Genomic DNA, 454961 nt, shown 5'->3' on the forward strand with positions numbered 1-454961 from the left:
GTTGCTGGCGGAGGCGGATCTGCTGCTCAGCATCGGCACGCACTTCCGATCCAACGAAACCAAGCACTACCACCTGGCGTTGCCCGCGCCCCATATCCAAATAGACATCGACGCCGACGCCATCGGCCGCGTCTATCCCGCCGATGTTGGGCTGCTTGGTGACGCGCGGAGCATCCTGGCCGCCATCAACGGGCAGCTGGGCGCCCGGCGGGGCCCGCTTCAGTCCGACGCCGATCCGGCCGCAGGGTCCTGGCCGAAAAGGGTCCGCCAGGTCCGCTACTCCGTCCGGGAACAGCTCTCCCGTTACATCGGTGGATACGCCGAGGTCTGCGAAAGCATCCGTCAAAGGTTCCACCGCGAATCGGTCATCGCCAGGGACGTGACGATTCCTTCCAGCCAGTGGGGCAATCGGCTGCTTCCGATCTACGCAAGGGAAACCAACGTCTTTCCCGTTGGTGGTGGCATCGGCCAAGGCCTGGCCATGGGCATCGGCGCAGCTTGCGCGCGGCCGGAGGTCCCCACTGCAGTAATGGTGGGCGACGGCGGCCTGGCCGTCCACCTTGGAGAGCTCGCTTCCTTGGCCGGTTCAGGCGCATGGTGTGTGGTGCTGGTGTTCAACGACGGCGGTTACGGTGTGCTCCGAAACCTCCAGGAGGCCAATGGATTTGCGCGGGCGGGAGTGGATCTCAGAACTCCCGACTTCGAGCTGTTGTCGCGTTCGCTCAGCCTGCCGTTTTGGCGCGTAGAGTCACCGGGGACCTTCGACCAAGCCTTGGTTGAGGCATTGGACGTCCGCGGACCGGCCGTCATCGAAGTTGACGTCACAGCGCTGGTCCCCCAGCCGGGACCTTTTGTTCCTCCCGTCCACATCCCGCAGCCCGGGCACGAGGAGGCCTGAATGGAAACTTTGAATTTCAGCGACCCTGGCCTCGGCCGTGTCATGGACACAGATTCCCCGGATGGGCTGTCCATGCCCAAGTACCCCGTTGTCTGCCTGGGTGGTTCCGGCACTACGGACTCTTGGTTCTCTTTCCAGCGTGATGACTTAGGCGCTCGGGTGTGGGCCGAGGAGCAGGCTTCCGCTGCTGCTGGGAGCGCCCAGGGCTGGGCAGAGTCTGCTGCTGTTGCCTTGAAGAAAGCGTGGAAGGGTCCGGTACACATCGTGGCAACCGGCCCGGATGTCCTGGGCGCCGTCATTCTGGGATCAACCCATCCCGGGCTGGTGATGAGCCTCATCCTGGGTGACCCGGAGGTTGACCCCCAGGATCTCAAGCTGGCCGGAGTGATGTCCGAGGTACAAGCTCCCACGCTGGTGATTGCAGCAGCACCAACGCTCGATACGGACATCTCAAAAGCCCAGAGCGTGGCCGGAGGCATCCGGAACGGGGTCTTCGTCATCATCGACCATTGCGGGATCCCCGCTCACCGGAACCGTCCCGGTTCCTTCAATGAGTGGGCCACATCGTTCATCAAGATCGCAGAAGGCCTGCACGCCTTCGCCCGACCCGAAAAGGATGGAAATGCCTGAACTGTATCTGGATCCAGCCCAGTCGCGCCTGGGGAAACCCCTTGGTCCCTACGAGAAGAAGCTGTCAGGAGCGTTGGCAGAGATCTTTGGCGGGGGGACGCATGACTTGGAAGGAGTCATTGCGGGACTCAACACCCTCGGCTTGCACGCACCGAACGGCGAGCCCTGGAACGAAGAAAGCTTCCGTGCCGAAATGCGACGACTAGGAGAATAGCCCATGACCATCACAACAGCTCCGGCCTCCGGACAAGCAGGCGCCCCGGTATCACGACCAGTCGGAAAGAAGAAGTACGCAGTGGGCGTACGCCATCACATGGACGCCGCCGAATTGGCCGCCAGTGGCCTTCGCGACCGCTGGTACCCCATCATCCCCTCGCGGTTCGTCGGTGCGGGAGCCATGGTCAAGGTCAAAAGGCTGAACATCGACTGGCTGCTGTTCCGTGACGCCCGGGGACAGGTCCGCATGCTCGAGGACCGGTGCCCTCACCGTAGTGCACCGTTGTCTGTTGGCCAGCACCTGGGAGACAGGATTGCGTGCAAGTACCACGGCGTCCAAGTGGATGGGACCGGAAAAGTGGTCTCCGTTCCAGGGATGCCCGGCTGTGCCTTGGAAGGCAAGACTGCCACGGTGTCGCTTTCCGTTGTAGAAGCAGCAGACACGATCTTTGCGTTCATGCCGCTCACGGAGGATTCCGAGGTACCGGAATTCAAGGTCCCGGACCGGCTGGCTGATCCCGCCGTCGCCTGGTTTTCCAACTATGCCGAGTGGAGGGGTCCTTGGCGCTTCTACATGGACAACGTCCTGGACCCCATGCATGGCGCCTTCCTGCACCGTGAATCACATTCAATGTCCGGCGGCGATACCAGTGCGCGGTTCCGGATCCGTGAGACGGAACGGGGATTCTTCTTCGAGAAAACAGATCAGCGCGGCGTCAATTTCGACTGGGTTGAGTTCTGCCGCGAGGGCATGGACTACGTTGACCTGGAAATTCCGTACGCCCGATCGGCGGGACCAGGCGGCGTTTTCGGAATCGTGGGAATGTCGACGCCGATCGACCAGGAGACGTCCGCCGTCTTCCACTGGCGTACCCGGCGTGTATCCGGCTGGGAACGGGATGTGTGGAGGTTCATGTACAAGGCAACCCTGGAGGAAAAACACTGGGTGGTCCTGGAACAGGACCGCGAGGTTCTTGAGGCCCTGGCAGCTGACGCAGACAGGGAAGAAAATCTATACCAGCACGATCTCGGCGTAGCGAGGATCCGCAGAATCCATCAGGCCGATGCACGCGAGCAAGCCGCCAAACTGGAAGCCCTGTAGCTTCAGGACCCGGTTGTCGCTTGAGGTATCGCGGTCACACACAAGTACGCCCGGAGCCTGCCAGTAGGCTCCGGGCGTACTTGGTTGCCGACTCGTACTACCGGGTTACCCCGTGCATTTCGGAGGACGGCGGGTAGAAAGGAATCTCCGGCTTCCTGGAGCCGATAATGACGCAGATCAATGCGTCTTCGTCGCTGACCGTCCGAAGGCTCCTGGGTACACCGGCAGGTACACGGATCAAATCGCGGTAACCCAGAACCCGGCTCGCCTTCTTGGTCCCGTCTTCGACATCGTGAACGCTGAATTCAACCTGTCCCTCAAGAACGAAGAACACTTCTTCCACGTCGGGATGAGTATGTTCCGGACCTACGCATCCCGCCGGGAGAACCATGTTGGAGAAGGTGAAATGCTCCGCTTGGAGGACATTGGTATCACCGGAATGGTCCCCCGTGGCGCCTGAACCGATGTAACGGACCTGACCACGACGGAACTTGGCGCCGGCCTTCGTTTGGAACTTCAGGGTGTCGAAATCGACCTGCCGCGTGTCCCTTGAAGCGATGGACGAATCAATCATCGCTTCAAGTTCGGGCGTGGTCTCCGTTGCTGCAACAGCTTCACTCATGATGGACCTCTCTCGTTGCTACTGCCTTGTTGCGGACGTCTTCGATGACGCCGCCTTCAACTATCTCCTTGGATCTAGTTATCTCAACTCTAAGATAACCAGATCTGAGTGACAAGCAGGACAAACCCAATGGACTCACGCACCAATCTTCCTCGTACTGAGAAAGTCAGTGCTAAGTTATTTATGAAAAGGGCAACCACGATGAGAATGGACCACCATGGGTAAGCAACCGGACACCAGCGACACAGTGGACAGCATCCTCGAGGATTGGGCCCGGGAGAAGCCCGGACTGGACGCCGGTACCATCGGCGTCTTCGGGCGCTTGGCCCAGATCATCATCAAACAGCGCGTCATTGAAAACTCAGTTTTCGAAAAATACGGACTCACGCTGGCCTCCTTTGACGTGCTGGCAAACCTGCGCCGCTCCGGTGAACCACACCGGAAGACAGCCGGCGAGCTGGCAAGTTCGTCAATGCTTACCACTGGCGGGATCACGTTCAGGCTGGACCGCATGGAGGAACAAAACCTCATCGAGCGGGTGCGCACGCGTACCGACCGACGCGTCGTCTACGCGCAATTGACCCCGCACGGCAAAGACGTCATCGACTCCATTTTCGAGGAGCACCTCGCCACACAGCGCCAGATGCTGGCCGGGCTGAACGCCAAGGAAATCACCCAGCTCAGCGGGCTCCTCAGGAAGGTGTCCGCTTCCATCGACCAATTCGAGGACGGACAGTCAGTACCCACCGCTGACGCCGGAAAGTGAAACAGGAATGACGTCCCACCGCATAGGAATCATCGGCTACGGAGCCATCGGCGCGCGCGTCGCCGAGGACATCTCCCTGGGCAAGGTGGTGGGCGCAGAACTAGCCGGCATCATCAGCCGCACCGACAACGGAACCGGGCGTCCCGCCGTCGAACGCCCCTTCCCTTCGCTGACCTTGGAAGCGGCCCTGGAGTGCTGCGAGCTGATCGTGGAATGCGCGGGGCAGTCCGCCGTGACTGAATACGCTGAAAAGATCCTGGGCGCGGGCGTGGATTTCCTGATCACCTCCATCGGCGCCCTTGCCGACCAGGGGCTGGCAGCACGCTTGAACGCGTGCGGTCCCGGGAGGTTGTTCATGACGTCGGGCGCTGTGGGCGGGCTCGACCTCCTTGAAGCCGGCGCAAGGGAAGCCGCCTACGATTCCGTGGTGGTCTCCACCACTAAACTTCCTGAAACGCTGGTCCAACCTTGGATGGAACAGGAGCAAGCCGATGGGATCCGAGCGACCACAGAACCGCTGGAGGTCTTCCTCGGCTCAGCCCAGGAAGCGGCACGGCTGTTTCCGCGCTCACTCAACGTCGCAGCGGCCGTGGCTGAGGCCGTCGGGGATTGGGACGGCGTGCAGGTGCGGCTGACGGCCGACCCGAAGGCCTCACTGACCAGCCACGTCATTGAAGCCTCGGGCCCCTCCGGCGAATACCGCTTCGAGATCCGCAACAACCCCAGTCCGCAGAACCCGAGGACCAGCGGGATAGTCCCCTTTGCCGTCCTCCGGTCCTTGGAAGCGGCGATCGGCGAACGCGGAGGGCTGGTCTAGCTAAGCCTGCTCCAGCTGCATTGATCCGGGGATCAGCGGTCCTCCGCCGGCCGCGGCCGCCACACGACAACTGCCTGGGAACGACCACGTGGCCTCTGCCCGCGGGCAAGGCTGACGACGTCGCCGGCAGCTCCCGCCGCGAAGATGCGCGCATCCATCCGCGTGCGGCGCCGTGACAGTTCCTCGGTCAGTTCAGCCACCCGGTACTGCAGCGCGGCCACCTGGTTCTCAAGGTCAAGGATGCGCTTGATGCCCTCGAGGGAGACGCCGGACTGCGAAAGGCGCTGGACCTCCCGCAGTTTATTGACGTCGTTCTGGGAGTAGCGGCGGGACTTGCCGGGGGCGCGGCTGGGCGAGACGATGCCCAGACGGTCGTACTGGCGCAACGTCTGCGGATGCATGTCAGCGAGCTCCGCAGCGACGGAGATGACAAAGATCGGCTGGTTGACGTCGATTGCCATGACCTGCCTCCTTACAACCGGGCCTTCGCGGCCAGGTCGCGACGCGGGTTCGCGTCAGTGGTGGCAGCAGCGAACGCCTTGACAGCTTCCTCCGCTTCTTTGTTCAGGTTTTGGGGAACCGCGACGTCGATGGTCACCAGGAGATCGCCGGTCGCCTTGGACGTCTTCACGCCACGGCCCTTGACCCTCAAGGTACGGCCAGAGGGTGTGCCCGCCGGTACACGCAACTTGACGGTGTCGCCGTCGAGCGTTGGAACCTCAATGGTGGCGCCGAGCGCCGCTTCCGCGAACGTGACAGGCACGTGGATGCGGATGTTGTCGCCGTCGCGCTGGAAGAAATCGTGGGGCTTCACGCTCACGGTGATGATGAGATCACCGTTGCCGGCAGGGCCGACATTGCCCTTGCCACGCTGACGGACCTTCTGCCCGTCCTTGATCCCGGCTGGAATCTTGACGTCGATCACGTTGCCGTTGCTTTCGCGCAGGCTCACCGTGGTGCCTTTGATGGAGCCGGCGAAGGAAATGGTGGTGGTCGCCGTGCGGTCCGAACCTTTCTGCGGAGCCCGCTGGAAACCGGTCTGGCCGGCACCGCCGAATCCGCCGCCGAACAAGTCGGCAAACTCCGGAGGGATGCCTCCGCCCGCAGGCTGACGGGCGCCTGGTCCGCCGCCGAACAGGCCGCCAAAGAGGTCCTCGAACCCACCGTTGGCACCCGCACCGCCACGCCCGGCTCCCGGAGCAAACCGGGCCCCGCCACCCATGGCACGGATGGCGTCATACTGCTGCCGGTCCTCAGGACTCGACAACACCGAGTAAGCCTCGGAAATGTCCTTGAACTTCTTCTCCGCAGCAGCATCCCCGGAATTCGTATCCGGATGGTACTGCCGGGCTAGCTTGCGGTAAGCCTTCTTGATATCCGCGTCGGACGCGTCCTTGGCGATACCAAGGATCGCGTAAAAATCCTTTTCAACCCAGTCCTGGCTGGCCAAGAGCGTTTCCTTTCAAATCTGTCGTTACGTTGCGCTACGCGGAATATGGGCCCCCGCCCCTACGCGTGGCGGCTCAGTCCTAACGGACTTGAGCCGCCACGCTCCGGCAGGCCCGATGCCACTCCCGGGGCCCATATTCCACTTCGCGCTGCGGTCAACTCACCTTAAGCCGGAACCGCGACAATCACTTGGGCTGCACGCAGGACACGCTCGCCTGAGCGGTATCCGGAGCGCAGCACCTGGCTGACGGTGTCAACCTGGATGTCCTCGCCGGGCTGCTGGATGAGTGCTTCGTGGATGGTGGGGTCGAATTCGACTCCCGTGTCCGCGATGCGTTCCAGTCCGTACGTCTTCAGTGCGTTCTCCAGTTTGGTGGCGATCGCGGCGAAGGGGCCGTCCTCGAGGTCACCGTGCTGGCGTGCGGCGTCGACGTCGTCCAGCACCGGGAGCAGGGAGTTCAGGACGCCGATGACGGCCATCTCCCCTGCTACGGCGCGGTCGCGTTCGACGCGCTTGCGGTAGTTGACGTACTCAGCCTGGAGGCGAAGGAGATCGTTGCGGAGCTCCGCTGCCTGGGCTTCAGCTGCGGCACCGGAGGCTACCGACTCTTCAGCCGGCACCTCTACCCCGTTGAGGATTTCCTCAGCCTGGGAGAGCGCATCGCCGTCCGAGGGAGCGGCGTTGCCTTCGCTGTGAGCCGTGGCTTCGCCTTCAGGGTGGCGGGCTGCCCCGGTTTCCGGGTCAACCTTGCGGTTGTCCCGAATAACCGGCTTGCGCGGCTCGTTCCCTTCTGAGTGCTCTGCTTCGTTGCCGTGATGAGGCATGGCTACTTCTTCGCTTCGTCTTCGTCGATGATTTCGGCGTCAACGATGTCTTCGTCGTTGGCTGCCTTGTCACCGGCAGGTGCGCCTTCAGCGCCGGCTCCCGGAGCATCAGCTGCGGCGGCCTGCGAGTAGATGGCTTCGCCGAGCTTGGTCTGGGAGGCCTGGAGCTTCTCGAACGCGGTCTTGACGGCGGCGTCGTCGGTGCCTTCCAGTGCGGACTTGAGGGCGTCGACGTCGGCCTTGACCTCGGTCTTGACCTCTTCCGGCAGCTTGTCGTCGTTGTCGGCGATCAGCTTGTCCACCGAGTAGGCGAGCTGCTCTGCGGAGTTACGGGTGTCCGTAGCTTCGCGGCGTGCCTTGTCCTCTGCAGCGTGCTCTTCGGCTTCACGGACCATGCGGTCGATGTCGTCCTTGGAGAGCGCGGTGCCACCGGTGATGGTCATGGACTGTTCCTTGCCCGTGCCCTTGTCCTTGGCGGACACGTGGACGATGCCGTTGGCGTCGATGTCGAAGGTGACCTCGACCTGCGGGACGCCACGCGGTGCCGGAGCGATGCCGGTCAGTTCGAACGTGCCCAGCGGCTTGTTGTCGCGGGTGAATTCACGCTCGCCCTGGAAGACCTGGATGGCCACGGACGGCTGGTTGTCGTCAGCGGTGGTGAAGGTCTCGGAACGCTTGGTGGGGATGGCCGTGTTGCGCTCGATGAGGTGCGTCATGACACCACCCTTGGTTTCGATGCCGAGGGACAGCGGGGTGACGTCGATGAGGAGGACGTCCTTGCGCTCGCCCTTCAGGACACCGGCCTGCAGTGCGGCACCAACGGCCACGACTTCGTCCGGGTTGACGCCCTTGTTGGGCTCCTTGCCGCCGGCGAGTTCCTTGACGAGCTCGGAGACAGCAGGCATACGGGTGGAGCCACCGACGAGGACGATGTGGTCGATGTCGGAAACCTTGATGCCGGCTTCGGCGATGACGTCGTGGAACGGCTTCTTGGTGCGGTCCAGCAGGTCCTTGGTGAGGTCCTGGAACTTGGCACGGGTCAGCTGCTCATCCAGGTGGACCGGGCCGTCAGGGGTGACGGAGAGGTACTGGAGGGAGATGTTGGTGCTGGTGGAGGAGGACAGTTCCTTCTTGGCCTGCTCTGCAGCTTCGCGGAGACGCTGGAGGGCGATCTTGTCCTTGGAGAGGTCGATGCCCTTGACCTTGAGCTGGCTCAGGAGCCACTCGACGACGCGGTTGTCCCAGTCGTCGCCACCGAGGCGGTTGTCACCGGCGGTTGCGCGGACCTGGATGGTGGAGAAGTTGTCTTCGTCCTTGCCAACCTCGAGGAGGGAGACGTCGAAGGTACCGCCACCGAGGTCGAAGACCAGGATGAGTTCGTCTTCCTTGCCCTTGTCCAGACCGTAAGCCAGTGCAGCCGCGGTGGGCTCGTTGACAATACGGAGGACGTTGAGGCCAGCGATCTCGCCGGCTTCCTTGGTGGACTGGCGCTCGGCATCGTTGAAGTATGCCGGAACGGTGATCACAGCGTCGGTGACCTTTTCGCCCAAGTAGCTCTCGGCGTCGTTCTTGAGCTTCATGAGGATACGCGCGGAAATTTCCTGCGGGGTGTACTTCTTGTCATCGATTGCGACGCTCCAGTCGGTGCCCATGTGGCGCTTGACGGAGGCGATGGTGCGGTCGATGTTGTTGACGGCCTGGCGCTTGGCGATTTCGCCGACCAGGACTTCGCCGGACTTGGAGAACGCAACGACGGACGGCGTGGTGCGGCCGCCTTCTGCGTTGGCGATGACGGTGGGCTCGCCACCTTCGAGAACAGAGACCACGGAGTTGGTGGTTCCGAGGTCGATACCTACTGCACGTGACATATCTTGTTTCCTTTCAATGGCCGATGTTGGAGATTGCACCTGGCAGTGGTCCGCTGGGCGGTTGACCTGTCGGGAGCCTGCTCAACAATCGGCTAGTTGAGCGTTCTGCACTCAACTGTACTCAGCCCTGGATTTAAGTCAATCCAAAGTTGAGTCTAGTGCGCTCAACTTTCTGTAAGACCACCCTCAAACCCCCGGAATCACGCGGCAAAAAGGGGTTGTTTCGCCTACGGTGAACTGGCGGTGAAGCCTCACGACGCGCACAATGCACAGCGCCACTCACCCGGAGCGATGACACCCACATCCGGGTGTCACTAGTGAATTTGGGTGGCGCCAGCCGTTTGGGTGGCGTCAGCGGCGTCGAGCGGTTCCGGTTTGTAGACCCACGCCACCAGCACCACGGAAATGATCATCAGCAGGAACCACGCCAGGAGTTTGTCGATGGAAACCGCCTGCCATCCGTTCAGCTGGTTCGGATACAGCCACGCACGCGACCACGTGCCGATGTTCTCGGCGAACCAGATGAACAGCGCCACCAGCAGGAACGACACCAGAATCGGCATCTTGAAGCGGCGGCGGAACACCCGGAAGTGCATCACGCACCGCCCGTAGGCAAGCACGACGGCGGCAAGCAGCACCCAGCGAAGGTCAAGGATGTAGTGGTGCGAGAAGAAGTTGACGTAAATCCCCGCCGCAACAAGGGCCGTGATCCACCGCCGCGGGTAGCGGTCGAAGCGGAGGTCGAACAGCCGGAAAACCCGCACCATGTACGAACCCACGGCCGCATACATGAACCCGCTGAACAGCGGCACCGCGCCGATCCGCAGGACACCCTCGGCCTCATACGCCCAGGAGCCCACGTCCGTCTTGAACAGTTCCATCACCGTCCCCACCACATGGAAAAGCAGGATCACCCGCAACTCCCGCAACGTCTCCAGCTTGAAGCTGATCATGAGCACTTGGATGACGATCGCGGCAATGGTGAGGAAGTCGTTGCGCGCCAGTCCGGCGTCGGCGGGATACCAGAGGCGGGCCGCGATGATCACCGCAAGCAGCGCGGCCCCGAACACACACGCCCACGCCTGCTTCAGCCCGAAAACCACAAACTCCGTGAGCCGGCCACGCAGCCGTCCGCCGTCCGCACGGTCAAGGTAACGGTGGGCAGCCCGGTCAATGGACTCTTCAACGGAGGTGGGATTACGCATTGGGTGCCTTGGCATCGACGGCGAGTTGCTTCAAGTAGTAGTCCCGCGGCCAGTGCCGGATCCGCTCCGGCAGCCTGGGGTAGACCCGGCCCAGACCCTTCATGGTCCGGTCGAACCGTCGGGCGTGGCCGGGGCTCCATGGGAAACCAAAAGCTTCCCGGACAGGCGCGGGCAGGAGCCCGGCCGTGAGGAAACGGGCCAGCGGCATGGCCAGGCGCAGCAAGCGCGGACCGCCGGATGGATAGAGCAGTTCCCTGGCGACTTTGAGCGCCTTTGCGTCCGGCCGCAACGCCTCAACCTGAGCCTGCCAGTACTCGGCGAAGGCAGACCGGTCGCGTGGCCACCTTCCGGGCGGAAGCTGGAGTGCCGTACCGATCCGGGCATAGTCGCGGTAGATGCTGTCGGCGGTCTCGTCGTCTAGCTGTCCGTGGACCTTTTCGTACACGGTGACGGCGGTGTCGTAGAGGGTGGCGACCACCCAGAGCTGGGACTCGGCGTCGAACGCGCTGTAGCCCGCGGAGGTGGCATCGGGGCTCCGCCGGACCGGCGCGTGCGCCCTGTTGACGGCGCGTCGGACGGCCTTGAGCTGTTCCTCGGAACCATAGATCACCGCGTACACGTAGGTCATGGTGGCCCGGAGCCTGTCCATGGGGCGCTCTGCGAAGTTGCTGTGCTCGGCTACGCCGTGGCCGACGCGCGGATTGGCGATCTGCAGGAGAATGGCGCGGCCGGCACCGGCCAGCAGGACGCCCTCCGCACCGATATCCGCCAGTCCTCGAGCCATCCGAATACTCTAGCGCCCCAACCTTAGAGCCCGGCCACACCCTGAAGGACGGACAACTGGTGCTCGAACAACTCGTCGCGTGCCTTGAAGGTGTCCTGGCCGTACTGACCGAAAACCTCAAAACTGATCGCCCCGAAAACGGACGTCCACACCAGCACACCGCGCGCCAGGGACGGATCCGACACGGAGAGCTTCAGTTCCGAGCGGATGGCTTCCAAGTCTGCCGCCAACGCCGGAGGAATCACGACGGCGGGACCCACCCGGGCGTCCAGGACGCCCGCCCGCTGGGCGCAATCGAAGATGCCCACCAAGCGGAAGATGACGCGGGTTCCAGGGACGGTGGTGCGCTCCCCCGGGGCTTGGTATCCGGGCACCGGACTGCCGAAGAGGAGGGCGTAGCTGGCGGGTTCCCGGAGAGCCCAGTGCCGGACCGCGCGGCCCAGGGCCTTGAATTGCCCGGCAAAGTCACCGTCCGGAACTGCTGCCACGGCCGTGTCCACTTCGTCGCCGAGCTCGTTGTAGCCGTCGATGAGCAGGAGTGTAAGGAGTTCGTCCCGGTTCTGGACGTAGCGGTAGACCGCAGAGGATACGACTCCGAGGTCCCGGGCCACGGCACGCAGGGAAAGGGCAGCGGCCCCATGGACCGCCAAGTGCTCGCGTCCGATGCGCACGATGTCGACCAGGGTTTGGGCGCGGGCACGTTCGCGCGGAGTAGCTGGTTTGCTTTTGGGCGTTCCGGTGGACGGCATGAGTCCAGCTTGCCATAAGAGAGAGCGTCGCCAACAAATGAGAGCACTGCTCTTGACATTGATTGAAAGGGCCGTCATTCTGGATTCAGAGAGCAGCGCTCTCGCTTTTGACCAGGCCATCTGCCGCTATCCCGAAAGAAGAACCCCATGTACGTTGTGACCGGAGCAGGACCCGTTGGATACACCGTCGCCGAACAGCTCGCGGAGCAAGGCCACCAAGTCCGCATCCTGACCCGATCAGGCAGTGGCCCGGAGCACCCGCTGGTGGAAAGGATGCGTGTAGATGCCTCCGACCCCGGTCAGGTCTCCCATGCATTCCAAGGCGCCCATGCGGTGTTCCACTGCATCCACGGAAGCGCCTACCGTGCCGCGGCCTGGGCAGCCGAACTTCCCCAGGCCGAGCAGACCGTGATGGATGCAGCGGCAGCCGTGGGCGCCGTCGTCGTGTTCCCTGAAAGCCTGTACTCCTACAGCGAGCCCGACCGGATCATGACCGAAGCCGGGCCTCGTGCGGCGGACGGCGGCAAACGCGGCATCCGCACCGCGCTGCTGAAGGCACGGCAGGCACATGCGGCCAATACCGTCAGCGTCGTGGCCGGCGACTTCTTCGGGCCGCGCGTGAAAATGGCCCACGCCGGCGAGCGCATGGTGAAGCCCATCCTGGCAGGCAAGGTAGTGCAGGTCATCGGGAGCACCCGCCAGCCGCACTCCTTTACCTATGTACCGGACCTCGCAGCCGCCATGATCGCTGCGGCGCATAAGCCGGAACTCTGGAACCGTGTGCTGCATGCCCCCACCGGTGCCGCCGTGACCCAGCGGGAAATAGCCGAAGCGCATGCGGCTGCCGCCGGTGTTGCTGCACCCAAAGTGAGCGCCGTGCCCGGATGGGTGCTGCGGGTGGCGGGCCTTTTCTCTACGGACATGCGCGAACTGGCCGAGTTGTTGTACCAGTTCGAGCGGCCGTTCGTGATGGATTCCTCGGAAAGCCAGCGGCTCCTGGGGCTCGACCCCACCCCTCTGGCCGAAGCCACGGCGGCCACGGTTGCGTGGTGGCGCGGCGCGGTCCAGCAGCCCAAGTAGAGGTGCCGCACGGCTGCGGCTCAGAGGCCGTCGTCGTAATTCCAGTGCTCCTGCCAGCGCCAGTCGATAGGTTCGCTCAACCGCTGATAACGGATATCCGTGGACAGCCGCATGGTGCCTCCGCGGTCCATGTTGTCCAAGGCAGCGTGCACAATGTGAGCCGAGTGGACCACGATGTCCCCAACCTCGTAATCGGCCACCAGCCATCGTGCGTTACGTTCGTCCGCCAACCCCGGAAGGTCGGCGGTAATGGACGCAGCGGGAAGTTTCAGGGTCCCCTCGCGCTCGTCTGCCATCACCCAGTGGTGGCTGCCCTCAAGGTAGGTCAAACCGCCTCGCTCACGGGGGCAATCGCCCAGCGGAATCCACATGGAGAGCACGCGATCGCTGCCCTCGCGGAGGTAGACGAGATCGTAGTGTGCCTGGGTTGCCGTGCCGATGCCGCTCTCACCGGGCTTGGTGTGGCGAATGATCTTGCGCCGGTGCAGATGGACGTCATCGGCGAGAAACCAGGCAAACCAATCGGCAATTCCCTCCGCCGTGCACAGCGCCTGGTACTCCGGGCCCGGGACAATGCGATCAAACAGGCCCCGGCGCAAGGCGGCCCTGTCCGCGTCGCCCTCAGAGGCGATACCGTCACGGGGATCGGTGCCGGGTGCGAAGACATTCGCCTCGGCCAATGAAGCAAAGTAGAACTCCCTGAAATCCAGGAGCTTGTCCGGTTTCAACTGACCCTTCAAGTAGAGGTATCCGTCCCGGCGAAGCCGTGCCCACAACGCGTCGCGATCACCACGTTCGGAGGAGGGCACCGGTTCAAGCTCGGCCAAGCGGGTTTCCGATTCGTCCAGGACGTAGCCATTCGAGGTCAACATAGTCACCACCTTGGCACCGGCGCCCGGGGAAGTGAATGGACTCCCGTTGGCGATCACTTGGACTTTTGCGAGCGTTGTCTTTCTTGTTCAAGCAAGGGCAACATTGGAGGCCATGGACAATTGGTCGAGCTATCGGCAACCCGCCCACCCGCTACGGGACCTGGGCTTGGCGTGCCTGGGCGCCGGTGAGCAAAGCGGTGTTCTGCCCTCCTTTTCCGAGAGGACATTGAGCAGCCACGCCATGGTGCTGGTCTCCGAGGGGTCCGGTCATTTCACGATGGATGGCGCCCGGTTCGAAGTCCAGGCTCCCGCTGTCATCTGGCTCTTTCCGGGGGTAAGCCACGGCTACGGGCCAGGACCCCTTGGGTGGAAAGAGCACTGGCTCCTCTTTTCCGGGCCCATGGCACGGGCGATGGAGGAGCTGGGGTGCTTCGCCCGCACCCGGCCCTTGGTCCGAATTGACGGCCACGCAGATAAGGCGGGACTTGGACTTTTTCCCCAGCTGCGGGCCGCCCTCTCAACCGCTGGGCGGCATGGAGACCTTGAGGCCTCAGTGCTCTGCCAAAGAATCCTCGTCGAAAGCGGCCGACGCACCATGGACCCCGGCCTTCCGGGCCGGGACGACAAGCTCCTCACCGCGCTGCACGAACTGGCCCATCTGCCACTCAGCCTGTCCCAACTGGCCGCATCAATGGAGGTTTCCGTCCCCGACCTCAGGCGTACAGTCCGGGCTGCTACCGGGACAGGCCCCAAGGAGCTCGTTCTGCAGCTGCGCATATCCCGTGCCCAGTCGCTCCTTGCCGATACGACCCTGTCCGTTCAACGGGTCGCTACGCTCACCGGCTACGACGACCCCGCCTACTTCAGCCGGCTCTTCACCAAGAAGACCGGCCACTCCCCGATCCAGTTCCGCCGTTTACACCACAGGGATACGCCTCTGCCATGACGGTGCCCCGACAGTTGAACACCTGCAAGGACTTGGCACCACCCAATGTCTGAAAATGTTCGAATCATGGATTTCCCGTTCTGCGGCTGAAACCCTGAGTGAAGTGCACAGAGCGGATCCGGACCGCTCCAAGCGCCATGAATCCACCCCCACGGGATACTCAATGAGGAGAACTTTCCATGTCCACCTTCGCCATCAATCGTCGTCAATTGCTGCAGACCGGGGGCATCGGCGGACTCGCCGTAGCGCTGTCAGCAATGTCCCCCGGCGCCGCAGAGGCCGCCCGTCCGCTCAACACTTGGGCGCCTCAGATCACGGACCTTGGACCCGCCGTCGTCCAGTTTTCGCTCATGAGTTCGCTGCTTGTGGGCGACACGGTCTATATCGGGTCCCGCAACCTGAACCCGGTAAGGGTGATTGGATACCACCTCCCCACAGGCACCATCACGTCACGGACGGACCTCGGCTCGGGGTACAGCATCCAGGCTTTGGCCGCCGACTCCACCGGCCGCTACCTGTACGCAGGTGTGCTGCGCGATGGAATCGATGGAAAGCCGAACCTGTACCGCTGGGACCTCCGCACGCCCAACGTGCCCGCAGTGGGCGTGGGCGAAACCGGCGACCGTGACATCCGGGCGCTGTCCGTGGCTCCTGACGGAAAGGTCTACCTTGCCGGCGGCGGGCTAACCACCAATGCCCCCTCCCTGTGGGAATTCGATCCTGCCACGAATGCCATGACCAGCTGGGGCATACCGGACCCTGGAGCCACCATTGCCCAAGCTGTGGCCGCCACTGCCAGCCACGTGTACTTCGGCACAGGCAGCACACTGGGCGGCGGCAATGGCTCCAGCCCGGCGCGTCTGTTTGCGTTCGATCGCACGACGAAGAATTCCACGAACATCCTTCCTGCCGAAGTAGCCACCGGAGTCTCCGTCACGTCGTTGAGCGTGTTGAACGGCCAGCTCGGTGTGGGCGTCAAAGGCCCGGGCAAATCCGTGCTGATCAATCTGGCAAACCATGCCCAGTACACCGTGATCGCGAAGACCGGCGTGATGTTCCGGCAGTTGGGCAACGACGTCTTCTTCGTCAAGGAGCCGGGCGTCTGGTCCTACAACATGGTCAGCAAGAAGATCACCCAGATCCTCACAGAGGATGTTGGCGCCATGTGGGGTCTGGACGTCTACGGCAATAAGGCGCTCACTGTTTCCTCTTACGACGTCATTGAAGTCGATCCTGTAGCGAAGACCGCCGTCAAGCATGACCTCACACAGGCTGGAGCACCGGGCGGGCCGCAGCTTTGCATGGGCCTCGCCGCGGGCGCCGGGGACGTTTACGTGGGCGGCACGGGAACCATTGCGCGTCACCAGTTGGCGTCAAACCAGGTTTCCTACCTCCGCGCGACGGGCGAGGCCAAGGACGCCGTAGTGGTGGGCGGAATCCTGTTCACGGGCCAGTACAACTCCAGGGGCATCTACTCCTACGATCCCTCTACCGGGCAGCTCCCCTATCAAGTGGCGGCCCTCCCTGCCGGGCAAAACCGCCCCTTGGATGTCTGTTGGGACGCCGTCAACGGGCTGGTCATTGCCGGCGCGCAGAACGATACCGGCGGTGGCGGCTGCTTCGCCGCCTACAACCCGGTGACAACGCAGGTCATCACCAAGGTCAATCCAATCGATGCCCTCCAGATGGTCCGGGCAGTGGCCACAAAGGACGGAGTGGCCTACCTGGGCGGGGACAACATCTACGCCACCGGCCCCCGAAGCACCGTGGTTGCCTGGGATCCGTTAGCAAACCAGGAGCTTTGGCGCCTTGACCCGGGACAGAGCCAAGGCATCGCCGCAATGGCCATCCACGGCAAGTTCCTCTATGGCATGTCTCGGAAGGCCGCGGGCTTGTTCGTCATTGACCTGGACACCCGCCAGGTGGTCCACCGGGGCGACCTGAGCGCGGTGTGCACCGACTTCGGCGCCTTCCAGGTAAGTCGGGGAATTGTCTATGGTGTCTCCGACACCACGGTGTTCCGAATCGACCCTGCCACGTTTGCGGTCTCGGTTGTTGTGCCAGGCATCAATGGCGGCTGGTACAGCGGTCCGCACATCACAGCGGACGAAGACGGCCTGCTCTACACGCTTCAAGGCCCCAACCTGGTCCGGATCGATGACTTATCGCTGGAGGGGAAGTTGAAGAAGGACAAGAAGGACAAAAAGCCTTCGAAAGAAAAGTAGGACCCTCCAGAAAGCAAAGGAATCCCATGGCAGAAGTCATTATCGTCCGCGACCAAGCAGAGGCAGGAAGCGTAGCCGCGTCGATCTTCGCGCAGCAGATCCAGGACAACCCAGCCACCGTGCTGGGGCTGGCCACAGGTTCGACCCCGCTAACCACGTACGCAGCATTAGCCAAGGCGGTCAGGGAAGAAGGCATCGATGTTTCCCGCGTACGCGGCTTCGCGTTGGATGAGTATCTCGGTGTCCCGCCAGGGCATCGTGAGAGCTACCGCTCCGTCATCACCCGCGAAGTCGTGGAGCCCCTGGGATTGAACCCGGATCACGTGTTCACTCCGAGGGGCACCGGCCCTGACATCACCCAGGCCGGAGCAGAGTATGAAGCCATGATCGCCGAGGCCGGAGGCATCGACCTCCAGATACTAGGCATCGGGTCCAACGGCCATGTGGGGTTCAACGAGCCGGGTTCTTCCTTGGCTTCGTCAACCCGGATCAAGGCGTTGGCCGAACAAACGCGCCGGGACAATGCCAGGTTCTTCGCCTCGCCGGAACAGGTCCCGACGCACTGCATCACCCAAGGCCTGGGCACGATCCTCCGGGCCAGGCAGTTGGTGCTCCTGGCCTTCGGAGCCAACAAAGCGCAGGCTGTGGCAGCCGCGCTTGAAGGTCCTGTGTCCGCGGCCGTGCCAGGCTCTGTCATCCAACAGCACCCGCGGACCAAGGTGATTATTGACGAAGATGCCGCTGTAAACCTGGCACATGCCGACTACTACCGGCACGCCAGGCGATCGGCTGGGGAACTGCACGAAGTAGTAGGTTTTTAGCGGGGGGGCGAGTGCAACCCGAGTTCCGAAAAAAGGGGCAGTAAATGGGGAAGGAAGCACGCATCTCCGGTTGGAAGGCTTTCTGGGATCGAGGAGGCTGGTGGCGGGCCGTCCTGCTGGCGGTTCTCTACATGGCGATCTACCTCGGCGCCGGCCAAGTGATCGGCGCCTTTGCACGCGACCAGGTGGATGCAGAGGATCTCCTCCGCACCCCGCAGAGCGTCTTCGTCGGCCTGACCCTGTCATTGCTCGTTGGCAGCCTCGTGCTGGCTGCCTTTGTCTATTCGGTGAAATGGTTTAAACCACTCTTCGCGCAGCAACCCGTCAAGGGAAGCTGGTGGATGTGGGCCGCGCCGTTCTTCCTGGTTGCTGCCATTGTGCTGCGCTTCCTGGGAATCAACTACAGCAGCTACCAGGCATCCGTCGTAGTGATCACACTGGTTACCGGACTCCTGATCGGCTTCGCGGAGGAAATCCTCACACGAGGCATCGTGGTGAAAATGCTCCGCGATTCGGGGAAGTCCGAGTGGGTGGTCATGGTGCTTTCATCACTGTTATTCGCGCTCCTGCACTCGGCCAATGCCCTGTCAGGCATGCCGATCATCACCGTCCTGGTGACCATACTGTTCACGTTCGGCTTCGGCATTTGCATGTATCTGACCCTGCGGGTCACCGGTAACCTGATCTGGCCCATGATTCTGCACGCCCTCTATGACCCCACGCTCTTCCTGTCCACCGGCGGCATCGACCAAGCCGCTGCCGGACCACAGAGCCCGCTCCTGCAACTGGCAGGCCCGGCCAACATGATCTACATCCTGATCGCCCTCGTAGCCCTGATTGTGGTGCGGGGTCGGGCTCAACGCACCCCGGTCGCAGCTCCGGCGGCACTGTAGGGCGGGCAGCAAAGAGACTATTCTTACGCGCATGGCCCAGGCAAGGTCGCCCGCACGTGCGTGGATGGGGACGTTCCTCTTCCTCTTCCTCGCCCCTGGTATCGTCGCGGGCCTCATCCCCTGCCCCGGCGGCTCCCACGGAGGCGCTGGTGGTGACGGGGGCCTACCGCCATGTGCGCAACCCCATGTACCTCGCAGTGCTGGGCATCATTCTCGGCCAGTCACTGCTGTTCGGCAGTTGGGGGCTGGTGGCCTACGCAGTCACAGTCCTGGTTGCAGTGGTCGCCTTCGTGAAAGGCTACGAGGAACCAACACTCACGGAGACCTACGGCAGGCAATACCTCAATTACCGGCGCAATGTCCCGGGCTGGTGGCCCCGGGTCACTCCGTGGCGGGGGTGATCGAAACCAAGCCCTACTCCGCATCCTCCCCGAACGCCGTGGACTCCCGGATGATCAGCTTGGGGGCGAGGCTTACGCGGCGGAGGGCAGGCGAAACTGCAGCCCCGGGCTTTCCTGCCAGGCGTTCCATACACATGGTCACCGCGGCGTGGCCGACGTCCCGTTTGGGCGGTGCGATGGACGTCAGCGGCACCGGAGCGAGGTCGGCCACTTCGTCGTCATACGCCACGATGGCGAGGTCTTCGGGCACACTGACTCCGGATTCCTCAGCAAGGTTGATCAGCGTGATGGCTTCCTCGTCGGGAAGGACCAGCGCAGCGTGGGTTCCGGTGCGGCGGCAATCTTTCAGGAACTTCTTGAACTCTTTTTGGTTGTTGCCCGCGCCCACCACTGAACGGTCATACTCCATGACGGGTGCATCCGTTTCCAGACCCAGCTTGGCCACCATCCGCTCATGGCTTTCACGGAGCCAGGGGGCCGTAGCGCTGGTGGCAACAGCCAGCCCGATCCTGCGGTGTCCCAGAGACGCGAGGTGCTCCATGGCCAGTTCAGCGCCATAGCCGTGATCCGACATCACTGACTCGAATACCCGGCTGGAGCGCTCCACCAGCACCACGGGGATCCGCACGCCGGACAGCAGGTCAAACGTCGGCGAACCAGGCTCGAGGGGGCCCGCGGTCGCCAGGAGGATCCCGTCCACGGAGTTGGCCACCATGCGCTGGAGCTGGCGAAGCTCGTCCTCCGCGGAGTAGTTGCTGACGCCTAGGATGAGGCGTGCGTTCAGGGCCCTGGCCGCAGCTTCTGCGCCACGAATGACTTCAGGGAAGTAGTAGCCGGTGGTTGGGACTATGAGTCCGAGGGTAGCCAGCGGCTGGCGTGCGCGCCTGTGGACCGTGTCCCCCGGCCGCTCCACCACCATGCGGACCGCACCACCGTGGACCCGGCGCAGGAGGCCCTGAGCCGCGAGCTGAGTAAGGTCCCGGCGGATGGTCATGGTGGACTGGCCGCTTTTTTCGGCGAAGTCGTTCACGGTCAGGGTCCCGCGAAGCTCCAGTTCACGGAGTATCTTCTCGTGGCGTTCCCCGCTGAGCATGCCAGTCCTCTTCCGGAATCCAAATGTTCAAACAAGCATAAACGAACGTTGTGGGGCCCGCTCTGCGCGTAAAACACTCGCCAGAGCGCGCAGAGCGGGCCCCACAACGCCATCCACTACCGCCGCGGGTGGTCGTCGATCCGTACGACGTTCCGGCCACGCATCGTGTAGAGGTACCCGTCTTCGTCGTTGGTGATGTGGGAGCCGCTGTACCAGCCGCCGTCGATGCCTGCCACCACTGTGGCCACCTCGAAGGTCTTGGGATCAAAGCGGAACACATCCGTGTCCGAGACACCGTAAACAGCGCCTCGGTTGGTTACCAGCGCGGCGAACCCGGTGCAGACCGGACTGATGTCCGCTTGGTGGATCAGCTTGCGCTTTGGCAGGTCAATGACGAAAACACGTCCCGTGCGAACGATCCCGTAAAGGTACCTGCCTTGCACCGCCAGTGCAGACACGCCGGCACCCAATCCGGGATCGAGCCGCCATAGTTCCTTGCCCGTTACGGGATTCAACGCCACAACGGTACCTGGACCTTCAGTACCGGGCCGTCCCCCGCCAAGGTAGGCGACGCCGTCGCGCGCTGTTACTGCGCGCACCAACTGCACTGAGTCCACGGGGTTGAGGAAGAATCCCGACTTCCCGGTGGCGGGATTGTAGGTCCACAACGAGCCACCACCCTCGGTGTCAGCCTGGGCGCACGCCAGGACCAGCTTGTTGACCTCGTCCCAATGGACATCCAGGGGCCGGTTCTGTTCGGCGGAGAACTTTGCCACCTGGCTGATCGGTTGACCGCTGCGGGGGTCATAGCTCCAGATGCCCTGGGAGCTGTACTGGCCGGTGTAAAGCACCCGGTCCACCACCACGGCATCCTTGGCTTCACCCGGGACCGTCATGTTGGTGACCTGTCCGGTCTTCAACGATCGGCGTGAGATGACCCCGTTGCCGCCCACGTAGACCAGGCCGCCCCCGGCTGCCACTCCCATGGCTTCCTGCGCGTCCGACGGCGCCCCGGCCTCGCCTAGGTCGGTGGTCTTGTACGACCCGGTTGCGGGGTCGATCTCGGCTACGAATCCGAACGCGGAGGTCACCAGAACCTTGCTGTTCAGGGCGTCAACGCCCCAAATCTCGCCCAGGAACGGCCCCTGGTAGGAGACGGCGGATACCGAATTGGCGGACAGTGAGTAGACCAGGAGCCCGGCTTCGTTGGCGAAATAGACCTTGTCACCGATTGCTGCGAAGTTCTTGGCGGTCTTTCGCTCGGATGCAGCCAAGGCATAGGAGGACGGATTGGTGACGCTCACGGCCGCGATCTTGGACGTGGACGTCGAGGCCGCCGAGCTGACCATGACCTTGTCTCCGACGATCGCGAGGTCGCGGATGCTGGGGTCTGCGACCATCTCCGCCGGGGTGACGTTGGCGAACGTTTTGGCGGCATGGTTGTACGCGTAGAGGCAAGCGCGGCTGGCGCTGCCTCCTCCGTTCAAGGTGCTGCCGGCGCCGAAGAAGATAGTGGAATCGGTGGCCGCGACAGCGCGGGCCAAGGTGGCGCCTGCATCCGGAACGCCCAGGTTGGTGACTGCTCCTGTGGCGGGATCGTATTCCCATAAGGCCGGGGCCGTGCCGCTTCCGCCACCCACCGCGTAGAGGCGTCCGTTGGGGGCCACGCTGAGATCACGTACGTCGCGGTCACCGATGCGTCCGATCGGGGTGGCTCTCACACCCGGGGTGGAAAGGTCCCAACGGAACAGGTTCGGCTTGGGACCTGCAGCGTTCTGCAACACGCCTGCATACAGGTACCGTCCGGAGGCGTCGGCAGCGAGAGTTTGGATGGCATAGCCGTTTTCCAGTTCGGTCACGCCGGAGACTTTGCCGCTGGGTACATGGAAGGCCACGATCCGCACCGGATCGAGGTTTCGCGAACCTATGTACAGCGTCTCGCCCACCAGCAGCCCGCTCATGAGGGAGAACTGTACGACGCCGGGACCCAGGTCCAGGACTTCGGTCGCCTTTGGCTTGGATCCCAGGAGGGCGGACGCCGACGCCGGCTGGCCGGCTGCCAGCCCGATGGCCGCGGCGAGCGACGCTGCTCCCCCAACTTGAAGGACTGACCGTCTGCTGATGTTCGATTTCTCCATGGGAATCCCTGTTCTTGGGTAGTGGCTTTTGAGTAGCCGCCGTTCGGGTGTCCAGACTTCATAGCAGCGAGGAGTCAGCACAGTCCAGCATTTCTGTTCGTTCAAACAAGAATGCCATTGGCGTTTGCTGGCAATTCCTCTGCCTTTCGGCAAGACTGCGGGCATCAAATGTTTGAATTTGTTTGAAACGTTGAAGATGTTCGAACTTGCGGATTACATGGATCTATCGCCGTGTGGCCTCCACCACATGCCCCCTTCGCATCGCAAGTCTTCAAAGGAGAACACCATGAAGCGTCGTCACCTGTTCGCAGGGATGGCCGGCCTGGCCGCCAGTACCCTGCTGCTCACGGCCTGCGGCACCGGCCCCAGCACATCAGCCGCTCCCACACCTGCAGACGATCCCTCCGGATCCATCACTTTCTGGTCGTCCCTGGCCGGTATGGACAAGGTGGCTGAAGCGTTCAACGCCAGCCAGGACAAGATCAAAGTCAGTTTCGAAACGATACCCAACGGCGCCAACGGCGGGTACGCCAAGCTCTCCACCGCCATCACAGCGGGCAACGGCCCGGACGTGGCCACCATCGAATATCCGCAATTGCCCCAGTTCGTCAGCAACAGCCAGGTCATTGCCCTCGACGGCCTGATCAACAAGGCCGAAACCGTGGACAAGCTCACGGACGAAACCAAGGCCCTGGTCCAGTTCGGTGAGAAGACCTACGCCCTTCCGTACGACGCAGCCCCCATGCTCATGTGGTACCGCAAAGACATGCTGGACAAGGCCGGCGTCGAGGTCCCCAAGACCTGGGATGACTTCGAACAGGCCGGCAAAAAGCTCAAGGCCGTTGCGCCCGACTCCTATCTGGCCACTTTCAACCCCAACGAGGTAGCGGCGAGCGCGGGACTGGCCTGGCAGGCCGGCGCCAAGTGGTTCGGCACCGAAGGCGACAGCTGGAAGGTGGGCGTCAACGACGAGGCCACGCAGAAGGTGGCGGGCTACTGGCAGAAGCTGATTGACGAGAAGATCGTGAAGGTCAGCCAGGCCTACAGCGACGAGTGGAGCTTGGACCTGGCCAACAGCACGGTGGTTGGTGTGCTGGGCGGCAACTGGAGCGCCACAGGCATCCAGAAGCGCACCGAAGCCAGCGGCCAGAAGGGCCAGTGGATCGCAGCCGAACTCCCCACCTGGGGCAATGAATCCGGAGCCTTCTATGGCGGATCCAGCTTCAACGTCACAAAGAGCAGCAAAAATCCGGCAGCCGCCGCAAAATTCGTGGAGTTCCTCACCACCAACCAGGACGCCATCAAGGCGCGCGGCAACACAGGTTCAGCGTTCCTCGCCTTCCCGGGCCTGACGCCGGTTGCGCAGAAGGCCTACGACTCCAGCTACTTCGGCAACGACATCTACGAGGTCTTCAACAAGGCGTACGGAAACATCACCCCGGGCTGGCAGTGGGGTCCCAACTGGGACATCACCAACACGGCGCTTAAAGACGCCTACGGAAAACTCACCACCGGCGGCACCATCGACGACGCCATCGACACCGCCCAGGACGCCACCGTGGCGAGCCTGAAACAAGCCGGCCTGTCCGTCAAAGAGTAGTCCGGCGGCGTTCGGCAGCTCTCTACAAAGAAGCCACACCGGCAGGGGGCCTCCGCGGAGGCCCCCTCCAAGCTAGGAGAATCCCATGGCCACCCAGGCCCTTACCACCACAGTGCGCCGCCAAGGCCGCGCACTGGCAGGAACCGGCGGGCGGACTGCCGCACTGTTCCTGGTCCCCTTCTTTGCGGTCTTTGTGATCGCCATGATCGCACCGGTGATCTATTCCCTCGTGCTGAGTTTCCACTCGCAGCAGAAGTCCGGGCTGGGGTTCGGGGAAGCCAAGACCGTCTTTGTAGGACTCGAGAACTATGTGCAGGTCTTCCAGTCCGAGACTTTCATGGAGGGCATCGCCAGGCTGGGCTTGTACTGCCTGATCTACATTCCCTGCATGGTAGGCGGAGCCGTTGTTTTTGCCCTCCTTCTCGATGCAACGGTGGCCAAGGCGCGGAAGCTTTTCCAACTCCTGGTATTCCTGCCGCACGCGGTTCCCGGCGTCATCGCTGCCCTGATCTGGGCTTACCTTTACACCCCGGGCATCAGCCCGCTGGTCCAGGCACTCCAGGGCGGCGGGATCCAGATCAACTTCCTGGACTCCCACATGGTGCTTCCGTCCATTGTGAACATCGGCGTCTGGGAGTGGACCGGCTACAACGTGATCATCCTGTTCACCGCTTTGCAGGCCGTTCCCCGGGAGATCCTGGAAGCCGCCAGGGTGGACGGGGCCGGCGAAATCCGAGCCGCGGTGAGCATCAAGTTCCCACTGATCCTTCCGGCCTTGAGCGTCATCATGCTGTTCACCATCATCGGCACCTTGCAGCTGTTCACGGAGCCGAACATCATCTCCAAGGCGACAGCGTCTGTGACAAGCACGTGGGTTCCCAACCTGTGGGCCTATGACGCAGCCTTCATCCGCCACAACCTCAACCAGGCGGCAGCTGCCTCCATCATCATTGCCGGGTTGGCCGCAATCCTGTCCCTGGCCGTCACCCGCCTCAGCTCCAGGATGAACAAATCATGAGCACCCCAACACTCTCCCGCCCCCGCAGCACCTCTCCTTCACAGCAGGGCCACCGCCGTGGAGGCCCCGCATTCACCAGGGGTATGTCCAACCGTGGCGGAGGATTCGCCAGCAAGCTCACAGTCAACGGGCTCCTGCTCATTGGCTCCGCCTACATGGTGGTCCCGGTCCTGTGGCTGGTGTTCGCCTCCACCAAGAACGCCGCAGACCTCTACGGCACCAGCGCCTACGCCCTGGGGAACTTCTCCTTGTTCGAGAACATCGCCAACGTGGCCCAGCAGGACGGCGGCCTGTTCTTCCGGTGGCTGGGCAACTCTGTGATGTATGCCGGTGTTGGAGCGGTCCTCGGCAGCCTGATTTCCGTCATGGCCGGTTATGCGTTCGACAAGTTCCAATTCCGTTGGAAGGACTCGCTGTTCGGTTTCGTCCTGGTGGGTGTCCTGATCCCCAACACCGCCACTGTGCTGCCCATGTATCTGCTGGCCTCCCTGGTGGGCATGACAAATACCGTCTGGGCTGTCCTCATCCCCGTTCTGTGCAACCCCTTCGGCGTGTACCTGGCCCGGGTCTACTCGGCCAGCTACGTTCCCGCCGAAACACTGGAGGCGGCGCGTATGGACGGCGCCGGTCCCATCAGGTCCTTCTTCTCCCTCGGGCTGCCCATGATGATGCCCGGCTACATCACCATCGCCCTGTTCCAGTTCGTGGGCGTATGGAACAACTTCATGCTCCCCCTGGTGATGCTCCAGGACCAGCAGCTGCTCCCCGTCAGCGTCGGTATCTCGATCTGGCAGGGCTATTCGGTACCGCAGCCCGAGTTCACGCCCATGGTCATTACAGGCTCGCTTCTTTCGATCATTCCGCTGCTCGTTGCCTTCATCTTGCTGCAACGCTTCTGGAAGTCCGGACTTACTGCCGGGAGCGTCAAGTGACCACCACCGAACTGAATGTCGCGCTCGCCATGGGTCCCGGCGTCGTGAACCGGGTGTTCCCGGCCCGGCGGCTGGACTCCATGGGGCCCGGGCTGAAGCTCCTCAGCCCGGCGCCCATGGGTGATTTCACCTCGCAGCGTTCCCTGGAAATTCTGGGTGCCACGGACATACTCATCACGGGGTGGGGCTGCCCGAAACTTGATGCCGCGGCCTTGGGCGCTGCCCCGCGCCTGAGCCACATTCTCCACGCCGGAGGCACAGTCAAACACCATGTGGGTGATGAGTGCTGGGAGCGGGGTATCCACGTCAGCACGGCTGCCGATGCCAACTCCATTCCGGTTGCCGAATACACGGTGGCCATGATCCTACTGGCCAACAAGCGCGTCCTGCAGATCGCCCGCAAGCTCCACACAGAGAGGGTGGAAATCGAGCCCGACCACGTGTTTCCGGACATGGGCAACTTCGGCAAGCGCGTGGGCATCATCGGGGCCTCGAGGATCGGCAGGCACGTGATCCGCCTCCTGAAGGCCTACGACCTTCAGGTCGCGGTGGCCGACCCTTTCCTCGACGACGCCGAGGCGGCCGCCCTCGGCGTCGAACGCCTCAGCCTGGAAGAGCTGGTGGCCGGTTGCGATGTCGTCAGCCTCCACGCGCCGTCGCTCCCGTCCACCCGCAATCTGGTTCACGAAGGGCTGGTCGCCGGCCTCAAGCCCGGGGCCACGTTCATCAACACGGCCCGCGGCGAGCTGGTGGACCAGGACGCGCTGCTTCGGCGCGTTGAGCAAGGAGACCTGTACGCCATCCTGGACGTCACCACACCTTGGGTACTCCCGGCTGACTCCAGCTTCTACACGCATCCCAACGTGCTGCTGACACCGCATCTGGCGGGTTCACTGGGGACGGAGTTGGAGCGGATGGCGGTGAGCACCATCGAAGAGGCCCGCCGGGTGGCGCGCGGCGAACCGCTCCTCCACAGGCTGCACGCGCGGGACCTCGCCTTCACCGCCTGACGACTGGCATACTCAATCCCATCCACGGACTGTCTCAAATCCTTGGACCGACTCAACAACGGGGGCATGAGTGCCGGAAAACGAGAAGGCTGAACCAGGGGCGGCCGTCCGGCTCGTCGGATCTGCCGTTCAGGGACTAAGCACTGCGGAGGTTGCCGAGAGGGTCGCCGCCGGGCAAACCAACGCCTTCGTGCAGGACACCAGCCGCAGCGTGTGGAGCATCGTCCGCGCCAACGTGCTCACCTTGTTCAACGGCATTATCCTGGCCTGCTTCATTGTCCTTTTCGCGATCGGCCGCTGGCAGGATGCCCTGTTCGGTTTCAGTGCCATCGCCAACGCGGTGATCGGAAGCGTCCAGGAGTACCGGGCAAAACGCGCTTTGGACCGGCTGGCCCTGTTGAACGCCCCGCACGCCCGGGTGATGCGGGACGGATCTGAAGCAGAAATAGCCTTGGACGACGTGGTCCTGGACGACACCCTCGTCCTCCGGGCCGGCGACCAAGTGCCCGCGGACGGGGTAGTCGCAGCTTCCCGCGGGCTTCAGGTGGACGAATCCATGCTGACCGGCGAATCCGATGCCGTGGAAAAGACGGAGGATGACCGCGTGTTGTCCGGATCCGTCGTCGTTGCCGGAGAAGGGACCGCCGTGGTGGACCGGGTGGGCGCCGATTCCTTCGCCAACTCTCTGGCTGCCGAGGCCAAGAGGTTCTCCCTGGTGGCTTCGGAGCTGCGGTCCTCCATTGACCGGGTCCTCAAATGGGTCACCTGGTTTGTCGGGCCGGTGGCTTTGTTGGTTCTGAACGCGCAAATGCTTGCCCAGGGCGGGTGGGCCGCAGCCTCGGCGAGTGGAGCGTGGCGGGACGCGGCGACGGCGACCATTGCCGCCGTCGTCGCCATGGTCCCTCTGGGTCTGGTGCTGATGACCAGCATCACCTTCGCGGTAGGGGCTGTGAAGCTGGCAAGGCAGCAGGTGCTGGTGCAGGAGCTGCCCGCCGTCGAGGGGCTGGCTCGCGTCGACATCATCTGCCTCGACAAAACCGGCACGCTCACGCAAGGTGACATCGTTTTCGATGCCGCGAGGCCGCTGGCCGCGGTGCCCGGCTGGGAGAGCGTCCTGGCCTGGTACGGCGTCCAGAAAGACGCCAACGCCACGGCCCGCAGTCTCGCCGGCCACTTCACCGAACTGCCCGCCGATCAGCCAAGCGACCGTGTGCCGTTCTCCTCTGCGCGGAAGTGGAGTGCGGTTATTTTCGACGACGGCATGTGGATCCTGGGCGGCCCCGAGATGGTCTTCCCGGAGCGCGGTTCCGACGACGCCGGGCAACAGCAGCTGGCCTCCCAGGCTGCTGAGCTGGCCGCGACGGGGCGCCGCACACTGGTCCTGGCGCACGGGACGCCCACGCATGATGAAACCGTGCCGGCCGATGCCGTTCCCGTGGCCCTGCTGACTTTCAAGGAAAATATCCGACCCGATGCTGCCGAGACCTTCACTTACTTCGCGGCGCAGGACGTGGACGTGAGGATCATTTCCGGTGACAACCCAAGGACGGTGGCGGCCATCGCACGGGAAGTCGGATTGGATGCGCCCCACGGTTTTGATGCCCGTGAGCTGCCGGACGATGACCAGGAGTTCCTGGAAGTCATCAACAACAATGTGGTGTTCGGGCGCGTTTCCCCTGACCAGAAGAAACGGATCGTCCTGGCGTTGAAAGCCGCGGGACGCACAGTGGCGATGACCGGCGACGGGGTCAATGATGCCCTGGCCATCAAAGAAGCCGACATCGGCGTGGCCATGAACTCCGGTGCGGCCGCCACCAAAGCAGTGGCGCGGCTGGTCCTGCTGGACGGTAAGTTCTCGCACCTGCCCAGCGTGGTGGCTGAAGGCCGTCAGGTGATTGCCAACATCGAGCGGGTTTCCATGCTCTTCCTCACCAAGACCGCTTATGCCACCTTCCTGGCGATCGCGTTCGGCATCCTCCTGTTGCCGTTCCCGTTCCTGCCACGCCAGCTCTCGGTCACTGACGGGCTGACCATCGGCATTCCTGGGTTCTTCCTGGCATTGCTGCCCAACGCCCAGCGCTACATCCCGGGGTTCCTGCGGCGATCGCTCACTTTCGCCGTGCCGGCGGGAGTATCCGTGACACTGGGGCTCGCAGCGTACGCCAAGCTCGCGGCCAACCTGTCCATACCGGAAGCTGAAATCAGGACGGGATCGACCCTCATCCTGGCGATCATCGGTATCTGGATCCTGGTGGTGCTTTCGAGGCCCGTCACCCGTTTCAAAGGGCTTGTCATCGGGGCCATGATGGTCGGGCTCGTCCTGGTGTACTCCGTCCGGTTCGCCCGCGATTTCCTGCAGTTCACCGACCCCACGCTCCCCACGGCACTGCTGGTTCTTGCAACGTCGGTTGCCTGCATTGCGCTGATTGAAATCGTGAGGTTCGTGCACCGCCGCGTTGCCTACCGGGACGCTGAAGAGTCCCGTCAGCGGCTCTCGAAGTAGCGGCGTCCCCGGCCTACCCACAGCGGCACAACTACCAGCACAGTTGCGATGGACTGCGAAATGACGGCGGACCAGTCCCCGTCAGCGGCCACAATCAGGTCGACCACAGCGAAGGCCAAGCCAAGGAACATCACCGCCGTTGCCCCGCTTCGGGCCGCCGAGCTTCCGCGGGCCACGCCTGAGGCGAGCCCGATCACCAGCAAACCGAACAGGACCATTCCTGCCCCAAGCAAGGTCACAGGCAGGGCAACACCGCCGGACTGGGCTTCCGGCGTATACCGCAGGAAGATCGTCAGCACTCCCAGGACAATCTGCGCGATGCCGCCGATGTACATCAGCACCACAGAGAAAGTCACCACACCGGGCCGTCTAGGGCGCTCCCCCGTCATCATGATTTGAGCATAGACGAGCCAGCACCGGGGCAGGAACAACAATTAACCACGCATTCACGCTGTCCTTGAACCCAGTCCACCCGGTCTTCCTAGGGTCGGTGGCATGGAAAGCATCTCTCGCAGGTCCCTCATCTCAGCCGGCCTTGGAGCCGGGCTCGTCGCCGGTGTGTCGGCAGCGTTGCCGCAGGCCGCCGTCGCGGTTTCGACGGCGGACGACGCCGGTCTCCGCACCGACCCGTTCACGCTGGGTATCGCCTCCGGCGAGCCGTGGCCGGACGGTTTCGTCCTATGGACGCGGCTGGCAGTGAACCCCGTCGCAGAGGACGGCCTGGGCGGCATGCCCTCCCGCAACGTCGCCGTCGCCTGGGAGGTTGCCGAAGATCCTGCCATGCGCCGGACAGTAGCCCGCGGCGTCGAACATGCTCGGATTGAAACCGCGCACTCGGTGCACGTCGAGGTGAAGGGCCTCAAGCCCGGCCGTGAGTACTTCTACCGCTTCCGCTCCGGCCGGCACCTTAGCCAAGTGGGCCGCACCCTGACCAGTCCCGCCCCCGGTGAGACTCCCGCCGCACTGGCCATGGCGTTCGCCAGCTGTGCCCAGTACGAACACGGGTACTTCACCGCCTACAAGCGGCTGGCTGAAGACCACCCGGACCTGGTGCTGCACCTCGGCGACTACGTCTACGAATACAAGAAGGACAGCTACGTGATCGGTGGCGGCAATCCCCGTGATCATGAGGGGCCGGAGACGGTCAGCCTCGCCGGCTACCGGCAGCGCCACGCCCAGTACAAGGCCGACGCCGATCTGCAGGCCGCGCACGCGATCGCGCCGTGGCTGGTGGTTTGGGATGACCACGAGGTAGACAACAACTGGGCCGATGACATTCCCGAGAACACGGACGCGGGCCAGCTCAACGACACCACCGAGCACTTCCGGCAGCGCCGCGCTGCAGCATTCCAGGCCTACTACGAGAACATGCCGCTGCGTGCATCCTCCGTTCCGGCCGGTTTCGACATGAAGATCTACCGCACCATCCAGTGGGGCCGGCTGGCCAACTTCCACATGATGGATACCCGGCAATACCGTGATGACCAGCTGGCAGGCGACGGTTGGCAGAAGAACGTGGCCGGACGGCTGGAGGAGAACCGCACCATCACCGGAGCGGAGCAGGAAAAGTGGCTCCTGGACGGCTTCCGGAACTCCACCCAGCGCTGGGACATCCTGGGCCAGCAGGTGTTCTTCGCCGAACGGGACCGCGACAAGTCGCCCGCGATCGACGACGTCTCCATGGACGGCTGGGACGGGTACGCCGCCTCCCGCCGCCGCATCACCCAGGGCTGGGTGGACGCGAAGGTGCGCAACGCCGTCGTGCTGACCGGCGACGTCCACCGCCACTGGGCGACAGACCTCAAGGTGGACTACAAGGATCCGGAGTCCCGGGTGGTGGGCTCCGAACTGGTGTGCTCGTCCATCACGTCCACAGGCAACGGCACGGGCTCCACCACCGACCCCACCATGGCCTGGAACCCGCACCTGAAGTTCTACAACGACAACCGCGGGTACGTGAACACGCGGATCACGAAGGACTCGATGACCGCCGACTTCCGGGTGCTCGACTACGTGACCACGCCGGGCGCCCCGGTCCGCACCATGAAGTCCTTCACCATCAACGACGGCGTGCCCGGCCTGGCCTGAATCCCCGCGTAAACCCAAGCAGTTGGGTTAACCGCCGAGAATCAGCTCCGCGGCCTTTTCGCCGATCATGATGGACGGGGCATTGGTGTTGCCGCTCGGCACGAACGGAATAATGGACGCATCTGCCACACGGACTCCCTCGATTCCCCGGACGCGGAGCTGCGGATCCACCACGGAGAGGTCGTCCACGCCCATCTTGCAGGTGCCAACCTGGTGGTGATAGGTCCCGGCCACTTGACGGGCGAACCCGCGCACCTGGTCGCGGGTCTGAACGCCTGGACCAGGCGTGAACTCGTCCTTTCGGAAAGGCGCAAAGGCCTCCTGCCGGCCGATCTCCCGGCACAGAATGATCGCGTCCACCAAGGCCTCAACGTCGTACTCGTCGGCCAGGATGTTCGGATCCACCAAAGGCGCCGCAGCCGGGTCCGCTGAGGCCAGCCGCAGCGTACCGCGGGAGCGGGGCCGGACAATCCCGGGTGCGATGGTGTAGCCGTGTTCGGGCGCGGCGCCGCCGTCCGTGGGGTATGGAAGGTGCAGGAACAGCGGTTGCAGGTCCGGCGCTTCTTCGTCCGTCTGGTTGCTGTGGGCGTAGAGCTGGCTTTCCAACAGGTTGTGCCGGCCGGCCACCAACGGTTCCTTCGCCTCATAGATATTTCCCGCCAGCAGGTGGTCGTGGAGATTCTCGCCCACCCCGGGCAGATCCACCCGGGACTCAATCCCCAGCGCCTTCAGCTGCCCTGCCGGACCGATGCCGGAAAGCAGCAGGATCTTCGGAGAGCCAATGGCGCCTGCGCTGATGATGACTTCGGCACCCGCTTCCGCACGAAGCACCTCACCGTCGAGTCGATATTCGACGCCGGTGGCACGGCCGCCGTCGACGACTATCCGCGTCACCAACGCGTCCGTGGTGACCTTAAGGCCGGGGTGTTCCAGCACCGGAGCCACAAAGCTCTGCCACGCGCTGGCGCGCTTGCCGTCCTTGGTGGTGGTGTGATTGAACCCGACGCCGGTCATCTGGATTCCGTTGAAGTCTTCCGTTTCCGTGTGGCCCAGCGCCTTGGCAGCGTCTACGAAAGCTTGGGCAACCGGGTGCCGCTCAGCGATCCGTTCAACATGGAGCGGCCCGCCCTTGCCGTGGAATTCACTGGCGCCGTCCTGGTGGTCTTCGGACTTCTTGAACAACGGCAGGACCTCGTCCCAGGACCACCCCTCCGCTCCGTTGGCGGCCCAGGAGTCGTAGTCATTCTTGTGGTCGCGGATGTAGATCATGCCGTTGAGGGAGCTGCTGCCGCCGAGGACCCTGCCGCGTGGCCAGTAGAGGCTGCGGTTATGGGCATGTTTCTGCGGCGTAGTCATCACTGCCCAGTCGTTGGCTCCGGTCAGCAGCAGCGGCCAACCTTGCGGGCTGTGGATGTTGGGGTCGGTGTCCACGGATCCGGCCTCGATATCGTGGACCGTGTGTCCGGCGTCGAGCAAGCGCCGCGCAACAACGCTGCCTGCCGAGCCTGCGCCAACTACTACGTAGTCAGCGCTGTGGGTTGGGTTTCCAGCCATGGGGTTCCTCCTTGAACGGGCGTGAAAGTGAGCTTCTCCAGCAGTCTGCCGGGGCCGCCGTCGGGAATCTTGACCCGGCGCGCACAGCACTGCGCACCATCCGCACGCTTGTGATCCGGATCACGGCGTAGCCCGCAATCGTGGGACACTAAAGAGGCCGCCACCAAGTCCCGCAGCGTCATTTCAAAGGAGAGCCGACGTGACCGGTGCCATCGCAAAGCAACCACGAGAAGAATTCAGCACCACGGCCCTCGCCAGGACCGATCGCTTTGATGCCTGGAACCAAGCGGTCAACAGCGCGTTCGTGCCGCTCTCCGTGGCGGCCCGTGAGCCGGAACAGTTCGACGGCGGACTTATCAACCAGACAGTCGGCCCGGTGTTCCTCAGCGCGGTCTCGGGTACGGCGAGCCATGTCAGCCGGGGCCGGAAGGAGATCCAGGCCAACGACCCCGGACTGGTCAAACTTGGCCTGCAGCTGCGCGGCTACTCGGTGGTGGCCCAGGACGGACGGGAAGCCGCGCTCACACCCGGGGACTTCGCCATCTACGACACCACACGCCCCTACGATCTCTATTTCGACGACGCCTTCCGGATGATGGTGGTCATGTTCCCGCCGGAAGCCCTCCACCTGAACCGCGAAAGCATCGCCACGCTCACGGCATCAAGGGTGTCCGGACGCCAGGGGCTGGGCTCTCTGACATCGGCCTTGCTCGGCGCCGTGGCCAAGCAACTGCACGAAGGATCCGTTGCCGAGGCCGCTACCGTTTCGGATGCCTTGATGAACCTGGTCTCCGCTGTCTTTGCCGAGCGGGTGCCGCCGTCGTCGCCGTTATCCCAAGAGCGGCTCGCGCTCATGGAACGGATCGAAGCGTTCGTGGCGGCGCGCCTGGGCGACCCGGAACTGACCGTCGGGCACATCGCCGCCGCACACAACGTCTCCGTCCGTTACCTCCAAAAGCTGTTCGAAGAGCGCAACGACACCGTGAGCTCCTGGCTTCGCCGGCAACGATTGGAGAAGTGCCGGACAGATCTCGTGGACCCGCGCCTGCAGACGCGGCCGGTGTCCGCCGTCGGAATGCATTGGGGCTTCACCGACGCATCCAGCTTCTCCCGCGCCTTCAAGAGTGCCTTCGGCTATTCGCCGTCGGAGTACCGGTACTCCTACCGCCCGGTGTGACGGGCGCCCGATCGATGGGAGTTACCCCTTGTTCCCAGTGACTACGGGGATTTGCGGGAGTAGCCTAGTTCCAGTTGCAATTCTGGATTTCTGTCCGGCTGGGATTCTGCCGTGGGCCTTGTTCGTTCGTCGTTGTCTGAGCTTCTAGGGGTGCTCTCGGAAGCCGTCGCTCCTCACCATGTCAGGTTCGACGACGGGTCCCCCGTTGCCGTTGTCCCGCCGCCGGAGGCTCCGGTCACCGTCCGGGCGGTAACACTCACCCGGGTGGGCAGGTCCCATCATGAGAGCCCCGCCCTGGACCTTGAACTGAGGGTGGCTGTTGAATGCCACGGGCCGGAACAGCTGGACATCATGGAAGAGCTGCTTTTGGCAGTGGAAATCCACAGCGAGTTCTCCGTGGTGTCCCGCGACGAACTCCGGGCGGAAGAGTATTCCGATGCCATCGAAGAGGGGCTGGGGTTCCTGGTGCGTGTTCCGGTGTCCCTTCGCTTCGAGGAGCCTTCCGACCCGCCCAAGCAACCTGTCACGGGCAACGGGGAGGCGGTCCGCAGAATCCGGGGACGACTGGTGGACGCCCATAACAAGGGCATCCCCGACGCCTATATCCATGCCCATTCATCTGCCACAGCAGTGGTCAGTGACGCAACCGGGCATTTCGAAGTCCTGACCTCCGCCGATGAACTTCAGCACTTTGCCGTAGCGGTGGACGGGACCGAAAGGGAAGTTTCGGCAAGCACCAAGCGTCTTCCCGTCACCATCCGCTGGTCCTGATACCGGACCTGTTTGCCCACCATGGCCTGCGCCATGAAAAGATCAACCATGCGTCCGATGCAGCACTCCAGCAAACTCCAGAACGTCCGCTACGAACTCCGCGGTCCCATCCTTCAGGCAGCCAAGGCCATGGAGGCCGAAGGGCACCGTATCCTCAAGATGAATCTTGGGGACACCGCGCCGTTCGGACTGGAAGCTCCCGAGTCCGTGGTGGTGGACATGATCCACCATCTGCGCGGTGCGCAAGGCTACAGCGACTCCAAGGGCATCTTCTCTGCCCGCACAGCGATCTCGCAGTATTACCAAACGCGCGGGCTCATGAACATCGGCGTCGAGGATGTCTTCATCGGCAACGGCGTCAGCGAGCTGATCTCCATGACACTCCAGGCATTCATGGAAAACGGGGACGAGATCCTCATCCCGGCACCGGACTACCCGTTGTGGACCGCTGCCGTGACGCTTACAGGCGGCAACCCGGTCCACTATCTATGTGACGAGGACGAAAACTGGTGGCCGGACATGGCCGACGTCGAAGCGAAGATCACCCCCCGCACCAAAGGCATCGTGATCATCAACCCGAACAACCCCACCGGGGCCGTCTACCCGCGGCACATCCTGGAGCAGTTCGCGGCACTGGCCAGGAAGCACGATCTTGTCCTGTTCTCCGACGAGATCTACGAGAAAATCCGCTACGTTGACGCCCCTCACATCCACACAGCTGCCGTCGCCGAGGACATCTGCGTGCTGACCTTCAGTGGGCTGTCAAAGGCGTACCGCATGCCGGGTTACCGGGCCGGCTGGGTTGCCGTGACCGGGCCTTTGACGGCGACCGCCGCGTACCGGGAGTCCCTGGAATTGCTGGCATCGCTCCGCCTGTGCGCCAACGTCCCGGCGCAGCACGCCATCCAAACCTGCCTTGGCGGTTACCAGAGCATCGAAGCCCTCATTCGTCCCGGCGGCCGGCTCCGCGAGCAACGGGACCTGGCGTGGAAGCTGTTGACGGCCATCCCCGGTGTTTCCTGTGTCCCCGCAGCTGGTGCGATGTATCTGTTCCCGCGGCTGGACCCGGAGATCTACCCCATTGCCTCGGACGAGAAGTTCGTCCTTCAACTCCTGCAGGAACAGAAGATCCTGGTCTCGCACGGCACCGCCTTCAACTGGCCCACCCCGGACCACTTCCGGTTCGTGATCCTGCCTGCCGTGGAGGACATCGAGGAAGCCGTGCGCCGGATCTCGCATTTTCTGGCGGCGTACCGGAACCGCCCGACTGACGCCCCGAACTAGGGGCGTACTTACAGCGCCGGGTCCACCATGGTCATGCCTGCCGGGTTGGCCTTGTCGAAGCCGGGCAACAGTGCCGCAGCATCTTCCAGCCCGATAGTGCGTTCGATCAGCAACTGCGGCTGGAGCGCACCCTGTTCAATGAGCGCCATCATTCCGGGATAGTCCACCGCGGCCATGCCGTGGCTGCCCAAGAGATCAAGTTCCCAGCCGATCACGCGGGCCATGGGCACCTGCGGGTTGCCGTCGATGGAAGGCAACAGTCCGATCTGGACGTGCCGTCCCCGCCTGCGAAGGCTGAGGATTGCGTCGGCGCAGGTTTGTTCACTTCCGACGGCGTCTACCGCCACGTGGCTGCCTCCGCCGGAGAGGACGTTGACCGCGGCGGGGATGTCCGCGCCGTCGGCAAGGACTGTGTGGTCGGCGCCCAAGCGTGCGGCCACGGACAGGGCCTCAGGGTTCCGATCCACGGCAATGACCTTGGCTCCCATAGCCTTGGCGATCATCACGGCACTCAGTCCGACGCCTCCCGCGCCTACCACGGTCACCCATTCGCCGGCCTTCACGTTGGCACGGGCTGCCAGGGCACGGTATGCCGTGGCGAAGCGGCAGCCGAGGCTTGCCGCCGTCGTAAATTCGATGCTCTCCGGGATGGCAACCACGTTGCTGTCGGCGGCGTGCAGGGCCACGTATTCAGCGAATGATCCCCAGTGGGTGAAGCCGGGCTGCTGCTGCTCGGGGCAGACCTGCGCGTCGCCGGCCAGGCACCATTCACAGGCGCCGCAACCGCAAACGAAGGGGACGGTGACGCGATCGCCGACCTTCCAGCGCTGGACGCCTTCCCCGACAGAGTCGATCACGCCGGCGAGCTCGTGGCCCGGAACGTGGGGCATCTCAATGTCATCGTGGCCGGCCCAGGCGTGCCAGTCGCTGCGGCACATTCCTGTGGCCAGGACTTTCACCACCACACCCCCAATCGGGGCTACTGGCTTGGCGACCTCCCTGACATCGGGCTGGGTCCGGACTTCGTCGAAAACTACTGCGCGCACGGATTGACTCTAACAACTGTCACACTTCCGGCGCCGCTTCCGACATCCCTCATGTAAGGCATCAACTCTGAAAGGAAGTCAGCATGACCCGCATCAACATCGGCCGCAGCAACAAACTCGGCTACGCTGCCGTCATTGGCCTGGAAGGTTACGCCCGCACGTCGGTCGATCCCGATCTGTACGAGCTGATCAAGCTCCGCGCCTCCATCCTCAACGGCTGCGGTTTCTGCGTGGACATGCACGCAACGGACGGCAGGAAGCGCGGCATCCCGTCCCGGAAACTGCACGCGGTGGCAGCCTGGCAGCACTCCAAGGTGTTCTTCGATGCCCGTGAGCAGGCTGTGCTCGCCCTGACCGACGCCTTGACTCAACTGGGGCCGGACACGGTGACGGACGAGATCTGGAACGCCGCCGCCACCCATTTCGACGACGGCCAGATGGGTGGCCTGATCCTGGCAATCTCCACCATCAACGTGTGGAACCGGATTGCCATCAGCACACAGATGGAGCCGCCGGTGGATGAGAAGAATCCGCTGGTCTGAAAGGTAACGTGGGCAGCATGACCCTTGCAGTCTCCGCCACGGCGGCGTGGCAAAGCGAACGGAACCGCCTGTTGGGGATTGCGTACCGGATGCTGGGCGACTTCGGCCACGCCGAAGACGTGGTCTCCGAGGTGGCGATCGAGGCGGTGCGCCAGGAACGGAACACCGCTTCTGGCCGCGTGGACTCCTGGCCGGCGTGGCTGACGACGGTGTGCGTGCGCCGCTCCATCGACCGGGTGCGCCAGCTCGCCGCGGTGCGGGAGGACTACACCGGGCCCTGGTTGCCCGAGCCCGTGGACAACGCTCAACTGCCCGAGGAGACGGTGGCCAACAGGGAATTGTTGTCCTTGACCCTGTTGCACCTGGCGGAGCAGCTGGCACCGGAGGCCCGGGCAGCGTTGGTACTGCACCGCGCCTTCGGGATGCCCGCTCCGGAAATCGCGGCCATCCTGGACAAGACACCCGCTGCCGTGCGCCAGATGATTTCGCGTGCAGAACGCCGCCTGGACATCGACCCCAATGCGCCCGCACCCCGGGCCAAGGACCGTGCCGTCCTGGAGAAGCTCGTGGAAGCCATCGAACAGGGCGAGATCGACACGGTTGTGGCGATGCTCCACCAGGACGCGGTGCTGTGGGCCGACGGCGGCGGCAAGGTCAAGAGCGCCATGAACCCCTTGTTCGGGTCGGCGAGGATCGCACGCTTTTTTGCGGGCATCCTGGGCAAAGCGATTGCTTTCGATCCCGTGGAGCCTGTCCGGGCATGGGTCATTGGGATCAACGGCGGAGCGGCTTTGGTGCTCAGGCACCACGGCCGTTCCGACGTCGTCGAAGTGGACGCGGGTCCCGACGGGAGCATCCGCGGGCTGCGGCAACTGTCCAATCCGGACAAGCTGACCCGGCTTTCGCAGCTTACGTAGCCCGGCTCACGATTTCACCATGCTGCGGCAGGAGGCGCCTCGACGGCCTTCGCCCGGCCAGGAACGCCGCGGCCCCCAGCCCTGCCGGTACCAGCAGCGCCCATCCGCTGAAGAGCAGAACCACAAGCATCACGACGGCGGCCACCACCACGCCGTACCAGGCTGCGGTCCGTCGCGGCAACAGCCGTACGCCCGCCGCCAGCCCGAACGCGGTGACGGCGGTGAAGCATGCGGATGCTGCTCCGATCTGGAACTCAATGCTGAGCCATCCAAGAGCAGCCAAGGCGAAGGAGATCGACGTCATCACCGCCAGCGAGCACAGGCTCACTGCCGGCACTTGGCCCGGGTCGACGCCGCGCGCAAGAGCCCGCGGCAGCACGCCGTCGGACGCCAATCTGGCACCGAGCTTACTGGCGCCTGCCACGAAAGTACTGAGCGGACCAAACGTGAGGACCGCAGCCGCGACAGCGGTCAAGGGTGCCGCCGCGGGACCGAGTCCTTTCGCCAGCAGTTCGGCCACCGGGACGCTGCTGTCCGCGAGCGCGGGCCCCAGAACGGCGACGCATGCAGCCACCAGTCCGATGTACACCACTCCAACCACCACCAAGGTCAGCCAGGTGGCGCGTTTGAGGTCCCGCTCGGGGTTGCAGAACTCCCCAGCCAAGTGAGTCACTGCCTCCCACCCCGCAAAGCAGAAAAACAGCAGACTGGCCGCCCCGCCCACAGCCCAGAAGCCGTGCGGAGCAAAGGGAGTGAAGTTCTCCGCGCGGGCAAAGGGCGCGGCCACGGCAACTGCAAAGGCGAGCAACGCAACGAGCAGAACCATCAGGAGGAGTTGCAGCTTGCTCGAGACCCGGATCCCCACCGCGTTGCTCAGGAAGCCCGCAGCCAGGATCACCCCAGCCGCGATCAGCGCAGTCTCCCTGCCGCCTCCCATGGCATGGGCAATGTACTCCCCACCTATCACCGCGGTAGCCGGCGCCCCGAACGGAATTGCGAAGTAGAACAGGTAGCCGGCCACCACTGAGGCCCGCTGTCCGAAAGCCCTCGTGACGAACGTTGCGATGCCCCCGGCGTCGGGCTGCTGCCTGGACATTTCGGCGAAGCTGAACGCCACCGGCGTGCAGAACACCAGGAGCAAGGCCCACGCCAGGATCGACGCCGGGCCCGCCACTTGGGCGGCGATGGCCGGCAGAACCAGGACTCCCGATCCCAAGATGGCACCTACATAAATCCCGGTCGCCCTGAACAGCCCAAGGCCCGAATTACTCACAGCTCTGCTCACCTGTTCACTGAACCGTGTTCGGGGTGGGTGCAGGAAGCAGGGAAACTGCCTGCTAGGGCCAATATCCTGCCGAATTTTCGTGAGCTCGTCGCTTCCTGACCTTCTTTTTGCCCTGGAGCGACGGAAAATCAGCCTTTTAGGGTTGGGGTTCCGTGCTTCTGGCGGCAAAGAGGGTCAGGACGCTACAGCCGCTCGACGCCTCAGGCGCGCCACCAGCGTGGCGGCGAGCAACGCCGTCGTGATTTCCAGTCCGATGACCAGCAGCAGTTGCGCTGCGCCGGACGTATCAACAGCGTTCGACGACGGCCTGCCGCCGTGGGCGTGTCCGGCACCGCCCGCTCCCAGCAGCAGGACGGCGTGCAGTCCCACCATGGCGAGGGCGGAGATGGTCACTTGATGGAGCGCGCCCACCCTGCTGTGGCGCCAAATGTGGACTGTGCACGGAATGCAGACAGCGGCCAGGGCGATCATGAGGATGCCCAGCCAGGCGTCGTGGTGCCCCGAAGCCGCGAGCCAGAGATGCACGGCGCAGGAGACAGCTGTCAGTGCCGCGCAGAGGCGGGGATGGAAGACGGGCCCGGCTGACCGGACCCGTCCTGCCGTCGTTGTCATGGCTTCGCGGCCCTTTAGTGGCAGTGACCGGCAGGCTCGCCGGAATCACCGGCTGCGCTGTGGCAGCTTGAGCCTGAGGTGTTGGCCGGCACGTCCAGGACTGGGCTGCGGTCGAAGAAGCCCTCGGGCCGAAGCTTGAAGCCAACGGTGTCCACAGGCATGATGGGCCAGTCCTCCACGCGCGGGAAGTGCGTGAGGCCGAAGGTGTGCCAGAGGACGATGTCCTGGCCGTCGATGTCACGGTCCTGGGCGACGTAGGCCGGGAGGCCGGCGCCACCGGCGTGCTGGTTCACGAAATCGCCCGTGGGGTAGCGCTCCTCATCGGCGTAGCGGGTGACCCATACGTCCTTGGTGGCGAAGGCCGCGCGCTTGGCGATGGAGGAGCCGGGATCGGCCAGCAACGTGGGCTGGTTCTCGGAGTGGAGCTTGTAGCCGACCGGTTCACCGAGACGGTTCTTGGACTCCGGGTTGGAGATGATCCAGGTGCGGCCACTGCGGGCATCGGCTTCCCGGACGGCCTGCGATTCTTTGGTCAGGAGCGTGCGCTTGCGGGAGAACGCGTTGCCGCGCTCGTTGCCTTCGCCCATGGCCTGGCGGACCACGTCTTCTTCTTCCACACGGTTGGTGAAGCCGTCGATGGCCATGTCCAGGCGGGCGCTGAAGAGGTGCTGGTGGAACGGTGCGCCGAGGCCGGGGGCCAGTTGCGAGATGTTGTCAGAGCCGCCTTCCGGGAAGGCACTGGTGAACACGACGCCGGTCGCCTTCGCCTCGAACTCGATGGTGCCGTCCAGGTAGAGGTACCAGTAGAAACCGTAGTCGTAGTTGCCGATGGTGGTGAAGAAGGAGATCACCAAGCGCCGGTTGCGGCGGGTGTAGTTGATGCCGGTCCAGAGGTCGGAGTGCTTGGACAGGATGCCCCAGTCTTCCTCGTGCATGCAGATGCCGTTGCGGATCTCGCGGGGGTTGCCGAAGGCGTCACTGATGACCGGGCTGAGATAGGTAATGTCACCCAGGCAGTCACAGCCCAGTTCCAGCGAGTTGGCGTACTGGCCCACCAGGTATTCGCCGGTGTCGAAGTAGTTCTGCCACGACCGGATAGGCGAAGGGTCACCGTAGGGAACCACCATCTCGGCGATGGAACCGCGATTGATGATGGGGCGCTTCTTCTCGCCGTCCTGGAAGGCAAGGTTGTGGAGGACCACTCCTTCGCGGACATCGAAGCCGACGTCCACGCTCCACTTTTCCCACTCGACATGGTTACCGCCGGTGACCGTGAAGCTCGGGCCTTCGGGCTGGGTGATGCTGATGGGTTTCTGCGTTTCCCTCAGCGGGCCTGTCAGTTCAGGATCCGTGTAGTTTCCGTGTTCTGCCGGGATGGGCATGGCTCCGAGGTCGATGACCTGGGTGACTTCCTTGTTCACGACATCGACGTACGCAACCAGCCCATCGACGGGGTGGGCCCAGGCGCTGTCCTCGGGGAAGTCCTGTACGAAGGCCAGGCCGCGGAGGATGCGGCGGCCTTTCTCTTCCGCGTACTCAAAAACACCCGCGGACAACGGAGCGACGCGAACCTTTTCCACGTCCAGGTCCCGGGCGGCGAGGGCTGCCAGCCAGCGCTCATCTGTGGCGAGGAGCGTTTCCACTACCTCAAACTCTTCCTCCAGCACGGGAAGTTCGCCGGAGACCTTGGTGTCCAGTTCCTTGGCAATGAGGATTTCGCCGCGTGTCACCGAAACCAGGACGTCCGTGGGTGCTCCGCCGGAGATGTCGTGGATGAACACGCGGAACCGGCGGTCTGCCTCTGCCTGCCCACGGGAAGGATCCACCAGTCCCAGGTAGGCGATCCGCTTTTCGGAACCAAGGTGTCCGGCGGCCCGCAGGATTGCCTGGACCTCGGAGATCTCGGCACCCGTGGCCAGGCGGTACTGGGTGGCTGTCTCAGTTGCTGTGGGCGTCATGGCTGCCTCTTGTCCGGGACCTATGATGGGTCGGGATTTATTTTCTATAGGTGTAGAGAATAACCAAAACGTAAGATGGGTCACAAGACCTTTCCGCCAATTATTTTTCCGGGAGCCCAGCCAGTGCCAAAGATTGTGGACCACGATCAACGACGCCTCGAACTGGTGGATGCAACATGGCGGATCATCGCAAGGCTCGGCATGGAAGGCGCCACCATGCGGGAAATAGCAGAGGAAGCAGGCTTCGCCAACGGCGCCCTCAAGCCCTACTTCCCCACCAAGGACCTGCTGCTGACATCCGCTTTCGGACACGTTTTCAACCGCACCAACCAACGCATCGCCACCATGACCGAGGGACTCTCAGGGGTGGCGGCCCTCCGCGCATTCTGCGCCGAAGTCCTGCCCCTGGACGAGGAACGCGTCAACGAAGCCCGCATCGTCATCCCGTTTTGGCAGAAGGCACTCAACGACGCCGACATGGCCGCCCTCCACAGCGAGTCCATGAGCCAGTGGCACACCACCATCACGGCCCACTGTGCAGCAGCCCGGGCGGCCGGTGAGATCGCTACCCCCATCGGGGACGCCGCCGTCGCCGATCACCTGCTGAACATGATGCTGGGCGCGCAGATCGTGGCCGCGTTATCGCCGGACGAACACTTCTCGCAGGACCTTGAGGGGCAGTTGGACAATTACCTGGCGCTGCTTGCCGCGTAGGCAGCAGGCGGCGCCGCTAGCTCGTGGCGCCCGACGCCACCACGCCGACTCCCAGCCCGGCGATCACGCCGCTGCTGACACGCTCGACGACGGTGCTCACCTTGGGCCGCTTAAGCCACCGCATCGCTTTGAACGCCACAACGGCGATCATCGAGAGATACGCGAAGGCGATGACGGCCACCACCACGCCCAAAATGAGCGACGTGCCCATGGTGTCGCCGCCATGCGGGATGAACTGGGGAACTACCGCCAAGTAGAAGAGGCCAACCTTCGGATTGAGGAGCGTCGACAAGGCTCCGGCGCCCAAAGCCGAGAGACGACTGTACGGGAGTGGCTCGTTGGCACCCTCCCCGGCGGCAGCTGATTTGGCGGCCTTCCGCGACTTGATGAACGACGACACCCCCAGGTACAGCAAGTACAAGCCGCCTGCGATCTTGACCCAGCGGAACAGTTCCGCTGACTGCTCCAGGATGGCGGCCAAACCCACGCCCACCAAGGCAGCCCAGGCAATCGCGCCCATGGCGGATCCAGCCGCTGCCGCAATGCCTGCGCTGGGCCTGTTCAATGCGATGCGCAGGACAAGGAAGGTGTCCGGGCCGGGCGTTACGGACAGGACCAGGCAGAGACCGGCGAAGGCTGCGAGGGAAGCAAGAGTCACAAGCACGATTATCAGCCACTCGGCAGCACGGGCAAAGCGTTCACTTCCCGTCAAGGGCTGTTCGTGCAAAGACAAGGCCGCGTCGCGTGATGCCAACCACACTGGAAACATCGCCGCGTGCCTCACTGGCCGCCAAGACTTACTACCCGAGCGGAGTACCAATGGAGACTTACGACGCCCTGCTGGCCTCGATTACCCCGGCCCCCGGCCAAGACCGCCGCACCATTTTCGACCCTGCGACGGGCGAGGCTGTCGGCGATGCGCCCGTTCACACCGTCGAGGACCTCCAGCATGCGGTTGATGCCGCCGCTGCCGCCCAACCTGCCTGGGCTGCCTTGGGCGACGACGCCAGGTCAGCTGCGCTCATGAAGGCAGCCGACGCCGTCGAGCGTTCCGCTGAAGAACTCGCCCAGCTGCTCTCCCGCGAGCAGGGCAAGCCGCTGAACGGCCCGAACGCCCGCTTCGAAGTCGGTGCCTGCGCCGCTTGGCTCCGCGCCACGGCCGCGACGCCGCTGGATCCCGAGACAGTAGTGGACGACGGCGAGACCCGCGCCGAGCTGCACTACCGTCCCATCGGCGTCGTGGGTGCCATTGGCCCGTGGAACTGGCCCATGATGATCACCGTGTGGCAGATCGCCCCGGCCCTGCGCATGGGCAATGCCGTGGTGGTCAAGCCTTCCGAATACACTCCGCTGTCTGTGCTGGCGTTGGCCTCCATCATCAATCAGGAAGTGCCTGAAGGACTGCTGTCCGTGGTCTCCGGCGGCCGCGACGTCGGCGAAGCGCTGGCCTCGCACGACGCCATCGGCAAGGTCATGTTCACCGGCTCCACCGCCACGGGCAAGGCGATCATCCGTTCGTCGGCCGATACCGTCAAGCGGCTCACGCTGGAACTCGGCGGCAACGACGCCGGTATCGTCCTGCCGGACTCCGACCCCAAGGCCATCGCTGAAGGGCTGTTCTGGGGGGCTTTCATCAACACCGGCCAGACCTGCGCCGCCCTGAAGCGCCTGTACGTGCACGAGTCCCAGTACGAAGCCGTCTGCTCAGAGCTTGCAGCTGTTGCTGCTGCCATGCCGATGGGCAACGGTCTGGATGAGAACAACGTCCTGGGCCCGCTGCAGAACCGGCAGCAGTACGACATCGTGGCCCGCCTGGTTGAAGCCGCCCGCGATTCCGGTGCGCGCGTGTTGATCGGCGGCAACCCCGACGCCGACCAGCCCGGCAACTTCTACCCGACCACCCTGGTGGCGGACATCGATAACGACAACCCGCTGGTGGCTGAAGAACAGTTCGGACCCGCGCTGCCGATCATCAAGTACAGCACCGTTGACGAGGCCGTCGCCAAGGCGAACGCGCTCGACGTCGGACTGGGCGCCTCCGTCTGGTCATCCGACTTGGGTGCCGCCCGGGAAGTCGCCTCACGGATCCAGGCCGGCACTGTATGGATCAACAAGCACGGCGCCGTAGACCCACGCATCCCGTTCGGCGGTGCGAAGCAGTCCGGCTACGGCCTGGAATTCGGCGCCGAAGGCCTCAAGGCCCTGGGAGTGCCCCAGATCATCAACGGCTGACTCCACCGGCCGGGGCAGGCCCCGCTGCGCATGTCGACGGTAGCTCGACAAACGCAGCGGCCTGCCCGCGCTGGGTGCGCAGCGCCTGGGGATTCAGTTCAGTGCACCACGGTGGATAGACCCGGAAGCCGCGTTTGCCCTGACTCGGGCCGGAACTGACATAGCCCAGTGAGATCAACTGTTCAGGGGTGAACCGGAATACTCCGAAACGCTCACCGTCCTCCACGAAGACGAGCAGGCCTGACAACGACTCCGCCGCGGTGAACGGGCGGGTTGAACCACTGACGTCCCGCTTCCACACCGCCACAAAAGCACCCGGTTTCGTCGGCGTGATCCGCGCAGTCCGTATGCGCCACTGCTGTCCGGCGATCAACGCAACTCCGGATTCATAGTCGCTGTTCTGCTCTTCCGCGTGGACAATGCCGCTGGAATCATCAGGAACCGGCTGCCGGGCTACGAAGCGCTCAAAGGCGTGGAAGTTCACCTGTCGAACCCTACAGGCCACGAAAGCTGTTCCTCGCCCCCGCTTGTCCAGTCACAGGTTGGACGCGGTTGGGTCGCCGGACGCTCACCGTGTAACCATGAGCAGCATGGCCCAAAAGATTGCGTACCAAGGCGAGCCCGGAGCCAATTCGGATCTCGCATGTAAGGAAATGTTCCCCGAGCTTGAAAGCGTCCCATGCGCCAGCTTTGAGGACGCGTTTGAACTGGTCTCCAATGGAGACGTCGATCTGGCCATGATCCCCATCGAGAACTCCATCGCTGGACGAGTGGCCGACATCCACGTGCTGCTCCCCCAGTCGAAACTCCAGATCGTCGGCGAGTACTTCCTGCCGATCCACTTTGACCTGATGGGAATCCCAGGCAGCACCATTGAGGACGCCACCGAGGTCCACAGCCACATCCATGCGCTGGGTCAGTGCCGCAGGATTATCCGCGAAGCCGGGCTCAAGCCTGTCATTGCCGGGGACACAGCGGGATCAGCCCGCGAAGTCAGCGAGTGGAATGATCCGCGCAAACTGTCGCTGGCTCCGCCGCTTGCCGCCAAACTGTACGGACTGGACGTGCTTGCCTCCGGCGTCGAAGACAACCCAAGCAACACCACCCGCTTTGTTGTCCTGGCCCGGGAACGCGAACTTCCCACCAAGGAAGAACTCCCCGGTCCCGCAATCACCAGCTTCGTCTTCCGGGTACGCAACGTTCCCTCAGCCCTCTACAAGGCATTGGGTGGATTCGCGACCAACGGCCTCAACATGACCCGTTTGGAAAGCTATATGGTGGGCGACGAGTTCGCGGCAACCATGTTCCTGTCCGACGTGGAGGGGCACCCCGAGGACGCCCGCCTGCGCCGTGCGCTGGAGGAATTGGAGTTCTTCACCACGGAAGTGCGCGTCCTCGGCGTCTACGCAGCAGATGCCTACAGGGAACGGAACACGGTCAGCGCCTGAACCGGTTGATGGCCGCAGCGGCTAGGCTCCGGAACGACCGTGGGCCAGCCCGGTCGGAATGCCGATGAGCACCGGCTCCGGAGCGGAGCAGCAACTGTTGGAATCATCCTCCGCAGATGCAGCGGCAACAGCAGGAACGTCACAACTGGTGCCGGCATCGGACGAACACACGCCGGTTTCCGGTAGTTCCAAGTGCACGGTGTCGGCTGCCACTCGATCCCCTGCCAGCGCCGCCGCCACGGAGCGGACCTGCTCGTAGCCGGTAGCCAACAGGAATGTGGGAGCACGGCCGTAGGACTTCATGCCCACAATGTAGAAGTCCTTCTCCGGGTGCGAAAGAACCTTGGCGCCGTGCGGCGGAACAGTGCCGCAGGAATGGAACTCGGGATCGATGAGCGGCCCCAGTTCAGTAGGCGCCTCAACAGCCGGGTCCAGATCCAGGCGCAGCTCACGGAGCATATCCAGGTCCGGGCGGAATCCAGTACAAGGCACGACGACGTCTGCCACCAGGTCGCGTCCGTCGCCGGACTTTACGGTCACGCCGTGCTCGGCATCGGTCAGCGAGCTGATGCCAAAGCCCATGTGGAGTTCTATCGTTCCGGCGTCGACCAAGCGGCGAAGACGGGAGCCAAGTTGTCCGCGCGCGGGCAGTCCATCGGCATGTCCGCCACCGTAGGCTTTCTCTGCCGAGGCTCCCCGGACAGCCCAAAGAATACGTGTCCCCGGTTCTTCCTTGGCCAGTTCCGCAAGGTTGATCAAAGTATTCGCCGCGGAGTGCCCCGCACCGACCACCAGGACCCGGCGTCCAGCGAAGGAATGCCGGTCCCGCCCTGAGACGTCGGGAAGGGATGATGAAATCCTGTCAGAGGCGCGGTCCTCACCGATGGCAGGCAGGCCCGACATCCCCAGCGGGTTACGCCTTGACCATGTGCCTGAGGCATCGATGACCGCCGAAACGGCGTAGTCGTGTACCTCCCCCGCGGTATCTAGAACGCGCACAACAAAGGGGGTCGTGTCGCGGTTGCGCCCTTGGGTCTTGTCCAGGCCGCTACGGGTGACGGCGAGAACCCGGGCTCCCGTCCGGAGCCGGGAAGCGATCGCCGGGATGGCGGACAACGGGGCAAGGTAGTTGTCGATGAGTTCGCCGCCGTAGGGAAGCGCAGTCAGCCGCGGTGATTCCCAACCCGTGGGTTCAAGCAGGCGGACGGCCGCGGCGTCGAGGTTGAATCGCCATGGCGAGAACAACCGGATGTGGCGCCATTGTTCAATGGCCGCACCTGCCGTTGCTCCGGCTTCGAAGATCAGCGGGTCCAGGCCGCGCTCGAGCAGGTGGGCTGCTGCAGCCAATCCGACGGGACCCGCACCGATTACGGCGACGGGAAGGTTTTCAACCATGAGTGACTCATACCTCCATTGGTATTGCTCAGAAGTGGGTTGGCTCTTCGACCAGTGCTGTTGCGATGCTGTCCGCATCATCCAGGGCGGCCAGGTACCGTTCGGCGTCCAAGGCAGCCGCGCAGCCCGTGCCGGCCGCTGTGATGGCTTGCCGATAGCGGTGATCCACCGCGTCGCCGCATGCGAAGACACCCGACAAGTTGGTCAGCGTGGTGGGCGACTCCACCTTGATGTAGCCCTCCTCGTCGAGGTCCACCTGGCCCGCGACGAGCTCGGTGCGCGGCAGGTGGCCAATGGCAACGAAGATGCCTGTAGCCCCCTGCTCCCGGGTTTCGCCGGTACGGGTGTCCGTGAGGGTCACGCCAGTTACTTTGCTGTCGCCGTGGATCTTGGTGATGGCCGAGTTCCAGGCGAACGTGATTTTCGGATTGTCCTTGGCGCGCTGGGCCATGATGCGGGATGCCCGCAATTCACCCTTCCGGACCACCACTGTCACGGACTTGCCGAAGCGCGTGAGGAACGTGGCCTCCTCCATGGCTGAGTCCCCGCCACCAACCACGATGATGTCCTGTTCGCGGAAGAAGAAGCCGTCACAGGTGGCACACCAGGACACACCGTGTCCGCTGAGCTTCTTCTCCTCCGGGAGGCCCAGCTCCTTGTACGCGGAACCGGTGGCAAGGATGACGGCCGGAGCCTCGTGGGTCTCACCCGCCCCGGTGACCACCCGCTTCAGGTGACCTCTGAGTTCAACTTCCGTGACGTCGTCGAACACTATGCGGGCGCCGAACTTTTCGGCCTGTTCCTGGAGACCGTCCATGAGCTCGGGACCTTGGATGCCTGCCGGGAAACCGGGGAAGTTCTCCACTTCGGTGGTGTTCATCAGGGCGCCGCCGGCCGTAACTGAACCTGCCAGGACCAGGGGGTTCAGGCCTGCCCGGGCGGCATAAATGGCGGCCGTGTACCCCGCGGGGCCGGACCCGATGATGATCAATTGTTCGTTGCTCACGGGTGTCTCTCCTGTTTCTCGGGGTTTACTTGCTGCAGGGATCAATGAGGCGATCAGGTCCTCGATACGTGTCTTGATTTCGTCGCGGATCGGGCGGACTGCGTCCAGGCCTTGGCCTGCGGGGTCTTCCAAAACCCAGTCCTCGTAGCGCTTTCCTGGAAAATACGGGCACTCGTCGCCGCATCCCATGGTGATGACGACGTCGGACTCCTTGACCGCCTCCGTGGTGAGGACCTTTGGTATCTCGGCGGACATATCGATGCCAAGTTCAGACATGGCTTCGACGGCAGCAGGGTTGACTTTGTCCGCGGGCTGCGAACCGGCGGAGCGGACTTCGATGGCTCCGTCGGAGAGCGTCGTGAGGAATGCTGCGGCCATCTGGGAGCGTCCCGCGTTATGGACGCAGACGAACAGGACTGAAGGCTTCTTGGCGTTTTCGGTGGTCATGGTTTCCTCGAAGGTCAGGCAGCGATGGTGGTGGAAGGAAAATAGCGCTCGCGCGCCCAGAGGGCTACATACACAAGTGCAACAAGGACGGGTACTTCAATCAAGGGCCCGACGACGCCGGCGAGGGCTTGGCCCGAGGTTACGCCAAAGGTTCCGATCGCTACGGCGATGGCGAGTTCGAAGTTGTTGCCGGCGGCCGTGAAAGCGAGGGTGGTGGATTTGGCGTAGCCGAGGTTCAGCAGGCGGCCTGTCAGCATCCCGGCGCCGAACACCACCAGGAAGTAGACCAGCAACGGCAAAGCAATGCGGAGAACATCCATCGGCCGGGACATGATGGTGCCGCCCTGGAGCGCGAACAGAAGTGTGATGGTGAAAAGGAGGCCGTAGAGCGCCCACGGACCAATCCTGGGCAAGAGGACGTCCTCGTACCAGATGCGTCCTTTGGCCTTCTCGCCAATGACCCGGGTGAGGAAGCCGGCGAGCAGCGGTATACCAAGGAAGACGAGAACTGAGAGCGTGATGGCCCAGAAGGAGAAATCGGCAGCGGTGGTGGGAAGACCAAGAAGGGAGGGCAGCCACTGGAGGTAGAACCAGCCAAGGCCCCCGAATGCGACCACTTGGAAGACTGAGTTGATGAAGACAAGAACGGCAGCGGATTCACGGTCTCCGCACGCGAGGTCGTTCCAGATCATCACCATGGCGATGCAGCGTGCCAAACCCACAATGATCAAGCCCGTCCGGTATTCCGGCAGATCGGGGATGAACAACCACGCGAGCGCAAACATGAAGGCAGGGGCCAGAACCCAGTTGATCACCAGCGAGGTGACCATCAACTTGCGGTCGGCCAGCACCCGGTGTGCCTGGTCGTAGCGGACTTTGGCGAGAACCGGGTACATCATCACCAGCAGGCCCAGGGCGATAGGCAACGAGACTTCGCCGATCTTCACGCCCTCCAGGGCAGTATTCAGCCCCGGAATGAGACCGCCCAGAAGCAAGCCCAGGACCATGGCGGCGATTATCCAGAGGGGGAGGAAACGGTCAACGGCCGAAAGCTTTCCCACGACGGCGGCGCCCTGGTTCACCTCACGGGCTGCGGTTTTCGTCGGGGTGCTCACGTGGCTCCTGATCTCGATGCCCGCTATCGACGGGGCAGAACATTGATGAACTTCGATATTGAGTATGTCCGGCTATATCGATGCTTGTCAATGTATGGCACCATGGGTGTATGAAGTCCGGGCCTGTTCTTGAGTTGACACAAGTAGAAGCGGAAGAGTGCTGCGAGCCGTCGGGGCCGTCGTCCATCGACGAATACGAGGCTCAACTCCGGGCATCGGTATTCAAAGCCCTTGCGGACCCCAACCGCTTGCGCCTTTTGTCCATCGTCAAGGGTTCGGAAGGAGGCGAAGCCTGCGTGTGCGACCTCACCGGGCCACTGAGCCTCGGCCAGCCCACAGTGTCCCACCACCTTAGAATCCTCGTGGATGCGGGCCTCCTCCACCGCGAGAAGCGCGGCACCTGGGCTTATTACTCCATGGTCCCCGGCGCAATGGAACGGACCAGCAGCCTCCTGGAAAGCCTGTGACTTTCCCGGTCACCGCCGGCGCACACTCCAGCGACGGCGCACGGCTAGTTATACGTCCGATGACGGGACAGGATTGGCCTGGAGTGAGGGAGATCTTCACAGCCGGAATCGAGTCCGGGCACGCCACCTTCGAAGCCAACGCTCCGGAATGGGAGCAATTCGACGCTTCGCGTTTGAAGGAACACCGGCTGGTTGCTGATGTGGACGGCGTGGTGCTGGGCTGGGCCGCGGTTTCGGCGGTGTCGTCCCGGGCCGCTTACGCCGGCGTCGTGGAGCATTCCATCTACGTTGCCCGGGAAGCCAGGGGCTTGGGCGTTGGGAAGAACCTCCTCCGGGCACTGATCGTCTCCACGGAGAGTGCCGGCATCTGGACCATCCAAGCCAGCGTGTTCCCCGAGAACGAAGCCAGCCTTCGGCTCCACACAGCCGAAGGCTTCGTCGTTGTCGGACGCCGGGAGCGCATCGCCCGCATGCCTGGAGGTCCCCGCGTCGGTCAGTGGCGTGACACCGTCCTGATTGAGCGCCGGTCGCGGCAGGTGTAACTACCTCCCCACCGGCGCTTCTTCCTCTTCACGGGCCCCGGCCGAAGGTGCCGAAGATTCACGGGCCAGCTTGCCCGGCCACCAGATCCTGCTGCCGATGTCATAGGCGAGCGCGGGCACCAGCAGCGAGCGGACCAGCACGGTATCCAGCAGCACGCCGAAGGCCACGATAAATGCCAGCTGCACCAGGAACATGATGGGGATGACGCCCAATGCCGCGAACGTAGCTGCCAGAACCACACCGGCGGAAGTGATGACCCCGCCAGTAACGCCCAAGCCGCGGAGGATGCCTGGGCGGGTTCCGTGCTTCAACGACTCTTCGCGGACCCGGCTCATCAGGAAGATGTTGTAGTCCACACCCAAGGCAACAAGGAACACGAAGCCGAACAGCGGCACGGTGGCATCGGCTCCGGAGAATCCGAAGAACCCGTTGAACACCCACGCCGAGACGCCCATCGCGGCACCGTAGGAGAGCACCACGGAGAGCACCAGCAGCACAGGTGCTACCACGGAGCGCAGAAGGAGCATCAGGATGAAGAGGATGACCACCAGGACGATCGGAATGATGACCACGAGGTCGCGCTGGGCAGTGGTGTTGGTGTCCAGCGCTGTGGCTGTCACCCCGCCCACCAATGCCCCGGAGTCAACCTCGCGTACTGATGACCGCAATTCCTTCACGGCGTTTTCGGCTTCGATGGAGTCCGCCGCTGAGTCCAGGGTGGCGTTGATGAGGACCCGGCCGTCGCGGACGGCGGGATCGGAAGGAGTTCCCGGCGCTCCGGTAATGGGGACGTTTCCTTCGGCCAAAAGGTAGGCGTCACCAACTCCGTTGGCTGCTTTGACCTTGTCCAGGACCTGCTGCGCGGAACTTTGCGAGGCGACGACGACGGCGGGGCTGCCGCTGCCGGCGTCGAAATGGCGCGCCAAAGCTTCCTGGCCGTCGACGGCGTCGGACTTGGCCAAAATGACGTCCGTCTGCGGCACACCGTTTGCCTTCAGCTGCAACACACCTGTGGCAGCGACCAGGAGCAGCAACACCGACGCCACCCAGACAACGCGGGGACGTCGTGAAACCAGACGGCCCGTGGCGCGCCACAGACCCTTTTGCCCCTCAAGTCCGGTGACAATCTCAGGTTCGCGTTCGTCGTCGGGCAGGAGCTTGGGGCGGAAGGGCCAGAAGGCGGCGCGGCCCAGCAGCGCCATCAAGGCGGGCAGGAGCGTGAGCGCGGCGAACAATGAGCAGAGAATGCCTGCCGCCGCTACGGGACCGAGTGCTTTGTTGGAATTCAGGTCTGAGAAGAGCAGGCAGAGCAGGGCGATGATCACTGTGGCACCCGATGCGAGGATCGGCTCGAAGGACGCCTTCCAAGCTGTCAGGACTGCCTGCGTCCGGTTGCTGGTGTGGGTCAGGGCCTCACGGAAGCGGGCCACGAACAGCAGCGCGTAGTCGGTGGCCGCGCCGATCACCAGGATGGACAGGATGCCCTGGCTTTGCCCGTTGAGCTGGATCCAGCCCATCTTGGCCATGGCGAAGACCAGCAGTATTGCGGCGCATAAGGCGAACACCGAGGTGAAGAGTACTGCCAGCGGGAGCACCACCGAGCGGTAGACCAGAAGCAGGATCACGAACACGGCGCCCAAGGCGACCAACAGCAGGATGCCGTCAATGCCGCCGAATGCGTTGACCAGGTCGGCGGTCAATCCGGCAGGGCCTGTGACGAAGGCCTTCATTCCGTCCGGGGCGCCCGGCTGCACGACGTCGCGCAGTTCCTTCACCACGTCCCGTATTTCATCGGTGGAAGCGATCGGAACGATGTACTGGACGGCTTTTCCGTCTTCAGACGGAATAGGCCCGACGACGGCGCTCCCCAGCTTGAGTGCCTCGATGTCGGTTTTCAGTTTGGCTGCTTCGCCCAGTTGGGCCGGGGTGAACGCTGCATCGTTTTCGAGGATGACCACCGCGGGGATCTCTTCGGAGTCGCGGAACTTGGCCTGCCAGTCGCCGGCTTCGGTAGCTTCGGCCCCGGCCGGGAGGAAGGAAGCCTGGTCGTTCGATGAGACCTCGTCCAAACGCCCGAAGGTAGGGCCGCCGACTCCTGCAATGCCCAGCCAGGTGATGACCAGCACCACGGGCACCAGCCAGCGTAGCCAGAACGGTACTTTCTTCGGGTTCATGAGTCCTTCTTCTGTGGGGATGCCAGTGCGGGTCTTTATTCCACCATAGATTATCTCCATGATGGAACTATTCCAAGGCCTCAAGGAAAGGAATGCCGGATTCGGGGACTGCGAGGAGTAATATCCGGAAGGCAGCAAACACGAGACGACGCTGGCAGGAGGGCGGACATGTCGGACTCATCAGTCCCGCGCCCCGACGCACGCCCAGGAGCGGATTCCCAAACCGCGGCGCCCCAGGAACTCGTGCGGATCCTCCAGGACTTCACCCTGGAGGCCAACCATTACGTGGACGCAGCCGGCGGGCAGAACGACATGCACCGGACCGACATGAATGCGCTGGCCGTCATCATGCGCCACTCCGCGGCCGGTAAGGTGGTCACGCCCGGCGTGCTCCGTGCCGAACTCCGGCTCAGTTCCCCCGCCACCACCGCCTTGATCGATCGCCTGCACGCCTCCGGACATGTTGTCCGTGAACGCCTGGGAACAGACCGCCGCCAGGTCCAGCTCCACATGACACCCAAGGCGTACCGCGACGGCAGCGCAATGTTCATGCCGCTCGCCATCCGGATGGGCAAGGCGATGGCCGCGTACAGCACCGAAGAACTGGAGCTGGTCCAGCGCTTCATGACCGACATGGTGGAGGCAACCGTCGAAGCCCGCCAACAGGCAACGCACCCGGAACCGAAGTAGCGGCAGTTCAGGCCGTTCCACCAAAACCGGCATGGGTGGTTGTAGCGTTTCCCTATGAACGCGCAGCAGCCTGAAGATGTCTATACCCACGGACACCACGAGTCGGTTGTCCGGGCCCACGCCTCACGGACGGTCGAAAATTCGGCCGCGTTTGTCATCCCGCATCTCACCACCGGGATATCGGTCCTCGACGTCGGCTGCGGACCTGGCAGCATAACGTGCGATTTCGCGGGGCTGGTTGCGCCCGGGCAAGTAATAGGCCTGGACCGGTCTGCCGATATTGTGGCTCAGGCAACCGCACTCGCCGCCGAGCGCGGCGTGGACAACGTGACCTTCCAGACGGGCAACATCTACGATCTCGACTTCGAAGACGAATCCTTCGACCTCGTCCACGCCCACCAGGTCCTCCAGCACCTCACCGACCCCGTCGCCGCGCTGCGCGAGATGCGCCGGGTGGCCAAGCCCGGCGCTATCGTTGCCGTGCGGGACGCCGATTTCCATGGCATGAGCTGGTACCCGGAAGTCCCTGAACTTGATCACTGGATGGAGCTCTACCAGAAGATCGCGCGCCGCAACGGAGCAGAACCCGACGCCGGCCGACGCCTGGTCTCGTGGGCGCAGCAGGCAGGTTTCACACAGGTGGCGCCCACCAGCAGCAACTGGCTCTACGCCACGGCCCAACAGCGCGCCTGGCAATCCCGGGTGTGGAGTGAACGGGTACTGCACTCCGCTTTTGCCGAGCAGGCCTTGGAGTACGGCTTCGCCAACGAGGCCGACCTCGCCCGGATCGCAGCCGGATGGCACCGCTGGGGCGCTACCGAAGACGGCTTTTTCCTCATTCCCAACGGAGAGGTCATCGCCAGGGCCTAGAAAGTTTTGGGACCCATGTAGAAAAGTCCGCCGCTGTTCCGACCCATGGGTGAAGCGCCCACACAGGGCGCCACGTCAAAGGAGTTTGAGATGAAATACATGATCATGATGTTCGGATCGGCCGAGGGCATGATGGAGACCGCCGATCCGGAATGGATCCGGGAAATGATCGGCTTCATGATCCAGATCGACAAGGACCTGACCGAATCCGGCGAACTCGTCTTCAACGCGGGCCTGGCCGACGGCAGCACGGCCAAGCTCGTCAAACAAACCCCGGATGGCGTGATCACCACCGACGGACCCTACGCCGAGGCCAAGGAGTCCTTGGTGGGCTACTGGGTGGTGGATGTTGCCAGTGAGGAACGCGCCGTGGAGATCTGCTCAAGCATTGTGAAATACGCGCAGGTCGTGGAGCTTCGTGCCATCCCGGACGGACCACCGGAGGTCTAGCTGGACTCTGACCGGGACATGCACATCGAGGACCTGCTGCGCACCCTCGCGCCGCAGGTCCTCGGCGTGCTGGCACGCAAGAACGGCCAGTTCGATGCATGCGAAGACGCCGTCCAGGAAGCCCTGCTGGAGGCCGCACTTCAGTGGCCCCATGACATGCCACGTGATCCGAAGGCCTGGCTGACGGCCGTCGCAAACCGAAGGCTTGTGGATATGTGGCGGAGCGAAAGCGCCCGGCGTGCCCGCGAAGAACGTGTGTCGGCCTTGGACGCCGATCACTCCTACCAGTCAGCTCCGGAAGCAGACGACACCCTTACTCTCATGTTCCTTTGCTGCCACCCCGCCTTATCGGCACCGTCGCAACTCGCCCTTACCTTGCGGGCAGTTGGAGGACTCACGACGGCGGAAATCGCCTCGGCTTTCCTGGTCCCCGAAGCGACCATGGGACAACGCATCAGCCGTGCGAAACAGGGGATCCAAAAGGCGGGAGCGACGTTCAGCATGCCGCCGCCTGCCGAGCGGAAGGCGAGGCTCGGCGTCGTACTTCACGTCCTGTACTTGATCTTCAACGAAGGCTACGCAGCGAGTTCGGGTTCGTCGCTGCAGCGCGAGGACCTCACCACGGAGGCCATCCGGCTGACCCGGTTGCTGGTGGCCGCTGTGCCGTCGGAGCCTGAGGCGACCGGGCTGCTGGCGCTTATGCTGCTGACCGATTCCCGTCGCCCGGCACGTGCCATGGCCGATGGAACACCGGTTCCGCTGGCTGAGCAGGACCGGAGCCTGTGGAACCGCGGGCAGATCGATGAGGGCATTGCGTTGTTGTCTTCAGTGCTGGGACGGCGCGCGGCCGGGCCGTACCAACTGCAGGCGGCGATTGCTGCTGTGCACTCCGAAGCGTCCTCGCATGACCAAACCGACTGGCCTCAGATCCTGGCCCTCTACACGGTGCTGGAGGCCGTGGCTCCCAGCCCCGTCGTGACGCTGAACCGTGCGGTTGCGGTGGCGATGGTGAACGGGCCGGCCGCCGGTTTGGAGTTGCTCGCCGGCTTGGATGATGCACTCGGTCGGTCACACCGCCTGGACGCGGTCAGGGCCCATCTGCACGAGATGGCGGGCTCCTTTCCCGAGGCCCGCGCAGCGTTTCTGGACGCAGCAAGGAAAACCCGCAGCCTCCAGGAGCGGCGATACCTGTTGGGCAAAGTCGCAAAGCTGGACTCCACCGGCCCCTGACCCCATATAGTCGGAACCATGGAACAGCGCATACTTGGCAGGACCGGCCGATCCGTTTCAACCGTCGGGCTGGGAACATGGCAACTCGGAGCCGACTGGGGTTCCGTCACTGAAGCGGACGCCTTTGCCGTGCTGGAAGCCTCAGTGGAGCATGGCGTCACGTTCTTCGACACCGCGGACGTCTACGGCGATGGGCGCAGCGAGCAGTTCATTGGACGCTTCCTCAGTGCCCACCCGGAACTGAATGTCACCGTAGCCACCAAAATGGGGCGCAGGGTGGATCAGGTCCCCGAAAATTACACCCTCAAGAACTTCCGCGAATGGACCGATCGTTCGCGCCGCAACCTGCAGCAGGACACCCTGGACCTCGTCCAGCTGCACTGCCCGCCCACCTCTGTTTACAGCAACGATGAAGTGTACGACGCCCTGGATACGCTGGTCAGTGAGGGCGCCATCCGCAACTATGGCGTCAGCGTGGAACGGACAGACGAGGCACTGGAAGCCATCAAGCGCGGCAACACCGCATCCGTGCAGATCATCCTGAACGCCTTCCGCTTGAAGCCGCTTGACGACGTTCTTCCCGCAGCCAAGGAAGCCGGCGTGGGCATCATCGCCCGCGTGCCGCTCGCCTCGGGCCTGCTCTCCGGAAAATACACGCCGGAAACGGAATTCCCTGCCGACGACCACCGGAACTACAACCGCTCCGGCGCTGCTTTCGATGTCGGCGAGACTTTCTCCGGCGTCGATTTCGCCACCGGCGTCAAGGCCGCGCAGGAGTTCAGCGCACTGGTTCCCGACGGCGTCACCACCCCCCAAGCGGCCCTCGCGTGGGTCGTAGCCCAGGACGGCGTCACGTCAGTGATTCCGGGAGCCCGCTCCGCCCAGCAGGCTGCTGCCAACGCGGAAGCCGGAGAGATGAAGGTTGTCGGTGCGGGTCTCGGCGATGGGGTTCGGGATATCTACGACCGTTACTTCCGCGAAGCGATTCACCCGCGCTGGTAGGCGGCAGGCCGGCGTCGCTTGCTGTGAATCGTGTCCGCTGCGATGACCGCGATAAACCCCAATATCAGTGGGGAAATGCCCCCATCAACAAATGCCATGGCCAAGAGACTCGTCCTTGTCGTGTGAACGGTTTCATAAAACAGCAGAGACAGAACCGACGCCAATACCAAGGTGCCAAACACGAGCATCTTTAGACGCCTGTCGACTGCAAGTCTTCGATAGGCAACCGAGGCAGCGAAGCACGCCAGCACGGTGGCGACCTGAAGCTCCCACGGAAAGCGTTTGGCAATTGAGGTGGCCGGGGTGCCGGAGAGATCGAACAAGTACCCACTAAGCATGCCCTCCGTTTGAAGAGCGAGGTAGCCGATCACCAGTACCACCAACACTGAGCCGATGGGCATCACCACTGCTGCGAGTTTTGGTTTTTTCATGTGAACGACTGCTTCAAAGCAAAGAGCAAATTGGAAAAAGTAAATTTGACGGGCGTTGCATCCACATCCGAGGACAGCAGGTAAATGGTGACGGAGCGGCCGCCACACCTGGCGTTTGCGTCCTTATCCAAAACTCGACCACTGACGGTATCAACGGCAATATTCATTCTTGATGATGCAATTTGCATTTCTCTCCATCCCCATTACGGGACCCCCGGTTAGAGAATAATACTGAAGCGCAAAGCGATCAACTATAGTCACCGGCAATTTTCGAAGCCCAAGACATGCTGGACAAACATGGAGATGCACTTAGAACGTGAACCATCAATTCGTGACGCGAATTGTGAAACTATTTATTGAATCTTAGCTGTCAGGTCCGCGCCGATAGGCGGCAGGCCGGCGTCGGGCGTTACCAACCGCTGCGCGTTGGCGTGTGGCCCTTCCGGGCTTCCTCGGGCATGGCCATTTTTGCCCGCAATCCGAGTAATCGGATGGGGCGGTCGGGCTCGATCTTGGCGGTGAGGCCGAGGGCCTGGGCCAGGACTTCGTCGCGGTCGTAGGTCTCGGGAATTTTCCTGGCATAGGTCTTGGTGAAGAACGGCTTGTACCTGACCTTGAGCGTCAACCCAACCACGGGGCGACCTTCGGCGGCGACGTCTTCCAGGACCCGGGCCGTCAGCTCCTTGAGGGCGTCCTCGATCTGGCCAGGTTCCGTCAGGTCCTGTTGGAACGTGGTTTCGCGGCCGTGGGCCCGGGCAACCCAAGGGGTGTCGTCCACTTCCGCGGCACCCGCGCCACGGCCCAGTTGCGCGTACCACGGGCCCATTTTCGGGCCGAATTCCGGGACCAAGTCCTGCGGATCAGCGGCAGCGAGGTCGTTGACTGTGGTGATCCCGTGGGTGGCCAGCCGCTTGGAAATCTTCGGCCCGACGCCCCACAGCTCAATGGTGGGCTTGTCCCCCATGACCTCCAGCCAGTTGTCCTTCGTCAGGCGGAAGATGCCGGCGGGTTTGCCGAAATCAGTTGCGTTCTTGGCGCGGACCAGCGTGTCACCGATACCCACGCTGCAATGGAGCCGGGTGGTTTCGAGCACGGCTTCCTGGATCTGCTGTGCGTAAGCTACCGGGTCCTCGGTTTCCACTCCGACAAAGGCCTCGTCCCAGCCCAGCACTTGCACCGTTGCGCCGGGTTGCTCACGCAGGGTGGCCATCACGGTTTCCGAGGCCGCCAGATAGGCTTCCTGATCGACCGGCAGGATGATGGCGTCCGGCACTTTCCGCGCTGCGATGCGCAGCGGCATGCCCGAGCCCACGCCGAACGCCCTGGCCTCGTAGGACGCCGTCGAAACGACTGCCCGTTCGGTGGGGTCTCCGCGGCCGCCGACAATGATCGGCTTACCGGCCAGCTCGGGCCGCCTCAGTACCTCGACCGCCGCTATGAACTGGTCGAGATCAACGTGCAGCACCCAGGGAGTTCCGCTCACGGGATCAGTCTGCCTCATTGCCGGGGGCCTTGGCTGTACCTTCACGACCCTCTTTCAACTCACAGCAGCGCTAAATCAACCTATTCCGGGTGCATTCCGTGGCTGCAGCGGCTAAACAAGGTCGGGAAGCAACGCGTCCCGGGCACCCGCCGCCCCCGCATAAGCTGAGATGGTGCAGTTTTCACTTTGGCTGGCCCTGGTAGGCGCCGGCACCCTCATCAGTTTCACTCCCGGCGCCGGCGCGATCTTCACCATGAGCAACTCGCTGAACTCAGGCTTCCGACGCTCCATCTGGGGCATCCTCGGCCAACAGGTGGCGTTGATCATCCACATCCTGATCGTCGCTCTCGGTGTGGGTGTCCTGGTTTCCAATTCGCCGGTCATCTTCAACGTCATCCGATACGCTGGCGCCGCGTACCTGGTCTACCTTGGTATCCGCCAGTTCCTGCGCAAGCCTGACTTGGACAAAGAGCAGGTCGATGACAAGAAGAACGAGCCCGCACTGTCCATGTTCCAGCGGGGTGTCTGGGTCAACCTGCTGAACCCAAAGGCAATTGTTTTCTTCCTGGCCTTCATGCCGCAGTTCATCCGCCCGGACCAGCCCCTGGTACAGCAATATGTAGTGCTGACCGCAACAGTCCTCGCTATCGACATCATTGTCATGTGGTTCTTCTTCGCCTTGGCAGCACGTTCATTCCAACGCTTTACCCATGACCAGAAGGGCCAAAAGGTCCTCAACCGCGTGTTCGGTTGCCTATTTGTGCTGGTCGGCATCCTGCTGGCGGTCATTCACTAACCCCGGTACGTCATGGCCGAATGCTACGGTCGGAGGCATGGAAGCTGACTGGATCGAGCACCGGCGTGCGGATGGCGGCGAGCATGTGGGGTGGATGAAGCCCGTGGATGAGGGATTCGTCGCCATCGACATGCTGGGACGCCCGCGCACGGACGTTGTGGATTGGTTCACCGCCGAGGAAACGCTCAATGACCTCGGCCTGCGGTACCTGGCCGACCCCCATGAATTACGGCTCGACGACGGCGGCTGGCTGCGCGTGCGGATCGCGGAGGTCACGCCCTCCGCAGTTCGGGTGAAGAAGGACGACTGGGGCGACATGACCGCTCCGCAGATCTACTTCACAGTTTCGCTGCCTGTCACAGAGGAACAGCTCCGCCCGTTGAAGCGATAGCCGGCCGGAGCTATGTAGACCGGTTCTACGCCGTAGATCCGCGCACCACCAGGGAGCTCTCCAGCGTCACATGCGGCTCCTTGAGAGCCACACCCTCCATCAGCCCGCGGAGCTGCTCCCCAGCTCTGCGGCCCAGCGGTCTCGCGGGCAGGTGCACAGTGGTGAGGCTGGGATTGCTGGTGGCCGAGTAGGGCAGATCATCGAAGCCCGCCACGGCCAGCTTTCCCGGAATGGCGATGCCCTCCACCCGCGCTTCCTGCAGTACGCCGTAGGCGTGCGTATCCGTACCGCAGACGACGGCGGTCACCCCCTCGCGCTCCCACGCGGGCCAGGCGTCGGCGAAAGCAGCGGCGGCAGCACCGACGTCGATCGCTGTACTGATGACATGCCCGGCGTCGACCACCAGCCCGCAGGCGGCGGCTTCTTCCAGGAAGGCTTCACGGCGCAGCTGGAACGTCGCGGTTCCGGTGATGCCGTCGACGTAGGCGGCACGGGTGTGTCCGGATGCAGCCAGGTGCCGGGCCAGTTCGCGGGCTCCTTGGGCGACGTCGAGGTTCACGGACGGCGCGTACGACTCCAGCCCGGGAGCGTCCAGCAGCACCATTGGACCGGCTGCGGAAAGGTCTTCCAGGAACTCTGCGCTCGGGGCACCCACCAGCAAACCTGCCGGGCGGAGGGCCAACAACTTCTGCACGTCGGAAGCCTGGGGCGATTCGCCGGCGTCGGTCACTGAGAGGAGCAGCTGGTACTCCGCACCCAAGGATTCCCGCACCCCGGCGATGACGTTGGCGAAGAACGGGTTGGACACGTCAGGGGTGACCAGGATGACGATGGAGCTGACTCCGCGGGCCAGCGAGCTGCCGATACTGTCCACCACGTAGCCCAGTTCGGCGATCGCAGTGCGGACGCGGGAGATGTTGTCGTCGGATACCCGGCCTTGGGTTTTGCCGTTGGCCACCAGGGAGACCGTGGCTGTGGAAACACCGGCCCGGGCGGCCACCATGGCAGCCGTCACCCTGGGCGTGCGATGAGCACGGCTGCTGCGCCGATCCAGGGATTCCATGCATCGATCGTAGCGTTGTTCCGCTGCTCTGACCTGCGCCAAGGCATCAAGCGCTTGACGCACTCTACGTTAAGCGTTTGACGTTCTGGCCGGTCGGATGCCAGAATCGCCCTGAATGCTTATCGCCCTGCCCGGGCAAGTTCCCGGCAGGCCCCAATGACGTGGAGACAAACGTGGACCCCAACACACGCAAGAAGATTATTCTTGACTGCGACCCCGGCCATGACGACGCAGTGGCAATGCTGCTGGCGCACGGCAACCCGGACATCGAATTGCTCGCTGTGACCACCGTGGTGGGCAACCAGACCCTTGAGAAAGTCACCCGTAACGCCCTCTCGGTAGCCACCATCGCAGGCATCACCGGAGTTCCGTTCGCCGCCGGCTGCGACCGCCCCTTGGTCCGCACCATCGAAACGGCCCCCAGCATCCACGGCGACTCCGGCATGGACGGCCCGGAACAGCCCGAGTCCGCCATCGAGCTCGACCCGCGCCACGCCGTCGACCTCATCATTGAAACCGTCATGGCGCACGAGCCGGGCACCGTCACGCTGGTTCCCACCGCCGGACTCACCAACATCGCGATGGCCGCGCGCAAGGAACCGCGCATCGTGGAGCGTGTGAAGGAAGTCGTCCTCATGGGCGGCGGCTACCACGTGGGCAACTGGAGCGCGGTGGCCGAGTTCAACATCATCATCGACCCCGAGGCCGCACACATCGTCTTCAACGAAAAGTGGCCCGTGGTGATGGTCGGCCTCGACCTCACGCACCAGGCACTGGCCACGGACGAGGTGGTCAACAACATCGCGGTCATCGGCACCAAGCCGGCCAAGTTCGTCCTGGAACTCATGGAATTCTTCAAGAAGACCTACAAGGACGCCCAGGGCTTCGACTTCCCGCCGGTCCACGATCCGTGCGCCGTGGCCTACGTCATCGATCCCACCGTCATGACCACCCGCAAGGTGCCCGTGGACATCGAACTCCAGGGCAAGCTCACCCTCGGCATGACCGTAGCCGACTTCCGCGCGCCCGCGCCGGAGGACTGCCACACCTCGGTGGCCGTCGACCTCGACCACAAGAAGTTCTGGGACCTGGTCACCGATGCGATCCAACGGATCGGCGAACCAACGCACGACGGCGGCGCTGACGCCACCGTGATTGCCGAAACGGTCCTGGCAGGAGAGTCCAACTAATGTCCACGCTCACCGAAACAAAGTCCGCGCGCGGCAACGTCACCGCGCTCATGGTTGCCCTGCTGGCAGCCTGCGTGGCCTTCCAGCTCAACGCCTCCATGCTCAGCCCTGCCCTGGTCACCATGGGCAACGAACTCAACACGGATCAAGCCACCATCGGCCTGTCCCAGACCTGGTTCTTCACCGCTGCCGCCCTGTTCTCGCTCTTCCTTCCGCGCCTGAGCGACATCGTTGGCCGCAAGAAGATCCTGGTGGGCATGATGCTCCTCATGGCCGTCGGATCCGTCATCGCCGCGATGGCCCCTGACGTGACGTGGCTCTTCGTGGGCCGCATCATCCAGGGCGTCAGCGGACCGACCGTCCCGCTGTGCCTGATCATGCTTCGCTCCGCCGTCAGCAACCCGCGCAAGTACGGCACGCTCATGGGCCTCATCACGGCCGTCAACGGCGGCGTGGCCGGCGTGGACTCTTTTGTCGGAGGCTACTTCGCTGAGAACTTCGGCTTCCGCAGCATCTTCTGGCTCATGGTGGCCCTCGCCGTGGTGGCCACGGTCCTTATCGCCGTCCTGGCCGGCGAGAGCAAGCCCGCCGCCGGCACCACCATGGACTGGCTGGGCGTCTTCTTCATCGTGATCGCCGTGGGCGCACTGCTGACGGCACTGAACGAAGGCTCCAAACTGGCCACCGCCTTCGATTCCGGCACGTTGACCCTTGCCATCAGCCTGACGGTGATTGCCGCCGTCGCCTTCTTTGCGTTCTGGACTGTCGAGAAGCGCGCCAAGCAGCCCATGGTGGAAACCGTGCATCTGCGCCAGCGCTCCACGTGGGCACCACTGCTGACCACCACCCTCACCATGACCGGTATCTTCGCGGTCATCAACGGCATCGTCCCGGCCTACGTCCAGGCTGCCGATCCGGGCTTCGGCGTCGGCCCCACGGAGATGTCGCTGATCATCCTGACGCCGTACGCGCTGCTCGGTTGGATCTTCGGCCCGATCAGTGGCCGCCTCGCACCGATTCTGGGCTACACCAAGGTCCTGCGCATCGGCCTGGTCGGCAGCCTCGTGGCACTGGCCATCATTGCGTTCTTCGGCCTCAACAACCTGCCCATGATGATCCTGGGCACGGCCCTGCTGGGCATCATGTACGCCGGCACCGTCAACATCATGCTGAACGGACTTGGCGTGGTCCTTTCGCCGCAGGGCAACCCCGGCTTCCTCCCGGGCATGAACGCCGGCGCTTTCAACCTCGGTGCCGGGTTGAGCTTCCTGGTCCTTCCCGCGGTCCTCGTCGCAACGGCCTCCTTGAATGACGCCAAGGCGTCGTACCTGACCGTTGTGGTAGTGGGCCTCGCGATCACCTTCGCCGCGTTTGCCGCTTCGCTGCTGATCCCCAAGCCGGTGGACGCAGAAGTGGCCGAGGCCGGGACGGTGGCCGCATGAGCAACGGCAGCAACGCGCCCAAAGCGGGGATCGTCGTCGTCGGCTCCCTCAACGCCGACCTCACCATCTACACCGACCGCCTCCCCAACCCAGGCGAGACGGTCCATGGCAACGGGTTCGCGGTGAACCCCGGGGGCAAGAGCGCCAACCAGGCGGTGGCTGCCAGCAAGCTCGGCGGCAAGGTCAGCCTGATTGGCGCGGTGGGCGAGGACCCCAACGGCACCATGCTCCTGGACTCGACCGCCAGCGCCGGAGTGGACGTGTCCCGCGTCCGACGCTCCGATGCAGCTACCGGAGTCGCGGTCATTTCCGTCGATGCGCGCGGCGAGAACAGCATCATCATCTCCGCCGGAGCCAACGGGACGCTGCGGCCAGCGGACGTGGAGGCTGCTGCTTTCGCCGACGCTGCCGTCGTCTGCCTGTGCCTGGAAGTGGGGATGGATACCGTGGTGGCCGCCGCGCAGGCAGGGCACGACGCCGGAGCCACGGTTCTGCTGAACCTCTCACCGTACGCTGAGGTGCCCGAGGTTCTGGCCGGCCTGAGCGACGTTCTGTTGGTGAATGCGCACGAGGCCGCGATGTTCCTCGGCTCGGAGGCCGACATTCCCGATGCCGACGCCGAAGCTGAGGAATGGGAGCCGGTCCGGGCCCAGTTCGCGGACCGTGGACTGCAGCGTGTGCTCGTGACGCTGGGCGCGCAGGGCTCCGTGGTCTTGGACTCGCTCGCCCGTGGAGCGGAGGACCAGATCACGCGCATCTCCCCCACCAGGGTGGACGCCGTGGACACGACGGGCGCCGGAGATGCGTTCACGGGTGCTGTTGCTGCCCGGCTGGCCGCAGGTGATTCGCTGGCCGACGCGGCCGCGTTTGCCTCGGTGGCCGCCGCCCTGGCCGCAACGAAGAAGGGCACGCAGGCCGCGTATGCGAGCCGCGAAGAAGTCGAGGCTGCACGGGCGTCCTAAGCGGCACGGCACCCAACCAGGGGACAGCACGCGCTCTCATGAGCCTTCATTGGAGCGTGCACTGTCCCCTCTTTGGGTTAAGAGGACATACGGGCTGCCTTGGGTTAAGCGGACTTGCGGGCTGAGCGCTGGGCTGCGCGCTCCACGGCTTTGCGGGACAGCGCTCCGTGGCCGGCCATGAGGCGCGGCACCACGAGATAGACGGCTGTGGGGACAACGAATGCGGTCAGCACGAGCGCGCGCAGAACGGGATGCCAAGGCTCCATGATCGGCCCGAGCAGCAGCATTCCTACAGATACAAGCGGAAATATGGCGATCCAGGTAATGAGCGTCCGCATGTGAACGGAGGGCCCCTGTGGGCGGGCTGCGGCCGGGGCCACGGGGGCAGTTGTTTCGGCGGCGACTTCGGTCGTCATCAGATTCTCCAACCAGATAGTTGCAATTGACTTGAGATCACAATAGCCCGACCTTGGAACAATTACAACTACTTAGTTGGAAACTGCTAATATGACCCTATGGCATGGGACACGGAACGAACCAAGGCACTGCTGCTGGAAGCGGCAACCACCGAGTTCTGCACACGTGGACTGGCGGGCGCCCGCATCGACAGGATCGCGTCCGAGGCCGGCGTCAACAAAGAACGGATCTACCAGTACTTCGGGAACAAGAACGGGCTGTTCGACGCCGTGATTGTCGCGGCGCTCAGCTCCCTCATGGACGAAGTACCCATCGAGGGCAACGGCCCCGAAGCCATGGCGGACTATGCGGGCCGGCTCTTCGACCATCACCAGGAAGACGCAACGGCCCCCCGTTTGCTGTTCTGGGAAGGCCTGGAACGGGGGTCCGACGTGGTTGGCCTGCCCAAACGCATGGCCAACTGCGCATCGAAGGTAAACAGCACCATCGCAGCCCTGCCCGGAATCTCCCGGGAAGACGCGGGAGACCTCCTCATCACCATCGTGAGCCTCTGCGATTCCGCACCGGTGTTGCCGGCCTTGGACGGGCTCATGGCCGGCAATGACCCCGGCCGCATCCAAAGGCGACGCGCCGCCGTCATGCGCACCGTCCACCTGGCCGCAGCAGCGCTGGCCGCCGAAGCCACAGCAGCCGCCACCGCCTGATCGAAGCGGTGCAGAACCTCCCCCTGTGACAGCTTTGACAGCAAAAGTGACTCACTTGTGAAGTTGCCCCTAGCCAAGAGGGGGTGCCATCAACCATGCTTGCTGCATGTACTCAACGACGAGCCCATACCGCATCATCACGGTCTGCACCGGAAACATCTGCCGCTCGCCCATGGCAGCGCTCATGCTGGCCGAAGCCTTCACTGCGGAAGGGCTCGGCGAGCTTGTAGTGGTGGATTCAGCGGGCACTACGGGCTACGAGGTCGGCCACCCCATCGACCCACGCGCCGCCCGCGTCCTGACAGCCCAGCACATCGCCTCCGAGGACCACGTGGCCCGGGAATGGCGGCACGAATGGTTCGCCGGGCGGGACCTGATCCTGGCCCTGGACGTTGACCACTTCGGCTGGCTCCAGGAAGGCGCCCCTGACCGCGCCTCACTGGAAAAGGTCCGCATGCTGCGAAGCTTCGACCCCCAAGTGGCCGACCGCAGCTCCCTGGACCTTGGCATCGAGGACCCCTGGTACGGCGGGCACACGGACTTCGACAGCACCTGGACGCTCATCAAATCGGCCATCCCGGGAATCGTGGAACACGCCAAAGCAGCCATCGCCTCCGGAGACACCGAAGCAGGCCAGGAGCACCAGCAGGTAACCTCTATGACATGACCCCTGCACCCGTGATCATCGCTGTTGACGGCAGGTCCGGCGCAGGCAAAACCACACTGGCCGTCGAGCTGGCGGCCCGGCTTCGGCAACACCATAAAGTTTCGCTCTTCCACCTCGAGGACATCTATCCGGGGTGGAACGGCCTGCGTACCGGCATCGAGCGTTACGTGGCCACCGTGCTCACCCCGCTCAGCCAGGGAACGGCCGCAGAATGGGTCAGCTGGGACTGGGAACGGCACTACGACGGCGGGCTGAACGTCACGCTGCCCGCGGAAATCGTCATCGTGGAGGGCGTGGGATCCGCCGCCGACGCCGCCCGTCCCATGCTGGACGCCGTGGTGTGGGTGGAAGCGCCGGGTGACGATCGCCGTCGTCGAGCCCTGACGCGCGACGGAAGTACCTACGAACCCTACTGGGACACCTGGGCTGCGCAGGAAGAAGAGTGGCTCTCGGACGACTCCGTCATCGCCGAAGCCGACATCCACGTCCAAAATCCCGCCAACGGCAGCGCGCCGGACCACGTTCTCCAGGCACTCATGTACCTGCCGGCGCTGGCAGCCATCCTCTCCCCCGAACTGAGCGCACGGCGCGGGCTGCAGTTGCGGTCCGAGCGCCTGGAGGCGACGCCGGACGCCGCACGCCTTTTCGAAACCCTCTACGGGCAGTCGCGGAACGCCGTGTGGCTCGACTCGTCCAACGCGGCCGCAGTGGCCGGCCGCTCCCAAGCCGCGGCCCGCAGCCGCTTCAGCATCCTGGCCGACGACGGCGGCACTTTCGGCCAGACGGTGTCGCACCGTTCCGGGGTCACCACCGTCACGGCGGGGTCAGCCTCTGTGACGACATCCGGCCCCTTCTTCCGGTGGCTGGACTCGGTCTGGGGCAGACGGGCGGTCCGCGCGCCCCGCGGATACGACGGCCAATTCACGCTCGGCTGGCTGGGATACCTGGGCTACGAACTCAAGCGCGAAACCGGCGGCAACGATGTCCGTTCCGACACCCCGGACGCCGCACTCCTCTTCGCGGGCCGGGCCGTGGTGCTGGACCACCGCGAACAGACAGTATGGCTGCTGGCCCTGGACGCCCCCGACGCGGACGAGTGGCTGCGCGAGGCGCGGGCCGCCGTCGTCGGGTCTTCCGGTGCCGCTTCTCCAGGCGCGGATGCCGCCCCCACGGCAACCGTCCCCGAGTTCGTCAGCCGCGATTCCGCCACCGACTACAAACGCAAAATCGCCGACTCCCAGCACCAAATCGGCGAGGGCAACTCCTACGAAATCTGCCTGACCACCACGCTGGAAGCACCCGCGGGGGACTTCGACGCGTGGACCAGTTACCTTGCACTGCGACGCCGGAACCCGGCCCCGTTCGCCAGTTACCTGCGGTTCGGGGAGCTGGAGGTCGCCAGCACCTCACCTGAGCGGTTCCTGCGGATCCTGTCCGACGGCGGCATGCGCGCCGAGCCGATCAAGGGCACCAGGGGCCGGTCTGCCGACCCTGACGCGGACGCAGCCCTGCGGCAGGACCTTGAGACCTCACTGAAGGACCGCGCCGAGAACATCATGATCGTGGACCTCCTGCGCAACGACCTCAGCCACTTCGCCATCCCCGGTTCGGTGACGGTGAGCAGGCTGTGCGCCATCGAAAGCTACGCGACCGTCCACCAGATGGTGAGCACCGTGGACGCACACCTGAGGCCAGGCGCTCCTCGGGCAGAAGCAGTAGCCGCCGCGTTCCCGGCAGGATCCATGACCGGGGCGCCCAAGATCAGCACCATGGACATCCTCGACCAACTCGAAGCAGGGCCGCGCGGCATCTACTCCGGCGCCATCGGCTACTTCTCCCTGAACGCCGCCACCGACCTCGCGGTGGTTATCCGCACCCTGGTGGCCAATCCCGACGGCGGCAGGGGGCGTACCCTCACGCTCGGCGTGGGCGGCGCCATCACCTCGGATTCCGTGGCCGACGACGAGTACGAGGAAATACGGGCCAAGGCCTTCGGGGTGCTCTCAACCCTCGGCGCCGGCTTCCCCGACTGAATCCCCGGTGAGGACTACTGGAGCGTTGCCGTCAATCTGGCCACGTTATCCACATACTTGGCCAACGGGGGCCGGTCCATCCAGTCGTCCAGCATAAGCTCACGGGATACCTCGCGGTACGTGGATTCCACGGCCCGCATGAGGTTCACGGTCTCGGAGCCCAGCAGCATCACCGAGACCTCCATGTTGAGGGAGAAGGAGCGCATGTCCATGTTGCTGGAACCAAGAACCGCCACCTCGTCATCAATGGTGAAATGCTTGGCGTGGAGGACGTATGGCGCGCGGTAGAGATAGATGCGCACCCCTGCATTCAGCAGTGCCTCGTAGTAGGAGCGCTGGGCGTGGTGCACCAGGAACTGGTCGCCCTTCTCCGAGACGAACAACTCCACGTCCACCCCCCGCTGGGCGGCAGTGGTGATGGCGTACAGCAAGGAATCATCGGGGACGAAGTACGGGCTGCAGATTGAAATCCGGTGCTGCGCCGAGTAGATCAACGTGTTGAAGAGCCGCAGGTTGTTCTCTGTCGCGAACCCCGGGCCGCTGGGCACAACCTGTGCGGTGACCTGGCCGGGGGACGGCAACGCCGGCAGGCGCAGCTGGTCCTCCAGGGACTCGTCCGTTTCGCTGAGCCAGTCCGTCGCGAAGACCACGTTGAGGGTGGGGACGATCGGGCCTTCAAGCCTGGACATGAGCTCAACCCATTTGCGTCCCACCTTGTGGTGCTTGGGGTTGTTGTAGGACGGCTCAATGAGGTTCTGCGAACCGGTGAATGCCACCTGGCCGTCGATCACCATGATTTTGCGGTGGTTCCTCAAGTCCGGACGCCGCCATTGGCCGTGGATGGGCAGCAGGGGCAGCATGCGCTTCCACTGGATCTTGCCCGCTTTGAGCCTGCGGATCAGGCGGCGGTAGCCCTTGACGCGCAACGTTCCAATGTGGTCGAAGAGGAGCCGCACAGTGACGCCCCGCTCAGCCGCTTTCTCCAGCTCAGTCAGGAGCTCATCAGTCACGGAGTCACTGCTCATGATGTAGAACTCGGCGTTGATGTAGTTCTTGGCGTCCCTGACGGCCTCGGCCATGGCCTTAATGGACTCGTGGTAGCCGGGGATCAGCTCCACCTTGTTGCCATCCACCATGGGCAGCGAGCCCAGCCTGTGGTTAAGCTCCCCGGCCGACTTCACCCACTCGGGTCCGGAGTAGACGCTCACCGGATCCGAAAGATCGGAGGTCACGGCACGGACGCGGCGGTTGACTTCTTCCTGCTGCTCCCGCCTGCGCTTGGAAAGTTTGAAATTGCCAAACAACAGGAACAGGACGAAGCCCACGGATGGGATGAGGAACACAGCCAAAAGCCATGCCATGGCCGTCGTGGGACGGCGATTGCCGGGAATGATACCCAGCAGGACGATCCGCATGATGACTTCCGCGATGGCCCACGCACCCAGCAACCAGGTCCACTCCTGGCCAAACGGAAAAGGAAAGAGCACCTGACAAACCCCCACGGTTCATGGACAACAGTGACCACAGCCTATCCGGCAAAGTCATCAGCGGTGGCCCCGCACTAAGCTGGGACCATGACTTCAGCAGCCCCCACGGTCCTCGTTTTCCTGGACCCCGCCTTCGAAAACGGCCGAATTGCCGATTCCAGCCAACCGCAGCTCATGGCCACGGACCTGGGAGCTACACGCGGAGATGGCGTATTCGAATCACTCCTGGCTGTCCAAGGCCGGCCCCGGAAAGTCCAGGCACACCTGAACAGGCTGGCCGGTTCTGCAGCAGCTTTGGACCTGACGCTGCCCGATCAGGACGCCTGGCGGCGGGCCATCGAAACGGCCATCACGGAATTCCGCAGCACCCACCCTGCGCCCACGCCTGAGGAGGACGAGGTTGTGGTCAAACTCATCGTCACCCGCGGTGTTGAAGGTGCGGCGAGCCCCACATGCTGGGTACAGGCTTCGCCCTCACCCGCGGGCAGTCGCCGGCAGCGCGAGACGGGCATCGACGTCGTGCTTCTGGACCGCGGCTTCGACACCGAAGCCGGCGAGCGCGCACCATGGCTGTTGCTCGGTGCCAAAACACTTTCCTATGCCGTCAACATGGCCGCACTGCGCTACGCGCATAAGCAAGGCGCCGACGACGCGATCTTCACCTCGACCGACGGCCGCGTCCTGGAAGGACCGACGTCCACCGTGCTGCTGGCGCACCTTGAAGAAGTGGACGACGGCGCGGGTTCCGTCAGGACTGTTCGCCGCCTGATTACACCGCAGCTGGACAGCGGCATCCTTCCGGGAACCTCGCAGGGTGCGCTGTTCGCGGCAGCCAAGGCCGCCGGCTGGGAACTTGGCTACGGTCCGCTGGAGCCGCAAGACTTGTTCGACGCCGACGCCGTGTGGCTCATCTCGAGTATTCGCTTGATCGCTCCGGTGAACCACATCAACGGCAAGGAAGTCGGCACACCCGCCATCCGAAAGCAGCTCACAGCCGAGCTGAACGAATTGTTCGCGGGTATCGAATAGAGGTCCGCCCTGGGGCGTCTGCCAAGGATGCTCCGCTTGGAACCTAGCAGGTCGCAAGTAGAGTAATTGCTCGCATGACTCAATGATAAGGAACTCTTGGCCTCAGCCATGAGCAAATTGTGCGTCCAATCGCATTTCTTATCCTCCTTGAAATGGTCATTCGTCATGTGATGAATCTTGTTCTCGTGTTAGTTGGATCACGTCCGACTGCCACTACTTCAGACTTTGCTGGCTAACTTCCCGGAGGGAATATGGGACTCAGCTCCCCCACAAAAGCCGAAGCATCGGCAACCGAGGCGCAGTCCGCAACTGCCGCCTCACCATCAGGACTCCGCCGGTCCATGGAGGCCCGGCACCTGGTCATGATCGCCATGGGCGGTGTCATCGGTTCAGGCCTCTTCGTCAGTTCCGGCTACACCATCGCCACCGCCGGCCCCCTGGGCGCGGTGCTTGCCTTCCTGATCGGCGCCGTCGTGGTGTATCTCGTGATGGCCTGCCTCGGGGAACTCGCTGTTGCGTTCCCCGTCTCGGGCGCATTCCACATCTATGCCGCCCGCACCATCGGACCCGCCACGGGCTTCGCCACGGCGTGGCTGTACTGGCTCTGCTGGGCTGTGGCCCTTGGTTCGGAATTCACCGCGGCCGGGCTGCTCATGCAACGGTGGTTCCCGGGCGTGGATGTCTGGATCTGGTGTTTCGTTTTCGCAACTGTCCTCTTCACCCTGAACGCCATTTCATCGCGCGTCTTTGGGGAATCGGAGTTCTGGTTCGCGCTCATCAAGGTCGCCGCCGTCGTCGGCCTCATCATCCTGGGCGGCGCCGCGCTTACCGGTTTCCACCCCCTTGCAACGGGCGACTACCCCACGTTTGGCGAGAACTTCAGCACCCCTGACGGGCTCTTCCCGAACGGCTTCACGGGAGTCTTTGTCACGTGCCTGGCCGTCTTCTATGCCTTCTCCGGTTCCGAACTGATCGGTGTTGCCGCTGGTGAGACCGCCAACCCCGGCGCGAACATCCCCAAGGCAATGCGTACCACGGTGATCCGCCTAATGATCTTCTTCGTTGGTGCCATCACGGTGATTGCGGCAACCATCCCGTACGAAAAAGTCAGCGTCGACGAGAGCCCGTTCGTTACCGTCTTCTCCATGCTCGGCATCCCGTACGCGGCGGACATCATGAACTTCGTGATCATCACGGCGTTGCTTTCGGCCGGAAACTGCGGCCTCTTCTCCTGTGCCCGCATGCTGTTCTCGCTGGCCGACGAAGGCCACGCACCCCAGGTCTTCAAGAAGCTCACCAAGCGCGGCATCCCGCTGGTTGCCCTCTGCGTGAGCATGCTCGGCGGTCTCGCCTCGCTGATCAGCAGCGTCGTTGCGCCGGCTACCGTTTACCTGGTGCTCGTTTCCGTGGCCGGCTTTGCGACGGTAGGTGTGTGGATGTCGATCGTGGCTTCACACTTCATCTACCGGAGGACGTTCGTGAGGAACGGTGGCGACGTCAACACTCTGCCGTACAAAGCGCCGCTGTTCCCGCTGGTGCCGATCCTCGCATTCGCCTTGTGCGTTGTGTCGTTGATCGGCATCGCGTTCGATCCCAACCAAGTGGCGGCCCTCCTGTTCGGAGTGCCCTTCGTGGGTGCCTGCTACGCGTTCTTCTACTTCAAGTACGGACGCCGCCGCTCGCTTAAAAAGGCCGTCAACTCCTAGCGCCGCGGATTCCTGACCCTGTTGGGATGCAGATCAGCCCTTGGACAACTCTTTCGGTTGCCCAGGGGCTGATCTGTTGTGGAAGGTCGACGGCGGACCTCACCCCGCCTGCGCACAATCACTCTCCGCGGCTGATGGCCTTGGGTCTACTTCTTGTTTGCCCGCACCGGGTGCTCGCTCAGAATTGACAGCCTGTTGAAAGCGTTGATTCCAATCGCCGCCATGCAGAGGACACTGATCTGTTCGTCACTGTAGTGCTGACGCGCCACGGCAAACAGTTCCGGGCTGGGACGGGAGGTACTCATGCGGGTAATCTGCTCCGCGATCTCCATGGCGACGACCTCGCTGGGTTCGAACAACTGCACTTCCTTGTACACAGCCACCAATGACAGGCGCTGCTCCGTCTCGCCGTACTTCAGTGCCCGACGGTGGTGGAGATCCAAACAGAACGCGCACCCGTTGATCTGCGAACACAGGTAATTGATTAGTTCGAGGGTCCGGCGCGGGATCCCGAGCCGGTCAGCTTCGTCAACGAGTTGCTGCGAATAGTGGCTGAGCGTCGCGTAGAGGACCGGTTGCTGCTTATCGAGATAACCGGCCAGCCGCGGTTTTGTTTCCTGTTCAGGCATGTTTGGAGCTTAACGCACCGCGCTCGGAGAGCTTAAGTGAGCAAGCGTCACCACCGAGCAGGCGGAACGTGAGGGAGGGTCACAGCCAAGCACGCGGGATGTGAGCAAGCGTCACAGCCAAGCACGCGGAACGTGAGGGAGGGTCACAGCCAAGCACGCGGAACGTGAGCGAGCGTCACCGGCAAGCACGCGGGATGTGAGGGAGGGTCACTCCGGGGTGTCGGCGGCCAGGCGGATGCCGTTCTCGGCCAGCCATACGGGATTGAAGGCCTTGCTCAGGTAGTTGGTGCCGGCGTCGGGCGCTATGGCTACCACCACCGAACCGTGAGGCGCGGCGCGGGCCACGCGCACTGCTGCCGCGACAGCGAGACCGGACGACGGCCCCAGCGCGAGCCCTTCTTCGTCAAGAAGCCGATGGACCGTGCTGTAGACCTCGTCGTTGGGGATCCGGAGGAAGCGGTCAACGATGGAGCGGTCGAAGATCTTGGGCCACTCTGACTGCGGCCAGGAGTTGCCGACGCCGTCCACCAGGATTTCGCCGGGATGACCCCCGCTGTACGCGGATCCGTAGGGGTCTGCACCTACCACTTCAACGTGCCCGCCCGGCCTTGAGGCTGCCACCTGTTCCTTCAAGTAACGCCCGTTGCCGCTGATGGTGCCGCCCGTACCGATGCCGGCCACGAAATGCGTCACCAGCCCACCCGTCTGTTCCCAGATCTCCGGCCCCGTGGTCTCGTAATGTGCCAAAGGATTGGCCGGATTGTCGAACTGCATGGGCCGCCAGGCGCCGGGTGTTTCGGCGGTAATCCGGGCGGCCACGGCTCGCGCGTTCTCCGGAGACTCGGACGGCGCGTTCCAATCCGTCAGGATCACCCGCGCGCCATAGTTGTGCAGCGCAGCGAGTTTTTCCTCGGAAATGGTGTCGCCCGTGACCACCACCACCGGGTGGCCCGTGAGGTGCCCGATCAGCGCCAGCCCAATCCCGGTGTTACCGGACGTGCTCTCCACAATGGTGGCCCCCGGCCTCAGCTCCCCCGAGCGCTCGGCCGCCCGCACCATACTTAGTGCCGTGCGGTCCTTGATGGAACCACCGGGGTTCTCGGACTCCAGCTTGACGTGGATGACACTGCCGAGCCCGCGGCTGAAGTTCTCCAGCTTGACCAGCGGAGTGTTCCCCACCTTTTCCAGGACCGAGGCGTCGAGACCATCAAGACCCCCGGGCAGTGCATGCAACCCATGCTTACGGGTGGCCGTGCTCATGGCGTCGCCTCCTCTGTTTCAGTGAAAAGCTGATCCACGGCTTCGCGCAGCACCGTCCGCGAGCGCTCCACCAGGTCCGGCGCCGGCGGCCGGTCCGCCAACACATCAGCAAGCCGGCCCGCCACCAGCCCGGTCCCGTTGCCGAGCGGCTGTGCAGCTTCGGCTTCCAGCAGGAGGTAGGAAGCCGTGAGGGACTCGATGGCCAGGAGCTTCTCCGCGGCATCAATCGACTTCTCCAGCTGTTGCAAGGCCAGCGGAGCAAGCGTCGAGTGGTCCTCGATGTCGGCTGAGAGCGTGGGCGCGCCGAGGGTTGCCGGCGCTGCCAGGAATTTGAGTTCGGCCAACAGTCCGGCCGCGGAATACCAGAGCAGCCCGGGCAGCTCCTCCTGGATCAAGGCAGACGCCGCACCGGGCGCGGAGGACGCCGCTGCCAGGTGCCTCGCCCGGATGGCCCGCTGCGGTGGATACAGCTTGGCGATCCGCCGCTCGCTGGAAATCCCCACGTGCGCCAATCCCAACCGCAGGCTTTCGAAGGACAACGCCAGCTGCATGGGTTGGAAGTTCCCGCCGGACACCATCGTTCCCGACTCCACATCGACCAACGGGTTGTCTCCCCGGCCGTTCAGCTCCACTTCCAGGCCCGAACGCAACTGCGCCACCAAGAACCGGAACGCCCCGTGGGTCTGCGGTGCAGCCCGGAAGGACAACGCGTCCTGTACCGACGCTTCCCTGCGGACATCCTCCAGCCAGCCACCGCTGAGAAGCCGTCGAACAGCGGCGGCCGAGTCCCGCTGGCCGTCAACCGCCTTGGCCCTCTGGATGGCCGGCGAAAAGGGACTGAGGTTTCCGCCGCCGTCGTACCTTGCGATCGCCTCCAGCGACAATGAAAGCGCGACGTCGGCGAGCCGGGCCAGGTGCTGCAGGCGCACCAAGGCGAGGGCTCCCGCGCCCACGGAGTAGGCATTGGCGCTCACCAGGGCCAAGGCCTCTCCGGCAGCAGGTTGCAGGGCTTGCAGGCCGGCGTCCGCGAGGGCTTTGGCGCCGGGCACCAGCATGCCGGAGGCATCGAACGCTTCCCCCTCGCCCAGGGCTACGGCAGCGACGGCGGCCAGCTGGGTCAGGTCGGAGGAACCCACGGACCCTTCGCGCGGGATGGCGGGGTAGACGCCGCGGTTGAGCAGTTCGGCGTAGAACCCTGCGGTCCCGACACGCACTCCGGAGCCGCCCCGGCTGAACCCGACAAGCCGGGCCAGGATCACTGCGCGCGCTGCGGCACGATCCAGATACGGGCCTACGCCGCTGTTGTGATACCTGATGACCTGCACCTGGTAGGCGAGGAGGGACTTCTCCTCCACAGCAGTGTCCCGGCCTGACCCTAGAAGGGTATTCAAACCGTAGATCCGTTGGCCGGAGGCGGCCGCCTCCTCCACGATGTCCCTTCCCCGTCCGATCAAATTCAACGCTTCTTGGTTGAGTTCCACGTGAAATGTCGGATCCGCAGCCGCTTCCGCCACAGCCAACGCGGAAACGGGGCCCGTCCCGATGGTGAAAATGCCCATTAGAAATCCAGCAGGTTTTGGCGGAATCCGCCGTTGCCGTAACTCTTCCTCAACAGGCCGCGGCGGCGGAGTTCCGGGGTCAGCTTGTCCAGCACACCGTGCACGGTCACCGGATCAACGAAGCCGGAGAACAGGAAGCCGTCGCCCCCTACCGCCGCGCCGGTCTCCTCCAGATAATCCGCAATTTCTCCCACCGTGCCGATGATCGAATCCCCGGCACCACCGCTGCGTGCCTGCAGGATTTCACGCAGAGTGGACCCGGGAGGGGCAGCCTTGGCGAAGTGCTCCAAGGTGCCCTGGTTGCTGTTGGTGCTCAACTCCGGAAGCGGGGCATCGAGGTCGAACTTTTTGAAGTCGATCACGGACAGGTAGGAGATGGAGTTGAGCTGGCTGTCGATGTCGCGCTGCGTCAATTCCCGGCGCTGCGCCCGCAACTCCTCGGCCTCGGCTGTGGAACCCACCACGGTGGGCTTCAGCACGAAAAGCACCTTCACGTCGTCGGGATTCCGGCCGGCTTTCGCCGCCTCGGCCCGGATCGAATCCCGGTAGGCCTTCATACCGTCAACGCCGCGGGCGAGCGCAATTGCCACATCCGCGTGACCGCCGGCAAACGCTTTGCCCCGCGGAGAGGCGCCCGCTTGGACAAGCACGGGTTCCTCGGGCAACGGTGCCGTGTTCAACGGCCCACGGACCTTGAAGAAGTCCCCGTCGTGGTTGATCGGGTGCACTTTGGTATGGTCCGCAAACACCCCGGCTGAAACGTCCTCAAGTACAGCGTCGGCCTCCCAGCTACGCCAAAGCCGCCTGACGACGTCGACGAATTCCTCCGCTTTTTCGTACCGGAGGTCGTGTTCGATCTGCTGGTCCAAGCCGTAGTTCTGCGCGGCGAGATCGCTGCCCGAGGTGACCACATTCCATCCGAGCTGCCCCTCGGAGAAGTGCTGCAGGGTAGCGAGGAGCCGGGCCGCGGTGAAGGGCGGGTAGAAGGAAGCGCTGACCGTGGGAACGATCCCCAGGTGCTCCGTGGCGGAAAGCAAGTACGGGACCAACGCCAAAGGATCGTGTTTCGGCGCAAAGGAAGCATGGGCCAGCGAAACCTCGGCAGTACCACCATAGGTGTCCGGGACGGTCAGGGAATCCTCGATGATGAACAGGTCCAGCCCGGACAGCTCGAACGCGCGCACGGCCTCCTGGTACAGGGCGGGCTTCTTCCAGTCGTACCCCAGGCTGTAGCCCGGAGTGCCCCAGCCCTGCACCCCGAAACCGTGCCCAACGAACCAACCAAAATGCAGCATGGGCTTGAGTGTAGAACTGCTCTGTCCGTTCACCGCGACCTGATTTCATACGAAGTTACAGGGGGTCGTACTGCGTCAATTATGCTCCCGGGACGTCTTAATTGGACCCGTACTCCAGTACCGCCCGGTTACGCAACATGACGACGGCCGCCGTGCGGGCCGTCGTCGTGAATGCTACGTTTTTCTTGAGTAATGAGAACCAGCGCAAAGCCCTGACTTGCTGGTCGGCAACCCTCTCTCCGGCGGGGTGCCTCAGGTGACTACTCGGCGTATCGACAACTCGAACTGCAAGCGTGACTGAGGAGCACCAGCAATGCCTGAACCCACTGAAGAAAAACTCTCTTACCGCCTGATAACAGGCCCGGATACCCGCGACTTTTGTGAGCGGATCACCAACGCCCTGGCGGATGGGTACGTACTGCACGGCAGCCCCGCCGCCACGTTCAACGGAACCGACGTGATCGTCGCGCAGGCCGTCGTCCTGCCCGCCGCGATTGCCAGCGCCGATGCCGCAGTCGCCAACGCCGTTGATGAACTGGATACCGACGACGAAGAAGCATTCGAGGGCCACGCATGAGCTACGCAGGTGACCTGACCCCGCAGGACGCGTGGGCCAAGCTTGAACAGGGCGCCATCCTGGTGGACGTCCGCACCGAGGGCGAATGGGCCCACATCGGAATCCCCGACACGAAAGCCACCGAGAACGATCCCCTGTTCATTCAGTGGAACCTCGCCGGCGGCATCCCGAACTCCCGCTTCATCGAGGACCTGCAACAACAGGCACCCGAGGACGACGGCGTGGAGCTCGTCTTCATCTGCCGCTCCGGCCAGCGCTCCATCGCCGCCGCCATCGCCGCCACGCAGGCAGGCTTCACCGCCTACAACGTCCTTGAAGGCTTTGAGGGCGAACCCGACCGTTACGGCGAACGCACCGTCAATGGTTGGAAGAACCGTGGCCTGCCAACGAATCTGGGGACCGAGTAAGTGACTTTCAATCCTGACGCCGCCGGCTGGAGCCCCGACACCCAGGCCGTTCGCGGTGGACTTGACCGTACCAACTTCCAGGAAACGGCCGAACCCGTCTTCCTGAACTCCGGCTTCGTTTACGAATCCGCCGCCGCGGCAGAACGCGCCTTCACCGGCGAGGACGAACGCTTCGTCTACTCCCGCTACGGCAACCCGTCCGTGGCCACCTTCCAGGAGCGGCTGCGCCTCCTCGAAGGTACCGAGGCTTGCTTCGCGACGGCGTCCGGCATGTCCGCCGTGTTCACCGCACTGGGTGCCCTGCTGGCTGCCGGCGACCGCGTGGTTGCCGCCCGTTCCCTCTTCGGCTCCTGCTTCGTGATCCTCAACGAAATCCTTCCGCGCTGGGGCGTGGAGACCGTGTTTGTTGACGGACCGGACCTTGACCAGTGGCGTGAGGCTCTCTCCGAGCCGACCACTGCGGTCTTCTTCGAGTCACCGTCCAACCCGATGCAGGAAATCGTGGACATCCAGGCCGTCAGCGAACTGGCGCATGCCGCTGGGGCGACTGTCGTCGTCGACAACGTCTTTGCCACTCCCCTGCTGCAGCGCTGTGGCGAGCTGGGCGCCGACGTGATTGTGTACTCAGGCACCAAGCACATCGACGGCCAGGGACGCGTCCTCGGTGGCGCGATCCTGGGCACCAAGGAGTTCATCGATGGACCGGTGAAGCAGCTCATGCGCCACACGGGGCCATCGCTTTCGGCTTTCAACGCCTGGGTGTTGACCAAGGGCCTGGAAACCATCGGGCTCCGAGTCAACCACAGCTCGGCATCGGCCCTGAAGATCGCGGAATGGTTGGAGCAGCAACCCGCCATCAGCTGGGTCAAGTACCCCTTGCTGAAGTCGCACCCGCAGTACGAGCTCGCCGCGAAGCAGATGAAAGCCGGCGGCACAGTGCTCACGTTCGAGCTCTCGCCGTCCACTGGCCGCTCCGCGAAAGAAGCCGCGTTCGCGCTGCTTGATGGATTGCGTGTCATCGACATCTCCAACAACCTTGGTGACTCCAAGTCGCTGATCACCCACCCTGCCACCACCACCCACCGGGCCATGGGTCCGGAGGGCCGGGCGGCGATCGGGCTGTCCGATGGCGTGGTGCGCTTGTCGGTGGGGCTGGAGGACGTGGACGATCTCATCCTGGATCTGGAGAAGGCCCTCAAACAGGTCTAACCTTGCTGGCATGAGGCATCCATACCGCCGGGCGGGGGCTGTCATCGTTGCGGGATCGGTGGTGTGGTTGGCCGGGATTTCACCGGGATCCCGCGTGTACCTCATGCACGACCCCGCAGAGCGCCTGCGTTTGCTGCTTGCCAGCGAGCGCGGATGGGTGATCGGCCACCACGCGGCCGCTGCAGGAACCGCCGCAGTCCCGGTGGGCTTCCTGGCGTTCTCGAAAGCACAACCGGCAGGGACCTCCAAAGCGTGGGCGTCCGCGGCAGCAACAGCGCTGCTCGCGGGCGCACCATTCTTCATCTACAGCTTGTCGCGGCGGGCCTCGGACCTTGAGCGTTTCGCTTATTTTCGGGGATCCAATGCACCGTTCCTCGCCTACTCATGGCTGCATGTGCTGGGCTTGGCTGCCATGGGCGGCAGCCTGCTGAAGTCCCCCGCCAAACGATGGGCGGGGATGACGGCAGCAGGGATGGCCGTGGTTTCCGGGACCGTCCTGGCGACCACCAAGGACATCCCGCCCCTGGTTTTCTACCTCACCGAAGGAGCCGTCGGAGCGTACCTGATGGCGTGGCCGGAACCCGGGGACATCGGGGATAGCGAGAACATCGGAGACATCGAGGGCTAAGGCCGCCGCACTCTGGTCAGCAGCGGGACCGGGTCCTTGAACGCGCCCGTCGCGGTGCCACGAACAGTCACCTTCGCAGCGTGCGAGACCACGGTGGCAAGGGCTTCGGAGCCGGGCGGATTCCCGCCGTCACGATGCCTGGCGCTGTACCGTGCCGCTGCGTCCCGTTGTTCGAGCGCTCCGTTGCCGCGTCCCAGAATTTCGGCAATGCCCGCCTTGACCAGCGCCAATTCACCTTGGTCATCCAGTACCGGGCTGAGATAGTCAACCAACGCCCACACGACATCAGCGGCAGGCTGGGGCCGGAAATCGCCGAAGTCCAGGAGGTCTCCCCGCAAACCGGAATTACTGGCCCGCCAACCCGCCATCCGCAGCAGGGCGGTCGGCACCGGGGTGGGATCAACGCCGTCGAGCATTTCCAAGGAGGCCGTCTCCACCAAAGCCCGCACCAGCACCGCGATCAGCGCCGCGTCCTCTGCGCGGAGGCAGACGTCGGCGACCCGGACCTCTACGGTGGGCTGGTTCCTGGCGATCCGGGCATCGAAGTAGATCATCCCCTCATCCAGGACTACACCGGTATCAAGCAAGCGCTGCACCACGCGTCGATAAGCCGTGAGCGAGCCAAAAAGCGATGACGGCCCGGACGTGGGCCACCGGTTCCATGCCTGCGTGCGGTAGCTGTCGAACCCGGTCGGAAGCCCGCGCCAGTAGGGCGAATTGGCCGAGAGCGCGGTGAGTACCGCGAGTTTGTCCCGGATGTGGTCCAGCACCACCACGCCTTCCTCCGGGGACTCCACTGAAGTGTGCACGTGGAACCCGCACGTCAACTGCTCGGTGGCGATGATGCCGAAGTGGTCCAGCATCGCGGCGTACCGGGGATCCGGGGTGGTGTGCGTGTTCGAGGCCAATGGTGAAGTGGCGATCGCTGCAACCCTTGCCCCGTGCCGCCGGGCAGCTTCATCGGCCATGGCGCGACCCCGGCGAATCTGCTGCAGGAGTTCGGCATAGCTGTGACACGGCCGCGTTTGGGTTTCGATTTGCTCCAGCTTGAGCTCCTGGCTCAGTCCGGTCTCCGTGGCAGGTTCCTCGTAGCCGGCCAGAAGCGCGTCCGCGAGAGCCAAGGGCATGCCCGTCACCGGATCAACGATGAGCAGTTCTTCCTCGACCCCGAAAGTCCGCATGCTCCATTCTGCGTCACGGGTGGCCTTCAGAACACAGGGTGGGACTGGCAGTTTGGCCTGCGGCAAACAGATTCTGCTGGATCATCGTCCGTGGAAACGGAGAGGACCCGCGGATTAGCCGGCCAAGCAAGCTGGCCGGGGCCGATGATCCAGCAGATTTGTCCACATACGCGAAGTTTCCGGGCCGGGGAGGGACCAGTCCGTGGCTGACTGAAGGCATGAACGCATTCGAATTCTTGTCGTCAGTAGGTGGAGTAGCCAAGGTAGGGCTGCTTAAGGCCCACGGGCACACCCCGGCGGACCTAAGGAAGCTCGAGGGGGCCTATCAACCGCGGCACGGCATATGGGCTCTGCCCTCCGCAGATACGGAGTTTGTCTCTGCCCTCGTAAACAACGGACTTCTGACATGCGCAAGCGCAGCTGTCCGCTATGGCCTCTGGCTTAAAGACAAACCGGGAAGACTGCATCTGGCAACCAAGCACAACAGAGGCCGGGGGTTTATCCGGCACGGAGGTCTCAGGCTGGGCTCGGAGTCCTACGTTCCAGTTGCCTCGCTGGAAGACACTGTCATTCACGCTCTCACGTGCCTGCCGGACGTTGACGCCATTGCCGTGGCCCAGTCCGCTATGAAAAACCGTGGAGTTCCCCGTGACGTCCTGGAGGGCGAGCTGCGGGCCAACTACTTCGGGAATGCGAGGAAACGACTGCGCCAGGCCGACGGTTTGTCTGAATCCGTCCCGGAGATCAGTGCCCGCCTGCTTTTTGAGGCGGCGGGACTCTCCTTTGAACGGCAGGTCCAAATCCCAGGAGTGGGCCGGGTGGACACCCTGATTGACGGCTGGCTGATTGTGGAGGTCAATGGCTATCAGTTCCACAGTTCACGGGAGGCCTGGAGAAAGGACATGGGCAGGTTGAACGCGGCGCAGGCAATGGGTTACCGCGTCCTGAGCTTCTCCCCCGAGCAAATCTGGAACTCGCCGGAGCTGGTCTTGGGCCAGATCCGGGCGTGCCTTGGGCTCGGAAGGCCGCGGGATGGGCGATGACAGAGTATTTGCTGGATCATCGCCCGAAGCAGCAGCCGGAAGGCCCGAAGTTCCGGGCTTTTCCGTTGCTGCGAGCTCCGATGATCCAGCAAAAATACGTCAGCATCAGTCCTGGAAGTACTCCACCTTCGCGCCGATGGTGTTCAGCCGCTCGGCCAGGTCCTCGTAACCTCGCTCAATCACGTAGATGTTGCGCAGCTCGGAAGTACCCCTGGCCGCAAGCATCGCCAGGAGAAGGCAGGCGGCGGGGCGCAGGGCCGGAGGGCAACCAACTTCTGCCGCACGCCACTTCGTTGGTCCGTTGACGTAGATCCGGTGCGGGTCCAGGAGCTGAACCTGGGCGCCGAGCTTGTTGAGTTCTGTCAGGTAGATGGCCCGGTTTTCGTAGACCCAGTCATGGATCATGGTCTGTCCTTCGGCGTTGCCGGCAATCACGGCGAAGAAGGGCAGGTTGTCGATGTTCAGGCCCGGGAACGGCATGGGGTGGATCTTGTCCTGCGGCGCATGCAGCTCCGAGGGCTTGGTTGTCACGTCCACCAGGCGCGTGCGGCCGTTGCGGGCCATGTATTCGCCGGAGATCTCGAGCTTCTGGCCCATCTGCTCCAGCGTAGCTAGTTCGATCTCCATGAACTCGATGGGAACCCGGCGGATGGTGACTTCCGAGTTGGTCACGATTCCGGCAGTGATCAGGCTCATGGCTTCGATGGGATCTTCGGACGGGAAGTATTCAATGTCCACGTCGATGGCCGGCCGCCCGGTGATCTTCAACGTGGTGGTGCCCACACCCTGGATATCCACGCCAAGGCCCTGCAGATAGAAGCAGAGGTCCTGGACCATGTAGTTGGGGCTGGCGTTGCGGATGACCGTGGTGCCTTCGCGGTGCGCGGCTGCCATGATGGCGTTCTCCGTGACGGTGTCGCCGCGTTCGGTCAGCACGAACGAACGGTGGTGTCCGTCGGCGGCGGGCGCCGTGACGGAGTAGAAACCGGACTTCGCCTCAACCTCGAGGCCGAACTGGCGCAGCGCCTGCATGTGGGGCTCAACGGTGCGGGTTCCGAGATCGCATCCGCCGGCGTAGGGAAGAAGGTATTCACTGGTCTCGTCAAGGAGCGGTCCCAGCAGCATGATCACGCTGCGGGTCCGGCGGGCGGCGTCCACATCCATTGATTCGAGGTCAAGGACCTCGGGCCTGCGGATGCGCAGATCGCTTCCGTTAAGCCAGGTGCATTCCACGCCGATGGATGTCAGCACTTCGACGATCCTGTTGACCTCTTCGATACGTGCCAGGCGGCGCAGCGTGGTGGTTCCGCGGTTGATCAGGCTCGCGCACAGCAGGGCCACACCGGCGTTCTTGCTGCTGTTGACGTCCACCTCTCCGGAGAGCGTACGGCCGCCTTCCACCCGCAGGTGGGTCATTTGGGGCTTGCCCACCTTGACGATGGAACGGCCGAAGATCGCTTCGAGGCGTTCGATCATCCGGAGGCTCAGGTTCTGCTTGCCCTGTTCCATCCGGGCGATAGCGCTCTGGCTGGTTCCCAGCTCAGTAGCCAGCTGCCCCTGCGTCCAGCCCTTTTCGCCGCGGGCGTTGCGGAGCAGGAGGCCTACGTGTTCTGCGGTCGGTTGCGTCATAACCAAGAAATATCACAAGTGAGTTAGAAGTAGCTAGCAAAACACCGTTTAGGCGGTAAACGTCACACCCTACCCGTATTGTGCGATATATAGCCCGACGCCGGCACTCGCCTCATCGGGGCCGCTCACTGCGGCGGTGGGTTCAGTTCCCTATGCCCGCCAGTACCCCAACGCGTCAATCCGATGCTTATCCACCCCGAGTTCCTTCTTCAGGTGCTTCACGATGGCACGGGTGCTGGACGCCTCGCATGCGACCCAGAAGAAGTCATCCGTCGCTGACACAGCCTGTGGTGCCAGCCCCGCGCAGACTTCCTCAACCAGTGAGGCGCCGTCTCGTTTGCGCGGAATCCAGGTGACTACGTCGTCGCCGGAGGTCCGGACGGCGAGCGTGGTGTCGGCGTCGTGCTGGTATTCGAGCCAGGCGGTGACCGGTGTGCCGTGCGGTCCCCGCGCGTCCAGGAGCGAGTTGATGGCCGGAAGTGAGGCAGGATCGCCGACCACCCAGATGCGGCGCGGCGCGGGCTGCGGGAACGCGAAGGAGCTGCCTTGGACTGTGGCGTCGATGGTGTCGCCGGCCTGGACGGTGCGGGCCCAATCAGCTGCCACCCCGCGGTGCATGGCGAAGTCCATGCTGAACGTACCGGCCTCCGGATCCGCGTTGACCAGGGTGTAGGCGCGCTGGTGGGCCTTGCCGGAGTCGTTGAACCAGAGGCGGATCCACATGGTCGGGTGCAGGCCGCTGGCCTTGAGGAGCCCGCCGTCGCGCACGTGCATGCGAAGGAAGTCGGGGGTGATTTCTTCACGGGCGGTGACCTGCAGGGTGAAATCCTTGGCGCCCATGACTTTCAGGACGACACCTTCCCAATTGCGCTTCAAGCAGCACTCCTTCACGAATGGCCCACGATTTGTGCCCGGGGCCAAAGCCATTTATCTTGAACTTAAGTAAGCCTAACCTAAGCTCGAAAGCGGCCTGACATCATGACGCCTGCCCCGACGCAACAATCCGCCCCGGCAGGCGGCACCGGAACCTACCGCGACACCTGGGGAATCCCGCACCTGTGGGCTGACTCCGCGGACGAACTCGCCTTCCTCCAAGGCCGGAACGCCGCGACGGACCGGTCCTGGCAGATCGAACTGGAGCACTGGCGTTCAGAAGGCCGAGTCGCCGAAGTACTGGGGCCCGACGCCGTGGTCTGGGACCGGTTCGCCCGGCAGGCCCGGCTCAATGACACCGCGCGCCGCTGCTTCGACAAACTCCCCCACGAAACGCAACGCTGGTGCGGACAGTACGTTGCCGGCATCAACCAGGCCCTCGCCGACGGCCTTCGTGGCGGTCCCGAGTTCGACGAAGCCCGCTGCGCCCCTGAGCCTTGGCTTCCGTGGACACCGCTGGGAGTCTTCCTGGTGCACCACATCCTCTTCTCCACCTTTCCCAACAAGTTGTTCCGAGCCCACGTCGCGCGGACGCTCGGGGAAGATGCAGTGGACCTGTTCAGCATCGAAGCTCCAATCTGGTCCGGCAGCAACGCCTGGGCCGCCCACGGTTCCACGACTGCGAGCGGCCTGCCCTTGATCGCCGGAGACCCGCACCGCCTTATGGAACTGCCCGGCGTGTACCAGCAGGTGCGGCTGGCCTGCCCCGAATTCGACGTCGCAGGCTTCGCATTTCCCGGAGTTCCGGGCCTGCCGCACTTCGCCCACACAGGCCACACCGCCTGGGCCGTCACGAATGCCATGGCCGACTACCAGGACCTCTACGTGGAAGAACTCCGCCGGATCACCGATAGCAATGGCGAACGCATCGAGGCGCACGGAGCGGAAGGTTGGGAACCCGCCGTCGTCAGTACCGAGACCATCAGCGTCCGCGGTGGCGACGCGGTGACCGTTGAGGTGATCGAGACTGCCCGCGGCCCCGTCATTTCGGAAATGCCCGACGACGGTGCGCTGAGTCTGCGTTTTCCCGCGCGGGTTGAGGAGCGGCTGGGTTTTGAGGCCCTCCTGCCGCTGTTGAGGAGCCGGAGCGTCGCTGACGTTGAAGCTGCATTCGATGCCTGGGTGGAGCCCGTCAACAGTGTGGTGGCGGCGGATTCATCCGGGGCCGTGAGGCATTTCGTCGCCGGACTGGTTCCGCAGCGCAACCCGGCGAACCGTCGGCTGCCCACACCGGCCTTGTCACCACGCCATGCCTGGGAAGGACCTTATGTTGCGCTGCCCCGCACCGAGGTCCGGCAGTTTGCCGTCAGCGCGAACGATCGGGCAGCCGGTGGTGGGGACGCCGTGGCTATGGAATTCGCCCCCTCATACCGGGCGCTGCGCATCCAACAATTGCTGGAGTCCGCGCCGGCAGGGACGCTGTCCGGCGACACCATGCAGGGAATCCATACCGACACGTTGCTCGGTCCGTGGCCGTTCTTCCGGAAGATCCTGGCTGCACTGGAGACAACCGGGCTGTCCGACGAGGCTAGGAAACTACGATCACAGTTGTTGGCGTGGGATGGCCGGATGGACGCCGGCAGCCATCCCGCGGCCGTTTTCGCTGACTGGCGCGGTGCATTGGTCCAGCGCCTCGGACGGCACGCCGCTCTTGCTCCCCTGAACACCCCGAGCGGCTATTCCCCATTGTTTGGCCCGTGGTTGTCCGTGGCATCGCGCATCGGCTTCGCACTGGAGACCCTGCTGGTCCGCGGCTCCGAACTTGGCATCGCCGTCTCCGTGGAGGCAGCGGCGGCGTTGGAAGCCACGGCATTGGAAGAAGCATTGCTGGACGGCGGGTCCTGGGGTGACCGGCACACGCTGCTGGCAATCCATGTGCTCCCCGAAACCCTTGCCGCTGCGGCGCCCACGGCCGCCCTCAGTGGAGACACCGGCTGCGTGCTGAGCACCGAAAGCCTCCCTGGAGTGGACGACCGAAGCTTCCGCGGACCTGTGGCCCGTTACGTCTGGGACCTGGACTGCCGGGAGAACAGCCGGTGGATTGTGCCTTTCGGCGCAGCCGGACCGCCCGGCCACAGCCACTTCGGGGACCAGCTCCCGCTCTGGAGCGAAGGCCGGATGGTCCCTGTAACCACGGACTGGTCCGCCCTGGCCAAAGACCCGAACTGACACCAGACACCCGCCTACCGAAGGAACACATGAGCACCGCCACCCAGGACTTCTCCGTCCGCACCACCGTCTACTCCGAGAACCTCGAAGGCTGGGGTGAATTGCGCCTTGTCCCGCTGGTCCCCAGCGAAGACATCGGGCTCATCTTCGAATGGGTCAAGCAACCCCGCGCCAGGTTCTGGGGCATGACGGAGAAGTCCCAAGAGGAAGTGCTGGAAATCTACGGGTTCCTTGACTCACTGGACACGCACCACGCTTTCCTGGCCCTCCTCGACGGCGAGCCCCTGGCCCTGTTCCAGACATACGAACCACTGCACGATCCCGTGGGCGAGGCCTACCCCGCCCGCGAGGCGGACATCGGGATGCATCTGCTGCTGGCACCGGCAACGCGCCCCATTCCGCACTTCACCCCCAGGCTCGGCACCTCCCTTATCAGGTACATGTTCTCGCTCCCGGGCAAGGACCGGATCATCGTGGAGCCAGACTCACGCAACGCCAAAGCCCTGCGCCGGCTTGAAGCGACGTGCTTCGAACTCGGCCCGATCATCCAGCTCGAGGAGAAGGAGGCCCAGCTCGGCTTCCTCACCCGCGCAGATTTCGACGAAATCCAGGAGCTACCGGCCCGCTAACGCCACACGAAGCTCCACGTTCCGGCGCCCAAAGCCGTGAGGACGGCGCCTCCGGCTATGGCCACGCCGCCAAGTACCACCCAGACGTCCATCAGCGAGTACGTGGACTCACGCGCCCACGTCCGTTGTCCCCCGCCGAAACCGCGGGCTTCCATGGTCACGGCCAACCGCGAAGCCCGCCGGACGGCCTGGACCAGCAGCCCGAAGCTCTGTCCGAGCGTCGCTTTGAGGCGCTGGATCGGGCTTCCCTGCGAGCCGACACCGCGGGCGCGCCGGGCCATGCCGATGGTCTGCCACTCCTCCGCCATGAGGCCCACCAGCCGCATGGCGGCAAGGGAACCGAGGACAAATCGGTGCGGCAGCTTTGCCTTCTGCGCAAGTGCATCCGCCAGGTCCGTCGGGTCGGTGCAGGACATCAGCAGGATCGCGGGGAGGGCGATCGCCAAACCGCGCAGCATGAAGCCGAGCCCCAGCTCAAGGGAACCTTCACTGATGGACCAGAGTCCGACGTCGAGCAGTACCGCGCCGCTGTCAGCGGCCACAATCGCGGTGCTCCAGCCCCCTATCGCCGCCGCTATGATCAGCGGCCAGGCGCGCTGCCAGAGAAGGCGGAGTGTGAGGCCGGCCAAGGGGAAGAGCGCCAATTCCGCGATGAGAGCCGTGGACGCGGAAACCCAGTCGATGGACAGGGCCAGCACCAGGGAGATAAGGAAGACGGCCACGAACTTCGCCAACGGGTTTGCCCGGGTCAGGAGTGCGTGGTTGCCGCGCAGGCTCAATGCGTCCCTCATGCCGCACCCGCTTCCTGGGGCGCCGTCTCACCTTGGGACACCGGCCCGAGCCGCAGTTCCGTCCCGCCCAGTACGGCACTGAATTCCTGGTCGTGGGTCACGGAAACCACGGCGGTACCGGCGTCCAGCAACTCCGAGAGGAACGAGGCCAGCTCGGCCCAGGTATTGGCGTCCTGTCCGAAGGTGGGCTCATCGAGGACAAGTACCTTCGGGTGCGCCGCCAACACCGTAGCCACTGAAAGCCTGCGTTTCTCACCGCCGGACAGTGTATAGGGATTGGCATCCACCAGATGGGAGAGCCTCAGCCGCTCCACCAATTCGTCCACGCGTTCCCCGCCGTGGCCCAGGTGCCTGGGGCCGAACATGAGCTCATCCAGGACCTTGCCCGTGACGAACTGGTGCTCCGGTTCCTGGAAGACCGTGCCGATCCTGGAGATGAGCTGATCGGCCTTCCATTTGTACGGGTCGATGCCCGCTCCCTCCGATAGCCCGACGCCGGCGCTCACCATGCCGTCCACCGGCGCCAGAAGGCCGGCCAACGTCAGCGCAAAAGTGGACTTCCCGGCACCATTGGGCCCGGTAATGGTCAACGCCTGGCCAGCACGGACCTGGGCGGTGATGTCCCTCTGCACCGGAACCGGAGGGATGGTTCGGAAGCGCTTCCGCCTGGGCTTTTCCCGGGACACGGCCAGGTCCTGCGCTGCAAGGAGGAGTTCGTTTGTCCCGGTCGTCCGGGCGCGCGCCCTTGTGGCGGGAACGTAGCCGGGAACCCATACGCCCGCCGTCATCAGCATGGAGCGCGCCTGGGTGAGGACCTGCTCCGGCGGACCATCCAGGAGGACTCCCGGGGTGCCTGATTGCGGGCCTGCGGTACCGGGCTGCAGGACCACGATCCTGTCCACCAGGTCCTTCCACACGGACACCCTGTGCTCCACCACCACCAGCGTGGCGCCGGTCTTGTCCAGGCAGCGGGCCACGGCGTCGCGGACCTCGAGGACCCCTGCAGGATCGAGGTTGGCCGTGGGTTCGTCCAGCAGGATCAAGCCTGGCCGCATCGCCAAAATGCCGGCCAGCGCGAGGCGCTGCTTCTGTCCCCCGGAAAGTGCCGCCGTCGGGTGGTCCAATGCCAAACCGCCGCCTGATGCGGTACGCAAGCCGACGTCGTCGAGCGCTTCATGCACCCGGGACCAGATCTCCTCGCGCGGCACGGCAAGGTTCTCCGCGCCGAAGGCAACGTCGTCGCCCACCCGGGAGAGAACCACCTGCGTTTCGGGATCCTGCTGCATCAGCCCGGCGCGGCCACGCTGCTCGCGGGCAGTGACGCCGTCGATCAGCAGCGAACCGGTCTCATCAGAGTCGTCTTCCTCGTCACCCAGCACCCCGGCGAGGGCGTGCAGGAGCGTGGACTTGCCGGCCCCCGAAGGGCCCAGCAACAGGACGCGTTCCCCCGGTTCAATGCGGAGGTCAAGGCCCTGGATGGCAGGCTGGGCCCGGCCGGCATGCCGCCATCCCCACCCCTCGGCGGAGATGGCGGCAGGCCGGACCGTGCCGCTGTGTGTGGCAGGCATCAGTTGAAGACTGGCTCCGAAGCGGCCTTCCGCGACGCGAAGGAACTCAGGACACCCGTCGTGGCCAGACCGCGGGTGGCGATCCAGGACAGGCCGCCGGCGATCACTGCACCGGAGATGGTGGTGAAAGTGATGTACGTCAGCTTGTCGATGGCCTCGTAGGCGATATTCCAGCCCCAGGGCAGGAACGAATCGTTCAGGCCACAGAAGAGGCCCGCGCCTGCGCCCGCGAGGAGTGCGGTGGGCAGGTTGAACTTCTTGTAGCGGAACGCGGCGAAGATGAGCTCGGCGCCAAGGCCTTGGAGGATGCCGGAGATGAGCACCGTGGTGCCGTACTGCGAACCCATGATGAGCTCACCCGTGGCTGCGACGGCCTCGCAGAAAAGAGCTGCGCCGGGCTTTCGGATAATGAGCATGCCCAGGACTGCGGGGATCATCCAGCCACCGGCGATCAGGCCGGTAAGGGGCGGGTACGCCGCATTCATGGGGATGGATACCAGTGCCGCGCCCTGGGACCAGGCCCAGAAAATCACGCCGCCGGCGATGGCGATGAGGGCCGCCACCACGATGTCTACAACACGCCAGCTATAACTGGTCTTCTTCACGTTTACCGTGGTCATTTTTCTGCCTCCTGAGGTTACAGGAGGGGAAAGTGCTCCCCGGAATCCGCCTGGCTTGCGCCGTCCGGCTCCGGACACTCTGAGAAGCTCGACTCCCTTGCGCCGGTACTAACCGGATCAGGTTCGAGGGTCTGCGGCTGTCCGCACTCTCAGCGCCCTCGCGTCTCCTGCATCGCTGCAAGGTCCGACGGCGGCGCTCCCCTGTCGTTATCAAATCTGCCCTGATGGGCGGGTTCAGTTTACACCTCCGCGTACGGCCCGCTCTGGGCCGCGGTCACAATCCTGTTGCGAGGCCCACTCTGCGCCCTATCCCCACGCCTAAACACGCACAGCAGGCCCCACAACAAACGGGAGTACGTTGCGAGGCCCACTCAGCACCCCATCCCCACGCCATAGCACGCACACCAGGCCCCACAACAAACGAGGGTGCGTTGCGAGGCCCACTCTGCGCCCTATCCCCACACCTAAACACGCACACCAGGCCCCACAACAATCGAGGGTGCGTTGCGAGGCCCACTCTGCGCCCCATCCCCACGCCTAAACACGCACACCAGGCCCCACAACAACAGGAGTGCATTGCGAGGCCCACTCTGCGCCCTATCCCCGCGCCTAAACACGCACAGCAGGCCCCACAACGCACCTGCAAGAATGGCCTGATGACGGATCGTCCAGGCTCCCACGCACCCGTGGCCGAGCCACGCCTCGCTGCCAGCGTGATTCTGCTCCGCGACGCCACCTCGGGGCTAGAGGCATTTGTCCAGCACAGAGTCAGCACCATGGACTTCGCGGCAGGAATGGTGGTCTTTCCGGGCGGCCGGGTGGACGCTGTGGATCAGTCCGGCTGGGACTACCCCGGGGAACTGCTGCGCAGCCATGCGTTGTCCTGGGCGCAGAGTTCGATTTCCGCGGACACAGCGTTGGCGGAGAGGAACGCGGGAATGGTGCTCACGGCAGCAATCCGCGAAGTCCAGGAAGAAGCCGGGCTGGGCATCGAGCCCGGAGACCTGCGCCCCTGGGCCAACTGGATCACGCCCATAGACATGCCCAAGCGCTTCGACACCTACTTCTATGTGGCCAAGCCGGCACCGGAAGCGCAGCCCCGGCATCAAACCACGGAGGCTTGGCAGTCGCTGTGGATGCCGGTGTCCGGAATCCTGGAAGCGGAAGCCGCAGGGCACTTGAAGCTGATGCCACCCACCTACTATCTGCTGAAGGAAATCGCTGTCCTCGATTCCGTAGAGGCAGTGTGGTCCGCCGAGCACCCGGTCGTCCCGGTTCTGGCTCCGGTCGGGTCCTTGGCAGCGTTTCTCAAGGAGCGGGAAAACCGCGGGTAGCCGTGCCGTGCAGCTAGGCTGGTGCCATGAACCTCTTTTTCAAGCTGCTGGGCGCCGGGGTAAGCCTCGGTGCAGGCTTTGTCGGTACCAAACTCGTCAACAAAGGCTGGGAAAAGGCCACGGGCAACAAGCCGCCCACAGGCAACGATGACATGGAGACGAGCCTCCGCTCGGCTCTGACCTTCGCGCTGATTTCCGCTTTCGTGAGCACGCTGATCCAGGTCCTTGCCAGCCGCGGCACCCAGCGGGCGATTGCCCGCTTCGCGAAGTCCCAGGACATCGTCTAAGCATCACCCAACAAGCAACGCGGGGTCACTTATGGCCCATCCCCATGGGGGTAATGGGCCATAAGTGACCCCGCGTTGCTTTAAGGTTCCGCGTTGCTTTAAGGTTCGGAGGGCTCCTGGCCGGCGGCGGCCCTTTGGACCACGGCTTCGAGTTCGTCCTTGGTGAGCTTCTCGCGGTGCCCGTGTTTGGTCCGGTACGCGGAGCGCCCCACCATGTGGGCGGACACCGGCGCGGTGAGAAGCTGGAAAATCCATGCCACCAGCAGGACGGGCCACACCCACCAAGTACGCATCTGCAGGCCGATCGCTGCGAGCATCAGGAACAAGCCCAACACCTGCGGCTTGGTGGCTGCGTGCATGCGGCTCATGAGGTCCGGGAACCTCAGCAGGCCGATCGCGGCACCCAGAGACATCAGGGCGCCCACTATGAGGAACACCGCGGTCACCATGTCGATGACCAGGTCCACTCCGGTGGCGTCAGGACTCATTGCTTTGCTCCCTTCGCTCGGCCACGAACCGGGCAACCGTCACTGAGCCGATGAAACCGATCACCGCGAGGGCCACCAGCAGCATCAGGTTGTTGAGGTGTTGGTTCACGGCCATGTCGATGGCGAGGGCAGCACCAAGGATGGCCAGCAGGACATCGGAAGCAAGGACGCGGTCCAGCAAAGATGGCCCAATCGCGATGCGCACGATCGCACCTGCAGCGGCGAGGCTGAGGATCACCGCCGTGGCCACCAGAACAAATTCCTTCACAGCGTTGCCCCTTCCATGCCGGGCCGGGCTTCTGCCTTCAGGGCCTCGACTTCTTCCCGCGTTCCCATGATGCGGATCAGCCCTGCCTCAATGTTCTGCGTCTCCCGGCGGATCTTGTCGATGTCCGCTTCTTCGTAGATGTTCAGCGCGTGCAGGTAGAGCGTGGAGGTGGAGCGGTCCACCTCCACCACCAGCGAGCCGGGGATCAGCGAGATGACATGCCCTGTAGCCGTCACCATAAGGTCAGAGTGGCTTCGCAACGGAACAGCGACGACGGCGCTGCGCACCTTGGGTCCCTTGACCACCGCCAGGTACAGCACCAGGAAGCTTGCTGCCACCACTTTCGCGACGAACATCAGGGCGAACGGAACAGCACGCAGGACATTGAACCTGCCGCTGAGCTCCACAGGCGGGAGGTAGAAAAACTTGGCCACCAGCACGGCGATCAACGCGCCAAAAAGCAGGTTGCCCGGGCTGAAGTCACGCCACAGCGCACCCCATACGATGACCAGCCAGATGAGCAGCGGCAGTTCCGTGCGGAACGAGATCGGCTTGCGGCTCATTTCGTACCGCCATTCTGCGCCAGCGGGGGCACCTCGACAGAGTCACCCAGTACCGAGTGGATGTAGGCCGAGCGGTCCAGCATGATCTCTGCGGAACCGTCCGCGACCTGGAAGAGCGGACCAGCGAACACCGTCAGCGCCACCCCGAACACCACCAGCGCCGCAGTGGAACCTACCATGGTCCGCGGCAGTACTCCGACGTTGCCGGGGGTCATCAACACGGGATCCGGGTATTCGGCATCCTCGGGTTTGCGCCAGAACGCCCTGTTCCACACACGGGCTATTGCCAGCAACGTCAGCAGGCTGGTGACCACGCCGCCCACTACCAGCACGATCGCCAGTGGGGTTCCGAGCTCCACGCCGGCCTGCAGAAGACCCAGCTTCCCAAGGAAGCCTGAGAACGGAGGAATGCCCGCCAGGTTCATGGCCGGTACGAAGAACAGCAACGCCAGCAACGGCGACAGCTTGGCCAGGCCGCCCAAGCGGTCAATGGAGGAGCTGCCACCCCGGCGTTCTATGAGTCCGGTGACCAGGAACAAGCTGGTCTGCACGGTGATGTGGTGGGCAACGTAGAACACTGCCGCACCCAGGCCCGCTACGGAGCTCATGGCCAGCCCGAACACCATATACCCGATGTGGCTGACCAACGTGAAGGACAGGAGACGTTTGATGTCGCTCTGGGCAAGGGCACCCAGAATACCGACAACCATGGTCAGTAGCGCCACCACCATCAGGGGAACGTTGAGGGTATCCCCGGGGAACAACAGGGTCTCCGTCCGCACCATGGCGTAGACGCCCACTTTGGTCAGCAACCCGGCGAACACCGCAGTGACGGGGGCCGGTGCCGTGGGATAGGAGTCCGGAAGCCAGAAGGACAGGGGGAACACGGCGGCCTTGATCCCAAAGGCGACCAGGAGCATCACATGCAGCAGGTTCTGCGTACCTTGGTCCAGCTCTGCCAGTTTGATGGCCAGATCCGCCATGGTGATGGTGCCGGTGGCCCCGTAAATCATGGCGATGGCGATAAGGAACAGGACAGATGACACTACGGAGACCACCACATACGTGACGCCGGCACGGATACGCGGACCCGTCCCGCCGAGGGTCATGAGCACGTAGCTTGCTGTCAGCAGGATCTCGAAGCCGACGTAGAGGTTGAAAAGGTCCCCGGTGAGGAAGGCGTTGGAGACTCCCGCCACCAGGATCAGGTACGTGGGGTGGAAGATCGACACGGGAGCTTCGTGGTCGCCGTCGGCCATGCCCTGGCCTGTGGCGTAGACCAGAACCGCCAGGCTCACCACTGTGGACACCACCAGCATGAGCGAGGAGAACTGGTCCACCACCAGGACCACACCCCATGGCGGCAGCCAACCGCCCAGGGTGACGGAGGTTGTGCCCCCGGACCAGACGGAGAAGAGGAGGAGGCATTCCAGCAGCAACGTGGTGCTGAGGATGCCGATGCTGACCAACCGTTGGGCGCTCTGGTGCCGGATCAGGAGGAACGCCAGCGCGGCGCCCAGGATGGGGAGGAGGACAGCCAGCGGCGACAGGTTTGCGAGGTTCACGCGCTGCCTCCTTCCTGCGTTGATGAAGTGTTGGGGGTTTCTGTGGCTTCCGGGTGGTTCCTGTCCGAGGTGCTGGACGGGGTGACCGCGAACTCCGAGGTTTCCAAGGGCACGATTGCGTCGTCCTCGGCGTCGAAGCTGGGGGTCTTTGCCACGCGGACGTCTTCGAGGTCGTCCTGGATTTCGTCCTGGCGGGCCAGCACCCAGGTGCGGTAGATGATGCCGAGCATGAATGCCGTGACCGCGAACGAAATGACAATCGAGGTCAGGATCAGTGCCTGCGGAAGCGGATCACTGTAGGAATCCGGATTGGTTTCCTTAGTGAAGAAGGGCGCCAGGCCGGCATACCCTCCGGTGCTCAGGATCAGGATGTTGGTGGCGTTGGCCAACAGCATCAGCCCGAGCAGCACGCGGGTGAGGCTGCGTTCCAGGATCAGGTAGATTCCGCAGGCGTACAGGACGCCCATGACGATCAGCAGGGTCAGGTTGATGCTCATGCCGTACCTTTCCCGGACGCGACGGATTGGGCAGCTTCCTGGGCCAGCCCGGCTTCCTGCGACACCCCGGCCTGCTCGGCTGCCTCTTCCTCGGTGAGGGGCGCGCCCTTGCCTTCAAAATGTTCGTCGATCTCGGCACCAAGGCTGCGGAGGACGTCCAACGCCAATCCCACCACCACGATGTACACGCCGATATCGAAAATGGTGGACGTGACGAACTTGACGTCTCCGAAGACGGGCAGCCAGAACTCGATGATCGCGCTCTGGAAGACCTGTCCGCCCAGGAACAACGGGACAAAACCGGACGCTGCCGCCGTCGCAAGTCCCGTTCCCAAAAGTGTTCCGGCGCTGACTGTCGCAGCTTCGCTCAACTCGAACCGTCCGCCGGCCAGGTAGCGGATGGTCAGAGCGAGCCCGGCGGTCAGGCCGCCGGCGAACCCGCCGCCCGGCAGGTTGTGTCCTGCGAGGAGGAGGTAGATCGAGAAGACAATCATCGAGTGGAAGATGAGCCTGGTGACGACTTCGAAAATGATCGAACGCCGCTCGGGGGCCAGGGTACGGCCCGCCACGAGCCAGGCGTCGCGGGTAACATCCGTGAACTTCTTGGCGACGGCGAGCGTGGCGCCGGCCCGGGAATCACGTTCGACGCCGGTACGGCGCCCCACGCTGCCTTCCGGTACGGCCTCGGAGGTCTTGATGCGGTCACCGCGGCTCCGGACAAAGATCAAGCTCGCCACACCCGTGGCGGCGATCGCCAAGACCGAGATTTCGCCGAAGGTATCCCAGGCGCGGATGTCCACGAGGGTCACGTTGACCACGTTCAGCCCGCCGCCGCCTTCGTAGGCCAGGCGCGGGAAGTCCAGGGAAACCGGAGTAGCAACGCGGGCCCCCATCGCGTAGATGGCAACGAAGATCATGGTGATGCCAAAAGCCGCGCCGATGATCACGCGGATCACCCTGAGCCGGCCGCCTGTCCTGTCACGCAATTCCGCAGGAAGGCTCCGCATCGCGAGCACGAAGGCCACCAGCACGATGGTCTCCACCAGCATCTGCGTCAAAGCCAGATCGGGGGCACCCTGAAGGGCAAACATGAGGGCGATGCCGTAACCGGTGACCGACACCATGAGCACGGCGAGGAAGCGCTTGTTGGCCCGAACTGCGGCCAGCGCCCCCACGACGATTCCGGCTCCTGCCACCAGCTGCAGGGGTGAGTTGGGGTCGATGAAGTAGATGCCGTCAGGCAGCGGTTTGTTGGCCATGAGCATGGCAGTCAAGGGAACCGCGAAGGCGACAGTCAGGATTACCGCCAGGTAGAAGTACAGCGAACCACGTTGCGTGCGGCCCGTGACCCAGACGGCCACATCGTCCAAGGCACCAATGGTGTTTTGGTACGCGCGATCGCCATCCACCCAGTCGGGCACCAGGCCCTGGGCGCGGGCAACGAGGTTCCGTCCGTAGAACATGGCCGCACCCAGCACGAAAGTGACCGCGGTCAGGCCCAAAGCAGGCGTCAACCCGTGCCACAAAGCCAGGTGTCCGGCGTCGACGGCGTCCGGTCCGCCGGCGAACAGCGCGGCGTAGGGCTGGATCCAGGTGTCCACCGGCGCGGGCCACAGCCCGTACACGATGGTGAGCAGGCTCAGAATGGCGGGGGCGGCGAGGAAGGCGGGCTTGATCGGTTTGAACGGGGTGGGCTCCACGCCGGGCTTGACGGCGAAGGCTCCCCACATGAACCGGGCGCTGTAGGCGAAGGTGAGGATCGAGCCGATGACAAGACCCACCAGGATCCAGATCCCCCAGGCAGGGGCATCGTGGCCGGTTCCGTAGTGAACGAACGCTTCGAAGACCGACTCTTTCGCGACGAAACCTGCCAGCGGAGGAACACCGGCCATGGATGCGGCGGCGATCGCTGCAACCACGCCCAGGGCGCGGGACGAGCGGAAGACGCCGGAGAGCTTGCGGATGTCGCGCGTTCCGGATTGGTGGTCGATGATGCCCACCACCAGGAACAACGCAGCCTTGAACAGGCCGTGCGCCAGCAGCAGCCCCAAACCGGCCAGCGCGGCGTCGGGCCGGCCCAGCCCCACCACCATGGTCAGGAAACCGAGCTGGCTGACGGTGCCGTAAGCAAGGATGAGTTTGATGTCGGTCTGCCGCAGCGCGCGGTAGCCGCCAACAAGCATGGTGGCCAAACCAAGTCCCAGCACCACCGGCAGCCAGAATTCCGAGGCAGCAAAACCCGGAGCGAGCCTGGCGACGATGTAGATACCGGCCTTCACCATGGCCGCCGCATGCAGGTAGGCGCTGACCGGCGTCGGAGCCGCCATCGCGCCGGGGAGCCAGAAGTGGAACGGGACCAGTGCGGATTTGGTGATGGCACCCACCAGAATCAGTACGACGGCGGTGGTCACGGCGCCCTGCATGGGTCCGCTCATGAGCGTCCCGGCTTGGTCCAGGATGGCGGAAATGCGGTAGGTGCCTGCAGCCTGGCCCACGATGATCAGGCCTACGAGCATCGCCAGGCCACCAGCGGTGGTGACCATCAGCGCTTGAAGGGCTGACCGGCGGGCTGCCAAACGGGTGCGGGCGTAGCCGATGAGCAGGTAGGACAGGATGGTGGTGAGTTCCCAGAAGATGAACAGCATCAGCAGGTCATCGGAGGTCACAAGGCCAAACATGGCGCCGGCAAAGGCCAGGAGCTGGGCACCAAAACCGCCCAGTCCAGGATCCTTGTTCTTGAAATAGCGGGCACAGTAAACCAGCACCAGCGAACCGACACCCAGAATCAGCAGGGACATGACCCACGCCAAGGGATCCATGCGGAAGGCGAGCTCAAGCTGCAGACTCGGAATCCACGGCAGGATTTCCTCTATGCCGCCACCGGAATATACGGGGCCGTACTGGAGGACCAACCAGACGAAAGCGGCTGCGGGGACGGCGGCCAGCACGTAGAACGCATTTCGTCCAAGTGAGCGGAAGATCAAGGGCGCCACAGTTGCCGCTGCAAAGGTGATGGCGAGAACTGTGATCACTGTTTTCTCCGCAAAGTCAGGAACGAATTGTCAAAAGTTGGAGCAGGCGGTCATACGTTGGGTTCGGTTTACCTAGTTTATCAAGGGGCCAGGACAGTTTTTGGCCACTATCCCGCTCCGCCCGCTGTTCACCCGGGGTTGTTCACAACGCGGTCTGTCATCCGCGCGCAGCGTTCCCTGCAGCTATAGCATTCACACTATGAACGCGGCCGCAGTCCCCGAAGCCTCCCACCCGACATCCGAGCTCGCCACGGGTCCCGTCGCCTCAAAAAAGGGGCAAATCCTGGCGTGGGCTTCCTGGGACTGGGGTTCGGCTGCCTTTAACGCAGTCATGACGACGTTTGTTTTCACGGTTTACCTCACGTCCAATGCGTTCGGCGGAGAAGACGCCGCATCTGCCGCTTTGGGTGCCGCGCTGGCCATTGCCGGCCTGGCCATCGCGTTACTGGCACCGGTCACCGGACAGCGTTCCGACGCCGGGGGCAGGCGGAAACTCTGGCTCGGAGTCAACACTGCCGCAACGGCGCTGCTCACGGGACTGTGCTTCTTCGTCTTCCCGCGGCCGGAATTCCTGCTCCTGGGTGTCTGCTTGATCGCCCTGGGCAATGTGTTCTTCGAGTTTGCCGGCGTGAACTACAACGCCATGTTGGCCCAGATCTCAACACCCCGGAACATTGGCAAGGTCAGCGGCTTCGGCTGGGGCATGGGTTACCTCGGCGGAATCGTGGCGCTTCTGCTGGTCCTGCAGCTCTTTGTCCAGCCTTCCTTCGACTGGTTCGGAGCCTCCACCCAGGACTCGCTCAACATACGGTTGGTCGCCGTTTTCTCAGCCCTGTGGTTCTTTATCTTCGCCCTGCCCGTGATGTTTGCCGTCCCTGAGGTATCCGTGAAGAAGGACACCTCATCCTTGGGCTTCTTCGCCTCCTACAGATTGCTGATCCGGCGTATCGGGGCCATCTACAAGACCAGTCCGCACACCATCTACTTCCTTCTGTCCAGCGCCATCTTCCGCGACGGGCTGGCCGCCGTGTTCACCTTTGGCGGCGTCATCGCGGCGGGAACCTTTGGTTTCGAACTCAAGGAAGTCATCTTCTTCGCCATCTTCGGCAACGTAGTGGCGGCTGTTGGCGCTGTGATCGGCGGCTTCCTGGACGACAGGATCGGCCCCAAGGCTGTCATCATCCTGTCCCTGATAGGGCTGCTGACCGCGGGAACCTTCATCCTGGTCCTCGGCAACGAAGACTATGTCTTCTTCGGCAACCCATGGCCCGGTTCTGCAACGTTCTGGGTCTTCGGGCTTCTGCTCTGCCTTTTCGTAGGTCCCGCCCAGTCCTCTTCCAGGGCCTACCTTGCCAGGCTTGCCCCGGCTGGAGAATCGGGCGAATTGTTCGGCCTGTACGCCACAACGGGAAGGGCCGTCAGTTTCCTCGCCCCCACCCTGTTCACGCTGTGCATCACCATCGCCTCGCCGCTCGTTGCCGCCGGGGAGGCACAACGCTGGGGCATCCTCGGGATCATGGTTGTGCTCCTGGCCGGTCTCCTGGTGATCCTGCCCGTGAAGCCACCGGCCAAAGTGGAAATAGCCGTAGTACCAGAGCGTTAACTACATAGGGCCGGTTGGGCGTCAACAACGTACCGGACCGGTTCAACAGAGTTTAGGGTGGAGCTATGAACGTGGATGAGACCGAACTTCCAGGCCTTGGCATCCGGAAGGACTTCGTGACGGCCTCCGGTCGCCGTATTGGCGTGGTGGAACTGCGCGAGGGCGAAACCGAGCTTTTCGTCTCGACGTGGGATGACCCGGATACGTGCCAGGCCTCCATCCCGTTGACGGCCGACGAAGCTTCAACACTGGGAAACCTCCTGGGTGGACAGCACATTGCCATGCGCCTGGCCGAGGCGCACCGCGAGGTCCCCGGTATCGTCACACGACAGTTTTCCATTACGGCTGATTCTCCATTCGTGAACCAGGCCATGGGCAAGGCCCAAATCCGCACACGCAGTGGCGTCTCCATCGTGGCGATCATGCGCGAAGGTGAGGTCGTCCCCTCGCCGGCGCCCGACGTCGTACTTCACACCGGTGATCTGCTCGTAGCGGTCGGCACCCAGGAAGGACTTGACTCGGCAGCCGACATCCTCCGCAACGGCTGACGGGTATGGATCCGCTCGCACTAGCCCTCATTGAACTGGGGGCCGTCGTGTTCTGCCTCGGCCTCCTGGCTCGGTTAGCGGGCAAAATCGGCATGTCCCCCATTCCCCTCTATCTCGTGGGTGGCCTGGCCTTCGGTGCCGGGGGCTTGGTCAAGCTGGATGGCATGCACGAGTTCGCGCATCTCTCAGGCGAGATGGGCGTCATCCTACTGCTGCTTATGCTCGGCTTGGAATACACCGCCTCAGAGCTGGTGACCGGCCTTCGCCGGTCCTGGCAAGCAGGGGTCATGGACTTCGTGCTCAACTTCTTACCGGGCGCAGGCCTTGCCGTCCTGCTGGGGTGGGGTCTTGTAGGAGCCATCGTCATGGGCGGCGTCACCTACATTTCGTCTTCCGGCATCGCCGCGAAGGTCATTACCGACCTGGGCCGAATCGGTAACCGCGAAACGCCTGTGGTGCTTTCCATCCTGGTTTTCGAAGACCTCGCGATGGCCATCTACCTGCCCATTCTCACCGCCATCCTTGCCGGCGTCGGGTTCCTGGGCGGACTGCAGACGGTGGGGATTGCACTGGCAGTGGTCACGGTAGTGCTGGTGATCGCCCTCAAACACGGGCATCGGGTCTCGCAGGCTATCCACAGCGAAAACTCCGAGGTCTTCCTGCTCAATGTCCTGGGACTCGCCCTGTTGGTGGCCGGAATCGCATCGGCCCTTCAGGTATCCGCAGCCGTGGGAGCGTTCATGTTGGGCATCGCCATATCCGGCGCTACCGCCCACAACGCCACCCGCATCCTTGAACCATTGCGCGACCTTTTCGCTGCGATCTTCTTTGTGGCGTTCGGCCTCAACACCGACCCCACCTCAATTCCCCCTGTGCTGGGCTGGGCCCTCCTCCTGGCGGTGCTGACTGCCGCCACCAAGATGCTCACGGGGATCTGGGCCGCCAAAAGGGCCGGTATCGCGATGCCCGGCCGGTTCCGTGCGGGCGCTGCGCTTATTGCCCGTGGTGAGTTCTCCATCGTCATCGCCGGCTTGGCCGTCGCCTCCGGCGCGGTTCCTGGAGAACTCGCCGCACTGGCCACGGCCTACGTCCTCATCATGGCCATCGTAGGTCCGCTGGCCGCCCGCTTCGTGGAACCCGTCGTCAAGGCCATCCGCAGAACCCCGAAAGCTCCACCCCGGACCACGGACCGCGCACCGGCGTAACGTCGCCACCCCAAAACCCTCACCGAGGGGCGACATCCCACGCCAAAACCCCCACCGAGGGGCGACATCCCACCCCAAAACCCTCTGGGAAAGCCTCGAGAGCTACCTCCTCGATGCCCACCCACCCTTTATGAGAGCCTCCCGAATAAGACGGGCAACTCCGTCATAGCCGTGCTCTTGGACATGACTGGCAGTAATGACGACAGAGATCCATCCGTTTGCAGCGAGTGCCGCCTCCCTCCGTAAGTCGGATTCCTGTTGGGCGGCGCTGAGGTGATGCACGCCGTCGTAATTCACCGCAACCTTGTATTCCGGAAAGGCGAGATCCGGCCACGCAACCTCGCGGCCCCACGCATCCAAAACCACGTAACTCAACGTCGGTTCCGGCAGGAAATTGCGGCCCATCGCCAGGCGGAGACGCGTCTCCGGGGCTGAATCTGCGCCAACGCGCGCGAGTTCCAGCGCGGCCCGGGCCTTCCGGATGCCTCGTGCGCCCGCATGTCTGCCTACTTGATTCCTCAGATCCTGTATTGAGCAGAATGGAAGCCGATTGTGTCCAAAGCTTCTGGTCTGGCTGCAGATGAAATGGTCGGCCGCTGCCACCAGGTCTTCGAACGGCAACACGGCGGCGAGATCCAGCCATGTCCGGGAAGGACTCGTCAGCGGAATGCCGTCCATGAATGCGACGTCGAATTCGCCCAGCACCATCCGATGGCCACGAACACCCTTTCGCTGCGGCCTGAAGGCGCCGTCCGTGCGGGTCAGATGAATCAGGAAATCCTGCTGCCGATCCCACGGCAGCGGGCACCCCCACAGCATCGCGGCCGTTTCATGGCAGCAAATCGCGCCATCGCTCACTGCTGTCAGGAGCCGCGCGGTGTGTGCGGGGTCTTGCTCCTCGCCCCAGGGAACACGGATGCCCCTGCTGGCGACCTGGAGATCGCTGTTCCAGGCACGATGATCCGGAAGGCCGGCCGCACGTTACTCGGCCAGGGTGAACGAGCGACCTTGGAGATGGGGCGGAAGCGGCGGAGACAACCTCATCAGCCATTGTTTGCACGCCTTGGGATGCCTTGGTCGTCCTTTGGGCGGTTACCCACAGTGTGGAGGAATAGTGCCGCACTCAGCGCGCGCCGAGGAGCAAGATCTCAACCGAAAACGCCCCTCCCAAGAGCCGAAAGCTCACCCCTCAGCGCAAAAGGGAGCCACCCAAAGAGCCGAAAGCTCACCCCTCAGCGCAAAAGGGAGCCACCCAAAGAGCCCAAAGCTCACCCCTCAGCGCAAAAGGGGGCACCCAAAGAGCCCAAAGCTCACCCCTCGGCGCAACAGGGGGCCTCACAAAGAGCCGAAAGCTCACCCCTCAGCGCAACAGGGGGCCTAGATGGACGTCCGGTGGAAGTTCTGGTGGCTGCGGCTGGCGGTCGGGCCGCGCTGTCCTTGGTAGCGGTTGCCGTATTCGCCGGAGCCGTAAGGGTGCTCAGCCGAGGAAGTGAGGCGGAAGAAGCACAGCTGGCCAATCTTCATGCCCGGCCAGAGCTTGATGGGGAGCGTGGCCACGTTGGAGAGCTCCAGCGTCACGTGTCCGGAGAATCCCGGATCGATGAACCCTGCCGTCGAGTGCGTCAGCAAGCCGAGGCGCCCGAGGGAGGACTTGCCTTCCAGGCGTGCGGCAATGTCATCGGCCAGGCTGACGGTCTCGTAGGTCGAACCCAGGACGAATTCTCCAGGGTGCAGGATGAAGGGTTCGTCACCTTCCACCTCCACGAGCCTGGTCAGCTCGGGCTGCTCCTCGGCGGGATCGATGTGCGCGTATTTGTGGTTGTCGAAGAGCCGGAAGAACCGGTCGATACGCACGTCCACGGAAGACGGCTGCACCATCGCGGGATCGTACGGCTCAAGAACAATCCGTTGGGAGTCTATTTCGGCACGTATGTCGCGGTCAGAGATCAGCACGTCATCAAAAATACCCCAAATACCGAACGCATTGTCCGGACAGCCTCATGGGACTATAGTTCCCGGACAGGTAAAGCCGCGCCCGTACTTGGGGGCAACGAGCATCCGCGGGGTAATTGTGAACAAACTGGCAGCGCCTGCCGCCATTGTGCTGGCTGGCGCGCTGGCGCTTTGCATGGCCGCATCAAGCCAGATCCTGCCGGCAACGGAGGCGGTTCCCGGCGCAAGCACCACAGCATCGTCCAGTGTCCCGTCCGGGTTGTCGGCACCTGAGGAAAGCCCGACGGCGGCTCCCGCACCTGCAGTGGCGACCCCCGCCGTCGATGGGTCCTCCAGTTCCGCAAAGCCTGCAGCGCCAGCAACGCTGACACCTCCTCCCGCGCGGGATCCTGCCTCGGATGGCGGGCCGATCGCCGTCGATCCGGTTTTTGAAACACCGCCTCCCGTGCCGGAAATCGGACCGTCATGGGGACCGGACAATCCCTCGGATCCCAGCCCGAGCGCCACTGGTACCACGACCCCGCCGATCGAAACGCAGCCGACGTCGGAAGAGACGGCAGACAGTGGCGCCGCCGCAACGACGCCGACGGCCGAGGCCGCAGGGCCCTCGCCAACAACTGTGCCCTCGCCAACAGCCGCGCCGACACCAACAGCCACGCCAACGCCGACACCATCGTCAACGCCAACGCAAACCCCCTCGGCCGATCCCGGCGCGACCCCCGCCACCGGCTCCCCCAGCCCGTTCCCCGGCAAGGCTCCGGGCCACGACCCCAATCTCCAAGACGGCGCTTTGGCGCTCCTCCCCGACAACAACAGCGCAGCGATCCTCACGGTGTTCAATGCGATCAACAGCTACCGCGCATCGTTGGGCCTCGCTCCGGTGAAGTACCACGCCACGGTTGCCAACCTGGCGCAGGAGTGGTCAAACAACATCGCTACCCGTGAGGTGATCCAGCACCGGCCCAACTTCTGGACGGACCCGCGGGCGATGAATCCGAACAATGGAGCGGGGGAGGTCATTGCAGTCCGCTGGGACCGCGACGCGGCGCAACTTGTGGAGTGGTGGAAGGGCTCCCCGGGCCACGATGCTTTGCTGCGGGACCCCAGGTTCAATGTGATGGGTATCGGCATCACCTACACGGACGGCAACTGGCAGACGACGCCCAACCGGTACACGCTGTGGGGCGTGGTCAACTTCTTCGGCTACACAACGTTGCCCGCCGGAACCACCACCAGCCCGGGTGGAACGGTGACACCACCCACTGACCCTGTGGCGGTGTGCGAACCAGGGTCCAAGCACCAACCCCCAACGGTCGATTTGAGTGCCGCGGCAATCAGCAGTGCTGCCGACCTGGTGTCCATCGCCGCCGACGGTTCCGTCGTTGCGTACCCGTCCTGGGGTAACGGCAGATTTGGCCTGGGCAAGCGGATTGGTTCCGGATTCGTGGGCCTCAAGGAGCTGTTTGTGGTGGACTGGGACCGCGATGGGGTCTTCGACCTGCTCTATCAACGGCTGGACGGGGCGCTCCTGGTGTATCCGGGCCTTCAAACGGGCGGTTTCAAGGATCCGGTGGTCTTGGGCCAGGGCTGGGGAACCTTGAACATTTCGGTGGGCACGTGGTGCGCCAACAACCGGCTTCCCCAGATCGTCGCCATGGACCAGGGCGGCAACCTGTATCTGTACAAGAACACGGGCTTGGCCTACATCCGCAGCCAGTCTGCGATTGGCACCGGCAACCCGTCTGTCCGGGTGACCATGGTGGATTACAACGCCGATGGCTTCCAGGACCTGCTCAGCACCGAGCCGAACGGCACCTTGCGCCTGTACCGGGGCAGCGGCCTGGGTACACCGAAGCAGGAATCACGCCCCGTTGTGGGCAGCGCGTGGACGGATTACACAGGGTTGCGGGCTTTGAGTGGCCTCACGGGAGCGGGCTCGGTAGGCGTGGCGGGCCTGGACCGCAATGGCATGGTGGAGTACTGGGACCTGACCTCGGGACGCCTCACTACCCCTGTGACGATTGGCAATGGTTGGGCCGGGCTGAGGTTCGCCAGCTAGGAGCTGGATTCGATCGCGGCCTTCAGCCGTTCCAACTGGCCGACTTCAATCTCCAGGGCCTTCTGGATCATCCCGTTCATGAGCTTGCGCAGACCTTTGGGATGGTATTCAAGGGCAAAGCGCAGCCGGGTGGTATCGCCTTCGGTGCTGAGGTAGTAGCCGCCGGTTGGCCGGGCGGGTCCCGCTACGACGGCGTACCGGACTTCCGCGCCGGGGCGGGCCTCGGTGATGGTGAAATCGGCTGCGATGGGCCGGCCACCAGGTCCGGCGACGGTCTGCTGGTACAACGCACCCTTTTGGCCGCGAACGCCTGATCGAAGCGCGATGCTTCGCACGTCTGAACGCCAGAGTGAGTTGTTCATCCCGTCCATGAGGAAACCGTAAACGGTCATGGCGTCCCGACTGATCACCACTTCATTGGCTGCGAATGCCACGGAAAACCTCTCTCGGCCTACGGTTCAAATGTCGTAGCCGGGTTCCCCATACGCAGCAGCTAACAAGTTCAGAATAGTCAGCCCGGTGCGGTGACGACACACGACTTCCGAGCCTTGACCGAATGGTTACCTGCCGATTTTTTCCCGCGCACTGCTGACACGCCTTCCATGGCCGGGTAGAGTGCCAGCCGCTGGACAATTCCACTGGGGGGCGTCATGCAGGTTCAAGACCGACCGGGAACACCAAGAAACACCCGACGCCGGGTGGCGGCTTGCGCTGTATTCCTCGCCCTGGTGCTGGCGGCCGCCCTCGCTCCCGCGTACGCCGCGGCAGCCCCGGCCAGCGCGGCACCCACGGCTCAGGCGACCCGGTACGTTTCCGAAGCCGGACTCACGGCCCACCGCGCCGCCGTCGTGAACGCCGCCGCCGTCGTGAACGCCGCCGCCGTAAAAGCCCAGGTGCCTTCGACCGCCAATCCGCTGCCTGGCCTCGATCCCGCGGGTGATCCTGCCAACTTGTCCGTCCTTGTGAACAAGTCCCGCCCCCTGAACCCTGCCACCTATGCCCCGGCAGATCTGGTGAACGCGCGTGGCTCGGGACAGTATCTCCGGGCCGAAGCTGCAGCGTGGCTCAATGGGCTTTTCCAGGGTGCGGCGGATGCCGGGACCGGCGGGCTGGCGGTCGTGAGTGGCTATCGTTCTTACGCCCAGCAACAACAGGTGTACTCGTCCTATGTGAACCTTTACGGCCAGGCGCAGGCGGACCTGATCTCGGCAAGGCCGGGCTACAGTGAGCACCAAACCGGTCTTGCCGTCGATGTCGGAAATGCCAACGGTTCGTGTGGGCTCAGCACCTGTTTTGGTGACACTGCCGCCGGCATGTGGGTGGCAGCGAACGCGTACAAATACGGTTTCATCGTCCGGTACCCCAACGGCTACACCAACATCACCGGGTACAGCTACGAACCGTGGCACCTGCGCTACGTCGGAGTGGATCTGGCGACGGATATGAAGCGCCGTGGCTTTGCCACTTTGGAACAATATTTCTCCGGCAACCCCAGCGTCCATGCCAGCATCACCTCGGGCGCGGACCTGGTGGCCGCGGACGCTGCCGGGCGGCTGCTTCGCTACCCCGCGCTGCCGAGCGGTGGCTACGGCGTTCCTGTACAGATTGGCTCCAACTGGACGGGACTGAAGCAGGCGTTCGTGGTGGATTGGGATTCGGACGGCGTCTATGACCTTCTGGCGCAATGGAACAACGGCACCCTGGGCCTGTTCAAGGGATGGCCCGGCGGCGCTTTCTCGACCCAGATCGTGGTGGGCACGGGAGACTGGGACGCTATGACCATCACTGTGGGCAAGTGGTCCAGCGACCAGGGTTACCCGGGCGTCGTGGGGTATTTCCCCGACGGCGGCCTGCGCTACTACCCCAACACCTCCGGCCGGGCGTTGACTTACCGGGTGGACATCGGAACCGGCTGGGCGGGACTGGGGCTGACCATGGCCGATTGGGACGCGGACGGCGCCAACGACATCCTGGCCACCACATCCTCCGGACTTCTGCTCAGTTACCCAGGCAATGGAGTTGGCGGCTTCAAAGGTCAGCCAAGCATCATCGGCTCGGGGTGGGGAACCATGAAGGCCTTGGTGCCTGGCTTCGGCTTGTCAGGTCCAGGTACACGCAGCATTACCGCCCAGACAGTGGACGGGTATTTGGTGGACTACGGATTGGGACTCGGAGTCTGGGGTCCGCAACGCCAAGTGGGCAACGGCTGGGGCTCAATGAAGCTGTTCAAATGAGGACCTGCCGGGGCACGTTAGGCCGGACGGAGTGGCTGTCCTGGGCGGCGCCGCAACTGCGCTAAGCTAGGACTCGCCCGATTGATTTCCGTCGGGCAGCGCGGGCGTAGCTCAATGGTAGAGCGCTAGCTTCCCAAGCTCGATACGCGGGTTCGATTCCCGTCGCCCGCTCAGCGAACCCCGGATCCTTCTGGATCCGGGGTTCTTTTTTCGTGACAATAAGGCCCGACGGCGGCTCCCGCCGCAGCGCGCCCGTGCGGGCAGCGCCGGGGCACCGGAACCCGGGTAGGTGTATCGTCAGGAGTCAGGAGCCATTTCGGTTCCGCTCTAGGGAGCAATCATGGGCGACAAATCACCGCGCCAAACCGCATCAAAGAAATCCAGTAAATCCATCAAGGAAAAACGTGCGGACAAGAGGGCTTCCGAGTCCTCCACCACCGAGGCCGCAAAGCCTTCCACCGGCAACAAGAAGTGACCGCGGCCAACGGCCAGCTGAGCATAGGCGTCCTCGCTACCTCGCTGAAGCCGAACGAGCGGCGCCTCCCCATCCACCCGCAGCATTTGGAGCGCATAGCCCCGGAAGTGCGCCGGCAACTCCGTTTCGAACATGGCTACGGCGAGCGTTTCGGTGTCCCGGACAGCAAGCTCGAGTCGTTGGTGGGCGGACTCGGCACTCGCCAGGAACTGCTCGCCAACAGCGACGTCATCCTCCTGCCCAAGCCGCAGGCCCAGGATCTCGCTGAACTTCGCGACGGCCAGACGCTCTGGGGTTGGCCCCACTGCGTGCAGGACCGGGCCATCACTCAATTGGCCATCGACAAGAAGCTCACACTCATCGCCTTCGAGGCCATGAACCATTGGGCCGGCGATGGCGGTTTTGGCCTGCACGTTTTCCACAAGAACAACGAGCTCGCCGGGTACTGCTCGGTACTGCATGCATTGGCTTTGACCGGTTCAACCGGAGACTATGGCCGCCGGCTCAGCGCTGTCGTGATCGGTTTCGGTGCCACTGCCCGCGGTGCTGTCACGGCCCTGAATGCCCACGGCGTCCATGACGTCCAGGTTCTGACCAACCGGGGCGTTGCCGCCGTCGGGTCCCCCATCCATTCGGTGCGGATCGTGCAGTTCGACCACGACAGCAAGGCTCCGTTCCTCAGCGAGGTCATCACGGACAACGGGCGCAAGCCCTTGGCTCCGTTCCTGGCCGCGGCGGACATCGTGGTCAATTGCACCCTGCAGGACCCGAACGCTCCACTGACGTACTTGCGGACCGAAGACCTGACGGAGTTCCAGCCGGACAGTCTGATCGTCGACGTTTCCTGCGATGAAGGCATGGGATTCAGCTGGGCGCGGACCACCACGTTCGACGAGCCGATGTTCCGCGTCGGCGGTCACGTCAACTACTACGCGGTGGACCACAGCCCGTCCTATCTTTGGAACTCGGCCAGCTGGGAGATCAGCGAGGCCTTGTTGCCCTTCCTGGACACTGTGGTGGCGGGCCCGGACGGGTGGGATGCCAACGAGACCATCTCGCGTGCCATCGAAATCCGCGACGGCGTCATCCGCAATCCGGACATCCTTGAGTTCCAGGGCCGCTCCCCGGAGTACCCGCACCTGCCGGTGGCCCAGCTTCTGGCACGATAGCCCCACGCAGATGAAGCGCCCCCGGTTGCCGGGGGCGCTTCATCTACTTAAGCCGTCTTCTTAGGCCGTCTGCGGTTCCTGCACGATCCGGAGGACCCGCCGCCTGTCGCGCAAGTCCACCTTGATGTGCAGGGAGGACTTCCTGGCAAGTACGACGGCGACCACAGCCGCTGCGATGGCCGGAACCCCGCCGGAGACGAGGATGGCCAGATGCGGGCCGAGGTGCTCGGCGAGCCAGCCCATCATGGGACCACCGATGGCCTGCCCGCCGATGAGCACCACGAGGTATAGGCTCATGACGCGGCCCCGGATGCTCATGTTGGAGCTGGTCTGCACCATTTGGTTGGCAGCGGTGAGGAACATGAGGCACCAGAATCCTGCGAAGACCATGGTGACGCTGAACCACACCATGGACGGCATGAGCGAGGACACGCAAAGCATCAGTCCGTACAACCCGGCGGAGGTCACCACCGAGCGCAACCGCAGCTGCCTCCGACGGGTGGATGCCACCGCGCCTGTCAGTGCACCAAGCGCAACCATGGCGTTCAGCAAGCCGTAGCCTCCGGCACCGGCGTCGTACACGTGGTCCGCGAAGGCGGCCAGAAGCACTGGCAGGCTCATGGCGAAAACCGCTACGAAACCGGCCATCAACCACGGCCAGTAGATGGTGGGTTTGCTGAGCGCATAGTTGAGGCCTTCGCGCAGCATGCCCTTCTTGCGCGGCGTGGGCCGGCTCAGATGCAGCTGGTCCTTGCGCAGCAACAGCAACATGGTCACGGTGGAGCAGCAGGCCACAGCATTGGCAGCGAAGGCCCAACCGGCGCCCACGGCAGTGAGCAGCACTCCCGCCAGCGCCGGGCCGATCAAGCCGCCGAGCTGGAAGGTCGTGGAGTTCACGCTGATGGCGTTCCGCAGGTACTTGGGTCCGACGAGTTCGTTGACGAACACCTGGCGGGCCGGCTGGTCAAGGACCGTGACGAAGCCAAGCGCCAGTGCGATGACGTAGACGTGCCAGACCTCGACGCGCTGGCTCAGCGAAAGTACGGCCAGCAGGGCCGCCAGGACCGCTGCTGCCGACTGGCAGATGATGAGGATCTTCCGTTTGGCGAAGCGGTCGGCAATCATGCCGCCCCACGGGCCAAGGAAAAGTGAAGGCATGAACTGCAGGGCCACAGTGATACCGACGGCGGTGACGGACCCGGAAAGCTGGAGCACCATCCAGTCCTGCGCGATGCGTTGCATCCAGATGGCGATCACCGCGATGAAGTGGCCGATCGCGAAGATCCTGAAGTTGGGGACCTTCAAGGAGATGAAGGTATGCCGCCAGGGCAGCTTCTCACTCACGACGGCGAGTGGCTGGGTGACGGTGTCCGGCTGGGTTGCGTCCGGCGAGGGACGAGCGGACAGGGAATCGATGACGGGCTGGCTGACATTTGCCGCTGAAGGCGGTGGGGGTGCCAAAAGTAGTCCTCGGATGGGAGTTTCGGTGGGATGCGTTTAACGCTATGGTTGCCAGCAGCAATTATGGAAGCGTATTGCGCCTATAACTAGCATTGCGGAACGCAATGAGCTGCTTGCAGTGCCAGCGAAAACGGCGCGATACTCCGGCCCGGCGCTGACCTGCGCTTAGAGGAGTTCCGTGTTCGATCCCGTCCAGCTCCGCTCCTTTTTGGCTGTCGCAGAGACCCTGAGTTTCACCAAGGCCGCAGAACGGCTTGGGCTTGCCCAACCGACGGTGAGCCAGCACGTCCGCAAGCTGGAAGCCGCCGCCAAGCGTGTCCTCGTAGCCCGCGACACCCGCGAAGTGAGACTCACTGACAACGGTGATGCGATGGCCGGGTTTGCCCGCAGCATCCTTGCGGCCCACGATTCCGCTGCGCGCTACTTTTCCGGCTCGGCCATGCGTGGGCGTCTCCGCTTCGGCACTGCCGACGACCTCGCCATCACCGGCCTGCCCCGGATCCTTCGCGAATTCCGGCAGCTGTACCCGCAGATCAACCTCGAACTCACTGTCAGCCAAAGCGATCAGCTCTATAAACGCCTCAACGCCGGGCAACTGGACCTGGTGTTCGTCAAATGGGTGGCTGGGGCGAAGGAAGGCACCGTCGTCCGGCATGACAACTTCGCCTGGGTCGGCGTGGAGCAGACTGTCCTTGAACCGGGCGCCCCGGTCCCCCTCATCGCCTATCCGGCACCGAGCCTCAGCCGGAAACTTGCCATCGACGCCCTGGAGGCCGAAGGCCGTACCTGGCGGATCACGTGCAGCACCAAGCAGATCAGTGGCGTACTGGCGGCAGTCAGGGCAGGAATCGGCGTTGCCGTGATGCCGGCGTCGCTGGTTCCGGAAGACCTGAAAGTCATCACCCAACGCTTCGGCCTGCCACAGGTTGGCGACGTCGACTTCACTCTGATCCGCAACCCGCTCGCCAACGCGGAGGTCATCGACGCCCTCACCCAGGCGATCATGGGGCGGACGTTGAGCAAATCGAACTAGTGGCCGGACCGGTTCGCCCGGCTCCGGCCCCGGCGCCCGTTCCACCACCCCACTACCCTCAGGTCGTCCAGTCCGAAGCGGCCTTCCGGCACGGCAGCCCGGATGCGTTCGTCGTCGAAGGGAAGCCTGGGACGCAGCTCCACGGGAAGCCACGGTGCGTACGGTGAGGGCTCACTGACCCCCTCGGCGAGCATCTGCGCCTGGGCTTTTGCCACGAGTGGTACCACCATGATCCACTCGGTCAGTTGCGCCAGAGCGCGGATCGACCAGATCGGGGCGCGGACGTAGACGGGGTAGCCACCGGCCACCCGGGCGATCCTGCGGACAGCTGCGCCAAGCTCAAGCTCTTCGGCTCCGACGACGGCGACGGTCGGGGTGGGCACGCGACCTTCAAGCGCCGCGATCAGGGTATCGACAGCCTCTTCCACAGGGAGGGGCCGGACAGCCCGCTCCCGGAAGCCGACCGTTGCGAAGACAGGAAAGCTGCGTACAGCACGCGTTACATGGTCAACCATGTGGTCGCCGTTGCCGTATATCATCCCTGCCTTGATGATCGTGTAGTCGATGCCCGACTGCCGCAGGAGCTCCTCGGCAGCCCATTTGGTCTCGTGGTAGGCCGACCCACAATCCGGACGGGCCCGGAGGAAGCTCAGCATGACGATTCTTTGGACGCCCGTCCTCCGGGCGGCTTCAATGACTGCCTTGGTTCCTTCAATGTGGACACGCTGAAAGGTCTGGTCACCTATTTCCCGGTTGATCCCCGCGCAGTGGGCCACGACGTCGCACCCCGCGAAGGCCTCTGCCAAAGCATCGACGTCAGTAATTGCGGTCCCCGTCCGCCGCGAAATGATGACGGTGTCCGGCCTGTCGAGCCGCTCCGCGAGGTGACGCCCCACAAAGCCGGTACCGCCGGTAATGGCCACACGCATATTCTTGCTCCTTCGCTTATTAGCAATGAAGCTAAACTGTATATAGCTATTGTGCTATATTGCAAACATGGCAGATGCAGCATCGGATATCTTCGCAGCCTTGGCACACCCCACCAGGCGGCAGATCCTTCAAGACCTCAAGGACGGCGAGTTGGCCGCCGGCGAGATCGCTGCGCGGTTCAACGCCACAGGACCCACCATCTCCCGGCATTTGAGCGTGCTGCGCCAGGCCGGACTGGTCACGGAACGGCGGGATGCCAACCGCATTCTCTACTCGCTCGTGGGCGAGCGCCTCGCACTGTCAGTGGGAGACTTCCTTTCCACGGTCTGCCCCGAGCAGATCGTGCTGCGGGAGGTCCGGAAACGGAACCCTGCCCGCCCCTCGACCAGGACGCCGAAAGGGGCCACGACCTCCGAGGCCTGAACTCCGGCCGTAGTACGCTCACCCAATGACCCACGCCAAGCTCACTCAGCCGTCATCAAGCTTCCACGCCTCCTGGCTGGAAAGTTACGACGAGTGGGGAACCCTCGACCAGGACGGTTCTGCAGCATTCCTGGCCGCACGGTACGACCTCGACCTCCGCGAAGAGGGCCATTTCTCGCAGTGGGTGGACCTGCTCCATCAAATGCCCAGGGCGGATTTTTCACCGCCCGAAGGGCTGGCAAACCAGAGCACCATTTGGGTCACCGACAATACGGACTATTTGGGCGCTGCCAGCCTGAGGCACTCCCTGGCCAGCGAATACCTGACAGAAGTCGGCGGGCACATTGGGTATGGCATCAGGCCAAGCGCAAGGGGGCGTGGCTTGGCCAGGATTGCCCTTGCCGGAGCCATGGACGAGGGTCGAACCCTCGGACTTGAGCGGGTGCTGGTGACCTGCAAGCAACCCAACGTGGCCTCGGCGCGCACCATCGAGGCATGCGGCGGAGTTTTGGAGAGTGTCCGCCCTCCCGAGAGCTTCGCCCCCGAACTTGCTGTTACGGAACCGATCCGGCGTTATTGGCTGCATTTGTGAGGGACGGCCCGGCTCTCAACACGCGACAATGCTTACCGGGTAAGCGCATTCCCGGTATCGTGGAGCCATGACCAACCACCCCATACTGGCTGACCTCACGCCTGGCATCTGTTCCGTGACCCTGCGATCCCTCGGGATCGACGAGGTAGTCCGGATTTCCGCAAAGGCGGGCTTGGCCGGCATCGAGTGGGGCACTGACGTACATGTCAGCGACACCGGGTCGGCACTGCACGCCAAGGCCGCAACAGAAACGGCGGGCATGACGGTCCTGTCGCTTGGCTCTTACTATCGATGCGGCGCCTTTGGGGATTTCGGGTCCATTCTCGACCTCGCCGATGCCGCAGGCGCTCCGCGGGTCCGGGTCTGGGCCGGGGAAATCGGCTCTGCTGGTGCCGGCCGGGAGCACTGGGACTCGGTAGTCCGCGACACGCAGCGCATTGCCGACCTCGCCGCGAAACGCGGTGTCACCATCGCTTTCGAATACCACGGCAACACCCTCACGGACTCTCCCGCCACCACCTTGGCGCTGCTGAAGCGTGTGGACCACGCCAACGTCGGCACTTACTGGCAACCCGCCGTCGGACTTTCCGACGAGCAGGCGCTGGAGTCCCTCCACGAAGTCCTCCCCCACGTCGTGGGCGTGCACTGCTTCTCCTGGGGCCCGGCGGCCGAACGCTTTCCGTTGCGGAAACGGTCGCTGCTCTGGCGATCGGTCGCCGACATCCTGCGCGGCAACGGCAAAGACCTGGACATCATGCTTGAGTTCGTCGTCGACGATCTGCCTGACAACGTGCTCAGCGACGCCGCGACCCTGCACACCATCACCCTGGCCGAAGACTAGCCGTCGCTAGGTAAGCCATTCCAGACGCCGGAGCCAGTCAGCGCAGAGTCCGGTCCATTGCCCGGCGCCGGGCGCCCCATCCGCCAGGCCCAGCCCATGGGCGCCACTGGGGAATACATGGAGTTCCACCGGAACACCGGCACGTCCAAGCGCAGCCGCGTAGGAGAGGCTGTGACTGAGCGGTACGACGTCGTCGTCGGCAGTGTGCCAAAGGAAAGCGGGCGGAGTGGCGGCGTCGACGCCCAGTTCCGCTGACAACGCACGCCGGGCATCGACGTCCGCGCCCGTTCCGGCGAGGTTGTCCACGGACCCCTGGTGCGCCGCGTCCACAAAGGAAATCACGGGATAGCAGAGAATGCTGAGGTCAGGTACAGCAGCGGAAGCGTCCACCGCAGGATCGCCGGTAGCCACCTGCACCGACAAAGTGGCAGCAAGGTGGCCGCCGGCCGAAAAACCCAGAACTCCTACCCGGCCAGGATCCACCTCCAGCCCATGCGCCCCCTCACGAATCCACGTCATGGCCTGTTTGGCGGCCAAGAGCGGGGCCGGATGCCGGTGCGGCGCGACCGGATAGCGCAGCACAAAGGCATGGATCCCCAGGGAGGCCAGCCATTCGGCCACGGGTTCGGCTTCATGGTCGGCCTGCCTCGCGTAGCCGCCTCCCGGCAGCACCAGAACGGCAGGCGCAGGCGGGCCGGAATGCCCGGCAACTCCGGAACGCCCGACGGCGGGAGTCACCGTCAGCGCGGCGGGCACCTGTTCCGCTGGAACCGTCATGGTTGGGATTCCACCGGGGTTTCCGTACTCCGGCGAAGTTTCACCGTGCCGGAGATGGGAGCTGTATCGGGATCTCCGGCTGCGAGGCGGCCAATATCCTCCAGCGGAAGATGGACCGTGGACAAGGCCGGCCGGAAGTCCCGCAGCGTTTCAATGTCATCGAAGCCGGCAACCGTGGCATCTCGGGGAATCCATACCCCTTCAGGCCGCAGGGCCGCGGTAACCCCAATGGCCATGACGTCATTCACGGCGAAGATGCAGAGCCTCTCCAGGGACCCTTTGATTCGTTCCGCAAGCGCCTGCCCGGCCTCGAACCCGCCGGCACGGTTGAAGCCGGTGCGGATGACCTCGGCAGCCGGCCGTCCGGCGTCGGCCAGTCCGCGCTGGAATCCGCGCACACGGTCATCGGAGGTGTAGAGCCCCGCAGGACCCGCAATGATCACGAAACCGCCGTCGTGGGTGGCGGCCAGTTGTCCGGCCAGGCCGGCAGCGAGTTCCTCGTTGGGAACTTCCACTACGTGGTACCCCTCGGCCGCGCTGGCTCCGACCACAGGATGGCCCACTACCCCAACGTGCCCACCGTTGCGGCAGTACCGGTCCAGCTCAGCGGCGAGTTCGGCATTGCCCTGTTTGTCTTCCGCACGCTCCGAGCGTGAACCGGCAATCACGATTGAGTCGGCGCGGCGGGCGGCAAATGCGGCCACCGCTTCTTTTTCCTCCGCGGGAGTCCCCGAGGTGCTGGCCAGCAACACCATACGGTTCTGTCGGCGCGCAGCTTCCTGGACGCCGCGCGCGATGGCCGAGAAGTAGGGGTCGGCAATGTCGTGCACCACCAGGCCGATCAGCCCTGAGCTCGACTTGGCGAGGCCCTGGGCCTGGGCGTTGGGAACATAACCGAGTTTGTCGGCGGCTTCCCGCACACGCTCCGCAATATCCTCGGCAGGCTTGCGCGAGGACCCGTTGAGGACCCGGGAGGCCGTTGCCAGGGAAACCCCGGCCAATCGGGCGACTTCGCTGAGTGTGCTGGCGGCCACGGGGAGACTCCTCTTCGTCAAGCGCCGGACTGGCGCTAAGGAAATTATGGCAGTTCTTCACAGAAAGCGGGAAAGCGCTTGCCAAACCTCCGTGCGTTGGTGCATGATCGATGGCAACGGGAATGCGCTTTCCCATCATATCGAGCAAGCACCGGCTTCCACACAGCGACCGGCACACAAGGCACTGGAGAAAACATGGGTTTCGAAACAAAGACGATCCGCATCGCCATGAACGGCATCACTGGACGCATGGGCTACCGCCAGCACCTGCTGCGCTCCATCCTCCCCATCCGTGACGCAGGCGGCTTCACCCTGGAGGACGGCACCAAAGTCCAGGTCGAACCCATCCTGGTAGGCCGCAACGAGGCCAAGATCCGCGAGCTGGCCGAACTCCACAAGGTTTCCGAATGGACCACGGACCTTGACGCCGTGATCGCCGATCCCACCGTTGACATCATCTTTGACGCCTCCATGACCAGCCTCCGCGCCGCCACCCTGAAGAAGGCCATGCGCGCCGGCAAGCACATCTTCACCGAGAAGCCCACGGCGGAGACCCTCCAGGAAGCCATCGAACTTGCACAGATCGGCAAGGAAGCCGGAGTCACCGCCGGCGTCGTTCACGACAAGCTGTACCTCCCCGGCCTGGTGAAGCTCCGCCGCTTGGTCGATGAAGGCTTCTTCGGCCGTATCCTCTCCATCCGGGGCGAATTCGGCTACTGGGTCTTCGAAGGCGACGTGCAGGCTGCCCAGCGACCGTCCTGGAACTACCGCAAGGAGGACGGCGGTGGAATGACCACGGACATGTTCTGCCACTGGAACTACGTCCTTGAAGGCATCATCGGCAAGGTCAAGAGCGTCAACGCCAAGACCGCCACGCACATCCCCGCCCGCTGGGACGAAGCCGGCAAGGAATACAAGGCAACCGCTGACGACGCTTCCTACGGCATCTTCGAGCTCGAAACCCCGGGTGGCGACGACGTCATCGGACAGATCAACTCCTCGTGGGCCGTCCGCGTCTACCGCGACGAACTGGTGGAGTTCCAGATCGACGGTACGCACGGTTCCGCCGTCGCCGGTTTGAACAAGTGCGTTGCGCAGCAGCGCGCCCACACCCCCAAGCCCGTCTGGAACCCGGACCTTCCCGTCACCGAATCGTTCCGCAGCCAATGGCAGGAAGTCCCCGCCAACGCTGAGCTGGACAACGGCTTCAAGCTGCAGTGGGAAGAATTCCTGCGCGACGTCGTCGCAGGCCGCGAGCACCGTTTCGGTTTGCTCTCCGCCGCCCGCGGCGTGCAGCTTGCCGAGCTCGGCCTGCAGTCCTCGGCTGAGCGCCGCACCATCGACATCCCGGAGATCACCCTCTAATGACGTCACTGATTCTTCCCACTAACGACGGCGGAACCCGCGAGTACCGCCTCCAGCCCGCCACGGCGTGGGTCAAGCCGACCGCGCCGTTGACTGCCCGCCGCGCCTACGCCGCAGCGCACGTCATCCCCGAGGTAGCTGCAGACAACACCCCCGGCGCTCCAGCGCAGCTCGACTGGGATGCCACCCTGGCTTACCGCCACGAGCTGTGGAGCTATGGCCTGGGCGTCGCCGATGCCATGGACACCGCGCAGCGCGGCATGGGCCTCGACTGGGCCGCAACCCAGCAGCTCATCAAGCGCACGGGCGCCGAGGCCGCTTCCGTAGTGGCAGCCGGTGACGCAGCCATCGCCGGCAAGTCCGTCCGCGACCTCGTCTCCTGCGGTGCGGGCACCGACCAGCTGGACATCGCTGCACTCCCCGAAGGCGCAGCAGGAATCCAGGCCGTCATCGACGCCTACCGCGAGCAGATCGCCGTCGTCAGTGAAGCCGGCCCCAAGGTCATCCTCATGGCGTCCCGCGCGCTGGCCAAGGTTGCCAACGGCGCCGACGACTACCTGCACGTCTACTCGACGCTGCTCCAGGAAGTCGATCAGCCGGTCATCCTGCACTGGCTCGGCACCATGTTCGATCCCGCATTGGCCGGTTACTGGGGTTCCGACGACGTCTCTGTTGCCACCGAGACGTTCCTCAGCCTGATCCGCGAGCACTCGGACAAGGTTGACGGCGTCAAGGTTTCGCTGCTGGACGCTTCCCATGAAGTCGCCCTCCGCGCCGCCCTGCCTTCCGGTGTGCGCTTGTACACCGGCGACGACTTCAACTACCCGGAACTGATCGACGGCGACCAGACGCACCACTCGGACGCACTGCTGGGCATCTTCGCGGCCATCTACCCTGCCGCTTCAGTCGCCTTGCAGAAGTACGACGCCGGCCAAGGTGCTGAAGGGCGCGCGATCATGGACTCCACCCGTGAGCTCGGGAAGCACATCTTCAGCGCACCGACGTTCTACTACAAGACAGGCATCGCCTTCATGTCGTGGCTCAACGGCAAGCAGCCCGGCTTCCAGATGGTCGGCGGCCTGCACTCGGGCCGTTCGGTCCTGCATCTGGCCAAGACCTTCGAACTGGCCGACCAGGCGGGGCTGTTGAAGGACCCCTCGCTGGCCGCATTCCGGATGTCCGACTTCCTGCGGATCAACGGGGTGGGCGCATGAGCGACTTCTCACGGCTATCCCTGAACAGTGCAACCACCAAGAAGTGGACCCTGGCCGAAGCTGTGGATGGTTGCGCCCGCGCCGGCATCCCCGCGATCGGTCCGTGGCGTGACCGCGTGGCCGAGGCTGGCTTGGACAAGGCTGCCAAGCTCATCAAGGACGCCGGCCTCCGGGTGTCCTCGTTGTGCCGGGGTGGTTTCCTGACCGCTGCCGACCCCGAGGGCCAGGCAGCCGCACTGGCTGACAACTTCGAGGCCGTCCGGGAGGCCGTTGCCCTGGACACCCAGGAGTTGTTCCTGGTGGTTGGCGGACTCGCTCCCGGCGAGAAGGACGTCGTCGCTGCCCGCCAGCGCGTCGCCGACCGCCTTGAGGAACTGGTTCCTTTCGCCTCCGAAAACGGTGTCCGTTTGGTGCTGGAACCCCTGCACCCGATGTACGCCGCTGACCGCGCACTCATCTCCACCCTTGGCCAGGCACTGGACCTCGCCACGCCGTACGACGCGAAAGCGGTCGGCGTCGCCGTCGACACCTTCCACGTCTGGTGGGATCCGGAACTGAAGGCGCAGATCGACCGCGCCGGGCGCGAAAGCCGCATCGCCTCTTACCAGGTGTGCGACTTCAACCTGCCGATCGCTGCGGATGCGCTGTTGTCCCGCGGCATGATGGGCGACGGCGTCATCGACTTCGCCACCATCGGCACCTGGGTCAGGGACGCCGGCTACAAGGGCGACATCGAAGTCGAGATCTTCAACCAGGAAATCTGGGATGCCGATGGGGACAGCGTCCTGGAAACCATGAAGCAGCGCTACGCGGAGCTCGTCCTCCCCTACGCGTAACCACGTGATCCTCCCGCGGATGCCCTAAGCTCCGCGGGAGGACCACTCCAAAAACGAGCGGGCTCCTGCCAAGGTCACGGCAGGGACCCGCTTTTTTGCACGGCAGGGTGGTGAAGGCCGGCGGAAAAAGCCCGATCCCTCAACCGGTTTCCACGCGGGTCTTCCGCAACCCGATCAAGGTGACCGAACCGCCGTCGTGCCCCTGCAGTTCGAGCCTGATGTTCGGCGAATCCTCCTGCGGTTCCACTGTGCTGACCTGGAAGACTTCACCGCCGATCCGCAACCGGTCGCCGCTCTTGACGGCCTTGAGCTTCTTGTCCTTGCCCGGGGTCATGGCCGCTCCCACTATTTGTCTTTCCTGGCGTCATCGCCGTGGGTTTCGCGGAGCTCCTCGCCGCGGCGCACCACTTCCTCTTCCTTTTCCTGCTGCTTGTCGCTGCGCTTGGTATCACGCGGAGGCAGCTGGAGGCTTTCCTCTGCTTCAATGCCGCCTTGGAGTTGGCGGCCGCGTTCCATTTCGGCATCGAACTCGGCGCCGAACAGCAACGACATGTTCAGGATCCACAGCCACAGCAGCATGATGATGACGCCGGCCAAGGCGCCGTAGGTCTTGTTGTAGTTGCTGAAGTTGGCCACGTAGAAACCGAAGCCCAGCGATGCCAGGGCGAAAATGACCAGCGCGATGAGCGAACCCATGCTCATCCAGCGGAACTTGGGTTGCTTGACGTTGGGGGTGAAGTAGTAGAGGACAGCAATGATGGCCACCACGATCACGATGAGTACCGGCCACTTGGCAATGTTCCACACGGTCAGGAAAGCCTCGGACAAGCCGATTGCCCCACCGATGGCCTCCGCCACCGGGCCGCTGAGGACTAGCATGGCAGCCACCAGCGCAGCGCCCAACACAGCCACGATGGTGACGGCGAGCATGGTGCCGCGCAACTTCACGAAACCGCGGCCTTCGTCCACTTCATAGACGCGGTTCATTGCCCGGCTGAAGGCCGTGGTGTATCCGGAGGCGGACCAGAGGGCCACCAGGATGCCGAAGACCAGGGCGAAACCTGCTGCGTTGGAGCGGGTGAGCTCCTCAATGGGCTGGCGCATGGCGTCGACACCCGGACCCGGCGCGAATTGCTGGACGATATCAAGGATGGCCGAGGTGGTCTTGCCGGCATCGCCAAAGAGCCCCAGCAGGGAAACCAACGCCAGGAGCGCGGGGAAGAGGGAGAGCACAGCGTAGTAGGTCAGGCCGGCAGCCGCGTCCGGGCACTGGTCCTTGCTGAACTCCCGCAGAGTGCGCTTGGCGATGTAGGTCCACGTGGGCTTGGCGAGGTCGTTGGGACTGTCCGGCTTCCGCGAGTCTTCCGGGGAGGGCGCGGTCCTCGCTTTGGTGGTGCTGGTGTGGGCTGAGTCTTGTGTGGTCATGGGGCACTCGTCCGTGGGTAGTTTGCGCGAACAGCTGACCCATCAATAGTAAGCATACTGATGATTACTATGGAAGAACCCCGCCGGACTTACCGGCGATTCAGGCCAGTTTGCTCGCCAGCAGGAACTCGAAAGGTGACTCTATGACAGAGCGGATAACTTGGCCCGCGGCCCCAAGGAGTGTCCCGGAGTGCTCCAAACGGGAGACCGTCAGGTTCTCCGGAGCCAGCAACCCCGGCGCGTAGCGCTCCAGGCTTTCCAGCAGTGACGGCCGGATCCACTCCCCCAGTACGGCGAAATGCCCGCCAAGGACCACAGCTTCAATGTCCATCAACCTCGAGGCCGAGGCGAGGGCGACGCCCAGGGAGCGACCGGCGTCGTGAACCGCCTTTTCGGCCGCGGGTTCCTGCGCAGCCAGAGCCGCCAGCAGCAGCCCGGTCCGCTCGCCCAGTGTGCCTTCGGCGACGCCCGCGGCCTCGAATATGGCCTCCTGGCCCGCGAACGTTTCCAGACAACCCCACCCACCACAGGAGCAGTGAGGGCCTTCCGGATGCACCACGATATGGCCCAGCTCGCCGGCAGACCCACCTGGGCCCGTATACAGCTCAGATCCGATGATGATGCCGCCACCGACGCCCACCTCACCTGAAACGTAGAGGAAGTCGGGCCGCCCGCCGCCATACCAAAGCTCACCGAGGGCAGCACTGTTGGCCTCATTGGACAGCTTGACGCCAAGCGGCGCACCCTCCAGCAGCGATTGCGGATGCAGCTGCTCGTCCTCCCAATGAAGGTTGGGGGCGGACAGCACTGTATCCCCCTTCCCGTTCACCAGCCCGGGCACGGCCAGGCCACCGCCCAGGATGGCAATGTCCTCTGCCGCCGCCGCGGCCTTCGCTTCGGCAGCCAAGCCTGCAAGCTGTTTCATGACCTGCGCTGGCGGCATCCCGCGGTTCCGGGACTCGACGGCCGAATGGAAACGCAGGTTTCCGGCAAGGTCCACCAGGCCCACAGCAAGGTAATCAACGTTGATCTCCATGCCCACAACGCCGCGTCGGGAGTTAAGCTCCAGGCCCTGGCCGGGCCGCCCCCGCTCCCCGTCGCGGTACAGACCTACCTCGGATACCAAGCCGGACTCCACGAGGTCGGCCACCAGGCTGGATACCGCGGCCTTGGTGAGCCCGGTGCCGGCGGCGAGCTGCGCGCGGCTGGGCTTGGTGTCGACGGTTTTGGCGATCGAATCCAGCACCAATGAGAGGTTTCGACGGCGGACGTCACCCACGCGTCCGGGCGCGGTTGGCTCATTCATCAGCAGGGACCTCCTCGCAGATTCAAAAATTCTTGTGGACTTCCATTGACCATGATCCATCATGGCCCATATAGTTCAGATTGAAAACTAATTGGAATGTCTTTTTCCACCTCATTCCCATTGCCTTGCAAAGGAGCAATCATGACCCCGCAGCCCACCCCTGCAGACAAGTTCACCTTCGGCCTCTGGACCGTCGGTTGGACCGGCGCCGATCCCTTCGGCGTGGCAACCCGCCAGGCTCTGGATCCCGTGGAAGCCGTTCACAAGCTCAGCGAACTCGGCGCCTACGGCATCACTTTCCACGACAACGACCTCATTCCTTTCGATGCGAGCGCCTCCGAGCGCGATCTCATCCTTAAGAACTTCAAGGCAGCCCTGGCCGAGACCGGCCTGAAGACGCCCATGGTTACCACCAACCTCTTCAGCCACCCGGTCTTCAAGGACGGCGGCTTCACCTCCAACGACCGCTCCATCCGTCGCTTCGCCCTGAGCAAGATCCTCCGCAACATCGACCTCGCCGCTGAACTTGGCGCAGAGACCTTCGTGATGTGGGGCGGCCGCGAAGGCAGCGAATATGACGGCTCCAAGGACCTCTCCGCAGCGCTGGACCGCATGAAGGAAGGCGTGGATACCGCCGCCGGGTACATCAAGGAGAAGGGTTACGGCCTGCGGATCGCCCTGGAACCGAAGCCGAACGAACCCCGCGGTGACATCTTCCTCCCCACCGTCGGCCACGGCCTGGCGTTCATCGCGCAGTTGGAACACGGCGACATCGTGGGCCTCAACCCGGAAACGGGCCACGAGCAGATGGCCGGGCTGAACTTCACCCACGGCATCGCCCAGGCACTGTGGGCTGACAAGCTCTTCCACATCGACCTCAACGGCCAGCGCGGCATCAAGTACGACCAGGACCTCGTCTTCGGACACGGCGATCTCACCAGCGCGTTCTTCACCGTCGATCTCCTGGAGAACGGCTTCCCCAACGGCGGACCGAAGTACACCGGCCCCCGCCACTTCGACTACAAGCCTTCCCGCACCGACGGCTACGACGGTGTCTGGGAATCGGCCAAGTCCAACATGTCCATGTACCTGCTGCTGAAGGAACGCGCATTGGCCTTCCGCGCAGACCCCGAAGTCCAGGAAGCACTGACAACCTCGGGCGTGTTCGAACTCGGCGAAAGCACGCTGGGCGCCGGCGAAAGCACTGCGGACCTGCTTGCTGACGCCAGCGCATTCGACACGTTCGACGCCGACAAGGCCGCCGAACGCTCGTTCGCTTTCGTCCGCCTCAACCAGCTGGCCATCGAGCACCTCCTCGGCGCCCGCTAAACCTCTCCAACCCACCGCAACCCCGCCGCCGGGCTTGTTCCAGGATTTCCTGGGCAAGCCCGGCGCGGTTCGCCAAAGGAACAACGCATGCCTCTCGTAGCCGGGATCGACAGCTCCACCCAGTCCTGCAAAGTGGTCATCCGGGACTCAGCCACCGGAGCCCTGGTCCGCCAGGGCCGGGCTTCCCACCCTGACGGCACCGAGGTCCACCCGGATCATTGGTGGACAGCCCTGCAGGAAGCCATCGCGGCGGCAGGCGGCCTGGACGACGTCGATGCCGTCTCCGTTGGCGGACAGCAGCACGGCATGGTGTGCCTGGACGAAACCGGAGAGGTGGTCCGTCCCGCACTGTTGTGGAACGATACCCGCTCCGCGCGGGATGCCGAGGAGCTGATTCTCGACGCCGGACAGGGCGATCCGGCTGCCGGATCCGCGTACTGGGCCAGCAGCACGGGGACAGTTCCGGTGGCATCCCTGACCGCCACCAAGCTGCGTTGGCTGGCACGGAATGAACCCGAAAATGCCCGGCGGACGGCTGCGGTGTGCCTTCCCCATGACTGGCTGTCCTGGCGCCTGGCCCGTCATGGTCCGGGAACGGGACCGGAATCCTTGGAACTCCTGCGCACCGATCGCTCCGATGCATCGGGCACCGGGTATTACTCCGCAACCAACGGCGGGTATCTTCCGGAGGTCCTGGAGAGCACCCTGGGGCATCTGCCAATCCTGCCAGGGGTGGTCGGCCCGTTGGAGGCGGCCGGCAAGACCCCGTCCGGCGCCCTGATTGGTCCGGGAGCGGGCGACAACGCGGCGGCGGGACTCGGCGTGAGCGCCGCCGTCGGGGATGTTGTTATTTCGATCGGAACATCCGGCACTGTCTTCGCGGTTTCGGATGTCCCGTCCCAGGATGCCAGCGGATTGGTGGCCGGCTTCGCCGACGCCACAGGGAACTTCCTTCCGCTGGCCTGCACGCTCAATGCCACGCGGATCTTCGATGCCACAGCGGCGCTGCTGGGCGTGAGCCTGACAGAGCTCGGCGAACTTGCACTGTCCGCCCCGGAGGGCGCCGACGGATTGACGCTCATCCCCTATTTCGAGGGCGAACGGACTCCAAACCTTCCTGACGCCACCGGTTCGCTCCACGGCCTCACCCTGTCCAATTACAAGCCCGCCAACCTTGCCCGGGCTGCGGTGGAAGGCGTTATCTGTTCATTGGCTGACGGTCTGTCCGCACTTCAGGCCCAGGGCGTTGAGGCCCGGCGCATCATCCTTGTAGGTGGCGGCGCCCAGTCCGAAGCCGTCCAACAGGTGGCGGCCTCGGCCTTCGGCCTGCCCGTGTTTGTTCCCCGGCCCGGTGAATACGTGGCCGACGGCGCTGCACGGCAAGCCGCGGGTGTCCTCACGGGCCAGCTGCCCGAATGGCCCTTGGACGGCCTGACCGTGAACCGCGGCGATAGCGCTGGCGTGGCCCCCTTCCTGGAAAGGTACCGCCATTACGCCACCAAGGCTGCCATCGGCTGATCACGGTTGCCGGTGCTCTATCGTGACAGGGTGAGCTCTGAACAATCTGCATCAGCCCGCCCGCCTGTCATGGAGGACGTCGCCCGCGTGGCCGGGGTTTCCCACCAGACTGTCTCCCGCGTCCTGAACAACCACCCCAATGTGAGTTCAAAGACGCGCGAACGCGTGGAGCAAGCCATCACCGAGCTCGGCTACCGGCGCAACACGGCAGCCCGCAGCCTGGTGACCCGGCGGTCCCAAACCATTGGAGTCCTGGGCAGCGAGCTGGCGCAGTACGGGCCGTCCCACACCCTCCTGGGCGTGCAGCAGGCGGCAAGGGACGCCGGCTATTTCGTCAGCGTGGCCGGTTTGCGGGAGGTCACACCGGAGACCATCAAGGACGCCATTGCGCATTTCATGGACCAAGGCGTGGATGGCATCGTGGTGACGGTCCCCCACCCCGGCACGTTCGACGTCCTCCGGGACATCACCGCCCAGGTCCCACTGGTGGCCGTGGGGTCGATCGGGGACGAGCACCTCAGTGGGGCAACCGTTGACCAGCGCCAAGGGGCACAGCTGGCCGTTCAACACCTGCTGGAACTTGGACACCAGGAGATCGGCCACTTGTCCGGGCCGGTGGACTGGATTGACGCTGCCGCACGCATCGAGGGCTGGCAGGATGCCCTGGCCCAGGCAGGACTTGAGCCCGCCGCACTGATCGAGGGCGATTGGAGCGCCGAATGCGGGTACAGGGAAGGCCTGAAGATCTCCGCCGACCGTTCCATGACGGCCCTCTTCGTAGCCAATGACCAGATGGCGCTCGGCGTGCTCCGCGCCTTCAACGAAACCGGCGTACGGGTACCGGATGACATCAGCGTGGTGGGCTTTGATGACCAACCGGAGTCGGCCTATTTCATCCCGCCGCTGACCACCGTTGCCCAGGATTTCGAAGAGCTCGGCCAACGATGCATTGATCTGCTGCTGGATCGCATCGAAGGCGGAGCCACCGGAATGGCAGCTACGGTAGCTCCCCGCCTCGTGGTTCGGTCCACCACGGCTGCACTCCGCAACTAGCGCAGACAGGGTCAGCCGGCCCCTCTCCTGAAGACCCAAAGCGCACTTACCGGTCCCCGCTTTGGCTTGCTCTTGACATCAATGTTGTGAGCGCTAACAATTGCATCAGACCTTCTTCACTTTCCACCCCGACCCCCGGCAATGAGGCCCTGGCCAGCCGGATGGAGACCCCCATGAATACCTCTGAAAACCGTCCGCTCGATGAGCAGTTCGTCATCGGCGTGGACTACGGCACCCTGTCCGGCCGCGCCGTTGTGGTGCGCGTATCGGATGGCGCCGAGCTCGGAAACGGCGTGTTCGAATACCCGCACGCCGTCGTGACGGAAAACCTTCCCGGCAGCGGCCGCCGCCTGCCCGCCGACTGGGCTCTCCAGGTCCCCAACGACTACCGCGACGTCCTGCGCAACGCCGTACCGGCCGCCGTCGCCGATGCCGGCATCAACCCGGACAACGTGGTGGGCATAGCCACTGACTTCACCGCCTGCACCATGGTTCCGACGACGGCGGACGGCACCCCGCTGAACGAACTGGAACGCTTCGCGGACCGCCCCCACGCGTTCGTGAAACTGTGGCGGCACCACGCCGCGCAGCCGCAGGCGGACCGCATCAACGAACTCGCCGAAGAGCGTGGCGAGGCCTGGCTTCCGCGTTATGGCGGCCTGATCTCCTCCGAGTGGGAATTCGCCAAGGGCCTGCAGCTCCTTGAGGAAGACCCCGATGTCTACGGCGCCATGGACCACTGGGTGGAGGCGGCCGACTGGATCGTCTGGCAGCTCTGCGGCAACTACGTCCGTAACGCCTGCACCGCCGGATACAAGGGCATCTTCCAGGACGGCAAGTACCCCTCCGAGGATTTCCTGGCAGCGCTGAACCCCGACTTCAAGGACTTTGTCAGCAGCAAACTGGAGCACACCATCGGTCGCTTGGGAGATGCCGCGGGCTACCTCACCGAAGAAGCCGCGGGATGGACCGGGCTGCCGGCAGGAATCGCGGTGGCCGTGGGCAACGTCGATGCCCACGTCAGCGCCCCGGCTGCCAACGCCGTTGAACCCGGCCAGCTCGTCGCCATCATGGGCACCTCGACCTGCCATGTGATGAACGGCGACGTGCTGCGCGAGGTCCCCGGCATGTGTGGCGTGGTTGACGGCGGCATCGTGGACGGACTGTGGGGATACGAGGCAGGCCAATCCGGAGTCGGCGACATCTTTGGCTGGTTCACCAAGAACGGTGTTCCCCCCGAGTACCACCAGGCCGCAGCAGAGAAAGGCCTGGGGATCCACGAGTACCTCACTGAGTTGGCAGAGAAGCAGGCCATCGGCGAGCACGGCCTGATCGCCTTGGACTGGCACTCGGGAAACCGCTCCGTGCTGGTGGACCATGAGCTTTCCGGCGTGGTGGTGGGCCAGACCCTGGCCACCAAGCCGGAGGACAGCTACCGGGCCTTGCTGGAGGCCACCGCTTTCGGCACAAGGACCATCGTGGACGCCTTCCGCGATTCCGGTGTGCCGGTCAAGGAGTTCATCGTGGCCGGCGGCCTCTTGAAGAACAAATTCCTGATGCAGGTCTACGCCGACATCACTGGCCTGCAGCTCTCCACCATCGGATCCGAACAGGGTCCAGCGCTTGGCTCAGCAATCCACGCGGCAGTGGCAGCCGGCAAGTACAAGGACATCCGCGAAGCAGCCGCTTACATGGCCGCCGCTCCCGGCGCTGTCTACACGCCCATCCCGGAGAACGTCGCCGCGTACGAGGTGCTCTTCCAGGAGTACAAGACCCTCCACGACTACTTCGGCCGGGGAAGCAACAACGTCATGCACCGTCTCAAGGCGATCCAACGCCAGGCGCAGGGCACCGGTGAGGTGGCCGAACCGGCGTCGAACTCCTCCTCCGATGCCGCAGAGCGGGTGTCCGCATGAGCAACCTCCTTGACACCATCGCCAAAGTCCGCGAGGAAGTCTGCGGGCTCCATGCCGAACTGACCCGCTACGAACTGGTGGTCTGGACCGCCGGCAACGTCTCCGGCCGCATCCCCGGGCACGACCTGATGGTCATCAAGCCGTCGGGCGTTTCCTACGATGACCTCAGGCCGGAGCTCATGGTGGTCACCGATCTTTTCGGCACGCCCGTCCGGGGCATGAACACCGGCAGCGGCGGGACAGTTGACTGGGGCAACCCGGACCTTTCACCGTCCTCGGATACCGCTGCGCACGCCTACGTTTACCGGCACATGCCCGAGGTCGGCGGCGTGGTGCACACCCACTCCACCTATGCCACGGCCTGGGCCGCCAGGGGTGAGGAAATCCCTTGCGTGCTCACCATGATGGGCGACGAATTCGGCGGACCGATCCCTGTCGGACCGTTCGCGCTGATCGGCGACGACTCCATCGGCCAGGGCATCGTTGAGACGCTGAAGAACTCCAACTCACCGGCAGTGCTGATGCAGAACCATGGCCCGTTCACCATCGGCAAATCCGCCCGCGAGGCCGTCAAAGCCGCTGTGATGTGCGAGGAAGTGGCCAGGACCGTCCACATTTCGCGCCAGCTCGGGGAGCCGCTGCCCATTGACCAGGCCAAGATCGAGTCCCTGTACGACCGCTACCAGAACGTTTACGGCCGCTGAGGCGGCCCAGCCAACAAGCCCACGCTTACGTCAAAGCCACCCAGGAGCCCACGAAATGCCCACCGCCAACAACGCCTCCGCCAACTCCACATCGCTTGACCGGTACGAGGTCTGGTTCCTCACCGGCAGCCAGCACCTCTACGGTGAGGACGTCCTCAAGCAGGTCGCGGCGCAGTCGCAGGAGATTGCCAACGTCCTGAACGCTGCCGGCGATGTCCCCGTGAAGCTCGTCTGGAAGCCGGTCCTCACGGACAGCGATGCCATCCGCCGCACCGCACTGGAAGCAAACTCGAATGACTCCGTGATCGGCGTGACCGCCTGGATGCACACCTTCAGCCCTGCCAAGATGTGGATCCAGGGCCTGGACGCACTCCGCAAGCCGTTGCTGCACCTGCACACCCAGGCCAACCGCGACCTCCCCTGGGCGGACATCGATTTCGACTTCATGAACCTCAACCAGGCAGCCCACGGCGACCGCGAGTTCGGGTACATCCAGTCGCGCCTCGGCGTGCCGCGGAAGACCGTCGTCGGGCATGTCAGCAACCCTGAGGTCGCCCGCCAAGTGGGTGCGTGGCAGCGCGCCTCGGCGGGCTGGGCCGCCGTCCGCACGCTGAAGCTGACCCGCTTTGGCGACAACATGCGCAATGTCGCCGTCACCGAAGGCGACAAGACCGAAGCCGAGCTGCGCTTCGGCGTCTCGGTCAACACCTGGTCCGTCAACGAGCTCGTCGATGCCGTCCACGGCGCTGAAGAGTCCGACGTCGACGCCCTGGTTGCGGAGTATGAGCGCCTTTATGAGGTGGTTGACGAGCTGAAGGCAGGCGGCGCCCGCCACGAGTCCCTGCGGTACAGCGCCCGCATCGAACTGGGGTTGCGCAGCTTCCTCGAAGCCAACGGTTCCGCAGCGTTCACCACCTCGTTCGAGGACCTCGGCGAGCTGCGCCAGCTCCCCGGCATGGCTGTCCAGCGCCTCATGGCTGACGGCTACGGCTTCGGCGCAGAGGGCGACTGGAAAACCGCCATCCTGGTGCGAGCTGCCAAAGTCATGGGCGGCGAGCTGCCCGGCGGCGCCTCGCTCATGGAGGACTACACCTACCACCTGGAGCCCGGCTCGGAGAAGATCCTGGGCGCCCACATGCTGGAGGTTTGCCCTTCACTGACCGCCAGGAAGCCGCGCGTCGAGATCCACCCGCTGGGCATCGGCGGCAAGGAAGATCCCGTCCGCATGGTCTTCGACACCGACGCCGGACCCGGCGTCGTGGTAGCGCTGTCCGATATGCGCGACCGGTTCCGCTTGGTCGCGAACGTGGTGGACGTCGTCGACCTTGACCAGCCGCTGCCCAACCTTCCGGTGGCCCGCGCGCTCTGGGAGCCGAAGCCCGACTTCGCTACCTCGGCCGCCGCGTGGCTGACTGCCGGCGCTGCGCACCACACGGTATTGTCCACGCAGGTGGGCCTGGACGTGTTCGAGGACTTCGCCGAAATCGCAAAGACCGAACTTCTCACCATTGACGAGGACACCACCATCAAGCAGTTCAAGAAGGAACTCGCCTGGAACGCCGCCTACTACAAACTGGCCGGCGGCCTGTGAGCGCTGAATACACGCTGACCGCCGGCGGTTACACGGCTGTTGTGGCCGCCCGCGCCGCAGCGTTGCGTGTCCTGCAGTTCGAGGGTCGGGACCTGGTGGTTCCCTTCCCGGAAGGCGGCCCGATCCCGGACTACCGTGGCATCATCGCCGCGCCGTGGCCCAACAGGATCGCTGATGGCAAGTACAGTTTCGACGGCGTCGAGCATCAGTTGCCGGTTAACGAACCCGAGCGGGAAACAGCGCTGCATGGCCTCGCCTTTGTGCTCGATTGGGCCCTGTTGGAGTCCGACGCCGCTTCGCTCACCCTCACCTGCACCGTGGGACCAAGCGAGGGCTACCCGTTCGTACTGGAGCTCGCGGCACGATATGAGCTGGACGGGAAGGGCCTGCGCACCACCGTGAACGCACGCAACGTGGCCGACGTCGCTGCACCCCACGGCGTCTGCCCCCACCCGTACCTGGTGGCAGGTCCGTCGCCACTGGATGAATGGGTGCTTGAGTTCGCCGCAGACTCGTTCCTCGAGGTGACACCTGACAGGCTCCTGCCGGTGGGTCTTGCCCCCACGGAGGGCCACGCTTTCGATTTCCGCACCGCCCGGGCCATCGGCAGCACAGAGATCGATCATGCCTTCACGGACCTCTCGTTCGACGGCGGGCTGGCGCGGCTGTCACTGCGCGACCCGGCGGGCACCGGAGTCGGTATGTCCGGTGTTGGTATGTCATGGGACGAAAGCTGCAAGTGGCTGCAGATCCATACCGCCGACAAGCCAGACCCCCTGCCCAACCGGCTGGGCCTGGCGGCGGAGCCCATGACGTGTCCACCCGATGCCTTCAACAGCGGCACGGACCTGGTCCGGCTTGAACCCGGCGCCGAACACACGGCGTCCTGGAGCATCTACGCGCTATAGCTGCAACGAGCCCGGCCCCGCACGGAAACACTCCGTGCGGGCCGGGCTCTTTCGTCGACCAACCGGGAAGGACTCCGGCTTCGCTACCGGACCGAGGGGACGTGTTGCAGGAGCCGCACGTCCGCGTAACCGTCCTCGACGTCGATGCTTGGCTCGTCGAAGACCCGCACCTGGTGGTCACCGGCGTCCCAGGGTGTCCACCCCGGCTGGCCATCCCGGATGAAGGCCACCGCCGCTCCGTGCACGTCCGCAGCCAAAGCCGCGGGCGGTTCGTCGCCGGCTATCGCGGCCACACGTTCGGCAGAGGTCACATCAAAGAAGAACGGGATGTCGAAGCAATGGCCGGCATCCCCGGTGACCGGTGACCGCCAAGCAAAGCGGTAAACCCACGTGGGTGCCGCCGAGCCGGCACGGGCCTCGGCAACGTTCAGGGTAGGCGTGCGGAAAATCCTGTCGGAAACATATTGGCCAGCCAAGACCTCGCTCGGAAGCCCCCGGTGGCTTGCCAAGTAGGCTTCGGCTATCTCCGGCGAGGCACCCAACCTTTCCAGCAGGGCCGCGTCCGGTTCCTTGGGCAACAACGGGCCGGCACCCGCCGTCGACATGTTGAACTCATGGTCAGTGCAGCCCACCAACAGAGCCTTGTCCGAACCGTTCCCCAGGCGCATGGCCTCAACCGTTGGCCCCGGAATCAGAACGCCGTCAACCACCGGTCCAAACACCAGGCCGTCCCGCATGAGGTCAGCGAGCGACGCGATGGGGTCTGCATGTTGGGGCGTCCCACCCATCCCCGCTACTTCAGCCTGCAGTTCAAGGACGCGTTCCTCGGAAAGTGCCGACAAGCCGGCGCGCGTCGCTTCGACTCCCCCCAACTGGGCCAGGCGGCGGCCGGCGGCCTCCGCCTGGCCCAGCGTCCTCTCGGTGGGGACTCCGGAGAGTGAAATGACCCTCTCGAACAGTGCCTGGGCACGAGACACCGTGAGTAAAGTCATCACTGCTCCCCCTCCAGCGGACTGACCCGCAATCGTCACGCGGGAGGGGTCCCCACCGAAAGCTTCAATGTTGTCGCGAACCCATTCAAGGGCGAGGATCCAGTCCAGAACGCCCCTGTTGTTGGGTGCGTCCGGAATCCAGCCGAATCCGTCGAATCCCAGGCGATAGGAGATGCTGACGGTCACCACACCGTCCCGGTTGAACGAAACACCGTCGTACCAGGGGCTCGCCGGCGAGCCGGCGATGAAGCCGCCACCATGGATCCAGACCAGCACAGGGAGGCCACCGTCCGGGTTCCTGGAAGGGCTTGGGGTGAAGACGTTCAGGTTGAGGATGGAGTCGCCGGGAATGGAGGGCTCCGGAGTAATGATCAGCTCCGAGTCCGGAAGTTTCCGCTGCGGCGTGGCTCCATAGTCGAGGGCATCCCTGACGCCCTCCCATGGCCGGTGCGGCACGGGCTCAGCGAAACGAAGGTCGCCAATGGGTGGTTCGGCATACGGTATTCCGAGGAAGGCTGCGGAGCCTTCCCGCCAGCGGCCACGTACGGCTCCTGCCGTCGTCGGGACTTCTGCGAACTCCTGGGAAAGTGACGGGGTCATGCGGTGGGGCTCCTATCGGACGCTTTTGATGGGGACAAGCACGACGGCGGCGATCGCCACCGCTGCCATGCCGAAAATGAAGAGGGCGGGGTATCCGCCAAAAGAACTGATCAGCACGCTGGCAACGACCGGACTCATTGCCTGCGGGATGTTGGTGGCGATGTTGAGAATTCCGAGATCCTTTGCGGCGGCAGTACCGCCACCGGGGAGGACTTCGGTCATCAGGGCCGTGTCGCAGGCCATGTAGAGTCCGAAGCCGAATCCGTTGACGACGCCCATGGCGATCATGCCGGTGATGTCCGGCATGATCACCGGCATCAACAGCCCCAGCACCATCAATGCGGACGCTACGTAGACGAACACCTTGCGCTTGCCGATGCGGTCACTCCACCAGCCACCCAGCGAAACGGAGATCAGGGTGCTGCCGAGGCCGGCCAGGCTCAGCAGGCCAATGCTGGCGTTGGCTTCTGCAAGCGCCAGGCCGACGTAGTCCGTCAGGATGTACAGCTGGAAAGTGAAGACCACGAAGTAGCCAAGGGTGAAGAGGAAACGGGCCGCGAAGGCCCACGCGAAGTCGGGGTGCTGCCGGGGGCTGATGACGAATCCTGCGAGGAACTGCTTCCACTGGAATGGGGGATGCGTCACGTTCCTGCTGGGGAAGTCGCGGTGCAGCAGGACAAACAGCAGCGCGGCCACGAGGACTGCAATGCCGAACACCGTATAGCCCAGGCCTACATTGCCGGCGAGGTTGCCTGCCAGGATCACACCGGCAGTGGAGCCGGCCATCGTGCCCACACCGACCATGGACGAGGCGATCCCCCGGCGTTCCCGGGGAAACCTGTCCGGGACAATCGCAGAGAACGGGCCCTGCAAAGCATTCAGCGACACCTGGATGATCACCCAAAAGCACACTATCCAGAAGATCGATTCGAGGCCGCCGAGTCCCATGAGGAACACCGCGCCAATCGCGGCTCCAATAAGCATCCAGGGCGCCCGCCTGCCGAGCCTGCTCCGTGTCCGGTCACTCAGCGCCCCCACAACGGGTTGGGCGAATAGCGTGAAGAAGAACGAGACCGTGGAAATGGTGGCGAAGTTGGCTACCTTGTTGGCCTCGTCGATGGCGGCCACCTGGTTTGGCAGAAGCACTGCGATGAGTCCGGAGTAGGTGGCGAACAGGACCATGGAGGTGATGGCCAGCGACGGCAACAGGCCCCTGCCGGCCGGCCGGCTTGTTGCTGTTGCGGGCGAAGGTTCTTCGCTGATCTGAGCGAACGGGGAGAGCTGCGCGGAGCCGGTGACCTGCGCGGACCCGGTGACCTGCGCAGGCTCTGCAACCTGCGCAGACGGGGGCATGGAATTGATCTCAGGCAGGGGTGTGGACACGGCTCTCCTCATCGAGAAAGTTACGGCGGGATCATCGAAAACCGATGATCACTTGGGATTGAGTATGCGCCGCATCCATAAATAATTCAAGGGTTAAATTAAACGCACCTCGAGCGGCTCCCGGAGCAACCGTTTTCTCGATTCCCGGATGGCTCCGAGGAGCGTCGCCTCGTTCTCCAGTTGCCCGGCCCGGATAGTGGGCAGGTAGCTGTCCGGCGAAGGAGAGATCGGTGCGTGCTCGGCGAAGGAGCGGGCTATCCGGTCAGCCAGCACGGACCAATATCCGCCCAGCACCACCGTCTGGGGGTCGAGGGTACGGCTGATGACGTGAAGGGCCCAGGCAACCCAGTCCGCCGCGGCGTCGAAAGCCTCGACTGCGCGCGCGTCGCCGCGTGCAATCCGTTCGGTCAGCTCCCCTAAGGCACTGCCCAGGCCCAAGGATTCCAGTTCTTCGCCCAGCCCGGCAGATTTCAGGACAACGTCAGGTCCGGCGACCAGGACCAGGCAACCGCGTTGCCCGCAGACACAGCGTTCCCCTTGATGGTCCATGGGAAGGTGTCCGAAGCCGCCCGCCAGGCTATGGGCTCCCGTGAGGAGCCGGCCGTCGAGAATGACCGCCCCTCCGATTCCTGAATTGCTCTTCAGATAGACCATGTCCTTGACGCCGGGGAGCAGATCGAATTCAGCCATGGCCGCGAATCCGGCGTCCGAATGCAGGGAGAGGCTCTCCGGTAATCCAGGGACCCGCTTTCGAAGCCCATCAAGGACATCCACTTCGCCCCAGCCCATGTCCGAATCGCCGAAGACCATGGGCGGATTACCAAGCACCGGTGCAAAGACCACCACCGTCACATCCACCACGCGGCGGCCCATTCCCCCGGCCGCTGCCACAGCACGCTCCAGCACTGCCGCCAAGACGTCCAACACAGGCTCCGGGTCCCCCATGGGCCGTCCGTGATGTTCCGAATGGCGGAACAAGACGTCTCCGGCCAAGGAGGCAAGCACTGCGGTGGCCTCATCGGCGTCCAGTTGAAGGGCCACCAGGGCTACGTCATCGGCGGCCAATTCCAGGAGTGTCTGCGGCCGGCCTTTTCCGCCCGCAGAGACCGGTTCAACTTCCCGGATAGTCCCGGCCTCCACCAGCAACCTGGTCAACGCTGTCACTGCGCCACGCGTCAACCCCGTGCCGTCGGCAATCTGGCTGCGGGAACTGGGACCGTGCTCCACGAGGTGTCCAGCCACCAGTTCGAGGTTATGTCGGCGCACGTCACCGCTGACGAGCGAACTGGCGGATTCAAGCCCCGGCGCCCCGGAGCCACGTACGTGGTTGACCATGACGCTAGCCTGTCACACGAACGGCAAGCTCCGCCCGGCACAATCGGCTGGCAACAGATGCCGCCCTGAACGTTCAAAACGGCATCTGCTGCGACCTGCCTGGGTGGTCAGGCGATCAGCCGTGCCGCCCCGGTGTTGATGGAAGATGCGGGGAAGCCGTTGTTGACCACGATCTTCTCCAGGCTGCCGTCCTTCCGCAGCCCGTCAACATAAGCGTTCAGGGCTGCCAGTAGTCCTGCGTTGTCCTTGGTGACCGGGAGGCAGGTCTGGGGAGGTTCGAGGGAGGCCTTGATGGCACTGTCCGGCTCCATGACCTCGACCTTCAGGCCATTGCTGTTGTTGTGGGCCTCACCGAATCCATCAATCCCAACATCGATCCGGCCGGACTTCAGGTCCTGGAACAGGTCCACAGGGGCCTTGTAGAGCTGGAGGTCGCCACCCAGGTAGTTCTTGGCATCGTCCACCCAGACATTGCCATTGACCGTGCCGACCTTCTTGCCCTTCAGGTCAGAGGCCTTTGTCAGGCCATCCTTGGAAATCAGGACCATCTGGTCGGTGTAGATGGGGTCCGTCAGAGCCAGGATTTCCGCGCGTGCCGCCGAACGCCACCAACCACCGGTTGCGATGTCGGCGCGTCCGCCCTGGACCGTCGGAATGACGGCTGCCGCGGCAGCAGAAACCGTGGCGATGTCCAGGCACTCCTTCTTGGCGAAGCCCATGAGGATATCGCCGTCTACCCCGCCGAGTTCATTGCCCTTGAAAGTCACATACGGCGGCGCCTCATACACGGCCACCGTCAGGGTTCCCTTCTTCATGGTGTTGAACTGGGAGGCCGGCTTGCAGTCGGCGGCGGTCTTGGATCCTGCGGCTTCGCTGCCGCCGCCACAGCCGCTGAGAGCAGCGGCCAGCGTCACGGCGGCCACGGCCGACGCGATCATACGTAGTTTCATGGTGGTTCCTTTGCCTAATCGGCGCGTCAACGGTGACGCGCCAAACGATGCTCAACGAAATTGCTCAGGGAACTCGCGGGAATGGTGATCAGGGCGTACATCAGGCCCGCGAGGGTAAGGATGCTCAGGTAGCGGAAAGTGATGGAGCCGATGGAGTAGGCCTGGCTCATCAATTCCGGCATGGCAATGGTGTAGGCCAGGGAGGTTGCCTGGAACACCATGATCGCGAATCCCATGAGCGGCGGGATGGCGATTCTGACTCCTTGTGGAATCACAACAAAACGCAGGATGTCGCGCCGGGCCATTCCCAGTGCATGCGCTGCTTCCACCTCGCCGCCGGGAACAGCCTGCAGGCCCCCGCGAAGGATCTCGCTGGTGTAAGCGGCCGTAGTGAATGCCAGCGCCAACGATGCAGCCACGAAGGACGTCAGCGTCATGCCGGCACTGGGAAGGCCGAAGTAGAACAACTGCAGCACCACCAGGGCGGGTGTTCCACGGCCTATTTCGATCACAGTGATGGTGATCATCCGTAGGACTTTGTTCCGGGAACCGGCACCCAGGGCCAGGAGCAATCCGGCGGGCAGTCCGATCAGCAAAGTGACGAGTGTGAGTTGGAGGCTGACGCCCAGCCCGCCAAGCAGGTCCGGGAAATAGTCCACCCAATCGTTGAAGAATGTCATCGCGCAACCCGCTTCCGGAGCCTGCTGTCCAGCTGCCGGGTGGCCCAAGCGCAGGGAATGGTCATGGCGACATACAGTCCGGCCGCGTAGAGGAACGGAACAATGGCGTCACCACTGACCGTGGACTCATGGCTGGCCCAGTAGATGGTGTCCTGCACCCCGATGACTGATGCCACGGAGGAGTCCTTCAACAAACCAATGGCGAAGGTGGCAGCCGCCGGGATCGAAACGCGAAGGACCTGCGGCCCGATAACGGTGGCCAATGTCGCGCCCCGGGAGAGTCCCAATGCGTCACTGGCTTCCCACTGGCCTTCATGGATGGCGGTCAGGCCGCCGCGGTAGATCTCCGCCATGTAGGCCGAAGCCACCAGCCCGAAACCTATGACGGCAGCGGCGAAGGAGCTCAGTTCGATCACACCGGTTCCGATGCCGAAGTAGATGATGAACAACCACGCCAGCGGAGGGATGCCCCTCAGCAACTCGATGACGGCGCGGGAAATGAACCGGACCGCTGGTATCCGGGACCGGCGGGCAAGCGCCAAGGGAATTCCTCCGATGGCTCCCAGCAGGAATGATGAGAGGGTCAGCAGGAGGGTCATGGTGACGCCCTGCGAAACCACTGCCAAGGCCTCCACCTCAGCGCTCCAGGACGGCGCGGAGGAACTTCCGCGTTCGGTCCATGGTGGGGGCCGTGAAGACGACGGCGGGATCGCCTTCCTCGAGGATGGCGCCTTCGGCCATGACCACCACCCTGTCGGAGACATCCTTGGCGAACTGCATCTCGTGGGTGACCACCACCATGGTCATCCCTTCGGCAGCAAGCTCACGCATGACGGCAAGGACTTCGAGCCCCACCTCGGGGTCCAGTGCCGACGTGGGCTCGTCGAAGAGCATCACCCGGGGGTCCAGGGCCAATGCCCGTGCAATGGCGATCCGCTGTTGCTGTCCGCCCGAGCACCGGCTGGGATACTGCCGGGCTTTGTCCGCGAGCCCCACCCGCTCAAGCAGTGCCAGCGAGCGCGCGTCGGCGTCCTTGGTGTTGCGGCCGAGGACGCGTTCCTGTGGAAGCGAGATGTTCCGCAGCACGGTCATGTGCGGGAACAGGTTGAACGACTGGAACACCATGCCCACATTGCGGCGCAGGCGGACCAGGTCCTTGTGGCTGATCTGGTGTCCGGCGTCCACGTGGTTTCCTTCCACCGTGATCCTGCCGCTGTCCGGAACCTCCAGCAGGTTGATGCATCGCAGCAGCGTGCTCTTGCCGGCTCCGCTGGGTCCGATGATGGCGATCACCTCGCCCTCCCGCACGGACAATGACACGTCGTTGATCACCGTATGGTCCCCATACCGCTTGGTGACGGACTCAAGCGATATGGCGATCGGGTCCTGCGGGGCGGCTTCTTGCATGACTGACTCGTTCCTGACTTGTGTCATCGGCTCATAGCCGGGCCGACAGGCGCCGGAGCCTCGCCGACGTCGAAACCCTTGCCAAGGGCGTTCAGCGCGAAGGAGGCAATGTCGAGGATGGGCACACTGGTGTATTTGCGGATTTCCTGGCGGAATTCGGGCAGCAGGGTGCATTCAAGGACCAGCACGCCGATGTTCTCCAAGCGCCCTCCCGGCCCGAACTCCCGCTTCACTACGGACGCAACGCCTTCCTTGAGCATCTCCTGGTCCCAGCCATTGCCCAGTGCGTGGTCGTTGGTCAGCATGGTTGCCCAGCCCGGTTCGCTTTCCATGCCGGCAATGACAATCCGCGGTGACAACGCGTGGTCGGCCAGCAACTTGGCGGCCAGAGTTTCCGAGACAGTCAGCACACCGATGTCTTTGCTGCTGAGCACCGAGGCGATGGGCAGCAGGTCCAGGCCGCTGGTGATCACGTTGGCCGTCCGGCGCGTGTCCTTGCGGGCGTAGAAGAAGAAGCCGCAGTCGGTGATGACCAGCGGACAGTGGGCCAGCTTTTCGCTGGCGGCCCAAAAAGCGTCGATGGCTTCCGGCTCTCCGGCAACCAAGGGCTCAACCCGGGCTCCGCGCGCCACGGCGTAGGCCACGGGGAGGCCCTGCCAGCTGGCGGGATTCTCGAAGAAACCCACGGGGTTGTTTCTGATGCCTGGCGCATCCGGGGTGAGGCATTCGATGTAGTCCACGGGGTAGGAATCGAGGTCGCACAGGATGACGCCAAGTTGGGGCTTGATGTCAGGCATTGGGTGACTCCCCCGCAACCGGAACGTCGAGCGTTGCTTGGGTGCCGTCGTCGAACGCTTCCATGCGTGTGGCGGCACTGCCGACGATGGCGACGGCATTGACCTCCACGCGGATGCCGGGCAGGTTCAGTTCCTCGCCGATGAGGATGCCCGTTGCCGTAGGGCCGGGGGCCGGGAAGTAGCTGAAACGGATGTCATAGGTCCGCTGCCATTCTTCGTAGCTGAGCTCGCCGGCGTAGAAGGTATTGAACTGGACGACGTCGCCCATGGTGCCGCCGAGGCTTTCGATGACCCGCTTCAGGGACTCCATGACGTTCTTGCACTGGGCAACGATGTCGCCGGGGTTGTTGACGTTTCCGTCCGCGTCGAGGTCTTCCTGGCCGCCCACGTAAATCATGTCGCCCACGCGGATGCCGTGGCTGTGGTTGATCTTGAAGTGGCCCGGCACCTGCCAGTGTCCGGGAACCTCTGCGAAGCGTCGTTCGAGGGTGGTCATTTTTTCGTTCTCCTTTGTGGTGATCGTCACTGATCACTTCAAGCATGGAACGAAAAACAGGGGCCGGGACGGCCCGCAGAACGACGTTTGCTGGCGCTGGCCCAAGAGATTCTTGGACTGCCGTCCAGGGCCCGACGGCGGTACGCGGCTCAGGCGGCTGCGGCACCCAGGAGGCTGTGGATTTCGTCCAGGACAGCCTTGACGATGGGCCGCCTGGCATCACTGCTGCGCGTCACTGTCAGGACGCGCCTTTGGATGTGCGGCTTGTCGAACGCATGGATTCCCACGGGCGCCACAGTGCTGTCCACGGAGAGCGGAGGGAGCAGGGAGATGCCCCGGCCCCGGGAAATGGACTCCACCAGCAGCAGCAGATCGTCCACTACCCAGCGGATGTTGGGCTCGAAGCCCTCATTCCGGCAGGCGTAGCGGACTGCCTGGCCGCATGCTCCCGCGTCCGGGGTCAGCACCCAGGCCTCATTCCTGAGGTCCGACAACTTGAGCCTGGGCGGGACCTCGTAGTCCGGCGGCGTGACCAGCACCAGCGGCTCGCTGAGCACTTCCCTGGTGACCAGATAGTCCGGAAATGCCATGGGCACGTTGTCGTAGAGGTCGACAATCGCGATGTCCAGGGCGCCGTTCAGCAACTGCTCGATGCTGTCGACCGGTTCAACCACGTTGACGGTCAGTTCGACGTCGGGAACGGTCACCTCGAGTTTCTCGGCGACCGGCAGGAGCACTGTCCGGGCGAGGGAGGGAATGGAACCGATGCGGACCCTGCCCGAAAGATCGCCACTGAGTTGGTCCATTTCGGCGCGGGTTGCTTCCAGAAGGCGAACCACGGCCCGGGCGTGCTCCACCAGGATTTCACCGGCACCGGTCAGCCCGACGCCCCGCGATGAACGGTCGAGGAGCTGGACCCCGGTTTCCCGTTCGAGAATGCTGATCTGCTGCGAAACGGCCGAAGACGTGATGCCCAGGACACGTGCCGCACCGGCCAGGGACCCTTGCCGGGCCACCTCGTTGAGAAGGCGCAGCCGGGGCACGTCCGGAAGAGGTTTTTCGGTCATGAAACATTCTTGCACGATTAGCTATTCTTAAGGCAGATCTGGATGTATCTTAAGTTAAACCACGAGCCGCCGAGTGGACGACGACGTCCGCAGCAGGCCCCCATCCCCCGAAAGGACGCCACGTGGACATCATGGAGACGTACCCGTCCAAACTCACGCTTACCGGCATACTCGGCGCCCCCGAATCCGCTGCACGAAGCATCACCAACACCATCGAGGACCTTGGCACGGACCTTCGCGAGCTCAGCCACGGAATCCACGGCATCGCAGAGGTGGGCTTCGAAGAGCGCCTCTCGGTCGCTTTCGCCGCCGAATTCCTCAGGTATCGGGGCTATCCCGTACAGGTGGGCCGATACGGCCTCCGCACCTCACTTCGGGCCGAGGCGGGATCCGGATCCCCGAAAGTGGCTGTCCTGGCCGAATACGATGCCCTTCCCGGCGTTGGCCATGGCTGCGGACACAACGTCATCTGCGCTGCCGCTGTCGGAGCGTTCCTCGGAGTTGCCGCCCAGGTGGAAAAGCTCGGCGGCTCAGTGGTGCTCCTCGGCACGCCTGCCGAAGAAAACGGAAACGGCAAGGAACTCATGGCCCGGGCGGGCGCCTTCGACGACATTGACGCGGTGGTGATGCTGCACCCGTTCACCGGCGAGTACGAGGTCGCCTCGTTTGCCTCCCTGGCGGTCCGCGACGTGGAGGTCACCTTCCATGGCGTTGCGGCCCACGCTTCGTCGGCTCCGCACATGGGCCGCAATGCCCTCGATGCCGTCGTGGCCGCCTACCAAGGCATCGCAGCACTCAGGCAACACATCCCCGCCACGGACCGCCTCCACTGCATCATCACGGAGGGCGGATCAGCGGTGAACGTCGTCCCCCACCTGGCGGGCGCCGTCGTCGAAATCCGCTCCCTGGACCCGGCCGGGCTTGTGGACATTTCGCGGAAAGTGCAGGACATCCTGGAGGGCGCAGCACAGATGACCGGCACGCGGCTGGAGACCACCTGGGACCCGTTCCCCGCCTACCTCCCCGTCCGCAGCAATGACGCCTTGGCCGCGCGCTACCACGGGCACATGGCTGCGCGCGGCCGGGCCATCACCCTTGAGACCGAACTGGTGGGCGGCGGCTGGTCCACCGACCTGGGGAACCTGAGCCTGCGGATCCCCTCGATCCATCCCACGGTGAGCATTTCCCGCGAAACTGCGGTCATGCACACGGTGGAGTTCGGCCAGCATTCCATCAGCCCCGCCGGTGATGCGGCCGTCGTGGACGGCGCAGTGGGGCTGGCGCTGACTGCGGCCGACTATCTGGCCGACGCGCGGCTCCGGGAGCAGGTCCGCCTGGACTTCGAAGCGGCCGGCGGCGCCGTGGACGTGGAGCGGCTGCTCACGCCGCCTGCAGGGAAGTAGCACGGCCATGCTGAATCCCGTCCATTTGCGCACCCTCACTGTGGTGCTCAGAACAGGCTCCTTCGCTGACGCCGCGCGCGAGATCGGCTACACCGGGTCAGCCGTTTCGCAGCAGGTGGCGGCTTTGGAACGCGCAGTGCAGGCACCCTTGGTGGAGCGTGACGCCCAAAGCATCCGACCCACCGAGGCGGCAAAGTTCCTGGCAGCCCGGGCACATGACATCATCAACGCCCTGGGCAACCTGGAAGACGACATGAAGGGTTTCAGCAAGGGCGACTACGGCCTCATGCGCCTGGGCAGCTTCAGCACAGCAAGCCAACGGCTCCTCCCCGACGGCCTGGCCTCGTACCTGCGCAGGCATCCCAACTCCAGCGTGGACCTGGAAGAGGGCGGTCCCGCCGAGCTCGCGGGCATGGTCCGGGACTCCACGCTCGATGTCGCCGTGGTGTTCCATTACGACCTCGTCCCCCAGCAATGGCCGTCGAACGTGGCGGCAACACCACTCCTTGCGGAGGAACTGCTGCTTCTGCTCCCTGAGTCCCATCGCCTGGCCGGCGCGGAGAACATCACCCTGCAGGACCTTGAGCGGGAACTTTGGGTCTCGACAAAAGAGGACTCATCCGGCGACGCCTGCCTCAGGCACCTGTGCGCAAGCGGCGGATTCACACCGCGCATTCCGGTGCGCAGCAACAACTACGACGCCCTCCGCGGCATGGTCCGCTCCGGGCTGGGCATAGCGCTGGTTCCGGCCATGGACCACGTACCCACGGACCGGATCGTGGCGACGGGCATCTCCGGCTGTACGGCCCGGCGCCACATCTCAGCACTCAGGCAGAAGTCGCAGGCCGGCGTTTCCATCACGAGTTTCCTGCAGTGCCTGGGCCGTGCTGCGGACAAGCTGGCCGCGTCCCATAGCGGCATCGTCCGTCAGACGAAGCAGCCCGACGCGGTGGCGCCGATGGGCTACCTTGCCGGGCTCCGCGCGTCGTAATCCTGCCAGCTGAACCCTAGTTGGGCGAGCCGGCCGTACTCTGGCGCACTACGAGCTCAGGGGTGAACACGACGGCGCGATGCTTGGTTCCACCGTTTTCCTGCTCTTCGGCGAGGAGCTCGATCGCTGTCCGCCCCAGGGCTTCGGTGGGCTGTCGGATGGAGGACAAAGGAACGACGGCGGAAATGGCGAAATCGATGTCGTCGTACCCGATCAGGGCAATGTCATCCGGGATGCGGACGGTGCGGAGCATGGTCAACGACTGCATGACGCCGAGGGCCAGGAGATCGTTGGAGCAGAAGACGGCCTCGGGCCTGCCAGCGGGATCGCGCTCCACCAACGCGTTTCCCACTTGCCGGCCGGCCAGGACAGTTTGCCCCGCGGAGTCGAGTACCTCCATGGTCGCCTCCGGGACTTCCGCCACAGCACGCTGCGCGCCCTCAAGCCTGCTGGATACCTGGCGGATGGAGGGGCTTCCAACGAAGGCCAGACGACGGCGACCCAGGTCCAGCAAGTGCCGGGCCGCGAGATAGCCGCCTTCCTGGTCGTCCACGGAGACTGAGCTGCAGCGTTCCGTGTCGGCGAGCTGATCCACCAGGACCGTGGGGACTCCGCGCTCCCTGAGGGTATCGATCCGCGCTTCGACGTCCCCGACAGGTGACAGGAGCAGGCCCTGGACACGCTGCTCCTGGAAGAGATCCATGTAATGCGCTTCGCGGGTAGCGTCCTGGCCACTGTCGCCCACCAGCACCACGCTGCCCAGCGCGGTTGCGGCATCTTCGGCGGCACGGGCCACGGAAGAGAAGAAGGGGTTTCCGACGTCGAGGACGATAAGCCCGATGGTCCGGCTTTGACCGGCGCGGAGTTGGCGGGCGGCGTCGTTGCGCACGAAGCCAAGTTCGGCGATGGATTTGAGGACTCGTTCTTTGGTCTTTTGGGAAACCCTGTCCGGATAATTCAGCACATTGGAGACAGTTCCCACGGCAACTTGTGCGTGGTTGGCGACGTCCTTGATGCTCGCTGTTTGGGACATGCTTTCCGTTCTCGCTGGTCGAAAATCAAGGACGCTGGAAACGCCTTGACACCCCCTGCTTGCCGAGGGTAATTTGAATCGTAACAAATGAAACGATTCAAAGACGAGTAACCCGGAGAACCGCATGAGGGTATGTTTCCGCTCTTCCGTCCAAGCGGAACTGATGGACGAATACAAGCGCCGCCACGCCGCCGTCTGGCCTGAGATGTTGACGGCCTTGAAGGACGCAGGGTGGAACAACTACTCGCTGTTCCTGGCACCCGACGGTCAATTGATCGGTTACCTGGAATGCGAAGACTACGCGGCAGCACAGGCCCGTATGGCCCTCACGGACGTCAATAACCGCTGGCAAGCGGAAATGGCCGCCCTGTTCGCGAACAGCAACCTCCCTCCGGACCAGGGTTTCGAAGTCATCGAAGAAGTTTTCAACCTTGAAGACCAACTGGCCGACGCCGGCAACGTCACAAACGGGGCCACGCCAGTACATACAGACACCACCATCGGACACCAGAAGGAACAATCATGAACACCACAGAATCGGCCCTGGGCCGCCTGGGAGAACTGGCCATTGAAGTGCCGTCCTGGGCTTACGGCAATTCCGGGACCCGGTTCAAGGTCTTCGGCACCCCGGGCACGCCGCGCACCGTGCAGGAAAAGATCGCCGACGCCGCGAAGGTCCACGAGCTCACCGGCCTGGCCCCCACCGTGGCGCTGCACATTCCGTGGGACAAGGTTGACGACTACGCTGCCCTGCGCGGGTACGCCGAGGGCCTCGGGGTGGGGCTGGGCACCATCAACTCCAACACGTTCCAGGATGACGAGTACAAGTTCGGCTCCCTGACCTCGTCCAACGAGTCCGTCCGCCGCCGCGCGATTGACCACCATCTGGAGTGCATCGAGATCATGCACGCCACGGGTTCGCGCGATCTGAAGATCTGGCTCGCCGATGGCACCAACTACCCGGGCCAGGACGATATCCGCGGCCGCCAGGACCGCCTGGCTGAGTCCCTCCAGGAAATCTACGCGGGCCTGGGCGATGAGCAGCGCCTGGTCCTTGAGTACAAGTTCTTCGAGCCGGCTTTCTATCACACCGATGTTCCGGACTGGGGCACGTCCTACGCGCAGACCCTTGCCCTGGGCGAGAAGGCCTTTGTCTGCCTGGACACCGGCCACCACGCCCCGGGCACCAACATCGAGTTCATCGTGATGCAGCTCCTTCGCCTGGGCAAGCTGGGTTCCTTCGACTTCAACTCCCGCTTCTACGCCGATGACGACCTGATTGTGGGCGCGGCGGATCCGTTCCAGCTGTTCCGTATCATGCACGAGGTCATTCGTGGCGGCGGTTTCGGAAAAGAATCCGGCGTCGCCCTGATGTTGGACCAGTGCCACAACCTGGAAGAGAAGATCCCGGGCCAGATCCGCTCGGTGCTGAACGTCCAGGAAATGACGGCCCGCGCCCTGCTGGTGGACACCGCCGCACTCAGCGAAGCCCAGCGCGCCGGGGACGTCCTGGCGGCAAACGGCATCTTCAACGATGCCTTCTACACCGATGTCCGCCCGGTCCTGGCCGAGTGGCGCGAATCCCGCGGCCTGCCCGCCGACCCAATGGCCGCTTACAAGGCCAGCGGATACCAGAAGAAGATCAACGAGGACCGCGCAGGCGGCCAGCAAGCCGGATGGGGCGCCTAAGCATGACTACCAACACCACTGTTGAAGAACTGATCTCCCGTTCCAACCGCCTCGGTGCGGACAAGCGGAACACCAACTTCGCCGGCGGCAACACCTCCGCCAAGGGCACAGAGAAGGACCCCGTCACGGGTCAGGACGTAGAGCTTCTTTGGGTCAAGGGCTCCGGCGGCGACCTCGGCACCCTGAAAGCGGAGAACCTCGCAGTACTCCGGCTGGACCGGCTGCAGGCACTGAAGTCCGTTTACCCCGGCGTCGAGCGCGAAGACGAAATGGTGGCCGCCTTCGATTACTGCCTCCACGGCAAGGGCGGCGCCGCGCCGTCGATCGATACCGCCATGCACGGCCTGGTGGACGCCGCCCACGTTGACCACCTTCACCCGGACTCGGGCATCGCGATCGCAACCGCCGTTGACGGCGAAGCCCTGACCTCCAAGGTCTTTGGCGACAAGGTGGTGTGGGTGCCGTGGCGTCGTCCCGGTTTCCAGCTGGGCCTGGACATTGCCGCGATCAAGGAAGCCAACCCGCAGGCCATCGGCACCATCCTGGGCGGCCACGGCATCACCGCCTGGGGTGCCACCAGCGAAGAGGCCGAGGCCAACTCGTTGTGGATCATCGACCAGGCAGAGAACTACATCAAGGACAACGGCAAGGCCGAGCCCTTCGGTGCCCCGCTCCCCGGCTACGGCGCCCTCCCCGAAGCTGAGCGCAGGGCCAAGGCTGCGGCCCTCGCTCCGGTGATCCGCGGCCTGGCCTCCACTGACAAACCGCAGCTGGGGCACTTCAGCGATGACGCCGTCGTGCTTGAATTCCTTGCCTCGGGTGAGCACCCGCGCCTGGGCGCGCTGGGCACCTCCTGCCCGGACCACTTCCTCCGCACCAAGGTCAAGCCGCTGGTGCTGGACCTGCCGGCCGATGCCTCGATCGAAGACTCCGTGGCGCGCCTCAAGGAACTGCACGCCGCCTACCGCGAGGACTACCAGGCGTACTACGACCGGCACGCTGACGCTGATTCACCGGCGCTCCGTGGCGCGGACCCGGCGATCGTACTGGTCCCGGGCGTGGGTATGTTCTCCTTTGGCAAGGACAAGCAGACCGCACGCGTCGCCGGCGAGTTCTACATCAACGCCATCAACGTGATGCGCGGCGCCGAGGCCATCTCCACCTACGCCCCGATCGAGGAATCCGAGAAATTCCGCATCGAGTACTGGGCCCTGGAGGAAGCCAAGCTCGCCAGGATGCCCAAGCCCAAGTCCCACGCCACCCGCATCGCGCTGGTGACCGGTGCGGCGTCGGGCATCGGCAAGGCGATCGCCACCCGCTTGGCGTCCGACGGCGCGTGCGTGGTGATTGCCGACCTGAACCTTGAGAACGCGCAAAAGGTCGCCGAGGAACTGGGCGGTCCGGACGTCGCCATCGGCGTCCAGGCCGACGTGACCGACGAAGCCCAGATCGCTGCCGCGATCCAGGAAGCCGTGCTCGCGTTCGGCGGCCTGGACCTGGTGGTCAACAACGCCGGCCTTTCCATTTCCAAGCCGCTGCTGGAAACCACCGAGAAGGACTGGGACCTCCAGCACAACGTCATGGCCAAGGGCTCGTTCCTGGTGTCCAAGGCCGCGGCAAAGGTCATGATCGACCAAGGCATGGGCGGGGACATCATCTACATCTCCTCCAAGAACTCCGTGTTCGCCGGCCCGAACAACATCGCGTACTCCGCCACCAAGGCAGACCAAGCCCACCAGGTCCGCCTGCTCGCCGCCGAACTGGGCGATCACGGTATCCGCGTCAACGGCATCAACCCCGACGGCGTGGTCCGGGGCTCCGGCATCTTCGCCGGCGGCTGGGGCGCAAAGCGAGCAGCCGTGTACGGCGTGGACGAGCAGGAACTGGGCAAGTACTACGCCCAACGCACGCTCCTCAAGCGCGAAGTCCTGCCCGAACACGTCGCCAACGCCGCGTCCGTGCTCACCAGCAACGAGCTCTCCCACACCACCGGCCTGCACATTCCCGTGGACGCCGGCGTGGCAGCAGCCTTCCTCCGCTAGGAGCACCAGTGACCACCGGAACCACCACGGACACCGCCCCGGCACACGCCGGGGCGGTGTCCTCACCGCAGACAGACCAGGTTTTCGCAGCCATCGACATCGGCGCTTCCTCCGGCCGCGTCATGCTGGGCCGCGTCTCCCCCGCCACAGGTGTCTCCCTTGAGACGATCCACCGCTTCCCCAACGGAGTCATAGAGCTCGACGGCGGCCTCCGCTGGGATTTCGACGCCCTCTTCGCTGAGGTGCTCAATGGGCTGGCAGCGGCGGCGACCGTGGCGCGGGGGCACGGCGAGCGCATCGTGAGCATCGGCATCGACACCTGGGCCGTTGACTACGGCTTGGTGAACAAAGCCGGCGAACTGACCGCGCAGCCCTACAGCTACCGCGACGAACGCAGCCGGGCCGCTGTGGAGCGCGTCCATGCGGCCGTTTCCCCGGAAAAGCTCTATGCCGCCACGGGATTGCAGTACTTGCAGTTCAACACCGTGTATCAACTGGCCGCGGAGCCGAACCTTGAAGGGCTGCAAGCTCTCCTGATCCCCGATCTGATTGCTTTCCTGCTGACGGGTGAGCGCCGGACGGAAGCCACCAATGCCTCCACCACCGGGCTCTTCGACGCCATCACCGGAGAGTGGGCCACGGAATTCCAGGACGCCCTCGGCCTGCCCCGCAACGTCTTCCCTCCGCTGATCCAACCCGGCGAAACGGTGGGAACGCTCTTGCCGGAGATCCTTGACCGGACGGGCCTTCCGGCGGACACGAAAGTGGTGGCCGTCGGTTCGCACGACACCGCATCCGCCGTCGCCGCAGTTCCCGCTGCGGACCAGGATTTCGCCTACATCTCCTCGGGCACGTGGTCCTTGGTAGGCGTCGAGCTCCCCCAGCCGGTCCTCAACGAAACCAGCCGGAAAGCCAACTTCACCAACGAACGCGGCGTGGACGGCACCATCCGGTACCTCCGCAACGTCGGTGGCCTGTGGCTGCTCAGCGAATGCCAAAGGGCATGGGCCGCCGAGGGCCACACGCAAGCGCTCACCGCCTTGCTGGATTCCGCGGCGGCACTGCCTGCCGGTGGGCCCCGGATCAACGCCGACGACCCCCGCTTCACAGCACCGGACAACATGCCGGACCGGATCCGCGCAGCCGTGCGCAACACCGGCGCGGTACTCCCGGACCGGCCTGCCGCCGTCGTGCGTTGCATCATGGACAGCCTCGCTGCCGGTTACGCCCGCACGCTGGCCGACGCAGAGCGGCTCACGGGGCGAAGCACCAGCGTGGTGCATATTGTGGGCGGCGGCTCGCAGAACCGGCTCCTGTGCCGGCTCACTGCTGACGCAACGGGCAAACAGGTGGTCGCGGGGCCGGTCGAAGCAACAGCGCTGGGCAATGTGCTGGTGCAGGCGAGGGCCGCAGGCTTGGTCAAGGGTGGGTTGGGTGAGCTGCGCGTACTCGTGGCCGCAGGGACGGAACTGCTGCGATACGAGCCGGCCGGCGCCTTGCAGTCCAGCCGGTCCTGACCCTCTTTGAACCGGATGCGGCCGCGGATCAACCAAGTGAGTTTGATCCGCGGCCATCCTGCATTTGAACAAGGTCAGGAAGCAACAGGCCCCGGTCTCGTGGTTGTGAATCTCCCGCTCCACGGCAGGCTCCGAGTCTGGTACGTCACAGCGCCGGGTGAGGGTCCCGCGCTAAACTGGTCCCACTATGATCCGCACAATGTTCAAGTCCAAGATCCACCGTGCAACGGTGACCCATGCCGACCTCCACTACGTCGGTTCGGTCACTGTCGACCTGGACCTGCTGGATGCGGCCGACATCCTTCCCGGCGAACTCGTGTCCATTGTTGACGTCACCAACGGCGCCCGGCTGGAGACTTACACCATCGCCGGCGAGCGCGGGTCCGGCGTGATCGGCATCAACGGCGCGGCCGCGCACATGGTCCACGTCGGCGATACCGTCATTCTCATCACCTATGCGGAAATGACCACGGAAGAGGCCCGGGCCTACGAACCCAGGGTGGTTCATGTCGGCAAGGACAACAAAATCCTGCAGCTTGGCAACGACCCCGCCGAGGGCCACACCCCCGGGCTCATGCGCCCGCCGCACGCGCTCAGCAACGCAGCGCACCTCAGTTAGGTTCCCACAGCAACGCCCGACGCCGGCACTCACCAGGGTGCCGGCGTCGTGCGCGTTCAGGGTCCAAATATCGGGACGGTCGCCTGAAAACGCTTACTCACGCGGCTGTTCTGGCTAGGCTGTAGTTCGTGATCCAACAAATCCCCGCCGGCACGCCGTCATGATCGGCGTCCTGTCCGGGTTTTTCGTTGTCTGGGCCATCATCCTGGTGGGCATGTTCGTTGGCCGTCGCGGCATCCTCGGTGACAACGCCCGCTCCGTGTTAAGTTCCCTGACGTTCTTCGTGGCTAGCCCCGCGCTCCTCTTCGAGACCTTGAGCAAGGCGAAACTGCATGATGTTTTCGCCGCTCCGTTGTTGGTCACGGCCGTCGGCGCCGTCATCACCGGCCTGCTGTTCTTCCTGATCGTAAAGCTCTGGTTGAAGCGCAGCATGCCCGAAGCGCTCATGTCTTCCATGAGTGCGTCGCTGGCCAATTCAGCCAACCTGGGGATCCCCATCGCCGTGTTCGTCCTGGGCGATGCGAGCTATGTGGCACCGCTGTTGATCTTCCAGTTGGCGTTTTTCACCCCCATGTACCTGATGGCCCTCGATGCCAGTACCAGTTCACATCGGACCACCCCCCTGCGCTTCGTCCTGATGATCGTGCGGAACCCCATGATCGTGGGCTCAGCATTGGGCCTTCTGGTGGCGGGCACCGGTTTCCAGGTGCCAACGCTTATTCTCGAGCCGATCCACCTCATTGGCGGGGCCGCGATTCCTGCGATGCTGATGGCGTTCGGGATGAGCCTGAACGGTTCCAGGCCCCTGCAGAAGTCCGCAGGACGCCGGCTCGACACCCTGTTGGCCAGCGGCTTCAAACTGGTCGTGCACCCGTTGGTGGCTTATCTTTTCGCCCGCTTCGCCCTCGGGATGGACGGCCATGCGCTGTTCGCGGTGGTGGTGACCGCGGCGCTGCCCACAGCCCAGAACGTGTTCGTGGCCGCCAACCGTTACCAGGCGGGAATTACCGTCGCCAAGGACACCGTGCTCATCACCACGATCGTGGCAGTGCCGGCGATGATCGCCGTCGCACTGCTGCTTACCTGACCCAACCAGCGTTACTCCACGTCGGCGCTGGCCAGGTAGTGGTCCAGGAGCTGCGCGCAGCGGATGAAGCCGAGGTGTGAGTAGGCCTGGGGATGGTTGCCGAGGTGCGTTTCCGTGCCCGGATCATACTCCTCGGGCAGCAGCCCGGTGGGACCGAACAGGGCCACCAACTGGTTGAACAGTTCCAGCGCATCGTCCAGTCGCCCCACCGCGAGGTACGCCTCAATCAGCCAGGTGGTGCAAATGTGGAAGCCGCCCTCCAGACCCGGCAAACCGTCGTCGTACCTGTACCGGAAGACGGTAGGGCCGACGCGCAGCTCCCGCTCCACCGCAGTCACGGTATCCAGGAACCGCTGGTCCTGGACGTCCAAGAGGCCGGACAATCCGACGTGGAGAACTGCGGCGTCGAGGTCCGGGCTGTCGTAGGCCACGGTGTAGGACCGCGCCGACGAATCCCAGCCCTCGCGAAGGACTTCCTCACGGATCGTCGCCGCCGTGGGTGCCCAGTCCGCGTGCGGCGTCCGGCCGTGCAGGGCAGCAGCACGCAGCGCCCGGTCCAGCGTGACCCAGCACATGACCTTGGTATAGACGTGGTGGCGAGGCGGGCGGCGCGCTTCCCAGATCCCGTGGTCGGGCTCATGCCAGCGGGCCAGCACCGCATGCGCCATTTGCTCCATCAGGAACCAGTGCTCGTCCGGCAGGAATCCGCGCCGCTCCGACAGATCATGGATCAGCTCGGCGATGGGGCCGAACACGTCCAGTTGCACCTGGTGGTCCGCTGCGTTCCCGATCCGTACAGGCCTGGACCCCGCGTACCCCGGCAGGCTCTCCACGATGGCCTCCGTAGACAACGGTGAGCCAGTCACCGAGTAAAGGGGGTGCAGCCATTCCGGGCCGGGGGCGTTGTCCAGGATACGGCCCAGCCACCGCAGGAACCCGTCCGCTTCCTCCGTGGATCCCAAGGACACCAGCGAGTTCACGGTCATGGATCCGTCGCGCAGCCAGCAGTACCGGTAATCCCAGTTCCGGGTTCCGCCGATTCCTTCCGGAAGGGACGTGGTGGGCGCAGCCAGGACGGCACCGGTGGGCTCGTGGACCAGCGACTTGAGGACCAGCGCGGAGCGCCGCACCAGCGAAGTTTTGATGGTGGGCAGCTGCAGTGCTTTGACCCACTCACGCGCAACCTGCCCGACGGCGGCACGACGGTGGGGCTCGCCGGCCGGGTCCGGGAGCGGCGGCTCGGTATCCCCACAGCGCATATTGAGGACCACAGGCCCGTCGCTGAGGGCGACTTCAGCTGTAGCAGTGGCGTAGCGGCCGTCGCTGGTGATGGAGAAGGCAACCCCGGGAGCGGACAGGATGATCGGATCCGAGGTGCCAAGGATATGGACCTCGTCGCCGCGGATTTCCATGCTGAACGGTGCGTTGGCGTAGTCGGGCCGCGGAGCGAAGACCACGCGGGCCGACCCCGTTCCGGACAACACCCGGACCAGGCTGGTGATCCCCTCCGGGGCGGGTTCCAGGTAGTCCGTCACGGTAACGTCTGCCCAACGGGTTTCCACGATCATGGTGTTGTCCACGTAGCGCTGGGCCAGCACCTGCGACGGTTTCGCCGGTTCGATACTGAAGTGGCCGGCAGGGTCGCCACCGAGGATATGGGCGAACAGAGAGCCCGAATCGGGCAACGGGTGGCTCATCCAGCAGACCTTGGCATCCGGCGTAAGCAAGGCCGTGGAGCTTCCGTTGCCGATCATCGAGTGTCGTTCCAGGCCCACTGCGTCTTCGCCGAAGAGCCATGCCCGCCGCAGCTCGAACAGCAAGGCCAGCACGTGCGCAAAGGCTTCCGGATCCGGAAGGGTGTGTGCCGCCGTCGTGCTTCCGGGCCCCACATGCAAACCGAGGTCCGGCCCCCGCAAAGTGGCCAGCGCTTTTTCGTCGCTCTCGGCATCGCCCGCATACAGTGCCGCGCTGACGCCCAACCGGGCGCGGAGCTGCTCCAGGGCTTGGCCCTTCGCCGGCTCCTCCACCGTGAGGTCCAGCACCGTTCCGTCGATGATGAAGTAGAGGCCGAATTCGATCGCGATCTTCTGCGAGGCGTACACCGCCCGGTCCACAACCTCGGGCGTGGCCGGCCGGGTGTGGACAGCAACGCCTACGGGCTTTCGGACAACGCTGATGCCCTTCTCGAATCCCACGGCCTCGGTCAACGCCGTAGCTACCTGTTGGAGCAACTGCTCCGTGGCGAGGGAAAGCGTGTAGGCGTAGCCCATGTCGAACTCCACCCCGTGGGAACCCACCAAATGGACCTCGGCCGGAAGCCGGGACACTGCTGCCAGGTCCCGCAAAGACCTGCCGGAAATGATGGCTGCGTGGGTGTTCGGGAGGGCTGCGAGAGCCCGGAGCGCCACCGCTGCGCTGTCCAAGGGCAGCGTCTCGGTGGATACTCCCTCCGCCGAGCAGAGCGTCCCGCCGTAGTTGCAGGCCACCAGGAGGCCGGGAACCCTGGCCAGGACCTTAAGCTCCGCGAACAGCTCAGGGGTGATGCCGTTGTGCGCGTCGGATTGAAGGACCGTCCGGAGGAGGCCAAGCGGGAGCGATTTCATCAGCAGCGCGGAGTCGGCGACTGATTGATTCAAGTGCGTGGGCATGGCGGATCCTTCCGAAGCGGATAACTACAGTCTCCGCCCGGACGGTTTCGCTTGACTACCTAGTAGATTGCAAACGAGTAAAGCTTTTCCTTGGATTTATGCGGGTGTTTACGCCGGTACCAGGCCAGCTACCTCGGCAAGCAGCTCCACGGACCGCAAACGCTCCGCAGTGCCGATGCTCTGGTGGGCCACGATCAATTCGTCTGCGTCTGCGAACCGGGCGAACTCATCCAGGTACTCGCGGACAACGTCCTTGGTGCCTACGGCCGAGAACTTCATCATCTGGGCGATGTGCTGGCCCTGCGGGGAGTCGAGGACCATATCCGCTTCGTCATCCGTGAACTCGCGTCCGCCACCGAAGAACAGGGAGACCCGTGCACGCTTCACTGCCAGGTTGATGGCCTGCGCCTCGGCATTGGTGTCCGCCGCCGTGACGTTCACTCCCGCGATCACGTACGGCTCAGACAACTGTTCCGAGGGCTTGAACTCACGCCGGTAAACAGCCACGGCGTCCTGCAGCGCGGCCGGGGCGAAGTGTGAAGCGAAGGCGTACGGCAAACCCAGCTGGGCGGCCAGCTGCGCGCCGAAGAGCGAGGAACCCAGAATGTACAGCGGCACGTTGGTGCCCTTGCCTGGCGTCGCTTCGACACCCTGGATGCGGGTGGGGCCTGTGAGGTAGCCCTGCAGTTCCAGGACGTCCTGCGGGAACCTGTCGGAGGATGTGTGGTCACGGCGCAGCGCACGCATGGTGTTCTGGTCGCTGCCGGGGGCACGTCCCAAACCGAGGTCGATGCGTCCCGGGTGGAGCGTCTCCAAGGTGCCGAACTGTTCGGCGATGGTCAACGGCGAGTGGTTGGGCAGCATCACACCGCCGGCGCCCAGGCGGATGGTGTTGGTGTGCGCGGCGACGTGGGCGATCAGCACGCTCGTGGCCGACGACGCGATGGCGGACATGTTGTGGTGCTCGGCGTACCAGACCCGACGGTAGCCAAGCTCTTCGGCCTTCTGCGCCATGGCGACACTGCCCGCAAGGCTCTCCGCCACCGTCTGGCCCTTCCCGATGGTTGCCAGGTCGAGGATGGAAAGAGGAACAGTCACGGTGAAGCCTTTCGGTACGTTTCGCGGCGCCCGCTTCTGCTTTCCGGGCACTCTAGCGACAACGACGGCGGCACCCGGCTTATTTCTGTGAGTTGCGTCGCGTGCTGTTCGGGCCCGGCCTTTGTGACCCTGTTCGACGCCTGATTAACTGCCGTGAACCCCTGTATCCCAGGGTTTCGGAGCGCTTTGACCACCCTCGCGGGCCTGCCGGATAGTTGCAGCCACGACTACGCATCAGAGCCCTTCGAGGAGAACCCATGGCACGTTTTACCGCCGCATCCGGCATCACCGCGGCGCTGGCCGCCACCGCACTGCTGGGGTTGACGGCATGCTCGGATCCAGGAGCCACGGCAGCCGCGTCAGCGCCGGCGTCGAACGCTTCATCCAGCGCAACCAAACAATTCAACCTGACCCCGCAGCAGGACCGCATCAAAGTGGCCGTGGATTCCGCTGCGGCAGCCTTGGTCCCCGACGCCATCAAAGCCGACGGCAAACTGACCGTGGTGACCACAGGCGGCACTCCCCCGTTGAGCACGTTCGCCACTGACAACAAGACGCTGATCGGCAGCGAAGTGGATATCGCCTACGCTGTGGGCGAGACCCTGGGATTGCAGGTCGAGGTGCTGCCGGTTGCGTGGGCCGACTGGCCGCTGGGTGTCGAATCCGGAAAGTACGAGGCCGTCCTCTCCAACGTCACGGTCACCGAGGCCCGTAAGGAAAAGTTCGACTTCGCCACCTACCGCAACGACCTCCTGGGCTTCTACGCCAAGGCCGACTCCGACATCTCAACAGTGAAGGAACCCAAGGACGTCGCAGGCAAGCGCATCATCGTCGGCTCGGGCACCAACCAGGAAGCAATCCTGGTGCGCTGGGACGAGGAGAACAAGAAGAACGGGCTGAAGCCGGTTGAGTTCCAGTATTACGACGACGACTCCGCCTCCCAGCTCGCCCTCCAGTCCGGACGTGCGGACCTGACGTTCGGACCCAACGCCTCCGCCGCGTACAAGGCTGCCAAGGACGGCAAAACCAAGGAGGTGGGCACCCTTGAGGGAGGCTGGCCCCTGAAGGCCGAAATTGCTTTCACCACCCAGAAGGGCAACGGCTTGGCCGTCGCCGCGCAAGCTGCCCTCAATACCCTCATCAAGGACGGCAACTACGGCAAGATCCTGGACCGCTGGGGACTGTCCTCCGAGGCCATCCCGGCGTCCGAGCTGAACCCGGCAGGCCTGCCCAAGAAGTAGTACCCCACCCCAAGCAGGGGACAGCACATGTCGCGATGACCGCTCGAAGGAGCGTTTGCTGTCCCCTGCTTTGGTGCGCCTAGAAGTGGGCGGGGTCCGTGTTGGCGCCGCAGAGAACAACCGCCACGGTCTCGCCGTCGTTCGGTGTGTACGCCCCTGACAGCAGGGCCGCGTAGGCCGCGGCAGCGCCGTGTTCCACCACGATCCTGTGCTTCTCCCACAAGGCACGCCGGGCGTCGACGATGTCCTGGTCCGTGACCAGGACGCTCTCTACCCCGGTCCGGCGGGCGACCCCGAAACCGATCTCGCCGATCCGCCGGGCACCCAGGGAATCGGCGGCAATGCCGGAGACGGCCACATCAACCGGTTCGCCCTGGGCCAGCGCGGTGTGCAGCGTGGGAACCGTCTCCGGTTCGACGCCCACCACATGGGCCCTCCCCTCAACGGCTGCGGCAATGCCGCCCATCAACCCGCCTCCACCTACGGCAACCAGGATGGTATCGACGTCGGGCAGTTCATCCAGCAGCTCAAGGCCGACGCCACCGGCACCCGCCACGATCTCCGGCTGGTCGTACGCGTGGCAATAGACAGCGCCTTTTTCCTCCGCGAACTTCACGGCGGCGGCGTAGGCCTCGGCGTACTCGGCACCGCCTTGGACTACTGTGGCCCCAACGGCGTACAGCTTGTGGACCTTGTTCGCCGGAGCCGATTCGGGGACGAACACGGTGGCGGGAACGCCGAGCTTCGCTGCCGCAAATGCGTTCGCCAGGCCGGCGTTTCCACCGGAAGCCACCACGATGCCGACTCCGGGATCCAATTCACCGTTCTCCCTGGCGGTGAGCAGCCGGTTGAAGGCACCGCGGGCCTTGAACGAGCCTGTGTGCTGCATGTACTCGCACTTGAACCACAAGTGGTACGGCTCCTGGTTCCCGCTTTCAGCAAGGGGCGTGTGCCGCACCCAGCCCGATGTCCGGGCGTATGCTGCTTCTACTTCTTCGCGTGTGACCATTGTGGCTGCACCTTTCGTCAGCTTTCATCCTATGGTTCGGCCGTCCCGCATAGGCTTGATCCATGCCTGACTTTGTCCTCCGCCCCGCCGTAGCCACCGATGCCGCCTGGATTGCCGAGCTTCGCGCCGTGGTGATGCGGCCGGACCTGGAACGCCTCGGACGCTTCGACCCCGCGCGCGTCCGCGAGCGCTTCCTTGCCGCCTTCGAGCCGGAGCAAACCTACGTCATCCATAGCGACGGCGTCGACGCCGGAGTGATCGCGGTCAGGCCCGAAGCGGACGCCCGGTGGATAGAACATTTCTTCATCGCCCCGGCACATCAGGGCAAGGGTCTTGGCGGGGCCGTTCTCCGGCATGTGATGGGCGCATCGGTGGACGAACGCCCCTTCCGCCTGGACGTGCTCCAGGGAAGCCCGGCCCGGCGTCTTTACGAACGGCACGGCTTCGTCCTGGAATCCGAGGACCCCGTCGACGTGTTCATGGTGGCCCCGGGCAACAGCTGACCACGCCTCCCCGGAATGCGGTAACCTCAGCACACACCACGCGGCCATGACGCGATACTTTCCGGGGGGAAAATGGGGAACTTTCGAGCGCGCTTGTTGATTCGATCGCGTCTGCTAAGACGTGCAACCACTACTGCAATGGCAACGGGCCTCCTGGCATCCGGGCTGGTGGGCGCCGGACCTGCCCTTGCCGACTACCAGCCAACTCCGTACATCGACGGCGTTCCGTACGTTGGGTCCGAGATGCGCCGCCAGTACAACTACGACTACTGGGGTTGCAGGAACCCCGACGGTTCCAGCGACGGCATCACCCTGGAGTGGCTGCGCGACGGTGAGACCCTACCCCAGGAACGCCAAGGCGAAACCCTGAAGGTCCTGCCCGAAGACCAGGGCTCCAGGATCTCGTTGCGTGTCCATCCGTTGACTCCCGGCGAGCCCGGCTGCCCCACAGGCACGCAATTGAGTGCGGAAACCGCGCCGATCAAAGCGTCCAACCGGGCAATGGGCTGGACAGGCAGGGGCAACTTCGAACCCCTGGCCCGGACCCCCGACGGCCGGCTGATCCTGTACCCGCGGACCTACACGTATTACAAGGGCGCCTGCGAGGGACCCTGCCCCGCGTACTGGGGAACATGGGACGAACCCCGGCAGGTAGGGGCGGGCTGGAACATGTTCAACATTGTCTTCTCGCCCGGCGACTTTGACGGCGACGGATTCAATGACCTCCTTGCCAGGAACTCAGCGGGCCAGCTGTTCCTCTACCCGGGTGACGGCGACGGCGGCTGGCTTCCTGCCCGCCAGGTGGGCGCCGGTTGGAACATCTTCGACTCGATCGTGGGTCCCGGGGACTTCAACGGCGACGGCTACAACGATGTCCTTGCCCGGAATCCCGCGGGCGATCTGTTCCTGTACCCGGGAGATGGCGAGGGCGGGTGGCTGGCGCCCGGCAAGGTGGGCTGGGGCTGGCAGGTCATGAACAAGATCATCACCAGCGGCGACATGAACGGCGACGGCACAGTGGAGATCTTCGGCCGCGACCACAGCGGCGGCCTCCAGCTGTACCCCACCGACGGCCAGGGCGGCTGGGGTGTTCCCGCGTTCATGGGCAGCGGCTGGAACACGTTCCGGGATGTGTCGGGCCTGGGCAGCTTCGCTCATCAGAAGTACAACAACCTGGTTGCCATCAACCAGAACGGCGATCTTGTCCTGTACTCCACAGGCGCTGCCACCACAGGGCTTTATGGTCCGTACGGCCCGGTCGGCAACGGCTGGGACGTGTTCCGGGAACTGCTCTAGCGGTCCATTAGAGGGACTGCCCCCACACCGTCAGCTGGAGCTTCACCGTCGAACGGGCATCATCCCCGCCCTCCGATGCGGAATTCTGCTGGATCATTGCCAGGAGCAGGCGGAACGGCCCCCGCGTTTCCGGGGTTTTTCGCCGGCGCCAACGGAATGATCCAGCAGAATCTGCACGCTTCATCAGGAACGCACGGGCGTTTCCAGGCCCAGGTTTTCGCGGAGCGTGGTGCCCCGGTACTCCGTGGGGTACACGCCCCGGTCCTGGAGTTCGGGCACGAGGTGGTTCACGATCTCGTCCAGGCCGGTGGGGATGAGCCATGGCGAAATGTTGAAGCCGTCCACGGCACCAACCCTGGCGTATTCGGCGAGGTGGTCGGCGACGGCGGTGTAGGAACCGGTAAAGGTAGCATCGATGCGTGCTGTCTTTGAGGTGACGAACTGCCGGATGCTCAAGCCCTTGTCCTTGGCCTCGGCCCTCCACTGATCGGCAAGCTGCCGTGCCTTGGCACCGTGGAATCCGCTGCCACGGGTTTCGGACGTTTCCTCCACCACGGGATCGATCTCCGGGAGGGGGCCATCGGGATCGTAGGAGGAAAGCTCGCGGCCCCAGAACTGTTCCAGGTAGGCAATCGCCTGCTGGGGTCCGATCTGCAGGCTACGGACCCAGGCCTTCTTCTCCTGGGCTTCCTGGTCCGTGGCGGCAAGGATGAATTCGCTGGCAGGCATGATCTGCACCGCGTTCGCACCCCGTCCAGCGGCTACGGAACGGGAAACGATGTCGCGCCGGAACTCGACGGCGTCATCGAACTTGGGGTGCGCGGAGAAGATGACGTCCGCTTGTCGGGCAGCGAAGTCGCGGCCCTCGGGTGAGTCGCCGGCCTGGAACAGCACGGGCCGGTACTGGGCACTGCGGGGCAAGCGCGGGGTGACATCCACGGTGTAGTGCTGCCCTTGGTGCACTACCCGGCGTGCAGGGCCGGTGGGCGTGTCCCAGGAGTCCCAGATCCGCTTGGCGGTTTCGACGAAAGCCTCGGCGTGCTTGTAGCGATCGGCGTGGTCAAGGTAACCGCCGCGGCGGAAGTTTGCGCCGGTCCAGGCGTTGTCCGTCGTCACCACGTTCCAGGCTGCCCGCCCGCCGGAGATGAGGTCCAGCGAGGACAAACGATGTGCAAGGTCTGCGGGGTCGTTGTAGGTAGTGTTCTGCGTAGCCACCAGGCCGATGTTCTTCGTCACGGACGCCAAAGCAGCGAGCATGGTCTGGGCATCGGGCCGTCCGGCGACATCCAGGGCATGCGGGCGCCCGAGGTGTTCGCGGAGCCGCAGCCCTTCCCCCAGGAAGAACGCGGCGAACTTGCCACGCTCAGCCGTTTGCACGATGTGGCGGAACGATTCGAAGTCGGTCTGCGAACCGGATTCGGCCGCTTTCCAGATGGTGCCGGAGTTGACGCCCTGGAAGAAGATACCGAACTGGATCCGGCCGCTCGGCTGGAAGATATCGCGTGTCATGCTGGTCCCTGCTTTCCTGCGGCGACGGCCGCGGCAGATGTCGAATAGCGGCTCTGGGGGCGCTCCAGGCCGAGTACATCGCGGAACGTCCCATCCAGGACGGGCGGCCGCAATGAACCGCGGCGCCGGAGCTCCGGGAGGACCAGCCGTGACAGTTCCTCCAGTTCCACCTCCAGGGCCGCGGGGTGGAGGCGGACTCCGTCGGCCTCGGCGAGCAGCACCTCAAGGAGCTCGATGAGTCCATCGGCGGGGCCGGTGTAACGCGCCCGTTCGCTGTCGGACAGGGCCGCCTCGGGTGAGGCCACCGGGCGTGAGGCCGCGCTTTGCCCGCGTGCGTCCAGGATGACGTCGAGCTCCGCCACAATCGCCACCGAGCCGCCCAGCCGTGCGCGGACATCCCGGATTTCGGCAGTCAGCAGCTCGGGCGTCGGCGCGGACACCAGGACAGCGTCCACCGCCTCAACCGGAACCTGGCCTTCGCCCACCAGCTTCGCAGCTGCCAGCACGGGCAACTGGCCTTGCAGGGGCCTGGGGATGATGGACGGTCCCTTCACGGAATACGGCGTGCCACTGAAGTCAGCCGGGGTTTCAAAATCCACGTAGTGAAGCTTGTCGACGTCCAGGTAGCGCCCCGTGGCGACATCGCGGATCACGGCGTCGTCTTCCCAGGAATCCCAGAGCCGGCGGCCTGCTTCGATCGAGGCGGCAGCTTCCTGTGCAAGAGCGTTACCCGTGACAAAGGAACGTCCGACGGCGGCAGCGGCCTCGGGCGACTCCGCCGCCGTGGCAATCCACCCGGCCCTGCCGCCGGACACGTAGTCCAGGCTGGCAAGCTGTGTGGAAATGTGGAACGGCTCCGTATATACAGTGTCTACCTCGGGGACCACGGCGATGGTCCGTGTGATTGGTCCGGCAAAGGCCGCCCGTTGCAGGGCGTTCGCGCGACCGGCGTCCGGGGTGTCCTTGAAGGTTGCCGCGTGGAAGCCCGCGGACTCGGCGTCGAGGACGGCGCGGGCAAGGTTTGCGTACCCGGCACCATCGAGTTCAATGGCCAGGAACCCGGCCTTCTTGGCAATGCTCACTTCTGGTCCTGACGTTCGTAGGGAATCTTCTCGCCGGCTTCAATGGCCACCGGGAGCCGGTTTTCGGCGGGAGGCAGCGGGCAGGTCGCAAGGTCTGTGTAGGCGCACGGCAGGTTCACTGCCCGGTTGAAATCGAGCCGCACCGAGCCATCGGCGGCCGGAACCACGGACAGCGAGCGGTTGGCCGCGTACGTGGTCTTGCCGGAGGTCTGGTCGGTGAACAGCACGGACAGGGAACCCGGGGCATGCCCGTTGAAGGCTGTCAGCGCGAGTTCCTCGCCGGCCAGCTTGAAGCGGATCTCGCCCGGGGCTTCGTACACGTGCTGGATGCCTTCGACGGCGGCACCCACCGTGGTGGGCCGCGGGACCTCGAAAGGGACAAAGGTACCGGCCACGGCGAAGGCAGCATTGGGCGTGTACGCCGGAGTGCCCTGGTACTGACGCAGGAGCGCGTTTTCCGGGTTTCGGGGACGCACGATGTACTCGCCGCCGCGCTTGGCAACCTCGATCACGGTGTCTCCGGATACCAGGTTGATGCCGCCGCGTTCCTCAATGGGTCCCAGCTCGAGGACCGTCCCGTTGTTCAGCTCGACACCGTCCTGCTGCAGGCTTTCGCCCGGTTCCAGGACAACACGCACGACGTCGGCGTCCACACTCCAGGTGCCGGGGGCACCTTCCAGCCGGGTCGCGTCGCCGGTCAGCCAGTGCAGGTGGGTCACGGCGAGGAAGCCGTGCGGGTGGGCACGGTGACGCTCATGGGCGTCGTGCCATTCCTGCCATTCCTCGTCAAAGGCTTCGAGGCCGGAGGCGGTGTTCGTGGCGCTGTCAGTTTGCGTAGACATGGGCGTTGTCCGTCCTGTTGAAGGCGTGGTCTGCGGTTACGGTTGCTGCGGCGTCCGGTTCGGTGGCGCCGGCGAATTCCGGGCGGCCGCCGAAGGGATCGTCGGATTCCCACAGGGTTGTCGGTGCGGACGCCCGGACTGCGGGAATGACGTCCAGGGCGAAGCGTTCCAGTATCTCCAGCTGCTGTTCGAACGGCAGTGTGGTGGGCAGGGAGATCGACTGGAGATCGTGGTTGTACAGCGAGTGGTAGCTGAGGATCTTGTCGATTACCTGCTCCGGGCTGCCTACCAGGGCCGGTCCCTCTGCCACGGCGTGGTGGATGTCCCGGAACGGTGTGTTGTTGCCCGGAACGTTGCGCCCGGCAGTGAGCCCTTCGTAAACCGGGCCGTATTGCCGGATGGCTTCCTGGGTGGTGTCCGCGATGAACACACCGCCGGCACCGCTGCCCGAGCCGAGGTACTGATGCCGGGGATCGTGCCCGTGGCGCTCGTACTCTTCGCGGTAATGGTCGATCAGGACCTTGTAGTTCCCGCGCGGCTGGATGGCGTTGGCCGTGAACAGGGGATCGCCCCATTTGGCGGCGAGCGCAGCGGACGTCAGGGTTGTAGCCGAGCCGTGCCAAATCCGGGGCGACCCCGCGAAGGGACGGGGCGTCGTCGTGGTTGGCTCGGTCAGCGCGGGCCGGAAGCGCCCCGACCACGTGACGCTTTCCTTGCGCCACAGCGTACGCAGCAGCGCGTACTTTTCCGCGAGCAGGTCCCACTGGTCATCGAGGGACAGCCCGAACAGCGGGTACTGCAGGACCTCGTTGCCCTTGCCGATCACGAGCTCCAGGCGTCCGCGGCTCAGTTGGTCGATGGTGGCGTAGTCTTCCGCCACCCGCACGGGATCCAACACGGAGAGTACGGTGACGCCGGTCTGGAGACGGATCCGGGTGGTGACGGCGGCAATCGCGGCGAGGACCGTCGTCGGGGATGACGAGACGAACTCGCCGGCGTGGCGCTCTCCCACGGAGAAGCTGTCGAAACCGAGTTCCTCCGCGCGGCGAGCCGTCTCCACCACCTGGTTGAGCCGATCAGCAGTGGAGACGATCTCCCCCGTCACCGGATTCTTCAGGTGCGAGATGATGTCGAGGACTTGGAACTTCACTTTCCCGTCCCAAAAGTGGCTTCCGTGACGGTCTTGGACTCCGGCACGGCTTCTTCGGAAAGTCCCCAGCGTTCCAGGACCTTGCCGTACGAGCCGTCCTTGATGGTGGAGTTCAGGGCTTCGGTGATGGCCGGAGCCAGGCCGTTGCCCTTGAGGGTGGTGGCTGCCACCAACGTTTCGGAGGGCCATCCGGCGTTGACCTTGCCAACCACTTTGAGGTCGTCGCGGGTGTTCTCGCGATAGGTCACCGAGGGGTACGGAGCGAGGTTCAGGTCGGTGCGGCCGGACGACAACGCCAGGATGGTGTCGGCGTCGGAGGAGTAGTACTGAAGGGTGGCGGGAGCCTTGCCCTTCGCTTCGAGCTCCTTGTTCCAAGCCAGCAGGATCTTCTCCTGGTTGGTGCCGGAGCCCACGGAGATCTTCAGGCCGGAGATGTCATCCGAGCCCTTGATGTCGTAGCTGGAGCTCTTCTTCGCTTCGAAGCCCATGAACGCGGCACGGTACGTGGAGAAGTCGAACAGCTTCACGCGGGCGGCGTTGATGCCCACGTTGGAGAAGACGGCCTCGAAGTCACCGGACTGGGTCTTGAGCGGCCAGTTCTCCCACGACGTCACCTGCAGGTCCAGGTCCAGGCCGAGCTTGTCGGCGACGAGCTGGGCGATATCCACTTCCACGCCGATCGGCGTTTTGTCGTCGGTGGCGTGGAAGGACAGCGGTATGGAGCCGGCTGTGGTGGCAACGGTCAGCTTGCCATCCTTCGCGATGGCTGCGGGTACCGCTGCGGCCGCCGTCGTGTCCTTCTCACCCCGGATCCGGTTCTGGTCCACGGAGGTGTTGTAGACGATTCCGTTCTTGGCGGCTTCGGATTCGGGCTTTGCTGCCGACGCTCCAGGATCGGAGCACCCCGCCAGCGCAGGAAGCACGACGGCGGGAAGTACAGCAAGTGCCAGGAGCCGGCTTTTGGTTGAGCGCGGTTTTGTTTCATGAGCGGCGAAGCCGTGGGCGGTGCGAAGCATGGAGGGTGTCCTAGATGTTGAAAGCTGGTTCGATGACTTTGGAGAAGAAGCTCCGGGTGCGTTCCTCGCGGGGGTTGGCGAAGATGTCCTGGGGTGTGCCGGACTCGACGATCAGGCCGTCGTCCATGAACACCACGGTGTCCGCGACGTCCCGGGCGAAGCCCATCTCGTGGGTCACGACGATGAGCGTGGTTCCGGACGTGGCGAGTTCCCGGATAACGTCGAGGACCTCGTTGACCAGCTCCGGGTCCAACGCGGACGTCGGCTCGTCGAAGAGCAGGATCTTGGGATCGAGTGCCAACGCCCGGGCGATGGCAACGCGCTGCTGCTGGCCGCCGGAGAGCTGGCGGGGGTAGGCGTCGGCGCGGTCTTTCAAGCCCACCCGGTCCAGGAGCTCCAAACCGCGCTTCCGGGCCTCGGCCTTGGAACGCTTCTGGGCCACGATCGGCGCTTCGATGACGTTCTCCAGTGCCGTGAGGTGCGGGAAGAGGTTGAAGCTCTGGAACACCATGCCGATGTTGGTGCGCTGCTTGAGGATGTCCTTCTCACGGAGCTCATGGAGCTTGTTGCCGCGGACCTCATAACCCACCAGTTCGCCATCGATGGTGATGTAGCCGCCGTCCACCTTTTCCAGGTGGTTGATGGTCCGGAGCAGGGTGGACTTGCCCGAACCGGAGGGGCCCACGATCACCGCGACGCCGCCCGGCGGAACCGACAGTGACACGCCTTTGAGGACCTCGGTGGCGCCGAAGGACTTACGGACGTTGGTGATATCCACCTGTCCGCGGGTCGCTTGCCGGTCAGCAGAGGCGGGCCGGGCCGCCGTCGTGCCAGCTGACGCGGCAGCCGAAGTTTCAGCCGGAGCCTCGTCCGCGGCCTGTGCTGTCGTCTTGGATTCTTTGCGTGCGGCGATGGTGCTCATCGGGCGTCCTTCGTGGGAGAGGCAGCAACATGGGTAGCGAAGAATTTCCGCGCTTTCTGCAGTGGGGTAAGCGGCAGGTTCCGGACGGCACCCTTGGAGAAGTGGCGTTCGATGTAGTACTGGAAAACGCTCAGCACCGAGGTGATCACGACGTACCAGAGCGTCGCCACGAGGAGCAGCGGCAGCACCTGCTGGGTCCGGTTGTAGATGACCTGGACTGTGTAGAACAGCTCGGAGTAGGCCAGGACGTAAACGATCGACGTGCCCTTGACCAGGCCGATGATCTCGTTGAAGGCGTTGGGCAGGATGGCACGCATGGCTTGCGGCAGCACGATCCTGGTGTTCCGCTGCCACGCGGGAATGCCCAGCGCGGAGGCCGCTTCCAGCTGGCCCTGGTCCACGGAGAGGATGCCGCCGCGGATGATCTCCGCGGAGTAGGCGGCCTGGTTCAAGGTGAGCCCCAGGACTGCTGCAGCGAACTGGCTGATCAGTGTAGTGGTCTGGGCCTCGAAGAAGCGGACGTCAGTGAACGGGATGCCCAGGCTGATCTTCTCGTAAAGATAGCCAAGGTTGTACCAGAGCAGCAGTTGGACCAGCAGCGGAGTCGACCTGAAGATCCACGAAAAGGTCCACGAGACAGAAACCAACAGCGGGGACGCCGACAACCGCATCAGGGCCAGGATGAACCCTAGGACGAATCCCAGGACGCCTGAGATGGCCGTGAGCTTGAGGGTTTCCACCAGGCCGTTGACTACGGATTGTGCCGTGAACCATTCGGCCACCACCCCCCACTCCCAGCGGGGGTTGGTCACAAGGGACCATGCGATGGCGGCCACGCCGGCAGCCACCACCACTGTGCCCACCCAACGCCAGGGATGACGGGCAGGAACCAGCTTGTACTCGGAATAATCCGGGGTGGGCGGTGCAGTGTCCGCCGTGGCAGGCGGTGCGATTGCACTCATGCGCCACCTCATTTCAGATCGGTTGTTGTCTATCGGATGGCTGCCAATCTATGGGCGTGCGAAACCCCGCAGCAAGGCGGGAATTTGCACTTCTTCACTGGACTTCGCGGGGCTTCGCCGGGGTTCTCACGGCGTCACAATCATCGTCATGCAGGGCCATATGAGTCGCTTCGTTGCGTGGGTTGACGGTGCATGACGCATGGTGAACGGCGGTTACCGGCGCCTCGACCCATGCACCCAAAGCTCCTTAGATTGGGCATCACCAACCACTGCATTCCAGGAGATCCCATGCCGTCACGAGTTCCCGCCATCGCCTTCATTGGCGGCGGCCCGCGCACGGCCGGCGTCCTGGAACGGTTGGCCGCCAACCGGCCCGGCCTGTTCGAGGGTCCCCTTCACATCCACGTCATTGAGCCCTACCAGCCAGGCTCCGGGCGGATCTGGCGCTATGACCAGAGTCCGGGGTTGCTGCTGAACTCCACCGCAGCCGATGTCACCATGTTCACTGACGAGTCCGTGACGTGCGAGGGGCCGTCCGTACAAGGACCGGGACTGTCCGCCTGGGCCGCCGGAGTACTTGATGGCAGCATCCGTGATGTTCCTCCTTTGGAACCGCACCTGCTCGCCCAGCTGCGGTCGCTGACCCCGGCGTCTTTCCCCACCCGGCAGCTCCAGAGTAAATATCTGGAGTGGTTCTTCGGCCGCGCCGTCAGCGCACTGGGCCCCGAAACAACGGTGACGGTGCACCGCGACACCGCCACCGGCGTCGAACGTTCCGGCGCTGACAGGCACAGCGTGCGGCTGGCCTCCGGCGGCGAGGTTGTTGCCGACGTCGTGGTGTATTCGCTGGGCCACACGGATTCCCTTGTTGACCGCGAGTCCGCCCGCCACAGCGACTTCGCTGCCCGGCACGGCGGCTTCCACGCCCCGCCGTCGTACACCACGGATGTCGACTACTCCGGGATCGAGGCCGGTCAGGACGTGATCGTCTCCGGCATGGGGCTGGCGTTCGTGGACCTGCTGGTGCTGCTGTTCGAGGGCCGCGGGGGCCGCTTTGAAGAACGGCCCGACGGCGAACTCGAGTACGTGCCTTCCGGCGCCGAACCGCGGCTCTGGGCGGGGTCGCGACGCGGCGTGCCCTACCACTCCAAGATCTCCTCGACCCTGCGCAGTCCTGTGGAGCGTCCGCGGTACTTCACCGCCGAAGCCATCGGCGCCCTGCTGGCCGGGCATCACGAGCTGGATTTCCGTACCCAGCTGTGGCCGCTGATCGCCAAGGACGCAGGTTACGCCTACTACCGCGAGCTCTTCACCGGCTACCCTGAGCGGGTCCTGGGCACCTGGGCCGCCTTTGAAGCCCGGTTCGATGCTCTGGACTGGTACAGCCCGCAGCGCGAAGAACTGGTGGCGGTCTCCGTGCGGGACGCTGCCCTGCACCTCGACTTCGAAAAACTGGACCACCCGCTCAGTGGCTGCGCGTTCGCCGATCACGACTCGGTACAGCGTTCAGTCGCCGCCTATATCCAGCGGGACCTGGACCTTCGGACCGGCCCGGACCATTCCGAGACCCTGGCCCTGTTCACCGCATTATTGTTCGTCTACATGGACCTTGGCCGGCTGGTCCCGCAGGAGCGGCTGAACGCACGGTCCCAGCAGTCCATCCATGGGTGGTGGCACGGCTTCTTCAGCTTCGTGGACTCAGGGCCGCCGTCGCACCGGCTCCGGGAGATGCTCGCCCTGCACAGGGCCGGGTACTTGAAATTCCTGGGCCCCGGCATGTGGGTACGGGCCGATGATTCCGTGGGCCGCTTCGTGGCGGGGTCCTTCCAGTCGCCCGTGGTGGTGGATGCATCCGCCTACATCGAGGCGCGCCTGCCTTCCGCTTCCGTGGAACGTTCGGCGAATCCCGCTTTGGCGGACCTGCACGACGCCGGATGGGGCACCGAGCAGCGGCTGCTCACTTCCGAGGGCCCACACTCCACCGGGAAACTCCTGATCTCCGGGAATTACGAGGTATTGTCCCCTGTTGGTACACCACAGAATGGTTTGTTTGCCGTGGGGCCGCGGACCTCGGGCTGGGGTGCCGGAGCCTTTGCACGCCCCAACACCAACGCAGCCCCGTTCCGGGAGAACGACGCCCTCGCGCGCAGGATCCTGGCCACGGTTGCTGCCACGTTGGAGGGAGCCGGCGCGAGTGCCCCGGCCTCGGTTCCAGCGCCCCATCCCAACTAGGGGACAGCAAGCGTCGCACTGAACCGCCATGACAGCAGTTGCTGTCCCCCACTCGGGTTCCACCTACGAAAGGCCAGACATGACAACAACGCCAACCCTGCCGACGTCGGGCCTTACCGTCCTCAGCCTGCCCATGCGCGATCCCCGCGTCCGCCCGCTCCTGGACGAGCTCGCCGTCGAATACAACACCCGATACGGTGACCTGTTCAGCAGCGAGGGCGCGGCCGAGGAATTGAACCGCTACCCCGCCGAGGAATTCGCGCCGCCGCACGGAGCGCTCATCATCATCCAGGAAAACGGTGAATCCGTGGCCGGTGGCGCCTTCCGCCGCTACGACGAGCACACGGCCGAGCTCAAGCGGATCTGGACCCACTCCGCCCACCGCAGGCGCGGTCTGGCTCGCCTGGTCCTGGCCGAACTCGAAAACGAAGCCCGTCGGCGCGGCTACCGGAAGCTGTACCTGACCACCGGTCCACGCCAGCCCGAGGCGAAGAATCTGTACCTCGCCACGGGGTACAAAGCCCTGTTCGACCTCGCCGCGGACCCCGAAGACATCAAGCATTTGGCCTTCAGCAAGGATCTTGCCAAGCCCAGCTAAGCTATGCGCATGGCCAACGAACCCAAAGCAACAACTGCTGAAAAACTCGCCACCATCCAGCAGGGGTACACCCTGCAAGGTGCCACCATCGAGCTGGGTGCCGCGATCGTGGACGGTGAAGTCCACAAGGAAGCCCAGGTCCGCCTGCCCCTCGCCATGATGAACCGCCACGGCCTTGTGGCAGGCGCCACCGGCACCGGCAAGACGGTGACGCTGCACATGATCGCCGAACAACTCTCAACGGCGGGCGTCCCGGTTTTCCTCGCAGACATCAAGGGTGATCTGTCCGGATTGGCGACGCCGGCCACCGGCAGTGAAAAGCTGACGGCACGTACGTCCTCGCTCGGCCAGGACTGGCAGGCCAAAAACTTCCCGGTCGAGTTCCTTTCGCTCGGCGGAGACGGCAACGGCATTCCGGTCCGGGCCACCATTACCTCGTTCGGGCCCATCCTGCTTTCCCGCATCATGGACCTCAACGACACCCAGGAGTCCAGCCTCCAGCTGATCTTCCACTTCGCGGACCAGAAGAACCTTGAACTGATCGACCTCAAGGACCTCCGCGCCGTGATCCAGTTCCTGACCTCGGACGAAGGAAAGGCCGAACTCGCCGAACTGGGCGGGTTGTCGAAGGCCACCGCCGGTGTCATCCTCCGCGAGCTGGTCGGCTTGGAAGCGCAGGGCATGGAGAAGTTCTTCGGCGAACCCGAGTTCGACACCGCCGAACTGCTCCGCACAGCACCCGACGGCCGCGGTGTCATCAGCTGCCTGGAACTGCCCACGCTCCAGACCAAGCCCCTCCTGTTTTCCACGTTCCTCATGTGGCTCTTGGCGGACCTGTTCGAGGACCTCCCCGAAGCCGGCGACCTCGACAAACCCAAGCTCGTGTTCTTCCTGGACGAGGCCCACCTGCTGTTCAACGACGCTTCCAAAGCCTTCCTCGACGCCATCACCACCACCGTGCGGCTGATCCGTTCCAAGGGCGTGGGTATCTTCTTCGTCACCCAGACCCCCAAGGATGTCCCGGCCGATGTCCTGGGCCAGCTGGCCAACCGCGTGCAGCACGCCCTGCGCGCCTTCACCCCCGAGGACGCCAAAGCCTTGAAGGCCACCGTGTCCACCTTCCCTGTCAGTGACTACGACCTCGAAGAGACCCTGACGTCAGCCGGCATCGGCGAGGCCGTCATCACCGTCATGAACGAAAAGGGCGCCCCCACGCCTGTGGCGCTGACCCGGCTCCGTGCCCCCGAGTCGGTCATGGGCCCCAGCGCCGACGATCTCATCAAGAGCACCGTCGCCGCGTCCCCGCTCCTGGCGAAGTACGGGACAGCTGTGGACAACCTCTCGGCCTACGAGAAACTCAATGGCCGGGCAGCCGCACCGACAGGCGATGCCGCACCGGGGCTGCCGCCCGTGCCGTCTTCCGGTACGCCCGTTGGAACATCCCAAGCGGACATAGACGCCGAAGCCCGCCGCATCGAGGAAGAGATCCTGGGACGGCCCAGTTCACGGCCGTCCACTTCAACCACCGACTCCTTCCCGGCGCCTCCCGCTCCCCAGCCGGTCCCCCAGCAAGCACCACCACAGGACAGCGGCATGTTCGGCGACATCGCCGGAGCCCTTGGCGGCGCACTGGGCGGTGGCCTCAAGAGCATGGTCCGATCCATGGGAACGCAGCTGGGCCGGGACCTCATGCGCGGAGTTTTTGGCACGTCCTCACGTCGCCGGCGCTAGCTTCGCCAGCCTGGTTGAATCACGACGCCGGGTGGCAGCGACGCCTGCTGCCGCCCGCCGTCGGGCTTCTCCAGACGGCTGATAAAACGTCATAACGGGTACCTCCTGCACGGCGTGGGCTGTTGCGGCAGGTAACGTAAAGGGCGTGCAGTTGAGTCAAGCGTTCGTCAAGACCGCAGCCGGATGGCTGCTCGGTCTGATGCTTGCTGTCGTCGGCGCGATCGTCTGCATCAACCTGGTGGGCTCTTCCGTGGCCAGTCCGCAGCAGCCCGTCAAGGAGTATCTGCAAGCGCTCCAGGACGGCAAAGGCGAAGAAGCCCTGGGCCTCCTGCGGGCCAAAGTGCCCAGCGCCAACGCGGCCATGCTCGACGGCACGGCCCTCCAAACCGCCGCTTCCAAGTTGTCGGACGTCCATGTGGGGAATCCCGAGTCCCGCAGTGCAAACCGGGTAGCCGTTCCCGTGGACTACACCTTGGACGGCAGCCGGCTCCACACGGAATTCCTCATGGAACGAACCGGTACGCAGTGGCTGTTCTTCGGGAAGTGGGCGTTCGTGCCCACCACCCTGCCCACCATTGATGTGACCGTGGTGAACTCCAGCGAAGCCACCCTCAACGGCGTTCCCGTCAACATGCCCAACGGCCGCAACACGTTTGCCGTGTTCTTCCCGGGCAAGTACGAGGCCAGCCTTAACGGTACTTATTTCGAAGCTCCCGCAACCTCCGCGCTCGTCACAACGCGCGACGGCGGACAGGCACCCCTGAACCTGCAGACCCGGTCCACCAAAGCCATGAACGATGCCGTGGCTGGGAAAGTGCGCGAATTCCTGGACACCTGCGCAGCCCAGGCCACCGAACAGCAGCGCCTGCAGCCCGACTGCCCGTTCTACCACGTCAGCAATGCCCGGGTAGTGGACGGCACCATCAAGTGGGCCATCACGGAGTATCCCAAGATCACCATTGAACCGTTCAGCGGCAAATGGGTTGTTGCTCCGTTGAACGGCAAGGCTACGCTGACCGCCCGGGAGGTCAACCTGTTCACGGGACTCGTGAACGACCTCAACGTGGAGCACGACTTCAGCTTCACCACCCAGTTGGATGTCAGCGGCGACACTGTGACGGTTACACCCCTGCTGACGTTCTAGCCTGCGGGAAAAACCCGGCGGTTTTGTAGTGCTTTTTGGTACTGCAGGGCTGGTTTTTGGTACTGCAGGGCTGGCGCCGCCAGCGTAGTGGCACGCGGCCTTTGGGGATCGGGTCCCGGTGAAAAGCAGAACGGCCCGCCTCCTGCCCGGTGTGGGAGGAGACGGGCCAGCTGCGTGGGGTTTAGTCCATGCCGCGGAGGTCCAGCACGAGCTCAGACTCCCCGTCGGCCTGCAGGACCACCGGAATGCCCCAATCCTGCTGGTACAGGTGGCAAGCGGCGTGGTCCGGGATTTCGCCGTCTTCGGTTTCCGGTCCATCACAGGCGGCCGCGCGGGCCGTGATGTGCAGGATTCCTTCGGGGACATCCGCCGACAATTCAAGCGTGCGCAGGAGACCCACCGAGGTCCCGCCTCCGGAAACCAGGAGCTCGGGCGGTGTGGAGGAAATCTTCATCTGGGTGGGATCGCCCCAGCGGTCATCAAGCTTTTGACCGGTGGGAGCCTTGAAGCGAACGGCCAGCTCAAGGGTTCCGGGCGTGACCGGGCTCTTGGGGCGGTGCGTCTGCGATGCGCCCTCGTCCACCTGTTGGGCTTCCTTGGGGATCGGTACCAGGACCAGCTGGTGCTTATTCGATTCCACCACTACCAGCAACGGATCGCTGCCTTCCACCTGGACCACCACGACGTCGCTCGGCTCAGCGAGGCCCCGGGCCAGGGTGGAGACGGACTTGGTGGCGGGGTCGTAGCGGCGCACAGCCCCGTTGTAGGTATCGGCGATGGCCACGGAGTTGTCCGGAAGCACAGTCACGCCCAAAGGGTGCTGCAAGCGGGCTTCCGCGGCTTCACCATCACGGAAGCCGAAATCGAACAGGCCCTTGCCTACTGCGGTTTCCACGGTCACGCCGGAATCGCTGACCACCAGGCGGCGCAAGGACGATGTCTCCGAGTCAGCTACCCAGATGTTGTCTTCGCCGTCGATTGCCAGGCCGGAGGATTGTGCGAACCAGGCTTCCTCGGCTTTGCCGTCCAGCAAACCTTCAAGACCGGAGCCGGCCAGGATGGAGACCTCATTGGCCAGGGGGTCGAAAGCGAAAATCTGGTGTGTGCCGGCCATGGCGATGACCACCTTCTGCAGCTTTTCGCTCCAGACCACATCCCACGGCGAGGAAAGGGACACTTCCGTGCCGCGCCCGAGCGCTCCAACATCCAGGGCGTCCCCGGCGAAGTCAGCCGGACCGTCGTCGTGGTGTTCAGACCAGGTACCGGCGCCGGAGTCGGTGACACGGGCGGGGCCGGTGTCCAGGAGCCGCTGCACGCCGTTGCCTGCGATCGTCTGGACGTATCCCGAGCTGAGGGTCACGCCTCGGAGGCGGTGGTTGACGGTGTCGGCCACCACGGCGTCGTAGCCGAGCTTCCAGGCCAACTCCGACGGCAAAAGGGTGACGCCCTGGGGTTCGTTGAACCGGGCAATTTCCGATTGCCCGTCCAGGTAGCCCTTGGTGCCGGACCCGATGATCCGCTCCACGGTCTCCAGATCCGGGCGCAACTCCACCAAACGGTGATGGCCGGAATCCACCACCAGGTAGTTTCCGTTGGCGAGCTGGGTTGCCTTACCGGGGAACCGCAGAGTGCCCGACGTCGGCACAGGGGCTACGTACGGACCGTCACCGCGGTGGAGGGTCCCCTTGGCTTCATGTTCAGCGACGAGTTCTTCGAGCAGGACGGCGAGGCCGTCTGCGTGGCCCTCGCCGGAAAGGTGGGCCACAATGTAGCCCTCGGGGTCCACTACCACCAGCGTGGGCCAGGCACGGGCGGTGTACGCCTTCCAGGTGGCCAGTTCGGGGTCATCCAGCACAGGGTGGTGGATTTCGTAGCGTTCGACGGCTGATGCCAAAGCGACAGGATCTGCTTCGTGCTCGAACTTGGGCGAATGCACGCCAACGGTCACCAGGACGTCCGAGTACTTTTCTTCCAACGGACGCAGCTCGTCGAGAACGTGCAGGCAGTTGATGCAGCAGAAGGTCCAGAAGTCGAGAAGCACGATCTTGCCGCGCAGGGACTCGAGGTCCAAGGACTTCCCACCGGTGTTGAGCCAGCCGCGGCCCTCGAGTTCGGAGGCCCGGACCCGGTGTTGGGTACGTACGGTTTCGCTCATCAGCGTCCTTCCAGCTTGGTGTTCGGGTCGGTGTGCCCGGAATTGTCGTTCGTGGGGCGCTCGGCCGGGGCTGTTGTGGTTGCCCTGGCAGTGCGGCTTGCAAGCTTGGCATCACGCTCTGCCAGCCGGGCAAACATATCGTTGTAAGCACTGAGATCGGCGTCGTTATTCCTGTCGGCCGCACGATCCACCCGGCGCTTCTCCCGTTCGTCGGACCGGGACCACATCACTGCCACGCCGATGGCCACCAGCAGCGTGGGGATTTCGCCGATGCCCCAGGCAACGGCGCCGCCCAATTGTTGGTCTCCCAAGGCCGAGGGGCCCCAGGCGCGGCCGAGGTTGCCGAAGTAGTCCGCAGCGAGCAGGCCGGTGCCACCCATGATGGATACGCCAAAGAACGCGTGGAAGCCCATGGTTGCCAGAAGGAGCAGCAGCCGCATCGGATACGGTGCACGGCGTGGCAAAGGATCGCTGCCGATCATGCTCAGGACAAAGATGTACCCGGTCAGCAGGAAGTGGAGGTTCATCAACTCATGGCCCACGTGCTCACGCATGGCCAGACCAAAAAGGTCCGAGTAGTAGAACAAGACGATGGAACCCGCGAAGTTTGCCGCCGCGAACAGGGGGTGCGTGACCACTTGGGAGAACCTGGAGTGTACAAACAGGAGCAGCCATTCCCGGAGGCCACGGGAGCCATGGGTACCTTCACCCCGGGACGGCAGGGCCCGAAGGGCCAGCGTCACCGGAGCGCCGAGAACCAGGAAGATGGGAGCCACCATAGTGAGGGCCATATGGTCCACCATGTGCGCAGAGAACAACACCCGGCCGTAGACAGCGGGCGGGCCGGACGTGATGTAGGTCAGGACCACCAGGCCGATCATCCAGTTCACCGTCCGGAAAACGGACCACTGGTCGCCACGGCGCCGGACCTTGACGATGCCCATGATGTAGGAGACGGCGCCAAACAACGCCACGCCTACCCACAGCCAGTCAAAGCGCCATTCGGTCAGCCAGCGCGAAGGGGTGAGTTCCGGCGGCAGCTCGTATCCGGAAAGGATGAACGACGGCGACGCGTCCGGGGCGTAGGTGGTGGGCTGCGGCGGAGCCGAGCGACCCAACGCGACGGCGAGTCCCGACGTCGCGCCCATCACCAGCAGCTCAACCAGAACCAGCTGCCACAGCACCCGGCGCGCAGACATGGAGCCGTTCTTGCCGAGCTGCGGGATAACCCATTGGCGGTGCATGAAGCCGATACCGCCCAGCACCAACGTTGCGAGGGCCTTGGCCACAATGAGTTGACCGTAAGATGAGCCGAAGAGGTCGGCCGGGTTGGTGACCCGGATGGCAGCGTTGATGACACCGGAAGCGAACACCAGGACGAAAGCGAAACCTGCCAGGGACGAGAATCGCCGAAGGGTCTGCTCCGTAATGTCCGGGGTCCCCTTCGTCCGGGAACCGGTGAGGATTCCGGACAGGACCGCCAGCATGATGATGCCGCCAACCCAGGTGGAGACGCCCACCAGGTGGAGGCCAAGGGAGTTGATGGCGCCCTCGTGATCGCTTGAACTGGAGGAGTGGCCGATGAGCGCCGTTGGAATCAGCCCGATCAGCGCGAGCACAAGCGTGAACGCCAGGCCCGTCAGGGACCGGACCCCGAACAGGGCTGTAGTGACCACGGCGGCAATAATGGTGACGGCCAGCCAGGCTTTGCCGGTTTCGATGTCCGTCATGAAGTAGACCAGCGAACGGGTGAACTCCGCGTCCCCGGAAAGCGGCTGTCCGGCGACGTCCGAATAGGTCAGGACCAGGACGGCGACTGCGGACAGTGTCCACGCAGCGCCAGCGGCGGCGGCAACCGCGAGGGCCCGGGCAAATGCCGGATGCTCGACGGCGTCGGCGTCTTTCTCGCGGGACCGGGAGCCGCCGAGGTTCTTCGGCAGGATGCCCACGGCAAAGATCAGGCCGCCAATCACCGTGGCCACCGACACGTTGTGGATGGCTTTGGCAAACGGAAGGCCCCACCTGACCAGAGCGCCGGGATCTGAAACCTGGCGGGCCGCCGACGCGCCGGAGAAGATCAATGCCCCCGCAAGGGCGACGATCAGGACCGCCAGGCCCGCCAATTGCCAAGGAAGGGAAATCCCCGCGACTGTGGACCCTCCACGCGCTCCCGCCTTGGGAGGAGTCGAAGGGACAGTTGCGGAATTTCTTGCTGATGGCACTTATCCATTGTCCGCTACCTGTCGCCGGGCTGCGAATCGACAGGGCGCTATGTGCATTAACCCAAAGAAGAAGGGGCGGCAACCATCAGGTTGCCGCCCCTTCAAGGCCTATGCCGAAGAAGTTACTTCTTCTTGGCGACAGCTGCCTTCAGCTTGGAGCCAGCGGTCAGCTTGACGCTGTGGCCGGCTGCGATCTGGATGGTTTCGCCGGTCTGCGGGTTGCGGCCGGTGCGAGCTGCACGGTCGGTGCGCTCAACGGCGAGCCAGCCCGGGATGGTGATCTTCTCGCCGGCGGCGACAGAAGTCTCGAAAACTTCGAACAGTGCATCGAGCACGGAGTTGACTGCTGCCTGGCTGGTGCCAGCCTTGCCTGCTACCTCTGCAACGAGTTCACTACGGTTCTTAGCCATTTACGTCCTCCTGGACTCATACGTTTTTGAGCTTTCAAGCGGAATGCGAGCAAGCCACTGTTCGAAAACTTACCAGCTTGCGATGCCATGGCCAGCAAATTCCGCGTGTTTCCGCGCCTTTTTGACCAAAATCACCGGAATTTCGGGGTTTTTTGGAGCCATTTAAGCCCTTGGCGTACTCTGCGTCCTTGCCGCTGCTCCTGCGCCGTGCCGGTCAGAACAGGATGCGCTGGAACAAAACGTGGTCCTGCCACTCGCCAGCGATCTGAAGGTAGGACGGCGCTAGGCCGATCCTGTCAAAGCCGCAGCGCCCCAGGACAGCCTGCGACGGGGCGTTGTGGAGCAGGGTTGCGGCCTGGATCCTGTGGAGGTCAAGTTCCTGTGTGGCCATATCGACGACGGCGGCTACCGCACCTGACGCGGCGCCCCTGCCTGTACAGTCCTGGTCGATCCAATAGCCAAGGTTGGCATTCCGGAAGGGACCTCGGACGATGCCGGTCAATGTAATCATCCCGTAAACGCCCCGGTCGCCGGTGATGACCCAGGGCACTTCGCTGCCGGCCGCGTACTGGTCGATCTTGGCGCGAATGACGGCTTCCTGGCCATGCTCGGTGAAGAATCCGTCGTCGCGGGTGGGCTCCCAAGGCGCCAGATGTCCGCGATTACGCAGGTACGCGCCAGCCAAATCCACGGCGTCTGAAAGCTCAAGTGGGCGAAGAAGCAACTGGTCACCACCATGGCCCTCGCTGATGGGCACACTTCGCACGAGATTCATCCCCAGACTCTACCGCCGTCTCCTTGGCCAATTGCGCAGGTGGCCGCAGAGTGATAGCTTTCGGGTGATCGTGAACAATCGGCAGGAGGTGAGACCCATGTACGCAGTATCCACCGTGGGCGCTCCCTGCATTCCACGATCCCGCGACTAAGCTGGTCGCTATCAGGAGCGCCCGTCACGCACATCGCGAAAGGCGTTCACTTGAACACTTCCTCATCTTCACCTTTTAACAACAGTTCGACGGCGGCATCCGGCCGCGCGGGCACCGTCCAGTCCCAGGTTGAGTCCGGCTCCGCCGTCCAGCAACCGTCCACCAGGCAGCGGGCATTGGTCCTTGGCGGCGGCGGCTCTACAGGCAACGCATGGCTCATCGGCGTCGTCGCTGGCCTTTTCTACGCCGGACTGGATGTCGCCACCCCCGAGCTCACCATTGGCACATCAGCGGGGTCCACCGCGGCGGCCCAACTGGCCGGCGCCAGCCCTGTCGAGCTCTTTGAAGCCATCCTCAGTTCGGTCCCACAGAAACCCGCAGGCGCTGATAAGTCCGCACCCCGCCAAGCTGCCGCCGTGCCCGTTCGTTCCGTGCCCGGACCAAATATGGAAACGGGACGCACTGCCACAAGACCCGTGGTGGATCACATGGAGCGAACCGGCAATATCATGAAGGCCTCCTCTGACATGGCGGACATGCGCCGGCGGCTTGGAGCGGCCGCCGTAGAGATCGCCGCTTCCATGGAAGGTGCCAGCGCGCGCTGGCGGGACACAGTGGCAACCCGCTTGCCGCAAGCCCAGTGGCCGGAAAGAGCGATACTCCTGACAGCCGTCAATGCCCGGACGGGTGAACCGGTGGTGTTCGACCGGGAGAGCGGCGTGGATCTCGTGGACGCAGTGGCAGCCAGCTGCGCCAGCGGTTTCGCCTACAGCATCGGCGACGAGCAATACATCGACGGCGGCTACCGTACCAACGCCGAGAATGCGGACCTGGCGGTCGGATACGGAAGCGTGCTGGTGTTGTCACCCTTCGGTGGGCGAACCCGGACTCCTGCTGAATGGGGCATGCATCTCGCTTGCCAAGTGGACGCCCTGCGCGCCGGCGGCAGCCAGGTGGAAACAGTCATCCCGGACAGCGAAGCCGAGCATATGTTCGGCGTCAATGCGATGGACTTTTCCCTAAGGCCGGCCGCCGCTCGTGTCGGCTTTGAACAGGGCCGGGTCCTGGCTTCCCGGTTGGCCGGCTTCTGGGCTGCGCGTTAGCGTTACGTGCTTTGTTAAATGGAAGAGCCCCAACCGTGGTTGGGGCTCTTCGTTAATGGTTGTCCGGCGGTGTCCTACTCTCCCACACCCTCCCGGGTGCAGTACCATCGGCGCTGTGGGTCTTAGCTTCCGGGTTCGGAATGGGACCGGGCGTTTCCCCCACGCTATGACCGCCGTAACTCTGTTACCCGTCCCGACCCCGTTTGGTGTGGGGGTGGGTGGGAAGCTTTGTGGTTACAACTGTGGTGTTATGTAGTTGTTGTTGTTGTTGGTTCCTGGAACGGTTGTTGTTCGGGAACCACATAGTGGACGCGTGCAGTGTTTTGTGTGTGGTGTAAGTTGTTGGCCTATTAGTACCGGTCAGCTTCACGAGTCTTTAGTCCTCGCTTCCACATCCGGCCTATCAACCCAGTGGTCTGGCTGGGGGCCTCTCACACATAATGTGTATGGAAATCTCATCTTGAAGCGAGCTTCCCGCTTAGATGCTTTCAGCGGTTATCCCATCCGAACGTAGCTAATCAGCGATGCACTTGGCAGTACAACTGACACACCAGAGGTTCGTCCGTCCCGGTCCTCTCGTACTAAGGACAGCCCTTCTCAAATTTCCTGCGCGCGCAGCGGATAGGGACCGAACTGTCTCACGACGTTCTAAACCCAGCTCGCGTACCGCTTTAATGGGCGAACAGCCCAACCCTTGGGACCTACTCCAGCCCCAGGATGCGACGAGCCGACATCGAGGTGCCAAACCATGCCGTCGATATGGACTCTTGGGCAAGATCAGCCTGTTATCCCCGAGGTACCTTTTATCCGTTGAGCGACGGCCATTCCACAATGTACCGCCGGATCACTAGTCCCGACTTTCGTCCCTGCTCGAGATGTCTCTCTCACAGTCAAGCTCCCTTGTGCACTTACACTCGACACCTGATTGCCAACCAGGCTGAGGGAACCTTTGGGCGCCTCCGTTACTTTTTAGGAGGCAACCGCCCCAGTTAAACTACCCATCAGGCACTGTCCCTGACCCGGATCACGGGCCGAAGTTAGATGTCCAAAGTGACCAGAGTGGTATTTCAACGATGACTCCACCCGAACTGGCGTCCGGGTTTCAACGTCTCCCACCTATCCTACACAAGCCACTCCGAACACCAATACCAAACTATAGTAAAGGTCTCGGGGTCTTTCCGTCCTGCTGCGCGTAACGAGCATCTTTACTCGTACTGCAATTTCGCCGAGTTTATGGTTGAGACAGCGGGGAAGTCGTTACTCCATTCGTGCAGGTCGGAACTTACCCGACAAGGAATTTCGCTACCTTAGGATGGTTATAGTTACCACCGCCGTTTACTGGGGCTTAAATTCTCAGCTTCGCCACAAGTGGCTAACCGGTCCTCTTAACCTTCCAGCACCGGGCAGGAGTCAGTCCGTATACATCGTCTTGCGACTTCGCACGGACCTGTGTTTTTAGTAAACAGTCGCTTCCCCCTGGTCTCTGCGGCCCACACCCGCTCACGGAGAGCAAGTCTCCATCACGGGGCAGGCCCCCCTTCTCCCGAAGTTACGGGGGCATTTTGCCGAGTTCCTTAACCATAATTCTCTCGATCGCCTTGGTATTCTCTACCTGATCACCTGTGTCGGTTTGGGGTACGGGCGGCTAAAACCTCGCGTCGATGCTTTTCTTGGCAGCATAGGATCACCGGATCCCCCCTTACGGGAGTCCCATCAGATCTCAGGAACGTGCTCGAAGCACACAGGAACGGATTTGCCTATCCCTGACCCTACATCCTTAGACCGGGGCAACCATCGCCCGGCCCGGCTACCTTCCTGCGTCACACCTGTTAATACGCTTACCTCCCGGGATCAGGTCCCGCGCTCGGCCAAAACCCACAACACCACAAGGGTGAGCGGGCAGGCTCCGGGCGGTTAGTATCCCCCGCTTGGCATGGGCGGTTTTTCGCCGGTACGGGAATATCAACCCGTTGTCCATCGACTACGCCTGTCGGCCTCGCCTTAGGTCCCGACTTACCCAGGGCAGATTAGCTTGACCCTGGAACCCTTGATCATTCGGCGGACGGGTTTCTCACCCGTCTTTCGCTACTCATGCCTGCATTCTCACTCGTGTAGGCTCCACCGCTGGTTTCCACCGCGACTTCACTGCCCACACGACGCTCCCCTACCACTCCACACCCCTGAACCACGAAGGCTAGGGTACTGTGTGAAATCCACAACTTCGGCGGTGTACTTGAGCCCCGCTACATTGTCGGCGCGGAATCACTTGACCAGTGAGCTATTACGCACTCTTTCAAGGATGGCTGCTTCTAAGCCAACCTCCTGGTTGTCTTCGCAACTCCACATCCTTTCCCACTTAGCACACGCTTAGGGGCCTTAGTTGGTGGTCTGGGCTGTTTCCCTCTCGACTATGAAGCTTATCCCCCACAGTCTCACTGCTGCGCTCTGACTTACCGGCATTCGGAGTTTGGCTGACGTCAGTAACCTTGTAGGGCCCATCGGCCATCCAGTAGCTCTACCTCCGGCAAGAAACACGCAACGCTGCACCTAAATGCATTTCGGGGAGAACCAGCTATCACGGAGTTTGATTGGCCTTTCACCCCTACCCACAGCTCATCCCCTCCATTTTCAACTGAAGTGGGTTCGGTCCTCCACGACGTCTTACCGTCGCTTCAACCTGGCCATGGGTAGATCACTCCGCTTCGGGTCTAGATCACGCCACTACACTCGCCCTATTCAGACTCGCTTTCGCTACGGCTACCCCACACGGGTTAACCTCGCGACGTAACACTAACTCGCAGGCTCATTCTTCAAAGGCACGCCGTCACAGTAACAAGACTGCTCCGACGGATTGTAAGCACACGGTTTCAGGTACTGTTTCACTCCCCTCCCGGGGTACTTTTCACCTTTCCCTCACGGTACTGGTCCGCTATCGGTCATTAGGAAGTATTTAGGCTTATCAGGTGGTCCTGACAGATTCGCACGGGATTTCTCGGGCCCCGTGCTACTTGGGATACTCTCCAGGCGGCACACAACATTACGGTTACGGGGCTCACACCCTCTCTGGCCGGCCTTTCAAGACCGTTCACCTATGCACGCACTCTCACCTCACTGGCCCGGCAGAACCAGAACGGAAAGTCCCACAACCCCGCCCATGCAACGCCCGCCGGCTATCACACATGGAAACGGTTTAGCCTGATCCGCGTTCGCTCGCCACTACTAACGGAATCACTCTTGTTTTCTCTTCCTGCGGGTACTGAGATGTTTCACTTCCCCGCGTTCCCCCCACGCACCCTATGTGTTCAGATGCGGGTCACACAATCACCATGACAGCGTTGTGCGGGGTTTCCCCATTCGGACATCCTGGGATCAACGCTCGGTTATCAACTCCCCCAGGCTTATCGCAGATTCCTACGTCCTTCTTCGGCTCCTAATGCCAAGGCATCCACCGTGTGCCCTTAAAAACTTGACCACACAAACATGATCAAAAACTTACTCGAGAGAACCACGAGCCACTACGGCCCAAGGTTCATTCATAAGAAATTGCTGTATGGAACACACACACCAAAGCGTGTATGTCCCAGATGCTCGCGTCCACTATGTAGTTCTCAAACAACAACCCCATCAACCAACCCCCCAACCCGCCACAACCCACACACGCAGGCCGCAACACAAAGACCGGAGGAACCGGCTGCAGGAACAAAAGAAACACCAGAAGTGCCCCCCTGCATTGCTGCAAAAAGGTCCTGTTGCCTCAGGACCCAACAGTGCGCCAAACACAACCCCCACCAGCCGCACCCCGGACACGTTCCCAACAACCCACACCCCCACACAAAGCAGGAGCACGAACCGCCGTACTAGCACCAGGACACAACCACGAAAGCCATGCCAAAAAAATGATTCGTTGATATTCCACCCATGAGCACCCACCGCAGAACAAACGCCTGCGCAATGGGCAACACTGACAACAACCAGACACCCCATGCAGGGCACCAGCCATTGCAAGCAGCTCCTTAGAAAGGAGGTGATCCAGCCGCACCTTCCGGTACGGCTACCTTGTTACGACTTAGTCCCAATCGCCGGTCCCACCTTCGACGGCTCCCCCCACAAGGGTTAGGCCACCGGCTTCGGGTGTTACCAACTTTCGTGACTTGACGGGCGGTGTGTACAAGGCCCGGGAACGTATTCACCGCAGCGTTGCTGATCTGCGATTACTAGCGACTCCGACTTCATGGGGTCGAGTTGCAGACCCCAATCCGAACTGAGACCGGCTTTTTGGGATTAGCTCCACCTCACAGTATCGCAACCCTTTGTACCGGCCATTGTAGCATGCGTGAAGCCCAAGACATAAGGGGCATGATGATTTGACGTCGTCCCCACCTTCCTCCGAGTTGACCCCGGCAGTCTCCTATGAGTCCCCGGCCGAACCGCTGGCAACATAGAACGAGGGTTGCGCTCGTTGCGGGACTTAACCAACATCTCACGACACGAGCTGACGACAACCATGCACCACCTGTAAACCGACCGCAAGCGGGGCACCTGTTTCCAGGTCTTTCCGGTTCATGTCAAGCCTTGGTAAGGTTCTTCGCGTTGCATCGAATTAATCCGCATGCTCCGCCGCTTGTGCGGGCCCCCGTCAATTCCTTTGAGTTTTAGCCTTGCGGCCGTACTCCCCAGGCGGGGCACTTAATGCGTTAGCTACGGCGCGGAAAACGTGGAATGTCCCCCACACCTAGTGCCCAACGTTTACGGCATGGACTACCAGGGTATCTAATCCTGTTCGCTCCCCATGCTTTCGCTCCTCAGCGTCAGTTACAGCCCAGAGACCTGCCTTCGCCATCGGTGTTCCTCCTGATATCTGCGCATTTCACCGCTACACCAGGAATTCCAGTCTCCCCTACTGCACTCTAGTCTGCCCGTACCCACTGCAGAACCGGAGTTGAGCCCCGGTCTTTCACAGCAGACGCGACAAACCGCCTACGAGCTCTTTACGCCCAATAATTCCGGATAACGCTTGCGCCCTACGTATTACCGCGGCTGCTGGCACGTAGTTAGCCGGCGCTTCTTCTGCAGGTACCGTCACTTACGCTTCTTCCCTACTGAAAGAGGTTTACAACCCGAAGGCCGTCATCCCTCACGCGGCGTCGCTGCATCAGGCTTGCGCCCATTGTGCAATATTCCCCACTGCTGCCTCCCGTAGGAGTCTGGGCCGTGTCTCAGTCCCAGTGTGGCCGGTCACCCTCTCAGGCCGGCTACCCGTCGTCGCCTTGGTAGGCCATTACCCCACCAACAAGCTGATAGGCCGCGAGTCCATCCAAAACCACAAAAGCTTTCCACCCCCCACCATGCGATGAGGAGTCATATCCGGTATTAGACCCAGTTTCCCAGGCTTATCCCAGAGTCAAGGGCAGGTTACTCACGTGTTACTCACCCGTTCGCCACTAATCCCCCAGCAAGCTGGGATCATCGTTCGACTTGCATGTGTTAAGCACGCCGCCAGCGTTCATCCTGAGCCAGGATCAAACTCTCCGTTGAAGTAAAACAAAATCAAACAGACACAACCACACCCACCGGAAATAACGGCAAAACGCGGCTGCACAAAATTCGAAACCAGCTGAAAACCAGACCACCACACACGGGGGTGCGCAGCAACCTGGCAAAATTTCAACCAATCAATAAAACAATCGGTATCAACAAACTTGGCACACTATTGAGTTCTCAAACAACAGACACTACCGGCACCACCCACACCCCACAGGGTCCAGGATCGCTCCGGAGCAACTTTCCAAACTTACCCGAACCACCCGATCTTGGCAAATCGCGTTCCCGTGATTCTCCGATCAAGCATCCGGCCCCACCCACACAGCACGCTCAAAAGCGAACCATTTCTCAGGCTGTTATCAAGGGGGTCGGCCCCCGCAGTTCTCAGCTCCAGGCTGTCTCACTCGCGGCGACTCAGAAGACATTACACGCCCACAAGCCCCCACACAAATCCACCACCAGACCACCCAAAAACCCCGCAAACACAACCCAAACAACCCCACCAACCCAACAAACCACCCCCAAACCCACCAAAACAACCACCGTGAACCCCATCACAACCCCCGGACACCCTCGCACCCAACCCAACAACCGCCGTCGAACCCCATCCCAGCGGAACGCGACCAAGCGACCGGCCCAAACCCTCGGAGAGTGAGCAAGCGTCACGCTCAAACCCTCGGGAAGTGAGCGAGCGTCCGATTCAAGCCCTAGGGATGTGAGCGAGCGTCGGAAAGAGGGGGCGGTTATCCGGCAGCGCGCGTCCAAGGGAGGAACGACCGAGCGCGCAGAGGATGACCGCCCCCTCCCCGCCGGCCACCCCTCCCCGACAGCCACCCTTCCGAGACCGCCGCCTCCGCGCCGGCCACCCCTTCGCGTCAGGCGCTTCCCTCATGCAACAACCCGCGCTTAAACACAAAAAGGGCCGGCAACCATAACGGTCGCCGGCCCTTTCAGAGCTTCGTGATTACCAGGAAGACTTGGTGATGCCCGGGAGCTCACCGCGGTGAGCCATGTCGCGGAAGCGAACACGGGAGATACCGAACTTCTGGAGCGTGCCGCGGGGACGGCCGTCGATCTGGTCGCGGTTACGCAGACGGATCGGGGAGGCGTTGCGGGGCAGCTTCTGCAGGCCGAGGCGTGCAGCTTCGCGTGCTTCGTCAGTCGCGTTGGGGTCAACCAGGGTCTTCTTCAGTTCGAGACGCTTGGCAGCGTAACGCTCAACAATGACCTTGCGCTGCTCGTTGCGAGCAATCTTGGACTTCTTTGCCATGTGTTTAGCGCTCCTCTCGGAATTCGACGTGCTGGCGGATCTTGGGGTCGTACTTCTTCAGGACCAGGCGGTCCGGGTCGTTACGACGGTTCTTGCGGGTTACGTAGGTGTAACCGGTGCCCGCAGTGGACTTCAGCTTGATGATCGGACGTACGTCCTTGTCCTTTGCCATTAGAGCTTTACTCCTCGTGCCAGGATGTCGGCGACGACTGAGTCGATGCCGCGTACGTCGATGGTCTTGATGCCACGGGCTGACAGGGTCAGCGTGACATTACGGCGCAGGGACGGAACCCAGTAGCGCTTCTTCTGAATGTTCGGGTCGAACCGGCGCTTGTTGCGACGGTGCGAGTGCGAAATGCTGTGTCCAAAGCCCGGCTCGGCTCCGGTCACTTGGCAGTGTGCTGCCATGACTCTCCTCCAAAGATTGAATGTAACGGCGTGCAGATGTTCCTGCGTTGCCGTGCGACAGGCAGTGTTCGCATCCGGGTCCACACCATTTCGGTAGTTTCCGCAGCAAGTGCGGCGAAGAAGGCTGGCCTCAGGACCGCAATGATTCAGGTCCTGGGATACCGGGCGAATACAGGAATGCACGCAACTTGAGCCCCTAACTACCGGCCAACGGGATGTCAGTCAGACTGACTTCACCACCAACCGGAGCAATTGCACACGATCCGCACTACCTAGCGCCTAACTATTCTACGGGCCAGGCCAAATTAAGACCAATCCGGCATCATACGCCCTCAAAAGCTCTTTCACAGCAGAATGAAAGGAAGCCGGGCGAGTCTTGGGATATGACCTCGTTACTGGCCCCTGATTCTCCGGTGGACAACCCGTCGTCGCCCGGCCCGCGGACAGCACCTGCCGCCGTCGAGCGCTTCCGTCCGCAAGCACGACGGCGGCTGGCCCGGGCCGATGTCCTGGCTTTCGTCGGGTGGTTGTCGCCGGTTGCGGCGGTGACGCTGTGGCTTGCTGACGGCGGTGCCAGCGGGTTCTCGTCGTTCGCGGCCACCATGACATCGCTGGGGATCGTAGCCGGCTTGATCGGCATGGACCTGGTGTTGTTGATGCTGTTGCTCGCGGCCAGGATCCCGTTCGTGGACCACACAATCGGCCATGACCGCGCCTTGGAGGTGCACAAGAAGCTGGGCAAACCGGCTCTTTACCTGCTGCTGGCGCATGGTCTCCTGCTCGCGATCGGCTACGGAGCGGCGGAGGGCCTGGATCCGGTCAGTGAGTCGGTCTCGCTGTGGGTCAACGTCCCGGACATGTGGCTCGCATTCGTCTCCTTGGCACTGTTCGTTGCCGTGGTGGTGACGTCGCTGGTGGCCGTCCGCCGGAAGTTCCCGTACGAATTCTGGTACGCGATCCACTTGCTGACCTATGTGGCCGTTGGCACCGCCATCCCGCACCAGTTCAGTGTGGGCGGGTTGTTCGCGGAAGGGACGTGGCAACGCTGGTACTGGCTGGCTATTTGCATTGCGACCGGTGCCGCACTTCTCCTCTACAGGGTGTACCTGCCGTTGGCAGCGACATTCCGGCACCAGCTCACCGTCAGCCGCGTGGTCCGGGTCGCGCCGGACGTTTTCAGCATCGAAATGACGGGCCTTCAGCTGGAACGCCTGGCCGGTGCCGGGGGCCGTTTCTTCTTCTGGCGGTTCCTCGCTCCGGGACACTGGTGGCAGCCGCACCCGTTCAGCTTGTCGGCGGAACCCGTGTCCGGCGTCGGAAGCAAACCAGGGAGCTTGCGCATCACGGTGCGAAACCTGGGTGAAGGCTCTGCCCGGCTTGCCCGGATCAAGCCCGGCACCAAGGTCGCCCTTGAGGGCCCCTACGGCATGTTCAGCACGGCGGCACGCACCCGGAACAACGTGGTGATGATCGGCGCGGGGATCGGCATCACGCCGTTGCGGTCGCTCCTGGAATCCACCCCTTTCGAACCCGGCCAGGCCACGGTCCTGCTGCGGGGACACGATGAGTCGGAGCTTTTCCTCGGCAAGGAAATCATGGCGTTGTGCCAGGCACGAGGCGCCACCCTCTTCCACCTCACGGGGCCCCGCTCGGCCGGCGTCCGCTCCTGGCTCCCCCAATCCGCGACGACTGCCGGGTTCACCATCGCCTCCTACGCACCCGGCATCGCATACGCCGACGTTTACGTTTGCGGCCCCACCCCCTGGGCCGCCTCCGTGATCAGGGAAGTACGCGCAGCGGGTGTCCCCGATGAACAAGTCCACTACGAAAGGTTTGACTGGTGAGAATTCGAGCAGCCATGGCAACCGCGCTGGCGTCGGCGGGCATCCTGTTGGCGGGCTGGCAGTCGGGCGCGCACATCGCCGACACCGGCACGGCAACCACCACAAGCCTGGGAAGCAGCGCCAGTTCCGCCGGCGGCACCACCACGGGCACCAGCGGAAGCAGCAGCGCCACCAGCAGCGGAACCAAGACAACAACGACGGCGGCAACGTACGATGGCACGGCCGTCCAGACCCGCTTCGGTACAGTCCAGGTCCGTGTAACCATCCAGGGCGGCAAGATCACCGAAGTCACGGCCCTCCAGCTCACTGACGCCGAACGCAAGTCGGCCCAGATCAGCAGCCGGGCAGCACCCGTGTTGCGGTCCGAGGTCCTCCAGGCGCAATCCGCGGACGTGCAAACCGTCGGCGGCGCAACGGTCACCAGCGACGCCTACCTCACCTCACTCCAGGCAGCCCTCGATGCCGCACACTTCTAGCACCACGCAGCTGCGGGCCCGGACATTCCGCACCATGGGCACCGTAGTGAGCCTGACGGTGGCGAGCGGACACTACGCCCAAACAGCCGTTGACGAGCTCGAGTCAGCAGCCGCCGTCGTCGAGGATAAGTTCTCTGAACTGGACCTTGGCTTCAGCCTGTACCGGAACGGCTCCGAAGCGAGCAGGCTGGCCCGCGGTGAGCTGACCCTGGCCTACGCCTCCGAGTCCATGCAGGACCTGTACGCAGAAGCGTCCGAATGGCGGTTGGCAACCGGCGGGGCTTTCACGGCTGAGCGGCCGGATGGCACGTTGGATCTTTCCGGGATCGTGAAAGCACACGCGGTGCGTGAGGCAGCGTTGTCCCTCGAAGCCCTGGGTTTGCGGGACTGGTGCCTGAACGCCGGCGGCGATGTCCTGGTGAGCGGGTCCCCCGAACCGGGGACGGAGGAGCCGTGGCTCGCCGGCATCGTTGATCCGCAGGACCGGCAAGCCTTGCTGGGCGCGTATCCGATGTCGGCCCTGCGGGCACTCGCGACGTCGGGCACGGCTGAACGCGGCCAGCACATTTGGGCCATTGGAGGTGCGGCAACGGAGTTCGACCAGGTTTCCGTGGCCGCCGCCGACATCGTTACCGCCGACGTCCTTGCAACCGCCATCGTCGCCGGCGGGACAAGGACCCTCGATCAGGCTGTTGAAAAATGGAAGGTGGAAGTCCTCGCGGTACGTCGCGACGGGACGCTGCTGGCTACCGCCGGGTTCAGGAAACCGGCCTGATCAGTTCTGCGTACTTGGGACTGAGGCCATCGCCGGAAGACACGCCCCGGAGACGACGGGACACCCACGGCGCTGCCGACTCCCGGAGCCAGCGCGCGTTTGCCTTCAGGGCCTCCACCCTCCCCAAAAGCCGCGCGGGCGCGAGCTCGGGAACGTCGATCACATGCTCGTGTTCCAGGACGTCCAGGACGCGCTTGGCCATGTTGATGTGGCCGGCTGTGGACATGTGCATCCGGTCCTCGCCCCAAAGCCGCCAGTCGTCGTATTCGTCGAAGCGCCAGTAATCCACCAGCAAGGCGCCATGGTCCTCGGCGATCTCCCGCACGAGTTCGTTGTAGATCGCAGTGCGGCCACGCATCGCGCTGAACACTTTCGAGCCCTTCGCATCGAAGCCCGTGAAGAGGAGGACCGTGGCACCGGTCGCACTCAACTTGGCGATGCCGGCGTCGTACTCCTCCAACAGCGAGTCGATGTCGATCTTGGGCCGCAGGATGTCGTTCGCCCCGGCGTAAAGGGTCACCAGGGTGGGTTTCATTGCGACGGCGGCATCCACCTGCTCGGCCATGATCTGGCGGAGTTTCCGGCCACGGATGGCCAGGTTGGCGTAGCCGAAACCGGGATTGCTTTGGGCCAATTGCCCTGCCACGATGTCAGCCCAGCCGCGCACCCCGTTAGGGCGGGTGGGATCGTCGTCGCCGACGCCCTCAGTGAACGAATCCCCCAGGGCAACATATCGGGCAGAAAAATCCATGCCGCCAGTCTGCCACTTCAGCGCTCACAGCCACAAAGCCGCTGTTCTGCGCCGGAGAAAGCACTAGGAATCGCGGAGAATCCAGTGGTTGTTGTCCAACCGGGCAACGATTTTCTCGCCGATCCGTGCGAGGTCGGCGACGTCGTCGGGGCTGAGCGAGTCGAGCATCAGCGTCCGCACCGACTCCACATGGGCTGGCGCCAGGGAAACAATGGTGGACATGCCGGCGTCGGTCAGGTGCGCCACCGTGACGCGGGCGTCGCCGGGGTGGGCCTGCCGTTCCACCCAGCCGCGTTTCTGCAGTTTGGTGACCACGTGCGAAAGCCGTGACAGGGAGGCGCTTGTCCGGGCAGCGAGCTCGCTCATGGGCAGGTACCGGCCCTCCGTTTCGGAGAGCATGGCGAGCACGTTGTAGTCGAACAGGGACAGTTTCCCGGCCGCCTGAAGCTGGGTGTCCAACGCCGAGGGGAGCAAAGTATTGATGCTCAGCAGGGCAAGCCAGGCACGGCGTTCGTCGGCGTTCAGCCACCGGGGTTGATTCATGGGTCCATCTTATGAGAATCCGTCGGCTTCCCGGGTCCAGGCCTGCTGCCCTGGCGATAGGCTGGCTGCATGTTCGTAGTCTCTTTGACCTACAAAGTTCCGGACGAAATCGTCGACTTTCACCGCCCGGGCCATATGGCCTGGCTCAAGGACGCGTTCGACGGCGGGATCTTCCTTGCGTCCGGACGTCGCGTCCCGGCCACTGGAGGCGTGCTGCTGTCCAAAGTGGACAGGGCAACGTTGGATGCCTCGCTGGCCGAGGATCCGTTCTACAGCAACGGGGTGGCCGACTTCGAAATCATCGAATTCACCGCCACCAGCGTGGCCGAAGGCTACGAAAACCTGCTGGACAGCTGAGCTTTCACGGTTTTCGCCGTGCCGGTTCCGAGCCGTTCGGGCAGCACCACCGGCATGAGTTCCGGCCAGCGGGCACCCAGGTGGTCACCGCTCGAAACGCCGCGGACCCGGCGTGAAAACCAAGGTCCGACGTCGCGCCTCAGCCAGGCGACGTCGTCGGCGATGTTTTCGGTGAGGGACTTCGAACGCCACGGCGCCATGACCGGCTCAGAGAGCGAATGGGGCGCTCCCAGGACCTCCAGGACTTTCCTGGCCATGTACCTGTGGCCCGGCGTGGACATGTGCAGCCGGTCGGAAGCCCACATGCGGGGGTCCTGGAACTTTTCAAAGCACCAATAATCCACCAGGAGCGTCTGGTACTTCGCGGCAATCCGCCGGATGTGGCGGTTGTAAATGGCAGTACGGACCTTCAAGGGCTCCAGCAAGGAAGACAACGGGACGTTGTAGCCGGTGAAGAGCACGATCGTGGCACCGCTGGCTTTGAGGCGCATCACGGCATTTTCGTAATCCCTCATGAGCCGGCCCAGGTTGAGCCGGGCCATGAGGAGGTCGTTGCCGCCGGCGTAGAAGCTGATGAGTGTGGGATTCAGGGCCAGTGCGGGTTCGAGCTGCTCGTCAACGATCCTTTGGAGGCGGCGGCCCCGAACGGCCAGGTTGGCGTAGAGCGTGCGGTCATCGTGCCGGGCGAACTCCTCGGCCACACGGTCAGCCCAGCCACGGCAGTTGTTGGGTAGCCTGCGGTCAACGTCTCCCACGCCCTCAGTGAAGGAGTCTCCCAACGCGACGAATCTCCGCGGCATGGTCATTGTGCTGCCTCCCGGTTTTCCATGAGCTTCTTCAAACCACCCTTGCGGGGGACTTTGACCGGATGCGGCCAGCGGGGTTGCAGCGAATCGCCCAGGGTGACACCGCGCAGTTTGCGCCCGAACAACGGCACCACCCAGTCGTTGACCCAGCGGCGTTGGCGGCGCTCCCATTCACGCAGGGTCAACCGGGTAGGCGGTTCCCATTCCTTGGCCGGGATCTTGTGCGGGACATTGAGATGGTCCAGGACCTGTCCGGCCAAGTACTTGTGGCCGGCCTTGGACATGTGAAGCCGGTCCGGGGACCACATCCGCGGGTCCTTGTAAGCATCGAAGCACCAATAATCCACCAGAACGGCGCCGTACTTGACCGCTATCTCCCGGACTCTGTGGTTGTACAGGGTATTGCGTTTCTTGAACGGCTCCAGGACAGCGGAAACCTTGACGTCGAACCCCGTGAAGAGCACCACCGTGGCCCCGGTTCCACTCAGCCGCGCAACCAGGAGTTCGTAATCGGCAAGAAGGGCCTCCATGTCCGTGCCGAAGTCCAGGATGTCATTGCCGCCGGCATACAGCGTGATGAGCGTGGGCTCCATGGCGAGCGCGGGTTCGAGCTGTTCATCGATGATGTGCCGGAGCCTTTTGCTGCGAACTGCCAGATTGGCGTACTCCCACCCCGGTTGCGCCTTCGCCAGCCTTTCGGCCACCCGGTCGGCCCAGCCTCGCACCCCGTTCGGCAGGACCTTGCTCGGGTCCCCGACACCCTCGGTGAAGGAATCCCCGATGGCGACATACCGCCGTCGAGCGCTGTTTCCGTCACCGAAGTCGTCCCGCACCCCACCGAAGCTACCCGCCCCCGGTTAAGGCCGAGCCAACCCCAAGTGAACAAGCGTCCGGACCCAAGCACGCGGGAAGTGAGCAAGCGTCCGACCCAAGCACGCGGGATGTGAGCAAGCGTCGGAAGGTGACGCGGGCACGAGCCGCAGCGGCGGTTTTGCGAAGGAGCGCATCGCGGCCCATCGTGGCGAGGAGGTCGCTTAGCGACCGGAACGCCACCTATGGGTTGTGTCTAAGCGACGGCAAAACCGGCGCTTCGGCGGACTCAACGATGCAGCAGGGGCTTAGCCTTCCGCCTTGCCGCGACGCCAGTAGCCCATGAACGCAACCTGCTTGCGGTCAATGCCAACGTCCCGCACCAGGTAGCGCCGCATTTCCTTGATCACGAACGCTTCGCCGGCAATCCAGGCGTAGAACGGCAAGGCGCCTGCGGGCAGTGTCGGGTTCTTGGTGGCTTCGATGGCTGCCGCGTCCATGCGCTGCGGGGTTTCCCAAAGAATGTCCTGGTCCACGTTGACGTCTTCGGGCTCAGGACCTGCTGCGGTTCCGGAACCCTTGATGCCCACCCAACCCGGGACGGGAACTGCCTTGGCCACGGCTTCCTTGAGGAGTTCGCCGTGGGGACGGGAGCGTCCGATGGCTGCGCCGCGGGCAAGCCAGGTGATTTCGATGTCGGCGGCGGTGCTGATGTCCTGGAAATCGCCGGCTTCGGGCACCTCGAGGAAGGCATGTCCGGTCATGTCGGCGGGCAGGCTTTCCAGGATGGCGCTGATGGCGGGCACTGCGGTTTCGTCGCCGGCCAGGAGTACGCGCTGCGCCAGCCCCGGCCGCCATTCAATGCCACCGTAGGCGCCGGCGGTGGCGCACTGTGCAGCCCTGTTGTTGGGACCGATGATGGTCAGTGCGTCGCCCGGTTTCGCAGCAAGCGCCCAGTTGGCCGCAGGTCCGCCGTGCCCGGCGTCGTCGAAGTGCATGACGAAGTCGATGTCGATTTCGGGGTACACGGCGTCGAGCCGTTCGGAGCGGACGGTGTAAGTCCGCATGTCCCCACGGACGGACGGGTCCATCGCCAGCCATTCCTGGTACCAGCCGGCCTCTTCCATTTTGAAGGGGGGCAACGGAATGACATTGCCGTCTGCGTCAAAGGACGGAATCATCAGCTTCACGCGCAGGTCCAGGGTGTCGCCCGCAACGCCGAAGTCGCGCAGCGAGTAGCCGCCGAACGTGATCCGGCGGAAATTGGGGCTCAGTTCCTGCACTGCCGTCACGGTGACGTCGAAGGCGAGGGTCATGGGCTCCACGGCGGCGCTTGCTTTGGCCTGTGTCGGTTGTGCACTCATGAGGCGATCTCCAATTCGTTGCTTACAGCGGGGCTTGCGTGGTGCCGTCCAATGGGAACGATCAGTGGTGTGCCTGAGATGGGGTCCGGAACCACCCGGGACTCCAGGCCGAAAACGTTGAAGACGAGTTCTTCTGTGACCACATCGATGGCGGGCCCTTCAGCCACGATGCACCCGCCCTTCATGGCGATGACGTGGTCTGCGTAGCGCGCTGCCAGGTTCAAGTCGTGAAGCACGATCGCCACAGTGGTCGCGCGACGGCGGTTGAGGTCCGTGATGAGGTCGAGGACTTCCACCTGATGCGCGAGGTCCAGGTACGTGGTGGGCTCGTCCAGCAGCAGGACGTCGGTTTCCTGCGCCAAGGCCATGGCAATCCAGACCCGCTGGCGCTGGCCGCCGGACAGTTCGTCGATGCTCCACTCAGCGAGTCCAAAGGTGTCGGTGGCTTCGAGCGCGCGCTGCACCGCGGCGTCGTCGGCGGCGCTCCAGCTGCGGAAGAAACCTTGGTGCGGGTAGCGGCCGCGGCCCACGAGGTCGCGCACGGTGATGCCGTCCGGAGCGGCAGGGTGCTGCGGCAGGAGGCCCAGCGTGCGGGCCAGTTCGCGGGCAGGACGGGAGTGGATGTCCTTGCCGTCCAGCGTCACTGCACCGCCGGCCGGCTTGAGCAACCGCGACAAGCCGCGCAGGAGCGTGGATTTGCCGCAGGCGTTGGCGCCGACGATCATGGTCACTTTGCCCTCGGGAATCTCGGTGGAGAGCCCCTCCACCACCTTGCGCTGCTCGTACTGGAGCGTGAGGTCCTTGGCATTAAGGATGGCCATGTCAGGCTTCCTTTCGGTTGGACGTGACCAGAAGCCACAGCAGGAAGGGTGCACCGAGCGCACCGGTGATGACGCCGACCGGGAGGACGGTTCCGTCCAGGACGACCGGAGCAATGTTGGAGGCGAAGAAGTCGGCCAGCAGCACGATCAGCGCGCCAGTGAGGGCCGACGCCGGAAGGCTGGGTTTGCGCACGATGCGGCGGGCGATCGGCCCGGCGAGGAACGCGACGAAAGCTACCGGTCCGGCGGCGGCAGTGGCGACGGCGGCAAGTCCGACGGCGGTCAGCACGAGTCCCAGCCGCGCGGCGTTGACCCTGATTCCCAGGCCGGCGGCAGCGTCGTCGCCCAGTTCAAGGATGCGCAACGGTCCGGCGAGGACCGCGACGGCCGGCAGCAAGACAAGCAAGGAGACCCCCAGAACACCGGCCCGGTCCCAGGTGGCTGAGTTCAGCGAGCCGTTGAGCCAGATGAGGGCGTCTGCGGCAGTCCGGATATCCGCACGGGTCATGAGGAAGTTGACCACCGCGTGGAGTGCTGCGGCGATGCCCACGCCGGCCAGGATGAGGCGGTTTCCTGCAGCGTTGCCCCGGCTGCCCCCGCCCGCGCCGGAGCCGGTGCCGCGGGATATCGCGTAGATGATGGCCGCTACACCCAGTGCGCCGCCGAGGGCCGCCCCGGAAACGACAGCCCCGGATGCGCCGAAGATCACGATGGCCGTCACTGCCGCGGCGCTGGCACCGTAGCTGATGCCGATGATGTCTGGGCTGGCCAGCGGGTTGCGCAGCATGGTCTGGAACAGCGCGCCGGCGAGCCCGAAAGCGAGGCCGATCATCGTTCCCACCACAGCGCGGGGCAGTTTGTGTTCCATCACGATGAAGCTGGCGCCCGGGATCTTCTCGCCGCCGGTCAGGTTGTTGATGACGATGGTGAAGAAGTCGGGGATGGTCACGGTGTAGCTGCCCAGGAGCACGTACACGGCGAACATCACCAGCAGCGCGAGGCCCAGGAAGAAGGTGGGGCTCAGCACGCGCCGAAGTGGCAGATGATGAGGGTGTTTGGGGGAATTATTGGCATTAAGTGCCGTCTCGGGCGCGGATTTTAGGACCGTCACAGTCCGGCCCCCTTTCCACGGCGAATCAGCCAAACGAACACCGGCGCTCCAACGATCGCGGTCATGATGCCTGCCGGAACTTCGCCCGGGAGGAGGATCACGCGGCCGATGATGTCGGCGGTGATGAGCAGGATGGGAGCCGAGACCAGGGAAAACGGCAGGATCCACCGGTAATCCGGGCCGGTCAGCAACCGGACGGCGTGGGGGATCACCAGGCCAAGGAAGCCGATGGGGCCGGCCAACGCAGTCGCCGAACCACACAACAGCACGATGCCCAGTGCCGTGATCCCGCGTGCCAGTCCGACGTTCTGGCCCAGGCCGCGGGCAATGTCATCGCCCAGGGCCAGGCTGTTCAGGACGCGCCCGCCGCCCAGGACGATGACCGCGCCAACAGCCAGGAACGGCAGCGCAGGCAGCAGCACGGACCAGTCCCGCCCGCCGATGCTGCCCACCTGCCAGAAACGGAAACGGTCCAGGGTGTCCTGGCTGGAGACAAGAATGACGTTCATCAGGGAGAACAGACCCGCGCTCAGCGCCGCACCCGCCAAGGCGAGCTTGACCGGCGTCGCACCGTCGCGCCCCCGGGACGCTATGGCATAAACGACGACGGCGGCTGCCGCGGCTCCGATGAAAGCGAACCAGATGTAGCCGGTCAGTGAGCCGATGCCGAAGACGTAGATGCCAACAACCACGGACAAGGCCGCGCCGGCGTTGAGACCAAGGATCCCCGGGTCGGCCAGCGGGTTGCGGGCGACGCCCTGCATGGCAGCCCCGGCGAGGCCAAGTGCAGCGCCGGCGAGGAGGCCCAGGACGGTGCGGGGAATCCGGGCGATCACCACAGCGTGGTTGCCGTCAGCCGGATTGAAGTTGGTGAGGGCCTCCCACACCGTGGTGAGGGGAAGGCCGCGCGCGCCGATCGCCAACGATGCGGCACTTACTGCGGCGAGTACGACGACGGCCAGCAGCAGCCAGGCGGTGCGCTTGCCTGCTGCGCTCCGGGCCCCGGTTCCCCTACCGGATGCCGAAGCGTCAGGGGAGATGCCTCCCGGGCCAGCCGGCACCATGCTGCCGCTGCCCCGCCCCTGGACGGCCGTCGTCGTACTCAGTTTCATTGCAGTTACTTGCCTGCGGCTTCTGCGGCCTTACCCAGCTGCGGCAGGAACGTATCCAGTGCCCACGGCAGGCTCAGCGGCGAGGAAGCGGAGATGGAGAGCGTCAGGGTCTGGTCCGAATCGGCAACCAGTGCGCCCTTCTTGATGGCCGGGATCTGGCCCAGCAGCGGGTCGGCCTTGATGGCGTCGGCCGTTGCAGCCTCGGGAACCCAGGTCACGAAGATGTCGGATTCAAGCTCGTTGGCCTTTTCCGCGGACCACGGGATGAAGAATTCCGTGTTCGACTTGGTGTTTTCCGTAACGACGGGGGCCAGCTTCATGCCGATTTCGGAGAGGAACCGGGGGCGGTTGTCGATGGCGGTGTAGACGTTGGCGCCGTCACCCTTGGCGGGCTCGAGGTTGCCGTAAATGAAGGTCTTGTCTTTGATCTGCGGGTACTTGGAAACCTTGTCCTTGATGGTGGCTTCGGTGTCTTCGACCAGCTTCTTGGCTTCGGCTTCCTTGCCCAGCGCCTTGCCGATGATGGTGGTGCTTTCCTGCCACGGCGTACCGTAGGCCAGTTCCGGCTGCGCCACGACGGGGGCGATTTCGCTGAGCTTCTTGTAGTCAGCCTCTTCCAGGCCCGAGTAGGCAGCCAGGATGACGTCCGGGTTGAGCTTGGCGATCTCGGTGAAGTTGATGCCGTCTGCCTCGGAGTACTGCACGGGAGCCTTGTCGGTGCCGAAGCCGGCGCCGAGCTTCTCCAGCGCTGCGTCCTTCCACGGGGTGGAGCCCTTGTCGTTGTTGCCCCACTCGTTCTTGGGAACGCCAACCGGAACAACACCCAGGGCGAGTGCGACGTCGTCGTTGACCCACGAGACGGTGACTACGCGCTTGGGCTGTTCCTTGATGGTGGTCTCACCGAAGACGTTCTTGATGGTCACGGGGAACGCGGCGGACTCGGCCTGCTCGGTTGCCGGCGTCGACGTGGCCGGTCCTGTGGAGCAGCCAGTGAGGGAAAGGGCGACGGCGGCCAGGGCGGCCGTCGCGGTTCCTGCTGTTTTCAGCAGGGCGCGGCGTGGGAGAAGGGATGCCACGGTACTCCTTAGGTAAGTGATGCGAACCTAAGTAAGGCTAGCCTACCCTCCCGATAATTACGAAACGTTTGCGTCACCTAATCTCCACGCCTGGGCAATGCGGGCTGCTTTTGATTGGGGTTAGGATGGTCGATGGCGGAACACCGCTTCCTGGAAAACGACGAGGGGATGAGCGTGCGCACTGTTTCAGTTGCTGCAGCCATGGTTGGCGAGGTGGCCGTTTTGGCCTGCTTGGCACTCCCCTGCACGTCGGCATCTCTCTAGGTTTCCGGGCACAGCAAAACCCGGCCGCAGGGCACTTTCCTTGCCTTGCCATTTCCTCGTTTGGTGACCGACGACTCCTGCCACCCCGCAACACTGCCCGTGGCCGTGCCGGCAGAGGCACGCCCAGGCACGCGGACGTCGACCACTTTTCGAAAGAAGCTTTGCCATGCAGAAAATCACTGCCCAACAGATCCGTTCATCCTTCATCAACGCCAGCCGCTCCGAGGCAGCAAAGGCCAATCTTCCCCGCGATTTCGACACCATCGACTGGGACAACCTTGAATTCCTGGGGTGGCGCGATGAGAAGATGCCCCAGCGCGGGTACCTGGTGGTCCCCCACCGGGGCAAACTCACGGGGGTCATGCTCCGCGCCCCCGAGGGAGGCTCCGGCAAGAAGCGTGTGGTGCTGTGCGAACTGTGCCGGGACGTCTTCTCCAAGGACGACGTCTACCTCTGGGTTGCCAAGAAGGCCGGACAGTCCGGCAAGGACGGGAACACCGTGGGCACTCTGATCTGCGCCGATTTCGGTTGCAGCGCCAACGTGCGCAAGGAACCACCGGCCAATGAGATCAACCCGGACCCGGCCGTCGTCGTGGTCCGGCAAATCGCAGGCCTGGAGTCCCGGACGGAACAATTCCTGGACCGGGTCCGCGACGTGTCAAAGTAGCGCCTTGGAGCAACGCGGGGTCACTTTTGGCCCATAAAGGGCCTCCCAAAGGGCCATAAGTGACCCCGCGTTGCTTTCTAGCGCAGGACGATGTCCACCGGGTTGGCTTCGGATCGCCATGCGCCGGGTTCGCCCGGCCCTGCGATAACGGGAGCCGTGAGGACGCCCGAGCGGTTGGTCCGCTTGTCCCGCAGGATCTCCGTGACGGAGCCGAGGTGCCGTGACAGGTCAATGACGTTTTCGGGCGCGGCCAGCAACAGCTGGAAGCCGAATTCGTGGAGTGCCTTGATGCCCGCACCCGCGAACTCCTCCGAGGCCAGCACGAACGCTTCGTCCATCATCACGGTGCCGTAGGTGGTGAAGCCCTGCTCGGCGATGCCCAACTGGTAGCTCAATGCAGCAGCCATGATGAAGGCCGTGAACCGTTGGCGCTCACCGCCCGACATGGAGCCTGTGTCGGCGTGCATGAAGACTTCGGTTTTCTTCTTGCCGGTTTTGGATGCGCCGGCCTTCCCTTGCTTTGCCACCTCGCGGTGTTCCTTGCACTGGATGAAGACGTGTCCACGGACGTCCAGCACTTCGGCACGCCAACGTCGATCCTCCGGCGTTTGCGATCCGAGCCGCTTCACCAGCGTTTCCAGCGATTTATACCGTGCGGTGAGCTCGGCGTCGTCGTCCGTTTCGGCGGAACCAGCGGCCGAAGCGCCGCGCGAGGGCCGTGTGTGTTTGGTTTTCAAAGCGTTCTGGATGGCGTCCTTGAAGACCTTGGCCGTTGCCGGCAGCGTCTGCTTGATGTCCAGTTCCAGGAAGCTTCCCTCGTGGAAATTGACCTCGGACAAGATGCCGTTGAGGGGGAGGATGCGGCTGGTGATGCTGCGCCGTTCCTCATCGAGAAGGTGCAGGAGCGTACTGAACGACTCGTGCGTGCGTTGGTTGAAGAACAGCCTGAACTCGGCTTCCTGTGCGGGCAGGCCGTCGCTCACGATCGCGTGGTAGCGGGCTTCGAAGTCGCCTGCGGCACCGATTGAGGTGCCGTGGTCGGCGCTGATGGCGCTCCCCCAGTCGCGGACGAACGCTTCGAACATGCGCGTCAGGCGTTCGGCTGTCGCCTGGCTCCGGGATTCGGCCGCGTGCAACTCGTCCAGGAGTTTGTTCCGGACGCTGTTGGCCAGGTTGTCCAGCTCATACAGTTCGGAGACGTCCGCGACGCCGTCGAAGTACGGTTCCAGCGCGGTGACGGTAGAGGCCGACGGCGGTGACTGCTCAAGCTTGAGCCTCGCCGCATCCAGCAGCCCGTCAGCCGTGGTCATCTTGTGGTCGAGCGCTTTGTATTCGCTCTGCAGCACAGCCGCCACCCCTGTGGAGGACTGGTGCTTTTCCCTGACGGCTTCGATGTTGGCACGCAACGGCTCGAGGTCCGCCTGGGCGGCCAAAGCATCCACCAGCCGTTGCTCTATCCGTGCCAGCTCGTCCGCGGCAACGGCAGCCGAAACCTGCTCCCACGGCCGCTCGTCTTCAGCCACACGCCGCAGGGCTTCCAGTTGGCGGGCCATGCCTTGGTGCGAATCCTCACGGCTTTGGGCCAGTTCGGCAGCCTTGGCCAGCTCATTCTCCAGCTCGCCCACGCGGGCAGCGACGAGTTCAAGCTTGGAAGCGTTATCGAAGCCGAGGACGTAATCCTGCCGGCTGGTGAACCGGTCGTCCTTCTCAACGGTGTGCCGGTTCCGCTTCACCACGCCGCCCAGGCTCAGGCCCTTGTCCATCGAGGCAAGCTCGTCCGGGTCCTCGACACACGGATACGCAAAGTCCAAGGCGATCCGCTCACGGATCCATTCCCCGGCGTCGGCGTTTGCGCCCGAGGTGAGGATGCTCAACTTCGTCAAGAGGTCGCCGTCGGACACGTCCTCCACAGCCAGCGCCCCACCGGCAAGCGGCTTGGAGACGTCCACCGCGCGCAGCGCGCCCCGAACAGTGTTGTCGTTCAGGTATCGCGTGACGGCAGCAAAGTGCTCCCCCGGAACCAGCAAGGTGGTGGCCAGGTTGCGCAGGGCCCGCTCCGCCGCGGGCCGCCACTGGTCCTGCCCCTCGGCGAGGTCGATCAGCTCGCCGCCAAACGGCATCCGCTCTTCCGGTACGCCCGTCGCGGCCGCGATGGCGGCCCGGTTTTCAATGCTCGACGGCGGCAGCAGGGACTTGCGCGACCGCAGCGACAACAGTTCCTGCTGGGCCGCAGCCAGCTCACGCTTCTTGGTCGCGTGGCCATCGAACGCCTCGAAACGGAGTTCTTTCAAGGCCTCCGAATCGTCTTTCAACTCGATCGAACGGGCGGCGGCCTGCTCGTGCGCCTGGTCCCAGCCCTCGGCGGACCATTCCAGGTTCAACCCGGCGTCGGCCAGCGCCTTCCTGGCCGAGTCCTCAACCTGCTGGCGCAGCTTCAGGCCAACCTTGGCGTTCTCCAACGACTGCTCAATGGCCGAAATGGCGTTGCCACCGCGGTTGTTGTAGTCCAGCTCAAGGTCGCGCAACTCCTTGGCCAGGGCATCGCGGACCACACGCTCGGCGGCGAGTTCCTGCGCCTTGGACTGTGCCAACTCCTTGAAGCGGGCCAACGTCTTGGCGTGCACCGTGACAGCGAGCTGCTGCTTGTAAGCTTCAAACTCTTCGCCGGCCAACTCACGGAGGCGGTTGGCGTCCAGCAAGGCCTGGGCGTATTCCTTGTTCAGGCCCGGCACCGGAGCCAATTGGTCGCGCTGCAGCCGGACATCCTCCAGCCGCTGCCGGATCGACATCAGGTTGCTGAATTCCTCCACGACGTCGTCCGCCGCAGCCAGCGTGGCCGGGGCATCCAGCACCTGGTCCCGGAAGAACGTGTTGACGCTGCCGCCCAAGCCCTTGCCGGCCTGGATAACGCGCAGCAGCGGAAGCGCCTGGTCCGAGTTGATTCCCAGGAGCCGCCGGAACCGCTCGGCGAACGCCTTGTGGACGTCGAACACCTGACCGTCCGGGAAGATCGACTCCAAGGCACTCCTGGTAAACCGCTTCTGCGCGATCCCCTCGATCGCTTCGAGGTCCAGGGGCTTGCTGTCGATCACATAGAAACGCCCAACGCTCGACTCCGTGCCGTTTTTCGGCAGGTCGAACAGCGCCGACACCGTCACTTTCGTGCCGGCTGCGTTATCAAACGTCAGCGCGACGGCGGACCAGGTGGCACCGGGGCGCTGGAAAGCGCTGGCCGAGCTATCCCCGACCGCCTTGTCACCGACCTTGCCGCGCATGTAGGTGAACGTGGTCCTCTTGTCCTCCACAGCCCCGCCGGACCGCTGGGCAGCAGCCTCGTTCGACCGCGGGCGGGCATCGAAAACGCGGAGCATGGCATCAAAGAGCGTGGACTTGCCGACACCGGAATTGCCGGTCAGCAGCGTGCCCTTGCGGTCCACGTGCATGGTGTGGGCGCCATGGAAGGTGCCCCAGTTGACCACCTGGACGAGGGCCAAACGCATCTGGCCCGGATTCGTGAGCTCGCCGAGCGGGAGCATGCTTGCGATGGTCACTTGGCTGCCTCCTCTGCTGCTGGGTCACTGTCCGCGGCGGTACCGGCGTCGTCGTCCCCGTCTTCGGAAGTGGGGCTGGAGTCAGCTTCCATATCCAGCAAAGGCTCCGTGCCGGATTCGTCCGCTGCTACTGCCACGAGGGCTTCTATGTGGGCCGGGATGTCGCCGATGTTTTCGAACGGGAGGGCCAATGGCAGGGCGTTGCTGATGGTGTACGTGTCATCCAGCGGGGTGGGGAGGAGAAGTTGCCGGGCGAGGAGTTTGGTGATGGTGCGGGTGACCACGTCGGAGTCGCGCAGGGCATCCTGTTGGCCGGCGGGGGTGTAGTTCGCTACGAGGTCGGAGATCTCTTCGCGGGTGATCGTGGGGTCGGTCTGGGCTGTGACGTGGCGGTCCAGGAGGAGGCGCAGCCGGAGCAGCACGATGGTTTCAACGCGGCTCAAAGCACGCTGCTGGCGGAGGATGCTGGAGCGGGAGCTCGCCCCGATGATTTCCGGATCAACGGGTCGCAGGACAGCGATCTTGCGGTCGTGGTCCAACTGGAGCGTCAGGAAGAGTTCCGAGAGGCGGCTTCGGAGAATCAGCTGGTTGTCCAGGAGGGTCGTCCACAGCTTCTCGTCGCGGGCACCGTCAACGTAGGGACCTTTAAGGAGCTTCACCAGGGCATGGCGGACTTTCATCGGGAGCACGCCGGTGTCGCCGGGGAAGAGCGCAGCACCGTCCACGAAAGTGTCCCGCGGCGTGATCCGGAACGGGTCCGGGTGCTGGGCGGTCTCATCTGGCACCTCAACGGTGTCCTGCTCAGCTTCGGTGTCCTGCTCAGCTTCGGTGTCCCGCTCAGCTTCGGTGACGTCCTCCGCTTCGGTGATGTCCGTCGTCGTGATGTCCTCAGTCATTGGAATCCTCATTCAGCGTGACGACAGGCAGGTACGCGGTGCGGATGCTGCCGTCGATTTGTTCGAAGTCGATGTGTTCCCACGCGGCGCGGTCGAAAGCCGCGCCGGTCTGCAATGCCATGGACAGGAGGGTCCGGACGCTGTTGATGTGCCGTTCCTCCGCGGGCAGGTTTTCCCAGGCCTCACCCAACGTGGCCGAGCCCGCCATGGCCGCCCGCACAACATCGGGGCGCGCTTTGCCGGTGCGGGCCGAACGGACCCTGTCCGAGTCGCTGAACGCTATGGGGTCGGCCAGCCGCGGGGGCGTGGCGAACTCGTCCGGGTCGAACAGCTTGACCATGGCCAAGGACTCGAAACCGGCGTTGAAGAGCACAGGTCCAGGCACCAGGCCGGGCCGGTCGCGTTCGTAGGGCAGGGAACGGATGGCCTGTTCGGCTTCGGCCAGCACTTTGCGGAGACTAACCGACTGCCGGACGTCGTCGCTCTGGATATAGGTGTTGAGGCTTTCCGAGAGCTTTCCGTAAATCCGCTGGATCTGGCTGTGCTGGTACCGCAGTTCCGCGACGAGGTTTTTCAGCGTTTCGCGGTCCTCGTGGGAGAGATCGTCCGCAAACTGCCTGCTCAGCACCTCGCCGATGGCCGAGCGGAAACGCAGCTGCTGTTGCGGATCCTCAAGGAAGGCGGTGAAGGAGCGGAAAGTACGTCCTTCGGGGCTTTGCCGAAGCCTTTTGTCGGCCTCCAGAACCTGGGCCATGGTTGCGCCCTTGCTCAACGACTCTTCGATGATCTGGTTGCGGAGCTCCCCCACCAGTTCCTCGATACGGTCACGCATTTTCTTGTAGTCCGCGGGCAGGCTTGCGGCGAGGTCAAGGATGTTACCGGCAGCTTCAACGGCTTCTTCGTCGTCAAGGAGGCCGTCGAATTCGCCGGAACTGATGTCCTCCACCAGCTGCTGGCGCTCGTGGATTTCCTCTTCCAGGGCCTCCAGGCGCGCGCTCTGGTCCGGGTTTGTTTCGTTGGCCAGCTTCTCCACATCGCCGAGCAGCGTGCCGAGCCTCGAACCGTTCAGTGTGGAACGTTCGCTGGAGAGGCTGTCGAGGAAAGCGAGCACACGCGCTGCGGGCTCGGTGACCTCGTACACGATCCGGCCCGACTGGTTGCGTCGCGTCAGGAACTGCTTGCGCGTCCATTCGTCACCGAACAACTTGCCGTTCTGCTGGCCGCCAAGCGCAGGATCCTGGCGCCGGAGCTGCTCAAGGAAAGCGTCGACGTCGGCATGGAACTCTTCGAGCGGAAGCTGCGGCCTGGTGCGGGTAAAGGAGGCCTGGAGGACGGCGATGACCCACGGCGCCGAGCGGGTCAGGGCCCACGCGGGACCCTTGGTCAGCTGTTCGAGGTCGCGGAGCCTCGCGCCGATTGCGTCGGCGGAGGACATGGCTGAACGGGACAACTACTCTCCTTCAGCTGCTGCGAAACCTGGCTGGCAGCGGAAACTGCCCCGTACAAGGTTAACGCAGAGCGTCGCGGAGGCGTCGAGCGGGCCGGAAGTACCGCCGTCGGGGGCTTCAACGCAGGCCGGCCGCAATCATTCCGTGACTTACGCGCCGGTACGGTTTCGATCGCATATCAACGCCGCAATGACGCGCGTCAGCACTGGCCGGAAAGCACCCCCGCCCCTAATGTCAGATCATCGACGCCGCCACGCCGCGTCGACTCACGCAATGTCGCTCCGGGGGGAACCATGGATTTCGATTTCACTGCGCTGGAAACAGGCACATACGTAGTTATTGGAACGCTGTTCTTCGCTGTAATCCTGGCCGCATTCATTGCGGCCGCAGCAATGGCAACGATCGTCCTGATCGGAGCCATGGGGACGGCCTGGTACATCGTCAAAGCCGTCCTTGGTGGCCTTGTCCACGGCATTAATTTTGCCTGGGACAGCCTGGTCCACCACGCCGGACAGGTGGAAATTCCGGCGGAATTCCAGCCCCAGGTTTCCTCTGGCACGGGTAGCTACCCGCGGGTAGCATTGAGGGACAGCTGAAGGGTTCCCACCCACGGCGGACCCTGGCTCCATCCGGCACAACCGGCTAGAGGAGTTTTCCCATGACGTCCGCTACAGACAGCAGTCTCACCGCCGCAAGCGTCAATGCCACAGCAGAGGAAGCCCGCGCCGTCGCCGAGGCTGCCCGCGAAACTGAATGGAACCGGCCAAGCTTCGCCAAAGGCCTGTATCTGGGCAGCTTCGACCTCAGCCTGATCCACCCCTGGCCACAAGCCAAAGCGGACGACGTGAAACGGGGCGAGGAGTTCATGGCCCGGTTGCTGGCGTTTGCCAAAACAATGTCCGGCCGGCAGATCGAACGCGACGCCAGGATTCCGGACGAGTATCTGGCCGGGCTCGCTGAGCTTGGCGTGTTCGGCATGAAGATCCCACGCGAATACGGCGGACTGGGCCTTTCCCTGGTGTACTACGGCCGGGCCCTCGCCCTCCTGGGTTCAGTCCATCCGAGCCTGGGTGCGCTGATTTCCGCCCACCAATCAATCGGCGTCCCCGAGCCCGTCAAGGAGTTCGGCACGCCGGAGCAGAAGAAGGAATACCTGCCGCGCTGCGCCGCCGGCGCCATCACGGCGTTCCTCCTGACAGAACCCGACGTCGGCAGCGACCCCGCGCGCATGGGCGCCACTGCCGTACTTTCCGACGACGGCGGTTCTTACCTTCTGGACGGCGTGAAACTCTGGACCACCAACGGCGTGATCGCTGAACTCGTTGTGGTCATGGCCAGGGTCCCGGCCCACACCGATCCTGATGGAACCGAGCACAAGGGCGGCATTTCCGCTTTTGTGGTGGAGATGGACTCGCCCGGCATCACGGTGGAGAACCGGAACGCCTTCATGGGCCTGCGTGGCATCGAGAATGGCGTGACGCGCTTCCACCAGGTGCGGGTTCCTGTAGCCAACCGGCTCGGGCGCGAGGGGCAGGGGCTCAAGATCGCCCTCACCACCCTCAACACGGGGCGGCTTTCCATCCCCGGCCTCTGCGTCGCTGCTGGAAAGTGGAGCCTGAAGATTTCCCGGGAGTGGTCCAACGCCCGGACGCAGTGGGGCCGCCCAGTGGGCAAGCACGAGGCCGTTGGCAAGAAGATCGCCTTCATCGCAGCCACCACTTTTGCGCTGGAGGCCGTGTTTGAGCTCTCCGCCGAGATGGCCGACGCCGGCCAAAAAGACGTCCGCATCGAGGCCGCGCTGGCCAAACTGTGGTCCACCGAACTGAGCTGCAGGATCGCCGATGAACTGGTGCAGATCCGTGGCGGCCGCGGCTTCGAAACCGCCGATTCCCTGGAAGCCCGCGGGGAACGGGCAGTGCCGGCCGAACAACTCCTTCGGGATCTTCGCATCAACAGGATCTTCGAGGGTTCCAGCGAAATCATGAAACTCCTGATCGCGCGCGAGGCAGTGGACGCACACCTCGCCGCCGCCGGCGACCTCGCATCGGCGGACGCAAGCCTGCAGGACAAGGCGAAGGCCGCCGTCGGGGCCTCCGGCTTCTACGCCCGCTGGTTGCCCAAACTGGTTGCGGGCGCCGGGATGGACCCTCGGTCGTACGCCGAATTCGGGCGGCTCGCCAAGCAGTTGCGCTTTGTTGAACGCTCCTCGCGCCGCCTCGCCCGGCAGACCTTCTACGGGATGGGACGCTGGCAGGCCAAGCTTGAGCACAAGCAGGCGTTCCTGGGCAGGATCGTGGACATCGGGGCCGAGCTGTTCGCCATGGCCGCGTGCTGTTCACGCGCCGAGTCGCTGTTGCGGACCCGCCCGGAACAAGGCGCGGCTGCCTTCGAGCTGGCTGAAGCCTTCTGCGAACAGGCCCGTGTTCGGGTGGATGAGTACTTCGACCAGCTTTGGCGCAACACCGACGACGGCGACCACGACCTCTCGCGGAAAGTCCTCGACGGCGACTACGCCTGGCTGGAGGCCGGAATCCTGGACCAATCCGAAGGAACAGGCCCCTGGATCGGCGACGCCTCCCCCGGCCCCTCGACCAAGGAAACCCTCCACCGCAAATACCGGTGAGCTATTGGAGCACGTCCCCGTCCACGTAGTACCAACGCTTGCCTTCCCGCACGAACCGGGAGAGTTCGCGCTGGACGCCGCGTTCGCCGTCGGACCTGTAGTGGGCCGCGAACTCAACGGTGCCCGCCGAGTCGAGCGGGCCGCCGTTGCTCGTGGAAAGGATGTCCAACCTGCGCCACTGCAGGTCCGGGTCCAGGTCCATGGAATCCGGTCGGGTAGAGGCGTGCCATGTCCGCAACAGATACCCGGGCTCAAGGACCACGAAGGCCGAATACCGGGACCGCATGAGTTGCTCTGCGGTGGGCGCCTCGGCCTCCCCGCGATGGAACCGGCCGCAGCACTCGTCGTACTGCTCGCCGGAAAGGCAGGGGCAGGCACCGTTGCGGAGCCGGGTGTGGTCAGGGGTCACGACGCGCCAATCTGGGCTGTAAATGAGAGCTGGGCAACATATTTTCGCATGCGAGATAACAGGTTCGAAACAACCCTGCCGGAGTGGGCTGCGGCGCGTGATTCCGTCGGTGCGGGACCTTACGCTAGATAAGCAAGCTGGGTGGGCAATGCGCGCATCACAAAACGACAGCCAGGGGAGGCTACGTGGAGGATCCGACAACACTCGCCATCAACCTGACGTATTTGGGGACGCTGGGCCTGGCTCTGCTGATGTTCCTCGGCCTCGGGTTGATTGTCATCATCACTCTGGTGGTTGCCGGAGTGGGACGGCTGGTATCTGTCATCCTCCTGGCGTTGATTGGCGTCTTCCCCAAGAAGGACACCACTCCCATCGTGCACCTTCCCGCTCGGCCCGGATACGTGCCGGACCCGGTCGTCGGCGCGGACGCTGTTGACGGCGCAGCTGAGGAATCGGCCCCTGTTGCGGCGCCGGTTGTTGCCGCGCCATCGCCCGCTGCAGCGCCTGCCGCGCCCAAGCGGGACTTGCTCGGAGTGACCCGACGCCGGATCTCAGGTGCGTCGGCCGCCGTCAAGGACGGCGCATGGAAATCAAAGGTGGACCCGCGGAAGCTGCCCAAACCGGCCGAGGTCAAGTCCGCCGTCGAGCACCAGACTGCGCACCACCCGATCGTCGTGGCCGCTGCCAAGGAACCGCCGGTCCTGTCGAAGGACTGGGCGGATGCGGTTGCTGAAGCCGACAGACGCGAGGCCGAACGGGCCAAGGCCCAGCAGCCACCGCCCATCAAAGTGACGGTCCGCGACCTCGACGAGCCCACGCCGTCGTCAAAGAGCCCGGCACCGGTCAACCCGCCAAAGAAGCAGGGCCCTGTGACGTCCCCGAAGGGGAAATCCCAAGGCCCCACCAAAAAGGGATCCCTCAGCGGCGCTGCCCGAAACTCCTAGCTCCGGCGTGCCGGGCTAAGCGGCCAACTGACGGAACGCTGCGCCATGGTAGATCAGCGGCTTGGACTCGAGGTTGACGGTGGTTGCCTTGACCTCAAGAACCACGATCGCGTGATCCCCGGCGGGCGTTTCTGAAACTATTTCGCATTCGAAACCCAACACGGCCCCGTCGATCAGCACCGCGCCCGAGTCGCTGACACTCGTGTCCAGCCCGGCGAAGCGGTCCCTCGTTTTGGACGAGAGCTGGAGGCAGGCAGCTTCCTGCCCCTCAGCCAGGACCGAGACGCCAAGCCGCTGGGCCTGGCGCAGTTTGGGCCACGTTGTGGACGAGTTCTGCACTGCGAACATGACCAGCGGCGGCTCCAGTGAAACGCCCACGGTGAAGGACGACGCCACCAGCGCTTCCGGCGTGAAATCCACCATCGCGCTGAAGGCGGCAACTCCGGAGGGGAACTGCGCAAAAGCCGCCTTGATGGCCGCCGTTTCTTCCACTGTGGTCTGTGTCATCCCGCTGTCCCTTTCGTGCGTTTCCTAAGTTCCTTTCCCATAATTCACCCGCTTGGAAGAACGGCAATATTTGTTGATCCGCAAGACATTTGTGTTGCCGTGTGTCAAGAAATGTCGCGAAGTAAGGCCTCTTCCATTACCCCGCAAGACGAAAAACGAAGAACTTCTACCATTTGCGTTTATGCCTCCGGCGGCCGTGTGTAGCCTCGATTGAACATCCCGTCCACGCCGCTGACCCAGGCGTCGACCCAGCACTATCCATCCACAGGAAGCCGACATGAGCCTCAACGAGCTACGAACGCTTGGACGCACTGGCGCCCTGATCAGCCCGCTCACCCTGGGCACCCTGAACTTCGGCACCGGCGCCGCGCCCACAGGTCCCGCAGAGAGCATCCGGATCATCAAGGCCGCGCTCGACGCCGGTATCACCAGCATCGACACTGCAGACATCTACTCTCAAGGGGAATCCGAAACCGTGGTGGGCCAGGCGATCCACAGCCGGCGCGACGACGTCTTCCTCGCCACCAAGTTCCACGGGCAAATGGGATCCAATCCCGCGCACGCCGGCAACTCCCGCCGCTGGATTGTCCGGGCTGTCGAGGACAGCTTGCGGCGTCTGAACACGGACAGGATCGACCTCTACCAGGCACACCGCCCGGACTACAACACCGACCTCCTGGAAACCATCACTGCCCTCAACGACCTCATCCGCCAGGGCAAGATCCTCTACTACGGCACGTCCGTGTTCAGCCCGGCCCAACTCGTTGAGGCCCAGTGGATCGCCAACACCAACCACTTGACCCCGCCGGTCGTGGACCAAGTGCCCTATTCGCTTCTGGTGCGTGCCAACGAACGCGACGTTTTCCCCATCACCCAGCAGTACGGCGTCGGGGTCTTGAGCTACGGACCGCTCGACGGCGGGTGGCTGGCAGGCGGTTACCGGGTCGGGGCCGGGCAGCCCGAGAGTTCGCGTTTTTCCGCACTTCCCGGCCGCTTCGATGTGAATGCGCCGTTCAACCAAGGCAAATTGCATGCAGCCGACGCCCTAGCCCAGCTCGCGGCACGCCACGGATTGACGCTCATCCAGTTGGCAGTCGCCTTTGCCCTGAACCACCCGGCAGTGACCAGCGTGATCATCGGCCCCCGCACCGAGGAGCACCTGACCGATTACCTGAAAGCCGCGGACGTGGTGCTGAGCGAGTCCGTTCTGGATGAAATCGACGACATCGTGGCGCCCGCGGTCAACTTCCTCGAACGCGACGCCGGCACCGTGGCCCCGCACCTTGAGTACCCGGAACTACGACGCCGGTAGCCACCTTCCGTTGTGGGGCCCGCTCTGCGTTCTTTGCGCCTGTTTTAGCGCGCAGAGCGGGCCTCGCAACGAGGTATTGACGCAGGTTCGCCCCGGCGTGATCCTTGACCTAAGTGCTGCGGCACTCCGCAGCGTTTAGCTTCCAGTAGAACGCCGCCGTCCCATGTCCAACGATCACCTCAAACAACGGGCCACGAAAGCCGTCGTCACCGGGCAGCCCACCGATGGACCCCTGACCCACGAAGAGTTGCAGCTTTCAGGGCGGAACCATTCGATGCCGCTGGAGGCCCTGCACGACGACATCACTCCGGCCGGCCTGCACTACCTGCTGATCCACTTCGACATCCCGCATCTGTCACCTGAGACGTGGCGGTTGCGACTGGGCGGGGCTGTCGACCACACGCTTGAACTCAGCCTCGAGGACATCAAAGCGCGGCCGGCTGTCACCATGCCCGTCACTCTCGAATGCGCGGGAAACGGCCGCTCGCTTCTGGAACCCCGCCCCTTGAGCCAGCCCTGGGTGCTTGGCGCGGTGGGCACAGCCGAGTGGACCGGAACTCCCTTGGCGCCCCTGCTGGAGGAGGCAGGGTTGGCGGGTGACGTCGTCGAACTTGTTTTTACCGGTGCCGACAACGGTGTCCAAGGCGGCGCCGAAGAGCCGTATGCCCGCAGTCTTTCTGTCGCCGAGGCCATGCACCCCGAAGTGATGCTGGTCTATGCCATGAATGGCCAGCCTTTGCCGCTGCAGCATGGATTCCCGTTGAGGCTCCTGGTCCCTGGTTGGTACGGGATGGCGAGTGTGAAGTGGTTGACGTCGATCGAAGCAGTGACGTCGCGGTTCATGGGATGGCAGCAGTCTGTGGCCTATCACTATCTGCAGGGTCCGGACGGGCCTGGTATTCCTGTTACCCATATCCGCGTGCGCTCCCTGATGGTGCCGCCGGGGATCCCGGAGTTCTTCACCCGGCGACGGATCGTAAACGCCGGCCCGGTAATGCTGCACGGCCGTGCATGGTCCGGACACGGTGAAGTGGAGCGGGTGGAAGTGGGGATCGACGGCGAATGGATGCCTGCGCACTTGGATCCGGCGCTGGGGGACTTCGCGTGGCGGTCGTGGTCCATGGTGTGGGTGGCGAGCCCAGGGGAACACGTGTTGCGGTGCCGGGCCATGGATACCTCGGGCGCGCTGCAGCCTACCGAGCAGGTGTGGAACTACCAGGGTATCGGGAACAACATGGCGCAGCGGGTTGAGGTGACGGTGCGGTAGTTGCTTTCGGTTCCCTGGCGCCCCCTGAGAACGCCGCGACGGTGCGAGTTCGCCGGAGCGTTCCAGCGAACCCGGCACCTTTCCCGCGTTCCGGACTTATCCCAACGTTCTCGTCGTGCACGTGACGCCCGGTTAGACTCGTTCAGATCATGAGTATTCCGTCGTCATCCCCAGCAAACGTCCGCGTTGATGCCTGGTTGTGGGCGATCCGAGCCTACAAAACCCGCTCCGCCGCCACAGCCGCCTGCCGTGCCGGGCACATCCGGATCAACGGGAACCCGGTCAAGGCATCGCAAAGCGTGATCATCGGCGACACCATCCGTGTGCGGGAATCGGGTTGGGAACGGATCCTCGAAGTGCGACGACTCATCGCCAAACGCGTAGGAGCCGAGGCCGCGTCGCACTGTTTCACCGACCACACTCCGCCGAGGCCCGTCGCTCCCAAGCTTGGACTCCCCCAGCGCGACCGCGGAGCCGGCCGGCCCACCAAGAAGGACCGCAGGGACATGGAGAAGCTGCGGGGCTGACCTTGCGGTGCATCACGCAAATTTTGCTGGATCATCAGGCTGGGCGCCGGCCAGAAACCGTGGAATCCGTGTGATTTCAAGGCATGCCCATGCGGATCATTCAGCGGAATATTCCTGGCACTTATCCACAGGGCCATACTTCTGACGTGAATCCCCTAATGCCCGCTGCTTAGACTGGCCGCCACACCGCCGGATCAGCTTTGGGGAGCTTTATGTCACGCGTTATGTTTGCCGCTTTGTTGTCCTTAAGGGCGCGGGTAGTGGTGGTCTTCGTTGCAATCAGGCCCAGGTGAACTCGTGGAGAGCCTAGCTTTGGGACCGGCGACGTTTTCGGCGGGACAAGTCAGACAAAGCACCACCGAATACAGCGACGCCGATACCCAACCCAGCTATCGGATTTGCAATCACCGCGAAAACCGTGCCGACTGCAGCCCCAAGAGCCCCAATTATGAATTTCTCTTTCATAATGAATCCCCCTCAATAGACGATGAGTGGAGCCTGTCATCCAGCCTCGACACAAGTATCGATCCGAACTAAGCCCGGTTCATTTGCCGAGCAATGAGCACGGGGCAAACAGGTGATTCCAAACTTTGAACCAGAACAACCATCGATTTGACTATCTCTGCAGAGTCAATCAGACTTCCGTATTTAATTCAAATAAAAAATAATGAAACTACTTGCATTAAATCATGACGCAGAAATTGCAGAATGTAATCAAATTGTGACCCCCAGGTTTCACAAGGGTGATTCCCAACCACTGGAGCTAATTCCGCTTCGGCACTCAGGTTTTGCGGGGATCCTGAAGTGCTGCCTCCCTACTGCCCGGCTGATCGTCGAGTTCCGGAATCTAGTCCGCCAAAGTCCGAAGGATGGCCCGACGGCTTCTGCGACGTTGAGGCCAGGGCTGATTGCTGCACTTAATGGCCTCACGTTTTATGCGGCTTAGTCATCATGACCGGAGACAGGCAAGCAAGTTGACCGCGTCATCGTCGAACGTGTTGGCTTCGATGAATACCTTACAAAGTACGACGTCGATAGATCAGCATCGATTCCACGGCCGTCGGCAGCCATGAGTTGGATCGGATCGACGAGGCAGGTGACTCAAGTCAGCTACTGAACGGAAAGAGTATTGCGGAAGATCATGACTAACAACATCGAGTAAAAGGCTGGGTCGATGACCTCGATCAGCCTCCTGCAACGATCACTTCCATGACACATGGCTTAGCCAGAACACATAACCCAGGACGATACATGTTTAAAGTAGGTCGGGGCGGCACACGCAAAGGCGAGAACCAGGTGTTAAAGCAAGAAAAGCACCAGTTCCGAAGAACCGATGCTTCCCAGCGGCAAACATTAGGAGAACCAGGTACCCGGAGGGCCCATGAACAGAAGGAAGCTGAACACTGCACCCACAGCCACCAGGGTCACCACAACAGCGAGAACCGGGTTCCGCAGGACCCAGGCCTGAGCCTTTTCAAAGCCCCCACGCGGCGTATCTCCCCCAGCGGCCAAACGCCACCCACCGGCCAGGAGACCCCGGCGATCCAGCGACTTCTCCATCGGGATGGTGGCATAGGGAATCACAGCGGAGCCGATGGCGAGCAGGCCGGTCCGCATCGTCCACTTCTGGTTGATCCAGGTGAAGGCGGCCGTCGCTGCGTAGCAAAGGAACACGAAGCCGTGGATGCCTCCGGCGATACTCACGCCGAGGTCAGTGGTCTTCGTGACGTATTTAAGGAACAGCCCGATCAGCAGCAGCGTCCACGTCACGGCCTCTGCAAAAGCGACGGTACGGAACAGGGCACGGGGCTGCATGGAAGTCCTCTGGTTGAGATCTGGAGTCACGTCCAATTTACCGTGGCGGCCGGGCTCCGTCAGAATCACCCCTGCCCAGGGAGCGCCAGTCTGTTCCGGATGCGCGAGTCGCCGAATTCAATGGCCACCGGAGCGATCTCCACGGGCGGCTCGTGTCGCGACCGCGCCCTTCCCACGGCAATGTGCGGCAACCAGCGCGGAGACCTATAGCCCAAAGCGGGCGAGCTAAGAATGAAGTCGTCAATGTTGTCGAGGCCAAGATCATCAAGAAGCACGTGCAAGCCCTGCACCAGAAGCGCTTGGTAGTCGTGAACTTCCTGGGGAACGTCCACCTCAAGCCCCATCAGCCGACCGCCACCCAGCGGGACCACTTTGTCCGACTTACCCAGAAACCCCTGCAGCACCGGCAGTTCCGTCAACCAGCTCGTAATCTCCGGCAGAACCCTCTCCGGCGTCGCCCTTCCTTTGGTCCACGCGGCAATATCATCTGCGAGTTCGTGGAGGATCCCCACGTGCAGCAGCGTCATGTGCAGCCCTTGCGGCTTGCGCAGCGAATCAACGAATCGCTTGAGGCCCTCGTAATCGGCCTGCCCGCCACCGATCCGAAGGACAGGAACCTCTACCGTGATGCGCGGTTGACCCGCGGTGCTTCCAGTGGGGCTGCTGGCCGTCATGGACGCCATTATCCGCCGATCACCCACGCAGCGGGAGGCCGACGGCGGAAGGCACCTCCCGCCGTCGGCCTCCTTGGGCTATTTCCTGGCGCGCGCTTGGACCAGATTGGCGAACGGGAGGCGTCCGTGAGTGGCAATGAACGCGGCGTGATAATCGGCTTCGGCTGCACTCAGCCCCTCCGGCGGCAGTTCCTTCCAAGCGATGACCAGGTCCAGGGCGTCCCGCAACTGCCAAATGAGGCGCGCATCCCACACGACGGTTGGTCGCCCGCGGCCGTAATCCATGAACTCCTGGATTTGCTTGCGTAGCCCCCGGTTGCCCTGACTCCCTGCGCTGGCTTTGCCGATGTAGAGCACTGAGGCGTCCATAAGCCACTCGGACGCGAGTGCTTCGCGCTTCAATGATGGGTCCTTCTTCTTGAAGGTCCCGGCGGTGCTCTTGTTCAGAAAGACCGGTTCAAATCCGGCCGGGCGAAGGACCACGAATATCCCGGGTCCTTGTGGGATCCGCATGGGATCGAGTTCGTCGAGTGGTCGGAATCCGGTGAATCCGTCCTCGGTGAGGGTCTTTTTGGTGAAGAGCATGATCCATTGTGGGCCCACTACCAGTCCCCAAACCGTGAAGCAAGCCTTTCAGCGTTGACAGCCTCTTGTGACCCGTGCCATATTCGAAGCGTGAACCTGTCAGACAGCCGGACAGCCGGACAGCAAGAGCCCGTGAGCGGCCAATCAGCGCATATGCCTATTTCGCGCATTTCCGCAGCTGAGGCCGTCTTTGCTGCGCTCCGGCGGGCCATCGAGGGTGGCCAGTTCGATATCGGCACCAAGCTGAGTTCCGAAGCGACGCTGGCTGCCCAGTACGGTGTCAGCCGCTCAGTCATCCGGGAAGCGCTACGGTCGTGCAACACCTTGGGCCTCACTGTCACCAAAACCGGCAAGGGCACATTCATTGTGGCCAACAAGGTTGCTAATGACCTTACCTTGGGTCAGTACAGTGCACGCGATCTCAACGAGGCACGTCCGCACATCGAGATCCCGGCAGCGGGACTCGCGGCGCAAAGAAGGACCGAGGAAGAGCTCGAACACCTCAAGGACATCGTCCAGGAGATGCTCAACGAGACCGACCCAGAATCATGGGTGAACCTGGACGCCACGTTCCACTCAGCCGTGGCCCGGGCCAGCGGAAACCGCGTGTTCGCCAGCGTTGTCTCTGACATCCGCGAGGCCTTGGCCCACCAGTCGGAAACCCTCAACCTCGTTGCTGACAGGCAACACCGCTCGGACGAGGAACACGTCGCAGTGCTGAACGCGATTGAAGCCGGCGATTCCGAAGCCGCAAGCAGGGCGATGGCCGACCACCTCCAGGCCGTCAGCGTTGCGCTGGACACAATCCTCAACAAATGACCCACCCAAAGGACACCATGCCCGTCCCCACAGCACCGGCCCACCAGGCCGCGGCGCAGAACACCAAGGCGCCAAACCACGTCCCGCTTGTCGAAGTGACCCGCGATGGACTGGTGGAGAGCATCCACTACGGCTCGCTGATCGCACTCTCGGCAGAGGACAGCAGCCTCATCGAGGCCGGCCAGCCGGACGCCCCCATGTACCCACGTTCGAGCTTGAAGCCACTGCAGGCTGTCGCGCTCCTGAAGGCCGGCTTGGACATCCCCGAAAACCTCCTGGCGCTCACGGCTGCCAGCCACTCCGGCGCAAAGATGCACCGCGACGGCGCCACTGAGATCCTGAGGCTGCACGGCCTCAACGACCAAGCCCTGGCCAACAGCACGGACCTTCCGTACGGCGTTGCCGAACGCGAGGACTGGCTCCGCGCCGGAAACGGCCCCACCCGGATCGCGCAGAACTGTTCCGGCAAGCACGCGTCCATGACCGCCGTCTGCGTCATCAACGGCTGGCCTGTAGAGGGATACCTGCACCCGGAGCACCCGCTGCAGGTCCTGGTCCGCGACACCATCACTGAACTGACCGGCGAGGAAGCGGCCGCAGTCAGCACTGATGGTTGCGGGACTCCGCTGTTCGCCCACTCGCTGCATGGCATGGCCCGCGCCTATGGCCGCCTGGCCGCCGCAGACCAGGACACCCTCGAAGGCAAAGTTGCGCACGCCATGCGCCGCTTCCCGGAGATGGTGGCCGGCGAAGGCCGCGACGTCACCGCCCTCATGCGTGCGGTCCCCGGCTTGCTCGCCAAGGACGGCTTCGAGGGCCTCCAGTTGGTTGGTCTTCCGGACGGCACCGGCCTGGCGGTGAAGATCTCCGACGGCGGCGATCGCGCCCGCATGCCCGTCACCGTTGAGGTGCTTCGCCGCTTGGGCGTCGACGGCGGCAGCCTGGACACGCTTCAAAGCCCACCTGTGCTGGGCGGCGGCCTTCCGGTCGGCGAGCTCCGTGCAGCCCGAATTTTCAGCAACTAAACCAAGGACAGCTATGACCACCGTCGATCAGGCGATCCCCCTCCGTTCCGAACACGACCTCCTGGGCGATCGCGATGTACCCGCGGACGCCTACTGGGGCGTCCACACCCTCCGCGCTATCGAGAACTTCCCCATCACCGGGCAGCCGCTGTCCACCAACAAGCACCTGGTCCGCGGACTGGCGGCGGTGAAGCAGGCCGCCGCCCGCACCAACCACGAGCTGGGCCTGTTGAACGCTGAGCGTGCTAACGCCATAGACCAGGCCTGCCAGGACATCCTGGACGGCAAGCTCCAGGAACAGTTCATGGTGGACGTGATCCAGGGCGGCGCAGGAACCAGTTCCAACATGAACGCCAACGAGGTCATCGCCAACCGTGCCTTGGAAATCCTGGGGCACCCCAAGGGTGACTACGCAAAGCTGCACCCGAATGACCACGTGAACCTGAGCCAGTCCACCAACGACGTCTACCCGACTGCCGTGAACCTGGCCACGATCTTCTCGGTCAAGGAACTCCTCCTGGCCCTCGAAGAGCTTGAACAGGCGTTCGCCGAAAAGGGCCGTGAGTTCCGGACCGTAGTGAAGATGGGCCGCACCCAGCTCCAGGACGCTGTGCCCATGACGCTGGGCCAGGAATTCGGCGGTTACGCCGTGACCATCGGCGAGGACCGCGCCCGCCTGGACGAGTCCCACATGCTCATCCATGAGATCAACCTGGGTGCCACGGCCATCGGTACGGGCCTGAATGCCCCGGTTGGCTACGCGGACGCAGCGTGCCGCCACCTGGCCGAAATCACCGGTCTTCCCCTGCTGACCGCCGCGGACCTCATTGAGGCCACCCAGGATGTGGGAGCGTTTGTGCACCTGTCCGGTGTGCTGAAGCGCGTGGCAGTGAAGCTCTCCAAGATTTGCAACGACCTCCGCCTGCTGTCCTCCGGGCCGCGTGCGGGATTGGGCGAGATCAACCTTCCGGCAGTGCAGTCCGGTTCGTCGATCATGCCCGGCAAGATCAATCCGGTGATCCCGGAAGTGGTCAGCCAGGTGGCGTACGAAGTCATCGGCAACGATGTCACCGTCACCATGGCCGCGGAGGCAGGCCAGCTCCAGCTGAATGCCTTCGAACCGATCATTGTGCACAGCCTGCACAAGAGCATCTCCCACCTGGAAGCAGCGTGCCGCACCCTTACGGCACGCTGCGTCCGGGGCATCACCGCAAACACCGAGCGGCTACGGCTTACCGTGGAGCAGTCGATCGGTCTCGTCACGGCATTGAACCCCCACATCGGTTACGCCTCCGCCACCGCTATCGCCCAGGAGGCGCTGGCGACGGGCAAGGGTGTGGCAGAACTCGTGTTGGAGCACGGTCTCCTGACCGCTGCCCAGCTCGAGGAATTGCTCAGCCCGGAACGTCTGGCCAACCTGAGCAAATAGGCCAGATCAGGCCAGAGAAATCCCAGCGGCTGTAGTCAGCCGTCCCGCCCGATGAGGCATACCCCCAACGAGGCGCTGTCCTGTGTGCCCGGATCCCCGACCGGATCCACCCAGGACAACCCCAACAGGACACTCCTAAGGATTCCAATGACCAATCCCATCACTGACCACACGGTTCCGGCCCAAGCGCACGCCAGTGAGAAGGCCCTGCACAAAGAGGACTCCGGCTACCACAAGGACCTCAAGCCCCGCCAGATCCAGATGATCGCGATCGGTGGCGCAATCGGCACCGGCCTGTTCCTGGGCGCAGGTGGCCGTCTTAACGCCGCCGGCCCGTCCCTGGTGATCGCGTACGCCGTCTGCGGCTTTTTTGCCTTCCTGATTCTCCGCGCACTGGGTGAACTGGTGCTGCACCGCCCGTCCTCGGGTTCGTTCGTTTCTTACGCCCGTGAGTTCTACGGCGAGAAGGCGGCGTTCGTCTCAGGCTGGTTCTACTGGATCAACTGGGCCACCACCACCATCGTGGACATCACGGCGGCCGCTCTCTACATGAACTTCTTCGGCAAGTACATCCCCTGGATGGGCGCCGTTCCGCAGTGGGCGTGGGCCCTCATCGCCCTGGTGGTGGTGCTGAGCCTGAACCTCGTCTCCGTGAAGGTCTTCGGCGAGATGGAATTCTGGTTCGCCCTGATCAAGGTTGCTGCCCTGGTGGCCTTCCTCCTGGTTGGCACGTACTTCGTCATCTTCGGCACCCCGGTTGATGGCCAGGAAGTCGGCTTCAGCCTGATCTCGGACAACGGCGGCGTGTTCCCGAACGGCATCCTGCCCATGATCATCCTCATGCAGGGTGTGCTGTTCGCCTACGCCTCGATCGAGCTCGTGGGCACGGCGGCCGGCGAAACTCCTAACCCCGAAAAGATCATGCCCAAGGCCATCAACTCCGTGGTCTTCCGCATCGCGGTCTTCTACGTCGGCTCGGTTATCCTGCTCGCCCTGCTGCTCCCCTACACCTCCTACGAAAAGGGTGTCAGCCCGTTCGTGACGTTCTTCGGATCCATCGGTGTCCAGGGCGTTGACGTGATCATGAACCTCGTGGTCCTCACGGCAGCACTGTCCTCTCTGAACGCCGGGCTCTACTCCACGGGCCGTATCCTCCGGTCCATGTCCGTGGCGGGTTCCGCTCCGAAGTTCGCGCAGCGCATGAACAAGGCCGGCGTCCCTTACGGCGGCATTGCGATCACCGCAGGTGTTTCCCTGCTCGGTGTTCCGCTGAACTACCTGGTCCCGGCCGACGCGTTCGAGATCGTTTTGAACGTGGCTTCCGTGGGCATCATTGTCACCTGGGCAACCATTGTCCTGTGCCAGATGCAGCTCAAGCGCTGGTCCGACAAGGGCTGGGTGAAGCGTCCGTCCTTCCGTTTGTTCGGCGCACCCTACACAGGCTGGTTGTCCTTGGTCTTCCTTGCCGGCGTCCTGGTGATGGTGTTCATCGAGTCCCCGCTCACCATGCTGGTCACCGCGATCGCTTGCGGGCTGATGGTCTGGGGCTGGTTCCTGTGCCGCAAGCAGATCCACGAGCTCGCCGCCACGCGTGACGGTTACACGGGCAGCGCCCCGGTGATCGCCAACCGCCCGCTGCCTGGCGGCGATAAGTAACAGCAGCACCCGTTAGCGCCCGACGGCGGCGCCCGGGTTCCGTAACAGCGGAACCCGGGTGCCGCCGTCGTTGGTTAACGCCCCCCCAATTGGGTGAGGTCGCGGCGCGGGCAGACATCCGATCATTCGTGGCTACTATTGGTCCATGGCTGTCACAGACGAAGCGATCAGCAAGATCAAGGACATGCTGATCCGCGGCGAACTCAAGGCGGGCGATCGGCTTCCCCCTGAAAAGGAACTGAGCGAACGTCTTGGCCTTTCCAGGAGTTCGCTGCGTGAAGCAGTGAAGGCCCTGGAGCTGATCCGGGTGCTGGACGTGCGCCGCGGCGACGGCACGTACGTGACCAGCCTCGATGCGAAACTGCTCAACGAGGCCGTGGCGTTCGTGGTGGACCTGCACCAGGACCGTTCCATCCTTGAACTCTTCGAGGTCCGACGAATCCTGGAACCCGCCACGGCCCAGCTGGCAGCGGGCAAGATTACCGCGGACGAGCTCCAGTCCCTGCGGGCCACCATGGACGGGATCGACGAAAACACCGACGTCGAAGAACTCGTGGCCCATGACCTCGAGTTTCACAGCATCATCACCGCAGCCGCGGGAAACGACTACCTCGGCAGCCTCTTGGAGGCCCTTTCCAGCAGCACGGTGCGGGCCCGGATCTGGCGTGGACTGACCCAGGAAAAGGCCGTGTCCCACACTTTGGCGGAGCATCGTGCCATCGCGGATGCGCTGGAGCGCGGTGATGCGGAGCTGGTGCGGGCGCTGGTGACGGTGCACATCAGTGGCGTGGAGAACTGGCTGCGCCAGGCCCTCTAGGCATCCACCAACGGGTTGGCCGCCAGCCCATAGGTACGGATCGCAGTTCCCTCCAGGATGGAATCCTGTTCCGCGGGGCTCAGGGAGGACACCAGTTCCAGCAGGACGTCGAGGGTCCGGCCGTAAGGCGCCCCGAGGATGCTGACCGGCCAGTCGCCACCGATCATCAGGCGGCCGGCGCCGAAAGCTTCCAGCGCGGTTTCGAACAGCGGCCGCAGTGCCGCGCTGGTGTACGGCAGCCCCGGAGCGTGGAGCCCGGATAGCTTGGCTACGGTGTTAGGCTCGCGGCCCAAGGCAAGGAAATCAGTGCGCCACGAGTCCATGAGCGAGGCATCGGACCGCGGCGGCTTCCCCAAATGGTCAAGGACCACGGTCAGCTCCGGGAGGTCCCGGGCAAGCCGGACGGCCGCGCCCAAATGACGGGGGAATGCGTCCGGAATATCAAAGGCCAGGCCACGTAGCGCCACCAAAGCGAGGGACTCGCGCACGGTAGGGAGGTCCAGGAAGTCCGCCCGGGGATCGTTGTGCACCAAGTGGCGCACGCCCTTGAAGACAGGCTGTGCACTGAAGCTGTCCAGCTGGGAAGCGCACTCAGCCGGTGAGTCCAACCGCACCCAGCCCACCACGCCCAGCACCCACGGATTCCGCGCTGCGACGGCCAGCATGCTGTCCGTATCGGCTATGGTGTCGTCGGCCTGAACCAGCACCGCAGCCCGGACACCCGCGGCCTCCAGGGTCTCCCCCGCCTCGTCCTCGCCAAAGCTGCGGAAGAGCGCACCGTGCTGCGGACCGAGCCACGGGTAGGGACGTTCACCGCCGGTGACGAAAGTGTCCAGCGTCCACAGGTGCAGGTGTGCATCAATCACTGCCCGGCGCCTTTCCGCAAGCCCTCCAAAGCCTCCCACAGCTCGTCGGGGAGTGGCTCGTCCATGCGGGCGGCGTTGGTGGTGACCTGTTCAGGAGAAGTCGCTCCTGCTGTCACGTTCACCACGGCCGGATGCCGCAGCGGGAACTGGAGTGCCGCCGTCGGGAGTTCGACGCCGAAGTCGCGGCAGACGGACGCAAGCGCCCGGGCCCGCTCCAGCACTTCCGGCGGCGCTTGGTCGTAGTTGTAGTGCGCGTCGTCGGGGACGTCCGGGCGGGCCAGGAGGCCCGAGTTGAAGACGCCCACATTCACGACGCCGGTGCGGCGCTCCACACAGCGGTCAAGCAGCGGAACGTCTGGCTGCTCCAGCAGGGTGTAGCGCCCGGCAAGCATCAGGAGGTCCAGGTCGGCGGCTTCGACGCATTCCAGCGCGGCTTCGGCGGAGTTGGTGCCCACGCCAATCGCCGTGACCAGGCCTTCGGAACGCAGCTTTTCCAGGGCCGGCAAGCCGTGTTCGATTCCGACCTGCAGGTCGTGGACGTCGGGGTCGTGCAGGTACGCGATGTCCACATGGCTAAGGCCGAGCCGCTCCAAGGACTCCTCGATACTGCGACGGATGCCGGCCTCGGAGAAGTCCCAAACACGACGGCTGGTGGCAGGAACGTCGAAGCCTTCGGAATCCCGGCCTCCGGGCCCGTTGGGTTCCAGCAGGCGCCCCACCTTGGTGGAGATGACGAATTCCTCCCGCGGCTTGTCCCTCAGGACAGCACCGAGCCTTTGTTCGGACAGGCCCAGTCCGTAATGCGGCGCGGTATCGAAGTAGCGGATCCCGGCGTCCCACGCCGCAAGTACCGTGGCGAGGGCTTCCCCATCAGGAAGGGCCCGGTAGAGATTCCCTATGCCCGCTCCGCCGAAACCGAGCTTGCCCAGATCAGGTGCATTCATGGCAGTTCCCATACTCTACCGATACCCCTATCAGCCCCGGAGTAATCGTCCTGGACCTCCAAAAGTTCAGCCATACGGGCTTGCCATGGGACGTTGGCGGGGTGATCGGCGAGCGCATGCCGCATTGCCTGGTAGTCGTCCACGTCCACCACGTGGAAGAGGTCGAGCCCGCTGCGCCAGATACGCCAGTTCCGCACCCCCGCTTCCTTCAATGCCGCCACGAGTTCCGGAGGGATGTTCGCATGGGCGTCGGAGTATTCCTCCTCTGCACCGGGCTTGAGGCGGGTGTGCAGGGCGATGCTCTCAGTCATCGCGTTCACCGGCCCCTGTGGAGCCGGACTCTGTGGAGCCTGCCCCTGTGGAACCGGGCTTCAGGAACAGTTCCAGCACGGGAACAGCGGCATCGGGTCGCTGCACCGGCAGCTTGATGGTCAGCGTGCCCGGCGGCTGGCCTCCGGGGGTCATGTTGGCTGGTTGCTGCCCGGGGTCCACTTCCTGCAGGAACACCTCCGAGGCATCGTTGAGCAGCTGGGCGTATTCCACTTTGCCTGCCAGGTCCGGCAGGTGCACGTATTCGAAGGGCCAGCTGAACAGGTGAACGTACAGCCTCTCCCCGCGCTGCGTGTAGCGGACGTCGGAGGGCGCGGTGAACGGCGAAGTCCCCGCCCCGTAGATGGAACGGGAGTGCAGCTGCATCCACTTCCCGATTCCCTCCAACGACTCCAGCGCCCGCGGATCAAGGGACCCCCTGCCGGTGGGGCCAACGTTGAGCAGCAGGTTGCCACCCTTGGAGACGCCATCCACCAGCATCCGGATCAGCAGGTCCACGGACTTGTAGTTCTGGTTGTCCCGGTCGTACCCCCAGCTGCCGTTCAGGGTTTGGCAGGCCTCCCAGGTGACGGGTTCGCCGTCGAGCATCATGGGGCCGGCGGGCTGGTACTGCTCCGGCGTGACAAAGTCTCCCGGGATGTCCAGGCGGTCGTTGACCACGATCCCGGGCTGCAGTTCACGGACCATGGCGAGCAGCGCCTCCGAGCCCCAGTCGTTACGACCCTTGCCGCCCCAGAACTCTGCGTGGCCGAGGCCGGCGTAGGAGAAGTCGAAGAACAGATAGTCGATGGTGCCGTAGTTGCTCAGGAGCTCGCGCACCTGGCCATGGAGGTAGTCACGGTAACGGGCCATGTCGCGACCGGCGTTGAGGCTTTCGACGTCGGCGGAGTTGCGTTGGGGATGCACCCCGTCAATGGTGAAGTCGGGGTGGTGCCAGTCAACGAGCGAGTGATAGAAGCCCACCTTCAGCCCCTCGGCGCGGAGTGCTTCGACGTAGGGCGTGATCAGGTCCCTGCCGGCGGGCGTGTTGGTGGCCTTGTAGTCGGTCAGGGCCGAGTCCCAAAGGCAGAAACCGTCGTGGTGTTTGGTGGTGAGGACCACGTACTTCATCCCTGCCTCCCGGGCGGCCCTGGCCCACTCGCGGGGATCGTAGAGGTCCGGGTCGAAGCGACGGAAGTACTTTGAGTACTCCTCCACCGTGATCTCTTCCCGGTTCATCACCCATTCGTGGCGTGCGGGCAGGGCGTAGATGCCCCAGTGCACGAACATGCCGAAACGTGCTTCTTCGAACCAGGGGGCGTGCTGGATCAATGGGTTTCCTTCCATACCGGGCCGTCCGGAAAGCTGTATGCGGCCAGTGTTTCACGGAGCATTTCGTTGCCGGCACCAGGGGACGACGGCGGCCAGTACGCGCCGCTGTGGACGTCCACGGGTGTGACGAAGTGTTCGTGGAGGTGGTCCACGAACTCTATGGTCCTGCCCTCTTTGGTCCCGGTGACCGCCACGAAATCGAACATGGACAAATGCTGCACGGCTTCACAGAGCCCCACTCCGCCTGCGTGCGGGCATACCGGGACCCCGAACTTCGCGGCCAGCAGCAGGATGGCGATGTTCTCGTTGACCCCGGCTACGCGGGCGGCGTCGATCTGCAGGACCTGCAGCGATCCCGCCTGGAGCATCTGTTTGAACACCACCCGGTTCTGGACGTGCTCCCCCGTTGCCACCGGAATGGGTGCCACTGCGCGGGCGATGGCGGCGTGCCCGAGGATGTCGTCCGGGCTGGTGGGTTCTTCGATCCAGGCGATGTCGTACGGGGCAAGGTGGGCCATCCAGTCGATGGCGTCCTGGACATCCCAGCGCTGGTTGGCATCAACAGCGATCCTGATGTCCGGGCCCACGGCGGCGCGGGCGGCCCGGACGCGGCGGATGTCGTCGTCCAAGGACGCCCCCACCTTCAGCTTGATCTGTGTGAATCCGTCCGCCACCGCTTCCTTGGCCAGCCGCGTCAGTTTCGCGTCGCTGTAACCCAGCCATCCCGGCGTCGTGGTGTACGCGGGGTAGCCTTCAGCGCGAAGGGCGGCCTTCCGCTGTTCCTTTCCCGGTTCTGCGGCGCGGAGGATGGCCAGGGCTTCGTCCGGGGTGAGCGCGTCCGTGAGGTACCGAAAGTCGACCAGTGCCACGATTTCTTCCGGGGCCATGTCGGCAAGCAGTTCCCACAGGGGAAGTCCCGCACGTTTGGCTTTCAGGTCCCAAAGGGCATTGACCACCGCGCCGATGGCCATGTGCATGACGCCTTTTTCGGGTCCGAGCCAGCGGAGTTGGGAGTCGTGGGCGAGGAGCTTCCACGTCGCACCCATGTCCTCCAGCAAGGTTTCAACATCGGCGCCGAGGATGTGTCCGCGCAGGGCGTTGATGGCCGCCGTTTCCACCTCATTGCCGCGCCCGATGGTGAAGACGAAACCGTGGCCCTCATGCCCGTCGGTGGCATCGGTCCGGATGACCAGGTAGGCGGCTGAGTAATCCGGATCGGGGTTCATGGCATCGGAACCATCCAGGTCCCGGGACGTCGGGAAGCGAATATCGAATGTTTCGATTTCGGTGATGATGCTCATTGGGCTCCTGGCTACGTCGTATTCTTCGATGCCAGCTAAACATCGGATGTATGCCTTGTCAATGGGTCACATTTCCGTATTATGGGGGAAAACATCACACTAGAGTTCGGATGTTAGTCCCGAACGCACGGAGGAAGCCATGACCTTGAAATTCGCCAGGCTGGGTACGGCCGGAAACGAACAACCGGCCGTCATCGCCCAGGACGCCCACGGCCTCGAAAAATACTTCAGCCTCACCACCCTCACCCAGGACATCGACGGCAAGTTCCTCGCCTCTGATGGCATCGAACGCACCCGTGCGGCCCTGGAAAACGGTGAACTCGCGGAAATTTCGACCGAGGGGCTGCGCATCGGCGCACCCGTCGCCCGCCCCGGCGCGGTGGTTGCCATCGGCCTGAACTACACCGCGCACGCTGCCGAATCCGGTGCCACGCCGCCCGAAGTTCCCGTGGTGTTCCTGAAGCCGAGCAACACCGTCGCGGGACCGTTCGACGCCGCCCCCATCCCGCCGTCGTCCGAAAAATACGACTGGGAAGTGGAGCTAGCCATCGTGATCGGCCGGGAAGCGTCATACCTTTCCTCCGTTGAAGAGGCGGAGATGTGCATCGCCGGCTACGCCGTGGCCAACGACCTCTCGGAGCGCGAATACCAGATTCCCGGCGCTGCCGGACAGTGGACCAAGGGCAAGACCCTCCCCGGCTCCACTCCCCTGGGACCCTGGCTGGTACCCGCTGCGGACATCGACGCCGCCAACCTCCGGCTCCGCACCCTGGTCAACGGCGAAGACCGCCAGGACTCAACCACCTCGGACATGATCTTCGACCCCGCCACGATCGTCCACCACCTCAGCCAGTACATGATCCTTGAACCGGGCGATGTGATCATCACCGGCACTCCCGAAGGCGTCGCCCTGTCCGGCCGTTTCCCCTTCATCCAGCCGGGTGACGTTGTGGAACTCGAGATTGAAGGCTTGGGCCGGCAGCGCCAGGAGTTCTACCGGGCACAAGCAGGATCGGCCCGCCCTGTTTCCTTCGCCGGCACCAACGCCTGAGGGCCGCGCCATGACCGGCAAGGAATTCGACGGCCTCGCAGCCCTCGTCACAGGCGGTGCCTCGGGTATCGGGGCGGCCATTGCGGACCGCCTCGCCGCAGGCGGCGCCCATGTGGCGGTCCTGGACCTCGCTCCGGAAACCAGCCCGCACTTCGGCGTGCACTGCAACGTGGCCGACGACGCCTCGGTGCGCACCGCCGTCGAGAGTGTCGCCCAACAGTTCGGTCGCCTGGATATCGTGATCAACAACGCCGGGATCGGCGCACAGGGTGACATCGCGGCGAACGACGACGAGGAATGGCTGCGTGTCCTCAATGTCAACGTCGTGGGCATTGCCCGCGTCAGCCGCGCGGCCTTGCCGCATCTGCGCCAATCACCGGCCGCGGCGATCGTGAACACGTGCTCCATCGCAGCGACCGCCGGCCTGCCGCAGCGGGCACTGTACTCGGCGTCAAAGGGCGCGGTCCTGTCGCTGACCCTGGCCATGGCCGCGGACCACGTCCGGGAAGGAATCCGCGTGAACTGCGTCAACCCGGGCACCGTTGATACCCCCTGGGTGGGCCGCCTGTTGGATTCGGCCGCCGACCCCGCCGGCGAGCGCGCCGCACTCAATGCCCGCCAGCCGCATGGCCGGATGGTGGACCCCGCTGAAGTGGCCGGCGCCGTCGCGTATCTGGCGAGCCCGCTGTCAGGTTCGACGTCGGGCACCTCGCTGGCGGTCGACGGCGGCATGCAGGGTCTGCGGCTGCGTCCGGTTCAGTAACGGGCCGGGGTTGTTTCAGTAGAGCCCGTTGAAGATGTTCCACCCCCAGCCAACAGTCTCCACGCCCTTCCAACCGCCGCGCCCATCGCCGTAGTACATCAGCAGTTCGCCGGCGCTGTTGACGCCGTGGATATCAGCGAAGCCGTCACGGTTGAAGTCCCCGGCACTGCCGATCTTGCCCAGCACGTTCCACCCTTGGCCTACTTGCCGTGGCGCCAACCATCCGCCGCTCCCGTTACCGCCGTAGAGGAACAGACGTCCCGCCTTGTCCTTGGCGAGGACGTCTACCGTGCCGTCGCCATTGAAATCGCCTGGCGTAATGAGCAGGTCCATGACGCCCCAGCCCTGGCCAACATGGACCCGGGGAGTCCAACCACGGGCGGCTTTGGGATAGAGGTAGAGATTGCCATTGGGTTCAGCGGCCAGGAGGTCGTTGTACCCGTCGCCGTCGAAGTCCCCGGGGCCAACGACCTTGTCCATGGCGTTCCAGCCCCAGCCGATCTCCGACGGATAGGCGTTCGCCGGGAAAGTTCCGTCTCCCCTGCCCCAGAACATCCAGAGCCTCCCCACTGCGTCAGTAGCGAGGAGCTCGGTTTTGCCGTCGCTTGTGAGGTCGCCGGCGCCAATGATCCTCGTGTAGGCGCCCCAGCCGGGGCCTATCAGCTGGGGCGGTTTCCATCCTTGCGTTGTGTCCTGGCCCGCATAGAGCATGAGCGCGCCATCTTGCCGACGTCCCAGAAGATCGAAGACTCCCCTGTCCGTGAATCCTTCCGCGCGCATGGGTTGGCTTTTGACCACTTCGGATTCCTTCACCACCACCTGCGCCGGGTGGCACGCCTGCGAGCCCGTGACCACGGCAGAGATCCGGGTTCCGACGTCCTCGATGTCGAGGTCGTAGAACTGCGAGTATGCCGGCTCCGGCGTCACCGGCTCTCCGTCGCGAAGCCACTGGATTGAGTAACCGTGCTGCGGGTCCGGGTCACAGGAGGAGAAGTACTCGTAGGCGCCACTGACTGACAAGCCGCTCCCGACATAGGCGGGGCCATTGATGCTGAAATCGTCCCGTTCCACGGCATTCGCAGCCGGAACCGGGACGGTGGAGGCCAGGATCGCGGCCAGGGTTGCGGCCCCTGCGGCTACTGCCCGCCGCAGCGAGGTTATGACGCCCAATGCAGAACCCACGTTGCTCCCTTGAACATGCTGACAGTTTCCTGCGCCCATCTTAGGTTCGCCCTCCGACGCCGTAACGCAACGGGGCCGCAACGTTCGGCAGCAGTGCTTCGCCTATGCTCAACTCCAAGGAATCAACGGCGACTCACTTACTGCCCAGGAGAAGAACTCATGACCAATTGGCGCATCCGGGACTTTCACTCGTCCGATCTTGACGGGATCCTGCACCTCTGGGAGTCGCTCAAGGCCGACGGCGTGGAGCCCGTCTATGCGTTATCGGAAGTCCTTGCATCCTGCGAGAAGGACCACGCGGTGGTGGCGGTGCAGGGCGAGCAGGTGGTGGGCGCCGCCGTCGGACGTGCCGCGCACGACCAAGGCTGGATCGTTTTCCTCGCCACCCTCACCGAGTTCCGCGGGCGGGGCATCGGCACCTCGCTGCTGTCCGCCGTCGAGAACCGCATGGCCCCGCACGGCCTGAACAAGCTGTCCGCACTGATGCCGGAAACCGAAACGCGCGTGGAAGCGTTCCTGGGCCGCGGCTTCGTGGTCAAGAAGAACCTGCGGTATTTCGAGCGGACCATTCCCGTGCAGCGCCAGGAGCTCGGCGCGTTGGGTCTGCTGGGCGGGCGGATCCTGGCGCGTGATCTCTGGGAGAACGTGGCGGGCATGCGCCGCGAGAAGGAACTGCTGGAGCGCCGCCTGGTCCTTCCCCTGGCCGAGGCCGACCTCGCGGACGAATACGGCGTGGTTCCTCCGCGGGCAGTGGTGCTGTTCGGTCCTCCGGGCACGGGCAAGACCACCTTTGCCAAGGCCATCGCATCGCGTTTGGAGTGGCCGTTTGTTGAGGTGTTCCCATCCCGGCTGGCCTCGGATCCCAAGGGCCTGGCCGGTGCACTGCGGGAGACCTTCCTGGAAATCGCCGAATTGGAGCACGCTGTGGTGTTCATCGACGAGGTGGAGGAGATTGCCTCCCAGCGTGCCGGGGATCCGCCGTCGCCGCTGCAGGGCGTCACCAATGAACTCCTCAAGATCATCCCCGCCTTCCGCGAACAGCCCGGTCGTTTGCTGGTCTGCGCCACCAACTTCATCCGCGCACTCGATACCGCGTTCCTTCGCCACGGGCGCTTCGACTACGTCATTCCCATCGGGCTGCCGGACGTCCACGCCCGTGAGGCCATGTGGCAGCGCTTCATTCCGGCGTCGGTGGTGGATGCCGTGGACATCGCCCAGTTGGTGGAGCGGACGGAAGGTTTCTCGCCGGCGGACATTGAGTTCGCGGCGCGCAGCGCCTCCCAGCGTGCCCTGGAGAAAGCCGTGTACGACGACGGTGCTGCCGCCCCCAACGGACGGAAGGGTCCGGTCACGCAGGACTACCTCGACGCGATCGCCGATACCCGGACGACCGTGAGCGCCGAAGTGCACCAGGACTTCCTGGAAGACATCGACGTCCTGGGCCGCGTGTAGGCTTCTGGCCGCGGAAACGCCGGAGCCGTGCGGGAACGCCGGAGCCGTCCAGCGATCTGGACGCGAACCGGCGATCTGGACGCAATCCGGCGATCCGCCGGTAATCTTTGAGCCATGTCCACGAATCCCCTTCGCCATGCCCTCTCCCGGATGGGCGGCCGTGATCCTCACGAGAAGCACCGAACGGCCACCCCGCTTGAGCTGTTCTTCGACCTGACGTTTGTCATCGCTTTCGGCGTCGCCGGTAACCAGTTCGCGCATGCCGTGGCTGAAGCCCATGTTGGGCCGGGTTTGCTCGGATTCTGCTACGCCATGTTCGCGGTGATCTGGGCATGGGTGAACTTCACGTGGTTTGCCAGCGCCTATGACACCGACGACTGGGTCTTCAGGGTGGTCACGATGGTCCAGATGGTGGGGGTCCTCATCCTCGCCATGGGCATCGAACCGATGTTCCATTCACTGGTGGAGGGTGACCACGTCAATAACGTGGCCATCCTCATCGGCTACATCATCATGCGCGTTGCCCTGATCTTCCAATGGCTGCGTGCGGCCCGCCAGGACCCCGAACGCCGTGAGACCTGCCTCCGCTACGCCAAGTACCTGGCGCTGGTGCAGGTGGGTTGGGTCGTAGCGTTGGTGATCGAAACCGATGTGCTCACCACGTTCCTTTTGGCCGCACCCTTGTTCGTCCTGGAGATGTCCGTCCCTGGGCTTGCCGAACGCAAAGCCCGCACGCCTTGGCACGCGCACCACATTGCCGAAAGGTATGGCCTGCTCGCGATCATCGCCCTGGGCGAATGCCTGGTTGGCGCCATTGAGACGCTCCGGGCCATCGTTGCCCTGCACGGCTGGACGCTGGATGCCGCGCTGGTCGGCTTCAGCGGCACTGGGCTGGCCTTCGCCATGTGGTGGATCTACTTCATCCTGCCGTCAGGCCCCGCGCTCCATTTCCAACGGCACCGCTCCTGGGTGTTCGGCTACGGGCACATGTTCATTTTCGCTGCGATTGCCGCCACGGGTGCCGGGCTGCACATCGCTGCCTACTTCATCGACCACGAGGCCAACATCAGCGGGGCAGCGGCCGTGGCCTCGATCGCCATTCCCATTGTTTTGTTCAAGGTTTCCCTGACCACGCTCTACGGCATCATGCTCAATCCGGATCGGGAGCTGCTCTGGAGCACAGCGGTGGTGGTTCTTGGCCTGGCGGGAAGTATCGGCATGGCTGCAGCGGGCGCATCCGTGCCTCTGTGCATGCTGGAAATGATGCTGGCGCTGGGCCTGTCCATCGCATACGACGAACGGCGTGGGCATAAGGGCCGTGCCGCGGCACTTCGCCGGCTGGAAGCTGCGGCCGGCTAGGGCAAGCTACCTGGGGGGCTTAGGGCGGGCACGGGTGCGCCCCAGGCCCGCCCCGCCACGCAGCTACTCAGCTACTCAGCTACTCAGGAACGATCTCGTCCAGTTCCGCAAGCAGGTGCGGGTTGATCCGCTCAAGGATCTGCTGGACTTCCTCGCGCGGAACTGCCGAATACAGCACCGGGCGGGCATCGGCGTAGCGGGTTACCGGGGGTTTGTCCGGCCATTTCTCCGCGAGGGCCCGGACCCGTTCCGGCAAGGAGTTATGGGCGTTGTCCGCGATCTTTACCAACGTGGCGTCGTGGTCCTCCGCAACGTAACGGATGCCGGCGTCGTAATCATCGGGAGCGTCGTGGAAGCGGCGGGTGACGCGCTCGATAATGGCCAGTGCCCGCTCTGACACGCCCATCTCCAGCAGCGCTTGCCGGGTGATGGGCGTGTCCTCGGCGATGTCGTGAAGGTACCCCGCAATCCGGATATCCTCGTCAAAATCGGCAAGGGCATCGCCGACAGCCAGGACATGCTCCCGGTACGGGCGCTTCAGTTTGTCCTTCTGGCGGTTGTGGGCCACCTCCGCCAGGACCTTGGCTGTCTCTACGGTGAAGCGTGGTTCGGTCATGCTGGCCTCCGGCTTGGCAACGGACCTGCGGGGACAGGTCCTTTTACTCAGGCTATCCGCTGTTGCCGCGCCGGAAGTACCTGCCTAGGAGTCCTGGACGGCCCGGGCGGCGATCGCAACGGTCACGGCCCTGGGCAACCGCTGGGCGAAGGCAGCGCCTACCCGGTTCATCCACCCGGAGACAACGCTGCCGGGAGTGACCTTGCGGTCCAGCGCCTTGATGGCCGTCTCCACCACCTGGGCGGAGGTCTGCATCCTGCCCACCGCCGCGGACTGGCTGCCCAGGACATCGAAGAACTCCGTGCGTGTGGCCCCCGGGCAGAGGGCCAGGACATTGAGCCCCGAATCCTTGGTTTCATGGGCGACGGCTTCCGTGAAGCTCAGCACGAAGGCCTTGGTTGCGCCGTAGACCGCCATGCCGGGAATCGGCTGGAAAGCAGCCGTGCTGGCCACATTCACCAGCGCGCCCTTGCCCGACTCAAGCATTCCGGGCAGGAAGGCCCGCGTAATATCCACCAGGGCAGCTACGTTGAGCGAGATCTCGGAGGCAATAACGGCCGGGTCTTCCTCCACCAACAGGCCATGGGTGCCGAAGCCGGCATTGTTGATCAAGGTGTCCACGGTGATGCCGCGTCCGGCCAGTTCCTTGAAGAGCTCTGCGCCTACGCCTGCCCGGCCCAGATCCATGGGCAGCACTGTCACGGTGATGCCGTGCTCGCTGCGCAGTTGCTGCGCCAAATCTTCCAGGCGGTCAACACGACGGGCAACCAGGACGAGGTTGGAACCCCGGGCGGCGAAGCGCTGCGCGAATTCGGCGCCGAGCCCGGAACTGGCTCCCGTGATGAGCGCGGTGGTGTCGGAGTAGGTCATGGTCATGATGGGGTCCAATCGTCGGGGCGGGAAATGCTGGGGCGGGGACTGATGTAGTCGCTGTCTACATGGTAGGCAGTGGCTACATTGTTGTCAATGCCTACATTGGCCTAGACTTGACCCATGATCGAACAGCCATACCACCACGGCAAACTTCGGGAAGCCCTCTTGGAGCGCGCCATGGAAACCATCGAGGAGGCCGGCGTCGATGGTCTTTCCCTCCGCCAACTCGCCCGCGACGTGAACGTCAGCCACGGGGCCCCAGCCAAGCACTTCCGTGACAAGCAGGCGTTGATCGACGCCTTGGCGATGGCAGGCTTTGAATCGATGAACCACCGCATCCGCACAGCCGCGGAGTCCGGCGGCACCCTCCAGGAGCGCTTTGTCAGCGTCGCGAAAGCCTACGTCGGATTCGCGGTTTCCCGGCCCGCCCTGCTGACCGTCATGTACTCCACCAAGCATCACCCGGATTCCAGCGCCGAGCTTCGAAACACCGGTGGGCAGGGAATCGAAATAGCCCAGGCAATGATCATCGAAGCCCAGGATGCCGGCGAGCTGACCCCCGGCGACCCCGAAACGTTGGCCATGGTGTGCTTCGTCAGCCTTCACGGCGCGGCGCTGCTCGCGGCCGGCAAGCATCTGGAGGGAACGACGGTGGATGCCATGGTCTCCGCCACCACCGACACCCTCTGGGCAGGCATGGCTGCGGGTGTGCCCGCAGCCAAAATCACGCAGGCAAGCCACGCAGGGCAGCGCAACTAGCCCAGCGCAACAGCCCTGCGCTGGATCTACGGCGTCAGGCCGGCAATGGCTTCCCGCACCGCGGAGCTTAGCTGGAAGTTACGGCAGCCCACTCCCCCTGGCTCGGCCTGCTGCGGCACGTAGCCAAAGCCGAGCTCATACACAGGGTCCGCAAACCCCAAAGAGGCGCTGGCGCCGTCGTGCCCGAACGCCCGGTAACTGCCAAACGGCATCCGGCTGTGCGACTTCATGAAAACGGTCCCGAAGCAGCCGGTCTCACCGAAAACCCGGTCAATGCCGAAGACTTGCTCAGCGGTCACGGCGCGGATGGTCTCTTCAGCCAGCAAGGGCGCGACGGCGGTTTGCCCGCCGCCCAGCGCCTGCCCGGGTTCGCCGGCCAGGCCCGTCGAAGCCGCAGCATAGATTCTGGCCATGCCATCTGCACTGGACACGCCTGCCGCCGAGCTCAGTCCCGCGGCACGGACTTCGCGGATATTGGGCAGGTCCAGGATGTCGCCAACAGCGGCGTTCGCGGCAAGGCCGAAATGGCTTGCCGGGTCCACCCATGGCCAGGAAGGATCAGCTGCCCATCGGAAGGGCGCAAAGCGGGACTCCTCGGATTCGGGGAGCCCAAGGTAAAAGTGCGCACCGGTCACGGCCCGGATACGGCGTTCGAAAAGCTCCTGGAGCGTCGAGCCTGTGATCCGACGACACAACTCCTCCATGAAGATTCCGATGCTGAGCGCGTGGTAGCCGAACGCTGCACCGGGCTTCCACAGCGGGGGCAACGCGGCGAGCCTCGCCGCAGCCAGCGCAGAGTTGTTGACCTCGTCCAGGGTCAGGCCTCCCTCGGGCCCCAACAGTCCGGCCTGATGGGACAGGAGCTGCGCAACCGTGATCGAGGCTTTGCCTTCGACGCCGAATTCGGGCCAGTACTTGACCACCTCGGCGTCAAGGTCCAGCTGGCCGTCCTGCACCAGCAAGGCCATGACCAGGCCCGCCATACCCTTGGAACAGGAGAACACTCCTGTGACGGAGTCGGGGCGGATATGCGGCCCCCCACTCAGGTCCAGGACTTTGACACCGCGATGATACGCGGCCACCTGGGCGGAATATTCCGGATCCTGGGCCAGGAAACGGCCGAAGAGTTCGGCGACGGATTCGAAACCGGGGGCGACCATCTGTGAATGCATCCAGCCAGCCTACGTGGTGCCCTCCTCAGACCTGGGGAGTTATCCACACCCAGGGCTCTTTGGGCAGCCTCGACGGATCGAATTCCGCCAGGGCGTCCCGCAGTGATCCACCGGGCAGGCCGAGCGATTCCAGCATCAGGCCGCGGACACGCGCGGCGGGGATCCCGACGGCGGCGAGGTCGTCCAGCGTTACGGCACCGTCGCGCTTTGCCAGCCTGACGCCGTCGTGGTTCACCACCAACGGAACATGCGCATATACGGGAACCGGCAAGCCCAACAGCGTCGCCAAGTACGCCTGCCGCGGGGTGGAGGGAAGGAGGTCGTCCCCGCGAACCACCTGGTCGATTCCCTGGGCGGCGTCGTCCACCACCACGGCCAGGTTGTAGGCAGTGACGCCGTCATTGCGACGCAGCACAAAGTCGTCCACCACGCCCTCAAACGTGCCGTGCAACTGGTCCTCAACAGGCCACCCGCCAACCCCGGACAGCAGACGGATCGACGCCGGGCGTGAGGCGCGCCTGATCTCACGCTCGGCGTGGGACAACCGCCGGCACGTCCCGGGGTAGGCCCCATGCGGAGCATGCGGGGCGGAAGGCGCTTCCTGGATCTCACGTCGGGTGCAGAAACACTCGTAGGTGCGCCCCTCCGACGTCAGGCGCTGGATCGCAGCGTCGTAAAGTGCCGCGCGCTCAGTCTGGCGCACCACATCCGCATCCCACGTGATGCCGATGGCCCGCAGATCACGGAGCTGCCCGGTTTCCGCGCCGGACCTGGCACGGTCAAGATCTTCCACGCGCAGCAGGAAATCACGGCCAGTGGACTTCGCGAACAGCCATGCCAGGATGGCCGTGCGGAGGTTGCCAACGTGCAGCTCGCCGGACGGGCTGGGGGCAAATCGCCCTGCGGAAGTCATGCACCAAGCCTATGTGCCATCCCTGCACAGCCGGGCAACACAGCCGGGCAACACAAGAGCCCCTCAGCTACCGCAACGATCCGGTGGCTCAGGGGCTCTTGCTGTGCTGTCCGCATCGGCGGACGAGTGCAGAATGACAATGCTGTGAACAAGAGTCAATCAGCGGCTGCTTCCTTGCGGGAAACCTGTACAGGGCTCCGGGTGGTGTTCCGGGTGCCTGTTGCCGGCGGGCTTCGGCGGTAGCCTCGTCCTGCTTCGTTGTCATCATTTCAACAGGGGGCATACAGTAGGTGCAACAGGAAGTCATTTTCTTGATCGATCTGACTACTCCAGAAACAAAAATCCGACAGGAAGTGGTCATTTTGCAGGAACTCGACGCAACCGACCGCAGAATCCTCGCTGCGCTCGACGACGATCCCCGCGTTCCCATCATGGTCCTGGCCCAGAAGCTGCACCTCGCGCGAGGGACGGTCCAATCCCGCCTGGAACGCATGACAACCTCCGGCGCCCTGCGTGCCAACAGCAGCCGCGTCCTGCCATCTGCCCTGGGCCGTGGCGTGGCTGCGGCGGTCAGCGCAGAGCTCGACCAAAGCCACCTGAACGAGGCCATCGCGGCCTTGCGCGAAATCCCGGAAGTCCTGGAATGCCACGCACCCGCCGGCGATACCGACCTCATCATCAGGGTGGTGGCCAAGAGCCCCGACGACCTCTACCGGGTGTCGGAGGAAATCCGGCTGTGCCCCGGTATCGTCCGGACCTCCACCAGCATGTTCCTCCGTGAGGTGATTCCGTACCGAACAACGGGCCTGCTTCTGGAGTAGTTCTGCACATAGGGAAGTTGTCCCCATGTGCCATGCTCCGCAGGCGGCCTAGGATGGGGCCAGATCATCAGCACACAACAATGGGGGCGACGTGGCGGGTAACTTCTATGGCTCAGACGTCGCACAGCTGCGTCAGCTGGCCAAGGAACTGGCCCGCAATGCGGACAGCCTCACCACCTTGGGACAACAGTTGTCGGGGTCCATCACCAACAGTCCCTGGCGGGGGAACGACGGCGACCGGTTCCGTCACGAATGGAACAGCTCGCACTTGCGGGCCCTCCAGAGCGCGGCTTCCGGCATCAAGGCCGCTTCCCGGAGCCTGTTGAAGAACGCCGACGAACAGGCCGCCGCGAGCAATGGCGGGGCCGGCGGATCCGGCTCCGGCGGCGCTGGCGGAACCGGCGGCTCCGGCGGAAACGGCGGCTCCGGCGGAAACGGCCAGGAGCTCACGGATCTGCTGAACGGAATGACGCCCGAAGAGCGGGCACAGTACCTTCGAAGCGACGAATTCAAGAAGTGGGCGCTCGAACATCCCCAGGACGCCAAGGCCGCCATGGATGCCGCAGCCGACTCGGGCCTGATCGAGAAGAAATCGCCCGAGTACTCCCAGTTCCTCAGCGATTACTGGAACCAACAAGCCATGCGGGAGATGGGGATCGACCCGTCCACGTGGGACACCAGCAAGGGTACCGAGTACAACTGGGAAACCATCAAAAAGGTCTACGACTTCTACGGGCAGGCTTTCCTGTCCAACCCGGACCTTCAGTGGGCCGGCATGGCGAATATGATCGGCCCTTCCTTCGCCGGCGGGTTCAAGGACATGGCCATGCTCCGCGATCTGGCACAGCAGATCGCCGACAATCCGGCGTCGGACATCCCCATCCCGGTTCTCGACCAGATCGAGCAGCTTGCCGGCATGACCGACGCCGAGATCAAGTTCTACGAAACGTCCATGCTGGACATGAACAAAGAGATCTTCCTGGACCAGGCCCGGCAGCACGAGGCCTACATGAACGGTGGAATCGACGAAATCAACCGCCTCAGGGACTCTGGTGCGATCGACCCGGAAACTGCGAAAGCATGGGCCCAGATTGATTCCGGCGATCCCGCACAGGTCAAGGAAGGCAACACGGCCCTGTTGTACCGGGAGCAGAACGAGATCATCGCCGACGATTACACTGACATGCGCAACCATCCGGGAGGGGAAGCCGTGACGTACATGGTCACCCTCGCCGGCGAGCCTTCGATTCCCGGCGCGAAAAGCTACCCGGAAGTCTTCCCCTACAAGTTCAGCGTGGAAAGCCCCGGCCCGGAGAACCTGCCCTTCACCAACTGGGACAACCCGACGCAGTTCCGGACGGACTTCACCACCGGCTTCCCGGACGGCAACATCGCCGACGCCGAGCAACGCTGGGCCCTCATCAAGCAGGACACCCTCCCCGCTTACCAGGACCTGCTGGCCAACAATCCCCAACAGGCCCGGGACATCATAGGTTCGGATTTCAACGACCGCGTTGAACAGTACAGACCCACCAACAACATTCCGGGAATCATGGACCGCTTCCTGGACGGCTTCGATGCCGAGGTTCACCAATGACCCGGACCAAGTGGCTTTCGCGGCTGGCAATCGCCGTGGCGGCTGGCTTGGGAATCCTCACCACCACCGCATGCCAGTTATCCGTCCCCGCTTCTCCATCAACTTCCCAAGGGAGCACAGTGATTACCTCGGAATTCTCCACGCTTGATGCCGCAGGTGTCGACCGGATCAGGACCGACAAGCAAGCGCGCCTGGACATGAGCAGCGGCAGCCTGCAGAAATCGGCTGTGCGTGTATCCGAGGACAGCTACGGCCCGGAAATCAACACCCAGGACTCCGGGAAGATCAACCTGGCCATTGTCGGCCCCAGCGGAGAGATCACCGCACAAACGGACCGGATCCGGTTCAAGACCACCGACGCGCGCCCTGATTTCACCGAGGTCACGTACTTCCTCACTGCAGCTTCCGCAGAGGAATTCAACGCCCTGATCCGTGAGGGAGTGGACAAGTACGGCATCGACGCCGACGACGCCGAACGCTGGATTTCCTCCACCAGCAAGGACCCTTCCGCCAAGAGCGACTACTCATTGACGTCGGGGACCAGCACCGGGCTGGAGGTCAATTACGACCTCCGCTTCGACGGCTCCAAAGACACCCAAGTCATCATCGTGCACGTGAGCCCGGCCAGCTGAACGGCGAGCTGAACGGCCTGCGGGCAGGCTAAACCGGCGGCCCGATGTTGGTCTTCAGGTTCTTCATGACCAACGTTGACGTCAGCCGTTCCACCGCTGGAAGGGCCGCAAGCTCGTCGTCGTAGAAACGCTGATAAGCGGGCAGGTCCGCGGCAATGACCTTCAACAGGTAATCGGGCGAACCAAACAGGCGCTGGGCCTCCACGATGTTGGGGCTGGCGGTGACCCTGGCCTCGAAGGCGGCCATCGTTCCCCGGTCCACTTGGCGCAAAGTCACAAAGACGATCGCCTCGAAACCAAGCCCCACGGCGGCGGGGTCGATGTCTGCGCGGTATCCGCGGATGACCCCTGTCGCTTCCAGGTCGCGGAGCCTTCGATGGCAAGGAGCGACGGTTAAACCGACTTTGGAAGCCAGCGCTGTGGCCGTCATCCGCCCATCCTCTTTGAGGTGGCGCAAAATACTTCTATCGATACCGTCAATCACGCAATTATCTTACCGAGAACCGGCTCTTCAGAGCTAAAAACGGGAACACTTATGGGCGCTTTTTACCTAGAGTTTTCGTACCAACTAACTCTGGAGAGATCGTGAACCCGCAGCTGTTCCTCGCCTTCGTCCTCGTGGCAGTCACCCTGGCCTGCACACCGGGAGTCGACTGGGCGTACTCGATTTCGGCGGGCCTGCGTCAGCGCAGCTTCGTTCCCGCTGTTGCCGGCCTCTGCAGCGGTTACGTGATCCACACGCTCTTGATGGCTGCCGGACTCGCTGCGCTCCTGGCCGGGGTTCCCGGGCTCCTCGGGTGGCTGACCATCGCCGGTGCGGCCTACCTGCTGTGGCTTGGCATCGGCACCATCCGCTCGTGGCGAGCCGCAACCTTCAGTGCGGAAGACGGCGTCGTGAATTCCGGAAACCAGATCCGCACGTTCTTCCAGGGCATGGGCACCAGCGGCATCAACCCCAAGGGGCTCCTGTTCTTCGTGGCCCTGGTGCCGCAGTTCGTCAGCCCGGATGCGGCGCTGCCCGTCCCGGTGCAGTCGGGCTTGCTGGGGTTGACGTTCGTGATCCTTGCAGGAATGGTCTACACCGCCGTGGCCCTGACCTCCAGGAAGCTGCTGGCCTCCCGGCCCGGCGCCGCACGGGCCGTCACCCTGACCAGCGGGATCGTCATGATCGGGCTGGGGACGGTGCTGTTGTCGGAGCAGGTTCTTCCACTCGTGCTGCGCTTCCAGGCGTTCTAGGTGGCGAGCAGTTCGTCCAGGCGCTCATACCCTTCCACCACTCCGTAGTTCATTCCGGTCGCCAAGGCCATGTCGCGCGCTTCAACCGTTGGGTAGACCTCGTGCGCCACGATCCGGGTGCGGCCGTCGATTTCCTCGAAGGTGGTGCTGCTAATGCCGACCTGGTTGGGGGCTCCATCGAATTCGAACGTCATGATGATCAGCTCATCCGCATCCACTGTGTGGAAGATGCCATGGAAACCAAACATCTCGTCCCCATGTCCGCTTTCGTAGTGCCAGCTGCCGCCGGCGGTCGCGTCGTACTTGGTGACGTTCAGCGTGGCGTCCCGGGGCCCCAGCCACTTGGCCAGGAGGTCCGGATCAACGTGGGCTTTGAAAACCGCACTGACGGGGGCGTCGAATTCCCGAACGGTATCGACGAAGGGGGCGCCGTCGTCTGCGGTGATGGTGGTTTCGTTGCTCATTGCAGTTCCTCTTTCTTTGCTTGTTCCTGTGGGGAGGTGTGGGTGGCGAGCAGCTGGTCGAGCCGCCGGAAGCGGGACTCGGCGATCAGGCGGTACTGATCAATCCACGCCGTCAGGCGTTCCAGTGCTGCGGCGTCCAGGTGGACGGGCCTGCGCTGGGCCTCCCGGGAGCGGGTCACCAGGCCTGCGTGTTCCAGGACCTGGATGTGCTTGGAAACCGCCTGCTTGGAAATGGCGAACGGTTCCGCGAGCTCGTTGACGGTGGCATCTCCCCGGGAAAGCCGGGCAACGATGGCCCGCCGGACCGGATCCGCCAGCGCCATAAAGGCCTTGTCCAGGGCGTCTTGGCCTGGAGCATCCTGTGTCATTTACCAGCAAACCTTCCTTAATCAACCAATCGCTTGATAAATCAATTGGTTGATTAAGAGAATACGCCTGCACCCCTTCGTGTGCAACGGTCTTTTACTCCCCGCCCAGTTGCCTGAAGTCGTTCTCCCACAAGCGCCGCATCTCGGCGTCTTTGCGGATGACCTCCACCGATTCAAGCTCCGCCGGCGGGGCAGCCCGTCGGGACCACGGCGTCAGCGTCCGGCGTCCCTGGTCCAACGCCAAGAGGGCCCTGTCAGTGAGGGCGTCATTCTTCAATGCCAGGTTGGTTTTCCTGCGGCGAAGGACTTCGCCGCCTGGGCAGACTCAAAGTCGCCCCGCGCCCGCTGGGAACGCGCCCTGATCAGCAACAACGCGGCCGAGAGGTCGTCCGTGTTCAGCAGTCCCTCCGTCCAGACCACCACATCGCGGTGGCGTTCCAAGGAGAACGCAGCCGTGCACCGCGCCAAGGCAGAAGGCAACGACGGCGGCAAAGCTGCCACAGCTTCGAGGGCGGCTTCGGTCATCCCCATTTCCCGCAGACAGTGGGCCAGCGCCAGGAACACCGACTCTTCGCTGAACAGCACCGGCACCTCGATGCGTTCGGCGACCTCAACCCGGGTGACCACCTGACCAAGGTACATGGCCGAGAACTGGCTGGCGTCGTCGTCGATCCTGGTTGTCAACCCTCGCTGCAGCAGTTCCGACGCCCGCAAGAACCCGCCGTGCTTATAGACAAGCAGGCCTGCCATGATGTGGCACAAGCCCGCCCAGCCCGGGTTCATCCGGGCGAACGCAAGGAGACGGTCCGGATCGGCGGAGGAGAACACAGCCTCATGCATGGCCTTGGCGGGCTTGGAGGACAGAATCTTCAGCCTGGGAACACTGCCCACGAGGGACAAGCGCGCGTGGTCCCGGCCGCTGAGGACACCGGAAAGGACTCCATTTACGCCGTCGGCGAGTCCGCGCACCGGCGTCCGTACGTACCCTTCCCGGAAGGGCGTCAGGTCCCGGACGTCATGAAAAATCGTGTGCACCCGACCATTCGGCACTTGGCTCATGAATCCATGCTAACCGCCGCCTGAACTGCGCTCATCCCCCTGCTATCCAGAGCATTTCAGGAGTATTATGGCGGCGTCGGCAAGGTTTGGCGACACCCCTTGCCGCAGGTCGGCTCTCCAGGAGAAGAGCCGGATAACCGCGTGAAAGGGAGGACTGATGACCACCGCTTCGCACCCCGCCGAACACCACCACATGATGGGGTTGACACTTCGCAACACCGCCATGGGCGTTGGCATTGTATTTCTGCTGGTAGGCGTCCTGGGCTTTATCCCGGGAATCACCACCAATTACGGCGCCATGACCTTTGCGGGACATGAATCCGGCGCCATGCTGCTTGGAGTCTTCCAAGTGTCCATACTCCACAACATCGTTCACCTGCTGTTCGGCGCGGCCGGACTGGCCATGGCAAGGAACGACCGCATGGCCCGCCTGTTCCTCCTGGGCGGCGGCGCTGTGTACATCGTTCTTTGGATCTACGGCCTGGTCATCAACCAGGAAACGGGCGCCAACTTTGTCCCGTTCAACACGGCCGATAACTGGCTCCACCTGATCCTTGGCGTTGCCATGATCGGCCTTGGTGCATGGCTCGGCAGGGACGTCATGGACGAAACCAGCGCGACGCGGAGGAAGATGTAACCCTTCGACGCCGCTTGGCAGAACAACGACGGCGGCCGCCCCCTTCCCGGGGACGGCCGCCTTTCCTTGTCCCGGGATGCCATTCGATGACAATGTTTGCGCCCCGGATCGTCATCAAATGCCGACTCGACGGCGGATGGGCGCCAGCAGCGGCGGGCGCTACTGTGCCGCCGGCATGGGATGGACATCCGTGAACGTGTTTCCCGTGGAGTACTGGTCCAGGCGCCAGGGATTGGCGTTGTTCCGCACGCTCTGGAACGTCACGCCGTCAAACGTGGAATCCTGCAGGCCTTTGATGTTGGCGGGGTTGACGTTCCGGAACACCACGTCCTGGAAAGTGAAGGCGCTGAGGGTGGCCGTTCCTTCGCCGAGGGACGGCCCTGCCTGGATATCGATCACCGGTTTGCTGTCGGATACAGCCATGCCGCAGGTGGGCGAGTTGTTGCCGTCCACGGAAATGTTCCGTATCACCACGTCCTTGAACGTGGCCGATTCAGCGGCGACATATCCGGACGGTGACTGGTTATAGCTGAGCGACATGATGAAAGCACTGCTGCCCATGCAGGCCATCGCGGTGTCGCGGAAGAGGAAGTCCCGGCCGCCTCCGGCCATGTCCGAGGTACTTTTCATCCGGAGGCCGCCGGTTTCAACTTTGTACATGACGTTGTCCTCAGCGAGGACCCGCTGCACCCAGGCTGCCGTGTTGGAACCGACAGCGACTCCCCCGTGGCCCATGCGCATGTAATTGTTGAAGATCCAGACGTTCTCGCTCGGCCGGCCCTGCGCCCCGTATTTGCCCTGCCCGGCCGCAAAGTTGACTTGGTCGTCTCCGGTGTCGAAGAAGTTGTTCACGACAATGCCGTTGTTTGCACCGCCGAACTCCAGACCGTCACCGTTGTTGGCGTTGAACGTGGTGTGCCGCATTCCGTTCACCGTGCTGTTTTCCGTGTCCAGGATCATCACACCGTGGAACGCGGGGTTGTCCGCTGTGACTCCCTCGATGTACAGGTTTTTTACTCCCATGAAGGTCATCAAGCTGGAGCGGTATTGGCCGTACAGTACGGAGTCATCCAGGGTTTCCGGCCTGTTGATCACCCCGATGAGGGATTCCGGGCGCTCCTTGGCCCTGCGGAACTGGTCAGCCGCCAACAAGCCATCGTCCAGGACCTTGCCGGCGGAGCTTGCCGCGTATTGCGGAAGTTCGTTCCCCGCCTCATCCACTATCGACCCCTCGGCAGTGCGCTTCCACCCGTTTCCGTCCACCACGCCTTTGCCGACGATGCGGACATTGCTGGCCACAGCGCCAGGTTCGCGTCCCGCCGTCGAGCGGCCGTTGTCGTCCGGAAGGACATTAAGGAGCGACGGCGGCCGGCGGTAGTTCCTGTATTCGGCCTCGGCGGGGAGGGGCTCAGGTACCGGGTAGAGGTAATAGCCCTTCTCCAAGGGGTAGTCCTCCGCTTGGTCGGAGCCGAGCAGACGTGCGCCCTCCTGGAGTTCCAGGGTCATGTCCGAGTGGAGGAAAAGTGCCCCCGTTTTGAAGGTACCTGCAGGAACCACCACAGTGCAGCCCGGTGTTCGACAGGTATCGATGGCCTTCTGGATTGCCTTGGTGTTGAGGGTCTTTCCATCGCCCACAGCCTTGTACGCGGGATTGGTGATGGTGACTTGGTGCCGTTCGGGCGTGGTGGTGACGGTGATTGGCCCACTCGCCGGAGACTCGGTTCCGTCTTTCCTCACAGCGGTCACGCTGAACTGGTAGCTGGTGCGCGGCGACAAGCCGGTCACCGTGAAGTTGTGGGCCACAGTCCGGACGTGGAATCCATCCTTGTCGGCGGCCCGGAACGCGTCCACGTACTCCTGGGCGGGCGAAAAGATCCGCGCGTTCTCCTCCGCGGTTCCCAACGCACTGCCGTTCAAGTAGACGCGATAGTCCACGACGTCGTCGTAAAGGTCCGGCTTGTTCCACACCAGCAGCGTCTTGTCGCTGCCGGTAGCCTGCGCAGGGACACAGAGGTTTTGTGGGGCCCTGCCGTTGCCTGAATCAAGGTGGATGCTGGAGCTGGAACATGCCGGGCTGTCGGCTTTGCCTGCGGGAGCCGCAGTGGCCGGCGGGCCCGCGGCCACGAGACAGCCCAACCCCATCACTGCTGCAAGCGCTACGCCGCCCAGGCTTTGGCGTATTTCCGGTTTTCTTCGGGTCAATCGCATGGATGATCCTTCCCCGGGGCACAACGGCGTGCCCCGGTACTTGGAGGCTCAGGGCTCTCCGGGAATGTTTGGGAAACAGCAAGAAAACGTTTTCTCAGAACACCCTAGGAAGGTTTTGGGGGCGGGGTCAAGCACTTGGTTGCGCGCCGAGATGCCATTTGATGACAATGTTCGCGCGGCAAAGTCATAGGGTCGTTGCAACGCTCTGATTGATGGAGCGTTTTATAGTCAAGTTGTTCCCCAAGGCTGCGCGTACTGAGTTTCTTGATTTGGTGTGTGCGGGGATGCCTGTTCGTACTGCTGCCCGGCGTGTCGGGGCGGTGCACGCTACCGGGCACAATTGGTGGGTTCAGTCTGGCCTAATGATGACCGTGAACCGGGGTGCTGCCGGAGGTCTTGCCGATCCTGCTCCTTCAGTCGGGGGCCCTGGCCGTGCGTTGGGTCTGGAAGAGCGAGGCATGATCCAGATGGGTGTGCGGATGGGCCTCAGTTACGCGAAGATCGGCGCATTGATCGGGCGGGATAAGTCCGTAGTTTGGCGGGAGGTCAAACGCCACACGAGCGCGGACGGGAAGTACTACGCCTCGGTCGCTCACGCCAAAGCGCATCAGGACAGGCGCCGTCCCAAACCCTTCAGGCTGGCCAAGGACGAGGGTTTGTGCCGGCTGATCGGCGTCTGGATGGATGACGGGTGGAGTCCGAAGCTGATCTCCTCGATGTTGGCGTATTACTTCGGTGACGATCAGACTATGCAGGTGAGCCACGAGACGATCTACCAGGCCCTTTACGTCCAAACCCGCGGGAACCTGCGGGCGGACCTGGCCGAAAAGCTCAGCCTGAAACGCAAACAACGCATCCCCCACGGCACTGACCGGCGCGCCAACAGCCCCTATAAAGAGGCCTTCAAGATCAGCCAACGTCCCGCCGAGGTCCAGGACCGGGCAGTGCCCGGGCATTGGGAAGGTGACCTCATCATCGGCGCCAACGGGACAGCGATCGGAACCTTGGTGGAACGCTCAACCCGGTTCACGATCCTGCTGCACCTGCCAGGGGACCACACGGCGGAAACCGTTGCCGCCGCGATGATCCGGGAGATGGCCTCCCTCCCGGATCACCTGCGCCGGTCGATCACCTGGGACCGCGGCACCGAACTGGCCGACTACGCAAAAATCCAGACCGCTCTCGATACGACGATGTACTTCTGCGACCCGCACTCGCCCTGGCAGCGCGGCACCAACGAAAACACCAACCGGCTCCTGCGGTTCTGGTTCGAGAAAGGCACTGACCTTTCAGTGCACACCCCCGAGGACATCCGCCTGGTCGCAGCGAAACTCAACCGCCGCCCCAGACCAACACTGAACCTCGAGACCCCAGCCAACCGGCTAAACCAGCTGCTACAAGCGGCCTAACCCCCAGCGTTGCTCCCACCAATTGACTTTGCCCGGGGAACATTGGCATCATCTGTCACCTCGACGGCGGATGGGCAACTACCGCGGGGAGCGGCCACCCAGGCGTGAGGTGACCTTGGCCGCCGCTGCGGCGCAGGCTTCGCCGAGGCTGGCCAGGGTGTCCTGTGAGACCCGGAATTTGGGGGCAGGAATCAAGACGGAGGCCACGATGTCGCCCCTGTGGTCGTAGACCGGCGAAGCAACCCCGACCTCTTCGATGGAGGTTTCGCCGAAGTTGGCGGCCCAGCCCCGTTTAGCGGCTTCTTCAAGCCGAGCCAGGTAACTTTCCACAGAAGCTTCGTCCAGGCCCGGCAGGGTGATGGAACCACTGCGCAGCAGGTTCCGCACCCTGTCCTTGTCTTCGTTGGCAAGGAACACCTGCACCGATGAACTCAATGCCTCGTTGTAGCGGGCTCCGAGCGGGGCCAGGTGTTTCACCTGGTGGCGGCTGGGGATCTGCTCCACGCACATGGACTCGACGCCGTTCCACACCATGAGGGCGCTCGTCTCGCCCGTGCGTTCGGTCAACTCCCGCAGGACGGGGTAGGCCACGCGTCGCTCTTCGAGTTCCGCCAGGAGGGGGCCCGCCATCGCGATCATCCCCAGCCCCAAGCGGAACCTGCGCGAATCGACGTCGCGATCTACCAGGTTTTCCTGCTCCAGCGTGGCCAGGATGCGAGACACCGTACTCTTGTGCAGGCCGATCCGGCCCGCGATTTCGGTGACCCCCAGGAGCGGCTCGTCTGCAGTAAAGCTCCTCAGCACCGCGATGGCGTTGACGATGACGGACGTGCTCTTGCTGTCGCCGTTACCGTTGTTGCCGTCAGGAGTCTCGCTGGTTTCCGTGGGAGTCATGGGTTCACTATATTTCGCCGCGGCGGTCCGGAAGTTCCGGACCGGGGCCGGCGGACGCCGTGCACTGCGCCCGCCGGCCGTTGCACCCTAGGCTCCGATGATGTTGTACTCGGGGCCGAACGGGAACTTGGTGATGTTCTCCGCACCGTCCTCGCCGACCACCAGGATGTCGTGTTCCCGGTATCCGCCGGCGCCCGGCTGGCCGTCCAGCACAGTGATCATGGGCTCCATCGAAACCACCATGCCGGGCTCGAGGACCGTGTCGATGTCCTCGCGCAGTTCAAGACCGGCTTCACGTCCGTAGTAGTGGCTGAGCACACCGAACGAGTGGCCGTAGCCGAAGGTCCGGTTCGCCAGGAGGCCGTGGCTGATGTAGATCTCGTTGAGCTCGGCAGCGATGTCCTTGCAGACAGCGCCCGGCTTGATGAGTTCCAGTCCGCGCTTGTGGACCTCAACGTTGATGTTCCACAGTTCCAGTGAGCGGGCATCCGGTTCGCCGTAGAACAGGGTGCGCTCCAGGGCGGTGTAGTAGCCGCTGGTCATCGGGAAGCAGTTCAGGGACAGGATGTCGTGTTCCTGGATCTTGCGGGTGGTGGCCCAGTTGTGGGCGCCGTCGGTGTTGATGCCCGACTGGAACCACACCCAGGTATCGCGGATTTCCGAGTCCGGGAAGGTCCGGGCAATCTCGTGGACCATGGCCTCGGTGCCGATCAGGGCAACCTCGTACTCCGTGATACCCGCAGTGATCGCGTTACGGATGGCTTCGCCGCCCAAATCACCGATGCGCGCGCCGTGTTTGATGACAGCGATCTCTTCGTCGGACTTGATCATGCGCTGGCGCATGGCCGCCTGCGCAACGTCCACCAGCGTCGCGCCGGAGAACGCGGCCTGGATCTTGTTTCGGTTGTCCAAGGGCAGCGAGTCATCCTCGACGCCGATGCGGCGCGGGTTGATGCCGCGGGTCCGCAGGACTTCCTGGATGGCATGAATGTAGTTGTCGCGGCGCCAGTCCGTGTACACGAGGTTGTCGCCGTAGCTGCGGCGCCAAGGCATACCGGCGTCGATATTGGCCGTAATGGTGACCGTGTCATCCTTGGTGACCACCATGCCGTAGGACCGGCCGAAGTAGGTGAAGAGGAAATCGGAGTAGTACTTGATGGAGTGGTAGCTGGTGAGGACGACGGCGTCGAGGTCCTTCTCGGCCATAATCCTGCGAAGGCCGGCGAGGCGGCGTTCGAACTCAGCGTCGGAGAAGGTCAGCGAAACCTTTCCGCCGTTGTGAAGGACCTTGGTGCGCTCGAGTTTTGCGACATCGTTGACGGACTCGTTTTCGGTGATGGTCATGGTGGTTCCTTTCAATGGGTTGGTTTGACTAGTCCTGCTGCAGCGGCTTCTTTGACGTTTCTGCTGCGAAAAGGACTGCGATGAGGGAAACGAGGGCGGCGGCCACGAGGTACCAGCCGGGGGCCAGCTTGCTGTGGGTCATGCCGATCAGGAGTGTTGCCATGAACGGTGCGGTGCCGCCGAACAGGGCGTTGGAGAGGTTGAAGCTGACAGCAAAGCCGGTGTAGCGGACCTTCGTGGGGAAGAGTTCGGCGAGGAAACTGGGCAAGGTGCCGTCGTTGAGGGTGAGCATCCCGCCCAGCAGGATCTGCACCAACACGATCACCAGGAAGTTGCGGGCGTCCAGGAGCATGAAGGCCGGGACCGTCAGCAGGATGAAGAGGACTGACGCCGTCATGAGCATGCGCTTGCGGCCGAATTTGTCGGAGGCAATACCGGTCAGGAAGATGAAGCCGATGTAGCTGGCCAGGGCAATGGTGGTGGCCAGGAACGATTCCGTGGCTCCGAAGCCCAGCTCTTCCGACAGGTATGTGGGCATGTAGCTGAGGATCACGTAGAAGCCGACGGCGTTGAGCAGCACCGCACCGGTGGCGATGATGAGCTGCTTCCGGTAGGTCCTGAACATGGCGAAGGCAGGTGCTTTGACTGCGGTGTCCTTCTCGGCCAGTTCACGGAATGCCGGCGTGTCCTCCAGCTTGGTCCGGATGTACCGACCAATCAGGCCCATGGGTGCCGCAAGCAGGAAGGGCAGGCGCCAGCCCCATTCGTTCAGCTGCTCTGTGGTGAGGATCGAACTCAGCAGGGCGGCCAGCAGGGATCCCAGCAGCAGTCCCGCTGCCGTACTTGCAGGCACGACGGCGGCATAGAGTCCGCGGCGATTGGCCGGTGCGTACTCCACCAGGAAGGCGGACGCGCCTGCATACTCGCCGGCGGCCGAGAAGCCTTGGACTACCCGGACCAGGAGGAGAAGGATGGGCGCCATGACGCCGATCGTGGCGTAGCCCGGGATCAGGGCGATGCAGAAAGTCGCCACCGACATCAGGACGATCGAGAGGCTGAGTGCTTGCTTGCGGCCGAGCCTGTCTCCGATGTGGCCCCAAATGAAGCCGCCGAGCGGCCTCACGAAGAAGCTGATGGCGAAGACTCCGAAGGTCGCGAGCAGGGCGGTTTGCCGGTCGGACTCAGGGAAGAAGACCGAGGAGATGATGCCGGCCAGATAGCCGTAGACGGCGTAATCGAACCATTCGACAAAGTTGCCGATGAAGCTGGCCGTGACAACCCGCCGTCGGGTGTCTTTGCTGACTGTGTTCTTGCTGGCTGTGTTCTTGGGGCTGGGTGTGTGGTTGTGGCCGGAGGCGGGTGAGGTGCCTTGCTCGGCTGCCACAGAGGATTCATTGCTCATGTGTCCACCAAAATCATTGGGGTTGCATTCAACGCAACGCTGTTGCACCAGAGTATGTGTGCTGTGGATCACGGTCAAGGGGTGATTTGCAAAATTTCGAGCGGCTTCTCTGGCGAAGTGCTGCGGAGCGTGGGAGCGAGGTCGAATTTGCCATTTGTTGCACTGGGTGATTTTAAGTTGCACTGAGCGTTGAAACTCGCCAACCCTCGCTCACATCCCGCGCCCTTCAACCCAACGCTTCATCACACCCCACGCCCTTCAACCCCAACCCTCCCTCACACCCCACGCCCTTCAACCCCAGCCCTCCCTCACACCCCACGCCCTTCAACCCAACGCTTCATCACATCCCACGCCCTTCAACCCACCCCTCCCTCACACCCCACGCCCTTCAACCCACCCCTCCCTCACACCCCCGCCCTTCAACCCACCCCTCCCTCACACCCCCGCCCTTCAACCCACCCCTCCCTCACACCCCCGCCCTTCAACCCACCCCTCCCTCACACCCCCCGCCCTTCAACCCACCCCTCCCTCACACCCCCGCCCTTCAACCCACCCCTCCCTCAGCCGCACAAGAGGGAAAGCCCGACGTCGGCACCCAGCCTGGGTGCCGACGTCGGGCCTCGCGACTCACGGACAAGCGGGCAGCATCAGACTCCCGGCGATTTGGGTCAAACCCGGATCACACCCAGCTCAAACACGCGGAACGCGAGCAAGCGTCGGAAAGAAGCACGCGGGATGTGGGGAAGCGATCAGCTCAAACACGTGGGATGTGAGGAAGCGTCGGAAGGAATACGCGGAACGCGAGCAAGCGTCCGCACCAAACACGCGGAACGCGAGCAAGCGTCCGCACCAAACACGCGGAACGCGAGCAAGCGTCGGAAAGAAGCACGCGGGATGTGGGGAAGCGACCAGCTCAAGCACGTGGGATGTGAGCAAGCGTCCGACTCAAGCACGTGGGATGTGAGCAAGCGTCCAGCTCAAGCACGTGGGATGTGGGGAAGCGACCAGCCCAAGCACGCGGAACGTGAGGAAGCGACCAGCTCAAGCACGCGGAACGTGAGCAAGCGTCCGCGCCAAGCACGCGGGATGTGAGTGAGGGTCAGAGGACCTTGCGGATGGTCTCTTCGAAGCTGACCACGTGATTCAGGGCCAGCTCGGCGGCGAGATTTTCGTCGCCGTCGGCGATGGCGGTGAGGAGGTCGGCGTGCTCGGAGATGTGGCCGGAGACGGAGGGCATCTTCTCGAGCATGTGGCACCAGATGCGGGTTGCGAGGTTGTCGTACCTGATGAGGACGTCCTCGAGGTGCGCATTGGCCGAGGCTTTGTAGATGAGCCGGTGGACCTGGATGTCGTAGCGCATAAGTTCGGTCGAGGAAGCATCCTGCCCCTCGAGGTCCCGGATGGCGGCAGCTACGGCGCGGAGTTCGTCGCGCATTGCGGGGCTTGCCATGCGTGCGGCCTTGCGGGATGCCAGGGGCTCCAGGAGTTCGCGTATTTCGGAGACTTCAGCGAGTTGGGTGATGTCCACTCCGGTGGCGAACGTTCCGCGCCGGGGGTAGGAAACCACAAGGTGGTCGCTCTCCAGGCGCTTGATGGCCTCGCGGACAGGGGTGCGGCCGATGCCGAGTTCGGCCGCGATCTGGCCGTCATTGATGGGATCGCCAGGCTTGATGTCCAGCATGATGAGCCTGTCACGCAGCAGCAGGTAGGCGTTCTCCGCGAGGGACGTACCCTGCGGAGCTGATTCCAGTGCTTCCAAAGCTGTGGTCATGGCTCTCTCCCGTTGTCGCAATCCCAGTCTGTCGGACGAGTTGCCGCAGACCTGTTGACGACCATGTGATCTTCAACATACTATGGCAACAGTTCTAATATATCAGTTGCCCAACAGTCGGCCACTAGACAATCGTCAAAGGAGAACACCATGGTTGAACCCCTGATCCGCCCGCTCGCACAGGCGGACCCGGAGGTTGATCAGGCGATCGCCCAGGAACTCATCCGCCAGCAGTCCACGCTGGAAATGATCGCCTCTGAAAACTTCGCCCCTACGGCTGTCATGGAAGCCCAGGGCTCAGTGCTGACCAACAAGTACGCCGAAGGCTACCCGGGCAAGCGCTACTACGGCGGCTGCGAACACGTTGATGTGATCGAACAGCTTGCCATCGACCGCCTGAAGTCCCTCTTTGGCGCCGGATTCGCCAATGTCCAGCCGCACTCCGGCGCGCAGGCCAACGCTTCGGCAATGCACGCCCTGATCAACGCAGGCGACACCATCATGGGCCTGAACCTCGCCCACGGCGGCCACCTGACCCACGGCATGCGCATCAACTTCTCCGGCAAGCTCTACAACGTGGTCCCGTACGGCGTCCGCGAGGACACCCACACCATCGACATGGCAGAGGTTGAGCGCCTCGCGCTTGAGAACAAGCCCCAGCTCATCGTCGCCGGCTGGTCCGCCTACTCCCGCCACGTCGACTTCGCCGAGTTCCGCCGCATCGCGGACCTGGTGGGCGCGTACCTCATGGTGGACATGGCCCACTTCGCCGGCCTGGTGGCAGCCGGGCTCCACCCGAGCCCCGTGCCGCACGCGCACATCGTCACCAGCACCACGCACAAGACCCTCGGCGGCCCGCGCGGCGGCGTGATCCTGACCAACGACGCCGACATCGCCAAGAAGGTCAACTCGGCTGTCTTCCCGGGCCAGCAGGGCGGCCCGCTGGAACACGTCATCGCCGCCAAGGCTGTGGCCTTCAAGATGGCTGCGGAACCGGAATTCCAGGAGCGCCAGGCCCGCGTGCTGGAAGGCTCCAAGATCCTGGCCCAGCGCCTCCTCCAGGACGACGTCGCCGCGGCCGGTATCTCCGTCGTCAGCGGCGGAACCGATGTTCACCTGGTCCTCGCCGACCTCCGCAACTCCGAACTCAACGGACAGCAGGCCGAGGACACCCTCCACCGGATCGGCATCACGGTCAACCGCAACGCCGTCCCGTTCGACCCCCGCCCGCCGATGGTCTCCTCCGGACTCCGCATCGGCACCCCGGCACTCGCGGCCCGCGGCTTCGGAGCCGAAGAGTTCACGGAGGTCTCGGACATTATTGCAACGGCGTTGATCGCCGCAGCGGCGACCGGCACCCTGGACGACGCGACCGCCGTCGAACTGCGCAACCGCGTGACCGCACTGGCAGACAAGCTGCCCCTCTACCCCAACCTTTCCACGGCCGGAAACGGCGCCGGAACCGAAGCAGAACTGATTGGAGCAGCCCAGTGAGTGCAGACCACCTCCCCGAGCACCCGGACTTCCTCTGGCGCAACCCGAATCCGAAGAAGAGCTACGACGCCGTGATCGTAGGCGGCGGTGGACACGGCTTGGCCACCGCGTACTTCCTGGCCAAGAACCACGGCATGACCAACATCGCCATCCTGGAAAAGGGCTGGCTGGCCGGTGGCAACATGGCCCGCAACACCACGATCATCCGTTCCAACTACCTCTGGGACGAGAGCGCTGCCATCTACGAGCACGCCCTCAAGCTCTGGGAAATCCTGCCCGAAGAGCTGGAGTACGACTTCCTGTTCAGCCAGCGCGGCGTCATGAACCTCGCCCACACTTTGGGCGATGTCCGCGAGAGCATGCGCCGCGTGGGTGCCAACCGGCTCAACGGCGTGGACGCCGAGTGGCTTGAACCGGACCAGGTCAAGGAACTCTGCCCCATCCTTAACACCAGCGACAACATCCGCTACCCGGTCATGGGCGCCACGTACCAGCCGCGTGCAGGCATCGCGAAGCACGACCACGTCGCCTGGGCCTTCGCCCGGAAGTGCGATGAACTCGGTGTGGACATCATCCAGAACTGCGAAGTCACCGGCTTCATCAAGGACGGCAACAAGGTCACCGGTGTCCAGACCACGCGCGGCACCATCAACACCGAAAAGGTGGGCCTCTGCGCTGCCGGCCACAGCTCCGTGCTGGCCGAAATGGCCGGTTTCCGCCTGCCGATCCAGTCGCACCCGTTGCAGGCCCTGGTGTCGGAACTGCACGAGCCTGTCCACCCCACGGTGGTCATGTCCAACCACGTCCACGTCTACGTCTCCCAGGCCCACAAGGGCGAACTGGTGATGGGCGCCGGCGTCGACTCCTACAACGGCTACGGCCAGCGCGGCTCGTTCCACGTGATCGAGGAGCAGATGGCAGCAGCTGTTGAGCTCTTCCCGATCTTCGCCCGGGCCCATGTGCTCCGCACCTGGGGCGGAATTGTGGACACCACACTGGATGCTTCGCCGATCGTCGGGCTCACCCCGGTAGAGAACATGTTCGTCAACTGTGGCTGGGGAACCGGTGGCTTCAAGGGAACCCCTGCTGCCGGCCTGACTTTCGCCCACACCATCGCCACGGGTGCTCCGCACCAGCTGAACAAGCCTTTCGCGCTGGAACGCTTCGAGACCGGTGCACTCATCGACGAACACGGCGCAGCAGCCGTGGCCCACTAGCCAGGACAGGACAGGAAAGACATGCTCCTCATTTCATGCCCCAACTGCGGGCCACGCGATGAAACCGAATTCCATTACGGCGGCCAGGCGCACATCGCCTACCCCGAAAACCCGAACGACCTCAGCGACCGCGAATGGGCCGAGTACCTGTTCTACCGCGAGAACACCAAGGGCACTTTCGCTGAACGCTGGGTGCACAGCACGGGCTGCCGGCAGTGGTTCAACATGCTCCGCGACACCGTGAGCTACGAAATCCACTCCATCTACGCAATGGGCCAACCCCGACCCGATATCACCGCGTCGAGCCCCAAGGCCGCACCGGAGAAGCCAGGCGAATTCACCCAGAGCGGCGCTTACGGCCAGGCCGGCGAACCAGGCCTCGCCCCCGGCACAGCCACCGCCCCCACCACCTCGGAAGGAGTCTGAAAGTGACCAGCAAGAACGCACGCCTCGCCACCGGCGGACGCATCGATCGCAGCATCGCTTGGCGCTTCACCGTGGACGGCCGGGAATTCACCGGCCACCCGGGTGACACCATCGCCTCCGCGCTGCTGGCCAACGGCCACATCAATGCAGGCAACTCCCTTTACGAGGACCGCCCCCGCGGCATCATGGCCGGCGGCGTGGAAGAGTCCAACGCCCTGGTGAAGATCGCTCCGCGCTTCCCCGGCCACGTTGCCGAATCCATGCTCCCTGCCACCGCGGTTTCGCTGGTGGACGGTATGAACATCGAACTCCTTTCCGGCCTGGGCAAACTTGACCCCAACGAGGACAAGGCCGAGTACGACAAGAAGTACGTCCACACGGATGTCCTGGTGGTCGGCGGCGGTATCGCCGGATTGGCAGCAGCCCGCGAGGCTGTCCGCACCGGCGCCCGCGTCATCCTGATCGACGACCAGCCCGAACTCGGGGGCTCGCTGCTCTCCGGTTCCACCACGCCAGAGCTTGCCGAGCAGATCGAAGGCAAGCCGGCCCTCGAATGGGTTGCCGATGTTGAAGCTGAACTGGTTTCGGCAGCAGAGTGCACGGTGCTGAACCGCACCACCGCCTTCGGCTCCTACGACTCCAACTACTTCATCGCGGCCCAGAACCGCACGGACCACCTGAGCGTCCCGGCCGCATCAGGCGTCTCCCGCCAGCGTATTTGGCACATCCGTGCCAAGCAGGTTGTCCTGGCCCCCGGTGCCCACGAGCGTCCGTTGGTCTTCGAGAACAACGACCGCCCCGGCATCATGCTCGCCTCTGCTGCCCGCACCTACCTGAACCGCTACGCTGTGGCCGCCGGTTCGCGCGTCGTCATCAGCACCACCAACGACTCCGCTTACGCACTCGCCGCGGACCTGAAGGCAGCAGGCGTGGCGGTTGCCGCCGTCGTCGACGCCCGTCCGCAGATCAGCGCGAAAGCAGCCGCCGCCGTCGAGTCCGGTATCCGGGTCCTCATCGGCAGCGCCGTGGCCGACACGTCCGCGGATGAGAACGGCCGCCTGAACGGCGTCACCGTCCGGAGCATCAACGACGACGGCGAACTCACCTCGGGCGTCGAACAGTTGGCTGCCGATCTGCTCGCCGTTTCCGGCGGCTGGAGCCCGGTGGTCCACCTCCACAGCCAGCGCCAGGGCAAGCTGCGCTGGGACGACGAACTTGCCGCCTTCATCCCCGCAGCCCCGGTCCGTGACCAGCAGGTTGTCGGCGCAGGACGTGGCAGCTACGAATTGCAGGATTGCCTGGCTGAAGGAATCTCGGCCGGAGCAGCAGCATCCATTGCCGCCGGTTTCGAATCCGCAACCACCCCGGTGGAACTGCAGGCCCCTGTGGCAAGCGCACCGAGCCGCCAGCTGTGGCTGGTTCCCGGCCAGTCCGGTGAGCCCGGCGAATGGCACCACCACTTCGTCGATTTCCAGCGCGACCAGTCCGTGGCGGACGTCCTCCGCTCCACCGGTGCCGGCATGCGCTCGGTGGAGCACGTGAAGCGGTACACGTCCATCAGCACCGCCAACGATCAGGGCAAGACCTCCGGCGTCAACGCAATCGGCGTCATCGCCGCCGCGTTGAAGTTCGGCGGCGCGGAGAGCGTTCCGGGAGTCGGCGAAATCGGCACCACCGCCTATCGTGCGCCGTTCACGCCCGTGGCTTTCGCAGCCCTGGCCGGACGCCAGCGCGGCGAGCTCTTCGACCCCGCCCGGGTCACGTCCATCCACCCCTGGCACGTTGCCCAGGGCGCCCTGTTCGAAGACGTTGGACAGTGGAAGCGCCCCTGGTACTACCCGCAGGGCAGTGAAGACATGGATACGGCAGTCTTGCGCGAATGCGCGGCGGTCCGCGATTCCGTGGGGTTCATGGACGCCACCACGCTGGGCAAGATCGAGATCCGCGGCAAGGACGCGGGCGAGTTCCTGAACCGCGTCTACACCAACGCGTTCAAGAAGCTCGCCCCGGGTTCGGCCCGCTACGGCGTCATGTGCACCCTCGACGGCATGATCTTCGATGACGGCGTGACCCTCCGCCTGGACGATGACCGCTACTTCATGACCACCACCACGGGCGGCGCAGCGAAGGTCCTCGACTGGCTGGAGGAATGGCACCAGACTGAATGGCCGGACCTTGACGTTGTTTTCACCTCCGTCACGGAGCAGTGGAGCACCATCGCCGTCGTCGGACCGAAGTCCCGCGCCGTGCTCGCCAAGGTTGCACCGCAGCTGGCCGAAAACGGCGGCCTGGATGCTGAGGCCTTCCCGTTCATGACCTTCCGCGAGACCACGCTGGCCTCAGGAGTGCAGGCACGCGTTTGCCGCATCTCCTTCTCCGGCGAACTGGCGTACGAAATCAACGTGCCCTCCTGGTACGGACTCAACACCTGGGAAGCAGTCGCTGCCGCAGGTGCAGAGTTCAACATCACCCCGTACGGCACCGAAACCATGCACGTGCTCCGCGCCGAGAAGGGCTACCCGATCGTCGGGCAGGACACCGACGGCACGGTCACCCCGCAGGACGCCGGCATGGACTGGATCGTTTCCAAAGCCAAGGACTTCATCGGCAAACGCTCCTACCTCCGGGAAGACGCCAGCCGCGAGGACCGCAAACACCTGGTGAGCGTCCTCCCTGTGGACCACGCGCTGCGGTTGCCCGAAGGCACGCAGCTGGTGGAGAAGGGCATCCCGGTCAACCCGGCAAACGGACCTGTCCCCATGGAAGGCTTCGTAACGTCCAGTTACCACAGCGCCGCCCTGGGCCGCTCCTTCGCCCTGGCGCTCATCCAGAACGGCCGCAACCGCATCGGCGAGACCCTCGTGGCCTCGCTGGGAGACCAATTGGTGGACGTGGTTGTTGGCGAAACCGTACTTTTCGATGCTGAAGGGACCCGCAAAGATGGCTGAAACAGCAACACCATCAGAAACCGTCAACCGCGTACGGGGCGCCCGCCGCAGCCCCGCCGAGCACCTAGCTGACGCCTTCACCTCCGGCTCGGTGCCGGGCACGGTGACGCTCACCGAAATCCCGTACCAGGCCATGGTGGGGATCCGGGTTGACCGAACGTCCGACGCCGGTGCCCGCGTTGCGTCCGTGACCGGCGGCTTGCCCGCCGCTTGCGGTGAGGTGACGGGCGCCGCTGTTGCGGACAAGGGCTCCGTCAACACCTTGTGGCTCGGGCCCACCGAGTTCCTGGTGGTCGCGCCGGAAGAAGCCCACGACTCCCTCGGCGGTTCCCTGGTCAGCGACCTGACCACGGCCCTGGGAAGCGACGCCGGCCAGGTGGTGGATCTGTCCGCCAACCGCACCACGTTTGAGCTCACCGGCAGCCATGCCCGCGCAGTGCTGGAGAAGACGTGCTCGCTGGACCTGCACCCCCGGGTGTTCAAGGCCGGCACGGCTGTCTCCACCGAACTTGCCCACATCCCGGTGATGCTCTGGAAGACCTCGGATGAGAGCTACCGGATCTTTCCCCGGGCGTCCTTTGCCGATTTCCTGGGACGTTGGCTCCTGGATGCCATGCGTGAATACGCTTCTCCTGAGGTCCCGTAATGGCACTGAGTGTGCTTGATCTGTTTTCTGTGGGCATCGGGCCGTCATCGTCACACACGGTGGGCCCGATGCGTGCGGCGAAGCAGTTCACGGATGGTCTTGAATCATCCGGCCAGCTCCCGGCCACGGTGCGCGTCCAAGCTGAGCTTTTCGGCTCCCTGGGCGCCACCGGCCGGGGCCACGGTTCCGACAAGGCCGTGGTGCTTGGACTGCAGGGCCACTCCCCCGAAACTGTGGACACTGCCACGGCTGACGATCAGGTTGCCGCCGCCGCGCTCGACGCCGAACTGCGCCTGGGCGGGAACCACCGGGTGGATTTCAACTGGGACGAGGACGTGGTCCTGCACCGCCGTAAGTCGCTTCCGGCACACCCCAACGGCATGACGTTCCGCGCACTGGACCACACCGGGGCAGTGCTGCGGGAGCGCAGCTACTACTCCATCGGCGGCGGCTTCGTGGTGGACGGGGACGCCTCCGGGGCCGACAAAGTCGTAGCGGACGACACCGTGCTTCCGTACCCCTTCACCACCGCTGATGAACTGCTGGCCATCTGCGTGCGCGAAGGCAAGTCCATCTCCGACATCATGCTGGCCAACGAGCTCGTGTGGCGCTCAGAGGAAGAACTCCGCGAAAAGCTGCTGGGAATCTGGGCCGTCATGCAGGAATGCGTGGACAACGGCTGCTCCGCCGAGGGCATCCTGCCTGGAGGCTTGAAGGTCAGGCGACGGGCGCCGTCGTTGTTCAAGACGCTCGCCGCCACCGACGCCGCAAACAAGGCCGACGGGGCTGCATCCAATCCCTCGGACCCTCTCCTCGCCATGGAATGGGTGAACCTGTTCGCCCTGGCCGTGAATGAGGAGAACGCCGCGGGCGGCAGGATTGTCACCGCCCCCACCAACGGCGCGGCCGGCATTGTGCCTGCGGTGCTGCACTATTACACAAAGTTTGTTCCGGGAGCGAACGACGACGGTGTCGTGCGCTTCCTGCTCGCGGCGGCCGCCGTCGGGATCCTGTTCAAAATCAACGCATCCATTTCCGGCGCCGAAGTGGGCTGCCAAGGCGAGGTGGGTTCTGCCTGCTCCATGGCTGCTGCCGGGCTCTGCGAAGTCCTCGGCGGAACGCCGGAGCAGGTTGAAAACGCCGCTGAAGTGGGCATTGAGCACAACCTGGGCCTCACCTGCGACCCCGTGGGCGGACTGGTGCAGATCCCCTGCATCGAACGCAACGCGATTGCCAGCGTCAAGGCAATCAACGCCGCCCGCCTTGCCCTGCATGGCGACGGCAGCCACAAGGTATCGCTGGACAAGGCCATTAAGACCATGCGCGAGACAGGCGCGGACATGAAATCCAAGTACAAAGAGACCTCCCGTGGAGGCCTCGCCGTCAACGTAGTGGAGTGCTGACCATGACTGCCATCCAAACCGAAACCGCCGCTGTTTCTTCCGAGACCACCGTTGAACACGTCCTCACCTTGGACTGCCCCGAAGGACCCGGGATCGTCCACGCGGTATCAAGCTTCCTGCTGGAAAATGGCTGCGACATCATCGACAACAAGCAGTTCGGTGATCGCGCCGAGGGCCACTTCTTCATGCGGGTGCACTTCGCATCCTCCGGCGACGAGTCCACGCTGGACACCCTGCGTACCGCTTTCTGCCCGGTGGGAGAAAAATACTCCATGAACTGGCAGCTTGAGCGCCAGGGTTCCAAGCGCCGGGTTTTGATCATGGTCTCCAAATTCGGGCACTGCCTGAACGACCTCCTGTTCAGGGCGCGGATCGGTGAGCTGCCCATCGACGTGGTGGGCGTTGTTTCAAACCACACCGACCACCAGGGTCTGGCCGAGTGGCACGGAATCCCGTTCTTCCACGTTCCGGTCACGGCCGCCACCAAGCCCGCCGCCGAGGGGCGCCTGCTGGAAATCATCGACGAACTCGACGTGGAACTCATTGTGCTGGCCCGCTACATGCAGGTCCTCAGCGACGACCTCGCCCGGAAGCTCGACGGCCGGGCGATCAACATCCACCACTCGTTCCTGCCGAGCTTCAAGGGCGCCAAGCCCTACCACCAGGCATACGCGCGTGGCGTGAAAACCGTGGGTGCCACCGCCCATTACGTGAACGGCGAGCTGGATGAAGGACCCATCATCGCCCAGCAGGTAGTGGAGGTGGACCACACGTTCGGGCCGGACGATCTCGTAGCCGCCGGTCGGGACACCGAATGCAAGGCCCTCAGCAACGCCGTTCGTTGGCACTGCGAGGGGCGGATCATCCTGAATGGGAATAGGACGATTGTGTTGAAGTAGGGCCTTGTTGCGCCGAGATCGCGGGTCCGCTGCACGTTCGCCGTTCCGCAACGGCGAAGTGGTCAGTGGACCCGCGAATTGGTGTTTAAGGAGCTACAGCCGCTCCAACCGGGTAGCCAAATGCAACGCTGCAAGCCGCCCCGATCCCCGGGGATCTCCTCCGCACAGCTCAAAGATCCGCTGAAGACGGTGGTGCAAGGACTGCCGCTCCAGGTGCAATTCCCGGGCGGCCTGGGCCGTGTTGCAGCCCGTATCCAACCAGACAGCCAAGGTCCGCATCAGTTCGGACTTCTTCAGGCGGTCATGCTCGACGACGGCACCCAACTGCCGCTGCACAAACCCCTCGCGGGTGGCCGGGTCCAGGGATTCGCCAGCCAGGAGTTCAACGGCGAGGGTTTCTGCATCCACCACTCCGCGTCCAGTCGTATCGAGGTCGAAGGCTCTCCGTGCTTCAGCCAATGACCACGGCGCTTCGGAAATACCCCTGCCCGTCGGGCCCACAGCCACCACGGACCCTGATGGCACGTCGAGTGCCCGCAGCGCTTCCAGCAACACCTGCCGGGTGGCACTCCCGCCCAGGGAGGCGAGCGCGATCAGCTCCGCGTTATTGGCGTAGCTCGCACTGTGCGGGACGCAGCCGCGGAGCAGCGCGTCAACGGCCGGACGCAGATGTCCCGCGCTGGTGGATCGAATCACGACGGCGGCCACTGCACCATCCACGGGGAAGCCTGACGCCGGTCCAAGCTGTTGCAGCTGCCACTCCTGGCTTCCGGAATTGATGGCCCGCATGAGCTCGATGCCTGCCAGTTCCTTCAATCCCGGAGGCATGCGCTGCAGCAGCGCCAGGCCAAGGATGTCCACGGACCGTTCGCCGGCCACGCGCGCGAGGCCGGCATCGCCGCCGTCGGGCATTTTCACCTCGAGCCGAGCGGCAAGGACGCCCCGCACCGGCACGTCCACCACGGTGACGCTGCCGTCGTCGTCGGACGAAAAGGTGCCGCCGGCCGCCCCGAGCGTGAGGCCCGACGGCGAGACCAGCCTGGCGCTGGCGCCTGTCCTTTCGGCCAACACAGCGAGGAGTTGATCGAGTCCGCCGCCGTGGGCAAGTTCGGCGGCCATGGCATGGCTTGCCTGGTCACCGCGCTGGAGGTGCTCTACGGATTCACTCACCAGCAGCGAATTGATTTCCTGCATCACGCCGACGAACGGGACTACCTGACGGAGCTCGATGACTGGCAATCCGGCAGCCTCGGCGACCTCCAACATGGCCGCAGGCACTTCGGGCAGGGCCGGACCCGTCTCGAGGGCCAGTGCAGCGACTCCCCGGGCCGCGAGGTCGCGGACATAGTCAGCCTGCCGTTCTGCCGTCACGCCGGCGAGCGCCTGCCCACCACTGAGGAGCAGTTCGCCGCCGCTGAGGAGCGGAGCGATGTCCAGGACCTCGCTGGAGTGCACCCATCGGACAGGCCGGGACAGCGCCTCCGGCACGTCATTGAGCAGCTTCGGTTCGGCAGATCTGAGGCTTTGGTACTCCAGAGCCGCGCCCAGCAGAATCGGCATGACACTCCGTACGGTTTGGGGTGATTTGTTTAGACACATCCTATCTTGTTGCTGTGATATGGCGCACATACGCTGAAAGGGTCCCTTTCACACACGGAGGCTCTCCCTATGCAAGACAACCTCTCCCCTTCGCCTTCACCTTCAGCGCAGTCTGGGCCAGCAACGGCGCCGGCCCATGACAGCGAAGCCTGGCTCCAACCCATCCCCGAATCAGACCGCACCCGCAAGGTTTCCGGACAGTTCTGGATCTGGGCCGGCGCCAACCTTGCCCCTATCAACTGGGTGCTGGGTGCACTGGGCATCCATCTGGGCCTCGGCTTCGCAGACACCGTGATAGTCCTGGTCCTGGGAAACCTGATCGGCATGCTCTTATTCGGATGCTTCGTCCTCCTTGGACAAAAGACCGGCGCCACAGGAATGGTTCTGGCCCGGGCGGCTTTTGGCCGCCGTGGCAACTACCTGCCGGCAGCGATCCAGGCACTTCTGGTCATCGGGTGGTGCGCCGTCAACACCTGGATCATCCTGGACCTGGTCATGGCGCTCTTCGGAACCCTCGGCTGGGTGGATCCCAACGCACAGAACTACGCTTGGAAGATCGGCGTCGCCACGGCCATCATGGCCGCGCAGGTCGCCATCGCCTGGTTCGGCTACAAAGCCATCGCGGCCTTTGAGAAGTGGACGGTTCCGCCCACCATCATCATCCTGGCCGTGATGTCCGCCGTGGCCTGGTTCGGCATGAAGATCGACTGGGGCTACGCAGGACCGGCCGGCAACATCCTCGAAGGCTCAGAGCGGATCGCCGCCATGAGCGCAGTCATGACCGCCATCGGTATCGGCTGGGGCATCACCTGGTTCACCTACGCCGCCGACTACTCCCGCTTCGTCAGCACCTCGGTTCCCAAGCGCAAGCTCTACCTGGCCTCGGTCCTCGGCCAGTTCATCCCCGTCGTCTGGCTGGGCATCCTCGGCGCAAGCTTGGCCACCAACAGCGGCGAGATCGATCCCGGCAAGCTGATTGTCCAAAACTTCGGAGTCCTTGCCCTCCCCGTACTGCTCATGGTGCTGCACGGCCCCATCGCTACCAACATCCTGAACATCTACACCTTCTCCGTTGCCACCCAGGCCTTGGACATCAACATCAGCCGCCGCAAGCTGAACTTGTTCGTGGGCGTCTTCTCGCTCATCGCCGTCGTGTTCTTCATCTTCCAGGAGGACTTCGCAGCAGTGCTCGACGCCTGGCTGATCGGCCTGGTCGCCTGGGTTGCCGCTTGGGGCGGAGTCATGCTGGTGCACTACTTCTGGCTTGAGAAGCGCTGGCCGGCGAAGGTGGATCGGCTCTTCGACGGCGTCGGCACCCACCGGCTTCCCGTCATCAACTGGGCCGGAATCGTATCCCTCCTGGTGGGCATCTTCTCCACGTGGCTGTTCATGTACGGCCTGGTTCCCGCCATGCAGGGCCCCATCGCCGTCGCCTTGGGCGGTTGGGACCTTTCGTGGCTGGCCGGCGGGCTCACCAGCGCCGCTGCCTACGCGATCCTGGGCCCCCGCGCACACAAAAAGTACCTCCTCGCGGACTCGAACCACGTATCAGTGACACAGCCAGCCGCACCTTCAGTTCCCGAAAGGACCACAGCATGAACCAGCCCGCCTTCGCTGATGCGCTCCACCCGATCATGTGGCCCGAGGGCTTCCAGGCCGCGGCGTCCTTCACCTTCGACGTCGATGCCGAGTCCTGCACCATCGCCCATGACCCCTCCAGCACGCGGCGCATGTCCCTCATGAGCCACCAGTCTTATGGGCCAAAGATAGCTGTTCCCCGATTGCTGCAGATCCTGGATCGACAGGACATCCAAGGTACGTTCTTCATCCCGGGGTTCACGGCAGAGAGCTACCCTGACGTGGTGCGCAGGATCGCTGATGCCGGGCACGAAATCGCCCATCACGGCTATCTGCACGAACCAATGCAGGGCATTGATGCCGCCACCGAAGCCAGCTACCTGGATCGCGGCCTCGAGGCACTCGCCAACGTGGCCGGCATCCGTCCGGTGGGCTACCGGGCACCTTGGTGGGAGTTGAACTGGCAATCACCGGCCCTGCTCGCGGACCGTGGCTTCCTCTACGATTCAAGCCTGCTCGACGGCGACGCCCCCTACCGGATGGCCGTCGCCGAGGACGACCCGCGGGACATCGTGGAAATCCCCGTGGATTGGGCACTGGACGACTGGGAGCAATACGGTTTCTACCCTGGAGTCACAGGCAGTGGCGTCATTGAGAGCCCGGCCAAGGCACTTGAGATGTGGACCTTGGAGGCCGAGGCCCACCACTCCCAGGGCAGCTGCTTCGTCCTCACCAATCACCCGTTCATCTCCGGCCGGCCATCCCGCGCCGTGGCCTTGGAACGGCTGATCGAACGGGTCAAGGGCCTGGACGGCATGTGGGTCACCACCTTGGCCGAGATTGCCCGGCACACCAAGGACACAATCCGGGAAGTCCACTCGCACGCCCGGATCGATATCCCACTGTTCCCGGGCGCGGGAGCAACGTTCCGTCCGGCGGAAATCAAGGTGCCCACCGGAGCGCCCACCGGAGCGCCCGCCCTCCGCTAAAAACATCGCCGAGTTGGCAAAAGATGACGATGTTGAAGCGGCGTCTTCAGGTGGCTAGTGCAACACCCCTGTAGTTGGAGGGGTGTCATGGTCAAGAAGTTGCCGTGGTCGGTTCGTGCGTGTGCGTATGAGCACTTGCTGGCGGGTGAGGACACGGGACGAAGTGCTGCCGCGGCTGGGGTGTCCCGGCAAGCGGTGTCGCAATGGGCGAAACTAGCGGGCATGGAACTTATCTCCGGCCCTGGTGGTGGCGTGCGTCTTCCGATGGCTTCGGAGGTGCTTTCGCGGGATAAGGAGCGAAGGTACCGGCGGCTGACTTTGGAGGACCGGGCTTATATCAAGGCCTGTCTGGGCTTGCCGGAGCCGCGTTCCATGCGACAGATCGCCAAGGAGTTGGGCGTGCATCCATCAACGGTGTCCCGGGAGATCCGCCGACACAGTATCGAGCATTGGGCCCGGCGCTATTACGACGCCGGGGTTGCCCAACACCGGGCACTGGTCCGCCGTAGACGGAACCGGCCCGTGAAGCTCTCTGCGGGAACGGCGGTGTGGAAGGAGGTCGTGGCACGCTTGAACCAGCGTTTCTCACCTCAACAGAGCGCTGCGGACCTGAAGAAGACGTTCCCCGAGCAGCCGGAGATGCACGTGTCCCACGAGTCAATTTACCAAGCCCTTTACGTGCAGGGCCGGGGTGCCTTGCGGCATGAACTTGCCGTGGAGAAGGCCCTACGTTCGGGCCGGACCGGTCGTAAGCCCCAATCAAAGCTGCCTGCCAGGAACGTAAGGCCCTGGCTTGAAGGGGCCCGGCTGAGCGACCGGCCCGCCGAAGTCCAGGACCGGGCCGTGCCCGGCCATTGGGAAGGTGATTTGGTCGTGGGTCCCGGTAACTCCGGGATCGTCACCTTGGTCGAGCGCTCCTCACGGTTCACTTTGCTGGGCCGGCTGCCGGGAGCCAGGGACAGCGCGACGGTCATCGAGGTCATGCAGAAAATGATCCACACCCTGCCCCAGGCGATCCTTAAAACGATCACCTGGGACCAAGGCACGGAAATGGCTCAACACGCCAAGTTCACAGTAGCGACCGGCTGCCAGCTGTTCTTCTGTGACCCGCACTCACCCTGGCAACGCGGCACGAACGAGAACACCAACGGACTGGTCCGCGATATCCACCCCAAAGGCACGAACTTCAACCAGGTCAGCGACGAAGAACTCGCCCACACCCAGCACCTGCTCAACATCCGACCGCGTCAAACACTCCAATGGGACACCCCAACTGAAAGACTGACCAAACTAATCGATGGTGTTGCACTAGCAAGCTGAAACCGCCAGCTTGGAACTGTCACCTAATGCCAACTCGGCGGGGGTTTTAACCGTTGACGGCGTTGATCCACACTCCGATGATCCACGTGCTCGCGGCTGCACAGGCGAGGCCGAATTCCACCAGGATGCCGATCCCCGTTGCTTTGAGCGCCGCCCCGCTGGAGCGAACAGCGGCCTGAAAGTTGCGGGTCCTCTGGACCTCGCTGAGGAGAAGGCCTACGGCGAAGCCCACAAAGAGCCCCACCACGGGAATGACGAACATGCCCACGACACCCAGGACAACCCCGATCAGTACCGACCTGCTCGGAATGCCGTGTTGTTTCAGTTTGCGCCCCGTGAGCACGGCACTGGCTGCCATCCCGGCAACCACAAAGACCATCCCGACGGCGAAAATCACCCAGCCAACCGGACCCGCACCACCCCAGATGGCCCACGCCAGCAGGCTCGCGCCGATAAGGATGCTGCCGGGCAGAACAGGGATGATGGTGCCGGCCACGCCGACTGCAATGGCCAGGCCGCACAGGATGGTCACGATGAGTTCGGCGTTCATGGCCCAAGTCTATGGGCCGCTGATCCATGCGCCTTTAACGACAACGACGGCGACGCTCCCTGGCGCGGGAGGCGTCGCCGTCGTCGGTCTTGCGCAGTAGCCGCTATTCGGTGACGGCTGCGGCAACTGCCGCGGTGACCGCGGGTGCAACGCGTGCGTCCAGCGGGCTCGGCACGATGTAATCCGCGGAGAGGTCCTCGGCTGCCAGCTCAGCGATGGCGTTCGCAGCGGCGATCTTCATGGCGGGGGTGATCCGGCGGGCCTTGGCATCAAGTGCGCCGCGGAAAATGCCGGGGAAGGCCAGGACGTTGTTGATCTGGTTCGGGAAGTCGCTGCGGCCCGTGGCAACAACGGCCGCGTACTTCCGGGCAACCTCGGGCAGGACTTCCGGATCCGGGTTAGACAGGGCGAAGACGATCGACTGGTCGTTCATCAGCTTCAGGTGCTCTTCGTCCAGCTTGGAGGAGGAAACGCCCACGAACACATCGGCGCCCGTCAGTCCCTCGCCGGGACCGCCGCTGATACCGCGGGGGTTGGTGCGCCGGGCCATGCGGGCCTTGACGCTGGCGGGATCGGCCACGAGGTCGGCACGGTCGGCGTTGACTACACCCTTGGAGTCGAGCAGGATCACGTCCTCGATGCCGACAGCAAGGAGGATCTCGGCGATGGCGATGCCTGCGGCACCTGCACCGGAGACAACAACCTTCAGGCCCTTGAGTTCGCGCTGGGTCACCTTGGCTGCGTTGGTCAGGGCTGCGAGGACCACGACGGCGGTGCCGTGCTGGTCATCGTGCATGACGGGGCAGTCGAGGGCTTCGATGAGTCGCTCTTCGAGTTCGAAGCAGCGCGGAGCGGAAATGTCCTCGAGGTTCACGGCGCCGAAGCTGGGGCGGAGACGGACCAAGGTCTCAATGATTTCGTCCACATTGGTGGTGTTGAGTACCAAAGGGATGGAGTCGAGGTCGCCGAAGGACTTGAAGAGGGCGGACTTGCCCTCCATCACCGGCAGGGAGGCGCTGGGGCCGATGTTGCCAAGGCCCAGCACTGCGGTGCCGTCGCTGACCACGACAACCAGGCGCTCGGCCCAGGTGTGGGTGCGGGCAAGCTTGGGGTCCTCGTGGATTGCGCGGCTCACCTGGGCCACGCCGGGGGTGTAAGCGATGGAGAGGTCACGCTTGTTGTTCAGCGGAACGGTGCTGGAAATCGTCAGCTTGCCGCCTTCGTGGGCTGCGAAGATCTCTTCTTCGGTCAGTACCAGGGCGTCGTTGTCAGTTGCAATTGTCTCGATGGACACGTCTTTGTCTCCTCAGGCTAGCCGTGGACCCACGGCATGATTCGGGCAGGAACAGAACTGCTGTGGCGGACCAAGGGTGGCTGGTCCGGCGTTGCTTCTGCAGATAGGGGGCTGCTAGCCGCTTCGGTAGTTCCAGCCTAGGGAAGCGTTGAGGGTACAAGATTCAATACCAAGAGAGACGATTCGAGAGTAAAACGTTCAACCTCGCCAAAATGTGACCCACTACATACAAAAAAGCGCATTCTGACCGCCACCCGGTCTAGACCACCGGAGGCTGTTGTCATTCGTCCGCCGACTTTGCTTGACCTTTTCGGCCGTGGCTATTCGCCGGTCATGAGTGAGCAGGCGCGCTTAAGGTCCTTCTCCGCCTCAAACAGGGACAACCTCCGGCAACGTACGGCCTGGACCAGGCCGCTGACCAGGTGCAGGAGAATCCTGGCCTTCACAGTGTCCTTGCCCGCATCCTTGCTGAGCGAACCCACCACCTCTTCCGAGAGGGCATCGATCTCCCGCAACAACTGCGCAGTGTCGTCATCCTTGCCCGCCGGGCGGATCAGGCAGTGCTCCACACCAGGTTGCATCACCCGGAGATGGAAGATTTCCATCATCAAACCCGCGAGTGCGTGACCCTTGGCGCCGCGCTGGTGGACGCCCTCCATTAGCTCCCTGAGCTGCTGCCTATAGACGGCGAGCATGAGGTGGGAGGTGGAGGGGAAGTAGCGGTAAAGGGTTCCAAGCGGGACATCGGCGCGGGCAGCAACGTCGGAGAGGCTCAAGGTATCGAACTGACGCTGGGCGAACCCTGCGGCCGTTTTCAGGATGCGGGCATAGCGCAACTGCTGCCGCGGGGTGGTGGGCGCGGCAGCCATACGGGGAAGCCCCGTGGTCAGGTCAAGGGAGTACGGTTCCAGTGAGTTGGTTACGGGCATTTCCGGCGATCTCTTGGCAGGCTGACAAGGAGGCGGCCGGCCGGCGCGAAGACCACCGGCTGGCCGATCGCATCAATGATACGGGAGCTTCTTGACCGTTCCCTGAGAGTCCCCCGGAGTCCCGGCGGCCGCCGCTCCCGGAAATAGCGGGCCGCCCGCATACACTTTCATGCAGACTTGAAACCCGCAGGAGGAAACGCATGGGGACAATACGACGCCGGATGGCAGCGGCGCTGCTGGCCGCCACAGTGGCGGCCATGGCATTTGGTTCCCTATCGGCGTCGGCAGCGCCCAGCAACGGACCCGATCCCCTGCTCAACGGTCAAGCCTTCGTGGGCAAACAGCTGACCGCAGATATCGGCCCCTACACCTTCTACGGCTGCGGTGGCGGCAAAGGCCCCGACTACTCGATCTACTGGACCCGGGACGGATTCCTGGTGGCCGGGGAGACGACGTCGAGCTACAACCTGGAGGCGGACGACACCGGCTCCAGGATGGCCGTGCACGTTACTGCCAGCAAGACCGCTTGCGGTGGAGAATCCCTGCACAGCGCCGAGACCAGGCCTGTCGGCGCCGTGAACCGTGCGGCAGGGTTCACCGGCAGGAGCTTCGAGCTGCTTGCCAGGGCCTCTGACGGATCGCTGCTCCTGTATGGCCGCAACGGCGCAGGGTGGGATGCTGCGCGGACCGTGGGCTACGGCTTCAACATCTTCAACCTGGCTTTCTCCCCAGGGGACTTCGACGGCGACGGCAAGAGCGACATGATCGTCCGTGATTCCGTGGGCGGCCTCTACCTCTTCAGCGGTGACGGGGCCGGCGGCTGGAAACCGGCACGTGCCATCGGCAACGGCTGGAACATTTTCGACTCCATCATCGGCCCGGGCGATTTCAACGGTGACGGCAACAACGACGTCCTTGCCAGGGAGCCTGGCGGCGCCCTCTATCTGTACCCCGGCAATGGCGCGGGAGGCTGGCTGCCGCGCACCGCCGTCGGGACCGGCTGGAACGTGATGAACGCTTTGGTGACGCCGGGAGACTTCAACGGCGACGGCAATGTGGATCTGCTGGCGCGCGACAGCAACGGATACCTGTTCGTCTACACGGGCAATGGCGCAGGCGGATGGTCGCGCTCATGGATGATCGGCGTTGGCTGGAACGCACTCAAGTACGTTGGCGCTGCCGGCGACTTCAACGGCGACGGGTTCCCCGACGTCTACGGCGTGGATCAGCAGGGCCGCCTGCTGACGTACTACAGCGACGGTCGTGCGGGCTGGAAGGGCTCCGAGGCCGTGGGTGCAGGCTTTGGATGGTTCACAGCAATCTTCTAAAAACCCGGACGCTGTACCATTAACTTCATAAAGTCTGGGGAGGACACAATGTACGCTCCATCACGCCTGGGGTCTGGCGTGCGTCGAGCGGTTGCCGCAACAGTGGCTGCGATCGTCGCGGCCATGGTTGTGGGGCCCGCGCCCGCCATGGCCACCATGGATCCCGAACCGCCGGTCATCACCGGTGCGCCCTATGTCGGTTCCACGCTCACCGTCACATGGGATCCCTACGCCTACAAGGGGTGCGGTGCCGGAGCCGGCCCCGACACCCGGATCTACTGGACCAGGGACGGCGAGGTCGCCACGGACCATCCCACCTGGCCCAACTACGTACTGGGCGAAGAGGACCGCGGTAAAACCATCGCCGCGCACCTCGTGGCCGCCTACCCGTGCGAGGACATGGAAGTAGCGAGCGAGGAGACCGCACCGATCTCGGCCTCCAACCGACCCAACGGCTTCACCAGCCGCGGTGCCTTCGAGCTGCTCGCCCGACGCTCCGACGGCGCCCTTCTCATGTACCCGCGGACCAACAACACCTGGGAACCCGCACGAACCGTAGGCATGGGATGGAACATCTTCCCCACCGTGTTGTCTCCGGGTGACTTCGATGGCGATGGCAACAACGACGTCCTGGGCCGGGACTCGTCAGGTGGCCTCTACCTCTACAGCGGCAATGGTTCAGGCGGCTGGAACGGTCCCCGCAAGGTGGGGACGGGGTGGAACATCTTCACCTCCCTCGTAGCTCCAGGCGACTTCAACAGCGATGGCAACAACGACATCATGGCCCGCGATGCCAACGGCGTCCTCTACCTCTACCCCGGCGACGGACACGGCGGCTGGCTGCCACGAACGGTGATCGGCCAGGGTTGGAACGCGTTGGATGCACTCATCACTCCTGGCGACTTCGACGGCGACACCAACGTGGACGTCCTGGGCCGCGACTCCGCCGGGAACCTCAGGCTCTACAGCGGGAACGGCGCGGGTGGCTGGAGCGGCACGGCAGTGGTCGGCTGGGGTTGGGGCGGCATGAGCAAGATCGGCAGCGCAGGCGATATCAACGCCGACGGAAAGCTGGACGTCTTCGCCGTCGACAGTTCCGGTCAATTGCGTGCCTACTACGGCAACGGAGCCGCCGGATGGACCGGAAGCGCTGTGGTCGGCTGGGGTTGGGGCGGGTTCACCGACCTGTTCTAGTTTCACTTCGTTGAGGGCCCCGTTCGGAGATATCCGGACGGGGCCTTCGTCATAAACGGGGCCCTCTATCCCGGCGCCGCTGCAGGCGGTAGTGTCATCCCAATTGATCTCTTTCGGCCGTCTCCGTGCCGCCTTATTTTCTTGGGGGAATCCTTGGGCTTCAAACCTGCCCTGCGCGCGCCTGCGCGCCGCAGTCCTCGACGACTGCTCACGCTTCTCACTGTTCCACTGGTTGCCGCTGGGCTGCTTGCCTCGGCGCTGCCTGCATCCGCAGCAACAGCGACCTCCGAAACCGCCGCCATTCAAACAACCTCCGGCCTCGAAACGGCGGATGCCATGCCGATCGAAGCGGCACCCCGCTCCAAGGGCTTCGACGGCGACGGCACCTTCGATCTGTTCGCCCGCGACGCCGCTGGCCGGCTCCTGCTCTACCCCACCGACGGACGAGGCAATTGGCAGGCTCCGCGTGTCATCGGCAATGGCTGGCACATCTACAACCTGCTCGTGTCACCGGGTGACTTCGACGGCGACGGAACTGTGGACGTCATGGGCCGCGACGGCTACGGACGGCTCTTCCTCTACCAAGGCAATGGTGCCGGAGCCTGGAAGCAGGCCTTCCAGATCGGTCAGGGCTGGCAGGGTTTCGTCAACCTCATCGCACCCGGCGACCTAAACGGCGACGGCACCAATGACATCCTCGCCCAGGATGCAGCAGGCAACGTGTTCCTCTACCCGGGGAACGGGCGAGGCGGCTGGCTCTCACCAAGCAAGGTCAGTTCCGCCTGGGAGGGCTTGGACTCTGCCGGTGCGGGGCATTTCTATGGCACACCCGAGGCTGTGGTCCTGAGCCGCAACAGGTTTGGGGACCTGCAGGTCCGTTCCTCTTCGCGCAACGGACTCTTCTTTGAATACGGACACCCCAGCGGCTACGACGGAGTCATTGGGCGGGGTTGGGAGGCGCTCAGTCGTTTTGGGGTTGCCGGTGACTTCAACGGCGATGGCTACAACGATGTTTACGGCATCAGCCCCAATGGTCAGCTGACGATGTACCTCGCTGATCCTTCTGGCTTCAGCTCCCGGGGCATCTACGGTTTCAAGTGGAAAGGCCAACCAGTAGTCGGCAGCGGCTGGAACGTCATGAACTACGTCTTCTAGGAGCTGTAAGACTTCCTGGGCTACGCCACGCTCTTGATCTTCACCACGAACACGGCACCCAAGAGCCCGATGACTGCGGCGGCTACGTACAGCGAGACGTAGCCGCCGTGCCACTCTTTCACGAGGAGGTAAGCGATCCCTGGCGCCCAAATTTGCGGCAGCGAGTTAGCAATGTTGATGACACCGAGGTCCCGGCCTCGGTCCAAAGCCGCGGGCAGGACCTGGCTGATGAGGGCGAAGTCCACCGCAAGGTAGGCGCCGAAGCCGATTCCGAGGACAGCTGCTCCCGCCAGGCCGCCAATCCACGTCGGGGCGAAGGCCAGAATCAGTGACGCTGCAGCGATGATGACGGACGAAGCTATGACCAAGGGCTTCCGCTTTCCCGTCCGGTCGCTCAAGCGACCGCCCAGGACGCTAGTAATGATGACCATCACTGCGTACAGCCCGGTCAGGACCAGCACGCCGAACTCGGGCTCGATTCCTTCAGTTTCTTTCAAATGCACGGCATCGGTAAGGAAGAAAAGCAAGTAGATCGTCACCATGTGGTTGCCCGTGCTGACCAGCAGCCGGGTGAGCCAGGCCCACGCAAAGTCGGGGTAACGTTTCGGCGAAACCCAGAAACCCTTGAGGAACGGCCACAGGCTGAACGGCGGCCGCTCCTGGGGCGGAAGGGGCTGGTCATCACTCTTGAAGAGATAAAGCACGACGCCGGCCAGCAGCGCCGCGGCGCACACCCAGTAACCTGCGGCGAAGTCTCCGGCGACGACGGCGGCGATCACGGCGCCCACGAGGATACCTACCGTCTGGCCCATGGCGGCCAAGCCGCCAACAGTTCCGCGCTGCGGCACGGGAACCCTGTCCGGGACGGCGGCGGTAATGGCCGAATACATGGCGTTGGCTCCCGCCTGCACCAGGCACCACAGCAAAGTCATCACAGCTACGTTGGGCGCGCCCGCCAGGGCAACAAGGGCAACGGCGCCGAGGATTGCTCCCATCAGAACCCAGGGAACCCGCCGCCCAAACCTGGATGTGGTCCGGTCGCTGAAGGCGCCGAACAGGGGATTCGCCACCATGGAAACTGCAGCACCGCAGCCGGTGACCAAGGCCAGGATGGCCTCCTTCTGGCCCTCGTCAAAGTGGGCAGCCTGCTGGCCCAGGAGAACCTGAAGGGGACCGAAGAACGCTGCGTTGATGCCCAGGTTGACCAGTACCACGCCGGTGACCCAAACAGGGCGGACTGGTTTAACCGGTTCAGCCAGCGCCGTGGTGCCGCCACGGACGACAGCGGGATCCGGTACCGGCCCCGGAAGGTCGGACAAGCTCATGGCAGGTTCCCCTCATTTGAATGTGTGAATTCAGCCTAGCGTGGCGGAGTGACGCTGAACCGCCGTCGCGTCGTTTATTCACATAGCCCGAAATACGCACCCAAGCAGCCCGTGTGGCGCGTTAGTGTGGCCTCAAACCCACGGAGGAGAAGCACCATGAGCCAGCATGTAAATACGGCAGATCTCTACGACGAACGCGGTGAGGAACTCGAGTCCCTTGCTGTCCAGTTCCAGAACCTTGGACGCCACACGCATTTCAGCGGCCCCGTCCGTACTATCCGGTGCCATGAGGACAACGCGCTGGTGAAATCAGTCCTGGCCACGCCCGGCGACGGAGCAGTCCTGGTCGTCGATGGCCGAGGTTCATTGCGGACTGCCCTCATGGGCGACATGATCGCTGAAAGCGCCGTGGAAAACGGTTGGGCCGGAGTGATCATCTACGGAGCCATCCGCGACCGTGAGGCCATCGCCCGGCTCTCCCTGGGCGTCAAAGCCCTCGGAAGCAACCCCCGGAAGAGTGCCAAGACGGGGGCCGGCGAGGTCGATGTGGAACTCGTGATCGACGATGTCCGCATCCGTCCCGGGGTGATGATCTTCAGCGATCCGGACGGAATCCTCCTGGAACGCTGAGGTGAGCGGAGGAGACTTGAAGAGGGTCGGCCAAGAAATATTCTCCCGCTGGGAATGATCGGGGCGTTAGGATAGTTACTGAAAGCAACTATCCTGCTTAATCCCACTTTTCTGCCATCTTTGGAGAAGATATGTCCAATTCCACGCCCGTTCGGGCTGCTGGTGAGGTCCTGACCCATCGTCAGACGCTCACCGTCATGGTGGGACTCATGCTCGGCATGTTCCTGTCCTCGCTGGACCAGACCATCGTGTCCACGTCCATCTACACCATCGCCAACGACCTCGACGGTTTGTCCCTGCAGGCGTGGGCCACTACGGCGTACCTCATCACCTCCACGGTGAGCACCCCGCTGTACGGCAAACTCAGCGACATCTTTGGCCGCCGCCCGTTGTACCTCACGGCCATCCTGATCTTCCTCGCCGGCTCCCTGTACGCAGGTTCCGTCCACTCCATGACGGAGCTTGCCATCGCCCGCGGCATCCAGGGCCTGGGCGCCGGCGGCCTCCTCGCGCTGGCCCTGACCATCATCGGCGACATCGTTGCCCTGAAGGACCGGGCCAAGTACCAGGGCTACTTCATGTCCGTTTTCGGCATCTCGTCTGTCCTTGGCCCTGTCATTGGCGGTGCCTTTGCCGGTTCAGCCAACATCCTGGGCTTCGACGGCTGGCGCTGGGTCTTCTTCATCAACCTCCCCATCGGCCTTGCCGCGCTGGTGGTGGTCTTCATGTACCTGCACCTGCCAGTCAGGCACGTGAAGCAGAAGATCGACTACTGGGGCGCAGCCGCCATCACCTTGGCGATTGTTCCGCTGCTCCTGGTAGCTGAGCAAGGCCGCACCTGGGGCTGGTCCTCCGCGGGATCATGGCTTTGCTACGGACTGGGCGTCATCGGCATCGTGGCGTTCCTCCTCGCCGAGAAGCGTGCCGGCGACTACGCGCTGATTCCGTTGCGTCTCTTCAAGAACACCACGTTCGGCTTGTCCTCGCTGTTGAACTTCATCATCGGTATCGGCATGTTCGGTGCCATCGCCATGCTGCCCATGTATTTGCAGCTGGTGAAGGGCCTTACCCCCACCGAGGCAGGCCTGATGATGATCACCTTCACAGTGGGCATCCTCTTCGGCTCCATCTCCGCCGGCCGCACGATCTCCAACTCCGGTGTATACCGGATCTTCCCGATCATGGGAACGGCAGTGCTTGCAGGCGCAGCAACGGTCATGGGGCTAGTCCTGGGCGTCGACACCGGCTTGTGGGTTCCCGGACTGATCGCAGTGTTCTTCGGCGTCGGACTCGGCTTCTGCATGCAACCGCTGACCCTTGCCATGCAGGTATCCGTCCCACCCAAGGACATGGGCGTTGGCACCTCCACGGCCGCGTTCTTCCGTTCCATGGGCGGCGCCGTCGGCACGGCAGTGTTCATCTCCATGTTGTTTAGCACGGCCGCGGACAAGATCGCAGACGGCATGAAAACAGCAGCATCCAGCCCCGACTACCAAGCTGTCATGCGCGACCCTGCCGTGGCCTCGGATCCTGCGAACGCCAAGCTGTTCGACTTCTTCAAGAACGGTGCCAACAACGATTCGTTGAACGACACCAGCTGGTTGCACTCGGCCAACAGCACGCTGACCCGGCCGATCACGGAGGGCTTTGCACAGGCAATTGACGTGGTCATGTTGACCGCTGCGGGCCTGATGATCATCGCTTTCCTGATCAGCTTCGCGCTGCCGAACAAGAAGCTCACGGATCCCAAGGCTGCCGCAAAGGATTCAGTTCCGGCCCACTAGTTCCCCGCGAAACCAAGCAGCATACCTCCCGACGACGGCCCTTTAGGATGGCACCATCCTTAAGGGCCGTCGTCGGGCTTTGTGTTCAATTTGTGGACTCAAAACGACGGTTGGAGGTCCGAACGAGCACCGTTCACGGACTCCCAGCGAACACACAGCCCGTGATCAGGGCTGAATGGGTTAAGAAAGTGAATGCATGTCACGTCCATCACTTGACTGGAACTTGGCGGATATGACGTGCCACACTGTGTAGCGCGAGTGCACCGGCGTCCCCGTCGGAACAGCCGACGACGTCACGCACCGCATTCCCACACATCTTTCCCAAGGGAGACCCATGTCCAGTCCCAGCACCGAAGCAGGCGCGCCCCACGTTTCCCGGAAGGTGATCGGCCTGGCTGTCGCCGGCGCAGTTGGCGGCTTCCTGTTCGGCTTTGATTCGTCCGTAGTCAACGGTGCGGTGGATGCCATGGCGGGCGAGTTCGCCATGAGCGAGGCTCTCACCGGCTTCGCTGTCGCCGTGGCCTTGCTCGGCTGTGCCGTGGGCGCCTACCTGGCCGGTAAAGTTGCCGACCGGTACGGCCGCATCCCCGCAATGAAGATCGGCGCACTCCTCTTCCTGGTCAGCGCCATCGGAACCGGCCTCGCCTTCAGCGTGTGGGACCTCATCTTCTGGCGGCTGGTAGGTGGCCTCGGCATCGGGCTCGCATCCGTGATTGCCCCCGCCTACATTTCGGAAATCTCCCCGCGGCACGTCCGCGGCCGTTTGGCCTCGCTCCAGCAACTGGCCATCACCACGGGCATCTTTGCAGCGCTGCTCTCCGACGCGGTCCTGGCCAACTCTGCCGGCGGCGCGGACGGAACGCTGTGGTTCGGGATCGAAGCCTGGCGCTGGATGTTCATCGCCTGCGCCGTGCCTGCCGCCATCTACGGCTGGATCGCCTTCCGCCTGCCCGAGTCACCGCACTTCCTGGTACTCAACGGCAAGGAAGACCAGGCCCGCACCATCTTCAACAAGCTCATTCCGGGCGACGACATCGACCGGCACATCCGCGAGATCCGCGAATCCATCCAGCAGGAAAAGCTCTCCACCAAGAAGGGCTCTCTGCGCGGCAACCGCTTCGGCCTGCTGCCCGTGGTGTGGATCGGCATCATCCTGTCCGTGCTGCAGCAGTTCGTCGGCATCAACGTGATCTTCTATTACTCCACCACTCTGTGGAAGGCCGTTGGATTCCAGGAAAAGGACTCCCTGACCATTTCCGTGGCCACCTCCATCACCAACATCCTGGTGACGCTCGTGGCCATCGCACTGGTGGACCGGATTGGCCGCCGGCCCATCCTGCTGACCGGCTCCATCGGCATGGCAGTATCGCTGGGGGTCATGGCGCTGGCCTTCTCCTCCGCGGTCGGCACTGGCTCCGAGATCACCCTTCCGGGTGCTTGGGGACCCATCGCCCTGGTAGCGGCGAACATCTTCGTCATCAGCTTCGGCGCCTCGTGGGGACCGCTCGTGTGGGTGCTGTTGGGCGAGATCTTCCCCTCCCGGATCCGCGCACGCGCTTTGGGCCTGGCAGCCGCCGCGCAATGGATCGCCAACTTCGCCATCACGCTCAGCTTCCCCATCATGGCGGCAGGTTCGCTGCCCCTGACGTACGCCATGTACGCAGCGTTCGCCGCGGCGTCGTTCTTCTTTGTGATGTTCAAGGTGCCCGAGACCAATGGCATGTCCTTGGAACAGGCGGAAACCCTGTTCGTCCCGAAGGGGGCGCCGGTAGCGCCGCTGCCGGTCACCTCGGACGAAGGCAAATAGCAGACGAAGAAGCCCGGCGGATCATATCCGCCGGGCCTCTTTGCTGTGGTGGCTTGTTACACCAGGTGCGGTTCGTGGGACGACAGGAAGCTGCGGCCGCTGAACGCGATCAGAATGGCAATCACCATGGCAACTGCACCAGCGAAGAACGGCACCTGCGGCCCGAAGTGCTCGCCGAGCTGCGCGGCGGCAAAGGGAGCCAGCGCGCCGCCCATCCAGCGGACAAAGTTGTAGCCCGCCGACGCGACGGGACGCGGCGAATCGGAGACGCCCATGGCCAGTTCCGTGTAGACCGTGTTGTTGATGCCCAGCAGGGCACCGGCCACGATGACAAGCACGACGACGGCAGTCACCGAGTGCCCGGCAGCCAGTCCCAGCCCGACGAGGTCGAGCATCAGGACAGCCAGCGTTCCGGTCAGGACCTTGACGGCACCGAAGCGCTTTTGCAGGACGGGAGCCACGAATACCGAGAACACGGCTACGGCAACGCCCCAACCGAAGAACACTCCCCCGATGCCGTAGGCATCCATTCCCAGGATGAAGGGAGTGAAGGCGAGGATGGTGAAGAAGCCGTAGTTGTAGAACAGCGCGCTGGCTGCGGTGGTGCGGAGGCCCTTGTGGCCAAGTGCGAGGAGCGGGTCCCGGAGGCGGGACTTCTTCGCCGGGGCAGGTGTCTTGGGGAGCAATGCCAACAGTGCGATAAATGCTGCGGCCATCAGGACCGCCGTGCCGAAGAACGGGGCGCGCCACTGCCATCCGCCAAGCAGGGCACCGAGCAGCGGGCCGAGCGAGATGCCCAGGCCAAGGGCGGCCTCGTACAGGATGATCGCTGTGCCGGTACCACCGCTGGCCACACCGACGATCACGGCCAGGGCCGTTGCGACAAACAGCGCGTTGCCGAGTCCCCACCCCGCGCGGAAGCCAACCAGCTGCTCAACACTGCCGGACAGGCCGGACAACGACGCAAACACCACGATGATCGCCAGGCCGATGAGAAGCGTCTTCTTGCCGCCGATCCGGGACGACACGAAACCACTGATCAACATCGCCACCGCAGTCACCAGGAAGTAGCTGGTGAACAGCAATGACACTTCACTGGTGGAGGCCTGCAGGTTCTTGGCGATCGCAGGGAGGATGGGGTCCACGAGCCCGATGCCCATGAAGGCGAAAACAGCCGCGAGGGCCGTGGCCCACACCGCTTTCGGCTGTTTGAGCAGAGAAGCCTTCTCCGCTTCGAGGGTGGTTTCGATGGTTGTTTCGGCGCTTGCTGAAGCGTCAGCCAATTGGCGTGACATTCAATTGCTCCTTGTCGGTGCGTTAATTCGTGTTAGCTCTGGAATGAGCTGTTGATTTTGCTGATGACGGGAAGTGCCGCGGCCAGCTGCTCGATTTCCTGTGCGCTGAGGCCCTGCAGCAGTTCGGCCACCATGGCATTCCGCCGTTGGTTGGCCGATTCGACGGCGGCAGTCCCGGCGTCGGTGATGGCCACCTGGACGGCGCGGGAATCGTCGGGGTCGGGTCGACGGGTGACCAGGCCGGCACGCTCAAGCTTGATGATCTGCTCTGTGGCGCTCGGGACTTTGATCCCAAGGTTCTTGGCGATGTCACCTACGCGGAGGCCGCCGTCCGAGATCATGGAGAGCAGGCTCAGCTGCGCGGCGGTGAGGTCACCCTCCGGGTCCAGACGACGAAACATGTAGACACCCAGACGCAGGGCCTCACGAAATTCACGCGCGAGGTCGGTGAGGCGGGGATCGAAACTATCGCTCATATTTAGGTAGCCTAATAGTTAGGCCCCCTAATGGTCAAGTGTTCTACGAGTTCAACGTCGACCCGTCCCAAATCTTGGGTTTCTGGGTTCTAGATGGGTGTGAGATCCCGTTGGTCTGCTGGGTGGGATTTGGGTGGTGGTGATGTGGGTGGGGTCGCTTCGGTTCCGGGTTGGGGTGCGGCTGGATGCCCGGGTAGGGGTGGTGGGGTGGATTGGTAGGTGTGGCCTGTGGGGGTTTGGAGGTTGATGGTGTGGCGGGTTCCGGTGGTGGGGTCGGTGGGGGTGGTGGTGGTGGCTGTCCAGCCGGGGTGTTCTTTGGTGTGGTTGCAGGCTTCGCAGAGTCCTGCGCCGTTGGCCAGGGTGGTGGGTCCGCCGTGTTGCCAGGGCACGATGTGGTCGGTGTGGCGGATGGGCGCGTCGCAGTACGGGGTGCGGCAGGTATGGTCGCGGGTTTCGATGAAACGCCGGAGCCTGAGTGGGAAGAGCCTGGCCTTGGAATCGGTGGTGATCAGCTCCCCGCTGCTCGGGGCGATGTAGAGCCGCCGAAGCCAGACGCTGAACTCGTGATCCGATATGTCCGCTATGTCCCGCCCGGTGCTTTCTTCTTCCGCGGCCGGCGGCTCGGTCCCTCCGGCGCCGAGCAGTGTTCTGGCCCATTCCGCGGGCACGATTCCGTACCCCTGCAGCCGTGCCGGTTCGCTGTCGCCTTGGAACAGGGTCCGGTCGGTCATGACGAGCTGAAGCTCGACCCCGCTGATCCCGCCAGGCCTGCCCGTCATGCGTTCGACCAGGGTATCGGCCATTACCTGCGCCCGGCTTCGGGCGTCCCCACTGGACCGGGCAGTGTCCGCGGCCCGGGACAACGCCGCGTACGCCGCGACGCCCTGGGCAACGGGAAGCAGCGCGGTCAGGACCGTCATGGTGTCCGGTGCCGGGCGCAGGCTCACCGTCCGCTCGGTCGCGGCATGACTGGCGCGCTGGGCCACCGAGCGCGGATCCCGGCGGTAGGCGGCAGCCTTCGCGGCGGCGGTGATGGCCCGGTCGCCTTTCCCGTCGCAGGTCCCGGTGTCGGCTGCGAGTTCCTCGTCCACGGCGGCCCGGTCTTCGACGGACAAGCACGCCGTTTCCTTCACGAGTAGGGTGGCCCGCCACTCGTTGAGTTGACCTGATTCCAGCGCGGCCATAGTATGCGGCATCTCCGTGACCAGCGCTTTTGCCAACCCCAAGAGACGGGACCCCTTGTTCGGGGATTCGCGCCGGGCCAACGCCACCTGGGCGCCAACACCCAGGCCCCGCTCGGCCGCCGGCACCCCGGCGTCGGCTTGTTCCTGCCGTTGGGCGAGGTCGAAGGCCACCGCGGCACGGGCCTGCAATCCTGTGATGGCGGACTTCAACCGCTCCAGCCCACGGATCTGATCGATCAGTTCGCCGCTGGCGGTGCTGAGACGGACGGCACCCAGAAGCGTGATCAATTCAGACACTCGGGGCGCGGACTCCAAAAGCAGACGCTCCGCGGCACCAGCAAGCGCCGCCGGTGGCGGTGACTGCATTGCCCGAATCTGCTCCATACCCCAACTCTTCCAAGCAACAACAGCACCCAAAAGACACCAACCGCCCTATGTGGAAAACCCTGAATCAAAGCCAAAAAAAACGAGCCTCATGCCAAACCAGCGCTACCCACAAACTGCCACCCACCCGTTCCCCGCGAGAGCAGCCCGTCGCTATTGTGGACCAATGACAACGCATTCCGGGCCGCAAGCACGGGCCACCGCAGTAAACACGGGTCGGTGGATCGCCGCCTCACGAGCCCTCGAAACCGCCCGCCCGGACCGGCTCTTTTGCGATCCGTGGGCCGAGCTATTGGCCGGCGATTCCGGCAAAGCCACCCTGGCAGCATCCGCCTACAACCCGTTCCTTCCGGTCCGGACGCGTTATTTTGATGACCAAATCCTAAGGGCAGCCCGGCCGGGCGCGCAGATAGTCTTGCTAGGGGCTGGCATGGATACAAGGGCATTCCGAATGCCCCTTCCGCCATCCTGCCGAGTGTTCGAGCTCGACTACGCAGAGGCATTTGCGGATAAGGAAGCAGTCCTCGGGACGGCGACCTCCCGGACCGAACGACTGTCCGTGCCCGCGGACTTGTCAGGGACCTGGACGGAACCCCTCCTCGGGGCAGGCTTTAATCCGCGAGCGACAACAATATGGGTAGCCGAGGGCCTCTTCTACTACCTCACCGTCGAGGCCGCCCAGTCCCTGGTGCGCACCGCCGCGGACCTGTCCGCACAAGGCTCAATCTTCCTTGCAGACATCTTCGGAACCGGCCTTCTGCAGCTGGAGGCACTGGCTCCGCTGGTCGAGGCACGCATGAAAGCTGAGCGGCCGCTGCCCTTTTGCACAGATGAACCCGTAACACTCTTCACGGCCAACGGCTGGAGCGATGCCGCACTGACCTACCCCGGACAGCCTGAAGCAAACTTCGGTCGATTCACTGAGAGCCCACCAACCAAACGAGCATCCAACTTACGCACGTATCTTGTGACCGCAACCCGAACCTGAGGGCTGGCCGCCTTAGAGCGTGAGCTTCATGCCCTCGTGGCTCGCGACGAACCCCAGCCGCTCATAGAAGCGGTGCGCCGCAGCCCGGGATTTGTCGGTAGTCAGCTGGACCAAGGAGCAGCCGCGCTCCCGGGCCTGCCCTATGGCCCACTCGATCATGAGCGCCCCGACACCCTGTCCGCGCAGCTTGCCGGACACTCGAACCGCCTCGATCTGCGCCCGCCACGACCCCTTGCGCGACAGGCCTGGAAGGTAGCTGAGCTGGAAAGTGGCCACCACCTCGCCGTCGAGTTCGCCCACCACCAAAAGGTGCGCCGGATCGGCGTCGATCGCGTCAAAAGCCCGCTCGTACGGGGCTAAATCGTCGGCACTTTCACGCGTGGCACCCAACTGGTCGTCCGCGAGCAACGCGAGGATATGCGGGAGGTCACCCTTCCGGGCGCGTCGAAGGATGAAGGTTCCAAGCTCGACGGCGGCAGTCAGCAAAGCGGGCTCGGCGGCAGGTCTCGTAGTCACCACCCCAGCATGCCACTTGGCAAAATGACTTCGGAACTCAGTATTGCTAAGTACCGGTACTTAGTTCTACTATGTAGTGGTAGCTAGTAATACTGAGTAGCGAGGGAGGTGTCCGATGGGCAAGCAAATGACGGAGATGCTCAAAGGCACACTGGAGGGCATTGTTCTAGCCCTACTGACCGGGAAGGCGGCGTATGGATACGAAATCACCACGCTGCTCCGGGAGCAGGGCTTCACCGAGATCGCCGAAGGAACCGTGTATGCGTTGCTGGTCAGGATCGAACAAAAGGGGCTGGTGGACGTCGAAAAGCGGCCGTCCGAAAAGGGCCCGCCACGCAAGGTGTACACGCTCAACGCCCAAGGCAAAACAGAACTAAACGAATTCTGGAACACCTGGAGCTTCTTGTCCGGACGGATTGAAGAGCTCCGCAAGGAAGGAAAATAACATGGCAGCAAAATGGATCGAACTGGTCACGGGATCACTCGAGCAGAAGAAGCAGTACAAGCAAGCCAAAGCCCGCATGGATGCGTTGCCTGAGCCCTACCGCTCCGTAGCAAGCGCCTTCAACCGCTACCTGATGTACTACGGCGGCGTGACCGAGGGCGACACCATGGTCCAGATGTTCATCGATCTGGCAGACCTGTGGGAACGGGCAGCATTGGACGGAACTCCCGTCAGCGAAATGGTGGGCGAGGATCCGATCGAATTCGCCGAGACTTTCGCCCAGGCCTACGGCGGAAAGCGCTGGATCGACAAGGAACGTGAGCGCCTCAACAAAGCAATCGACAAAGCGAAAGAGGCGGAGTCATGACAGCTGCGGCAATCCAGGTAAAGGGCATCGAAAAGTCCTACAAGGATCTCCATGTACTCAAGGGCGTGGACTTCGAGGTAGCTTCGGGCAGCATCTTCGCCCTCCTCGGATCCAATGGAGCGGGAAAAACCACCATGGTGAAGATCCTCTCAACGTTGCTCACAACGGACGGCGGGCAGGCCGCCGTCGAGGGTTTCGACGTCGCAACCGAGTCGCTCCAGGTGCGGCAGTCCATCAGCCTCACCGGACAGTTCGCGGCAGTGGACGAGGTGTTGACCGGCAGGGAGAACCTGGTACTCGTGGCGAAGCTGCGGCACTTGAAGAATCCCGGCGGGATCGCTGACGAGTTGCTGGGCCGGTTCAGCCTCACCGATGCCGGCTCCCGCAAAGTGGCAACCTACTCCGGCGGCATGCGTCGCCGATTGGACATCGCCATGAGCCTGATCGGCGATCCGAAGGTGATCTTCCTGGACGAGCCCACCACCGGACTCGACCCGGAAGCCCGCTTGGAGGTGTGGCAGATCGTCAAGAACCTTGCCAACAAAGGCACCACGGTCCTGCTCACCACCCAGTACCTCGACGAGGCCGAACAGTTGGCAGACCGCATCGCCATCCTTCATGAGGGACGCATCATCGCCAACGGCACGCTCCAGGAGCTGAAGCAGCTGCTGCCGCCCGCCAAGGTGGAGTACGTGGAAAAGCAACCAAGCCTGGAGGACATCTTCCTGGCCCTCGTGGGAAGCACCGGAACAAGCGAGCCAGCAAAGGACAGGTCATGAGCACCCACTTCTTCGCAGACACCTCGGTCCTGCTGGGCCGTTCCATGCGGCACATCTTCCGCAGCGTGGACACCATCATCACCACCGCGATCACCCCGATTGCCCTGATGCTACTGTTCGTCTATGTTTTCGGCGGCGCCATCCGGACCGACACTGAAAACTACGTCAACTACCTGCTCCCGGGCATCATGCTGATAGCCATCGCTTCGGGCATCGCGTACACGGCGGTCCGCCTCTTCACGGACCTGCAGGGCGGCATCTTCGAGCGGTTCCAATCCATGCCGATCGCGCGCTCCTCGGTCCTGTGGGCGCACGTCCTGACATCGTTGGTGGCCAACGGACTTTCGCTGGTGATCATCGTCGGAGTTGCACTGCTCATGGGCTTCAGGACTTCGGCGAACGTGCTGGACTGGCTGGCCGTAGCTGGAATCCTGGCGCTGTTCACCCTGGCATTGACGTGGATCGCCATCATTGCGGGCCTTTCGGCGAAGTCCGTGGACGGCGCCGGCGGCTTCTCCTACCCGCTGATCTTCCTGCCGTTCATCAGCTCGGCGTTCGTTCCGACGGAAACCATGCCCGGTCCCGTCCGCTGGTTCGCCGAGAACCAACCGGTGACGTCCATCGTGAACACCATCCAGGACCTGTTCGCCCAGCGACCGGCCGGAACGGATATTTGGGTAGCACTGGCCTGGTGCCTGGGAATCCTCGTCGTCTCCTACGCCTTTGCGACGGCGGCCTACAAGCGCCGGAACGCCTAGCGGCCCGTGTTCTGAAACCCAGCCCGAACCAACGGCCAAAGCTCCCTTTTCCACAAGGGAGCTTTCGCCATGCAGACCGATTGGCCATTGGTCAGACATTAGCTATAGCTTTATCGAACAGATTTGTAACGGCCGTCACTATTCTGACGGTTCCTCCGAAGGGTTCTTGAACTAATGTCCGACCAGACAACACAGGGGCAGCTCCGCGCCTCCAGCAGGGACAGCGAGCCCCACCTCTCACGCTCGCTCAGCAACCGCCACATCCAGCTCCTGGCCATCGGCGGCGCCATCGGAACGGGCCTCTTCATGGGCTCCGGCAAGACCATCTCGGTCGCCGGGCCCTCGGTGATCTTCGTCTACATGATCATCGGCTTCATGCTCTTCTTCGTGATGCGCGCCATGGGCCAGCTCCTGCTGTCCAACCTGAACTACAAATCCTTCAGCGATTTCGCGGGCGACCTCCTGGGCCCGTGGGCCGGCTTCTTTACCGGTTGGACGTACTGGTTCTGCTGGGTAGTCACCGGCGTTGCGGACGTGATCGCCATTGCGGGCTACGCCAACGAGCTCTGGCCGGGAATCCAGCTGTGGATCCCGGGCCTGGCCACCATCATCATCCTGCTCCTCCTGAACCTCCCCACCGTCAAGGCCTTCGGCGAGACCGAGTTCTGGTTCGCGCTCATCAAGATCGTGGCCATCGTCGCGCTGATCGTCGTGGGCCTGGTCATGATCTTCACCGGCTTCCAGTCCAACGCAGGCACCGCCAGCTTCACCAACCTCTGGAGCCACGGCGGCTTCTTCCCCAAGGAATTCATGGGCTTCGTGGCCGGCTTCCAGATCGCCGTGTTCGCGTTCGTGGGCATTGAACTCGTGGGTACCGCGGCTGCAGAAACCAAGAACCCGGAGCACAACCTGCCCCGCGCCATCAACGCCATTCCCCTGCGCGTCATGCTCTTCTACGTAGGCGCCCTGATCATCCTCATGTCGGTCACCCCGTGGACCGAATTCAAGGCAGGCCAAAGCCCGTTCATCGCCATGTTCTCCCTGGCGGGCCTGGGCATGGCAGCGACTGTGGTGAACCTGGTGGTGCTCACCTCTGCCATGTCCTCGGCCAATTCGGGCATCTACTCGACGTCCCGCATGGTCTACGGCCTGGCAAATGACGGCGACGCTCCCAAACTCTTCGGCCGGCTCTCCAGCCGCAAAGTACCCCAGAACGCACTGTTCCTCTCCTGCGTCCTGTTGCTGGCCGGCGTCGCGCTTCTCTACGCGGGCAAGGACGTTGGCGTGGCGTTCGACATGGTGACCACCGTGTCCGCAGTCTGCTTCATGTTCGTGTGGTCCATCATCCTGGCCAGCTACCTGGTGTACCGCAAGCGCCGCCCCGAGCTGCACGCGGCCTCGCCGTTCAAGATGCCCGGCGGCGTTCCGATGGTGTGGGTAGTGTTCGCCTTCTTCGCATTCCTTGTCTGGGCGCTCACTACGCAGCCCGACACCCTCACGGCACTGCTGGTGACACCCATCTGGTTCGCAATCCTCGGCGTCGCGTACGCAGTAGTCCGCAAGTCTCCGCTCCACCAGGCCCGCGTGGCTGAGTGGAAGGCGATGTCGGAAGCGGAAACCTCGGCAGCGACAAAGTAGCCCGGACGCGCCAAGAGCGTATATGGGGCTGTGCGGTGCGAATTGCACGGCAGCCCCATATACGCTCTTTCGCTTGGCGACGGGCCCTAAGGGACGTCGGCGCCGGCCATCCTGGAGAAAATCAGGCTTCCGCCTGCCGGTCCTCCACCAGCTTCTGCACGGCGGGGAACAGCGGGTGCGTCGGCGGCAGTTCCGTAACGCGTTCGACGACGGCGGCCGCGTCCAGTTCGGACAGCATCCTGGCAAGCTCCACGGCTTCGTCATCGGCACCGTCGTCAAAACGGAGGGCTGCCGACATCGCCTCGAGCAGGGCCACCGGGGTGACGCCCCGCTCTGCCAGCTCGGCCGCCGGACCAACGAACCGCTCGTGCCGGCCAAGCTTCCGCAGCGGCGCACGGCCCACGCGGTTCACGGTATCCGGCAGGTGCGGGTTGCTGAAGCGTTGCAGGATTTTCTGGACGTACGCTTCCTGCTCGGCCTCCACGAAACCGTGCTTGGCAACCAGGAGTTCCTTGGTTTCCTCCAGCACGGCCCGGACCTTCGCGGCCACGGCAGGATCGGCCATGGCGTCCGAGATCTTCTCAAGCCCTGCACCGTAGCCGAAGTACGCAGCCGACGCATGGCCGGTGTTAACCGTGAACAGCTTGCGCTCGATGTACGGTCCCAGCTCGTCCACGAACGTCGCGCCGGGGATGCTCGGCGCATTGCCGCCGAACGGCGTACGGTCGATGACCCACTCGTAGAACGTTTCCACCGTGACGTCCAGGCCTTGGCCTGGTGCCTGGTTGGGCACGATCCGGTCCACTGCGGTGTTGGCAAAAACCGCGACGGCGTCCAGGTCACCGGCAGAATCGTCCCAGGCAGCCCGGATCTCCGTGTGGAGGAGGTCCGTGGCATTGATGGCGTTCTCGCAGGCCATGACCTGCAGCGGAGGGAGGTCCGCGGGCCGGGCGGCCAGCCCGCGGGCGATCACCGGCGCCACGAACTTCAGGATGTGGGGCCCCACCGCGGTGGTGACCACATCCGCCGTCGCGATTTCCTCCACAACAGCGGTTTCCTGTGCAGCCGAGTTCAAGGCGCGGAAGCCTTCCACGGTCTTGACCGCCGGGTTTTCGCCTACCTCATGGACGTCGTAGCTGCTGGCCTCCGCGAGCTGGCTGATGAGTGCATCCGCGACGTCGGCGAACACCACCTCATACCCGGCTTCGTGCAGCAGCAGCCCCACGAAACCCCGCCCGATGTTGCCTGCCCCAAAATGGACTGCCTTCACTATGCGTTGACCTTTCCGAACAGCTCCAGGACTTCATCCACCGTGGTTGCCTGCTCCAACTGGGCAACCTGCGCCTTGTTGGTGAAGATCTTGGCGATGGAAGAGAGGATGTGGAGGTGTTCGTTGTTGATGCCGGCCACGCCGACTACGAACTTCACTTGCTTGCCGCCCCAGTCGATGCCCTCGGGGTACCGGATGATGGACACGGCCGAGTGGTTGATGTGTTCCTTGGCATCGTTGGTGCCGTGGGGGATCGCCAGGAAGCTGCCCATGTAGGTGGACACGGATTCCTCACGCTCGTGCATGGCATGGACGTAGCTGACATCCACGGCGCCACGGTCCAGCAGCAGCTTTCCGGCTTCGTCGATCGCACTGTCGCGGTCGCGGGAGGTGCCGTTCAGGATCACGCTTTCGCGAAGCAGGACGCCTTTGCCTTCGACGGCGGCAGCCGGCTCCGCGGCATGGGCACCATGGGCGGGGGCTTCTTCGACGGCCCCCGAAGGAGCAGCCGCTGCTGGAGCGCCTTCGCTGTTGCTAGAACGTACCAAGTCAACGATTTCGTCGTACCTGGGGCTGTTCATGAAGTTGTCTACCGAGTAGTGCACGGCGCTGGACGTGCGCGGTTGTGCACGTTCGGTGAGGTCCTGGTGGGTGACCACGACGTCGTAGGTGTCGCTGAGGTTGGCGATGGCCGAGTTGGTGACCTTGACGTCCGGGAAGCCGGCCGCCTTGATCTTGTTGCGGAGGACGGAGGCACCCATGGCGCTCGAGCCCATGCCGGCGTCGCAGGCAAACACGATGTTCCGGACCGGACGGGTCAGGACGGTGCCTTCACCCTGAGCTGCTTGCCGGTCTCCCACGAGGGCGGAGGAGACGGAGCTCTTCTTGCCCTTCATGGCTTCCATGCGGGACGTGGCTTCACTGAGATCGTCGTCGCCTTTGTTCTTGGACGTGCGCAGGATCAGGGAGGCGATCAGGAAGGACACAGTGGTGGCAAGCACGACAGCGAGGACCACGCCCACGTAGCTGTCACGTGAGGTTTGGGCTATGACGGCAATGATGGAACCCGGAGCTGCCGGAGCCACGAGACCGGAGTTGGTGATGGCCAGGGTAGCGATGCCCGTCATGCCGCCGCCGATGGCAGCGAGGATGAGGATGGGCTTCATCAGGACGTACGGGAAATAGATCTCGTGGATTCCGCCCAGGAAGTGGATGATCGCAGCACCGGGAGCCGATGCCCGTGCAGCACCACGGCCGAAGAACATGTAGGCCAGCAGGATGCCCAGGCCGGGGCCGGGGTTGGCTTCGAGCAGGAACAGGATGGACTTGCCCTGGTCCAGCGACTGCTGGATGCCCAGCGGTGTCAGTACGCCGTGGTTGATGGCGTTGTTCAGGAAGAGGACCTTGGCAGGCTCGATGAAGATGCTGGTGAGGGGCAGCAGGCCGTTGTCCACCAGGAACTGAACCACTGAGCCGGCACCGGCTGTGAAGGCCTTGACTACGGGGGTCAGGCCGTAGAACCCGAGCAGGGTCAGAATTCCGCCCCAGATACCGGCGGAGAAGTTGTTGACCAGCATTTCGAAGCCCGGACGGATCTTGCCGTCCCAGATGCTGTCGATCTTTTTCATGGTCCAGCCGCCCAGCGGCCCCATGATCATGGCCCCGATGAACATAGGAATACCCGTGCCCACAATGACACCCATGGTGGCGATGGCACCCACCACACCGCCGCGGACGTCATAGACCATCCGGCCACCGGTGTAGGCAATCAGAAGCGGAAGCAGGTAGTTGACCATTGGGCCCACAAGGCCCACGTTGGCAACACCCTCGGCGTTGGTCCCATAGCCCCCGAGTTCCGGGACGGGAATCCAGCCCTTCTCGATGAACAGGGCCGTGATGAGGCCCCAGGCGATGAAGGCGCCGATGTTGGGCATGATCATGCCGGACAGGAATGTTCCGAACTTCTGGACGCCAACGCGGGCGCTGGTGCGGGGCTTCGCAACTGTCTCTGTTGCCATGTGAATTCCTAACGTGTTTCCCGCGGCGGCGCGGGGTCAGTCGATATAGAGATCGAGAGAGAGCAGCTAGGAGCTGCTGGAAATGCGGTGAAGCCATTCCAGGAAAAGCTTCAGTTCAGAGCTGGAAAGTTGGTCCGAATGCGAGGCCTGCAGTGCCGCATTCAGGGCGATTGCCGCAACAACTACCGACGACTTACCGGAGTCGTCCGCTGCGGCGCCACGGGCGGTTTCCGTGGAGACGGCAAAAATCATGGAATCCCGGGTCATCGTTGAGAGCTCGAGGTTCCGTTCTTCCACCGGTTCAGCGATCAGCATGAGCGTGACGCCCACGTTGGCCGCGAGAATGCTCCGTGCCGCTTCGCGGGGCGGCACATTGATCTGACCTGCGATGGCGGCCTTGTTCAACATCTCTTCCAGGAGCGCTTCAGCATCGGCCACGATTGCCGGGCGGCTCTCCGGCCTGATGTTGCCGAACATGACCAAGTACAGATGGGGTTGGGTCAGTCCGAACTGGACGTGGTTGTCCCACATCCGCCGGACGTCTTCCAAGGGCTCCCCGGACGGCGCAAAGTCCCGCTCCCCCGCCACGTACTCTTCGAAGCCTGCTGATACGACGGCGTCGAACAGTCCTTCCTTGTCACCAAAGTGGTGGTAGAGCGTAGGCGCCGTGACACCGGCAAGCTTGGTGATCTGGCGCGTTGAGACCGCTGACCCCTCCGAATTCGCCAGCAATTCGGCAGCTGCGCGAAGCAACCGAATTTTAGGCGGAAGCTGGTCATCGAAACTCATAACCGCTACCCTAGCACCTATAGCGTTGCTATATGAAGTGGCTCACAAAGGAATTTTGTAGGCTGGTTACAGAGGCTCCCGGTGCCGTCGCCGACGGGTCTGAAACAACAAGCAGGAACAGAGGATTCAGTGCAGAATTTCCAAGGAGTTGGGGTAAGCCCTGGCCGCATCACGGGTTCCGTCCGCCAGATGCCCAAGCCGGTGAGTGAACCGCCGTCGGGGGAACGCCTGGCCGCGGACGTCGCTCCGGAAGACGCCGTCGCGCGGTTGAAGGCAGCGGCGCAAGCCGTCCATGATGAACTCAAGGCGCGCGCGGAAACTGCCTCCGGCGACGGCAAGGCCGTCCTTGAGGCCACCGCCCTCATGGCCAAAGACACCATGCTGCTGAAGTCGGCGGGCAAACTCGTCAACGCCGGAACCTCCGCAGAACGGGCCATCTGGGAAGCCGGCGCATCGGTCTCCGAAATGCTGCACAACCTGGGCGGCTATATGGCCGAGCGCGCCACCGACGTCCTGGATGTCCGCGCACGCATTGTTGCTGAACTCCGGGGTGTCCCCGCACCGGGCATCCCGTCCTCCGAAACACCCTTCATCCTGGTAGCCGAGGATCTCGCTCCCGCCGACACTGCGACCCTGAATCCCGCAGTTGTCCTGGCGCTGGTGACCTCAGGCGGCGGGCCGCAGTCCCACACGGCGATCATCGCGCGCTCCCTTGGCCTGCCCGCCGTCGTTGCGGCCCACGGCGTGGACGGGATCGCGGACGGCTCAGAGGTTTATGTGGACGGCGCTGCTGGCTTCGTCGCCGTCGAACCGACCAAGGAACAACGTGCACTTGCCACCGCCTGGGCGGAAACTTCCGCCACGCTGGCAGCCTTCGACGGAAACGGCACGACGGCGGACGGCCATCTGGTCCCGCTCCTCGCCAATGTGGGCGGAGCCAAGGATGCCGTGGCAGCTGCGAAGCTGGGCGCCCAGGGCGTTGGCCTGTTCCGCACCGAATTCTGCTTCCTGGAGCGCGACACCGAGCCCTCCGTGGATGAGCAGGCCGCCGCCTACAAAGCCGTGTTTGACGCGTTCCCGGGCAAGAAGGTGGTCCTCCGCACCCTCGACGCCGGCGCCGACAAGCCCCTCCCCTTCCTCACGGATGCCACCGAGCCCAACCCTGCACTGGGCGTTCGCGGCTACCGCACCGACTTCACCACCCCGGGCGTCCTGGAACGCCAGCTCGAGGCGATCGCCCGCGCCGCGTCGGAATCCGAGGCCGATGTGTGGGTCATGGCTCCCATGATCTCCACAGCTGCCGAGGCAGGACGCTTTGCCTCGCTCTGCGCAGCAGCGGGAATCCGGACGCCAGGCGTAATGGTGGAGGTCCCCTCCGCCGCGCTGACGGCCGCAACCGTGCTGCGTGAAGTGGGATTCGCGTCCCTGGGCACGAACGACCTCACCCAGTACGCCATGGCCGCCGACCGCCAGCTGGGCCCCCTCGCGGACCTGAACACTCCGTGGCAACCCGCGGTGCTGCGGCTGGTGCAGCTCACCGTGGAAGGCTCGGCACAGGAGGGCAACAACAAGCCCGTTGGCGTCTGTGGCGAGGCCGCCGCGGACCCCGCCCTCGCTGTCGTCCTCACCGGACTGGGCGTCACCACACTGTCCATGACCGCGCGCTCGTTGGCCGCGGTCGGGACCGTGCTGAAGACCGTCACGCTGGAGCAGGCGCAGGAACTTGCACGCCTGGCTCTTTCCGCCCCCAGCGCCACCGAGGCACGCGACTGGGTCCGCGCCAAGCTCCCCGTGCTCGAAGAGCTCGGCCTGTAACCCTTCCCGCACCAACGCAAGGAGAAACCATGCCAGAACGCACAGCAACCGTAGCCAGCCGCTCCGGACTGCACGCCCGGCCCGCTGCCCTGTTCGCCGAGGCAGCCGGCGAGCAGCCGGTGGATGTCACCATCGCCATGCAGGGCCAGCCCGAGGACGAAGCGATGGACGCGGCCAGCATCCTCTCGCTTATGACCCTCGGCGCTGCGAAGGGTGACGTGGTGGTGCTTCGAGCCGAGGGGGACGGTGCCGATGCCGCGCTGGACGCACTGGTGAAGCTGCTGGAAACGGATCTGGACGCGGAGTAAGTTCTTCCTCCACGCCGCAGGCTAGGCTTCTGCCATGGCATTGATAGCTCCCCGCGTCACAGCAGGCCTCCCCACCGACGACGCCCGGAACCTGGCACGCTCCCTCAACGACAGCGACGACATCACCGTGTTCGTGGACGGCACGGTCCACCGCCTGCCCGATCAGGCGCGGGACGCCGTCGTCGACCTCCTTGCGAGGCTCGGGCGGGGCGAAACGGTGACCGTCAGCAGCGTGGAGGAAATGCTGACGACTTCGCAGGCTGCGGAGCTTGCCGGGATCTCACACACCTATCTGCGGAACATGACCGACCGTGGCGAGATTCCGGTGGAGTACCGGGGAACGCATCGTCGGATCCGGCAGGCGGCGATCATTGCGTGGCTGGAAACCCAGAAGCGCAAGCAGGACGAAACCGCCGCTGCGGAGGCTGCGGAAAGCGACTGAAAGCGTCCGAGTGATAAGGATCAAGCAACGATCCCAGCCAACAGGCGGGGACCTGTAAAGCCCGGGGTTACGCTTGATCGGTGGGCAATTTCAAAGGGTGGCATATCGTGGCCGGTTTGGCTGCGCTTGCCCTTGCCATACCCTTGGGCTCAGCCATGGGATTGAACTTTGTGGCCACCTTCATGTTCGCGTGCACGGTGTTCGTGGCGGTCACCATGTGGACCGAATCGAAAATCGCACGACGCCGGGAGGCGGCTGACGCTGCGAAGGCAGCTGATGCGCGGCCGGCCGACTCCAATGAATCGGACGACGCCGCGCGGGACTAGCTCGCACCGGCGAGCCCTCCGAAACCGACAGCATGCTGTTCAATAGCTGTATGGCCTCAAGGTACTTTTCCGTCATTTGTCCCGCATGAGCGCGCTACTGTCCTCCGACATAGAGGCCCATGGCCTCACCGGACGCATCTTCTGGACCGAGGGGTCTCCCGAACCCGGGTCCGCCGCCGGGGCCGGGTCGGCAGAGAAGCCTGCCTACATCCTGATCCACGGCATCGGGGTTTCCCACCGGTACCTGGCACGACTGCACGCCGTGCTGGCGGCGCATGCGCCCACGTACTCCTTCGACCTGCCGGGCTTCGGCGGCACTCCCCGACCCGGCAGGCAACTCCAGGTCGAGGACTACGGCGCCTTCATTGCCGGGGCCCTGGCATCCCGCGGCATCGACTCCTACATTTTGGTAGGCCACTCCATGGGGGTGCAGTTCGCCATTGAGGCTGCACTGCACCGGCCGGAAAGTGCACGGCAGCTTGTGCTCATGGGGCCGGTTGTCGATTCGCGGCACAAGAACGTGATGCAGCAGTCGATTGCCCTGACGCTGGATGGCATCCTCCGCGAGAGTCCTTCGTCCAACTGGATCGTCATGGGGGACTACTTCCGGTGCGGACCGCGCTGGTACGTCACCGAACTGCCCGTGATGATGAAGTACCCGACCCTGGATCGGCTGTCCGGCATCGATGTCCCGGTCCTGGTTCTCCGGGGAAGCCGCGACCATGTTGCCGGACCGGATTGGTCCTTGAGGCTTTCGCGGGCGGTGGCCCAAGGGCGCCTGGTGGAAATTCCCGGCGTCGGCCACGTTGCCCAGCACATGCGCCCCAAAGCCGTGGCGGACGCCATCCGCAGCTTCGTCAACGCCACCACCCGGCACCGCTGAGCAAGCAGGACGCCGAGACACCGGGAGCCGCACCGGCACGGGCACCTCTGCGGACGGCCTTGTTGGCGCGGCCCGTCCCGGATAGGCTGGCGGAGCAAGCTAATTAGTAAGCTTACTTACGAAAGGGCTCACCATGACCAGCTATGACCCGGAAGACGATCCCCGGACCTTCGGCGTGAGCGGCGCCAGTGGACCCATCGACACTACCGCCGACGCGGACAGCATCCACGAAGATCCCGACATGCGCCAGGACGAGGACGACGACCCCGCTTCCTCGGCCAATCCCGACCCCCTGGATGGAAACGTCACAGGCCTCGAGCCAGGCGGCGGCGTGCCCCCGGGAGAAACCCCGCCCGCCGAAGGCAGCATGAGCAGCGACCAGGGGCACGAGGAGTAGTTCCCCGCCGGGCCACTACGGCAGGCTCAGGATCTCCCCAAGGTCGTACTCCGCAGGCTCTTCCAGCTGCGAGTACGTGCAACTTTCAGGAGTCCGGTCCGGCCGCCACCGACGGAACTGCGTCGTGTGGCGGAACCGGTCACCCTCCATGTAGTCGTAGGCCACCTCGATCACCAGTTCGGGGCGCAGCGGCACAAAGGAGAAGTCCTTTCCGGCGCTCCACCTGCTCTGCGCCCCGGGCATCCGTGACCCCCCGGGCGAATCGTCCTGCTTGGCCCACTCGCCCCACGGATGGTCGCCGAGCTCCACTTGATAGGGCTCAAGCTCCGCCACCAACGCCTCCCGCTTTGCCATGGGGAATGACGCCACGACGCCGACGTGATGAAGCCGGCCGGAGTCGTCGTAGAGCCCCAGGAGCATCGACCCCACAACTTTCGCGGTCTTGTGCCAACGGAACCCGGCCACCACGCAATCGGCTGTCCGCTCATGCTTCGTCTTGAACATCACCCGCTTGTTCGGCTGGTAGGTGCCGTCGAGCGGTTTCGACAGCACGCCGTCGAGGCCTGCTCCCTCAAGCTGCACGAACCATTCCTTGGCGCGCCCCAGGTCCGTCACCGCAGGCGTTACGTACACAGGAGGCCGGGCGTCGGCGAGGGCTTTCTCCAAGGCCGCGCGCCGCTCGGCGAAGGGCCGGCCGGTCAGATCCTCGTCGCCGAGGGCAAGCAGGTCGAACGCCACCAGGGACGCAGGCGTCTTCTCCGCAAGCATCCGAACCCGGCTGTCCGCGGGATGGATTCGCTGCTGCAGCACGTCGAACTCAAGCCTGTTGCCCTGGATCAGGATGATCTCGCCGTCTACAACGCACTTGTCCGGAAGGTTCTTCTTCAGCGCTTCCACCAGCTCCGGGAAGTAGCGGGTCATGGGCTTTTCGTTGCGGCTGCCCAGGACGATGTCGTCCCCGTCCTTGAAGACGATGGTCCGGAATCCGTCCCATTTGGGCTCGTAATGCCCAACGTCGGGGATGTTCGGGACGGACTTGGCGAGCATGGGCGAAACGGGCGGCATCACTGGTAGGTCCATAGCTCATGTCTACCGGCCAGTACGTGCCCAAGGCTAGTGTTGGCGGATGGACATCTTAGCCGTGTTGGCAGCAGTGCTCGGAGCTCCCGCGCTCATGGGCGCGCTTTGGTACTGGATTGCGCGGGAGAACAAGCGCGGCGTCCGGCGGGCCGCAGCAGGCGGCTTGCTGGGGATCGCAGACGAAGTCTTCCGCCCTGCCACACATCAGGCCCACCAGGTCCGGAAAATCGAACACGAACTCCCCGCCCCCGCACCGGCCCCGAAGCCTAAGCGGTAGCCCCCTCCCGCGGGGGCAGAACTACCGCCCGTTACATTAATGTGACTTTACTTTCCGCCTCCTGTACGGTCGTAGGGCGACCCGATCTCCGCTGGGCCGCTTCTGGATTGACGCCGGGCTCTGCCGCAATCCAGGATCCGCCAGACCCGCGGCAGAGACGGGGGACCCACAGTTTCCCGGGCTTGTTTTCTCCGCAAGCCCTTGGGGTGAAGCCGCCACGCGCGGCCGGACGGCCTCGTCCGAACCCGACAGCTAACCTCGCAGGCGTTGAGAGGCACAACCATGTCCCCAACCATGGATAACCCACGCCGCGCGCAACTCGAGCGCGAGCGCACCAAGCCAACCGGACGCCGTCGGGCCCAACCCAGCGGATCCCCGGAACCAGCCACGACGGCGATCCCCACCGTAACGGCACCCACTCCGGCATCACCCGCTACGGCTGCGCCCACCACGCGGGCTGCGGCCCGGGCCGCTGAGCGTGAGCGTGCGGCAAGGGCTGTGATCGCCCCTGCCGAGCCGAAGGCAGCCCCTGCGCTTCCGGAGCCGGCAACCGCAGCGATTCCGGTAGTCGAAGCCGCGCGGGCCGCAGCTCCGGCATCCACCACACCAGGGCCTCCCACGTCAGCCATTCCCGTGGTTGCCGCCCGCAAGGCAGCCACCCGCGGGGAAGCCGGAGCCGAAGCGGCCGCCCCGTCCCCGGCGGCATCCCGCAAGACACCTCCGCCGGTGACGGCATCAACCCTCGGCACCACCTCCTCATTTGGCCGCGAACCCCAAGCTGTTCTGCGGAAAGCAGCGTCGGTGAAACACATGAGCCAGCGCATGGCAGTGGTTGCCGGAGCGCTGGGCCTGGTACTGACTGCGGGAACCGTCGGGCAGGCACTGGAGCTTCCGTTCTTCGGTCAGGAAAGTCCGGCCCAGGAAGCCAGCGGCGGCCAGAGTGGCGAGGACCGCCAACCGGGCTCGGCAGCCCCTGCGCCCCGGGCTTCCTACACCACAGCGTCCTCCCCGTCGTCGTCGGGTCAATCGTCATCCGAAGCAGGCCAACCGGCGACGGTACCGGAGGCGACGGTTCCAGAAGCGCCTGTGGCGGTTTCGCCGTCGTCGGTTCCTTCACCGCACGTCTCCCTGGCAGCCCCTGTCTGGGTCCCCTCGGCGTCCGCCCCGGCAGTCGCAGCGCCGTCCCCCGTAGCCGGCACTCCGGCTCCGACCCAACCTGCGCCGGCGCCCGGCGACGTGCCCTCGGACACGATCACGACACCGCCGGCAACACCGACGCCCACCACGACGCCGACGCCGACCACCACTCCCACGCCGACCCCGACGCCAACACCGACGGGAACGCAAACGGCAAAGCCCCGGCCCACCGGCAAGCCCACCGCAGGCACGTCGCCTCAGCCGCAGGCGTCCACCTTGGAATCGCTCCTTGACGCCGCACAGAAGGCACTGCAGTGAGCACGCGGTTGCCCCGCACCAACGTGCACACCGGCTGGCACGGGCGGTACTGCAGCAGCAGCCGCACGGCAACGTTCAGGCGCCGTTTGGGCCGCTGGAGTTGCCAGCGGCTGAGGCGCTCCTGACGCGTCCCCCGCGAACGGCCAGGCAAGCGCATCGGCATCAGATAAGGCAGGTACCCGCGCGGGTACCTGCCTTATCTGTTTCTTACGTTGAGTCTTGCCGGTGCTTAGATCCGCGGGTCCGGGCTTAGATCCGCGGTCCGGCTCAGATCCGCGGCCTGCCGGCCCAGCGCCGCGCCTTCAAGGCAGCATGCAGTTCAAGCCGGATGGCACCGTTCAAGGGATCAGCACCGATGAGCTGGCGGATGCGTCCGAGCCTGTTGTAGATGCTGCTCCTGTGGAGGTGAAGTTTCGCGGCGACATCCTGCACGGCACTGTCGTTGTCGTAGAGAAGCTCCAGGACCGGCAGGAGCTCGCCGTTTTTGTCCTGGTCCTCAAGCGTCCGGAAATGCACCGAGCCGGTATCGTCCCAGCCGCCCGGTGCCAGCAGGCGGTCAAAGAGCTGGTACACGCCCACGGAACGGCTGTCCACCAGTTCCCCGAGCTGCGCATCCACGGCCGCCGCCTGCGCAGCAACCTTGGACTGCCGGTACGCCCCCGCGAGCTGCCTGATCACCTGGAAAGGTTCGCTGATCCCCAGGATGACGCGGTCCACGGTCCGGCCGGCACGCTTTGCGAGCTCAAGCTGGTAATGGACCAGGACCTGCGCGTGGTCTGCCCGTCCTCCGGATTCCCGGAACAGGACCACCGAGTGGGTTTCCGTGCCCGCGCTGAACAAAGCCGCGTTCACGCCGATGGTGGACTGCAGCGCGGCTGTTCGGTGCGTGAGGGTTGCCGCGATGGGATCGACGTCGGACCGGGCACCTTCGGCGTCAAGGATCGTCACCAGTTGCCACGGGCCGCGGCCTTGGATCTCCTTCCACCCCGCGACGGCCGCCACGGCGTTCGATTCGCCGCCACAGGCCGAGAGGAACTCCTGCTCACGCCGGCGCCGGAACTCGGACTCGGCCGTGTTCGAGTCCAGGAGCAAGCCCGCCAACAGGTCCAGTTCGTCCCGGACGCCGGGCAACTGGGCGAGGATCGCCGTCGCGCTTTGCTCCTCAAGGTCCTGTTGCACCCACAAGTACCCCACACGGAAACCGCGGACCAACAAGGGGACACAGACGCGGCCGAGCATCCCGAGTTCGTCGTTGGCGGGCACCACCACGGGGCGCACGGCGGTGGAGATGCCGTGCGAGAGCTGCCAGGCGCTGACGTCGCTGGGGACGCGCTTGCTGAGCAGGAAATTCACCCGGACGCGGTCTGCGTGGGATTGGTTGGAACTGTAGGCGAGAAGAACGCCGTCGAGGTCCTCCAAGGACAGTCCGCGGCCGAGCTTCAGTGCTACGCGTTCAACGATCTGTTCCACGTCTTGCTGCATCCGGAAAGCGTACCAACAGCAGGCGACACCTGACGCCTTGGTGCTCGACAAATGTCGAGCTTGACGGCAGGAGTTCCTTGAATTTCCGGGGTTTTGATCCCGGGCCGGTTGGGAATCCATGTCGCCTGCCTCACAGCCGGATTTATTCTGGAATCACAGCCCGCAGCAAATATTCGGCCGAACAGGCCGCTAACGATGGAGCCAGCAAATGATCATCGGCGTCCCCAAAGAAATCAAGAACAACGAGTTCCGCGTAGCCATCACGGCCGCCGGCGTCCACGAATTCCGCACCCACGGACACACCGTTCTGGTTGAGCGCGGCGCAGGCCTCGGCTCGGGCATCACCGACGAGGAATACTCGATCGCCGGCGCCGAAATCGTCAACGAAGCCGATGACGTCTGGGGCCGCGCGGACATGGTGATGAAGGTCAAGGAACCCATCGCGGCCGAGTACCACCGCTTCCGCAAGGGCCTCATCCTCTTCACCTACCTGCACCTCGCCGCAGAGCCCGAGCTCACCGCAGAGCTCATCAACTCAGGCGTCACGGCCATCGCGTACGAAACCGTACAGGAAGGCCGCACCCTTCCCCTGCTCGCCCCGATGTCCGAGGTCGCGGGCCGCCTCTCCGTAGTTGTGGGCGCTTCCTCGCTGATGGCTCCGGCCGGCGGCAAGGGTGTCCTCCTGGGCGGCGTACCGGGCGTCCGTCCGGCCAAAGTTGTTGTCCTCGGCGCCGGCGTTGCGGGAACCAACGCTGCCGCCATGGCGCTGGGCCTTGGTGCTGATGTCACCATCATGGACATCAACATCAACCGGCTGCGCGAACTGGACGCCCTCTACCAGGGCCGCCTGAAGACCGTGGCCTCCAACGCCTACGAGATCGAGAAGTCAGTCATCGACGCAGATCTCGTGATCGGCTCCGTCCTGATCCCGGGCGCCAAGGCTCCCAAGCTGGTCACCAACGACCTCGTATCCCGCATGAAGCCGGGCTCGGTCTTGGTGGACATCGCAGTGGACCAGGGCGGCTGCTTCGAGGACACGCACCCCACCACCCACCAGGAACCGACGTACAAGGTCCACAATTCGATCTTCTACTGCGTTGCCAACATGCCTGGCGCTGTTCCGAACACCTCCACGTACGCACTGACCAACGTCACCCTGCGCTACGCCGTGGCACTGGCCAACCTGGGCGTCAAGGCCGCCTTCGACCGCGACCCCGCCCTGGCCGCCGGCCTCAACATCGCCGCAGGCCACGTGGCACACCACTCCGTTTCCGAGGCGCACAACCTGCCCCTCGTCAACGACTGGCACAGCCTGGTCTCCGCCTAAGCAGCCAACCACGACGGCGGGGTGCGGCTCCACGTGAAGCCGCACCCCGCCGTCGTGGTTTAACGCCTGCCGAGTGACAGTTAATGCCAATGTTCCCGAGGAACATTTGGCATTAACTGTCACTTCGCTGGGACTTTCGGGGCTTCCGGGACCGGGGGAATCAGCTGGGACGGGACCGGGACGGGGATGTCCGATGGCCCGAGCTTCGAGGGATCAAGCTTTGAGGGGTCGATCTCCGGAGGCGTGACCGGCAACGAGGGAGCCGTGGGGAGCACACGCTTGCCGGGGTCGGGCTGCGACGGGCTCTTGGGATCCTGGGATGGGTTTCCGGGCGTCGCCGGGTGCGGTTCAGGGTGAGGTATCCCGTCGGGGTTCCCGGGATCCGCCGGGCTGGGGCTGGCCTGTCCCGGAACCACTGCCGGTTGGCTGTCCTGATGTGCAGGGCCGGGTTCCGGGGTCGATCCCGCAGGAGCGGCGGGTTGCGGCGCATTGCCCGCGCCGGGAGCCAGTTGTGAAACCACCGAACCGATGGCCGCGCCAAGATGCTGGAAAGCTCCGGGAATCCCGCCCTCGGAGGCGGCAGCCGCTGTGGCGCCACCGGCCAGCGACACCGCCACGGCGAGGCCCGCAATGGCTGCGCGCCTCTTCTTCCACCGCCGTGCAGCCAACTCATCTGTTGCCGGGGTTTGCTCGGGTGCCGGGACTTGCGGCGTTACGGCAGCGGGTCTGGTAACCATCGCCCCACCCGCCATCAGCGCACGAACGGCCTCGGACGGAATTGGAGCAGTGTCGGCCAGGGAGCGCAGCTCGAGAAGTTCGCTGCGGAGGTCCGTGCTGCCCTCAAGCCCGGCGTCGGCCAGCAGGGAATCGATGGCCTGCTGGTCCTTGCCGCGACCGGGTGCGGTGTATTTGCTCATGATGTGCCGTTCCTTAGTAGCGCACGTTTCTTCAATGCGCCCAATGCCCTGCGCTGCAGCTGTTTCACGGACCCTTGGGATTTGCCCATGATGTCCGCAGTTTCTTCCACCGACAGGTCAGCAACGACCCGCAGTGCCAGGACCTCCCGATAATCCTCGGTCAGGTCCTCCAAAAGTTCCGTAACCCCCAGGCCGGACGCCCTTCCGAATGCCTGCTCTTCGGCCGACGGTGAGCGCCGGGTGTCGAAGTCGGCCTCGTACGGCGTGGAATCGGGGGTACGTTCGCGCTTCCGGTAGTGATCCACCAGCCGGGCGTGCGCAATGGTGAACAGCAATGTCTTGGCTCCCTGCAACCCGCCGTGGAGGGTCTCCAGTTTGGGGTAGAGGGCAAGGAAGACGTCCTGCGTTACGGCCTCGGGATCGTCCACGCCGCGTGCTTTGAGATAGCCAAAGACCGGTCCGGAGAAGGCGTTGTAGGCAGCAGTGAAGAGCAGCGCGGGATCATCGTGATCCGCCTGCACATATTCATCAGCCAAGGGTTCAAGCACCCGTGGACGCCTCCCATCCCGCGTTATGAGGCAGGGCTCCTTGTCATCAAGCCAAGGAGCCCTGCCTTTAAACCGTAGCCGTTTTCCGCTTAGCGGACAGAATCGACGGGTGCTCCGTGAACAGCCGGCAGCTCAGTGGGGACCTGGGTAGGCAGCGACGGTACAGCCGGGACTGCAGGCACGGCGGGCACTGCGGGAGTGGCCGGAACAGCCGGGACGGCAGGCGTGGCCGGAAGTCCGGACGTAACGGAGGCATCGGCGTCGGCGTCTGCCTTGGCGTTGCCGTCAGCCTTGAGTCCGGCAGCCTTGCCGGCTTCCACCACGGCTTCGCAGTGCGCCTCGACGTTGGCCTCGCCACCGGCAGCAATGGTCAGTGACTTGAAGCCGGCAACCTTGGTGTCGGCCTTCAAGCCGCCGTTGAGGAAGGAAGTGCACAGTCCGAATGCTTCAGGCGACGTGGCATCTTCGAGGGCTGCCTTGGCGTCGTTGATTGCGTCACCGGCAGCGCCGCTGACTTCGCCCTTGGCATCCTTCGCGGTTGCCTTGCCGGCTTCTGCGGCGTCACTCGCTGTTGCCTTGGCGGTCTCGACGGCGTCTGCCGCCTTGGCCTGGGCAGTTTCCGCTGCGTCGGCTGCTTCACCGGCAGTTCCGGCAGCGAGGGGGGCAGGTGCACCTACGACGTCGTGGGCGGTCTGCTGGATTTCGGTGGGAAGAGCGCCATTGAAGGCAGCGACGCCGGTTCCGCCGACAGCAACAGCTCCGGCAGCCAGGACGCCTGCGGCGACTTTGCTGGTGGCAAGGACAGTGAACAAGGACATGAATTCCTCCGACAAACGATTTTGGGATTGCCCCGGCAGCTGTTGGGTGGCTGCCGGATGATCAGCGTGCGGACGTGGCCCGCACTCCCTTTACATCGCTGGGGGCGTTGGTGAGGTTACGCCTCGTGCAGATTTATTTTTTTCGGGCCAGATCCCGGGCCTGCTCAATGAGTTTCAGGACCTCCACTGAGTCCGCCGGATCCACAGGTGCCGGATGCGCGGAGGCGGTTCCGCCGTCGTCGAGCTTTTCCGCGAGGAAGCGATAGAACTCCGGGTAAGCGCCGCGCTCGGTGGGGATGGTGGAGCGCTGGCCGTCCACCTCCAGGATGCCGTAGTCCTCTTCAGGCTCGACGCCGTACTGCGGGTCCGTGGGCAACCCGCCACCCAGGACAAACGGCTCCTGGGGGTCCGTGCCGAACTTCGCGAAAGCACCCTGCGTGCCCAGGATCCGGAACCGCGGGCCGTGCAGGTGGCTATTGAGGTTGATGGTGACGTGGGTGATTACACCGGAGTCGTGCCGGAGGACAAGGAAGACGTCGTCGTCGGCGTTCTCCTGGGGGCGGCGGGCAGCAATTTCGGAGTAGGTGACCGTAGCCGGGCCAAAGAACCGGAGGGCGAGGTCCAGGACGTGGGTCCCGAGGTCGAACAGGACTCCACCGCCGTCCTCCACCGTGGCCCCGGCTTTCCAGGCTTTTGCAATTTCCGGCGCCCACCGCTCCATGCCTACCTCGAACCGGGTGACGGTACCCAGCGTCCCGGCGTCGAGCAGTTTCCGCACGGTGAGCGCATCGCCGTCCCAGCGCCGGTTCTGATACACCGTGAGGACCCTGCCCAGCCTGGCTGCCAGCTGGATCAGTTCCTCGCCTTGCGCACTGTAGGTGACGAACGGCTTATCGACGACGACGTCGAGCCCGGCTTCCAGCGCGGCTTTAGCAAGCGGGTAGTGGGTTGCGGGCGGTGTGCCGAGGACGATGAGGTCCAGTTCATCGGCGAGGGCCAGGGCGTCGGCAGGGGTGTTGACGATCTTCGCCCGGGGATAGCGTTCCTTGGCCTTGGCCTGCCGTTCCGCGTCCGAGGTGGCGATGACGGCGAGCTCATAGGCAGGGTTGGCGGAGATGTAGGGCGAGTGGAAGACACTGCCTGAAAGTCCAAAGCCTGCGACTGCGGTACGGATCGGCTGGGAAGTCATGACCCTAGGCTACCGATCCTCGCTCACGTAATAGCCCCTTTCCGGCAACCCTCCATCACCGGGTGAGCAAGCGATTGGCTCAAGCACCCGGAACGTGAGCAAGCGATTGGGACGGCGAAGGCCGGAAACCTCCGCGAACCGATGATCAGGTTCAGGGAGATTCCCGGCCTTCAGGAAACTACGGCTGTTGGGCTACTTCTTGGCGCCCTTTTCCCAGCCGAGGGTGGTCCAGTCCGGAACGTTGGAGAGGCTCTTGAACAGGGACGGGCCGTAGTTGGCCAGGCCCTTGTGCACGAACTGGATCTCCGGGCCGTTCAGCACGGTTCCCATGGAGAAGTACTTCTCCATGTGCTTCTTTTCGACCTCCATGGCCGCCTTGTTGCGCTCGGTGTCGTCGGCGATCGTGGCAAGGCGCTTGATTTCGGCGTCGAGCTCAGCATCGCCCAGGCCGTTCTCGTTGGTGGTGGAGTCGTAGTACTGCTTCACGGCGTCCGTTGCGTCCGCACCCACGGTGTAACCGGAGATGGTCACATCGAACTCGCGGGATCCAACCACCTTGCCGAAGTCGGCGTCACCGCGCTGGTCAATGCCAACATCCATGCCGGCTGCCTGAAGCTGCTTCTGCAGGGTCTGGGAGGTTGCAGCCGTGGTGGGATCGTCACCGAAGTTGGTGATCTTGAAGGAGACCGGAACGCCGTCCTTGGCCATGATTCCCTTGTCGTTGGCCGTGTAGCCGGCGTCAGTCAGGACCTTCTTGGCAGCCTCAGCGCCCGTATCCTTCACGGGGTAGTTGTCCTGGTAGTACTCGGAGAACGGCATGAGCATCATGGAGCCCGAGCTCTCTTCGGACCAGTTCAGGCCGTTGAAGCGGACGTCGCGGATGGCCTTGCGGTCCACGGCGGTGAAGATTGCCTTACGCACGGCAACGTCCGTCAAGGCCGGGCGCTTGGCGTTCAGGTTCAAGCCACCAGCGAAGAGGCGCTGGCCGCGGCGAACGTCAGCGTCCTTGGTGCCCTCGAGCTGCTTGTAACGGCCAAGAGTACGGCCGCTCGTCGCGTCGATCTCACCATTCTTGAACGCTGCGATGGTTGCGCTCGGCTCCATCTGGCGCCAGATGACCTTCTCGAGAACCGGCTTCTGGCCCCACCATTTGTCGTTCGGGACCATCGTGACGGTCTTGGCAGTGGTGTCGTAGTTCTCCACCTTGAACGGACCGGCCATCCATTCAGGGTGCATTTCTCCCGCGAAGCCTTTGTTGAAAATCTCGGGTGTATTGATGGCGGGGTGGATCAGGCCGAAGAAGAGACCTTCAAGGGGGAAGACGGGCTGGGTTGTGGTGACGATGACTTCTTTGTCGTTGGCACCGGCCTTGACCGAATCCACGAAGGCGTAGGCACCAGCGGTGACGATGTCGATGGACTTGTCTTCGCCGCGGAGCATCTTCCACGTGTTCTCGAAGGTCTTCACATCAATGGGAGTGCCATCGTTCCAGGTCGCCTTGTCGTTGACCTTGATGGTGATGGTCTGCTTGCCGTCCTTGACTTCGCTGGTCACCGATTCGCAGAAGTCCTTGTTCGGCTCTGCCTTGCCGTTGAAGTCCAACTTCCAGCAGCCGCCGATGCCGCCGCTGCTGATCGCAGCGGTGTTGACCGGAGTCATCACGGCCGAAGTATCAGCGCTGTTGCCCACGTTGGAGAAGCCGTTGAAGTCCGGGCCAATGCTTCCGACGGCCAAAGTGACCGTGCCGCCCTGTTCCAGATCCTTTGCTTCTTTGGCGTTGACGCTAATCAGTTTGCTGATGTCGCCGCCACTCTCTTCTGCCTTCTGGGAGGCAGGACCCGACGGCGTTCCCCCGCCGCAAGCGGTCAGCATGAGCGTTGCTGCGAGTGCTACGCCGCCGATCGTCGTGTACTTCTTCATGGTTTGCCCTTCATGTTTACGACTGAAATATCTTTGCGAGTTGAGACCAGGGATTTATTCAATGCGTCATATGTCGTCAGGCATGCACCACCAGCATCTCGGCATCCAGCTCTCCGTCCGGGAAGAAGCAGGCAAAGTCCTGCGCGCCCTCCGCCTCGGAAGTCAGTGGCGGCTCCAGAGTAAGGCACTTCTCCTGCTTTGCGGCAGGTAGCGCGGCAAACACCGGGCAACGTGTAGCGAAGTTACAACCCTTGGGCGCATCAAGCGGGCTGGGCAGGTCACCCTGCAGGATGATGCGTTCGCGGGTACGTTCCAGGTTCGGGTCCGGAACCGGGATCGCGGACAGCAGGGCCCGGGTGTAGGGGTGCCGGGGGTTGTCGAAGACGTCGTCCACGTTCCCGGTTTCCACGATCTTGCCCAGGTACATCACGGCCACCCGGTCCGAGATATGGCGGACGACCGAGAGGTCGTGGGCGACCATGAGGTAGCTGAGGCCAAGTTCGGCGCGGAGCTTGTCCAGCAAGTTGATGACCCCGGCCTGGACGGACACATCCAGCGCGGACACGGGTTCGTCCAGGACAACCAGCTTGGGGTTGACTGCGAGCGCCCGGGCTATGCCGATGCGTTGCCGCTGGCCGCCGGAGAACTGGTTGGGGAAGCGGTTGACGTGGTCAGGCTGCAGGCCCACCAGCTTCATGAGTTCCATGATGCGTTTCCTGATGGCGGCCTTGGGCATTCCCAGGTTCTCCAGGGGCTCGGCCAGGACCTCGTACACGGTGAAGCGTGGGTCCAGGGCACCCGTGGGGTCCTGGAAGACCATCTGCATTTCCTTGCGCATGGCCATTTTGGTCTTGTGGTCGGTGGCTACCTTGTTGCTGACACCGCCGATGACCACTTCGCCCACCTGGTCCGGATGGAATTCCATGATCTCCAACAGCGTGGTGGTCTTGCCGCAGCCTGACTCGCCCACAATGGAGACGCACTCGCCCTCGCGGATGTCGAAGCTGAGCCCGTCCACGGCCTTGACCGTGCCGATCCGCCGTTTGATGAGAGCACCCTTCAGCAGGGGGAAGTGCTTCTTGACGTCCTTGAGTTCCAGGACCTTGTCGCGTTCGGTGCGGGCAACGCCGTCGAACTTGGAAACCGGTTTGGGCGGCGCATGGAAAATCCGGTGCGCGTCCGCATTGCCGGAAAGCTCGCCGGATTTGATGCAGGCTGCCTTGTGGTCCAACGTCCCGGTCTCGGATCCGGGTACTGAAATGAGCTCCGGCTCGCCGTGCAGGCAGGCGTCGCTGACCATGGGGCAACGGGCCGCGAAGGAGCACCCCGTCACCGGCAACGCGAGGTTGGGTGGGGTCCCCTCGATGGGAACCAGCGACTGCTTGGTGGCTGTATCCACGCGCGGGACAGCACCCAGCAGGCCCAGCGTGTAGGGCATCCGGGGGTTGTAGTAGATGTCCTCCACAGTGCCGGTTTCCACGGGCTTGCCCGCGTACATGACCATGATGTCGTCGGCCATGCCGGCGACCACGCCGAGGTCGTGCGTGATCATGACGACGGCGGCGCCGGTCTCCTCCTGCGCGGTGTGCAGGACTTCGAGCACCTGCGCCTGGATGGTGACGTCGAGCGCCGTCGTGGGTTCATCAGCGATGAGTACCCGCGGATCGTTGGCGATCGCGATGGCGATCATGACGCGCTGGCGCATACCACCGGAGAACTCGTGCGGGAAGGCCTTCAGCCTGTCCTTGGGGCTCGGGATCCCCACCATGCGCAAGAGGTCGACGGCGCGGGCTTCTTTGGCCTGCTTGCTCATGGTCGGGTTGTGGACCGTCAGCGCCTCGATGATTTGGTTGCCCACTGTGTAGACGGGCGTCAGCGAGGACAGCGGATCCTGGAACACCATGGCGATGTCGCTGCCGCGGTGCTTGCACATTGCTTTGTCGCTCAGGCCAAGGAGTTCCTTGCCCTTGTAGCGGACGGAGCCTGTGATGTCAGCGGTTTCGGGGAGGAGACCCATGATGGCCATGGACGTCACGGACTTGCCGGAGCCGGATTCGCCCACGATGCCCAGGGTCTTGCCTGGCATGAGGTCGAAGTCGACGCCTCGGACAGCGTGGACCACGCCGTTCTCGGAGTTGAAGCGGACGTTCAGGTCGCGGACGCTGAGGACGGCGTCGCCGGGGGCGTAGAGTCCGGCGTCGCGGAGGCGCTCGGCGGGAGTGGTGTTGGTGCTCATCAGTTGGCCACCTTCGCAGTCTGGGGCTTGGTCCGCTTCGCCCGGCCGATGGAGCTGGAGCTGGGGTCGAAGGCGTCACGGAGTCCGTCGTTCATCATGGCCAGCGAACCGGTCAGCAGGAACATGACAGTGAGCGGGACCCAGAACATCCACGGGAAGGAGGACACCTGGCCCGTAGCCTGGCCGATCAGGACACCGAGGCTGACGTCAGGGAGTTTGATGCCGATGCCGATGAAGGAGAACGCCACTTCGGCCAGCACGGCACCGGTGATGCCTCGGGTGAAGTCGAGGACCAGCAAGGAGCCGATGTTCGGGACCAGGTGGCGCCACACGATGCGGCGGGACGGGACCCCCATGTACTTGGCGGCTTTGACGTAGTCGCGCTGCATGAGCGACATCGACAACGAGCGCACCAGGCGGGCGGTACCCATCCAGCTGAAGAACAGCAGGACGACGATCAGCAGCAGCCAGCTGGGAAGGTTCTTGAGCCCGCCGCTGCCGCTGGTGGCCACCGCCACTACCAGGATGGCGGGCATCATGATGAGCGCCTCCAGGATGAACAGCATGGTGGCATCCACCTTGCCGCCAAAGAAGGCCATGGTGCAGCCGTAGACCGCCGAGATCACGACGGACACGCCGCCCACGATCAGGCCGATGAAGATCGAGATCCTGGTGCCCTCGACAATGAGCGCCATGAGGTCGATACCGGCCTGCGTGGTGCCCAGGAGATGATCCGGCGACGGACCCATGCCGATGTTCAAAGGATCGATGGTGTCCTTGTCCCATGGAGTCAGGAATCCGCCGAACAGGGAGAACAGGAAGAGCGCCAGGAAGATGAACAAACCGGCGACGGCGGTCCGGTTCCGCATGAAGCGACGGAAGATGATCCGGGACTTGCCGATGACCACGTCCTGGTCGGCTACACGGGACTCGTCGATTTCGGCGATCGGGTCAATGATGTTTGTCATTACTGGACCCTCACTCGTGGATCGACCAGCGTGGTGGCGAAGTCGGCCAGGATGGCGCCGATTGCGAAGATGACTGAGCCATAGGCCAGCGTGGCAGTGGCAACGTTGACGTCCTGCAGGCCGATGGACTGGATGCTCCACAGGCCGATGCCCGGCCAGGCGAAGATGGCCTCGGCGAAGAAGCCGCCCGTGAAGATGGCGGGAATGGTGAATGCGATGCTCTGGGCCACCGGGATGAACGAGACACGCAACGCATGCTTTCGGATGGCCTGGTTGCGGGTGAGGCCCTTGGCCCGGGCAGTGCGGACGAAGTCTGCGTTTACGTTGTCCAGGAGGTATTGCCGCTGGGCGATTTGGTAACCGGCCCAGCCGAAGACGGTCATCGCGAAGGTGGGCACGGCGTAGTGGGCCACAAGGTCAACGAAAGCGGGCCAACCCGGGTCTATTCCCGGCGTCGAAATTCCCGTCACGAAGAAGATGCGCTCGCCGACAGCCTCATTGATGCTGATGGCACCCAGCTGCACCAGGAAGTAGGCAATGGGTGCGGGAAGGATGTGGACCAAGTAGCTGTAGGACGTGATGGCGCGGTCCTGGAACTTGTATTGCCGTGCTGCGGAGTAAACGCCCAGCGCCACTCCGATGATCAACGTCAGGATGATCGAGGCGATGAACAACCGGGTGGAGACCATGACTCGGTCCGCGAACTCTGCGTTGACGTACGCGCCGTTTGGGCTGCGGCCCCAGTCCCAGCGGGTGACGATGCCACCGAGCCACTGGATGTAGCGTTCCCAAGGGTTCAAGTCCGGGTCCAAGCCCAGTCCACGGAAAGACGCAGCTACCTGTTCAGGGGTTGGCCGGGGGATCTTCTCTTGTTCCAGGACGGCCGGTTTAAGCGATGAGACGGCCAGGAAATACCCGGCGCTGGTGGTCAGGAAGATCATGATCAGGTAGATGCCTGAGCGCTTCAGCAGATATTTCAGCATGTCGGGTGGCTGCCCCGAATCGTGGCAAATCTCAAAGCTCGTCCTTCCGCGGTTCCCGGCTGTGGCCGGCGTCAGCTACGAATTGATGCAGCGGGTTCTTGGTGTCCCCCACACCCCTTCAGTGATCACCAGCCCTGTATGGCATGCGTCACATTCAAGAGGAAACTACCACAATAACTGCTTCACGTTTTGCTTCCGGGCGGCCAGTTTCGCGCCTGCAGCCAGATTGTTATGTGCAGACTGCGTCACGAAAACGGCAACGACGCCACTTGGGAAGCCATAAGCCGGGACCCCAGCGGGAACTTCGAGCTAGGTGGTCTTCAGGAGCCGGGTGATGAGTTCACGCCAGGAGTCCGTGAGGCGCCGCGGCGAAATGCCCCGAACGCGCACGTCGTCGACGATCCGCTCAGGGTCCAGGGCGTAGGTCAGGGACATGGCCATAACCCAGGGATCCGCGATGCCCGCCTCCCGCAGCAGGACCTCCATGTGCCGGTGCGAAAGCTTCGTCGCGGGGACATCGAATCTGTTGCGGGTTGCCGCGCCGGCAGCCTTCAGAAGCTCACCGTTTTCCAGGACGAAATAGATCCGCCCTTCACCGAAAGCCACCAAGCGGTCTTCTGGCGACGCGCCCGGGCCCAACGGCGGAGGCCCGAACATGAAGCCGCGCTGGAATTCGGACTCGGCGTCACTGAGCAGGGTCATCATGAGCCCGGCCCGGCTGCCAAACCGCCGGAAGACGGTGCCTTTGCCCACCTTCGCTTTGCACGCGAGGGCGTCCATGGTCAGCGCGTCGGCGCCGAACTCGTCCACCAGCTCACGGGCAGCGCACAGCAAGCGCTCGCGGTTCCGCGCGGCGTCGCTGCGTTCGTGCGGCAGTCCTGGCGTCCCCAAGGGCGCGTCAGGCTGGAGGGGGATGAAGCTCACAAGAAACATTCTAGACCCGGGAATAGAAACCGGACCGTAGTCCGTTTAGTATCGGTGAAGGCTCCAAAGCCCCAGAAACCGCAGGCCGGGTTCCCACAGACCCGGCCAGACACAAGGAGACAGCATGTCCAAGAGCACCGTTCTGACCCTCGTCGGCAGCCTCCGCGCCGATTCCCACAACAAGAAGCTCGCCGAAGCCATCCAGCTGAACGCGCCCGAGAACGTTGACGTCCAGATCCACGACTCCCTGGGCAACATCCCGTTCTACAACGAGGACATCGACGTCGAAGGCCAGGTTCCCGCCGAAGCCGCAGCCCTCCGCGCCGCAGCAAACGACGCCGACACCATCCTGCTGGTCACCCCCGAGCACAACGGCACTGTCCCCGCTTCGCTGAAGAATGCCATCGACTGGCTGTCCCGCCCCTTCGGCGCCGGCGCCCTCTCTGGCAAGCCGACCGCCGTCGTCGGAACCGCCTTCGGCCAGTACGGCGGAGTCTGGGCACAGGACGAAGCCCGCAAGGCTGTCGGCATTGCCGGCGCGAAGGTCCTCGAAGACGTGAAGCTGGCCGTCCCGGGGTCCATGATCCGCTTCGCTGAACTGCACCCCAAGGACGACGCCGAGGTCGTAGAGCAGATCAAGGGCATCTTCGAGCCGCTGACCGCCGCCCAGGAAGACGAAGAAGCAGCAGCCTAGTTTTCCGGTTGCCCTGCCCCTGCTCCGCTTCTTGCGGGGTGGGGGCATTCGTCTTTCCGGCCGTCAGTCTTTCCGGCCGACGCCGGGGTGCGTGATCAACTCTTGTCCGAACCGTCACCATAGCGGCATTACGCGCTCCGGGATCCCGTCCTAACGTTGGAAGTACAGGTGGACGGACAGGAGCGCGGGGCTGTCATGCATGCCGGACGGGGAACCAGGAGTACGACGGCGATCACAGCTGCGTGCCTCGGTTTGGCGCTCTGGTTGGCCGGCTGCACCCCGGCCCCGGAAGCTGTCACGTCACCAACGCGCACCTCCCTCCCCACGGTCACCCTGCCATCGCCTGCCGCACCCAGCCTGTCCGCGGCTCCTGCCCCGTCCACTGACCCGCCTGCTGCCGTTGCCTCGGCTGCGGGGATTCCCTCGGTTGCCGTCCCAGCGGCACCGCCTCCTGCAGCACCATCCCCTGACCCCACTGCGACTGCTGCTCGTGCCCCTTCTTCGGCTCCGTCCAGCGGCCCACCGGGTACGAACACGCCGCTTCCCGCCGTCGAGCCTTCGCCTGAACCCGGCACCAGCGCCCCCGAACCATCAGCGACGGCCACGGTAGTCCCGGTGGGTTCCGGCGGTTCCGGCCCGGCGGTGTACTACGTCGCTATCGACGACGGCGGGGCGCGCGGCGTGCGGTTCGGCTGCAACGACAGCCTGGTTCCGGTACGTGGAGTGGAAGTTCCGGGCGATCCTTTGTCCGTGGCCCTGGGGCGCTTGCTGGAAGCCGGCATGCCCGTGAACAGCGACGCTGCTCTCTACGACTCGCTCGCGGACTCTTCGCTGAAATTTCTTTCCGGCTACATGAGTGGATCCACGGTTGTGGTGAACCTCAGCGGATCACTCCGACCCGCCGGAGTCTGCGACATTCCCCGGATCCAGGCCCAGCTGACCCACACCGTTGTATCGGCCACGGGGGCGTCGCGGGCCGAGATCTACGTCAACGGACGCACCCTCACGGAGGCACTGAGCGTGCGCTGAGGGTTGCGTTGCGTACGTGGCGGAGGGGCGGGAGCGGCTAGGCCGTTGCGATCGCCAGCACCCGCCTGAGAGCCCAGGCCACGCGCAACAAAGCCAGTACTGAGGCGAACGTCAGCAGTAAGGTCACAGCCTCGGGAATCCACAGGCCCGTCCGCGCGTCACCTTCGAGGACAACCGTGACCAACGCTGCAACCACCAGAAGTCCCAGCCCGGGAATGGCGAACAGGAACACTTCGCCGATCTGGCGGCGGTGGGTAGCTGACAGCCTCTCCAGCGGGAGCTCGCGCTGGCCCGGCGCAGACTTTTTCCCCAGCACATTGATCAGCATGGAGACACTCGTGAGGGTGAGCCCGGCTGTGGCTCCGGCCAAGGTGGCCAGGGTTTGAAACAAGGCCCGCCGCGCACCGGGGTCCACACGTTCCAGCAAGAGAGGTTGTCCGGCCATGGCAGCGATGCCCACCCAGAGGGTGAGGGCCAAGGCAGCCCACAGGTAGTCGGCTGTTGGATGCAGCAGGAACCAACGCCACAACGGCCTGCGGCGGCCAGGGCGGTCAACGTCAACCTCGTACAAGCTCATGACCCGACCCGTCCTGGGGCTCCCCGGCTCCTTCGGCTCTCACTAATGCCGCGGCGAGAGCTGCACGCACGGTGGCCATCCCGCCTGCGACCAGGTCCGGTACCAGACTGGAGTCAGCAGTTCCCTTGACGTCCGGCAACGTCCTGGCGAAGAACGGCTCGTTGTCCCTGGCCTGCTTGTTGAGGATCGCAATGGCCTCCGCGGTGGACTTCTGCGGGTCGTTGAAGACGTCCGGGTCCACTTCGATGTGCGAGATGAACCGCTCCTTCAGCAGGTCCACCACCTCGCGGTCACCGGTCAGGGAGTCCTTTCCCTCCGCCACCACGTAGTCGAAATGCTCCACGGAACCTGCCTGGCGGAAAAGATCGATCAACCGTTGAATGCGCTCCCGGATCCGCCGCTTATCATTGGCACTTCCTGACCTGCCGACGCTAAGGGAGATCCGGAAGGTTCCTTGGTTCATCAGGCGCGAGGCACTGTCCAGAACGTCAGCCCATTCGCCTTCCATCAGCTTTCCCGACAGACGCTCGGCGGGCAGGGCAAACTCGAAACGGCTCACCTCCAGCCGGTCAAGGATTTCCTCGATGTCTTCCCTCACCACGGGAACCAGAACGGGTTCCAATCCCAGCATCCCCTCCAGGTACTCCCCCATCCTGGACGCCCTGGGGCCGTTTCCAGTGGTAAGCACAGCCATCACGTTGCGCTTGAGGAAGGCGAAGTAGGTGGTTTCCAGCAAATGATCCCCGGGCCCCAGGGGCAACGGCTTCCGCCTGCCCAGCGCATCGCCAACACTGGGCAGATTGGTATCCCGGACGCGGTCGAGAAGCAGCACCGGATAGGGCGATGTTGCTACCGCCTGGGCAAGCATCACTGTCCCGTCCGCACTGGTGAAATGTCTGTCCGTCCCGGCTTCCCGGGCCTTCATCAGGACTTCGGCCACGCGGCGCGCTGGGAACGGACGGACGAGATTGGCGCCGTTCAGTTGCTCGATCCGCCAGAACTGCACACTGCGCCGTGCCATGCGCCCCTCCCTTCGCCGCGATGCCTTCTTTCTGTTCCCAAGCTATCGGCGGGGTCCGACATTAAAGCCGGGCACCGTCGTCGTGCGTTTAGTGCCGGTTCACAGGCTGTATTTGGGACCCTGTTCGAACAACGCATCCATTTCGTCATGGCTGCGGGTGCCGGCGAGACCTGCCCAATTTCCGTCCCCCAGAATCTCCTTGGCCACTCGCGCCACCTTGGCGTAAGCCGCCTTGGCCGTGTTGCCGCCGATGCTGACGCGACGGACACCGGCGTCATGCAGTTCAAGGGGCGACGGCGCCCCAACTCCAGCCAGCGCATTGAGCGGCGCCGGGATTTGGCTGGAAAGTTGGTGCAGGACGTGCAAATCAACGACGCCGGGCACGAAGATCCCGCTGGCCCCTGCGGTGAGGTACGACTCGGCACGGCGAAGGGTTTCCTCGTAGGCGGTGTCCGCGAAGCGGCCTGAAAGATAGGTGTCGGTGCGGGCATTGATGAACAACGGGATCCCGCGCTCGTCGGCGACCAGGCGGATCAATGCGATCCGGCGCGATTGCTCGTCGATATCGGTGAGCGGCTCGGCAGCCGAGTCCTCGATGTTGATCCCCACGGCCCCGGCGTCCAGGACGGCGTGGACCGTGGCCCGGAGCTCGTCATCGGTACGTCCGTAGCCCGTTTCGATGTCCGCCGTGACCGGCAGCGTGGTCGCGCCCACCACCCGGCCCAGTGCGGCCATCGCCAAACCCCACGGCACATGGTCCCCATCCCGGAAGCCCAAGCTCCAGGAGACGGCGGAGCTTGAGGTGGCGATCGCCGTCGCACCGGCTTCCTGGACGACGCGGGCGGAGGCCGCGTCCCACACGTTCACGAGCACCAGCGGCGTGGGCCCGGCGTCATGGAGTTTGTGGAACTGTTCGGCCTTGGTCACGGATCCCCGGTGCGCTGTCATAGCTACATTCCAACCGCTCACATCCGTGGCGTAAAGCTCGGCCTCAAAATGCATGTCGGATTCGAAAACAAGTGTTGCCTAATTAGCAACATCGGGGAGTATCCTGAGACTGTGACCCACGAAACATTGGATGCCGGCGCAACGCTGCCCGCTGAAGCCATCGACGCCATTGAGCGGGCCGCCACGGCCGCTCACCCGCACGAGGAACTGTTCTCCGCGCGGGCCGCCAACATCAAGCAATCCGCTGTCCGCGATGTCTTCGACATCTCCATGCAACCCGGCCTTGTCTCCCTCGCCGGAGGCAACCCCTATCTGCAGTCGCTGCCCCTGGAGAAGCTCGGCCAGACCGCCGCGCGGATCATCGCAGAGGAGGGCATGACCGCCCTGCAATACGGCGGCGGCCAAGGCACGGAAGAACTGCGCGCGCAGATCTGCGACATCATGGCCGCCGAAGGCATCACCGACGCCCGGCCCGAAAACGTCGTCATCACGGCCGGATCGCAGTCCGCGCAGGATGTCGCCACCAAGGTCTTCTGCAACCCCGGAGATGTGGTCCTGGTGGAAAACCCCACCTATGTGGGCGCCCTGAACACATTCGAGGCGTACCAGGTGCAGGTGGAACCTGTGGAAATGGACGACGACGGCCTGGTACCGGAGCTGCTCGCGGCCAGGATCGCGGCACTCCAGTCAGAGGGCAAGAACATCAAGTTCCTCTACACGATCCCGAACTTCAACAACCCCTCCGGAATCACACTGGCGCAGGAACGCCGGCAGCGCATCGTCGACATATGCCGCGAAGCGAATATTATCGTCCTCGAGGACAACCCCTACGGACTCCTGCGTTTTGACGGTCATCCCATCGCCCCCATGCGTGCGGCGAACCCGGATGACGTGATCTACCTCGGGTCCTTCTCCAAGATTTTCGCCCCCGGACTGCGGATCGGCTGGGCGCTGGTTCCCGCCCATCTGCAGCGGCGCTTCTACCTGGCGTCCGAGGCCGTGACGCTCTGCCCGCCACCGCTGAACCAGATGATGGTCTCGGCCTATCTGCGCGATTACGACTGGCAAGGACAGATCGACACGTACCGGACGCTCTACTCCGAGCGTTGCGAGGCCCTGCTGTCCGCGCTGGACGAGTACATGCCCGAGGGACTCTCGTGGACCCGGCCGGCCGGCGGCTTCTTCGTGTGGGTCACCCTGCCCGAGGGCGTGGACACCTATCCGCTCCTCGGAAAGGCGATCGACGCCGGCGTCGTCTTCATCCCCGGTGCAGCCTTCTCGCCCGCCGACGGCCCCTCCAACAAACTGCGCCTCGCCTTCAGCGCGGTGCCGCCGGATACCATTGCCGAAGGCGTGCGACGCCTGGCACCTGTCCTGGCAGAAGCCATCAAAGCCACCACTGAAGGAGCAGCACAATGACCGGAGTTGTGATTGTAGGAGTCGACGGCAGCGAGACGGCGATGAGGGCGGCGCAGGCAGCACAGCAGCTGGCGCTCGGACTGGGAGCCAGCCTGCGCGTTGTCAGCGCCTTCGACAGCAACCGGACCGAGGTGGTTGAAATCGGCACCGACAAGTGGATCGTGTCCGACGCCGCCGAAGCCGAAACCGTAGCCCGCACCGTAGCCGAGCGCCTCGCTCACGAAGGCCTCGAAGTGACCTACTCCGCAGCCCGCGGCAAGCCGGGCGAGGCCTTGGTCAAGGAGGCCGAGATGCAGGACGCCCGCCTGATCGTCGTGGGCAACCGACGCATGCAGGGCCTGGGCCGCGTCCTCGGCAGCGTGGCCAACACGGTAGCCCACACGGCCCCCTGCGATGTGTACATCGCCAAGACCGACCAGCCCTAAAGCGAGCTGAATCACTGCGCCGGGTGGGGAGACTCACCCGGCGTTTGGCGTATTTCGGGCCGGTCAGCAAACCGAACCGTTATAAAATCGAGATGCCCCCAATGGCGTGAGCCGCCATCCACTTCTCGATTTCAGGGGAACTTTCTTGCTTACCTTGCAGCCGCGCCAGCGCGTGGGCCACGACATCCTGCTTGCCCGCCACGGCAACACCATCAGCACCATGCGCTACGACCGCGCCAACAACCAGGTCATCGCAATGCTCGATGACGGCTCCTGGGACAGCGCTCCGAACATGATCACTCCGGGCCTCGAGATGCCCGAGACCATCGGCAGCGTGTTCCGCAAGGATTGGCGCTTCCTCTCCCTGGCCTGCGTTGCGATGGTCACCGTAGCGGCGGTTGCCATGGGTATCAGCGTTGAGCTGGCCAACCACATGTCGACGACCGAGCTCCAGGCACTGCTGGTGAACTACCCGGCGTTCTAGCCGAATTCAAGGGGCTTCCCGCGCACCAGGCCGCCTGCGGCGGACCAGGAAGACCGTTGGCCCCACGGCCAGCCAGGCAGCGCCAAGCAAGTGGGGAGTTGGCCAGGTGCTTCCGGACTGCCACATTCGACGGCGCAGAGCTCGTGGCGGACCGGCCTCCACGGCTGCGGCTGCGCTGCTAGAGCATGAGCTCCCGCAGCAGCCACCACAGGCCTGCAATCACAATGCCGCCGAACAATGATCCCGCTATGACCTGCCCCAGGGTATGAGCGCGAAGGACGAGCCGCGACCAGCCCACGGCAGGTACGAGCACCAGCAGCGGAAGCCACGCGGGACCGAACATGAGGATAGCGATGACCACGGCCGCCGCCAGTGCGGAAGCGTGCCCGCTCATCTTCCAAAAAGCACTGACAACAGCCAGAACCGCGATGCCCCCGATCAGGGCGATGATCATCACGGACACACTGACCGGCCCACCCAGCAACTGCAGCACGAACAGTCCAAGCACCACGGATATGAGTGCCATCAGAAGCAACGCCGGCCTCTGCCGCCGGTCGCTGACATGGTGGTCGGTGATCCGGCCCAGCTTGACCATCACCAGGACATAAGCCAGTGGCAGCACGCAAACAAAAAACGCTCCCAGCAGCCCGAACCACATGGTTCCCGGGAATCCAGGCTCGATCGCAGGACTGATCAGCAGCAGGACCAGGACAACGGCCGGTGGCTGGAAAACCTCCGTCAGGACGCGGGCCAAGGTCCGCCACGGACCTGTCACCAGCTGGGGCGGCGTGTGGCCCGCTTCTGTCTTCTGTTCAGTCAAGCAGCAGCGCCGGTTCCTCAAGAATGGCAGCAACATCTGCCATGAAGCGCGCCGACAAGTCGCCGTCGACCACCCGGTGGTCGAAGGAACCGCCAAGGGTGGTAATCCACCGCGGAATCACTTCGCCATCCAGAACCCACGGCTTCTGCTTTATGGTGCCGAAAGCAATGATCGCCACTTCGCCCGGGTTGATGATCGGTGTGCCGGTATCGATTCCCAGTGCACCGATGTTCGTGATGGTCAAAGTACCGCCCTGCATTTCGGCAGGCTGCGTCTTTCCCGCGCGGGCCTTGGTGGCCAGCTCATTGAGCGCCAGGGCAAGTTCCTTGAGGGAAAGGTCCTGGGCGTCCTTGATGTTCGGGACCATGAGGCCGCGCGGGGTAGCTGCGGCGATTCCCAGATTCATGAAGTGCTTGATCTGGATCTCGGCCCCGCCCTTGCCGTCAGCGTCCTCAACCCAGGTGGCGTTGACGCTGGGGTTTCGGGCTGCTGCCCAAATGACGGCCTTGGCCAGAATGAGCAGCGGAGAGACCTTAATGCCTTCAAAATCACGCGAAACCTTGAGCCGCTTGACGAACTCCATGGTCCGGCTGGCGTCGACATCCACAAAGATGCTGACGTGGGGGGCCGAGAAGGCGGATTCCACCATGGCCTTGGCTGTGGCTTTGCGTACGCCCTTGACCGGCACGCGTTCGACCCGCTGCTCCTGCGGCTTCCTCGAGGCGCCCCAGAACGTGTCTGCCTGATCGAGCTCGGCGTCGCGCTGGGCCTGGTAACTCACCAGGTCCTCACGGGTCACTTCACCGCGTTGCCCCGTGGCCACGACATCGGCGAGGTCGATACCAAGGTCACGGGCAAACTTGCGTACCGGCGGCTTGGCCAGAACTTTGTTGACCAAACCGCTGATGGTGCCGCCGAAAGCCGCGCCTCGGGTGGCCGCGGGCTGCTGCGTAGAAGGTTGCGCCGCCGGGGCTGCCGGCGCCTGCTGCAGGGGTTCGACGACGGCGCGGGCCTGCGTCGGGCGCTGCGAAACCGGCGCTTCGGCTGCTTTCGCTGCCAGGACCACTTGGTTGTCCTGCACGGTTCCTTCAGCGTTTTCGGCGACTCCGGCAGCCTCAACCACAGCGCCGGCGGGGCGTTTGCGGGCACGGCGCTTGACGGCGTCGGCCTTGGGGCCCGAACCGACCAGGGGGCCGCCGGCGGGCTGTTCGCCGGCCTCGGCGGTGAGCTTACCGTATAGGGGGGTGAAGGTTTCCTCGGCGACCGCCGCAGGGGCCGGGGCGTCGGGGGCGGCTTGGGCGTCGCCGTCCTGACCTTCCGAGACAGCGATGATCGCCGTTCCCACCTCCACGGTTATGCCTTCTTCCACCAACAGCTCCGTGACCGTGCCGGCAAAGGGCGACGGCAGTTCAACGAGGGACTTGGCGGTCTCGATCTCACAGAGAACGTCGTTGATCGCAACGGTGTCGCCCGGTTTGACCTTCCAGGCAACGACCTCGGCCTCGGTCAGGCCTTCTCCGACGTCCGGCAGGTTGAATTTCTTTACAGTCACAGTGGTCCTCGATTTTCCGGTTACCAGGCCGCGAAGCCGGGCAGGATCAGACGGGTTAGTAGGCCAGGGAGCGGTCTAGGGCTTCGAGGATCTTGTCGATGTCCGGCAGGTAATCCTCTTCCACCTTTGCAACCGGGTAGGGCATGTGGAAACCGCCCACACGGATGACCGGGGCTTCGAGGTGCAGGAACGCCCGCTCGCTGATGCGGGCCGCGATCTCACCACCGATGCCGCCAAAGGTCGGGGCCTCGTGTGCAACGATCAGCCTGCCGGTCTTTTTGACGGAAGCTTCCACAGTGTCAAAGTCCAAGGGTGAGATGGAACGCAGATCGATGACCTCGATGCTCCGTCCGTCCTCGACGGCAGCATTTGCGGCTGCCAACGCCACCGGCACAAGCGGGCCGTACGCGACGATGGTGGCGTCGGAGCCCTCCCGGACAACGTGCGCCTTGAACGGGTCCGCGGAAAGACCCGGGTTCTGGACATCGACCTCACCCTTGAGCCAGTAACGGCGCTTGGGCTCGAAGAAGATCACGGGATCCTGGCACTCGACGGCTTTCTGGATCATCCAGTAGGCATCGTGGGCGTTGGAAGGGGTGATGATGCGCAGGCCCGCGGTGTGTGCGAACAAAGCCTCCGGCGACTCGGAGTGGTGCTCAATGGAACCGATACCTCCGCCGTAGGGAATGCGGATGACAACGGGAACCGTGAGCTTGCCCAGGCTCCGGGCATGGATCTTTGCCAGCTGCGTGGTGATCTGGTTGAAGGCCGGGTACACGAAGCCGTCGAACTGGATCTCGCAAACGGGCGAATATCCGCGAAGGGCCAAGCCGATCGCAGTGCCCACGATTCCGGACTCGGCCAGCGGCGTATCCAGGACGCGGTCGTCACCGAATTCCTTGATGAGGCCGTCAGTGACCCGGTAGACACCACCGAGATGTCCGATGTCTTCACCCATCAAGAGTGATTTGGGGTTTCCCGTCAGAGTTGCACGGAGACCTTCGTTGATGGCCTTGGCAATGGTCATTGTTGCCATCAGTTGGCTGCCTCCTGGTCGCTTTCAAATCCGGCAGAGTACTCCTCGAACCAGGCCAATTCCTCTGCAATCAGCGGATGTTGCTCGGCGTAGACGCTGGCGAACGCGTCGCGGATGTCGGGGACTTCCAGCCCGTGGGTGGTGCTGCGTACGTACTTGGCAAGTTCGTCGCCGTCGGCCTTGACCTGCTCGAAGAACGCCTCGTCCGCGAGTCCTTCGGCCCGAAGGTACTTTTCCAGGCGGTCCAGCGGATCCTTCTCGCGCCAGGCAGCCTCTTCGGCCGACTCCCTGTACTTGGTGGGATCATCAGCCGTGGTGTGGGCACCAACCCGGTAGGTGTAAGCCTCGATCAGGACCGGCCCGCGGCCCTCGCGGGCATGTTCCAGGGCCCACTCCGTGACGGCGTGGACCGCGATGACGTCGTTGCCGTCCACCCGGATACCCGGGAACCCGTAACCCTTGGCACGGTTGGCCAGCGGAACCTTGGTCTGGACTTCGGTCGGCACTGAGATGGCCCAGTGGTTGTTCTGGCAGAAGAACACCACGGGCGCGTTGTAAGACGCCGCGAAAACCATGGACTCGTGAACGTCGCCCTCTGAGCTGGCGCCATCTCCGAAGTAGGCGATGACTGCGGCTTTGGGGTCAGACGATTCCGTGGCAGCAGCAGCCTTCTGGTCCCGCTGGATGCCCATGGCGTAGCCGACAGCGTGGAGTGTCTGGGCAGCGAGTACCAGCGTGTACAGGTGGAAGTTGTTCTCGCGGGGATCCCATCCGCCGTTCGATACTCCACGGAACTGCTTCAGCAGCTCTGCGAGGTCCACGTTCCGGACCAACGCAACTCCGTGCTCCCGGTACGTGGGGAATATGTAGTCCTGCGGCTGGCTTGCGTGCCCGGAACCGATCTGGGCGGCTTCCTGGCCCGTCAAGGGAACCCACAATGCGAGTTCGCCCTGGCGCTGGAGCGCGGTGGCTTCCTGGTCAAAGCGACGTATCCTGGCCATGTCGGTGTAGAACACCCGGAGTTTCTCGGGGTCGATCCGCTTGGCGTAGTCCGAGAAGATTGGGTCCGAACCCAGCGCCCCGTCGGGTCCGAGCAACTGCACCATTTCCGTAGGTTCGCCTGGTGCGGCTGCTAACGCGGTTGTCGCCGCGAGAGATTCTTCCGTCCCGGGGGGCAGTTGTGTCGAGCCCATTCCGTCTCCTTGCTTTGCCGCGGCAGGTTGCCGGGCAATTCTGTCGCTGGGATATATGCCCGTTCCGGAATGCATTCCGGAACGGGCATATTTTTGGCTTTCGTCCCTTACTTTATCGGCAGTAAGTTCGGTTGGCGCATTTGTTAACCGCTAGGAACCTTGCGGCGCCTTTGTATAACCTGCACAGAGATTCAGGAAACGCGTGTTGGCCTCCACCTCTCCGATGCTGACACGGACGCCCTCATTGGCGAAGGCGCGAACGGACAGTGCCTGCTCTGCCGCCAGGGCCGCAAATTCGGCGCTGTTCTCGCCCAGATTCAACCATATGAAGTTGCCTTGGGCCTCCGGAATGAACCAGCCCAACTCCCGAAGCCCGGCCGTCACGCGGTCCCGTTCATCGACGAGGCTTTGTACCCTTTCCACAACCTGGTCGAAATTCTCAATCGAGGTTACGGCTGCCCTTTCCGCAATTTGTGAAACCGCAAACGGCGTTGCGGTGACCCGGAGGTGTTGGGTAAGCGCCGGGCCGGACACGCTGTATCCAACGCGCAAGCCAGCGAGCCCATGCGCCTTTGAAAAGGTTCGCAAAACCACCACATTGGGGTACTTGCGGTAGAGCTTGATGCCGTCAACGGCCTGGGGGTCCCGGACGAATTCCTGGTAGGCCTCGTCGATAACCACCACCACATTCGGGGGTACCGACTGAATAAAGCGCTCAGTTTCCTCGGCGGTCAGAATCGGCCCGGTGGGGTTGTTGGGCGTGCACAACAGAATCACCTTGGTACGTACGGTAACTGCCGCAGCCATGGTGTCGAGATCGTGCCGGCCGTCCGCCAGAAGAGGAATCTGAACACTGGCAGCGCCCGCCAGGCCTACGCAGATGGGGTACGCCTCGAAGGAACGCCACGCGTAGATCACCTCGTCTGCCTTGCCGTCGTCGTTCTGCCCGGCGAACGTCGCAAGGATTTGGTTCAGCGCTCCGAGGCTGCCGGCACCGGTGACGACATCGTCAGCCGGGACGTCCAGAAAGCCTGCAAGGGCGGTCCGGAGCTTCGTTGCCAGCGGATCGGGGTAGCGGTTGATGTCAGTCTGGTCCGCAATCGCCTGCAACACTGCAGGAACCGGAGGCAGCGGATTCTCGTTGGACGACAATTTATAGCTGGTGAGGCCTTCAATTGCTGCTGGTGGTTTACCGGCAGCGTATTTGGGAAGCCTGTCCACGACCGGTCGAGGGAGTACGCCCTCCGGTGCGTTGTCAGTAGTAGTCATGGCTTCAAGCCTACTTGCACCCCTCGCACGGCCGGAGTGATGGAGAAACCGCCCAGCCACGGCACAGGTGAGTGTGAAAGCATGGGGCCATGGGTTCATTCATCATCCGCGTCCTCATCAACGGGCTCGCCCTGTGGGTTGCAACCTGGCTGTTGCAAGGCATGGACATCACAACCAGCGCCACGGAGTCAGCGGCCGCCAATGCGGGACTGACGCAGGGCGCTGACACGGTGGGCATAATTTTGGCGTATTTGTTCATTGGGCTCATTTTTGGAGTGGTCAACGCCTTCGTGCGTCCCTTGGTGAGGCTTCTTTCGCTTCCCGTGACCATCCTGACCCTGGGCCTGTTCACCATCGTCATCAACGCGGCGATGCTGTACCTCACTGCGTGGCTCAGCACTTTCACCCCCGTACACCTGACTTTGGATTCCTTCTTCTGGACAGCCATCCTGGCGTCGATCATCATCAGCATCATCTCCATGGTGGCCGGGCTCATCCCTGGTACCCGTAAGCGGTAGGAATCATCGCGCTCCGGCCGTGGAACGTGATTCGGGAAGGGCAGGTACCGTCAGACTGCCCCTACGATCTGTCCGCGGATCCCGGGTGAGCTTGAACCGGGTGATCTTCGCCGCGCCGCCAACGCCCACGACTCCTGCGAAGGCCGCAGTGGATGCAAGCAACGAAGGATCTCCGCTCGCGCTGACCAGCTCGGCTCCTTTCGCATAATTCTCCTGATCGTGCCCGGGGCCCAGGCCCGGATCTTCCCCTTCGGGAGTCTGGACGTGGTCCGTCAGCGTCACTGTCACCCGTTCCTTCGTGTCAGGGTTCATGTGCCCGTCCGTTCCGGGAACCCAATCCTGCACGTGTTCCAGATGCAGGGAGTTGATGCCAGGCTCGGGAACTATGCCTCCAACAGGAGCGCCGGCAGTAAGCACGAATTTGAGGTCGAACTCACTGAGGAACGCCTTGTCCCGGCCAAGGTTCATGGCGTGCACACCGCCCTGGCTATGCCCGACTGCCACCACCTGATCCCCGGCTCCAGCCCCTGCTTCATGCAGGGCCTGCGCGACTGCGGGGATGACCTCCTCGGAGCCATAGCCGACTGCTTCGCCGATTCCCTGGATGTCCAGAGGGTTGGTTGAGGGCGTATGGGGCTGTGTGCCGGGTATCAGGACCATCCATGAGGACGAACCGTCGTTATCAAACTCGATCACCTCAATCTCGCCGTCGTTCCTGGCATAGACCTTCTCGAGACGCCGGAGACTTTCGGCCATGGAAGGCTGCACATCTTCCACGCTTTCGCTGACCTTCGCCACGCTGACGGGACGGGGTTGGAACGCTGCCAGCAACGGTGAACCGAGCACCAGCCCCACCACCGGCTCTGCTTCGAGACCCGGGGTGATCACCAGGTTGAGGATGTCCTCAGTAAGGTCACGTCCAGGTCTGAGGAAGTGGCCCAGGTCCGGGAACATCATTGCCCCTGGCCCAAGGAGATGGAGCCGGGTGTTCAGTGCCTCTGTCGTTGCGTAGTCCCGGTGACTGGCCCGCACACTTGCGCTGACGTCGCACAGGTCCTGACGCAGGCGTCCTATGTCTTTCCTGCTTTCGGCCACGGCATCGATGGCAAGACAGCCCGAGTCATAGGAGTCGGAGAGATACGGCGTGAGTGCATCCTGAACGCGACGGGCCTCTTCCTCGATGCTCATTAGCTGCCCAACAATGTCATCGAGCCGGTCGGCCCCCCTCACAAGTTCTTCCAGTTGGAAAGAGATCCCGCCAACTCCTCCGCGGATGCCAAGGATTCCGTCGGGTTTCGGCGGAGAAGGCGTGGGCGCCGCGCCGGCACCCACCGGAGCCGCATCGGCCATCAGTATCCCCTCCCGCTCTGGAGGGAGACGTTCTGTGAGTGCCTCAGCACTACCGCGGCGGCGCCGTCCAAGTTCTCCCGCGCCCGCATAAGGGCAGAAGCATGGATGGCGATCGTGGTCCGGTACTCACGGCCCGCCGGGGACTGCCATTCCTCCAGCTGAATCTTCCGCAGGGAGGCAAGGACGGTATCTGCCTGGTCGACGCAGGTCTTCATTCGCCATGCAAGCCGTTGAACTTCGTGGCTCCGGGAAGCACATTCCGAAGGATCGAAAGCGGGTGGATTGGCTGCAGGCATCACGCCGAGGCTCATGTGGGTTGTACTCCAGTGGTCGTTCTGCTGATCGGTAACCAAAACGCTACGGACGGGCAGAGGCCGACGGAAGTATCGACGTCGCGTATGTGGATAACCTGACGGGTCGTCCACATAGCCCCGTCATCGACGCCGGCCTCCGCGCCGGGCATGAAAGAATAGGCACCATGGCTGAATCCCCTCGTGTGTCCCTCGCTTCCGAACCTCTGGCTCTTGGCGCCCTTGACGGCCGCTACCGTGCCGCCGTCGCACCCCTCGTGGACTACCTGTCCGAGGCCGCGCTGAACCGCGATCGCGTGCACGTCGAAGTCGAGTGGCTCATCCACCTGACCAGCCAGTCTGTTCTTCCGGGCGCCGGTCCGCTCTCCGACTCCCAGATTGCCCAGCTGCGGGCCATCGTCACCGAATTCGACGCGTCGTCCGTCGCCGAGCTCGCAGAGATCGAAGCCGTTACCGTCCACGACGTGAAGGCTGTCGAGTACTATATCGGCCGCCGGCTGCCCGCCATCGGCATCGAAAACCTGACCGCCATGGTTCACTTCGGCTGCACCTCCGAGGACATCAACAACCTCTCCTACGCTGTGGGAATCAAGGGTGCTGTTGAAGATGTCTGGCTTCCCAATGCCACGGCCTTGGTAAAGCAGATCGAGGCCATGGCCGAGGAAAACCGCTCCGTGCCCATGCTCTCCCGCACGCACGGCCAACCGGCCACGCCCACCACTCTCGGCAAGGAACTGGCGGTCATTGCACATCGCCTCAACCGCCAGCTCGCACGCATCGCCAAGACCGAATTCCTGGGCAAGATCAACGGCGCCACCGGCACTTACGCCGCCCATGTCGCATCTGTGCCGAGCGCTGACTGGGAAGCTGTCGCCAAGTCTTTCGTGGAAGGGCTGGGCCTCACGTGGAACCCGCTCACCACGCAGATCGAAAGCCACGACTGGCAGGCCGAGCTGTACGCCGATATCGCACGCTTCAACCGCATCCTGCACAACGTGTGCACGGACATCTGGAGCTACATCTCCATCGGCTACTTCCGCCAGATCCCGGTGGCCGGAGCCACTGGTTCATCCACCATGCCGCACAAGGTAAACCCGATCCGCTTCGAGAACGCCGAAGCCAACCTGGAAATCTCCAACGGTCTCCTGGACACCCTGGGCGCAACACTGGTCACGTCCCGCTGGCAGCGTGACCTCACGGATTCCTCTTCGCAGCGCAACATCGGCGTCGCGTTCGGCCACTCGCTGCTTGCGATTTCCAACGTCGCCAAGGGTCTCAAGGCCCTCGATGTAGCCGAGGAAGTCCTGGCCGGCGACCTCGACACCAACTGGGAAGTCCTGGGCGAAGCCATCCAGATGGTCATGCGCGCCGAAGCCATCGCCGGAGTCGAAGGCATGGAAAACCCCTACGAACGGCTCAAGGACCTCACGCGCGGCCAGCGGGTGGACGGTGCCCGCATGCAGGAGTTCGTTCAGGGCCTGGGCCTCTCCTCTGAGGCTGAAGCACGTCTGCTCGCCCTGACGCCGGGCAAGTACACGGGCATCGCTGACAAGCTCGTGGACCACCTGAAGTAGCTAAAGCAACGCACAGCGTTCGACGGCGGCGGGCGGGGCTGGGAGCCTTGGCCCGCCGTCGTGGTTTAACCTGCCGCTGACCGTTGGGGCGTCGACACGGCGTGTCGGGTCCTTTCCGGGCCTTCGCGACTGATTGGCTGGAACCAACCCGGGCTGCGGCACAGTACGCAGGACACACAGCCCGGATGGAACGCCGGTCAGACGAAACGATGTAAGGAGCGGGGCACCATGAAGCTCCTGTTGATCAGGCACGGACAAACCCCGGGCAATGTTGCGGGCCAGTTGGATACAGCCTTCCCCGGCCCGGGCCTGACGCCACTCGGAGAGCGCCAAGCGGCCGCCCTTCCTGAAGCACTGGCAGACGAAGCCATCGACGCCCTCTACACTTCTACTTTGCTACGCACCCAACGCACTGTTTTGCCGCTGGTCAAGGCCACCGGGCTGCAGCCAACCATCCTGGACGGCGTCCACGAGATCGAAGCCGGCAGCCTGGAAAAGAAGACCGATCACGAGTCGCACATGCGCTACATGAGCACGGTATTCGCCTGGACCGACGGCGACTTGGACGTACGCATGCCCGGGGCGTTCGCGGGGCACGACTTCTTCGCCCGCTTCGACGCCTCGGTGGAGCAAGTGGCGGCCGCCGGGCATCAGACCGCGGTGATTGTCAGCCACGGAGCAGCAATCCGTTGCTGGGCCGGCCGCAGGGCTTCAGACATCGACGCAGTGTTCGCCCGAACGCACCAGTTGCCCAACACCGGAATTGTGGCCCTCGAAGGTGACCCGGCAAGCGGTTGGCGAGTCCTGCACTGGGACCAGATCCCCGTTGGCGGTATGGCACTGACGGACCAAACCTCCGAGGATCCCACAGGCGAGGCACTGTAAAGCTGGAGACGGGCAGTATTTCTCCCGACGCTTACGCGCAGGAAACACCACGGTAACCCCGGCTACCTAGGCTTAAGTCGCATAGACACCTCCCCGAAACCCGGCGAATTGAGGCATAAATGCAGACCAACCCACGGCTCAACATCCGGCAGGTCACGTGGGCCAACCCCGTAGGTGCCGACCTTCGAGCCGCGCAGCAGGCAGAACTGGATTCACGTTTCGGAAGCACTGACCACGAACCCGGGCCTCCCCCGTCGGAAGCCGATACCGCAGTCTTTGTGGTGGCTTACGAAAAGTGTTCCGGCCAACCGCTCGGCTGTGGAGGCCTGAGGATGCTGGACGAGAACACGGCAGAGGTAAAGAGGCTCTACGTGGTTCCCTATGCCCGTGGCTCGGGAGTGGCGAGCTCAATCCTTGCCGCACTCGAAGCCCAGGCACATTCACACGGATTCACGGTGATCGCAGCCGAGGCAGGTTCAGCCCAGTCGGACGGCCGCAGCTTCTACGAAAGCGCGGGCTTTGCGGCCGTGCCCAATTTTGGTCCCTATGTGGGCGTCAACGAGTCATATTGCTATTCCAAGCGCCTGGACTCCCACAGTGCTTCACACACAGCAATGGCCTAAGCGGGACGGACTCCGGCGCAACATCCAGCATGGAGTTGCGCCGGTTCGATAATCTCGGATTATGGAAAAAGCAGACATCACCTTTCGGACCCGTAAATGGGTTCGGCCCGAGGACCTTAACGCCAACGGCACGCTCTTCGGCGGTAGCCTGCTGAAGTGGATCGATGAAGAGGCCGCGATCTACGCCATCCTTCAACTCGGCAACGGCAGGGCCGTCACCAAGTACATCTCGGAGATCAACTTCGTGAGCTCCGCAGTCCAGGGCGACCTCATCGAGATGGGGCTGACGGCCAAGCACTTCGGCCGCACGTCCTTGACCATGCGGGCCGAGGTCCGGAACATGATCACGCGGCAGGCCATCCTGACCATCGAGGAGATCGTGTTCGTCAACCTCGGAGCTGACGGGCGTCCCCAGCCCCACGGTTACACGGAAATCACGTACGACCGCGACCGGATCCCCACCCACCACCTGACCGAGACGCTCGACGAAGACTGAACCACCCGCCGTCGTGCAGCCTTCAAACTGCAGTTAAACGGGTGCTGGCGGCCGCGAATACACGGCCGCCAGCTTGTATTTCCGGCGACGGGAGTGAGTGCCGCCGGAACCTGTGGGGCGCTTTAGCGCCGGTCGAACGTCAGCCCGCCGGGCACCTGGAACGTCGGCATGAGTTCGAGCATGCCTACGTTGACGTGGCGGGGCGTTTCGATGGCGTAGTCCAGCGCATTGACGATGTCGTCCGTGGTCAGCGACTCGTAGCCCTCGTAGTAGGTCTGCCAGGCTTCTTCCATGGCCTCGGGCGTGCCACCGAGGTTGCGGCCGAAGATCTCGGTCTCCACGCGGCCGGGGCAGATTTCGGTAACGCGGATGCGCTTGCCCACGGTGTCGTTCCGGAGCTGGCGGGAAATCTGGTGCACGGCGGCCTTGGTGGCGTGATAGACCGTGTGCCCGTAGAAGTTGTACAGACCAGCGATCGAGCTGATGTTGATGACATGGCCAAGATCGCGCTCCACCATGCCCGGCAGCACCAGCCGGGTGAGCTGCAGCAGGCCGCGAAGGTTCACGTCCACAAGCTCGTCAATGTCTTCCTCGGAGGAATCCAGGATGTTGCCCGGTCGGGAAACACCGGCGCAGTTCACCAGGACATCCACCTTGAGGTCACCGACGACGGCGGCCAGCGCGGCCGTGTCGGTCAGGTCGACTACGTGCGGGATGGCTCCGGTGCGGTCGGCCAGTTCGGCGAGGCGTCCCTCGTTGCGGGCGACGGCGTGGACTGTCAGGCCGCGCTTGGCGAGGCGCTCCGCGATGGCGGCACCCATCCCGGTTGACGCTCCGGTGACGAGGGCGGTGGTGTAGTCGGAAAAAGACATGGTGTCCTCCAGAAGGTGGGGAATCGGTGGGCCGCTGTGCGCCGGACCGGTAAGGCCCGGCGCACAGCCGCTAGGTGGTGGCTAGGCGTCGCGGAGCGGTTCGTGGGCTCGGTCCTTGACCGTGCTGACCGCGATGAGCGTGCCGAGGGCGGTGATGACTGCGTAGAAAGCAGGCATCTAGATGTTGCCGGTGCTGCCGATCAGCCAGGTCATGAGCAGCGGGGCGGTGCCGCCGAACAATGCCGAGGAGATGTTGTAGCCGAGACCGTAAGCCGAGTAGCGGACGCGGGTGGGGAACAGTTCGACGATCAGGATATGGATGACTGCGGTGTGCCCGGCGAAGACGATGGCCATGATGCAGGCGCCGAGGATGGCCAGGCCCATTTCGCCGGTGGCGATGAGGGCGTAGGACGGAATGCCGAGGACAGCCATGGCGATCGCGGAACCAGCGATGACCTTCTTGCGGCCAATGCGGTCGGACAAGGCGCCCATGAATGGGATGGCGATGCAGATGACCACCAGGCTGCAGGCGGTGACGAGGAGTGCCTCACCGATGGTGAAGTTCAGCTGCTTGCCCTTGAGGAACGTCGGCATGTAGGAGAAGAGAACGTAGTAGCCGGAGCCGTTCATCAGCGGGATGAAGAGGGCCAGGAGCATGGCCCGGCGGTGTTCTTTGGACTGGAAGGCTTCCTTGAGGGGGTTCTTGGAGAGGCCGCCCTCTTCCTTGAGCTTCTCGAAGTTCGGGGTGTCGCTGATGGCCTTGCGGATGTACCAACCGATGATGCCCATGGGGATGGCGACCAGGAACGGGATGCGCCAGGCGAACGCACCGAAGCCGCCGCCGTCGATCGCTGCCTGGGTGAGCCACGGCGACATGGAGTAGGCCACCAAAGTACCGGTGAGCAGCGCTGCGAAAGAGGCAATCTGCGCGTAGGAAGTGATGACGCCGCGCTTGCCTTCAGGGGCGTGTTCAGCGAGGAACGTCATGGCGCCGGCAGCTTCGCCACCAACGGAGAAGCCCTGCAGGAGCCGCAGGAGAACCAGCAGGATGGGAGCTGCAACACCGATTGCTGCGTAAGGGGGAAGCAGGCCGATACCGGCTGTGGCGACGCTGATCAGGAGGATGACAAAGACCAGTAGTTTCTGCCTGCCGATCCGGTCGCCAAGGTAGCCGCAGACCACTGCTCCGAGGGGACGGACAAAGAAGGAGACCGCGTACCCGGCGAAAACGAAGAGCAGGGCGTTGTCCGGGTTGCCTGGCGCCAGGAAGACCAGGGCCAGAGTCCCTGCCATGAAGGCGAAAATGCCGTTGTCGTACAGTTCCACGAAGATGCCAACGCACCCTGCGGTGACAACCTTGCGGGTTTGGCGGCCCGTGAGCCGCTCATGCTGCACTGGAGCAGCATTGGTGCTTGCGGTCATGACTTTTCCTTACTGGGATGAGCGTAGCAACGCCTACTGGTTGACGACAGGGTTTTAGCTGCATGCCGCAACTGGTAGGTCCTGCCACTGGGGACGGCATCCAATGCCGAGGAGTCCGAAGACGGTGTGGACGGATTCGCGGAGGGTCTCAAGCTGGGCCCGCGAGCGCCTGTGGGCGGCAGTTGCTTCTGCCACTGTGGTTTTCCGAAAACGGACTTTGTCCCCTGGCCTCGCTTGGGCCAGGACATCCAGTCCGGTGCTGGTAACCACTGCAAGGACGGGATATCCGGCGGTGACGCCGCGTCCCCGGTGCAGTACCAGCAGCTCTTCCCTTGAGGGAACCTCGACGGCGCCCACTGGCACGCCGCGGGAAAGGACCTCACCGCTTGAGGTTCTTTCCGGAAGTTCTCCGCCAAGCCGCAGGCCTATGTGGTTGCTGCGGCCGCTGACGGCGTACTCGGAGGTGAAGAGCAGTTCACCGGATTCGCCGAACTCGGCGACGTCCGGCCCGTCGGTCACGTCGACCAACAAGTCTGAACCCATGCCCGGCCTTTCGAGGCCGAGCCGGAAAAGGGGAAGGTCGAAGTACGGCTGACGTACAGGTGTCACGCTCCGACGGGTGACGAGCGCGGTTCCTTCCTTGAGCTGGCGTCCGAAACCCACGACGGTGTCCGGGGCGGCGCTGCCAAGCAATGTCTCGGCCTCAATGGAGCCGTGGACGGCCAGGTAGGCACGGAGTCCGCGGTGGATCCCGCGGATGGACACGGATTCGCCCGCACGCACCGAAACGGGTTCCCACTGGCTGCATGCTCGTCCGCCGACGGTCAGGGTAAGGGGCGCGCCGGTCACAGCGATCAGGACATCTGTGTTCGCGGTCATCCGAAAGTCGAGGGCCGTGATCTCCACCAGGGGATCGTTGTCAGGATTTCCGGCCAGGATATTGGCGGCGCGCGCTGAATACTGGTCGAGGGCGCCGTTCACGGGAAGTCCGAAGCGGGGGCCCCGGGTCCTGCCGAGGTCCGTCACCACGGAGTTTCCCGGCTGCTGGATCAGGATCCGGCCGCTCATGGCAGGCGTTCCAATTCCAGGCGTTCCAATTCCAGCGGTTCCAATTCCCGGCCAACGAAGTCGTTGAAGTCTTCGCTGCGGATCTGCCGGAACCGCAAAATGTCGCCGGGCTTGTACGGGACCAACGGTTCCTTGCGGATGTTCAGCACGGAAAGCGGTGTCTGGCCAATCACGCACCAGCCACCCGGAGCAGCGGCCGGAGCGATGACTGCCTGGCGTCCGGCAACGGACACCGCACCTGCCGGGACGCTGAGCCGGGGATCCTTCAACCGGGGTACAGGCCTGGGGAACGCGGGACCGTCCATCATGGGAGAACCTGCGGGAGCGCCCAGGCATCGTACGGTGTAGGTCTTTTCAGTGTGGAGCCGAATGACTTCTCCGGTTGAAATGCCTTGATGCTCCGCAACGAGTTCCAGGTCCGGACCGAAGTCGCCACCGTAGACCACGGGGACATCGAATTCACGGGGCGCCTGCGCTCCCTCGGCTGCATGGCCGAGCTCCAGCAGCCCCAGCTTGACGAAGGCGCGCACTTGGCGGGCCGAAACCAGGATGGGATCGAATTCCACCAGGACGGAGTCGTAGGTGGGAACGGCACCGTAGAGACCTTCGGCGCCGCAGCTTTCCAGCCAGTCGGCCAAGCGGTGAACTGTGAGCCAGTTGTCTTCGTTTGCTTGAGAGATGGCCACGACACGCAGTGCGGAGTCACCTGACTCGTAGATCTCGGTGGGGGCCACTGTCAGGACGGTCATGTCAGGCCGCCTTCTTCCTGGCATCCATGACCTCGGCCAGCGGGGCGATGCGAACACCGGCGGAGATGAGCTCGGAACGGATCAGGCGGGCCAGTCCGACAGCGCCGGGGTTGTCCCCGTGGAGGAGGACTGTGTCGACGTCGATGTCCATGTCAGCGCCGTTGGCGCAGCGAATCTTGCCGTCAACCACCATGCGGAGCGTCCGCTCCACGATGTCGGCAGGATCATGCAGCACAGCACCGGGTTGGCTCCGGGGAACCAACGTCCCGTCTTCCTGGTAGGCGCGGTCAACGATGCCGACAATTGCCACGTCCAGCCCGGCGGCGCGTGCAGCCACAGCCAGTTCGCCTTCCTGGGCCACCACCACGAGTTCGTTGTCCACGCGGGCCGCTGCCTCGGCCACGGCTTGGGCGTAATCGGCCCGGACGGCAACGAGGTTGCCGAGCCGGCCGTGGGGTGCCAAGTGCGTGACCTTGGTGCCGTGGAATGCGGCGAAGCCATTCAGCGCGCCCACTTGGTACACGACGTCGTTCTGAACTTCACCGGCCGAAAGGCCCATGTCCCGCCGACCGAAACCCCGCAGGTCCGGGAAACCCGGATGGGCCCCGATTCCAACTCCACGTCGCACGCATTCGCCAACAGTCGCGGCCATAATGTCCGGATCGCCGGCATGGAACCCGCATGCGATATTGGCGCTTGAGACGATCTCAAGGAGTTCGGAATCGTCGCCAATGGTGTAGGCGCCAAATCCCTCTCCGAGATCCGCTACAAGATCAATTATCGGGTTCACGTGGTTCTCTTTTCGTGGTTTTGCCGTGGAATTGAATTCCAAGGAAACGGCGGGTGATTTCAGGATTCCCCTCCGTTGCCGGATGTTCTTTCCAAAAGTCTCGCACCCGTCAACCACGCGGCACAAAGACCTAATAGTTATCCCGTAATAGCTCTCCGTTATGACCTGCACCACCCTGTACTGTGGCTTGGGTCCCACCGGCCCCGGATAGAATTTCCCTTACGCAAGCCACCCGGGGACGTGGCCCTCGAGGAAGGCAGACCAATGGATACGCGCAAGCTCTCATACTTCGTGCAGATCGTTGACTCCGGCAGCATTACCAAGGCTGCTGCGGCGCTCCACGTGGCACAGCCCGCCCTGAGCCAACAGGTATCGGCACTGGAAAACGACCTCAAGCAGCGCCTCCTGATCCGCAGCAAACAAGGCGTTGAGCCCACCGCGGCGGGACACACCCTCTACCGGCACGCGCAGTCGATCCTCCGGCTGGTGGAGCAGGCGCGGCAAGACGTCGCCACCTCCGGCGCAGCACCCTCCGGCCGGGTTTCCATCGCGATTGCGCCCTACAGCATGGCCTCCAGCCTGACGCCGCAGATCATCAGCGAAGTCAGCCGGCGCTATCCGGATATCGTGGTGCACCTGACGGAGATTTTTGGCGGGGTATTGAGCGAAGCCATCAAGAACGGCCGCCTGGACATGGCACTCATCTACGAGCCCGGAAAGATCCGCGGCGTGCAATTCACCACCATGATCGTGGAAGACCTGCACTTGGTGGTCCATCCGGACTTGGACGTGAACCACGGCGAGGATACGGTCACGCTTGCGGAAGCCAGCAAGGTGGGACTCTTCCTACCGGAGAAGAACCACACCCTCCGTCAGATCATCGAGAAGGGCCTCGCCGAACAGGACCTACCCCTCAAACTGGTGGGCGAAGTCGAGTCGGTACCGTCACTGACCCGCCTGATCCGGGCCAACCTGGGTGGCACTGTGTTGCCCAAGTCAGCCGCGGATGCCCTCTTCCCGGACCAGGACTTCAAGGTGTTGCGGATCGTCGAACCGGGGCTGCAGAGCAAGATCGCCCTCTGCACTCCCGACCACGAGCCGCTGTCCGAGGCAGCCTCAGCCGTGCTCATGGTGGTCAAGGAAATGCTGCACCAGCAACTGATCAGGAAGTACGGAACCGACCCCGTGCAACTGCCGGCCCATCCATAACAAAGCCTTATCCGGACAGACGGCTTTGGTCTTATTCAAGACCGTTTTAATTTCCTAATATCGAATCAGCAAGGAATTCGAAAACAGCTCACGGACACCGCGGGCACGTTCAAAGGAAAAAACGGTGAAAAAGATCAGCACGACCGGATGGGTTTCGAATCCAACCCGTGGAACGATCAGCGCACGAACCGGATTCCACTGCCCGCGGAATGGTTTTTGGCGTCCCATCGGTGGCATCGGTGAACCATTGTTTGTCTTCGAAGGCAGCCTGATGCCCGCACACTCCGGAAACAGCATCGAGTGGCATCTGGTGGATACCCGCCCCGGCCACTCCGGTCTCGACTGAGCGGCGGCCGCAGGGCAGCCGCCAGACCCGGCCACCCGCCGTCGTACTTCCACCGCCGCTGCACCGGACCGCTTAACTCGACCGCACCAAGGCGCCCTGCCCCCGGCAAGGGCGCCTTTTTCATGCCCGCGGCCGTTCGTGCCACAAACCAGACTTGCCGCAACCGCTCGTGCCGTAAACAGGCACACCAAAGGGCCGGCCGCAACGCCACAGACGCGCGACCGGCCCCTTCGCGGAAGATCAGTCCTCTACCAGGAGGCCCTTCTCCTTGAGCTTCTCCGTCAGTCCGCAGAGCTCAATGGTGTTGCCGCCGTCATGGTAGAGCTTGATGAGTTCGCGCTCGTGGTCATCGCGTGCTTGGGACAGCGCAATGACTTCCTCGGCCTCTTCGCGGCGGACCACCACAACGCCGTCAGCGTCGCCGCGGAGGATGTCGCCCGGGTAGATGATTTCGTCGCCGAAGACGATGGGGTGGTTGATCGGGCCGAGGGTTTCCTTGACGGTGCCCTTGATACTGACGCTGCCGGAGAACACGGGAAGGCCGAGTTCAATCAAGTCTTGGGTGTCCCGCACGCCGGAATCGGTGACCATGGCAGCGATTCCCTTGGCTTTCATCGCGTTGCCCAGGACATCGCCGAACGTGCCGGCCTCGGCCATTTCCTGCGCGCCGACCAGGACCACATCGCCGGCCTGGGCATAGTGGATGGCTACCTGGAGCATGAGGTTGTCCTGTGGTGCGCAGGCGACAGTGACGGCCGGGCCGCAGAAGGACATGGAACGGTCGATCGGCTTGATCCTGGAGCTCAGCGCGCCGCGGCGGCCCTGTGCTTCGTGGATGGTGGCAGAGGAAAACTTGGCGAGGCGGCTGACGACATCGGCGTCGGGGCGCTCGAACTTGGTCTTGACGTGGATCATTGTCTGGATCTTTCTAGTTGAGGGCGTTGACGGCATCGCGGATCGAGTCCACACCGGCGTTGATGGTCTCCAGCGAGGTGGCGAAGGAGATCCGGAAGTAAGGGCCCAAGCCGTAGGCCGAACCCTGGATGACGGCCACGCGTGCGGCGTCCAACAGGTAGAGCGTGAAGTCCTGGTCGTTCTCGATGACCTTGCCGTCGGGCGCGGTTTTGCCGATTACGCCTGAGCAATTCACGTACGCGTAGAAGGCGCCTTCGGCCGGCGCAACGGACAGGCCGTTGATGGCGTTGAGGCCCTCGACGGCGGCGTCCCGGCGTTTGCGGTAGACCTCCACCGAGTCACGGACGAAGGACTGGTCACCGTTCAGCGCCGCGACCGCTGCGGCCTGGCTGATGGACGACGGGCACGACGACGTCTGCGACTGCAGTTTGTTCATGGCCGCAATCAGGGGTACTGGACCCACTCCGTAGCCGAGCCGCCAACCGGTCATGGCATAGGCCTTGGAAACTCCGTTGACCAACAGGACGCGGTCTTTGAGCGCCGGGACGGCTGTGACCAGGCTGGTCACGCGGCCGTCGCCGAAGTGGACTTCGTCGTAGATCTCGTCGGTGAGGATGAAGACGTGCGGATTCTTCCCGAGGACCTCCCCGAGCTCCTGCAGTTCCTCACGCGTGTAGACGGCCCCGGTCGGGTTGGACGGAGCGTTGAGGATGAGCCACTTGGTTTTGGGGGTCATGGCCGCCTCCAGTGCGGCCGGTGTGAGCTTGAAGCCCGTATCCTCGCCGCACGGGACAATCACCGGAGTGCCGTCATTGGCCAGGACCATGTCCGGGTAGGAAACCCAGTATGGCGCTGGGACGATCACTTCGTCGCCCTGGTTGAGCGATGCCATCAGTGCCACGTACAGGACCTGCTTCGCTCCGCCACCGATGGTGAGCTGCTTGGCGTCATAGCGATGTCCGGCGTCCCGCTCGATCTTGTTCAGGATGGCGGCCTGCAGCTCAGGGGTGCCAGTGACCGACGTGTACTTCGTCTCGCCGGCGTTAATTGCCTTGATGGCGGCGGCCTTGATGTGGTCAGGGGTGTCGAAATCCGGCTCGCCGACCGTGAGGTCGATGATTTGGACGCCTTCGGCTTTCAGTTCGCGGACGCGGGCGGCAGCGGCGACGCTGGCTGAGGCCTTGATGCGGCTGACCCTCGACGCCGGCAGGAACTCGGACATGTCTCCTCCAGGAATGTGGAACCCGGGACGCGCGGATTCGCGGATCCCTTTTTCGAGACTAAGGACTGAAAGGGGGCTCTGGATAAGACCTAATGTGCGTGGATCTATAAGGGACTCTTATGACCGAAGGCGGCACCACACCCATGCACTTTGCTTATGGGTTCACGCGGTATTGGTATTTCCGCGGCTTGCTGGACTCCGCCTAGATTCGAAGGGTTGGAAGTGTCCGCGCAGCGCCCGTTCGTGACCGAAAGGTAGCCCATGCCAACCCATACCCGGTCAACCGCAGCCCGGTACTCATACCGCGCCCGTGCCCCACGAACCGAGGCTCCGACTCACGTGGAACGCGCCAAACTCGTGCATGCACTGGCCCTGCACCGGCAACTCCTGAGCCATGCTTCCAGCGCTATCCGTAACCTCACCGCCGCCAGGAACGAGCTGATTGCGCAAGCTGTGGAAGACGGGTTGGGGCTCGCAACCATTTCCGCATCGACTGGCGAGAATCTCCGCACAGTCCGAACCATCGCTTTGGCTTATGACGATCTCCATCCGAGCGGACTTCCCCGGCAAGCCCAGTTGGCTGCGTTGACGACCAAAAGCCGTGAGCTTCGTGCGGCCGAGAGGCACCGCGAACAGATCACGGAGCGGCGGGAAGCCCTGATTGTGATGGCACTCCGAAACCACGTGTGTGATGATCTGGAACTCGCGTCACTGACGGGGCTCACTCCGGACCATATCCGCCGGGCAACCCGGGGAATCGCACGCCCGGCCTAATACGCCCGGCTGGCCCTCCCCGCCTGCCGTCCCCGGCTGGGCACCCGTTGAACCCAACCCCAGCGGAGGGTAGAACGGGTACATGACCAACGACGTGAACTCCTGGATGGACCGGTACGAACGCGCATGGACCTCGAACGAGCCTGACGACATCCGGGCCCTCTTCACCGAGGACGCCACCTACTTCGACAAGCCCAACACGGAGAAACCGTGGAATGGCCACGAAGAGATCGTCAAGGCGTGGGCAGACGCAGGCGACAAGCCTGAGGACTGGAAGTTTGAGTGGACACTCCTGGGGCAGGACGGCGATACCGCTTTCGTCCAAGGCGTGACCACATACCTCAACGGTGAGCCTACCTATGACAACCTTTGGGTGATCCGTTTCGCCGACGACGGCCGCGCCCGTGAATTCACCGAGTGGTACATGGCGCGCAAGTAGCTCAGGATCGGTCAGCGGGGCGGATCAGCACATTCTCTTGGATCTGGCTCCAGCCCTGGTACTTCGCTTGGCCGGCGTCGACGTTATCGTTGATGAGCTTCGCCTGCGAACCGTCAAACACAGTGAGGGTGAGGATCTCCTCACCTGTGGCAACCGCCGCGCAGCCTGCCCTCCATCGCTCCGGGAGTCCTACCGGCACCGCATACAGGCAAGCGGATCCGCCTGTCTTGCTCTTGGCCCCGTAGTACTTCACGTCATCATGGGTAGCCAACAAACGGGCCGACCCCGGCTCGACCTCAAGATCCACTCCGGTGAGGCTCACGGGCTCCGGAAGCTGGTCCTCTGCCGTCGCTTCCCTGGCCAGGACGTCCGGACCTGTTGGCGACGAACAACCGGCCAGCCCCAACGCGGCAACAACGGCAACTACAGCGACAACACGACGTTTCATGGATCTGCCCCCTCAGGCTCCCGTGCCGTCCAGCCTAGCCCACCCCCTCTGGTCCAGTAGCTGTCAGTAACTGTCGCGCTCCGCCGCTTCGGGCACGGGGATGAACGTCTTGGCAAACCTCTCCGACTCGCGGGCCAGCACCGCCACATCGGCACCGACCAGCACAAAGGAGGCACCGGCGTCGAGATAGGCACGGGCGGTATCAGGGTTGAAGGCGTTCACGCCGGCAGGCTTGCCGGCCGCTTTAGCGGCTTCCAGGCAATGCTCGACGACGGCCCTCACCAAGGGATTTTCCTGCTGTCCCAGCAGGCCCATGGAGGCTGCGAGGTCCGAGGGGCCGAGGAAGATGCCGTCCACGCCGTCGACGGCCAGGATCTCCTCCACAGCTGATGCCGCAGCTTCGGATTCGATCTGAACGGTGAGGCTGATGGTCTCCGAGGCTGAAGCCAGATAGTCCGGGACGCGGTTCCACCGTGAAGCCCGGGCCAGTGCGGATCCGACGCCGCGAACACCATGCGGCGGGTACCGTACAGCAGCAACCGCAGAGGCTGCCTCAAACGCAGAGTTCACCATGGGGATCAGCAGGTTCTGCACGCCGAGGTCCAGGTACTGCTTGATGACCACGGTGTCATTGACCGGTGGCCGGACCATGGCCTGCACGGGGTAGCCGCTGACGGCGTGGAGCTGGGCAAGGATCGATTCGAGGCCGTTGGGACTGTGCTCCGCGTCGATCAACACCCAGTCCAACCCGGACCCGGCGCAGATTTCCGCCACCAGCGGGCTACCGGAGCAGACCCACATCCCGGCCAATGGACGCCCAGCCTCGGAGAGGGCCGAATAGAAGGTGGGGTTCAGCTGAAGTGACATGTCACGACTCCCAACGGTCCGTAATCCGCGTGCACGGTATCACCTTTGTACACCCACAGGGGGCGGGTAAACGAGCCCGCCAGGATGATATCTCCGGCCTTCATCGAATCCCCGTGCGCGGCGATCTTGTTGGCCAGCCAGTGCACTCCATTCGCCGGGTGGTCGAGCACGCCGGCCGCGACTCCGGTCTCCTCGACGGTCTGGTTCTTGTACAGGATCGCGGACACCCAGCGGAGGTCGACGGCGTCAGGCCGCACCGGTCGTCCGCCCACCACCATGGCCCCCATCGCGGCGTTGTCGGAGATGGTGTCCACGATGGTCCGGCCCTCCATTTCGATCCTGGAGTCCAGGATTTCGAGGGCCGGAACCACGTAGTCAGTCGCGTTGAGCACGTCGAAAATAGTGCAGCCGGGCCCCTTGAGGCCGGACTTCAGCACGAAGGCCAGCTCCACCTCCACCCGTGGATGGGTGTACTTGTCCCACTCCACGGAACAGCCGGTCTCCAGGACCATGTCATCGAAAATGGCGCCGTAGTCGGGCTCGGTGATGCCGGTGGCAGCTTGCATGGCTTTGGACGTGAGGCCGATCTTGCGCCCCACCAACGTGCGTCCGGCTTCCTCGTTCCGCCGCATCCATAGCTGCTGCACGGCGTAGGAGTCCTCCACCGTCATGTCGGGGTAGCGCGCGGTCAGGCGCGGGACCGGTTTACGGTTCCGGCCGGCTTCGAGGAGCTCGTCGGCAATGGCTTCGATCGTCTTCGCGTCCAACATGGCCTAGACCTGGGCTCCCAGCTTGAAGCCCTCCGCCGTATCTGAAGCGCCCTCGGGACGGGTGTAGGAGAAGCCGTCGGCGCCGACAGTGACGGCCATTTCGGACTTGTCTTCGCGCTCGATGATGGGCTGCGGGTTGCCGTCGAGGTCCAGGACCAGGGAGGCCTCGGTGTACCAGGACGGGACCACGGGGTTGCCCCACCAGTCGCGGCGCTGGTTGTCGTGGACGTCCCAGGTGACGGTGGGGTTGTCGGGATCGCCGGTGTAGTAGTCCTGCGTGTAGATCTCCACGCGGTGGCCGTCCGGGTCAAGGATGTAGAGGTAGAACGCGTTGGACACACCGTGGCGTCCGGGACCGCGTTCGATCCGGTCGGAGATGCGCAGGGCACCCATCTTGTCGCAGATCTGGATGATGTTGTGCTTCTCGTGCGTGGAGAACGCGATGTGGTGCAGGCGGGGTCCGTTGCCGCCGGTCAGGGCGGTATCGTGCACGGTCTGCTTGCGGTGCATCCACGCGGCGTAAGTGACGCCGTCGGAATCCTTGATGTCCTCGGAAACGCGGAAGCCGAGGTCCTCCAGGTACTTACGGCCGCGGGGAACGTCCGGGGTGACCTGGTTGAAGTGGTCCAGGCGGACCAGTTCCCCGGCGGAGTAGAGGTCGTAGCGCTGGGTGAGGCGTTCGACGTGCTCGACGTCGTAGAAAAACTCGTACGGGAAGCCCAGCGGGTCCTCCACGCGGACGGAGTCGCCCACGCCCTTTGTGAAGCCCTCCGTGCGGCGCTCAACGCGGCAACCCAGCTCACGGTAGTACGCCTCGGCGGCGTCGACCTCGGCCGGGGACTTCACACGGTAGGCGAAGGCAGCAGCTGCGGCGACCGGGCCCTTGCGGAGGACCAGGTTGTGGTGGATGAACTCCTCGAAGGAGCGCAGGTAGATGGTGTTCTCGTCCTCTTCGGTGACGTGGAGGCCCAGCAGGTCCACGTAGAACGCGCGGGACTTCTCCAGGTCCGTGACTACGAGTTCCAGGTACGCGCAGCGGACGATATCCGGAGCCGGGACTGTGGGAGTGGGGATGGGGCCGGTGAATGGGTTGCTCATGGGATTCTCTCTTCGTTGAAAGGGGTCATTTGGATGGATTTTTTGTACAGGTACGGCCCTTTAGAACGGGTTTTAGGGGCGTTATCTGTACAAAAACTCCGATTTAGGCGCCGAATTTGGGTGTGTGGACCGAACCGAGCGTGATGTGCACGGCCTGCTGGTCGGTGTAGAAGTCGATGGAACGGTAGCCGCCTTCGTGGCCCAGGCCGGAAGCTTTGACGCCGCCGAACGGGGTGCGGAGGTCGCGGACGTTGTGGCTGTTGAGCCAGACCATCCCGGCTTCGACGCTCTGGGAGAAGTTGTGGGCCCGGGTCAGGTTCTGGGTCCAGATGTAGGCCGCCAGGCCGTACTTGGTGTTGTTCGCCAAGGCGAGGGCTTCGTCGTCGTTCTCGAAGGGCGTGATGGCCACGACGGGACCGAAGATTTCCTCCTGGAAGATCCGCGCGTCAGGCGCGACGTCGGCAAACACCGTGGGTGCGATGTAGTTGCCTTCAGGCAGGTGGTCGGGCCTGCCGCCACCGGCCAGGAGCCGGCCTTCGGACTTGCCGATCTCCACGTACGATGCCACCTTGTCGTAGTGCTCCGGGTGGACGAGTGCGCCGACCTGGGTCTTGGGGTCGTGGGGATCGCCCACCACGATGTTCTTGGCCCGGGCTGCGTACTTTTCGCAGAATTCGTCGTAGATGGCGCGCTCAACCAGGATGCGGGAGCCTGCGGTGCAGCGTTCGCCGTTGAGGGAGAACACCCCGAACAGTGCCGAGTCGATCGCAGCGTCCAGATCGGCGTCGGCGAACACGACGCACGGGGACTTGCCGCCGAGCTCCATGGACAGGCCTTTGAGGTTGGCTGCAGCGTTGCGGAAGATCGTCTGGCCCGTGGTGGTCTCGCCGGTGAAGGAAATCAGCGGCACGTCCGGGTGCTTCACCAGTGCATCGCCGGCTTCCTCGCCCAGGCCGTTCACCAGGTTGAACACACCGTCAGGCAGGCCGGCGTCCTTGAAAATCTGCGCCCACAGCGACGCAGAGAGCGGGGTGAACTCGGCAGGCTTGAGGACCACGGTGTTGCCCGTTGCCAAAGCCGGGGCGAGCTTCCAGGACTCCAGCATGAAGGGCGTGTTCCACGGCGTGATGAGGCCTGCGACGCCGATCGGCTTGCGGTTCACGTAGTTGATCTGCGAGCCCGGAACCTTCATGGCGTCGTCGAACTGGGCCACGATCAGGTCCGCGAAGAAGCGGAAGTTCTCGGCAGCCCGGAGCGCTTGGCCCTTTGCCTGGGTGATCGGCAGGCCGGTATCGAACGTCTCCAGCTCGGCGAGTCGTGCTTCCTGCGCTTCAACGGCGTCGGCGATCTTGTTCAGGACGCGGGCACGTTCGCGCGGCTTCATCTTCGGCCACGGGCCGTTCTTGAAGGCTTCGCGGGCGGCGGCCACAGCGAGGTCGATGTCTTCCTTCTGGCCGGCAGCGGCGGTGGCGTAATTGCCGTTGGAGACCGGATCCAGGACGTCGAAAGTCTTACCGGACACGGAGTCAACGAACTCGCCGTTGATGAAGTGCTGGATATGGGTGGGCAGGTTTTCGGGAATGTAATGCTTGTTGGTTTCTACCGAGGTCGTCATCGTTGTCTTCCTTTTCTTCCAACGCGGGGTCACTTATGGCCCATTCGAGGTGGGTTTATGGGCCATAAGTGACCCCGGGTTGCTTTTAGGTGGTGGTGGAGAGGTATGCGTCGAGGGTGGCGGCGCGGTGTTGGCGGGCTGCTTTTTCGATGGTGTCGGCGTCTGCTCCGGACTCGATGAGCTGCAGCAGTGCTTCGTGTTCGCGGACTGATTCCTGGGCGCGGCCGGGGACGAACCGGAACGTGGAGGACCTCAACGAGGCCAACCGGTTCCAGCCCCGGTGGACCAGGTCGAGGATGTGCGGGTTCGGGCAGTGTTCAAAGAGGACACTGTGGAAGTCCTGGTTCAAAGCCGTGAAGCGGACGGGATCGAAGTGTTCCAGGCACTCACTCATCTCTTCGTTCACAGCACGTGCCCGGGCAATCGCAACCGAATCGATCAGCGGAGCCGACAATGCCGTGGCGGCACCTTCCACGATACTCAGGGTCTGCATCGTGTAGAGGTATTCGGTGGGATCGATCCCGGAGACCGTGGCTCCCACGTTCCGTTCGAACTTCACCAGTCCTTCGGCCTCCAGCCGGCGGATCGCCTCCCGGACCGGGACCACGCTGAAGCCCAGGTCTTCGGCGATCTTTGCGAGCACCAGCCGGTAACCCGGCGTGTAGGTCCCCTCGACGATCCGCGCTTTGACGGCGGTATAGGCCTGCTGGGACTTGCTTTGGGCAGCACTTTCGACGGCGGTTTCAGTCACTGTGGGCTCCTTCCGCGGCATGCCGGCGGGCTGACCATTCCTGGTAGCGGGCCTGCCATTCGGCGTTCATCGGATACAGCCCATCAACGCTGTTACCTTCCTGGACCATCTGGAAGATGAACGTCTCTTCCTTTTCCTGGGCGATGCAGTCGTCCACGAGTTCCTCGGCGATGGCTGGCGGGATCACCAGAATGCCGTCCGAGTCGGCCACGATGATGTCCCCGGGCTGGACGGTGGCTCCCCCGCAGGCGATGGTGATGTCCGTGTCCCAGGGAATGTGCCGGCGGCCCAGGACTGCCGGGTGCGGGTTGGCGAAGTACGTGGGCATCTCCAGGTCAGCGACTGCCGAGTAGTCGCGGACGCCACCGTCGGTAATGATTGCAGCGGCCCCGCGGACCTGGGCACGCAGCGCCAGGATGTCACCGACTGTGCCGGTGCCTTTCTCGCCGCGGGCTTCCATCACCAGGATTTCGCCTTCGTTCACGGAGTCGATCGCGCGCTTCTGGGCGTTGAAGCCGCCGCCGTGGGTCTTGAAGAGGTCCTCGCGGTTGGGTACGTAGCGCAGGGTCCGGGCCAGGCCCACCACTTTGCGGTCGGGTCGGGTGGCCTGCAGTCCGTCGATGCTCACGTTGTTGAGTCCGCGCTTGCGCAGCTGGGACGACAGGGTGGCGGTGGCAACAGACTCGAGTTTTGATTTCAGTTCCGGTGTCAGCACACTCGCGGCAGCCGCCGGTTCCGAAGCCTGAAGTCCGGCGGCTTCGCGCGATCCGTACGCCTCTTCCCGCTGCATGTCATCAGCCTTGGGCCGGGCACCAAAGTCCGCGAACGGCGTCGTACCTTCCGTGACTTTGGTGGTCAGGCGGCCGCTGCTGAACCCACCGCCGGTGACCTCAATTTCGACGACGTCACCGGGCTTGGCAACGGAGGCGCCGGCGGGAGTGCCGGTGAGGATGATGTCGCCCTCTTCGAGCGTGAGCAGCTGGGAAAGGTCCGCGACGAGCTGCCCGAACGGGAAGAGCAGGTCCTCGGTGGTGTCGTCCTGGACCAACTCGCCGTTGTGCCAGGTGCGGATGGTTAGGGCAGCGGGATCAACGGCGTCGGCAGGGATCAGCGCCGGGCCAACGGGGGTAAATCCGTCGCCGCCCTTGGACCGGACATTGGAGCCCTTGTCCGCGTAGCGGAGGTCGTAGACGCCGAGGTCGTTGGACGCGGTCACCCACTCGACGTGGCTCCATGCATCCTCAAGGCCGACACGACGGGCGGACTTGCCGATGATAAGCGCGATCTCGCCCTCGTAGCCCAGCAATTCACAACCTGCCGGACGTTCAACAATGCCGGGGGCCTCAGCCGAACCGAGCGCCAAGGACGAGGAAGGCTTCAGGAAGTACGACGGCTGCTGCGGGGTACGTCCACGCTGCGCGGCACGGCTGGGGTAATTGATGTGGACCGCAATGACCTTGCGCGTCCGGGCCAGCATGTCCTGGCTGACTTCCTCGGTCCGGAACTCCAGTGTCACGGCGCCTCCTCCTGATAAGTATCTGATCGCCCCAGTTATCGAGTACGAAATCGTATACGAAAACTATGACGCGTTAATGTGATGCCCGTCAACCCCCTTCATGAGGCTGCGTCCCGCGGGATGGTGAACACGGCGGGGAGAAGGATGCAGCGAAGCCCTGGCGTGAGAACTGATGAGCACTACAAAGTGTCGGCGGCCTCCCGTAGGGTACCCGCATGGACATCATCCTCGTACCCGGTTTTTGGTTGGACGCATCGTCGTGGGATGGGGTGACGCCGGCCCTGGTGGAAGCAGGGCATCGGGTCCATCCGCTCACCTTGCCAGGCTTGGAATCGGCGGACGCACCCCGGGCGGGCATCGGCCTTCGAACACACATCGATGCCGTCGTGGACAAGGTGGATTCGCTGGACGGGAAAGTGGTCCTGGTGGGTCACTCGGGCGGGGGCGCCATTATTCATGGCGTGGCTGACGCCCGTCCGGACCGCATAGCCCGGGCCATCTATGTGGACAGCGGGCCGCTGGGTGAGGGCGGGGTCATCAATGATGAATTACCGGACGACGGCGACGGGATACCCCTCCCGCCGTGGGAAGCATTTGAAGATGAGGATCTCGTGGACCTCACCGACGAGCTGAAAGCAGTCTTCCGCGCCCGGGCGATTCCCGAACCCAAGGGCGTCGCCTTCGACCAGCAACACCTCACGAACACTGCCCGCTACGACGTCCCCGCAACGATCATCGCGTGCGAGTTTCCATCGTCACTGCTCAAGGAGTGGATGGACGCCGGGCATCCGTTCACGGCCGAACTAGCCCGGATCCGGGACGTTGACTACGTGGATCTGCCCACGGGGCACTGGCCCCAGTTCACCAAACCCGGTGAACTGGGCCAGGCCATCCTGACGGCCGTCAACCACAGCGGTTAACGGACTACAGCTACTAGTGGCGGGGTGGCGTGTTGGTTGCCGGGCCTTCCGGCGCCGCGCCGCCCTCATCGGTCCAGTCCGTACCTGTGGTGTCGTCGAGGGCAGGATCGGACACGACGTCCGAGGCTACGGCCGGAGCAGGAGCCGCCACGGGAACTGTGGCCGCCTTGGTCTCCTCGCCGCCAGTGGAGTCCGCCCGATCACCGGACGTGGATGAGTTGTGTCCAGGGAACATGGTTTCCGCCTTCTCCATTAGCTTCTTGCCGGCTTCATACAGATTTTCCAGAATGTCCGGAACGGTCTCCTGGACTGGCTCTGCAGCCTGATGGACGTTCTCCTGGACCTCTGGGTTCTTCAGGACTTTCTCGGTGCCTCCGCGGACCCGCCGGTACACTTCCGGCCAGGACTTTGACCCCCACACGTAGCCAACAGCCACGCCGACGGCGAACAATGCTTTACCTTTCACGGCACTCACTCCTTCAGAGGTGTTCTTATTCGACCCTAGTCCCGCTCCACGCGCCCTGTCACCTGCCAATAGTCCGGCCCCCAATGACCGGGCCATGTAATGGCCTGCACTCAGCTGGTTCCATCGCCTTGGTGAAAAGCAAAGATTGGTCCCTGCGAATTGTCATTTACTGGAACAAAGGGATCGAGGGGCGCCTCGATATTCCGGGAGTGACGCAAGGGCATTGCCGGCGAGCACCGGGAAAAGCAGGACTTTACCGGGTGGCGAAGAGCCGGATTGCGCACCTTCCACAGCCGGAGAACGCAACCACGCCGGGAACCCCACCGGGACTGCCCCGCATGGCTGGTCAAAGCACCATTCGCAGCACTTCCGGCTTCCCGGCCATGACAAGTAGATAGTCAGGTTACTTGCTACTTGTGCCGCGAGCGGCTAGCGTTGCATATGTAGTACCAAGTCCGACCCATTGGCAGGAGTGCTTTATTGGCTGGATATAACAAATACATCGGAGTCGAATGAGCAATTCCTCTCCTTACATTCCATAGGGCCTCCGGGGCCCCATTGCGATGCCCGCACCGCAGCATCGGCCCCCGGTGAACTTACTCGCTTAATCGCGTCCGTGGAATTTCCATCGACATGAAAGTAGGAACAAAAATGGGTTTCTTTGGTTTTCTTCTGCTCGGCCTTTTGGCCGGCGCTATCGCTAAACTTATTCTCCCCGGCCGCCAGGGTGGTGGCTGGTTCATCACGCTCATCCTCGGCGTCGTCGGCGCCCTCCTGGGTGGTTGGATCGGTGGCCTGATCTTCAACACGGGCCTGCAGGAATTCTTCTCCCTGACAACCTGGCTCCTGGCCATCGGCGGCTCGATCATCGTGCTGCTGATCTACGGCCTCGTTACCAACCGCAGGGCTACTCATGGCTAATAACCACAACCGCGATGCCAACGGTGAAGAACTCGACGGCCAGTACACCGAGGGGGATTACGGAGACGCAGGAGCGTCGCCGGAAACCCTGAAGGAAGATGCCGGCGGAGACTACACCGAGGGTGACTACGCCGAGTCGACTGTGCCTTCAGCAGATGCCGAACTCGACGCCAAGAACACGGAAGACACCCCGGCTGACCGGCCGTTCTCGTCCGAACCGGATGAAGAAGCAGGCTCAGGCCGGCCGTAGTGGCTCCCGCCTCGTGAATAACTGAATCAACGCAAGAACCCGGAGGACTGCATTGCAGCCTCCGGGTTCTTGCGTTGGCGAAAGGCACTGATATTTTCAGGCATGGATTGTCGGGGCATTTGCGGACAGGGCCGCGTAGCGTCGTTCCCAAGGAATGGAGGCAACTGTGCAGGAGTGGAACCGGGCCATGGCCATCATCGAGCAGGATCTGGCCGCGACCGCGGAGGTCAGCGAGCTGGCCAAGGCCGCACTGACCTCCGAATACCACTTCAGGAGGATGTTCTCCTCACTGGCAGGGATACCCATCTCCGAGTACATCCGACGACGCCGCCTCACCGCAGCGACGGCGGAAATCCTGGGAGGCGCAACCGTGCTGGAAGTTGCCGTCCGCTACGGATACGGGTCGGCCGAGGCGTTCACGCGGGCCTTCAAGGCAATGCATGGGCTGACACCCTCAGAGGCCCGGCGTCCCGGAGCGGTACTCCATTCCCAACCTCAACTGAGGTTCCATCTCCGCGTTGAAGGGAATACCGATATGAAACACCGCATAGTGGATAAGGGAGCTTTCCACTTGATTGGCTTGAAGGCCCGCGTACCGCTCGTACACTCGGGGCCCAACCAGGCGATCATCGACTTCCAGCGAAGCCTGGACCCCGCACTGACGGCCAGGCTGCTTGAGTTGGCTGACACGGACCCCTCAGGTCCACTGTCTGTCACCGACAACATCAATGAGCAGCGGACCGAAGGAAGCGAGCTGGACTACTGGCATGCTGTGGCCTCCACCAAGGCAGCTCCGGAAGGCCTTGATTCCTTGGGGGTCCCCGCCGGACAGTGGGTAGTCTTCGAAGCCGAAGGAAAGTTCCCCGAGGTTCTTCAGAGCATGTGGGCGGACGCCGCCACTGAGTGGTTCCCGGCCAACCCGTACCGATGGGCGCCGGGACCCGAAATGCTCAGTGTCCAGGTGGAGGCAGGCGGAACACACGGCCGTGGCCAACTGTGGATTCCCGTGGAAAGGGATACCGCAGGTTCTGCCCCGGCCTAGAGCCCCTTGCCTCCCGTCACGGGCAGTACTGCACCGGAAATGTAGGATCCCTCGTCGGAGGCAAGCAGGACGTATGCAGGAGCCAGCTCCGCGGGTTGTCCGGCACGGCCCAAGGGCGTGTCCTGACCAAATGAGGGCAACTTGTCCGGCCACTCGGTGGCGGGGATCAACGGAGTCCAAATGGGACCGGGCGCCACAGCGTTGACGCGGATTCCCTTGGGTCCGAGTTCCTCGGCCATGGCCTTGGTAAAGGCCACCTGGGCAGCCTTGGTCATGGCGTAATCCACCAGTTGCGCCGAGGGATTGAAAGCCTGGATGGATGCGGTCACGATGATCGACGCTCCGGGGCGGAGGTGGGGAATGGCCGCTTGTGCCGTCCAGATGAGGGAGTACAGATTGGTCTTGAAGACGCGGTCGAACTCCTCAGTGGGGATCGTTTCCAGGCCCTCCCTGTTCTTTTGGTAGGCCGCGTTCAGCACTACGACGTTGAGGCCGCCGAGCTCCCGAACAGTGCGTTCCACGATGTCGGCGGCAAAGCCTTCGTCCCGCGCGTCGCCGGGCAGCAGAAGGACCCGGGCACCGCACTCGCGGATCCAGTCCGACGTCGATTGCGCGTCTTCTTCCTCTTCCGGGAGGTAGCTGATGGCTACATCGGCACCTTCCCGGGCGTAGGCGATGGCCACTGCGGCACCGATACCGGAGTCCCCACCGGTTATGAGCGCCGTTTTGCCCTGCAGCCGGCCGTGCCCAACGTAGCTTTTTTCGCCGTGGTCGGGCTGTGGGTCAAGGGGCTTGGTCAGGCCTGGCTGTTGCTGCTCCTGGCGGGGAAATTCATCCCTGTAATAGCCGCTCCGGGGATCCGAGGGCGCGGGGGCGAGGCGATGCCCGCCTGCTTCCGGGTCGTCATTCCGGCGTGGATCGTCGTGAGTCATGATTCTGCCCCTCTCAGGTAGCCTGCTCGCAGGATTCACCGAACCGGTGTTCCATCGCACGGTGTTCCATCGCACGGTTTGGCTCATCGCACGGTTTGTTGGACCTGTACCCACCACCCGGGCCCCTAAACCGTGCTCGGCTCCCTTGGCAGGACCCACCGGAAATCGCTAGGTCCGGAGGGACTTGGCCTTGACCATCAGGAAGAGCCCGTAGGCAATCAGCCCGACGGCGACGGCGGCCAGCAAGTACGGCCCATATGGCTGCTCCCGCAGCGCCTTCAGGCTTCCATCCAGGCCGGTTGATTGCTCCGGTTGGGCACGTATTGCGGCGATGACCACCAGCAGGCCGACCAGGAACAGGGCAATGCCTTTCGCTATGTAGCCCACCACGCCCACGCCGACCTGGAACTTGCGGACGGCCTCCTCCGAGGACAACGAGATGTCCCGTTTGAACGTTTGCCGGAAGCCGCGCACGGCGAACACGATGCCCGTGATGGCGATGCCTGCACCGATCGCGACCAGCAGGAACACCCCGAAGGGAGCACTCAGGAGGGTGAGGGTGAAATCGCTGCTTGACTCGCGGCTGTTTTTGCCCTGGCCCATGATGAACGAGACGATCGTCGCCGCCAAGGCCGCGAACACGAGCGCCTGGCCTGCGGCGGACAGTCTTTTGGTGAGTTTCTTGCTGGAGGTCCGCTCCCCAAGGATGGCGTTACCCAGTTGCCACAACGCCAGCGCCGCGCAGGCACCGAAGCAGGCCCAGAGGAGCACCGGACCCACAGGTTGGCTGGCCAGCGAGGCCACCGCTCCTGACACATCGGCTTCGCCACCCCGCCCGAACGCCAGCTGGAGGGCGATGACTCCGATGAGGACGTGCAGCAGCCCGCTGACGGCGTAGCCGGCACGCGCAACGATCTCGAAGGTCCGCGAGTTTGAGGCCTCTTCGGCCGCATCGGCAGCCTTCCTCATCTCCTCTTTAATGACAAGCCTCCTTAGTTTCCGATGGACACCATCGTCCCACCCGTACCCCGTGAATGCCACGGCATTAACGACGACGGGCAGGCACCTGGGTGCCTGCCCGTAGAAAAACCAAAAAGATCCTAGAACCCGACGACCGACTGGGGCCAGATACTCCGCAGCCCCGCACCAAGAGGATTGAACTGCTCGCGGACTGTCACGACTGCTCGGCCCTGGACCGGGGAATCCGCCGGCTGATGGTTGGCCTCCGCAGTAAAGGGACGTACGTCCGGGGCGGTGTTGGCCTCGCCGGCACCATTGGTCGGGGCGGTGATTTGAGCAGTCATTTCGGTCGCCTTCCTAGAAGTTCCCATCAGCTCCAATAGCTGATGGTTCAACCATCGGGCAGTGTCCTCAAGAACGACGCCGGGTCATCTCAAGATTTGCTCAAGGTTTGGGACCGGCCACCTGCTGTGCCATTAACTGCTCGATGTCCGCGAAGCTCATCCCGGATGCGATCGCCAGGTCCGGCAGGCCTGCTCCTGCCGTCACTGCGCTTCGCATGGCCTGGGCCAAGGACTCCTCGGCCTCATCCATTTCCCACTGGAGACCCTCCACTCGGGCGGCCGCCGTCCACACCAGGTCAAGAAGCCCGGTTCTTTTCGACGGCGTGGAAACAGGGGCTTCCTTCAAGATTTCCGGAAGAGTCGCGTCCTTCGTCCCGGTCATAACCACTGCAGTCATTTGGTACCCCTCCCGTGAAAATGTGTCTCGATAAACTAGTTATATGGCAAACTAACTACATGCGCCAGCGCCTCGCATGGGCAGTGACCCAGATCACAGGAGTTCGAGCGTGAGGAATTCCCTGGCCAGTACGTCTTATTCATGACGGCGCACAACAAGCGCCGCACAACAGACAAGGAGCCATCGCCATGACGATCCAAACGCACACCCCCGCTGACGTTCCGGCCAAGAACACCAAAAACAGCTCTGTATCGACTGTGGACGCTCCGGAAAGGGACAAGGGCAAGGACGGCCGAGGCGCAACCACGGTCGCGGACGGCGTAGTCGCCAAGATTGCCGGCATCGCCATCCAGGAAATCCCTGGCGTACACGCCCTGGGCGGCGGCGCAGCCCGCGCCATCGGCAACCTGCGGGAGAAGGTCGGCCAGAAGGACCTCACCCAGGGCGTCAACGTGGAAGTGGGCCAAACCCAGGTAGCCGTCGACGTGACGCTGGTAGTCGAATACCCCCACCCGCTCCAGGAAGTTGCGGACAACGCCCGCAATGCCGTCTACACCGCGATCGAGGACCTCGTGGGCATGGAAGTCACCGAGGTCAACGTCACCATCACGGACATCCATGTTCCGTCGGACGACGCGGACGCTGACGACATCGAGCGTGAGCCGAGGGTCGCATGAGTCCCACCATCGCCGGCCTGGCAATAGGGGCAGTCCTCGCCCTGGCAGGCCTGGCCTTCGGATTCTGGGGCCTGCTGCTCACGGCACTGTTCATGGGGGTCGGTGCGGTGCTGGGCCGTTCCGCCGAGGGAAAGCTTGACCTTCGCGGGGTGCTTGATGCCCTGCGGGGCAAGCGCTCCTCCTCATGAACCGGGCACCAGCCGGCCCTCGGCCTGGCATGGACGCCGGGGACCGGGCCGGGCACAACCGCCTCACCCACACCGCCATCCGCAAGACCGTGGAATCGGTCACCGCCAACGCGTTCCGGGTGGCCACGGGCAACGTGTCAGCAACGCTGGACGACGACGCCGGGAAGCTCGGCGTCAGTGTGTCCGTCAAGCTGGCCCTCCCCCAGCTCCTGAAGCCACGGAACGGTGGGGACACGGTATTCGAACAGGCCCAATCCGCCCGGGAGCAGATCGTGGCGCGGGGGCGGGAAATCACTGGCCTGGACATAGGCCGGGTAGACATCCGCCTCACCGGCGGGAAGGCCGAACAGCCCAGGGAAAGGAGAGTGGAATGAGCAGTGGAATCAGCAAGGACACGGCAAGCCGCCGTCTGATCAGACGCGAAACCCACTCCTCGAGGGCGGTCCCGTCAATCGTGGCCGCGTCCCTCCTGATAGCCGTCTTCCTGTGGCTGGCACTGGAATCAGTGTTGTGGCTGCTCAAGGACCAGCCGGTGCTCGCCAGCCCGGCCCAGATGCTCCGGTGGCTGATTGAGCTTCCGGCCAACACCACACAGGCAGGCATGGTGGCGGCCGGAGCCGGACTGGGAATCGTGGCACTGCTGCTTCTTGGACTTGCCCTCGGCAGCGGCCGCAGGCAACGCCGGGCCCTCGGCAGCGCACGCGCCGCCGTCGTGGTGGACCACGAAGTCATTGCGGCGGCGGTTTCCAAGGCGGCCCGACGCGCCGCAGGCCTGGCCCCGGGCCAGGTGACCACCACCGTCGGCGGACGTTCCGTACGCGTCCAGGTGCGTCCGACGTCGGGCGAACCACTGGCGGTGGAAGACATCCAGGCAGCGGTCGACGGCGAACTGGCCGCCTATGCGTTGGACCGCCCCGTCAGGTCCAGCGTCCACATTCTGAACGAAGGAGCGGTAGGGCAATGAGAAACACGAACCGGGCCCTCAACCGGATCCTGCTCACCATCCTGGGGATCATCCTGCTGGGCGCCGGCGCCGCACTCATCGCGGCCGGCACCCTCCCCGGGGCCGCAGGTTTCTGGGAAACAAACCTCTCCTCTGTTCGGGAGCACGTGCGCAACCTGGCAGGCACCGCCCCCTTGCCGGACCCGGTTCGGAGCTGGTGGCTGGCGCTGGGAGTTGCCGTGCTGCTGGCCGGTGCGGTCCTTGGCGCAGCATGGCTGGCGTCGCAGGGTGGCGGAAAGACACCCCGCCTGGCCGAACGCTCAGAGGGCAACGCAGGCCGGACGGTCGTGGACGCGGGGCTGGTTTCCGCAGCCATCAAGGAAGCCCTCAACGGAAACCCCGACGTGCTGGCGACCTCCGTCTCAGCCTGGGAATCACGCCGCGGAACGGCTCTGCGGCTGCGGCTCGAAGCCCGCAAAGGCGCATCCCCCCGGGATATCGGCGACACGGTGGAACAACTGCTCCAGGAAATTGATGCCTGGCTGGGACATCCGATGCCCGTCCTGGTGCGAATCACCAGCGGCACCCGGACACAAGTGTCCTCATCGCGGCGCGCCCGGTGACAGTCAGCCCAAAGTACTCCACGTAAACAAACTGCACGGCAACTCAGAGCCGCGCACCGAAAAGAAAAGGGAACACCATGGGAATCAACGACAAGATCAACAATGCCGCCACCGAGCAACTTGGCGCCGCCAAGGAGGGCGCCGGTAAGCTCACCGGCGATTCCACCCTCGAGCGGGAAGGCCAGCAGGATCAGGCCCAGGCCAAGCTCCAGCAAGCCGGCGAGAAGGTCAAGGACGCTGCTGCCGACATCACCGGGAACATCAAGGACGCTGCCCGGAAGCTCAAGGAAGGCTTCACCGACAAGTAGGACGGGAGCAGGGACGGTTCCGCTTCATGGCGGGACCGTCCCTGCCCATCCGAGGATCAGCCGGACTCACACCACTTGAAAGGCAGAAACGTGACTGGTTCACCTGCGGTTTCGCCCACCGCACAGCAGCAGCTGGACCTCGTGCCGGACGCGTTGCTCGCAGGCAGGGCAGCAGATGGTGATACTGCAGCTTTCGAAGCACTCGCCCGGCGCCATGGTCGATTGATGCGGGCCACTGCACGACGACTCACGGGCACCTTGGCTGACGCGGACGACGTCGTCCAGGAAAGCCTGATGCAGGCCTGGAAACAGCTGGACCAACTCCGTGATCCTACAGCTGTGAAGAGCTGGCTGCTCCGCATTGTGGGCACGCGCAGCATCGACCACCTGCGAAAACGGCGCAACCACCTGGCCCTGGACGATCTCGAAAATCACGTCGATGCCCCGTCCGGCCAACGGACCCCGGACCCGGAAAGCACCGCCGTCAATGCCTCCCGGGTGGATGCGTTGAAGTCGGCGCTCGCCCGGCTGCCCGAGGAGCAGCGGCGCTGTTGGGTACTCAAGGAATTCAATGACCTGAGCTATGAGGAGATTGCGCTGACCTTGAATATCAGCCCCGCCAGCGTCCGCGGCCGCCTGGCCCGGGCACGGATTGCCCTTGCACGCACAATGGAGGAGTGGCGATGAAAACCCCCGGCGATGCCTTGGAATGCGGACACAGTCTCGCGGAACTGAGTGCCTATTTGGACACGGGCGAGATTGCGGATCCGGCGCACTTGGACTCATGCCCTGAGTGCCAGGCCGGACTGGCCTCCCTGCGCCGGCTCTCGGAACTCGGAAATGAGTTGCTGACAGCTGACGTAGCCGACGCCGGTTCGGGCAGTGATGACTGGATGCAGACCATCCTGGACAACCTGCGCCTGGAGCTGCGGCCCGGACGGAGCATCCCGCTGCGCGCGGCGGACCCGCAGGACACCCTTTGGGAAACCGAGGGCTCGGTGTCTGCCCTGATCCGTTCGGTGGCCGATTCCTTCCCGGGAACGGCCGCGGGTAAATGCAGGTTGCTCGGCGACATTACCGTGCCGGGAGCCGGCATCACTGTGGAGGTGGAGATCGCAGTGGTCTACGGACACGCCATGGAAGAGCGCGCGGCTGCACTGCGCAACGAACTCGCGAAGGTACTGGAGGTCCAGACCGAACTGAACATCCAAGCCATCAACATCACTGTCACCGATGTGCTGGAGCGCCCCGCGCCAGCCATGACCCCGAACAAGCCAGGCATGACCCCGAACAAGGAGGACCAGCCATGACGGAGCATGTGGAAGCCAAGTCTCCCGCCCTGGCCGACGAACTGCTCGGCATCGTCCAGGCAGTGGAGGGAGTCTCAGCGGTATATCCGGCCCAGCCATTGTGGCAGTCGATTGCCGGCGCAGCAGTGGCGGCAGTAACCGGCGAACAGTTGCCGTTGATAAGCCTGGCCGGGGAGGACGGCGTGGTGGCCGTCAAGGCCCGGATCGGCGTCGGAAGCCTCCTGCCGGCCCCGCAAGTGGCGCGCGAAGTAGCCGCGGCGATCCGCAGACACCTGGGAAACGTACCCGCCGTCGTCGAGGTTTTGGTGGCCAAAATCGACGCCTGACCGCGGCTCAACGGGAGGACGGGCTGTCCGCGTCCTCGCTCTGTTCCTCCTCGGCTGCCTGCGCGTAGGAGGCAGTGACCCTGCGGTAGACCGGGGCCAGGAAAGCAAGCAGGGCAACGACGATCATGATCAGGCCCGCCACCAGGAACACCAAGGCAATGCCCCGGGAGGTTCCTTCCCCCAGAAGCGGCGCCAACTGCGCGGCACCTTCCGCGGAGCGGGCGTAGGGGATGATCCAGAACTGGGCAATCGGCGCGATCAGGAACGCCGTGATGGGGGCCGCTGCGGATTCGAAGGCCATGGCGAAACCAAAGACCCTTCCTTGCCGTGACAGGGGCACCACTTTCTGAATGACCGTCTGCTCAGCTGCTTCCACCACCGGAACCAGTGCCATGTAGAGCCAAATCCCGGCAATGTAGAGCCAAGCCCATTCGCGGATGGTGAAGACAGCTCCGACGAGCCCCATCACCGCCACTGCGATGAGGAGGGTCCGCAAAGGGTTGGAGCCGAGCCCGAACTTTCCGATCAGCGCCCCGCCCAGGATGAAGCCGGTGGCGCCGACCGCGAACACCGTGCCCCAGATCTCCACGGGGAACATCTCCAGGCCGTAAGGGTCCATCAATGCCATGTAGACCCCGCCGATGAAATTGTTGAAGGTGGAGAAAACAATCAGGGCGAACAACCCGGAGATGGCCATGACGGCTGCCCAGGATCCGCGAAGATCGAACCCACCGTGGGCGTCGGATGCTGCTGCCCGGACCTCCTCCGGCAGGCGCAACGTCAGCAGATGCGCGAAGGCCAGGGCTGTGAGCACCAAGGCCACCACCACGGTCCAGCCCATTCCCAGGAGTCCCACTGACAGTCCTGAAAGGACCGAGGTGACGATGAACATCAACCCCTGGACCATCCCCACCAGTCCGTTGGCGTTGGCACGCTTGTCCGGTTCGATCAGGATGGTGACCGTGGTGGACAGTGCGATGTTGCGCATGTTCTCCACCACCGCGCCGACAAGGATAATCAAGGTGAAGATCCAAAACCACGGTTGGGACAGGTCCAACAGCGCCTGTTCCGGCGTCAGCAGGAACATCACCCCGGACAGCACGAACATCACCAGCGTAAATCCGGCGGCGAAGCGCATCACCGCGAGCTTCCTGTAGCGGTCCACGAAGGTGCCGAAGCTAATGCTGGACAGCGCAATGAGCAGCATGTAGGCCCCGCCGATCACGCCCGTGGCAATCACATTGCGGGTCTCCAGGTACACCCAGAACGTCAGCGCAAACCACAGGTAGCTGGTGGTGATGTTGGCCAGGGCAGTGTTGACCAGGATCCCCGTGAAGGTCCGTGTTCTCTCCGCGGGCGTGCGTTCCAGAGGATTGACATTGCCAGTAGACCCGGCGGCGGCCGGTTCCTGCTCGGTCATGCGTCCCAGTAAACCACCGGGGCCAACCTCCCGGTAGTATCGGCAGGGAATTCAAAAGACTGCTGGGGGTTGTTTCAATGACGGAAATTCAGGGACGGCTGGCTTTCACTACGGACTTCGGCCGGGACATGGAACTCCAGGAATACGGCCTTGATCCGGCAGTGGATTCCGTCCTCCTTCCCAATGCCGCAGTCATGAGCGCCCTGCAAAACCTTGTACGGCTCGCCACTGAGCTTTGCGGTGCCCCGTTTGGGGTAGTCAATATCATCAGCGCCAAATACCAGCACCAAATCGGGGCCTGGGGCGTGGAGCCCGGTGTCTGTTCCCGGGAGGACTCGATGTGCGCCAAGGTCTTCCTCTCCCGGGAGCGGACGGTGGTGGCAGACGCTTCCCGGGATCCACGCTTTGCCGACAACCCTTTTGTCACGGGAGAGATAGGCAACGTCCGCTTCTACGCGTCGGTGCCGCTGCAAACCGAATCGGGCTTCGTGCCGGGAACCTTGTGTGTTTTCTCGGGCGAGACCAAGGAACTGAGCCAGGAACAGCTCGGGATGTTGGAGGTCCTGGCCAAGCAGGTGGTTGAGCTCCTGGAACTTCAGCACCGTACCGCCCAGCTGGACCGCACCTATTCCGAGCTCAGGGCAAGCAACGCCAAGCTTGCAGGATTCGCCGGACGGGTAAGCCATGACCTGCGCATCCCCCTGACCACCATCCTCGGATACGTCGAACTGGTGGAGGACGACCCCGACATTGAGCCCAACAGCCCTGCTGCACGGTACCTGGACCGCATTGGCGCCAGCGGGCGGCGGATGCTGGGGATGCTGGAAGACGTCCTCAGCTACTCACGCGTCGGTGGCGGCATCCAGCCTGCCCGCGTCTCGCTGCTCGAGGTCACCCAAGAGGTGGTGAGGGATCTTGGAATAGAGAACGACGGAATCGTTGACGTCCAGGACATCACTGTGCACGCGGACCGTGGGCAGCTGCGTACACTCCTGCAGAACCTGCTGTCCAACGCCATGAACTACCGCAGCCCCGAGCGGGATCCCAGGGTCAGCATCAGCGGTGTTTCCAATTACCATGGCGCAACCGTCTACGTCGCGGACAACGGCAAGGGCATCAAACCCGAGGACCGCCACAAAGTTCTGGAACCCCTGGTGCGGCTGCGCCGGGAAGGCGACGGCCCGGGTTCCGGGCTGGGCCTGGCAACCTGCAGCAGCATCGCGAAAGCCCACGGCGGCGACCTCAGCATCGCCGAAACCCCCGGCGGCGGCACCACTATTGCGGTGAGTTTTCCGGCCGGGACGTAGAAGCCGGGCTACTTTGCGGCCTTGTCTTTCCCAGGCTTCTTGTCGCTCTTGCCATCGCTCTTGGTCTTGGCAATGTCCGCGCCGTTCATATCTGCCGGAGACTGGCCTGAGGGGGCCTGGACGGGGAGGTCCTGAACGGGGATGCCCTGCACCACCGGTTCCGGGGCTTGCTCCGGCACCGATGTCCCTGGCACGTTGACTACTTCCGCCGGCACAACCGCGGAGGGCGAAGGAGCTGCCGGCACCGGAAGGATCGGCGAGGAAGGTTGCGGATCGGCCTGCGACACGCCGTTATCGGAAGGCCGGGACGGGTCGGCTGTATTGCCGGCCGAGGACAGCCCTTGGGAAAGCACCAGCAGGGCGAGGGGAATGGCCACTGCTGCAGCTGCCACACCCCGTGCGGTCTTGGGCCGCCGTTTACTGAAGTCACGGATTCCGGCAACCGTCGCCGGCTTCCTGTTCCGCGGCCGGATAGCCGCCGGTCGGGTGGCAAGGCCACCCGCATTGGGCGTCAACGCCGTCGGCGCCTGAAGCGGAGTCCGCTGCGGGACGGGCGGAAGGATCGCAGTCCTGCGCCCTGATTGGACACCCTCCTCCGACAGCGCTTGCTCCACGTCCTGGGCCGCGGGTCGTTTTTCCGGGTCCATGTCCGTCATCGCCTCCAGGAGGGAGCGCAGCGGAGCAGGCAGTTCCAGCGGAATCTGCGGGGCTCTATGAAGACGCGCCGAGGCTGTCTCCACCGGCGTACCCGGATACTCCGCATGACCTGTCAGGCATTCCAGGAGCACCAGGCCCAGCGAGTAGATGTCGCTTTTTGGCGTCAGGTGCAGGCCCTGCGCCTGCTCCGGGCTGAGGTACTGCGCCGTGCCAACGGTGAATCCGGTCGCGGTGAGGCGGTTATCGTTCATCACCAGGGCGACCCCAAAGTCCGCCAGCTTCACCGACTGAGCCAGCCCGTCGTCGTCGGACACCAGGATGTTGGCCGGCTTGATGTCACGGTGGATGACGCCGTGTTCGTGGACCTGGGACAAGGCTCCGGCGATCCGGATCCCGATCCGCGCGGTTTCGGGAACAGTGAGCGGCCCGTCGGCCAGGAGGGCGCGCAGGTCCCGCCCTTGGGCGAGTTCCATGACCAGGTAGGCACGTTCTTCGTCGTTGCGCGTATCGACGCCCGCGTCAAAGGCTGCCACCAGTCCGGGATGGTCGAAGGCAGCGAGGAGGCGCATTTCGGTTTCCTGGCGGGTGCGGAACGATTCGTCGCCGGAGCCGGGAAGGAAGATCTTTACAGCAACCTCACGGCCAAGGACCAGGTCAGTCGCCTGATGGACAGTGGACATCGCGCCGCGGCCCAGGAGAGGTCCAAGTTGGTAGCGGCCATCGAGTGCGCCGCTTGTTTCCGTGCCGTTCACGGAATCGGGGGCGCCAGCGCCCACGGTTATTTCGTTGTAGCCCACGGTTGTCACGTCCTTTGGGACCACCTGGCGCGGCACGGACCCAATCTCTGCCCGCCGGTACCAAGTAATGCCGTCAATCACATTTCACGTAGCCGCTTGGCCGGTTGCTTCAGCCCTCGCGGCCTGAGCAACACAGCTCAAACAGCATCATCCGGTTTCACCAGATAAGTCATCAGGATACTGATTAAATCACGGTAAGGACAATGGGACGCTTCACGAAGGGCCTCATCAGGGCGATACGCCCGTCCGCCGTCGGGCGTTTCCGTACGTGACGCAGGGAACTGCGCCCCTTTGGCCGGCAGGGCACAATGGGAAGCATGACCCTCACAACTTTCGCCCTCGTCCGCCATGGCCAGACCGACTGGAACGCGGAGCGCCGGTTGCAGGGAGCCACTGACATCCCCTTGAACGACGTCGGGCGCGGCCAGGCGCGCGACGCCGTCGCCTTCCTGTCCGGCCAGCAATGGGACACGGTAGTGTCCTCGCCGCTGAGCCGGGCGGCAGAAACGGCGGAAATCATCGCCGACGGACTGGGACTCTCCGTGGCCCGGCTGGTGCCGGACCTCACTGAGCGCAGCTTTGGGCCGGCGGAAGGCTTGCAGGCCGGACCGGAACTGGAGGCCTTGCGCATCCCCGGCGGTTTCCGCGGTGGCGAGAGTGACGACGACGCTGCAGCCCGCGGCATTGGTGCGCTGGAGTCCCTGGCCCAGGAGTTCGCGGGCAAGCGCGTTCTGGTGGTTGCCCACGGCACGCTGATCCGGCTGACGTTGAGCCGCGCGATTGGCCGCACCCTGGACAGTGTCCAGAACGCTGTGTTGAACCTCGCCCACCATCACCCTGTTGACGGCTGGCAGCTTGAGTACTTCAACGGCGAGCGCATCGCGGCAGACGTTCAGGCCTGAACAGGCCTTTCCGGAGCAAGTCTCCTGGCTTCCTCAAGCAGGCCGGCTACCCAGTCTTCCAATGCCCCACCAAGGTGGCGTGCAAGGAACGTTCCGGCTCCGGGAAGATCGAAGACTGCGATTGCCTGGTTCCCGGCTGACCCTGGCCCAGCATAAAACGTCACCTTGCCCCGATGAATCCCGGCGATGTCGAAGCAAAGCGTGGTCCTGGAATCGAGGGATGATGCCCATGCAGCGATCGATTCGGGCGTGAAGGTATTGATGGCCGCTACTCCCTTGGATGCCGACTGACCGGACGCAGGTTAAGTAGCGGAAAAGGCAGGATCGTGACGCGGAAGTCCTATTTGGCCTGAAGCCGCGACTTCAATTGTTCGGTGTAGTCCGTATACGCCGCCGCAATTTCTTCCAGGTCCACCGTTTGCGGGAAGTCGATGACCGGCTGGCGTTCGGCGAGGTAGCTGGTGGTTTCTTCCACGATCCGCTGCTCATCAATGCCTTCGAGCCCCACCTCGGCCAGGAACGCGGGATTGGTGTGGATCAGGGATTCCCCGGATTGCCCTTCCGAAGCCCAACGCACCAGGTACTCGTTCTGATTCACCAATTCGATGTCGAATGTCTGCTCCATGGCAGCAGCCTACGCCGTTGGGCGGTAGGGCCGGACCAGCCCCGCACCGGACGCAGAAAGCGCACGACGGCGGGAGGCCGCCGTCGTGCGCTTCTTTCGTTGGCTGTGGCTGCTAGATCTCGGGGCGCCGTTCGACGACGGTGTGGGGATCGCCGCGGCGCTCAACGACCGTGCGGCGGGTCCTGTTGGACATGGCGATCGAAATGATAAGGCCGATGACTCCCACCACTATCAGGATGTAACCGACCAGGACCTGGTCCAGGAAAGGGATGATTCCGGGGGCGAGCGCGAAAGCCAGAATAGCTCCGATGGCAATCAGGGCAATGGAAGAACCGATTCTCATAACGTGCTCCTCATGTATGTCCGGCGCATGTACAGGGCGTGGCCGGATCCGTGTCATCAGGATACTTATGATTTACCGTGCCCGCCAGCCATCTAAAGACATGGCTGCTAGTGGCCGTACCGCGCAGCCACCCGGCCGATGGCGTCCTCAGGGGTCGGCACAGGACCGAAGACCTGCTCCTGGCGGGTAGTGTCCGCAACATACTTCCCGGTCTCGAACCACGCCACCATGCTGGCCATGTCCGCCACCAGTGGAAGGACCTTGGCGGTGGCCTTGCCGAGCCCGTTGATGGCCCCGGCCGGAACAGACCGCACCTTGATCTCCCTTCCCGCCCGACGACCTGCAATTCCGGCCGCCTCCTGCATGCTAAGCGGCCGCGTCCACCCGATATCGATGCGCTCGCCGTCCACAATGTCAGCGTCAACGGCAGCTGCCAGGTAAGCGGCGAGATCGCTTGCCAGTACGAACGTCAGCCGCGCGTCCTTGGAACCGAGCCACACGAAACGCCCCTTCGCGAAAGGATCCCCGCCCATTCCCACAGCCTGGTCGAAGAACGCGCCGGGACGCAGCGCGACAAACGGTACGCCGAGTTCCTCGAACTTGTCCTCCGCCAGTTTCTTGTTCCAGAAATGCGGGATCTGGGGTGTTTCGTCGCAGGTGAGAATGCTGATCAGCACGAAGCGCGGCACGGAGGCGTACTTGGCAGCGACGGCCAGGTTGCTGTTGCCGTAGCTGTCGATCACCTTGGCATTCCTGTCATTCCGGGTATAGCCGGCCGCCGTCGAAATTGCTGCGGAAACGCCCGTCATGGCCGCGATCAGCGAGGCGGTATCCAGCATGTCGCCGCGGACGACCTCAACCCCTTTGGCCTCCAGCTTGGCGGCTTTGGAGCCCGGGCGAACCAGCGCACGGACTTTCCTTCCGCGGCGCAACAGCTCATCAACCACTTGGCCGCCCAGGAAACCCGTGGCGCCAACAACAAGGACAGGCAGGTCTTCGGCCACAACTTCTCCTCAGGGTTTTGTTCCTACGACAGTGGTAGCACGCACTCGAAAGCGAGACCAGACCCAAACCCCGGCGACGACTGCCGCCGTCGAGCCTCAACCAAGGAGGCCGGCGACGCAGACTAGGATCGGTTCCATGGCCAGGATCGAGGACTACGCAATCATCGGGGACCTGAACACTGCCGCCCTGGTGGGGCGGAACGGGTCCATTGACTGGATGTGCCTGCCGAGGTTCGACTCGCCCGCCTGCTTTGCGGCGCTTCTGCACACGCCCGAAGCCGGGCGCTGGCTCCTGGCACCTGCCGGCACTCCCGACGGCGGCAACAGCACCCGCCGCGCGTACCGGGAAGACACCCTCATCCTGGAGACTGTCTGGGAAGTCGACGGCGGCTCGGTGAAGGTCATCGACTTCATGCCCGTCCGCGACGACGCCGTGGACCTCGTGCGGATCGTCGAAGGCTTGTCCGGCGAGGTGGACATGCATATGGAACTCGTCCTCCGCTTCGACTACGGCAGCGTCGTGCCCTGGGTGCGTCGCAGCAAGCACGGCATCAGCGCTGTTGCCGGGCCGGATTCCGCCTACCTCACCACCCACGCCCCGCTCATGGGACGGGAAAACCGGACCTACAGCGACTTCACCGTCCGTGCCGGCGACCGGGTCCCGTTCGTTCTGCGGTGGGCACCCAGCCATGAGCGCGAACCCCGGCGCATCGACCCCCTGCGGGCGCTTGACGCCACGGAATCGTACTGGCTCGAGTGGATCGGCCGCAGCAAGATAGCGGGGAAGTACAAGGAGCCGGTCGAGAGGTCCCTCATCACCCTCAAAGCGCTCACCTACGCCCCCACCGGTGGCATCGTGGCCGCCGCCACGACGTCCCTGCCCGAACAGATAGGCGGCCCGCGGAACTGGGACTACCGGTACTGCTGGCTGCGCGACGCCACCCTGACGCTGCAATCTCTGCTCGCCGCGGGCTACACGGAAGAGGCCTCCGCCTGGCGCGACTGGCTGCTGCGGGCCATCGCCGGCGACCCCTCACAACTTCAGATCGTGTACGGACTCGACGGCGCGCGCAGGCTTCCGGAGGCCGATATTCCGTGGCTGTCCGGGTATGAAGGTTCGGCGCCTGTCCGAACCGGGAACGCGGCAGCTCCGCAGCTTCAACTGGATGTGTGGGGCGAAGTCCTGGACGGACTTTCACTGACCCGGGCCGCTTTCAAGGACACCGTCGACAATTCCTGGGACATCCAGGTGGCGTTGATGGAATACCTCGAAGGGGCCTGGAACCAGCCGGACAACGGGCTGTGGGAAATGCGCGGACCCCGCCGGGACTTCACCCATTCAAAAGTCATGGCGTGGGTAGCGGCCGACCGCATGGTCAAAGCCGTGCGGACCTCCGGACTGCCCGGCCCGCATGACCGCTGGGCGGCGCTCCGCAGCGAAATCCACAATGACGTCATGACCAAGGGCTTCGACGAGGACCTCAACAGCTTCGTGCAGTCCTACGGGAGCAAGGAACTGGATGCGAGCCTGCTGCTGGTCCCCCGCGTGGGTTTCCTGCCGCACCGGCATCCGCGCGTGGCCGGGACCGTGGACGCCGTCCGGAAGGGCCTTACGGAGGACGGACTGGTTCTTCGGTACCGGACCCAGCCCGGACACGACGGATTACCTGGCGACGAAGGGGTCTTCCTGGCCTGTTCGTTCTGGCTGGTGGACGCGTTGCTTGGCATCGGGCGCACAGACGAAGCCACAGAACTCTTCGAGCGGCTGCTCAGCCTGCGCAACGACGTCGGCCTGCTGAGCGAAGAATGGGATCCCCGCACCAAACGGCAACTGGGCAACACTCCCCAGGCGTTCAGCCACTTCCCGCTGATTCACAGTGCATTGCAACTGCACCACGGGGAGGCCCGCAAGAGCGACACCCCGTTTGGCGGCGCCGGGAGTTCCAGTGGCTCTACCCTTCGGAATGATCCCCGTCTTCAGTAGCCTCACCCTTGTGGCGCGCCTCTTCCAGATGCAGGTCAAGCTTGCGCTCGGCTTCGCGCCTGCGTTGCCCGACGGTCCGCATCTGTTGGGTTGTTGGAGCTCCCGCATCCTCTGACGCAATGCCGGCCGGCTCGGCGGGCTGGTATTTCTCTTGTTCGCCCATAGGATGATCGTCCCATCGTCGCGGCTTTTGCGATAGCGGCAGTTTCCAGACCGGAACGGTCCTGACGTCCGACGGCGGCCTCCCGCCGTCGAGCATGTCCAATACTTGGGTGCGTGGCCGGCCACGGGTAGCGTGAGCCGCAGACGAGTTGCCCCACCGCGAGCGAACGAATCCAAGGAGTTGCCCCGTGAGCAGATCCCACCGCACGTCCCACCACGAACCGGACACCGCCGTCGAACTCAATCCCCTGTTCAGCAGGCCCGGAGAATCCACCATCTTTCCCCGGTTCACCCTTCCGGACGGTGAATCCCTGCCCGCCACCGCATACCAGGTTGTCCACGACGAGGCGATGCTGGACGGCAATTCCCGTTTGAACCTCGCAACGTTCGTAGGGACGTGGATGGAGACCGAAGCGTCCACCCTGTACGCCGAGACGTTCGACAAGAACATGATCGACAAGGACGAGTACCCCCAAACCGCACTCATCGAAACCCGGTGCTGGCGGATGCTCGCCGATCTGTGGAACTCACCGGATCCCGGGAAAAGCATTGGCACGTCCACCATCGGATCCTCCGAAGCCTGCATGCTGGGCGGACTGGCCTTGAAACGGCGCTGGCAGCACGCACGCCGCAAGGCCGGCAAGCCAACCGACAAACCCAACCTCGTCCTGAGTTCAGCAGTCCAGGTGTGCTGGGAGAAGTTCTGCAACTACTGGGAAGTTGAACCCCGCTTTGTGCCGGTCTCTGCCGAACATCCCATGCTGGACGGCCACGACCTGGACAAGTACGTGGACGAAAACACCATCGGGGTCGTCGCCATCCTCGGTGTCACTTACACAGGCCGTTACGAACCCGTCCAGCTGATCTCCGATGCGCTGGATGCGATCCAGGCAAGCCGCGGCCTGGACATCCCAATCCACGTTGACGGCGCGTCGGGTGCGATGGTGGCACCTTTCCTCCAGCCCGAAACTGTGTGGGATTTCAGGCTCCCACGGGTCGCCTCGATCAACACCTCCGGACACAAATACGGACTGGTCTACCCGGGCCTGGGTTGGGTGGTGTGGCGGGACGCGGATGCGCTCCCCGAAGACCTGATCTTCCACGTCAGTTACCTGGGCGGCGACATGCCCACGTTCGCGCTGAACTTCTCCCGGCCCGGGGCCCAGGTCCTCCTGCAGTACTACCTGTTCCTCAGGCTCGGTTTTGCAGGGTACAAGTCCGTCCAGGCCACTTCCCGGGATGTAGCCCTGTACCTCTCCAGCGAGATTGGAGCCATGGACGCATTCACCCTCTGGAGCGACGGCTCGGATATCCCCGTTTTCGCCTGGCAGCTCACGGAGGGCTACACGGACAAATGGAACCTCAAGCACTTGTCCGAACGCCTCCGCATGAACGGCTGGCTGGTGCCCGCCTATCCCTTGCCTGATGGCCTGAGTGAGGTAACAGTCCAGAGAATCGTGGTGCGGAACGGATTCACCCGTGATCTCGCTTCCAGTTTTCTGGCCGACCTCACCAAGGCAGTGGAGTACCTGGACAGCCTCACGTCACCCATGCCCATGGACAAACAGCCTGAGGGCTTCCACCACTAAACATGCGAAGGAGAGGATTCCCATGTGCCGTCTTTTCGGGCTGCATGCAGGCGCCCAAGCAGTGCGGGCAACGTTTTGGCTCTTGAATGCACCGGACAGCCTCTCGGCCCAAAGCCGGCGGGAACCCGATGGCGCAGGAATCGGAACCTTCGACGCGGCCGGTAAGGCACACGTTTTCAAACAGCCGATGGCAGCGTGGGAGGACCACGCCTTCGCCCGTGAAGCCCGTGACCTGAAAAGCACCACGTTCCTGGCGCACGTGCGGTACGCCAGCACCGGCGCCCTCACCATGGTCAACACGCACCCATTCGAGCAGGACGGCCGGCTCTTCGCCCATAACGGGGTGCTGCGGGGCCTGGAAAAACTTGATCGTCGCCTTGTTGAGCTCGAGGCCATGGATCTGGTGCTGGGCCAGTCGGACAGCGAGCGTCTTTTCGCGCTCATTACCGCCGAGACCAGGGCCGCCGACGGGGACATCCAGGCGGGCATAGTGGCCGCCGTTGCCTGGGTAGCCAAGGAACTGCCCATATTCAGCCTCAATTTCATCCTGACAACGGCCGCGGATATGTGGGCACTCAGGTACCCGGCGACGCACGATCTCTACATGCTTGAACGCCGCCCGGCCACCAAACCCAGCCCCCTCGACGTCCAAAGCGCACGGATCCGCTCCCACAGCTCCGAACTCTCCCGGTCCCCGCACGTCCTCCTCGCCACCGAACCCATGGACCAAAACCCCGGCTGGCGACCCATGGCGTCGGGCGAGCTGGTTCACGTCGGACCGGACCTGACGGTGACATCCACTATCGCCTTCCCCGATGCCCCGACCTACCCGCTTAGCCTCGCCGACCTCGAACCGGCCGCGGCAGCGTCGCAGGCACGGTGACCCCGGCTGCCTTAGTCCGCACTTTTGGCGAGCAGACGACGACGGCGAGCTGCCGCCGTCGTGGGGCTGGTCACCTGTGAGCCGCTGGGCCTGGGCGCCTGCTGCGCGTTAGTAAACGGATTGGCACTGAGGGGCCTGCCTGCAGTGCGTTGTGCGGAGTGTTTTCCACATACGGTAGTGGAGGGCTTCTGGCGTTCTTGAGGGTCTGACAGGGTTGATCCATGGATGGGATTGGGCAGCTCGTGGGACCTGGGACAGCGTCTCCCGGTCATGATGGAGCGCGTTCAGACCATGAAGGAGCTCCCTCATCAGGCCTGCTTCATGGCAGGGTGCCATCGTCCGTTGCCCAATGCCCTTCCGGCGACTTGCCCCGGCCATCCCTGAACGAAGGTAGAGATGCCCTTCTCCTGGCACAGACGGCGCTCGGTTCTTATCTTGACGATGCTTCCGAGGCGTTGGTCGAGCTGGGTAGTTCGGTCGCTGCCGATGCCCGCTTGTTTGGCTTTGGGGAGGCTGCTGATTTTGCGGGCCGGGTAGAGGATCTGTCTCGGCAGCTGGAGTACGTGCAGGTCGTCGCGGCGCAGGCTGTGGAACGGACCCGGACCGAGGCGCAGCGTGCGGCGCCGGCACCGCAGCCCGGACAGTCCCCGGCGTCCGGCGCCCAGGAATGGCGGACGGGCTGGACAGAACCAGCCGGTGAGTCAGAAGGCGGCGGTGGCGGTGACTCCGTCCCGGCTGCTGCTGCTGATGGTGCTGGTGGTGGTGGTGGCAGTGTTTTGGATGATGGGTACCGGAACGCAGCGGAGTTCCTGCGGGCCCGGTTGCGGATCGGGATCGGCGAAGCACGGCGCAGGCTCGCCCTCGCCACCGAGGTCCTGCCCGGAGCCGGAATAACCGGCCAGGAAATCCCGGCCCGTCGTCAAAGACTCGCCGAGGCCCTCCACACCGGACAGGTCCCGTCCCGGTCCGCGACGATCATCAGCACCGCCCTGGACAAAGCCCAACACTTCACCGACCCGGACACCCTCACCGGCATGGAACACGCCCTCACCACCACCGCCACACAATCCGACCCCGACTTCGTCACCAAAATGGCCAACCGCTGGATCGACCACATCGACCACAACGGCCCCGAACCCACCGAAGAAGCCCTCCGCCACGTCCAAGGCGCGTTCCTACGACGCCGACGCCGCCACGGACTCCACCACCTGGAAATCTTCGCCACCACCGAACAATACGAAACCCTCACCACCGCCATGAACGCCGCCACCAACCCACGACTCACCAACACCACCGGCCCTGACCAAGGCACTGTCCAAGGCACGGTTCAGGGCACGGCCCTAGGCGCTGACCACGGCACGGCGACCGCGTCGGCACCGGATGCGGGTGTTCCGAACGGTGCGGTCCCCGGGCTGGACCGGCGCTCCCGCGCCCAGAAACTCCTCGACGGCCTCGTCGGCGCCTGCGCCGTGGCCATGACCACCGGGAAACTGCCCAGCAACGGCGGACTCCGACCCCAACTCACCGTCACCATCGACCACCACGAACTCTTCCAACAACTCACCCACACCACCACGAGCGCCACAAAAGAAACCAACACCCCGAAGCAGCCCAACGCGACACATCAGCCGGGCCCCCGGAACACTGTCAGTACCGGCACCGCGACCTTCACCGGCCCGATCCACCCCAACACCATCCGCAAAATAGCCTGCGACGCCGACATCCTGCCCGTCCTGCTCGGCACCGACTCCCAAATACTCGACATCGGCCGAACCACCCGGATCTTCCCACCCCACATCCGCAAAGCCATCACCGCCCGCGACGGCGGCTGCGCGTTCCCCGACTGCACCCTCCCCGCACCCTGGTGCGAAGCCCACCACATCACCTACTGGTCACAAGGCGGCACCACAGGAACAAACAACGCCACCCTGCTCTGCTCCCACCACCACCACCTCATCCACAAAGAACACTGGCGCATCACCATCCAAAACGGCGTCCCCTGGTTCATCCCCCCACCCAACATCGACCCCCACCAAACACCCCGACGCAACCACCACCACACACCACCCAAAACACAAGAACGGGCGATAAGCCTGATCAGACCGCCCAGCGAACGTCAGATGAGGGGCGCCCGTGGGAAACGCGACGCCAAGCACCCCTGACGCGGACTCAACCAGGGTGGCCGTGCAAGGTCACGGCGATGGTGGTCGCGTTCAGGGCGAAGGATGACGGCGGGCTACCTCCACGGGCTGGCTCCAGGACCCGGGCCTCACACCGCAGGCCACGGGACCAAGCCCAGCCGGAATCAATGCGAGGTGGGCCAGCCCGTGTACGACTCCGCCAGGTACGCCTTGGCATGCTCGGACGTAACCACCGAGTGCAGCTCACCGAGTTGGCGGGCGCGGTCGAAATCGTCGGCTCCCGGGACAGTGTGCAGCATGGACGTCATCCAATAGGAGAAGTGCTGCGCCTTCCAAACTCGGTCCAGGGCGCGATCACTGTAGGAGTCCAGGAGGGCCGTGGAGCCGTTGGCGTAGAAGGAGTCGAGCCCTTCGAAGAGCACTTTGACATCATGGATGGCCAGGTTCAGGCCTTTGGCCCCCGTCGGCGGGACCGTGTGGGCGGCGTCGCCTGCGAGGAAGAGGTTGCCGTGGCGCATGGGCGTGTGCACGAAGCTGCGGAACGGCAGGACCATCTTCTCCAGGACCGGGCCTTCCTTGAGCTCGAACCCGTTGCCATTGACGCGCTTGCGGAACTCGGTCCAGATTCGTTCGTCGTCCCAGTCGGCCACGTTTTCCTTGGGATCACATTGGAAGTACATGCGCTGCACCGTCTCGGTGCGCTGGCTGATCAAGGCGAAGCCGTCTTTGGAATTGGCGTAGATCAGCTCGTCGGCGCTGCGGGGTGCTTCTGCCAGGATGCCGAACCACGCAAACGGGTACTCGTGGAAATACCACTTGCGATCAGCTTCGGGGATCTGGAAGCGGCAGTGGCTGCGGGATCCGTCGGCACCGACGAGGAAGTCAGCCTGGATCTCGAACTCCTGCCCTTCCGAGTCAGTGAACCAGACCTTCGGTTTGCCTTCGAGGTCATGCACGGTGGTATCCGAGACGCTGTACCTGACGTCGCCGCCGTCGGCCTCCCGACGGGCGGCGAGATCCATGAAAACGTCTGTCTGCGGGTACAGCCACACGGACTCGCCAACGAGTTCCTTGAAATTGATGCGGTGGCTTTCACCGTTGAAGCGCAGCTCGATGCCGTCGTGCCGGTCGCCCTCGCGGAGCACTCTGTCCGACACTCCTGAGTCGACCAGCAGGTTCACCGTGCCGTGCTCCAGGATTCCGGCGCGAACTGTTTCCTGGATGTCCTTGCGGCTGCGGATTTCAACCACCACAGAGTCGATTCCCTGCCTGGCCAGCAGATGGGAAAGCATGAGCCCGGCAGGGCCTCCGCCCATGATGGCTACCTGGGTGCTGATGGGTGTGCGTGTCATGATTCCTCGCTTCGTTGCGGATCCCCGCACTTCGAACGGCTGGGATGAGCTTGGAATCAGTGTGGCCCGAACGGAGTGACTGGCGTTACATCACTTCCATTGAACGGAAGTTGTGATTGTTATCGCCCAGCTGGCGTCCGATGCCACGTGCCGCGGTCTGCAACGCCGGCACCAGCGCTTGGAGCCGCATCTCGGCCAAAGGAACCACCACCCCGAGGGCCGCCACCGCCCGGCGCTTGCTGTCCAGTATGGGCACAGCGATTCCCCAGGTATCCGGATCAACAACGCCCGCCAGCTGGGCATAGCCTTGCTGCGCGGCTTCGGCCAGGAGATGGCGCACGACGTCGGCGGTAACCTTTCCCGCCGGGTCCCGGAAGTGCTTGAGGTACTCCGCCTGCAGCTCCCGTGGTTGGTTGGCCATGAGGGCCAGCCCGGCAGACGAAATATGGACGGGCATCCGCCCGGCGACCCGTGCCCTGTTGGCCACGGACCCGCGCCGGGAAAGGCGCTCCACGAACAGCGCTTCCCAGCCTTCGAGGATTGCCAGGTTGACGTTCTGGTTGAGGACCTGCTGAATGTCCTCCATGAACGGCATGGCAGCCTGACGCAGGGCCAGCGTGGGCGAATTGCGGTTGACCAGTTCCCATAAGCGCAGCCCGAGGCGCACCGTCCCGCCCGCGCCAAGATCCAGCAGCCCCTGCTGGGAAAGCTGGCGGACCAGGCGGTGGGCGGAGGACAACGGAAGGCCCGCCCGTTCAGCGAGTTCGGTCAGCTGCAGCGATGTCACGCCCTCGGGAAACGCCGCGATCAACCGCACGACGCGTTCGACCACGGAGTCGCCGGATGATGAGTTGGCCACCGTTCACCACCTTCCTGAAAGCGCGTAAGGGACGACGCACGAAACTGCGCGATGGCACTAAGCTGACGCCACCCAGCGGAATTATCGATTCCATTCAATGGTAGGACGTGTGCCGCGTTACAAAGAGTGGTGATACAACTCTCGTAACTAACCGGACGTTCAGGCGACCGGAACCCTAGCAACGAGGACGCTATGCCAACGATGTCATCTGCCCGCCGCTCCCAATGGCCCGTGTGGCTTTGCTGGCTGGCCATGGTCCTGGACGGTTTCGACCTTGTGGTCCTCGGGACCGTTATCCCAACACTGATCAAGACCGGGGAACTAGGTTTTGACGCCGTGGGAGCCACGTTCGCAGCCACCATCTCCCTGGTCGGCGTTGGCTTGGGAGCGCTCTTCATTGCACCGCTCTCGGACAAGTTCGGTCGCCGCAGGCTGCTGATCGCCTGCGTGGCGGGCTTCTCGGTTTTCACCATCGCCGTGGCGTTCGCCCCCAATGTGGCGGTTTTCTCGGCGATGCGTCTCCTTGCAGGCCTCGGCCTTGGTGCGTGCCTGCCTGCAGCCCTGGCGTACATGAACGACTACGCCCCTTCCGGTACGGCAGGAAAATCCACCACCAGGACCATGACCGGATACCACGTGGGCGCCGTGGCCACCGCGCTGCTGGCCATCATCATCGTTCCGAACTGGCGTCTCATGTTCATCATTGGTGGAGTCGCCGGGCTGGTGCTCCTGCCCTTCCTGTGGGCGAAGCTTCCCGAGTCGCTGCCTGAAGCAGCCCCGGCCCAAGCGGGCGGGGCGCCCAAGCCCGCAGCCGGCGTCGCGCGTTCCGCAAATCCCGCAGCCAAGAACGGTTTCCGGGACCTGCTCCAAAAGCCGTATCCGGTAGTCGCCCTGGGAATTGGCGTGGCGTCATTCATGGGATTGCTGCTGGTTTACGGCCTCAACACCTGGCTGCCCCAGCTCATGGCTGCCGCCGGATATCCGGTCAGCACGGGCCTGACACTGCTGCTCGTCCTGAACCTCGGGGCTGTCGCCGGGCTGTTCCTGGCCGGGGTCCTGGCCGACAAGCACGGGACCAAGAAAATCGTGCTGCTCTGGTTTGGGCTGTCAGCCGTCTTCCTGGCCATCCTGAGCGTCAAAATCCAGAACGAATTCCTGCTCAACGCCGCCGTGTTCGTTACGGGCATCTTCGTGTTCAGTTCACAGGTGCTGGTCTACGCCTGGGTGAGCCAGTTGTTCCCGCCACGGCTCCGCGGAACGGCCCTCGGCTTCGCTGCCGGAGTGGGCCGGCTTGGTGCCATTGTCGGTCCAGCCGTGACAGGAACCCTGGTTGCGGCCAACATCGCGTACCCGGCGGGCTTCTACGTGTTTGCCGCCGCAGGCGTGCTAGCTGTCGTGGCGCTGGTCCTGGTCCCGCATGAGGTCAAAAACAGCGAGGAAACCGTCACGGCCGACCACTAAGCGATCCCTGGATTCCAAGGACTCCGGTGGAGGGACTCCGTGGTACCCAGCAACTGGGGCACGGCGTCGAAGCAGCGGTCGCTGGACTTCCTCAGCTCCGGGAGCGCCGCTACCGCCGAGTCGAAATGATCCTCACGAATCATCATCTCGATGGCCCGGCACTGGCTTTCAGTTTCCACCGCGCCCACCATGGCCGAGGAGATCTTGAGGCTAAGGACCGCGTCCATGCTGGCGTCGAGGTCGTGCCCGCACAGTCCGTTGGAAAGCCTGAGGATCCTTTCGGGCAGCATGGTGAGGTACGTGGAGAGGAAACGCAGCGCCAGCCGGGAGTCGCCCAACTCCTCGGCCAGCGCTTGCAGCTTGCAAGGTTCCAGCGGACTCGGCCCCGGGTGGGGTGCCGCCCGGTCACTCACCGCTTGCTGCCTGGGGCTGTGCGACGCCTTCCGGCGCCGACTTGCTGGGGTCTTTCGTCCAGATGGAGGCCAGCATCCCGATGACCAGGATGGCTGGTGCGCCGTACATCAGGGTGTTAAGGACCATCGGTTCCCGGATGGCCCTGATCGCGTTGCCGACATAGGGGATGGTAGCGACCTGCTTGTCCACGGTCTTGCCCTGAAGAGTGGCGATCCAGGGATCGATGCCGTTGTTGGCGTCGCCCTTCGTCTGGACAGCTACCCCGCCGTCCGCCGTGGTGGTGATTTCGGTGATGCGGTGGGTTTCCACCCGCTGATCCTCCACCGGAATGTGGTAGGTGATGATGTCGCCCACCTTGACGTCCTCGATGGGCGTCGGAACGGTCACCACCACGTCACCAGGGTTGATCAGGGGAGACATGGAACCGGTCAGCATGGTGGAGGTCTGGTAGCCAAAAACGCGTGGCCCGATCGCGAGGAACAGGAACACCAGCGCGCCAAGGACCAGCAAGGCCACGGCAATCACCTTGGCCACGGTGCCGGTAACGCGGCGGATGGCACTTTTGGGGGCAGGGGCTTCAGCCCGGGTTTCGACGACAGTTTCGACGGCTGCAGTTTCGACGACGGCAGTTTCGACGACGGCGATGCCGGCCGGCTGCGAGGCAGCGGCCCTGGAAGCCGGGATGTTCGCAGCGGAACGCCGGCCATGGAGTGCTGGTCCGTTGAGGGTCTCGATGGTGCTCATGTCCTGGCGTTCCTTTCGCTGAGTGGGCAAATCATTCAGTGCGGTAAATCGTTCAGTTGGTGCTGCACCGGCGGACCTGATCGGGCAGGGGGGCGCCCGACCAGGCCCGGCGGGGTTTGGGGTGGTTTATTTGGTGGTTTCGGTGCGTTGGGTGCCGGTGAAGGCGAAGGCGATGGTGGAGGTGGCGCCTTGGAAGGTGTTGTCCGCGGTGGTGGGGAACGCGGTGGTGACTTTGAGGTTGTCGGTTTTGGCTGAGGTCAGGGAGGTGAGGTTGTTCAGGGTTTTGTTCGCTGCGATGACGGGGCCGTTGGCCAGGACGGTGGTTTTGGTGCCGGCGCAGGTGTAGGGGGCGGCGGTGCCGGTCCAGGGCACACTGCAGTTTTCGATGGTCAGTTGCAGGCCGTTGGTGGTGTCGGTGGTGAGGAGGGAGGCGGTGGCGCCGGCGGAGGTGGTGAGGGTGACGTTGTTCAGGTCGGAGTTGCCGGTGTTGGCCAGGGTGACGAGTTTTTCGACTTTGTCGCCGGGCAGCAGGCCTGCGATGGGGACGTTGAGGGTGTTGGCTGGTCCGGGGGCGCCCAGGGCGATGGTGACGGTGCCTGCGGTGACGGCTTGGGAGGCGGAGGTGGAGGAGGTGAACGCGCCGTAGGTTCCCATGCCGGCGACGGCGGCTGCGGTGCCGACCAGTGCGACGGAGGCGAGGATTTTGCCGGAGGTGGTCTTGAGGCTGATGGCCATGGGGATCAGTGTCCTTTCGTGTGGCCACCGTGAGACCGGCCGGCCGTTTCTTCAGCCTGTGTGGCTGACAAGAAATACTTTGCCGGGCCTGGATCAAGAACCGATCCTGCAAACCCACAACACTTCCTCAGGAAAACCTCAAGAAAACCGCAGCACCCCAAGCACCATGTGAAACACTCTTGGGTGCACCTGATCAGCCGATGAAAGGGCAAAACGTATGCCGATGTGGTTGCAGGCCTTGCTCTGGGGAACGCTGGCCGGAGGCGCTTTGGTTCTCGGCGCGGGGATCGCGTGGATGTGGAAGGTGCCCGCCAAGGTCGTCTCCACGGTGATGGCCTTTGGCGCCGGTGTCTTGATCTCGGCACTGGCGTTCGAACTAGTGGACGAAGCCGTGCAAGGCGGCGGACTGCTGCCCACCGTACTGGGCTTCCTGCTGGGGGCACTGATCTTCGTGGGCTCCAATGTCCTCCTCTCACGCGCCGGTGCCAAGCATCGTAAGCGCTCCGGCGGCGCCCAGCCCTCGGAAAAGGACTCTCCCGGAAGCGGCACGGCCATTGCCATAGGCGCCCTCATCGACGGCATCCCCGAATCGGTGGTCCTCGGGGTAGGACTCCTGGCAGGCGGAGCCATCAGCCCGGCCATGCTCGCCGCCGTTTTCATCTCGAACGTTCCGGAGGGACTCTCCAGCACGGCCGGAATGAAGAAATCAGGACGCAGCCCTGCCTACGTCTTTGGCACGTGGGTGGGCATCGCCGTGTTCAGCGGAATTGCGGCCCTTGTTGGCTTCACGGCCTTGGAAAACGCACCCGACTCGGTCATCGCCTTCATCACGGCCATTGCCGCCGGAGGGATCCTGGCCATGCTGGCCGACACCATGATTCCCGAGGCCTTCGAAGAGCACCACAACCTCACGGGCCTGACGGCCGCCGTCGGCTTCCTCAGCGCCTTCACCATCCATCACGTGGGAGGCTAGGGGCCCAGCAGTCCCAGCACAGGCAAGGCAACCGCCGTCGAAAGTGCCATGGCGGCAGTGTTGCCGATCACCGGATGGAAACCGGACGGCAGCCAACCGGAGATGGCGCGGGCGAGGGGCGGTGCCAGAACGGCGCCGAGTACCGCCCCGCCGACGATCCCCATCCAGGAACCTCCGGAGGCCAGGACGGCGGCGGGTGCAACAGACACCACGGATGCATACGTGGCCGCCCACCCTTCCTCCCGGTACCAGCGCCGCCATAGAACCACGCCGACAGCTGATGTCAGGGCCTGGGCGAACAGGATCTTGGGAAGCAGGGCCGAACCATATGACGGCAAGCCGGGGTTCATCACGAAGGCCACGGAGACCCCCAGGATCATCCCCAGGCTGGCGGCTTCGTTGGCGAAGAAGTGCGTTTCACTGAAGTCCTTGAGCACCCGGCGTGCGGCCCGGTTAGCATCCTGTCGGAAGCTCTGCCCAACCCCCGACGCCGGGTGGTGGCTTGGCGTGGACGGGTTCGGCTTCCGCAGGACAAGCCACGGCAGGCGGCGTGCAATAGAGAATGTGAGGGCGGAACCGACCGCCATCGCCAGGACGCTTCCGACGACGGGCGGCAAGCCCAAGGGGGCAGCAACTGTCGGGATGAAGAGCAGAGCCAAGGGCGTCACGGTAGCTGCTCCGAGGACGGCTCCGGTGACGCATGTCCGCCATCCTGCACCGTAGAGCAGAACCATGGCGGGCGCGGCGCAGACGAAAGGCACGAACGTTGGCTGCCACCCGTCGTCGAGCATCCTTCCGAACGCCAGGTTGGACAACAGCAGGCTCAACGACGCCGACGCCAGCACCCACGGCCAAAGCCCGCTGCCGTAGGCAAGCGAGCCGGCCCAGGCCTTGCCGCCACGGGCAACGCGCCAGGCCAGGAATGCACCCGCCAGCAATCCCAGCGCCGCCAGATCCGCCTTGTAGAAAAGGGGCTCGGTCATGTCGCCGAGGATCCACCGCAGGCCGGAAACCGGGGAGTCGTTGGCGTCACCGGCCCATCCTTCGAACGACGGGCCAACCCTGGGCGAAACCTCTCCCGCGACGTGCAGGAGGAGGGACAACAGCCCTACCGCAGCCGCCATGCCGAATGCGCCCAATGCCGTACCGGCGGCACTGGACCCCAGCGCCGGCTGGGGCGGCGCCGTGGTGGTGGACGTGGCAGCTGAAGAGTGCGTCATTGGTGACCCTTGGCGTACGGAGTGTGGTGGCTCCGAGCAGCGTAGCGGAACTGATGATGCCGCCCGCAGTCGCTGTCGTACCGGGAAATTGTGACCGAAAAAGCCGCCCACAGACGCGAAAAGGCCCTGTCCTCCCGGCGATAACCGCGGGGACAGGGCCTTCCTGAAACGCTAGGCCTTCTTGCGGGTCAGCAGACCCCAGATGATCAGGACCAGCAGAGCACCGCCAATGGCGAGGAGCCAGGTGGAAATCGACCAGAACTCGTTGATACCGACGTTGAACAGCGCGCTGCCGATCCAACCGCCGAGGACGGCACCGACGATGCCGAGCAGCAGGGTGGCGATCCAGCCGCCGCCCTGGTGGCCGGGCTTAATGGCCTTGGCAATGGCGCCGGCGATCAAACCCAAAACAATCCAACCGATGAATCCCATTTTTCATTCTCTCTTTCGTGAAGAGGTCCTAGTCCGGCATAGGAACGCATGCCGCTATTGACCTGATTGTTGGCTACCGGCTGAGTCGTCGGAACATTCCGACGACTTGGCTGGCAGACGGCCTGCCGGCAGGGTCGGGGTCTGTCATGGCATGAAGCACCATGGACCAGCGCCGCCGGACCGTGTCGGGAATTCGGGGTTCCCCCAGAGTCCTGGCAACCATGGACTCGAGGGGAGGGCCAGGAAATGCCTTCGTTCCGGTCAAGCACTCAAGAGCAACGAGACCGAGCGAGTAGACATCGCTGGCGGTTGTGGAATTTTCGCCACGCACCTCTTCAGGACTGAGGTAATGCGGGGTGCCCGAGGACGAGTCCGGTGCGGCGGTCCCGCCGGTGAGGGCAATTCCAAAGTCGGTCAATTGTGCTACCCCGGGGCCACCCGGGTCTGCTGCGAGCTTGACCAGGATGTTGCCGGGCTTGATGTCGTTGTGGACGATGCCCCTGCGGTGGATGTACGTCAAGGCACGCGCAATTCCGCTCACCCACTCGGCCGTCTCGCGGGGCGAAGCCGGCTGATGATGAAGGAGGGTCCGCAGATCCATTCCTTCCACCAGCTCCATCACCAGGAAATTCCGGATTTCTCCGCCTTCCTGGTGCCCGGTAGTTCCGGAACCGAGGACCCGGACGATGTTCTTGTGCCGCAACCGGCCGTGGATGTCCACTTCCCGACGGAAGGGGGCGTCGTTGGCAGCGTCGGAACACCTGAAAATCTTGACTGCCACAGCGTCGCCACTGTGGAGGTCGAATGCCTTTTGGACGTTGGCTTCCGAGCCGCCGCCCAATGGTCCTGCGAGGCGGTACCGGCCGGCGATGACCCGGTCCCGGTGAACACTCTCTTGGGCCACGCTGTCCTGGCGCAGGCTGTCCTGGGACGTAAGGTCCCGGGGCACGCCGCATGCACTTGCGGCTCCGCGATCAGCGCGGACAGCCGCAACGTCGAGCGTGGTCACCCGAGGAGGGTTTCGATCTCGGCCGCAGGCACTCCGGCCACTTCGGCGAGGGCATGCGGGTTGACTCCGGCGTCAACAGCTTTTTTGAAGGCGAGCGCCAGGGTGTTCTGCGAGATCGCCAGTTCGTGCTGGAGGCTCTGCCTGCGAAGGGCAGCGATCCAGACGGAGCTCACGGGATCGAGGGCGTCGATGTCCATCCGGAATCCGCATCCGCATGCCCACTCGGGCCAGATGGGCTCCACGGAGACCCACTTCATGGCGTCGTAGGCCGGGCCGGCGGAGATGGCCATGTGTGACCCGCAGTGCACGGGACCCATGGGAATTACCTGTTCCGTGAGAACTTCCACGGTATTTTCAGCCACTGGTGTGGAGCTTGGTTCACGCAGCGCGACTGTCATCGTTCTCTCCCACACATTCCCTAGTAAGTAGCTTGGCTATCTAGTTATATGTGTACTTATGAATTATGTCCAGTCAGGATGCAGTCACTCAGGGCTTCAGGAGGCCGCGATCCCGTCGATCGCCTTTCGCATGCGCCGAAGGAACTCGACCACCACAGCAGAGTCCTCGCTGCTCAGGGTTTCGGCCGCCTCCATCATCCGGGCGTGCATATCACCCAGGGTGCTGCGCACCTCCTGATCCGAGCCGGGGGTGGGGCGCAGGATGAGCGCACGCCGGTCAGTCGGATGCGGCTCCCTCGTGACATAGCCGGACCTCACGAGCCGATCGACCAGGGACGTCATGGAAGCCGACGTCACGCCCAGGCGGACAGCCAACTCCTTGGGCCCGACCTCACGGCCTGCGCGTTCGGCTTCAAGCAAGTACCGCAAGGCAAGAAGATCGGTTTCGCCCATCCCCATGGAAGCGCGGGTACGTCGGCGCATATCCGCTTCGGCGGCACGGTAGTCCCTGAGTGCATTCAGGACATCCACGGCGCCCATCTGCTTGCGGCTCTCCAGCCCGTACCAATAGCCCTGACGTTCACTTTTGTCGCTCATCACCAGTCCTTTGGTAGACATGTATCTCGCTTGTCTAACCAATCGATACTAGGCGATTTACCGCTCCTTTGCTGACCAGGCGGTCAGGACGGCACGCTCAGGCTGCCCGCCGAAGCGTCCGCACGCACCGCCAGAGAGCTGGAGCCACCACGACGGCAACGCCGACGGCGGCACCAATGACCGTCTCGACAATGCGGTCCCGAAGCAGCAAACCAGGATCGACCGGCGCTGCAAGAAGCGTTGCGATCAACGCGAGCGGCGTCACGAAAACCTGCGCCACCAGGTACTGCCGGGCAATAAACATCTCAGCACCGAACTGGCACGCAGCGATCACCAGGACCATCGCCCAAGGTGCAGGGTTGAGCCAGAGAATGCCCGCCAGCAGCACCAGGCCCAGCACTGTTCCGGCGATTCTTTGGATGCCTCGGCTGACCCTGTGGCGCGTTGAATGCCCCACGAGGGGAACAACCGCCGCAACCATCGCCCAGTAAGTATGCCCGAAGCCAAGCCGCTCCCCCACCAACGTGGCAATGGTTCCCGCCAGGCCGGCAGCGACCAGGTAGCCGCCACCCTCCAGCCAGATCGCCCGTCGCTCAGCCGGGGTGTGCCGGATGCGCGGAGGGCGTTTCCACGGCGTTCTGTGGCTTTTGAGCACACGAGCCGACATGCCGATCAAGAGGCAGAAAACCGTGGTCCCGACAGCCACCAGGAGGGCTTCCCACAGGGGCGGTTGGGCTGCGATCGACGCAATGGCAGCAAAAGCAAAAATATGAAACAAGGAGCCACCGGGCCGCAGCCGCCACGCAGCAACCACCACCGAGCAAACGCCGGCCACGACCGTAGTGGCAGCGGTCAAGAGCCAGGAATATTCAGCACCTTCAATGCCCAAGGCATGGGCGAAACGGGCTAGCAATGTGGCCAGGAGAATGATGAAAAGCATGAAGCCGCCGGCGCGCAACTGGCTCCTGAAACGGACGCTATGGGGTTCGTTGCGTCCGTAGATCCCCGTGAAGGCTCCAAACGAAGCAAACACCGCCAGATCCAGTCGGCCTATCAACGTCAACGTGATCAGCGGAACGAACACACCAACTGCGCAGCGGAGGGCGGGATGGTGGTCCTTGTTGCCAGGACCCATCGTGAACATTTCCGCTACAGCCTTCAAGGGGCGGCTCGCCTTTCGTCGCAGGATCAAACGTACGACGGCGGCACTGGCGTCCGCTCTCAAGGTTACGCTCCGGTTGCTGGGCTACTGCGGGATCTGGACCGGATAGTGGTGGTCATCACGAAGTTGGCGACTTGGAAGGGGGAGTGTGTTCCGGACGGCCCGGGTCTAGAAACCGCCCGGGGCTGCATTCGTAAATGTCACCGGGCTCAGGGGGTTACCTGCAATGTCCGTGAGGGTCGGCGAGGCGGTGAGAGTTGCGGCGGCCGCTGCTACCGATGTGTTGGCTGTGCCCGATGCCCCGCCCAGGGTGATGGTAAGCGTCTTTGCCCCGGTCCCCGGGTTCCAGGTCAGGGACGACGCGTTGCTGCCGTTGCCTCCGAAGCTCATGGCCGACCCCGCGTAGGCACCGGTCATCGCCAGGCTGCCGAGGTTTACGGTGCAGGCGGAACTGGTGACCGTCAGGACGTTCCCGGCGCTCACATTGACCGTCACCACTCCGTTGCCGCCGAGGGTCTGTGTGGCAGTGTTGCTTGTCCACGTGTTGCAGATGGTGCTGGCCTTCAGTGACTCCGAGAAAGTGACGATGACGGTGTCGTTCTTGTCGATCTTGCCAGCGACACCACCGTTGCCAAGCTGTACATTCGTCACCGTCGGAGCCGTTGCATCCTTGGATGAGGTCGCCGTCCCTGCGGCACTGGTGTTCCCGGCCGCATCCGTAGCCTTGGCGGAGTAGCTGATGGTGCCGTCCGTGAAGTTCCGGACATCAACGGGCAAGGCTGTCCAATTCCCGGCGCTGTTGACAACCATCGACTGGGTTACCGGTTGCGCACCCGCACCTGTCACAGTGAGGACGAGCGATGAGTTGGCTTCCGCCGTGCCGCTGACCGGCACCTTGTCTGCGAGGGCTGCGTTGACCACTGCCGGTGCGTTCACAACCGGCGCGTTGGGTGGTGTTGTATCCGTGACAGGAGTAGTGCCGGTGCTGCGGATGCTTTCGGTGCCCTGCCAAAGGGACAACAAGGGCGTCACTGTGTAGTACCAGGTTCCTGCCGGGACGTTGGCCTCGGCACACGAAAGGCCCGCAACCGGGCCTTGGCAGGTGCCGGTTGCGGCCACGCGCGTGCCGCCAGCGGCCGAGCTGTAGCGGGCGATGCTGTAGCCGGTCACGGTCCGGCCCCCCGCCGTCGTACTGGCTGTCCAGTTGACCGTAACGGTGGTACCGGACACGCTGGTGCCCGGCTTGGCGCCCTGGGCTACGGAATCGGCCTTCGCGGCTCCGAAACCGCTGCTGACGGAACCCCAGAACGCGCTGGCAGCGGGCCCTGCGCAGGAAAGAAGGAGAATGCCCAACGCAATAACCATGATGCGGTTCCATCGCCCCATGCTGATGCTCGATGCCTGACGGTCCTGGCTCACTTCCGTACCTCCAGCGTCACGGGGATGGCGAATTGGGCGCCCTGGCAGGCGGAGACTGAGGTGGCTCCCATGCTGGCTGCCCCTTGCAGCGTCACCAGGATGGAGGTGTTCGCGGCGATGGTGATCGGCGGGTTGAGTGGTGCGGCGGGAGGTGTGAAAGTCACTCCGGTGGTTGTGCACCCGTTATGAGAAGTGTCCGCGGAAATGGGTCCGTTGGCGGCAATTCCGTAAATGGTGACGGGGTGAGGGTTGGGGTTGGTGGCCCGGAGGAGGACGTCAGCTGTTCCCCCGGGGACAAGGCTGCTTTGCAGGGTGTCGCCCGGGACGAGTGCGTCCACCGTGACGTTCTGCATGGTGCCGTTCACCGAAGCTCCGTTCCCGAGGCCTGTGGCGCTCCAGTACGCGTAGGCCGATCCCGCTCCGCCGAGCACGCACAGGGCAACAGTGGCTGCCGCGGTTCTTGCCAGCCGGCCTGGAGCGGAGGTGCGGGGTGTCCGGGCTGTGGTCTTCATGTCAGTTGCCTTGTCCCGTGCCGGAGTACGTGAGCTGGAGGGTGGCGCCTTTGCAGCCGTCCTGGAGTTGGGCCGTGTCGTGCATCGTGATCCGGGGCCAGGCCGACTCCGGGACGCCCAGCGCCGACAATGCCCGGACGCCGGGCTCCACGGTCAACGGATACGCGCCGGAGTATTGGGTGAGTTTGTAGTCAGCGGTGGTGCAGGGGAGGTTCTTCGCAATGGCCGCCGGAGTCCGGACCACCTGGGTGATGGATACGGAAAGGTTGGTCACGGCGATGCTCTTGTTGCCGGGATTGGAGATCTGCAGTTCCAACGACCGTGAGACACCCGGTGCGAGCAAGCCATTCACGGAACCGGATACGCCGAACGACCGCTTGACTTCGAGGACCTGCAACTGGCCCGGAGCCGCGTTCGACACCATGGTCCCGCTGCCCGCCTTGACCGAGAAATCGGTCTTCGCCGCCGCTGTTGTGGTGGCGGTTCCAACCGTCAGGGTCGTCTGGACGGTGCCGCCGGCAGTGAGGTTAACCGACGACGGTGCGAAGCTGGCACTTGCGCCAGCCGGCAGCCCGCTGGTCGTGAAGGTCAACTGTCCCGCAAAGCCCCCGGTCGACGTCGCCGACACGGTGAACGTGGTGGACTGGCCCTGGTCAACCGTGCGGCTGGAAGGAGACAACGCCACCGTGATGCCCGCCGGGGCCTTCGCATTGCTGCCTTGTCCATTGGCTTGGCCATTGGCTTGGCCATTGCTCTGGCCATTGCCTTGCCCGTTGGCTTGCCCGTTGCTCGCAGCAAGGACTGCGGTTGGCAGGATGGCCACCAACAAGGCCAGCAGAATCGCACGCAGGACCCCACTCCTGAGGAACGGTGCGATGCGCTCTGGGCGGTGGTCCATGGAAGCTCTTTTCGGACGTCGGCTTGGGTGCGGTGGTGGAGGGGCCGAAACGGCTGAGCCGGAGCCCGCCTAACTGGCGGGCCCCGGCGTCGAGGTCTTACAGGCTGCCGACGTTGACCGTCACGATGGCCGCCTTGCAGGCGTCCTGGTTGACGGTGGTGCTGTCGTTGAACTTCAGCGTTCCGGAGCCAACGGACGTGCCGGTGCTGTTGGCTGCCACCGGGCTGTTCGAGGTGACTGCGGTGACTTCGAACCAAGCCGGCAGGCAGCCGGCCACATTGGTGGTCACGTTCGCGCTCAACGCTCCGACCACCGTGCCGGACGTGGTGGAGTTGTCGGCCGTGTAGCTCACCGGGACGGAATTGCCCGGAGCAAGGCCACCGGCGAAGGTGGCGTGGAGGGTGACGGTTCCGCCACCTGAAGAGTTGGTGGCATTGCCACTGCCGGAACCAGTGGTGGTCCAGTAGGCGTAGGCGGCACCGCCGCCGACTGCTACCAGTGCGACGCCCGCAACAGCGGCGGTGATCCGGCTCTTCTTGGAAAGCTTGCGCATGATGTGACTCCTTGGTTGATCTGGTCCGGGGAGCCGCAGCGCAACCCCCAGCATCCGGCCTTTGCTGGCGGATGAAGCGATGCAGCCAATGCTTCATCCGCGGCCAGTCGTGTGGCTAGGATTCCGGCTACCCCATTTTTTCTTCGAACAAAGGCTGGGAAATACCCGCATGCGTGACGCAAGTACTCGCGTTCTTCGCCCGGACTACTTGGCGGGCGCATCGTCATTCCAGCCCTGTCAGGGCCCGAAGTACTCGCCTTCTCCCACGCTGTCCAAGGAAAGGACACTTCCCTGGCGGCGGCCGAAGACGGCGCTACGACGTTGATGCGGCAATCTTGTGCCCATCTTGAGCAAAAAGTGCGCTGGTGTTCGAAGCTTCCGAAGTGCCCCTTTAACCCTCGACGGCGGCCAGGTCACCTTCAGAAGGTGGCCCGACCGCCGTCGTGCGTCTGTTTTGGGGCTAGCCGTGGGCGGCGAGGATGGTGGAGGCTTCCTGGCGGGTGGTGCCGGAGGACTCGATGTGTGCCAGGGCTTCGGGGATTTCCCAGCCCTTCTTCCGCATCGCGGTGGCCCACAAGCGGCCGGCCCGGTACGAGGACCGCACCAACGGCCCGGACATGACGCCGAGGAAGCCGATTTCTTCGGCTTCGTGCTGGAGGTCCACGAATTCCTGCGGCTTGACCCACCGGTCCACCGGCAAGTGCCGTTCGGACGGGCGAAGGTACTGGGTGATCGTGATCAGGTCACATCCGGCCTGGTGCAGGTCCCGCAGGGCTTCGGAGATTTCCTCCCGGGTCTCGCCCATGCCCAGGATCAGGTTCGACTTGGTCACCATGCCCAAATCCCGGCCCTGGGTGATGACATCCAGGGACCTCTCGTACCGGAACGCCGGACGGATCCGCTTGAAAATCCTCGGCACGGTCTCGACGTTGTGGGCGAACACCTCGGGCTTGGAATCACAGATCGCCGCGATGTGCTCAGGCTTGCCGGAGAAGTCCGGGATCAGCAACTCCACCCCGGTGCCCGGGTTCAGTTCGTGGATCTTCCGGACTGTTTCGGCGTACAACCAGACACCCTCATCGGCCAGGTCATCACGGGCCACACCGGTCACGGTGGCGTAGCGCAACTGCATCGCCTGGACACTCCGGGCCACCTTGGTGGGTTCGAACATGTCCACCGGGGAGGGCTTGCCGGTGTCGATCTGGCAGAAATCACAGCGCCGGGTGCACTCGGACCCGCCGATCAGGAACGTCGCTTCCTTGTCTTCCCAGCACTCGAAAATGTTCGGGCAGCCGGCCTCTTCACAGACCGTGTGCAGGCCTTCCTTCTTCACCAGGTTCTTGAGCTGGACAAACTCAGGACCCATCTGGACCTTGGCCTTGATCCACTCAGGCTTACGTTCAACCGGTACCGCAGAATTACGCTGCTCAACGCGCAGCAACTTACGGCTTTCAGGTGCGAGTGTCATGGGGTTCCTTTACGTTGATCTTCAGCATTCGACGACGTTGACGGCGAGGCCGCCCATCGCGGTTTCCTTGTACTTATCGGACATGTCCTTGCCCGTCTCACGCATCGTCACGATCACCTCGTCCAGGGAAACCCGGTGCGTCCCATCCCCCCACAACGCCATCTTCGCCGCGTTGATCGCCTTCGCCGCAGCAATCGCGTTCCGCTCAATACACGGAATCTGCACCAACCCCCCGATCGGATCACACGTCAACCCCAGATTATGCTCCATCGCGATCTCCGCAGCGTTCTCCACCTGACCCGGAGAACCACCCATCACCTCAGCCAGCCCCGCAGCAGCCATCGACGACGCCGAACCAACCTCCCCCTGACACCCCACCTCAGCACCGGAAATCGACGCCTGCTCCTTATACAACACACCCACCGCACCAGCAGCGAGCAAGAACTTCACCACCACATCATCCCTGTCCTGCTGACTGGCCTGATCCATGCCCGGAGCGTAATTCAACGCGTAATACAACACCGCCGGAATAATCCCCGCAGCACCATTGGTCGGCGCCGTCACCACCCGACCACCAGAAGCGTTCTCCTCATTGACCGCCAAAGCAATCAGATTCACCCACTCCTGCCAATACTTCGGATCATTCCGGTCCTTGTCCTCCTTCAACAACCGCTCCAACCAATCAGGAGCACGACGCCGGACCCGCAACCCGCCGGGCAACACACCCTCACGCTTCAAACTGGTTTCAACACAGGCCTCCATCACCGACCAGATATGCAAAAGACCCTCCCGGATCTCCTCCTCAGACCGCGACGCCCGCTCATTGATGAACATGATGTCCGAAATCCCCAACCCCTTGGACGCACACCTGCCCAACAACTCCGCCGCCGTCCTGAACGGCAACGGCAACTCCTTCTTCGACTCCTCCAACTCCTGCCGCGCAGCGTCCTCCTCACCCTCACGGACAATAAACCCACCACCAACCGAAAAGAACGTCGCCTCACGCACAGTGTTTCCCTCAGCATCAGCCACGGCGAACTTCATCCCGTTCGTATGCCGCGGCAACACCGTCAACGGATGCAACACCATATCCTCCACCGCATACGGCAAGGGGACTTCACCGGCGAGGTGGAGCTTGCCTGTCTCCGCGATCGAGGCCAGCCGCTCCTCCACCTCGTCCGGCAGGATCTCCTCGGGCTCGTAACCTTCCAGGCCCAGCAAGGTAGCCGTGAAGGTGCCATGCCCCTTGCCCGTGGCAGCCAAGGAGCCATAAAGATCAACACGGAGCCCGGCCACGGCAGGAAGCAAACCGGACTCACGCAGCTCACGGGCAAACACCGCCCCGGCCCGCATCGGCCCCACCGTGTGGGAACTCGACGGACCAATGCCCACAGAGAACAGATCGAAAACACCAACAGCCATAGCCGGGATCCCTTTCAGGGAAGAGTGAAACAAGACAAAGAATGTGGGGGCCGGGCCAATCCCGAGCCAAGGCGGCCCGGCCCCCGGAGGTCCCAGTGCGGACCTCCAACCCGGTCTTTATGTGGGCGCCCGTTCCCAAGCGACCGCCCACCCGGGAGATCAACGTGCCTACGCCGTGGAGCGCCTCGTCGGAAACGGGGGTTCGCTGCGAAACATGCCGTTCGCACGGCACATTCCGCAGCGAGCCCACGAATCGGACGGCACAACCGAGTGGCTACCCGAGGTTCGCAACTCCCGGGTACAGCGGGTGCGCGGCAGCGAGTGCCTCAACGCGGTGACGCAACCCGGTAAGGTCCGCATCGGCGTCGGCGATCAGTGCCTCGGCGATGATGTCAGCGACCTCACGGAAGGCCGCTTCCCCGAAACCGCGCGTTGCCAGCGCAGGGGTGCCGATCCGCAGGCCTGAGGTGACCATGGGCGGGCGCGGGTCGAACGGGACGGCGTTGCGGTTGACGGTGATGTCGATCGCGGCGAGACGGTCCTCGGCCTGCTGCCCGTCGAGTTCGCAGTTGCGCAGATCCACCAGGACCAGGTGCACGTCTGTTCCACCGGAAACCACGGAGATTCCCCTGGCAGCGACGTCGGGCTGGACCAGGCGTTCGGCCAGGATGCGGGAACCGGCCAAGACGCGTTCCTGGCGCTCACGGAACTCCTCCGAAGCGGCAATCTTGAACGCGACAGCCTTGCCCGCGATCACGTGCTCCAGCGGTCCGCCCTGCTGGCCCGGGAACACGGCCGAGTTGATCTTCTTGGCGATGTCGGCGTCGTTGGACAGGATGATTCCGCCGCGCGGACCGGCGAGGGTCTTGTGCGTGGTGGAGGTGGTGACGTGGGCGTGCGGGACCGGCGAAGGGTGCAGGCCGGCAGCCACCAGGCCGGCGAAGTGGGCCATGTCCACCATCAGGTAGGCGCCCACGGAGTCAGCGATCCGGCGGAACTCAGCGAAGTCCAGCTGCCGCGCATACGCGGACCAGCCGGCCACGATCAGTGCCGGTTTGTGCTCCTGGGCCAGGCGCTCCACCTCAGCCATGTCCACAGTGTGGGTGTCCTCGCGAACCCCGTACGGGACCACGTTGTAGAGCTTGCCAGAGAAGTTGATCCGCATGCCGTGCGTGAGGTGGCCACCGTGGGCAAGGTTCAGGCCCATGATGGTGTCGCCCGGCTTGATCAGCGCGTGCATCACCGAGGCGTTCGCCTGTGCGCCGGAGTGCGGCTGCACGTTCGCGTACTCGGCTCCGAACAATGCCTTGATGCGGTCAATGGCCAGCTGCTCAATGACGTCGACGTGTTCGCAGCCGCCGTAGTAGCGCTTGCCCGGGTAGCCCTCGGCGTACTTGTTGGTCAGCACTGAGCCCTGCGCCTGCATGACAGCCACGGCAGTGTGGTTCTCCGATGCGATCATTTCCAGGCCGTCGCGCTGGCGGCCCAGTTCGTCGTCGATCTTCGCGGCGATCTCGGGGTCCAGCTCGGAGAGCTGCGCGTCCAACGACGCCGACACAACCTGCTCGAATTCGGTCACGGCTGCCGGGTTCACAGTTCGCCTCCGTTGGCTGCTGCGTACTCTTCGGCCGACATGAGCGGACCTTCTTCGGTGGCGGCGACCTTGAACAGCCAGCCCTGGCCGTAGGGGTCGTTGTTGATCAGCGCGGGATCTCCGACAACGGCGTCGTTGATCTCGGTCACCTCACCCGTCACAGGCGAGTACAGATCCGATACGGACTTGGTGGACTCCACCTCGCCGCAGGTCTCCCCCGCGGTCACTGTGGAACCAACCTCGGGAAGGTCCACGTACACGATGTCGCCCAGGGCGTCAGCGGCGACGGCGGAGATCCCGATCCCCACCGCCCCGTCGCCGTCAGCGGCAACCCACTCGTGCTCGGCCGAGTACTTCAGTTCAGCTACTACCTTGCTCATTCCAATTCCTTCTCTCTCTTCGAGTTTTTGTACAGTTGATGCCCTCAAAAGGGCCTCATAGGGGCGTTATGTGTACAAAAACTCTTATTTTTGGCGCTTGTAGAACGGCAGCGGCACCACTTCGAAAGGCTCCGCTTTGCCGCGCAGGTCAACTTCCACGATGGTGCCAACCGCTGAATGTTCGACGTCGACATAGGCCAACGCCACCGGGTAACCGAGCGTCGGGCTTGGCTGGCCCGAGGTCACCTCACCGATCAGGGAACCGTCCTTGAGGACGGAGTAGTGCGCACGGGCGGCACGACGGCCGGTGCCCTTGAGGCCCACGAGCTTCTGGCCGATGGTGGATCCCACACCGGCAGCCTTGATCGCGGCGAGTGCTTCCTTGCCAACAAAGTCGCTTTCCTTGGCCAGGGAAACTACCGGGCCAAGACCTGCGGCGTAGGCGTTCACGTGGCGGGAGAGTTCGTTGCCGTAGAGGGGCATTCCGGCTTCGAGGCGCAAGGAGTCGCGGGCGGCAAGGCCGGCGGGGATGAGTCCGTGGCCTTCGCCTGCTTCCAAGAGCGCTTCCCACAGACCGGGGGCGTCAACGTTCGGGATGTAGATCTCGAAGCCGTCTTCCCCGGTGTAACCCGTGCGGGCCAACAGCAAGTCCTGGGTGCCGCCGTCGAACGTGATGGAAACCTCCACCGCCGCGTAGTACTTCAGTTCCGTCACCAAGGAGCGCTGCTCGGCGGGTACCAGTTTCAGCAGGATCGCCTCGGCGTTTGGGCCCTGCACGGCAATCAGGGACGTCTCGGCGGAGGCGTCGTCAACCACGACGTCGAAGCCGGCTGACCGCTCCTTCAGTGCCGCCGCAACCACCTTGGCGTTGCCCGCATTGGGGACCACCAGGAAGTTATCGTCAGCGCGACGGTACGTGATGAGGTCGTCGATGATGCCGCCGTCGGCGTTGCAAATCAGCGAGTACTTGGCCTTGCCCACCGCAATCGCGGACAGCTTGCCCGCCAGGGCGTAGTCCAGGAACGCTGCGGCTTCGGGGCCGGTGACCCAGACTTCGCCCATATGGGAGAGGTCGAACAGGCCGGCTGCGTTGCGGACCGCGTGGTGCTCGGCGAGTTCGGACTCGTACTTGAGGGGCATCTGCCAGCCGCCGAAATCCGTGAAGGAAGCGCCGGCTTTTTTGTGCTGCTCATACAGGGCTGTGTAGTTCTCAGTCATCTCAGGAGTCCTTAGTTTTCGAAGTCCGTAAGGGGCGGGCAGGAGCACACCAGGTTGCGGTCGCCCGCGGCACCGTCGATGCGGCCAACCGGCGGGAAGTACTTGTCCTGCTTGAGGTGGTGGACCGGGAAAGCGGCCTGCTCACGCGGGTAGTCGCGGGCCCAATCGGAACTGACGACGGCGGCAGCCGTGTGCGGCGCGTTGCGCAGCGGCGACTTCTCAACAGTGAAATCACCGTTGGCCACCTGCTCGATTTCGGCACGGATGGTGATCATGGCTTCGATGAAGCGGTCAATCTCGGCCAGGTCCTCGGACTCGGTGGGCTCCACCATCAGTGTGCCCGCCACAGGGAAGGCCAGGGTGGGGGCGTGGAAGCCGAAGTCGATGAGGCGCTTGGCCACATCCTCGGCCGTGACGCCGGTCTTCGCGGTCAGCTCGCGGAGGTCCAGGATGCACTCGTGAGCCACAAGTCCGCCTTCACCTGTGTAGAGCACCGGGAAGTGCTCATCCAACCTGGAGGCAACATAGTTCGCGGCCAGCAGCGCGGACTTGGCTGCTTCGGTCAGACCCTGGCCGCCCATGAGCTTCACGTACGCCCAGGAGATCGGAAGGACCCCGGCGGAACCATAACGGGAGGCCGAGATCGCGACGCCGCCTTCGGCAGAATCACTGTTCGCGTCACCGGGCATGAACGGCGCCAGGTGCGCCTTGGCTGCGACCGGGCCAACGCCCGGACCACCACCGCCGTGCGGGATGCAGAAGGTCTTGTGCAGGTTCAGGTGCGAGACATCGCCACCGAACTTGCCCGGCTGGGCCAAGCCAACCAGCGCGTTGAGGTTGGCGCCGTCAACGTACACCTGGCCACCGGCCTCGTGGATGGCATCGCAGACTTCGCGGACGTCGGCGTCGTACACACCGTGCGTGGACGGGTACGTGATCATGATGCAGGAGAGCGCGTCCTTGTTGGCCTCGATCTTGGCCTTCAGGTCGTCGTGGTCGATCGTGCCATCGGATGCCGTCGCCACGACGACAACCTTCATTCCGGCCAGCACCGCGGAGGCAGCGTTCGTGCCGTGGGCCGAGGCCGGGATGAGGCACACGTTGCGCTGCTCATCGCCGTTGGACAGGTGGTAGCCGCGGATCGCCAGGAGACCGGCAAGCTCACCCTGGGAACCGGCGTTGGGCTGGATGGACACCTGGTCGTAACCGGTGATCTCGGTGAGGTCGGCTTCCAGGTCTTCGATCAGTTCGCGCCAACCGGCCGTCTGGTGGTCCGGAGCGAACGGGTGGATCGAAGCGAACTCCGGCCAGGAAATGGCTTCCATCTCGGCAGTGGCGTTGAGCTTCATGGTGCACGAACCTAGCGGGATCATGGTGCGGTCCAGCGCGAGGTCCCGATCGGACAGCTTGCGGATGTAGCGCAACAGCTGCGTCTCGGAACGATGCGTGTTGAACACCGGGTGCTGCAGGAAATCAGAGGTGCGGACTACGGATTCGGGCAGTTCGAACCCGTAGGCGTCCCCCACCGGACCGGCACCAAAGGCGACGGCTACCGCGGAGAGGACTTCCGGCGTCGTGGTTTCATCAACCGAAACCCCCACGGTGTCGGCGTCGATGATCCGCAGGTTGATGCCGCGGGCTTCGGCGGCGGCGATGACCTTGTCCGCCTTGCCGGGGACGCGGACCGTGAGGGTGTCGAAGAAGGAGTCGGCAACGAGCTCGCGACCAGCCTTCTGCAGCGCAGTGGCAAGGGTGCGGGCGTGGCCGTGGACGGTTTCGGCGATCGCCTTCAGGCCTTCAGGGCCGTGGTAGACGGCGTACATCGAAGCGACGATCGCGAGCAATGCCTGTGCCGTGCAGATGTTGGATGTGGCCTTTTCGCGGCGGATGTGCTGCTCGCGGGTCTGCAGCGCGAGGCGGTAGGCGGGGACGCCGGCGTTGTCCTTGGAGACGCCGACGATACGGCCCGGGAGCGTCCGCTCCATGCCTTCACGCACGGCCATGTAGGCCGCGTGCGGGCCGCCGAAGAACAGCGGAACACCGAAGCGCTGCGCAGTTCCGACGGCGACGTCGGCACCTTGTTCGCCCGGGGGCGTGATGAGGGTGAGCGCCAGCAAATCCGCGGCCACGGTGACCAGTGCGCCACGTTCCTTCGCATCGGAAATGACGGCGGAGTGGTCGAAAACCCGGCCCGAAGCACCGGGCTGCTGGAGGACGACGCCGTTGATGTCGCCGTCGGGCAGACCGGCGGAGAGGTCCGTGACCTCCACCTCGAAGCCCAGCGCCTCAGCGCGGCCCTTCACGATGGCGATGGTCTGCGGAAGGAGGTCGGCGTCCAGGACAGTCTTGCCATCCTTGGCCGTCTTGTTCTTGTTGGCCCGGCGCATCAGCAGCACGGCCTCGGCCACGGCGGTGGCTTCATCCAGCAGGGAAGCGTTCGCCACGGGAAGGCCGGTGAGATCCTGCACCATGGTCTGGAAGTTGAGGAGAGCTTCAAGGCGGCCCTGGGAAATTTCCGGCTGGTACGGCGTGTAGGCCGTGTACCACGCGGGAGCTTCCAGGATGTTGCGGCGGATGACCGGGGGCGTGACGGTGTCGTAGTAGCCCTGGCCGATCATCTGGACCGCGGTCTTGTTCTTGGATGCGAGCTTCCGCAGTTCGGCGAGGACCTGCACCTCGGTGAGGGCATCCTGCAGTTTCAGGGCCGTGTCCTGGCGGATGGAATCGGGGACGGCTACGTCCACCAGGCCGTCGACAGAGTCGTAGCCGATGGCCTTGAGCATGGTGTCAACGTCGGCCTGGCGCCGGGCGCCGATGTGCCGGTCCGCGAAAGCGGTGGGGGTTGATTGAACAGTCAAGAGGAACTCCATGATTCAGGCGCCCACTGAGCGCCACGATGATGTGGGTTCCTCCCCGCTCTGTATTGGACCTGAGAGATTCCGCAGGAATGGTTGCCTGCTTGCACCGTCGGTGAGCCCGGTTACCCGAACTGCTTTCCAGAGTTGCCTAACCGCGGCGGTACATGGGCCTGAGAGATTCCTGGGGAGGATTTGCTCCTACGGCGCCTGACTGGATGTACCGGCAGGACTCTCCCGCCGCAGATCAAAAGCGTTGCGTCACGCGAGTGACACGCTTCACACCATAGCGTGGGGTTTCGCAAAAGTGCAAGCAAGCGGCCCCTACCCGTGCATGGCCTCGTGGATCTGAAGGGCGAACCAGAGCTGGGCCACCGTGGAGGTTTCACCCATGTCCAGGCCCGTCAGCTCACCGATTTTCCGGATCCGGTAGATGATGGTTTGCCGGTGCGTGAACAGGGTTGCCGCCGTCTTTTGCCAGGACCGCTGCGAGTCCAAATACGTCCGCAACGTGACAATGAGATCACCTTCCTGGCTCTGCTCGTAGTCGAAAACCGGGCCCAGGAGCCGCCGGACCAACGCGGTCCCTTCCTCGAAACTGGTCAGGCCCAACCAGGACGGGCCCTGGGCATAACGGGCCACACCCAGCTTGTTGGCGCGGGCCGAACCAAGCGCCCAGAGGGATTCCTGCAACGCGCGTTGGATATTCGCAACGGCTGCCGGCGCACTTATCCCGATCGCGGCATCCACACCGGCGCAATGCACCAGGACGTCGTCGGGCACGTCGGCCGGGACCACCACATGGAACCTGTTGTTCCGCTTCAACGACGCCGACGCAACCCCGTGCCGCCACAGTTCGATGTGCACGTTGGCCAGCCTGTCGCCGTCGTCCGCTGTGGACCCGTCCGCAGCCATGGAGGCGAGCAGGAAGCGCTGTGGCGGAACGTCAAAAGCTGCGAGCCGGCTCTCTATCTCGGCCGCGCCCAAGCGCCCGTCCATGGCCTGGAGCAAGAACTCACCCGCTAGGCGGTGCCTGCCTTCCAGCGACAGGACGATGCGCGAAAGCTGCAGTCCCAGCACGGTGGCCGCATGCAGGAGCACGACGGCGTCCGGGTGCGGTTCGCTGTTGGGCAGCACCACCAAAAGCGCATTCGCGTGGGTGGGGATATCCATGGTCAGGACGTGCCTGCCCCGAACGCGGTGCCACTGGAAGTTCTTCCCGGCCAACGACACCTGCCCCGACGACGGCGCCCAGGCATCAGCGAGGAACTCCGGGAGTGCCTTCCCATCGGGGTGCCAGGGATGGAGGCAGCGGCGATCCACGACGAAGAGCTCGGAGTCAAGCTCCGTCGCAAGCCGCTGTACGAGGCTCTGCCAATGGTCCTCGGAGGCACCTGCGGTGCGGAGCAGATCATAGACGCGCGCCGTCTGCCGGAGCCGACGCGACTCTTCGAGCAGCGAGGACTCCGCAACCGACCTGGCGATCGCGATGAACGGCAACGGATACGGAATGTTGACCAGGGGCAAGGGGAGCCGATCGCACGCCGCCAGGAATTCCGCGGTCAGGGTCGGCGCGTGCATCTTCTCTCCGATGGCCAGGGCGCTGGCACCGCTGTCCATCAGGGCCTCCGCGAGCGCCACTTGCCCGTCAGCGTCCGCCGGGATGGAGAGGCCGTTGGTCATCATGAGTTCGCCGCCCGTGACCCACTCCCAGAGCCGGGGCAGGTCCGAGGTGTGAGCCCAGGTGATGCGGTTATCCATTCCTGCCGAGCCGGCCAGGATTGTCAGGCCCAGCTGCGGTTCGGCGACGAGTTCAGCGACGGTGATTGCCATGCCTTGGCCTCCCGGGGTGTGCCGGATGGTCGCCAGCACCGTTTAGACAAATGTATATGCAACTTAATCATTTGTAGTCGATCTACGGATAGTCGGAGTGACGCCGGTCACCCAAGAATTGAATGACTACTTCCCCGCTCCCCAAGAGCACTCACGAGAGAGGGTTGCAATGAGCGCAACAAGCAACCTCATTGACGATGCCCCACTGACCGCGTTCCACAAAAAGCTGACGTTCTTCGCCTCCGGCGGTCCGTTCATCGATGGCTACGCGTTGTCGATCATCGGCATCGCCCTGATCACAATGACCCCCGGACTGCAGCTGAGTACCGGGGAAATTGGACTGATCGGTGCCGCCAGCCTGGTAGGCATCTTCTTCGGCGGCGCCGTCTTCGGGTGGCTCACGGACAAGATCGGCCGCCACAAAATGTATATTGCCGACCTCATAGCACTGGCCGTCTTCTCGCTGCTGAACGGCTTTGCCACTGAGGTCTGGCAAGTAGTCCTGTGCAGGTTCTTCCTGGGGATGGCCATCGGCGCAGACTACCCCATCGCCACGTCGCTCCTGGCAGAGTTCCTGCCCAAGAAGCACCGCGGCCGCCTGCTTGGGGCCACCTTTGTGGTCTGGGCTGTTGGCGCAGCGGTCGCCTACGCCGTCGGATTCCTGCTCCGCGACATGGGACCGGACGCTTGGCGCTGGATGGTCGCCAGCCCGGCGATCTTCGCCATCATCACCCTGCTGTGCCGGCTCGGGACACCCGAGTCGCCACGCTGGCTGCTGTCACGTGGTCGCCATGGGGAGGCTGATGCAGTCATCAAGAAGGTCTACGGACAGCAGTATGGGCTGGCAGATATCGCTTCCGACAGCGAGGAACCGGCGAAGCAGGGCAGGTTCCTGGACATTTTCCGGGGCCAGTTCTGGAAGCGGACGTTGTTTGTTTCCATTTTCTGGACAGCCCAGGTGATCCCACTCTTCGCTGTGTACACCTTCGCCCCTGACCTTCTGGCATCCTTCGGAATGCACGGAGACGCCAACCTCTACGGAGGATCGTTCCTGATTTCCATGTTGTTTGTTGTCGGTGGCATCCCCGGACTGTGGCTGGTAGAAAGAATCGGCCGACGCCGGCTGCTTCTCTGGAGCTTCGGGGTCATCGTGGTGGCCTTGGCCATCCCGGCTTTCATTCCCGACGTCCAGGCCGCGCCGTTGTTCATCGCCTTGGCCGTATTCGCTTTGGCTTCCGGCGCCTCCAGCTTCCTCGAAGTCGTCTACCCCAACGAACTCTTTCCCACCGCAGTGCGGGCAACGGCAGTGGGTTTCGGTACCGCCATCAGCCGCATCGGATCTGCCGCCAGCACTTACCTGATGCCCATCGCAATAGTGAGCTTCGGCGCCGCCGGTTCCCTGCTCATCGGCGCCGTGATCTCCCTGGTCGGTTTGGTGGCGACCTTCCTGCTCGCGCCGGAAACGGCCAACAAATCCCTTTCAGAACTCACCTCCCGTAAGAATCCGGGCACCCCGGAGCCGAATAAAGTAACCGAAGGATCCCTGTCATGACCACTCACCAGCCCGTCGGACCAGTCGATGCCACCAAGGTTCCCCGCTTCGCAGGATTGGGTACCTTTGCCCGTCTGCCGCAGATTGACCGCGTCCCCGACTACGACATTGCCATTGTCGGCGTACCGTTCGACGGCGGTACCTCCTACCGCCCAGGGGCCCGGTTTGGTCCGGCCGCAGTCCGCGAAGCCTCCCGCCTCCTGCGCCCTGGTTACCACCCGGAGCTCGATGTGGAGCCAGTCAACGAAGTCCAGGTCGTGGATGCAGGGGATATCGCCTGCACTCCTTATGACATCGCCCGTGCCATCCGCGAGATCGAGGAGCAAGCCCGTCCGCTGATCAGCCAGGACAGGAAACTCATCTCCATCGGCGGCGACCACACCATCGCGCTCCCCATGTTGCAGGCGCTCAACAAAGTGCACGGACCAGTGGCGCTACTCCATTTCGATGCCCACCTGGACACCTGGGACACGTACTTCGACCAGCCGGTCACGCACGGAACAATCTTCCGGAGGGCGTTCGAGGAGGGCTTGCTGTTGGAAGACAAGTCGATGCATGTGGGTATCCGTGGTCCTGTGTATGACCGCAACGACTTCCTGCGCGACCACGAGTTCGGTTTCCAAATCATTCGCTGCTCGGACCTGGATGTCATAGGCGTCCCGGCGGCGATCGACCAGGTCAGGCAGCGGTTGGGCGACACCCCCGTCTACGTTTCCATCGACATCGACGTCCTGGACCCGTCCTACGCACCCGGCACCGGCACCCCGGAGATGGGTGGTCTGCATTCCCGGGAGCTCCTGGCACTGCTCCGCGGACTCAACGGCATCAACATCGTGGGCGCCGACGTCGTAGAAGTGGCACCGGCGTATGACCATGCCGACATCACCAGTGTTGCCGCAGCAACTGTGGTGTTTGACCTCTTGGCCCTGATGGTCAACCGGGGAAAGGGCGCCAGCGTGTCAGGCTTCGAACTCGAAGAAGCTACAGCCTGATCCTCAGGGGCGCCGTCCCGCACTGAGTGGGGTCAAGTTTCCTCCCTGGTCACTTGACCCCCACTGGAAACACCGGAATGGTAGTTTGATTCCTGCTGAGGCAGACAACGCACCCAACCGGAGGACCATCCATGTTTAAGGGTTTCAAGGACTTCATACTTCGCGGAAACGTGATCGAACTGGCTATCGCTGTCGTTATCGGCAGTGCATTCACCGCACTCGTCGGAGCTTTCACCAACCACATCATCAACCCGGTGATTGCCGCCGCCGGCGGCATGAACGCCGAAGGCCTGGGCTTCAAGATCTGGGAAAACAACCCCGCCACCTTTGTTGATTTCGGCGCCGTGCTGACCGCACTCGTGACCTTCGTGATCACCGCGGCCGTGGTCTACTTCATCTTCGTGGCACCCATGAACAAGATCAACTCACTGGTCAAGGACCGGCTCTCCACCGAGGAGCCCGAGGAAGAGCCGCTTCCGGCCGACACCGCGCTGCTTGCCGAGATCCGCGACCTCTTGAAGGATGCAGCCGCCGCCCGCGGAAATGCCCGGGACTTGGACGACGACTCCATCCGCTAGGACAGCCCGCCGCACATCCCTGTTGTTGCGGTCTTTCACGTTTGGCCAAGTAGAGCCCGGTACTACCCCTGAGGGAGTGCCGGGCTTTACTTTTGTCCGCCCCGATACATGGGCCACTCACCGGGCAGGAACAGCCGGCTACCCGGAAGTAGCCGGAACGTGACGCACCAGCAACGGGTTCGAAACAGGCGCGGGGCAGCATGAAACCATGAAGCGCAACCCGAGGACCCCCGTTACCGCGGACCTGCTGTGCGATGTCTGCGGCCAACTGCCCGAACCGCCCAAAGCCAGGCTGACCCTGGCCAACATCGCGGTCATGCTTCCCATTGAACTTCTGGTCCATGCGGCGGTGGTGGAAACCCATCTTCCCTATCTGGCCAAGGTCCTGCTGCTCACCGTGACCGCGACCGTCCTGGTGATCTGGGTAGCCGAGCCCTCCGCCGCGAAGGTCCTCAGGCGCTGGTTGCATGCCCCGGCACTCCGCCACCGGCACAAGCTGAACATGGCGCCTGCCCTGTGGCGGGCGCGGACCCTCGTGCTGGACCAACCCGGATCCCTGCAGAGGATCACCCAGTCACTCGCCCGTCTGGAGACCAACATCCTGAGCATCCACGTTCATCCGATGGACGGCGCCGGGCCGGGTGGCAGCGTCATGGACGAGCTCGTCCTCTCCGCCCCGGGCGAGGTCACCGAGGTTGAACTGCTGAAGGCATTGGACGACGGCGGCGGGCGTGGGTCCCAGGTCTGGCCGACCACCGCGCTGGCCATGGCCGACGGACAAACCAGGGCCCTGAGCCTGGCCGCCCGGGTCGCCGGAAATCCTGCCGAGCTCCCACACGCCGTGGCTGAGCTGCTGTCTGCAAAAGTAGTGCCCAACAGTCCGGAACGTCGGCCACCCGGGGCCGCGACCGCCGTCGTGGGTTCCACGGATGTGCTGAAGGTTCCCACCGCTTGGCATGGTCCACTCCTGTTCTCCCGCCGGGGCGAGCCGTTCACTCCGGCCGAATCCGCGAGGGCCCATCGCTTGGCTGAACTGGCCGAAATCCTGGCTTACGGCCCTGCCCCCACCCCGGCGAGGGACTGACGGTATCCCGGTCGCCTGCAGGATTCGTGTCGTGAGGCACTCCTGGACTTCCAACGTGCGAATATTTGTCCACCATTCGCATCTTTCCCATGGGGGACCTTTGTCTGAAAACACTCACTCCGGCACGCCCGAAACTGCCGGGAACAACACCAACACACCCGAACCGCAGTACGGCGTACGGCTTCCCGAAGGGACCGGCCCGGACGTTCCGGCATGGCACCCGGAAGCCCAACACATCCAAGCAATCTACGGCCAACCCATCTCTGTTACTCCCCGCGAAGACGTGGGACGCGGAGCCCTGTTTGCACTGGCTGCCCTGCCCATCGGCGTTACCTTGTGGATGGCCATATGGAGCCTCGGGTGGATGTCCTCCCTGGTGACATTTGCCGCCGCCGTCATGGCCGCCAAATTCTACGTAGCTGGCGCGGGAGCCCTGAGCCGAAAAGGCGTGTGGATCGTCGTCGGCGTAACTGTGGTGACGGCACTGTCGTCATTCGTCGGTGGCGTGTGGCTCGACGCTGTCCAGTTCCTCGGCCGCGAGCCCCTGGCCATGGTCATGAATTCCGAACCTTGGGCCCTGATGGCCAACAACCTCGCATACAACCCGGAGTTCATCAGCGGATACATGAAGGACTTCCTGCTCGCGCTGCTCTTCGGTGCCCTTGGATGCTTCTTCACCCTGCGCCAGATGTTTACCGCAACCAAGGCCTCCTAGGACGGGAGTCAACCGCCCGCCGCGTCCCTTCCGGTCGCTTCTTATGGTCACCGCGTGCCCCTTGGACACGCGGTGACCATGATTTGGCATGGAGCAACCGGGCAGGAACGCGGGGTCGGCCCCCGCGGCGGGTTAGTCGCCGTCGATCTTCTCCAGCAGTTTGCCCAGAGCATCACGGATGTCGTCGTAGTCGTATTGGCCCGCCCTGCTCTCCGCCGAGATCACTGCACAGCGGTGGACCTTCTTGAAGTCACCGATCGGGAACTTGTAGTGTCCCTTTTGGTCATCCGGATGCTCGTCGTCCACGCCGAGGAACCACTTTGAGTATTCGGCATGTCCGTGTTTGTCCAGGAACGAGTTTTCATCCCCGGTGGAAGGGGCATGCTCGCTCCAGTCGTCCCTGGTGTCCTTGACGGCCTTGCCATCACGGATCAGATGCTTCGCGTTCTCGAATGCCTTCTTGTTGAGTTTCATGGTCAAGGCTCAACCTCGTTCATGGTGCGATCGGGAAGGACAGGTTACTTCCTATCGTTCACCTTAGGACGTGGACCCCGAGTCGAAAAGACCCCCTGCCGCCAGCAAGCCGGGGCCTGGACCTCGGGGAAGGAAGCGAACCCCTATTTGAGAATGCGGACCTTGACGGCCACACCGCGTTCCTTCATCACCAACCGCCGGCCAATGGGGCCTTTCTGGCGGAGCCACAGGACGCTGCCATCAAACGTCACCGCATCCACGACTCCCTCGTCCACCACTTCCTTGCCGCTCAGGACCTGGACAGTTTGACCCACGAGTGACCTCCAGTCGGACACCCGCCTGCCCCCTGATCGATCAAAGCTGACCCCGAACAGCGAATCTTTCGCACCCTGTTTCAACCGACGACTCCTCGCGTCCTCTACAAACCCTGTACAGGAGGTGTGCTGCCACGGCTCAGTCCATGACGCGATTCCCGGCCAAATTAATCCGTGCCCACAACTTAATGACGCTACAGTGCCTTTACGGCGCCGAGTACCTTGGTCAACGAGTCCTTGGCATCACCAAACAACAGCGTGGTCTGGGGTTCGTAGAGAAGTTCGTTCTCAATCCCTGCGAACCCGGGGCGCATGGAGCGTTTGAGGAACACCACCTGCCGTGCGTCAGCAACCTCCAGGATGGGCATCCCGTAAATCGGTGAACCGGCGGTGGTCTTCGCGGCGGGGTTCACGACGTCGTTGGCGCCTACTACCAAGGCGACGTCCGCGGTCTTGAATTCGGAGTTGATCTCGCTCATTTCCTTGAGGGACTCATAAGGAACATTGGCCTCCGCCAGCAGGACATTCATGTGTCCGGGCATGCGCCCGGCGACGGGGTGGATGGCGAAGTCCACTTCGATTCCGCGCGATTCCAGGGCCAGCGCCAATTCAGCCGCCGTGTGCTGCCCTTGAGCCACCGCGAGGCCGTAGCCGGGGACGATGATCACCCGTTGCGCGTACCCGAGCAGGACCGCCACGTCCTCGGCACTGGACGAACGCACCGGCCGCTCACTCACAGCGGTGGATCCGGCCGTGGACCCGCCTTTGAAGGCGCCGAACATAATGCCGGCAACACTGCGTCCCATCGCCGCCGCCATGGCCCGCGTGAGGATGGTGCCCGACGCCCCAACCAAGGTCCCGGCCACCAAAAGCAGCACGTTCCCCAGCACCAGTCCGGACGCAGCTACGGCCAAACCCGTAAACGCGTTCAGCAGGGAGATGACGATCGGGACATCGGCCCCACCTACCGGGAGCACCAGAAGGACGCCGGCAACGAGGCCAAGAACCAGGAGGATCAACGCCAACAGCAGCGAACCGTTCAGGATCACTGCAACGCCAGCACCCACTGCCGCCAGCAGCACCAGGGCCATGAGCGCAGGAAGCCCGGGGAAGGTCACAGGCCGGGTGGTCATGAGGCCTTGGAGTTTCGCAAAGGTCACTCCCGAGCCGGCGAAAGAGACTGCGCCCACCAGCAAGGTGAACACAATCGCCAGGCGGACCCAGGAGTCGCTGGTGTGGGAAAGCTCCAGCAAGGCAACCAAGGCCGCAGCGCCACCGCCCACGCCATTGAAAAGAGCCACCAGCTGCGGCATCTGCGTCATTTGCACCCTGCGGGCAACCGGAGCGGCCACTCCGGCACCAACGGCAACAGCTCCCAGTATCCAGGGCACGTTATCCAGCTTCACCGAAACAAACACGGTCACCACGGCCAGGAGGGCTCCGACTGCCCCGATCAGGTTTCCCCGCCGGGCCGTGCGCGGCGAGTTCAGGCCTTTGAGGGCAAGGATGAAACAGGCTGCTGCCGCAAGATACAGGAGTGCCGTCCAGGTGGGATTCAACAGTGTCACGGGCGGCGCTCCTCAGCCGCACCTGCTGCGGCGTCGGCTTTCGACGGCGGCCGCTGCCTTCCCCGGAACATCTCCAGCATCCGGTCGGTCACCACGAAACCGCCCACGAGGTTGGCTGTGGCCAGGACGACAGCGAGCAGGGCGACCGCCAACACCCAGGGATCGCCTGCTTGGCCCGCCACGATGATGGCCCCTACCAGGATGATGCCGTGAATCGCGTTCGCACCCGACATCAGGGGCGTGTGCAGGGTGCTGGAGACTTTGGAAACAACCTCAAAGCCCACGAACACGGCCAGCACAGTGATTGTCAACAGGCTCATGCCGTCCATCAGCGCCCTCCTTCGGTCCCGGGGTGGATACTTCCAAAGGGTGCTTCCCCGCCCGCGAGCGCGGTGAGTGCTTCCGCCGTGGGTGCGTGCCGGACCGTGCCTTCGTGGGTGAGGCAGGTCCCGGCCACCACTTCGTCTTCGAAGTCCGGGGAAACCACGCCATCCCGGGTCATCAACGCCAGCAGGTTGGCCACGTTCTTGGCATACAAGCGGGAGGCATCTGCGGGCATCGCCGAGGCCACATCCTTCATTCCCACCAGGGTTACTGTGCCTTGGCCGTCGCCGGTGGGGATGGAAATGTCCTGCCCGGGAATGCTTCCCTCCACGTTCCCGCCCGATTCCGCGGCGAGGTCCACCACCACGGATCCCGATCTCATGCCCTGCACCATGTCGCGGCTGACCAGCAGGGGCGCCCGCCTGCCCGGAACCGCAGCAGTAGTAATCAGCACATCGGCCTGTGCCACGTGCGGTGTCAGAAGCGCCCGTTGAAGCGCTCCCCTGTCCTCGCTGAGCTCCCGCGCGTATCCCCCGGAGGCCTCTGCTGTCTCGAGGTCCAGCTTGATGAACGTTCCGCCCATGGAGGCAACCTCGTCGGCTGACGCCGGCCGGATGTCGTTGGCCGAGACCCGGGCGCCTAGCCGTTTGGCTGTGCCGATGGCCTGCAGCCCGGCCACCCCTGCCCCCAGCACCAGAACGCGGGCCGGGGGGATGGTTCCGGCCGCAGTCATGTACAGCGGGAAGAACCGAGGCAGCCGCATAGCGGCCTCCAGCACACAGCGGTAGCCCGCCACAAGCGCCTGGGAGGTCAGTGCGTCCATGGACTGGGCCCGTGAAATGCGCGGTACGAGTTCCAATGCAAAAGCGGTGATTCCGCCGGCCGCGAGCGCCCTAACGGTAGGCAACTCCGACGACGGCGACCCCAGGCCAACGGTGACGCAACCCCGGCGGAGGGCTCCCGCCGTCGACGGTTCCATGGGACGCACGTGGCAGTAGACGTCCAGCGATCCGAGGTCCAACGACCCCACCACGGACGCTCCTGCGCTGCGGTAGTCGTCGTCGCTGTGGCCGGAGGCGAGCCCCGCGCCGGATTCAACGTCCACCGCCAGGCCGAGGCCCACTAGTTGCTTGATTGTTTCCGGCGTGGCTGCCACCCGCCGCTCGCCGTCGAGCGCTTCGCGTGCTATGCCTGCTTTCACCCGCCACCCCTCTTCCGGAACGCTCCAGAAACCAGTTGGCATGAGTCTATGACCGCGAGGGTCCGGGCGGGAGTAGGGGGCTGCGCTATGTGAACAAGTCCACTAGTGTCGGTTGAGTCGGGTCAACCCGCCACCACACCGTCGACGAGCCGGTTCCGGCCGCGCCGTCGGAAAGGAACGCCGCTATGGACACCTTCAAAATCGGCTATTTCGTTGGAAGCCTGGCCAGCAATTCCATCAACAGGGTCCTCTCCAAAGCGCTGATCAGCGTCGCACCCCCGGAACTCGAATTCCATGAAATCGCGATCAAGGATCTTCCCCTCTACAGCTCTGACTACGATGCCGACTTCCCGCCCGCGGGCCGGGAGTTGAAGGATGCCATCGCGGCGTCGGACGGGATCCTGTTCGTCTCCCCCGAATACAACCGTTCCATCCCGGGCGCCTTGAAGAACGCCATCGACTGGGGCTCGCGCCCCTGGGGCACCAACTCGTTCGCACGGAAACCCACCGGAATCATCGGCGCTTCGCCCGGTGGCATCGGCACCGCAGTGATGCAGTCATCCATGCGGAGCGTTCTGAGCTTCCTGGACGCGCCGCAGCTGAATGCGCCCGAGGCGTACATCCGCTTCGTGGCAGACGCGTACGACGACGACGGTTCCGTTAAGGACGAAGGGACCGCCGCGCTGTTGCGCCACTATATGGAGGAGTACAGCGCGTTCGTACAACGTGTCCTGGCAGCCAACGCGCCGGGTCACATCGGCGACCCGGAACCGGATTCGGCCAAGCTCACGCGTTAGCTGTATTGGCGAGGGGCGGGTGCCGCTCTTCCTGGCGCGGCACCCCCGGGACCACGAGGAAAGATCGATGTCCGCGCGGACGTTCGACGGCCCGGTGGTTTGCGTTTCCGCATTAACGCCGACCGCCGGCCTCAATGAGGTCCTGAACCTAAGAATGGTCGTTGGGGTGTGCGATTATCGGACGGCTTCCGCTTGCGTATAAGGTTCGGAAAGACTTGACCGGGTGATCCATTTGGATCACTCCACAAGCGCGGAAGGGCATTTCGGCATCGAACGACTTGGGGATTGAATCGTCATGAAATTTTTTAGGGTACAGGTTCGGCTCTGGCCCGTCCTGCTGATCATGGGTGTGGGTATTGCGGGACTGGGCGCGGCCTTTGCAACTGGCGGACTTAATGCCTTGGCTCTCAGTTCGATGCTCGGCAGCAGCTCCAACGAACGAGATACGCAAGTAGTCCAGGCGGTCACGCGCGTGCAGGAGGTTGCCTTGGTAAGTCTTCACATCGAGGGTGTCGCGAGGCATGAAAGCACAGGGGAAATTCTCGGCGTCGCCGTACCTGCCAGCGAGAAAACGACACTGATCCAGTACAAGTTCAACGCAAAACTAGGCATCGATGGGTCACAGGTCAAGATCGAAAAGAACAGCCCATCATCGTTCCGGGTGACCATTCCTCAGTTCGTCGGCATCGGCTTCGACGATCCGGTGTTCGAAGACCCAATGGAGAGCAGCGAAGCGCTTAGCTGGCTGACGCCGCCCGCCGTTCAAACCCGCATGATCAACAACATTCTCAGCGACGAGAACAAGCAGAAATATATAGCCCAAAACGAGGCCGCGCTTCAGGAGCAGACCAAGACGTTCTACTCCGGAATCATCACAGGCGTCGATACCGACGCCGAAATCGTCTTTGAATTCGCAAAGTAGCGTCAACGGCCAGCTGCCCTGCTTCGATGTGCCACTCAGGAACGTCCACTTTTCTGACGAGGTGGATGATTGTGTCCTCGCCAAGCCCGTTAGCGGAGGTCTGGCCCACCTGTCTCGGCGAGTTCGCCTAGCACGCTGATTCCCTCGTCGTCCCCGTATTGGGTGGCGTCTTGATCGACATCGGAAAACGAGTCGGCCGCCTCGTCATTAGCGAGGTGCGGGTATTTCTCAAGAAGAAAGCGCTTCCGGTACTCAATATTTGCGACGTCGACAATCGATTCCAGAGTGGCCCAATTGAAAGCGCCACCCAAGACGATCCCGGCTGCCGGGACGACTTTGCCGAGCCCTTGCTTGGTAAGCCGAAAAGCGAACTTTTCCGCAAACTTCTTGGAGACCTGGGCTACGAGCGACATATCCAAGAGCACCGCCCAGTTCTTGCCACGCACGAGTGCCTGGGTCAGCCGTGAAATGTCAGCCATCGCGGCAGTCTTCGCGCTGGCTGACATTGCCGTGCCAGCGTTGACGACAGACATAACGAAAAGTTTCTCCGCTGGTTCTTCGGGGTCGTAGCCGTACAGCAGAGATATGTGACCGACGGAGCGGGACGCGAGACCTAGAACTAATGCAGCGTCACCAACGAATGCCCCGGCGATTGCTGCCCCTGAAGGCGCAGCCGCGGCTCCGCCGGTGACGGGGACAGCGAGTTCCCCTCCGGAGATCACCAGTCCTGCACCGGCCCCCGAAAGAGCTGCAGCAAGAGGGTAGCCCCAGCTCATACCTCTCCCGCGGACAACGTCGATTTGCTCAAGGTCGAGGTGACGCAAGTCGGAGAGCCTCGTAACGTCGTGGCCGTTCTTTTTGTGTTTCGCAACAACCTGTTTAGGAGATAGACCGGCCCGTGAAATGCGCCCGGCCGCCTGCCTCATGGAGCCAAACGCAGCCCCACCCCAGTCGCTGATGCCGTCGGGAATGGAGTCCTTGGCTTTGCGTGCTCCGGTGCTGACTGCATGAGCGCCCTTGGCTACGATTTTCTGCCCACGACCGATGACAGAATGGGCTCCTGAACGATCTTCAAGGTATTGCTTGGCACGCTTACCGATTTCTTCAGCGCTGACGGCGACTTGCTCGCCGGCGTGTCTCAGAGCCTGCGAAATTGGGCGACCCTTGAAGCGCTGGATGTTGTTCCACGCATCGAGCTCGTAGTCCGAGGGTTCAGTCATGCCGCAATTATGCCCCACCATCAGCAGGGGCGCTCTCCGATGGTGTGATGCAAACCGCTGTCCCTCTTCCTGGATATGGAACATCCCCAAGGACACTCCGCTTCAGACCAGATGACATATTTCTAGAAGTCGGCTGCATTGCGAAAGTGTGCCATAGGGCACCCTTGATCGACTCCGGCCTTGTTTAGCGCCACTTAGACGAAGCACGACTAGCCACATGGTCATTTCCTAGCAAAAGGGCCTGGGCCGTAAGGTTGCGCCATCACCTGCCCGGCTTAATTAGGCGACCATCATCACCGCGCCTTGAAAAAGAAAACTTGGGGGACATGAAGCTCCGCATCCCTGCCCTTTTGGCAGTCTTAGTCGTCGCGCTCACCGGCTGTGGGGAAGGGGAGAAGCAGCCATCATCGGGTGGATCGTCAATCAAAGCATCGCCCTCGGCAGCGCACCGGGCGATTGTTCCCGACCTCGTCGGGAAAACCTACCAAGAAGCTAAGTCCCAGCTGGACAGTCTGGACTACCGGGCCCGCATCGTCGGAGCTGACGGGGAACAACCCTGGCAACGCGAGACTGTTCCGGATGAATCCGTCGTCATCATTTCCACCTCGCCAGCCTCGGGAGGCTTCTCAGGCAATGAATACGTCGACGTCAAGGTCAACATCTCTGAGAAGGACTTCCTCGCAGGCGTCAAGGCAAAGGCAGCCGCCGCTGCGGTCGCCGACGCCGAAGCGGGAATTGCTACTCGTTACACGTATACGTGCGGTGGAGTGGGCCAAAGCCGCGAATACACGACGTTCAAGGATGTATGGGTCGGCATCAACTATAAGGACGGCGGGACCGCCTGCTCTATCAAAGTTCTCGGGATACCACTATCGAGCAAAACCGAGCTGCTGCCGAGCGAGATGAAGCTCGTTGCCGCTGTTGCAGCAAAGGGTGTGAAGATCAGTACCCCCGGATCGACGCTTGAAAGGATCATGAACCTCTGCGCAAAGCTCGACAGCGCCTATACGGAGCTGGCAACCACCATCGAGAGTCAAGCCGAATCAGAGATGGCCTTGACCGTGTGTCCTGACGCCCCGCACGCGGCTGTCCTGAGGAACACAGTTAGCAACCCCCGGATCGTCGACGGAACCATGATCGTCGGCCAGACCATGGAGCCCGGAACTTGGAAGACAAAGCCCGGCGTCAAGGGGTGCTATTGGTCCCGCAACACCGGTGGAGGCGACATCGTTGCTAACGACTTTGTCGATTTCGCCCCCGACGGCGTATCGGTAATCGTTTCATCAGGCGAAGGCTTCAAATCCAGCAATTGCGGCACTTGGACGAAGATCGGCTAGCCAACAAGTGCCTCTGAGGCAGTGCACATCCGTTCGCTGGTGCAGAGCGTCTCCCTACATCGGCCTTGCCCCAAAATGGGCCAACTGGCCCGCGCTTAGCAACAAAGCGCCAAAGATGGACAAGTCCCTCTTGAACGCCCGGGCAAAGGACACTCCTTTGGGGATGTTGATCCTCATGCTAAGAGGGTGCGCGAGGCCGATAGCACGTAATATTTCCGTCCCGGATGTTGTCCCGAATCCCCTGCCGTGGACAACAGTCACAAAGACAACTTGCGGGACCGTTATCTCTGTCGCTCAGGAATCCATGCCGAGGTATCGGTAGACGGTGGCGCGGCTGGCTCCGATGATCTTACCGATGTCTCCCGGCTTGAGACCGCGAGTTTTCAGTTCATGTGCCTTCTTGACCTTCTCGTGGTCTATCGTGATTTCCCGGCGGCCTGCGTTGCGTCCTTTAGCAGCTGCAGCCGCCATGCCGGCCTTGGTGCGCTCGGAAAGCTGGTCCCGTTCAAGTTGGGCGAAAGCGGAAATGATGGTGATAATCGCCTGGGCCATCGCTCCCCCGACCTCGCTGGCCGGATCAGTGGCGATGCCATCCCTTAGGGAACGGAATTTGATGCCTCGCGCCTTGAAATCGTCCAAGAGCCCGAGCAGGTGGCGAGTGTTTCGTCCCAACCTGTCCAGCTTCCACACCACGACTTCATCTCCGGGACCGAGGCGGTCCAGCATCCGGTCCAGCTCCGGACGACTTGCCCGTGACCCGCTGATTCCCTGGTCCTTACAGATCCGCTCGCACCCAGCTGCTTCCAGCTCCCGGATCTGCATATCGGTGTTTTGGTCAGCCCAGGCTGACGCGGGCGTATCCAAGGCGAGCCAAACATGGAGGGTCACCCCTCTCCAACCAAGAGGATCTCATCAAAGGATCCATTGATGAGATAAACAAGGAGATTCGACAAGTTGCAGGACCCTCTTGCTCCAGCGTGAATTTCATCCCCCCGCTCCTACGAATATGTCAGGGCATCCAGCGGCACGAATCCTGAATAGGGTTGTTGGTAATGGCGACGGACCGGATATCGATCTGTGGATGTCCCATGTCGCCACAGGAACGCAGTGTGCATTGAACGTCGGTGCAGCATGGCATGCTGGAGCCGTGTCTCAGGAATCTGCCGATGAAAATGACCAAGCACCCACCGACGAGCCCATCCGCCTCGTTGGCGGCCTAAACTTCACAACATGGGCCGACCTCAAATGGAGTCGAGGCAACGCGCACATCGCACTCCTTCAAGCCAGATTCTTTGAGTGGCAAGCAAGTGCTGCAGTGTCCATAGATGCAGTGTTACGCCGAGACTGCCAGGCGATCGACTTCACAGCTCGACTACCTAGGGGAATCCCGAAGGAGAGCTGGTCGCTGGACATGGGCGACGCCATCCATAACCTTCGCAGCGCCCGTGATGCCGTTGCGTGGGGCATGGCTCACTATAAGGACGCCAAGCCCGCCCGCCCCAAGTCGGTGTACTTTCCAGTCTGCTCTGACGAGCAGCAATGGAAAAAAGCACTCAAGGACTGGGTCGGCGAGATAAATCCAGAATTCCAGGAGCGGCTCCGCATTATGCAACCGTTCACCCACCTACAAGCTGGAGAGTTCTCGATACTGTCGATGCTCCACGACCTCGACATTCAGGACAAGCACCGTGACGTCCTGACCGTTTCGGCTCACCTACACGAGATAAACCTCAGCGGCTCATTCGAGTACGAGGAGCCGGACAACCAGGCAGTTCCGTGGGTGGAAATGTTCCCAGACACAAAACTCAGCGATGGAGCGGTACTTGGGACTATGCACGCGGGAGCTTCAGTTCGAGCGGTCGGCCGCATAATCCTCCGTCCGGCCATGAAGGTGCAGCTCACCCATAAGGAGGCCGAGCACGACGTCATACCGATGCTGCAGAAATTCGCGACTGAGATTCGGCGTTGCCTCGACTTTTTGCTGTTGGGGGCTGCAACACCGGCCGAGTTGGACGAAACAAAGTGGTCTCCTTTACAAACGGGGCCACCACCGGCTTAGCAGAGTCAGAAACGGAGATATGAATCGAATGGATGGCGGGCGCGCGGTCAGGAATCCTCCTACGGCAATCCTCAAAACAGCTCTCGACCTGGCTCGAAGGCCCCTCCCCCGCTTTTGCTGAGACACTTCCCGGAGAGGCGACTAAACAAGACTCCGTCATCGGTGAATCCCCAGCCTTTAGGATTTTCGACGGCTTCCGCTCCTGAAGAGAGCGCCGACCAGCACTGCCTCAGGAAGCATTAGGTTTTCGAGACACCACAGTGTCCGCCTCAGGTGTCGACCGGAATATAGTTCACCCAGCGTGATCAAGGCGCTGCCACATTGGGGCTCTGAGCGCTTGGTCGAGGTAATCAGTGCCGGTTTCCTCAAAACTGTTCCCAAGATCGACGAAGCTATCGACGTTGAGGATCTCGCGGGCGAACTCCCGAAGCGGCACCCGCAGGACTACCCACCCGCAAGGATTTAGTCAGTATGCTTACGAGTATGAGGATTTGAGGACACGCCCCCTACTCAGGAGATACCAATGCTTCGTAAGTTAGCCATAACTACAGCCGCCTTGGCCCTTTTTGCCGGGTCGATGGCATCCACCACCGCCGCAGCAAACGCCGCAGCCCCGGCGGCAGCCGCAACCACCGTCCACGCGCAGGGCAGCGTAGCCGCCACCACGGCAACGCCTTCGCCGGATGCAAGCAACCCCTCGGGCCCGTCAACGCAGACACCCACCAACCCCGGGCCATCCTCGGGTGCGCCCAGCACACCTAACCCCGCAGGAAGCGGACCAGCCAACCCCGGCACGGGAGAATCCGAACCCCAGGAGCAGACACGAACCAACGCCGTGCCATGGGTACTGGCGGGCGTTGCCGCCGTCATCATCATCGCGCTAATCATTTGGACCCTGCGGAACCGGCGCCGCCGGGACAAGGGAATCAGCCGGGAAAGCTAGGCCAGCTTCCCGATAAGGCTGCCTTCGAGGTTTTCGAGCAGGTGCCGCGGATTGTCATAGACTTCCGCGGCACCTGCGTCGCGCAATTCGGCCTCGCTGATTCCGCCGCAGGTCAGCGCGATCACCGGAACGCCAATGGCAGAGCCGGCCTTTACGTCCCAGACAGCGTCGCCCACGAAAACCACGTCCTGTGGTTCCAGGTGGAGCTTCTCCAAGCACGCCTCCAGGATGTCGGGCGCGGGCTTGCTCTCCTTCGCGTCATTGGAACTCGTCCACGCATCAATGGAGGATCCCGCGTCGAGGAGCCTGCGGCTGACCTCAAGGTCGCGATCCTGCGCCGAGGACGCCAATCCGACCGCCAGCCCGGCTTCCGAACAGGCTGCCAGGAGATCCCGGGCCGATTCGAAGGTCCGCAGCGCGGGCCAGAAGGTGGAAAAGACCGCGCTGTGCGAGGACTTGAGGTTTTCCTGCAAGTCCTCCGAGGGCTCCGGCACCAAGCTCTGAATGAGCCGGTCGCCTCCCATGCCGACTCGCCGGTGGATGGCCGACATTTCGACGTCCAACCCTTCCCGCCGGAACGCCTGCCACCACGCCATGGCGTGGAAGTAGCTCGAATCAATCAGGGTGCCGTCCACGTCGAACAGGACACCGCGCTTCTTTGACGTCGCCTCAGTTGCCACAGTTGACCACCTTCGCTTGTGTCCGCGTCCCCTGGGCGGCGAGCGCGGAATCAATCACGGGCTCTTCCAACATCAATACGGCGTACCGCTCCGCAGAGCCGGTTTGCAGCAGGCCGGTGCCGGCCACTTCCCGGATCGCAGCCACCCCTTCAACGGCGTCATCCACCGTGGAAAACCGCTTGGACAAACCCATCAGGCAATCCCCGCCATCCACCATCAAAATCCGATATCCCCCATCGGGCGTTTCCACCAGTTCCAAACGGCCGGCCATCGCTACCTCCTCGTTTTCGATGAAAAACAGCTTAGTAAGACTACTTAGTATAAGCCCTTGGAAATAATCCGTAACGCTGGAAATAGGCGCCTGCAACTTCTTGTTGGCGTGGATATGACAACAATCGGAATTATCGGTGCAGGACACATTGGCAGCCAGGTCGCACGCAAGGCGGTCGAACTCGGCTACGACGTCGTGATCAGCAACTCACGCGGACCCGAGACCCTCGGCGACCTCGTCGCGGAACTGGGGCCGCGCGCCCGGGCCGCGACGGCGGCCGAAGCAGCAGCGGCAGGCGATTTCGCCGTCGTGACCGTTCCCCTGAAGAACTACCGGGACGTTCCCGCCCAGCCGCTCGAAGGCAAGGTGGTTATCGACACGAACAACTACTACTGGGAGCGCGACGGACGCATTCCGGAGCTGGACAACGGTGAAGCAACCACGTCCGGCCTGCTCCAGAAGCACCTCCCCACCTCGAAGGTGGCAAAGGGCTTCAACCACATCTTCGCCAAGGACATCACGACGGACGGCACTCCCGCGGGGACACCGAACCGTCGTGCCCTGGCAACCGCCAGCGACTTCCCGGAAGCAGCGGAGCTCGTCACCAGGCTTTACGACGAATTCGGTTTCGACACCGTCAACATCGGGCCCCTTGCAGACAGCTGGCGGGTCGAGCGTGACCGTCCCGCCTATGTCATTCGGCAGAACGCGGATGAACTTCGGGAGAACCTCGCCAAGGCGAACCGCACCACCTGAACCACAGCGCACGACGGCGGACGGGCGGCTTGCGCCTGTCCGCCGTCGCACGTCGTGGAACAGTCGGGCATCACCGCGCGGAGGTGGTGCTCATCACGGCAGCATCCAAGCTAAGGCCAAGTTCCTCTTACCATTCGAAGCAGTATCCGTAAGCAACAGCCCCCGCCGTCTAGTCTCGCCCTATGGAAAAGACCCTTTACGACACAGTCATTGTTGGCGGCGGCCACAACGGACTCACAGCGGCCGCGTACCTGGCTCGGGCGGGCAGGAGCGTAGCCGTCCTGGAGCGGGACGACCACTTCGGCGGCGCGGCTGTTTCAGCGGCCGCCTTCAAGGGCGTCGGTGCCCGCCTCTCGCGCTACTCCTATCTGGTCAGCCTGCTTCCCCAGCGGATTATCCAGGAGCTGAACTTGGATATCGCGCTGGCCCGCCGCAGATACTCCTCCTACACACCGGACCCGGAAAACCCCGAAAAAGGCCTCCTCATCGACGGCGGCGACTCCCACGCAAGCCGGGAATCCTTCGAAAATGTGGGTGCGGGAGCTGACTTTGACGCGCTGGAAGGCTTCTACGCCGACACCGGCAAGCTCGCGCAGGCCTTGTTTCCCACCGTTTGCGAACCACTGCCCAGCCGCTCGGAAGCCCGGGCCCTCGTGGCTGACGACAACCTGTGGAACTCCTTCATCGAGAATCCGCTGGACCAGGTCATCACAGAGCGCCTCACCCACGATCTGGTCCGGGGCATGGTTTCCACCGACGCCCTGATCGGCACCTTCACTTCGCTCGACGACCCCTCCCTGGATGCCAACCGCTGCTTCCTCTACCACGTGATCGGCAACGGGACCGGGTTGTGGGACATTCCATTGGGCGGCATGGGGTCCGTTTCCCGCGAACTCGAGCGGGCGGCCCGGGAGGCCGGGGCGGTGCTGCTGCCATCGGCGGAGGTAACAGCCATTTCCGACGACGGCGAAGTCCGGTTCCGGCACGACGGCAGCGAACACGTGTTCCAGGGCAGGCGTATCCTCGCCAACGTTTCGCCATGGGTCCTGCAGGGCCTTCTGGGAGCACCGTCACCGCAGGAGGTCGCCCGGCCCGAAGGGGCGCAGATCAAGGTGAACCTGCTCCTGAAGCGCCTTCCGAAGCTCCGGGATGCCACGGTCACTCCCGAAGCCGCTTTCGGCGGGACCTTCCACATCAACGAGCGGTACCAACAGCTTGCCGACGCGCACCGTGCGGCCACCGACGGGCAGATACCCAGCCCACTCCCCTGTGAGATCTACTGCCACTCCTTGACTGATCCGAGCATCCTTTCCGGGGAGCTTGCAGCCGCCGGAGTGCACACATTGACGGTGTTCGGGCTGCACACCCCCGACCGGCTGGTGACGGAAGAAAACAACCACGTGATGCGTGCCAAGCTCCAGGCCGCCGTCCTCGAATCGCTCAACTCGGTCCTGGCCGAACCCATCGAGGACCTCCTGCTCACGGACGCCGACGGGAACCCGTGCGTCGAGGCCAAGACCACCCTTGACCTTGAACATGCCCTGAACATGTCCGGGGGCAATATCTTCCACGGCAAGCTGCAGTGGCCCTTCCTGGAGGACGACGAGCCCCGGGCTTCCCCGGCTGAACGGTGGGGCGTCGCAACGGGGTACCCGAACATCTTCCTTTGCGGGGCAGGTGCCCGCCGCGGGGGCGGAGTCAGTGGATTGGGCGGGCACAACGCCGCCATGGCGGTCCTGGAGGATTTGCAGGACGAAACCGTGTCATGAACCGGGCCGTGACTGCACTTTATGGGTGGCTGCCTCTTCGGATGCTCGGCGCATAGGGCTTCCGGGGAGGCAGCTGCACCACTCAGCGCAGCCCTACACCAAGGAGCCCCATGTCCACCAAAATCTCCGCTTGGCCCGCCGCGACGCCCATGTGGGTGGATTTGGGAGTGGATGACCTGGACGCGGCCAAGGCCTTCTACGCGGATCTGTTTGGGTGGACCTTCGCTTCCGGCGGCCCGGAGTCCGGGGGTTACGTCCTGGCGGAACTCCGGGGCCGCGCGGTGGCTGGAATCGGCCCTCAACAGGACAAGGACGCCCCGGCCTCGTGGACTACGTACCTGGCGTCAGATGACGTTGACCAGACGGCCGGCAGAATCGTGGGCAGCGGCGGTCAACTGATCGCGCCGCCTTTCGATGTGATGGACTCCGGCCGGATGGCCCTGGCTTCAGACAGTCTCGGTTCGGTGTTTGGGATCTGGCAGGCCGGGAACCACATCGGGGCTGAACGCGTCAATGAACACGGTGCGCTGTGCTGGAACGAACTCCACACCCGCGACAAGGAGGCGGCGCGGTCCTTCTACACGGACGTCTTCGACGTCAGTTTCCAGGACATCCACGACGACGGCTACGTGTACTCCACCATCTGCAGACCCCTGGACGGCAGGGAAGTCGGCGGAGTGTTCCACGATGCCGAGGCCTCTTTGCCCGACCGTTGGATGACGTGGTTCGCCAGCGACCACGTCCAAGCCACCGCGCTGAAGGCGGTGGAGCTCGGCGCCACGCTCCTCCGGCCGGCCGCGGAAAGCCCTTTGGGACGCACGGCCATCGTGCGGGCCCCGCAAGGTGAGACCTTCGGCATCATCGACGCGCCCCGGACGAACAACTAAGCGGTCCGGGTGCACGATCAGGCGGCGGCGGGATCCAAAGCCTCCGAGATCACCTCGTGTGCGTGCGCCGCGGCAAGCGGCGCCGCCAAGCGGTGAACGGCCTGGAAGGTCCTGCGGACAGCGGGCCCATGCCACTCCGGCGGCAGGTAGTCCGCGGGCAGGTTCGGGTCCTTGTACGGAAACTTACGCCACAAGGTGAGCATGGGGATGTAGTAACGGAAGGCTTCGCGCCGCAACTCCTCGGTGGAACCGGCCAACGCGGCCTCGGGATCATCTCCAACCCGCCGCGTCCACTGCTCTTCGGCCCCCTCATAGAGTTCCAGGAACTCGGTGAATTGCTGGTCGAGTTCGTTCAGGTCCCACCATTCGGCGATCTTCGGACGCATGGGGCCGTCAAACACGTAGTCGCTGCGGAAAAGGTCCACGAATTCGATCAAGCCACTGCTTGTCAGCCGCTCCCTGGCCTGCTCAAGCTTGCCCGCCGGTGCGATCCACACACCATTGGCTACGGATCCAAAGCCTAGCCCCAGCAGTGCGGAGCGCAGCTGGTGCCGGCGGTTGCGCATGGACTCCGGCACTGAAAACACGGCCAGTACCCATTTGTCCACGGGGGCGGCCTGCTCAGGGGCGAAGATCCTCCGGTCGCCCTCACGGAACACATCGCTGACGGACTCGGAAATCTTGTACTTGGCGATGCCACCTTCACGCACGCTCTTGAGCACGCCCTTGGCCTTGAGCCTGGACACGGAAGAACGCACTCCCGGAGCGTCATATCCCAGGGAACCCAGCATGGAAATCAGTGCTGAGACCGGCAAGGCGTCGCCCGCGTTCCGGCCGTAGAGGCCAAAGATCGTGACGAGGAGTTGCTGGTGGCGCACCGGGGGTGCCGGGACGGCGAACATCGAAAACATCCTCATTTCCGCGCCAAATGTTCAGGCGCCAGTCCACTTCATCATAGGTGTGGGAACGCCGCCGCCTGCTCAACGAAAGGCCACGAACTGGCAAGCCCATAGTAAGGATGCTTACCATGGGGGAACACTTGAACTCCGCAACAGGATCAAGCAGCCACATCAGGTACTTTCCGCATCAACGATAGGAAGCACATCATGGCAGGAAATCTTGTAGCCCGTTCCATCCACGACCTCACCGCTGCGGCATGGTTCGGCGGCTCATTGATGGGGGCCATCGGGCTCAACGGAGCCGCCGCAGAGGCCAAGGACCCCACCGAGCGCACCCGCTTGTCCAGCAAGGGCTGGGGCAAATGGGCTCCGATCCAGACCGCGGCCTTCGCGGGCCACCTCGCCTCCGACCTCGCCATCGCCTGGGAGAACAAGGGGCGCATCGCCAAGCAGGACAACGTGGCCGCCAACACCGTCTACAAGACCGTGGTGACCCTGGCCGGAGCTGCGGTGACACTTTACGCAGGCATCGTGGGCAAGAAGGTTGACGAGCTCTCCGGCGAAGGCGCCGAAGGAGCCACGGAACCGCGTGCAGGTGCCTCCGATGAGCTGAAGTCGGCACAGACCCAGCTCAAGGCCCTTCAGTGGGCCATTCCCGCCTTCGCTGCCTGGGTCATCATTCTCGGTGCCAAGCACGGAGAGATGCAGCGCCCTAAGAACATCCTGAAGGGCCTGCGCTAACCACGCCGCGAGGTGGCAGTTAATGACAGTCCCGGGGTGGCGTCTTCAGGTGGCTAGTGCAACACCCCTGTAGTTGGAGGGGTGTCATGGTCAAGAAGTTGCCGTGGTCGGTTCGTGCGTGTGCGTATGAGCACTTGCTGGCGGGTGAGGACACGGGACGAAGTGCTGCCGCGGCTGGGGTGTCCCGGCAAGCGGTGTCGCAATGGGCGAAACTAGCGGGCATGGAACTTATCTCCGGCCCTGGTGGTGGCGTGCGTCTTCCGATGGCTTCGGAGGTGCTTTCGCGGGATAAGGAGCGAAGGTATCGGCGGCTGACTTTGGAGGACCGGGCTTATATCAAGGCCTGTCTGGGCTTGCCGGAGCCGCGTTCCATGCGACAGATCGCCAAGGAGTTGGGCGTGCATCCATCAACGGTGTCCCGGGAGATCCGCCGACACAGTATCGAGCATTGGGCCCGGCGCTATTACGACGCCGGGGTTGCCCAACACCGGGCACTGGTCCGCCGTAGACGGAACCGGCCCGTGAAGCTCTCTGCGGGAACGGCGGTGTGGAAGGAGGTCGTGGCACGCTTGAACCAGCGTTTCTCACCTCAACAGAGCGCTGCGGACCTGAAGAAGACGTTCCCCGAGCAGCCGGAGATGCACGTGTCCCACGAGTCAATTTACCAAGCCCTTTACGTGCAGGGCCGGGGTGCCTTGCGGCATGAACTTGCCGTGGAGAAGGCCCTACGTTCGGGCCGGACCGGTCGTAAGCCCCAATCAAAGCTGCCTGCCAGGAACGTAAGGCCCTGGCTTGAAGGGGCCCGGCTGAGCGACCGGCCCGCCGAAGTCCAGGACCGGGCCGTGCCCGGCCATTGGGAAGGTGATTTGGTCGTGGGTCCCGGTAACTCCGGGATCGTCACCTTGGTCGAGCGCTCCTCACGGTTCACTTTGCTGGGCCGGCTGCCGGGAGCCAGGGACAGCGCGACGGTCATCGAGGTCATGCAGAAAATGATCCACACCCTGCCCCAGGCGATCCTTAAAACGATCACCTGGGACCAAGGCACGGAAATGGCTCAACACGCCAAGTTCACAGTAGCGACCGGCTGCCAGCTGTTCTTCTGTGACCCGCACTCACCCTGGCAACGCGGCACGAACGAGAACACTAACGGACTGGTCCGCGATATCCACCCCAAAGGCACGAACTTCAACCAGGTCAGCGACGAAGAACTCGCCCACACCCAGCACCTGCTCAACATCCGACCGCGTCAAACACTCCAATGGGACACCCCAACTGAAAGACTGACCAAACTAATCGATGGTGTTGCACTAGCAAGCTGAAACCGCCGGTTCCCAATTGTCATTAACTGCCACCTCGCGGGGCTGCTTCCTAGACGGTGCTGACGGTGACGTCGTCGGGATCGACGTCGACGGCGGCGACCGGCACCTCAGGCTGCGGCTTGGGAATCATCGCCACCGCCCCGGCCGCCAGAACGGCGATGCCGGCAAAGATCGCGAAATTCGCCTCGAAAGGCAACTTGGAGCCTGCAATCCAGCCGCCGATCAGGGGCCCGGAAATGGCACCCAGCCGGGCAAAGCTCAGCGCCCAGCCCGTGGCTGTTCCACGGACCTTGGCAGGGTAGTAGTCGGCAATGTAGCCCGTGAGGACCAGCGACGTCGAGATCGAACCGACGCCGGCGAACGCCACGAACAGCAGATTCACCACCATGGTGTTGGGGAAGACCAGCAGCATGATGCCCAGGCCGCCCAGGATGTAGAACACCACCAGGATGAGCTTCTTGCCGTACTTGTCGGCCGCGCGGCCAAGGAGCAGGCCACCGATGGCAGAGGCGAGGCTGAAGACCAACAGGAACGTCAGGGACGAGCCGAGGTCGTAGCCGGCCTTCTTCATGATGCTCGGCAACCAGGTATTCAGCCCGTACACCAGCACCAGGCCGCAGAACAGCGAGATCCAGAAGAACACCGTGGAGCGCAGGTACTTCTTGGAGAACATGGTGGTGATGGTCTTCCACCAAGGATCCGCAGGCCCGCCGTTGGCAACCGGGGCCGCCGGGACAACAGGCCGGTAGTCGGCGATCTGAAGAGTAGCGGCCAAGGCCTTCGCCTCGGAACGGCGGCCCTTTGTCTCCAGGTATTCCAGCGATTCGGGCAGGAATTTCCAGATGACCGGGAGCAGGACAATCGGCGCCGCTCCAATGGCAATCACGGCACGCCAGCCACCCAGGGGCAGGACAAACAATGCAGCCAGGGCAGCTGCAACAATGCCCAGGGAATAGCCGGAGTACATGAGGCCATAGTTGAATGACCGCTTGTTCGGGGCTGAGTACTCGATGGTCAGTGCAGCCGCCACCGGGATGACACCACCCATGCCGAGACCGCCGATAAGCCTGAACAGCCCGAACAGTTCGGGGGTAGGTGCCCAGGCCGCGCCGGCTTGGGTGATCGTGAAGATCACCATGGATGCCAGGAGCATCTTCTTGCGGCCTACGAGGTCGCTGAGCGTGCCGATGAACAGAGCACCAATAAGCATGCCGATCAAGGCATATGACCCCAGGCCGCCCAAGGCCAGCGGCGACAGGTTCCATTCCTTGTACTCCGCAAGCGCGGGAAGGACAGCGCCGAGGACGCCGACGTCATAGCCTTCGGCGAGGATCGCGAGCCAGCAGCAGAACAACACCAGGCCCGTGGTCTTCTTAGGCACGTTCCAGTCGTTGACCGGTGCGGTAGCCACGGCTACTTCACCAAAACCGATGCAGCAGCCGACGCCGGGGTCCACCTGAGGTGCGTGGTGGCCTCGTCGATGTCCGCTTCCTTCAGCAACGAAAGGCGCGGACGGACGGCGTCAGTACGCGAGCTCGGTGGCTTGCGGCGTCCCGCCCGGAATTGCGGGATCCACCCGGCGCCGGGGCCCTGGTACTCCTGCTCCGCGGCGGCATGCAGGGTCCACTGCGGATCGTACAGGTGCGTGCGGCCCAGGGCGATGAGGTCCGCACGGCCGGCAAGAAGGATCGAGTTGACGTCGTCGTAGCTTGAGATAGCGCCGACGGCGATCACCGCCACACCTGCCGGAGCGGCCACTTCCTGGCGGATACGGTCAGCGAACGGCGTCTGGTAGCTGCGGCCGAAGGCGGGCTTCTCTTCCTTGGCCACCTGGCCGGTGGAGACGTCCAGGCCGGCAGCGCCGTGGGCGACAAAAGCCCGGGCGATCTCCACGGAATCGTCAGACGTGTTGCCACCCTCGATCCAGTCGGTCGCTGAGATGCGTACCGTCAAAGGCTTGCCGGCAGGCCAGGCCGCGCGAACGGCGTCGAACACTTCCAACGGGAACCGCAGCCGGTTCTCCAAGCTGCCGCCGTATTCGTCGGTCCGCTTGTTGGAAACCGGCGAAAGGAAGGAGGAGAGCAGGTAGCCGTGGGCCGCGTGGATCTCCAGAAGGTCGAAACCTGCCTCCTCGGCACGGACGGTGGAGGCAACGAACTCCGCCTTGATGGCATCCATGCCGGCACGGTCCAATTCCACCGGGGTCTGGTTTCCGGCGCTGTACGGCAGGGCGGAAGGCCCGACGGCGGTCCAGTTTCCGGACTCGAGCGGCTGGTCGATGCCTTCCCACATGAGCTTGGTGGAGCCCTTGCGGCCGGAGTGGCCCAGCTGCGCGCCGATCTTGGCGGTGGAGCGGCTGTGAACGAAGTCCACGATCTCCTTCCAGCTGTCACGCTGGCCATCGGTGTACAGGCCGGTACAGCCGGGGGTGATGCGGCCCGTTTCGGAAACGCACACCATCTCGGTCATGACCAGCCCCGCACCGCCCAGGGCCTTGGACCCCAGGTGGACCTTGTGGAAGTCGCCCGGGACGCCGTCAATAGCGGAGTACATGTCCATCGGGGAGACGATGATGCGGTTCTTGAGCTCCAGCCCTCCGATGCGGAACGGCTGGAACATGGCCGGGGCAACGTCGCCAAGGCCCTGGGATTCAGCGAAGTTACGCTCCACGGCCTCGGCGAATCCGGGATCCCGCAAGCGCAGGTTCTCCTGAGTGATGCGGCGGCTGCGGGTGAGCAGGTTGAACGCGAACTGGGTGGGATCCTGGTCCTTGTACTGGCCGATGCGCTCGAACCATTCAAGGGAAGCCTGTGCTGCACGCTGGGTCGACGCCACCACGGGCCGGCGTTCGGCCTCGTAGGCCTCCAGTGCTTGCTCCACCGAGGGGTGCTCGTGCAGGCACGCAGCCAGGGCCAGGGAGTCCTCCATGGCCAGCTTGGTGCCGGAGCCGATGGAGAAGTGGGCCGTGTGGGCAGCGTCGCCCAGCAGGACCACGTTGTTGTGGCGCCAGCTCTCGTTGCGGACCGTGGTGAAGTTGATCCACTTGGAGTTGTTGCTCAGGACCTCGTAGCCGTCCAGTTCCTCGGCGAAGATGTCGCGGATTTTGGCGATGGCCTTTTCGTCCGAGACACCCGGCGGGAAAACCTCGTTGGCGGTCTCATCGAAGCCCGCGGCGTGCCACACGTCCTGGTGCATTTCCACAATGAACGTGGAGCCCTCATCCGAGTAGGGGTAGCCATGGATCTGCATGACGCCCCACTCGGTTTCCTTCACGAAGAACTTGAAGGCCTCAAAGACCTGGTTGGTGCCCAGCCACATGAACTTGTTGGTCCGCGGATCCAGGTTCGGTTTGAAGGACTCCGCATACCGGGCGCGGATCTGGGAGTTGATTCCGTCGGCGGCCAGGACAAGATCGTAATTGGCCTCGAGTTCCTCCACCGGGGGAGCCAGGGTGCTGAACCGGACATCCACGTTCAGTTCGATGCAGCGGCGCTGGAGCAACTCAAGGAGTTCCTTGCGGCTCATTGCCGCAAACCCCTGCCCACCCACCGTTTTCATCTCGCCCCGGAAGTGGATGTCGATGTCGGACCATCGGGCGAACCGACGGCTCATGTATTCGGCCACCACGGGGTCGGCGTTGCCGATGCCGCCGAGGGTCTCATCGGAAAACACGACGCCGAATCCAAAGGTGTCGCTGGCAGCGTTGCGTTCCCAGAGGGTGATGTCGTGGGACGGGTCCAGCTGCTTCATCAGTGCTGCGAAGTACAGGCCACCCGGGCCGCCTCCAACGATTGCGATCTTCATGGTGATGCTCCTTTTCAGGCCTGGCTCTGGCCGGCAGGGGTAAGTTGCGGGGTCTGGCTCGCGCTCCCGGTGTCCTGTGCAAGGACTCCTTCGCGGAGCTTGAAGTGCTGGAGTTTGCCGCTGGGATTGCGCGGTAGTCCGGCGACGAAGCGGACGTCCCGGGGGTACTTGTAGGGCGCGATGGTCTGCTTCACGAAGTCCTGGATTTCCTTGCGCTTGGCGGCGTCGCCGGTGACTCCGTCGCGCAGGACAACGAAAGCGCAGACGATGCTGCCGCGTTCCTCGTCCGGGATGCCGATGACCGCGTTCTCCACCACGTCCGGGTGCTGGTCTATGGCCGATTCAACCTCCGGCCCGCCGATGTTGTACCCGGAGGAGACGATCATGTTGTCCGAGCGGGCCTGGTAGGTGAAGTACCCGTCGGCATCCATGGCAAAGGTATCCCCGGTGACGTTCCAGCCTCGCACCACGTAGTTCGCCTGCCGGGGATCATCCAGGTAGCGGCACCCGGTGGGCCCGATGACTGCGAGGCGGCCGATGTTGCCCGCGCCGAGTTCGTTGCCGTCGTTGTCCAGGATGGTGGCCCTGAACCCCGGCACAGCACGCCCCGTGGTTCCAGGGCGGATATCGTCCCCGGCAGCGGAGATGAAGACGTGCAGCATCTCCGTGGCCCCGATTCCATTGACCAGGCGCAGGCCTGTGGCTTCACGGACGGCTTCCCAGGTCTCCTTGGAAAGGTGCTCTCCGGCAGAGACGGCAATCCGCAGGCTGCGCAGAAGATCTCCGCGCTTCTCCTTCAGGATGGCCCGGTACGCCGTGGGGGCGGTGAACAAGATGGTGGCACCGGCTGCGGCTGCGTGCTCTGCCAGTTCCACGGGTCCGGCTTTCTCGGTGAGGAGGGATGACGCGCCGAAGCGGAGCGGGAAGACCACCAGGCCCCCGAGCCCGAACGTGAACGCAAGCGGAGGTGAGCCCGCAAAGACATCGTCAGCCGTGGGTTGCAGGATGTACCGGGCAAACGTGTCGGCGTTGGCCAGGATGTCGCGGTGGAAATGCATGGTCACCTTGGGCACACCGGTTGTACCCGAGGTCGGTCCCAGCAGGGCAACGTCGTCCGCGGCCGTGTCCACAGCGGTGAACTCCCCGCTCTTGCGCCCGCAACGGGAGGTGAGGTCGCCGTCGTCGTCCGCGTTGCCGGTGGTCGATCCGTACGCCAGGACAGTGACATCGTCCCCTGCCGCGATCGCGAGCTCGTCCACGAAGCGGTGGTCGGAAATCGCAACCACCGGCTTGGTAAGTCCGATCAGGGTGGCGACCTCGGTGGAGCGCAGCATGGGCATGGTGGTGACCACCACGGCGCCGGCCTTCAGGACGCCGAGCCAGGCCGCGACGATCCACGGGTTGTTGGGACCGCGCAGCAGCACACGGTTGCCGGGAACCACGCCGAGGTCTTCGGTGAGGACCTGGGCCACCTGGTTGGAACGGGTTTGCAGCTCGCCGTAGCTCCAGACAACGCCGTCTGGAGTGCGGAGGGCGGGACGGTCGGCACCGTATTGCTCGACAGCGTCGTCGATCAGCACGGCGGCAGCGTTGAGCCGGTCCGGGTATTGGAGTTCGGGGAGGGTGAATTCGAGCGCCGGCCAGGTATCGGCGGGCGGCAGGTGGTCGCGGGTGAACGTGTCCACGTGGGCCGATGGCAACATGCTCATGGCCGTTCCTTTCAGTGGTGCGTCGTTGAAGCTGGGGATGGGCGTTTTGGGGCGTGCGGGTTGCGGGCCGGTCAGGAGCCCGCGCGGATCATGCCTTCCTGGGCGACTGTTGCCAGGAGCCTGCCTTGCCGGTCGAAGAACCGGCCCATGGCCAGGCCCCTGTTGCTCTGGCCGGATACGGCTTCCTGGGCATACAGCACCCATTCGTCGGCACGGCCGTCGCGGTGGAACCACATGGAGTGGTCCAAGCTCGCCGTTGCGAGGCCGGGGCTGGACCAGTTCAATCCATTGACCCGGAGGAGCGGCTCCAGGATCGTGTAGTCGCAGACGTAGGCAAGGGCTGTGCGGTGGAGGTCGGCGTCGTCCGGCAAGGCATCGAAGGCTTTGACCCAGATGGCCTGCTGGGGGACCATGCCACCCTCCAGTTCGATATATACCGGACCGGGAATATGGCGCATGTCGAAGCTGCGTCCCGTCGACCAGTACTCCGCCGCCGCGCCGTCGGCCGCTTCAAGCGCTTCCGCCGCTGACCGCAGGGATTCAGGCTCGACGGCGGCAGGCGCCTCGGGCTGGAAGTCCGGACCGTTCTCGGGAACCTGGAAGGAACCCATCGCGGCGTACACCGGCTTGCCGTTCTGGAAGCCGCGGACTGTCCGCGTGGAGTATCCGCGGCCGTCCCGAAGGCGCTCGACTTCGTAGCGGACACTGGAACCTATATCCACCGGACGCATGAAGTAGCTGTGCATCGAGTGCAATGTCCTGTCAGCGTCCACCGAGCGCATCATGGCTGCTGCGGCTTGGGCCACCATGTCTCCACCATAGGCTTTTGGCCACGGTACGTACTGCGTGGTTGCTTCATACGCTTCGTCGAAAACCTCCGGCGTTGCCGGGGTCAGCTGGACGGCGCGGAGGAAGGTCTCCGAGGTCAGGGTTCCAGTGATCATGGCCTATGCCCTGCGGTAGTCGGCGAGGGTCTCGTCCGGAACGTCCTCGAGGTTGACCACAAGGTTTTCCGGAGTGCGGGCGGTCAGCCACACGAGGTCTTCCGTGACGGACATGTTGGCCTCGACGTGGGGCATGAACGGGGGCACGAAGACCCAGTCGCCGGCCTTCATGTCCAGGAACTCCGAGTAGTTCTCGCCAAAGTAGATCCGGCCGTGGCCCCGGAGCACATAGCCGCCGGTTTCGGCCTCACCGTGGTGGTGCGGCAGTGAACGGTACCCCGGGGTGTTGGATACCTGGCCGAACCAGATCTTGGTCGCCGGGGTGTGCTGGATGCTGACGCCTGACACGCGGATGCAATCGCCGGACTGTGCGGTGTTGGTGTCTTCTGCACCGGCGCGGGTAACAACCGGGACAACCTTGCCGTCAGGCTGGGCGTAGATGGAGTTGTCGCCGTCGAGGACGTATTCAGTGGTTGTCTGGCTCATGGGGTTTCTCCTTTGTGTGGGTTTCGGGACGTTTGTTATGACGCGGGGACTGCGACGTCGGCATGGATCCGGAACAGGTTTTCCAGCCGGCCGATCCCGTCGATTTCGGTGGTGAGGACATCCCCGTCCTTCAGGAAGCGGGGCGGAGTCATGCCCATGCCCACTCCCCCGGGCGTTCCGGTGAGCACGAGGTCGCCGGGGCGCAGGACAGTGAACCGGGAGATGTAGGACAGCAGTTGCGCCGGTCCGAATACCAGGGTGCTGGTGTTTCCCTGCTGCACGAGCTCGCCGTTGACGTAGCCGCGGACGTCAAAACTCTCCCCGGCCTCGTCCGCGGTCAGCATGACCGGCCCCACGGGGGTAGTGCGGTCCCAGGCCTTGCCTTGGAACCACTGCAGGGTCCGGTTCTGCCAGTCGCGCATGGAGACGTCGTTGGCAACGGTGTACCCGGCGATGGCTTCGCGGGCCTGGTCTTCGTCCGCCCGGTACAGCTCGGAACCCACGACGACGGCGAGTTCGGCTTCCCAGTCGACACGGTCACTGCCGTGGACTTCCACGGCGTCGTTGGCGCCTACCAGGGTGTCCGCGTACTTGGCGAACAAGGTGGGGTATTCGGGAAGCTCCCTGCCCATTTCCTGGATGTGGTCGCCGTAGTTCAGGCCGCAGCAGATGACTTTGCCGGCGCGGGGAAGCAACGGGGCAGGGTCTACGCCGGTGATGACCGGAGCTCCGGATGCCTGCGTTTCCTCCACGAGAGCCCGCCAGTCCGACCGGCCCAGGAGTGCGCCGACGTCGCTGGCCGGAAGCGCGAGCCAGGCGTCGTCGCCGGTGGCGATGGCCGCCGTCGTTCCTCCGTTGGCCGTGCGCAAAGTGGCGAGTTTCATTGCTTTTCCCTTCGAGATTCTGGATGTGTCGACTTTTTTACGATCGTCACATATGCTCAACGTAGCACGGCGGAAATGATCTGCACAGGGGCTTTTCAAAAGTTTTTGCAGTTGCCACAACCGAGGAGGAACAGCATGAGCCACACAACAATCAACCCGGAGTCACTGGCCAAACCATCCGGCTACGCGCACGGAATCCTGGCCGGCAACACGGTCTTCCTGGGCGGGCAGACAGCGTTGGACAAGAACATGAACATCGTTCCCGGCGGGATTGTGGAGCAGTTCAAACAGGCGTTCACCAACGTGCTCACCACCCTGCGCGAGGCCGGCGGCGAACCTGAGGACCTGGTCAACGTGACCATCTACCTCACCGACGTTGACGACTACATGGCCAACGGCCGGGAAATTGGACGGCTGTGGCGTGAAATGGCGGGCTCGCAGTACCCGGCCATGGCCGGCATCGGCGTCACGCGCCTGTGGCAGAAGGAAGCGTTGATCGAGATCCAGGGCATCGCGGTCATCCCGGAGCGCTAAGCCTCTGGCCTGGCGGGTTCCCGTGGTGAAGCATGTCCCTATGGGAACTGTCACCGAATACCTGGACACTGTCAGCGCGGGCAACCGGGGTCCGTTGGAACGGATCGTCGGGATCGCGCGGGAGCTTGCCCCTGACGCCGAGGAAGGCACCAGTTATGGGATGCCCGCGTTGCTGGTGGATGGCAAGGGCTTCGTGAGCGTGCTCGAAACGAAGAAGCACTTGGCGCTGTACCCGTTCAGCGGCCAGATCCTCCCCGAAATGTCAGAGGAGCTTGGCGGGTACTCGTGGTCGCCGGGAACATTGAGGTTCTCCGCGGACAACCCTGTGCCCGACTCCATGGTGCGGCGGATTCTGGAAACGCGGCTCGCGGCGATCCGGAAGTAGTTTTTGCACAGCTAATGCCCTTCTGAGGCCAGCTTGCGGGCATTAGCTGTACAAAAACTCAGTGCTTGGCCGAGACGTCCTGGGAAATGGCGTCGGCGGTCGCCACCACCTGCTGCCGCACTTCCTCCAGGTACTGGTCCGGATCCGGCTGCGCCGCAACGGCCTGGGCCTGCAGGGACACGTTGATCGCGGCCACGTTGTCTCCGTTGTTGTGGTTCCAGACCGGGGCAGCGATGGACATCAGCCCGAGTTCCAGCTCCTGGTCAAGCAGGCACCAGCCCTGCTGACGGACACGCTCGACGGCGGCCCTCAAGTCGGGCACGCTGGCGACGGTTCGCGGCGTGAGCGGGGTGAGTTCCGCCGTCGTCAGGTATGCCTCGAGCTTGGCCTGCGGAAGTCCGGCAAGCAGCACCCGGCCCATGGATGTCGCGTAGGCGGGGAACCGCGTGCCGACCGTGATTCCGACGTTCATGATGCGCTTGGTGGCGACCCGCGCCACGTAGAAAATGTCCTGCCCGTCGAGGACTGCGGCCGATGTGGATTCCCCAAGTTTCAGGCTGAGCTGCTCCAAGTGAGGCTGGGCGAGTTGCGGCAGGGACAGGGCGGAGAGGTACGAGTAGCCGAGCTGCAGCACTTTGGCCGTGAGCGCAAAGGTCTTTCCGTCGGTGCGGACGTAGCCGAGCTCAACCAGGGTATGCAGGAACCGGCGAGCCGTGGCGCGGGTCAGGTCCGTGCGGGCTGCGACTTCGCTCAACGTCATGACGGGGTTGTTTGCGTCGAACGCCCGGATCACGGCGAGGCCCCGGGCCAGCGACTGGACGTACTGGTCGCTGGCCTGCGGGGTAACTGCGGAGTCGGTCATGGTTACCAATCCTAGGTGGCGTTGCGGGGTCCGCTTTGCGCCCTAAGCGGGAAAAATAATATGCAAAGCGGGCCTCACAACGAGGAGCCCAGATTTGCGGGGCCTACCCTGCGGGCCATTCCAAGACAGGGCCCACGCCGCCCGGGTTCCCTGACCGAGCTTGCGAGGTTAGGGAGGCGGTGGGGATGTAAAGCGGGCCTCACAACGAAGAGCCCAAACTTGCGGGGCCTACTCTGCGCGCCATGCCAAGGGGATAGCCCGCAAAGCGGGCCCCACAACAGGGAGCCCAAACTTGCGGGGCCTACTCTGCGCGCCATGCCAAGGCAGGGCCCACGCCGCCCGGGTTCCCTGACCGAGCTTGCGAGGTTAGGGAGGCGGTGGGGATGTAGAGCGGGCCTCACAACGCGGGGGAGCCCAGACTTGCGGGGCCTACTCTGCGCGCCATGCCAAGGCAGGGCCCACGCCGCCCGGGTTCCCTGACCGAGCTTGCGAGGTTAGGGAGGCGGTGGGGATGTAGAGCGGGCCCCACAACGGGGAGCCCAGTTTTGCGGGGCCTACTCTGCCTTTTTCAGCGGAAGGGGCACGAGTTCCTGGATCTCGTCGAAGGTGCAGCCGAAGGTCTCGCGGACGGTGACGCCGTCGGGTCCTGTGAGGAACACTGCCTTGTCCGTGTAGACGCGGGTCACGCAGCCGACGCCGGTCAGCGGGTACGTGCACTTCTCCACGAGCTTGGACACGCCCTCGCGGGTCAGCAGGGTCATCATCACGAAGACATCCTTGGCGCCGGTGGCGAGGTCCATCGCGCCACCCACGGCGGGAATAGCGTCCGGGGCCCCGGTGTGCCAGTTGGCGAGGTCGCCGGTGGCGGAGACTTGGAAGGCCCCGAGGACGCAGATGTCCAGGTGCCCGCCGCGCATGATCGCGAACGAGTCGGCGTGGTGGAAGTACGAAGCTCCGGGAAGTTCGGTGACGGGGATTTTGCCGGCGTTGATCAAATCGCCGTCAATCTCCTCGCCAACAGCGGCCGGGCCCATACCGAGCATCCCGTTCTCCGTGTGGAGCGTGATGTTCTGTTCCTCGGTGAGGTAGTTGGACACGAGCGTCGGCTGACCAATGCCCAGGTTCACGAACGAACCGGGAGCGATGTCGCGGGCCACCAGCTGGGCGAGTTCGTCGCGGCCCAACGGCTTCTCGGAGGTTTGGATGCTTGTTTGGGTGCTCATGATCAGGCCACCTGCTCTGCTCGGGAACCGCCGACGCGGACCACGCTGTTGACGTAAATACCGGGTGTCACCACGTTCTCCGGATCCAGCGAACCGGTGGGGACGATCTCCGAGACCTGCACAATGGTGTGCTTGGCTGCGGCGGCCATGATCGGGCCGAAGTTCCGGGCGGTCTTGCGGTAGACGAGGTTGCCCTTGCCGTCGGCCTTGAGCGCCTTGATCAGCGCGACGTCGGCGTGGATCGGGGTCTCAAATACCTGCCACTTCCCGTCCAGCAAACGGGTTTCCTTGCCTTCAGCCAAGGTGGTGCCGTAGCCGGTGGGGGTGAAGAACCCGCCAATCCCGGCGCCGGCGGCTCGGATACGCTCGGCCAGGTTGCCCTGCGGCACGAGCTCCAACTCGATCTCACCGGCATGGAACTTAGCGTCGAAGTGCCAGGAATCGGACTGCCGCGGGAAGGAACAGATCATCTTGCGGACCCGGCCTTCCTTGATCAGCAACGCCAGGCCTTGGTCGCCCTGGCCGGCGTTGTTGTTCACCACGGTCAGGTCCTTCGCGCCACAATCCATCAGGGCATCAATGAGTTCGAACGGCTGCCCGGCATTGCCGAACCCGCCGATCATCACCGTGGACCCGTCCTTGATGCCGGCGACAGCCTCGCCAACAGTGTCAATGAAATTCAACATCGCCCTAGACTCCTTCTGAAACTCCGGCAGTTACGTTTTCCAGCACCACGGCCAGGCCTTGACCGACGCCGATGCAGATCGCCGCGACGCCCCAGCGCTGACCGGAAGCCTGCAGGGACCGCGCGAGCGTGCCCAGGATGCGGGTACCGGAGGCGCCGAGCGGGTGGCCCATCGCGATCGCACCGCCGTGGCGGTTCACGATTCCGGGGTCGATCCCCCACGCATCAACGCACGCCAGCGATTGCGCGGCGAACGCTTCGTTAAGTTCGACGGCGCCCACCTGGTCCCAGCCGATGCCCGCCTTCGCCAGGGCCTTGTTCGCGGCCTCCACCGGGGCGAACCCGAAGAACTGGGGATCGTTGCCATGCGCGCCACGGCCGGCAATACGGGCCAAGGGATCCAAACCAAGAATCCCCGCAGCGGCTTCCGAACCAATCCACGCAGCCGAAGCACCATCGGACAAAGGCGAGGCGTTCCCGGCGGTGACCGTACCGCCGTCGGGTCCGTCAGACTCAGCCCGGAAAACGGTCTTCAAACCCGCGAGCTTCTCAGCGGAAGAACCGGCACGGATGCCCTCGTCCCGGACGAGATCAGTGCCCGGAACCGCCGTGACCAAAGAATCGTAGAAGCCTTCGTTCCACGCAGCGTCGGCCAGGTTGTGCGAGTCCGCCGCAAAAGCGTCCTGCCGTTCCCGGGTGATCCCGTACTTCTCGCGCAGCCGTTCGGTGGCTTCGCCCAGGGAGATGGTCCAGTCCTTGTTCATGGCCGGGTTCACCAAACGCCAACCAAGCGTGGTGGATGCCAGGGTCATGTCACCGGCCGGGTAGGGCTTGGACGTCTTGGGCAGCACCCACGGCGCACGGGACATGGACTCGGCGCCGCCCACCAGCATGAGGTCGGCGTCGCCGGCATTGATTTGCCGCGATGCGATGATGGCCGCATCCAGGGACGAGCCACACAAACGGTTGACGGTGGTGCCCGGAATGGACACGGGCAGGCCGGCCAACAGGGTGGCCATGCGGGCCACGTTGCGGTTTTCCTCGCCTGCACCGTTGGCGTTGCCGAACACGACCTCGTCGATCCGCTCAACATCCAGCCCGGGTGCCCGCTTCACGGACTCGCGAACCACGTGCGCGGCAAGGTCATCGGGACGGACAGCGGCAAGGCCGGAGCCGAACTTGCCAAAGGGCGTGCGCACGGCGTCGTACACGAAAGCCTGGTTCATGGTGTTTCCTTCGTTTCTGCCTGACCAACCAGGGGACCTGGGGTCAGTTGGGTTCGGTGGCGTCGATTTCGGCGAATACTTTTTGGGCCGTCTTGAAGGCCGAGTTGGCCGACGGCACACTGCAATAAATGGCGGTCTGCAGCAGGATTTCCTTGATTTCGTCCCTGCTCAGGCCGTTGTTGAGGGCTGCCCGGACGTGCATGGCCAGCTCTTCCCAGTGACCGTGCGCCACCAGCGCCGTGAGGGTGACTGCGGAACGCATTTGCCGGCTCAGGCCAGGCCGCGTCCAGATGCCACCCCAGGCAATCCTGGTGATCATGTCCTGGTAGTCCTCGGTGAAGGAATCCTTGCCGGCATTCGCCCGGTCCACGTGCGCGTCGCCGAGCACTTCGCGGCGGACCACCATGCCGGCGTCGTAGATATCCTGCGCGGTGGCGTCCGCCTGCACGGCACCGTTGCGAGCCGCGTCGTTGCTTTCGGAAGCAGTAGAGCTCATCGTCCGTTCTCCTTCATGAAGGTGTGCATCAGCGATGCCACGACTTTCGGTGCCTCCGCAGGCGCGAGGTGCCCGACGCCGTCGAGCGTCACGGCCTCAGCAGTGCCGCCACCGGCGACGATGCTGTTGACGAGCTCTTCAGCCATCGACGGCGGCGCGACCTGGTCCTCTTCACCGGCAATCACCTGCGTGGGGACGGCGATGCTGCCGAGCTGATCGCGGACATCCAAGCGGGCCAGGGCTTCGCAGCAGAACGAATAGCTGAACCTGTCGGCGTCGCGGAGTGCGTGCAGCAGGCGGCTGCTGATCTCCGGCTGGCGATCCATGAATCCGTGGCCGAACCAGCGCTCAGCGGAACCCTGGATCATCACCGGAGTACCCAGCGAGCGCACGGTTTCCGCACGGTCCAGCCAGCCCTCCGGAGTGCCGAGCTTCGGCCCGGAGCACTGGACGGACAAGCTGCGGAGGCGGTCGCCGTGCTTGATGCCGAGCTGCAGGCCGGTGGCCCCGCCCAGGGAGACACCCGCATAGTGGAACGTCGCCGCCGTGTTTCCGGTGACAGAGTCCACAAGGTCGACGACGGCGTCCGCCAGGTCCGCGACGTCGAAACCTTCGGCGGCGGCCGGCGAGATGCCGTGGCCGGGCAGGTCCCAGCCGATGACGTCGTATTCGTCGCCCAGGAGCGCGGCGGTTTCGGACCACAGAACGGTGGAGGTACCCAGCGACGGGCCGACCACCAGGAGCGGTTTCGCTCCGAGTTCACGCTTCGGGGACAGCAACACGGCCTTGATGGTTGGCTTAGCCACGAGGGGCTCCTTTCACAGGGGATCCGGTGAAGCCGGGGTAGGCGACGAGGATCCGACGGCTGATTTCCTGTGCCTCGCCCAGGTAGCTTGCCGGATCCAGCAGTGCCTCAAGCCCGGCGTCGGAGAGCTTGTTGGATGGAACGGTTTCACGGAGGAGCTTGCGGTACATGTCCCCCTGTTCGGTTGCCGGAGCAGCAAGGGTCCGGTCGACGACGGCCTGCAGCTTCTGCTTTCCGTCCTCGCCCAGCAGAGGGGCGACGGCGGCCGACACACCTTCGCTGAGGAGCAGCGGACCCGCCAGCTGCAGGTTCCTGCGCATCGCTTCCGGGAAGACGCGGAGACCCTCGGTGAGTTCGCGGAGGTGGGAAGCAGCGCCCATCGCCAGGCCCAACAGGCGACGCAGTGCAGGCCACTCGCTGTGCCAGGCGCCGTCGGGGCGTTCGTCATTGAAAGTGGCCGCGGCCAGGTGCAGCTGAGATGCGAGGCCGGGAGCCTGCAACGCTGCGCTGCGGATCAGCACGGAGAGCACCGGATTCTGCTTCTGCGGCATGGCCGAAGAGACACCGCGTCCGGCAGCCAGGGGCTCACCAAGTTCGGCAACCTCCGGACGGCTCAGGAACAACAGGTCCGCGGCGATCTTCCCGAAGGAATCGACCAGTGCCGCAAGCCCGTCACCGAGGGCCGTCACCACCAGGCGGTTGGTGTGCCAGGGAGCCGTCGCCGGGGCCAACCCCAGCGCAGCCGCCCACGAATCGGCCAGTGTGAAGGGCGTTGAACCGGAGCCCGCGGCCAGCCTGGTCCCGGAGGCCAAGGTTCCGCCGGCGCCGCCGAACTGCACGGGCAACTCCAACGACTCCAGGCGCGCACCCGCAGCGGCCACGCCCTGGAACCACTGCGCAGCCCTGAGCCCGAACGAGTACGGAAGCGCATGCTGCGTCAGGCTCCTGCCCACGCACAGCGTTTCCGCATGCTGTTCCGCCAAGGTAGCGAGCGCCGTCGTCGTGCCCTTGACTTCGGCCAGCAGCGCCGCGATGGTCCTGCGGGCGAGCAGCAGGAGGGCGGAGTCGAGGACGTCCTGGCTGGTGAGCGAGGCGTGGACCGCCTTGCCCGCACCGATGCCGGCGGTGTCCAGCCCGCGGACCCGGGCGCGGAGGTCGCCGAGCAACGGAATCACCGGGTTGCCTCCGCCTTGGGCCCGTTCAGCGATATCCGCGACGTCGTAGGACGCGGGGTTGGCGGCTTCGGCCACCACAGCGGCGGATCCCGCCGGGGCAAGCCCGGCTTCCTCAAGGACAGCCGCCCAGGCAGCTTCGACGTCGAGGATTGCCGCGATCACGGCACGGTCGCCCGTCAGCGCGGCCACGGAGGGCGACGCCGAGACGGGGCTGAGGAGGCCGAAGTCGCCGTCGATCATGCCAGGTTTTCCCTTGCCGGCGAGTCCCCGCTGTTGCCGACGCTGTTGTCGAGCGAACCGTCTTGCTGGAAGTCCAGGAACACGGTCTCGTCGCCACCCTGCAGGCGGATGTCCCAGGTGAGGCCACCGTCGGGGTCGCGACGGGCGATGAGCGTCTTGCGGCGTTCCGGATCCAGGGAGCTCAGCAAAGGATCATTGGCCAGTGCTTCCTCGTTTTCCGGCAGGTACACGCGGGTGAAGAGGCGGTTCATGAGGCCGCGGGCGAAAACGGCCACCGAGATGAACGCTGCCGCTCCGGGCTTGGTGGCACCCGGGTTGACCGTGGTGAACGTGTACACGCCGGAGTTGCCCACGGAGCCCCTGCCCCAGCCGGTGAACGTGTAGCCGTCACGGACCAGGGAGCCGGTGCGCTGGACGATGTTGCCTTCGGTATCCGGCTGCCAGATCTCAAGGATGGCGTCCGGGATGGGGTTGCCCGCGCCGTCGTACACCGTGCCTTGAAGGCGGATGCTGCCGGGGCTGCCCGGTGCCAGGAGTTCGTTGTCCTTGGTGAAGGGGAGGGCGTAGCCGTAGAAGGGGCCCACGGTCTGGCCCGGTGTGGGTGTCAGCTTGCTCATGTGCTTACTCCTCGTCCCCGGCGTCGCCGTATGCTTCGTTTTCCGTCCAGGTCCGCTTGGAACCGGTCAGGACGATGTCCCACTTGTAGCCGAGGGCCCACTCGGGGCTGGTCAGCTCGTGGTCGTACTGTGCCACCAGGCGGTCGCGGGCGTCCTGGTCCACGATCGATTGGTAGATGGGGTCCAACGGGAACAACTGGTCACCCGGGAAGTACATCTGGGTGACGATGCGCTGCGTGAACTCCGAGCCGAACATGGAGAAGTGGATGTGCGCCGGACGCCAGGCATTCAGGTGGTTCTTCCACGGGTAGGCGCCGGGTTTGATGGTGGTGAAGGAGTACGAGCCGTCGGCGCCGGTAATGCAGCGTCCGACGCCGGTGAAGTTCGGGTCGAGCGGTGCGGGGTGCTGGTCGCGCTTGTGGATGTAGCGGCCCGATGCGTTGGCCTGCCAGATCTCCACGAGCTGGCCGGCCACCGGGCGGCCGTCGCCGTCCAGCACGCGGCCGGCGACGATGATGCGCTCACCCTGCGGCTCGCCGTTGTGCTGGATGGTCAGGTCCGATTCCAGTGCGTGCACGTCCTGGTGTCCGAAGGCCGGCGAGTAGAGCTCGATGGTCTCCGGGTCCGCGTGGTGCAGGCTCTTGGTGGGGTGGCGCAGGATGCTGCTGCGGTAGGGCGCACAGTCCAGCCGCGGCATGGTTTCGGGTCCTTTGCCGTCCTTGAGTGCCTGGGCGTAACGATCCCCGATGGCCTTGATCTCAGCGCTGAGGTCCGCCTGCGTCTCAACCTTCTTGGCATCGTGCGCGGCATGCGGCTCTGCTGGCGGCACGAGTTCCTCGGATTCTAGAGCTTGTGCAGTGTTGTCTTGCGGCACAACCGGCTCCTTTCTATGGATTCTTTGAGAGGTTCGGGCAGCTATGCCCGGTGAAGTGAGTCGTATTGGACGGCATGGCGGACTGGGGCATTCGGGGCTCCGTAGCCGTTGTAGCTGCCACGGCGCTCCACCATTTCAAAAAACACACTGCCTACTGTGGCCGTGTAGAAGTGGAGGAATTCGCCGTTGGCGTCCCGGTCATACAGGAGGTTGAGCTCCTGGAGGGTGGCCAGGAAGCCCGGTTCAAGATCGAACCGTGCGTCCAGGTCCTCGTAATAGTTGGCCGGAATCTGCAGGAACTCAAGGCCGCGGTCCCGGGCGGACCGCGCCGTGGCCACGAGGTCGTCCACGGCGAAGGCGATGTGTTCCTGGTACGTTTTGCGGGCGTTCTGCGCTTGCTGGGCCGGCGCCAGGTTCAGCACCAGCCGCACCGCGCCGGTGCTGGTTTCCATGACCTGCGAGCGCACCAGGCCGCTGGGGCTCGGGACCTCTGCGAACGGCAGCGGTTCCAGGGCCAATGCGCTGGTGTAGAAGAGGACGGCTTCGTCAAAGTGCTGCCACGGCTGGGCGAGGTTCACGTGGTCAATGACCGCGTTCTGCCCGCTGGGAACGTGTTCCAGGCCTTCGCCGAACTCGTGCGTCCAGGCTGCGGTTCCGTCAGGGCTGCCTTGGCACAGGAAGATCTCGGTGGAGTCCGGGGCGGAGATGCCTTGGAAGACTTCCTCGTCGGCCTGGACCTTGCGCGCCACTACGGGCGCCTTGAGTTGCTGGGCGCGAGCGGAGGCAATCACTGGAGAGTCGACGTCGAACCCCAGGGCCGCGATGGCCGGTTCCGAGTGCGAGGCCGCCTGCTCGTTGATGATAACGCGCGCCTGGCCCATGGTCCAGAGCTGGACGTCCTTGGTGCGGTGGCGTCCCTCGAATCCGAAGCCGAGCTGCCCCAGGAGCTTCTCGAGCTGCGCGGTGTCGTCGGCTTTGACCTCGGCGAAGTTGAAGCCGGCTGGTTCGTTGACCTTGGGCAGCGTGGCAAGTTCCATGGGATAACGACGGCGGGACGAGGCTGCTGCTTCCGTTCCGGCTTCCGCGGAGGTGCCGGCCAGCCACTTTGCGCTCTGTTCTTCCAGCCAGATGAGTGAGCGCATGGCATCCACTGCGGTCCGTTCCACGTCCGACTGGCGGAAGACGTCATTGAAGACCTCAAGCGATACTGGCCCGGTGTAGCCCGCACGGACGACGTGGCCCATGAACTTGGCGAGCTCGAACTGTCCCTCCCCGGGGAAGACCCGGTAGTGGCGGCTCCAGGAGAGCACGTCCATGGAGAGCTTGGGGGCGTCGGCAACCTGCACGAAGAAGATCTTCTCCGCGTTAATGTCCTCGATCGGGGCGGTGTCCCAGTCGCGGGAAAGGATGTGGAAGGAGTCCAGGCAGGTGCCGAGGTTCGGATGGTCCACCATTTCCACCAGGCGGTAGGCGTGCTCGTAGTCGTTGACGTACTTGCCCCAGGCCAAGGCCTCGTAGGCAACCTTGACCCCGTGGTCTCCTGCCAGTCCGGCGAGCGCTGCCAGCTGTTCGGCCCGCAGCTGGTCGTCATCGATGGTGGCCGTGGCCACGTTGGAGCAGACCAGGATGGTGTCCATGCCCAGACGCGACATGAGCTTGAACTTGGCCTCGGCCCGCTTGAGGTTGGCCTTCAGCAGGTCCGGAGTGACGCCGTCGAAATCCCGGAACGGCTGGTAGAGATCCAGGCCCAGGCCGAGGTCGGCGGCCATCTTCCGGATGTCCTCGGGACTCAGCGGGGACGTGACGAGGTCCTGCTCGAAGATCTCGATGCCGTCGAAGCCCGCGATGGCGCAGGCCTGCATCTTTTCCTTCAAGGTGCCCGACAGGCAGACTGTGGCGATTCCGGTGCGCATCAGTGGGCCGCCTTTGCGAGGGTGCCGGCGGAGAGCGCGGTTGCGGCGTCTTCCAGGGCGATCAGCTCCAGGAAGTGCTCCCGCATGCGGTTGCGGTCGGCGTCCCGTCCGGTGAAGAGTTTGAAGGCGTCGGCCGCCTGACCGACTGCCATGCGGCCGCCGTCGAGGACTTTGCAGCCCTTGGCCCGTGCTTCGCGGACCAGTTGCGTTTCGATGGGGCGGTAGACGATGTCCGCCACCCAGTGCCTCGGCTCCACGAGTCCCAGGTCCAGCGGCAGTCCGGGGTGGGCGGCCATGCCGATCGGGGTGCAGTGCACCAGGCCGTCGGCGAGGGGCATGATCTGCGGGAGTTCGTCCGTGCTGCGCGGGGTGACGGTGGCCGCGGGGAAGAGTCCGCTGAGTTCATCGGCACGTTCCGCGGCCCGGGCGGGATCCACGTCCACCAGGTCCAGGGTGGTGACACCGGCCTTGAGGAGCGCGTAGGCGACGGCAGAACCGGCCCCGCCGGCGCCAAGCTGAACGACGCGGCCCAAGGTGGCGTCCGGAAGTCCATCCCTCAAGGCCGAACCAAAGCCGGAGAAGTCCGTGTTGTGTCCGATGAACCGGCCGTCCTGGATCAGGACCGTATTGACGGCACCCAGGCGCGCGGCGTCGTCGGAAATTTCATCAAGGTGCCCAAGCACCAACTGCTTGCACGGGTGCGTGATGTTGAGGCCGTTGAAGCCCATGCGGGCGGCTGCGGTGAGGAGGTCCCCGACGGCGGCGGCCGGCAAGGCCAGCTCCAGCAGGTCGATGGGGCGGTACAGCAAGCGAAGGCCCTGCACATCGGCTTCGCGTTCATGCATGGGCGGCGTGAGCGAGGGCATGACCCCTTCGCCAACGAGGCCCACCAGAACGGACTCGGCTCGGTTGCTCATCCTAAAGCTCCTTTGACTTCAGCACCGCGGCCATTGACGTTTTCTGGGGCGTCGACGGCCGGGTGTTATCCAGATTACTACAAGTGTTCATATTCCGCACGCTTGTTCTTATCGCGAACAAATGACGTGCCGGATGCGTTGTGTCGGGCTGATTTTGGCGTTGCGGGGCCTGCTTTGCGCGCCAAGAGTCGCGTTTAGCGCGCAGAACGGGCCCCGCAACGAAGCTCAGCGCTGCGGCAGGCGGGCCGCGAGTTCAGCCGCAGCCTCCTGCAGGGTGGGCACATGGGCGATGAGTTCCTCCATGCTGAGTCGGAAAACCGGAACGGCGGTGGCCAGCGAAGCGAACGCGTGGCCCTGGGAGTTGAGGACCGGGACCGCGACGGCACGCATGCCGATCTCGTTTTCCTCGTCCATCACGGCGTAGCCCTGCCGGCGCACCTGTTCAATTTCCGCCCGGAACTTGTCGCGGTCGGTGATGGAACGCTCAGTGAGCGGGTCCAGGGGAAGTTCCTCGATCAGGCGTTTTCGCTCGGGCTCATCCTCGAACGCAACCAGGGCCTTGCCCACCGACGTCGTGTGCAACGCTCCCAGATGTCCGGGGTCACTGGTGACGCGGAACGTCTTGGGCCCGTCCACCTTGTTGACCGTGAGGTGGTGGTCGCCGTCGCGGACCGAGAGGATGGTGGCCTCATGCGTACTGTCGGTGACCCGCTGCAGGACCGGCAGCGCTGTGGCAGCGAAGCCGTGGTGGTTGGAGACGCGTTGTCCGAGCTGGAAGACGCGCAGGCCCAGGTGGTAGCGGCGGCCATCGGGTTCGTAGTCAACGAATCCGTCGCGGGTCAACGAGCCCAGCAGCCGGTAGGTGGTACTGAAAGGCAGTCCGGCGCTTCTGGCCAGATCCGCCGCACTTGCACCCTTCGGCTCGTTTCCCAGCAGGACCAGCAGGCCCAGGGCTTTGCCGACCATGTCGGTCTTTGTGTCCTCTTTCACACTCATAACCCGATGCTCTCACATAGTGAGAGCTATTTCTAGATGGTGATTACACCTCTTGACAAGTGACCATACTCACAGGGATCATTGCTGTATTACGCAAGTAGCTCTCACCATGTGGTTACTAGCTAAGGGATTGACCGGCCGCACCTCGCTTGGGTCTCCCGCTGAAGCTCTATTCGCGACATCGTCGTCACAGAAGGAACACCCAATGAGCCAAACAATGCCGTCAGCGACGCCAGGCATCACCGAAACCACCGGGACACCCAAGAAGGCTGCCCTCGCCAGCTTCCTGGGCAGCGCCGTGGAGTACTACGACTTCTTCATCTTCGGATCTGCCGCGGCCTTGATTTTCCCGCACGTCTTCTTCCCGGACGCAGACACCAATGCGGCCGTCATGTCCTTTGCCACGTTCGGCTTCGCCTACCTTGCACGGCCCATCGGCGCTGCGTTCCTGGGTCACTTCGGCGACCGGATCGGCCGGCAGAAGGTCCTCATGTTCACCCTGGTGCTCATGGGCGCCTCGACCTTCGTGATCGGCTGCCTCCCCGACTTCAAAACCATCGGCTGGGGTGCCCCGATCCTCCTGGTACTTGCCCGGCTCTGCCAGGGTTTGTCGGCAGCGGGCGAGCAGGCCGGCGCGTCATCCATGACCCTGGAGCACGCCCCGGACAACCGCCGCTCCTTCTTCACCTCATGGACCTTGACGGGAACGCAGGGCGGCCAGATCCTGGCAGCGCTCGTGTTCATTCCCGTGGTGGCACTGCCGGATGACATCAAGTACGGCATCGGCTGGCGTATTCCGTTCTGGCTCAGCGCAGTAGTGGTGCTGGTTGCCTTCTTCATCCGCCGCACCCTGCACGAGCCACCCGCATTCGCTGAGGCACAGAAGAACAACCAGATTGCCAAGCTCCCCATCGCCGACCTCCTCAAGCACCACTGGCAGGACGTCCTCCGCGTGATCTGCTGCGCGTTCATTGCCGCAGTCAGCACGGTCTTCGGCACCCTGGCCATCAAGTACGCCCAGGACGTTGCGCATGTGAACAGCACCATCACCCTATGGCTGGTGGTTGTGGCCAACCTCGTGGCTCTGGGAACCCAGCCGCTCTTCGGCACGCTGGCAGACCGCATCGGCCGCAAGCCCGTGTTCATCTATGGAGCAGTGGCCAGCGCCATCATGACGCCGGTCTTCTTCCTGAGCTTCGAGTCCGGTTCCACGCCGCTGATGTTCCTGGCCGCCGTCGTGTACTTCTCCCTTGGCTACGCTGCCGCCAACGCCGTCTGGCCGTCGTTCTACGGTGAAATGTTCAGCACCAAGGTCCGCTTCTCCGGCCTGGCCATCGGCACGCAGCTCGGCTTCCTCGCCGCAGGTTTCGCCCCGACCATCGTGACCGCCATCGGTGGCACCAAACCCGGTGGATGGGTTCCCGTGTCCATCTTCACGGCCATCGTCTGCCTCATCGCCATCGTCTCGGCCTCCACGGCACGCGAATCGGCAAAGGTCCCGACGGCGGAACTCGGCCTGCGCTAGAACGTCACCTCTCCGGCGCTCCAGCCCTGTTGCCGGAGCTTCGGAACGGGGAAAGCCCGGCACGTCTCCTGACGTGCCGGGCTTTCCGCTGCCCGGTCTGGTGTTCAGGCAAGGCAAGCGGCAAGGAACATCCCAGGCCTACCGTGGATCCAGCAGCACGGACTGAAAGCTCCCCTGACCGGTTCCTGTGTACAGGAAGAGCTCCCCGTTTCCGCCAACACCCACAACTGACGGATTTCCCGTTCCCGTGAAGCCTGTCCCCAAGGCCGCGAACGAGCTGAAAGTGTTCCAGCCGGAACCCAGGGCAACGCGGGCCAGGAATCCGCCGCTGCCATTGCCCGGATACAGCCACAACGCCCCGTCAGTGCCCCGGGCCATGATGTCCTCCCGGCCATCGCCGTTGAAGTCCCCACCCTGCACTACCGAGTCAAAAATGTCCCATCCCGTGCCGATCTGCTTCCACGGGAGGAAGCCGCCCGAACCGTTACCCGGGTAAAGCCACAAGCTGCCATTCGCGGCCCGTGCCACAAGGTCCGCTTTGCCGTCACCCGAGAAATCGCCCGGAGCGAGAAGTTCAGTGAAACCCTGCCAGCCCACACCGATCTGCTTGCGGGCCAGGAACTGGCCCCGGCCGTCTGTCGGGTACAACCACAGCGCTCCGCCGGCTGTCCGTGCGACCAGGTCCGGGTGGCCATCGCCGTCGAAATCTCCGGCACTCAGGACAGTATTGAAAGCATTCCACCCCGACCCCACCTGGACGCGGGGCAGGAAGCCGCCGGAACCGTTCCCCGGATAGAGCCACAACGCGCCGTCAGTACCGCGGGCCAGGACGTCGGCGACTGCATCTCCGTCGAAATCTCCCGCCTCCCAGACCTGGCTGAACTGGTTCCAACCGGCACCGATGACCAAGCGTTCGGCAAAGCCCGAACCGCTGCCCGGGTAGAGCCGCATGGACCCCCCGGAGGTCACCGTCAGGACATCGGACTTCTTATCACCCGTGAAGTCCTGTCCGCTCACGATGTCGCCCACCGCGTTCCAACCGCTGCCGATTGCGACGCGCGGCACGAAACCACCCCAGCCGTTGCCGGGGTACAGGTAGAGGGTGCCGTCGCTTGCCCGCGCCAGAAGCCCGAAGGAGCCATCGGAAGTGATGCTGGTGAAGCCGTTCCAACCCGATCCGATCTGCGACCAGGCACGGAAGCCGCCCTGGCCATCTCCTGGGTACAGCCAGAGAGTGCCATCCGGCTTGGTCGCCATGACGTCGAGGCGGGCATCGCCGTCGAAATCGCCCACGCCAATGATGTTCGTGAAGCCCTGCCAGCCGGATCCGATTTGCCGCTTGGCGAGGAAACCGCCGTTTCCGTCGCCCGGGTATAGCCAGAGGACACCGTCGCTGGTGCGCGCCAGGATGTCGCTTCGTCCGTCTCCATCGAAATCCGAAAAGCCGGTGATGGCGTCAAAAACGTTCCACCCGGAGCCCACCTGACGCGGATTATCCAGCCTGTTGCCGGGCAAACCCGAATACAGCATCAGGGAGCCGTCGGGCTCGCGGGAGAAGACATCGGCGAGTCCATCGCCGTCGAAATCTCCCGTAGAAAAGCGGACCTTGGCGGTGAGCCGCGGGTCGGCAGTGATGGTGATGGTGGCCGACGTCGACGACACCGAATTCATGGTCACCTGCGTACCGGTGTACGTGGTGAAGGTGCTCCCCGCCTGCCAGGCGTGGTTGCTGGCGTACCACGGGTCGGAGAAAGGCTTGGTGGAGGGCATCAGAATCAGGGAAGAAGCGATGGTGGCGCCGCCGCGCTGGACGACCTTCACGCCCATGTTTCCGGGTTTGCCGGCTGTTCCCAGGTAATTGTCATAGCCGGCAGGTTCCCGCAGCTCCAGGTAATAGACCTCTTTGCTGACGGGATCGGTGAATTTGATCGCCCGCTGGGCTTCGGTGCCTCCCCACGGCTTGAGCGTGTAGCTCTTGGAACCCGTTGCGACGCCCACGTCCCGGATCTCATCCCCGCGGCCCAGGCCCGCGTAGTCCCAGAACGTGGAACTCACAACCGGCGTCGCGTACTGGGCAGCTCCCATGATGTCGGTGGTGTCGCCGTACTCGCGGATGTAGCAGGACGGATCGGTGAACTGGCCGTTGCTGTTGACCCCGACGTCGGACACTCCGCTGCCGCACTGCAGGGCATCTGCGTGCATCAGGCCGATGACGTGGCCGAACTCGTGGCTCATCACGTTGTTGGTGAAGCTGCTGATCTGGGGCAGGAGCACCCGGCCGCTGTAACTGCCGCTGCTGTACCCGGCGCCCAGGGCGTTGCCGGACAACGTGGACGTCGGAATGAAGATGACCAGCGCTGTGTAAGGGCTGGCCGACCAGTTCAACTCCCCCGTGATGGTGGAGATGATGGTGCTGTAACTGTCCGTGGAGCGGGCCTTGGATTGGTGGCCGGCAACTTTGCTGGCCACCGTCATGGACAGCTTGTTGGCCGTCATGGCTTTCCAGTAGTTGCTGGTGGACACCACAGCCTTTTCAGCGTCCGTCATGGAAACCGGGTTGGTGTTGTCCGCCAGTTTCGCGGTGACCAGCCGGACGTTGATGGTGCCGCCCGGACCTGCTGCCGCAGCTCCGTCACGGAGCAGCGAGTCGACGTCGGCCTGACCCTTGGTGGGCTGCTTGGTTTCCGGGAGCGGCGTCTCGAAAACATGCTCCGAGTGCGGTGTGCCCTCAACGAATTGGACGTTCGGATTATCGGGCCCGGGAAGTGGTACTGCCGTGGCAGGGGCCTGGACGAAAAACAGGCCGGCGGCAAAAACCACCAAGCCTGTGGACAGCGCGAGCGATCGCCGTAAAACACCCATTGGTTCTCCCGGGAGGACGGAGCCTGTGGTTGCTGTAAATCTCAGTAACCGAGATCAGGCTACAACCGCGTCGGCACTGGCCTGCGGAGGCGCCGGACTTCAGACGGGCGCGTCTTGTCGCCGTCCGTCGCGGCGGCGCCCGCGCACGGGCGGAAACGCAACCATCCCGGAATGCTAACCGGACCCTAACCACGCCGAAATACCGTGGCAACATTGCCCCTCCACACTGGAATAGCCGGCAAGTGCAGGCACCAGCTCCAGCCAGGAGGACACCATGCTGAAGGAAGTAACCACTCAAACAACACGAATACGCGCGATCAGCCAGCTCCACCGCGGAGACGAGATCGAGGCCCGCCTGTCGGTTGGGCCCGCCTACGATGACGTGGTCATACGCCGCGGACGGGTCCAGGAAACGGCGCCGGGGATCGGTGTCGTCTGGATCATGGATTACGCCTCCGGGATGAGGAAAGCCATCAATACCGACGAATGCAGTGTTTGGCGCGTCGCCTGAACAGTCTCTGCTGGAGACCAGGCTGGACGCCCTTCACCCTCAGCCGCCGGCCACGGACTGGACAATCAAGACCTCCCGGCCCGCCGCAACTTCCGTTTCAAGACCATTCAACCGCCGGACCTCGTCACCGTTAACGTAAATATTCACGAAACGGCGCAGTGCCCCGGTTTCATCACGCAAACGCCTGGCCAGGACCGGATAATCTCCGGTCACCGAGTCCAAGAGCTGTCCAACGGTCACAGCACCGTCGGCGGACGCAGTCAGACAGGACTGTCCGCCGACGAGCGGCTGCAGGACACCAGGCAACAGGACCGTAAAGTCAGCCACAACGGACCTAACCAGGTACCGGAGCGCTGGCTGCTGATTGCTCGACGGCGGTGGCTCCGGCGTCGCTGCCAACAACGACGGCCGCACGAACGCACAGCACGTCCGGCAGGTGCGAGACCACTTCATTGAAGGTCTCGCCCTCGTCGGCGCTGGCGTACACGGAACCACCGCGGGTTCCGAAGTACACACCCACGGGTTCGGCGGCATCCACGGATGCCGCATCCCGGAGCACCGCGTTGTATTCGTGGTCCGGCAGGCCCGTGTGCAGTTCCTTCCAGGTGTTACCGGCATCGTCGGTTCGGTGGACGCTGAGCTTGCTGCCAGGCGGGATGCGTTCACCGTCAGCCTTGAGCGGGATGACCCAGGCCGTCCCTTCCCGGCGCGGATGGGTGAGCATGACGAAACCGAAATCGGCCGGCAGCCCTTCGGCGATGGAATCCCAATTCTCGCCGTTGTCATCCGTCCGGTACACGCCGTGGTGGTTCTGCGCGTAAAGACGACCTTCCACGGAGGCATCGGCTGCGATCTTGTGCACGCACTGGCCGAACTCGGGATTGGGGTCCGGCATGAAGTACGCCGAAATGCCCTTGTTGCGGGGCTCCCAGGAGGTCCCGCCGTCGAGGGATCTGTAGACGCCGCCAGTGCTCATGGCGATGTGGACCTTCTCGCCGGATGGATCCACCACAATCGAGTGTGCCGCCGCGCCGCCGTAGCCCGCACCCCATTCGCTGCGGTGGGGGTGGTCCCATAGTCCGCGGTTCAGCTCGAAGTGTTCACCGCCGTCGGTGGACTTCCACACCGAAATCGGCTCGCAACCGGCCCACACGACGCCTGGGCGGGAGTCGGCGTCGGGGTAGATCTGCCAAACCCGTTCCAGGGCGGCGTCGGTGCCGTCCGGGAATTTGATGGCGCCTTGCTCGGGCTCGGTCCATGTGGCGCCGAGGTCGTCTGAGTGTGCCACGGTGGGTCCCCAGTGCTCTGACCGTACGCCCACCATGATCCGTGTTTTGCCGTCCCGCGTGTCTATCCCGATGCTGGGTATCTCGCTCATCAGGAAGTGCGGGCCGGAGAGGGACCATTCTTTTCGGTCCGGGCTGGTTGCCAGCCACAGGCCTTTCTTGGTTCCGATCGCCAGGACATAACTTTCTGCGGTAGCCATGAGTCCCATCGAACCATCGTGGGGTGGGGAGGGCAATGGGTTTTTGGAGCCATGTGGAGAATTCACGAGGGCTTGCGCTTGGTCCTGGGATTCGGGTCCCGGCACCGGATTCCCGATGCGTTGCCACACCAGCTACGAGTACCTCAGGCAACCTTCGCGTTGTGTGATGTCAGGTGGAGGAGGCCGCGTCCAAGGGACCATCGGCCTTGAACGCGCGGTTCCTGCCCGCTGCTTTGGCTTGGTAAAGGGCCCCATCGGCGGTGTGGATCAGCTGGGCCAGCGTTGAGCCTGAAATTGCAGTGGATGAAATCCCGTAGCTGACGGTGGGAAACTCCAGCCCGTCAGGTGCCGGTGCAGCGGCCAGGCGCCGGCTGATCTCGGTGGTGATGGCTTCCGCCGCGACCTCGTCGGCACCCGGCAGGAAGATGACAAATTCCTCCCCGCCGTACCGGCCCACCAAGTCGGTCCTGCGCAACGAACCCTTGCACGCCATGGCAAACGCCCGGATGGCAGCGTCCCCGGCGGCATGCCCGTGGGTATCGTTCACGGACTTGAAATGATCAAGGTCGGCCAGGACAACGGCCGCCGACCTGCCCGCCGTTTGCAGGGCAGCGAGCTCCCGCTCAGCCAATTCCATGAAAGCCTGGCGATTGAACAAGCCCGTCATTCCGTCGCGCGATGCCCGCTCATTGAGCCTCGTGATGAGCTGGTGGCTATTGAGCGCGGTCATGCTGAAGGAAACCAGGACCAGCAGCATGATCAGCAGCAAGCACGTCACCGCCGGGCTGAAATAGGACTGCAGGACCTCGCTGTCCGGCCCGGCTACGGCATAGACCACGATGCGGCAACCGAAATAGGCCACCAGGACAGCAGCGACAACCAGCAGCGGCCGGTGAGCTTGCGAGGCCCGCGACTTCAGCAAGGCCAGTTCCCGGGCGGCGAGCGCCATCCCGGTCGCCATCAAAGCGAAGTACACCAACCCGCCCTGCCACGCGCCGTCGGGATCGGTTTCAATGACTGTCGCCGAAGCCGTTACTGCCGGAGCAGCAAATAGCAGCCATAACGGCGTGCCAAGGTTCCGCAAGGAACGGAACCCCGCCCAGACACCGAAGGCTCCGGCGACCGTAAGAGCGTTGCCCAGGGGGCTGGCTACCCAGCCCCAGTCCGTTTCCTTCAGCCAGTACGCCACGTTGCCCGCAAGCCAGCACCCCAAGGCAGCACACCAATAGGCGCTGTAGAGCGATCGGGTCCTCCGGTAAGAACCCAGGAAAAGAACCCACAGTGTTAACGTCACAACAGCAAGAGCAAGTTTCATGCTCAACAAATCCAACATCGAATCCCCCATTCACCGGCCAGCATAAGGGCCGGGAGGAGAATGGGCGGGACGCGACGCGGCGGAGGACCGCAGCTTCAGGGCGGGCTATGCCCGGAAAGAGCTGCTCAGGCCCCGTAGTCCTCGTCCGTGACGTGTTCCAGCCAGGTCACGACCTGGCCGTTCCCGTCGGCCTCCTGCATCGCGATATGTGCCATGAACCGGTCCGGGGTGGCGCCGTGCCAGTGTTCCTCGCCGGGTTCGATGTAGACAACGTCGCCGGGGCGGATCTCCTGTATCCCGCCGTCCCGCGTAGCCACCAGACCTATTCCGTCGGTGACATACAGGGTTTGTCCCTTGGGGTGGTGGTGCCAGGCAGTCCGTGCACCGGGAGCGAACCGGACGTGTGCGCAGCCGATGGCTGATTGCCCATCCGGGTTCCGGATGCCGTCGATCTGCACGGTTCCTGTAAACCATTCCTTCGGGCCGGCTGCTGTCGGGTTGCCGCTTTTCGTGTACTTCATGTTTCGCTCCTCAAGAATCAGCGCGTGCCGGCCGTGGCCTTTTCGACGACGTTTTCGGTAGCCGCCCAGGACGCCAGGAGTTTCAAGCCTTCCTCGCTGGCACTGCCTGGCACGGCCGGGTAGACGGTGACGTGGAGGCCGGTATCCTCGTCGAGTTCGAGCTGCTGGTAGGTAAGTTCCAGCGATCCGACCACCGGGTGCTGGAAGGTCTTCATTCCCGAGCGGTGCCGCCGGACATTGTGCGCGGCCCAAAGGGTGCGGAATTCCTCGCTCCGCATGGACAACTCGCCCACGAGTTCGGCAATTGCCTTGTCATGGGGGAAGCGACCCGCGTGGCGGCGCAGGATCTCCACGTTGGTGTTCGCAGCGCGGTTCCAATCGGGATAAAAATCCCGTCCGCGGGGATCCAGGAAGATGAACCGGGAGTGGTTCGCGGGGCCGGCCGTGCTCCGGAAGAGGTCGAAGTACATGGCGTAACCCAGAGCATTAGCAGCCACCACGTCCATGCGGTTGTTGGAGATCAAAGCCGGTGCTCCCGTAATGGAATCCAGGAAAAACTGGAGCGCGGGATCGATCGTGCGGGCCGCCTTCTTGACCTTCGTGCGCCCGCCCCGGTTGGCTGTCCGGGCGAGGTCATAGAGGTGCTCGAGTTCTGCGCGGTCCAGTTGCAGAGCCCCGGCGATGGCGTCCAGGACGCTGTCCGATACGCCGGAGAGGTTTCCTCGCTCCAACCGGATGTAGTAGTCGATACTGACACCGGCAAGCCGCGCCACTTCATCGCGCCGCAGGCCGGTGACCCGCCGTCGAATGCCGAAAGCTTCGATGCCTGCCTGCTCCGGGGTGATGCGTGCGCGGCGGGACATCAGGAACTCCCGCACTTCCGACCGATTGTCCATGCCCTCCACGTTACGACCCCCGTTGCCCGTGGTGAGAGGTTCTGTTGGAACCCGTATAAACGGTCCCTCCCACCTGTCCGCCAAGCCATGGTCCGATGGATCCCAGTTCACCTGAGAGGCCAATCCATGTCAGCAGATACCCGTACCGCCACGCCCGGCGCACACAAAGAAGGCCCGAACCCCGTGAGCCGTTGGGGCGGCGTCTTCGCAATGTCCTTTGGAGCGTTCGCCGTGGTGGCCTCCGAATTCATGCCCGTGAGTCTCCTGACTCCCATGGCCAGTGATCTTCAGGTCTCCGAAGGGTTGGTGGGCCAGGGCATTGCGATCTCCGGGCTGTTCGCCGTCCTCACCAGCCTTTCCGTGTCCGCGGTAACCGGCAGGATGAACCGGCGCACCCTGCTGATCGGGCTGGCCGCGTTGATGGGTGCCTCCGGAGCCCTGATCGCCTTGGCCCCGGGGTACCTGCCATTCATGGTGGGCCGGGCATCCATCGGTGTTGTCATCGGCGGTTTCTGGTCCATGTCCGCTGCCACCGCCATGCGGCTCGTCGCTCCGGCGCAGGTCCCGCGTGCGCTGGCGATCGTCAACGGCGGCAATGCCCTGGCCACCGTTCTTGCTGCGCCGCTTGGCAGTTACCTGGGTTCGTTCATTGGTTGGCGGGGAGCTTTTCTCTGCCTTGTGCCTGTCTCCGTGGTTTGTGTGGTGTGGCTCTGGATTTCCTTGCCGTCCCTCGCAGCGCCTGTCAGCAGGACCAAGGCCCGCGACATCCTGACCATCTTCACGGCTTTCAAGGACCGGGCTGTCGCATGGTGCATGGCCGCCTGCGGCAGCTTCTTCATGGGCCAGTTCATCCTTTTCACCTACGTGCGGCCCTTCCTGGAAACCGTGACCGGGGCGGAGGGAGCCCTGGTGTCCCTCGTGTTGCTGGTCATGGGCGTATCCGGATTCGTCGGGACCATGCTCATCGGCCGGTTCCTGGGTGCTGGCCTGTACCGGACACTCATGGTGATCCCTGTCGTCATGGCCCTCGTCGCGGTTGCCTTGATCCCGTTCGGTGGCGTGTTCGCCGTCGTCGTTGGTCTGTTGGGTTTCTGGGGGCTGTTGGGAACGTCCGCTCCGGTGGGCTGGTGGAGTTGGGTGGCGCAAGCGATGCCGCGCAACGCCGAACAGGGCGGTGGGCTCATGGTGGCCGTGGTCCAGACATGCATTGCCTTGGGCTCCACAGTTGGCGGAGTGCTGTTCGACTCGCTGGGCTTTGAAAGCACCTTCCTGGCCAGTTCCGTGGTCCTTCTGGTGTCGGCGTTCCTGGCGTTCATGACGAAGCGCGTGTCACGCAGGCGGTAGCCGCGATCTGGCGCCCCGGCCCGCAGCTGTTGTAAATTGAGGGCGAACGTAGGCAGACGCAATCCATCCGGTGGGCCTGCTCGCAGCGGTCAATGCATCGCGAACCCCACCGGGCCTGATGCCGCCGCGCACCCCTGGTATCCCCCGGGCAGCGGCCGGCAGCATATTGCGAAAGGTGCCGCCCATGCGTGCAATTCCCGTTCCCCCTTCCCGCTTGCTCGAGCAGGAACTCATGTCCCGTCTTGGGCGCCTGGACCTGGAAGCCAAGGTCCGGCTGCCGTCGGGCAAGGACCACTGGAGCACCTACGCCGATGAATCGATCGGGCTGCGCTCCCTGGTTCTCTCCGACGGAACCGTGGGAATCCGCGGCGTGCGGTGGACCGAGGCGGACACCTCCATCAATATCCCTTCGGCGACGGCGCTGGCAGCAACGTTCGACGCTCGCGTGGCGGCCGCCATGGGTGGCGTCATCGGCGCGGAAGCCAGGCGCAAGGGCGTGGATGTCGTCCTTGGCCCGGTGGTCAATCTTCAGCGCACCCCTTACGGCGGCCGCCACTTCGAAGCCTTCAGCGAGGACCCATACCTCACGGCCATCATGGGGGCGGCCATGGTGCGGGGAATCCAAGCCGAGGGCCCGGCCACCACAGCCAAACACTTCATCGCGAACGAGGCCGAAACGGACAGGCTGAATTCGAACTCGGTGGTCCCTGAGAATGTA

435 protein-coding genes, 1 tRNA gene, 3 rRNA genes, 2 pseudogenes and 4 riboswitches (2 of these 445 cut by a window edge) are annotated in these 454961 nt (G+C 63.8%); of the genes and pseudogenes, 204 read left to right on the forward strand and 237 right to left on the reverse strand.

Annotated elements, in window-relative coordinates; genetic code table 11:
- The 4 genes in view from PYR64_RS16540 to PYR64_RS16555 are tightly spaced (at most 3 nt apart) and all read left to right on the forward strand, a layout consistent with a single transcriptional unit that may run on beyond the window.
- A protein-coding gene (locus tag PYR64_RS16540; protein WP_189076245.1) for a thiamine pyrophosphate-binding protein crosses the window boundary here: on the forward strand, positions 1-898 show its 3' portion. It extends 800 nt beyond the left edge of the window; 898 of the gene's 1698 nt are visible here — the last part of the coding sequence; its start codon lies off the left edge, out of view; its stop codon occupies positions 896-898.
- Positions 899-1528 (forward strand): alpha/beta hydrolase, encoded by a 630-nt coding sequence (locus tag PYR64_RS16545; RefSeq protein ID WP_229778635.1) that lies wholly within the window; start codon positions 899-901, stop codon positions 1526-1528.
- Positions 1521-1742 (forward strand): recombinase-like helix-turn-helix domain-containing protein, encoded by a 222-nt coding sequence (locus tag PYR64_RS16550; RefSeq protein ID WP_018778265.1) that lies wholly within the window; start codon positions 1521-1523, stop codon positions 1740-1742. Before PYR64_RS16545 ends, PYR64_RS16550 begins: the two co-directional genes overlap by 8 nt.
- Positions 1743-1745: 3 nt before the next feature.
- The gene (locus PYR64_RS16555; protein ID WP_189076246.1) at positions 1746-2846 is read left to right on the forward strand and encodes a Rieske 2Fe-2S domain-containing protein; all 1101 of its coding nucleotides are present in this window, start codon (positions 1746-1748) and stop codon (positions 2844-2846) included.
- A gap of 97 nt (positions 2847-2943) precedes the next feature.
- Here PYR64_RS16555 and PYR64_RS16560 read toward each other — a convergent pair whose 3' ends face one another.
- A complete protein-coding gene (locus tag PYR64_RS16560; protein ID WP_018778263.1) occupies positions 2944-3468 on the reverse strand; it encodes a cupin domain-containing protein in 525 nt (174 codons plus the stop codon).
- A 217-nt stretch (positions 3469-3685) separates the two neighbouring features.
- On the opposite strand from PYR64_RS16560, the gene PYR64_RS16565 reads away from it, so the two are divergent.
- Both PYR64_RS16565 and PYR64_RS16570 read left to right on the forward strand, forming a co-directional pair.
- Positions 3686-4234, forward strand: a complete 549-nt coding sequence (locus PYR64_RS16565) for a MarR family transcriptional regulator (protein ID WP_018778262.1) — start codon at positions 3686-3688, stop codon at positions 4232-4234.
- Between the two features lie 7 nt (positions 4235-4241).
- Positions 4242-5051 (forward strand): aspartate dehydrogenase domain-containing protein, encoded by an 810-nt coding sequence (locus PYR64_RS16570; RefSeq protein ID WP_189076247.1) that lies wholly within the window; start codon positions 4242-4244, stop codon positions 5049-5051.
- Between the two features lie 32 nt (positions 5052-5083).
- Here the strand turns inward: PYR64_RS16570 and PYR64_RS16575 are convergent, their stop codons facing one another.
- The 7 genes from PYR64_RS16575 to PYR64_RS16605 form a co-directional block, all read right to left on the reverse strand.
- Complete coding sequence (locus tag PYR64_RS16575) at positions 5084-5512, reverse strand: helix-turn-helix transcriptional regulator (protein WP_275776423.1); 429 nt, start codon at positions 5510-5512, stop codon at positions 5084-5086.
- A gap of 11 nt (positions 5513-5523) precedes the next feature.
- The gene (locus PYR64_RS16580; RefSeq protein ID WP_018778259.1) at positions 5524-6501 is read right to left on the reverse strand and encodes a DnaJ C-terminal domain-containing protein; all 978 of its coding nucleotides are present in this window, start codon (positions 6499-6501) and stop codon (positions 5524-5526) included.
- A gap of 164 nt (positions 6502-6665) precedes the next feature.
- Positions 6666-7325 (reverse strand): nucleotide exchange factor GrpE, encoded by a 660-nt coding sequence (locus PYR64_RS16585; RefSeq protein ID WP_018778258.1) that lies wholly within the window; start codon positions 7323-7325, stop codon positions 6666-6668.
- A 2-nt stretch (positions 7326-7327) separates the two neighbouring features.
- Positions 7328-9193, reverse strand: a complete 1866-nt coding sequence (dnaK, locus tag PYR64_RS16590; protein ID WP_018778257.1) for a molecular chaperone DnaK — start codon at positions 9191-9193, stop codon at positions 7328-7330.
- Positions 9194-9507: 314 nt separating this feature from the next.
- Positions 9508-10398 (reverse strand): DUF817 domain-containing protein, encoded by an 891-nt coding sequence (locus PYR64_RS16595; RefSeq protein ID WP_275776427.1) that lies wholly within the window; start codon positions 10396-10398, stop codon positions 9508-9510.
- Positions 10391-11182, reverse strand: coding sequence for an oxygenase MpaB family protein (locus PYR64_RS16600; RefSeq protein ID WP_275776429.1), 792 nt, complete (start codon positions 11180-11182; stop codon positions 10391-10393). Before PYR64_RS16600 ends, PYR64_RS16595 begins: the two co-directional genes overlap by 8 nt.
- A 23-nt stretch (positions 11183-11205) precedes the next feature.
- Entirely contained in the window at positions 11206-11931 is a 726-nt protein-coding gene (locus tag PYR64_RS16605) for a TetR/AcrR family transcriptional regulator (protein ID WP_275776431.1), read from the reverse strand.
- A 147-nt stretch (positions 11932-12078) separates the two neighbouring features.
- On the opposite strand from PYR64_RS16605, the gene PYR64_RS16610 reads away from it, so the two are divergent.
- Positions 12079-13011, forward strand: a complete 933-nt coding sequence (locus PYR64_RS16610) for an NAD-dependent epimerase/dehydratase family protein (protein ID WP_064722516.1) — start codon at positions 12079-12081, stop codon at positions 13009-13011.
- Positions 13012-13031: 20 nt separating this feature from the next.
- Here PYR64_RS16610 and PYR64_RS16615 read toward each other — a convergent pair whose 3' ends face one another.
- Positions 13032-13883 (reverse strand): phytanoyl-CoA dioxygenase family protein, encoded by an 852-nt coding sequence (locus PYR64_RS16615; RefSeq protein WP_275776434.1) that lies wholly within the window; start codon positions 13881-13883, stop codon positions 13032-13034.
- Between the two features lie 112 nt (positions 13884-13995).
- On the opposite strand from PYR64_RS16615, the gene PYR64_RS16620 reads away from it, so the two are divergent.
- The 5 genes from PYR64_RS16620 to PYR64_RS16640 all read left to right on the forward strand — a co-directional run bounded on the left by PYR64_RS16620 (position 13996) and on the right by PYR64_RS16640 (position 19169).
- A complete protein-coding gene (locus PYR64_RS16620; RefSeq protein WP_275776436.1) occupies positions 13996-14829 on the forward strand; it encodes an AraC family transcriptional regulator in 834 nt (277 codons plus the stop codon).
- A gap of 179 nt (positions 14830-15008) precedes the next feature.
- Positions 15009-17054, forward strand: a complete 2046-nt coding sequence (locus tag PYR64_RS16625) for a hypothetical protein (protein ID WP_275776437.1) — start codon at positions 15009-15011, stop codon at positions 17052-17054.
- A gap of 26 nt (positions 17055-17080) precedes the next feature.
- Positions 17081-17875: a glucosamine-6-phosphate deaminase gene (locus PYR64_RS16630; RefSeq protein ID WP_275776439.1), complete on the forward strand. Its 795-nt coding sequence runs from the start codon at positions 17081-17083 to the stop codon at positions 17873-17875.
- A gap of 44 nt (positions 17876-17919) precedes the next feature.
- Complete coding sequence (locus PYR64_RS16635) at positions 17920-18768, forward strand: CPBP family intramembrane glutamic endopeptidase (RefSeq protein ID WP_275776441.1); 849 nt, start codon at positions 17920-17922, stop codon at positions 18766-18768.
- A 152-nt stretch (positions 18769-18920) separates the two neighbouring features.
- Positions 18921-19169, forward strand: coding sequence for a methyltransferase (locus tag PYR64_RS16640; protein ID WP_275776443.1), 249 nt, complete (start codon positions 18921-18923; stop codon positions 19167-19169).
- A gap of 13 nt (positions 19170-19182) precedes the next feature.
- Here PYR64_RS16640 and PYR64_RS16645 read toward each other — a convergent pair whose 3' ends face one another.
- Both PYR64_RS16645 and PYR64_RS16650 read right to left on the reverse strand, forming a co-directional pair.
- Positions 19183-20262 carry a substrate-binding domain-containing protein gene (locus tag PYR64_RS16645; RefSeq protein WP_079581923.1) on the reverse strand — a complete coding sequence of 360 codons (1080 nt, stop codon included), beginning with the start codon at positions 20260-20262 and terminating at the stop codon, positions 19183-19185.
- A gap of 116 nt (positions 20263-20378) precedes the next feature.
- The gene (locus PYR64_RS16650) at positions 20379-22400 is read right to left on the reverse strand and encodes a hypothetical protein (RefSeq protein WP_275776447.1); all 2022 of its coding nucleotides are present in this window, start codon (positions 22398-22400) and stop codon (positions 20379-20381) included.
- A gap of 286 nt (positions 22401-22686) precedes the next feature.
- On the opposite strand from PYR64_RS16650, the gene PYR64_RS16655 reads away from it, so the two are divergent.
- From PYR64_RS16655 to PYR64_RS16675, 5 genes are all read left to right on the forward strand, one after another.
- Positions 22687-24000: a sugar ABC transporter substrate-binding protein gene (locus tag PYR64_RS16655; protein ID WP_055972739.1), complete on the forward strand. Its 1314-nt coding sequence runs from the start codon at positions 22687-22689 to the stop codon at positions 23998-24000.
- 85 nt (positions 24001-24085) lie between these two features.
- A complete protein-coding gene (locus PYR64_RS16660; RefSeq protein ID WP_079581920.1) occupies positions 24086-25018 on the forward strand; it encodes a sugar ABC transporter permease in 933 nt (310 codons plus the stop codon).
- Positions 25015-25950 (forward strand): carbohydrate ABC transporter permease, encoded by a 936-nt coding sequence (locus PYR64_RS16665; RefSeq protein WP_275776451.1) that lies wholly within the window; start codon positions 25015-25017, stop codon positions 25948-25950. The genes PYR64_RS16660 and PYR64_RS16665 overlap by 4 nt, the downstream gene beginning before the upstream one ends.
- Complete coding sequence (locus PYR64_RS16670) at positions 25947-26960, forward strand: hydroxyacid dehydrogenase (protein ID WP_275776453.1); 1014 nt, start codon at positions 25947-25949, stop codon at positions 26958-26960. Before PYR64_RS16665 ends, PYR64_RS16670 begins: the two co-directional genes overlap by 4 nt.
- A gap of 70 nt (positions 26961-27030) precedes the next feature.
- Entirely contained in the window at positions 27031-29463 is a 2433-nt protein-coding gene (locus tag PYR64_RS16675; RefSeq protein ID WP_275776454.1) for an HAD-IC family P-type ATPase, read from the forward strand.
- On the opposite strand, the gene PYR64_RS16680 is transcribed toward PYR64_RS16675, so the two are convergent.
- The gene (locus PYR64_RS16680; protein WP_018778250.1) at positions 29445-29822 is read right to left on the reverse strand and encodes a hypothetical protein; all 378 of its coding nucleotides are present in this window, start codon (positions 29820-29822) and stop codon (positions 29445-29447) included. The genes PYR64_RS16675 and PYR64_RS16680 overlap by 19 nt on opposite strands.
- 136 nt (positions 29823-29958) lie before the next feature.
- On the opposite strand from PYR64_RS16680, the gene PYR64_RS16685 reads away from it, so the two are divergent.
- The gene (locus tag PYR64_RS16685) at positions 29959-31551 is read left to right on the forward strand and encodes an alkaline phosphatase D family protein (RefSeq protein ID WP_018778249.1); all 1593 of its coding nucleotides are present in this window, start codon (positions 29959-29961) and stop codon (positions 31549-31551) included.
- Between the two features lie 27 nt (positions 31552-31578).
- Here the strand turns inward: PYR64_RS16685 and PYR64_RS16690 are convergent, their stop codons facing one another.
- The gene (locus PYR64_RS16690; protein ID WP_275776456.1) at positions 31579-33105 is read right to left on the reverse strand and encodes a GMC family oxidoreductase N-terminal domain-containing protein; all 1527 of its coding nucleotides are present in this window, start codon (positions 33103-33105) and stop codon (positions 31579-31581) included.
- Positions 33106-33304: 199 nt separating this feature from the next.
- On the opposite strand from PYR64_RS16690, the gene PYR64_RS16695 reads away from it, so the two are divergent.
- From PYR64_RS16695 to PYR64_RS16705, 3 genes are all read left to right on the forward strand, one after another.
- Complete coding sequence (locus PYR64_RS16695) at positions 33305-34282, forward strand: helix-turn-helix domain-containing protein (RefSeq protein ID WP_275776458.1); 978 nt, start codon at positions 33305-33307, stop codon at positions 34280-34282.
- Between the two features lie 111 nt (positions 34283-34393).
- Positions 34394-35053 (forward strand): hypothetical protein, encoded by a 660-nt coding sequence (locus PYR64_RS16700; RefSeq protein ID WP_026267242.1) that lies wholly within the window; start codon positions 34394-34396, stop codon positions 35051-35053.
- Positions 35054-35101: 48 nt separating this feature from the next.
- Positions 35102-36337 (forward strand): pyridoxal phosphate-dependent aminotransferase, encoded by a 1236-nt coding sequence (locus PYR64_RS16705; protein WP_018778244.1) that lies wholly within the window; start codon positions 35102-35104, stop codon positions 36335-36337.
- Positions 36338-36345: 8 nt separating this feature from the next.
- Here the strand turns inward: PYR64_RS16705 and PYR64_RS16710 are convergent, their stop codons facing one another.
- Entirely contained in the window at positions 36346-37383 is a 1038-nt protein-coding gene (locus PYR64_RS16710; RefSeq protein ID WP_275776460.1) for a zinc-dependent alcohol dehydrogenase family protein, read from the reverse strand.
- Positions 37384-37466: 83 nt separating this feature from the next.
- Between PYR64_RS16710 and PYR64_RS16715 the strand changes: the two genes are divergently transcribed.
- Both PYR64_RS16715 and PYR64_RS16720 read left to right on the forward strand, forming a co-directional pair.
- Positions 37467-37925, forward strand: a complete 459-nt coding sequence (locus PYR64_RS16715) for a carboxymuconolactone decarboxylase family protein (RefSeq protein WP_144661100.1) — start codon at positions 37467-37469, stop codon at positions 37923-37925.
- 17 nt (positions 37926-37942) lie between these two features.
- Positions 37943-38842, forward strand: a complete 900-nt coding sequence (locus tag PYR64_RS16720) for a sigma-70 family RNA polymerase sigma factor (protein WP_275776464.1) — start codon at positions 37943-37945, stop codon at positions 38840-38842.
- Here PYR64_RS16720 and PYR64_RS16725 read toward each other — a convergent pair.
- The 3 genes from PYR64_RS16725 to PYR64_RS16735 form a co-directional block, all read right to left on the reverse strand.
- Positions 38835-40127: an amino acid permease gene (locus PYR64_RS16725; RefSeq protein ID WP_345799337.1), complete on the reverse strand. Its 1293-nt coding sequence runs from the start codon at positions 40125-40127 to the stop codon at positions 38835-38837. The two genes, PYR64_RS16720 and PYR64_RS16725, sit on opposite strands and share 8 nt — an antisense overlap.
- A 174-nt stretch (positions 40128-40301) precedes the next feature.
- The gene (locus PYR64_RS16730; protein ID WP_275776468.1) at positions 40302-40739 is read right to left on the reverse strand and encodes a hypothetical protein; all 438 of its coding nucleotides are present in this window, start codon (positions 40737-40739) and stop codon (positions 40302-40304) included.
- Between the two features lie 14 nt (positions 40740-40753).
- Positions 40754-42697, reverse strand: coding sequence for a primary-amine oxidase (locus PYR64_RS16735; protein WP_275776470.1), 1944 nt, complete (start codon positions 42695-42697; stop codon positions 40754-40756).
- 123 nt (positions 42698-42820) lie between these two features.
- Here PYR64_RS16735 and PYR64_RS16740 point away from each other — a divergent pair, with 123 nt between their 5' ends.
- On the forward strand, positions 42821-43411 hold the full coding sequence (locus tag PYR64_RS16740; RefSeq protein ID WP_039243056.1) for a TetR/AcrR family transcriptional regulator: 591 nt from the start codon (positions 42821-42823) through the stop codon (positions 43409-43411).
- Between the two features lie 16 nt (positions 43412-43427).
- Here the strand turns inward: PYR64_RS16740 and PYR64_RS16745 are convergent, their stop codons facing one another.
- Positions 43428-44069, reverse strand: coding sequence for a LysE family translocator (locus PYR64_RS16745; RefSeq protein WP_189076277.1), 642 nt, complete (start codon positions 44067-44069; stop codon positions 43428-43430).
- A 161-nt stretch (positions 44070-44230) separates the two neighbouring features.
- Between PYR64_RS16745 and PYR64_RS16750 the strand changes: the two genes are divergently transcribed.
- A complete protein-coding gene (locus tag PYR64_RS16750; RefSeq protein WP_275779988.1) occupies positions 44231-45643 on the forward strand; it encodes an aldehyde dehydrogenase family protein in 1413 nt (470 codons plus the stop codon).
- Here PYR64_RS16750 and PYR64_RS16755 read toward each other — a convergent pair.
- Positions 45633-46127 carry a MepB family protein gene (locus tag PYR64_RS16755; protein WP_039243058.1) on the reverse strand — a complete coding sequence of 165 codons (495 nt, stop codon included), beginning with the start codon at positions 46125-46127 and terminating at the stop codon, positions 45633-45635. The two genes, PYR64_RS16750 and PYR64_RS16755, sit on opposite strands and share 11 nt — an antisense overlap.
- A 106-nt stretch (positions 46128-46233) precedes the next feature.
- On the opposite strand from PYR64_RS16755, the gene PYR64_RS16760 reads away from it, so the two are divergent.
- Positions 46234-47091 (forward strand): prephenate dehydratase, encoded by an 858-nt coding sequence (locus PYR64_RS16760; protein ID WP_018778233.1) that lies wholly within the window; start codon positions 46234-46236, stop codon positions 47089-47091.
- A gap of 21 nt (positions 47092-47112) precedes the next feature.
- Here the strand turns inward: PYR64_RS16760 and PYR64_RS16765 are convergent, their stop codons facing one another.
- From PYR64_RS16765 to arsB, 4 genes and pseudogenes are all read right to left on the reverse strand, one after another.
- Complete coding sequence (locus PYR64_RS16765; protein ID WP_189076279.1) at positions 47113-48486, reverse strand: NAD(P)-binding domain-containing protein; 1374 nt, start codon at positions 48484-48486, stop codon at positions 47113-47115.
- A 28-nt stretch (positions 48487-48514) separates the two neighbouring features.
- The gene (gene trxB / locus PYR64_RS16770; RefSeq protein WP_189076280.1) at positions 48515-49492 is read right to left on the reverse strand and encodes a thioredoxin-disulfide reductase; all 978 of its coding nucleotides are present in this window, start codon (positions 49490-49492) and stop codon (positions 48515-48517) included.
- Positions 49493-49558: 66 nt separating this feature from the next.
- Positions 49559-49939 (reverse strand): annotated as a pseudogene (locus PYR64_RS16775) (arsenate reductase ArsC); the annotation flags it as partial.
- A gap of 14 nt (positions 49940-49953) precedes the next feature.
- A complete protein-coding gene (arsB, locus tag PYR64_RS16780; protein ID WP_189076281.1) occupies positions 49954-51054 on the reverse strand; it encodes an ACR3 family arsenite efflux transporter in 1101 nt (366 codons plus the stop codon).
- A gap of 110 nt (positions 51055-51164) precedes the next feature.
- Between arsB and PYR64_RS16785 the strand changes: the two genes are divergently transcribed.
- Both PYR64_RS16785 and PYR64_RS16790 read left to right on the forward strand, forming a co-directional pair.
- Complete coding sequence (locus tag PYR64_RS16785) at positions 51165-51521, forward strand: metalloregulator ArsR/SmtB family transcription factor (protein WP_018778228.1); 357 nt, start codon at positions 51165-51167, stop codon at positions 51519-51521.
- Positions 51518-52063: a GNAT family N-acetyltransferase gene (locus PYR64_RS16790; RefSeq protein WP_324293004.1), complete on the forward strand. Its 546-nt coding sequence runs from the start codon at positions 51518-51520 to the stop codon at positions 52061-52063. The genes PYR64_RS16785 and PYR64_RS16790 overlap by 4 nt, the downstream gene beginning before the upstream one ends.
- On the opposite strand, the gene PYR64_RS16795 is transcribed toward PYR64_RS16790, so the two are convergent.
- A complete protein-coding gene (locus PYR64_RS16795; RefSeq protein WP_079581905.1) occupies positions 52064-54238 on the reverse strand; it encodes an efflux RND transporter permease subunit in 2175 nt (724 codons plus the stop codon).
- A 168-nt stretch (positions 54239-54406) separates the two neighbouring features.
- Between PYR64_RS16795 and PYR64_RS16800 the strand changes: the two genes are divergently transcribed.
- The 5 genes from PYR64_RS16800 (at position 54407) to PYR64_RS16820 (ending at position 58480) form a co-directional block, all read left to right on the forward strand.
- Entirely contained in the window at positions 54407-54928 is a 522-nt protein-coding gene (locus PYR64_RS16800; RefSeq protein WP_018778225.1) for a MarR family transcriptional regulator, read from the forward strand.
- A gap of 54 nt (positions 54929-54982) precedes the next feature.
- The gene (locus PYR64_RS16805; RefSeq protein WP_018778224.1) at positions 54983-55798 is read left to right on the forward strand and encodes a class I SAM-dependent methyltransferase; all 816 of its coding nucleotides are present in this window, start codon (positions 54983-54985) and stop codon (positions 55796-55798) included.
- Positions 55799-55888: 90 nt separating this feature from the next.
- A complete protein-coding gene (locus tag PYR64_RS16810; protein WP_018778223.1) occupies positions 55889-56248 on the forward strand; it encodes a YciI family protein in 360 nt (119 codons plus the stop codon).
- An 18-nt stretch (positions 56249-56266) separates the two neighbouring features.
- Positions 56267-57478: a DUF6596 domain-containing protein gene (locus tag PYR64_RS16815; protein ID WP_275776477.1), complete on the forward strand. Its 1212-nt coding sequence runs from the start codon at positions 56267-56269 to the stop codon at positions 57476-57478.
- A gap of 18 nt (positions 57479-57496) precedes the next feature.
- Positions 57497-58480, forward strand: coding sequence for an aldo/keto reductase (locus tag PYR64_RS16820; RefSeq protein ID WP_275776479.1), 984 nt, complete (start codon positions 57497-57499; stop codon positions 58478-58480).
- Here the strand turns inward: PYR64_RS16820 and PYR64_RS16825 are convergent.
- The 3 genes from PYR64_RS16825 to PYR64_RS16835 form a co-directional block, all read right to left on the reverse strand.
- Positions 58465-58911 carry a hypothetical protein gene (locus PYR64_RS16825; protein ID WP_144401333.1) on the reverse strand — a complete coding sequence of 149 codons (447 nt, stop codon included), beginning with the start codon at positions 58909-58911 and terminating at the stop codon, positions 58465-58467. The genes PYR64_RS16820 and PYR64_RS16825 overlap by 16 nt on opposite strands.
- Complete coding sequence (locus PYR64_RS16830; protein WP_189076286.1) at positions 58908-59099, reverse strand: hypothetical protein; 192 nt, start codon at positions 59097-59099, stop codon at positions 58908-58910. The genes PYR64_RS16825 and PYR64_RS16830 overlap by 4 nt, the downstream gene beginning before the upstream one ends.
- 221 nt (positions 59100-59320) lie before the next feature.
- The gene (locus tag PYR64_RS16835) at positions 59321-60412 is read right to left on the reverse strand and encodes a DNA polymerase IV (protein WP_275776483.1); all 1092 of its coding nucleotides are present in this window, start codon (positions 60410-60412) and stop codon (positions 59321-59323) included.
- A gap of 151 nt (positions 60413-60563) precedes the next feature.
- On the opposite strand from PYR64_RS16835, the gene PYR64_RS16840 reads away from it, so the two are divergent.
- Positions 60564-61190, forward strand: coding sequence for a LysE family transporter (locus PYR64_RS16840; RefSeq protein ID WP_018778217.1), 627 nt, complete (start codon positions 60564-60566; stop codon positions 61188-61190).
- Between the two features lie 37 nt (positions 61191-61227).
- A complete protein-coding gene (locus tag PYR64_RS16845) occupies positions 61228-61581 on the forward strand; it encodes a hypothetical protein (RefSeq protein ID WP_275776485.1) in 354 nt (117 codons plus the stop codon).
- A 25-nt stretch (positions 61582-61606) separates the two neighbouring features.
- Here PYR64_RS16845 and PYR64_RS16850 read toward each other — a convergent pair whose 3' ends face one another.
- Positions 61607-62644: a LacI family DNA-binding transcriptional regulator gene (locus PYR64_RS16850; RefSeq protein ID WP_275776487.1), complete on the reverse strand. Its 1038-nt coding sequence runs from the start codon at positions 62642-62644 to the stop codon at positions 61607-61609.
- Positions 62645-62817: 173 nt separating this feature from the next.
- Here PYR64_RS16850 and PYR64_RS16855 point away from each other — a divergent pair, with 173 nt between their 5' ends.
- The 3 genes from PYR64_RS16855 to PYR64_RS16865 are packed head-to-tail and all read left to right on the forward strand — an operon-like array spanning position 62818 to position 66238.
- The gene (locus PYR64_RS16855; RefSeq protein WP_275776489.1) at positions 62818-63834 is read left to right on the forward strand and encodes a nucleoside hydrolase; all 1017 of its coding nucleotides are present in this window, start codon (positions 62818-62820) and stop codon (positions 63832-63834) included.
- Complete coding sequence (locus PYR64_RS16860) at positions 63834-65276, forward strand: MFS transporter (protein ID WP_275776491.1); 1443 nt, start codon at positions 63834-63836, stop codon at positions 65274-65276. Before PYR64_RS16855 ends, PYR64_RS16860 begins: the two co-directional genes overlap by 1 nt.
- A complete protein-coding gene (locus tag PYR64_RS16865; protein WP_275776493.1) occupies positions 65273-66238 on the forward strand; it encodes a ribokinase in 966 nt (321 codons plus the stop codon). The genes PYR64_RS16860 and PYR64_RS16865 overlap by 4 nt, the downstream gene beginning before the upstream one ends.
- Before the next feature lie 104 nt (positions 66239-66342).
- Here the strand turns inward: PYR64_RS16865 and PYR64_RS16870 are convergent, their stop codons facing one another.
- Positions 66343-66654, reverse strand: a complete 312-nt coding sequence (locus PYR64_RS16870; protein WP_275776495.1) for a hypothetical protein — start codon at positions 66652-66654, stop codon at positions 66343-66345.
- Between the two features lie 99 nt (positions 66655-66753).
- Between PYR64_RS16870 and PYR64_RS16875 the strand changes: the two genes are divergently transcribed.
- The 3 genes from PYR64_RS16875 (at position 66754) to pabB (ending at position 70059) form a co-directional block, all read left to right on the forward strand.
- Positions 66754-67359, forward strand: coding sequence for a TetR/AcrR family transcriptional regulator (locus PYR64_RS16875; protein WP_275776496.1), 606 nt, complete (start codon positions 66754-66756; stop codon positions 67357-67359).
- Between the two features lie 106 nt (positions 67360-67465).
- Entirely contained in the window at positions 67466-68026 is a 561-nt protein-coding gene (locus tag PYR64_RS16880) for a low molecular weight protein-tyrosine-phosphatase (RefSeq protein ID WP_275776498.1), read from the forward strand.
- Entirely contained in the window at positions 68023-70059 is a 2037-nt protein-coding gene (pabB, locus tag PYR64_RS16885) for an aminodeoxychorismate synthase component I (RefSeq protein ID WP_275776500.1), read from the forward strand. Before PYR64_RS16880 ends, pabB begins: the two co-directional genes overlap by 4 nt.
- Positions 70060-70073: 14 nt before the next feature.
- Here pabB and cls read toward each other — a convergent pair whose 3' ends face one another.
- On the reverse strand, positions 70074-71546 hold the full coding sequence (cls, locus tag PYR64_RS16890) for a cardiolipin synthase (RefSeq protein WP_018778206.1): 1473 nt from the start codon (positions 71544-71546) through the stop codon (positions 70074-70076).
- An 87-nt stretch (positions 71547-71633) separates the two neighbouring features.
- On the opposite strand from cls, the gene PYR64_RS16895 reads away from it, so the two are divergent.
- Together PYR64_RS16895 and PYR64_RS16900 are read left to right on the forward strand one after the other, a co-directional pair.
- The gene (locus PYR64_RS16895; RefSeq protein WP_018778205.1) at positions 71634-72575 is read left to right on the forward strand and encodes an aminodeoxychorismate lyase; all 942 of its coding nucleotides are present in this window, start codon (positions 71634-71636) and stop codon (positions 72573-72575) included.
- A 251-nt stretch (positions 72576-72826) separates the two neighbouring features.
- The gene (locus tag PYR64_RS16900; RefSeq protein WP_018778204.1) at positions 72827-74281 is read left to right on the forward strand and encodes an amino acid permease; all 1455 of its coding nucleotides are present in this window, start codon (positions 72827-72829) and stop codon (positions 74279-74281) included.
- Between the two features lie 146 nt (positions 74282-74427).
- On the opposite strand, the gene PYR64_RS16905 is transcribed toward PYR64_RS16900, so the two are convergent.
- The 4 genes from PYR64_RS16905 to PYR64_RS16920 form a co-directional block, all read right to left on the reverse strand.
- Positions 74428-74910: a carboxymuconolactone decarboxylase family protein gene (locus tag PYR64_RS16905; protein ID WP_275776503.1), complete on the reverse strand. Its 483-nt coding sequence runs from the start codon at positions 74908-74910 to the stop codon at positions 74428-74430.
- 207 nt (positions 74911-75117) lie between these two features.
- On the reverse strand, positions 75118-76170 hold the full coding sequence (locus PYR64_RS16910; protein ID WP_018778202.1) for a cysteine synthase family protein: 1053 nt from the start codon (positions 76168-76170) through the stop codon (positions 75118-75120).
- Positions 76167-77729 carry an aromatic amino acid ammonia-lyase gene (locus tag PYR64_RS16915; RefSeq protein ID WP_275776506.1) on the reverse strand — a complete coding sequence of 521 codons (1563 nt, stop codon included), beginning with the start codon at positions 77727-77729 and terminating at the stop codon, positions 76167-76169. Before PYR64_RS16915 ends, PYR64_RS16910 begins: the two co-directional genes overlap by 4 nt.
- Positions 77729-79057 (reverse strand): NtaA/DmoA family FMN-dependent monooxygenase, encoded by a 1329-nt coding sequence (locus tag PYR64_RS16920; RefSeq protein WP_018778200.1) that lies wholly within the window; start codon positions 79055-79057, stop codon positions 77729-77731. Before PYR64_RS16920 ends, PYR64_RS16915 begins: the two co-directional genes overlap by 1 nt.
- Before the next feature lie 155 nt (positions 79058-79212).
- A riboswitch (SAM riboswitch) is annotated at positions 79213-79324 on the forward strand.
- Positions 79325-79337: 13 nt separating this feature from the next.
- On the opposite strand from PYR64_RS16920, the gene PYR64_RS16925 reads away from it, so the two are divergent.
- From PYR64_RS16925 to PYR64_RS16940, 4 genes are read left to right on the forward strand one after another with little or no spacing between them, the layout of a single operon-like run.
- Positions 79338-79601 carry a DUF1737 domain-containing protein gene (locus PYR64_RS16925; protein ID WP_018778199.1) on the forward strand — a complete coding sequence of 88 codons (264 nt, stop codon included), beginning with the start codon at positions 79338-79340 and terminating at the stop codon, positions 79599-79601.
- The gene (locus PYR64_RS16930; RefSeq protein ID WP_039243084.1) at positions 79598-80008 is read left to right on the forward strand and encodes a rhodanese-like domain-containing protein; all 411 of its coding nucleotides are present in this window, start codon (positions 79598-79600) and stop codon (positions 80006-80008) included. The genes PYR64_RS16925 and PYR64_RS16930 overlap by 4 nt, the downstream gene beginning before the upstream one ends.
- Entirely contained in the window at positions 80009-81217 is a 1209-nt protein-coding gene (locus tag PYR64_RS16935; RefSeq protein WP_018778197.1) for an O-succinylhomoserine sulfhydrylase, read from the forward strand. It begins immediately after the preceding gene.
- Positions 81218-81227: 10 nt separating this feature from the next.
- Complete coding sequence (locus PYR64_RS16940; RefSeq protein ID WP_055972842.1) at positions 81228-81845, forward strand: hypothetical protein; 618 nt, start codon at positions 81228-81230, stop codon at positions 81843-81845.
- On the opposite strand, the gene PYR64_RS16945 is transcribed toward PYR64_RS16940, so the two are convergent.
- Positions 81842-83026: a glutamate--cysteine ligase gene (locus PYR64_RS16945; protein WP_275776510.1), complete on the reverse strand. Its 1185-nt coding sequence runs from the start codon at positions 83024-83026 to the stop codon at positions 81842-81844. The two genes, PYR64_RS16940 and PYR64_RS16945, sit on opposite strands and share 4 nt — an antisense overlap.
- A gap of 218 nt (positions 83027-83244) precedes the next feature.
- On the opposite strand from PYR64_RS16945, the gene PYR64_RS16950 reads away from it, so the two are divergent.
- The gene (locus tag PYR64_RS16950) at positions 83245-84069 is read left to right on the forward strand and encodes a DUF559 domain-containing protein (RefSeq protein WP_275776511.1); all 825 of its coding nucleotides are present in this window, start codon (positions 83245-83247) and stop codon (positions 84067-84069) included.
- Positions 84070-84174: 105 nt separating this feature from the next.
- Here the strand turns inward: PYR64_RS16950 and PYR64_RS16955 are convergent, their stop codons facing one another.
- Both PYR64_RS16955 and PYR64_RS16960 read right to left on the reverse strand, forming a co-directional pair.
- On the reverse strand, positions 84175-85698 hold the full coding sequence (locus PYR64_RS16955) for a UDP-N-acetylglucosamine 1-carboxyvinyltransferase (RefSeq protein ID WP_018778193.1): 1524 nt from the start codon (positions 85696-85698) through the stop codon (positions 84175-84177).
- Positions 85699-85848: 150 nt separating this feature from the next.
- The gene (locus PYR64_RS16960) at positions 85849-86574 is read right to left on the reverse strand and encodes a siderophore-interacting protein (protein WP_275776512.1); all 726 of its coding nucleotides are present in this window, start codon (positions 86572-86574) and stop codon (positions 85849-85851) included.
- Positions 86575-86676: 102 nt separating this feature from the next.
- Between PYR64_RS16960 and PYR64_RS16965 the strand changes: the two genes are divergently transcribed.
- Positions 86677-88800: a penicillin acylase family protein gene (locus PYR64_RS16965; protein WP_275776513.1), complete on the forward strand. Its 2124-nt coding sequence runs from the start codon at positions 86677-86679 to the stop codon at positions 88798-88800.
- Between the two features lie 29 nt (positions 88801-88829).
- Entirely contained in the window at positions 88830-89429 is a 600-nt protein-coding gene (locus PYR64_RS16970; protein ID WP_018778190.1) for a GNAT family N-acetyltransferase, read from the forward strand.
- Here the strand turns inward: PYR64_RS16970 and PYR64_RS16975 are convergent.
- Genes PYR64_RS16975 through PYR64_RS16985 form a run of 3 tightly spaced genes read right to left on the reverse strand, consistent with a single transcriptional unit; the run spans position 89426 to position 92408 of the window.
- Positions 89426-90220: an energy-coupling factor transporter transmembrane component T gene (locus PYR64_RS16975; protein ID WP_189076300.1), complete on the reverse strand. Its 795-nt coding sequence runs from the start codon at positions 90218-90220 to the stop codon at positions 89426-89428. The two genes, PYR64_RS16970 and PYR64_RS16975, sit on opposite strands and share 4 nt — an antisense overlap.
- A complete protein-coding gene (locus PYR64_RS16980; RefSeq protein WP_275776516.1) occupies positions 90217-91788 on the reverse strand; it encodes an ABC transporter ATP-binding protein in 1572 nt (523 codons plus the stop codon). The genes PYR64_RS16975 and PYR64_RS16980 overlap by 4 nt, the downstream gene beginning before the upstream one ends.
- Positions 91788-92408 (reverse strand): ECF transporter S component, encoded by a 621-nt coding sequence (locus PYR64_RS16985; protein WP_018778187.1) that lies wholly within the window; start codon positions 92406-92408, stop codon positions 91788-91790. The genes PYR64_RS16980 and PYR64_RS16985 overlap by 1 nt, the downstream gene beginning before the upstream one ends.
- A 76-nt stretch (positions 92409-92484) precedes the next feature.
- Positions 92485-92621, reverse strand: a riboswitch (TPP riboswitch).
- Positions 92622-93064: 443 nt separating this feature from the next.
- Between PYR64_RS16985 and PYR64_RS16990 the strand changes: the two genes are divergently transcribed.
- Positions 93065-93742, forward strand: a complete 678-nt coding sequence (locus PYR64_RS16990) for an NUDIX hydrolase (protein WP_275776518.1) — start codon at positions 93065-93067, stop codon at positions 93740-93742.
- A 26-nt stretch (positions 93743-93768) separates the two neighbouring features.
- A complete protein-coding gene (locus PYR64_RS16995; protein WP_018778185.1) occupies positions 93769-94029 on the forward strand; it encodes a DUF4235 domain-containing protein in 261 nt (86 codons plus the stop codon).
- A 98-nt stretch (positions 94030-94127) separates the two neighbouring features.
- Here PYR64_RS16995 and mnhG read toward each other — a convergent pair whose 3' ends face one another.
- Genes mnhG through PYR64_RS17025 form a run of 6 tightly spaced genes read right to left on the reverse strand, consistent with a single transcriptional unit; the run spans position 94128 to position 100442 of the window.
- On the reverse strand, positions 94128-94517 hold the full coding sequence (mnhG, locus tag PYR64_RS17000; RefSeq protein WP_018778184.1) for a monovalent cation/H(+) antiporter subunit G: 390 nt from the start codon (positions 94515-94517) through the stop codon (positions 94128-94130).
- Positions 94507-94785 carry a monovalent cation/H+ antiporter complex subunit F gene (locus PYR64_RS17005; RefSeq protein WP_018778183.1) on the reverse strand — a complete coding sequence of 93 codons (279 nt, stop codon included), beginning with the start codon at positions 94783-94785 and terminating at the stop codon, positions 94507-94509. Before PYR64_RS17005 ends, mnhG begins: the two co-directional genes overlap by 11 nt.
- Positions 94782-95348, reverse strand: a complete 567-nt coding sequence (locus PYR64_RS17010) for a Na+/H+ antiporter subunit E (RefSeq protein WP_018778182.1) — start codon at positions 95346-95348, stop codon at positions 94782-94784. The genes PYR64_RS17005 and PYR64_RS17010 overlap by 4 nt, the downstream gene beginning before the upstream one ends.
- Positions 95345-96913, reverse strand: coding sequence for a Na+/H+ antiporter subunit D (locus PYR64_RS17015; protein ID WP_039243098.1), 1569 nt, complete (start codon positions 96911-96913; stop codon positions 95345-95347). Before PYR64_RS17015 ends, PYR64_RS17010 begins: the two co-directional genes overlap by 4 nt.
- A complete protein-coding gene (locus PYR64_RS17020) occupies positions 96910-97410 on the reverse strand; it encodes a Na(+)/H(+) antiporter subunit C (RefSeq protein WP_018778180.1) in 501 nt (166 codons plus the stop codon). The genes PYR64_RS17015 and PYR64_RS17020 overlap by 4 nt, the downstream gene beginning before the upstream one ends.
- Positions 97407-100442, reverse strand: coding sequence for a Na+/H+ antiporter subunit A (locus tag PYR64_RS17025; protein WP_039243099.1), 3036 nt, complete (start codon positions 100440-100442; stop codon positions 97407-97409). The genes PYR64_RS17020 and PYR64_RS17025 overlap by 4 nt, the downstream gene beginning before the upstream one ends.
- A 199-nt stretch (positions 100443-100641) precedes the next feature.
- On the opposite strand from PYR64_RS17025, the gene PYR64_RS17030 reads away from it, so the two are divergent.
- The 3 genes from PYR64_RS17030 (at position 100642) to PYR64_RS17040 (ending at position 103798) form a co-directional block, all read left to right on the forward strand.
- Positions 100642-102045, forward strand: a complete 1404-nt coding sequence (locus PYR64_RS17030; RefSeq protein ID WP_110505170.1) for an MFS transporter — start codon at positions 100642-100644, stop codon at positions 102043-102045.
- A gap of 65 nt (positions 102046-102110) precedes the next feature.
- Positions 102111-102593, forward strand: coding sequence for a cation:proton antiporter regulatory subunit (locus tag PYR64_RS17035; protein WP_018778177.1), 483 nt, complete (start codon positions 102111-102113; stop codon positions 102591-102593).
- Between the two features lie 5 nt (positions 102594-102598).
- The gene (locus tag PYR64_RS17040; protein ID WP_039243100.1) at positions 102599-103798 is read left to right on the forward strand and encodes a cation:proton antiporter; all 1200 of its coding nucleotides are present in this window, start codon (positions 102599-102601) and stop codon (positions 103796-103798) included.
- A 102-nt stretch (positions 103799-103900) separates the two neighbouring features.
- On the opposite strand, the gene PYR64_RS17045 is transcribed toward PYR64_RS17040, so the two are convergent.
- Both PYR64_RS17045 and dcd read right to left on the reverse strand, forming a co-directional pair.
- Complete coding sequence (locus PYR64_RS17045; RefSeq protein WP_275776525.1) at positions 103901-104656, reverse strand: hypothetical protein; 756 nt, start codon at positions 104654-104656, stop codon at positions 103901-103903.
- Between the two features lie 519 nt (positions 104657-105175).
- Complete coding sequence (dcd, locus tag PYR64_RS17050; protein WP_011776299.1) at positions 105176-105751, reverse strand: dCTP deaminase; 576 nt, start codon at positions 105749-105751, stop codon at positions 105176-105178.
- Positions 105752-105869: 118 nt separating this feature from the next.
- Between dcd and PYR64_RS17055 the strand changes: the two genes are divergently transcribed.
- A complete protein-coding gene (locus PYR64_RS17055; protein ID WP_275776530.1) occupies positions 105870-107810 on the forward strand; it encodes a CAP domain-containing protein in 1941 nt (646 codons plus the stop codon).
- Here the strand turns inward: PYR64_RS17055 and PYR64_RS17060 are convergent.
- Entirely contained in the window at positions 107807-108244 is a 438-nt protein-coding gene (locus tag PYR64_RS17060; RefSeq protein WP_189076306.1) for an SRPBCC family protein, read from the reverse strand. The genes PYR64_RS17055 and PYR64_RS17060 overlap by 4 nt on opposite strands.
- Positions 108245-108460: 216 nt before the next feature.
- On the opposite strand from PYR64_RS17060, the gene PYR64_RS17065 reads away from it, so the two are divergent.
- From PYR64_RS17065 to PYR64_RS17080, 4 genes are all read left to right on the forward strand, one after another.
- Positions 108461-110044 (forward strand): M15 family metallopeptidase, encoded by a 1584-nt coding sequence (locus PYR64_RS17065; RefSeq protein WP_275776533.1) that lies wholly within the window; start codon positions 108461-108463, stop codon positions 110042-110044.
- Positions 110045-110144: 100 nt separating this feature from the next.
- Positions 110145-110215: transfer RNA gene (locus PYR64_RS17070), tRNA-Gly, on the forward strand.
- A gap of 169 nt (positions 110216-110384) precedes the next feature.
- On the forward strand, positions 110385-110519 hold the full coding sequence (locus tag PYR64_RS17075; protein ID WP_275776535.1) for a hypothetical protein: 135 nt from the start codon (positions 110385-110387) through the stop codon (positions 110517-110519).
- Positions 110516-111688 (forward strand): N(5)-(carboxyethyl)ornithine synthase, encoded by a 1173-nt coding sequence (locus PYR64_RS17080; protein WP_055972877.1) that lies wholly within the window; start codon positions 110516-110518, stop codon positions 111686-111688. Before PYR64_RS17075 ends, PYR64_RS17080 begins: the two co-directional genes overlap by 4 nt.
- A 60-nt stretch (positions 111689-111748) precedes the next feature.
- Here the strand turns inward: PYR64_RS17080 and PYR64_RS17085 are convergent, their stop codons facing one another.
- The gene (locus PYR64_RS17085) at positions 111749-113149 is read right to left on the reverse strand and encodes an MFS transporter (RefSeq protein WP_275776537.1); all 1401 of its coding nucleotides are present in this window, start codon (positions 113147-113149) and stop codon (positions 111749-111751) included.
- Between the two features lie 178 nt (positions 113150-113327).
- Here PYR64_RS17085 and PYR64_RS17090 point away from each other — a divergent pair, with 178 nt between their 5' ends.
- Positions 113328-114182 carry a LysR substrate-binding domain-containing protein gene (locus PYR64_RS17090; RefSeq protein ID WP_018778168.1) on the forward strand — a complete coding sequence of 285 codons (855 nt, stop codon included), beginning with the start codon at positions 113328-113330 and terminating at the stop codon, positions 114180-114182.
- On the opposite strand, the gene PYR64_RS17095 is transcribed toward PYR64_RS17090, so the two are convergent.
- Positions 114179-115111 carry an NAD(P)H-binding protein gene (locus PYR64_RS17095; RefSeq protein ID WP_275776539.1) on the reverse strand — a complete coding sequence of 311 codons (933 nt, stop codon included), beginning with the start codon at positions 115109-115111 and terminating at the stop codon, positions 114179-114181. The genes PYR64_RS17090 and PYR64_RS17095 overlap by 4 nt on opposite strands.
- A 67-nt stretch (positions 115112-115178) precedes the next feature.
- Here PYR64_RS17095 and PYR64_RS17100 point away from each other — a divergent pair, with 67 nt between their 5' ends.
- From PYR64_RS17100 to PYR64_RS17110, 3 genes are all read left to right on the forward strand, one after another.
- Positions 115179-115535: a metalloregulator ArsR/SmtB family transcription factor gene (locus PYR64_RS17100; protein WP_018778166.1), complete on the forward strand. Its 357-nt coding sequence runs from the start codon at positions 115179-115181 to the stop codon at positions 115533-115535.
- Positions 115536-115560: 25 nt separating this feature from the next.
- On the forward strand, positions 115561-116127 hold the full coding sequence (locus PYR64_RS17105) for a GNAT family N-acetyltransferase (RefSeq protein WP_275776541.1): 567 nt from the start codon (positions 115561-115563) through the stop codon (positions 116125-116127).
- 67 nt (positions 116128-116194) lie between these two features.
- The gene (locus PYR64_RS17110) at positions 116195-116968 is read left to right on the forward strand and encodes a sugar phosphate isomerase/epimerase (protein WP_275776543.1); all 774 of its coding nucleotides are present in this window, start codon (positions 116195-116197) and stop codon (positions 116966-116968) included.
- A gap of 6 nt (positions 116969-116974) precedes the next feature.
- Here the strand turns inward: PYR64_RS17110 and PYR64_RS17115 are convergent, their stop codons facing one another.
- Both PYR64_RS17115 and PYR64_RS17120 read right to left on the reverse strand, forming a co-directional pair.
- Positions 116975-117745 (reverse strand): alpha/beta hydrolase, encoded by a 771-nt coding sequence (locus PYR64_RS17115; RefSeq protein WP_275776545.1) that lies wholly within the window; start codon positions 117743-117745, stop codon positions 116975-116977.
- Positions 117742-118779, reverse strand: coding sequence for a LacI family DNA-binding transcriptional regulator (locus PYR64_RS17120; RefSeq protein ID WP_275776547.1), 1038 nt, complete (start codon positions 118777-118779; stop codon positions 117742-117744). Before PYR64_RS17120 ends, PYR64_RS17115 begins: the two co-directional genes overlap by 4 nt.
- A 195-nt stretch (positions 118780-118974) precedes the next feature.
- Here PYR64_RS17120 and PYR64_RS17125 point away from each other — a divergent pair, with 195 nt between their 5' ends.
- From PYR64_RS17125 to PYR64_RS17135, 3 genes are read left to right on the forward strand one after another with little or no spacing between them, the layout of a single operon-like run.
- Positions 118975-120144: a Gfo/Idh/MocA family oxidoreductase gene (locus tag PYR64_RS17125; protein WP_039243113.1), complete on the forward strand. Its 1170-nt coding sequence runs from the start codon at positions 118975-118977 to the stop codon at positions 120142-120144.
- Entirely contained in the window at positions 120144-121358 is a 1215-nt protein-coding gene (locus PYR64_RS17130; protein ID WP_275776548.1) for a dihydrodipicolinate synthase family protein, read from the forward strand. Before PYR64_RS17125 ends, PYR64_RS17130 begins: the two co-directional genes overlap by 1 nt.
- Complete coding sequence (locus PYR64_RS17135; RefSeq protein ID WP_275776549.1) at positions 121355-122194, forward strand: sugar phosphate isomerase/epimerase family protein; 840 nt, start codon at positions 121355-121357, stop codon at positions 122192-122194. The genes PYR64_RS17130 and PYR64_RS17135 overlap by 4 nt, the downstream gene beginning before the upstream one ends.
- A gap of 139 nt (positions 122195-122333) precedes the next feature.
- On the opposite strand, the gene PYR64_RS17140 is transcribed toward PYR64_RS17135, so the two are convergent.
- The 3 genes from PYR64_RS17140 to PYR64_RS17150 all read right to left on the reverse strand — a co-directional run bounded on the left by PYR64_RS17140 (position 122334) and on the right by PYR64_RS17150 (position 124925).
- Positions 122334-122528: a hypothetical protein gene (locus tag PYR64_RS17140; RefSeq protein ID WP_035733800.1), complete on the reverse strand. Its 195-nt coding sequence runs from the start codon at positions 122526-122528 to the stop codon at positions 122334-122336.
- 11 nt (positions 122529-122539) lie between these two features.
- Positions 122540-123619, reverse strand: coding sequence for a YihY/virulence factor BrkB family protein (locus PYR64_RS17145; protein ID WP_055972899.1), 1080 nt, complete (start codon positions 123617-123619; stop codon positions 122540-122542).
- Between the two features lie 100 nt (positions 123620-123719).
- A complete protein-coding gene (locus PYR64_RS17150; RefSeq protein ID WP_210077554.1) occupies positions 123720-124925 on the reverse strand; it encodes an ROK family transcriptional regulator in 1206 nt (401 codons plus the stop codon).
- Positions 124926-125066: 141 nt separating this feature from the next.
- Between PYR64_RS17150 and xylA the strand changes: the two genes are divergently transcribed.
- The 7 genes from xylA (at position 125067) to PYR64_RS17185 (ending at position 133944) form a co-directional block, all read left to right on the forward strand.
- The gene (gene xylA / locus PYR64_RS17155) at positions 125067-126254 is read left to right on the forward strand and encodes a xylose isomerase (protein WP_018778155.1); all 1188 of its coding nucleotides are present in this window, start codon (positions 125067-125069) and stop codon (positions 126252-126254) included.
- An 87-nt stretch (positions 126255-126341) separates the two neighbouring features.
- Positions 126342-127772 carry an FGGY-family carbohydrate kinase gene (locus PYR64_RS17160; RefSeq protein ID WP_275776551.1) on the forward strand — a complete coding sequence of 477 codons (1431 nt, stop codon included), beginning with the start codon at positions 126342-126344 and terminating at the stop codon, positions 127770-127772.
- Positions 127773-127841: 69 nt separating this feature from the next.
- Positions 127842-128825, forward strand: a complete 984-nt coding sequence (locus tag PYR64_RS17165; RefSeq protein ID WP_064722469.1) for a LacI family DNA-binding transcriptional regulator — start codon at positions 127842-127844, stop codon at positions 128823-128825.
- A 173-nt stretch (positions 128826-128998) separates the two neighbouring features.
- Positions 128999-130741 carry a ribulokinase gene (gene araB, locus PYR64_RS17170; protein ID WP_275776553.1) on the forward strand — a complete coding sequence of 581 codons (1743 nt, stop codon included), beginning with the start codon at positions 128999-129001 and terminating at the stop codon, positions 130739-130741.
- Entirely contained in the window at positions 130738-131445 is a 708-nt protein-coding gene (locus PYR64_RS17175) for an L-ribulose-5-phosphate 4-epimerase (protein WP_018778151.1), read from the forward strand. The genes araB and PYR64_RS17175 overlap by 4 nt, the downstream gene beginning before the upstream one ends.
- Before the next feature lie 55 nt (positions 131446-131500).
- Entirely contained in the window at positions 131501-133036 is a 1536-nt protein-coding gene (araA, locus tag PYR64_RS17180) for an L-arabinose isomerase (protein WP_275776554.1), read from the forward strand.
- Positions 133033-133944, forward strand: a complete 912-nt coding sequence (locus PYR64_RS17185) for an aldose 1-epimerase family protein (RefSeq protein WP_275776555.1) — start codon at positions 133033-133035, stop codon at positions 133942-133944. Before araA ends, PYR64_RS17185 begins: the two co-directional genes overlap by 4 nt.
- 83 nt (positions 133945-134027) lie before the next feature.
- Here PYR64_RS17185 and PYR64_RS17190 read toward each other — a convergent pair whose 3' ends face one another.
- The 10 genes from PYR64_RS17190 to PYR64_RS17235 form a co-directional block, all read right to left on the reverse strand.
- Positions 134028-135536: a carboxylesterase family protein gene (locus PYR64_RS17190; RefSeq protein WP_275776556.1), complete on the reverse strand. Its 1509-nt coding sequence runs from the start codon at positions 135534-135536 to the stop codon at positions 134028-134030.
- A gap of 12 nt (positions 135537-135548) precedes the next feature.
- Positions 135549-136919 (reverse strand): MFS transporter, encoded by a 1371-nt coding sequence (locus PYR64_RS17195; protein ID WP_110505145.1) that lies wholly within the window; start codon positions 136917-136919, stop codon positions 135549-135551.
- Positions 136920-137012: 93 nt separating this feature from the next.
- The gene (locus PYR64_RS17200; protein WP_275776558.1) at positions 137013-138254 is read right to left on the reverse strand and encodes an ROK family protein; all 1242 of its coding nucleotides are present in this window, start codon (positions 138252-138254) and stop codon (positions 137013-137015) included.
- Between the two features lie 107 nt (positions 138255-138361).
- Entirely contained in the window at positions 138362-139204 is an 843-nt protein-coding gene (locus PYR64_RS17205) for a transporter substrate-binding domain-containing protein (RefSeq protein WP_082499733.1), read from the reverse strand.
- A gap of 26 nt (positions 139205-139230) precedes the next feature.
- On the reverse strand, positions 139231-139884 hold the full coding sequence (locus PYR64_RS17210; RefSeq protein ID WP_039243131.1) for an amino acid ABC transporter permease: 654 nt from the start codon (positions 139882-139884) through the stop codon (positions 139231-139233).
- Positions 139881-140519 (reverse strand): amino acid ABC transporter permease, encoded by a 639-nt coding sequence (locus tag PYR64_RS17215; protein ID WP_018778143.1) that lies wholly within the window; start codon positions 140517-140519, stop codon positions 139881-139883. Before PYR64_RS17215 ends, PYR64_RS17210 begins: the two co-directional genes overlap by 4 nt.
- Before the next feature lies 1 nt (position 140520).
- Entirely contained in the window at positions 140521-141291 is a 771-nt protein-coding gene (locus PYR64_RS17220) for an amino acid ABC transporter ATP-binding protein (protein WP_275776562.1), read from the reverse strand.
- A gap of 23 nt (positions 141292-141314) precedes the next feature.
- A complete protein-coding gene (locus tag PYR64_RS17225; RefSeq protein ID WP_275776564.1) occupies positions 141315-142088 on the reverse strand; it encodes a hypothetical protein in 774 nt (257 codons plus the stop codon).
- A complete protein-coding gene (locus tag PYR64_RS17230; protein WP_146230299.1) occupies positions 142081-142584 on the reverse strand; it encodes a RidA family protein in 504 nt (167 codons plus the stop codon). Before PYR64_RS17230 ends, PYR64_RS17225 begins: the two co-directional genes overlap by 8 nt.
- 149 nt (positions 142585-142733) lie before the next feature.
- Positions 142734-143651, reverse strand: coding sequence for a LysR family transcriptional regulator (locus PYR64_RS17235; RefSeq protein ID WP_039243135.1), 918 nt, complete (start codon positions 143649-143651; stop codon positions 142734-142736).
- A 131-nt stretch (positions 143652-143782) separates the two neighbouring features.
- Here PYR64_RS17235 and PYR64_RS17240 point away from each other — a divergent pair, with 131 nt between their 5' ends.
- A complete protein-coding gene (locus PYR64_RS17240) occupies positions 143783-145054 on the forward strand; it encodes an amidohydrolase (RefSeq protein WP_275779992.1) in 1272 nt (423 codons plus the stop codon).
- Between the two features lie 7 nt (positions 145055-145061).
- Positions 145062-146045 carry a LysR family transcriptional regulator gene (locus PYR64_RS17245; protein ID WP_275776568.1) on the forward strand — a complete coding sequence of 328 codons (984 nt, stop codon included), beginning with the start codon at positions 145062-145064 and terminating at the stop codon, positions 146043-146045.
- A 16-nt stretch (positions 146046-146061) separates the two neighbouring features.
- Here the strand turns inward: PYR64_RS17245 and PYR64_RS17250 are convergent, their stop codons facing one another.
- Positions 146062-147078, reverse strand: coding sequence for a LacI family DNA-binding transcriptional regulator (locus PYR64_RS17250; protein ID WP_018778136.1), 1017 nt, complete (start codon positions 147076-147078; stop codon positions 146062-146064).
- 124 nt (positions 147079-147202) lie between these two features.
- On the opposite strand from PYR64_RS17250, the gene PYR64_RS17255 reads away from it, so the two are divergent.
- The 6 genes from PYR64_RS17255 (at position 147203) to PYR64_RS17280 (ending at position 154032) form a co-directional block, all read left to right on the forward strand.
- Positions 147203-147604, forward strand: coding sequence for an L-rhamnose mutarotase (locus tag PYR64_RS17255; RefSeq protein WP_210077536.1), 402 nt, complete (start codon positions 147203-147205; stop codon positions 147602-147604).
- Positions 147601-148767 carry an L-rhamnose isomerase gene (gene rhaI, locus PYR64_RS17260; RefSeq protein ID WP_018778134.1) on the forward strand — a complete coding sequence of 389 codons (1167 nt, stop codon included), beginning with the start codon at positions 147601-147603 and terminating at the stop codon, positions 148765-148767. Before PYR64_RS17255 ends, rhaI begins: the two co-directional genes overlap by 4 nt.
- A 2-nt stretch (positions 148768-148769) precedes the next feature.
- Entirely contained in the window at positions 148770-150809 is a 2040-nt protein-coding gene (locus PYR64_RS17265) for a bifunctional aldolase/short-chain dehydrogenase (protein WP_275776572.1), read from the forward strand.
- 8 nt (positions 150810-150817) lie between these two features.
- Positions 150818-152326: a rhamnulokinase family protein gene (locus tag PYR64_RS17270; protein ID WP_275776574.1), complete on the forward strand. Its 1509-nt coding sequence runs from the start codon at positions 150818-150820 to the stop codon at positions 152324-152326.
- Positions 152327-152513: 187 nt separating this feature from the next.
- Positions 152514-152945: an aspartate 1-decarboxylase gene (gene panD / locus PYR64_RS17275; protein ID WP_026267226.1), complete on the forward strand. Its 432-nt coding sequence runs from the start codon at positions 152514-152516 to the stop codon at positions 152943-152945.
- A gap of 160 nt (positions 152946-153105) precedes the next feature.
- Positions 153106-154032 (forward strand): AEC family transporter, encoded by a 927-nt coding sequence (locus PYR64_RS17280; RefSeq protein WP_018778130.1) that lies wholly within the window; start codon positions 153106-153108, stop codon positions 154030-154032.
- 11 nt (positions 154033-154043) lie between these two features.
- On the opposite strand, the gene PYR64_RS17285 is transcribed toward PYR64_RS17280, so the two are convergent.
- Both PYR64_RS17285 and PYR64_RS17290 read right to left on the reverse strand, forming a co-directional pair.
- Positions 154044-156680 (reverse strand): trehalase-like domain-containing protein, encoded by a 2637-nt coding sequence (locus PYR64_RS17285; RefSeq protein ID WP_275776578.1) that lies wholly within the window; start codon positions 156678-156680, stop codon positions 154044-154046.
- Between the two features lie 108 nt (positions 156681-156788).
- Entirely contained in the window at positions 156789-157778 is a 990-nt protein-coding gene (locus tag PYR64_RS17290) for an LLM class flavin-dependent oxidoreductase (RefSeq protein ID WP_026267225.1), read from the reverse strand.
- A 257-nt stretch (positions 157779-158035) separates the two neighbouring features.
- Between PYR64_RS17290 and PYR64_RS17295 the strand changes: the two genes are divergently transcribed.
- Positions 158036-159019: an ABC transporter substrate-binding protein gene (locus tag PYR64_RS17295; RefSeq protein ID WP_018778127.1), complete on the forward strand. Its 984-nt coding sequence runs from the start codon at positions 158036-158038 to the stop codon at positions 159017-159019.
- Positions 159020-159098: 79 nt separating this feature from the next.
- Here the strand turns inward: PYR64_RS17295 and PYR64_RS17300 are convergent, their stop codons facing one another.
- Positions 159099-160028, reverse strand: coding sequence for a threonine/serine dehydratase (locus PYR64_RS17300; RefSeq protein ID WP_079581858.1), 930 nt, complete (start codon positions 160026-160028; stop codon positions 159099-159101).
- A gap of 62 nt (positions 160029-160090) precedes the next feature.
- On the opposite strand from PYR64_RS17300, the gene PYR64_RS17305 reads away from it, so the two are divergent.
- Both PYR64_RS17305 and PYR64_RS17310 read left to right on the forward strand, forming a co-directional pair.
- On the forward strand, positions 160091-160531 hold the full coding sequence (locus tag PYR64_RS17305; RefSeq protein ID WP_275776582.1) for a GNAT family N-acetyltransferase: 441 nt from the start codon (positions 160091-160093) through the stop codon (positions 160529-160531).
- 138 nt (positions 160532-160669) lie between these two features.
- Complete coding sequence (locus tag PYR64_RS17310; RefSeq protein ID WP_275776583.1) at positions 160670-161827, forward strand: VCBS repeat-containing protein; 1158 nt, start codon at positions 160670-160672, stop codon at positions 161825-161827.
- Between the two features lie 183 nt (positions 161828-162010).
- On the opposite strand, the gene PYR64_RS17315 is transcribed toward PYR64_RS17310, so the two are convergent.
- The 7 genes from PYR64_RS17315 to PYR64_RS17345 are packed head-to-tail and all read right to left on the reverse strand — an operon-like array spanning position 162011 to position 169310.
- The gene (locus PYR64_RS17315) at positions 162011-163336 is read right to left on the reverse strand and encodes an NtaA/DmoA family FMN-dependent monooxygenase (RefSeq protein WP_275776585.1); all 1326 of its coding nucleotides are present in this window, start codon (positions 163334-163336) and stop codon (positions 162011-162013) included.
- Positions 163333-164418, reverse strand: a complete 1086-nt coding sequence (locus tag PYR64_RS17320) for an LLM class flavin-dependent oxidoreductase (protein WP_275776587.1) — start codon at positions 164416-164418, stop codon at positions 163333-163335. Before PYR64_RS17320 ends, PYR64_RS17315 begins: the two co-directional genes overlap by 4 nt.
- A complete protein-coding gene (locus PYR64_RS17325; RefSeq protein ID WP_018778120.1) occupies positions 164415-165260 on the reverse strand; it encodes a DUF1684 domain-containing protein in 846 nt (281 codons plus the stop codon). Before PYR64_RS17325 ends, PYR64_RS17320 begins: the two co-directional genes overlap by 4 nt.
- Positions 165244-166410 carry an LLM class flavin-dependent oxidoreductase gene (locus tag PYR64_RS17330; protein ID WP_275776589.1) on the reverse strand — a complete coding sequence of 389 codons (1167 nt, stop codon included), beginning with the start codon at positions 166408-166410 and terminating at the stop codon, positions 165244-165246. Before PYR64_RS17330 ends, PYR64_RS17325 begins: the two co-directional genes overlap by 17 nt.
- Complete coding sequence (locus PYR64_RS17335; RefSeq protein ID WP_055972966.1) at positions 166407-167426, reverse strand: ABC transporter substrate-binding protein; 1020 nt, start codon at positions 167424-167426, stop codon at positions 166407-166409. The genes PYR64_RS17330 and PYR64_RS17335 overlap by 4 nt, the downstream gene beginning before the upstream one ends.
- Positions 167427-167436: 10 nt before the next feature.
- The gene (locus PYR64_RS17340) at positions 167437-168348 is read right to left on the reverse strand and encodes an amino acid ABC transporter ATP-binding protein (RefSeq protein WP_227453587.1); all 912 of its coding nucleotides are present in this window, start codon (positions 168346-168348) and stop codon (positions 167437-167439) included.
- Positions 168345-169310 (reverse strand): amino acid ABC transporter permease, encoded by a 966-nt coding sequence (locus tag PYR64_RS17345; protein ID WP_018778116.1) that lies wholly within the window; start codon positions 169308-169310, stop codon positions 168345-168347. The genes PYR64_RS17340 and PYR64_RS17345 overlap by 4 nt, the downstream gene beginning before the upstream one ends.
- A gap of 288 nt (positions 169311-169598) precedes the next feature.
- Here PYR64_RS17345 and PYR64_RS17350 point away from each other — a divergent pair, with 288 nt between their 5' ends.
- The 4 genes from PYR64_RS17350 to PYR64_RS17365 all read left to right on the forward strand — a co-directional run bounded on the left by PYR64_RS17350 (position 169599) and on the right by PYR64_RS17365 (position 175015).
- Positions 169599-171542, forward strand: coding sequence for an FAD/NAD(P)-binding protein (locus PYR64_RS17350; RefSeq protein ID WP_275776610.1), 1944 nt, complete (start codon positions 169599-169601; stop codon positions 171540-171542).
- Between the two features lie 79 nt (positions 171543-171621).
- Positions 171622-172140, forward strand: coding sequence for a GNAT family N-acetyltransferase (locus tag PYR64_RS17355; RefSeq protein WP_026267222.1), 519 nt, complete (start codon positions 171622-171624; stop codon positions 172138-172140).
- 3 nt (positions 172141-172143) lie between these two features.
- On the forward strand, positions 172144-173871 hold the full coding sequence (locus tag PYR64_RS17360) for a helicase HerA-like domain-containing protein (RefSeq protein WP_193590147.1): 1728 nt from the start codon (positions 172144-172146) through the stop codon (positions 173869-173871).
- 151 nt (positions 173872-174022) lie between these two features.
- Positions 174023-175015, forward strand: a complete 993-nt coding sequence (locus PYR64_RS17365) for a hypothetical protein (RefSeq protein WP_179128412.1) — start codon at positions 174023-174025, stop codon at positions 175013-175015.
- Between the two features lie 181 nt (positions 175016-175196).
- On the opposite strand, the gene PYR64_RS17370 is transcribed toward PYR64_RS17365, so the two are convergent.
- From PYR64_RS17370 to PYR64_RS17385, 4 genes are all read right to left on the reverse strand, one after another.
- A complete protein-coding gene (locus PYR64_RS17370; RefSeq protein ID WP_018778111.1) occupies positions 175197-177170 on the reverse strand; it encodes an NHL domain-containing thioredoxin family protein in 1974 nt (657 codons plus the stop codon).
- The gene (locus PYR64_RS17375; protein WP_026267220.1) at positions 177170-179392 is read right to left on the reverse strand and encodes a cytochrome c oxidase assembly protein; all 2223 of its coding nucleotides are present in this window, start codon (positions 179390-179392) and stop codon (positions 177170-177172) included. Before PYR64_RS17375 ends, PYR64_RS17370 begins: the two co-directional genes overlap by 1 nt.
- Before the next feature lie 122 nt (positions 179393-179514).
- The gene (locus PYR64_RS17380) at positions 179515-179802 is read right to left on the reverse strand and encodes an HU family DNA-binding protein (RefSeq protein ID WP_011776355.1); all 288 of its coding nucleotides are present in this window, start codon (positions 179800-179802) and stop codon (positions 179515-179517) included.
- Between the two features lie 214 nt (positions 179803-180016).
- Positions 180017-180577, reverse strand: coding sequence for a GNAT family N-acetyltransferase (locus PYR64_RS17385; protein WP_275776627.1), 561 nt, complete (start codon positions 180575-180577; stop codon positions 180017-180019).
- A 201-nt stretch (positions 180578-180778) separates the two neighbouring features.
- Here PYR64_RS17385 and PYR64_RS17390 point away from each other — a divergent pair, with 201 nt between their 5' ends.
- Positions 180779-181831: a patatin-like phospholipase family protein gene (locus PYR64_RS17390; protein ID WP_275776629.1), complete on the forward strand. Its 1053-nt coding sequence runs from the start codon at positions 180779-180781 to the stop codon at positions 181829-181831.
- 61 nt (positions 181832-181892) lie between these two features.
- Here PYR64_RS17390 and rrf read toward each other — a convergent pair.
- The 6 genes from rrf to rpmB all read right to left on the reverse strand — a co-directional run bounded on the left by rrf (position 181893) and on the right by rpmB (position 189050).
- Positions 181893-182009, reverse strand: a 5S ribosomal RNA gene (gene rrf / locus PYR64_RS17395).
- Positions 182010-182160: 151 nt separating this feature from the next.
- Positions 182161-185303, reverse strand: a 23S ribosomal RNA gene (locus PYR64_RS17400).
- Positions 185304-185848: 545 nt separating this feature from the next.
- Positions 185849-187366: ribosomal RNA gene (locus PYR64_RS17405) — 16S ribosomal RNA — on the reverse strand.
- The 16S, 23S and 5S rRNA genes sit together here, the layout of an rRNA operon.
- A gap of 970 nt (positions 187367-188336) precedes the next feature.
- Positions 188337-188642 carry a 30S ribosomal protein S14 gene (gene rpsN / locus PYR64_RS17410; RefSeq protein ID WP_011776360.1) on the reverse strand — a complete coding sequence of 102 codons (306 nt, stop codon included), beginning with the start codon at positions 188640-188642 and terminating at the stop codon, positions 188337-188339.
- 4 nt (positions 188643-188646) lie between these two features.
- Positions 188647-188814, reverse strand: coding sequence for a 50S ribosomal protein L33 (gene rpmG, locus PYR64_RS17415; RefSeq protein WP_003798558.1), 168 nt, complete (start codon positions 188812-188814; stop codon positions 188647-188649).
- Positions 188814-189050: a 50S ribosomal protein L28 gene (rpmB, locus tag PYR64_RS17420; RefSeq protein WP_011776361.1), complete on the reverse strand. Its 237-nt coding sequence runs from the start codon at positions 189048-189050 to the stop codon at positions 188814-188816. The genes rpmG and rpmB overlap by 1 nt, the downstream gene beginning before the upstream one ends.
- 383 nt (positions 189051-189433) lie before the next feature.
- Between rpmB and PYR64_RS17425 the strand changes: the two genes are divergently transcribed.
- From PYR64_RS17425 to PYR64_RS17435, 3 genes are read left to right on the forward strand one after another with little or no spacing between them, the layout of a single operon-like run.
- Positions 189434-190894, forward strand: coding sequence for a ferredoxin reductase family protein (locus PYR64_RS17425; protein WP_275776642.1), 1461 nt, complete (start codon positions 189434-189436; stop codon positions 190892-190894).
- Complete coding sequence (locus tag PYR64_RS17430) at positions 190891-191370, forward strand: FMN-binding protein (RefSeq protein ID WP_275776644.1); 480 nt, start codon at positions 190891-190893, stop codon at positions 191368-191370. The genes PYR64_RS17425 and PYR64_RS17430 overlap by 4 nt, the downstream gene beginning before the upstream one ends.
- Positions 191354-192145, forward strand: coding sequence for an FAD:protein FMN transferase (locus tag PYR64_RS17435; RefSeq protein WP_275776646.1), 792 nt, complete (start codon positions 191354-191356; stop codon positions 192143-192145). The genes PYR64_RS17430 and PYR64_RS17435 overlap by 17 nt, the downstream gene beginning before the upstream one ends.
- Here PYR64_RS17435 and PYR64_RS17440 read toward each other — a convergent pair.
- On the reverse strand, positions 192129-192896 hold the full coding sequence (locus tag PYR64_RS17440) for an SGNH/GDSL hydrolase family protein (RefSeq protein ID WP_193590154.1): 768 nt from the start codon (positions 192894-192896) through the stop codon (positions 192129-192131). The genes PYR64_RS17435 and PYR64_RS17440 overlap by 17 nt on opposite strands.
- A gap of 63 nt (positions 192897-192959) precedes the next feature.
- Positions 192960-193439, reverse strand: coding sequence for a MarR family transcriptional regulator (locus PYR64_RS17445; protein WP_018779924.1), 480 nt, complete (start codon positions 193437-193439; stop codon positions 192960-192962).
- Between the two features lie 69 nt (positions 193440-193508).
- On the opposite strand from PYR64_RS17445, the gene PYR64_RS17450 reads away from it, so the two are divergent.
- Positions 193509-193796, forward strand: coding sequence for a YciI family protein (locus tag PYR64_RS17450; RefSeq protein ID WP_018779925.1), 288 nt, complete (start codon positions 193509-193511; stop codon positions 193794-193796).
- Here the strand turns inward: PYR64_RS17450 and PYR64_RS17455 are convergent.
- The 7 genes from PYR64_RS17455 to PYR64_RS17485 form a co-directional block, all read right to left on the reverse strand.
- Positions 193772-194602, reverse strand: a complete 831-nt coding sequence (locus PYR64_RS17455) for an SGNH/GDSL hydrolase family protein (protein WP_275776652.1) — start codon at positions 194600-194602, stop codon at positions 193772-193774. The two genes, PYR64_RS17450 and PYR64_RS17455, sit on opposite strands and share 25 nt — an antisense overlap.
- The gene (locus PYR64_RS17460) at positions 194599-195435 is read right to left on the reverse strand and encodes an SGNH/GDSL hydrolase family protein (protein ID WP_275776654.1); all 837 of its coding nucleotides are present in this window, start codon (positions 195433-195435) and stop codon (positions 194599-194601) included. Before PYR64_RS17460 ends, PYR64_RS17455 begins: the two co-directional genes overlap by 4 nt.
- A 285-nt stretch (positions 195436-195720) precedes the next feature.
- On the reverse strand, positions 195721-196776 hold the full coding sequence (locus PYR64_RS17465) for a siderophore-interacting protein (RefSeq protein WP_018779928.1): 1056 nt from the start codon (positions 196774-196776) through the stop codon (positions 195721-195723).
- A complete protein-coding gene (locus PYR64_RS17470; protein ID WP_275776657.1) occupies positions 196773-197597 on the reverse strand; it encodes an ABC transporter ATP-binding protein in 825 nt (274 codons plus the stop codon). The genes PYR64_RS17465 and PYR64_RS17470 overlap by 4 nt, the downstream gene beginning before the upstream one ends.
- 1 nt (position 197598) lies before the next feature.
- On the reverse strand, positions 197599-198582 hold the full coding sequence (locus PYR64_RS17475; protein ID WP_275779994.1) for an iron chelate uptake ABC transporter family permease subunit: 984 nt from the start codon (positions 198580-198582) through the stop codon (positions 197599-197601).
- A gap of 122 nt (positions 198583-198704) precedes the next feature.
- A complete protein-coding gene (locus PYR64_RS17480; RefSeq protein WP_082499789.1) occupies positions 198705-199820 on the reverse strand; it encodes an iron chelate uptake ABC transporter family permease subunit in 1116 nt (371 codons plus the stop codon).
- Between the two features lie 5 nt (positions 199821-199825).
- A complete protein-coding gene (locus tag PYR64_RS17485) occupies positions 199826-200896 on the reverse strand; it encodes an iron-siderophore ABC transporter substrate-binding protein (RefSeq protein ID WP_275776660.1) in 1071 nt (356 codons plus the stop codon).
- A gap of 430 nt (positions 200897-201326) precedes the next feature.
- On the opposite strand from PYR64_RS17485, the gene PYR64_RS17490 reads away from it, so the two are divergent.
- The gene (locus tag PYR64_RS17490; protein WP_039243212.1) at positions 201327-201827 is read left to right on the forward strand and encodes an FBP domain-containing protein; all 501 of its coding nucleotides are present in this window, start codon (positions 201327-201329) and stop codon (positions 201825-201827) included.
- Positions 201828-201904: 77 nt separating this feature from the next.
- On the opposite strand, the gene PYR64_RS17495 is transcribed toward PYR64_RS17490, so the two are convergent.
- Genes PYR64_RS17495 through PYR64_RS17505 form a run of 3 tightly spaced genes read right to left on the reverse strand, consistent with a single transcriptional unit; the run spans position 201905 to position 207724 of the window.
- Positions 201905-205378 carry an ATP-binding protein gene (locus PYR64_RS17495; protein ID WP_189076741.1) on the reverse strand — a complete coding sequence of 1158 codons (3474 nt, stop codon included), beginning with the start codon at positions 205376-205378 and terminating at the stop codon, positions 201905-201907.
- Positions 205375-206274, reverse strand: a complete 900-nt coding sequence (locus PYR64_RS17500) for a DUF4194 domain-containing protein (RefSeq protein WP_275776664.1) — start codon at positions 206272-206274, stop codon at positions 205375-205377. The genes PYR64_RS17495 and PYR64_RS17500 overlap by 4 nt, the downstream gene beginning before the upstream one ends.
- On the reverse strand, positions 206267-207724 hold the full coding sequence (locus PYR64_RS17505) for a DUF3375 family protein (RefSeq protein WP_026267467.1): 1458 nt from the start codon (positions 207722-207724) through the stop codon (positions 206267-206269). Before PYR64_RS17505 ends, PYR64_RS17500 begins: the two co-directional genes overlap by 8 nt.
- Before the next feature lie 291 nt (positions 207725-208015).
- On the opposite strand from PYR64_RS17505, the gene PYR64_RS17510 reads away from it, so the two are divergent.
- Together PYR64_RS17510 and PYR64_RS17515 are read left to right on the forward strand one after the other, a co-directional pair.
- A complete protein-coding gene (locus PYR64_RS17510; protein WP_018779938.1) occupies positions 208016-208318 on the forward strand; it encodes a hypothetical protein in 303 nt (100 codons plus the stop codon).
- Between the two features lie 62 nt (positions 208319-208380).
- Positions 208381-210345 (forward strand): acyl-CoA dehydrogenase family protein, encoded by a 1965-nt coding sequence (locus tag PYR64_RS17515; RefSeq protein WP_275776667.1) that lies wholly within the window; start codon positions 208381-208383, stop codon positions 210343-210345.
- 1 nt (position 210346) lies between these two features.
- Here the strand turns inward: PYR64_RS17515 and PYR64_RS17520 are convergent, their stop codons facing one another.
- The gene (locus tag PYR64_RS17520) at positions 210347-210754 is read right to left on the reverse strand and encodes a YchJ family protein (RefSeq protein ID WP_110506089.1); all 408 of its coding nucleotides are present in this window, start codon (positions 210752-210754) and stop codon (positions 210347-210349) included.
- Positions 210755-210939: 185 nt separating this feature from the next.
- Here PYR64_RS17520 and PYR64_RS17525 point away from each other — a divergent pair, with 185 nt between their 5' ends.
- On the forward strand, positions 210940-211698 hold the full coding sequence (locus PYR64_RS17525) for a hypothetical protein (protein WP_275776671.1): 759 nt from the start codon (positions 210940-210942) through the stop codon (positions 211696-211698).
- Positions 211699-211713: 15 nt separating this feature from the next.
- Here the strand turns inward: PYR64_RS17525 and PYR64_RS17530 are convergent, their stop codons facing one another.
- Positions 211714-212205, reverse strand: a complete 492-nt coding sequence (locus PYR64_RS17530) for a flavin reductase family protein (protein WP_018779942.1) — start codon at positions 212203-212205, stop codon at positions 211714-211716.
- 277 nt (positions 212206-212482) lie between these two features.
- Here PYR64_RS17530 and PYR64_RS17535 point away from each other — a divergent pair, with 277 nt between their 5' ends.
- The 3 genes from PYR64_RS17535 (at position 212483) to PYR64_RS17545 (ending at position 215311) form a co-directional block, all read left to right on the forward strand.
- Positions 212483-213517, forward strand: coding sequence for an aldo/keto reductase (locus tag PYR64_RS17535; RefSeq protein ID WP_018779943.1), 1035 nt, complete (start codon positions 212483-212485; stop codon positions 213515-213517).
- Positions 213518-213680: 163 nt separating this feature from the next.
- Positions 213681-214784: a sulfite oxidase gene (locus PYR64_RS17540; protein ID WP_275776674.1), complete on the forward strand. Its 1104-nt coding sequence runs from the start codon at positions 213681-213683 to the stop codon at positions 214782-214784.
- 149 nt (positions 214785-214933) lie between these two features.
- Positions 214934-215311, forward strand: a complete 378-nt coding sequence (locus PYR64_RS17545) for an RNA-binding S4 domain-containing protein (protein ID WP_018779945.1) — start codon at positions 214934-214936, stop codon at positions 215309-215311.
- A gap of 1353 nt (positions 215312-216664) precedes the next feature.
- Here PYR64_RS17545 and PYR64_RS17550 read toward each other — a convergent pair.
- The 3 genes from PYR64_RS17550 to PYR64_RS17560 all read right to left on the reverse strand — a co-directional run bounded on the left by PYR64_RS17550 (position 216665) and on the right by PYR64_RS17560 (position 218385).
- The gene (locus PYR64_RS17550) at positions 216665-217126 is read right to left on the reverse strand and encodes a DUF3817 domain-containing protein (RefSeq protein ID WP_275776677.1); all 462 of its coding nucleotides are present in this window, start codon (positions 217124-217126) and stop codon (positions 216665-216667) included.
- A 65-nt stretch (positions 217127-217191) separates the two neighbouring features.
- Entirely contained in the window at positions 217192-217809 is a 618-nt protein-coding gene (locus PYR64_RS17555) for a hypothetical protein (protein ID WP_275776679.1), read from the reverse strand.
- 69 nt (positions 217810-217878) lie between these two features.
- Positions 217879-218385 carry a hypothetical protein gene (locus PYR64_RS17560; RefSeq protein ID WP_275776681.1) on the reverse strand — a complete coding sequence of 169 codons (507 nt, stop codon included), beginning with the start codon at positions 218383-218385 and terminating at the stop codon, positions 217879-217881.
- A 90-nt stretch (positions 218386-218475) separates the two neighbouring features.
- Between PYR64_RS17560 and PYR64_RS17565 the strand changes: the two genes are divergently transcribed.
- The 5 genes from PYR64_RS17565 (at position 218476) to PYR64_RS17585 (ending at position 224131) form a co-directional block, all read left to right on the forward strand.
- A complete protein-coding gene (locus PYR64_RS17565) occupies positions 218476-219204 on the forward strand; it encodes a FadR/GntR family transcriptional regulator (protein WP_275776683.1) in 729 nt (242 codons plus the stop codon).
- A 17-nt stretch (positions 219205-219221) separates the two neighbouring features.
- On the forward strand, positions 219222-220229 hold the full coding sequence (locus tag PYR64_RS17570) for an asparaginase (protein WP_189076772.1): 1008 nt from the start codon (positions 219222-219224) through the stop codon (positions 220227-220229).
- A 13-nt stretch (positions 220230-220242) separates the two neighbouring features.
- On the forward strand, positions 220243-221658 hold the full coding sequence (aspA, locus tag PYR64_RS17575) for an aspartate ammonia-lyase (RefSeq protein ID WP_275776684.1): 1416 nt from the start codon (positions 220243-220245) through the stop codon (positions 221656-221658).
- 147 nt (positions 221659-221805) lie between these two features.
- Positions 221806-223314 (forward strand): amino acid permease, encoded by a 1509-nt coding sequence (locus tag PYR64_RS17580; RefSeq protein WP_055975351.1) that lies wholly within the window; start codon positions 221806-221808, stop codon positions 223312-223314.
- 145 nt (positions 223315-223459) lie between these two features.
- Positions 223460-224131, forward strand: coding sequence for a FadR/GntR family transcriptional regulator (locus PYR64_RS17585; protein ID WP_079582886.1), 672 nt, complete (start codon positions 223460-223462; stop codon positions 224129-224131).
- Here PYR64_RS17585 and PYR64_RS17590 read toward each other — a convergent pair.
- The 5 genes from PYR64_RS17590 to PYR64_RS17610 are packed head-to-tail and all read right to left on the reverse strand — an operon-like array spanning position 224128 to position 228883.
- Positions 224128-224997, reverse strand: a complete 870-nt coding sequence (locus PYR64_RS17590) for an amidohydrolase family protein (protein ID WP_275776689.1) — start codon at positions 224995-224997, stop codon at positions 224128-224130. The two genes, PYR64_RS17585 and PYR64_RS17590, sit on opposite strands and share 4 nt — an antisense overlap.
- A complete protein-coding gene (locus tag PYR64_RS17595) occupies positions 224994-225941 on the reverse strand; it encodes an aldo/keto reductase (protein ID WP_082499790.1) in 948 nt (315 codons plus the stop codon). The genes PYR64_RS17590 and PYR64_RS17595 overlap by 4 nt, the downstream gene beginning before the upstream one ends.
- Positions 225938-226252 (reverse strand): L-rhamnose mutarotase, encoded by a 315-nt coding sequence (locus tag PYR64_RS17600; protein ID WP_039243256.1) that lies wholly within the window; start codon positions 226250-226252, stop codon positions 225938-225940. Before PYR64_RS17600 ends, PYR64_RS17595 begins: the two co-directional genes overlap by 4 nt.
- Complete coding sequence (locus PYR64_RS17605) at positions 226245-227582, reverse strand: alpha-L-fucosidase (RefSeq protein WP_275776693.1); 1338 nt, start codon at positions 227580-227582, stop codon at positions 226245-226247. The genes PYR64_RS17600 and PYR64_RS17605 overlap by 8 nt, the downstream gene beginning before the upstream one ends.
- Positions 227579-228883: an L-fuconate dehydratase gene (locus PYR64_RS17610; RefSeq protein WP_110506079.1), complete on the reverse strand. Its 1305-nt coding sequence runs from the start codon at positions 228881-228883 to the stop codon at positions 227579-227581. Before PYR64_RS17610 ends, PYR64_RS17605 begins: the two co-directional genes overlap by 4 nt.
- Positions 228884-229022: 139 nt before the next feature.
- Between PYR64_RS17610 and PYR64_RS17615 the strand changes: the two genes are divergently transcribed.
- A complete protein-coding gene (locus PYR64_RS17615; RefSeq protein ID WP_275776696.1) occupies positions 229023-229934 on the forward strand; it encodes a fumarylacetoacetate hydrolase family protein in 912 nt (303 codons plus the stop codon).
- A gap of 10 nt (positions 229935-229944) precedes the next feature.
- Positions 229945-230697: an SDR family oxidoreductase gene (locus PYR64_RS17620; protein WP_275776698.1), complete on the forward strand. Its 753-nt coding sequence runs from the start codon at positions 229945-229947 to the stop codon at positions 230695-230697.
- A gap of 15 nt (positions 230698-230712) precedes the next feature.
- On the opposite strand, the gene PYR64_RS17625 is transcribed toward PYR64_RS17620, so the two are convergent.
- Positions 230713-231879, reverse strand: a complete 1167-nt coding sequence (locus tag PYR64_RS17625; RefSeq protein ID WP_275776700.1) for a VCBS repeat-containing protein — start codon at positions 231877-231879, stop codon at positions 230713-230715.
- Between the two features lie 159 nt (positions 231880-232038).
- On the opposite strand from PYR64_RS17625, the gene PYR64_RS17630 reads away from it, so the two are divergent.
- Together PYR64_RS17630 and PYR64_RS17635 are read left to right on the forward strand one after the other, a co-directional pair.
- Positions 232039-233331: a GNAT family N-acetyltransferase gene (locus tag PYR64_RS17630; protein ID WP_275776702.1), complete on the forward strand. Its 1293-nt coding sequence runs from the start codon at positions 232039-232041 to the stop codon at positions 233329-233331.
- A 114-nt stretch (positions 233332-233445) separates the two neighbouring features.
- Complete coding sequence (locus tag PYR64_RS17635) at positions 233446-234690, forward strand: low temperature requirement protein A (RefSeq protein ID WP_275776704.1); 1245 nt, start codon at positions 233446-233448, stop codon at positions 234688-234690.
- A gap of 79 nt (positions 234691-234769) precedes the next feature.
- Here the strand turns inward: PYR64_RS17635 and PYR64_RS17640 are convergent, their stop codons facing one another.
- On the reverse strand, positions 234770-235306 hold the full coding sequence (locus PYR64_RS17640; protein WP_275776706.1) for an HD domain-containing protein: 537 nt from the start codon (positions 235304-235306) through the stop codon (positions 234770-234772).
- 84 nt (positions 235307-235390) lie between these two features.
- Entirely contained in the window at positions 235391-236182 is a 792-nt protein-coding gene (locus tag PYR64_RS17645) for an SDR family oxidoreductase (protein WP_039243241.1), read from the reverse strand.
- Between the two features lie 117 nt (positions 236183-236299).
- Here PYR64_RS17645 and PYR64_RS17650 point away from each other — a divergent pair, with 117 nt between their 5' ends.
- Positions 236300-236938 carry a TetR/AcrR family transcriptional regulator gene (locus PYR64_RS17650; protein ID WP_275776708.1) on the forward strand — a complete coding sequence of 213 codons (639 nt, stop codon included), beginning with the start codon at positions 236300-236302 and terminating at the stop codon, positions 236936-236938.
- A 26-nt stretch (positions 236939-236964) separates the two neighbouring features.
- Here PYR64_RS17650 and PYR64_RS17655 read toward each other — a convergent pair whose 3' ends face one another.
- Positions 236965-238110: a serine hydrolase domain-containing protein gene (locus PYR64_RS17655; RefSeq protein ID WP_275776710.1), complete on the reverse strand. Its 1146-nt coding sequence runs from the start codon at positions 238108-238110 to the stop codon at positions 236965-236967.
- A 25-nt stretch (positions 238111-238135) separates the two neighbouring features.
- Positions 238136-239023, reverse strand: coding sequence for a tRNA glutamyl-Q(34) synthetase GluQRS (gene gluQRS / locus PYR64_RS17660; protein ID WP_275776712.1), 888 nt, complete (start codon positions 239021-239023; stop codon positions 238136-238138).
- 362 nt (positions 239024-239385) lie between these two features.
- Between gluQRS and PYR64_RS17665 the strand changes: the two genes are divergently transcribed.
- The 3 genes from PYR64_RS17665 to PYR64_RS17675 all read left to right on the forward strand — a co-directional run bounded on the left by PYR64_RS17665 (position 239386) and on the right by PYR64_RS17675 (position 242073).
- Positions 239386-239844, forward strand: coding sequence for an Lrp/AsnC family transcriptional regulator (locus PYR64_RS17665; protein ID WP_026267476.1), 459 nt, complete (start codon positions 239386-239388; stop codon positions 239842-239844).
- A 91-nt stretch (positions 239845-239935) separates the two neighbouring features.
- The gene (locus PYR64_RS17670) at positions 239936-241441 is read left to right on the forward strand and encodes a WXG100 family type VII secretion target (protein ID WP_275776714.1); all 1506 of its coding nucleotides are present in this window, start codon (positions 239936-239938) and stop codon (positions 241439-241441) included.
- Positions 241438-242073 (forward strand): hypothetical protein, encoded by a 636-nt coding sequence (locus PYR64_RS17675; RefSeq protein WP_275776716.1) that lies wholly within the window; start codon positions 241438-241440, stop codon positions 242071-242073. The genes PYR64_RS17670 and PYR64_RS17675 overlap by 4 nt, the downstream gene beginning before the upstream one ends.
- A 28-nt stretch (positions 242074-242101) precedes the next feature.
- On the opposite strand, the gene PYR64_RS17680 is transcribed toward PYR64_RS17675, so the two are convergent.
- Positions 242102-242557 carry an Lrp/AsnC family transcriptional regulator gene (locus PYR64_RS17680; protein ID WP_082010247.1) on the reverse strand — a complete coding sequence of 152 codons (456 nt, stop codon included), beginning with the start codon at positions 242555-242557 and terminating at the stop codon, positions 242102-242104.
- Between the two features lie 101 nt (positions 242558-242658).
- Between PYR64_RS17680 and PYR64_RS17685 the strand changes: the two genes are divergently transcribed.
- Positions 242659-243309: a LysE family translocator gene (locus PYR64_RS17685; protein ID WP_275776720.1), complete on the forward strand. Its 651-nt coding sequence runs from the start codon at positions 242659-242661 to the stop codon at positions 243307-243309.
- Here the strand turns inward: PYR64_RS17685 and PYR64_RS17690 are convergent.
- The 3 genes and pseudogenes from PYR64_RS17690 to PYR64_RS17700 form a co-directional block, all read right to left on the reverse strand.
- A complete protein-coding gene (locus tag PYR64_RS17690) occupies positions 243306-243773 on the reverse strand; it encodes an SRPBCC family protein (RefSeq protein ID WP_275776723.1) in 468 nt (155 codons plus the stop codon). The genes PYR64_RS17685 and PYR64_RS17690 overlap by 4 nt on opposite strands.
- Positions 243770-244141, reverse strand: coding sequence for a metalloregulator ArsR/SmtB family transcription factor (locus PYR64_RS17695; RefSeq protein WP_275776725.1), 372 nt, complete (start codon positions 244139-244141; stop codon positions 243770-243772). The genes PYR64_RS17690 and PYR64_RS17695 overlap by 4 nt, the downstream gene beginning before the upstream one ends.
- A 94-nt stretch (positions 244142-244235) precedes the next feature.
- Positions 244236-245200: pseudogene (locus tag PYR64_RS17700) on the reverse strand (hypothetical protein).
- A 157-nt stretch (positions 245201-245357) separates the two neighbouring features.
- Here PYR64_RS17700 and PYR64_RS17705 point away from each other — a divergent pair.
- A complete protein-coding gene (locus PYR64_RS17705) occupies positions 245358-245837 on the forward strand; it encodes a DUF4383 domain-containing protein (RefSeq protein ID WP_018779978.1) in 480 nt (159 codons plus the stop codon).
- Positions 245838-245996: 159 nt separating this feature from the next.
- Here the strand turns inward: PYR64_RS17705 and PYR64_RS17710 are convergent, their stop codons facing one another.
- Positions 245997-248045: a glycoside hydrolase family 28 protein gene (locus PYR64_RS17710; RefSeq protein WP_275776728.1), complete on the reverse strand. Its 2049-nt coding sequence runs from the start codon at positions 248043-248045 to the stop codon at positions 245997-245999.
- A gap of 362 nt (positions 248046-248407) precedes the next feature.
- Here PYR64_RS17710 and PYR64_RS17715 point away from each other — a divergent pair, with 362 nt between their 5' ends.
- Positions 248408-249454: an IS30 family transposase gene (locus tag PYR64_RS17715; RefSeq protein ID WP_275776730.1), complete on the forward strand. Its 1047-nt coding sequence runs from the start codon at positions 248408-248410 to the stop codon at positions 249452-249454.
- Positions 249455-249532: 78 nt separating this feature from the next.
- On the opposite strand, the gene PYR64_RS17720 is transcribed toward PYR64_RS17715, so the two are convergent.
- The 4 genes from PYR64_RS17720 to PYR64_RS17735 form a co-directional block, all read right to left on the reverse strand.
- Complete coding sequence (locus tag PYR64_RS17720) at positions 249533-250348, reverse strand: IclR family transcriptional regulator (RefSeq protein ID WP_275776732.1); 816 nt, start codon at positions 250346-250348, stop codon at positions 249533-249535.
- 87 nt (positions 250349-250435) lie between these two features.
- Positions 250436-251692 (reverse strand): aminopeptidase P family protein, encoded by a 1257-nt coding sequence (locus tag PYR64_RS17725; RefSeq protein ID WP_018780314.1) that lies wholly within the window; start codon positions 251690-251692, stop codon positions 250436-250438.
- Between the two features lie 28 nt (positions 251693-251720).
- Positions 251721-253094, reverse strand: coding sequence for an MFS transporter (locus PYR64_RS17730; protein WP_275776738.1), 1374 nt, complete (start codon positions 253092-253094; stop codon positions 251721-251723).
- 1099 nt (positions 253095-254193) lie between these two features.
- The gene (locus PYR64_RS17735; RefSeq protein WP_018780316.1) at positions 254194-254865 is read right to left on the reverse strand and encodes a GntR family transcriptional regulator; all 672 of its coding nucleotides are present in this window, start codon (positions 254863-254865) and stop codon (positions 254194-254196) included.
- Positions 254866-255015: 150 nt separating this feature from the next.
- On the opposite strand from PYR64_RS17735, the gene glyA (PYR64_RS17740) reads away from it, so the two are divergent.
- Genes glyA (PYR64_RS17740) through purU form a run of 7 tightly spaced genes read left to right on the forward strand, consistent with a single transcriptional unit; the run spans position 255016 to position 263898 of the window.
- Positions 255016-256359 (forward strand): serine hydroxymethyltransferase, encoded by a 1344-nt coding sequence (gene glyA / locus PYR64_RS17740; RefSeq protein ID WP_018780317.1) that lies wholly within the window; start codon positions 255016-255018, stop codon positions 256357-256359.
- Positions 256356-257576: a sarcosine oxidase subunit beta family protein gene (locus PYR64_RS17745; protein ID WP_275776741.1), complete on the forward strand. Its 1221-nt coding sequence runs from the start codon at positions 256356-256358 to the stop codon at positions 257574-257576. The genes glyA (PYR64_RS17740) and PYR64_RS17745 overlap by 4 nt, the downstream gene beginning before the upstream one ends.
- Before the next feature lie 21 nt (positions 257577-257597).
- Positions 257598-258002: a sarcosine oxidase subunit delta gene (locus PYR64_RS17750; protein ID WP_018780319.1), complete on the forward strand. Its 405-nt coding sequence runs from the start codon at positions 257598-257600 to the stop codon at positions 258000-258002.
- 2 nt (positions 258003-258004) lie between these two features.
- Positions 258005-260950, forward strand: a complete 2946-nt coding sequence (locus tag PYR64_RS17755; RefSeq protein WP_275776744.1) for a sarcosine oxidase subunit alpha family protein — start codon at positions 258005-258007, stop codon at positions 260948-260950.
- Positions 260943-261596, forward strand: coding sequence for a sarcosine oxidase subunit gamma family protein (locus PYR64_RS17760; RefSeq protein ID WP_039243270.1), 654 nt, complete (start codon positions 260943-260945; stop codon positions 261594-261596). Before PYR64_RS17755 ends, PYR64_RS17760 begins: the two co-directional genes overlap by 8 nt.
- Positions 261596-262999, forward strand: coding sequence for an L-serine ammonia-lyase (locus PYR64_RS17765; protein WP_018780322.1), 1404 nt, complete (start codon positions 261596-261598; stop codon positions 262997-262999). The genes PYR64_RS17760 and PYR64_RS17765 overlap by 1 nt, the downstream gene beginning before the upstream one ends.
- A 2-nt stretch (positions 263000-263001) precedes the next feature.
- Positions 263002-263898: a formyltetrahydrofolate deformylase gene (purU, locus tag PYR64_RS17770; RefSeq protein WP_026267513.1), complete on the forward strand. Its 897-nt coding sequence runs from the start codon at positions 263002-263004 to the stop codon at positions 263896-263898.
- A gap of 93 nt (positions 263899-263991) precedes the next feature.
- Here purU and PYR64_RS17775 read toward each other — a convergent pair whose 3' ends face one another.
- Positions 263992-265458 (reverse strand): PucR family transcriptional regulator, encoded by a 1467-nt coding sequence (locus PYR64_RS17775; protein ID WP_018780324.1) that lies wholly within the window; start codon positions 265456-265458, stop codon positions 263992-263994.
- A 108-nt stretch (positions 265459-265566) separates the two neighbouring features.
- Here PYR64_RS17775 and PYR64_RS17780 point away from each other — a divergent pair, with 108 nt between their 5' ends.
- From PYR64_RS17780 to PYR64_RS17790, 3 genes are all read left to right on the forward strand, one after another.
- Positions 265567-267096, forward strand: a complete 1530-nt coding sequence (locus tag PYR64_RS17780) for a cytosine permease (protein ID WP_018780325.1) — start codon at positions 265567-265569, stop codon at positions 267094-267096.
- A complete protein-coding gene (locus tag PYR64_RS17785) occupies positions 267093-268064 on the forward strand; it encodes a polysaccharide deacetylase (RefSeq protein ID WP_018780326.1) in 972 nt (323 codons plus the stop codon). The genes PYR64_RS17780 and PYR64_RS17785 overlap by 4 nt, the downstream gene beginning before the upstream one ends.
- 264 nt (positions 268065-268328) lie before the next feature.
- A complete protein-coding gene (locus tag PYR64_RS17790; RefSeq protein WP_227453710.1) occupies positions 268329-269384 on the forward strand; it encodes an IS30 family transposase in 1056 nt (351 codons plus the stop codon).
- Positions 269385-269430: 46 nt separating this feature from the next.
- Here the strand turns inward: PYR64_RS17790 and PYR64_RS17795 are convergent, their stop codons facing one another.
- The 3 genes from PYR64_RS17795 to PYR64_RS17805 all read right to left on the reverse strand — a co-directional run bounded on the left by PYR64_RS17795 (position 269431) and on the right by PYR64_RS17805 (position 272157).
- Entirely contained in the window at positions 269431-269934 is a 504-nt protein-coding gene (locus PYR64_RS17795; RefSeq protein ID WP_018780169.1) for a DUF456 domain-containing protein, read from the reverse strand.
- A 103-nt stretch (positions 269935-270037) separates the two neighbouring features.
- Positions 270038-271228, reverse strand: coding sequence for an NADP-dependent malic enzyme (locus PYR64_RS17800; RefSeq protein WP_018780170.1), 1191 nt, complete (start codon positions 271226-271228; stop codon positions 270038-270040).
- 320 nt (positions 271229-271548) lie between these two features.
- A complete protein-coding gene (locus PYR64_RS17805) occupies positions 271549-272157 on the reverse strand; it encodes a TetR/AcrR family transcriptional regulator (RefSeq protein ID WP_018780171.1) in 609 nt (202 codons plus the stop codon).
- A gap of 200 nt (positions 272158-272357) precedes the next feature.
- On the opposite strand from PYR64_RS17805, the gene PYR64_RS17810 reads away from it, so the two are divergent.
- The 3 genes from PYR64_RS17810 (at position 272358) to PYR64_RS17820 (ending at position 275834) form a co-directional block, all read left to right on the forward strand.
- On the forward strand, positions 272358-273485 hold the full coding sequence (locus tag PYR64_RS17810) for a VCBS repeat-containing protein (RefSeq protein ID WP_275776753.1): 1128 nt from the start codon (positions 272358-272360) through the stop codon (positions 273483-273485).
- Positions 273486-273533: 48 nt separating this feature from the next.
- Positions 273534-274679 carry an FG-GAP-like repeat-containing protein gene (locus tag PYR64_RS17815; RefSeq protein WP_039243279.1) on the forward strand — a complete coding sequence of 382 codons (1146 nt, stop codon included), beginning with the start codon at positions 273534-273536 and terminating at the stop codon, positions 274677-274679.
- A gap of 153 nt (positions 274680-274832) precedes the next feature.
- Positions 274833-275834 (forward strand): VCBS repeat-containing protein, encoded by a 1002-nt coding sequence (locus PYR64_RS17820; RefSeq protein ID WP_235503062.1) that lies wholly within the window; start codon positions 274833-274835, stop codon positions 275832-275834.
- Positions 275835-275854: 20 nt separating this feature from the next.
- Here the strand turns inward: PYR64_RS17820 and PYR64_RS17825 are convergent, their stop codons facing one another.
- Positions 275855-277159 carry an MFS transporter gene (locus tag PYR64_RS17825; protein WP_064723652.1) on the reverse strand — a complete coding sequence of 435 codons (1305 nt, stop codon included), beginning with the start codon at positions 277157-277159 and terminating at the stop codon, positions 275855-275857.
- A 156-nt stretch (positions 277160-277315) separates the two neighbouring features.
- Between PYR64_RS17825 and rraA the strand changes: the two genes are divergently transcribed.
- The 3 genes from rraA to PYR64_RS17840 all read left to right on the forward strand — a co-directional run bounded on the left by rraA (position 277316) and on the right by PYR64_RS17840 (position 281380).
- Positions 277316-277789 carry a ribonuclease E activity regulator RraA gene (rraA, locus tag PYR64_RS17830; protein ID WP_018780176.1) on the forward strand — a complete coding sequence of 158 codons (474 nt, stop codon included), beginning with the start codon at positions 277316-277318 and terminating at the stop codon, positions 277787-277789.
- Positions 277790-277920: 131 nt separating this feature from the next.
- Positions 277921-279573 carry an MDR family MFS transporter gene (locus PYR64_RS17835; RefSeq protein ID WP_018780177.1) on the forward strand — a complete coding sequence of 551 codons (1653 nt, stop codon included), beginning with the start codon at positions 277921-277923 and terminating at the stop codon, positions 279571-279573.
- Positions 279574-279907: 334 nt separating this feature from the next.
- Positions 279908-281380 (forward strand): sugar porter family MFS transporter, encoded by a 1473-nt coding sequence (locus PYR64_RS17840; protein ID WP_018780178.1) that lies wholly within the window; start codon positions 279908-279910, stop codon positions 281378-281380.
- 56 nt (positions 281381-281436) lie between these two features.
- On the opposite strand, the gene PYR64_RS17845 is transcribed toward PYR64_RS17840, so the two are convergent.
- The 3 genes from PYR64_RS17845 to PYR64_RS17855 all read right to left on the reverse strand — a co-directional run bounded on the left by PYR64_RS17845 (position 281437) and on the right by PYR64_RS17855 (position 284701).
- Positions 281437-282675, reverse strand: a complete 1239-nt coding sequence (locus PYR64_RS17845; protein ID WP_018780179.1) for an MFS transporter — start codon at positions 282673-282675, stop codon at positions 281437-281439.
- 32 nt (positions 282676-282707) lie between these two features.
- Positions 282708-283151: a MarR family transcriptional regulator gene (locus PYR64_RS17850; protein WP_275776760.1), complete on the reverse strand. Its 444-nt coding sequence runs from the start codon at positions 283149-283151 to the stop codon at positions 282708-282710.
- 89 nt (positions 283152-283240) lie between these two features.
- Entirely contained in the window at positions 283241-284701 is a 1461-nt protein-coding gene (locus PYR64_RS17855; protein ID WP_275776762.1) for an HNH endonuclease signature motif containing protein, read from the reverse strand.
- A 184-nt stretch (positions 284702-284885) separates the two neighbouring features.
- Between PYR64_RS17855 and PYR64_RS17860 the strand changes: the two genes are divergently transcribed.
- Positions 284886-285707, forward strand: a complete 822-nt coding sequence (locus PYR64_RS17860; protein ID WP_275776764.1) for an SAM-dependent methyltransferase — start codon at positions 284886-284888, stop codon at positions 285705-285707.
- A gap of 12 nt (positions 285708-285719) precedes the next feature.
- Here the strand turns inward: PYR64_RS17860 and PYR64_RS17865 are convergent, their stop codons facing one another.
- On the reverse strand, positions 285720-286226 hold the full coding sequence (locus PYR64_RS17865; RefSeq protein ID WP_018780181.1) for a GNAT family N-acetyltransferase: 507 nt from the start codon (positions 286224-286226) through the stop codon (positions 285720-285722).
- 112 nt (positions 286227-286338) lie between these two features.
- Between PYR64_RS17865 and PYR64_RS17870 the strand changes: the two genes are divergently transcribed.
- From PYR64_RS17870 to cycA, 5 genes are all read left to right on the forward strand, one after another.
- A complete protein-coding gene (locus PYR64_RS17870) occupies positions 286339-286668 on the forward strand; it encodes a PadR family transcriptional regulator (protein WP_018780182.1) in 330 nt (109 codons plus the stop codon).
- 1 nt (position 286669) lies between these two features.
- On the forward strand, positions 286670-287035 hold the full coding sequence (locus tag PYR64_RS17875) for a DUF1048 domain-containing protein (protein ID WP_018780183.1): 366 nt from the start codon (positions 286670-286672) through the stop codon (positions 287033-287035).
- Positions 287032-287814, forward strand: coding sequence for an ATP-binding cassette domain-containing protein (locus PYR64_RS17880; protein WP_275776767.1), 783 nt, complete (start codon positions 287032-287034; stop codon positions 287812-287814). The genes PYR64_RS17875 and PYR64_RS17880 overlap by 4 nt, the downstream gene beginning before the upstream one ends.
- Complete coding sequence (locus tag PYR64_RS17885; protein ID WP_079582859.1) at positions 287811-288572, forward strand: ABC transporter permease; 762 nt, start codon at positions 287811-287813, stop codon at positions 288570-288572. Before PYR64_RS17880 ends, PYR64_RS17885 begins: the two co-directional genes overlap by 4 nt.
- A 174-nt stretch (positions 288573-288746) precedes the next feature.
- On the forward strand, positions 288747-290210 hold the full coding sequence (cycA, locus tag PYR64_RS17890) for a D-serine/D-alanine/glycine transporter (RefSeq protein WP_039243291.1): 1464 nt from the start codon (positions 288747-288749) through the stop codon (positions 290208-290210).
- A gap of 121 nt (positions 290211-290331) precedes the next feature.
- Here cycA and PYR64_RS17895 read toward each other — a convergent pair whose 3' ends face one another.
- The 3 genes from PYR64_RS17895 to PYR64_RS17905 form a co-directional block, all read right to left on the reverse strand.
- Positions 290332-291480, reverse strand: coding sequence for a mannitol-1-phosphate 5-dehydrogenase (locus PYR64_RS17895; RefSeq protein WP_275776769.1), 1149 nt, complete (start codon positions 291478-291480; stop codon positions 290332-290334).
- On the reverse strand, positions 291480-293498 hold the full coding sequence (locus PYR64_RS17900; protein WP_064723661.1) for a PTS mannitol transporter subunit IICBA: 2019 nt from the start codon (positions 293496-293498) through the stop codon (positions 291480-291482). Before PYR64_RS17900 ends, PYR64_RS17895 begins: the two co-directional genes overlap by 1 nt.
- 66 nt (positions 293499-293564) lie before the next feature.
- Positions 293565-294287: a TetR/AcrR family transcriptional regulator gene (locus tag PYR64_RS17905; RefSeq protein WP_018780189.1), complete on the reverse strand. Its 723-nt coding sequence runs from the start codon at positions 294285-294287 to the stop codon at positions 293565-293567.
- A 129-nt stretch (positions 294288-294416) separates the two neighbouring features.
- Here PYR64_RS17905 and ptsP point away from each other — a divergent pair, with 129 nt between their 5' ends.
- The 6 genes from ptsP (at position 294417) to PYR64_RS17935 (ending at position 298458) form a co-directional block, all read left to right on the forward strand.
- The gene (ptsP, locus tag PYR64_RS17910) at positions 294417-296102 is read left to right on the forward strand and encodes a phosphoenolpyruvate--protein phosphotransferase (protein WP_275776773.1); all 1686 of its coding nucleotides are present in this window, start codon (positions 294417-294419) and stop codon (positions 296100-296102) included.
- A 29-nt stretch (positions 296103-296131) separates the two neighbouring features.
- On the forward strand, positions 296132-296410 hold the full coding sequence (locus tag PYR64_RS17915) for an HPr family phosphocarrier protein (RefSeq protein ID WP_018780191.1): 279 nt from the start codon (positions 296132-296134) through the stop codon (positions 296408-296410).
- A 34-nt stretch (positions 296411-296444) separates the two neighbouring features.
- The gene (locus PYR64_RS17920) at positions 296445-296852 is read left to right on the forward strand and encodes a helix-turn-helix domain-containing protein (protein WP_018780192.1); all 408 of its coding nucleotides are present in this window, start codon (positions 296445-296447) and stop codon (positions 296850-296852) included.
- Between the two features lie 80 nt (positions 296853-296932).
- The gene (locus tag PYR64_RS17925) at positions 296933-297178 is read left to right on the forward strand and encodes a hypothetical protein (RefSeq protein WP_018780193.1); all 246 of its coding nucleotides are present in this window, start codon (positions 296933-296935) and stop codon (positions 297176-297178) included.
- A gap of 85 nt (positions 297179-297263) precedes the next feature.
- Positions 297264-298061: an alpha/beta hydrolase gene (locus PYR64_RS17930; RefSeq protein ID WP_018780194.1), complete on the forward strand. Its 798-nt coding sequence runs from the start codon at positions 297264-297266 to the stop codon at positions 298059-298061.
- Positions 298062-298194: 133 nt separating this feature from the next.
- Positions 298195-298458 (forward strand): DUF6480 family protein, encoded by a 264-nt coding sequence (locus tag PYR64_RS17935; protein WP_018780195.1) that lies wholly within the window; start codon positions 298195-298197, stop codon positions 298456-298458.
- 15 nt (positions 298459-298473) lie between these two features.
- Here the strand turns inward: PYR64_RS17935 and PYR64_RS17940 are convergent, their stop codons facing one another.
- Entirely contained in the window at positions 298474-299538 is a 1065-nt protein-coding gene (locus tag PYR64_RS17940) for an ATP-dependent DNA ligase (RefSeq protein ID WP_275776777.1), read from the reverse strand.
- 46 nt (positions 299539-299584) lie between these two features.
- Between PYR64_RS17940 and PYR64_RS17945 the strand changes: the two genes are divergently transcribed.
- Both PYR64_RS17945 and PYR64_RS17950 read left to right on the forward strand, forming a co-directional pair.
- Positions 299585-299815: a hypothetical protein gene (locus tag PYR64_RS17945; protein ID WP_275776779.1), complete on the forward strand. Its 231-nt coding sequence runs from the start codon at positions 299585-299587 to the stop codon at positions 299813-299815.
- A gap of 128 nt (positions 299816-299943) precedes the next feature.
- Positions 299944-300094: riboswitch (cyclic di-AMP (ydaO/yuaA leader) on the forward strand.
- 15 nt (positions 300095-300109) lie between these two features.
- Positions 300110-301270: a hypothetical protein gene (locus PYR64_RS17950; RefSeq protein WP_275776781.1), complete on the forward strand. Its 1161-nt coding sequence runs from the start codon at positions 300110-300112 to the stop codon at positions 301268-301270.
- 267 nt (positions 301271-301537) lie between these two features.
- Here the strand turns inward: PYR64_RS17950 and PYR64_RS17955 are convergent, their stop codons facing one another.
- Positions 301538-302752, reverse strand: coding sequence for a helix-turn-helix domain-containing protein (locus tag PYR64_RS17955; protein ID WP_275776782.1), 1215 nt, complete (start codon positions 302750-302752; stop codon positions 301538-301540).
- A 208-nt stretch (positions 302753-302960) separates the two neighbouring features.
- Here PYR64_RS17955 and ald point away from each other — a divergent pair, with 208 nt between their 5' ends.
- Complete coding sequence (gene ald / locus PYR64_RS17960; RefSeq protein ID WP_275776784.1) at positions 302961-304079, forward strand: alanine dehydrogenase; 1119 nt, start codon at positions 302961-302963, stop codon at positions 304077-304079.
- Between the two features lie 119 nt (positions 304080-304198).
- Here the strand turns inward: ald and PYR64_RS17965 are convergent, their stop codons facing one another.
- The 9 genes from PYR64_RS17965 to PYR64_RS18005 form a co-directional block, all read right to left on the reverse strand.
- The gene (locus PYR64_RS17965; protein ID WP_275776786.1) at positions 304199-304996 is read right to left on the reverse strand and encodes a hypothetical protein; all 798 of its coding nucleotides are present in this window, start codon (positions 304994-304996) and stop codon (positions 304199-304201) included.
- On the reverse strand, positions 304993-305544 hold the full coding sequence (locus PYR64_RS17970) for a sigma-70 family RNA polymerase sigma factor (protein WP_018779854.1): 552 nt from the start codon (positions 305542-305544) through the stop codon (positions 304993-304995). Before PYR64_RS17970 ends, PYR64_RS17965 begins: the two co-directional genes overlap by 4 nt.
- A gap of 89 nt (positions 305545-305633) precedes the next feature.
- Positions 305634-306362 carry a hypothetical protein gene (locus PYR64_RS17975; RefSeq protein WP_275776790.1) on the reverse strand — a complete coding sequence of 243 codons (729 nt, stop codon included), beginning with the start codon at positions 306360-306362 and terminating at the stop codon, positions 305634-305636.
- Between the two features lie 133 nt (positions 306363-306495).
- Positions 306496-307551 (reverse strand): Gfo/Idh/MocA family oxidoreductase, encoded by a 1056-nt coding sequence (locus tag PYR64_RS17980; protein ID WP_275776792.1) that lies wholly within the window; start codon positions 307549-307551, stop codon positions 306496-306498.
- A gap of 192 nt (positions 307552-307743) precedes the next feature.
- Positions 307744-309471: an ABC transporter family substrate-binding protein gene (locus tag PYR64_RS17985; RefSeq protein WP_275776794.1), complete on the reverse strand. Its 1728-nt coding sequence runs from the start codon at positions 309469-309471 to the stop codon at positions 307744-307746.
- A gap of 76 nt (positions 309472-309547) precedes the next feature.
- Positions 309548-311707 carry an ABC transporter ATP-binding protein gene (locus PYR64_RS17990; protein ID WP_018779850.1) on the reverse strand — a complete coding sequence of 720 codons (2160 nt, stop codon included), beginning with the start codon at positions 311705-311707 and terminating at the stop codon, positions 309548-309550.
- Positions 311707-312675, reverse strand: a complete 969-nt coding sequence (locus PYR64_RS17995) for an ABC transporter permease (RefSeq protein WP_018779849.1) — start codon at positions 312673-312675, stop codon at positions 311707-311709. Before PYR64_RS17995 ends, PYR64_RS17990 begins: the two co-directional genes overlap by 1 nt.
- The gene (locus PYR64_RS18000; protein ID WP_018779848.1) at positions 312675-313658 is read right to left on the reverse strand and encodes an ABC transporter permease; all 984 of its coding nucleotides are present in this window, start codon (positions 313656-313658) and stop codon (positions 312675-312677) included. The genes PYR64_RS17995 and PYR64_RS18000 overlap by 1 nt, the downstream gene beginning before the upstream one ends.
- Before the next feature lie 309 nt (positions 313659-313967).
- Positions 313968-314582, reverse strand: coding sequence for a TetR/AcrR family transcriptional regulator (locus tag PYR64_RS18005; RefSeq protein WP_055973619.1), 615 nt, complete (start codon positions 314580-314582; stop codon positions 313968-313970).
- 124 nt (positions 314583-314706) lie between these two features.
- Here PYR64_RS18005 and PYR64_RS18010 point away from each other — a divergent pair, with 124 nt between their 5' ends.
- Both PYR64_RS18010 and PYR64_RS18015 read left to right on the forward strand, forming a co-directional pair.
- Positions 314707-315276: an NAD(P)H-dependent oxidoreductase gene (locus PYR64_RS18010; protein ID WP_018779846.1), complete on the forward strand. Its 570-nt coding sequence runs from the start codon at positions 314707-314709 to the stop codon at positions 315274-315276.
- Between the two features lie 168 nt (positions 315277-315444).
- Positions 315445-316305, forward strand: a complete 861-nt coding sequence (locus tag PYR64_RS18015; protein ID WP_275776798.1) for a GerMN domain-containing protein — start codon at positions 315445-315447, stop codon at positions 316303-316305.
- A 37-nt stretch (positions 316306-316342) separates the two neighbouring features.
- Here PYR64_RS18015 and PYR64_RS18020 read toward each other — a convergent pair whose 3' ends face one another.
- The 3 genes from PYR64_RS18020 to PYR64_RS18030 all read right to left on the reverse strand — a co-directional run bounded on the left by PYR64_RS18020 (position 316343) and on the right by PYR64_RS18030 (position 318851).
- A complete protein-coding gene (locus PYR64_RS18020) occupies positions 316343-316882 on the reverse strand; it encodes a hypothetical protein (RefSeq protein WP_110506035.1) in 540 nt (179 codons plus the stop codon).
- Positions 316863-317903, reverse strand: a complete 1041-nt coding sequence (locus PYR64_RS18025; RefSeq protein WP_275776801.1) for a hypothetical protein — start codon at positions 317901-317903, stop codon at positions 316863-316865. The genes PYR64_RS18020 and PYR64_RS18025 overlap by 20 nt, the downstream gene beginning before the upstream one ends.
- A 99-nt stretch (positions 317904-318002) precedes the next feature.
- The gene (locus tag PYR64_RS18030; protein WP_055973546.1) at positions 318003-318851 is read right to left on the reverse strand and encodes an isocitrate lyase/phosphoenolpyruvate mutase family protein; all 849 of its coding nucleotides are present in this window, start codon (positions 318849-318851) and stop codon (positions 318003-318005) included.
- A gap of 111 nt (positions 318852-318962) precedes the next feature.
- On the opposite strand from PYR64_RS18030, the gene PYR64_RS18035 reads away from it, so the two are divergent.
- From PYR64_RS18035 to PYR64_RS18045, 3 genes are all read left to right on the forward strand, one after another.
- Positions 318963-320270 carry a PLP-dependent aminotransferase family protein gene (locus tag PYR64_RS18035; RefSeq protein WP_275776804.1) on the forward strand — a complete coding sequence of 436 codons (1308 nt, stop codon included), beginning with the start codon at positions 318963-318965 and terminating at the stop codon, positions 320268-320270.
- Positions 320267-320695, forward strand: a complete 429-nt coding sequence (locus PYR64_RS18040; protein WP_018779839.1) for a universal stress protein — start codon at positions 320267-320269, stop codon at positions 320693-320695. Before PYR64_RS18035 ends, PYR64_RS18040 begins: the two co-directional genes overlap by 4 nt.
- A gap of 172 nt (positions 320696-320867) precedes the next feature.
- Complete coding sequence (locus tag PYR64_RS18045; RefSeq protein ID WP_018779837.1) at positions 320868-321179, forward strand: hypothetical protein; 312 nt, start codon at positions 320868-320870, stop codon at positions 321177-321179.
- Positions 321180-321357: 178 nt separating this feature from the next.
- Here PYR64_RS18045 and PYR64_RS18050 read toward each other — a convergent pair whose 3' ends face one another.
- The 5 genes from PYR64_RS18050 to PYR64_RS18070 form a co-directional block, all read right to left on the reverse strand.
- Entirely contained in the window at positions 321358-321954 is a 597-nt protein-coding gene (locus PYR64_RS18050; protein ID WP_026267456.1) for a phosphatase PAP2 family protein, read from the reverse strand.
- Between the two features lie 37 nt (positions 321955-321991).
- On the reverse strand, positions 321992-323551 hold the full coding sequence (locus tag PYR64_RS18055) for a dihydrolipoamide acetyltransferase family protein (protein WP_275776806.1): 1560 nt from the start codon (positions 323549-323551) through the stop codon (positions 321992-321994).
- A 55-nt stretch (positions 323552-323606) separates the two neighbouring features.
- Positions 323607-324587 (reverse strand): alpha-ketoacid dehydrogenase subunit beta, encoded by a 981-nt coding sequence (locus PYR64_RS18060; protein ID WP_018779834.1) that lies wholly within the window; start codon positions 324585-324587, stop codon positions 323607-323609.
- Positions 324587-325780, reverse strand: coding sequence for a pyruvate dehydrogenase (acetyl-transferring) E1 component subunit alpha (gene pdhA / locus PYR64_RS18065; RefSeq protein WP_026267455.1), 1194 nt, complete (start codon positions 325778-325780; stop codon positions 324587-324589). The genes PYR64_RS18060 and pdhA overlap by 1 nt, the downstream gene beginning before the upstream one ends.
- 150 nt (positions 325781-325930) lie before the next feature.
- Positions 325931-327049, reverse strand: a complete 1119-nt coding sequence (locus PYR64_RS18070) for a histidinol-phosphate transaminase (protein ID WP_026267454.1) — start codon at positions 327047-327049, stop codon at positions 325931-325933.
- 89 nt (positions 327050-327138) lie between these two features.
- On the opposite strand from PYR64_RS18070, the gene PYR64_RS18075 reads away from it, so the two are divergent.
- The gene (locus PYR64_RS18075; protein WP_018779831.1) at positions 327139-327567 is read left to right on the forward strand and encodes a phage holin family protein; all 429 of its coding nucleotides are present in this window, start codon (positions 327139-327141) and stop codon (positions 327565-327567) included.
- A 3-nt stretch (positions 327568-327570) separates the two neighbouring features.
- Here the strand turns inward: PYR64_RS18075 and PYR64_RS18080 are convergent, their stop codons facing one another.
- Positions 327571-328917 carry a hypothetical protein gene (locus PYR64_RS18080; RefSeq protein ID WP_275776810.1) on the reverse strand — a complete coding sequence of 449 codons (1347 nt, stop codon included), beginning with the start codon at positions 328915-328917 and terminating at the stop codon, positions 327571-327573.
- The gene (locus PYR64_RS18085) at positions 328917-329132 is read right to left on the reverse strand and encodes a hypothetical protein (protein ID WP_231375288.1); all 216 of its coding nucleotides are present in this window, start codon (positions 329130-329132) and stop codon (positions 328917-328919) included. The genes PYR64_RS18080 and PYR64_RS18085 overlap by 1 nt, the downstream gene beginning before the upstream one ends.
- A 263-nt stretch (positions 329133-329395) precedes the next feature.
- Between PYR64_RS18085 and purB the strand changes: the two genes are divergently transcribed.
- The 4 genes from purB to PYR64_RS18105 all read left to right on the forward strand — a co-directional run bounded on the left by purB (position 329396) and on the right by PYR64_RS18105 (position 332806).
- Positions 329396-330802, forward strand: a complete 1407-nt coding sequence (gene purB / locus PYR64_RS18090) for an adenylosuccinate lyase (RefSeq protein WP_018779828.1) — start codon at positions 329396-329398, stop codon at positions 330800-330802.
- A gap of 228 nt (positions 330803-331030) precedes the next feature.
- Complete coding sequence (locus tag PYR64_RS18095; protein ID WP_018779827.1) at positions 331031-331687, forward strand: histidine phosphatase family protein; 657 nt, start codon at positions 331031-331033, stop codon at positions 331685-331687.
- A gap of 119 nt (positions 331688-331806) precedes the next feature.
- Positions 331807-332310: a GNAT family N-acetyltransferase gene (locus PYR64_RS18100; RefSeq protein ID WP_018779826.1), complete on the forward strand. Its 504-nt coding sequence runs from the start codon at positions 331807-331809 to the stop codon at positions 332308-332310.
- Between the two features lie 61 nt (positions 332311-332371).
- A complete protein-coding gene (locus tag PYR64_RS18105; protein WP_018779825.1) occupies positions 332372-332806 on the forward strand; it encodes a hotdog domain-containing protein in 435 nt (144 codons plus the stop codon).
- 122 nt (positions 332807-332928) lie between these two features.
- Here PYR64_RS18105 and PYR64_RS18110 read toward each other — a convergent pair whose 3' ends face one another.
- From PYR64_RS18110 to PYR64_RS18130, 5 genes are all read right to left on the reverse strand, one after another.
- On the reverse strand, positions 332929-333678 hold the full coding sequence (locus PYR64_RS18110) for an SDR family oxidoreductase (protein ID WP_275776816.1): 750 nt from the start codon (positions 333676-333678) through the stop codon (positions 332929-332931).
- 177 nt (positions 333679-333855) lie between these two features.
- Complete coding sequence (locus PYR64_RS18115; RefSeq protein WP_275776818.1) at positions 333856-335100, reverse strand: MFS transporter; 1245 nt, start codon at positions 335098-335100, stop codon at positions 333856-333858.
- 54 nt (positions 335101-335154) lie between these two features.
- Positions 335155-336168 carry a biotin-dependent carboxyltransferase family protein gene (locus tag PYR64_RS18120; protein WP_018779822.1) on the reverse strand — a complete coding sequence of 338 codons (1014 nt, stop codon included), beginning with the start codon at positions 336166-336168 and terminating at the stop codon, positions 335155-335157.
- Complete coding sequence (locus PYR64_RS18125) at positions 336165-336917, reverse strand: carboxyltransferase domain-containing protein (protein ID WP_275776820.1); 753 nt, start codon at positions 336915-336917, stop codon at positions 336165-336167. Before PYR64_RS18125 ends, PYR64_RS18120 begins: the two co-directional genes overlap by 4 nt.
- Before the next feature lies 1 nt (position 336918).
- Entirely contained in the window at positions 336919-337707 is a 789-nt protein-coding gene (locus PYR64_RS18130; RefSeq protein ID WP_039243330.1) for a 5-oxoprolinase subunit PxpA, read from the reverse strand.
- 264 nt (positions 337708-337971) lie between these two features.
- Between PYR64_RS18130 and PYR64_RS18135 the strand changes: the two genes are divergently transcribed.
- Together PYR64_RS18135 and PYR64_RS18140 are read left to right on the forward strand one after the other, a co-directional pair.
- Positions 337972-338916 carry a LysR substrate-binding domain-containing protein gene (locus PYR64_RS18135; protein ID WP_039243331.1) on the forward strand — a complete coding sequence of 315 codons (945 nt, stop codon included), beginning with the start codon at positions 337972-337974 and terminating at the stop codon, positions 338914-338916.
- Positions 338917-339040: 124 nt separating this feature from the next.
- Positions 339041-339262: a hypothetical protein gene (locus PYR64_RS18140; protein ID WP_018779818.1), complete on the forward strand. Its 222-nt coding sequence runs from the start codon at positions 339041-339043 to the stop codon at positions 339260-339262.
- A 240-nt stretch (positions 339263-339502) separates the two neighbouring features.
- On the opposite strand, the gene PYR64_RS18145 is transcribed toward PYR64_RS18140, so the two are convergent.
- Both PYR64_RS18145 and PYR64_RS18150 read right to left on the reverse strand, forming a co-directional pair.
- Positions 339503-340177: a 4-carboxy-4-hydroxy-2-oxoadipate aldolase/oxaloacetate decarboxylase gene (locus PYR64_RS18145; RefSeq protein WP_018779817.1), complete on the reverse strand. Its 675-nt coding sequence runs from the start codon at positions 340175-340177 to the stop codon at positions 339503-339505.
- 13 nt (positions 340178-340190) lie between these two features.
- Positions 340191-341399 (reverse strand): aspartate transaminase, encoded by a 1209-nt coding sequence (locus PYR64_RS18150; protein WP_275776824.1) that lies wholly within the window; start codon positions 341397-341399, stop codon positions 340191-340193.
- Between the two features lie 261 nt (positions 341400-341660).
- Here PYR64_RS18150 and PYR64_RS18155 point away from each other — a divergent pair, with 261 nt between their 5' ends.
- Together PYR64_RS18155 and PYR64_RS18160 are read left to right on the forward strand one after the other, a co-directional pair.
- On the forward strand, positions 341661-342173 hold the full coding sequence (locus tag PYR64_RS18155) for a hypothetical protein (protein WP_275776825.1): 513 nt from the start codon (positions 341661-341663) through the stop codon (positions 342171-342173).
- An 82-nt stretch (positions 342174-342255) separates the two neighbouring features.
- A complete protein-coding gene (locus PYR64_RS18160; protein WP_189076787.1) occupies positions 342256-342612 on the forward strand; it encodes a nuclear transport factor 2 family protein in 357 nt (118 codons plus the stop codon).
- Position 342613: 1 nt separating this feature from the next.
- On the opposite strand, the gene PYR64_RS18165 is transcribed toward PYR64_RS18160, so the two are convergent.
- The 7 genes from PYR64_RS18165 to PYR64_RS18195 all read right to left on the reverse strand — a co-directional run bounded on the left by PYR64_RS18165 (position 342614) and on the right by PYR64_RS18195 (position 349677).
- Entirely contained in the window at positions 342614-343060 is a 447-nt protein-coding gene (locus PYR64_RS18165) for a hypothetical protein (protein ID WP_275776828.1), read from the reverse strand.
- A 63-nt stretch (positions 343061-343123) separates the two neighbouring features.
- On the reverse strand, positions 343124-343927 hold the full coding sequence (locus PYR64_RS18170) for an HpcH/HpaI aldolase/citrate lyase family protein (protein WP_275776830.1): 804 nt from the start codon (positions 343925-343927) through the stop codon (positions 343124-343126).
- The gene (hpaH, locus tag PYR64_RS18175) at positions 343912-344697 is read right to left on the reverse strand and encodes a 2-oxo-hept-4-ene-1,7-dioate hydratase (RefSeq protein WP_018779811.1); all 786 of its coding nucleotides are present in this window, start codon (positions 344695-344697) and stop codon (positions 343912-343914) included. The genes PYR64_RS18170 and hpaH overlap by 16 nt, the downstream gene beginning before the upstream one ends.
- 3 nt (positions 344698-344700) lie before the next feature.
- Positions 344701-345795: a 3,4-dihydroxyphenylacetate 2,3-dioxygenase gene (hpaD, locus tag PYR64_RS18180; RefSeq protein WP_110506046.1), complete on the reverse strand. Its 1095-nt coding sequence runs from the start codon at positions 345793-345795 to the stop codon at positions 344701-344703.
- Positions 345796-345898: 103 nt separating this feature from the next.
- The gene (hpaE, locus tag PYR64_RS18185) at positions 345899-347410 is read right to left on the reverse strand and encodes a 5-carboxymethyl-2-hydroxymuconate semialdehyde dehydrogenase (protein ID WP_275776834.1); all 1512 of its coding nucleotides are present in this window, start codon (positions 347408-347410) and stop codon (positions 345899-345901) included.
- Positions 347411-347495: 85 nt separating this feature from the next.
- Positions 347496-348161: a GntR family transcriptional regulator gene (locus tag PYR64_RS18190; protein ID WP_275776836.1), complete on the reverse strand. Its 666-nt coding sequence runs from the start codon at positions 348159-348161 to the stop codon at positions 347496-347498.
- Positions 348154-349677 carry a fumarylacetoacetate hydrolase family protein gene (locus PYR64_RS18195; RefSeq protein WP_275776837.1) on the reverse strand — a complete coding sequence of 508 codons (1524 nt, stop codon included), beginning with the start codon at positions 349675-349677 and terminating at the stop codon, positions 348154-348156. The genes PYR64_RS18190 and PYR64_RS18195 overlap by 8 nt, the downstream gene beginning before the upstream one ends.
- Before the next feature lie 215 nt (positions 349678-349892).
- Here PYR64_RS18195 and PYR64_RS18200 point away from each other — a divergent pair, with 215 nt between their 5' ends.
- Positions 349893-350597, forward strand: coding sequence for an alpha/beta hydrolase (locus PYR64_RS18200; protein WP_079582404.1), 705 nt, complete (start codon positions 349893-349895; stop codon positions 350595-350597).
- Between the two features lie 13 nt (positions 350598-350610).
- Here PYR64_RS18200 and PYR64_RS18205 read toward each other — a convergent pair whose 3' ends face one another.
- On the reverse strand, positions 350611-351063 hold the full coding sequence (locus PYR64_RS18205) for a hypothetical protein (protein WP_275776839.1): 453 nt from the start codon (positions 351061-351063) through the stop codon (positions 350611-350613).
- 651 nt (positions 351064-351714) lie between these two features.
- Here PYR64_RS18205 and PYR64_RS18210 point away from each other — a divergent pair.
- The 3 genes from PYR64_RS18210 to PYR64_RS18220 all read left to right on the forward strand — a co-directional run bounded on the left by PYR64_RS18210 (position 351715) and on the right by PYR64_RS18220 (position 353276).
- Complete coding sequence (locus PYR64_RS18210; RefSeq protein WP_018779804.1) at positions 351715-351984, forward strand: GlsB/YeaQ/YmgE family stress response membrane protein; 270 nt, start codon at positions 351715-351717, stop codon at positions 351982-351984.
- Positions 351977-352234: a hypothetical protein gene (locus tag PYR64_RS18215; RefSeq protein ID WP_275776842.1), complete on the forward strand. Its 258-nt coding sequence runs from the start codon at positions 351977-351979 to the stop codon at positions 352232-352234. Before PYR64_RS18210 ends, PYR64_RS18215 begins: the two co-directional genes overlap by 8 nt.
- A gap of 154 nt (positions 352235-352388) precedes the next feature.
- Positions 352389-353276 carry a helix-turn-helix domain-containing protein gene (locus PYR64_RS18220; protein ID WP_275776843.1) on the forward strand — a complete coding sequence of 296 codons (888 nt, stop codon included), beginning with the start codon at positions 352389-352391 and terminating at the stop codon, positions 353274-353276.
- Here PYR64_RS18220 and PYR64_RS18225 read toward each other — a convergent pair.
- From PYR64_RS18225 to PYR64_RS18240, 4 genes are all read right to left on the reverse strand, one after another.
- Complete coding sequence (locus tag PYR64_RS18225) at positions 353273-354208, reverse strand: SDR family oxidoreductase (protein ID WP_275776844.1); 936 nt, start codon at positions 354206-354208, stop codon at positions 353273-353275. The genes PYR64_RS18220 and PYR64_RS18225 overlap by 4 nt on opposite strands.
- Positions 354209-354376: 168 nt before the next feature.
- The gene (locus PYR64_RS18230; RefSeq protein WP_018779800.1) at positions 354377-355177 is read right to left on the reverse strand and encodes a DUF1206 domain-containing protein; all 801 of its coding nucleotides are present in this window, start codon (positions 355175-355177) and stop codon (positions 354377-354379) included.
- A gap of 131 nt (positions 355178-355308) precedes the next feature.
- Entirely contained in the window at positions 355309-355512 is a 204-nt protein-coding gene (locus PYR64_RS18235) for a hypothetical protein (protein ID WP_026267449.1), read from the reverse strand.
- Between the two features lie 100 nt (positions 355513-355612).
- Positions 355613-355909 (reverse strand): hypothetical protein, encoded by a 297-nt coding sequence (locus tag PYR64_RS18240; protein ID WP_110506052.1) that lies wholly within the window; start codon positions 355907-355909, stop codon positions 355613-355615.
- 188 nt (positions 355910-356097) lie between these two features.
- Between PYR64_RS18240 and PYR64_RS18245 the strand changes: the two genes are divergently transcribed.
- From PYR64_RS18245 to PYR64_RS18285, 9 genes are all read left to right on the forward strand, one after another.
- Positions 356098-356586: an Asp23/Gls24 family envelope stress response protein gene (locus tag PYR64_RS18245; RefSeq protein WP_275776847.1), complete on the forward strand. Its 489-nt coding sequence runs from the start codon at positions 356098-356100 to the stop codon at positions 356584-356586.
- Positions 356583-356774, forward strand: coding sequence for a DUF2273 domain-containing protein (locus PYR64_RS18250; protein ID WP_018779796.1), 192 nt, complete (start codon positions 356583-356585; stop codon positions 356772-356774). Before PYR64_RS18245 ends, PYR64_RS18250 begins: the two co-directional genes overlap by 4 nt.
- Entirely contained in the window at positions 356771-357148 is a 378-nt protein-coding gene (locus PYR64_RS18255; protein ID WP_275776850.1) for a hypothetical protein, read from the forward strand. Before PYR64_RS18250 ends, PYR64_RS18255 begins: the two co-directional genes overlap by 4 nt.
- On the forward strand, positions 357145-357738 hold the full coding sequence (locus tag PYR64_RS18260) for a DUF6286 domain-containing protein (RefSeq protein ID WP_018779794.1): 594 nt from the start codon (positions 357145-357147) through the stop codon (positions 357736-357738). The genes PYR64_RS18255 and PYR64_RS18260 overlap by 4 nt, the downstream gene beginning before the upstream one ends.
- A complete protein-coding gene (locus PYR64_RS18265) occupies positions 357735-358340 on the forward strand; it encodes a hypothetical protein (RefSeq protein ID WP_275776852.1) in 606 nt (201 codons plus the stop codon). Before PYR64_RS18260 ends, PYR64_RS18265 begins: the two co-directional genes overlap by 4 nt.
- Before the next feature lie 77 nt (positions 358341-358417).
- The gene (locus PYR64_RS18270; protein WP_275776854.1) at positions 358418-358648 is read left to right on the forward strand and encodes a CsbD family protein; all 231 of its coding nucleotides are present in this window, start codon (positions 358418-358420) and stop codon (positions 358646-358648) included.
- 90 nt (positions 358649-358738) lie between these two features.
- Complete coding sequence (locus PYR64_RS18275) at positions 358739-359335, forward strand: RNA polymerase sigma factor (protein WP_275776855.1); 597 nt, start codon at positions 358739-358741, stop codon at positions 359333-359335.
- Positions 359332-359958 carry an Asp23/Gls24 family envelope stress response protein gene (locus PYR64_RS18280; RefSeq protein ID WP_275779998.1) on the forward strand — a complete coding sequence of 209 codons (627 nt, stop codon included), beginning with the start codon at positions 359332-359334 and terminating at the stop codon, positions 359956-359958. Before PYR64_RS18275 ends, PYR64_RS18280 begins: the two co-directional genes overlap by 4 nt.
- Positions 359955-360284 (forward strand): hypothetical protein, encoded by a 330-nt coding sequence (locus PYR64_RS18285; RefSeq protein ID WP_018779789.1) that lies wholly within the window; start codon positions 359955-359957, stop codon positions 360282-360284. Before PYR64_RS18280 ends, PYR64_RS18285 begins: the two co-directional genes overlap by 4 nt.
- Positions 360285-360291: 7 nt before the next feature.
- Here PYR64_RS18285 and PYR64_RS18290 read toward each other — a convergent pair whose 3' ends face one another.
- Complete coding sequence (locus PYR64_RS18290; RefSeq protein WP_275776856.1) at positions 360292-361704, reverse strand: MFS transporter; 1413 nt, start codon at positions 361702-361704, stop codon at positions 360292-360294.
- Between the two features lie 77 nt (positions 361705-361781).
- Between PYR64_RS18290 and PYR64_RS18295 the strand changes: the two genes are divergently transcribed.
- The gene (locus tag PYR64_RS18295) at positions 361782-363011 is read left to right on the forward strand and encodes a GAF domain-containing sensor histidine kinase (RefSeq protein WP_275776858.1); all 1230 of its coding nucleotides are present in this window, start codon (positions 361782-361784) and stop codon (positions 363009-363011) included.
- Between the two features lie 8 nt (positions 363012-363019).
- Here the strand turns inward: PYR64_RS18295 and PYR64_RS18300 are convergent, their stop codons facing one another.
- Positions 363020-364465: a serine/threonine-protein kinase gene (locus tag PYR64_RS18300; RefSeq protein WP_079582414.1), complete on the reverse strand. Its 1446-nt coding sequence runs from the start codon at positions 364463-364465 to the stop codon at positions 363020-363022.
- Positions 364466-364773: 308 nt separating this feature from the next.
- Between PYR64_RS18300 and PYR64_RS18305 the strand changes: the two genes are divergently transcribed.
- The gene (locus tag PYR64_RS18305) at positions 364774-365367 is read left to right on the forward strand and encodes a histidine phosphatase family protein (protein ID WP_275776860.1); all 594 of its coding nucleotides are present in this window, start codon (positions 364774-364776) and stop codon (positions 365365-365367) included.
- A 340-nt stretch (positions 365368-365707) separates the two neighbouring features.
- Here PYR64_RS18305 and PYR64_RS18310 read toward each other — a convergent pair whose 3' ends face one another.
- From PYR64_RS18310 to PYR64_RS18320, 3 genes are all read right to left on the reverse strand, one after another.
- Positions 365708-365992 (reverse strand): hypothetical protein, encoded by a 285-nt coding sequence (locus tag PYR64_RS18310; protein WP_018779784.1) that lies wholly within the window; start codon positions 365990-365992, stop codon positions 365708-365710.
- Positions 365993-366104: 112 nt separating this feature from the next.
- The gene (locus PYR64_RS18315; RefSeq protein ID WP_018779783.1) at positions 366105-366335 is read right to left on the reverse strand and encodes a DUF6458 family protein; all 231 of its coding nucleotides are present in this window, start codon (positions 366333-366335) and stop codon (positions 366105-366107) included.
- Positions 366336-366442: 107 nt separating this feature from the next.
- On the reverse strand, positions 366443-367339 hold the full coding sequence (locus tag PYR64_RS18320) for an SDR family oxidoreductase (protein WP_275776861.1): 897 nt from the start codon (positions 367337-367339) through the stop codon (positions 366443-366445).
- A gap of 136 nt (positions 367340-367475) precedes the next feature.
- Between PYR64_RS18320 and PYR64_RS18325 the strand changes: the two genes are divergently transcribed.
- A complete protein-coding gene (locus tag PYR64_RS18325) occupies positions 367476-369323 on the forward strand; it encodes a glycoside hydrolase family 15 protein (protein WP_275776862.1) in 1848 nt (615 codons plus the stop codon).
- Here PYR64_RS18325 and PYR64_RS18330 read toward each other — a convergent pair.
- A complete protein-coding gene (locus PYR64_RS18330) occupies positions 369292-369486 on the reverse strand; it encodes a hypothetical protein (protein WP_026267446.1) in 195 nt (64 codons plus the stop codon). The two genes, PYR64_RS18325 and PYR64_RS18330, sit on opposite strands and share 32 nt — an antisense overlap.
- 187 nt (positions 369487-369673) lie before the next feature.
- Here PYR64_RS18330 and PYR64_RS18335 point away from each other — a divergent pair, with 187 nt between their 5' ends.
- The 3 genes from PYR64_RS18335 to PYR64_RS18345 all read left to right on the forward strand — a co-directional run bounded on the left by PYR64_RS18335 (position 369674) and on the right by PYR64_RS18345 (position 374119).
- Entirely contained in the window at positions 369674-371074 is a 1401-nt protein-coding gene (locus PYR64_RS18335) for a glutamate decarboxylase (RefSeq protein ID WP_275776863.1), read from the forward strand.
- 22 nt (positions 371075-371096) lie between these two features.
- A complete protein-coding gene (locus PYR64_RS18340) occupies positions 371097-371957 on the forward strand; it encodes a class II glutamine amidotransferase (protein WP_039243362.1) in 861 nt (286 codons plus the stop codon).
- A 455-nt stretch (positions 371958-372412) separates the two neighbouring features.
- Positions 372413-374119, forward strand: a complete 1707-nt coding sequence (locus PYR64_RS18345; RefSeq protein ID WP_275780000.1) for an HNH endonuclease signature motif containing protein — start codon at positions 372413-372415, stop codon at positions 374117-374119.
- A gap of 143 nt (positions 374120-374262) precedes the next feature.
- Here the strand turns inward: PYR64_RS18345 and PYR64_RS18350 are convergent, their stop codons facing one another.
- Both PYR64_RS18350 and PYR64_RS18355 read right to left on the reverse strand, forming a co-directional pair.
- Complete coding sequence (locus PYR64_RS18350) at positions 374263-375450, reverse strand: 4-hydroxybenzoate 3-monooxygenase (RefSeq protein ID WP_064723928.1); 1188 nt, start codon at positions 375448-375450, stop codon at positions 374263-374265.
- A gap of 85 nt (positions 375451-375535) precedes the next feature.
- The gene (locus PYR64_RS18355; RefSeq protein ID WP_055975573.1) at positions 375536-376309 is read right to left on the reverse strand and encodes an IclR family transcriptional regulator; all 774 of its coding nucleotides are present in this window, start codon (positions 376307-376309) and stop codon (positions 375536-375538) included.
- A 192-nt stretch (positions 376310-376501) separates the two neighbouring features.
- Between PYR64_RS18355 and PYR64_RS18360 the strand changes: the two genes are divergently transcribed.
- Complete coding sequence (locus PYR64_RS18360) at positions 376502-377770, forward strand: aromatic acid/H+ symport family MFS transporter (protein WP_055975570.1); 1269 nt, start codon at positions 376502-376504, stop codon at positions 377768-377770.
- Here PYR64_RS18360 and PYR64_RS18365 read toward each other — a convergent pair.
- From PYR64_RS18365 to PYR64_RS18375, 3 genes are all read right to left on the reverse strand, one after another.
- Positions 377767-378183 carry an Hpt domain-containing protein gene (locus PYR64_RS18365; RefSeq protein WP_275776866.1) on the reverse strand — a complete coding sequence of 139 codons (417 nt, stop codon included), beginning with the start codon at positions 378181-378183 and terminating at the stop codon, positions 377767-377769. The two genes, PYR64_RS18360 and PYR64_RS18365, sit on opposite strands and share 4 nt — an antisense overlap.
- A complete protein-coding gene (locus PYR64_RS18370) occupies positions 378176-378928 on the reverse strand; it encodes a signal peptidase I (protein WP_275776868.1) in 753 nt (250 codons plus the stop codon). Before PYR64_RS18370 ends, PYR64_RS18365 begins: the two co-directional genes overlap by 8 nt.
- A 126-nt stretch (positions 378929-379054) precedes the next feature.
- Positions 379055-379663: a TasA family protein gene (locus PYR64_RS18375; RefSeq protein ID WP_209783733.1), complete on the reverse strand. Its 609-nt coding sequence runs from the start codon at positions 379661-379663 to the stop codon at positions 379055-379057.
- Positions 379664-379880: 217 nt separating this feature from the next.
- Between PYR64_RS18375 and PYR64_RS18380 the strand changes: the two genes are divergently transcribed.
- On the forward strand, positions 379881-380636 hold the full coding sequence (locus PYR64_RS18380; RefSeq protein ID WP_039243375.1) for a ZIP family zinc transporter: 756 nt from the start codon (positions 379881-379883) through the stop codon (positions 380634-380636).
- On the opposite strand, the gene PYR64_RS18385 is transcribed toward PYR64_RS18380, so the two are convergent.
- From PYR64_RS18385 to PYR64_RS18465, 17 genes are all read right to left on the reverse strand, one after another.
- On the reverse strand, positions 380633-381856 hold the full coding sequence (locus PYR64_RS18385; protein ID WP_275776874.1) for a hypothetical protein: 1224 nt from the start codon (positions 381854-381856) through the stop codon (positions 380633-380635). The two genes, PYR64_RS18380 and PYR64_RS18385, sit on opposite strands and share 4 nt — an antisense overlap.
- A gap of 171 nt (positions 381857-382027) precedes the next feature.
- Positions 382028-382288 (reverse strand): GlsB/YeaQ/YmgE family stress response membrane protein, encoded by a 261-nt coding sequence (locus tag PYR64_RS18390; RefSeq protein ID WP_018779325.1) that lies wholly within the window; start codon positions 382286-382288, stop codon positions 382028-382030.
- A 73-nt stretch (positions 382289-382361) separates the two neighbouring features.
- Positions 382362-383297 (reverse strand): serine/threonine-protein kinase, encoded by a 936-nt coding sequence (locus PYR64_RS18395; protein ID WP_189076551.1) that lies wholly within the window; start codon positions 383295-383297, stop codon positions 382362-382364.
- Positions 383294-383659: a hypothetical protein gene (locus tag PYR64_RS18400; RefSeq protein ID WP_229778682.1), complete on the reverse strand. Its 366-nt coding sequence runs from the start codon at positions 383657-383659 to the stop codon at positions 383294-383296. The genes PYR64_RS18395 and PYR64_RS18400 overlap by 4 nt, the downstream gene beginning before the upstream one ends.
- 132 nt (positions 383660-383791) lie before the next feature.
- Positions 383792-384313 (reverse strand): MarR family transcriptional regulator, encoded by a 522-nt coding sequence (locus PYR64_RS18405; RefSeq protein WP_035734163.1) that lies wholly within the window; start codon positions 384311-384313, stop codon positions 383792-383794.
- A gap of 76 nt (positions 384314-384389) precedes the next feature.
- Complete coding sequence (locus tag PYR64_RS18410) at positions 384390-385454, reverse strand: FUSC family protein (RefSeq protein WP_275780002.1); 1065 nt, start codon at positions 385452-385454, stop codon at positions 384390-384392.
- 168 nt (positions 385455-385622) lie between these two features.
- Complete coding sequence (locus PYR64_RS18415) at positions 385623-386873, reverse strand: hypothetical protein (protein WP_275776879.1); 1251 nt, start codon at positions 386871-386873, stop codon at positions 385623-385625.
- Positions 386870-387385 carry a hypothetical protein gene (locus PYR64_RS18420; RefSeq protein ID WP_275776881.1) on the reverse strand — a complete coding sequence of 172 codons (516 nt, stop codon included), beginning with the start codon at positions 387383-387385 and terminating at the stop codon, positions 386870-386872. The genes PYR64_RS18415 and PYR64_RS18420 overlap by 4 nt, the downstream gene beginning before the upstream one ends.
- A 1-nt stretch (position 387386) precedes the next feature.
- Entirely contained in the window at positions 387387-388283 is an 897-nt protein-coding gene (locus tag PYR64_RS18425; protein WP_275776883.1) for a hypothetical protein, read from the reverse strand.
- A 97-nt stretch (positions 388284-388380) separates the two neighbouring features.
- Positions 388381-388836, reverse strand: coding sequence for a hypothetical protein (locus PYR64_RS18430; protein WP_018779333.1), 456 nt, complete (start codon positions 388834-388836; stop codon positions 388381-388383).
- A gap of 460 nt (positions 388837-389296) precedes the next feature.
- Positions 389297-390304 carry a lipoyl synthase gene (gene lipA / locus PYR64_RS18435; RefSeq protein WP_275776885.1) on the reverse strand — a complete coding sequence of 336 codons (1008 nt, stop codon included), beginning with the start codon at positions 390302-390304 and terminating at the stop codon, positions 389297-389299.
- 21 nt (positions 390305-390325) lie between these two features.
- Positions 390326-391726, reverse strand: coding sequence for an L-serine ammonia-lyase (locus PYR64_RS18440; protein ID WP_275776887.1), 1401 nt, complete (start codon positions 391724-391726; stop codon positions 390326-390328).
- Between the two features lie 274 nt (positions 391727-392000).
- On the reverse strand, positions 392001-393320 hold the full coding sequence (gene glyA / locus PYR64_RS18445) for a serine hydroxymethyltransferase (protein WP_064723820.1): 1320 nt from the start codon (positions 393318-393320) through the stop codon (positions 392001-392003).
- Entirely contained in the window at positions 393317-393700 is a 384-nt protein-coding gene (gene gcvH / locus PYR64_RS18450; protein ID WP_275776891.1) for a glycine cleavage system protein GcvH, read from the reverse strand. The genes glyA (PYR64_RS18445) and gcvH overlap by 4 nt, the downstream gene beginning before the upstream one ends.
- 84 nt (positions 393701-393784) lie before the next feature.
- Entirely contained in the window at positions 393785-394918 is a 1134-nt protein-coding gene (gcvT, locus tag PYR64_RS18455) for a glycine cleavage system aminomethyltransferase GcvT (protein ID WP_275776893.1), read from the reverse strand.
- A gap of 11 nt (positions 394919-394929) precedes the next feature.
- Positions 394930-397776: an aminomethyl-transferring glycine dehydrogenase gene (gcvP, locus tag PYR64_RS18460; protein WP_275776895.1), complete on the reverse strand. Its 2847-nt coding sequence runs from the start codon at positions 397774-397776 to the stop codon at positions 394930-394932.
- A 148-nt stretch (positions 397777-397924) separates the two neighbouring features.
- Positions 397925-398023: riboswitch (glycine riboswitch) on the reverse strand.
- Positions 398024-398097: 74 nt separating this feature from the next.
- Positions 398098-399606: a PucR family transcriptional regulator gene (locus PYR64_RS18465; protein ID WP_275776897.1), complete on the reverse strand. Its 1509-nt coding sequence runs from the start codon at positions 399604-399606 to the stop codon at positions 398098-398100.
- 169 nt (positions 399607-399775) lie between these two features.
- On the opposite strand from PYR64_RS18465, the gene PYR64_RS18470 reads away from it, so the two are divergent.
- From PYR64_RS18470 to PYR64_RS18490, 5 genes are all read left to right on the forward strand, one after another.
- Complete coding sequence (locus PYR64_RS18470; RefSeq protein WP_275776899.1) at positions 399776-401158, forward strand: MFS transporter; 1383 nt, start codon at positions 399776-399778, stop codon at positions 401156-401158.
- Positions 401155-402150, forward strand: coding sequence for an agmatinase (gene speB / locus PYR64_RS18475; protein ID WP_018780333.1), 996 nt, complete (start codon positions 401155-401157; stop codon positions 402148-402150). Before PYR64_RS18470 ends, speB begins: the two co-directional genes overlap by 4 nt.
- Before the next feature lie 131 nt (positions 402151-402281).
- Positions 402282-402728: a large conductance mechanosensitive channel protein MscL gene (mscL, locus tag PYR64_RS18480; protein ID WP_055973364.1), complete on the forward strand. Its 447-nt coding sequence runs from the start codon at positions 402282-402284 to the stop codon at positions 402726-402728.
- 208 nt (positions 402729-402936) lie between these two features.
- On the forward strand, positions 402937-403812 hold the full coding sequence (locus tag PYR64_RS18485; RefSeq protein ID WP_055973361.1) for a hypothetical protein: 876 nt from the start codon (positions 402937-402939) through the stop codon (positions 403810-403812).
- 100 nt (positions 403813-403912) lie between these two features.
- Positions 403913-404527: a hypothetical protein gene (locus PYR64_RS18490; protein WP_275776902.1), complete on the forward strand. Its 615-nt coding sequence runs from the start codon at positions 403913-403915 to the stop codon at positions 404525-404527.
- A 132-nt stretch (positions 404528-404659) separates the two neighbouring features.
- Here PYR64_RS18490 and PYR64_RS18495 read toward each other — a convergent pair whose 3' ends face one another.
- The 5 genes from PYR64_RS18495 to PYR64_RS18515 all read right to left on the reverse strand — a co-directional run bounded on the left by PYR64_RS18495 (position 404660) and on the right by PYR64_RS18515 (position 408408).
- Positions 404660-405007: a hypothetical protein gene (locus tag PYR64_RS18495; RefSeq protein WP_275776903.1), complete on the reverse strand. Its 348-nt coding sequence runs from the start codon at positions 405005-405007 to the stop codon at positions 404660-404662.
- A 137-nt stretch (positions 405008-405144) separates the two neighbouring features.
- Positions 405145-405315, reverse strand: a complete 171-nt coding sequence (locus tag PYR64_RS18500) for a hypothetical protein (RefSeq protein WP_018780338.1) — start codon at positions 405313-405315, stop codon at positions 405145-405147.
- Positions 405316-405509: 194 nt separating this feature from the next.
- On the reverse strand, positions 405510-406883 hold the full coding sequence (locus PYR64_RS18505; protein WP_055973354.1) for an NAD(P)(+) transhydrogenase (Re/Si-specific) subunit beta: 1374 nt from the start codon (positions 406881-406883) through the stop codon (positions 405510-405512).
- A complete protein-coding gene (locus PYR64_RS18510) occupies positions 406880-407212 on the reverse strand; it encodes an NAD(P) transhydrogenase subunit alpha (protein ID WP_055973351.1) in 333 nt (110 codons plus the stop codon). Before PYR64_RS18510 ends, PYR64_RS18505 begins: the two co-directional genes overlap by 4 nt.
- Positions 407212-408408, reverse strand: coding sequence for a Re/Si-specific NAD(P)(+) transhydrogenase subunit alpha (locus PYR64_RS18515; protein WP_275776906.1), 1197 nt, complete (start codon positions 408406-408408; stop codon positions 407212-407214). Before PYR64_RS18515 ends, PYR64_RS18510 begins: the two co-directional genes overlap by 1 nt.
- 185 nt (positions 408409-408593) lie before the next feature.
- Between PYR64_RS18515 and PYR64_RS18520 the strand changes: the two genes are divergently transcribed.
- On the forward strand, positions 408594-409205 hold the full coding sequence (locus PYR64_RS18520; RefSeq protein ID WP_039243399.1) for an NADPH-dependent FMN reductase: 612 nt from the start codon (positions 408594-408596) through the stop codon (positions 409203-409205).
- Between the two features lie 295 nt (positions 409206-409500).
- The gene (locus tag PYR64_RS18525) at positions 409501-410127 is read left to right on the forward strand and encodes a DUF4230 domain-containing protein (protein ID WP_079582931.1); all 627 of its coding nucleotides are present in this window, start codon (positions 409501-409503) and stop codon (positions 410125-410127) included.
- Between the two features lie 89 nt (positions 410128-410216).
- On the opposite strand, the gene PYR64_RS18530 is transcribed toward PYR64_RS18525, so the two are convergent.
- Positions 410217-411347 (reverse strand): EcsC family protein, encoded by a 1131-nt coding sequence (locus tag PYR64_RS18530; RefSeq protein ID WP_275776909.1) that lies wholly within the window; start codon positions 411345-411347, stop codon positions 410217-410219.
- Positions 411348-411673: 326 nt separating this feature from the next.
- Here PYR64_RS18530 and PYR64_RS18535 point away from each other — a divergent pair, with 326 nt between their 5' ends.
- The gene (locus PYR64_RS18535; RefSeq protein ID WP_275776910.1) at positions 411674-412684 is read left to right on the forward strand and encodes a PASTA domain-containing protein; all 1011 of its coding nucleotides are present in this window, start codon (positions 411674-411676) and stop codon (positions 412682-412684) included.
- 294 nt (positions 412685-412978) lie between these two features.
- Here the strand turns inward: PYR64_RS18535 and PYR64_RS18540 are convergent, their stop codons facing one another.
- Positions 412979-413572: a recombinase family protein gene (locus PYR64_RS18540; protein WP_275776911.1), complete on the reverse strand. Its 594-nt coding sequence runs from the start codon at positions 413570-413572 to the stop codon at positions 412979-412981.
- A 259-nt stretch (positions 413573-413831) separates the two neighbouring features.
- On the opposite strand from PYR64_RS18540, the gene PYR64_RS18545 reads away from it, so the two are divergent.
- Together PYR64_RS18545 and PYR64_RS18550 are read left to right on the forward strand one after the other, a co-directional pair.
- A complete protein-coding gene (locus tag PYR64_RS18545) occupies positions 413832-414743 on the forward strand; it encodes a hypothetical protein (RefSeq protein WP_275776912.1) in 912 nt (303 codons plus the stop codon).
- 523 nt (positions 414744-415266) lie between these two features.
- Positions 415267-415686, forward strand: coding sequence for a hypothetical protein (locus PYR64_RS18550; RefSeq protein WP_275776914.1), 420 nt, complete (start codon positions 415267-415269; stop codon positions 415684-415686).
- Here the strand turns inward: PYR64_RS18550 and PYR64_RS18555 are convergent.
- Positions 415683-416366: an HAD family hydrolase gene (locus PYR64_RS18555; protein ID WP_275776916.1), complete on the reverse strand. Its 684-nt coding sequence runs from the start codon at positions 416364-416366 to the stop codon at positions 415683-415685. The genes PYR64_RS18550 and PYR64_RS18555 overlap by 4 nt on opposite strands.
- Positions 416356-416637 carry a hypothetical protein gene (locus PYR64_RS18560; protein WP_018780347.1) on the reverse strand — a complete coding sequence of 94 codons (282 nt, stop codon included), beginning with the start codon at positions 416635-416637 and terminating at the stop codon, positions 416356-416358. Before PYR64_RS18560 ends, PYR64_RS18555 begins: the two co-directional genes overlap by 11 nt.
- Before the next feature lie 114 nt (positions 416638-416751).
- On the opposite strand from PYR64_RS18560, the gene PYR64_RS18565 reads away from it, so the two are divergent.
- From PYR64_RS18565 to PYR64_RS18575, 3 genes are all read left to right on the forward strand, one after another.
- Positions 416752-417393: an NAD(P)-binding domain-containing protein gene (locus PYR64_RS18565; protein WP_275776919.1), complete on the forward strand. Its 642-nt coding sequence runs from the start codon at positions 416752-416754 to the stop codon at positions 417391-417393.
- Between the two features lie 182 nt (positions 417394-417575).
- Positions 417576-419162 (forward strand): NAD(P)/FAD-dependent oxidoreductase, encoded by a 1587-nt coding sequence (locus PYR64_RS18570; protein ID WP_275776921.1) that lies wholly within the window; start codon positions 417576-417578, stop codon positions 419160-419162.
- Positions 419163-419272: 110 nt separating this feature from the next.
- Positions 419273-420049, forward strand: coding sequence for a VOC family protein (locus tag PYR64_RS18575; protein WP_275776922.1), 777 nt, complete (start codon positions 419273-419275; stop codon positions 420047-420049).
- Positions 420050-420066: 17 nt separating this feature from the next.
- Here the strand turns inward: PYR64_RS18575 and PYR64_RS18580 are convergent, their stop codons facing one another.
- Positions 420067-420966, reverse strand: coding sequence for a PaaX family transcriptional regulator C-terminal domain-containing protein (locus PYR64_RS18580; RefSeq protein ID WP_229778685.1), 900 nt, complete (start codon positions 420964-420966; stop codon positions 420067-420069).
- A 189-nt stretch (positions 420967-421155) separates the two neighbouring features.
- Between PYR64_RS18580 and PYR64_RS18585 the strand changes: the two genes are divergently transcribed.
- A complete protein-coding gene (locus PYR64_RS18585; RefSeq protein WP_039243426.1) occupies positions 421156-421689 on the forward strand; it encodes a hypothetical protein in 534 nt (177 codons plus the stop codon).
- Between the two features lie 263 nt (positions 421690-421952).
- Positions 421953-423008 (forward strand): IS30 family transposase, encoded by a 1056-nt coding sequence (locus PYR64_RS18590; RefSeq protein WP_227453710.1) that lies wholly within the window; start codon positions 421953-421955, stop codon positions 423006-423008.
- A gap of 49 nt (positions 423009-423057) precedes the next feature.
- Here the strand turns inward: PYR64_RS18590 and PYR64_RS18595 are convergent, their stop codons facing one another.
- From PYR64_RS18595 to PYR64_RS18620, 6 genes are all read right to left on the reverse strand, one after another.
- Entirely contained in the window at positions 423058-424419 is a 1362-nt protein-coding gene (locus tag PYR64_RS18595; RefSeq protein WP_275776926.1) for an aromatic acid/H+ symport family MFS transporter, read from the reverse strand.
- 2 nt (positions 424420-424421) lie between these two features.
- On the reverse strand, positions 424422-426812 hold the full coding sequence (locus tag PYR64_RS18600) for a bifunctional salicylyl-CoA 5-hydroxylase/oxidoreductase (protein WP_275776928.1): 2391 nt from the start codon (positions 426810-426812) through the stop codon (positions 424422-424424).
- A gap of 14 nt (positions 426813-426826) precedes the next feature.
- The gene (locus PYR64_RS18605; RefSeq protein ID WP_275776930.1) at positions 426827-428521 is read right to left on the reverse strand and encodes an AMP-binding protein; all 1695 of its coding nucleotides are present in this window, start codon (positions 428519-428521) and stop codon (positions 426827-426829) included.
- A gap of 71 nt (positions 428522-428592) precedes the next feature.
- The gene (locus PYR64_RS18610; RefSeq protein WP_110504729.1) at positions 428593-429465 is read right to left on the reverse strand and encodes an acyl-CoA thioesterase domain-containing protein; all 873 of its coding nucleotides are present in this window, start codon (positions 429463-429465) and stop codon (positions 428593-428595) included.
- Positions 429466-429468: 3 nt separating this feature from the next.
- Positions 429469-429951: a cupin domain-containing protein gene (locus tag PYR64_RS18615; RefSeq protein ID WP_055973957.1), complete on the reverse strand. Its 483-nt coding sequence runs from the start codon at positions 429949-429951 to the stop codon at positions 429469-429471.
- A 35-nt stretch (positions 429952-429986) separates the two neighbouring features.
- Positions 429987-430835 carry a fumarylacetoacetate hydrolase family protein gene (locus tag PYR64_RS18620; RefSeq protein WP_275776934.1) on the reverse strand — a complete coding sequence of 283 codons (849 nt, stop codon included), beginning with the start codon at positions 430833-430835 and terminating at the stop codon, positions 429987-429989.
- Between the two features lie 135 nt (positions 430836-430970).
- Between PYR64_RS18620 and PYR64_RS18625 the strand changes: the two genes are divergently transcribed.
- Together PYR64_RS18625 and PYR64_RS18630 are read left to right on the forward strand one after the other, a co-directional pair.
- Positions 430971-431369: a RidA family protein gene (locus PYR64_RS18625; RefSeq protein WP_018779341.1), complete on the forward strand. Its 399-nt coding sequence runs from the start codon at positions 430971-430973 to the stop codon at positions 431367-431369.
- A 40-nt stretch (positions 431370-431409) separates the two neighbouring features.
- Positions 431410-431754, forward strand: a complete 345-nt coding sequence (locus PYR64_RS18630; protein ID WP_018779342.1) for a DUF1801 domain-containing protein — start codon at positions 431410-431412, stop codon at positions 431752-431754.
- Positions 431755-431812: 58 nt separating this feature from the next.
- On the opposite strand, the gene PYR64_RS18635 is transcribed toward PYR64_RS18630, so the two are convergent.
- The 12 genes from PYR64_RS18635 to PYR64_RS18690 form a co-directional block, all read right to left on the reverse strand.
- On the reverse strand, positions 431813-432616 hold the full coding sequence (locus PYR64_RS18635; RefSeq protein WP_018779343.1) for an IclR family transcriptional regulator C-terminal domain-containing protein: 804 nt from the start codon (positions 432614-432616) through the stop codon (positions 431813-431815).
- Positions 432617-433170: 554 nt separating this feature from the next.
- A complete protein-coding gene (locus PYR64_RS18640) occupies positions 433171-433839 on the reverse strand; it encodes a 3-oxoacid CoA-transferase subunit B (protein WP_018779344.1) in 669 nt (222 codons plus the stop codon).
- Between the two features lie 2 nt (positions 433840-433841).
- Positions 433842-434525, reverse strand: coding sequence for a 3-oxoacid CoA-transferase subunit A (locus PYR64_RS18645; protein WP_018779345.1), 684 nt, complete (start codon positions 434523-434525; stop codon positions 433842-433844).
- Between the two features lie 4 nt (positions 434526-434529).
- Positions 434530-435750 carry a thiolase family protein gene (locus PYR64_RS18650; protein WP_064722423.1) on the reverse strand — a complete coding sequence of 407 codons (1221 nt, stop codon included), beginning with the start codon at positions 435748-435750 and terminating at the stop codon, positions 434530-434532.
- A gap of 43 nt (positions 435751-435793) precedes the next feature.
- Positions 435794-436246, reverse strand: coding sequence for a 4-carboxymuconolactone decarboxylase (gene pcaC, locus PYR64_RS18655; RefSeq protein ID WP_039243438.1), 453 nt, complete (start codon positions 436244-436246; stop codon positions 435794-435796).
- Positions 436243-437052, reverse strand: a complete 810-nt coding sequence (locus PYR64_RS18660) for an alpha/beta fold hydrolase (RefSeq protein WP_275776938.1) — start codon at positions 437050-437052, stop codon at positions 436243-436245. Before PYR64_RS18660 ends, pcaC begins: the two co-directional genes overlap by 4 nt.
- Positions 437045-438466, reverse strand: a complete 1422-nt coding sequence (locus tag PYR64_RS18665) for an adenylosuccinate lyase family protein (protein WP_275776940.1) — start codon at positions 438464-438466, stop codon at positions 437045-437047. The genes PYR64_RS18660 and PYR64_RS18665 overlap by 8 nt, the downstream gene beginning before the upstream one ends.
- Complete coding sequence (pcaG, locus tag PYR64_RS18670; protein WP_079582311.1) at positions 438463-439083, reverse strand: protocatechuate 3,4-dioxygenase subunit alpha; 621 nt, start codon at positions 439081-439083, stop codon at positions 438463-438465. Before pcaG ends, PYR64_RS18665 begins: the two co-directional genes overlap by 4 nt.
- A 4-nt stretch (positions 439084-439087) precedes the next feature.
- Complete coding sequence (gene pcaH / locus PYR64_RS18675; protein WP_275776943.1) at positions 439088-439957, reverse strand: protocatechuate 3,4-dioxygenase subunit beta; 870 nt, start codon at positions 439955-439957, stop codon at positions 439088-439090.
- Positions 439958-439998: 41 nt separating this feature from the next.
- On the reverse strand, positions 439999-441870 hold the full coding sequence (locus PYR64_RS18680; RefSeq protein WP_079582310.1) for a sugar phosphate isomerase/epimerase and 4-hydroxyphenylpyruvate domain-containing protein: 1872 nt from the start codon (positions 441868-441870) through the stop codon (positions 439999-440001).
- Entirely contained in the window at positions 441870-442787 is a 918-nt protein-coding gene (locus PYR64_RS18685) for a shikimate dehydrogenase (RefSeq protein WP_018779353.1), read from the reverse strand. Before PYR64_RS18685 ends, PYR64_RS18680 begins: the two co-directional genes overlap by 1 nt.
- A 225-nt stretch (positions 442788-443012) precedes the next feature.
- Positions 443013-443783: an IclR family transcriptional regulator gene (locus PYR64_RS18690; protein ID WP_275776945.1), complete on the reverse strand. Its 771-nt coding sequence runs from the start codon at positions 443781-443783 to the stop codon at positions 443013-443015.
- 205 nt (positions 443784-443988) lie between these two features.
- Between PYR64_RS18690 and PYR64_RS18695 the strand changes: the two genes are divergently transcribed.
- Complete coding sequence (locus tag PYR64_RS18695; protein WP_018779355.1) at positions 443989-445308, forward strand: MFS transporter; 1320 nt, start codon at positions 443989-443991, stop codon at positions 445306-445308.
- Positions 445309-445446: 138 nt separating this feature from the next.
- On the opposite strand, the gene PYR64_RS18700 is transcribed toward PYR64_RS18695, so the two are convergent.
- Positions 445447-448170 carry an FG-GAP-like repeat-containing protein gene (locus PYR64_RS18700; RefSeq protein ID WP_275776948.1) on the reverse strand — a complete coding sequence of 908 codons (2724 nt, stop codon included), beginning with the start codon at positions 448168-448170 and terminating at the stop codon, positions 445447-445449.
- 274 nt (positions 448171-448444) lie between these two features.
- On the opposite strand from PYR64_RS18700, the gene PYR64_RS18705 reads away from it, so the two are divergent.
- Positions 448445-448681: a hypothetical protein gene (locus PYR64_RS18705; protein WP_018779356.1), complete on the forward strand. Its 237-nt coding sequence runs from the start codon at positions 448445-448447 to the stop codon at positions 448679-448681.
- Positions 448682-448720: 39 nt separating this feature from the next.
- Here PYR64_RS18705 and PYR64_RS18710 read toward each other — a convergent pair whose 3' ends face one another.
- From PYR64_RS18710 to PYR64_RS18730, 5 genes are all read right to left on the reverse strand, one after another.
- A complete protein-coding gene (locus PYR64_RS18710; RefSeq protein ID WP_275776951.1) occupies positions 448721-449008 on the reverse strand; it encodes a MoaD/ThiS family protein in 288 nt (95 codons plus the stop codon).
- 7 nt (positions 449009-449015) lie between these two features.
- Entirely contained in the window at positions 449016-450176 is a 1161-nt protein-coding gene (locus tag PYR64_RS18715) for an exo-alpha-sialidase (RefSeq protein ID WP_275776953.1), read from the reverse strand.
- 160 nt (positions 450177-450336) lie between these two features.
- Complete coding sequence (locus tag PYR64_RS18720) at positions 450337-451482, reverse strand: GGDEF domain-containing protein (RefSeq protein WP_275776955.1); 1146 nt, start codon at positions 451480-451482, stop codon at positions 450337-450339.
- 125 nt (positions 451483-451607) lie between these two features.
- On the reverse strand, positions 451608-452003 hold the full coding sequence (locus PYR64_RS18725) for a cupin domain-containing protein (RefSeq protein ID WP_275776957.1): 396 nt from the start codon (positions 452001-452003) through the stop codon (positions 451608-451610).
- A 17-nt stretch (positions 452004-452020) separates the two neighbouring features.
- A complete protein-coding gene (locus PYR64_RS18730; RefSeq protein WP_018779361.1) occupies positions 452021-452899 on the reverse strand; it encodes a helix-turn-helix transcriptional regulator in 879 nt (292 codons plus the stop codon).
- Between the two features lie 126 nt (positions 452900-453025).
- On the opposite strand from PYR64_RS18730, the gene PYR64_RS18735 reads away from it, so the two are divergent.
- On the forward strand, positions 453026-454243 hold the full coding sequence (locus PYR64_RS18735) for an MFS transporter (protein WP_275776959.1): 1218 nt from the start codon (positions 453026-453028) through the stop codon (positions 454241-454243).
- A 184-nt stretch (positions 454244-454427) separates the two neighbouring features.
- Positions 454428-454961, forward strand: partial view of a glycoside hydrolase family 3 C-terminal domain-containing protein gene (locus tag PYR64_RS18740; protein WP_275776961.1) — the beginning only. 1968 nt of this gene lie beyond the right edge of the window; 534 of the gene's 2502 nt are visible here — the first part of the coding sequence; the start codon lies at positions 454428-454430; its stop codon lies off the right edge, out of view.

It is taken from the genome of Paenarthrobacter sp. Y-19 (genome assembly GCF_029223985.1).
Classification (GTDB): Bacteria; Actinomycetota; Actinomycetes; order Actinomycetales; family Micrococcaceae; genus Arthrobacter; species Arthrobacter nicotinovorans.

Coding starts and splice junctions, on each gene's coding strand:
- PYR64_RS16545 (WP_229778635.1), top strand. CDS start 899: ATGGAAACTTTGAATTTCAGCGACCCTGGCCTCGGCCGTGTCATGGAC.
- PYR64_RS16550 (WP_018778265.1), top strand. CDS start 1,521: ATGCCTGAACTGTATCTGGATCCAGCCCAGTCGCGCCTGGGGAAACCC.
- PYR64_RS16555 (WP_189076246.1), top strand. CDS start 1,746: ATGACCATCACAACAGCTCCGGCCTCCGGACAAGCAGGCGCCCCGGTA.
- PYR64_RS16560 (WP_018778263.1), bottom strand. CDS start 3,468: ATGAGTGAAGCTGTTGCAGCAACGGAGACCACGCCCGAACTTGAAGCG.
- PYR64_RS16565 (WP_018778262.1), top strand. CDS start 3,686: ATGGGTAAGCAACCGGACACCAGCGACACAGTGGACAGCATCCTCGAG.
- PYR64_RS16570 (WP_189076247.1), top strand. CDS start 4,242: ATGACGTCCCACCGCATAGGAATCATCGGCTACGGAGCCATCGGCGCG.
- PYR64_RS16575 (WP_275776423.1), bottom strand. CDS start 5,512: ATGGCAATCGACGTCAACCAGCCGATCTTTGTCATCTCCGTCGCTGCG.
- PYR64_RS16585 (WP_018778258.1), bottom strand. CDS start 7,325: ATGCCTCATCACGGCAACGAAGCAGAGCACTCAGAAGGGAACGAGCCG.
- dnaK (WP_018778257.1), bottom strand. CDS start 9,193: ATGTCACGTGCAGTAGGTATCGACCTCGGAACCACCAACTCCGTGGTC.
- PYR64_RS16595 (WP_275776427.1), bottom strand. CDS start 10,398: ATGCGTAATCCCACCTCCGTTGAAGAGTCCATTGACCGGGCTGCCCAC.
- PYR64_RS16600 (WP_275776429.1), bottom strand. CDS start 11,182: ATGGCTCGAGGACTGGCGGATATCGGTGCGGAGGGCGTCCTGCTGGCC.
- PYR64_RS16605 (WP_275776431.1), bottom strand. CDS start 11,931: ATGCCGTCCACCGGAACGCCCAAAAGCAAACCAGCTACTCCGCGCGAA.
- PYR64_RS16610 (WP_064722516.1), top strand. CDS start 12,079: ATGTACGTTGTGACCGGAGCAGGACCCGTTGGATACACCGTCGCCGAA.
- PYR64_RS16615 (WP_275776434.1), bottom strand. CDS start 13,883: ATGTTGACCTCGAATGGCTACGTCCTGGACGAATCGGAAACCCGCTTG.
- PYR64_RS16620 (WP_275776436.1), top strand. CDS start 13,996: ATGGACAATTGGTCGAGCTATCGGCAACCCGCCCACCCGCTACGGGAC.
- PYR64_RS16625 (WP_275776437.1), top strand. CDS start 15,009: ATGTCCACCTTCGCCATCAATCGTCGTCAATTGCTGCAGACCGGGGGC.
- PYR64_RS16630 (WP_275776439.1), top strand. CDS start 17,081: ATGGCAGAAGTCATTATCGTCCGCGACCAAGCAGAGGCAGGAAGCGTA.
- PYR64_RS16635 (WP_275776441.1), top strand. CDS start 17,920: ATGGGGAAGGAAGCACGCATCTCCGGTTGGAAGGCTTTCTGGGATCGA.
- PYR64_RS16645 (WP_079581923.1), bottom strand. CDS start 20,262: ATGCTCAGCGGGGAACGCCACGAGAAGATACTCCGTGAACTGGAGCTT.
- PYR64_RS16650 (WP_275776447.1), bottom strand. CDS start 22,400: ATGGAGAAATCGAACATCAGCAGACGGTCAGTCCTTCAAGTTGGGGGA.
- PYR64_RS16655 (WP_055972739.1), top strand. CDS start 22,687: ATGAAGCGTCGTCACCTGTTCGCAGGGATGGCCGGCCTGGCCGCCAGT.
- PYR64_RS16660 (WP_079581920.1), top strand. CDS start 24,086: ATGGCCACCCAGGCCCTTACCACCACAGTGCGCCGCCAAGGCCGCGCA.
- PYR64_RS16665 (WP_275776451.1), top strand. CDS start 25,015: ATGAGCACCCCAACACTCTCCCGCCCCCGCAGCACCTCTCCTTCACAG.
- PYR64_RS16685 (WP_018778249.1), top strand. CDS start 29,959: ATGGAAAGCATCTCTCGCAGGTCCCTCATCTCAGCCGGCCTTGGAGCC.
- PYR64_RS16690 (WP_275776456.1), bottom strand. CDS start 33,105: ATGGCTGGAAACCCAACCCACAGCGCTGACTACGTAGTAGTTGGCGCA.
- PYR64_RS16705 (WP_018778244.1), top strand. CDS start 35,102: ATGCGTCCGATGCAGCACTCCAGCAAACTCCAGAACGTCCGCTACGAA.
- PYR64_RS16715 (WP_144661100.1), top strand. CDS start 37,467: ATGACCCGCATCAACATCGGCCGCAGCAACAAACTCGGCTACGCTGCC.
- PYR64_RS16720 (WP_275776464.1), top strand. CDS start 37,943: ATGACCCTTGCAGTCTCCGCCACGGCGGCGTGGCAAAGCGAACGGAAC.
- PYR64_RS16730 (WP_275776468.1), bottom strand. CDS start 40,739: ATGACAACGACGGCAGGACGGGTCCGGTCAGCCGGGCCCGTCTTCCAT.
- PYR64_RS16735 (WP_275776470.1), bottom strand. CDS start 42,697: ATGACGCCCACAGCAACTGAGACAGCCACCCAGTACCGCCTGGCCACG.
- PYR64_RS16750 (WP_275779988.1), top strand. CDS start 44,231: ATGGAGACTTACGACGCCCTGCTGGCCTCGATTACCCCGGCCCCCGGC.
- PYR64_RS16760 (WP_018778233.1), top strand. CDS start 46,234: ATGGCCCAAAAGATTGCGTACCAAGGCGAGCCCGGAGCCAATTCGGAT.
- PYR64_RS16765 (WP_189076279.1), bottom strand. CDS start 48,486: ATGGTTGAAAACCTTCCCGTCGCCGTAATCGGTGCGGGTCCCGTCGGA.
- PYR64_RS16785 (WP_018778228.1), top strand. CDS start 51,165: ATGAAGTCCGGGCCTGTTCTTGAGTTGACACAAGTAGAAGCGGAAGAG.
- PYR64_RS16795 (WP_079581905.1), bottom strand. CDS start 54,238: ATGAACCCGAAGAAAGTACCGTTCTGGCTACGCTGGCTGGTGCCCGTG.
- PYR64_RS16800 (WP_018778225.1), top strand. CDS start 54,407: ATGTCGGACTCATCAGTCCCGCGCCCCGACGCACGCCCAGGAGCGGAT.
- PYR64_RS16805 (WP_018778224.1), top strand. CDS start 54,983: ATGAACGCGCAGCAGCCTGAAGATGTCTATACCCACGGACACCACGAG.
- PYR64_RS16810 (WP_018778223.1), top strand. CDS start 55,889: ATGAAATACATGATCATGATGTTCGGATCGGCCGAGGGCATGATGGAG.
- PYR64_RS16815 (WP_275776477.1), top strand. CDS start 56,267: ATGCACATCGAGGACCTGCTGCGCACCCTCGCGCCGCAGGTCCTCGGC.
- PYR64_RS16820 (WP_275776479.1), top strand. CDS start 57,497: ATGGAACAGCGCATACTTGGCAGGACCGGCCGATCCGTTTCAACCGTC.
- PYR64_RS16825 (WP_144401333.1), bottom strand. CDS start 58,911: ATGAAAAAACCAAAACTCGCAGCAGTGGTGATGCCCATCGGCTCAGTG.
- PYR64_RS16830 (WP_189076286.1), bottom strand. CDS start 59,099: ATGCAAATTGCATCATCAAGAATGAATATTGCCGTTGATACCGTCAGT.
- PYR64_RS16835 (WP_275776483.1), bottom strand. CDS start 60,412: ATGAGGCAGACTGATCCCGTGAGCGGAACTCCCTGGGTGCTGCACGTT.
- PYR64_RS16840 (WP_018778217.1), top strand. CDS start 60,564: ATGGTGCAGTTTTCACTTTGGCTGGCCCTGGTAGGCGCCGGCACCCTC.
- PYR64_RS16845 (WP_275776485.1), top strand. CDS start 61,228: ATGGAAGCTGACTGGATCGAGCACCGGCGTGCGGATGGCGGCGAGCAT.
- PYR64_RS16850 (WP_275776487.1), bottom strand. CDS start 62,644: ATGGAATCCCTGGATCGGCGCAGCAGCCGTGCTCATCGCACGCCCAGG.
- PYR64_RS16860 (WP_275776491.1), top strand. CDS start 63,834: ATGTCCACGCTCACCGAAACAAAGTCCGCGCGCGGCAACGTCACCGCG.
- PYR64_RS16865 (WP_275776493.1), top strand. CDS start 65,273: ATGAGCAACGGCAGCAACGCGCCCAAAGCGGGGATCGTCGTCGTCGGC.
- PYR64_RS16870 (WP_275776495.1), bottom strand. CDS start 66,654: ATGACGACCGAAGTCGCCGCCGAAACAACTGCCCCCGTGGCCCCGGCC.
- PYR64_RS16875 (WP_275776496.1), top strand. CDS start 66,754: ATGGCATGGGACACGGAACGAACCAAGGCACTGCTGCTGGAAGCGGCA.
- PYR64_RS16880 (WP_275776498.1), top strand. CDS start 67,466: ATGTACTCAACGACGAGCCCATACCGCATCATCACGGTCTGCACCGGA.
- pabB (WP_275776500.1), top strand. CDS start 68,023: ATGACCCCTGCACCCGTGATCATCGCTGTTGACGGCAGGTCCGGCGCA.
- PYR64_RS16895 (WP_018778205.1), top strand. CDS start 71,634: ATGACTTCAGCAGCCCCCACGGTCCTCGTTTTCCTGGACCCCGCCTTC.
- PYR64_RS16900 (WP_018778204.1), top strand. CDS start 72,827: ATGGGACTCAGCTCCCCCACAAAAGCCGAAGCATCGGCAACCGAGGCG.
- PYR64_RS16905 (WP_275776503.1), bottom strand. CDS start 74,910: ATGCCTGAACAGGAAACAAAACCGCGGCTGGCCGGTTATCTCGATAAG.
- PYR64_RS16910 (WP_018778202.1), bottom strand. CDS start 76,170: ATGAGCACGGCCACCCGTAAGCATGGGTTGCATGCACTGCCCGGGGGT.
- PYR64_RS16915 (WP_275776506.1), bottom strand. CDS start 77,729: ATGGGCATTTTCACCATCGGGACGGGCCCCGTTTCCGCGTTGGCTGTG.
- PYR64_RS16925 (WP_018778199.1), top strand. CDS start 79,338: ATGCCTGAACCCACTGAAGAAAAACTCTCTTACCGCCTGATAACAGGC.
- PYR64_RS16930 (WP_039243084.1), top strand. CDS start 79,598: ATGAGCTACGCAGGTGACCTGACCCCGCAGGACGCGTGGGCCAAGCTT.
- PYR64_RS16940 (WP_055972842.1), top strand. CDS start 81,228: ATGAGGCATCCATACCGCCGGGCGGGGGCTGTCATCGTTGCGGGATCG.
- PYR64_RS16945 (WP_275776510.1), bottom strand. CDS start 83,026: ATGCGGACTTTCGGGGTCGAGGAAGAACTGCTCATCGTTGATCCGGTG.
- PYR64_RS16950 (WP_275776511.1), top strand. CDS start 83,245: ATGAACGCATTCGAATTCTTGTCGTCAGTAGGTGGAGTAGCCAAGGTA.
- PYR64_RS16955 (WP_018778193.1), bottom strand. CDS start 85,698: ATGACGCAACCGACCGCAGAACACGTAGGCCTCCTGCTCCGCAACGCC.
- PYR64_RS16965 (WP_275776513.1), top strand. CDS start 86,677: ATGACGCCTGCCCCGACGCAACAATCCGCCCCGGCAGGCGGCACCGGA.
- PYR64_RS16970 (WP_018778190.1), top strand. CDS start 88,830: ATGAGCACCGCCACCCAGGACTTCTCCGTCCGCACCACCGTCTACTCC.
- PYR64_RS16975 (WP_189076300.1), bottom strand. CDS start 90,220: ATGAGGGACGCATTGAGCCTGCGCGGCAACCACGCACTCCTGACCCGG.
- PYR64_RS16980 (WP_275776516.1), bottom strand. CDS start 91,788: ATGCCTGCCACACACAGCGGCACGGTCCGGCCTGCCGCCATCTCCGCC.
- PYR64_RS16985 (WP_018778187.1), bottom strand. CDS start 92,408: ATGACCACGGTAAACGTGAAGAAGACCAGTTATAGCTGGCGTGTTGTA.
- PYR64_RS16990 (WP_275776518.1), top strand. CDS start 93,065: ATGACGGATCGTCCAGGCTCCCACGCACCCGTGGCCGAGCCACGCCTC.
- PYR64_RS16995 (WP_018778185.1), top strand. CDS start 93,769: ATGAACCTCTTTTTCAAGCTGCTGGGCGCCGGGGTAAGCCTCGGTGCA.
- mnhG (WP_018778184.1), bottom strand. CDS start 94,517: ATGAGTCCTGACGCCACCGGAGTGGACCTGGTCATCGACATGGTGACC.
- PYR64_RS17010 (WP_018778182.1), bottom strand. CDS start 95,348: ATGAGCCGCAAGCCGATCTCGTTCCGCACGGAACTGCCGCTGCTCATC.
- PYR64_RS17020 (WP_018778180.1), bottom strand. CDS start 97,410: ATGAGCATCAACCTGACCCTGCTGATCGTCATGGGCGTCCTGTACGCC.
- PYR64_RS17030 (WP_110505170.1), top strand. CDS start 100,642: ATGAACGCGGCCGCAGTCCCCGAAGCCTCCCACCCGACATCCGAGCTC.
- PYR64_RS17035 (WP_018778177.1), top strand. CDS start 102,111: ATGAACGTGGATGAGACCGAACTTCCAGGCCTTGGCATCCGGAAGGAC.
- PYR64_RS17040 (WP_039243100.1), top strand. CDS start 102,599: ATGGATCCGCTCGCACTAGCCCTCATTGAACTGGGGGCCGTCGTGTTC.
- PYR64_RS17065 (WP_275776533.1), top strand. CDS start 108,461: ATGCAGGTTCAAGACCGACCGGGAACACCAAGAAACACCCGACGCCGG.
- PYR64_RS17075 (WP_275776535.1), top strand. CDS start 110,385: ATGGGCGACAAATCACCGCGCCAAACCGCATCAAAGAAATCCAGTAAA.
- PYR64_RS17095 (WP_275776539.1), bottom strand. CDS start 115,111: ATGCGTGTGGCCATTACCGGCGGTACCGGCTTTGTGGGGCGTCACCTC.
- PYR64_RS17100 (WP_018778166.1), top strand. CDS start 115,179: ATGGCAGATGCAGCATCGGATATCTTCGCAGCCTTGGCACACCCCACC.
- PYR64_RS17105 (WP_275776541.1), top strand. CDS start 115,561: ATGACCCACGCCAAGCTCACTCAGCCGTCATCAAGCTTCCACGCCTCC.
- PYR64_RS17110 (WP_275776543.1), top strand. CDS start 116,195: ATGACCAACCACCCCATACTGGCTGACCTCACGCCTGGCATCTGTTCC.
- PYR64_RS17115 (WP_275776545.1), bottom strand. CDS start 117,745: ATGACGGTTCCAGCGGAACAGGTGCCCGCCGCGCTGACGGTGACTCCC.
- PYR64_RS17125 (WP_039243113.1), top strand. CDS start 118,975: ATGGGTTTCGAAACAAAGACGATCCGCATCGCCATGAACGGCATCACT.
- PYR64_RS17130 (WP_275776548.1), top strand. CDS start 120,144: ATGACGTCACTGATTCTTCCCACTAACGACGGCGGAACCCGCGAGTAC.
- PYR64_RS17135 (WP_275776549.1), top strand. CDS start 121,355: ATGAGCGACTTCTCACGGCTATCCCTGAACAGTGCAACCACCAAGAAG.
- PYR64_RS17140 (WP_035733800.1), bottom strand. CDS start 122,528: ATGACCCCGGGCAAGGACAAGAAGCTCAAGGCCGTCAAGAGCGGCGAC.
- PYR64_RS17145 (WP_055972899.1), bottom strand. CDS start 123,619: ATGACCACACAAGACTCAGCCCACACCAGCACCACCAAAGCGAGGACC.
- PYR64_RS17150 (WP_210077554.1), bottom strand. CDS start 124,925: ATGAATGAGCCAACCGCGCCCGGACGCGTGGGTGACGTCCGCCGTCGA.
- xylA (WP_018778155.1), top strand. CDS start 125,067: ATGACCCCGCAGCCCACCCCTGCAGACAAGTTCACCTTCGGCCTCTGG.
- PYR64_RS17160 (WP_275776551.1), top strand. CDS start 126,342: ATGCCTCTCGTAGCCGGGATCGACAGCTCCACCCAGTCCTGCAAAGTG.
- PYR64_RS17165 (WP_064722469.1), top strand. CDS start 127,842: ATGGAGGACGTCGCCCGCGTGGCCGGGGTTTCCCACCAGACTGTCTCC.
- araB (WP_275776553.1), top strand. CDS start 128,999: ATGAATACCTCTGAAAACCGTCCGCTCGATGAGCAGTTCGTCATCGGC.
- PYR64_RS17175 (WP_018778151.1), top strand. CDS start 130,738: ATGAGCAACCTCCTTGACACCATCGCCAAAGTCCGCGAGGAAGTCTGC.
- araA (WP_275776554.1), top strand. CDS start 131,501: ATGCCCACCGCCAACAACGCCTCCGCCAACTCCACATCGCTTGACCGG.
- PYR64_RS17190 (WP_275776556.1), bottom strand. CDS start 135,536: ATGACCCCGTCACTTTCCCAGGAGTTCGCAGAAGTCCCGACGACGGCA.
- PYR64_RS17200 (WP_275776558.1), bottom strand. CDS start 138,254: ATGGTCAACCACGTACGTGGCTCCGGGGCGCCGGGGCTTGAATCCGCC.
- PYR64_RS17205 (WP_082499733.1), bottom strand. CDS start 139,204: ATGAAACTACGTATGATCGCGTCGGCCGTGGCCGCCGTGACGCTGGCC.
- PYR64_RS17210 (WP_039243131.1), bottom strand. CDS start 139,884: ATGACATTCTTCAACGATTGGGTGGACTATTTCCCGGACCTGCTTGGC.
- PYR64_RS17220 (WP_275776562.1), bottom strand. CDS start 141,291: ATGCAAGAAGCCGCCCCGCAGGACCCGATCGCCATATCGCTTGAGTCC.
- PYR64_RS17225 (WP_275776564.1), bottom strand. CDS start 142,088: ATGCCTGACATCAAGCCCCAACTTGGCGTCATCCTGTGCGACCTCGAT.
- PYR64_RS17230 (WP_146230299.1), bottom strand. CDS start 142,584: ATGACCACCCTCGAACGACGCTTCGCAGAGGTTCCCGGACACTGGCAG.
- PYR64_RS17235 (WP_039243135.1), bottom strand. CDS start 143,651: ATGACCGAAAAACCTCTTCCGGACGTGCCCCGGCTGCGCCTTCTCAAC.
- PYR64_RS17240 (WP_275779992.1), top strand. CDS start 143,783: ATGGAGACGTACCCGTCCAAACTCACGCTTACCGGCATACTCGGCGCC.
- PYR64_RS17245 (WP_275776568.1), top strand. CDS start 145,062: ATGCTGAATCCCGTCCATTTGCGCACCCTCACTGTGGTGCTCAGAACA.
- PYR64_RS17250 (WP_018778136.1), bottom strand. CDS start 147,078: ATGTCCCAAACAGCGAGCATCAAGGACGTCGCCAACCACGCACAAGTT.
- PYR64_RS17255 (WP_210077536.1), top strand. CDS start 147,203: ATGAGGGTATGTTTCCGCTCTTCCGTCCAAGCGGAACTGATGGACGAA.
- rhaI (WP_018778134.1), top strand. CDS start 147,601: ATGAACACCACAGAATCGGCCCTGGGCCGCCTGGGAGAACTGGCCATT.
- PYR64_RS17265 (WP_275776572.1), top strand. CDS start 148,770: ATGACTACCAACACCACTGTTGAAGAACTGATCTCCCGTTCCAACCGC.
- panD (WP_026267226.1), top strand. CDS start 152,514: ATGATCCGCACAATGTTCAAGTCCAAGATCCACCGTGCAACGGTGACC.
- PYR64_RS17280 (WP_018778130.1), top strand. CDS start 153,106: ATGATCGGCGTCCTGTCCGGGTTTTTCGTTGTCTGGGCCATCATCCTG.
- PYR64_RS17285 (WP_275776578.1), bottom strand. CDS start 156,680: ATGCCCACGCACTTGAATCAATCAGTCGCCGACTCCGCGCTGCTGATG.
- PYR64_RS17295 (WP_018778127.1), top strand. CDS start 158,036: ATGGCACGTTTTACCGCCGCATCCGGCATCACCGCGGCGCTGGCCGCC.
- PYR64_RS17300 (WP_079581858.1), bottom strand. CDS start 160,028: ATGGTCACACGCGAAGAAGTAGAAGCAGCATACGCCCGGACATCGGGC.
- PYR64_RS17305 (WP_275776582.1), top strand. CDS start 160,091: ATGCCTGACTTTGTCCTCCGCCCCGCCGTAGCCACCGATGCCGCCTGG.
- PYR64_RS17310 (WP_275776583.1), top strand. CDS start 160,670: ATGGCAACGGGCCTCCTGGCATCCGGGCTGGTGGGCGCCGGACCTGCC.
- PYR64_RS17315 (WP_275776585.1), bottom strand. CDS start 163,336: ATGACACGCGATATCTTCCAGCCGAGCGGCCGGATCCAGTTCGGTATC.
- PYR64_RS17325 (WP_018778120.1), bottom strand. CDS start 165,260: ATGTCTACGCAAACTGACAGCGCCACGAACACCGCCTCCGGCCTCGAA.
- PYR64_RS17335 (WP_055972966.1), bottom strand. CDS start 167,426: ATGCTTCGCACCGCCCACGGCTTCGCCGCTCATGAAACAAAACCGCGC.
- PYR64_RS17340 (WP_227453587.1), bottom strand. CDS start 168,348: ATGAGCACCATCGCCGCACGCAAAGAATCCAAGACGACAGCACAGGCC.
- PYR64_RS17345 (WP_018778116.1), bottom strand. CDS start 169,310: ATGAGTGCAATCGCACCGCCTGCCACGGCGGACACTGCACCGCCCACC.
- PYR64_RS17350 (WP_275776610.1), top strand. CDS start 169,599: ATGCCGTCACGAGTTCCCGCCATCGCCTTCATTGGCGGCGGCCCGCGC.
- PYR64_RS17355 (WP_026267222.1), top strand. CDS start 171,622: ATGACAACAACGCCAACCCTGCCGACGTCGGGCCTTACCGTCCTCAGC.
- PYR64_RS17360 (WP_193590147.1), top strand. CDS start 172,144: ATGCGCATGGCCAACGAACCCAAAGCAACAACTGCTGAAAAACTCGCC.
- PYR64_RS17370 (WP_018778111.1), bottom strand. CDS start 177,170: ATGAGCGAAACCGTACGTACCCAACACCGGGTCCGGGCCTCCGAACTC.
- PYR64_RS17380 (WP_011776355.1), bottom strand. CDS start 179,802: ATGGCTAAGAACCGTAGTGAACTCGTTGCAGAGGTAGCAGGCAAGGCT.
- PYR64_RS17385 (WP_275776627.1), bottom strand. CDS start 180,577: ATGAATCTCGTGCGAAGTGTGCCCATCAGCGAGGGCCATGGTGGTGAC.
- rpsN (WP_011776360.1), bottom strand. CDS start 188,642: ATGGCAAAGAAGTCCAAGATTGCTCGCAACGAGCAGCGCAAGGTCATT.
- rpmG (WP_003798558.1), bottom strand. CDS start 188,814: ATGGCAAAGGACAAGGACGTACGTCCGATCATCAAGCTGAAGTCCACT.
- rpmB (WP_011776361.1), bottom strand. CDS start 189,050: ATGGCAGCACACTGCCAAGTGACCGGAGCCGAGCCGGGCTTTGGACAC.
- PYR64_RS17425 (WP_275776642.1), top strand. CDS start 189,434: ATGACCTCGTTACTGGCCCCTGATTCTCCGGTGGACAACCCGTCGTCG.
- PYR64_RS17435 (WP_275776646.1), top strand. CDS start 191,354: ATGCCGCACACTTCTAGCACCACGCAGCTGCGGGCCCGGACATTCCGC.
- PYR64_RS17440 (WP_193590154.1), bottom strand. CDS start 192,896: ATGGATTTTTCTGCCCGATATGTTGCCCTGGGGGATTCGTTCACTGAG.
- PYR64_RS17445 (WP_018779924.1), bottom strand. CDS start 193,439: ATGAATCAACCCCGGTGGCTGAACGCCGACGAACGCCGTGCCTGGCTT.
- PYR64_RS17450 (WP_018779925.1), top strand. CDS start 193,509: ATGTTCGTAGTCTCTTTGACCTACAAAGTTCCGGACGAAATCGTCGAC.
- PYR64_RS17455 (WP_275776652.1), bottom strand. CDS start 194,602: ATGACCATGCCGCGGAGATTCGTCGCGTTGGGAGACTCCTTCACTGAG.
- PYR64_RS17465 (WP_018779928.1), bottom strand. CDS start 196,776: ATGAGTGCACAACCGACACAGGCCAAAGCAAGCGCCGCCGTGGAGCCC.
- PYR64_RS17470 (WP_275776657.1), bottom strand. CDS start 197,597: ATGGCCATCCTTAATGCCAAGGACCTCACGCTCCAGTACGAGCAGCGC.
- PYR64_RS17475 (WP_275779994.1), bottom strand. CDS start 198,582: ATGTTCGCCGTGTACGTGCTCCTGGGCAGCTACACCGTGACCATCCCC.
- PYR64_RS17480 (WP_082499789.1), bottom strand. CDS start 199,820: ATGAAACTGAGTACGACGACGGCCGTCCAGGGGCGGGGCAGCGGCAGC.
- PYR64_RS17490 (WP_039243212.1), top strand. CDS start 201,327: ATGCAGAAAATCACTGCCCAACAGATCCGTTCATCCTTCATCAACGCC.
- PYR64_RS17500 (WP_275776664.1), bottom strand. CDS start 206,274: ATGACTGAGGACATCACGACGACGGACATCACCGAAGCGGAGGACGTC.
- PYR64_RS17510 (WP_018779938.1), top strand. CDS start 208,016: ATGGATTTCGATTTCACTGCGCTGGAAACAGGCACATACGTAGTTATT.
- PYR64_RS17515 (WP_275776667.1), top strand. CDS start 208,381: ATGACGTCCGCTACAGACAGCAGTCTCACCGCCGCAAGCGTCAATGCC.
- PYR64_RS17530 (WP_018779942.1), bottom strand. CDS start 212,205: ATGACACAGACCACAGTGGAAGAAACGGCGGCCATCAAGGCGGCTTTT.
- PYR64_RS17535 (WP_018779943.1), top strand. CDS start 212,483: ATGAGCCTCAACGAGCTACGAACGCTTGGACGCACTGGCGCCCTGATC.
- PYR64_RS17540 (WP_275776674.1), top strand. CDS start 213,681: ATGTCCAACGATCACCTCAAACAACGGGCCACGAAAGCCGTCGTCACC.
- PYR64_RS17545 (WP_018779945.1), top strand. CDS start 214,934: ATGAGTATTCCGTCGTCATCCCCAGCAAACGTCCGCGTTGATGCCTGG.
- PYR64_RS17550 (WP_275776677.1), bottom strand. CDS start 217,126: ATGCAGCCCCGTGCCCTGTTCCGTACCGTCGCTTTTGCAGAGGCCGTG.
- PYR64_RS17555 (WP_275776679.1), bottom strand. CDS start 217,809: ATGGCGTCCATGACGGCCAGCAGCCCCACTGGAAGCACCGCGGGTCAA.
- PYR64_RS17560 (WP_275776681.1), bottom strand. CDS start 218,385: ATGCTCTTCACCAAAAAGACCCTCACCGAGGACGGATTCACCGGATTC.
- PYR64_RS17570 (WP_189076772.1), top strand. CDS start 219,222: ATGCCCGTCCCCACAGCACCGGCCCACCAGGCCGCGGCGCAGAACACC.
- aspA (WP_275776684.1), top strand. CDS start 220,243: ATGACCACCGTCGATCAGGCGATCCCCCTCCGTTCCGAACACGACCTC.
- PYR64_RS17580 (WP_055975351.1), top strand. CDS start 221,806: ATGACCAATCCCATCACTGACCACACGGTTCCGGCCCAAGCGCACGCC.
- PYR64_RS17585 (WP_079582886.1), top strand. CDS start 223,460: ATGGCTGTCACAGACGAAGCGATCAGCAAGATCAAGGACATGCTGATC.
- PYR64_RS17595 (WP_082499790.1), bottom strand. CDS start 225,941: ATGAATGCACCTGATCTGGGCAAGCTCGGTTTCGGCGGAGCGGGCATA.
- PYR64_RS17600 (WP_039243256.1), bottom strand. CDS start 226,252: ATGACTGAGAGCATCGCCCTGCACACCCGCCTCAAGCCCGGTGCAGAG.
- PYR64_RS17610 (WP_110506079.1), bottom strand. CDS start 228,883: ATGAGCATCATCACCGAAATCGAAACATTCGATATTCGCTTCCCGACG.
- PYR64_RS17615 (WP_275776696.1), top strand. CDS start 229,023: ATGACCTTGAAATTCGCCAGGCTGGGTACGGCCGGAAACGAACAACCG.
- PYR64_RS17620 (WP_275776698.1), top strand. CDS start 229,945: ATGACCGGCAAGGAATTCGACGGCCTCGCAGCCCTCGTCACAGGCGGT.
- PYR64_RS17630 (WP_275776702.1), top strand. CDS start 232,039: ATGACCAATTGGCGCATCCGGGACTTTCACTCGTCCGATCTTGACGGG.
- PYR64_RS17635 (WP_275776704.1), top strand. CDS start 233,446: ATGTCCACGAATCCCCTTCGCCATGCCCTCTCCCGGATGGGCGGCCGT.
- PYR64_RS17640 (WP_275776706.1), bottom strand. CDS start 235,306: ATGACCGAACCACGCTTCACCGTAGAGACAGCCAAGGTCCTGGCGGAG.
- PYR64_RS17645 (WP_039243241.1), bottom strand. CDS start 236,182: ATGACCATGACCTACTCCGACACCACCGCGCTCATCACGGGAGCCAGT.
- PYR64_RS17650 (WP_275776708.1), top strand. CDS start 236,300: ATGATCGAACAGCCATACCACCACGGCAAACTTCGGGAAGCCCTCTTG.
- PYR64_RS17655 (WP_275776710.1), bottom strand. CDS start 238,110: ATGCATTCACAGATGGTCGCCCCCGGTTTCGAATCCGTCGCCGAACTC.
- gluQRS (WP_275776712.1), bottom strand. CDS start 239,023: ATGACTTCCGCAGGGCGATTTGCCCCCAGCCCGTCCGGCGAGCTGCAC.
- PYR64_RS17675 (WP_275776716.1), top strand. CDS start 241,438: ATGACCCGGACCAAGTGGCTTTCGCGGCTGGCAATCGCCGTGGCGGCT.
- PYR64_RS17690 (WP_275776723.1), bottom strand. CDS start 243,773: ATGAGCAACGAAACCACCATCACCGCAGACGACGGCGCCCCCTTCGTC.
- PYR64_RS17695 (WP_275776725.1), bottom strand. CDS start 244,141: ATGACACAGGATGCTCCAGGCCAAGACGCCCTGGACAAGGCCTTTATG.
- PYR64_RS17705 (WP_018779978.1), top strand. CDS start 245,358: ATGACCACCGCTTCGCACCCCGCCGAACACCACCACATGATGGGGTTG.
- PYR64_RS17710 (WP_275776728.1), bottom strand. CDS start 248,045: ATGCGATTGACCCGAAGAAAACCGGAAATACGCCAAAGCCTGGGCGGC.
- PYR64_RS17715 (WP_275776730.1), top strand. CDS start 248,408: ATGATGACCGTGAACCGGGGTGCTGCCGGAGGTCTTGCCGATCCTGCT.
- PYR64_RS17720 (WP_275776732.1), bottom strand. CDS start 250,348: ATGACTCCCACGGAAACCAGCGAGACTCCTGACGGCAACAACGGTAAC.
- PYR64_RS17725 (WP_018780314.1), bottom strand. CDS start 251,692: ATGACCATCACCGAAAACGAGTCCGTCAACGATGTCGCAAAACTCGAG.
- PYR64_RS17730 (WP_275776738.1), bottom strand. CDS start 253,094: ATGAGCAATGAATCCTCTGTGGCAGCCGAGCAAGGCACCTCACCCGCC.
- PYR64_RS17735 (WP_018780316.1), bottom strand. CDS start 254,865: ATGACCACAGCTTTGGAAGCACTGGAATCAGCTCCGCAGGGTACGTCC.
- glyA (WP_018780317.1), top strand. CDS start 255,016: ATGGTTGAACCCCTGATCCGCCCGCTCGCACAGGCGGACCCGGAGGTT.
- PYR64_RS17750 (WP_018780319.1), top strand. CDS start 257,598: ATGCTCCTCATTTCATGCCCCAACTGCGGGCCACGCGATGAAACCGAA.
- PYR64_RS17760 (WP_039243270.1), top strand. CDS start 260,943: ATGGCTGAAACAGCAACACCATCAGAAACCGTCAACCGCGTACGGGGC.
- PYR64_RS17765 (WP_018780322.1), top strand. CDS start 261,596: ATGGCACTGAGTGTGCTTGATCTGTTTTCTGTGGGCATCGGGCCGTCA.
- purU (WP_026267513.1), top strand. CDS start 263,002: ATGACTGCCATCCAAACCGAAACCGCCGCTGTTTCTTCCGAGACCACC.
- PYR64_RS17775 (WP_018780324.1), bottom strand. CDS start 265,458: ATGCCGATTCTGCTGGGCGCGGCTCTGGAGTACCAAAGCCTCAGATCT.
- PYR64_RS17780 (WP_018780325.1), top strand. CDS start 265,567: ATGCAAGACAACCTCTCCCCTTCGCCTTCACCTTCAGCGCAGTCTGGG.
- PYR64_RS17785 (WP_018780326.1), top strand. CDS start 267,093: ATGAACCAGCCCGCCTTCGCTGATGCGCTCCACCCGATCATGTGGCCC.
- PYR64_RS17790 (WP_227453710.1), top strand. CDS start 268,329: ATGGCTTCGGAGGTGCTTTCGCGGGATAAGGAGCGAAGGTACCGGCGG.
- PYR64_RS17795 (WP_018780169.1), bottom strand. CDS start 269,934: ATGAACGCCGAACTCATCGTGACCATCCTGTGCGGCCTGGCCATTGCA.
- PYR64_RS17805 (WP_018780171.1), bottom strand. CDS start 272,157: ATGCCCGTAACCAACTCACTGGAACCGTACTCCCTTGACCTGACCACG.
- PYR64_RS17810 (WP_275776753.1), top strand. CDS start 272,358: ATGGGGACAATACGACGCCGGATGGCAGCGGCGCTGCTGGCCGCCACA.
- PYR64_RS17815 (WP_039243279.1), top strand. CDS start 273,534: ATGTACGCTCCATCACGCCTGGGGTCTGGCGTGCGTCGAGCGGTTGCC.
- PYR64_RS17825 (WP_064723652.1), bottom strand. CDS start 277,159: ATGAGCTTGTCCGACCTTCCGGGGCCGGTACCGGATCCCGCTGTCGTC.
- rraA (WP_018780176.1), top strand. CDS start 277,316: ATGAGCCAGCATGTAAATACGGCAGATCTCTACGACGAACGCGGTGAG.
- PYR64_RS17835 (WP_018780177.1), top strand. CDS start 277,921: ATGTCCAATTCCACGCCCGTTCGGGCTGCTGGTGAGGTCCTGACCCAT.
- PYR64_RS17840 (WP_018780178.1), top strand. CDS start 279,908: ATGTCCAGTCCCAGCACCGAAGCAGGCGCGCCCCACGTTTCCCGGAAG.
- PYR64_RS17845 (WP_018780179.1), bottom strand. CDS start 282,675: ATGTCACGCCAATTGGCTGACGCTTCAGCAAGCGCCGAAACAACCATC.
- PYR64_RS17850 (WP_275776760.1), bottom strand. CDS start 283,151: ATGAGCGATAGTTTCGATCCCCGCCTCACCGACCTCGCGCGTGAATTT.
- PYR64_RS17855 (WP_275776762.1), bottom strand. CDS start 284,701: ATGCAGTCACCGCCACCGGCGGCGCTTGCTGGTGCCGCGGAGCGTCTG.
- PYR64_RS17860 (WP_275776764.1), top strand. CDS start 284,886: ATGACAACGCATTCCGGGCCGCAAGCACGGGCCACCGCAGTAAACACG.
- PYR64_RS17870 (WP_018780182.1), top strand. CDS start 286,339: ATGGGCAAGCAAATGACGGAGATGCTCAAAGGCACACTGGAGGGCATT.
- PYR64_RS17875 (WP_018780183.1), top strand. CDS start 286,670: ATGGCAGCAAAATGGATCGAACTGGTCACGGGATCACTCGAGCAGAAG.
- PYR64_RS17880 (WP_275776767.1), top strand. CDS start 287,032: ATGACAGCTGCGGCAATCCAGGTAAAGGGCATCGAAAAGTCCTACAAG.
- PYR64_RS17885 (WP_079582859.1), top strand. CDS start 287,811: ATGAGCACCCACTTCTTCGCAGACACCTCGGTCCTGCTGGGCCGTTCC.
- cycA (WP_039243291.1), top strand. CDS start 288,747: ATGTCCGACCAGACAACACAGGGGCAGCTCCGCGCCTCCAGCAGGGAC.
- PYR64_RS17900 (WP_064723661.1), bottom strand. CDS start 293,498: ATGGCAACAGAGACAGTTGCGAAGCCCCGCACCAGCGCCCGCGTTGGC.
- PYR64_RS17905 (WP_018780189.1), bottom strand. CDS start 294,287: ATGAGTTTCGATGACCAGCTTCCGCCTAAAATTCGGTTGCTTCGCGCA.
- PYR64_RS17915 (WP_018780191.1), top strand. CDS start 296,132: ATGCCAGAACGCACAGCAACCGTAGCCAGCCGCTCCGGACTGCACGCC.
- PYR64_RS17920 (WP_018780192.1), top strand. CDS start 296,445: ATGGCATTGATAGCTCCCCGCGTCACAGCAGGCCTCCCCACCGACGAC.
- PYR64_RS17930 (WP_018780194.1), top strand. CDS start 297,264: ATGAGCGCGCTACTGTCCTCCGACATAGAGGCCCATGGCCTCACCGGA.
- PYR64_RS17935 (WP_018780195.1), top strand. CDS start 298,195: ATGACCAGCTATGACCCGGAAGACGATCCCCGGACCTTCGGCGTGAGC.
- PYR64_RS17940 (WP_275776777.1), bottom strand. CDS start 299,538: ATGGACCTACCAGTGATGCCGCCCGTTTCGCCCATGCTCGCCAAGTCC.
- PYR64_RS17945 (WP_275776779.1), top strand. CDS start 299,585: ATGGACATCTTAGCCGTGTTGGCAGCAGTGCTCGGAGCTCCCGCGCTC.
- PYR64_RS17950 (WP_275776781.1), top strand. CDS start 300,110: ATGGATAACCCACGCCGCGCGCAACTCGAGCGCGAGCGCACCAAGCCA.
- PYR64_RS17955 (WP_275776782.1), bottom strand. CDS start 302,752: ATGCAGCAAGACGTGGAACAGATCGTTGAACGCGTAGCACTGAAGCTC.
- ald (WP_275776784.1), top strand. CDS start 302,961: ATGATCATCGGCGTCCCCAAAGAAATCAAGAACAACGAGTTCCGCGTA.
- PYR64_RS17965 (WP_275776786.1), bottom strand. CDS start 304,996: ATGAGCAAATACACCGCACCCGGTCGCGGCAAGGACCAGCAGGCCATC.
- PYR64_RS17975 (WP_275776790.1), bottom strand. CDS start 306,362: ATGTCCTTGTTCACTGTCCTTGCCACCAGCAAAGTCGCCGCAGGCGTC.
- PYR64_RS17980 (WP_275776792.1), bottom strand. CDS start 307,551: ATGACTTCCCAGCCGATCCGTACCGCAGTCGCAGGCTTTGGACTTTCA.
- PYR64_RS17985 (WP_275776794.1), bottom strand. CDS start 309,471: ATGAAGAAGTACACGACGATCGGCGGCGTAGCACTCGCAGCAACGCTC.
- PYR64_RS17990 (WP_018779850.1), bottom strand. CDS start 311,707: ATGAGCACCAACACCACTCCCGCCGAGCGCCTCCGCGACGCCGGACTC.
- PYR64_RS17995 (WP_018779849.1), bottom strand. CDS start 312,675: ATGACAAACATCATTGACCCGATCGCCGAAATCGACGAGTCCCGTGTA.
- PYR64_RS18000 (WP_018779848.1), bottom strand. CDS start 313,658: ATGCTGAAATATCTGCTGAAGCGCTCAGGCATCTACCTGATCATGATC.
- PYR64_RS18010 (WP_018779846.1), top strand. CDS start 314,707: ATGTCCAAGAGCACCGTTCTGACCCTCGTCGGCAGCCTCCGCGCCGAT.
- PYR64_RS18020 (WP_110506035.1), bottom strand. CDS start 316,882: ATGAGCTTGTACGAGGTTGACGTTGACCGCCCTGGCCGCCGCAGGCCG.
- PYR64_RS18025 (WP_275776801.1), bottom strand. CDS start 317,903: ATGGCACGGCGCAGTGTGCAGTTCTGGCGGATCGAGCAACTGAACGGC.
- PYR64_RS18030 (WP_055973546.1), bottom strand. CDS start 318,851: ATGACAGCGCACCGGGGATCCGTGACCAAGGCCGAACAGTTCCACAAA.
- PYR64_RS18040 (WP_018779839.1), top strand. CDS start 320,267: ATGACCGGAGTTGTGATTGTAGGAGTCGACGGCAGCGAGACGGCGATG.
- PYR64_RS18060 (WP_018779834.1), bottom strand. CDS start 324,587: ATGGCAACAATGACCATTGCCAAGGCCATCAACGAAGGTCTCCGTGCA.
- pdhA (WP_026267455.1), bottom strand. CDS start 325,780: ATGGGCTCGACACAACTGCCCCCCGGGACGGAAGAATCTCTCGCGGCG.
- PYR64_RS18070 (WP_026267454.1), bottom strand. CDS start 327,049: ATGACTACTACTGACAACGCACCGGAGGGCGTACTCCCTCGACCGGTC.
- PYR64_RS18075 (WP_018779831.1), top strand. CDS start 327,139: ATGGGTTCATTCATCATCCGCGTCCTCATCAACGGGCTCGCCCTGTGG.
- PYR64_RS18080 (WP_275776810.1), bottom strand. CDS start 328,917: ATGGCCGATGCGGCTCCGGTGGGTGCCGGCGCGGCGCCCACGCCTTCT.
- PYR64_RS18085 (WP_231375288.1), bottom strand. CDS start 329,132: ATGAAGACCTGCGTCGACCAGGCAGATACCGTCCTTGCCTCCCTGCGG.
- purB (WP_018779828.1), top strand. CDS start 329,396: ATGGCTGAATCCCCTCGTGTGTCCCTCGCTTCCGAACCTCTGGCTCTT.
- PYR64_RS18095 (WP_018779827.1), top strand. CDS start 331,031: ATGAAGCTCCTGTTGATCAGGCACGGACAAACCCCGGGCAATGTTGCG.
- PYR64_RS18100 (WP_018779826.1), top strand. CDS start 331,807: ATGCAGACCAACCCACGGCTCAACATCCGGCAGGTCACGTGGGCCAAC.
- PYR64_RS18105 (WP_018779825.1), top strand. CDS start 332,372: ATGGAAAAAGCAGACATCACCTTTCGGACCCGTAAATGGGTTCGGCCC.
- PYR64_RS18110 (WP_275776816.1), bottom strand. CDS start 333,678: ATGTCTTTTTCCGACTACACCACCGCCCTCGTCACCGGAGCGTCAACC.
- PYR64_RS18115 (WP_275776818.1), bottom strand. CDS start 335,100: ATGACCGCAAGCACCAATGCTGCTCCAGTGCAGCATGAGCGGCTCACG.
- PYR64_RS18120 (WP_018779822.1), bottom strand. CDS start 336,168: ATGAGCGGCCGGATCCTGATCCAGCAGCCGGGAAACTCCGTGGTGACG.
- PYR64_RS18125 (WP_275776820.1), bottom strand. CDS start 336,917: ATGACCGTCCTGACAGTGGCCCCCACCGAGATCTACGAGTCAGGTGAC.
- PYR64_RS18135 (WP_039243331.1), top strand. CDS start 337,972: ATGGATACGCGCAAGCTCTCATACTTCGTGCAGATCGTTGACTCCGGC.
- PYR64_RS18145 (WP_018779817.1), bottom strand. CDS start 340,177: ATGATCCACGTCAAGACCAAGTTCGAGCGCCCCGACGCCGATGTCGTC.
- PYR64_RS18150 (WP_275776824.1), bottom strand. CDS start 341,399: ATGTCCGAGTTCCTGCCGGCGTCGAGGGTCAGCCGCATCAAGGCCTCA.
- PYR64_RS18155 (WP_275776825.1), top strand. CDS start 341,661: ATGCCAACCCATACCCGGTCAACCGCAGCCCGGTACTCATACCGCGCC.
- PYR64_RS18160 (WP_189076787.1), top strand. CDS start 342,256: ATGACCAACGACGTGAACTCCTGGATGGACCGGTACGAACGCGCATGG.
- PYR64_RS18165 (WP_275776828.1), bottom strand. CDS start 343,060: ATGAAACGTCGTGTTGTCGCTGTAGTTGCCGTTGTTGCCGCGTTGGGG.
- PYR64_RS18170 (WP_275776830.1), bottom strand. CDS start 343,927: ATGTCACTTCAGCTGAACCCCACCTTCTATTCGGCCCTCTCCGAGGCT.
- hpaH (WP_018779811.1), bottom strand. CDS start 344,697: ATGTTGGACGCGAAGACGATCGAAGCCATTGCCGACGAGCTCCTCGAA.
- hpaD (WP_110506046.1), bottom strand. CDS start 345,795: ATGAGCAACCCATTCACCGGCCCCATCCCCACTCCCACAGTCCCGGCT.
- hpaE (WP_275776834.1), bottom strand. CDS start 347,410: ATGACGACCTCGGTAGAAACCAACAAGCATTACATTCCCGAAAACCTG.
- PYR64_RS18200 (WP_079582404.1), top strand. CDS start 349,893: ATGGACATCATCCTCGTACCCGGTTTTTGGTTGGACGCATCGTCGTGG.
- PYR64_RS18210 (WP_018779804.1), top strand. CDS start 351,715: ATGGGTTTCTTTGGTTTTCTTCTGCTCGGCCTTTTGGCCGGCGCTATC.
- PYR64_RS18215 (WP_275776842.1), top strand. CDS start 351,977: ATGGCTAATAACCACAACCGCGATGCCAACGGTGAAGAACTCGACGGC.
- PYR64_RS18220 (WP_275776843.1), top strand. CDS start 352,389: ATGGAGGCAACTGTGCAGGAGTGGAACCGGGCCATGGCCATCATCGAG.
- PYR64_RS18225 (WP_275776844.1), bottom strand. CDS start 354,208: ATGACTCACGACGATCCACGCCGGAATGACGACCCGGAAGCAGGCGGG.
- PYR64_RS18230 (WP_018779800.1), bottom strand. CDS start 355,177: ATGAGGAAGGCTGCCGATGCGGCCGAAGAGGCCTCAAACTCGCGGACC.
- PYR64_RS18235 (WP_026267449.1), bottom strand. CDS start 355,512: ATGACTGCTCAAATCACCGCCCCGACCAATGGTGCCGGCGAGGCCAAC.
- PYR64_RS18240 (WP_110506052.1), bottom strand. CDS start 355,909: ATGACTGCAGTGGTTATGACCGGGACGAAGGACGCGACTCTTCCGGAA.
- PYR64_RS18245 (WP_275776847.1), top strand. CDS start 356,098: ATGACGATCCAAACGCACACCCCCGCTGACGTTCCGGCCAAGAACACC.
- PYR64_RS18250 (WP_018779796.1), top strand. CDS start 356,583: ATGAGTCCCACCATCGCCGGCCTGGCAATAGGGGCAGTCCTCGCCCTG.
- PYR64_RS18255 (WP_275776850.1), top strand. CDS start 356,771: ATGAACCGGGCACCAGCCGGCCCTCGGCCTGGCATGGACGCCGGGGAC.
- PYR64_RS18260 (WP_018779794.1), top strand. CDS start 357,145: ATGAGCAGTGGAATCAGCAAGGACACGGCAAGCCGCCGTCTGATCAGA.
- PYR64_RS18265 (WP_275776852.1), top strand. CDS start 357,735: ATGAGAAACACGAACCGGGCCCTCAACCGGATCCTGCTCACCATCCTG.
- PYR64_RS18270 (WP_275776854.1), top strand. CDS start 358,418: ATGGGAATCAACGACAAGATCAACAATGCCGCCACCGAGCAACTTGGC.
- PYR64_RS18280 (WP_275779998.1), top strand. CDS start 359,332: ATGAAAACCCCCGGCGATGCCTTGGAATGCGGACACAGTCTCGCGGAA.
- PYR64_RS18285 (WP_018779789.1), top strand. CDS start 359,955: ATGACGGAGCATGTGGAAGCCAAGTCTCCCGCCCTGGCCGACGAACTG.
- PYR64_RS18290 (WP_275776856.1), bottom strand. CDS start 361,704: ATGACCGAGCAGGAACCGGCCGCCGCCGGGTCTACTGGCAATGTCAAT.
- PYR64_RS18295 (WP_275776858.1), top strand. CDS start 361,782: ATGACGGAAATTCAGGGACGGCTGGCTTTCACTACGGACTTCGGCCGG.
- PYR64_RS18305 (WP_275776860.1), top strand. CDS start 364,774: ATGGGAAGCATGACCCTCACAACTTTCGCCCTCGTCCGCCATGGCCAG.
- PYR64_RS18310 (WP_018779784.1), bottom strand. CDS start 365,992: ATGGAGCAGACATTCGACATCGAATTGGTGAATCAGAACGAGTACCTG.
- PYR64_RS18315 (WP_018779783.1), bottom strand. CDS start 366,335: ATGAGAATCGGTTCTTCCATTGCCCTGATTGCCATCGGAGCTATTCTG.
- PYR64_RS18325 (WP_275776862.1), top strand. CDS start 367,476: ATGGCCAGGATCGAGGACTACGCAATCATCGGGGACCTGAACACTGCC.
- PYR64_RS18330 (WP_026267446.1), bottom strand. CDS start 369,486: ATGGGCGAACAAGAGAAATACCAGCCCGCCGAGCCGGCCGGCATTGCG.
- PYR64_RS18340 (WP_039243362.1), top strand. CDS start 371,097: ATGTGCCGTCTTTTCGGGCTGCATGCAGGCGCCCAAGCAGTGCGGGCA.
- PYR64_RS18350 (WP_064723928.1), bottom strand. CDS start 375,450: ATGACACGCACACCCATCAGCACCCAGGTAGCCATCATGGGCGGAGGC.
- PYR64_RS18360 (WP_055975570.1), top strand. CDS start 376,502: ATGCCAACGATGTCATCTGCCCGCCGCTCCCAATGGCCCGTGTGGCTT.
- PYR64_RS18370 (WP_275776868.1), bottom strand. CDS start 378,928: ATGAGCACCATCGAGACCCTCAACGGACCAGCACTCCATGGCCGGCGT.
- PYR64_RS18375 (WP_209783733.1), bottom strand. CDS start 379,663: ATGGCCATCAGCCTCAAGACCACCTCCGGCAAAATCCTCGCCTCCGTC.
- PYR64_RS18380 (WP_039243375.1), top strand. CDS start 379,881: ATGCCGATGTGGTTGCAGGCCTTGCTCTGGGGAACGCTGGCCGGAGGC.
- PYR64_RS18385 (WP_275776874.1), bottom strand. CDS start 381,856: ATGACGCACTCTTCAGCTGCCACGTCCACCACCACGGCGCCGCCCCAG.
- PYR64_RS18390 (WP_018779325.1), bottom strand. CDS start 382,288: ATGGGATTCATCGGTTGGATTGTTTTGGGTTTGATCGCCGGCGCCATT.
- PYR64_RS18405 (WP_035734163.1), bottom strand. CDS start 384,313: ATGTCTACCAAAGGACTGGTGATGAGCGACAAAAGTGAACGTCAGGGC.
- PYR64_RS18420 (WP_275776881.1), bottom strand. CDS start 387,385: ATGAAGACCACAGCCCGGACACCCCGCACCTCCGCTCCAGGCCGGCTG.
- PYR64_RS18425 (WP_275776883.1), bottom strand. CDS start 388,283: ATGGACCACCGCCCAGAGCGCATCGCACCGTTCCTCAGGAGTGGGGTC.
- PYR64_RS18430 (WP_018779333.1), bottom strand. CDS start 388,836: ATGCGCAAGCTTTCCAAGAAGAGCCGGATCACCGCCGCTGTTGCGGGC.
- lipA (WP_275776885.1), bottom strand. CDS start 390,304: ATGACACTCGCACCTGAAAGCCGTAAGTTGCTGCGCGTTGAGCAGCGT.
- PYR64_RS18440 (WP_275776887.1), bottom strand. CDS start 391,726: ATGGCTGTTGGTGTTTTCGATCTGTTCTCTGTGGGCATTGGTCCGTCG.
- gcvH (WP_275776891.1), bottom strand. CDS start 393,700: ATGAGCAAGGTAGTAGCTGAACTGAAGTACTCGGCCGAGCACGAGTGG.
- gcvT (WP_275776893.1), bottom strand. CDS start 394,918: ATGACTGAGAACTACACAGCCCTGTATGAGCAGCACAAAAAAGCCGGC.
- PYR64_RS18465 (WP_275776897.1), bottom strand. CDS start 399,606: ATGGCAATCACCGTCGCTGAACTCGTCGCCGAACCGCAGCTGGGCCTG.
- PYR64_RS18470 (WP_275776899.1), top strand. CDS start 399,776: ATGAGCGCAACAAGCAACCTCATTGACGATGCCCCACTGACCGCGTTC.
- speB (WP_018780333.1), top strand. CDS start 401,155: ATGACCACTCACCAGCCCGTCGGACCAGTCGATGCCACCAAGGTTCCC.
- mscL (WP_055973364.1), top strand. CDS start 402,282: ATGTTTAAGGGTTTCAAGGACTTCATACTTCGCGGAAACGTGATCGAA.
- PYR64_RS18485 (WP_055973361.1), top strand. CDS start 402,937: ATGAAGCGCAACCCGAGGACCCCCGTTACCGCGGACCTGCTGTGCGAT.
- PYR64_RS18510 (WP_055973351.1), bottom strand. CDS start 407,212: ATGGACGGCATGAGCCTGTTGACAATCACTGTGCTGGCCGTGTTCGTG.
- PYR64_RS18520 (WP_039243399.1), top strand. CDS start 408,594: ATGGACACCTTCAAAATCGGCTATTTCGTTGGAAGCCTGGCCAGCAAT.
- PYR64_RS18525 (WP_079582931.1), top strand. CDS start 409,501: ATGAAATTTTTTAGGGTACAGGTTCGGCTCTGGCCCGTCCTGCTGATC.
- PYR64_RS18530 (WP_275776909.1), bottom strand. CDS start 411,347: ATGACTGAACCCTCGGACTACGAGCTCGATGCGTGGAACAACATCCAG.
- PYR64_RS18535 (WP_275776910.1), top strand. CDS start 411,674: ATGAAGCTCCGCATCCCTGCCCTTTTGGCAGTCTTAGTCGTCGCGCTC.
- PYR64_RS18550 (WP_275776914.1), top strand. CDS start 415,267: ATGCTTCGTAAGTTAGCCATAACTACAGCCGCCTTGGCCCTTTTTGCC.
- PYR64_RS18560 (WP_018780347.1), bottom strand. CDS start 416,637: ATGGCCGGCCGTTTGGAACTGGTGGAAACGCCCGATGGGGGATATCGG.
- PYR64_RS18565 (WP_275776919.1), top strand. CDS start 416,752: ATGACAACAATCGGAATTATCGGTGCAGGACACATTGGCAGCCAGGTC.
- PYR64_RS18570 (WP_275776921.1), top strand. CDS start 417,576: ATGGAAAAGACCCTTTACGACACAGTCATTGTTGGCGGCGGCCACAAC.
- PYR64_RS18575 (WP_275776922.1), top strand. CDS start 419,273: ATGTCCACCAAAATCTCCGCTTGGCCCGCCGCGACGCCCATGTGGGTG.
- PYR64_RS18580 (WP_229778685.1), bottom strand. CDS start 420,966: ATGAGGATGTTTTCGATGTTCGCCGTCCCGGCACCCCCGGTGCGCCAC.
- PYR64_RS18585 (WP_039243426.1), top strand. CDS start 421,156: ATGGCAGGAAATCTTGTAGCCCGTTCCATCCACGACCTCACCGCTGCG.
- PYR64_RS18590 (WP_227453710.1), top strand. CDS start 421,953: ATGGCTTCGGAGGTGCTTTCGCGGGATAAGGAGCGAAGGTATCGGCGG.
- PYR64_RS18600 (WP_275776928.1), bottom strand. CDS start 426,812: ATGAAGATCGCAATCGTTGGAGGCGGCCCGGGTGGCCTGTACTTCGCA.
- PYR64_RS18605 (WP_275776930.1), bottom strand. CDS start 428,521: ATGAGCATGTTGCCATCGGCCCACGTGGACACGTTCACCCGCGACCAC.
- PYR64_RS18610 (WP_110504729.1), bottom strand. CDS start 429,465: ATGATCACTGGAACCCTGACCTCGGAGACCTTCCTCCGCGCCGTCCAG.
- PYR64_RS18615 (WP_055973957.1), bottom strand. CDS start 429,951: ATGAGCCAGACAACCACTGAATACGTCCTCGACGGCGACAACTCCATC.
- PYR64_RS18620 (WP_275776934.1), bottom strand. CDS start 430,835: ATGAAACTCGCCACTTTGCGCACGGCCAACGGAGGAACGACGGCGGCC.
- PYR64_RS18625 (WP_018779341.1), top strand. CDS start 430,971: ATGAGCCACACAACAATCAACCCGGAGTCACTGGCCAAACCATCCGGC.
- PYR64_RS18630 (WP_018779342.1), top strand. CDS start 431,410: ATGGGAACTGTCACCGAATACCTGGACACTGTCAGCGCGGGCAACCGG.
- PYR64_RS18635 (WP_018779343.1), bottom strand. CDS start 432,616: ATGACCGACTCCGCAGTTACCCCGCAGGCCAGCGACCAGTACGTCCAG.
- PYR64_RS18640 (WP_018779344.1), bottom strand. CDS start 433,839: ATGAGCACCCAAACAAGCATCCAAACCTCCGAGAAGCCGTTGGGCCGC.
- PYR64_RS18645 (WP_018779345.1), bottom strand. CDS start 434,525: ATGTTGAATTTCATTGACACTGTTGGCGAGGCTGTCGCCGGCATCAAG.
- PYR64_RS18650 (WP_064722423.1), bottom strand. CDS start 435,750: ATGAACCAGGCTTTCGTGTACGACGCCGTGCGCACGCCCTTTGGCAAG.
- pcaC (WP_039243438.1), bottom strand. CDS start 436,246: ATGAGCTCTACTGCTTCCGAAAGCAACGACGCGGCTCGCAACGGTGCC.
- PYR64_RS18665 (WP_275776940.1), bottom strand. CDS start 438,466: ATGATCGACGGCGACTTCGGCCTCCTCAGCCCCGTCTCGGCGTCGCCC.
- pcaG (WP_079582311.1), bottom strand. CDS start 439,083: ATGAGCAAGCTGACACCCACACCGGGCCAGACCGTGGGCCCCTTCTAC.
- PYR64_RS18680 (WP_079582310.1), bottom strand. CDS start 441,870: ATGCGCACCGGAATCGCCACAGTCTGCCTGTCGGGCACCTTGAAGGAA.
- PYR64_RS18685 (WP_018779353.1), bottom strand. CDS start 442,787: ATGAGCAACCGAGCCGAGTCCGTTCTGGTGGGCCTCGTTGGCGAAGGG.
- PYR64_RS18690 (WP_275776945.1), bottom strand. CDS start 443,783: ATGAGTGTGAAAGAGGACACAAAGACCGACATGGTCGGCAAAGCCCTG.
- PYR64_RS18695 (WP_018779355.1), top strand. CDS start 443,989: ATGAGCCAAACAATGCCGTCAGCGACGCCAGGCATCACCGAAACCACC.
- PYR64_RS18700 (WP_275776948.1), bottom strand. CDS start 448,170: ATGGGTGTTTTACGGCGATCGCTCGCGCTGTCCACAGGCTTGGTGGTT.
- PYR64_RS18705 (WP_018779356.1), top strand. CDS start 448,445: ATGCTGAAGGAAGTAACCACTCAAACAACACGAATACGCGCGATCAGC.
- PYR64_RS18715 (WP_275776953.1), bottom strand. CDS start 450,176: ATGGGACTCATGGCTACCGCAGAAAGTTATGTCCTGGCGATCGGAACC.
- PYR64_RS18720 (WP_275776955.1), bottom strand. CDS start 451,482: ATGAAACTTGCTCTTGCTGTTGTGACGTTAACACTGTGGGTTCTTTTC.
- PYR64_RS18725 (WP_275776957.1), bottom strand. CDS start 452,003: ATGAAGTACACGAAAAGCGGCAACCCGACAGCAGCCGGCCCGAAGGAA.
- PYR64_RS18730 (WP_018779361.1), bottom strand. CDS start 452,899: ATGGACAATCGGTCGGAAGTGCGGGAGTTCCTGATGTCCCGCCGCGCA.
- PYR64_RS18735 (WP_275776959.1), top strand. CDS start 453,026: ATGTCAGCAGATACCCGTACCGCCACGCCCGGCGCACACAAAGAAGGC.